General features: G+C 61.7%; 364 protein-coding genes and 3 pseudogenes. 149 read left to right on the plus strand and 218 right to left on the minus strand.

What is annotated here, in order from left to right:
- The 4 genes and pseudogenes from AC1D3C_RS13665 to AC1D3C_RS13680 all read left to right on the plus strand — a co-directional run.
- Window positions 1-364, plus strand: a pseudogene (locus tag AC1D3C_RS13665) (glycogen debranching protein GlgX); the annotation flags it as partial.
- 131 nt (window positions 365-495) lie between these two features.
- A complete protein-coding gene (locus AC1D3C_RS13670) occupies window positions 496-981 on the plus strand; it encodes a MaoC family dehydratase (protein ID WP_247137105.1) in 486 nt (161 codons plus the stop codon).
- A 5-nt stretch (window positions 982-986) separates the two neighbouring features.
- The gene (locus AC1D3C_RS13675; RefSeq protein ID WP_477483258.1) at window positions 987-2,045 is read left to right on the plus strand and encodes a DUF2332 domain-containing protein; all 1,059 of its coding nucleotides are present in this window, start codon (window positions 987-989) and stop codon (window positions 2,043-2,045) included.
- A gap of 85 nt (window positions 2,046-2,130) precedes the next feature.
- On the plus strand, window positions 2,131-3,372 hold the full coding sequence (locus AC1D3C_RS13680; RefSeq protein ID WP_477483259.1) for a class I SAM-dependent methyltransferase: 1,242 nt from the start codon (window positions 2,131-2,133) through the stop codon (window positions 3,370-3,372).
- A gap of 47 nt (window positions 3,373-3,419) precedes the next feature.
- Here AC1D3C_RS13680 and AC1D3C_RS13685 read toward each other — a convergent pair whose 3' ends face one another.
- From AC1D3C_RS13685 to AC1D3C_RS13705, 5 genes are all read right to left on the minus strand, one after another.
- Window positions 3,420-3,728, minus strand: coding sequence for a hypothetical protein (locus tag AC1D3C_RS13685; RefSeq protein ID WP_477483260.1), 309 nt, complete (start codon window positions 3,726-3,728; stop codon window positions 3,420-3,422).
- Window positions 3,729-4,063: 335 nt separating this feature from the next.
- Window positions 4,064-4,624 carry a sarcosine oxidase subunit gamma gene (locus AC1D3C_RS13690; protein WP_477483261.1) on the minus strand — a complete coding sequence of 187 codons (561 nt, stop codon included), beginning with the start codon at window positions 4,622-4,624 and terminating at the stop codon, window positions 4,064-4,066.
- Window positions 4,617-7,592 carry a sarcosine oxidase subunit alpha gene (locus AC1D3C_RS13695; protein WP_477483262.1) on the minus strand — a complete coding sequence of 992 codons (2,976 nt, stop codon included), beginning with the start codon at window positions 7,590-7,592 and terminating at the stop codon, window positions 4,617-4,619. Before AC1D3C_RS13695 ends, AC1D3C_RS13690 begins: the two co-directional genes overlap by 8 nt.
- A complete protein-coding gene (locus AC1D3C_RS13700) occupies window positions 7,589-7,930 on the minus strand; it encodes a sarcosine oxidase subunit delta (protein WP_247137111.1) in 342 nt (113 codons plus the stop codon). The genes AC1D3C_RS13695 and AC1D3C_RS13700 overlap by 4 nt, the downstream gene beginning before the upstream one ends.
- A 244-nt stretch (window positions 7,931-8,174) precedes the next feature.
- Complete coding sequence (locus AC1D3C_RS13705) at window positions 8,175-9,428, minus strand: sarcosine oxidase subunit beta family protein (protein WP_477483263.1); 1,254 nt, start codon at window positions 9,426-9,428, stop codon at window positions 8,175-8,177.
- Between the two features lie 385 nt (window positions 9,429-9,813).
- Here AC1D3C_RS13705 and rpsU point away from each other — a divergent pair, with 385 nt between their 5' ends.
- Together rpsU and AC1D3C_RS13715 are read left to right on the plus strand one after the other, a co-directional pair.
- Window positions 9,814-10,059 carry a 30S ribosomal protein S21 gene (gene rpsU, locus AC1D3C_RS13710; protein WP_038545235.1) on the plus strand — a complete coding sequence of 82 codons (246 nt, stop codon included), beginning with the start codon at window positions 9,814-9,816 and terminating at the stop codon, window positions 10,057-10,059.
- 120 nt (window positions 10,060-10,179) lie between these two features.
- Complete coding sequence (locus tag AC1D3C_RS13715; protein WP_477483264.1) at window positions 10,180-11,067, plus strand: tetratricopeptide repeat protein; 888 nt, start codon at window positions 10,180-10,182, stop codon at window positions 11,065-11,067.
- Window positions 11,068-11,106: 39 nt separating this feature from the next.
- On the opposite strand, the gene AC1D3C_RS13720 is transcribed toward AC1D3C_RS13715, so the two are convergent.
- The 9 genes from AC1D3C_RS13720 to AC1D3C_RS13760 form a co-directional block, all read right to left on the minus strand.
- Window positions 11,107-11,835: an esterase family protein gene (locus AC1D3C_RS13720; protein WP_038545241.1), complete on the minus strand. Its 729-nt coding sequence runs from the start codon at window positions 11,833-11,835 to the stop codon at window positions 11,107-11,109.
- Window positions 11,832-12,749 carry an acetylxylan esterase gene (locus tag AC1D3C_RS13725; protein WP_477483499.1) on the minus strand — a complete coding sequence of 306 codons (918 nt, stop codon included), beginning with the start codon at window positions 12,747-12,749 and terminating at the stop codon, window positions 11,832-11,834. Before AC1D3C_RS13725 ends, AC1D3C_RS13720 begins: the two co-directional genes overlap by 4 nt.
- A gap of 46 nt (window positions 12,750-12,795) precedes the next feature.
- Window positions 12,796-13,062: a ribbon-helix-helix domain-containing protein gene (locus AC1D3C_RS13730; protein ID WP_477483265.1), complete on the minus strand. Its 267-nt coding sequence runs from the start codon at window positions 13,060-13,062 to the stop codon at window positions 12,796-12,798.
- 91 nt (window positions 13,063-13,153) lie between these two features.
- The gene (locus AC1D3C_RS13735) at window positions 13,154-14,554 is read right to left on the minus strand and encodes an NAD(P)(+) transhydrogenase (Re/Si-specific) subunit beta (protein ID WP_038545249.1); all 1,401 of its coding nucleotides are present in this window, start codon (window positions 14,552-14,554) and stop codon (window positions 13,154-13,156) included.
- A 12-nt stretch (window positions 14,555-14,566) separates the two neighbouring features.
- Window positions 14,567-14,965, minus strand: coding sequence for a proton-translocating transhydrogenase family protein (locus AC1D3C_RS13740; RefSeq protein WP_038545252.1), 399 nt, complete (start codon window positions 14,963-14,965; stop codon window positions 14,567-14,569).
- A complete protein-coding gene (locus AC1D3C_RS13745) occupies window positions 14,965-16,230 on the minus strand; it encodes a Re/Si-specific NAD(P)(+) transhydrogenase subunit alpha (protein ID WP_477483266.1) in 1,266 nt (421 codons plus the stop codon). Before AC1D3C_RS13745 ends, AC1D3C_RS13740 begins: the two co-directional genes overlap by 1 nt.
- An 86-nt stretch (window positions 16,231-16,316) precedes the next feature.
- Window positions 16,317-16,541, minus strand: coding sequence for an aa3-type cytochrome c oxidase subunit IV (locus AC1D3C_RS13750; protein WP_477483267.1), 225 nt, complete (start codon window positions 16,539-16,541; stop codon window positions 16,317-16,319).
- A gap of 189 nt (window positions 16,542-16,730) precedes the next feature.
- Complete coding sequence (locus AC1D3C_RS13755) at window positions 16,731-17,489, minus strand: N-acyl amino acid synthase FeeM domain-containing protein (RefSeq protein ID WP_038545257.1); 759 nt, start codon at window positions 17,487-17,489, stop codon at window positions 16,731-16,733.
- 169 nt (window positions 17,490-17,658) lie between these two features.
- Window positions 17,659-19,980, minus strand: a complete 2,322-nt coding sequence (locus AC1D3C_RS13760; RefSeq protein ID WP_038549606.1) for a putative bifunctional diguanylate cyclase/phosphodiesterase — start codon at window positions 19,978-19,980, stop codon at window positions 17,659-17,661.
- 317 nt (window positions 19,981-20,297) lie between these two features.
- Between AC1D3C_RS13760 and AC1D3C_RS13765 the strand changes: the two genes are divergently transcribed.
- The 3 genes from AC1D3C_RS13765 (at window position 20,298) to AC1D3C_RS13775 (ending at window position 23,673) form a co-directional block, all read left to right on the plus strand.
- Window positions 20,298-20,837: a TRAP transporter small permease subunit gene (locus AC1D3C_RS13765; protein WP_038545260.1), complete on the plus strand. Its 540-nt coding sequence runs from the start codon at window positions 20,298-20,300 to the stop codon at window positions 20,835-20,837.
- Between the two features lie 27 nt (window positions 20,838-20,864).
- A complete protein-coding gene (locus AC1D3C_RS13770) occupies window positions 20,865-22,367 on the plus strand; it encodes a TRAP transporter large permease (RefSeq protein WP_477483268.1) in 1,503 nt (500 codons plus the stop codon).
- A gap of 379 nt (window positions 22,368-22,746) precedes the next feature.
- Window positions 22,747-23,673, plus strand: coding sequence for an FkbM family methyltransferase (locus tag AC1D3C_RS13775; protein ID WP_477483269.1), 927 nt, complete (start codon window positions 22,747-22,749; stop codon window positions 23,671-23,673).
- 83 nt (window positions 23,674-23,756) lie between these two features.
- Here AC1D3C_RS13775 and AC1D3C_RS13780 read toward each other — a convergent pair whose 3' ends face one another.
- A complete protein-coding gene (locus tag AC1D3C_RS13780) occupies window positions 23,757-24,863 on the minus strand; it encodes a TRAP transporter substrate-binding protein (RefSeq protein ID WP_038545268.1) in 1,107 nt (368 codons plus the stop codon).
- A 306-nt stretch (window positions 24,864-25,169) separates the two neighbouring features.
- Here AC1D3C_RS13780 and AC1D3C_RS13785 point away from each other — a divergent pair, with 306 nt between their 5' ends.
- The gene (locus tag AC1D3C_RS13785) at window positions 25,170-25,943 is read left to right on the plus strand and encodes a gamma-glutamyl-gamma-aminobutyrate hydrolase family protein (protein ID WP_477483270.1); all 774 of its coding nucleotides are present in this window, start codon (window positions 25,170-25,172) and stop codon (window positions 25,941-25,943) included.
- A gap of 62 nt (window positions 25,944-26,005) precedes the next feature.
- On the opposite strand, the gene AC1D3C_RS13790 is transcribed toward AC1D3C_RS13785, so the two are convergent.
- Window positions 26,006-26,461: a MarR family winged helix-turn-helix transcriptional regulator gene (locus AC1D3C_RS13790; protein ID WP_477483271.1), complete on the minus strand. Its 456-nt coding sequence runs from the start codon at window positions 26,459-26,461 to the stop codon at window positions 26,006-26,008.
- Between the two features lie 58 nt (window positions 26,462-26,519).
- On the opposite strand from AC1D3C_RS13790, the gene AC1D3C_RS13795 reads away from it, so the two are divergent.
- Window positions 26,520-27,590 carry an FUSC family protein gene (locus tag AC1D3C_RS13795; RefSeq protein WP_477483272.1) on the plus strand — a complete coding sequence of 357 codons (1,071 nt, stop codon included), beginning with the start codon at window positions 26,520-26,522 and terminating at the stop codon, window positions 27,588-27,590.
- Here AC1D3C_RS13795 and AC1D3C_RS13800 read toward each other — a convergent pair.
- Window positions 27,587-28,609, minus strand: a complete 1,023-nt coding sequence (locus AC1D3C_RS13800) for a LacI family DNA-binding transcriptional regulator (RefSeq protein ID WP_038545280.1) — start codon at window positions 28,607-28,609, stop codon at window positions 27,587-27,589. The two genes, AC1D3C_RS13795 and AC1D3C_RS13800, sit on opposite strands and share 4 nt — an antisense overlap.
- Window positions 28,610-28,718: 109 nt before the next feature.
- The gene (locus tag AC1D3C_RS13805) at window positions 28,719-29,219 is read right to left on the minus strand and encodes a MarR family winged helix-turn-helix transcriptional regulator (protein ID WP_477483273.1); all 501 of its coding nucleotides are present in this window, start codon (window positions 29,217-29,219) and stop codon (window positions 28,719-28,721) included.
- Window positions 29,220-29,302: 83 nt separating this feature from the next.
- Here AC1D3C_RS13805 and AC1D3C_RS13810 point away from each other — a divergent pair, with 83 nt between their 5' ends.
- From AC1D3C_RS13810 to AC1D3C_RS13830, 5 genes are all read left to right on the plus strand, one after another.
- Window positions 29,303-30,094 carry a creatininase family protein gene (locus AC1D3C_RS13810; RefSeq protein ID WP_477483274.1) on the plus strand — a complete coding sequence of 264 codons (792 nt, stop codon included), beginning with the start codon at window positions 29,303-29,305 and terminating at the stop codon, window positions 30,092-30,094.
- A 52-nt stretch (window positions 30,095-30,146) separates the two neighbouring features.
- Window positions 30,147-30,401 carry a type II toxin-antitoxin system VapB family antitoxin gene (locus AC1D3C_RS13815; protein ID WP_477483275.1) on the plus strand — a complete coding sequence of 85 codons (255 nt, stop codon included), beginning with the start codon at window positions 30,147-30,149 and terminating at the stop codon, window positions 30,399-30,401.
- The gene (locus AC1D3C_RS13820) at window positions 30,401-30,805 is read left to right on the plus strand and encodes a type II toxin-antitoxin system VapC family toxin (protein ID WP_477483276.1); all 405 of its coding nucleotides are present in this window, start codon (window positions 30,401-30,403) and stop codon (window positions 30,803-30,805) included. Before AC1D3C_RS13815 ends, AC1D3C_RS13820 begins: the two co-directional genes overlap by 1 nt.
- Window positions 30,806-30,988: 183 nt before the next feature.
- Window positions 30,989-32,107, plus strand: a complete 1,119-nt coding sequence (locus AC1D3C_RS13825) for a CobW family GTP-binding protein (RefSeq protein ID WP_477483277.1) — start codon at window positions 30,989-30,991, stop codon at window positions 32,105-32,107.
- 58 nt (window positions 32,108-32,165) lie between these two features.
- Window positions 32,166-33,152 carry a WD40 repeat domain-containing protein gene (locus AC1D3C_RS13830; RefSeq protein WP_247135875.1) on the plus strand — a complete coding sequence of 329 codons (987 nt, stop codon included), beginning with the start codon at window positions 32,166-32,168 and terminating at the stop codon, window positions 33,150-33,152.
- 398 nt (window positions 33,153-33,550) lie between these two features.
- Here AC1D3C_RS13830 and AC1D3C_RS13835 read toward each other — a convergent pair whose 3' ends face one another.
- Window positions 33,551-34,708: a GGDEF domain-containing protein gene (locus tag AC1D3C_RS13835; protein WP_477483278.1), complete on the minus strand. Its 1,158-nt coding sequence runs from the start codon at window positions 34,706-34,708 to the stop codon at window positions 33,551-33,553.
- Window positions 34,709-34,797: 89 nt separating this feature from the next.
- Entirely contained in the window at window positions 34,798-35,829 is a 1,032-nt protein-coding gene (locus tag AC1D3C_RS13840) for a serine hydrolase domain-containing protein (protein ID WP_477483279.1), read from the minus strand.
- 419 nt (window positions 35,830-36,248) lie between these two features.
- Here AC1D3C_RS13840 and AC1D3C_RS13845 point away from each other — a divergent pair, with 419 nt between their 5' ends.
- Window positions 36,249-36,515: a hypothetical protein gene (locus tag AC1D3C_RS13845; protein ID WP_477483280.1), complete on the plus strand. Its 267-nt coding sequence runs from the start codon at window positions 36,249-36,251 to the stop codon at window positions 36,513-36,515.
- Window positions 36,515-36,754, plus strand: coding sequence for a hypothetical protein (locus AC1D3C_RS13850; RefSeq protein WP_105427479.1), 240 nt, complete (start codon window positions 36,515-36,517; stop codon window positions 36,752-36,754). Before AC1D3C_RS13845 ends, AC1D3C_RS13850 begins: the two co-directional genes overlap by 1 nt.
- A 6-nt stretch (window positions 36,755-36,760) precedes the next feature.
- On the opposite strand, the gene AC1D3C_RS13855 is transcribed toward AC1D3C_RS13850, so the two are convergent.
- Window positions 36,761-37,654 (minus strand): LysR family transcriptional regulator, encoded by an 894-nt coding sequence (locus AC1D3C_RS13855; protein WP_477483500.1) that lies wholly within the window; start codon window positions 37,652-37,654, stop codon window positions 36,761-36,763.
- 100 nt (window positions 37,655-37,754) lie between these two features.
- Here AC1D3C_RS13855 and AC1D3C_RS13860 point away from each other — a divergent pair, with 100 nt between their 5' ends.
- Window positions 37,755-38,495, plus strand: coding sequence for an SDR family oxidoreductase (locus tag AC1D3C_RS13860; RefSeq protein ID WP_477483281.1), 741 nt, complete (start codon window positions 37,755-37,757; stop codon window positions 38,493-38,495).
- A gap of 32 nt (window positions 38,496-38,527) precedes the next feature.
- Window positions 38,528-38,746 (plus strand): tautomerase family protein, encoded by a 219-nt coding sequence (locus tag AC1D3C_RS13865; protein WP_477483282.1) that lies wholly within the window; start codon window positions 38,528-38,530, stop codon window positions 38,744-38,746.
- Window positions 38,747-38,915: 169 nt separating this feature from the next.
- Here AC1D3C_RS13865 and AC1D3C_RS13870 read toward each other — a convergent pair whose 3' ends face one another.
- The 3 genes from AC1D3C_RS13870 to odc2 form a co-directional block, all read right to left on the minus strand.
- Window positions 38,916-39,605: an OmpW/AlkL family protein gene (locus AC1D3C_RS13870; protein WP_247033644.1), complete on the minus strand. Its 690-nt coding sequence runs from the start codon at window positions 39,603-39,605 to the stop codon at window positions 38,916-38,918.
- A gap of 257 nt (window positions 39,606-39,862) precedes the next feature.
- Window positions 39,863-40,432: a GNAT family N-acetyltransferase gene (locus AC1D3C_RS13875; RefSeq protein ID WP_038545317.1), complete on the minus strand. Its 570-nt coding sequence runs from the start codon at window positions 40,430-40,432 to the stop codon at window positions 39,863-39,865.
- Window positions 40,433-40,553: 121 nt separating this feature from the next.
- The gene (odc2, locus tag AC1D3C_RS13880; protein ID WP_477483283.1) at window positions 40,554-41,687 is read right to left on the minus strand and encodes an ornithine/lysine decarboxylase; all 1,134 of its coding nucleotides are present in this window, start codon (window positions 41,685-41,687) and stop codon (window positions 40,554-40,556) included.
- A gap of 527 nt (window positions 41,688-42,214) precedes the next feature.
- On the opposite strand from odc2, the gene AC1D3C_RS13885 reads away from it, so the two are divergent.
- From AC1D3C_RS13885 to AC1D3C_RS13900, 4 genes are all read left to right on the plus strand, one after another.
- Window positions 42,215-43,108: a LysR family transcriptional regulator gene (locus tag AC1D3C_RS13885; protein ID WP_007766786.1), complete on the plus strand. Its 894-nt coding sequence runs from the start codon at window positions 42,215-42,217 to the stop codon at window positions 43,106-43,108.
- A 169-nt stretch (window positions 43,109-43,277) separates the two neighbouring features.
- A complete protein-coding gene (locus tag AC1D3C_RS13890) occupies window positions 43,278-44,453 on the plus strand; it encodes a glycosyltransferase (protein ID WP_477483284.1) in 1,176 nt (391 codons plus the stop codon).
- Window positions 44,454-44,545: 92 nt separating this feature from the next.
- The gene (locus AC1D3C_RS13895; protein ID WP_247135865.1) at window positions 44,546-45,190 is read left to right on the plus strand and encodes a DUF1007 family protein; all 645 of its coding nucleotides are present in this window, start codon (window positions 44,546-44,548) and stop codon (window positions 45,188-45,190) included.
- On the plus strand, window positions 45,184-46,239 hold the full coding sequence (locus tag AC1D3C_RS13900; RefSeq protein ID WP_477483285.1) for a nickel/cobalt transporter: 1,056 nt from the start codon (window positions 45,184-45,186) through the stop codon (window positions 46,237-46,239). Before AC1D3C_RS13895 ends, AC1D3C_RS13900 begins: the two co-directional genes overlap by 7 nt.
- A 14-nt stretch (window positions 46,240-46,253) precedes the next feature.
- On the opposite strand, the gene AC1D3C_RS13905 is transcribed toward AC1D3C_RS13900, so the two are convergent.
- The 3 genes from AC1D3C_RS13905 to AC1D3C_RS13915 all read right to left on the minus strand — a co-directional run bounded on the left by AC1D3C_RS13905 (window position 46,254) and on the right by AC1D3C_RS13915 (window position 48,381).
- The gene (locus tag AC1D3C_RS13905) at window positions 46,254-47,339 is read right to left on the minus strand and encodes an acyltransferase family protein (RefSeq protein WP_477483286.1); all 1,086 of its coding nucleotides are present in this window, start codon (window positions 47,337-47,339) and stop codon (window positions 46,254-46,256) included.
- A gap of 128 nt (window positions 47,340-47,467) precedes the next feature.
- Entirely contained in the window at window positions 47,468-47,674 is a 207-nt protein-coding gene (locus tag AC1D3C_RS13910) for a hypothetical protein (RefSeq protein WP_038589684.1), read from the minus strand.
- Complete coding sequence (locus tag AC1D3C_RS13915) at window positions 47,671-48,381, minus strand: GNAT family N-acetyltransferase (protein WP_038545334.1); 711 nt, start codon at window positions 48,379-48,381, stop codon at window positions 47,671-47,673. Before AC1D3C_RS13915 ends, AC1D3C_RS13910 begins: the two co-directional genes overlap by 4 nt.
- A 142-nt stretch (window positions 48,382-48,523) precedes the next feature.
- On the opposite strand from AC1D3C_RS13915, the gene AC1D3C_RS13920 reads away from it, so the two are divergent.
- Window positions 48,524-49,024, plus strand: coding sequence for a YbjQ family protein (locus tag AC1D3C_RS13920; RefSeq protein ID WP_051899811.1), 501 nt, complete (start codon window positions 48,524-48,526; stop codon window positions 49,022-49,024).
- Window positions 49,025-49,126: 102 nt separating this feature from the next.
- Here the strand turns inward: AC1D3C_RS13920 and AC1D3C_RS13925 are convergent, their stop codons facing one another.
- Window positions 49,127-49,843 (minus strand): tellurite resistance TerB family protein, encoded by a 717-nt coding sequence (locus tag AC1D3C_RS13925; RefSeq protein WP_477483287.1) that lies wholly within the window; start codon window positions 49,841-49,843, stop codon window positions 49,127-49,129.
- 88 nt (window positions 49,844-49,931) lie between these two features.
- The gene (locus AC1D3C_RS13930; protein WP_247033632.1) at window positions 49,932-50,570 is read right to left on the minus strand and encodes a 2-dehydro-3-deoxy-phosphogluconate aldolase; all 639 of its coding nucleotides are present in this window, start codon (window positions 50,568-50,570) and stop codon (window positions 49,932-49,934) included.
- Between the two features lie 166 nt (window positions 50,571-50,736).
- On the opposite strand from AC1D3C_RS13930, the gene AC1D3C_RS13935 reads away from it, so the two are divergent.
- The 3 genes from AC1D3C_RS13935 to trhO are packed head-to-tail and all read left to right on the plus strand — an operon-like array spanning window position 50,737 to window position 53,175.
- Window positions 50,737-51,234, plus strand: a complete 498-nt coding sequence (locus tag AC1D3C_RS13935) for a CYTH domain-containing protein (protein WP_247033631.1) — start codon at window positions 50,737-50,739, stop codon at window positions 51,232-51,234.
- On the plus strand, window positions 51,209-52,195 hold the full coding sequence (locus tag AC1D3C_RS13940) for a CHAD domain-containing protein (RefSeq protein ID WP_477483288.1): 987 nt from the start codon (window positions 51,209-51,211) through the stop codon (window positions 52,193-52,195). Before AC1D3C_RS13935 ends, AC1D3C_RS13940 begins: the two co-directional genes overlap by 26 nt.
- A 38-nt stretch (window positions 52,196-52,233) precedes the next feature.
- On the plus strand, window positions 52,234-53,175 hold the full coding sequence (trhO, locus tag AC1D3C_RS13945; RefSeq protein WP_477483289.1) for an oxygen-dependent tRNA uridine(34) hydroxylase TrhO: 942 nt from the start codon (window positions 52,234-52,236) through the stop codon (window positions 53,173-53,175).
- A 59-nt stretch (window positions 53,176-53,234) separates the two neighbouring features.
- Here the strand turns inward: trhO and AC1D3C_RS13950 are convergent, their stop codons facing one another.
- From AC1D3C_RS13950 to AC1D3C_RS13980, 7 genes are all read right to left on the minus strand, one after another.
- Window positions 53,235-53,474: a hypothetical protein gene (locus AC1D3C_RS13950; RefSeq protein ID WP_477483290.1), complete on the minus strand. Its 240-nt coding sequence runs from the start codon at window positions 53,472-53,474 to the stop codon at window positions 53,235-53,237.
- Window positions 53,475-53,624: 150 nt separating this feature from the next.
- A complete protein-coding gene (locus AC1D3C_RS13955; protein WP_477483291.1) occupies window positions 53,625-54,359 on the minus strand; it encodes a phosphotransferase enzyme family protein in 735 nt (244 codons plus the stop codon).
- A 179-nt stretch (window positions 54,360-54,538) separates the two neighbouring features.
- A complete protein-coding gene (locus AC1D3C_RS13960; RefSeq protein ID WP_477483292.1) occupies window positions 54,539-56,671 on the minus strand; it encodes a bifunctional diguanylate cyclase/phosphodiesterase in 2,133 nt (710 codons plus the stop codon).
- A 182-nt stretch (window positions 56,672-56,853) separates the two neighbouring features.
- Window positions 56,854-57,630, minus strand: coding sequence for a MetQ/NlpA family ABC transporter substrate-binding protein (locus AC1D3C_RS13965; RefSeq protein ID WP_477483293.1), 777 nt, complete (start codon window positions 57,628-57,630; stop codon window positions 56,854-56,856).
- 72 nt (window positions 57,631-57,702) lie between these two features.
- Window positions 57,703-58,371 (minus strand): methionine ABC transporter permease, encoded by a 669-nt coding sequence (locus AC1D3C_RS13970; RefSeq protein WP_477483294.1) that lies wholly within the window; start codon window positions 58,369-58,371, stop codon window positions 57,703-57,705.
- Complete coding sequence (locus AC1D3C_RS13975) at window positions 58,361-59,401, minus strand: methionine ABC transporter ATP-binding protein (RefSeq protein ID WP_477483501.1); 1,041 nt, start codon at window positions 59,399-59,401, stop codon at window positions 58,361-58,363. The genes AC1D3C_RS13970 and AC1D3C_RS13975 overlap by 11 nt, the downstream gene beginning before the upstream one ends.
- A 318-nt stretch (window positions 59,402-59,719) precedes the next feature.
- Window positions 59,720-61,123: a GH1 family beta-glucosidase gene (locus tag AC1D3C_RS13980; RefSeq protein ID WP_477483502.1), complete on the minus strand. Its 1,404-nt coding sequence runs from the start codon at window positions 61,121-61,123 to the stop codon at window positions 59,720-59,722.
- 236 nt (window positions 61,124-61,359) lie between these two features.
- On the opposite strand from AC1D3C_RS13980, the gene AC1D3C_RS13985 reads away from it, so the two are divergent.
- Window positions 61,360-61,668 (plus strand): type II toxin-antitoxin system HigB family toxin, encoded by a 309-nt coding sequence (locus tag AC1D3C_RS13985; RefSeq protein ID WP_247033621.1) that lies wholly within the window; start codon window positions 61,360-61,362, stop codon window positions 61,666-61,668.
- 13 nt (window positions 61,669-61,681) lie between these two features.
- Window positions 61,682-62,059, plus strand: a complete 378-nt coding sequence (locus AC1D3C_RS13990) for a helix-turn-helix domain-containing protein (protein ID WP_038545372.1) — start codon at window positions 61,682-61,684, stop codon at window positions 62,057-62,059.
- 12 nt (window positions 62,060-62,071) lie between these two features.
- Here the strand turns inward: AC1D3C_RS13990 and AC1D3C_RS13995 are convergent, their stop codons facing one another.
- The 12 genes from AC1D3C_RS13995 to AC1D3C_RS14050 form a co-directional block, all read right to left on the minus strand.
- Window positions 62,072-63,244, minus strand: a complete 1,173-nt coding sequence (locus tag AC1D3C_RS13995) for a Gfo/Idh/MocA family protein (protein WP_038545375.1) — start codon at window positions 63,242-63,244, stop codon at window positions 62,072-62,074.
- Window positions 63,245-63,290: 46 nt separating this feature from the next.
- Entirely contained in the window at window positions 63,291-63,704 is a 414-nt protein-coding gene (locus AC1D3C_RS14000) for a DUF2442 domain-containing protein (RefSeq protein ID WP_247039333.1), read from the minus strand.
- Entirely contained in the window at window positions 63,697-63,924 is a 228-nt protein-coding gene (locus AC1D3C_RS14005) for a DUF4160 domain-containing protein (protein WP_247039332.1), read from the minus strand. Before AC1D3C_RS14005 ends, AC1D3C_RS14000 begins: the two co-directional genes overlap by 8 nt.
- Before the next feature lie 212 nt (window positions 63,925-64,136).
- Window positions 64,137-65,189: a sugar phosphate isomerase/epimerase family protein gene (locus AC1D3C_RS14010; protein ID WP_477483295.1), complete on the minus strand. Its 1,053-nt coding sequence runs from the start codon at window positions 65,187-65,189 to the stop codon at window positions 64,137-64,139.
- Between the two features lie 217 nt (window positions 65,190-65,406).
- Complete coding sequence (locus AC1D3C_RS14015) at window positions 65,407-66,357, minus strand: substrate-binding domain-containing protein (RefSeq protein WP_477483296.1); 951 nt, start codon at window positions 66,355-66,357, stop codon at window positions 65,407-65,409.
- Window positions 66,358-66,459: 102 nt separating this feature from the next.
- Window positions 66,460-67,461 (minus strand): ABC transporter permease, encoded by a 1,002-nt coding sequence (locus AC1D3C_RS14020; protein ID WP_477483297.1) that lies wholly within the window; start codon window positions 67,459-67,461, stop codon window positions 66,460-66,462.
- Window positions 67,461-68,984 (minus strand): sugar ABC transporter ATP-binding protein, encoded by a 1,524-nt coding sequence (locus AC1D3C_RS14025; RefSeq protein ID WP_477483298.1) that lies wholly within the window; start codon window positions 68,982-68,984, stop codon window positions 67,461-67,463. The genes AC1D3C_RS14020 and AC1D3C_RS14025 overlap by 1 nt, the downstream gene beginning before the upstream one ends.
- 381 nt (window positions 68,985-69,365) lie before the next feature.
- A complete protein-coding gene (xylA, locus tag AC1D3C_RS14030; RefSeq protein ID WP_038545395.1) occupies window positions 69,366-70,676 on the minus strand; it encodes a xylose isomerase in 1,311 nt (436 codons plus the stop codon).
- 170 nt (window positions 70,677-70,846) lie between these two features.
- Window positions 70,847-72,301, minus strand: coding sequence for a xylulokinase (xylB, locus tag AC1D3C_RS14035; RefSeq protein ID WP_477483299.1), 1,455 nt, complete (start codon window positions 72,299-72,301; stop codon window positions 70,847-70,849).
- A gap of 25 nt (window positions 72,302-72,326) precedes the next feature.
- Window positions 72,327-73,367, minus strand: a complete 1,041-nt coding sequence (locus AC1D3C_RS14040; protein WP_477483300.1) for a LacI family DNA-binding transcriptional regulator — start codon at window positions 73,365-73,367, stop codon at window positions 72,327-72,329.
- Between the two features lie 143 nt (window positions 73,368-73,510).
- A complete protein-coding gene (locus AC1D3C_RS14045; protein WP_477483301.1) occupies window positions 73,511-75,103 on the minus strand; it encodes a DHA2 family efflux MFS transporter permease subunit in 1,593 nt (530 codons plus the stop codon).
- 21 nt (window positions 75,104-75,124) lie between these two features.
- A complete protein-coding gene (locus AC1D3C_RS14050; RefSeq protein WP_477483503.1) occupies window positions 75,125-76,339 on the minus strand; it encodes an HlyD family secretion protein in 1,215 nt (404 codons plus the stop codon).
- Between the two features lie 134 nt (window positions 76,340-76,473).
- On the opposite strand from AC1D3C_RS14050, the gene AC1D3C_RS14055 reads away from it, so the two are divergent.
- Together AC1D3C_RS14055 and AC1D3C_RS14060 are read left to right on the plus strand one after the other, a co-directional pair.
- Window positions 76,474-77,175: a TetR/AcrR family transcriptional regulator C-terminal domain-containing protein gene (locus AC1D3C_RS14055; protein ID WP_477483302.1), complete on the plus strand. Its 702-nt coding sequence runs from the start codon at window positions 76,474-76,476 to the stop codon at window positions 77,173-77,175.
- Window positions 77,176-77,273: 98 nt separating this feature from the next.
- Window positions 77,274-78,041 (plus strand): TerC family protein, encoded by a 768-nt coding sequence (locus AC1D3C_RS14060; protein ID WP_477483303.1) that lies wholly within the window; start codon window positions 77,274-77,276, stop codon window positions 78,039-78,041.
- A gap of 10 nt (window positions 78,042-78,051) precedes the next feature.
- Here AC1D3C_RS14060 and AC1D3C_RS14065 read toward each other — a convergent pair whose 3' ends face one another.
- The 3 genes from AC1D3C_RS14065 to AC1D3C_RS14075 are packed head-to-tail and all read right to left on the minus strand — an operon-like array spanning window position 78,052 to window position 79,468.
- Entirely contained in the window at window positions 78,052-78,414 is a 363-nt protein-coding gene (locus AC1D3C_RS14065) for a VOC family protein (RefSeq protein ID WP_477483304.1), read from the minus strand.
- Between the two features lie 2 nt (window positions 78,415-78,416).
- Window positions 78,417-78,884 (minus strand): GNAT family N-acetyltransferase, encoded by a 468-nt coding sequence (locus AC1D3C_RS14070; protein ID WP_477483305.1) that lies wholly within the window; start codon window positions 78,882-78,884, stop codon window positions 78,417-78,419.
- 38 nt (window positions 78,885-78,922) lie between these two features.
- Window positions 78,923-79,468, minus strand: coding sequence for a glutathione peroxidase (locus AC1D3C_RS14075; RefSeq protein ID WP_477483306.1), 546 nt, complete (start codon window positions 79,466-79,468; stop codon window positions 78,923-78,925).
- Between the two features lie 125 nt (window positions 79,469-79,593).
- Here AC1D3C_RS14075 and AC1D3C_RS14080 point away from each other — a divergent pair.
- From AC1D3C_RS14080 to lysS, 3 genes and pseudogenes are all read left to right on the plus strand, one after another.
- A pseudogene (locus tag AC1D3C_RS14080) lies at window positions 79,594-79,839 on the plus strand (SLC13 family permease); the annotation flags it as partial.
- A gap of 115 nt (window positions 79,840-79,954) precedes the next feature.
- On the plus strand, window positions 79,955-81,412 hold the full coding sequence (gene gltX / locus AC1D3C_RS14085) for a glutamate--tRNA ligase (RefSeq protein ID WP_477483307.1): 1,458 nt from the start codon (window positions 79,955-79,957) through the stop codon (window positions 81,410-81,412).
- A 253-nt stretch (window positions 81,413-81,665) separates the two neighbouring features.
- Window positions 81,666-83,162, plus strand: a complete 1,497-nt coding sequence (gene lysS / locus AC1D3C_RS14090) for a lysine--tRNA ligase (RefSeq protein WP_477483308.1) — start codon at window positions 81,666-81,668, stop codon at window positions 83,160-83,162.
- 133 nt (window positions 83,163-83,295) lie between these two features.
- Here the strand turns inward: lysS and AC1D3C_RS14095 are convergent, their stop codons facing one another.
- Window positions 83,296-84,693 (minus strand): hypothetical protein, encoded by a 1,398-nt coding sequence (locus tag AC1D3C_RS14095; RefSeq protein ID WP_477483309.1) that lies wholly within the window; start codon window positions 84,691-84,693, stop codon window positions 83,296-83,298.
- A gap of 219 nt (window positions 84,694-84,912) precedes the next feature.
- Here AC1D3C_RS14095 and AC1D3C_RS14100 point away from each other — a divergent pair, with 219 nt between their 5' ends.
- The 3 genes from AC1D3C_RS14100 to AC1D3C_RS14110 all read left to right on the plus strand — a co-directional run bounded on the left by AC1D3C_RS14100 (window position 84,913) and on the right by AC1D3C_RS14110 (window position 87,612).
- Window positions 84,913-85,314 (plus strand): MarR family winged helix-turn-helix transcriptional regulator, encoded by a 402-nt coding sequence (locus AC1D3C_RS14100; protein ID WP_247138925.1) that lies wholly within the window; start codon window positions 84,913-84,915, stop codon window positions 85,312-85,314.
- Between the two features lie 76 nt (window positions 85,315-85,390).
- Window positions 85,391-86,686 carry an MFS transporter gene (locus tag AC1D3C_RS14105; RefSeq protein WP_038545427.1) on the plus strand — a complete coding sequence of 432 codons (1,296 nt, stop codon included), beginning with the start codon at window positions 85,391-85,393 and terminating at the stop codon, window positions 86,684-86,686.
- Between the two features lie 128 nt (window positions 86,687-86,814).
- On the plus strand, window positions 86,815-87,612 hold the full coding sequence (locus AC1D3C_RS14110) for a class I SAM-dependent methyltransferase (protein WP_477483310.1): 798 nt from the start codon (window positions 86,815-86,817) through the stop codon (window positions 87,610-87,612).
- An 86-nt stretch (window positions 87,613-87,698) separates the two neighbouring features.
- Here the strand turns inward: AC1D3C_RS14110 and tal are convergent, their stop codons facing one another.
- Window positions 87,699-88,664, minus strand: a complete 966-nt coding sequence (gene tal / locus AC1D3C_RS14115; protein WP_038545433.1) for a transaldolase — start codon at window positions 88,662-88,664, stop codon at window positions 87,699-87,701.
- A 235-nt stretch (window positions 88,665-88,899) separates the two neighbouring features.
- Between tal and AC1D3C_RS14120 the strand changes: the two genes are divergently transcribed.
- The gene (locus AC1D3C_RS14120; RefSeq protein WP_437179059.1) at window positions 88,900-89,832 is read left to right on the plus strand and encodes a sugar-binding transcriptional regulator; all 933 of its coding nucleotides are present in this window, start codon (window positions 88,900-88,902) and stop codon (window positions 89,830-89,832) included.
- A gap of 49 nt (window positions 89,833-89,881) precedes the next feature.
- On the opposite strand, the gene AC1D3C_RS14125 is transcribed toward AC1D3C_RS14120, so the two are convergent.
- From AC1D3C_RS14125 to AC1D3C_RS14135, 3 genes are all read right to left on the minus strand, one after another.
- Window positions 89,882-90,130, minus strand: coding sequence for a PilZ domain-containing protein (locus AC1D3C_RS14125; protein ID WP_038545439.1), 249 nt, complete (start codon window positions 90,128-90,130; stop codon window positions 89,882-89,884).
- Window positions 90,131-90,293: 163 nt separating this feature from the next.
- Window positions 90,294-91,175: a methylated-DNA--[protein]-cysteine S-methyltransferase gene (locus tag AC1D3C_RS14130; protein WP_038545443.1), complete on the minus strand. Its 882-nt coding sequence runs from the start codon at window positions 91,173-91,175 to the stop codon at window positions 90,294-90,296.
- 149 nt (window positions 91,176-91,324) lie between these two features.
- Entirely contained in the window at window positions 91,325-91,807 is a 483-nt protein-coding gene (locus AC1D3C_RS14135) for a DUF2244 domain-containing protein (protein WP_477483311.1), read from the minus strand.
- A 36-nt stretch (window positions 91,808-91,843) separates the two neighbouring features.
- On the opposite strand from AC1D3C_RS14135, the gene nth reads away from it, so the two are divergent.
- Window positions 91,844-92,635 carry an endonuclease III gene (gene nth, locus AC1D3C_RS14140; protein ID WP_477483312.1) on the plus strand — a complete coding sequence of 264 codons (792 nt, stop codon included), beginning with the start codon at window positions 91,844-91,846 and terminating at the stop codon, window positions 92,633-92,635.
- Window positions 92,636-92,662: 27 nt separating this feature from the next.
- Here the strand turns inward: nth and AC1D3C_RS14145 are convergent, their stop codons facing one another.
- Entirely contained in the window at window positions 92,663-93,376 is a 714-nt protein-coding gene (locus tag AC1D3C_RS14145; protein ID WP_477483313.1) for a sulfate transporter family protein, read from the minus strand.
- 192 nt (window positions 93,377-93,568) lie between these two features.
- Between AC1D3C_RS14145 and AC1D3C_RS14150 the strand changes: the two genes are divergently transcribed.
- Both AC1D3C_RS14150 and AC1D3C_RS14155 read left to right on the plus strand, forming a co-directional pair.
- Window positions 93,569-94,036, plus strand: a complete 468-nt coding sequence (locus AC1D3C_RS14150; RefSeq protein WP_477483314.1) for a carboxymuconolactone decarboxylase family protein — start codon at window positions 93,569-93,571, stop codon at window positions 94,034-94,036.
- Window positions 94,036-94,893, plus strand: coding sequence for a sigma-70 family RNA polymerase sigma factor (locus tag AC1D3C_RS14155; protein WP_477483315.1), 858 nt, complete (start codon window positions 94,036-94,038; stop codon window positions 94,891-94,893). Before AC1D3C_RS14150 ends, AC1D3C_RS14155 begins: the two co-directional genes overlap by 1 nt.
- Before the next feature lie 90 nt (window positions 94,894-94,983).
- On the opposite strand, the gene AC1D3C_RS14160 is transcribed toward AC1D3C_RS14155, so the two are convergent.
- The 8 genes from AC1D3C_RS14160 to AC1D3C_RS14195 form a co-directional block, all read right to left on the minus strand.
- Window positions 94,984-96,576: an FGGY-family carbohydrate kinase gene (locus tag AC1D3C_RS14160; RefSeq protein WP_477483316.1), complete on the minus strand. Its 1,593-nt coding sequence runs from the start codon at window positions 96,574-96,576 to the stop codon at window positions 94,984-94,986.
- Between the two features lie 48 nt (window positions 96,577-96,624).
- Window positions 96,625-97,335 carry an HAD family hydrolase gene (locus AC1D3C_RS14165; protein WP_477483317.1) on the minus strand — a complete coding sequence of 237 codons (711 nt, stop codon included), beginning with the start codon at window positions 97,333-97,335 and terminating at the stop codon, window positions 96,625-96,627.
- Between the two features lie 12 nt (window positions 97,336-97,347).
- Window positions 97,348-98,829 (minus strand): mannitol dehydrogenase family protein, encoded by a 1,482-nt coding sequence (locus AC1D3C_RS14170; RefSeq protein WP_477483318.1) that lies wholly within the window; start codon window positions 98,827-98,829, stop codon window positions 97,348-97,350.
- Between the two features lie 23 nt (window positions 98,830-98,852).
- The gene (locus AC1D3C_RS14175; RefSeq protein WP_038589884.1) at window positions 98,853-99,857 is read right to left on the minus strand and encodes an ABC transporter ATP-binding protein; all 1,005 of its coding nucleotides are present in this window, start codon (window positions 99,855-99,857) and stop codon (window positions 98,853-98,855) included.
- 11 nt (window positions 99,858-99,868) lie between these two features.
- Window positions 99,869-100,693 carry a carbohydrate ABC transporter permease gene (locus tag AC1D3C_RS14180; protein WP_007760466.1) on the minus strand — a complete coding sequence of 275 codons (825 nt, stop codon included), beginning with the start codon at window positions 100,691-100,693 and terminating at the stop codon, window positions 99,869-99,871.
- Window positions 100,694-100,703: 10 nt separating this feature from the next.
- Entirely contained in the window at window positions 100,704-101,576 is an 873-nt protein-coding gene (locus tag AC1D3C_RS14185; protein ID WP_247031008.1) for a carbohydrate ABC transporter permease, read from the minus strand.
- Window positions 101,577-101,794: 218 nt separating this feature from the next.
- Window positions 101,795-103,120, minus strand: a complete 1,326-nt coding sequence (locus AC1D3C_RS14190; RefSeq protein ID WP_247031009.1) for an ABC transporter substrate-binding protein — start codon at window positions 103,118-103,120, stop codon at window positions 101,795-101,797.
- A gap of 146 nt (window positions 103,121-103,266) precedes the next feature.
- Window positions 103,267-104,220: a sugar-binding transcriptional regulator gene (locus tag AC1D3C_RS14195; protein ID WP_477483319.1), complete on the minus strand. Its 954-nt coding sequence runs from the start codon at window positions 104,218-104,220 to the stop codon at window positions 103,267-103,269.
- A 235-nt stretch (window positions 104,221-104,455) separates the two neighbouring features.
- Between AC1D3C_RS14195 and AC1D3C_RS14200 the strand changes: the two genes are divergently transcribed.
- Both AC1D3C_RS14200 and AC1D3C_RS14205 read left to right on the plus strand, forming a co-directional pair.
- Window positions 104,456-104,776, plus strand: coding sequence for a nucleotidyltransferase domain-containing protein (locus AC1D3C_RS14200; RefSeq protein WP_477483320.1), 321 nt, complete (start codon window positions 104,456-104,458; stop codon window positions 104,774-104,776).
- Window positions 104,763-105,287 carry a ribonuclease toxin HepT-like protein gene (locus AC1D3C_RS14205; protein WP_477483321.1) on the plus strand — a complete coding sequence of 175 codons (525 nt, stop codon included), beginning with the start codon at window positions 104,763-104,765 and terminating at the stop codon, window positions 105,285-105,287. The genes AC1D3C_RS14200 and AC1D3C_RS14205 overlap by 14 nt, the downstream gene beginning before the upstream one ends.
- A gap of 64 nt (window positions 105,288-105,351) precedes the next feature.
- Here AC1D3C_RS14205 and AC1D3C_RS14210 read toward each other — a convergent pair whose 3' ends face one another.
- Window positions 105,352-107,199, minus strand: coding sequence for an ABC transporter ATP-binding protein (locus AC1D3C_RS14210; protein WP_477483322.1), 1,848 nt, complete (start codon window positions 107,197-107,199; stop codon window positions 105,352-105,354).
- Between the two features lie 16 nt (window positions 107,200-107,215).
- The gene (locus AC1D3C_RS14215) at window positions 107,216-108,379 is read right to left on the minus strand and encodes a M20 aminoacylase family protein (protein WP_477483323.1); all 1,164 of its coding nucleotides are present in this window, start codon (window positions 108,377-108,379) and stop codon (window positions 107,216-107,218) included.
- Window positions 108,380-108,713: 334 nt separating this feature from the next.
- On the opposite strand from AC1D3C_RS14215, the gene AC1D3C_RS14220 reads away from it, so the two are divergent.
- From AC1D3C_RS14220 to AC1D3C_RS14230, 3 genes are all read left to right on the plus strand, one after another.
- A complete protein-coding gene (locus AC1D3C_RS14220; protein ID WP_477483324.1) occupies window positions 108,714-110,423 on the plus strand; it encodes a peptide ABC transporter substrate-binding protein in 1,710 nt (569 codons plus the stop codon).
- 77 nt (window positions 110,424-110,500) lie between these two features.
- Complete coding sequence (locus AC1D3C_RS14225; protein ID WP_038545492.1) at window positions 110,501-111,511, plus strand: ABC transporter permease; 1,011 nt, start codon at window positions 110,501-110,503, stop codon at window positions 111,509-111,511.
- A complete protein-coding gene (locus tag AC1D3C_RS14230) occupies window positions 111,504-112,430 on the plus strand; it encodes an ABC transporter permease (protein ID WP_038545496.1) in 927 nt (308 codons plus the stop codon). Before AC1D3C_RS14225 ends, AC1D3C_RS14230 begins: the two co-directional genes overlap by 8 nt.
- A gap of 359 nt (window positions 112,431-112,789) precedes the next feature.
- On the opposite strand, the gene AC1D3C_RS14235 is transcribed toward AC1D3C_RS14230, so the two are convergent.
- The 3 genes from AC1D3C_RS14235 to AC1D3C_RS14245 all read right to left on the minus strand — a co-directional run bounded on the left by AC1D3C_RS14235 (window position 112,790) and on the right by AC1D3C_RS14245 (window position 114,934).
- Complete coding sequence (locus tag AC1D3C_RS14235; protein ID WP_038549628.1) at window positions 112,790-113,791, minus strand: sensor histidine kinase; 1,002 nt, start codon at window positions 113,789-113,791, stop codon at window positions 112,790-112,792.
- Window positions 113,792-113,893: 102 nt separating this feature from the next.
- Complete coding sequence (locus AC1D3C_RS14240; protein ID WP_007758228.1) at window positions 113,894-114,058, minus strand: DUF1328 domain-containing protein; 165 nt, start codon at window positions 114,056-114,058, stop codon at window positions 113,894-113,896.
- Between the two features lie 81 nt (window positions 114,059-114,139).
- On the minus strand, window positions 114,140-114,934 hold the full coding sequence (locus tag AC1D3C_RS14245; RefSeq protein WP_038545500.1) for a response regulator: 795 nt from the start codon (window positions 114,932-114,934) through the stop codon (window positions 114,140-114,142).
- A gap of 168 nt (window positions 114,935-115,102) precedes the next feature.
- Here AC1D3C_RS14245 and AC1D3C_RS14250 point away from each other — a divergent pair, with 168 nt between their 5' ends.
- Together AC1D3C_RS14250 and AC1D3C_RS14255 are read left to right on the plus strand one after the other, a co-directional pair.
- The gene (locus tag AC1D3C_RS14250; RefSeq protein WP_247137544.1) at window positions 115,103-115,285 is read left to right on the plus strand and encodes a NepR family anti-sigma factor; all 183 of its coding nucleotides are present in this window, start codon (window positions 115,103-115,105) and stop codon (window positions 115,283-115,285) included.
- Entirely contained in the window at window positions 115,282-115,848 is a 567-nt protein-coding gene (locus tag AC1D3C_RS14255) for an RNA polymerase sigma factor (protein WP_038545503.1), read from the plus strand. Before AC1D3C_RS14250 ends, AC1D3C_RS14255 begins: the two co-directional genes overlap by 4 nt.
- A 26-nt stretch (window positions 115,849-115,874) precedes the next feature.
- On the opposite strand, the gene AC1D3C_RS14260 is transcribed toward AC1D3C_RS14255, so the two are convergent.
- From AC1D3C_RS14260 to AC1D3C_RS14365, 22 genes are all read right to left on the minus strand, one after another.
- A complete protein-coding gene (locus tag AC1D3C_RS14260) occupies window positions 115,875-116,210 on the minus strand; it encodes a hypothetical protein (protein ID WP_038545506.1) in 336 nt (111 codons plus the stop codon).
- Between the two features lie 209 nt (window positions 116,211-116,419).
- Complete coding sequence (locus tag AC1D3C_RS14265) at window positions 116,420-116,851, minus strand: hypothetical protein (protein ID WP_477483325.1); 432 nt, start codon at window positions 116,849-116,851, stop codon at window positions 116,420-116,422.
- Between the two features lie 23 nt (window positions 116,852-116,874).
- Window positions 116,875-117,222: an ElaB/YgaM/YqjD family protein gene (locus tag AC1D3C_RS14270; protein WP_477483326.1), complete on the minus strand. Its 348-nt coding sequence runs from the start codon at window positions 117,220-117,222 to the stop codon at window positions 116,875-116,877.
- A gap of 220 nt (window positions 117,223-117,442) precedes the next feature.
- Entirely contained in the window at window positions 117,443-118,837 is a 1,395-nt protein-coding gene (locus AC1D3C_RS14275; RefSeq protein WP_477483327.1) for an amidase, read from the minus strand.
- Between the two features lie 21 nt (window positions 118,838-118,858).
- On the minus strand, window positions 118,859-119,677 hold the full coding sequence (locus tag AC1D3C_RS14280) for an ABC transporter permease (RefSeq protein ID WP_477483328.1): 819 nt from the start codon (window positions 119,675-119,677) through the stop codon (window positions 118,859-118,861).
- Window positions 119,674-120,624: an ABC transporter permease gene (locus AC1D3C_RS14285; RefSeq protein ID WP_477483329.1), complete on the minus strand. Its 951-nt coding sequence runs from the start codon at window positions 120,622-120,624 to the stop codon at window positions 119,674-119,676. Before AC1D3C_RS14285 ends, AC1D3C_RS14280 begins: the two co-directional genes overlap by 4 nt.
- 217 nt (window positions 120,625-120,841) lie before the next feature.
- Window positions 120,842-122,362, minus strand: coding sequence for an ABC transporter substrate-binding protein (locus AC1D3C_RS14290; RefSeq protein ID WP_477483330.1), 1,521 nt, complete (start codon window positions 122,360-122,362; stop codon window positions 120,842-120,844).
- A 152-nt stretch (window positions 122,363-122,514) separates the two neighbouring features.
- Window positions 122,515-123,444 carry a LysR family transcriptional regulator gene (locus AC1D3C_RS14295; protein ID WP_038545522.1) on the minus strand — a complete coding sequence of 310 codons (930 nt, stop codon included), beginning with the start codon at window positions 123,442-123,444 and terminating at the stop codon, window positions 122,515-122,517.
- A gap of 81 nt (window positions 123,445-123,525) precedes the next feature.
- Window positions 123,526-124,275 (minus strand): ABC transporter ATP-binding protein, encoded by a 750-nt coding sequence (locus AC1D3C_RS14300; protein WP_038545525.1) that lies wholly within the window; start codon window positions 124,273-124,275, stop codon window positions 123,526-123,528.
- Window positions 124,272-125,117, minus strand: a complete 846-nt coding sequence (locus AC1D3C_RS14305; protein WP_477483331.1) for an ABC transporter ATP-binding protein — start codon at window positions 125,115-125,117, stop codon at window positions 124,272-124,274. Before AC1D3C_RS14305 ends, AC1D3C_RS14300 begins: the two co-directional genes overlap by 4 nt.
- A complete protein-coding gene (locus AC1D3C_RS14310; protein WP_477483332.1) occupies window positions 125,114-126,046 on the minus strand; it encodes an ABC transporter permease in 933 nt (310 codons plus the stop codon). The genes AC1D3C_RS14305 and AC1D3C_RS14310 overlap by 4 nt, the downstream gene beginning before the upstream one ends.
- Window positions 126,043-127,089, minus strand: coding sequence for an ABC transporter permease (locus tag AC1D3C_RS14315; protein WP_437179060.1), 1,047 nt, complete (start codon window positions 127,087-127,089; stop codon window positions 126,043-126,045). Before AC1D3C_RS14315 ends, AC1D3C_RS14310 begins: the two co-directional genes overlap by 4 nt.
- Before the next feature lie 39 nt (window positions 127,090-127,128).
- Window positions 127,129-128,736: an ABC transporter substrate-binding protein gene (locus AC1D3C_RS14320; RefSeq protein ID WP_477483333.1), complete on the minus strand. Its 1,608-nt coding sequence runs from the start codon at window positions 128,734-128,736 to the stop codon at window positions 127,129-127,131.
- 47 nt (window positions 128,737-128,783) lie between these two features.
- Window positions 128,784-129,833, minus strand: a complete 1,050-nt coding sequence (locus tag AC1D3C_RS14325) for a dipeptidase (RefSeq protein WP_477483334.1) — start codon at window positions 129,831-129,833, stop codon at window positions 128,784-128,786.
- A gap of 92 nt (window positions 129,834-129,925) precedes the next feature.
- Entirely contained in the window at window positions 129,926-130,603 is a 678-nt protein-coding gene (locus AC1D3C_RS14330; protein ID WP_477483335.1) for a phosphoribosyltransferase, read from the minus strand.
- A 9-nt stretch (window positions 130,604-130,612) separates the two neighbouring features.
- Complete coding sequence (locus tag AC1D3C_RS14335) at window positions 130,613-132,400, minus strand: adenine deaminase (protein WP_477483336.1); 1,788 nt, start codon at window positions 132,398-132,400, stop codon at window positions 130,613-130,615.
- Window positions 132,397-133,338 (minus strand): nucleoside hydrolase, encoded by a 942-nt coding sequence (locus tag AC1D3C_RS14340; RefSeq protein ID WP_477483337.1) that lies wholly within the window; start codon window positions 133,336-133,338, stop codon window positions 132,397-132,399. Before AC1D3C_RS14340 ends, AC1D3C_RS14335 begins: the two co-directional genes overlap by 4 nt.
- Before the next feature lie 11 nt (window positions 133,339-133,349).
- Window positions 133,350-134,375 (minus strand): ABC transporter ATP-binding protein, encoded by a 1,026-nt coding sequence (locus AC1D3C_RS14345; RefSeq protein ID WP_477483338.1) that lies wholly within the window; start codon window positions 134,373-134,375, stop codon window positions 133,350-133,352.
- Window positions 134,368-135,150 (minus strand): ABC transporter permease, encoded by a 783-nt coding sequence (locus AC1D3C_RS14350; RefSeq protein ID WP_247138001.1) that lies wholly within the window; start codon window positions 135,148-135,150, stop codon window positions 134,368-134,370. The genes AC1D3C_RS14345 and AC1D3C_RS14350 overlap by 8 nt, the downstream gene beginning before the upstream one ends.
- Window positions 135,147-135,989, minus strand: coding sequence for an ABC transporter permease (locus tag AC1D3C_RS14355; RefSeq protein WP_477483339.1), 843 nt, complete (start codon window positions 135,987-135,989; stop codon window positions 135,147-135,149). Before AC1D3C_RS14355 ends, AC1D3C_RS14350 begins: the two co-directional genes overlap by 4 nt.
- A 100-nt stretch (window positions 135,990-136,089) precedes the next feature.
- The gene (locus tag AC1D3C_RS14360; protein ID WP_038545554.1) at window positions 136,090-137,124 is read right to left on the minus strand and encodes an ABC transporter substrate-binding protein; all 1,035 of its coding nucleotides are present in this window, start codon (window positions 137,122-137,124) and stop codon (window positions 136,090-136,092) included.
- Window positions 137,121-138,218, minus strand: coding sequence for a LacI family DNA-binding transcriptional regulator (locus tag AC1D3C_RS14365; RefSeq protein WP_477483340.1), 1,098 nt, complete (start codon window positions 138,216-138,218; stop codon window positions 137,121-137,123). Before AC1D3C_RS14365 ends, AC1D3C_RS14360 begins: the two co-directional genes overlap by 4 nt.
- 151 nt (window positions 138,219-138,369) lie before the next feature.
- Between AC1D3C_RS14365 and AC1D3C_RS14370 the strand changes: the two genes are divergently transcribed.
- A complete protein-coding gene (locus tag AC1D3C_RS14370; RefSeq protein ID WP_477483504.1) occupies window positions 138,370-139,797 on the plus strand; it encodes an amidase in 1,428 nt (475 codons plus the stop codon).
- Between the two features lie 132 nt (window positions 139,798-139,929).
- Here the strand turns inward: AC1D3C_RS14370 and AC1D3C_RS14375 are convergent, their stop codons facing one another.
- Window positions 139,930-140,847 carry a LysR family transcriptional regulator gene (locus AC1D3C_RS14375; RefSeq protein WP_477483341.1) on the minus strand — a complete coding sequence of 306 codons (918 nt, stop codon included), beginning with the start codon at window positions 140,845-140,847 and terminating at the stop codon, window positions 139,930-139,932.
- A 114-nt stretch (window positions 140,848-140,961) separates the two neighbouring features.
- On the opposite strand from AC1D3C_RS14375, the gene AC1D3C_RS14380 reads away from it, so the two are divergent.
- A complete protein-coding gene (locus AC1D3C_RS14380; RefSeq protein WP_046600012.1) occupies window positions 140,962-142,137 on the plus strand; it encodes an acyl-CoA dehydrogenase in 1,176 nt (391 codons plus the stop codon).
- A gap of 96 nt (window positions 142,138-142,233) precedes the next feature.
- Here the strand turns inward: AC1D3C_RS14380 and AC1D3C_RS14385 are convergent, their stop codons facing one another.
- Window positions 142,234-142,728 (minus strand): SRPBCC family protein, encoded by a 495-nt coding sequence (locus tag AC1D3C_RS14385; RefSeq protein ID WP_477483342.1) that lies wholly within the window; start codon window positions 142,726-142,728, stop codon window positions 142,234-142,236.
- Between the two features lie 12 nt (window positions 142,729-142,740).
- Entirely contained in the window at window positions 142,741-143,214 is a 474-nt protein-coding gene (locus AC1D3C_RS14390) for a VOC family protein (RefSeq protein ID WP_477483343.1), read from the minus strand.
- 217 nt (window positions 143,215-143,431) lie between these two features.
- Between AC1D3C_RS14390 and AC1D3C_RS14395 the strand changes: the two genes are divergently transcribed.
- The 3 genes from AC1D3C_RS14395 to AC1D3C_RS14405 all read left to right on the plus strand — a co-directional run bounded on the left by AC1D3C_RS14395 (window position 143,432) and on the right by AC1D3C_RS14405 (window position 146,838).
- Entirely contained in the window at window positions 143,432-144,013 is a 582-nt protein-coding gene (locus AC1D3C_RS14395; RefSeq protein ID WP_247031035.1) for a cupin domain-containing protein, read from the plus strand.
- Window positions 144,014-144,171: 158 nt separating this feature from the next.
- Window positions 144,172-145,608 (plus strand): NAD-dependent succinate-semialdehyde dehydrogenase, encoded by a 1,437-nt coding sequence (locus tag AC1D3C_RS14400; RefSeq protein ID WP_477483344.1) that lies wholly within the window; start codon window positions 144,172-144,174, stop codon window positions 145,606-145,608.
- A 129-nt stretch (window positions 145,609-145,737) separates the two neighbouring features.
- Window positions 145,738-146,838 carry a DNA alkylation repair protein gene (locus AC1D3C_RS14405; protein ID WP_477483345.1) on the plus strand — a complete coding sequence of 367 codons (1,101 nt, stop codon included), beginning with the start codon at window positions 145,738-145,740 and terminating at the stop codon, window positions 146,836-146,838.
- Between the two features lie 245 nt (window positions 146,839-147,083).
- On the opposite strand, the gene AC1D3C_RS14410 is transcribed toward AC1D3C_RS14405, so the two are convergent.
- From AC1D3C_RS14410 to AC1D3C_RS14470, 13 genes are all read right to left on the minus strand, one after another.
- Window positions 147,084-148,106, minus strand: coding sequence for a sulfate/molybdate ABC transporter ATP-binding protein (locus AC1D3C_RS14410; RefSeq protein ID WP_477483346.1), 1,023 nt, complete (start codon window positions 148,104-148,106; stop codon window positions 147,084-147,086).
- The gene (gene cysW, locus AC1D3C_RS14415) at window positions 148,103-148,990 is read right to left on the minus strand and encodes a sulfate ABC transporter permease subunit CysW (protein WP_477483347.1); all 888 of its coding nucleotides are present in this window, start codon (window positions 148,988-148,990) and stop codon (window positions 148,103-148,105) included. The genes AC1D3C_RS14410 and cysW overlap by 4 nt, the downstream gene beginning before the upstream one ends.
- A gap of 2 nt (window positions 148,991-148,992) precedes the next feature.
- Complete coding sequence (gene cysT, locus AC1D3C_RS14420; RefSeq protein WP_477483348.1) at window positions 148,993-149,814, minus strand: sulfate ABC transporter permease subunit CysT; 822 nt, start codon at window positions 149,812-149,814, stop codon at window positions 148,993-148,995.
- 80 nt (window positions 149,815-149,894) lie between these two features.
- Complete coding sequence (cysP, locus tag AC1D3C_RS14425; RefSeq protein ID WP_477483349.1) at window positions 149,895-150,881, minus strand: thiosulfate ABC transporter substrate-binding protein CysP; 987 nt, start codon at window positions 150,879-150,881, stop codon at window positions 149,895-149,897.
- Window positions 150,882-151,085: 204 nt separating this feature from the next.
- A complete protein-coding gene (locus tag AC1D3C_RS14430) occupies window positions 151,086-151,289 on the minus strand; it encodes a DUF1059 domain-containing protein (RefSeq protein WP_038545604.1) in 204 nt (67 codons plus the stop codon).
- 98 nt (window positions 151,290-151,387) lie between these two features.
- Complete coding sequence (mmsB, locus tag AC1D3C_RS14435; protein ID WP_477483350.1) at window positions 151,388-152,281, minus strand: 3-hydroxyisobutyrate dehydrogenase; 894 nt, start codon at window positions 152,279-152,281, stop codon at window positions 151,388-151,390.
- A 29-nt stretch (window positions 152,282-152,310) separates the two neighbouring features.
- Window positions 152,311-153,390, minus strand: coding sequence for an enoyl-CoA hydratase/isomerase family protein (locus AC1D3C_RS14440; RefSeq protein WP_477483351.1), 1,080 nt, complete (start codon window positions 153,388-153,390; stop codon window positions 152,311-152,313).
- Window positions 153,391-153,403: 13 nt separating this feature from the next.
- Complete coding sequence (locus AC1D3C_RS14445; RefSeq protein ID WP_477483352.1) at window positions 153,404-154,999, minus strand: GMC family oxidoreductase; 1,596 nt, start codon at window positions 154,997-154,999, stop codon at window positions 153,404-153,406.
- A 70-nt stretch (window positions 155,000-155,069) separates the two neighbouring features.
- Window positions 155,070-156,068: a branched-chain amino acid ABC transporter permease gene (locus AC1D3C_RS14450; RefSeq protein ID WP_247136325.1), complete on the minus strand. Its 999-nt coding sequence runs from the start codon at window positions 156,066-156,068 to the stop codon at window positions 155,070-155,072.
- Window position 156,069: 1 nt separating this feature from the next.
- On the minus strand, window positions 156,070-156,957 hold the full coding sequence (locus AC1D3C_RS14455; protein WP_477483353.1) for a branched-chain amino acid ABC transporter permease: 888 nt from the start codon (window positions 156,955-156,957) through the stop codon (window positions 156,070-156,072).
- A 4-nt stretch (window positions 156,958-156,961) separates the two neighbouring features.
- On the minus strand, window positions 156,962-157,663 hold the full coding sequence (locus AC1D3C_RS14460; RefSeq protein ID WP_477483354.1) for an ABC transporter ATP-binding protein: 702 nt from the start codon (window positions 157,661-157,663) through the stop codon (window positions 156,962-156,964).
- A complete protein-coding gene (locus tag AC1D3C_RS14465; protein ID WP_038545625.1) occupies window positions 157,663-158,445 on the minus strand; it encodes an ABC transporter ATP-binding protein in 783 nt (260 codons plus the stop codon). The genes AC1D3C_RS14460 and AC1D3C_RS14465 overlap by 1 nt, the downstream gene beginning before the upstream one ends.
- On the minus strand, window positions 158,445-159,671 hold the full coding sequence (locus AC1D3C_RS14470; protein WP_258718832.1) for an ABC transporter substrate-binding protein: 1,227 nt from the start codon (window positions 159,669-159,671) through the stop codon (window positions 158,445-158,447). Before AC1D3C_RS14470 ends, AC1D3C_RS14465 begins: the two co-directional genes overlap by 1 nt.
- A gap of 184 nt (window positions 159,672-159,855) precedes the next feature.
- Between AC1D3C_RS14470 and AC1D3C_RS14475 the strand changes: the two genes are divergently transcribed.
- Complete coding sequence (locus AC1D3C_RS14475; protein WP_247136326.1) at window positions 159,856-160,845, plus strand: LysR family transcriptional regulator; 990 nt, start codon at window positions 159,856-159,858, stop codon at window positions 160,843-160,845.
- Here AC1D3C_RS14475 and AC1D3C_RS14480 read toward each other — a convergent pair.
- From AC1D3C_RS14480 to AC1D3C_RS14490, 3 genes are all read right to left on the minus strand, one after another.
- A complete protein-coding gene (locus tag AC1D3C_RS14480) occupies window positions 160,791-163,952 on the minus strand; it encodes an efflux RND transporter permease subunit (RefSeq protein WP_477483355.1) in 3,162 nt (1,053 codons plus the stop codon). The genes AC1D3C_RS14475 and AC1D3C_RS14480 overlap by 55 nt on opposite strands.
- A 26-nt stretch (window positions 163,953-163,978) precedes the next feature.
- Window positions 163,979-165,136 carry an efflux RND transporter periplasmic adaptor subunit gene (locus AC1D3C_RS14485; RefSeq protein WP_477483356.1) on the minus strand — a complete coding sequence of 386 codons (1,158 nt, stop codon included), beginning with the start codon at window positions 165,134-165,136 and terminating at the stop codon, window positions 163,979-163,981.
- 71 nt (window positions 165,137-165,207) lie between these two features.
- The gene (locus tag AC1D3C_RS14490) at window positions 165,208-165,810 is read right to left on the minus strand and encodes a TetR/AcrR family transcriptional regulator (protein WP_477483357.1); all 603 of its coding nucleotides are present in this window, start codon (window positions 165,808-165,810) and stop codon (window positions 165,208-165,210) included.
- A gap of 274 nt (window positions 165,811-166,084) precedes the next feature.
- On the opposite strand from AC1D3C_RS14490, the gene AC1D3C_RS14495 reads away from it, so the two are divergent.
- Together AC1D3C_RS14495 and AC1D3C_RS14500 are read left to right on the plus strand one after the other, a co-directional pair.
- A complete protein-coding gene (locus tag AC1D3C_RS14495; RefSeq protein WP_477483358.1) occupies window positions 166,085-168,028 on the plus strand; it encodes a hybrid sensor histidine kinase/response regulator in 1,944 nt (647 codons plus the stop codon).
- A 52-nt stretch (window positions 168,029-168,080) separates the two neighbouring features.
- Entirely contained in the window at window positions 168,081-168,356 is a 276-nt protein-coding gene (locus AC1D3C_RS14500; protein ID WP_477483359.1) for a BON domain-containing protein, read from the plus strand.
- Between the two features lie 63 nt (window positions 168,357-168,419).
- On the opposite strand, the gene AC1D3C_RS14505 is transcribed toward AC1D3C_RS14500, so the two are convergent.
- Window positions 168,420-170,762, minus strand: coding sequence for a glucose/quinate/shikimate family membrane-bound PQQ-dependent dehydrogenase (locus AC1D3C_RS14505; RefSeq protein ID WP_477483360.1), 2,343 nt, complete (start codon window positions 170,760-170,762; stop codon window positions 168,420-168,422).
- Between the two features lie 170 nt (window positions 170,763-170,932).
- On the opposite strand from AC1D3C_RS14505, the gene AC1D3C_RS14510 reads away from it, so the two are divergent.
- Both AC1D3C_RS14510 and AC1D3C_RS14515 read left to right on the plus strand, forming a co-directional pair.
- Window positions 170,933-171,568 (plus strand): UdgX family uracil-DNA binding protein, encoded by a 636-nt coding sequence (locus AC1D3C_RS14510; protein WP_477483361.1) that lies wholly within the window; start codon window positions 170,933-170,935, stop codon window positions 171,566-171,568.
- Between the two features lie 2 nt (window positions 171,569-171,570).
- On the plus strand, window positions 171,571-172,296 hold the full coding sequence (locus AC1D3C_RS14515; protein ID WP_477483362.1) for a glutathione S-transferase: 726 nt from the start codon (window positions 171,571-171,573) through the stop codon (window positions 172,294-172,296).
- A gap of 85 nt (window positions 172,297-172,381) precedes the next feature.
- Here the strand turns inward: AC1D3C_RS14515 and AC1D3C_RS14520 are convergent, their stop codons facing one another.
- Window positions 172,382-172,873: a sigma-70 family RNA polymerase sigma factor gene (locus AC1D3C_RS14520; RefSeq protein ID WP_080719211.1), complete on the minus strand. Its 492-nt coding sequence runs from the start codon at window positions 172,871-172,873 to the stop codon at window positions 172,382-172,384.
- A 202-nt stretch (window positions 172,874-173,075) separates the two neighbouring features.
- On the opposite strand from AC1D3C_RS14520, the gene ku (AC1D3C_RS14525) reads away from it, so the two are divergent.
- On the plus strand, window positions 173,076-173,927 hold the full coding sequence (ku, locus tag AC1D3C_RS14525) for a non-homologous end joining protein Ku (RefSeq protein ID WP_477483363.1): 852 nt from the start codon (window positions 173,076-173,078) through the stop codon (window positions 173,925-173,927).
- Window positions 173,928-173,929: 2 nt separating this feature from the next.
- Entirely contained in the window at window positions 173,930-176,461 is a 2,532-nt protein-coding gene (ligD, locus tag AC1D3C_RS14530; protein WP_477483364.1) for a DNA ligase D, read from the plus strand.
- Between the two features lie 18 nt (window positions 176,462-176,479).
- On the opposite strand, the gene ku (AC1D3C_RS14535) is transcribed toward ligD, so the two are convergent.
- Window positions 176,480-177,286: a non-homologous end joining protein Ku gene (gene ku / locus AC1D3C_RS14535; RefSeq protein WP_477483365.1), complete on the minus strand. Its 807-nt coding sequence runs from the start codon at window positions 177,284-177,286 to the stop codon at window positions 176,480-176,482.
- A gap of 110 nt (window positions 177,287-177,396) precedes the next feature.
- Here ku (AC1D3C_RS14535) and AC1D3C_RS14540 point away from each other — a divergent pair, with 110 nt between their 5' ends.
- Together AC1D3C_RS14540 and AC1D3C_RS14545 are read left to right on the plus strand one after the other, a co-directional pair.
- A complete protein-coding gene (locus tag AC1D3C_RS14540; RefSeq protein WP_477483366.1) occupies window positions 177,397-177,597 on the plus strand; it encodes a hypothetical protein in 201 nt (66 codons plus the stop codon).
- A 193-nt stretch (window positions 177,598-177,790) separates the two neighbouring features.
- Entirely contained in the window at window positions 177,791-177,970 is a 180-nt protein-coding gene (locus tag AC1D3C_RS14545) for a hypothetical protein (protein WP_038545663.1), read from the plus strand.
- Between the two features lie 33 nt (window positions 177,971-178,003).
- Here the strand turns inward: AC1D3C_RS14545 and AC1D3C_RS14550 are convergent, their stop codons facing one another.
- Window positions 178,004-178,333 carry a hypothetical protein gene (locus AC1D3C_RS14550; RefSeq protein ID WP_038545666.1) on the minus strand — a complete coding sequence of 110 codons (330 nt, stop codon included), beginning with the start codon at window positions 178,331-178,333 and terminating at the stop codon, window positions 178,004-178,006.
- 145 nt (window positions 178,334-178,478) lie between these two features.
- Between AC1D3C_RS14550 and AC1D3C_RS14555 the strand changes: the two genes are divergently transcribed.
- Complete coding sequence (locus AC1D3C_RS14555; protein WP_051899819.1) at window positions 178,479-178,871, plus strand: BON domain-containing protein; 393 nt, start codon at window positions 178,479-178,481, stop codon at window positions 178,869-178,871.
- 84 nt (window positions 178,872-178,955) lie between these two features.
- Complete coding sequence (locus AC1D3C_RS14560) at window positions 178,956-179,453, plus strand: YciE/YciF ferroxidase family protein (protein ID WP_038545669.1); 498 nt, start codon at window positions 178,956-178,958, stop codon at window positions 179,451-179,453.
- Window positions 179,454-179,554: 101 nt separating this feature from the next.
- On the opposite strand, the gene AC1D3C_RS14565 is transcribed toward AC1D3C_RS14560, so the two are convergent.
- Window positions 179,555-179,803, minus strand: coding sequence for a hypothetical protein (locus AC1D3C_RS14565; RefSeq protein WP_051899820.1), 249 nt, complete (start codon window positions 179,801-179,803; stop codon window positions 179,555-179,557).
- 174 nt (window positions 179,804-179,977) lie between these two features.
- Here AC1D3C_RS14565 and AC1D3C_RS14570 point away from each other — a divergent pair, with 174 nt between their 5' ends.
- Complete coding sequence (locus tag AC1D3C_RS14570) at window positions 179,978-180,340, plus strand: DUF2934 domain-containing protein (RefSeq protein ID WP_477483367.1); 363 nt, start codon at window positions 179,978-179,980, stop codon at window positions 180,338-180,340.
- A 299-nt stretch (window positions 180,341-180,639) separates the two neighbouring features.
- The gene (gene glgA / locus AC1D3C_RS14575) at window positions 180,640-182,124 is read left to right on the plus strand and encodes a glycogen synthase GlgA (protein WP_477483368.1); all 1,485 of its coding nucleotides are present in this window, start codon (window positions 180,640-180,642) and stop codon (window positions 182,122-182,124) included.
- Window positions 182,125-182,203: 79 nt separating this feature from the next.
- Here the strand turns inward: glgA and glgX are convergent, their stop codons facing one another.
- From glgX to AC1D3C_RS14590, 3 genes are all read right to left on the minus strand, one after another.
- Window positions 182,204-184,282 carry a glycogen debranching protein GlgX gene (gene glgX / locus AC1D3C_RS14580; RefSeq protein WP_477483369.1) on the minus strand — a complete coding sequence of 693 codons (2,079 nt, stop codon included), beginning with the start codon at window positions 184,280-184,282 and terminating at the stop codon, window positions 182,204-182,206.
- Between the two features lie 71 nt (window positions 184,283-184,353).
- Window positions 184,354-184,599, minus strand: a complete 246-nt coding sequence (locus AC1D3C_RS14585) for a lipoprotein (RefSeq protein ID WP_157885168.1) — start codon at window positions 184,597-184,599, stop codon at window positions 184,354-184,356.
- Window positions 184,596-184,883, minus strand: a complete 288-nt coding sequence (locus AC1D3C_RS14590) for a hypothetical protein (RefSeq protein WP_038545675.1) — start codon at window positions 184,881-184,883, stop codon at window positions 184,596-184,598. Before AC1D3C_RS14590 ends, AC1D3C_RS14585 begins: the two co-directional genes overlap by 4 nt.
- A gap of 115 nt (window positions 184,884-184,998) precedes the next feature.
- Between AC1D3C_RS14590 and AC1D3C_RS14595 the strand changes: the two genes are divergently transcribed.
- Window positions 184,999-185,262 carry a hypothetical protein gene (locus tag AC1D3C_RS14595; protein ID WP_038545678.1) on the plus strand — a complete coding sequence of 88 codons (264 nt, stop codon included), beginning with the start codon at window positions 184,999-185,001 and terminating at the stop codon, window positions 185,260-185,262.
- A gap of 235 nt (window positions 185,263-185,497) precedes the next feature.
- On the opposite strand, the gene AC1D3C_RS14600 is transcribed toward AC1D3C_RS14595, so the two are convergent.
- Window positions 185,498-186,607 carry a c-type cytochrome gene (locus tag AC1D3C_RS14600; protein WP_477483370.1) on the minus strand — a complete coding sequence of 370 codons (1,110 nt, stop codon included), beginning with the start codon at window positions 186,605-186,607 and terminating at the stop codon, window positions 185,498-185,500.
- A 310-nt stretch (window positions 186,608-186,917) separates the two neighbouring features.
- Between AC1D3C_RS14600 and AC1D3C_RS14605 the strand changes: the two genes are divergently transcribed.
- Window positions 186,918-187,115 carry a hypothetical protein gene (locus AC1D3C_RS14605; RefSeq protein WP_477483371.1) on the plus strand — a complete coding sequence of 66 codons (198 nt, stop codon included), beginning with the start codon at window positions 186,918-186,920 and terminating at the stop codon, window positions 187,113-187,115.
- 51 nt (window positions 187,116-187,166) lie between these two features.
- Complete coding sequence (locus AC1D3C_RS14610) at window positions 187,167-187,727, plus strand: type 1 glutamine amidotransferase domain-containing protein (protein ID WP_247031062.1); 561 nt, start codon at window positions 187,167-187,169, stop codon at window positions 187,725-187,727.
- Between the two features lie 60 nt (window positions 187,728-187,787).
- Here the strand turns inward: AC1D3C_RS14610 and AC1D3C_RS14615 are convergent, their stop codons facing one another.
- From AC1D3C_RS14615 to AC1D3C_RS14650, 8 genes are all read right to left on the minus strand, one after another.
- On the minus strand, window positions 187,788-188,819 hold the full coding sequence (locus AC1D3C_RS14615) for a DNA topoisomerase IB (protein ID WP_477483505.1): 1,032 nt from the start codon (window positions 188,817-188,819) through the stop codon (window positions 187,788-187,790).
- Between the two features lie 65 nt (window positions 188,820-188,884).
- Window positions 188,885-190,585 (minus strand): HWE histidine kinase domain-containing protein, encoded by a 1,701-nt coding sequence (locus AC1D3C_RS14620; protein ID WP_477483372.1) that lies wholly within the window; start codon window positions 190,583-190,585, stop codon window positions 188,885-188,887.
- A 176-nt stretch (window positions 190,586-190,761) separates the two neighbouring features.
- A complete protein-coding gene (locus AC1D3C_RS14625) occupies window positions 190,762-190,977 on the minus strand; it encodes a hypothetical protein (RefSeq protein WP_247031064.1) in 216 nt (71 codons plus the stop codon).
- A 78-nt stretch (window positions 190,978-191,055) separates the two neighbouring features.
- Complete coding sequence (locus AC1D3C_RS14630; protein WP_477483373.1) at window positions 191,056-191,856, minus strand: BON domain-containing protein; 801 nt, start codon at window positions 191,854-191,856, stop codon at window positions 191,056-191,058.
- A gap of 351 nt (window positions 191,857-192,207) precedes the next feature.
- Window positions 192,208-193,314: an ABC transporter ATP-binding protein gene (locus tag AC1D3C_RS14635; protein ID WP_477483374.1), complete on the minus strand. Its 1,107-nt coding sequence runs from the start codon at window positions 193,312-193,314 to the stop codon at window positions 192,208-192,210.
- A 6-nt stretch (window positions 193,315-193,320) separates the two neighbouring features.
- The gene (locus AC1D3C_RS14640; protein ID WP_477483375.1) at window positions 193,321-194,202 is read right to left on the minus strand and encodes a carbohydrate ABC transporter permease; all 882 of its coding nucleotides are present in this window, start codon (window positions 194,200-194,202) and stop codon (window positions 193,321-193,323) included.
- Window positions 194,199-195,125 (minus strand): carbohydrate ABC transporter permease, encoded by a 927-nt coding sequence (locus AC1D3C_RS14645; protein WP_477483376.1) that lies wholly within the window; start codon window positions 195,123-195,125, stop codon window positions 194,199-194,201. The genes AC1D3C_RS14640 and AC1D3C_RS14645 overlap by 4 nt, the downstream gene beginning before the upstream one ends.
- A gap of 112 nt (window positions 195,126-195,237) precedes the next feature.
- The gene (locus AC1D3C_RS14650; RefSeq protein ID WP_173426772.1) at window positions 195,238-196,488 is read right to left on the minus strand and encodes an ABC transporter substrate-binding protein; all 1,251 of its coding nucleotides are present in this window, start codon (window positions 196,486-196,488) and stop codon (window positions 195,238-195,240) included.
- Between the two features lie 266 nt (window positions 196,489-196,754).
- Between AC1D3C_RS14650 and AC1D3C_RS14655 the strand changes: the two genes are divergently transcribed.
- Entirely contained in the window at window positions 196,755-197,807 is a 1,053-nt protein-coding gene (locus AC1D3C_RS14655) for a LacI family transcriptional regulator (protein WP_477483377.1), read from the plus strand.
- Between the two features lie 75 nt (window positions 197,808-197,882).
- Here the strand turns inward: AC1D3C_RS14655 and AC1D3C_RS14660 are convergent, their stop codons facing one another.
- From AC1D3C_RS14660 to AC1D3C_RS14680, 5 genes are all read right to left on the minus strand, one after another.
- Window positions 197,883-199,388 carry a tripartite tricarboxylate transporter permease gene (locus AC1D3C_RS14660; protein ID WP_477483378.1) on the minus strand — a complete coding sequence of 502 codons (1,506 nt, stop codon included), beginning with the start codon at window positions 199,386-199,388 and terminating at the stop codon, window positions 197,883-197,885.
- A gap of 9 nt (window positions 199,389-199,397) precedes the next feature.
- Window positions 199,398-199,859: a tripartite tricarboxylate transporter TctB family protein gene (locus AC1D3C_RS14665; RefSeq protein WP_038545707.1), complete on the minus strand. Its 462-nt coding sequence runs from the start codon at window positions 199,857-199,859 to the stop codon at window positions 199,398-199,400.
- Between the two features lie 199 nt (window positions 199,860-200,058).
- A complete protein-coding gene (locus tag AC1D3C_RS14670) occupies window positions 200,059-201,042 on the minus strand; it encodes a tripartite tricarboxylate transporter substrate binding protein BugD (RefSeq protein ID WP_038545710.1) in 984 nt (327 codons plus the stop codon).
- Window positions 201,043-201,253: 211 nt separating this feature from the next.
- The gene (locus AC1D3C_RS14675) at window positions 201,254-202,624 is read right to left on the minus strand and encodes a sigma-54-dependent transcriptional regulator (RefSeq protein ID WP_477483379.1); all 1,371 of its coding nucleotides are present in this window, start codon (window positions 202,622-202,624) and stop codon (window positions 201,254-201,256) included.
- Window positions 202,621-204,447 (minus strand): sensor histidine kinase, encoded by a 1,827-nt coding sequence (locus AC1D3C_RS14680; RefSeq protein WP_477483380.1) that lies wholly within the window; start codon window positions 204,445-204,447, stop codon window positions 202,621-202,623. The genes AC1D3C_RS14675 and AC1D3C_RS14680 overlap by 4 nt, the downstream gene beginning before the upstream one ends.
- A gap of 275 nt (window positions 204,448-204,722) precedes the next feature.
- On the opposite strand from AC1D3C_RS14680, the gene AC1D3C_RS14685 reads away from it, so the two are divergent.
- The 4 genes from AC1D3C_RS14685 to AC1D3C_RS14700 all read left to right on the plus strand — a co-directional run bounded on the left by AC1D3C_RS14685 (window position 204,723) and on the right by AC1D3C_RS14700 (window position 210,384).
- Entirely contained in the window at window positions 204,723-205,199 is a 477-nt protein-coding gene (locus AC1D3C_RS14685; RefSeq protein ID WP_477483381.1) for a DUF4126 family protein, read from the plus strand.
- Window positions 205,196-206,569, plus strand: coding sequence for an FAD-containing oxidoreductase (locus AC1D3C_RS14690; protein ID WP_477483382.1), 1,374 nt, complete (start codon window positions 205,196-205,198; stop codon window positions 206,567-206,569). Before AC1D3C_RS14685 ends, AC1D3C_RS14690 begins: the two co-directional genes overlap by 4 nt.
- A 105-nt stretch (window positions 206,570-206,674) precedes the next feature.
- The gene (asnB, locus tag AC1D3C_RS14695; protein WP_477483383.1) at window positions 206,675-208,633 is read left to right on the plus strand and encodes an asparagine synthase (glutamine-hydrolyzing); all 1,959 of its coding nucleotides are present in this window, start codon (window positions 206,675-206,677) and stop codon (window positions 208,631-208,633) included.
- Window positions 208,634-208,971: 338 nt separating this feature from the next.
- Complete coding sequence (locus AC1D3C_RS14700) at window positions 208,972-210,384, plus strand: GumC family protein (protein ID WP_477483384.1); 1,413 nt, start codon at window positions 208,972-208,974, stop codon at window positions 210,382-210,384.
- A gap of 5 nt (window positions 210,385-210,389) precedes the next feature.
- Here the strand turns inward: AC1D3C_RS14700 and AC1D3C_RS14705 are convergent, their stop codons facing one another.
- Window positions 210,390-211,487, minus strand: a complete 1,098-nt coding sequence (locus AC1D3C_RS14705; RefSeq protein ID WP_477483385.1) for a glycoside hydrolase family 5 protein — start codon at window positions 211,485-211,487, stop codon at window positions 210,390-210,392.
- 283 nt (window positions 211,488-211,770) lie between these two features.
- Here AC1D3C_RS14705 and AC1D3C_RS14710 point away from each other — a divergent pair, with 283 nt between their 5' ends.
- Complete coding sequence (locus AC1D3C_RS14710) at window positions 211,771-213,078, plus strand: O-antigen ligase family protein (protein WP_477483386.1); 1,308 nt, start codon at window positions 211,771-211,773, stop codon at window positions 213,076-213,078.
- 1 nt (window position 213,079) lies between these two features.
- On the plus strand, window positions 213,080-213,874 hold the full coding sequence (locus AC1D3C_RS14715; RefSeq protein ID WP_477483387.1) for a WecB/TagA/CpsF family glycosyltransferase: 795 nt from the start codon (window positions 213,080-213,082) through the stop codon (window positions 213,872-213,874).
- Here the strand turns inward: AC1D3C_RS14715 and AC1D3C_RS14720 are convergent.
- Both AC1D3C_RS14720 and AC1D3C_RS14725 read right to left on the minus strand, forming a co-directional pair.
- Window positions 213,871-214,644 (minus strand): polysaccharide deacetylase family protein, encoded by a 774-nt coding sequence (locus tag AC1D3C_RS14720; protein WP_477483388.1) that lies wholly within the window; start codon window positions 214,642-214,644, stop codon window positions 213,871-213,873. The genes AC1D3C_RS14715 and AC1D3C_RS14720 overlap by 4 nt on opposite strands.
- 49 nt (window positions 214,645-214,693) lie before the next feature.
- Window positions 214,694-215,887, minus strand: a complete 1,194-nt coding sequence (locus AC1D3C_RS14725; protein WP_477483389.1) for a glycosyltransferase — start codon at window positions 215,885-215,887, stop codon at window positions 214,694-214,696.
- A 128-nt stretch (window positions 215,888-216,015) separates the two neighbouring features.
- On the opposite strand from AC1D3C_RS14725, the gene AC1D3C_RS14730 reads away from it, so the two are divergent.
- Window positions 216,016-217,440 carry a lipopolysaccharide biosynthesis protein gene (locus tag AC1D3C_RS14730; RefSeq protein WP_477483390.1) on the plus strand — a complete coding sequence of 475 codons (1,425 nt, stop codon included), beginning with the start codon at window positions 216,016-216,018 and terminating at the stop codon, window positions 217,438-217,440.
- On the opposite strand, the gene AC1D3C_RS14735 is transcribed toward AC1D3C_RS14730, so the two are convergent.
- Window positions 217,437-218,552: a glycosyltransferase family 4 protein gene (locus AC1D3C_RS14735; protein WP_477483391.1), complete on the minus strand. Its 1,116-nt coding sequence runs from the start codon at window positions 218,550-218,552 to the stop codon at window positions 217,437-217,439. The genes AC1D3C_RS14730 and AC1D3C_RS14735 overlap by 4 nt on opposite strands.
- 137 nt (window positions 218,553-218,689) lie before the next feature.
- On the opposite strand from AC1D3C_RS14735, the gene AC1D3C_RS14740 reads away from it, so the two are divergent.
- Both AC1D3C_RS14740 and AC1D3C_RS14745 read left to right on the plus strand, forming a co-directional pair.
- Window positions 218,690-218,905: a hypothetical protein gene (locus AC1D3C_RS14740; RefSeq protein ID WP_038545733.1), complete on the plus strand. Its 216-nt coding sequence runs from the start codon at window positions 218,690-218,692 to the stop codon at window positions 218,903-218,905.
- A 188-nt stretch (window positions 218,906-219,093) separates the two neighbouring features.
- The gene (locus tag AC1D3C_RS14745; protein WP_038545737.1) at window positions 219,094-219,309 is read left to right on the plus strand and encodes a hypothetical protein; all 216 of its coding nucleotides are present in this window, start codon (window positions 219,094-219,096) and stop codon (window positions 219,307-219,309) included.
- Between the two features lie 58 nt (window positions 219,310-219,367).
- Here the strand turns inward: AC1D3C_RS14745 and AC1D3C_RS14750 are convergent, their stop codons facing one another.
- Together AC1D3C_RS14750 and AC1D3C_RS14755 are read right to left on the minus strand one after the other, a co-directional pair.
- On the minus strand, window positions 219,368-219,880 hold the full coding sequence (locus AC1D3C_RS14750) for a ferritin-like domain-containing protein (protein WP_477483392.1): 513 nt from the start codon (window positions 219,878-219,880) through the stop codon (window positions 219,368-219,370).
- Window positions 219,881-220,121: 241 nt separating this feature from the next.
- Window positions 220,122-220,319 carry a hypothetical protein gene (locus tag AC1D3C_RS14755; RefSeq protein WP_247031083.1) on the minus strand — a complete coding sequence of 66 codons (198 nt, stop codon included), beginning with the start codon at window positions 220,317-220,319 and terminating at the stop codon, window positions 220,122-220,124.
- A gap of 216 nt (window positions 220,320-220,535) precedes the next feature.
- Here AC1D3C_RS14755 and AC1D3C_RS14760 point away from each other — a divergent pair, with 216 nt between their 5' ends.
- Both AC1D3C_RS14760 and AC1D3C_RS14765 read left to right on the plus strand, forming a co-directional pair.
- Complete coding sequence (locus AC1D3C_RS14760) at window positions 220,536-220,739, plus strand: hypothetical protein (protein ID WP_477483393.1); 204 nt, start codon at window positions 220,536-220,538, stop codon at window positions 220,737-220,739.
- Window positions 220,740-220,840: 101 nt separating this feature from the next.
- Window positions 220,841-222,346 (plus strand): phospholipase D-like domain-containing protein, encoded by a 1,506-nt coding sequence (locus tag AC1D3C_RS14765; protein WP_477483394.1) that lies wholly within the window; start codon window positions 220,841-220,843, stop codon window positions 222,344-222,346.
- On the opposite strand, the gene AC1D3C_RS14770 is transcribed toward AC1D3C_RS14765, so the two are convergent.
- Window positions 222,326-223,267, minus strand: coding sequence for a putative bifunctional lysylphosphatidylglycerol flippase/synthetase (locus tag AC1D3C_RS14770; protein ID WP_477483395.1), 942 nt, complete (start codon window positions 223,265-223,267; stop codon window positions 222,326-222,328). The two genes, AC1D3C_RS14765 and AC1D3C_RS14770, sit on opposite strands and share 21 nt — an antisense overlap.
- A 65-nt stretch (window positions 223,268-223,332) precedes the next feature.
- Here AC1D3C_RS14770 and AC1D3C_RS14775 point away from each other — a divergent pair, with 65 nt between their 5' ends.
- Window positions 223,333-224,112: an endonuclease/exonuclease/phosphatase family protein gene (locus AC1D3C_RS14775; protein ID WP_477483396.1), complete on the plus strand. Its 780-nt coding sequence runs from the start codon at window positions 223,333-223,335 to the stop codon at window positions 224,110-224,112.
- Window positions 224,113-224,115: 3 nt separating this feature from the next.
- On the opposite strand, the gene AC1D3C_RS14780 is transcribed toward AC1D3C_RS14775, so the two are convergent.
- The 4 genes from AC1D3C_RS14780 to AC1D3C_RS14795 form a co-directional block, all read right to left on the minus strand.
- Window positions 224,116-224,799, minus strand: coding sequence for a phosphoribosyltransferase (locus AC1D3C_RS14780; protein ID WP_477483397.1), 684 nt, complete (start codon window positions 224,797-224,799; stop codon window positions 224,116-224,118).
- A 134-nt stretch (window positions 224,800-224,933) separates the two neighbouring features.
- The gene (locus tag AC1D3C_RS14785) at window positions 224,934-225,176 is read right to left on the minus strand and encodes a hypothetical protein (protein ID WP_477483398.1); all 243 of its coding nucleotides are present in this window, start codon (window positions 225,174-225,176) and stop codon (window positions 224,934-224,936) included.
- Between the two features lie 20 nt (window positions 225,177-225,196).
- Entirely contained in the window at window positions 225,197-225,403 is a 207-nt protein-coding gene (locus AC1D3C_RS14790) for a hypothetical protein (RefSeq protein ID WP_105403040.1), read from the minus strand.
- A 42-nt stretch (window positions 225,404-225,445) separates the two neighbouring features.
- On the minus strand, window positions 225,446-225,715 hold the full coding sequence (locus AC1D3C_RS14795; protein ID WP_436110695.1) for a hypothetical protein: 270 nt from the start codon (window positions 225,713-225,715) through the stop codon (window positions 225,446-225,448).
- 336 nt (window positions 225,716-226,051) lie between these two features.
- Here AC1D3C_RS14795 and AC1D3C_RS14800 point away from each other — a divergent pair, with 336 nt between their 5' ends.
- The gene (locus AC1D3C_RS14800) at window positions 226,052-227,470 is read left to right on the plus strand and encodes a cytochrome ubiquinol oxidase subunit I (RefSeq protein ID WP_477483399.1); all 1,419 of its coding nucleotides are present in this window, start codon (window positions 226,052-226,054) and stop codon (window positions 227,468-227,470) included.
- A complete protein-coding gene (gene cydB, locus AC1D3C_RS14805) occupies window positions 227,460-228,464 on the plus strand; it encodes a cytochrome d ubiquinol oxidase subunit II (RefSeq protein ID WP_477483400.1) in 1,005 nt (334 codons plus the stop codon). Before AC1D3C_RS14800 ends, cydB begins: the two co-directional genes overlap by 11 nt.
- Window positions 228,465-228,573: 109 nt before the next feature.
- On the opposite strand, the gene AC1D3C_RS14810 is transcribed toward cydB, so the two are convergent.
- Entirely contained in the window at window positions 228,574-229,137 is a 564-nt protein-coding gene (locus tag AC1D3C_RS14810; protein WP_477483401.1) for a helix-turn-helix domain-containing protein, read from the minus strand.
- A gap of 94 nt (window positions 229,138-229,231) precedes the next feature.
- On the opposite strand from AC1D3C_RS14810, the gene AC1D3C_RS14815 reads away from it, so the two are divergent.
- Both AC1D3C_RS14815 and AC1D3C_RS14820 read left to right on the plus strand, forming a co-directional pair.
- Window positions 229,232-230,593, plus strand: a complete 1,362-nt coding sequence (locus tag AC1D3C_RS14815; RefSeq protein ID WP_477483402.1) for an LLM class flavin-dependent oxidoreductase — start codon at window positions 229,232-229,234, stop codon at window positions 230,591-230,593.
- 4 nt (window positions 230,594-230,597) lie between these two features.
- Complete coding sequence (locus AC1D3C_RS14820; RefSeq protein ID WP_477483403.1) at window positions 230,598-231,833, plus strand: MFS transporter; 1,236 nt, start codon at window positions 230,598-230,600, stop codon at window positions 231,831-231,833.
- Here AC1D3C_RS14820 and AC1D3C_RS14825 read toward each other — a convergent pair whose 3' ends face one another.
- Window positions 231,834-233,357, minus strand: a complete 1,524-nt coding sequence (locus AC1D3C_RS14825; RefSeq protein WP_477483404.1) for a methyl-accepting chemotaxis protein — start codon at window positions 233,355-233,357, stop codon at window positions 231,834-231,836.
- 256 nt (window positions 233,358-233,613) lie between these two features.
- On the opposite strand from AC1D3C_RS14825, the gene AC1D3C_RS14830 reads away from it, so the two are divergent.
- The 3 genes from AC1D3C_RS14830 to AC1D3C_RS14840 all read left to right on the plus strand — a co-directional run bounded on the left by AC1D3C_RS14830 (window position 233,614) and on the right by AC1D3C_RS14840 (window position 235,798).
- The gene (locus AC1D3C_RS14830) at window positions 233,614-234,255 is read left to right on the plus strand and encodes a TetR family transcriptional regulator C-terminal domain-containing protein (protein ID WP_247031094.1); all 642 of its coding nucleotides are present in this window, start codon (window positions 233,614-233,616) and stop codon (window positions 234,253-234,255) included.
- A gap of 15 nt (window positions 234,256-234,270) precedes the next feature.
- Window positions 234,271-235,479 (plus strand): pyridoxal phosphate-dependent aminotransferase, encoded by a 1,209-nt coding sequence (locus AC1D3C_RS14835; RefSeq protein WP_477483405.1) that lies wholly within the window; start codon window positions 234,271-234,273, stop codon window positions 235,477-235,479.
- An 85-nt stretch (window positions 235,480-235,564) separates the two neighbouring features.
- On the plus strand, window positions 235,565-235,798 hold the full coding sequence (locus AC1D3C_RS14840) for a tautomerase family protein (protein WP_105403049.1): 234 nt from the start codon (window positions 235,565-235,567) through the stop codon (window positions 235,796-235,798).
- On the opposite strand, the gene AC1D3C_RS14845 is transcribed toward AC1D3C_RS14840, so the two are convergent.
- The gene (locus tag AC1D3C_RS14845) at window positions 235,780-237,060 is read right to left on the minus strand and encodes a DUF763 domain-containing protein (protein WP_477483406.1); all 1,281 of its coding nucleotides are present in this window, start codon (window positions 237,058-237,060) and stop codon (window positions 235,780-235,782) included. The two genes, AC1D3C_RS14840 and AC1D3C_RS14845, sit on opposite strands and share 19 nt — an antisense overlap.
- A 27-nt stretch (window positions 237,061-237,087) precedes the next feature.
- Complete coding sequence (locus tag AC1D3C_RS14850) at window positions 237,088-238,260, minus strand: aminotransferase (RefSeq protein WP_477483407.1); 1,173 nt, start codon at window positions 238,258-238,260, stop codon at window positions 237,088-237,090.
- 103 nt (window positions 238,261-238,363) lie between these two features.
- Here AC1D3C_RS14850 and AC1D3C_RS14855 point away from each other — a divergent pair, with 103 nt between their 5' ends.
- Complete coding sequence (locus AC1D3C_RS14855) at window positions 238,364-239,026, plus strand: sulfite oxidase-like oxidoreductase (RefSeq protein ID WP_477483408.1); 663 nt, start codon at window positions 238,364-238,366, stop codon at window positions 239,024-239,026.
- Here the strand turns inward: AC1D3C_RS14855 and AC1D3C_RS14860 are convergent.
- The gene (locus AC1D3C_RS14860) at window positions 239,023-239,631 is read right to left on the minus strand and encodes an NADPH-dependent F420 reductase (RefSeq protein WP_477483506.1); all 609 of its coding nucleotides are present in this window, start codon (window positions 239,629-239,631) and stop codon (window positions 239,023-239,025) included. The two genes, AC1D3C_RS14855 and AC1D3C_RS14860, sit on opposite strands and share 4 nt — an antisense overlap.
- A 103-nt stretch (window positions 239,632-239,734) precedes the next feature.
- Between AC1D3C_RS14860 and AC1D3C_RS14865 the strand changes: the two genes are divergently transcribed.
- Window positions 239,735-240,688 carry a LysR family transcriptional regulator gene (locus AC1D3C_RS14865; protein ID WP_477483409.1) on the plus strand — a complete coding sequence of 318 codons (954 nt, stop codon included), beginning with the start codon at window positions 239,735-239,737 and terminating at the stop codon, window positions 240,686-240,688.
- Window positions 240,689-240,722: 34 nt separating this feature from the next.
- On the opposite strand, the gene AC1D3C_RS14870 is transcribed toward AC1D3C_RS14865, so the two are convergent.
- The 3 genes from AC1D3C_RS14870 to AC1D3C_RS14880 are packed head-to-tail and all read right to left on the minus strand — an operon-like array spanning window position 240,723 to window position 244,464.
- On the minus strand, window positions 240,723-243,011 hold the full coding sequence (locus AC1D3C_RS14870) for a xanthine dehydrogenase family protein molybdopterin-binding subunit (RefSeq protein WP_477483410.1): 2,289 nt from the start codon (window positions 243,009-243,011) through the stop codon (window positions 240,723-240,725).
- Window positions 243,008-243,991 (minus strand): FAD binding domain-containing protein, encoded by a 984-nt coding sequence (locus AC1D3C_RS14875; protein WP_477483411.1) that lies wholly within the window; start codon window positions 243,989-243,991, stop codon window positions 243,008-243,010. The genes AC1D3C_RS14870 and AC1D3C_RS14875 overlap by 4 nt, the downstream gene beginning before the upstream one ends.
- Window positions 243,991-244,464, minus strand: coding sequence for a (2Fe-2S)-binding protein (locus AC1D3C_RS14880; protein WP_477483412.1), 474 nt, complete (start codon window positions 244,462-244,464; stop codon window positions 243,991-243,993). The genes AC1D3C_RS14875 and AC1D3C_RS14880 overlap by 1 nt, the downstream gene beginning before the upstream one ends.
- A 237-nt stretch (window positions 244,465-244,701) precedes the next feature.
- On the opposite strand from AC1D3C_RS14880, the gene AC1D3C_RS14885 reads away from it, so the two are divergent.
- Window positions 244,702-245,295 carry a TetR/AcrR family transcriptional regulator gene (locus AC1D3C_RS14885; RefSeq protein ID WP_477483413.1) on the plus strand — a complete coding sequence of 198 codons (594 nt, stop codon included), beginning with the start codon at window positions 244,702-244,704 and terminating at the stop codon, window positions 245,293-245,295.
- A gap of 396 nt (window positions 245,296-245,691) precedes the next feature.
- On the plus strand, window positions 245,692-247,650 hold the full coding sequence (locus AC1D3C_RS14890) for a methyl-accepting chemotaxis protein (RefSeq protein ID WP_477483414.1): 1,959 nt from the start codon (window positions 245,692-245,694) through the stop codon (window positions 247,648-247,650).
- 21 nt (window positions 247,651-247,671) lie between these two features.
- On the opposite strand, the gene AC1D3C_RS14895 is transcribed toward AC1D3C_RS14890, so the two are convergent.
- From AC1D3C_RS14895 to AC1D3C_RS14905, 3 genes are all read right to left on the minus strand, one after another.
- On the minus strand, window positions 247,672-248,499 hold the full coding sequence (locus AC1D3C_RS14895) for a helix-turn-helix domain-containing protein (protein ID WP_477483415.1): 828 nt from the start codon (window positions 248,497-248,499) through the stop codon (window positions 247,672-247,674).
- Window positions 248,496-248,861, minus strand: coding sequence for a nuclear transport factor 2 family protein (locus AC1D3C_RS14900; protein ID WP_477483416.1), 366 nt, complete (start codon window positions 248,859-248,861; stop codon window positions 248,496-248,498). The genes AC1D3C_RS14895 and AC1D3C_RS14900 overlap by 4 nt, the downstream gene beginning before the upstream one ends.
- Before the next feature lie 90 nt (window positions 248,862-248,951).
- Window positions 248,952-249,563 (minus strand): LysE family translocator, encoded by a 612-nt coding sequence (locus tag AC1D3C_RS14905; RefSeq protein WP_477483417.1) that lies wholly within the window; start codon window positions 249,561-249,563, stop codon window positions 248,952-248,954.
- A 135-nt stretch (window positions 249,564-249,698) separates the two neighbouring features.
- On the opposite strand from AC1D3C_RS14905, the gene AC1D3C_RS14910 reads away from it, so the two are divergent.
- Window positions 249,699-250,847 carry a DSD1 family PLP-dependent enzyme gene (locus AC1D3C_RS14910; protein WP_477483418.1) on the plus strand — a complete coding sequence of 383 codons (1,149 nt, stop codon included), beginning with the start codon at window positions 249,699-249,701 and terminating at the stop codon, window positions 250,845-250,847.
- 4 nt (window positions 250,848-250,851) lie between these two features.
- On the opposite strand, the gene AC1D3C_RS14915 is transcribed toward AC1D3C_RS14910, so the two are convergent.
- The 5 genes from AC1D3C_RS14915 to AC1D3C_RS14935 form a co-directional block, all read right to left on the minus strand.
- Window positions 250,852-251,634: an ABC transporter permease gene (locus AC1D3C_RS14915; protein ID WP_477483419.1), complete on the minus strand. Its 783-nt coding sequence runs from the start codon at window positions 251,632-251,634 to the stop codon at window positions 250,852-250,854.
- Between the two features lie 4 nt (window positions 251,635-251,638).
- Window positions 251,639-252,496 (minus strand): ABC transporter permease, encoded by an 858-nt coding sequence (locus tag AC1D3C_RS14920; protein WP_247031110.1) that lies wholly within the window; start codon window positions 252,494-252,496, stop codon window positions 251,639-251,641.
- Entirely contained in the window at window positions 252,493-253,536 is a 1,044-nt protein-coding gene (locus AC1D3C_RS14925) for an ABC transporter ATP-binding protein (protein ID WP_477483420.1), read from the minus strand. The genes AC1D3C_RS14920 and AC1D3C_RS14925 overlap by 4 nt, the downstream gene beginning before the upstream one ends.
- 89 nt (window positions 253,537-253,625) lie before the next feature.
- Entirely contained in the window at window positions 253,626-254,663 is a 1,038-nt protein-coding gene (locus AC1D3C_RS14930) for an ABC transporter substrate-binding protein (protein WP_477483421.1), read from the minus strand.
- 81 nt (window positions 254,664-254,744) lie between these two features.
- Window positions 254,745-255,719, minus strand: a complete 975-nt coding sequence (locus tag AC1D3C_RS14935; protein WP_247031113.1) for an isopenicillin N synthase family dioxygenase — start codon at window positions 255,717-255,719, stop codon at window positions 254,745-254,747.
- 115 nt (window positions 255,720-255,834) lie between these two features.
- Here AC1D3C_RS14935 and AC1D3C_RS14940 point away from each other — a divergent pair, with 115 nt between their 5' ends.
- The 4 genes from AC1D3C_RS14940 to AC1D3C_RS14955 are packed head-to-tail and all read left to right on the plus strand — an operon-like array spanning window position 255,835 to window position 260,888.
- Window positions 255,835-256,944 carry a carbohydrate kinase gene (locus AC1D3C_RS14940; RefSeq protein ID WP_477483422.1) on the plus strand — a complete coding sequence of 370 codons (1,110 nt, stop codon included), beginning with the start codon at window positions 255,835-255,837 and terminating at the stop codon, window positions 256,942-256,944.
- 38 nt (window positions 256,945-256,982) lie between these two features.
- On the plus strand, window positions 256,983-257,912 hold the full coding sequence (locus AC1D3C_RS14945) for a pseudouridine-5'-phosphate glycosidase (RefSeq protein ID WP_477483423.1): 930 nt from the start codon (window positions 256,983-256,985) through the stop codon (window positions 257,910-257,912).
- Window positions 257,913-257,935: 23 nt separating this feature from the next.
- Complete coding sequence (locus AC1D3C_RS14950; RefSeq protein WP_477483424.1) at window positions 257,936-258,760, plus strand: enoyl-CoA hydratase/isomerase family protein; 825 nt, start codon at window positions 257,936-257,938, stop codon at window positions 258,758-258,760.
- 58 nt (window positions 258,761-258,818) lie between these two features.
- Window positions 258,819-260,888 (plus strand): acetate--CoA ligase family protein, encoded by a 2,070-nt coding sequence (locus AC1D3C_RS14955; RefSeq protein WP_477483425.1) that lies wholly within the window; start codon window positions 258,819-258,821, stop codon window positions 260,886-260,888.
- Here AC1D3C_RS14955 and AC1D3C_RS14960 read toward each other — a convergent pair whose 3' ends face one another.
- Genes AC1D3C_RS14960 through AC1D3C_RS14970 form a run of 3 tightly spaced genes read right to left on the minus strand, consistent with a single transcriptional unit; the run spans window position 260,889 to window position 266,853 of the window.
- Window positions 260,889-261,866 carry a nucleoside hydrolase gene (locus tag AC1D3C_RS14960; RefSeq protein WP_477483426.1) on the minus strand — a complete coding sequence of 326 codons (978 nt, stop codon included), beginning with the start codon at window positions 261,864-261,866 and terminating at the stop codon, window positions 260,889-260,891. It lies immediately after the preceding gene.
- A 28-nt stretch (window positions 261,867-261,894) separates the two neighbouring features.
- Window positions 261,895-265,371: an indolepyruvate ferredoxin oxidoreductase family protein gene (locus tag AC1D3C_RS14965; RefSeq protein ID WP_477483427.1), complete on the minus strand. Its 3,477-nt coding sequence runs from the start codon at window positions 265,369-265,371 to the stop codon at window positions 261,895-261,897.
- Window positions 265,372-266,853 carry an FAD-binding oxidoreductase gene (locus tag AC1D3C_RS14970; protein WP_477483428.1) on the minus strand — a complete coding sequence of 494 codons (1,482 nt, stop codon included), beginning with the start codon at window positions 266,851-266,853 and terminating at the stop codon, window positions 265,372-265,374.
- A gap of 162 nt (window positions 266,854-267,015) precedes the next feature.
- Between AC1D3C_RS14970 and AC1D3C_RS14975 the strand changes: the two genes are divergently transcribed.
- The 4 genes from AC1D3C_RS14975 (at window position 267,016) to AC1D3C_RS14990 (ending at window position 271,931) form a co-directional block, all read left to right on the plus strand.
- Window positions 267,016-267,774 (plus strand): FadR/GntR family transcriptional regulator, encoded by a 759-nt coding sequence (locus AC1D3C_RS14975; protein ID WP_477483429.1) that lies wholly within the window; start codon window positions 267,016-267,018, stop codon window positions 267,772-267,774.
- Between the two features lie 33 nt (window positions 267,775-267,807).
- Window positions 267,808-268,803: an MDR family oxidoreductase gene (locus tag AC1D3C_RS14980; protein ID WP_477483430.1), complete on the plus strand. Its 996-nt coding sequence runs from the start codon at window positions 267,808-267,810 to the stop codon at window positions 268,801-268,803.
- A 91-nt stretch (window positions 268,804-268,894) separates the two neighbouring features.
- Window positions 268,895-271,207 (plus strand): xanthine dehydrogenase family protein molybdopterin-binding subunit, encoded by a 2,313-nt coding sequence (locus AC1D3C_RS14985; RefSeq protein WP_477483431.1) that lies wholly within the window; start codon window positions 268,895-268,897, stop codon window positions 271,205-271,207.
- A gap of 103 nt (window positions 271,208-271,310) precedes the next feature.
- Window positions 271,311-271,931, plus strand: coding sequence for a nucleoside triphosphate hydrolase (locus AC1D3C_RS14990; protein ID WP_477483432.1), 621 nt, complete (start codon window positions 271,311-271,313; stop codon window positions 271,929-271,931).
- Window positions 271,932-271,954: 23 nt separating this feature from the next.
- Here the strand turns inward: AC1D3C_RS14990 and AC1D3C_RS14995 are convergent, their stop codons facing one another.
- The 4 genes from AC1D3C_RS14995 to AC1D3C_RS15010 form a co-directional block, all read right to left on the minus strand.
- Window positions 271,955-273,025, minus strand: a complete 1,071-nt coding sequence (locus AC1D3C_RS14995) for an ABC transporter ATP-binding protein (protein ID WP_038545874.1) — start codon at window positions 273,023-273,025, stop codon at window positions 271,955-271,957.
- Window positions 273,026-273,047: 22 nt separating this feature from the next.
- Complete coding sequence (locus tag AC1D3C_RS15000; RefSeq protein ID WP_155414659.1) at window positions 273,048-273,845, minus strand: carbohydrate ABC transporter permease; 798 nt, start codon at window positions 273,843-273,845, stop codon at window positions 273,048-273,050.
- Window positions 273,846-273,924: 79 nt separating this feature from the next.
- Window positions 273,925-274,851, minus strand: a complete 927-nt coding sequence (locus AC1D3C_RS15005) for a carbohydrate ABC transporter permease (RefSeq protein ID WP_405029287.1) — start codon at window positions 274,849-274,851, stop codon at window positions 273,925-273,927.
- A 120-nt stretch (window positions 274,852-274,971) separates the two neighbouring features.
- A complete protein-coding gene (locus tag AC1D3C_RS15010) occupies window positions 274,972-276,267 on the minus strand; it encodes an ABC transporter substrate-binding protein (RefSeq protein ID WP_405029284.1) in 1,296 nt (431 codons plus the stop codon).
- A gap of 232 nt (window positions 276,268-276,499) precedes the next feature.
- Here AC1D3C_RS15010 and AC1D3C_RS15015 point away from each other — a divergent pair, with 232 nt between their 5' ends.
- Genes AC1D3C_RS15015 through AC1D3C_RS15025 form a run of 3 tightly spaced genes read left to right on the plus strand, consistent with a single transcriptional unit; the run spans window position 276,500 to window position 279,497 of the window.
- Complete coding sequence (locus AC1D3C_RS15015; protein WP_477483433.1) at window positions 276,500-277,699, plus strand: ROK family protein; 1,200 nt, start codon at window positions 276,500-276,502, stop codon at window positions 277,697-277,699.
- A 34-nt stretch (window positions 277,700-277,733) separates the two neighbouring features.
- A complete protein-coding gene (locus tag AC1D3C_RS15020; RefSeq protein WP_477483434.1) occupies window positions 277,734-278,837 on the plus strand; it encodes a Gfo/Idh/MocA family protein in 1,104 nt (367 codons plus the stop codon).
- An 18-nt stretch (window positions 278,838-278,855) separates the two neighbouring features.
- Window positions 278,856-279,497, plus strand: coding sequence for a ThuA domain-containing protein (locus AC1D3C_RS15025; RefSeq protein WP_038545888.1), 642 nt, complete (start codon window positions 278,856-278,858; stop codon window positions 279,495-279,497).
- A gap of 82 nt (window positions 279,498-279,579) precedes the next feature.
- Here the strand turns inward: AC1D3C_RS15025 and AC1D3C_RS15030 are convergent, their stop codons facing one another.
- Window positions 279,580-281,667 carry an alpha-glucosidase gene (locus AC1D3C_RS15030; RefSeq protein ID WP_477483435.1) on the minus strand — a complete coding sequence of 696 codons (2,088 nt, stop codon included), beginning with the start codon at window positions 281,665-281,667 and terminating at the stop codon, window positions 279,580-279,582.
- The gene (locus AC1D3C_RS15035) at window positions 281,594-282,298 is read right to left on the minus strand and encodes a GntR family transcriptional regulator (RefSeq protein WP_038545893.1); all 705 of its coding nucleotides are present in this window, start codon (window positions 282,296-282,298) and stop codon (window positions 281,594-281,596) included. Before AC1D3C_RS15035 ends, AC1D3C_RS15030 begins: the two co-directional genes overlap by 74 nt.
- Before the next feature lie 102 nt (window positions 282,299-282,400).
- On the opposite strand from AC1D3C_RS15035, the gene AC1D3C_RS15040 reads away from it, so the two are divergent.
- The 5 genes from AC1D3C_RS15040 to AC1D3C_RS15060 all read left to right on the plus strand — a co-directional run bounded on the left by AC1D3C_RS15040 (window position 282,401) and on the right by AC1D3C_RS15060 (window position 286,618).
- Window positions 282,401-283,555, plus strand: coding sequence for an LLM class flavin-dependent oxidoreductase (locus AC1D3C_RS15040; protein ID WP_477483436.1), 1,155 nt, complete (start codon window positions 282,401-282,403; stop codon window positions 283,553-283,555).
- A 14-nt stretch (window positions 283,556-283,569) separates the two neighbouring features.
- On the plus strand, window positions 283,570-284,463 hold the full coding sequence (locus AC1D3C_RS15045; RefSeq protein ID WP_477483507.1) for an aldo/keto reductase: 894 nt from the start codon (window positions 283,570-283,572) through the stop codon (window positions 284,461-284,463).
- On the plus strand, window positions 284,460-284,996 hold the full coding sequence (gene smoA / locus AC1D3C_RS15050) for an NADH-dependent FMN reductase SmoA (RefSeq protein WP_477483437.1): 537 nt from the start codon (window positions 284,460-284,462) through the stop codon (window positions 284,994-284,996). The genes AC1D3C_RS15045 and smoA overlap by 4 nt, the downstream gene beginning before the upstream one ends.
- 93 nt (window positions 284,997-285,089) lie before the next feature.
- Window positions 285,090-286,259, plus strand: a complete 1,170-nt coding sequence (locus AC1D3C_RS15055; RefSeq protein ID WP_477483438.1) for a pyridoxal phosphate-dependent aminotransferase — start codon at window positions 285,090-285,092, stop codon at window positions 286,257-286,259.
- Window positions 286,260-286,288: 29 nt separating this feature from the next.
- Window positions 286,289-286,618: a hypothetical protein gene (locus tag AC1D3C_RS15060; protein ID WP_477483439.1), complete on the plus strand. Its 330-nt coding sequence runs from the start codon at window positions 286,289-286,291 to the stop codon at window positions 286,616-286,618.
- Window positions 286,619-286,631: 13 nt separating this feature from the next.
- On the opposite strand, the gene AC1D3C_RS15065 is transcribed toward AC1D3C_RS15060, so the two are convergent.
- Window positions 286,632-289,073 (minus strand): DNA translocase FtsK, encoded by a 2,442-nt coding sequence (locus AC1D3C_RS15065; protein ID WP_477483440.1) that lies wholly within the window; start codon window positions 289,071-289,073, stop codon window positions 286,632-286,634.
- A gap of 151 nt (window positions 289,074-289,224) precedes the next feature.
- Here AC1D3C_RS15065 and AC1D3C_RS15070 point away from each other — a divergent pair, with 151 nt between their 5' ends.
- The 10 genes and pseudogenes from AC1D3C_RS15070 to cysG all read left to right on the plus strand — a co-directional run bounded on the left by AC1D3C_RS15070 (window position 289,225) and on the right by cysG (window position 302,353).
- The gene (locus AC1D3C_RS15070) at window positions 289,225-289,812 is read left to right on the plus strand and encodes an ANTAR domain-containing response regulator (protein WP_038545908.1); all 588 of its coding nucleotides are present in this window, start codon (window positions 289,225-289,227) and stop codon (window positions 289,810-289,812) included.
- Between the two features lie 37 nt (window positions 289,813-289,849).
- Complete coding sequence (locus AC1D3C_RS15075) at window positions 289,850-291,127, plus strand: CmpA/NrtA family ABC transporter substrate-binding protein (RefSeq protein WP_157885175.1); 1,278 nt, start codon at window positions 289,850-289,852, stop codon at window positions 291,125-291,127.
- A 350-nt stretch (window positions 291,128-291,477) separates the two neighbouring features.
- Window positions 291,478-292,791 carry a CmpA/NrtA family ABC transporter substrate-binding protein gene (locus AC1D3C_RS15080; RefSeq protein ID WP_477483441.1) on the plus strand — a complete coding sequence of 438 codons (1,314 nt, stop codon included), beginning with the start codon at window positions 291,478-291,480 and terminating at the stop codon, window positions 292,789-292,791.
- A 62-nt stretch (window positions 292,792-292,853) separates the two neighbouring features.
- On the plus strand, window positions 292,854-293,747 hold the full coding sequence (gene ntrB, locus AC1D3C_RS15085) for a nitrate ABC transporter permease (protein WP_038545914.1): 894 nt from the start codon (window positions 292,854-292,856) through the stop codon (window positions 293,745-293,747).
- A gap of 10 nt (window positions 293,748-293,757) precedes the next feature.
- Entirely contained in the window at window positions 293,758-294,555 is a 798-nt protein-coding gene (locus tag AC1D3C_RS15090; protein ID WP_038545917.1) for an ABC transporter ATP-binding protein, read from the plus strand.
- A 5-nt stretch (window positions 294,556-294,560) separates the two neighbouring features.
- Window positions 294,561-297,011 carry a nitrite reductase large subunit NirB gene (gene nirB, locus AC1D3C_RS15095; protein ID WP_477483442.1) on the plus strand — a complete coding sequence of 817 codons (2,451 nt, stop codon included), beginning with the start codon at window positions 294,561-294,563 and terminating at the stop codon, window positions 297,009-297,011.
- 4 nt (window positions 297,012-297,015) lie between these two features.
- Window positions 297,016-297,351, plus strand: coding sequence for a nitrite reductase small subunit NirD (nirD, locus tag AC1D3C_RS15100; protein WP_038545923.1), 336 nt, complete (start codon window positions 297,016-297,018; stop codon window positions 297,349-297,351).
- 48 nt (window positions 297,352-297,399) lie between these two features.
- Window positions 297,400-298,251: a formate/nitrite transporter family protein gene (locus AC1D3C_RS15105; protein WP_247033097.1), complete on the plus strand. Its 852-nt coding sequence runs from the start codon at window positions 297,400-297,402 to the stop codon at window positions 298,249-298,251.
- 31 nt (window positions 298,252-298,282) lie between these two features.
- Window positions 298,283-300,894, plus strand: a pseudogene (locus AC1D3C_RS15110) (nitrate reductase).
- A complete protein-coding gene (cysG, locus tag AC1D3C_RS15115) occupies window positions 300,866-302,353 on the plus strand; it encodes a siroheme synthase CysG (protein WP_477483443.1) in 1,488 nt (495 codons plus the stop codon). The pseudogene AC1D3C_RS15110 and the gene cysG overlap by 29 nt, the downstream one beginning before the upstream one ends.
- A 55-nt stretch (window positions 302,354-302,408) precedes the next feature.
- Here the strand turns inward: cysG and AC1D3C_RS15120 are convergent, their stop codons facing one another.
- The 8 genes from AC1D3C_RS15120 to AC1D3C_RS15155 all read right to left on the minus strand — a co-directional run bounded on the left by AC1D3C_RS15120 (window position 302,409) and on the right by AC1D3C_RS15155 (window position 311,865).
- A complete protein-coding gene (locus AC1D3C_RS15120) occupies window positions 302,409-304,745 on the minus strand; it encodes a polysaccharide biosynthesis tyrosine autokinase (protein WP_477483444.1) in 2,337 nt (778 codons plus the stop codon).
- Window positions 304,746-304,820: 75 nt separating this feature from the next.
- Entirely contained in the window at window positions 304,821-305,726 is a 906-nt protein-coding gene (locus tag AC1D3C_RS15125) for a UTP--glucose-1-phosphate uridylyltransferase (protein WP_247033099.1), read from the minus strand.
- Entirely contained in the window at window positions 305,717-306,742 is a 1,026-nt protein-coding gene (locus AC1D3C_RS15130; protein ID WP_477483445.1) for a glycosyltransferase family 2 protein, read from the minus strand. Before AC1D3C_RS15130 ends, AC1D3C_RS15125 begins: the two co-directional genes overlap by 10 nt.
- Window positions 306,739-307,668, minus strand: coding sequence for a glycosyltransferase family 2 protein (locus AC1D3C_RS15135; protein ID WP_477483446.1), 930 nt, complete (start codon window positions 307,666-307,668; stop codon window positions 306,739-306,741). The genes AC1D3C_RS15130 and AC1D3C_RS15135 overlap by 4 nt, the downstream gene beginning before the upstream one ends.
- Complete coding sequence (locus tag AC1D3C_RS15140; RefSeq protein WP_477483508.1) at window positions 307,668-308,648, minus strand: glycosyltransferase family 2 protein; 981 nt, start codon at window positions 308,646-308,648, stop codon at window positions 307,668-307,670. Before AC1D3C_RS15140 ends, AC1D3C_RS15135 begins: the two co-directional genes overlap by 1 nt.
- A gap of 38 nt (window positions 308,649-308,686) precedes the next feature.
- Entirely contained in the window at window positions 308,687-309,847 is a 1,161-nt protein-coding gene (locus tag AC1D3C_RS15145; protein WP_477483509.1) for a glycosyltransferase, read from the minus strand.
- Window positions 309,848-309,915: 68 nt separating this feature from the next.
- On the minus strand, window positions 309,916-310,713 hold the full coding sequence (gene exoK, locus AC1D3C_RS15150; protein ID WP_247135901.1) for an endo-1,3-1,4-beta-glycanase ExoK: 798 nt from the start codon (window positions 310,711-310,713) through the stop codon (window positions 309,916-309,918).
- 3 nt (window positions 310,714-310,716) lie between these two features.
- Window positions 310,717-311,865, minus strand: a complete 1,149-nt coding sequence (locus tag AC1D3C_RS15155) for an acyltransferase family protein (RefSeq protein WP_477483447.1) — start codon at window positions 311,863-311,865, stop codon at window positions 310,717-310,719.
- 850 nt (window positions 311,866-312,715) lie between these two features.
- On the opposite strand from AC1D3C_RS15155, the gene AC1D3C_RS15160 reads away from it, so the two are divergent.
- Together AC1D3C_RS15160 and AC1D3C_RS15165 are read left to right on the plus strand one after the other, a co-directional pair.
- Complete coding sequence (locus tag AC1D3C_RS15160; RefSeq protein ID WP_477483448.1) at window positions 312,716-313,684, plus strand: glycosyltransferase family 2 protein; 969 nt, start codon at window positions 312,716-312,718, stop codon at window positions 313,682-313,684.
- Window positions 313,685-313,728: 44 nt separating this feature from the next.
- Window positions 313,729-314,673, plus strand: coding sequence for a polysaccharide pyruvyl transferase family protein (locus AC1D3C_RS15165; RefSeq protein ID WP_477483449.1), 945 nt, complete (start codon window positions 313,729-313,731; stop codon window positions 314,671-314,673).
- Here the strand turns inward: AC1D3C_RS15165 and AC1D3C_RS15170 are convergent.
- Both AC1D3C_RS15170 and AC1D3C_RS15175 read right to left on the minus strand, forming a co-directional pair.
- The gene (locus AC1D3C_RS15170) at window positions 314,664-315,668 is read right to left on the minus strand and encodes a glycosyltransferase family 2 protein (RefSeq protein ID WP_477483450.1); all 1,005 of its coding nucleotides are present in this window, start codon (window positions 315,666-315,668) and stop codon (window positions 314,664-314,666) included. The two genes, AC1D3C_RS15165 and AC1D3C_RS15170, sit on opposite strands and share 10 nt — an antisense overlap.
- An 87-nt stretch (window positions 315,669-315,755) precedes the next feature.
- Complete coding sequence (locus AC1D3C_RS15175; protein ID WP_293405476.1) at window positions 315,756-316,052, minus strand: exopolysaccharide production repressor protein; 297 nt, start codon at window positions 316,050-316,052, stop codon at window positions 315,756-315,758.
- A gap of 729 nt (window positions 316,053-316,781) precedes the next feature.
- On the opposite strand from AC1D3C_RS15175, the gene AC1D3C_RS15180 reads away from it, so the two are divergent.
- The 3 genes from AC1D3C_RS15180 (at window position 316,782) to AC1D3C_RS15190 (ending at window position 320,090) form a co-directional block, all read left to right on the plus strand.
- Complete coding sequence (locus AC1D3C_RS15180; RefSeq protein WP_038545957.1) at window positions 316,782-317,462, plus strand: sugar transferase; 681 nt, start codon at window positions 316,782-316,784, stop codon at window positions 317,460-317,462.
- Between the two features lie 101 nt (window positions 317,463-317,563).
- Complete coding sequence (locus AC1D3C_RS15185; RefSeq protein WP_477483451.1) at window positions 317,564-318,820, plus strand: polysaccharide biosynthesis/export family protein; 1,257 nt, start codon at window positions 317,564-317,566, stop codon at window positions 318,818-318,820.
- A gap of 7 nt (window positions 318,821-318,827) precedes the next feature.
- Window positions 318,828-320,090 (plus strand): O-antigen ligase family protein, encoded by a 1,263-nt coding sequence (locus AC1D3C_RS15190; RefSeq protein ID WP_477483452.1) that lies wholly within the window; start codon window positions 318,828-318,830, stop codon window positions 320,088-320,090.
- Here the strand turns inward: AC1D3C_RS15190 and AC1D3C_RS15195 are convergent.
- Together AC1D3C_RS15195 and AC1D3C_RS15200 are read right to left on the minus strand one after the other, a co-directional pair.
- Window positions 320,080-321,681 (minus strand): FAD-dependent oxidoreductase, encoded by a 1,602-nt coding sequence (locus tag AC1D3C_RS15195; protein WP_477483453.1) that lies wholly within the window; start codon window positions 321,679-321,681, stop codon window positions 320,080-320,082. The two genes, AC1D3C_RS15190 and AC1D3C_RS15195, sit on opposite strands and share 11 nt — an antisense overlap.
- A 75-nt stretch (window positions 321,682-321,756) precedes the next feature.
- The gene (locus tag AC1D3C_RS15200) at window positions 321,757-322,911 is read right to left on the minus strand and encodes a type 1 periplasmic-binding domain-containing protein (protein ID WP_477483454.1); all 1,155 of its coding nucleotides are present in this window, start codon (window positions 322,909-322,911) and stop codon (window positions 321,757-321,759) included.
- Between the two features lie 442 nt (window positions 322,912-323,353).
- Here AC1D3C_RS15200 and AC1D3C_RS15205 point away from each other — a divergent pair, with 442 nt between their 5' ends.
- Entirely contained in the window at window positions 323,354-324,151 is a 798-nt protein-coding gene (locus tag AC1D3C_RS15205) for a transglutaminase-like cysteine peptidase (RefSeq protein ID WP_477483455.1), read from the plus strand.
- Window positions 324,152-324,201: 50 nt separating this feature from the next.
- Here the strand turns inward: AC1D3C_RS15205 and AC1D3C_RS15210 are convergent, their stop codons facing one another.
- From AC1D3C_RS15210 to AC1D3C_RS15240, 7 genes are all read right to left on the minus strand, one after another.
- Entirely contained in the window at window positions 324,202-324,831 is a 630-nt protein-coding gene (locus AC1D3C_RS15210; protein WP_244446577.1) for a ribbon-helix-helix domain-containing protein, read from the minus strand.
- 30 nt (window positions 324,832-324,861) lie between these two features.
- Window positions 324,862-326,112 (minus strand): HlyD family type I secretion periplasmic adaptor subunit, encoded by a 1,251-nt coding sequence (locus tag AC1D3C_RS15215; protein ID WP_247033172.1) that lies wholly within the window; start codon window positions 326,110-326,112, stop codon window positions 324,862-324,864.
- A 38-nt stretch (window positions 326,113-326,150) separates the two neighbouring features.
- Entirely contained in the window at window positions 326,151-328,307 is a 2,157-nt protein-coding gene (locus AC1D3C_RS15220; protein WP_477483456.1) for a type I secretion system permease/ATPase, read from the minus strand.
- A gap of 18 nt (window positions 328,308-328,325) precedes the next feature.
- Complete coding sequence (locus AC1D3C_RS15225; protein WP_157885177.1) at window positions 328,326-329,765, minus strand: TolC family outer membrane protein; 1,440 nt, start codon at window positions 329,763-329,765, stop codon at window positions 328,326-328,328.
- A gap of 430 nt (window positions 329,766-330,195) precedes the next feature.
- Entirely contained in the window at window positions 330,196-343,587 is a 13,392-nt protein-coding gene (locus AC1D3C_RS15230; RefSeq protein ID WP_477483457.1) for a T1SS-143 repeat domain-containing protein, read from the minus strand.
- A 562-nt stretch (window positions 343,588-344,149) separates the two neighbouring features.
- Window positions 344,150-345,793 carry a glycosyltransferase family 39 protein gene (locus tag AC1D3C_RS15235; RefSeq protein ID WP_477483458.1) on the minus strand — a complete coding sequence of 548 codons (1,644 nt, stop codon included), beginning with the start codon at window positions 345,791-345,793 and terminating at the stop codon, window positions 344,150-344,152.
- Complete coding sequence (locus AC1D3C_RS15240) at window positions 345,790-346,818, minus strand: glycosyltransferase family 2 protein (RefSeq protein WP_477483459.1); 1,029 nt, start codon at window positions 346,816-346,818, stop codon at window positions 345,790-345,792. The genes AC1D3C_RS15235 and AC1D3C_RS15240 overlap by 4 nt, the downstream gene beginning before the upstream one ends.
- 145 nt (window positions 346,819-346,963) lie before the next feature.
- On the opposite strand from AC1D3C_RS15240, the gene AC1D3C_RS15245 reads away from it, so the two are divergent.
- A complete protein-coding gene (locus AC1D3C_RS15245; protein ID WP_477483460.1) occupies window positions 346,964-347,602 on the plus strand; it encodes a GtrA family protein in 639 nt (212 codons plus the stop codon).
- 40 nt (window positions 347,603-347,642) lie between these two features.
- Window positions 347,643-348,713, plus strand: coding sequence for a hypothetical protein (locus tag AC1D3C_RS15250; RefSeq protein WP_477483461.1), 1,071 nt, complete (start codon window positions 347,643-347,645; stop codon window positions 348,711-348,713).
- 396 nt (window positions 348,714-349,109) lie between these two features.
- Here AC1D3C_RS15250 and AC1D3C_RS15255 read toward each other — a convergent pair whose 3' ends face one another.
- The 4 genes from AC1D3C_RS15255 to AC1D3C_RS15270 all read right to left on the minus strand — a co-directional run bounded on the left by AC1D3C_RS15255 (window position 349,110) and on the right by AC1D3C_RS15270 (window position 359,957).
- Window positions 349,110-349,895, minus strand: a complete 786-nt coding sequence (locus tag AC1D3C_RS15255; protein WP_038545991.1) for a response regulator transcription factor — start codon at window positions 349,893-349,895, stop codon at window positions 349,110-349,112.
- A 228-nt stretch (window positions 349,896-350,123) separates the two neighbouring features.
- Complete coding sequence (locus tag AC1D3C_RS15260; protein WP_477483462.1) at window positions 350,124-351,524, minus strand: glycosyltransferase family 4 protein; 1,401 nt, start codon at window positions 351,522-351,524, stop codon at window positions 350,124-350,126.
- A 310-nt stretch (window positions 351,525-351,834) separates the two neighbouring features.
- A complete protein-coding gene (locus AC1D3C_RS15265; RefSeq protein ID WP_477483463.1) occupies window positions 351,835-353,286 on the minus strand; it encodes an oligosaccharide flippase family protein in 1,452 nt (483 codons plus the stop codon).
- Between the two features lie 128 nt (window positions 353,287-353,414).
- On the minus strand, window positions 353,415-359,957 hold the full coding sequence (locus AC1D3C_RS15270; protein WP_477483464.1) for a type I polyketide synthase: 6,543 nt from the start codon (window positions 359,955-359,957) through the stop codon (window positions 353,415-353,417).
- Window positions 359,958-360,390: 433 nt separating this feature from the next.
- Between AC1D3C_RS15270 and AC1D3C_RS15275 the strand changes: the two genes are divergently transcribed.
- The 3 genes from AC1D3C_RS15275 (at window position 360,391) to AC1D3C_RS15285 (ending at window position 367,071) form a co-directional block, all read left to right on the plus strand.
- The gene (locus AC1D3C_RS15275) at window positions 360,391-364,881 is read left to right on the plus strand and encodes a MupA/Atu3671 family FMN-dependent luciferase-like monooxygenase (RefSeq protein ID WP_477483465.1); all 4,491 of its coding nucleotides are present in this window, start codon (window positions 360,391-360,393) and stop codon (window positions 364,879-364,881) included.
- Between the two features lie 32 nt (window positions 364,882-364,913).
- Window positions 364,914-365,534, plus strand: coding sequence for a 4'-phosphopantetheinyl transferase family protein (locus tag AC1D3C_RS15280; RefSeq protein ID WP_477483466.1), 621 nt, complete (start codon window positions 364,914-364,916; stop codon window positions 365,532-365,534).
- 340 nt (window positions 365,535-365,874) lie between these two features.
- Window positions 365,875-367,071 carry a glycosyltransferase family 2 protein gene (locus AC1D3C_RS15285; protein WP_477483467.1) on the plus strand — a complete coding sequence of 399 codons (1,197 nt, stop codon included), beginning with the start codon at window positions 365,875-365,877 and terminating at the stop codon, window positions 367,069-367,071.
- 39 nt (window positions 367,072-367,110) lie between these two features.
- On the opposite strand, the gene AC1D3C_RS15290 is transcribed toward AC1D3C_RS15285, so the two are convergent.
- Complete coding sequence (locus tag AC1D3C_RS15290; protein ID WP_477483468.1) at window positions 367,111-368,700, minus strand: GMC family oxidoreductase; 1,590 nt, start codon at window positions 368,698-368,700, stop codon at window positions 367,111-367,113.
- 359 nt (window positions 368,701-369,059) lie between these two features.
- Between AC1D3C_RS15290 and AC1D3C_RS15295 the strand changes: the two genes are divergently transcribed.
- Window positions 369,060-370,499, plus strand: coding sequence for an exopolysaccharide biosynthesis polyprenyl glycosylphosphotransferase (locus AC1D3C_RS15295; RefSeq protein ID WP_477483469.1), 1,440 nt, complete (start codon window positions 369,060-369,062; stop codon window positions 370,497-370,499).
- Between the two features lie 22 nt (window positions 370,500-370,521).
- On the opposite strand, the gene AC1D3C_RS15300 is transcribed toward AC1D3C_RS15295, so the two are convergent.
- From AC1D3C_RS15300 to epsE, 6 genes are all read right to left on the minus strand, one after another.
- Window positions 370,522-371,760: a type III PLP-dependent enzyme domain-containing protein gene (locus AC1D3C_RS15300; protein WP_477483470.1), complete on the minus strand. Its 1,239-nt coding sequence runs from the start codon at window positions 371,758-371,760 to the stop codon at window positions 370,522-370,524.
- A complete protein-coding gene (locus AC1D3C_RS15305; RefSeq protein WP_477483471.1) occupies window positions 371,760-371,993 on the minus strand; it encodes a phosphopantetheine-binding protein in 234 nt (77 codons plus the stop codon). Before AC1D3C_RS15305 ends, AC1D3C_RS15300 begins: the two co-directional genes overlap by 1 nt.
- Window positions 371,990-373,627, minus strand: coding sequence for an AMP-binding protein (locus AC1D3C_RS15310; protein ID WP_477483472.1), 1,638 nt, complete (start codon window positions 373,625-373,627; stop codon window positions 371,990-371,992). Before AC1D3C_RS15310 ends, AC1D3C_RS15305 begins: the two co-directional genes overlap by 4 nt.
- Before the next feature lie 26 nt (window positions 373,628-373,653).
- Window positions 373,654-374,283 (minus strand): serine O-acetyltransferase, encoded by a 630-nt coding sequence (locus AC1D3C_RS15315; RefSeq protein WP_477483473.1) that lies wholly within the window; start codon window positions 374,281-374,283, stop codon window positions 373,654-373,656.
- On the minus strand, window positions 374,280-375,326 hold the full coding sequence (locus AC1D3C_RS15320; protein WP_247136425.1) for a glycosyltransferase family 61 protein: 1,047 nt from the start codon (window positions 375,324-375,326) through the stop codon (window positions 374,280-374,282). Before AC1D3C_RS15320 ends, AC1D3C_RS15315 begins: the two co-directional genes overlap by 4 nt.
- 143 nt (window positions 375,327-375,469) lie before the next feature.
- Entirely contained in the window at window positions 375,470-376,711 is a 1,242-nt protein-coding gene (gene epsE, locus AC1D3C_RS15325; protein ID WP_247033152.1) for an exopolysaccharide biosynthesis GT4 family glycosyltransferase EpsE, read from the minus strand.
- A gap of 335 nt (window positions 376,712-377,046) precedes the next feature.
- Here epsE and AC1D3C_RS15330 point away from each other — a divergent pair, with 335 nt between their 5' ends.
- From AC1D3C_RS15330 to AC1D3C_RS15345, 4 genes are all read left to right on the plus strand, one after another.
- Window positions 377,047-378,297 carry a polysaccharide biosynthesis/export family protein gene (locus tag AC1D3C_RS15330; protein ID WP_080719223.1) on the plus strand — a complete coding sequence of 417 codons (1,251 nt, stop codon included), beginning with the start codon at window positions 377,047-377,049 and terminating at the stop codon, window positions 378,295-378,297.
- A 54-nt stretch (window positions 378,298-378,351) separates the two neighbouring features.
- Entirely contained in the window at window positions 378,352-379,839 is a 1,488-nt protein-coding gene (locus AC1D3C_RS15335; RefSeq protein WP_477483474.1) for a GumC family protein, read from the plus strand.
- 67 nt (window positions 379,840-379,906) lie between these two features.
- Complete coding sequence (locus AC1D3C_RS15340) at window positions 379,907-380,698, plus strand: P-loop NTPase family protein (RefSeq protein WP_477483475.1); 792 nt, start codon at window positions 379,907-379,909, stop codon at window positions 380,696-380,698.
- Window positions 380,698-381,687, plus strand: a complete 990-nt coding sequence (locus tag AC1D3C_RS15345; protein WP_477483476.1) for a glycosyltransferase family 2 protein — start codon at window positions 380,698-380,700, stop codon at window positions 381,685-381,687. The genes AC1D3C_RS15340 and AC1D3C_RS15345 overlap by 1 nt, the downstream gene beginning before the upstream one ends.
- Window positions 381,688-381,711: 24 nt before the next feature.
- On the opposite strand, the gene AC1D3C_RS15350 is transcribed toward AC1D3C_RS15345, so the two are convergent.
- Entirely contained in the window at window positions 381,712-382,917 is a 1,206-nt protein-coding gene (locus AC1D3C_RS15350; RefSeq protein WP_477483477.1) for a glycosyltransferase, read from the minus strand.
- 242 nt (window positions 382,918-383,159) lie between these two features.
- On the opposite strand from AC1D3C_RS15350, the gene AC1D3C_RS15355 reads away from it, so the two are divergent.
- Window positions 383,160-384,176 (plus strand): glycosyltransferase family 2 protein, encoded by a 1,017-nt coding sequence (locus AC1D3C_RS15355; protein WP_477483478.1) that lies wholly within the window; start codon window positions 383,160-383,162, stop codon window positions 384,174-384,176.
- 38 nt (window positions 384,177-384,214) lie between these two features.
- On the opposite strand, the gene AC1D3C_RS15360 is transcribed toward AC1D3C_RS15355, so the two are convergent.
- On the minus strand, window positions 384,215-385,789 hold the full coding sequence (locus tag AC1D3C_RS15360) for an O-antigen ligase family protein (protein ID WP_477483479.1): 1,575 nt from the start codon (window positions 385,787-385,789) through the stop codon (window positions 384,215-384,217).
- 302 nt (window positions 385,790-386,091) lie between these two features.
- Between AC1D3C_RS15360 and AC1D3C_RS15365 the strand changes: the two genes are divergently transcribed.
- The gene (locus AC1D3C_RS15365; protein WP_477483480.1) at window positions 386,092-387,636 is read left to right on the plus strand and encodes a hypothetical protein; all 1,545 of its coding nucleotides are present in this window, start codon (window positions 386,092-386,094) and stop codon (window positions 387,634-387,636) included.
- 781 nt (window positions 387,637-388,417) lie between these two features.
- On the opposite strand, the gene AC1D3C_RS15370 is transcribed toward AC1D3C_RS15365, so the two are convergent.
- The 4 genes from AC1D3C_RS15370 to AC1D3C_RS15385 form a co-directional block, all read right to left on the minus strand.
- Window positions 388,418-389,758: an HlyD family type I secretion periplasmic adaptor subunit gene (locus AC1D3C_RS15370; protein WP_038546045.1), complete on the minus strand. Its 1,341-nt coding sequence runs from the start codon at window positions 389,756-389,758 to the stop codon at window positions 388,418-388,420.
- A 10-nt stretch (window positions 389,759-389,768) separates the two neighbouring features.
- The gene (locus AC1D3C_RS15375) at window positions 389,769-391,802 is read right to left on the minus strand and encodes a type I secretion system permease/ATPase (RefSeq protein WP_477483481.1); all 2,034 of its coding nucleotides are present in this window, start codon (window positions 391,800-391,802) and stop codon (window positions 389,769-389,771) included.
- Between the two features lie 131 nt (window positions 391,803-391,933).
- Window positions 391,934-393,931: a hypothetical protein gene (locus AC1D3C_RS15380; protein ID WP_477483482.1), complete on the minus strand. Its 1,998-nt coding sequence runs from the start codon at window positions 393,929-393,931 to the stop codon at window positions 391,934-391,936.
- Window positions 393,932-394,056: 125 nt separating this feature from the next.
- The gene (locus tag AC1D3C_RS15385) at window positions 394,057-395,718 is read right to left on the minus strand and encodes a hypothetical protein (RefSeq protein ID WP_477483483.1); all 1,662 of its coding nucleotides are present in this window, start codon (window positions 395,716-395,718) and stop codon (window positions 394,057-394,059) included.
- 634 nt (window positions 395,719-396,352) lie between these two features.
- Here AC1D3C_RS15385 and AC1D3C_RS15390 point away from each other — a divergent pair.
- Entirely contained in the window at window positions 396,353-397,168 is an 816-nt protein-coding gene (locus tag AC1D3C_RS15390; protein ID WP_157885179.1) for a response regulator transcription factor, read from the plus strand.
- A complete protein-coding gene (locus tag AC1D3C_RS15395) occupies window positions 397,110-397,643 on the plus strand; it encodes a hypothetical protein (RefSeq protein WP_038546051.1) in 534 nt (177 codons plus the stop codon). Before AC1D3C_RS15390 ends, AC1D3C_RS15395 begins: the two co-directional genes overlap by 59 nt.
- A gap of 12 nt (window positions 397,644-397,655) precedes the next feature.
- Here AC1D3C_RS15395 and AC1D3C_RS15400 read toward each other — a convergent pair whose 3' ends face one another.
- Complete coding sequence (locus AC1D3C_RS15400; RefSeq protein WP_038546054.1) at window positions 397,656-397,922, minus strand: DUF6894 family protein; 267 nt, start codon at window positions 397,920-397,922, stop codon at window positions 397,656-397,658.
- Window positions 397,923-398,853: 931 nt separating this feature from the next.
- Here AC1D3C_RS15400 and AC1D3C_RS15405 point away from each other — a divergent pair.
- The 3 genes from AC1D3C_RS15405 to AC1D3C_RS15415 all read left to right on the plus strand — a co-directional run bounded on the left by AC1D3C_RS15405 (window position 398,854) and on the right by AC1D3C_RS15415 (window position 402,471).
- Window positions 398,854-399,438, plus strand: coding sequence for a cupin domain-containing protein (locus AC1D3C_RS15405; RefSeq protein ID WP_477483484.1), 585 nt, complete (start codon window positions 398,854-398,856; stop codon window positions 399,436-399,438).
- A gap of 74 nt (window positions 399,439-399,512) precedes the next feature.
- The gene (gene gabT / locus AC1D3C_RS15410) at window positions 399,513-400,820 is read left to right on the plus strand and encodes a 4-aminobutyrate--2-oxoglutarate transaminase (protein ID WP_477483485.1); all 1,308 of its coding nucleotides are present in this window, start codon (window positions 399,513-399,515) and stop codon (window positions 400,818-400,820) included.
- Between the two features lie 97 nt (window positions 400,821-400,917).
- Complete coding sequence (locus AC1D3C_RS15415) at window positions 400,918-402,471, plus strand: acetolactate synthase large subunit (RefSeq protein ID WP_477483486.1); 1,554 nt, start codon at window positions 400,918-400,920, stop codon at window positions 402,469-402,471.
- A gap of 25 nt (window positions 402,472-402,496) precedes the next feature.
- On the opposite strand, the gene AC1D3C_RS15420 is transcribed toward AC1D3C_RS15415, so the two are convergent.
- Entirely contained in the window at window positions 402,497-404,332 is a 1,836-nt protein-coding gene (locus tag AC1D3C_RS15420; RefSeq protein WP_477483487.1) for an ABC transporter ATP-binding protein, read from the minus strand.
- Window positions 404,333-404,362: 30 nt separating this feature from the next.
- Window positions 404,363-405,559: an aminotransferase class V-fold PLP-dependent enzyme gene (locus tag AC1D3C_RS15425; RefSeq protein ID WP_477483488.1), complete on the minus strand. Its 1,197-nt coding sequence runs from the start codon at window positions 405,557-405,559 to the stop codon at window positions 404,363-404,365.
- 102 nt (window positions 405,560-405,661) lie between these two features.
- Between AC1D3C_RS15425 and AC1D3C_RS15430 the strand changes: the two genes are divergently transcribed.
- Window positions 405,662-406,501 carry an IclR family transcriptional regulator gene (locus AC1D3C_RS15430; RefSeq protein ID WP_477483510.1) on the plus strand — a complete coding sequence of 280 codons (840 nt, stop codon included), beginning with the start codon at window positions 405,662-405,664 and terminating at the stop codon, window positions 406,499-406,501.
- A gap of 9 nt (window positions 406,502-406,510) precedes the next feature.
- Here AC1D3C_RS15430 and AC1D3C_RS15435 read toward each other — a convergent pair whose 3' ends face one another.
- The 5 genes from AC1D3C_RS15435 to AC1D3C_RS15455 all read right to left on the minus strand — a co-directional run bounded on the left by AC1D3C_RS15435 (window position 406,511) and on the right by AC1D3C_RS15455 (window position 411,681).
- Entirely contained in the window at window positions 406,511-407,023 is a 513-nt protein-coding gene (locus AC1D3C_RS15435; RefSeq protein ID WP_051899842.1) for a RidA family protein, read from the minus strand.
- A 19-nt stretch (window positions 407,024-407,042) separates the two neighbouring features.
- A complete protein-coding gene (locus tag AC1D3C_RS15440) occupies window positions 407,043-408,251 on the minus strand; it encodes an amidohydrolase/deacetylase family metallohydrolase (protein WP_477483489.1) in 1,209 nt (402 codons plus the stop codon).
- Window positions 408,252-409,124 carry an ABC transporter permease gene (locus AC1D3C_RS15445; RefSeq protein ID WP_247137712.1) on the minus strand — a complete coding sequence of 291 codons (873 nt, stop codon included), beginning with the start codon at window positions 409,122-409,124 and terminating at the stop codon, window positions 408,252-408,254. It lies immediately after the preceding gene.
- Window positions 409,124-410,065: an ABC transporter permease gene (locus tag AC1D3C_RS15450; RefSeq protein ID WP_038549714.1), complete on the minus strand. Its 942-nt coding sequence runs from the start codon at window positions 410,063-410,065 to the stop codon at window positions 409,124-409,126. Before AC1D3C_RS15450 ends, AC1D3C_RS15445 begins: the two co-directional genes overlap by 1 nt.
- An 89-nt stretch (window positions 410,066-410,154) precedes the next feature.
- The gene (locus tag AC1D3C_RS15455) at window positions 410,155-411,681 is read right to left on the minus strand and encodes an ABC transporter substrate-binding protein (RefSeq protein ID WP_477483490.1); all 1,527 of its coding nucleotides are present in this window, start codon (window positions 411,679-411,681) and stop codon (window positions 410,155-410,157) included.
- A gap of 286 nt (window positions 411,682-411,967) precedes the next feature.
- On the opposite strand from AC1D3C_RS15455, the gene yghU reads away from it, so the two are divergent.
- The 3 genes from yghU to AC1D3C_RS15470 all read left to right on the plus strand — a co-directional run bounded on the left by yghU (window position 411,968) and on the right by AC1D3C_RS15470 (window position 414,400).
- Window positions 411,968-412,837: a glutathione-dependent disulfide-bond oxidoreductase gene (gene yghU, locus AC1D3C_RS15460; protein ID WP_477483491.1), complete on the plus strand. Its 870-nt coding sequence runs from the start codon at window positions 411,968-411,970 to the stop codon at window positions 412,835-412,837.
- An 82-nt stretch (window positions 412,838-412,919) separates the two neighbouring features.
- Window positions 412,920-414,077, plus strand: coding sequence for a fumarylacetoacetate hydrolase family protein (locus AC1D3C_RS15465; RefSeq protein ID WP_477483492.1), 1,158 nt, complete (start codon window positions 412,920-412,922; stop codon window positions 414,075-414,077).
- Between the two features lie 77 nt (window positions 414,078-414,154).
- The gene (locus AC1D3C_RS15470) at window positions 414,155-414,400 is read left to right on the plus strand and encodes a DUF982 domain-containing protein (RefSeq protein WP_477483493.1); all 246 of its coding nucleotides are present in this window, start codon (window positions 414,155-414,157) and stop codon (window positions 414,398-414,400) included.
- 33 nt (window positions 414,401-414,433) lie between these two features.
- Here the strand turns inward: AC1D3C_RS15470 and AC1D3C_RS15475 are convergent, their stop codons facing one another.
- From AC1D3C_RS15475 to AC1D3C_RS15485, 3 genes are read right to left on the minus strand one after another with little or no spacing between them, the layout of a single operon-like run.
- Window positions 414,434-417,535, minus strand: a complete 3,102-nt coding sequence (locus AC1D3C_RS15475) for an efflux RND transporter permease subunit (RefSeq protein ID WP_477483494.1) — start codon at window positions 417,533-417,535, stop codon at window positions 414,434-414,436.
- Window positions 417,532-420,651: an efflux RND transporter permease subunit gene (locus tag AC1D3C_RS15480; protein ID WP_477483495.1), complete on the minus strand. Its 3,120-nt coding sequence runs from the start codon at window positions 420,649-420,651 to the stop codon at window positions 417,532-417,534. Before AC1D3C_RS15480 ends, AC1D3C_RS15475 begins: the two co-directional genes overlap by 4 nt.
- Window positions 420,648-421,988: an efflux RND transporter periplasmic adaptor subunit gene (locus AC1D3C_RS15485; protein WP_477483496.1), complete on the minus strand. Its 1,341-nt coding sequence runs from the start codon at window positions 421,986-421,988 to the stop codon at window positions 420,648-420,650. The genes AC1D3C_RS15480 and AC1D3C_RS15485 overlap by 4 nt, the downstream gene beginning before the upstream one ends.
- A 288-nt stretch (window positions 421,989-422,276) precedes the next feature.
- Here AC1D3C_RS15485 and AC1D3C_RS15490 point away from each other — a divergent pair, with 288 nt between their 5' ends.
- A complete protein-coding gene (locus tag AC1D3C_RS15490; protein WP_477483497.1) occupies window positions 422,277-423,425 on the plus strand; it encodes a MalY/PatB family protein in 1,149 nt (382 codons plus the stop codon).
- Window positions 423,426-423,501: 76 nt separating this feature from the next.
- Here AC1D3C_RS15490 and rhaI read toward each other — a convergent pair whose 3' ends face one another.
- A complete protein-coding gene (rhaI, locus tag AC1D3C_RS15495; RefSeq protein WP_477483498.1) occupies window positions 423,502-424,794 on the minus strand; it encodes an L-rhamnose catabolism isomerase in 1,293 nt (430 codons plus the stop codon).
- Window positions 424,795-424,843: the final 49 nt, after the last annotated feature.

Here is a 424,843-nt window from a genome sequence, read left to right on the forward strand (position 1 = left end):
GAGCAAGATCGACAAGGTGCTTGTCGAACACACCGCCATGCTCGCCGCGCTTCGAAAACGCTTCGCGGTCTTTTCCGAAACGTCCTTCTTTGCCGGCAACGGCGATGTCGAATGGCTGTCCGCCTCGGGCAAGCCCATGGAGGTTGACGACTGGGAAAATCCCGGCAACCCGGTGCTCGGCATGGTGCTGAAGACGCTCGACCGGCAGACCGACAGGGACACCCGCATCGCCGTTCTCTTCAACCGCGGCCACGAGCCGGCAAGCTTCGCGCTTCCCGGTTGGGGTTGGAAACATTTCGCCTCCCGGGAGCTGTGGAATCAGGTGCTTTCCGCCCGTTCCGTGCGTTTCTGCATCGAGGAATGACGCGCTGCAAAAATCCCTCGCCAACCCGGGCAAACCCTGTAAAGTCCGACAGCTATTGAGCATTTTAGGGGAAGTGCAAGGCGGCGTTTTGTCCGGGGTCCTCAACATCCAGAAGAAATCAGAGAGGTCGCATGCGTGAAATTTCGCTAACCGAAGTCGAAGGTTTGGTTGGCACGGAAGTCGGCGTATCGGAATGGATCACGGTGGATCAGCCGATGATCGACCTCTTCGCGAACGCCACCCACGATCACCAGTTCATCCATGTCGATCCGGAGCGCGCCACGGCCGAAAGCCCCTTCGGCGGCACCATCGCCCACGGTTTCCTGACGCTGTCGCTGCTGTCCGCCATGAACTTCGATTGCGTGCCGAGGATTCGCGAACAGACGATGGGCATCAATTACGGGTTCGATCGCATCCGCTTCATGTCGCCGGTCAAAAGCGGCAGCCGCATCCGCGGCCATTTCACGCTCGCCGAAACCCGCTTCCGTGGCGCCGGCATGCTGATGACCACGTACGACGTCTCGGTCGAGATCGAGAACGAAAGGAAACTGGCGCTCACGGCCATCTGGATCACCATCATCCAGTTCGACCCGAAGGACCGGCCGGAAGGAGTGTGAGCGCGATGGCATCCGAAGACGAAATCAGGCAGGCGTTCCGTGAACAGATCGTCGGGGGCCAGCTCCTCGGGTCACCCTTTACCGCCCGCCTCGGCACATTGATGCTGGACCATCTCGACCGTTCGACAGAAGTCGGCAGGCGGATCTTAAGCTGGGACGGCGATCCCGGCACAAGGGGTGACCTGGTACCCACCCGCCTCGCCGGCGCGCTGCATGCGCTGATCATCGACGGCAAGGACGATCGCCTGAAGGCCGCCTATCCGCCGAACGACGTGGGCGACGACACTCTTTGGACGGCGATTGCCGGTGCCTTCGAAACCCATGAAGCCTTCATTCTCGAACGGATGAGCTTTGCCCCGCAAACAAACGAGGTGCGGCGGTCGAGCGGCCTGCTCGCGGGCTTCCTCACCGTAGCAAAACTGTTCGGCAAGCCGCTGATCCTGTCGGAATTCGGTGCCAGCATGGGCCTCAATCTCAATTGGGACGGCTATCACCACGATCTCGGCGGCTTGCTCTGGGGCGATCCGTCATCGCCGATCCGGCTGAAGCCCGGCTGGCAAGGCCCGCCCCCGCCCGATGTCGAGATCACCATTACCGATCGCGCCGGCTGCGACCTCAACCCTCTCGACCCCAACTCGCCTGAAGACTGCCTGCGGCTGCTGTCCTACATCTGGGCCGACCAGGCGGACCGGGTGGAACGTACCCGCGCAGCGCTGCAGATCGCCAGAGAGCACCCAGCGTTCGTCGAAAAGGGCGATGCGCTCGCCTGGCTGCGCGACAAGCGGCTGAAGGTGCTTGTGCCCGGCACGGTCCATGTCGTCTACCATTCGATCGCCTGGCAATATTTGCCGCCGGAAGCCCGCTCGGCAGGCGAGGCGATCATCGCCGAAGCCGGCAGCCGGGCGACGGAAGCAGCCCCGCTCGCCCGCCTGCAGATGGAAATGGACGACGATCCGAACAGCGCAGCACTCAGCCTGCAAATCTGGCCGACCGGCGAGACCCGGGAGCTCGCCCGCATCGATCCCCACGGCCGCTGGGTGAAGTGGAAGGGCTGGCAAGCCTAGAACCCGCGCGCGAACTGTTGATCGCCATTCCCGAAACTTGATGTTAGCCTGTCCTTCGGGTGCTAATGGTTCCGGGGGGATGCTGATGTTTCCGCTGTCGCATATGATGAAATCCTTCATTCGCCGCGGCCGATTGACGGTCATCGATGCAGAGGGTAACCGCCATGTGTTCGCCGGTACGCCCGGCCCGGCGGTCACCATGCGCCTCACCGACAAACGGCTCTACCGGACCCTGGTGTTCAATCCGGAATTGGCGGCCGGCGAAGCCTATATGGACGGCACGATGCGGTTCGAGGACGGCTCGACGCTGCGCGATTTCCTGACGCTGTTTTCGGTCAACCGGCTGTCGCTCGGCTCCTATCCGCTCCAGAAGGTTCTGCGCAGCATCAAAATGCGCTTCCGCAAGCGGCAGCAATCCAACCGCAAGGGCCAGGCGCAGCAGAACGTCGCGCACCATTACGATCTCGGCAACGACTTCTACAAACTCTTCCTCGACGCCAACATGCTCTATTCCTGCGCCTATTTCCGCGAGCCGTCCGAGACGCTGGAACAGGCACAGCGTAACAAGCTGCGGCTGCTGGCTGCCAAGCTCGGCCTCAAGCCGGGCATGAAGGTACTCGATATCGGCTGCGGCTGGGGCGACCTCGCGCTCTACCTCGCAAGGCTCGAAGATGTCGAAGTCCTCGGTGTCACCTTGTCGAAGGAACAGCAGGCGCTCGCCTCCTCACGGGCGCAGGCGGCCGGGCTCGACAACCGTGTCCGCTTCGAGCTCAAGGATTATCGCGACGTGACGGAAACATTCGACCGCATCGTTTCGGTCGGCATGTTCGAACATGTCGGCGTGCATCACTACGACGAGTTCTTCGCCAAGCTGAACAGCCTGATGCCGGACGACGGCCTCGTGGTATTGCATTCGATCGGCCATATGAGCCCGCCCGGCATGGCGAGCCCGTGGCTGCGCAAGTACATTTTCCCGGGCGCCTACTCGCCGGCCCTGTCGGAGGTCTTCGAGGTGGTCGAGCGCAACAGCCTGTGGGTGACCGATCTCGAATTCCTGCGCGTGCATTACGCGACCACGCTCGCCCACTGGAGCGAGCGGTTCGAGAAGAACCGCGACGCCGTTATTGCCCTCTATGACGAGCGTTTCGCCCGCATGTGGGAATTCTACCTGATCAGCGCCGAGATGATGTTCCGCACCGGCAGCCAGTTGGTCTTCCATATGCAGCTGTCGCGCACGCGCGATGCGGCACCGATCGTCCGCGACTACATCACCGATCAGCAGCGCGCCTATGTCGAGCGGGAAGCAGGCTTAAACCTTTCGCTGTGAGAGGCTCGGACGACAGTCGGCCCAGCCCGGTGAGTGATCCCTGCTACCTAAGCGCCCATTTCCATCAGCACGAAACCGATGAGCGGCGGCAATGCCGCACCGATCGCGATCTGGGCGGTGCGCGTCGGCGTCAGGCCGACGGCCGAGCCGGAAATGCCGGCGGCGATCAGGCCGGCCATCGGGATCGAGAGGTTCCGGTCGATACCCGGTGCGGATGAGGCGATCACCCCGGCAACGGACGCGCAGGCGCCGATCAGCGCGCCTTTCCAAACCTCGATGCCCGCAAGTTTCGCGGCAATCGCCCCGCCGATCACCGCCGCGGCGACCGCAATCGCCATCAGTCCGAATTGTTCCATGATATCCTCCCCTTGTGGGGAGAGAGTGCGGTTCTGCGAGAGCAAGTCAAGCCAGGCGATTGTCCTAGAGCCTTTCAGGGTTAAATTGAATCGTTCTGCCGGAGCAGGTTTTCGTCAGGGCAGAGGCGATTGGCGAAGGGCATACCCCGATGTACGTCCGAGCCGATCGCCTCTGATCCTGGCGGAAAGATGCCCGGCCCTTCGGGTTGGCTGAAACGGGCCGCCTGATCGACCGGCCGGCTTGGCCGTAGAGCATGACTACGACGCGCGCCGGCCGGTCGATCATCCGACTCCGTTTGAGCCAACAGAACGATTCAATTTAACCCTGAAAGGCTCTAGACGGCCGCGTCCTGCGCGCCTTCTGCCAACAGGCCGAAAGCGTAATCTGAAAACGACCGCCAGACCTCCACTCGGAACGCGTCCTCCGCGGTCCGCAGCAGCACGATCTCGACCTTGCCCAGGATGGTTCGCGAGCAGGCGCCGACCGGGAAGACCTTCAGCGACAGGTCCTGCGGGCAGCCGGCATTGATCGCCGCTGCAGCCCCCGGCCCCGACACAATGATCGCCGTATTGCGGTGGGAAACATCCGTTGCCGAATGCAGCGCGCCGGAATTCTTCGCAGCCTGCATCAGTCCGCCGTTCTCTTCCGCGATCACCAGCCATTCGTCCGGCCCGAGCCACAGCGCCGAACGACCGTTGGCGGAAGCCGACGTTTTCGGCCTGACGGGCAGATCGACGCCGAGCGCCGAGGAGAGCGCTGCGACATCCTCGGCCCTGGCGCGCAGTGAAATGCGCTCGGCGGGCGGTGCGGCTTCGAGTCGGACGGTCGACGAGCCGCCGTGAAAGCCGGAAAGAGGCAAAGTGCGGTTTACCAGATCAGCCCCAGAATCAGCCATGGATGCGGCCTCCATCCTTGTCGAAGAACACCATGTCGGTCACTTCCACTTCGATCGTCCTGTCTTTCAGCGGCACATAGAGCGTCTCACCGATCCGCGCCCTTCCGCCGGCAACCAGCGCCAGCGCGATCGAGCGGCCGCAATTCTCCGACCAGTAGGCGGAGGTCACATGTCCGAGCATGGTCATCGGCTTGGCCTGGTTTGGGTCGGCGACGATCTGCCCGCCCTCCTCCAGCACCAGCGCCGGGTCCTTCGTCAGCAGTCCGACGAGCTGCTTGCGGCCCTCGCGCACCAGGTCCGGGCGCTTCAGCCCCCGAATGCCGACGAAATCCGGCTTCTTCGAGGAGACAGCCCAGCCGAGGCCCGCATCGTGCGGCGTCACCGTGCCGTCCGTATCCTGGCCGACGATGATATAGCCCTTTTCGGCGCGCAGCACGTGCATGGTCTCGGTGCCGTAGAGGCAGGCGCCCATCGGCTCCGCCCGCTCCCAGATCGCCTTCCAGACGGCCGGACCGTAGTCGGCGGGCACGTTGATTTCGTAACCGAGTTCGCCGGTGAACGAGACGCGGAACAGCCGCGCCGGCACGCCCATCACGCTGCATTCCGCCACGCTCATATGCGGAAAGGCCTCGTTGGAAATATCGACGCCCTCGACGAACGGCTGGATGATCTCGCGTGCCTTCGGCCCCTGCACGGCGATGACCGCCCATTGCTCGGTGGTCGAGGTGAGCCAGACCCTGAGATGCGGGAACTCCGTCTGCAGATAATCTTCCATATGATGCAGCACGCGCGGCGCCCCGCCGGTCGTGGTCGTCACATGGAAGCGGTCCTCGGCAAGCCGGCCGACGACGCCGTCGTCATAAACGAAACCGTCCTCGCGGGTCATGATCCCGTAGCGGCTCTTGCCAGGCTTCAGGCTGCCCCAGGCATTCGTATAGAGGAGGTCGAGGAACTGCGCCGCATCGGGTCCGACCACCTCGATCTTGCCGAGCGTCGAACCGTTGAACACGCCCGCCACTTCGCGCACCGTCCGGCATTCGCGGTTGACGGCAGCCAGCATGTCCTCGCCGCGCTTCGGATAATACCAGGCGCGTTTCCAGTTGCCGACATCCTCAAATTCGGCGCCCTCGGCCGCTTCGAGCGCGTGCATTGGCGTCTTGCGTGCCGGATCGAACAGTTCGCCGCGCGAATGGCCGACCAGCGTGCCGTAGGTCACCGGCGTGTAGGGCGCACGGAACGTGGTGAGCCCCACCTGCGGGATCGGCCGCTCAAGCATTTCGGCAGCGATGGCGAGGCCGTGCATGTTGGAAAGCTTGCCCTGGTCAGAGGCCATGCCGTTGGTGGTGAAGCGCTTGATATGCTCGATCGAGTGCATGCCCTCGCGCACCGCAAGCCGGATGTCCTTGGCGGTCACGTCGTGCTGGAAATCCACGAAGGCTTTCACCGTCGTATCCGGCCCCGCCCCTTCCGCCGCACCGATCATGCCGCCGGTCCATTCGAACCGGTTTTCGCCGGCAAGGGCGATCGAACCGCCACCCGCCACAATCGCCTCGTCGATCAGTTCGGCCAGGTCATCCGTGCCATTACAGCCGCCGACGGAAACGCAATCCTGCGCATAGATATTCGGCAGGAAACGCTGGTTGACGTCGTCGAACCGGAGTTTTCCGCGCGACTGCGAAAACAGATGCACCGAAGGCGTCCAGCCGGCCGAGACGATCAGGGCGTCGACAGCAATCTTGCGGGCATCGCCGCCGCCGTTGCGCGCCACGGTCATCGAGGAAATCCGCAGCCGGCCGCCGGTATCGGTCACCGAGTGGCCGCTCAGCACGGAGATGCCGAGCCCGCGGGCTTCCGCCAGCAGCGCCTCACCGGGATCGGCGCGGCAATCGACGATCGCCGCGATCGAGACGCCCGCCCGCTTCAGGTCGAAGGCCGTCTCGTAAGCCGAATCATGCGCCGTATAGACGCCGACCTGCCTTCCGACAGCAACGCCGTGATGGTTGAGGAAGGTGCGTGCCGCAGACGCCAGCATGATGCCCGGCCGGTCGTTATTGGCAAACACCATGTGCCGCTCGATCGAACCGGTCGCCAGCACCACCTTTTTCGCGCGCACCTGCCAGAGCCGTTCGCGGGGCAGGTCCTTGCCGGGCTTCGCGACATGGTCGGTCACCCGCTCCACGAGGCCGAGGAAACCATGATTGTAATAACCGAACACCGTTGTGCGGGTCAGCACCGTCACGTTCGGCATGGCCTTCAGCTTTGCCGCCGTCGCCTGCGCCCAGTCGTAACCATTCTGTCCATCGATCGTGGTCGCCGCGTCGTAATGCAGCGCGCCGCCGACTTCCGGCTGTTCGTCGACCAGGAAAACGCTTTGCCCCGTCGCAGCCGCCGAAAGCGCCGCCGTCAGGCCGGCAACGCCGGCACCGGCAACCAGCACGTCGCAATGGGCGTAGCGATTGGCATAATGATCGGGATCTTCTTCGGTCGGCGCAACGCCGAGGCCGGCCGCGCGGCGGATGAAGGGTTCGTAGATCTTCACCCAGGCCTCGCGCGGCCACATGAAGGTCTTGTAGTAGAAGCCGGCCGCAAAAAACGGCGAGAACAGATTGTTGATCGCTCCGACATCGAACTTCAGCGACGGCCAGCGGTTCTGCGAGGCGATCTTTGCCCCGTCGAAGACTTCCTGCACGGTCGCCCGCACGTTCGGCTGGCGCCGCGCCGCATCGCGCGACACGTCGATCAGCGCGTTCGGCTCTTCCGGACCGGCAGACAAGATGCCGCGCGGCCGATGATATTTGAACGAGCGGCCAACCAGATGGACGCCATGCGCCAAAAGCGCCGAGGCGACGGTATCGCCTTCCAGCGCGGTATAACTCTTGCCGTCGAAGGTGAAGCGCGCCGTGCGGGCGGGCGTCAGCCGCCCCGCACCCTTGATGCGGAAGGTGCCGGAATTGGAGGAGGTGCTCATCGGGCGTCTCCCTCTGTTGCTTCATAGGTCTCGACGGTCTCTTCGGAAGCCCCGGTTTCGGACAGCACCTGCTTCGGCATTCCCGCCTTGTAGGTCATCAGGAACCGGTCGCTCACCGTGTCGCGCGCCGCGTTGAAGAACCGGCCGCAGCCATGGATATGCCGCCAGCGTTCATAGGTGAGGCCTTTTTCGTTGTTACGCAGGAAGAAATATTCCGCGAATTCCTCGTCGGAAATCGCCGAGATATTCTCCGGCCGCGCAATATGCGCCTCGCCGGCCCAGCGGAATTCCAGCTCGGAGCGATCTTCCTCGCAATAGGGGCAATGGATCAGCAGCATGAAAGTCTCCCGGCACATAGGGTCGGTGTAAAGGCCAGCCTCGCACTCCTTCTTCTCCCCAGCGGGGAGAAGGTGCCCGAAGGGCGGATGAGGGGGCGAGCGACGAAAGGCGCGAGCGTCCGAGCGACAAGCGAAGGACGAGCTTGCCTTGACGCCCCCCTCATCCGGCTGCCGCCACCTTCTCCCCGCTGGGGAGAAGAAGGACCCCATCCTGCGCCCGCAAAAATGTCGAAAGCCGCCGACATCAATGCGCCACGGCGGCGGCGGCCGCCTCGTCGATCAGCCGGCCGGTGCGGAACCGGTCGAGGTTCAGCCCCACTGCCAACCGGTGCGGCTCGCCCTTGGCAATCAGATGCGCAAACAGATTGGCCGAACCCGGCGTCGCCTTGAAGCCGCCGGTGCCCCAGCCGCAATTGACGAACAGGCCCGGCACCGGCGTGACGCCCTGGATCGGCGAACGATCCGGCGTGTTATCGGTAATGCCGCCCCACTGGCGCATCATCTTCACCCGCCGGAACATCGGGAAGAGTTCGCAGATTGCGTCGAGCGTATGGGTGATGATCTGCAGCCCGCCGGTCTGGGAATAGGAATTGTATTGGTCGGTGCCGGCGCCGATCACGAGTTCGCCCTTGTCCGACTGCGAGATGTAGGCATGCACCGTGTTCGACATGACGACGCAGGGGAAGATCGGCTTCAGCGGCTCGGAGACCAGCGCCTGCAGCGGAGTTGAATGGAGCGGCACACGCACGCCGGCCATCTCCATCACCACCGACGAATGCCCGGCGGCCGAAACGCCGATCTTCTTCGCGCCGATGAAGCCCTTGCTCGTCTCGACTCCCTGAACCTCGCCGTTCGGGCCGCGACGGATGCCGGTCACTTCGCAATTCTGGATGATGTGCACGCCGCGGTCGGACGCCGCACGCGCATACCCCCAGGCGACCGCATCGTGACGGGCCGTGCCGCCGCGCCGCTGCAGGGCGGCGCCGTTGATCGGGTAACGCGCCGTCTTGGCAATATCGAGCGGCGGCACGAAGGCCTTGGCCTGTTCCGGCGTCAGCCATTCGTTGTCGATGCCGTAGAGCCGGTTGGCGTTGATATGCCGCTTGAAACTCTGCATGTCGTGGGTGTTGTGCGACAGCATCATCACGCCGCGCGGCGAATACATGACATTGTAGTTGAGATCCTGGCTCAGCCCCTCCCAGAGCTTGAGCGAATGCTCATAGATATCCATGCTCTCTTCATAGAGATAGTTGGAGCGGATGATCGTCGTGTTGCGGCCGGTATTACCGCCGCCGAGCCAGCCCTTCTCGATCACTGCGACATTGGTGATGCCGTGTTCCTTGGCCAGATAATAGGCAGCACCCAGGCCATGCCCGCCGGCGCCGACGATGATCACGTCGTAAGCACTGCGCGGCTCCGGGGAGGCCCACTGCGCTTCCCAGCCCTTGTGGGCACGCATCGCCTCGCGGGCCACGGCGAAAACCGAATATCTGCGCATCTCGCCTCGAACTCCTAGGGATCGTCAGCCCTCATCGCAGGGCCGGCATTTGGGTAGTGCCATACCCATCGCAAATCAATATGCGTCGCAATGGCTCTATTGCGACGCATTCGCCCTCCCCATCGACACCGGCAAGATCGTCCGCGAATTCGGGAGGATCGACCGGCACTCCGACCGTAAATTGCGACCGGCTATTCAGATTTTACGGCAGTTTCTGAAAAGGCGGCGGAATTGGCGCAGATCGGCCTTAATGCGTCTGGACTTCGCACATCTCTTCTGCTATCTGCCGTCATCAATCGCACGGCTCCAGGCCGAGCGGACGTTATTCTTTCGCCTCGAATCGTACCGATCCAGGCGAGCAACAAACCAAAGGAACGGGATTCACGTGCAGGTACTTGTCCGCGACAACAACGTCGATCAGGCGCTCCGCGCTCTCAAGAAGAAGATGCAGCGCGAAGGCATTTTCCGTGAAATGAAGATGCGCGATTATTACGAGAAGCCGTCTGAAAAGCGCGCCCGTGAAAAGGCAGAGGCTGTTCGTCGCGTTCGCAAGCTTGCTCGCAAGCGCATGCAGCGCGAAGGTCTGATTGCCGCTCCCGCTCGTGCGGTTCCTGCGCGCCCGGCTCGTTGATCGGCCGTTTTTTGGACGTTTTCATGTGCTTTCAGGGCGGTGGCGACATGGGCGCCGCCGCTCTTTTGATTTGGTCCGAGACTTCCAATGCCTTTGCCCCGACATGAGGAAATGCGCCTGATGGCCGCCAAAAATGCCGTTCTCGATCGTGGAACCGAAATTTCCGGCCTCTTGACCCAAGCTTCTCCCGTCCGTCGCAAAACAGCGTTGCCTGCCGCGCTGATCGCCCTTCTGGCGCTTGCCGGCTGCGCAACCACCAGCTCGACCGACATGATCACCGTCGATCGTGCCCAGGGATCCCAAGAGAACATCGCCTCGCTCTCTTCCGTCATCAATTCCAGTCCGCAGGATCCGGAAGGCTATAACGTCCGTGGTACGGCCTACGGACGCGCCGGCGAGTTTTCGCGCGCGCTTGAGGACTTCAACCGCGCCATCCAGCTCAATCCGCAGTTCTACCAGGCCTATGCCAACCGGGCGCTCGTCTATCGCAACATGGGCAAGCCCGTCGAAGCGGCCAACGACTATAACCGCTCGCTGCAGATCAACCCGAATTACGACGTCGCCTATATCGGCCGCGGCAATATCTATCGCCAGGCCGGCCGCACCAACGAAGCCTTCAACGACTTCAACAAGGCGATCCAGCTGGAAACCACCGATGGCCGGGCCTGGCACAATCGCGGCCTGATCTACCAGATGCGCGGCCAGCACGCCCAGGCGATCGACGATTTCTCGAAAGCCATCTCGCTGTCGGCGAATTCGCCTGAGCCCTATAACGGCCGCGGCATTTCCTATGTCGCCTTGAACGATGACGACAACGCGTTTGCCGACTTCAACCACGCGATCGAGCTCAACGACAAGCTCGCCGAATCCTGGGCGAATCAGGCACTGGTCTACGAGCGCCGCGGCGACAAGGCACGCGCCTACAAGTCCTATTCGCACGCCATGCGTCTCGACCCCAATTACAAGCCGGCCCAGGACGGCGCGGCCCGCACCCGCGCCAGCACCTGATATCGCCGCCTGTCGGCAGAGCTGATTTCCGCCCTACCCTCAGATATAAAGCGCCGCCATCTTGCGCCAGGCACCGGCCCGGTGGGCGCGCCCGTCCCAGACATGCATCCGATGCCCGACACCCTTCTCGGAAAGAACCCGGCTGAGATGCTGGTTGTTGTCGAGGAAAGGGTCGGCATCGCCGATCGTCAGCACGATCTCCACCTGCCGCAGCCTTTCGATCTGCCATTCGCTGGTGATGCCGGGCAGGAAATGCGACGGGGTGTGGAAATAGACGGTCTCGTCGTAATAACCGTCCATCAGGTCGTCGAACGCCTCGACCTTCAGCGTCAGATCGTAACGCCCCGAAAACGCGACGAGCTTGCGGAACAGGTGCGGATGGCGAAAGACGATGCTGGCCGCCTGGAAGGCACCGAGGCTGCAGCCCTGAACGATCGTGCAGTCATGCCCGTTCCGGTCGGCCATCAGCGGCAGGACCTCGTTGAGGATATAATCCTCGAATGCCGCATGCCTGCGGATGCGCACCGACGGATGCTGCCTTGCGTCGTAGAAGGTCTCGGTCGCCAATCCGTCGACGCAATAGAGCTGCAACTGGCCGGCCCGGATCTTGTCTGCCAGGCTTCCGACGATGCCAAGCTCTTCATATTCCCAGAAACGCCCCTCGCGGGTCGGGAACATCAGCACCTTGGCGCCGGCATGGCCGAACACCAGGAGTTCCATGTCTCGATGGAGCCGCTGGCTGTACCAGCGCAGATATTCGCGGTTCATGACACCTTGAAGAACTGTCCGGCCTTCTCGCGAAGCGCCGCCTCTTGCAACATGCTACCAGGATAGTCGAAATGTCCGGCATCCAGGATGAAGATTTCATTAAATTTCGATTTCGGAACTGCGTTGGCGACGGCGAACTGGCAGGGCGGCGCAACCGCGGGATCGAATAGCGCGACGCTCGTCAGCATCGGCACGGTGATGCGGCTCGCCGCCACCGCCGAATCATGCAGGCGCAGCGTCTTCAGCGCGTTGCCGTATTTCGCCTGATAGGCCTGGACCGAGGCAGCGCTGCCGATGCTTTTCAGCTTCAGCCGCAATTCCTGATGCCCGAAGGTCGGCAGCGACAGATGCCCTCGATCGATCCGGTTGTCGAAGGGAATGGCGAGCCCGCCGATGCCGCCGCCGAAACTGATGCCGCTATAGCCGACATGCCCGGAAAGCCAGGGGTAGAGAGCGATCAGCATGCTCACCGCGACCCAAAGGTCGTCGACGCAGCCGCCGATAATGTACCGGTCCGGCTTGTCGATATCGTGCAGCACGTGCCACTGCGAATCCGGCGAGATCGGCGGGCGGGTGCTGCGCGACATGCCTCGAAAGCAGGGAAACAGGACGGCTGTCTCCTCGACCGGAATATCGAGATCCGGCACGTCGCGCCCGCCATATCCATGACCGACCACCAGCCCGCGTCTGATCTCCCCCCGCCGCGGCAGTAGAAGCCAGCCGCCGATCGGAAACCGGCCGGTCGACATATAGGCGATGTCGAAGACATGCCATTTCGGATGGTCGAGCCCGCTCTTGCGCAGGCCAGGCTCCGGATCGACGGCCATCGCCCGCCGATAGCGGTCCTTCCAGAACGCATCGAAACCCTCCGGCGCCGAAGGCGGCATCACCGCCTGAAGCTCCTTCAGCCCCATGCCATAGGTGGGATCGAAATCGTAAGGGTGTTTGGTGAGCCTGAATTCAGGCACGCTTTGCCTTTCGAAGGGCCACGATTTTTTCTGCCTCGGCGAAAATCTCATCCATGCTGCGTGAGCTTATTCCGCTTTCGCGAGAAGCATTCACGACCTGACGCATCTCATCCAACGAAAGCTCCTCGCCCTCGCGGAGGCGTTCACGGATCACGAGTTCGCTGACGAATTCGGCCACGTTCGCAAATCTTCCGCTGCGAACCTGATCTTCGATCCAGTCCTTGGTCGTGTCTGGAAGGGAACCGGTAATATCTGCCATCTTGGCCTCCTGCTCACTTCCAATGTCGCACGATCCGTCTTCACAAAAAAGCCCGGCACTGCCGGGCTCCATGTTCGCCGCTCAACTGGCGTCAGTGCTTCATCGCCTTGACGATGTCCTCGGTCATCTTCTTGGCATCGCCGAGCAGCATCATCGTGCCATCCTTGTAGAACAGCGTGTTGTCGATGCCGGCATAGCCCGAGCCGAGCGACCGCTTGACGAACAGGCAGGTCTTGGCCTTGTCGACGTCGAGGATCGGCATGCCGTAGATCGGGGAGGTCTTGTCGTCGCGGGCCGCAGGGTTGGTGACGTCGTTGGCGCCGATGACATAGGCGACGTCGGCCTGCGCGAACTCCGCATTGATGTCTTCCAGTTCGAAGACCTCGTCATAGGGCACGTTGGCTTCGGCGAGCAGCACGTTCATATGGCCCGGCATGCGGCCGGCGACCGGATGGATCGCGTACTTGACCTCAACGCCGTGGCTCTTCAGCGTATCGGCGAGCTCGCGCAACGCATGCTGCGCCTGGGCGACCGCCATGCCGTAACCCGGCACGATGATCACCTTCTCGGCGTTCTGCATCAGGAAGGCCGCGTCGTCGGCGGAACCCTGCTTCACCGTCCGCTGCACGCCGTCGTCGCCGGCAGCAGACGCCGTCTCGCCGCCGAAGCCGCCCAGGATGACGGAGATGAAGGACCGGTTCATCCCCTTGCACATGATGTAGGAAAGGATCGCGCCCGAGGAGCCGACCAGCGCACCGGTGATGATCAGCGCGAGATTGCCAAGCGTGAACCCGATGCCGGCGGCGGCCCAGCCGGAATAGGAATTCAGCATCGAGACGACGACCGGCATGTCGGCGCCGCCGATCGGCACGATCAGGAGAACGCCGAGCGCCAATGCCAGCACCACGACGAGCCAGAAGTCGAAATGGCTTTCGGTCTGCACCAGACCGAAGATGAAGACGACGACCAGCACCAGCAGGCCGATATTGATGGCGTGCCGGTAGGGCAGCATGATCGGCTTGCCGGACATCCGCCCATCGAGCTTCAGGAAGGCGATGACCGAGCCGGTAAAGGTGATTGCGCCGATCGCCGCGCCGAGCGCCAGCTCGATCAGCGCCTGGCCGTGAATATGGCCGATCGCGCCGATGCCGAAGGAATCCGGCGCATAAAGTGCTGCCGCCGCCACCATCACCGCGGCAAAGCCGACCAGCGAGTGGAAGCCGGCGACAAGCTGCGGCATCGCCGTCATCGGAATGGTGCGGGCGATATAAGCCCCTGCCCCACCGCCGAGGCTGAGCGCCAGCACGATCAGGATGAAACCGCCGAACGTCGGCGTGGCAAGCAGCAGCGTGGTGACGATGGCGATACCCATGCCGACCATGCCGTAGACATTGCCCTTGCGGCTGGTCGTCGGGTGGGAAAGACCCCGAAGCGCCATAATGAACAGCACGCCGGAGACGAGATAGAGGAAGGCTGCGAGGCTCTGCGACATGTATCCGAACCCTCAGCGATCTTTTTTCTTGTACATGGCGAGCATCCGGCTGGTCACCAGGAAGCCGCCGAAGATGTTCACCGAAACGAGCACCAGCGCCACGAAACCGAAGCCGGTCGCAAAGCCGCTCGCCGATATGCCGACCGCAAGTAGCGCGCCGACGACGATAACCGAAGAGATCGCGTTGGTGACCGCCATCAGCGGCGTATGCAGCGCCGGCGTCACCGACCAGACCACGTAATAACCAACAAAGATCGACAGCACGAAGATCGCCAGCCGAAACACGAAGGGATCGATCGCCCCACCGGTTGCAGCACTCGCGGCTTCCGGCGCCTGGGCGGCAGCGCTCATCACGGCGGTCACGGCCTGATCGAGCTGTTCCAGCGCCTTGTCCATTGCTTCACTGGCCATCAAAGCTTCTCCTCGGCTGTGGCGTCCCCGCCTCTTTCGGCGTCAACGGCGGCAGGCTTTTTGCGGGCCCGGGCCGGTCCCGCTGCCGGGGCTGCGGTTGGCGCGGCAACAGGCGCATCAACGACAAATGCGGCCGCGGCCGCCGCAAAATTCGGATGCACGACCTGTCCGCCATTCGTCAGCATGGTCGCCTTGACGAGCTCGTCCTCGGGATTGACCGCGAACTCCTTGGTGCCCTTGTCGACCATGGTCTCGATGAAGGCGAACAGGTTGCGGGCATAAAGCGCCGAAGCGGAGGCGGCGATGCGGCCGGCGACATTGGCATAACCGATGACGGTGACGCCCTCGACATCCGCGACCTTGCCCTTTTCGGAACCTTCGATATTGCCGCCGCGCTCGACGGCGAGGTCGACCGCCACCGAACCCGGCTTCATCGAAGCCAGCATGGCCCGCGACACCAGTTTGGGCGCAGGACGGCCGGGAATGAGGGCCGTCGTGATGACGATGTCCTGCTTTGCGATATGCTCGGCAACCAGAGCCGCCTGTTTGGCCTGATAGGCTTCCGACATCGGCTTGGCGTAACCGGCAGCCGTTTCGGCCGCCTTGAATTCCTCGTCCTCGACCGCGATGAACTTGGCGCCGAGCGAGGCGACCTGTTCCTTGGCAGCGGGGCGCACGTCGGTCGCCGAAACCACGGCGCCGAGACGACGGGCCGTGGCGATCGCCTGCAGGCCGGCGACACCGGCGCCCATGACGAAGACTTTTGCGGCCGGAACGGTGCCGGCGGCGGTCATCATCATCGGCATGGCGCGGCCGTATTCATGGGATGCGTCGATGACGGCGCGATACCCGGCAAGGTTCGCCTGGGAAGAAAGCACGTCCATCGACTGGGCGCGGGTGATGCGCGGCATCAGCTCCATGGCAAACGTGGTGAGCCCGGCTTTCGCCATGTCCGCAAGAGTGGCCTCGTTGCCGTAGGGATCCATGACCGCAAACACGACGGCGCCTGGTCTGTAGGACGCCATCTCGGTCGCCGTAGGCCGGTTGACCCGAAGGATGATATCGGCTGAACCGACCTCGCCGGAACCGGCAATGCGGGCGCCGGTGGCTTCGAAATCCGCGTCGCGGACGCCGGAGGCAAGGCCTGCCCCGCTCTCGACCACGACCGAGAGCCCGAGGCCGATGAGCCGCTTGACGCTCTCGGGCGAAGCGGCGACGCGCGGTTCGTCGGAACCTTCACGGCATACAAATACGATCTTCGGCAAAGACTGTCTCCTCCCAGTCGATATCGCAAGGCGGGCGAAAGACTTCGCCCTGCCTCAAAGCCGGTGGCCGGGTTGGCCGAACCGGATCAACGCAGCAGGAAAACGCCGGCTATAGTGAGAATGATGAAGACGAGAAGGCTGCCGATGAAGCCCGCACCGCCGAAGAAACCGGCAGCCATGGCGATCATCAGGACGACGATCAGCATCGTGCCCCATTTCGCACCGGCGAGGAAGGCGTTGTAGGTCTTGTCGTGTTCCGAATAGTCCATCGGAGCACCCGTTTCCACCGGCCCGCTATGGTGATTGTCCATCAGTCCCGTCTCCTTCATCAGCCGCACGCGGTCCGCTTGATCAAAGCGTCGGCGCGTGCGGGAAAACCCGTGTCGACATCCGGAATCATGCCGTCGTTCGGCAGGATCGGCGTCTCTTCAGGCCTTACACAAAGCGGCAGGAAAGCGCAATGCCGCCACAATGGCTTCCGGTACGCCGGAGCGCGACCTTCAGGTGAGGTAGGACATTTCGGGGGAGTTCGGGCGGCCGGCGATACGGGCCGTCGGCAGGATGGTAAGCGGCGCGGTGTCGAAGTTCGAGGAGCGTGCAAACAGCAGGCGGCGCTCATAGGCCTCCGACTGGAATGCCGGGAAGCGCTTCATCATCTTGGAGCGCAGTTCGCGGGTCTGCGAGGCGAGCAGCATCAGATCAAAATCGTATTGCGGGATCCGCCGCGGCGGCACGACCGGCTGGGCATAGAAGAACCGGCGGTAAAATGCCGCATGCGCCGGACGGATCGGCTGCAGCACGCGGTCCGCATCGAAATAGATCGCCGCAACCGGCGTCAGCCGCACCGTCAGGTAGGGCATGGCGGAAAGTTCGCTGGCATATTCCGGCGCTATCGCAAAACGCGCCGAGTCGATCAGCGTCATACCGGCATCGAGAAGGCCGTTCACGGCTTCCGGGAAAATGCTGATCGACTGGCAGACCCGATGCTCCGGCGTGACGTGGTGGAGGCGGATCGTACTGACCAGTTCCTCGTCGTAATAGACGCCGAAGACATGCGCATTCTTGTCGAAGTCGATCTCGTCGATGAGCTTGGTCGCCGCGACCGGCAGCACGTTGTGTGTCTTGTAGGCCCTGTATCGAAGCCGGGCGATATCTTCGAAATCCTCGTTGCTCTCGATCCGTCGGTATTCGACATGGTCGAGGGTGGAGAGAAGCTTGGCTGAAAAGTTTCCGTCCGAAAAGGACTTATCTATTGGCATTGGGTTTTGTTCCATGGGCTTTAACCAAGGATTAACCCTAAAAGACCCATAGCCCGCAATGAATGATACGCGAATTGAGTAAAATTCTAAATGATATGGTTAACAAACGGTTAACGGACGTTTCCTAACGTCCCAAAACCGTTAACACTGTCCTGATTTTAAGCGGAGTTTAACGCGCCGCGGCCCGAAGAGGCGAGGCCTGTGCGCTTTTGGCACCACGTCGAACGGCCGAGAGCTTGGCCGCGGAAGCGCCCTCGGCAGCCAATTCGATGATCTTTTCGGAAGCCACCGGCATCGAAAACACGTAACCCTGGACCAGGTCGGAGAACCGATGGCGATTGACCAGCGCGAGCTGCTCCTTCGTCTCCACGCCTTCGACGACGATCTTGAGGCCGAGCTCCCGGGACAGATGCACGATGCCGCGCAGGAGCTTCAGCTTGCGCTGGTCCTCGACAATATTGCGGATGAACGCACGGTCGATCTTGACCACGTCGAGCGGCAGGGAATCCAGATAGCTGAGGCTTGAGAAGCCGGTGCCGAAATCGTCGATGGCGATCGTCACGCCGGTCACGCGGAACTGGTTGAGGATAGCGCTGACCGCCACCGGCTCGTCCATGAAGCAGCTTTCCGTCACTTCGAGATGCAGCCGCGACGGATCGACCGAATAACGCTTCAGCACGTCCGCTACGTAACCGACGATATCGTCGTTGCGCAGGTCCTGGATCGAGAGGTTGACGGAGACAGCCATCGGCTCCGGCCAGGTCGCGCAGTCGCGGCAGGCCTGATCGAGCACCAGATGGGTGATATGCGAAACGAGCCCCATATCCTCGGCCATGGGGATGAAGACATTCGGCCCGACCATGCCGCGCTCCGGATGGCGCCAGCGCACCAGCGCCTCGCTGCATTCGATGCCGGAGCCGTCGGGACGGTACATCGGCTGGTAGACGACATGCAGGCCGCGGTTCTCGATCGCCTGGCGGAGGTCGACGCGAAGCTTCTGCTCGTCGATATACTGGGCGTCCATCTCCGAACGGAACGCCGTCAGCGTGCCGTTGCCGGTCGATTTCGCATGGTTGAGGGCAAGATCCGCCTTGATCTGCCAGTTTTCCATATCGAAGTCCTGCGACGGCAGCACGACGCAGCCGCTGTTCATCGAAACGGGAAGGCGAAGTCCGTCGACATAATAGTCGCCCTGGATCTCGGCGTGAATTCGACGCACCTGGCGCTCCAGCTCGCAATCGTCGTCGCCGCCGGTCAGCAGCACGACGAATTCGTCGCCGACCAGGCGGCCTGCCAGCAGGCCGTCGGTCTTCATTGCCGAAAGCCTTGCCGAGATCGCCGCGAGCAACCGGTCGCCGATCACATGGCCGCGCAGGTCGTTGACATGCTTGAAGCCGTCGACGTCGAACACGGCGAGTGCGGCCAGGGCTTCGCCGCGGCGCTTCAGCTTCTTGGTGGCAAGATCCGCGAAATGACCGCGGTTCGGCAGGCCGGTCAGGGCGTCGAACCGCACCATGTGCAGCACCTTCTCCTCGGCGGCGAGACGGGCGGTGACATCTTCGAAGATCAGCACGACGCCACCGTCGGAACGGGGGCTGACCGAAAATTCGAGATGGCGGTCGTCCTTGAACTTGAAGAGCGCGCGTTCGAGCGAGCCGTCTGCGAGCTTGGAAAGCTGCCGCAGGATGGTTTCCGGCGCATTCTCCGCATCTTCGCAGAGCACGGCGGCGAAATCGCGGTCCTTGAGGTCGCTCTTCTTGTCGAGACCGAGCAGATCGCGGGCGCGGCGGTTGATCACCTGGATCTTGCCTTCGCCGTCGAGCATCACCAGGCCGTGGGAAATCGTCTTCAAGGCGATATCGAAGCGGCCGGCGATGATCGCCATCTTCCGCGAGGCGATGACGTTTTCATAAAGGAACTCGCGCACGCCGTTGGCCATCGACCGCGTGGTGAGACCGAAGGGGATGAGCAGCAGCGACATCAGAGCGAGATGCAGGTCCTCGGTGAACAGGCAGGCGATCAGGATCGGGCCGCAGCAGCCGAGCGTCTGGAGGTCGACGGCGATGCGCGAGCCGTAGTTGCGGCCGACGATCGACATCATCGAGCCGAGCGTCATGGCGATGCAGGTGAAGCCGACGAACGGGTTTTCGAGCACGAGCAGGGCGTAGCCGCTGGCGATGCCGAGCAGAAAGGCAGCCAGGAACGCCCCGATCACATATTGCTGCTCCCAGGCGGCGATGCCGTCATAGGTAAGCGACGCCTTGTCCACCTTGTCGAACCGCTGGAACCAGTACATGCGATAGGCAAAGACGGCCGCGAAACCGCAGGCGAACAGGAGATAGAATTGCGCACCGCTGTAATGGAAAACGAGCAGGCACCACAGGACGTGAACGACCACGCCGGTCCACAATGTGCCGCGATTTCCAAATAGCGACGTGACGAACGACAGATACACATCCGTCGACAGCGTCTTCGCTTCTGTCTCTTTCATCGGGTTCATCCCTTGTCTTCCGGTCGACACTGCGGGAAACCCTTTAAAAATTGCTTGTTCACGAGCCACGTAACCCCCTTTCATTGGGGGGTTCTTGAGAGTTTGCTGAACAAATTGACAACGAGATGGTTAAAATTTCTAGGAGGCAACCTTCGGCGCAGGCGCACCCCCTCCGGAGCCTGCACAAACACCCTGCGATCCCGGCTTTTTATAGACGAAAACCTGACTTGTTGGGACTTTCCTTTTCTTAGACCTTCGTTTACATCGCCATCCAAGAACGGGCGGGGTAAGAGAGACCTGTTGGAATTGGGGAAAGCATGGCTGCACTGTTGAAGATCAGCGGTCTCATCGATCGCGTGAGCGAAATCCTCGGCAAATTTTCAGGCTATATGGTCCTCGCCTGCACGCTCATCAGCGCCGGCAACGCCATCATCCGCTACCTCTTCAACTACAGCTCCAACGGCTGGCTTGAAATCCAGTGGTATCTCTTCGCCTTCATCGTGTTGCTCGGCGCTTCCCACACGTTGCGGCTGAACGAGCACGTCCGCGTCGACCTGATTTACGGCGCCGTTTCTGATCGCGCCCGGCTGTGGATCGATGCGATCGGCCTGATCGTCTTCCTCATCCCGGCCTGTCTTTACCTCGCCTGGCTCTCCTGGCCCTTCTTCTCGCTTTCCTTGGCGCAGGGCGAGGTGTCTTCGAATGCCGGAGGCCTCATCCGCTGGCCGGTCAAGCTGATCATCGTCGCGGGCTTTAGCCTGCTGGCGCTGCAGGGATTTTCCGAACTGGTAAAGCGCATCGCCGGCCTCATGGGCGTCCTCCAGGTCGATACGACCTACGAAAAGCCGCTTCAATAACAAGAATTTCGGGGGAATAAGCCGCTCATGTTCGAATACGGTATAATGCCGCCGGCAATGTTCCTTGGCATGATCATTTTCATGCTCTACGGGTTCCCTGTCGCCTTCTCGCTGTCCGCCGTCGGCCTGTTCTTCGGCCTTCTCGGCATCGCCACCGGCCATTTCGAATTCGCCTTCATGCAGGCGCTACCGTTCCGCATCTTCGGGATCGTCTCCAACGATCTCCTGCTCGCCATCCCCTTCTTCACCTTCATGGGAGCGGTGCTCGAGCGCTGCGGCCTTGCCGAAGACCTGCTCGAAGGCACCGGCAAGCTGTTCGGCGCCATTCCCGGCGGTCTCGCCTATGCGGTCATCCTGGTCGGCGCCATCCTTGGCGCGATCACCGGCACGGTCGCCGCCTCGGTCATCACCATGGGCGTGATCTCGCTGCCGATCATGCTGAAATACGGCTACAATCCGCGGATTGCGACAGGCGTCATCGCCGCATCCGGCACGATCACCCAGGTCATCCCGCCGTCGCTCGTGCTGATCGTCCTTGCCGACCAGCTCGGCCGTTCGGTCGGCGACATGTATCTCGGCGCGATCGGCCCGTCGATCCTGCAGGTGGTGATCTTCCTGCTGTTCATCCTCGCCATGTCGATCTTCCGCCCGAAGGACGTGCCCGCTTTGCCGCTGGAAGCCCGCGGTGAACTCAATGCGGCGCTGGTCTTCAAGGTCCTCTGGGGCATGATCCCGTCGATCGTGCTGATCTTCCTCGTGCTCGGTACCATCTTCATGGGCCTGGCCACCCCGACTGAAGCCGGCGCTCTTGGCGTCGTCGGCGCCATGGTGCTTGCCGCCATGCACCGCCGCCTCACCTGGGATCTGATCAAGCAGGGCATGCATTCGACCATGACGATCACCTCCATGGTGGTCTTCATCCTGGTCGGCGCCACCTGTTTCAGCCTTGTCTTCCAGGGCATGGACGGCGGACTGTGGATCGAATTCCTGCTGTCTCACGTCCCGGGCGGCGCGGTCGGCTTCCTGATCTTTGTCAACATCTTCGTTTTCTTCCTTGCCTTCTTCCTCGATTTCTTCGAAATCGCCTTCATCGTCCTGCCGATGCTGGCGCCGGTGGCGAACGCGCTCGGCATCGACCTGATCTGGTTTGGGGTGCTGCTCTGCGTCAACATGCAGACCTCGTTCATGCACCCGCCCTTCGGCTTTGCGCTGTTCTACCTGCGCTCGATCGCCCCGAAAAGCGTCAAGACCAAGGACATCTATCTCGGCGCCATTCCGTGGCTCGGCATGCAGCTCATCCTGGTCGGCATCATCATCTTCTGGCCCGAGTCGGTCACCTACTGGCTGGACAAGTCGCCGGACGTCGACCTCAATACGATCAAGATCGAAATCCCCGGCTTCGGCAACGGCAGCGGCAACCAGATGCCGAATTTCGGCTTGCCGCCGATGGACGGCGCTCCGGCCCAGCCCAGCCAGCAGGGACTGCCCGGCATGYCGAACTTCGGCCAGCCCCCGAAGATCAACCCGTAAGGGCGGCTTTTTCCGTCCAGTTGTCGCTAAGTATATTTCCGAAAAAGGAGGACAGGGTTGGCGCCCTGTCCTCCTTTTTATTATTGTCCAACAGTCCAGGCCGCTCCTCCTCCGATTTCCCCCGGCGACAGCGGCAAACGCAAGCGAAGACGTTGCTTGGAGGCCCGCGTCAAAGGCGTCTTTCGGCCCTTCCTCTACCGAAAAAGCGGTATGCCGGTGGAGGCTCGACGCGAAATCCTGTTGCCGCTAACACTTTGGTAGACGTACTAACCGGCTTACTGAGCGTATAAAACTTGGCGCGGGCGGCATCGCGCGCCGGGTTTGCCGTCGCCAGACCAGAACCCGGTTTGGCTGGATCGGTCGGGGGCACGACATGCAGATGAACCACGTATTGCCGAATGCGATGTACGTCGTGCGACGGTCGATCGATCGGACCATAGTCGAGCCGTTGCGGCGCAGACAGTTTGCCAGAGAGCGCGACGTATTCACCCATCGCACCAACCGGGGATACATCTTCAACCTCGATCCTGCACAAAGTATCGACGAGGCTATCTTCGTCGAAGGCTGGTTTGAGGGACGGTTTCTGGAATTCCTGCAAGGCCGCTTCGAGCCTGATGCCGTCGCGCTCGATATCGGCGCGAATATCGGCAACCACGCCATTCACCTCAATCGAGACTTCGCCGAGATCCATTGCTTCGAACCCAACCCCGACGTCTTCAGGCGGTTGACCGAGAACATTCGCTCGAACCGGCTCGATAACATCCGACTGCATCAGGCGGCTCTCGGCGATTGCGACGACACCCTCATGTTCCGCGAAAATCTCGAAGGCAACCTGGGCGCCAGCGGCTTCGTGGAGGATGACCGGCCATCGGGACATAGCCGTATCCTGCGCCTGCCGGTCTTCGAAGCGGACAAGCTCATCCGGCGCCTCGGAATAACCAGGGTCGATTTCATCAAGATAGATGTCGAGGGGTTCGAGCTGCGGGTTCTGAAAGGACTGCGTTCGACGATCGCCTTCAACCGGCCGATCGTGTCCTTCGAGTTCCACGGCCATCTCGCGGCACCAGAAGACTTCGGCAAGCTCACCGCCTGCCTGCCGGATTACCAGTTCTACGATCTGGAATATGCGCCTGAATCGGCTTCCACGCTGGAAAAGCTGAAATGGAACTTCCGCCATGGCGGCGCACCCGTTCTGAACCGGTTCGACCGTCCCGAGCCGCGCACCTACGAAAACATACTGGCATTCCCATCGCAGGATACGTTCAGCCGCTTCACGAACCGCCCTTCGGCCGCCCTTGCCATTTGAACCGATCCCCCGGGTACCCGCCAAACAAAAGCCCCGGATCTCTCGATCCGGGGCTTCGATATCAAGAACTGCCTGACCTGTGATTAGAGCTTGCCGTTTCGCTGCTGGATCATCATGAAGGTGTCGTAGGTATATTCCGACAGCTGCATCCAGAGATAGGCTTCCTTCTTGAAGGCGACCTGATCTTCGTAGACCTTCTTGAAATCGGCATTGGTCGCCGAGATGTCCTTGTAGACCTCGAGAGTGGCCTTGTAGCAGGCTTCGAGGATTTCCTGACTGAAGGGGCGAAGCGTCGTACCCTGCGAAACGATCTGCTTGATCGCCGTGGGGTTCTTCACGTCGTATTTGCCCATCATGTTGGTGTTGGCGAAAGCGCAGGCATCGGTCAGCGCCGCCTGATAGGCCTTCGGGAGCGCGTTCCACTTTTCCAGGTTGACGAACGCATGGATGGTCGGGCCGCCTTCCCAGAAGGCCGGATAGTAGTAGTACTTGGCAACCTTGTAGAAGCCGAGCTTGTAGTCGTCATAGGGGCCGACCCATTCGGCCGCGTCGATCGTGCCCTTTTCCAGCGCCGGATAGATGTCGCCGCCGGCGATCTGCTGCGGCACTGCGCCAAGCTTTTCCAGCACCTTACCGGCAATGCCGGCGATGCGCATCTTGACGCCCTTGAAGTCGTCGACCGTGTTGATTTCCTTGCGGAACCAGCCGCCCATCTGCGCGCCGGTATTGCCGGCGGGCATGCCGTAGATGTTATGCTTGGCATAGAATTCGTTCATCAGCGTATTGCCGTTGCCTTGATAGAACCAGGCATTGTTCAGCCGGGCATTGAGGCCGAACGGGATGGCGGTGCCGATCGCGAATGTCGGATCCTTGCCGACAAAATAATAGGAGCAGGTATGGCACATTTCGACCGTCGAATTGCTGACGGCGTCCGCTGCCTGCATGGCCGGCACGATTTCGGCGGCGGCAAACGGCTGAATGGTGAAATTGCCATCGGTTGCCGCAGCGACATGCTTGGCGATGTCTTCCGCGCCGCCATAGATGGTGTCCAGCGACTTCGGGAATGAAGACGTCAGACGCCAGGTGACTTTTGGGCTCGACTGCGCGATGGCCGGAGCGGCGAGCACCGTGGCGGCAGCTGCACCGGCGCCAGTCACGGCAGCCTTTTTGAAAAATGAACGACGATCCATGAAATACCTCCCAGTAAGACAACCGTAGGGCTTATCTGTTCCCACTCCCCCCGGTCCTGGGGCGAGGTAAACATTTTGGTCTAGCGGTTGCAAGCGCCGGAGCTAATATTCCTCAATGCGGGAAGGTCTTTTATCGTTAGACTTTCGTAGCGTCCCGCCGAAACTGGATTCACCAGACATTTCAAAGGGGCAATGCTTATTCTTTGGGCAACGCCCGACCCGGAAACACGCCTCCAACTTGACTTGAACCGGCCTCCCGCGGCACAACGACATCAGACGCAACAGCATGCTTCGTTGGAGAGCCTGATGCCGAAACCGATCGTCGCCCTGCCCGCCGATATCCGCCAACTGGATGGAGCGATCTGGCATGCATCGCCGAACCAGTATGTTCAGGCGGCGCTGAAAGTGGCGGACGTGATGACCTTCATCATTCCGGCTTTCGAAGAGGGCAACGAGACCGATGCCATCCTCGACCGCGTCGACGGCGTGCTGGTTTCAGGATCGGCGACCAACGTCCACCCGTCGCTCTATGGCAAGCAAGCGACCGACGGCGACGGCCCCTTCGATCCGGCCCGCGACGCGACCTCCCTGCCCCTCATCCGCCGGGCGATCGACCGTGGCATTCCCCTGCTCGCCATCTGCCGCGGCATCCAGGAACTGAACGTCGCATTGGGCGGCACGCTGGCGAGCGAAATCCAGGACCAGCCCGGCATCTGGGACCACCGCAAACCCGATGTGAAGGAGCGCGACGACATGTACGCGATCCGCCAGCCTGTGTTCGTTGCCGAAGGCTCCTGCATCGCCAATTATCTGGGCCTGGCAGGCGAGGTCCAGGTCAACTCCCTGCACCGCCAGGCGATCGCCGAAACCGCACCTCGTCTGAAGGTCGAAGCAACCGCCGAGGACGGCACGGTCGAGGCGGTTTCGGTCATCGACGCCAAGAATTTTGCCGTGGGCGTGCAATGGCATCCCGAATACTGGGCTGAAACCGACGCACCGTCGCGGGCACTCTTTCACGCTTTCGGCGAAGCCGTCCGCGCCTACGCAGCCCGCAAGACGCTGACCAACGTGGCGGCTTGACGCTCGCGACGTGGCGGCTTGACGCCGGCCAAGCATCAGCGTGAAGCAGGATATCGGGAAACCTACTCCTCGACCTCGCCCGGCCCTTCCCCCGCCTTCACATAAGCAAGCTTCAGCATAATCTGCGAAGCCTCGATCAGCGTTTCGCGCTCTTCCGGGCTGAGGCAGGCTTCGATTGCCTTTTCCAGCCAGGCGCGGCGGGCGCGGATATCCTCGGAAAGAACCGTGCGACCGTGAGGCGTCAGTGCCAACTCGATTTCGCGGCGGTCCTGCCCGTTGCGACTGCGGCTGATGAGGCCGTCGCGTTCCATAGCCGCGACGATGCGGGTGACCGATTGCGGTTGCAGCCGCTCCTCCAGCGCAAGGCGCCACGCCGGCATCGGCCCCAACCGATGAAGAGTGGCGAGCATGGCGATCGTCGACAGACTGACCGCGCCTTCCGCTCGCGCGGCGCGCAGCCGGCGGCCGAGCAGCAGCACGCTACGAACAATCAGAGTTGAGGCGTCGTCACTGGACATATGATACGCATTGCGTATTATTATGCCATTGCTCAATCGCGAGCCTGAGGGATGGCGGATGGAAAAGACATTCAATCACGTTGCCGAAGCCTTTCGCTGGTCGACGGAAAAAGAAGTGACGGCGATCGAGATCGTCGTTTCGGCGCTTGCCATAGCAGTGCCGGCGCTGCTGGTCGCAAGGGGCCATCACATGGGCCTCGGCCTCGTCGGCGGCATGGCGATGAGCGGAACCGTAGCGCATGGCAAGTTGAGGGTGCAAGCCGGCAGTGCGGGTGCCGCCTTCGCCACGCTGGCGATTGCCGCAGGGCTTGCCTGCCTCGTCGGCCGCCTGGGCATGGCAGGCCAGGCCGCGATGCTTTCGCTGGCGGCGATCGCCGGCATCGTCGGCGGGTTCGACCGGGCGATGGTGGCCGCGTCGATGCGGTTCGTCTTCTATCTCATCATGGTGGGCGGCATCGTGGCAACGACGAGTGCCGATCCGCTGCTGATCTTTACCGTCGTCATGAGCGGCGCGCTCTTTGCGGCGATCCTGCATATCGGCATGTCCGCCGTCGTCGATCGCATCCGCAAGCCTGAAGAAAAGCCGGTCGAAGCCAACCGTGCCCCGACCGCCAGGCAAAAGTTCAATCGGCTGAAACGCTCGCTGGGAGAATGGGCCGGCTGGCAATATCCGATCCGGCTGGTCCTCAGTCTCGGCGCTGTTTTGCTCGCGCACGCGCTTTTTCCCTCCCACGACGTTCACTGGGCGGCGCTGACGCTTGTGCTGCTGGTCGAGCGCCGGCCGGAGCGCATGCCGCGGAAGACGACGCAAAGGGTGATCGGTGTCATCTTCGGCGTCTGCTGCGCAGGCCTGCTTTCATTCCTGGCTCTGCCCGCCTGGGCGGATGTGCTGAGCATCGCCGTTCTTGGCGGCTGCCGACCATTCCTGCGGGCCAGGAACTATCTCGCCTATTCGATCGTCATGACGCCGCTGATGATGATGGCCATGGGCACAGCCGATCAGGTTCTGACGGCCGCCACATTATGGGACCGGCTCTACGCCACCGTCTTCGCCGCATGCCTGGTGCTGTTCGTCAATCGGATAGCGATCTTTCTGTGGCCGGAGACGGCGGTACCCGTCGCGGCCTAAACCCTTGGCCGGTGCACCCCGGTCGACTGGCGGATGCGCATTTCCGGCTTGATCAGATGGATGCCGTCCGGCTCGTGGCTGCCGGCAAGGCGGTCGAGCAGGGCGCGCGCCGCAAGCCGACCGACTTCCGTCTGGCCGTTCCAAACCGTCGTCAGCGCCGGTGTCGCGATCGACGCCTCTTCGAGATCGTCGTAGCCGGTGACGGAGATGTCGTGACCGGGCAGCAGCCCGGCGCGGGCGACGCCGTTCATCAGGCCGATCGCCACCAGATCGTTCCAGCAGACCGCGGCCGTCGGCTTCTGCGGCAGGGAAAGGAAATGCACCGCCGCCTCGAACCCGCCCTGCTTCGAACGCGGGCCGGGGATGCGCAGGTTCGGATCGACCTCGATGCCCGCTTTGCGCAGCGCGTTGACATAACCCTGGTAGCGGTCGCGACCGGTCGACGTCTGGTCCGTGCCGCCGATCATCGCGATCACCCGATGCCCGAGGCCGATCAGATGGTTGGTGGCAAGCGAAATGCCGTAGCTGTCGTCGCCGCGATAGGTCGGCAGTTCGACGCCTTCCATCGAACGGGCAACGAGGATGGCCGGCATGCCGTTCTCTTCCGCGAGCCTCATATCCTCGATCGGCGTGCCGATCGCCGGCGACATGATCACCCCGTCACCACCGAGCTGCAGCAGCGTTTCGATGAAGGTGCGCTGCTTTTCGACCGAATCGTAATGATTGGAAAGGATGAATGTATGGCGGCTGCGATCGAGCTCGCTTTCGATCGCTTTGAGGATTTCCCCGTAGAACGGGTTCATGATGTCATGCACCACGACGCCGATAATGCCGGAGCGCGAGGTGCGCAGGCTGGCTGCGCGGCGATTGTAGATATAACCGAGGGCTCTTGCCTGTTCCTTGATTTTTTCCCGGGTATCGGCTGCCACGAGCGGGCTGTCGCGCAGCGCAAGCGATATCGTGGCAGTTGAAAGACCAAGGCTTTCGCCAATCGTCGACAACTTGATCTTTTGCGCCATTTCCCCCACCCGCAATGGCCGGCATCGCTATCCGATGCTCGAATTAAACTTTAAATAAACAATTTAATTCCGTGCGACAATCCTGTAACGGCGAAAATCTGGAGGGAAATCAGCCCCTGTCGTCGGAGGACTCCGACTGAAGATTTTGTTCGACAGCCTTCAGGAGCTTGAGGAGGGTTCGGATCTCCTTGTCGGAGAGACCTTTTGCGGCGATCGAACCGCATTCGGAGACCGAGCGGCCGATCTGCTCGACGGTCTGCAATCCGGCTTCCGTCAGATGCACCTTGGTGAGGCGCCCGTCGGTGCCGTCGGCGCGGCGTTCCAGAAATCCCTGAGCTTCCATGCGGCCGATCGTACGGGTCATGGTCGGGGCCTTGACGCCGAGCCTTATGGCGAGCTGGCCGGGGGTCATTCCGTCCTCTTCCGCAAGAATCAGGATGACGCCGTCCTGGCCGGCATAAAGCCCGCTTTCGCCGAGGCTGCGGCTGAGTGCTGTGCGCATGGAGCGGGCGGCCTGGGTGATCGCCGGCGCAAGGTCGGTGGCCGAAAGGCCTTCCAATTCCTTCTTCTTGCCGGACTTGGCTTTTTTATCGCCCTTCTTCTTGCTCATTCGCTCCGCCCGTTTTGCCCTAAAGAAGTAGCCGTTATATCTGTGGCGCGCTATCCATATCGAAACCGGGAAACCACCGCCAGATGTCGCACCCTTCGCCACGCTATCATGACAATGATACGACACTTGCGTCCACAGAAAGGCGAGACTGGATCGCCGTCCTGCCGCTCGGCGCCCACGAGCAGCATGGACCGCACCTGCCGTTCGAGACCGACACGCTCATCGCCGAGGGTCTCATCTCGCGCCTGATCCCTGCCCTGCCCGCCCACCTGCCGGTCACGTTCCTGCCCGTGGAGCCGATTGGCTATTCGATTGAGCATATGGATGTCGCCGGTACGAAGACGCTTGGCTTCGACGAAGCCGTTTACCGCTGGCTCGGCATTGCCGCCGACCTTCACGCAAAGGGCATCGGCAAGCTGGTGCTGCTCAACGCCCACGGCGGCAATTCGCCGCTCATGACCATCGTGGCGACCGAGGCGCGGGTGCGGTTCGGCATGCTGGTCGTCGCCACGAGCTGGACCCGCTTCGGCCAACCCGCCGGCTGGATCGCCCCGGAGGACAAGGCAGTCGACATCCACGGCGGAGACATCGAGACGTCCGTGATGCTGGCGCTCCATCCGGATAAGGTCGATATGGCCAGGGCCGAAAACTTCCCGTCCCGCCAATCGGACTTTTCCCGCGACTTCAGACATCTGCGCGCCTACGGCCCGCACGCCTTCGGCTGGAAGATGTCCGACCTCAACTCCAAGGGCGTCGCCGGCAACGCCGCCGCGGCAACGGCGGAACGGGGGGAACTGCTCGTTGCGCATGCCGTCAGGGGGATTATCGAGCTGCTGCAGGATGTGGCGCGGTTTGATGTCGGAACATTGAAGTAGGAAGAAGCTACACAATGTGCGATATTAGGCTACACGCTTGAGGTAGCCGCGGATGACGCTGAATATCCGAAACGAAGAGGCCGATGCATTGGCCCGTGAACTGGCCCGTATCGACGGAACGACCATCACCGACGCGGTGATTTCCGCATTGAAGGAAACCATCGACAAACGCATCCGTCAGGAAACGCCTCGCGAGACCGCAACGAGAATCCTCACGCAACGCGGCCTTGCCTTCAAGGCGAACAGGCAGCCTGTACCGCCCGACGCCTATCACGATCTCGATCACCAGATCGGAGATGACGGCTGATGTTCGTCGATGCCTGCGCGATCGTCGCGATGATGGCCGGCGAGGAGACTGCGGAAGCCTACGAAACGGCGCTTCTGCAGGCAAATTCGCCTTTCACGTCACCATTGGCCGCTTGGGAAGCGATCATCGTCCTGTCCCGGCCGGATCAGTTGGATTGCCGTTACCGGGAGGCAGAAGGCGCGGTCGTTGAATGGCTGGACGCGCGGGACATCGAGATTCGCGAGGCCGGATCGCCTCGGAAGCTTTTGAATTATGCAGTCGCAGTCGCCGAGAAACACGGGATTGGGCGCCGATATCTCAGCAATTTTGACTGCTTTCATTATGCCTATGCGAAGGTGACCGAGCAGCCGCTTCTGACCCTCGACCAGCTTTTGCGCCAGACGGACGCCGAAACGAGGCCGTAAGGATCAAGCCACCGAGGCCCTCCACAACCGCTGCCGGCAGGGTAGCGGCCATACCCGGCCTCAGCTGCAATTCCGATGTGATCTTATAACATACAAACCCTTTGAACTCGTCCCGGCTTGCCCTTATATGAGACGAACAAAGCTTCCGCGCCGATCGGGCGCTCTCAAGTCCTCGAGGTTTTCATGACCGAAACAGCCACCGTCAAGCCCGTTCCCGTCACCGTGCTCACCGGTTATCTCGGCGCCGGCAAGACGACGCTCCTCAACCGCATTCTCTCCGAAAGCCATGGCAAGAAATACGCGGTCATCGTCAACGAGTTCGGTGAGATCGGCATCGACAACGACCTGATCGTCGAGTCGGACGAAGAAATCTACGAAATGAACAACGGCTGCGTCTGCTGCACGGTACGCGGCGACCTGATCCGCGTCGTCGAGGGCCTGATGCGCCGCCCGGGCCGCTTCGACGGCATCATCGTCGAGACCACCGGGCTTGCCGATCCGGTGCCGGTCGCCCAGACCTTCTTCATGGACGACGACGTGCGCGCCAAGACCGAGCTCGATGCGGTCGTCGCCCTCGTCGATGCCAAGCACCTGCCGCTGCGCTTGAAGGACAGTCGCGAAGCCGAAGACCAGATCGCCTTTGCCGATGTCGTCGTCATCAACAAGACCGATCTCGTTTCCTCGGAAGAACTGGCGATCATCGAAGACGTCGTCCGCGCCATCAACCCGACTGCGCGCGTCTACAAGACCACCCGTTCCGGCGTCGATCTCGCCCGCGTGCTCGACCAGGGCGCCTTCAACCTGGAACGCGCGCTCGAAAACGATCCGCATTTCCTCGACCACGGCTATGACGACCATGTCTGTGGCCCGGACTGCGACCATGACCATGGGCATGACCACCATCATCATGATCACGACCATCATGCACATGACCATGATCACGATCATCACGGCCATGATCACCACCACCATCACCACGGCGAAATGTCGCCGATCCATGACGTGACGGTGAAGTCGATCTCGCTGCGCGGCGGCGAGATGAACCCGGAACGGTTCTTCCCCTGGATCCAGAAGATCACCCAGACGGACGGCCCGAGCATTCTGCGCCTGAAGGGCATCATCGCCTTCAAGGGCGACGAGGAACGTTATGTCGTGCAGGGCGTCCACATGATCGTCGAAGGTGATCACCAGCGGCCGTGGAAAGACGGCGAAAAGCGCGAATCGCGCCTCGTCTTCATCGGCCGCGATCTCGATGTCGACAAGATCGAGAAGAGCTTCAGGGCTTGTGAGGTAGCGGCATGACGCCGAAAAGTGTGAAGCGGTTTTCGGACCACGTCATGCCCTGGAGAAATGCTGCCTGATGCCGACAGTCGCACCGCTTGATCTCGAAGGCCATGTCGTCGCCGCGCATTTCCTCGGCGACGTTCCATTCTTCGCCACCGCCGCCGGCACGATCCACCGCCTGGATGGCGGCGAGAAAGTCACGGAGGCCCATCAGGGTCTGCTGACCTGCATCCGCGATCCCTTCAGCGCCACGCTGCTGACCGGCGGCGAGGACGGCAAGGTAATGCGCATCGGCAGCAATGGCGAGGCGACCCTGATTGCCGAAGCGCCGCGCAAGTGGATCAGCGTCGTTGCCGGCGGCCCGCAGAATGCGGTCGCCTATGCGCATGGCAAATCGAGTTTCGTGAAGCAGAGCGACGGCACGCTGAAGGAGTTTCCCGAAGAGCGCAGCGTCGAAGGCCTCGCCTTCGCCGGCAAGGGCCTCAGGATCGCGGCCGCTCGTTACAACGGCGTCTCGCTGCACTGGGTCGGCACCAATGCGCCGCCGGTCGATCTCGAATGGAAAGGCGCCCACAACGCCGTCACCTTCTCGCCCGACGGACGTTTCCTGGTGACGACCATGCAGGAAAACGCCCTGCATGGCTGGAAGCTCGACGGCAAGCCGGGCGAAAACCGCCATATGCGGATGACCGGTTACCCGGCCAAGGTGAAGTCGCTCTCCTGGTCGCCGAAGGGCAAATGGCTTGCCTCGTCGGGCGCCCCGGCTGCTATCGTCTGGCCGTTTTCGGCAAAGGACGGACCGATGGGCAAGGCGCCGCAGGAACTCGGCACCCGCGCCAATATCATGGTCACATCGGTGGCCTTCCATCCGGCCGAGGAAGTGCTCGCCATCGGTTTTATCGACGGTATGATCCTTGGCGTCAGGCTTGCCGACGCAAAGGAAGCGCTTCTACGCCGGCCCGGCAAGGGCGGCATAACTGGATTGAGCTGGAGCGCCAGCGGCAAGCTCGTCGCCTTCTCCTCCGATGCCGGTGATTGCGGCGTCATCGATATCGCAGCCTGAAAGCTTGCAGCACGAATAACCGCGGCGGAAAAATCTCCGCCGCGGCCTGGTCCATGCGGGGATGGCAGCGTGTATGAAGTGGTATGGGTGTCAGGCTTTGCTGCCTGCCCGATCGCTCCGGTGTTTTCCGAAAGGCGGGCGACGGATGGTCTGGATCCGAAACCTTGAACCTTGCGGCGGTCGGCGCCCTGACGGCGCCTTCCTCACCTTTACGACCATCACCGGACGCCGGATGCTCTCCGTGGGATGCGACCCGGTTCGCGACCCGGCCCCTGCCCTGTGACGCGACCACTATAACCGCGCCGGCGCAGGCGGGGATGCCGCGGAACCATTTCCACGAGAATGCGCCTCAAACGAAAAGGGAATTTCCGTTCTCCGCGGCGAAATCGTCCCCGCCTTCACGCCGCCTGGCGGTCTTCCTCGAACGTATCGATGCCGTCGCGGCCGTTGCGCTTGCGCGCGTAAAGCGCCTGGTCGGCCCGCTGCAGCAGGGTTTCGAGATCGCCGGGGCCGCATATTTCGGTCGCCACGCCGATGCTGAGTGTCGGCTGCACGACAAGGCCCTCCATTTCCGCGAGGGAAGCGGCAAAGGCCACGCGGATCTTCTGGGCCGTCTCGACGGCTTTTTCGACAGGGCATCCCTTGAGGACGATCACGAACTCGTCGCCGCCCTGCCGCGCGAAGAGGTCGTGGCTGCGCAGGTGCAGAGACGCGGAGGATGCGAACCGCCGCAGCACTTCATCGCCGACCGCGTGCCCATGCGTGTCGTTGATCTGCTTGAAATGGTCGACGTCGATAAGCATCAGGGCGATCGGGCCCGGCTCGAGACCAGCATAGGAACGCATGAGCCCGCCGCGGTTGAGCACGCCGGTTAGGGCGTCGCGATCCGCCAGATAGGTGAGCTTGTTTCCAGCCCGTTCGGCCGCCATCAGATTGATGACGATGCTTCGCAATGCCAGGAAGGGCGCCGCCCAGAGCCCAAGCCAGGCATCGGCGCCATTGCCAGGGGCAAACAGGCCGCCTTCGCCGATCCAGCCCGTCACCGCCAGAAGGGCGCGCGCTGCAAAGATGGCGGCAGTCGGCATGTAGATCGCAGCGACCAGCCATGCCGACCGCAGCCTCTCCTGTCGCGCGAGGCGAATACCCTCCAGCATCACCAAGAGGTCGCCGAGAGCGCAGACGAGCGAGAAGATGGCGATGCGCGGCGCGGTACTGGCATCGTCACGCCACAAGAGGATCAGCGGCGCCGAAAGAACGGCAAGGATCAGCCAACTCAGGCCCCAACGGGCCGGACGGCCGCCGAAAAGCCGGACGGAGACGATCAGCAGCAGATAACCGACCAGGATCAGGTTGTTGCCGATCAGGATCGAGACGACGTCCGGCAACACGTTTCGCAGACCGACGCTGAACAAGCCGGCTCCGATGACGATGCCGCTGGCGCTCCACCAGAACAGCCAGCGTTCGAACCGGCCGCTGGAATAGGCGATCATCTGGACGATGCCCAGGACCGAGCAGGTTATAGCCGAGACGATATAAATCGTCCGCAGATCCAGCATGAAACACCCCCAATGGCGACGCGGGGCATAATAGCGTTGGGCGGTTACGATTCGGTTTGTCCGGTCGTTCAAGTTTATACGAACTGGCTTCAAACGATGCGGACGGCGCCGATGATTTCGGCGAGCAGGTTGTGCAGGTCGTCGCGATAACCGCTGCGGGCTGAGGGGCCGCTTTCGTCTGACGTCATCACCACGGTGAGGCCGAGCGACGGCACGATATAGAGCATCTGCCCGCCATAACCCCAGCCGAACCTGACCTCCTCGCCGCCGATATTGCGCAGGAACCAGCCGTATCCGTAACCGTCGCCGGAAAAGCGCGAATTGGTGCGCGGCGTCCAGGACTGGTCGATCCAGTCCTTCGAGACGACCTGGCGGCCGTCCTTCGTCTTGCCGCCGCGGCGGTAGAGTTCTCCGAAGGCCAGTAGCGAGCGGGCGGCCATTGCCATCTGGTTGCCACCGAAATAGATGCCTTGCCGGTCTCGTTCCCAGGACCCGATCCGGAAACCGTCGACCGGCTCCAGCCATTCGCGCGCCAGCGCCAGCGTCGATTTCTTGGCGACTTTGGTGAGGATCGCCGAGAGCAGATGCGTCGAGGCGGTGGAATAGAGCATCGAACCGCCGGGATTGTCGTCGAACGGCTGGGCGAGCGCGAACTGCACCCAGTTGCGGCTCGCAACCCAGCGGCCGTAGTTCGGCCCCGACAGCCGCCCGAGCCCCGCCTGCATCGAAAGCAGATTGCCGATGGTGACGGCGTGGATGCGCGGGTCCGGATTTGCCGGCAGGTCGGCCTTCAGGATCGGCGCGATCTTCTGGTCCGGCCCCTCGAGCAGCCGGCGGTCGATGGCGATGCCGGTCAGCGCCGAGATGATCGATTTCGAGGCCGATTTGATGTTGGTCGAAGCGCTCAGCGAATGGCCGTTGAATGCCCGTTCGGCGAGCATCTCGCCATTGCGGGCGACGAGCACGACCTTCAGCGGCTCCAGCTCCGCCGCGCCGCCGAGCACGGTATCGAGCATCAAGGGCGGCTGCGGCACAGGTGCCTGGGGCGCGCCCTGGGCAAGGCTGCGGGCCGCAGTCAGAGCGAATGGCAGGGACAGGAGGGTTGCGCGGCGTGTGATCATGCAGCGAAGCTAGGACGGCCAGGCGGCCAAGACTATGGCGGAAAGGGTGGATTCACGCAGAGATGATGGAGTGTGAAGCTCCTTCCTCCGCGCATGGACAACCGAATACGCGGCTTGCCCCTCACCCCGCCTCCGCTTCGCTCGGCGCACCCTCTCCCCGCAAGCGGGGCGAGGGAAACCGCGACGTCGCGGCATATGTCCTTCTCCCCGCGTGCGGGGAGAAGGTGCCGGCAGGCGGATGAGGGGCAAAGCGACAGCCGCGACACCCCATTCCCGAAAAGCCATTCTCATCCGCGGTGGAGCAAAAACGGAAAGCAGTGTATTGGACCATCCCGACCGTCTTAATCGTTGCGTATCCGATTCCCTCCTGGGACCGGACCCGCAGCGCGGGGACAGCCGTTTATACGATCGGATAGGACATGGCCAAGACACCCAAGACCGAACATTCTGAACTCGCCGGCGAATTCACCGACGACGGCATTACCGTGCTGGTCGATATCTACCGTCCTGCCGGCACCCAGGGCGACTGGACGCTGGAAGTCATCACCGAAGAGGACGACGTCACTACCTGGGAAGAGCCGTTTCCGACCGACCGTGAGGCCTTCGACGAGTTCCTGGCGACTGTCGAGCGCGACGGCATCCGCTCCTTCTTCGGCGAACCCGAACCCAATCCCGCGGTACATTGATGAAGAATGTCGAAGACCTCACCACATCCGCCAAGACCATGCACGACCGCTATGCCTCGGGCCGCATGGACCGGGAAATCGTTCGCCAGTGGGTCATGGGGCTGAGCATGTATCCGGAACCCTATGGCCGGCACATCCAGGAGGCGGCCGCATGGTTCAAGCCTTCTCGCGACGACCTGGACCCGGTGGAACTGAAGATCGCCGACCTTGCCAAGCTGCAGGCGATCTATCGGCCGTAAGACACCTCAAAGCCCCGCTTCGGCGAATACCTTGACGATCCAATCGATGAAAACGCGCACCCGCGGCGAAAGTTGGCGGTTCTGCGGATAGAGCGCCGAAAGCGGTGTCGGTGACGGCGGGAAATCGGCAAGCACCTCGACGAGCACGCCCTCGTCGATATCCCGCTGCAGGCGATAGCGCGGCGCCTGCATGAGGCCAAAACCGCGGCGGGCGAGATCGACCATCGTATCGGAATTGTTGACCGTCAGTCGGCTTGGAAGGGTGACGTAACGCACCTCATCGCCGACCATGAATTCGAGCGGCATGATCTGGCCGGTGCGCGACGACAGGAAGCCGATGGCGAAATGCCCCTCCAGCGCATCCGGTGATTTCGGAAGCCCATGTTTCTCGACATAGGCGCGGCTGGCGCAGGTGATTTCGGTGATGGTTCCGAGCCTGCGCATGATCAGCCCGCTGTCGTCGATCTCGCCTGCCCGGATGACGCAGTCCACGCCTTCACGAACGAGATCCACCAGCCGGTCGCCCTGGCCGATCTGCAGTTCCAGGAGCGGATAGCGGTCGAGGAATTCGTGAAGGCGCGGCAAAAGGAAGGTGCGGGTCAGGAACCCGTGCGCGTCGACCCGCAGCAGGCCGCGCGGCTGCGCATCGCGGAAGATGTTTTCCGCTTCGTCCACCTCGGCGAGGATTGCAAGGCAACGCTCGTAGAAGGCCCGGCCGTCCAGCGTCGGAGTGACGTAGCGCGTCGTCCGCTCCAACAGTCGCGTGCCGATCCCCTCCTCGAGCTGCTTGACCGCTTCGGTGACGGTCGAACGGGCAAGGCCGAGATCCGCGGCCGCAGCGGAAAAACTGCGCCGTTCGACGATCCGGACAAAGAGCTGCATGCGGTCGAGACGATCCATGGCTTTGTTCACCACAGACGAATTCTGATGTCAATTCACCGATGATTGTTCTTGTTCGGTGTCAGCAATATCTCCTGTCCATCAACCAAGGAGAGATCCCATGACCAACAACGGACAACGCGTCGCGATCGTCACCGGCGCATCGAAGGGCATCGGCAGAGCCATCGCACTCCGCCTCGCCGAGGACGGCATCGCCGTCGTCGTCAACTATGCGACCAGCCGGCAAGCCGCCGACGAGGTCATTGCACAGATCGAAGCCGGCGGCGGCAAGGCGGTCGCGGTGCAGGCGGATGTCGGCAGCCCGACCGCTGCCGCAACCCTGTTCGACGCTGCCGAACAGAGCTTTGGCGGTGCCGACATCCTCGTCAACAATGCCGGTGTGATGCGGCTTGCTCCGCTCGCCGAGATGGACGACGAGACTTTCGAATTTCAGCTTGCCACGAACCTGATGGGCACGTTCCGCGGCATCCGAGAGGCAGGCAAGCGGCTGCGCGACGGCGGCCGCATCATCAACTTCTCGTCGAGCGTCGTCGGCGTCTACGGCCCGGCCTATGGCGGTTATGCCGCCACCAAGGCGGCCGTCGAAGCGATGACCCACGTTGCCTCCAAGGAACTTGGCCGGCGCGGGATTACCGTCAACGCGGTCGCTCCAGGCCCCGTCGAAACCGAAATGTTCATGACCGGCAAGTCCGACGAACTGGTCCGGAACATCGTCAAGACCATCCCGCTCAGCCGCCTCGGCCAGCCGCAGGACATCGCCTCCGTCGTCTCCTTCCTCGCCGGCCCGGACGGCGGCTGGGTCAACGGCCAGGTGCTGCGCGCCAACGGCGGCATGATCTGAAACACCAAAACATCAACCTGAAGGAAAACCCGATGCCATTCGTGAACATCAAGACGCCCGAAGCTGCGCTCAGCAAGGCCCAGAAGCAAGAGATCGTCCACCGCACCACCGAGATGCTGGTCGAATACCTGAGCGAGGCCGCACGGCCTCACACCATGGTGCTGATCGAAGAGGTCAAGGACGGCGGATACGGCCGCGCCGACGAGATTTTCGTGATCCCGGATGCCTATCGCGCCAAAGACGGCGACTGAAATATCGGACGCTCTCGCCTGACCCTCCCACCAGGCGGGAGTGACCGGCGGCGAAGTATTCGTCGTCGACGGCGAGACTGCCGCTCTGCATGCGTTGAAGCCCTGAAAACAAAGGCCGGCGCCACCTGTTCTGGCGCCGGCCCCGTCCCTACCGCCCTCGTTGGTTTTTCTAGAACCGGTAGGTAACGCCTGTGCCGATCAGCCAGGGATTGATCTTCGCCTTGCCGCTCAGCGGTCCGAGCACGTCGTGATCGGCCTTCCAGTCGGTCTCCATGAAGATCTTCTTCACGTCGAAGTTCACACCCCAGTGCTGGTCGATCATGTAATCGAAGCCAACCTGAAGGGCTGCACCGACGTGATTCTCGACGTCGAGATTGTGGAAGCCCGGCTTTTCCGACTGGTTGTAGAAGAGCGAATAATTGACCCCCGCCCCGACATACGGCTTGAAGGCGCCGAAATCGGTGAAGTGGTATTGCAGCGTCAGCGTCGGCGGCAGCAACCAGGCGCGGCCGACCGGCACGCCGACGGCACCGTCCTCCTTGATATTCGCATAGGTGGTGCCGAGGACCAGTTCGGCGGCGATATTGTCGGTGAAGAAGTAGCTGATATCGAGTTCGGGGATGACCGAGTCGGAGAAAGAAAGGTCCGAACCCGGCACGCCGTTGACCGAACCGCGGTTCTCAGTGATGACGCCCAAGCCGCGCACGCGGATCTGCCAGGGGCTCTGGCCGGTAGCGGCCTCCTGCGCCACCGGGGCGACGGATGCCGGCGTCAGATCCGCCGCTGCCGCCCCGAATGCGAAAAAAGCCGCACCCGCGCCTGCGATCCATCTCAGATGCCGTGCCCCGCTCGTGTTCATGTAAGCTCTCCTTGATTGTATATCGATCTTGCGAGGAGAGGCTTAGGAGCGGGCAGCGAGAGTCGGATTGATCAGGATCAACCGCGGCCGGCGGATCAGCGGCGGTGGCCTGAAAGGGAGAATTTGTCGCATGAAAAACCCCGCCTCCCCTTGGGGCGCTCCAACGGGAGTGCTCCACCGGGGAGACGGGGTCTGGGCAGATCGTCGGGGCGCGAGGCCTTGAGTGCTGAATGCCTTGGTCGAAAACTCGGCCTTTGTCAGGCCAGCTTGCGCCCGTTGGCGACGATCATGCCAGCGGCACCTTCAAGCCAGCCGGCCTTGAGTTCGAGCGCCAGGAAACGCGAACGCTCGAAGGGGCCGGGCATGACGAGATGCCGGGTCTTGTCGGCGAAGAAGCCGAACCGTTCATAATAGGCCGCATCGCCGACGAGCAGGATCGCGCCATGGCCGCGCTTGTGGGCCTCGGTGATCGCCGCACGCATCAGCGCAGCACCTATGCCCTTGCCTTCGTAAGCGCAATCGACCGCGAGCGGGCCGAGCAGCAGCGCATCGATCGCCTGGCCTTCGGACGAAATGCCGGCTTCGATGTTCCAAAGCCGCACGGTGCCGATCACGTGGCCGGCGCCGTCACGGGCGACGATCGCGAGACCTTCGGCCGGCACGCGGTTGCGGCGAATCTTTTCCGACGATTTTTTGCGGCGATCCGGGCCCATGGCGCGGTCGAGCAGGGTTTCGCGGGCGACCACGTCGGCCGGCGTTTCGGCGTCGATGGCGAAAGTGGAGTTGGGCGCAAAGAATGCGCGCACAGAATCAAGAACAGCGGCCATCTTGGCCTCCCGTACCCAATACCGTTATCAGCGGCGATGAAGAGGAATTGTGAATTTGCCGCCCCGGTTGGTTACGGGGCCGGCGGTATTGGATGACGCCAGTCAGGCAGGCAAAGCCGCCTTAGATGACGTACGCCTTCAGGGGGTCGAAGCCGTTGAAGGCGACGGCCGAATAGGTCGTCGTATAGGCGCCGGTGCCTTCGATCAGAACCTCGTCGCCAATGGTGAGCGTCACCGGCAGCGGATACATGTTCTTCTCGTACATCACGTCGGCGCTGTCGCAGGTCGGGCCGGCGAGAACGCAGGGTTCCATCTCGTCGCCGTCCCGCTCGGTGCGGATCGGGTAACGGATGGCCTCGTCCATGGTTTCGGCGAGACCGCCGAACTTGCCGATGTCGAGGAAGACCCATCGGTGATTGTCGTTGTCCGACTTCTTCGACACGAGGACGACTTCAGCCTTGATGACGCCCGCATTGCCGACCATGCCGCGACCCGGCTCGATGATCGTCTTCGGCAGGTTGTTGCCGAAATACTTGCGCAGCGAAGCGAAGATCGCCTTGCCGTACGCTTCGGCAGACGGCACGTCGCGCAGGTACTTGGTCGGAAAACCACCGCCCATGTTGACCATCTGCAGAACGATGCCCTGCTTTGCGAGCGAACCGAAGACGCGCTTGGCATCGGCAAGAGCCGCATCCCAGGCATCGACCTTGGTCATCTGCGAGCCGACATGGAAGGACACGCCGTAGGATTCGAGACCCATCTGGTGCGCGTAGACGAGCACGTCGACGGCCATCTGCGGCACGCAACCGAACTTGCGGGAAAGCGGCCATTCGGCGCCTTCGCCATCGGTCAGCACGCGGCAGAATACTTTCGCACCGGGGGCGGCGCGGGAAATCTTCTCGACTTCCTCATGGCTGTCGACTGCATAGAGGCCAACGCCGAGCGCGAAGGCGCGAGCGATGTCGCGTTCCTTCTTGATCGTGTTGCCGAAGGAAATGCGGTCGGCGGAAGCGCCGGCATCGAGTGCCATCTGGATTTCGGCGACCGACGCGCAGTCGAAGTTGGAACCCATCGAAGCGAGCAGCTTCAGGATTGCCGGTTCCGGGTTGGCCTTGACCGCGTAATAGATCGCGCTGTCCGGCAGGGCATGACGGAAGGCGTTGAAATTGTCGCGCACGACGTCGAGATCGACAACAAGAAACGGTCCTTCGGGACGCTGGGTCTTGATGAAGTCAAGGATGCGAGCAGTGGTCATGATCAGTCCCTTCAAATCTCAAAGCTCCGGCTATGAACCGGAGGACAAAGGACGGATGAGAATGCGTTCAGCCCGGTTGGTGGAGACACCGGTACCGTGAACACGCTCAAACGCGCGATAAGTGGATCAACGCTCTGCCACGAACAATGATCCGGCTTTGTCTGCCATGGATTGGAGGGGGGTCCCTACCGCACTTCCGGCAATGATGGTGTGCCTCTTCAGTAACCCCCGCTGATGGAAAGCAGGGAGAGAACAAAAAGGCCCGCACCGTCGTTGCTTCAGATGTCCTCGCATTTCCCGGATGGCCGGAATAGCGACTGGAGGGGTTAGTTCCAGGTACCTTACCGATGACCTCACCAAATAGAGGGTCGGCGGACACCCACGGGCACGTGCGACTTTGGGCTGACCGGGAGATAAGAATATTCGCGGTCATAATCAAGAGTTTTTTTGCCCATCACCAAAATTTCGCATTGCACAATTCCGTGCTAAATCCCAACTAGGATCGACCAGACTAAAAGGGGCGACATTTGGACACTCTCACCCGCATGCGGGCCTTCATCGATGTGGTTGAAGCAGAAGGCTTTTCAGCCGCAGCCCGGCGGACCGGGCGGTCGAAGGCGCTACTGTCGAAATATGTGCGCGAACTGGAAGACGATCTGGGCGCCCTGCTGCTCAATCGCACCACCCGCCAGTTCTCGATGACCGAGGCCGGCCACACCTATTACAGGACAGCCGCCGACATCCTCAAGGAGATCGACAACCTCGCCGACCTCGTGCGCGAGAACAACGCCGATCTGAAGGGACGCCTGCGCGTTTCCGTGCCCCGCACCTTCGTAGATGCGGAGGTCGGCCAGTCGCTGATCGATTTCGCCAAGAGCCACACGGAAGTGTCGCTGGAAATCGTCGCCGAGGACCGATTCGTCGACCTGATCGAGGAAAATTTCGACCTCGCGATCCGAATCACCAAGCTGGAAGATTCCGGCCTGATTGCCCGCAAGCTCTCCGACTTCCGGGTCTATACGGTGGCGACCGCCGATTTCGTCGCCAAATACGGCCCGCTCGAACACCCGCAGGATCTGAACCGCGTCCCCTTCATCATCGACACCAATTCCCGCTGGCACAACAATGTGCGCTTCACCGACAAGGACGGCTCGACGATTTCGGTCGCCGTCAGCGGCCCGGTCGAGATCAACAGCCCGCAGGCGACGCTGCGCGCTGCCCGCGCGGGCCTCGGCGTGGCGATCATCCCCGATTTCATTGCCAATGCCTCGATCCAGTCGGGCGAACTGGTGACGCTGTTCGACGATTATATCGCCAAGGACCGCGGCATCTATGCGGTCTATCCGCATCGCCGCTACCTGCCGGCCAAGGTCAGGAGCTTCGTCGACTTCCTCTCCGCCTGGTTCCGCCGCCAGCATTGACCTCAGCATCGACCGGGGCAGGCGCCCGGCGCTTCGCCGGTCTCTACGGCGAATGAGGTAACGCCTCCGCGGCCGGTCGACCTATTGGCCGGCTTGCTTGAGCTTGGCTTCGATCCGCATAGTGCGGCTCAGCGTGCGAAAGTCCCGGCATCGCGGAGGATCGAGGTCCATGCAGAAAAGCCTGGCGATGTTCGTGTCGGCGCCGGTGATCGAGGCCGAAAACGGCAAGCTGGTGCTCGACAAGAAGTTCGTTTCCGGCATGGCCCTGCATGTGCAGCACTGGTCGGGACCCGTCACCTGCTTCATCCGGCGCGGCGCGACCGACATACCTTTCGGCGGTCGCTACGATATCGGCGATCTCGATTTCCGGGTGCGTATTCTGGAGCCGGAGGAACGGGTCTCGGCAGACCATCTGGCCGATTTCGATCTCGCGCTGCTATCGGGAGATTCCTATCTGGACCTGCTGCCGCCCGCGGTAATCCGGCAAGCGAAGAGCGCTGTGGTCTATTCGATCGAGTACACTCATCAGACCCGTCTGCAGATCATCTCGCTCGACGACACCCGCAGCCTGCCGCGGAAAATCTACGGCATGGCCTGGACGATGATGCAGGAATACAAGCGCAAGCGCGCCTTCCGCGCCGCCCGCGGCATCCAGGCGAACGGTTACCCCGCCCACGCGGCCTATCACGACATGGGCGGCAGCCAGCTCCTCTACCTCGACAACCGCATGAAGCCGGCAATGTTCGCAACGCCGCAGGAGATGAGCGCCCGCAGACGGCATCTCCAGAGCGGCGAGCCGTTGCGGCTCATTCATTCGGGACGGCTCGAACCGATGAAGGGCGTGCAGGACCTCGTTCCGATCGCCAGGCTGCTTGACGAGAGGGGCGTCGATTTCACCCTGACGATCTACGGCGAGGGAAGTCTTTCAGGGGCGATCAGCGCCGACATCCACAAGCATTGGCTTCAGGACTGTGTCTTCCTCAAGGGTCCGGTCGATTTCGAGCAGGAACTCGTACCGCTGACGCGAACGGATGCGGATATCTTCCTCAGCTGCCACAGACAGTCCGATCCTTCCTGCACCTATATCGAGACGATGGGCTGCGGCGTTCCGATCGCCGGCTATGACAACGAGATGTGGTCGGCGCTGATGATCGAATCGAAAGCCGGCTGGGCCGCCCCGCTCGGCGACATCAGGGCGATGGCCGATCGACTGGCCGCCCTCGACAAGGACCGCGCATCCATTCTCGAACGGGCCGAAAACGCGCTTCGGTTCGCGCGCGGGTGGGACTTCGAAAGCCAGTTTCGCAAACGCATGGAGCATCTGGAAAATCTCACCCGGCACTAGACCTGGGCTGGACATGTGACCGGTTCGAGTCGAAATTCCGTCTCATTTGCGCTGCACTGCAAGGGGCGGACGAACCGGGAGCCATAGGGCGAATGCGATATCGAGTCTTGACCATTGCCACGTTGGCGGCTGCCTGCATCCCGCTCCCCGCACTCGCCCATCCGCATATCTTTGCCGAGGCGCGGCTCGAAGTGGTGGCCGGGACCGACGGCAACGTCGCGGAGCTGCACAATGTCTGGCGGTTCGATGAGGTCTTCTCATCCAGCGTGCTGCTCGATTTCGACAAGAATACCGACCTGAAGCTCGACGCCAAGGAACTCGCGGCGCTCGGCGAGGTGATGCGCAAGTCGCTGGCCGACTATCACTATTTCACGACGATCACGGCCAACGGCGCCAATGTCGGGGTGCAGAAGCCGGACGTGATCCACGTCTCGCTCGACGGCAACCAGCTTCTGGTCCTGTTTGCGGTGAAGCCCGAAAAGCCGGTGCCGCTCAAGGGCCGGCTGGCCTTCGGCATCTACGATCCTTCCATGTACACCTCGATCGACTTCCCGACCGATGGCGACCTGATCGTCAAGGGCGACGGTTTTGCCCATTGCCAGCACAAGGTGGTGCGCCCCGACCCCGACGAAGTGATCTCCCAGAATACCACGTCGCTGACCGATGCCTTCTTCAACGATCCGACCGGCACCGACATGTCGAAACTTTTCGCCACCCGACTGGAACTGACATGCTGAAGACCCGCGGCGCCCTTTCCCCTTCCGTCGTCATTCCTGCCCTTCTCGCTGTTGCGGCGGTCGGCATCCTGACGGTGGGGTCGGCGCATGCGCAATCGCCGCTCGGCGTCGGTTCGGCCGAGCCCTCGTTCTCGGTCGGCGGACCGCTCGGTCCGTTTTTCGCCTGGATCAATTTTTACCAGCAGTCCTTCTACCGGGCGCTGACCGGTTCGCTGAAGGCGATGCGCGGGGATCCCTGGGCGCTCTCCGGCCTGATCGGGCTGTCGTTCGCCTATGGCGTCTTCCACGCCGCAGGTCCTGGCCACGGCAAGGCGGTGATCTCCTCCTACATGATCGCCAACGAGATCGAACTCCGGCGCGGCGTCGTCATCTCCTTCATCTCCGCGCTGCTACAGGGCCTGGTGGCGGTGCTGCTGGTCGGCGCGGCCTATCTCCTCCTGCGCGGCTCGGGCATCACCATGACGGCGGCGACCCAGGCAATGGAGATTGCCAGCTTCGCCATGGTCGCGCTGTTTGGCGCCTGGCTGCTGGTGAAAAAGATCCGGGCGCTGCGGATGCGCGTCGTCAGCATGCCCGTCGCAGTCCCAGCCGGTAACGGGCGCGGCCCGACCGGGCTGAATTTCCAGGCGGTCGAGATCGACGATCACGACTATCAGGGAACCGGCGATTATTGTGAGACTTGCGGCGTCAGCCACATGCCCGATCCCGCCCTGCTGAAGTCGAAGGATTTCAGCCTGCACGAGGCCTGGTCGGCGATCATTGCCGTCGGCCTCAGACCCTGCTCGGGCGCGATCCTGGTGATGAGCTTTGCGCTTTTGAACAGCCTCTATCTCGGCGGTGTACTGTCGGTTCTCGCCATGTCGATCGGCACGGCGATCACCGTCACCATTCTCGCGACGCTTGCCGTCACCGCCAAGGATCTCGCGGTCCGCTTCGCCGGTCCCGGCTCGCGCACGGGACGGCGGATCTCCCATGCGATCGAGATCGGCGGCGCACTGTTCGTGCTGCTGGTCGGGTTGTCGCTGCTCGGCGCTGCGCTGCAGGTGTAACGCCGCTGCCCCTTTCAGGCCGCGCGTTTACGCACCATGGCCGGGCTGCCCTTGCGCATCAATTGCCGGCAGGGCCGCTCGATTGCCACATGCAACAGCCATGACACGCCGATCACCACCATGCTCGTCACCACCGTCGCAACCACGTTGCGGAGCACGAAGCCCGTATTGCCGAGCCTCCCCTCCACCATGGCCCAGACGCCGAGTGCCCGGTAATGGGTGAGGTAGACGGCAAAGGAGATGTCGCCGAGGAAATGCATCGGCGGGGAGGCGAAGAAATCCGCGAACAACCCGCGATCGGTGCTGAGGCAGAAGAGCAGCGAGATGATCAGCAGATAGATCGCAAAATCCCAATCCGGCTGAGTGAGCGCGACCAGGGCCAGAAGCCCGACACCGATCTGCACCGGCGTGCGCGCCGCGAAGGCGGCGACGGCCGGGTCGTTGTGCAGCCGCCAGACCAGTTGGCCGAGGGTGAAGCCTGCAAGGCAGCGGATCAGGGTGAAGGGTGCGGCGATGAGATCGAGCAGGCCCTTGGAAATCGTCGACCCGATATAATGGAGAGAGGCGGCAAGCGTCAGGATCAGGATCGCGAGGATCGCGCCGATGCCGAGCAGCAACGCTGCCATGCGGCTCGACTTCAGACACAACAGGCCGATCACCGGGAACAGCAGGTAGACCAGCATTTCGGCGCTCACCGACCACGCCGGCGGATCGATGCTCGGCCAGTTGCCGAGCGACTGCAGCATCAGGACATTCGAGATGAACACGTCCGGCCCGATATCGAGCTCGGAGGATTTGAGGAAGGCGAGCGCGATGAACGCCAGCGTCACGGCGAGATAGAGCGGGTAGACTCTGGCGATGCGATGCCACAGGAAGTCGCCGAACCGGAACGCGCCCGACAGGAACGACGGCCCGTAGACATGCGCCATGACGAAGCCGCTGAGGATGAAAAACAGATCGACCGACAGATAGCCGTGGTTGAGGAAGGTCGAGAACGCCCCGTCCGACGGAACCCTGTCGAGCTCGAAATGGTAGACCATCACGAACACGGCCGCCGCCCCGCGAATACCCGTCATCGACCTGATTTCGCCCACCGCCATCGCAGCACCCTCCAGGACCTGGAAACCAGGCTACCGAGGCAGCTTACAGGGTTGGGAACACTGCACAATCCGGCCATCAGGCTAGGCGGCTACGCCTTAGGACTGCGCCCGCTCGAAGGCGGAGATGGTCAGCGGCCGCGATTGCGCTGGTAGCGTGCCCTCAGCCAGAAGATCGCGAAGAAACCGAGCAGCAGCATCGAGCCGATGACGACGGCGAGCACCGGAGAAAATTGCGCTATCCACATGACGATCGTCGGCAGGAAATAGATCACCAGCCCGATGCCTGCGAGGATCACCGCCGCGGCAATCGCCTGCGACTTTGCTTCTGGCGTCATGCGCTGGCTCCCTTGGCATCGGCTCCCTTGGCAAGCTCGGCGCGGATATCTTCGAGCCGGCGCTTCTGGGCGCCATCAGCCCCGAAATTTTCGGGCGAAAGCCATGCTTCGAACGCGGCCTTCAGGAGCGGCCATTCCGCGTCGATCATCGAGAACCAGGCGGTGTCGCGATTGGCCCCCTTGGAGATGAGATGTTGGCGGAAGACGCCCTCGAAGGTGAAGCCGTAACGGCGCGCCGTCGTCTTGCTCGGCTCGTTGTCGTTATGGCATTTCCATTCGTAGCGACGGTAATCGAGCCCTTCGAAAACATGTTTCGCCATCAGGTAATGCACTTCGGTCGACAGCGGCGAACGCTTCATGGATGCCCCATGCGCGACCGAGCCGACCTCGATGACGCCGTTCTTCGGATCCGGTCGCATGTAGCTTGCCATGCCGACCACTTTCCCTGTCGCATTGTCGCGCGAAACGAGCGTCACGAAACTCGAGTGGACGCGGGCGTTTTCCAGCCAGTCGCCAAACGCGTTCACATCGGCAAAATCGTCGTTCGGGAAATATTTGAGAAGCGGATTGATGCCGTCTGCGCCGCCGAACCCGTCCCACAGTGCCTGAAGATGGGTGTCCCTGTCATAAGGTTCGAGCGTCACGAACCGCCCCTTGAGGGTGACCGGAGCGGGGGCGGCAACTTTGTAGTTTCTCAGATCGCGCATATCAGCCTCTTCTATCGTGCCAGTGGCTTAGGCCAGCGGCAGGGGAAAGGCAACCGGGACGGCAACGGCTGCCGCCGCACTTTGAGATGGACACAATCCTCGCTGTCTGCTTCCCTTCGAGGATCATCATGGGAGTTGTCCAATGGCGGTCTGCACCTCATGCAATCGGGAATTCGGGTTCGCGGATCTCAGGGGCGGCATCTGCCGCGACTGCCGCGCCAAGACGGAGGCCGAAAGCATGGCTTCGGCATTCAAGAAGATCGAGAACGGCATCATTTCCCCGGAAGACCTGAATGATCCGGCCCTTGCCAAGATCATCATCACGACGGGGAGCGAAATTCCCGGCCGACGGATCGACAGCATCGTCGATGTCGTTGGCGCCGAGACGGCGCTGGGCCTCAGCATATTCAAGGACATCGCCAACAATTTTCGCGATTTCTTCGGTGGCCGCAGCAAGACGGTGCAATCCGCCGTTCGCGACGCCCGGACCGTCTGCATGATCGAGCTTCGCCGCGAAGCGATCCGCCTGAATGCCGACGCGATCATCGCAATCAAGATCGATTTCAGTGAATTGTCGATGGCAGGGGGCGGCGGCATCCTGTTTGTTGCGGCGACCGGTACAGCCGTCAAGCTCGCCGACTGACGGCAGTCTGCCGAGCGGCCGCGCATTCCTGTTCCCCAACCCATCAGGCGGACCGAGACCGGAAAGATGCGCAGCCGTTTGACGACATGCGGCTGGCTCGCCTTACGCCTTGACCTTCGCGGCCGAAACGGTGGCGTCGATATGCTCGATCAGCGCATCGTCCAACCCGAGGCGGCCGGCGAGCAGATCGAGATAACCGCGTTCGGCGCGGGTGTCCGGATCGATGGTCAGGCGCGAGGCGGCGTAGATCTCGACCCTCTGCTCTTCAGTCCGGGCGGCAGCGACGAGATCGTCGATATCGACCGGATTGGCAAGTTCGTTTTCGATGAAGGCTTCCGCCTCGGCGCCGAGATCGACGGCATGCACCTTGTCCATGATGTTGGCGCGCTCGCCGGCGTCGATATGCCCGTCGGCCTTGGCGGCGGCGATCATCGCCCGCACGAGCGTCAGCGCAAAATCGTTGGTGAGATCGGAAGACTGCGGATGGAAGGGGGAATCGGCCGGCGGCGTCAGGAGCGGCTTGTCGGCCTGCGGGGCGGGCTGCGGCACGGCTTCGGGCGATTTGCCCGACTGATAGTTCTTGTAGGCGAGATAACCGAGGCCGGCGATCGCCGCGATGCCGCCGACCGCTGCGACATTACCGGCGATGTTGCGGCCGGTCTTGGTACCGAGGACGGCCGCAAGAATCGCGCCGGTGGCGAGCGGGTTGTTCTTGGCAAGCTGGGTTGCCTGCCCTGCCCGGTCCCTCACACTTCCTCCCGACATGCCTGGAATCTGCGACCCCAGAAATTGATCGAGAAGCTTCTTCGCGTCGAACATCGCACATCTCCCTGTTGTGTTCCCGGGGAGACATAGGAATTCGACCGCCAAATTACAAAGGCCGGTTGCGAGCGGCCTGGTGTCGCGGCTACGCCTTCAGCGCCGCCGCTTCCAAAGCGAGCTTGGTGATGCCGGCCCAATCGCCAGCCGAGACCAGCTCTTTCGGCGCGACCCAGGAGCCGCCGACGCAGATGACGTTCGGCAGCGACAGGTAGTCGTTGGCGTTCTTCAGCGAGATGCCGCCGGTCGGGCAGAACAGCGTGCCGGCGAGCGGCGAAGACAGCGCCTTCAGATAGGCAGCACCGCCGGCCTGCTCGGCGGGGAAAAATTTCAGCACCTCATAGCCGGCTTCGCGCAGCGTCATCACTTCGCTGGCGGTCGCAGCGCCCGGCAGCAGCGGCACGGGAGAATCCTTGGCGGCGGACAGTACACCGGGGGTCACGCCGGGCGAGACGATGAAGGTCGAGCCCGCCTTGACGGCCGCCTCGTAGTCGCGGGCATTGAGGATGGTGCCGGCGCCGACATTGGCGCCTTCGACTTCGTCGGCTACCGCCCTGACAGCATCGAGGGCTGCCGGCGTGCGCATGGTGATCTCGATCGCCTTCAGGCCGCCGGCAACGAGCGCGCGCGCCAGGCCCACAGCCGACTTCGCGTCATCAACGATCAGCACCGGCACCACCGGCTGCAGTTTCAGAATGGAAAGCAGCTTTTCGGTCTTGCCGGTCATGGGTCAGGTCTCCGCGAAAACGATTGAAAACTTTAAGGCCGAGATACCCCTCAAGCCCGTCATTGTCGAGAAAAAACAGGCTCCATCGTCTAACAGGTTTGCGGGACGAAGAGTTTGCACTAGGGTTGTAGCGGTTGGTAAATGTTCCCGGGGTGGCGGGCAAAGTATGGCCAAGGAAATCGAACGGAAATTTCTGGTAAAGAGCGACGGCTGGCGCTCGGAGGTGTCGTCATCCTCCGATTTCCTGCAGGCCTATGTCGCATCCGGCGACGACCGCTCGGTGCGGGTGCGGATCATGGACGGCAAGCGCGCCAAGCTGACCATCAAGATCGGCCGCGAACTGCTGGCCCGCGACGAATTCGAATACGAAATTCCACTGGGCGATGCCGAGGAGATGGCGAACGCCGCCGTCGGCATCGTGCTCGAAAAGACCCGCCACGAGGTCCGGCACGGGGGTTATACCTGGGAAGTGGATGTCTATGACGGAGCCTACAAGGGTTTGGTCGTCGCCGAGGTCGAGATCGAGGACGAAGGCGCCCTGCCCGACATCCCGGACTGGATCGGCGAGGAGATCACCGGCGACCGGCGATATTCCAACATGGTGATGGCGACCGAAGATTTGAGCGGAGAATTGTGTCATGGCGTACCGTCTGCGGCCCGCTAAATCCTTCACCGACGAGTTCCGGTCGGTTGCGGAAAGCCAGCTTTCCCACGCGATCCGGCTGCTCGAAGACCAGCCGGACGGGCCGCACGAAGCGGTGCACGACGCGCGAAAACGCTTCAAGCGGGTGCGTGCCCTCTACCGGTTGGTACAGCCGGACGCAAAAACGTTCCGCCGGCAGGAAAACACCCGCATCCGCGACATGGCGCAGACGCTGTCGGCGGTGCGCGACGCGACCGCGCTGGTCGAGACGGTCGACTATCTCGCCGGCCATGCAGGCTCTCCTGAAGAACTTTCCGCCCTCACCACCGCCTCCAAGGCGCTGACCGAACGGCGCGATCGGATCGCTTCGGAGGAACACGACCTGCCGGCCAAGATGGCGGCCGCCGCCGATACCTGCCGCGCGGCGATCGCAGCCCTCGACGACCTCGACCTCGACGACGATCCGCACAAGACGGCCAAGCGACTCGCCAAGGCCTGGAAGGACCAGCGCGAGAAGGCGCTCGGCGCACTCGCCGGCTGCGAGGAACACGGCGATGCGGAGACCTATCACGAGCTGCGCAAATGCGGCCAGACCTACTGGATGCACCTGTCGCTGCTCGGCGGAATCTGGCCTTCCGCCATGCTCGCCAAGCAGCAGCAGGCCAAGGCCCTGGTCGATCTGCTCGGCCACGAACACGATCTTTCGGTGCTGACCGGGCTCGTCAACGAAAACCCGGAACTGTTCGGCGACAGCGACACGCTGGCCCGCGTGCTCGGCGCCATCATCGCCCGCCAGCAGGCGCTGCGGCACGAGGCGCTGGAAGCGGCCCACGAAGTGTTTGCAGACAGCGCCGAGACAGAAAGTGGCCTGATCGCGCTGCTGTGGGAAAAGGCGGCCACCGCGCCCCGCAAGGAGCGCCGTGCGGCAAAGCTGCACAGGGCCGTTGCGACGCACGAGAAAGAAACCGCGTTGCGCGGATAGTCCGGAAACTGTATTTCAGCGCCATGACCGAAAACATCATGCAAACCCGCCCGGAGGCCCAACCGGAAGCGACGGGCGCCTGGCTCGTCGCCGCGCTCTATCATTTTGCGCGTTTCGACCGCTACGAGAGCTTTCGCAAGCCGCTGCAGGCCTTCTGCGACGAAAATGGCATCAAGGGCACGCTGCTGATCGCCCGCGAGGGGATCAACGGCACGGTTGCGGGCTCCGACGCGGCGATATCAGGGCTTCTCGCCTATCTGCGCGCCCAGCCGGAATTCGCAGGCCTCGAGCACAAGGAAAGCCGTGCGTCGAAGATGCCCTTCCTGCGCATGAAGGTGCGGCCGAAGAAGGAAATCGTCACCATGGGCGTCGAGGATATCGACCCCAAGCGCATCGTCGGCACCTATGTCGAGCCGAAGGACTGGAACGCGCTGATCTCAGATCCGGAAACCATCGTCATCGACACCCGCAACGATTACGAAACGGCGATCGGCATCTTCAAGGGCGCCGTCGACCCGCAGACCAAGACGTTTCGCGAGTTTCCGGACTGGGTGAAGAACAATACCGGCCTCCACAACAAACCGAAGATCGCCATGTACTGCACCGGCGGCATCCGCTGCGAAAAGGCGACCGCCTTCATGAAGGAACAGGGGTTCGACGAGGTCTTTCACCTGAAGGGCGGCATCCTCAAATATCTCGAGGAGGTGCCCGCGGAGGAAAGTCTCTGGGAAGGCGCCTGCTTCGTCTTCGACGAGCGCGTTTCCGTGGAGCACGGCTTGAAGGAGGGCAACCACAAGCTCTGCCACGCCTGCCGCAGCCCGATCACCGCTGAAGAAGTGAGCTCGCCCCATTACGAGGAAGGCGTCTCCTGCTCGACCTGCTACCCGACCCGCACCGAGGAAGACCGTGATCGCTACCGCCAGCGCCAGCTGCAGATCGCGCTCGCCAAAAAGCGTGGCGTGAGGCATATCGGCGGCTGAGTTCCCCCGCGCCAGACGGGCTGGCGCGAGCGGATCGTGGCTGTCGCCTGCCCAATACTTCACCAAAAGCCGTCAAAGAGCGATATCAACAGCGCAACCATTGCGACCCACCAGACGAGAAGGGCGAGGACTTTGAGTTCCGCTCGCATTGCGTCGCGTTTAGAGATGACATGGTTGAGACTTTCGCGCGCGTCACTCACTGCTCTTTCGAGATTTGCACCACGCGTATCCCTTTTAGGGCCAAGCGCACCTGCAAGACCACAGCCAAGCAAAAGGACAAAAACGAACAGATAGGTCATCGTCTGTTTCCTAACTCGGAAGATAGCGAAATAAATTGACCCTCAGGTCCCCGCGTCAACTGCCGATCAAGTGTTATTGATAGAACCATTGGCGCAACGCAGCCGCCGGAGGTTCCTGAATGGATACGGCCGTCGGCCCGCAGAAACTTTTCAGACCGCTCGCACTTCGGCAAGTCGCTTGACCGCATACTCGTCCTGCCAGCAGACGGCGGCTTCCCATGCGGCTGACGCTTGCGCGGCGACGTCATGGGCGCCATCGTCGAGATCGGCGGCGTTGTCGGGCAGTACCAGGTCAAGGTCGGGGACATCGACATGTGACTCATCCCAGTCGATCAGCGCGACCCGATCTGCGGTCACGCGGATGTTGCCGGGGTTGTTCGGGTTGCCATGGACAACGCAGGTCCGGCGCCCGATGAGCCGGGCCCACGCTGCTCGACATCGAATAACGCCCTCAGGCGGCATCGCGGTAAGGTTGATCCTCGTTCCGGCTTCGGCATGCAGGAGGTCGGTCGAGGATCGCCAGCCTGGGCGCTGCGGCCAGCCTTGTGTCAACCGATGCAACTCGCGAAGTACGTCGGCCACGCGACGCCAATCGGACTTGGTCTCGGGCGGTCCGCCCTCCATGTATTTCATCACCACCAGACCGTCCGCGAACAGGCGACCGTCAGTCGTCGGGATCGGTGCAGGAACGGTCATACCTTCACGGTCGAGGTATTGGAGCAGGTCGGTTTCCCATGCGAGATCAGCGTCGCTCCTGGAGCCGAGACGAGCAACCGCGATCTGCCCGTGGATGCGAACGCTCCACACATCGTTGGCAGATCCGCCAGCGAGCGGTTCGATGCGAACCGCGTCTTCACCCCATTGGCCGAGGGCTTCCCATCCCATTGGTTATACCTTGGCGACCGTGATTAAGTTGAGGGAGAAATAGCAAGAGTTTACGATGCCACTATGTCGGCAATCGGCGCAGCCCGGCCAATTTTACTCCCGAAAGGACTTGCCGCATTACTACATAGTTCCGCAGATTTTGCCGCACAAACGGAACTGCCGGTAACTGAAGGGCCGGCCTATGCCGCCCCGCTTATCCCGCCCGGCAGGCGGTTGCCGCGGTAGATGATGTCGATCTGTTCCGACGACATCGGCTTGCCGAACAGATAGCCCTGCAACTCGTCGCAGCCGGTCAGGCGCAGTTGCAACGCCTGTGCCTCCGTTTCGACGCCCTCGGCCGTGACCGGGATCTCCAGCGAGCGGGCGAGAGCCACGGTCGCCTGAAGAAGATCGACGGCGCGGCCGCCCTCTTCCAGCGCGTGCACCAGCGACTTGTCGATCTTCATCCGGTCGAAGCCGAACTGGCGCAGGTAACCGACGCTTGAAAAGCCGGCACCGAAATCGTCGAGCGCGATCTTGACGCCGAGCTGCTTCAGCTTGGCAAGAGCGGCCCGGGCGCGTTCCGGGCTCTGAATGAAATAACCCTCGGTCATTTCGAGCGTGATGCGTGAGGGATCGGTTGCGGTCTTGCGGAACACCGAGGCGACATGCAGGGCAAAGGCCGGATCGCGGAACTGGCCGGGCGAGATGTTGACCGCGAGCTTCAGCTCCGGCCACAGCGTCAGCGTCTCGCAGGCGCGGTGGAGCACGAACAGGCCGAGCTGGTCGATGAGCCCGGTCGATTCGGCGATCGGGATGAAGATGTCGGGCGGTACCGGGCCGTAACCGGTGCGGTTCCAGCGCGCCAGCGCCTCGATGCCGATGATCCGCCAGGTCCGGGCGTCCACCACAGGCTGATAGACGATGGTCAGTTCGCGGCGCTCGATGGCGATCCTGAGATCGATTTCCAGCATGTTGCGCTCTTCGCGCTCGGCATCCATTTCCGGCCGGTAATATTCGGTCCGGCCCCGGCCAGTTTCCTTGGCGTGATACATCGCCATGTCGGAACGCCGCACCAATTCCTCGCCGGAGACCCTGCCGCGCGGCGAAACGGCGACGCCGATACAGGTACCGATCGTCGCGACCCGTTCGCCGATCACGAAGGGTTCGTCGAAGAAACCGAGAATGCGGTCGCTCAGCGTATCCACTACCCTTCCGATGTCGGTGCTGGCCAGCGCGATGGCGAATTCGTCGCCACCGACGCGGGCAAGGGTCGCCGTATCGCCGACCAGTGTCTTGAGGCCTGCCGCGACACCGCGGATCAGCTTGTCGCCGGTGCCGTGGCCATAGGCGTCGTTGACTTCCTTGAAGCCGTCGAGATCGAGATAGAGCAGCGCCACATCATGGTTGCTGCGGCGGCTCTGCACCACCAGGGCATCGAGCGCGGCAAAGAAGCCGGCGCGGTTGAGGAGCCCACTCAACCGGTCGCTCATGGCCAGATGCCGCGCCGCCGCCTCGTCCGCCGTCAGCCGATTGAGCGTATTGCTGCCGCTGACGAAGAGGAGGAGGAAGAACAGGCCGACCATCGCAAGCGCGCAATAGACCAGCGGCCGGACCTGAGCGTAACCCATGTCGCCCGGCCTGCGGGGATGCCAGACGAGCCGCTGCAGCACCCTGCCGTGGATATTGCGTATCTCCACCATGTTCGAAACGGCATCGGAGGCGCTCGCGAAACGAAGCCCGTCGAGGACGTAGGTTTCGGAGAGCTTGCGAACCTTAGCCTCGTCGAGATGCCGGGCGAAGACCAGGAAGCGGCGGTTTGCGACCGGCTGATCGAGCTGTCCCGATTTTTGCCGGATCAGCGCCACCCCGACGGCCGCGACACCCTTTTTGGTCTGGACGAAACTGACTGCCTCCGGCACGCTTTCGGCGCCGGCGGAACTCGCCTTGTCGAACAGCGTCCAGAGCGAAGTGTCGAAATAGTCACGCGGCGACCAGTTGACGGGCGCGCCGTCCTGATAGGCCATCAGCACGTTCTGGTTCATGTCCATGACGACGGCAACGTCGAAGAGATCGCTGTTGGCGGTCATGTCGCCATAGTTGCTGGCGACCCAGGCCTGATCATCCGCATAGACCGCTTGGGCTGCGTCGTCCCAGGCAGCGTAATCGTTCAGCGTCGCGTGCAGCTGCTCCCGGAACGTCTGGATCGCGCCTGATGTCGTTTCCTGCGAGCGCCCCTCATCGAGACGATTGGCGTAATCGGCGATGCGGTCGATAGCGGTCAGGATGAAGATCGTCACCAGCACCACGACCACCGCGAAGACAAGCAGCATCGACGTCACCGCGGAGCGACGGCCAAGTGTTGCGGAGCGGCGAAAGCGAGACGGAAGAAGCCGCATCGAAGACCTCATGGAGTCCTACATCTTTCGCGGGTATTCCTTCAGATAGGGTTAAAAGAAGAAGGCCGGCGCTCACACTTGAGCACCGGCCTTCAAGAATTTTCGAAAACTCGATATTACCAGGCCGCGATGACGGCACCCTTGAACTGGGTGTTGACGAAGTCCTTCACCGGAGCGCTGTGATAGGCTTCCACGAGCGTCTTCACCCAGGCGGCATCCTTGTCCTTGGCCTTGACGGCGATGACGTTGATGTAAGGGGCCTTTTCGCCTTCCTTGGCAATCGGATCGGTCTTCGGGTTGAGGCCGGCTTCCAATGCGTAGTTGGTGTTGATGACCGACGCATCGACGTCGTCAAGCGAACGCGGCAGCTGGGCGGCGTCGAGTTCGGCGAACTCGATCTTCTTGGCGTTTTCGGTGACGTCGGCGGGGCCGATCTTCAGGCCTTTTGCAGCATTGACCTTGATCAGGCCCTGGTCGGCGAGGATGAGCAGCGCGCGGCCGCCATTGGTCGGGTCGTTGGGGATGGCGACGGTGGCGCCCTGCTTCAGGTCGGCGAGGCTCTTCACCTTCTTGGAATAGACGCCCATCGGGAAGTTGACGGTCTGCGCGACGCTGACGATGTCGAACTTGCGATCCTTGACCTGATTGTCGAGATAGGGCTGGTGCTGGAAGGAATTGGCGTTGAGTTCGCCATCGGCCAGCGCCTGGTTCGGCACGACGTAATCGGAGAATTCGAGGATCTGGATGTTGAGGCCCTTGGTGGCCGCGACTTCCTTCACTTTTTCCATGATCTGGGCATGCGGGCCGGGCGTCACGCCGATCTTGATGTCTTCGGCAAGCGCCGGGGCGGCAGCGAAGGCGGCGAGTGCCGCCGCGATGATGAGCTTCTTCATAAGTATCTCCTTGGGTTCGTTTATATGCGCCAGTCTTCTTGGGTGTCTTGGGAGGCTGGTATTGCGGAAAAATCAGGTCTTTCGGTTGCGCTTGTCGAAGCGGCGGGCGAGCGCATCGCCCAGGCTCTGGATCGCCTGGACGAGCACGATCAGCACCACGACGACGGCAAACATCACATCCGGCATGAAGCGCTGGTAGCCGTAGCGGATGCCGAGATCGCCGAGGCCCCCGCCGCCGACCGCGCCGACCATGGCGGAATAACCGACCAGGCTGACGAGGGTAAGCGTCAACGCCAGCGTCAGGCCCGGCCTGGCCTCGGCGAGCAGCACCTTGAAGACGATCTGCAGCGGCGTCGCACCCATCGCGCGGGCAGCCTCGATCAGGCCCTTGTCCACTTCGCGGATCGCCGCTTCGGCAAGGCGGGCGACGAAGGGAATGGTCGCCACCGTCAGCGGCACGATCGCCGCATAGGTGCCGATCGAGGTGCCGGTAATGAAGCGCGTGAACGGGATGATCGCCACGACCAGGATGATGAACGGCGTCGAGCGCGCTGCATTGACCACCGCGCCGATGATGCGGTTGGCGACCGGCGCGGGAAAAAGCTCGCCCTTGCCGCTGGTTGCCAGGAACACGCCGATCGGCAGGCCGATCAGTGCGCCGATCAGGCCGGCGACCGCGACCATCTGCAGCGTCTGGCCAAGCGCTTTCAGGAGCAGGTTGAAGAGCATGTCAGGCGACATAACCGAGCACCTCCGTGGAAAGACCGGTTGCGGCATAGAATCGCGCGGCACGCTCCGTGACGGCAGGATCGGCTGGATAAGCGACGACCAGCGAGCCGTAGGGTTCGCCGGCGATTTCCTCGATCGTGCCGGCCAGGATGTTGACATCGGCGCCGAGTTCGGTGACCAGCCGGGCGGTCAGTGGTTGGAAGGCCGTCGACCCGAAGAAGATCAGCCGAACCAGCACCCGGTCGCCGGCGGACGGCTGCGGCTTCAGGTTCGAGCGGATCCATTCCGGCAGGGTGGTGCCGAGTGCGGCCGACAGAAGCGAGCGGGTCGTCTCGTGCCTAGCGCCGGTAAAGACGTCGAAGGTGCGGCCGGCCTCGACGATCTTGCCGCGGTCGATTACCGCCACGTCCGAGGCGATGGTCTTCACCACCTCCATCTCGTGGGTGATCAGAAGCACCGTGAGGCCAAGCTCGGCATTGATGCGCTTCAGCAACGCCAGGATCGACTGCGTGGTTTCCGGGTCGAGCGCCGAGGTCGCCTCGTCCGAAAGCAGCAGTTTCGGCGAGGTGGCGAGCGCCCGGGCGATGCCGATGCGCTGCTTTTGGCCGCCGGAGAGCTCGGCGGGATAACGATCCGACTTGTCGCCAAGGCCGACGAGGTCGATCAGCGGCGCGACCTTGTCGCGGATCTCCCTGGCGGAAAGGCCGGCGATCTCGAGCGGCAGGGCGACGTTTTCGAAGGCGGTGCGCGAGGACAGAAGGTTGAAGTGCTGGAAGATCATGCCGACCTGGCGGCGCAGATCCCGCAGCCCGGTTTCCGAGAGGGCGCCCACTTCGACACCGTCGACGACGACGCGGCCGGAAGTCGCCTTTTCGAGCCCATTGACGAGGCGGATCAGCGTCGATTTGCCGGCGCCCGAACGGCCGATGATGCCGGTGATCGCGCCACGCGCGACCGACAGATCGATGCCGTCGAGCGCGGTGAACTGGCTCTTGTCGTCGGCACCGCCGAACCGCTTGGTTACCGCCTCGAACGCCACCATCGGCGTTTCGGCAGCCAAGGGAGACGGCGCGGTTTCGACCGCAGTGTGAAGGAATGTCATTTCAGCTCTCAGATTTAAGTCGGATCATCCCGGCGACGGAACACCGGATATTTCATCGCGGTCCAGCTATAGGACGGAGCGGCACATTCGATGACAGGCGACTTTCCGGAGCATCTTGGTCGGTTTTCTCAAAGGGCAATATGTAAGGCCGGAGCGGCCTTTTCAATGCCGCATAAATGCCCCGACGCGCCCGCGTTTGACAGGGATGTTTTTTCAATTATCTCACAAAGCAGAAAAAATCTTCTCGCACTTGCGAAATCAGCCCTGTTTATGGTTGCCCTTCGGGAATAACGAGGCGAGCTCGCGATACCACTTGCCGCTCTTCTTGATCGTCCGTTCCTGGGTCTCGTAATTCACATGCACGAGGCCGAACCGCATGCGGTAGCCTTCCGCCCATTCGAAATTGTCCATCAGGCTCCAGGCGAAATAGCCCTTCATCGGGTAGCCGTCCTTGATAAGGTCGGCGACCACCGAGAGGTGCTGGACATAATAGTCCAGACGCGGCTGGTCATCCACCTCGCCGTCCACCGGCTCCATATTGTAGCAGGCGCCGTTCTCGGTGATGTAGCAGTCCGGCAGGTCGTAGCGGCGATAGAGGTCCTCGACCAGCAGCTTCAGCCCCGGCGCATAGACTTCCCAGCCGATATCCGTCTTGACGTCGCTGGCGGGCTTGGCCTCTATCGTCCAGGGGAAATCGCCGCTGCGCGCGGGCTCGTCATGGACGCGGTCCGGCTTGTAGTAGTTGAGGCCCCACCAGTCGAGTTTCTGGCTGATGACCTTCAGGTCGCCGTCTTCGACGACCGGCATGCGGTCTCCGAGCGCTTCCAGGAATTGCTGCGGATATTCGCCCTTGAAGATCGGATCGAAGAAGGCGCCGTTGTGGAACTGGTGGGCGCGCTCGGCAGCTGCGAGATCGGCCGGGCTGTCGGAGCCGGCAATGATCGATGCGGCGTTGATGACGGTGCCGACCGGCACGTCCGGCGTCACATGCCGGATCGCCTCGACGCCGAGGCCGTGCGCGAGATTGACGTGGTGCATGGCGGCAAGCGCCGCCTGCATGTTCTTCTCGCCTGGCGCATGGATGCCGTAGAGGTGGCTGAGCCAGACGATGCACCAAGGCTCGTTGAAGGTGGCCACCGCATCCAGCCGGTCGCCGAGCCGCGCCATCACCACCTTGGCGTAACGCTGGAAGGCATAGGCCGTCGAGCGTGCCGCCCAGCCACCCTCGCCCATCAGCGAAAGCGGCAGGTCCCAATGGTAGAGCGTCGCATAGGTCTTGATGCCGCGCGCCTTGCAGCCGTCGATGAGGCGATCGTAGAAATCCAGCCCCTTCTCGTTGATCCGCCCGGTGCCGTCCGGAATGATCCGCGGCCAGGCGATCGAGAACCGATAGGCTTCGACGCCCATCTCCTTTATGAGATCGAGGTCCTCTTCCCAGCGATTGTAATGATCGCAGGCGACATCGCCGTTGTGCCCCTGATAGACGCGGCCCGGCATCTTCGAGAACGCATCCCAGATCGAGGGCCTGCGGCCATCCGCCTTGGTCGAGCCTTCGATCTGATAGGAAGCTGTCGCGACGCCCCAGAGGAAATCACCGGGAAACCCGACCGCGAATTTTTCGGCTTTGGGCGTTTTAAGATCGCGAGGCTGAGGATTGCTCATCTTGGGATCGGTCATGAGGATGCCGCCATATCTGTTGCGCGAGGGGTCTGCCGGACCACCTTTCGCGGCGGTTTAACCAAGCGGGGCGCAGTTGTACAGATGAGAATTCTGAAACGTTGCAGGATCTCCGCCCGCGCTATTCTCTGCAAGGCAGTGAAAAGTGCCGCGCTGTTTCCCAGAATCCGATCCAGCGCCAGCCTTGTTTCCAAATTGGGAACGTGATATCTGGAAGCGGAATGCGTGTCATAGCGAAATCGACCCTCGTGAAGTTCTGTCAGCGGCTGCCGAAGGGACCAAGGGCGATCGCGGAAGCTGCAATGGCGGAGTGGTACGCGACGGTTTCGAATGCCGTCTGGGCCAATTTTGCGGACGTCAAGGCGACATTCAATTCGGCGGACTACGTCTCCGGCGGAAAGATCGTCTTTGATGTCGGTGGTAATAAATATCGCATAGTTGCGCTCATTGGTTTCTGCACCCAGCGGGTTTTCATTCTGTTTGTCGGAACCCACGCCGAATATGATCGCATCGACGTGGTAGAACTTTAGAAGGCCTGATGAAATGGATATCGATTCTGTACGAACCCTCATCGACGAGACGGAATACGAAGCGGCGTTGAAATCCGTGCGCCCCTATTTCGAAAACGAACCGGAAGCCGGCACGATCGCATCCGCGCACTTCGACGCGCTTGTGCTGCTGATCGAGGAATATGAGGCCAAGCATTACCCGATCCCGCAGGCCTCGCCGGTCGAGGTGCTGAAATCGGTCATGGAAGCCAACAACTACACCCGCGCCGACCTGATCGAGATCGTCGGTTCGAAATCCCGCGCCGCCGACCTGTTGAACGGACGGCGCGAGATCAATCTCGATCAGATCAGGAAGATCAGCCGGGCATGGCACATCCCGGCTGGCGCGCTTGTCGGCGATATCTCAGCTTAGGCTCCCAGGCGCCTAAAGCTTCACCCACGCACCGTTCTTCTTCGAGGACGCCACGCACGCCTCGACGAACGCAACCCCCTTCACGCCGTCGTCGACGGTCGGGTAGATCACCGCCTTGTCCACAGCGACGCCTTGTCTGGCGGCGTTGATGGCGCGGGCGGCTTCCGTGTAGATGGTCGCAAAGGCTTCGAGATAACCTTCCGGGTGGCCGGACGGAATGCGGCTGACGCGTCCTGCCGCGGCACCCGAACCGGCGCCGTTGCGGGTGATCAGGCGCTTCGGTTCGCCGAACGGCGTGAACCACAGATAATTCGGATCCGCCTGCACCCATTCGATGCCGCCTTTGGTTCCGTAGACGCGGATCTTCAGACCGTTCTCGTGGCCGGGCGCCACCTGGCTACACCAGAGCATGCCCTTGGCGCCGCCCTCGTAGCGCAACATCACATGGGCGTTGTCGTCGAGACGGCGGCCTTCGACAAAACTGTCGAGATCGGCGGCGAGACTTTCGAGCGTCAGGCCGGTGATGAAGGCGGCGAGGTTATAGGCATGCGTGCCGATATCGCCAGTCGAACCACCGGCACCCGACTGGGCCGGATCGGTGCGCCAGACGGCCTGCTTGGCACCCGTCTGCTCGACCGCCTCGGTCAGCCAATCCTGCGGATATTCGACCTGCACCACGCGGATCTTTCCGAGATCGCCGTTTGCGACCATTTCGCGGGCCTGCCGCACCATCGGATAGCCGGTATAATTGTGGGTGAGGATAAACAGCGCACCGCTCTCGTCGGCCGCCTTCTTCATCTTCTTGGCGTCAGCAAGATTGGACGTCAGCGGCTTGTCGCAGATGACGTGGATGCCGCGCTTCAAAAATTCCTTGGCAGCCTCGTAATGCACGTGGTTCGGGGTGACGATCGACACCGCCTCGATGCCGTCCTTCAGCCGCGCTTCGCGGATCGCCATCTCCTTGTAGGAACCGTAGGTGCGCGACGGATCGAGACCGAGGTCGCGGCCCGACGCGATCGCCTTTTCCGGCGTCGACGAGAGCGCGCCGGCGACCAGGTCGAACTGGTCGTCCAGCCTCGCCGCCATGCGGTGCACCGCCCCGATGAACGCCCCCGCCCCGCCGCCGACCATGCCGAGCCGGATGCGCGGCTCCCGCGCCTGTTCGTCCTTGCCTTCGATTGCCATGATGTTTCTCCTCGAAAAGATTAAATATGTGGCGACTGCCGGGCAGTCACGAGTTCTTTGCAGCCTTGCGGGGCCTGCCGCCCTTGGCGCCGTTGGCGCGGCTTGCGGCAATTTTTGACGGCGACTTGGATTGTCCGCCGCGGCGTTGTGCCTCCATGAAGGTCCGGCTGCCGAAGACGCCGCTCATGAGACCAGAAATCGAATAGTCCACATCGAGGCTTTCCCAATGCAGGCCGGTTTCCCCGAGAAGTTCGACTTCGGCCAGTTGTTCATTCGTTGCCTCCGCCAGGCCTTCGAGAGAACGGGCGGGGACCATGAAAGCGGCCCCGTTGGCGAACTCCACGACGATACGGCCGGAAGCAGAATCGAACCGCACGGAGACTGGAACGGGCCTTTGTGCCCGCTCCGTTTCCCACCGTCGTTTTGCCTGGGTGAGTTCGGCATCTGTGATCTCAACCATGGTACTTTCTCCACGTCTCCAGGAATAACTGCCGGTTGGCCGCGATAACCTCGGCAGCTCGGCGAACGTCTCGGTCGGACATCCCGCCCTGGGTCAGGACCTTCAGTGTCTCGATATCGATCCGCGCTTCGCCGTCGCCATAGACATGCACATGAGGGGGCTCATGGTCCGCCGTGTAGATGATAAACCGCAGGCCGTGCTGCCGCAGGACGGTGACCATAGATCAATAACCCAACTTGTTAGGTATCTCAAGCTTGTCTCCTCACAAAAGATTGTCCGCTCACCGGGCTGCCGCTACCTTCTCCCCGCTCGCGGGAAGAAGGACGCAAGACGACGCCTCTCGGTGCCTCGGCCTTATGGGGCACGTCCCTTCTCCCCGTCAAAACGGGGAGAAGGTTAGGGTGAGAGGCAGCGCCCGCGGAGCGTTGTCGCTCAAAGCCCCAGCATCCGCCTGTTCGCCGCTTCATCCGTCCCGCCGCTGGCAAAGTCGTCAAATGCCTTTTCGGTGACGCGGATGATGTGCGCCTTTACGAATTCGGCGCCTTCGCGGGCTCCGTCCTCGGAGTTCTTCAGCGCGCATTCCCATTCGACCACGGCCCAGCCGTCGAAATCGTTGGCGGCCATTTTCGAAAAGATCGAACCAAAGTCCACCTGGCCGTCGCCGGGCGAGCGGAAGCGGCCGGCGCGGCCGACCCAGCCCTGGTAGCCGCCGTAGACACCCTGCCGGCCGGTGGGGTTGAATTCCGCGTCCTTGACGTGGAACATCTTGATCCGGTCCTTGTAGATGTCGATGTTGTCGAGATAGTCGAGGCATTGCAGCACGTAATGCGACGGGTCGTAGAGCATGTTGGCGCGCGGATGGTTCTTCACCCGCTCCAGGAACATTTCGAAGGTGACGCCGTCATGCAGGTCTTCGCCGGGATGGATCTCGTAGCACACGTCGACGCCGCAGGCGTCGGCATGGTCGAGGATCGGCGTCCAGCGCTTGGCAAGCTCGTCGAAGGCGGTCTCGACCAGACCGGCCGGTCGCTGCGGCCACGGATACATATAAGGCCAGGCAAGCGCGCCGGAAAAGGTCGCATGCGCCTTGATGCCGAGATGTTTCGACGCCGTCAGCGCCATCTTCACCTGCTCGACCGCCCAGGCCTGGCGTGCTTTCGGATTGCCGCGCACCTCGGGCGCTGCAAACCCGTCGAATCCCTCGTCATAGGCCGGATGCACGGCGACGAGCTGGCCCTGGAGATGAGTGGAAAGCTCCGTCACCTCGACGCCGTTGGCGCGGGCCACGCCTGCAAATTCGTCGCAATAATCCTTGGAGGTCGCAGCCTTTTTGAGGTCGATGAGCTGGCCGGCCCAGGTCGGCACCTGCACGCCGACGTAACCCTTGTCGGCCGCCCATTTGGTGATCCCGTCCCAGGTATTGAACGGTGCCGCATCGCCCGCGAACTGGCCGAGAAAGATGGCCGGGCCCTTGATCGTCTTCATGGTTTTTCCTCTTCGAACATGGCGTGCCTGGATTTCTCCTCCTCCCTCATTCCTGTGCTTGTCACAGGAATCCAGTGCGCCCAAGTCCTTGGGCGCGGGAGAGCCTTTTCACGGCGCAGACGCGCCGTGGCTGGATTCCTGTGACAAGCACAGGAATGAGGGTGAGGTTATGGCCGTGTCCGCCAAAAAATAAAGGCGGGCACGGCCGTGTTGATTATCAGAACGGCGAATCCGGGAAGTAGAAGTTCTTGGCATTGTCCTTCGTCACCAGTGTGGCGTCGAGGATGTAGGTGCCGCTGACCGGGACCTTGTCGTAGAAATTGCCGGCGGTGAGTTCCATGGCGGTCGCCACCATTGCCGGCGGATAGAGAACGTCGACCGGAACCATCTTGTCGCCGTCCATGACCTTCTTGACCATGTCCTTGGAGCCGGCGCCGGCCACGATATACTTGATATCAGTGCGCTTGGCTTGGGCGATGGCTTCGAGAACGCCGACTGCCATGTCGTCGTCCTGGCACCAGACCACGTCGATCTTCTGGTGCTTGGTCAGGAAGTCCTGCATGACCTTGAACGCGTCGTCGCGGTTCCAGTTGCCGAACTGGCGATCGAGCACCTTCACCTTGGAGCCGGCAATGCCCTTGTCGAAACCGTCCTGGCGCTGCTGGTCGATCGGGATCGGCAAGCCGCGGATGACGACGACCTGTGCTTCCGGCGTGGTCTTCTTGATATATTCGCCGGCGACCTGGCCGAGGGCCGGGTTGTTGCCGGCCACATAGAGGTCACGGATGGTGCTGTCGTTGACGGAGGGCGCGCGGTCGACGAGCGCGACGAACGTACCCTTGTCCTTGACCTGCTGGATGGCGTTGACCAGCGGATCCGGATCGGACGGCAGGATGACCAGCGCGTCGAGACCCTGGACCGCGAGATCCTGCACGGCGTTCGCCTGGCTTGCCGCATCCGGCGAGGTCTTGACGATGACGTTGAGGCCCGGATGTTCCTTCATCAGCAGCTTGGCGACACGTTCGGCATGGAACACGACGCCGGCGGTCCAGCCGTGGTCGGCGGCCGGAATGGAAACGCCGATCGTCACCTTCTTGTCCTGTGCGAAGGCGGTGCCGGCAAGAAGTGCCAGCGACGCCACGGCCAGTCCCAAAATTTGTCTGCGCATTGTTTCTCTCTCCCACAATATCAGGGTCTTTAGTATTTCAGGACCGGGCGCGACCCATCAGCCCGGTCAATTTACGTCGTGACCCAAATCCGCTTCAGCGGCCTACCTCCGCATCAGCGACCTTTGAACCAGCATGGCGATGATGATGATCGCGCCCTGGATGGCGCCAATCAGGTATTCGCTGACGAAGTTGGACAACAGCATGATGTTGCCAACAATTTCCAGAATGAAGGCGCCGCAGATCGTGCCCCAGATGCGGCCGACCCCGCCCCGGAGCGCCGTGCCGCCGACGACGACGGCGGTGATCGCCTGCAGTTCCCAGAAGCTGCCGGTCGTGGCGGACGTCGAGCCGAGGCGCGGCACGTAGAGCAGCACGGCGACTGCGACGCAGAGCCCCTGGATGACATAGGTGACGGTGCGCACCCGGTTGATCGAAATGCCGGAATAGCGGGCCACGTCCTCGTTCGAGCCGACCGCGGTGACATGCCGGCCGTAGCGGGTGCGGTAGAGTACGAAGGCGGCGATGGCGGCGGTGACGAAGATGACGATGATCGGGATCGGCACGCCGACGAACGAGCCGGAATAGACCGGCCGGTAGAGCGCCAGAATATCGCGGTCGCGCACGGTGATGGCGCCGCCCTGGCTGAGCCAGGTGGTAAGGCCGCGATAGATGCCCATCGTGCCGAGCGTGGCGATGAAGGGCTCGATCCTGCCAATTGTGGTGATCAGGCCGTTGGCGAGCCCGCAGGCGGCGCCGATCGCGATCGCCAGCGCCATTCCGGCAACCAGCGCCAGCGCCGGATCGGCGACCGTTCCCGAGTTCAGGAACAGGATCATCAGGCTGGCGACGAAGGCGAGCATCGCGCCGACCGAAAGGTCGAGACCGCCCGACGTGATCACATAGGTCGCGCCGAGCGCGATGACTGCGATGAAGGAACTGCGCGTCACGACGTTCAACAGGTTGGCGGAGGTCATGAAATTCGGGTTGGCGAAGTAGCCGAGCACCAGCAGAAGGGTGAGCGCGATGAAAGGCGCGATCGCCGCCATGTCCCAGTCCTTGGAGGTCTTCGGCGCCTTGGCCGTCTCGGTCGCGACATTCGCCATCACGCGGCCTCCTCTTTAGTGGCGCCTGTCGCCAGCACGACGATTTCGTTTTCGTTCATATGGTCCCCCGTCACCTCGCCGACGATCCGGCCGGAGCGCATGACGAGGATGCGGTCGCAGATGCCGATCAGTTCCGGCATTTCGGAGGAAACGACAATGATCGAACGCCCCTCCTCTGCCAGCTTGGCGATGAATTTGTAGATCTGTTCCTTGTTGCCGATATCGATGCCGCGCGTCGGCTCGTCGATGATGACGATCGACGGATCGAGCAGCATCATCTTGGCGAGCAGCAGCTTTTGCTGGTTGCCGCCGGACAGCTGGCCCGCAAGGATATCCTTTCGGCCGGTGCGAATATCGAAATCGCGGATCGCCTTGTCGAGCGCGGCACTTTCGCGCTTGCGATCTATCTGCAGCGCGCCGATGAACTTGCCGAGCGAGGCGAGCGTCAGGTTGACGATCAGGTCCTTGGTGAGCAGCAGGCCCTTGCCTTTGCGGTCTTCGGAAAGATAGACGATGCCGGCCTTGAGGCTTGCATGCACATCCTTGAAATTGACCGGCTTGCCGAGATGGCGGACCACGCCGCGGCTGGTACGAAGGCCGACCATGCCCTCCATCAACTCGGTGCGGCCGGCGCCAACGAGGCCGGCAAAACCGAGGATCTCGCCCTTTTTCAGCTGGAACGAGGCATCCTGCGCATAACCGGGAACGTTGAGATGCTCGACTTCGAGCACCGTCTCGCGCGCCTCGACCGCGTGGCGGTCCGGATAGAGTTTTGCGACATCGCGACCGACCATCAGCCGCGCCATGTCGGCGGACTGCAGCTCGCTGACGTCATGGCTGGCGACAAGCCTTCCGTCGCGCAGCACCGTCACCCGGTCGGCAATCTCCTTCACCTCGGGCAGACGGTGGGAAATGTAGAGGACGCCGACGCCCTTGGCGCGGATCTGCCGGATGACCTTCAGCAGCGCATCGGTCTCGTGCGGCGTCAGCGACGCCGTCGGCTCGTCGAAGATGACGATCCGGTGCGGCACGAGCAGCACGCGGGCGATCTGCACCAACTGACGCTGGGCGATCGACAGGCGGCTGACGATGGTGTTCGGGTCGATGTCGCTGCCGAGCCCGCGGACCGCTTTTGCGGCGCCCTCGTTCATGGCGCGGTCGTCGATGAAAACGCCCTTGTGCAGCTCGCGGCCGAGATAGATGTTCTGGGCGACCGTCAGGTCCGGCGCCAGCAGGATTTCCTGGTGCACCAGCACGATGCCGCGATGTTCCGCATCAACCGGGCCGGAAAAGGTGACGGTCTCGCCGTCTATCCTCATCTCACCGCGGGTCGGCGGCTGATTGCCCGCGATGATCTTCATCAAGGTCGACTTGCCGGCGCCGTTCTCGCCGATGATCGCGTGAACCTCGCCGGCGCGGACGGTGAGATTGATGTCCTTGAGGACCTCGACGATGCCGAATGTCTTGGAAAGGCCGGTCGCTTCGAAGAGCGGCACGGCGGGGCTCGCCTCCACAGAACTCATCGCGCAGCACCCATGACCATAGGGCAACGCGCGGCCCGACAGCGAACCGCTGCGTTACCGACAGCACGCCTGTATATGATAATCTGCACCCAAGCTCCTCCCATGAGAACGCTAGCCCAGATTCTGAGGTACGTAAAGCAGATTTCCGTAAGTCAAGCGGGGACGTGCAGGAAGGTTTTGTGCAGATCATCTTCCGGTTGACGACGGCAGCGTCCCGCCCCTCATCCGGCTGCCGCCACCTTCTCCCCGCCTGCGGGGAGAAGGGATATGCCGCTCCGTACCCGTTCACTCTCCAACGCCGCTCGTGGCACGTCCCCTCTCCCCGCAAGCGGGGAGAGGGTTAGGGTGAGGGGCGGAGCAAGCCCATCAAACGCAAAGGCATCAAACGTAACGATTGACGACGTTTTCCAGGTATTCCTGGCGGCCGGACTTCGGTTCCGGGTTGATGTCCTGCTTTTCAACCCAGGAAGCGATGTCGTCGAGCTTGTATTCGCCGCGCAGCATCTTCTGGTATTCCGGGCTGTCCCACTTGGCGTAGCGTTCGTCGAGCGGCTTCTTGAGTGCGCCGTCGTCGAGCATCTTCGCCGCCGCCTTGAGGCCACGGGCGCAGCAATCCATGCCGCCGATATGGCCGATCAGCAGGTCCTGGGGATCGAGCGACTGGCGACGCAGCTTTGCGTCGAAATTGGTGCCGCCGTTGACGAAACCGCCGCCGGCCAAAACCTGGTAATAGGCCAGCGCCATTTCCGGCACATTATTGGGGAACTGGTCGGTATCCCAGCCGGACTGGTAGTCGTTGCGGTTCATGTCGATCGAGCCGAAAATGCCGAACGCGTTCGCCATCGCCAGTTCGTGCTCGAAGGAATGGCCGGCGAGGATCGCATGGCCCTGCTCGATATTGACCTTCACTTCCTTGTCCAGCCCATGCTTCTGCAGGAAGGCGTAGACGGTCGCGACGTCGTAATCGTATTGGTGCTTGGTCGGTTCCTGCGGTTTCGGCTCGATCAGGATCGTGCCTTTAAAGCCGATCTTGTACTTGTATTCGACCACCAGGTTGAGGAAACGGCCCATCTGGTCGAGCTCGCGCGACAGATCGGTATTGAGCAGCGTTTCGTAGCCTTCACGGCCACCCCACAGCACATAGTTGGCGCCGCCGAGCTTCTTGGTAGCATCGAGGCAGGTCTTCACGGTCGCCGCCGCAAAGGCAAAGACATCCGGGTCCGGGTTGGTGGCGGCGCCCGACATGTAGCGACGGTTCGAGAACATGTTCGCCGTGCCCCAGAGGAGCTTGGTGCCAGTCTCGGCCTGCTTCTTCTCGAAATAGTCGACGATCTCGTTGAGGTTCCTGGTGTTCTCGGCGAAATTATTGCCTTCCGGACGCACGTCAGCGTCGTGGAAGCAGTAGAAGGGCGAACCGAGCAGCGAGAAGAATTCGAACGCCACGTCGGCCTTCATCTTCGCCGCTTCCATCGTGTCCGAGAACCACGGGCGCTGGAAAGTCTGGCCGCCAAAGGGGTCGCCGCCCGGCCAGGTGAACGAGTGCCAGTAGGCGACGGCGAACCGAAGATGATCCTCCATGCGCTTGCCCGCGATCATCTCATCCGGGTTGTAGAAGCGGAAGGCCAGCGGATTGGTGCTGTCCGGGCCTTCGTATTTGATTTTCTGGATGTCTCCGAAAAAGCCTGTGCTCATGGTCGTTTCCTCATTGGGTTCGAATTGTTGTTCGGCGGGTGGGTTGCCCCCTCATCCGACCCTTCGGGCCACCTTCTCCCCGAGGGGAGAAGGGAACTGAGGCACCGCCGCGAGCCTCTTCTCCCCTCGGGGAGAAGGTGCCGGCAGGCGGATGAGGGGGCGCCTCATGTTCAATGCGCCAGCGACTTGATCGCCGGATAGAGCGCCCGGTAGCGGGCGTATGCGGTATCGTATGCCTCCAGGAGAGCTGCGACCGGTTCGATGGTCTCGTCGATTTTCGGTGCCGAGCAGACGGAGAGCGGGTCGGCGCCGGTGGCGGCGATGAGGCCGAGGCGTGCGGCGCCGAAGGCAGCTCCAAAATCGCCGTCGGCTGGAATATCCACCGGCACGCCGAGAGACGTGGCGATCGACTGCAGCCAATAGCGCGAGCGTGAACCGCCGCCGATGGCGGTAACGCGGGAAATCGAGGTGCCGGCGGATTTCAGGGCTTCGAGATTGTCCCTGATCGCAAAGGTCACCCCTTCCAGGACCGCCTGGGTCAGCACCGACCGGCTGCTTTCGTGTTCGAGGCCGATGAAGGCGCCGCGGATGGCCGCATCGTTATGCGGCGTGCGTTCGCCGGAAAGATAGGGCAGGAAGGTGACGCTGGAGGGAGCCTTCAGCGTATCGCCGAGTTCCTGAGTGAGCTCGGCGGCGGTCTTGCCGGTGATGAGCGAATACCAGTTGAGCGCGTCGGTCGCCGACAGGATGACACCCATCTGGTGCCAGGTTTTCGGCAGTGCGTGGCAGAAGGCATGTACCGCACTTTCCGGCTTCGGCAGATAGGAGGCGTTGGCGGCAAACAGCACGCCGGACGTGCCGAGCGACACGAAGGCCTGGCCTTCCGCCACCGTGCCCATGCCGCAGGCCGAGGCCGCATTGTCCCCTGCCCCACCGGCAATCATAACGCCCTCGCCCATGCCCCATTTGTAGGAGAGCTCGCCGCGCAGCTTACCGGCCTGCTCGGTGCCTTCGACCAGCGACGGCATCTGGCTTTCGGTAAGGCCCGTGGCGGAAAGCAATTCGGACGACCACTTGCGGGCGCCGGTATCGAGCCAGGACGTGCCGGCCGAATCCGACATTTCCGAAATATGCTCGCCGGTCAGCCACAGGCGCAGGTAATCCTTCGGCAGCAGCACCTTGGCGAGCTTCGCGAAAATCTCCGGTTCGTTTTTGGCGACCCAGACGAGCTTCGGGGCGGTGAAGCCGGGGAAGACGATATTGCCGGTGAGCTTGCGGAAAATCGGGTTCGCATCGAGGGCTGCGGCTTCCTGATGCGAGCGGGTGTCGTTCCAGAGGATGCAGGGGCGCAGCACCTTGTCTTCGCTGTCCAGCAGCGTCGCGCCGTGCATCTGGCCAGAAAGCCCGACGCCCTTCACCGCCGCGAGCTCCTTCGGGAATTTTGCCTTGAGGCCGGCGACAGCCTCTTCGGTGGCGCGGATCCAGTGGGCCGGATCCTGCTCCGACCAGCCCGAATGTGGACGCGAGACGTCGAGCGAGCCGCTCGCCGAACCGATGATCTTCTGATCGCCGTCGATCAGCATCGCCTTGACGCCCGAAGTGCCGAGATCGAGACCGAGATACATGGTGTTTCTCCTAATGCTCCGCCCTTCAGGGCAGATTGTCCTTCAAGAATATGTCGATACGGATGCGTTCCTGGGCAGCGAGCACCGGCAGCCCGTCCGCCTTGGCCTTCAGCACGCGGATCGCGCTTCTGATTTCGTGGCCCGCATCCTGGTTCAGCACCGCGTCAATGGTGCCGTCGGCAAGTGCTGCGCGGGTCGAGGCGGTCAGTTCGTGCGCGATAACGAGCGGCCGGCTGGGGCCGTGCGCCGCCTGCAGCGCGCGGATGAGGCCGCGGTTGCCGGCACCGAGACTGTAGATGCCGGCGATGTCCGCATTACGACGCAGCGCCTCCGCGATCATCGTCTCGGCGAGCACCGGATCGTCGCGGCCCTCGAGGACGGGCAGGATACGGACGTTCGGATAGGCTTGGGCGATCACGGTCGAAAAACCTTCCAGCCGCTCTCGATGGTCGCGCACCAGCATGGAACCGGCGAGCACCGCGACGGTCGCCCCTCGTTCGCCGAGGGAAGGCCCGTTGAGGAAACGCCCCATCAGGCTGCCCGCAGTGCGGCCGGCTGCAATATTGTCGATGCCGGCATAATGGTCGCGGGAGGAATCCGGCAGGTCGGAGACCAAGGTCACCATCGGGATGCCGGCCTGACGCAGGTGCTCGGCGGCCGCGCGGACTTCCGGCGCGTCGATCGCAACGAAGGCGACGCCCGCCGGTTTTTCGGCAAGCACGGCCTCAAGGGCTGCGACCAGCGCGTCAGGATCGAAGGGCGGTACGTCGACGATGCGGATATCGGTGCGCTCGAAGCTGGACCGGGCGACCGCGCCGCGCACCTCCTCTGTGAGGCCGATCATGAAGGAATTGTCGTTGGCCGGCAGGATGAAGACGAAGGAATAGGTCCGGCTTTTGGCAAGGTTGGCGGCGGCGAGATCGCGCACATAACCGAGCGAGGCGATTGCCTCCTCCACCTTGCCGCGGGTGACGGAACGCACGCCCGGCCGGCCGTTGAGAACCCGGTCGACGGTCGCAAGGCTGACGCCCGCAATCTTTGCGATGTCATGAACTGTGGGCTTCATGAATTCCTCCGCCGACCGTGTTAGCGGAAATTCTGAGGTACGTAAATCAAAATTTGAGGTACGTGTTTCAACAACGCTGGACGCCAAAGAAAAAGGCCGTCACGTGTGTGGCGGCCCTCTTCCCGGCGGTGGAATGCTGGAATTTAATGCCCGCCGCCACCGGCGCCCGCGGGGCGGCCTGGCTTGGCGATGAGGAAGACAAGGAAGATCAGGCTTCCGAACAGCGCCGTCAGGATGAAGAACACATCCATGAAGGACAGCAGCAGGGCCTGTTGGGTGATGATGCCGGAGATCTTCTGGAGCGCCACGGCGCCGCCGTCGAGACCCAAGGCATTGTAATTGGCGCCGACGCTGTCGAGCCAGCTCAGCGCAGCCGGATTGCCGTAGTTCACATGCTCCGAAAGCCGGGCATAATGCTCGTCGGAGCGCTGGGTCAAAGCCGTATTGATGATCGCAAGGCCGACTGCGCCGCCGAGATTACGCGTCAGGTTGAAGAGACCGGAAGCGCCCTGGATACGTTGCGGTGTGAGCGTTCCGAGCGCGATATTGCTGATCGGCACCATGCACATCATCATCCCGAACCCGCGCAGGATCTGCGGCAGAAGCAGTTCGTAGAAATCCCAGTCGGCGGTGATGCCGGTCATCAGGTAGGTGCCCATCGCGAAGGCGCCGAAACCGACCGCCATCAGGATGCGCAGGTCCACGCTGCTCGATAGCCTCCCGACGAGCGGCGCGGAGACGAACATGGCGATACCCGAGACGAACATGGTCTCGCCGATCATCAGCGAATCGTAATGACGGATGCGGCCGAGATAGAGCGGATAGAGATAGGTGAGCCCGTAAAGCCCGACGCCCATGATGAAGGAGAACAGCGATCCGAAGGCGAAATTGGCGTTGCTGAATGCTCGGAGATCGACGATCGGGAACTCGACCTTGAAGGCCCGCCAGAAGAACACCACCGCACCAACAGTGACCAGGACCGCACCGACGACGATCTTGTCGTCGCTGAACCAGTCCTTGTTGTTGCCCTCTTCCAGCACGTATTCCAGCGCGCCGAGGAAGACACCCATGGAAGCAAGCCCCCACCAGTCGAATTTCTTCATCAGTTGAAGCTGCGGCTTGTCGAAGTCGATCAGCGTGAAGGTGACGGCCGTCACGATGATGCCGGGGATGACGTTGACCAGGAACAGCCAATGCCAGGAGAAGGAATTGGAAAGGTACCCGCCGACCGTCGGGCCAATGGTTGGCGCGAGCGTCGCGACAAGTCCGATGATCGGCGACACGATGCTGCGCTTCGACGGCGGGAAGATGGTGAAGGCCGCAGCGAAGACAGAGGGGATCATGCCACCGCCGATGAAGCCCTGGATGGCGCGGTAGACGATCATCTGGTCGATATTCGTCGCGGTGGCGCAAAGGATGCTGGACAGCGTAAAGCCCGCGGCACAGATGGCGAAGAGGTAGCGCGTCGAGATGATACGCGCCAGCGTTCCCGACAGCGGGATCATGATCACTTCGGCGATCAGGTAGGAGGTCTGCACCCAGGCGATTTCATCCGAACCGGCGGAAAGGCCGGCCTGGATTTCCGCGAGCGAAGCCGAGACGATCTGGATGTCGAGGATCGACATGAACATGCCGAAGACCATCGCGAAGAAGGCGATCAGCTTGCGTCTGTCCATCGGCTGGTCGGCGGGCATCGCCATAGGGGATGCGCCCGCCGTGGCCGTTGCTCCTGCCATGGCCGCTCTCCTTGGTTCTCTTTACTTGGCAGCGACAGCGCCGATGCCAGGCGCAGTGCGGGTGTCGACGTCGACGACGACACTCAGGCCGGCGCGAAGATGCTGACGCTCCAGGTCTTCCTTGGGGATCGAGATGCGCACCGGAACGCGCTGCACGACCTTGGTGAAGTTGCCGGTCGCATTTTCCGGCGGCAGCATCGAGAAGACGGCACCGGAAGCCGGCGCGATCGACACGACCGTGCCGGTGATGTTGTGATCGTCATAGGCATCGACATGCACGCGAACCTTGGAACCCGGCTGCAGATGGCCAAGCTGAGTTTCCTTGAAATTCGCCTCGATATAGAGCTCGGTCAGCGGCACCAGCGACGCGAGCCGCTTGCCCGTCGAGACGAGATCGCCCGTCTGGACAGAGAGATTGCCGATGACGCCGTCATAAGGCGCCTTCAGAACGGTGAAGTTCAGATCGCGCTGGGCCTGGTCGCGGGCGAGCTCCTGGGTGCGGATCGTGTTGACCGCTTCGTCGCGCTGCGCATGCAGAAGGCCGATATTGGCCTGGGCCGAGGCAACCGCGGCCTGGCCGGCGACGAGATTGGCGCGGGCCTGTTCGAGCGCGATCTGGGCACTGTCGAGCGCGGCGGCGGTGCCGACGGCGCTTGCCTGCAGGCTCGTCGCGCGCTTCTGGATGATCTCGGCGCCGCGGACAGCAGCTTCGAGAGCGCCTTGCTGGGCCTGGGACTGCTTCAGCGCCGCTTCGCCGCCGACGATCTGCGCGTCGATCCGCAACACTGCGAGATTGGCGGATTCTATGGCGGCCTGCGCCTTGCGAAGTGCGAGCTGGTAGTCGCCGTCGTCCAGCGTGACGAGCGAATCGCCTGCCTTGACGGCCTGGTTTTCGACGACGTTCACCTTGGCGACGTAACCGGAAACCTTCGGCGAGATGACCGCGATATCGCCTTCGACATACGCATCGTCCGTCGAAACCAGGAACCGGCCGTCGATCCACCAGTTATAGCCGTACCAGCCGGCGCCACCAAGGAGGGCAAGCGCGATGATCGGCAGCAGGAGGCCGCGGCGCTTCTTCTTTTCCGGCGCTTTGGCGACGGCCGGGGCCGCAATCGCCTCGGCAGCCGCAGGCTGTTCGGCCGCAGGCGAAGCCTTGCGGGCTTCAGCCTCCGAAAGGTCGACATTTTCCGTCGTCACGGCGCGCAATGCGCCGGTATTGTGAGAGGCCGTCATCTTCATATACCGTCTTGGGAGCGTCTTATTTCATCGAACCGATCGGTTCAGCGACCTTGACTTAGACCTTTCGATGACACATATCAAGAGCAATCGAACCGCTCGGTTCGAAAAGGTTAAAAAAGGGCATCGAAATGGCCAGGCAGACAAGGAAACTGGAAAAAAACGATCCGATTGCCGCCGGACGTTTCGCAGCGGGCGAAGACCCGGCGAAACGGGAACAGATTATCGACGGGGCAAAGAGCGTCTTTATGAAGCTCGGCTTCGACGCGGCGAGCATGAACGACATCACCCGCGAGGCGGGCGTTTCTAAAGGCACGATCTACGTTTACTTCCAGAACAAGGAAGACCTGTTCGGGGCGATCGTGGCGCGCGAACGCGAGCGGATCACCCTGCGGATGCGCGACATCCTCGCAGGCAGTGAGGAAGTCGAGGACGGTCTCTACCGCTTCGGGATGGGATTTGTGACCCATATCACCTCTCCGCAGGTGATCGGCGCGATGCGCACCGTCATCGGCGTCGTCGATCGTCTTCCAAACATCTGTCACCACTTCTTCAACTCACCGTCTCAAAACGTACGCACAGTTCTTGAGGATTTCCTTAAGCGTCATATCGCGCTCGGCAATCTGAAGATCGAGGATACGGACCTGGCGGCGCGTCAGTTCATCGATATGTCGAGCGGCACATTTTTCAAGTTCCGCCTGTTTGGCGATCTCGATGACGTGCCGCCCTTCCGCGAAATCGACCGTGCTGTTACGGGTGCGATCCGGGTATTCATGGCAGCCTACGGCCTGCATAACGCTTCCGTGACGACAAAAACCGAAGAACATGCCTGATTTCAGGAGGTTGTAACGCAACCTCCTCTTGTCTTTGCATCTCCAGTCCTTAAATCGGGACGGCAATTAAGCCTTGCGATTGAAAGAAGGGAATGTTGATGCAGGATATCGTCGCGCTGGTTCAGGATCCGGCCGCCTGGGTGGCGCTCGTCACCCTCGTCGTCATGGAAGTCGTGCTCGGCATCGACAACCTGATCTTCATCTCGATCCTCACCAACAAGCTGCCACCCGAAAGCCGCGAACGCGCCCGCAGGATCGGCATCGGCCTGGCGCTCGTCATGCGTCTCGCCCTGCTCGGCACCGTCGCCTGGATCGTCCAGCTTACCAACCCGATCTTCGAGGCCTTCGGCCATGGTTTCTCCTGGAAGGACCTGATCCTGATCGCCGGCGGCCTTTTCCTTGTCTGGAAGGCAACCAAGGAAATCCACCATTCCGTCGATGTCGACGACCATAAGGAAGACCTGGTCGGCGCCGGCAAGGACGTGCTCAAGATGAGCTTCGCATCTGCAATCGGCCAGATCCTGCTGCTCGATCTCGTCTTCTCGATCGACAGCATCATCACCGCCGTCGGCATGACCCCTCACCTGCCGATCATGGTCGTCGCCRTCATCGCCGCTGTCACGGTGATGCTGATCGCCGCCACTCCGCTTGCCAATTTCATCGAGAAGAACCCGACCATCGTCATGCTGGCGCTCGCCTTTTTGCTGATGATCGGCGGCACCCTGATCGTCGAAGGTTTTGGCGTGCACGTGCCCAAGGGCTATATCTACGCCGCCATGGCCTTTTCCGCCGGCGTCGAGGTGCTCAACATGGTGGCGCGCAACGCCCGCAAGAAGAAAAAGGGCAGCGGGACGACGCTGCATTGAGTTGAGGAGCTTACTTCGTTATGCGGAAGGCTCGACTGGAGACCGCGATCGAGTTCTGGCCCGGATCTTTGGCATTCGCAAACTCGTAGCCATCGGCCTTGTGGATCGGGCCGAATTGGAGCCCTCGTTCCGCAGCGCGACGGCAGAACGCTTCGACATCCTCCACATCGAACACCAGTTTGACGATCACCTGGCCGGTCTTCTGCGATTTGGCGGCCTGGTGAAACATCAGGTTGGCGCCGCCATCCTTGCTGACCAGTTCGACGATGCGATCACCGGGCAACCGCAACACTTCGAACTCGAAATGCGCCTCGTAAAAACGCACCATCGCTTCGACATCCTTCGCATAGATCGTCACACGGCTGAGCGGCACGGTTATCTCCCAAGCGAGAAGATATTGAGATTGCCGACACCCGTTTCTACGCGCTGCCAGCCCATCCTCTCGTAGAACGGCGAATTGGCAGGCGAGGCGCATAGATAGACAATCTCGATGCCCTGTCCGATAGCCGCCTGAGCTGCGGCGTTGACCAGAGCCGATCCCACCCCTTCGCCGCGACATTCCGGTTCCACCCAAACCGCAGCAATCCAAGGGCTGTATTGGGGACGTTCGTCCATGTCGCTCGTGATCAGCGACGCAGTTCCCAGAAACCGATCTCCGTGATGCGCCACGATGGCCAAGGGTATCCCGGTCGAGACCAGGTTTTCCTGCACTCGACCGGTTATGTATTCCAGCGAGACCCCTTTGCTCCGCCACCAGGCATTCCAGACGCGGTCGGCCACGTCCCCGACAAAGCCAGGCCGTGCACGCAGGTCGGAGATCGAGAAACCATCAGCGGTCTTCACGGACTGATCCCTTTTCCCGGTTCACACTTTCGCAGGCCTCAGTTCTTCGCCAGTTCCCGTTCGACCGCGTCGACCAGCCGGCTGTCCTGCGCATCGACATCGGGCGCGAAGCGGGCCTTGATCTCGCCGTCGCGGCCGATCAGGAATTTCTCGAAATTCCAGACGATCTCGCCGTCGTCTTCGACGGCCATGCCGAAGCTGCGCAGCTTTTCCTTCATCGGGCCGTCGCCTGTGGTCGGAACGCCGGAGCCGGTGAGGCCCTGGTAGAGCGGGTGCTTGTCCTCGCCCTTGACGGAGACCTTTGAAAAGATCGGGAACTTGACGTCGTAGGTGAGCTGGCAGAATTCGACGATCTCGGCGTCGGTGCCGGGCTCCTGGCCCTTGAAGTTGTTGGCCGGGAAAGCGGTGATCACGAAACCATCGCCGCGCTTGTCTTCGTAGAGTTTTTCGAGGCCTTCATACTGCTTGGTCAGGCCGCATTTCGAGGCGACGTTGACAACCAGCATCACCTTGCCTTTGTATTCCGAAAGCGTGGTCTCGCGGCCATCGGCCAGCTTCACCGGCACGTTCAAAACATCAGTCATCGACAAATCTCCATTTAAAACAATCTGGTCGTTTTGCCGCGACACCCTATCGAAGCGGCACCGGTTGTCCAGTGGACGGGCGTCCTGTCGATCAGGCGCGCCGGAACTTTGAATTCGTCTCCGCATTGATGGGCCCGATCGCGGCGGGCTTCGCTACCAGTCTCGGTTTTCGGCCGGAGGCGTTTCTGATGGCGGTGGCGATCGGCGCCGGCTGCGATTTCCTCACCCCGGTCGGCCACCAGTGCAACACGCTGGTCTTCGGCCCCGGCGGCTACAAGTTCTCCGACTATCCCCGCCTCGGTCTGCCGCTTTCTTTCCTGATCATCCTCGTCAGCGTGCCGGCACTGCTCTATGTTTGGCCGGTAAGGTAGGGTTCAAGGCCAAAAACCTTGACGCTTACGGCTGAATATGGCCTAAGCCTGCGCCAATCTGCATTTCAAAAACAGGCTTGGCGCCTTTCCGGCCGCCACAGATAGAGCATTCTTCATGATCGCCACGAAGCCCCGCGTCCGCATCGCCCCCTCGCCGACCGGCGAGCCGCATGTCGGCACCGCCTACATCGCGCTGTTCAACTATCTCTTCGCCAAGAAACATGGTGGCGAATTCATCCTGCGCATCGAGGATACCGACGCTACGCGCTCGACGCAAGAATTCGAGGACAAGGTTCTGGACGCGCTGCGCTGGACGGGCCTGACCTGGGCCGAAGGCCCGGATGTCGGCGGTCCCTACGGACCCTACCGCCAGTCCGACCGCAAGGACATGTACCAGCCCTATGCCCAGCAGCTGCTCGACAAGGGCCATGCCTTCCGCTGCTTCTGCACGCCCGAGCGGCTCGAGCAGATGCGCGAAGGCCAGCGCGCCGCCGGCAAGCCGCCGAAATACGACGGTCTTTGCTTGAACCTGACGGCCGAGGAAGTGACCTCCAAGATGGCGGCCGGCGAAGGCTCGGTCATCCGCATGAAGATCCCGACAGAGGGCTCCTGCGATTTCCATGACGGCGTTTACGGCGACGTTTCGATCCCGTGGGATTCGGTCGACATGCAGGTGCTGATCAAGGGCGACGGCATGCCGACCTACCATATGGCGAACGTCATCGACGACCATCTGATGAAGATCACCCATGTTGCGCGTGGCGAGGAATGGCTGGCCTCGGTGCCGAAGCACATCCTGCTCTACCGCTATTTCGAGTGGGAGCAGCCGGTGTTCATGCACCTTTCCCTGATGAGGAATGCCGACAAGTCGAAGCTGTCGAAGCGCAAGAACCCGACCTCGATCTCCTATTATTCCGCGCTCGGCTACCTGCCGGAAGCGCTGATGAACTTTTTGGGCCTGTTCTTCATCCAGATCGCCGAAGGCGAAGAGATGCTGACCATGGACGAACTGATCGAGAAGTTCGATCCGGACAACCTCTCCAAGGCCGGCGCGATCTTCGACATCCAGAAGCTCGACTGGCTGAACGGCCGCTGGATCCGCGAAAAGCTGACGCCGGACGAATTCGTCGCCCGCGTTCTGGAATGGGCCATGGAAAACAGTCGCCTGACGGAAGGCCTGAAACACTCGCAGAGCCGCATTTCCAAGCTCGGCGAACTGCCGAACCTTGCCGGCTTCCTGCTGTCCTCCGATGTCGGCCTGACGCCGGCCTCGTTTGCAGGCCTGAAGACCAGCCCCGCCGAAACGCTTGAAATCCTCACCACCGTTCAGACGGATCTGGAAAAGATCCTGGAATGGAATGTCGAGACGATCGACGCTGAACTGCGCGCCGTGGCCGACAAGCTCGCCAAGAAACTGCGTGTCGTCACCCCGCCGCTGTTCGTCGCCATGTCTGGTTCGTCGCGCTCGCTGCCGTTGTTCGATTCGATGGCGCTGCTCGGCCGGTCCGTGGTGCGCCAGAGGCTGAAGATTGCAGCGACAGTGGTGGCATCCATGGTGGGCGACGGAAAGTAAGAAACCGCATGCCTTCATATTGAAGGTGGATGTACAGCATACCCCCCTCTGCCCTGCCGGGCATCTCCCCCTCAAGGGGGGAGATCAACCAGAGGCGCCACCTCCGCCCTAACCAGCGTCGAATGCTGGGCATGCGATGACAGAGAGAGGGCGATGAGCAAGCTCCATCAAATCTCCCCCCTTGAGGGGGAGATGCCCGGCAGGGCAGAGGGGGGTAACCGCAACGAAGACAGCCCGAAGAAGGCGAAACACGATGACCGAGAACACGACCGAAACCGCCCTCTCCTCCGACGCCACCCAGGTGCGCGCCCAGAAACTCGCATTGCTGCGTGAAAAGATCGGCGACGTCTATCCGGCGCATTTCCACCGCACCATGACCAATGCGGAACTGGCCGAGAAATACAAGACCCTCGAGGCGGACGTCGAGACGCAGGACATCGTCACCGTCGCCGGCCGGGTCTATTCCTCGCGTAATTCCGGCATGTTCATGGATATCCATGACGCATCCGGTAAGGTGCAGATCTTCTCCCACAAGGACACCGCGCCGCAGGAAGCCCGCGACCTTTTGCCGATGGTCGATATCGGCGACATCATCGGCGTGACGGGCGTCGTGCGCCGCACCAAGCGCGGCGAGCTGACCATCAACGCCCAGAACATCACCATGCTCACCAAGTCGCTGCTCCCCATGCCGGAAAAGTGGCACGGCCTCTCGGATGTCGAGCTGCGCTACCRCAAGCGCCATCTCGACATCATGACCAACGAAGAGTCGAAGCTCCGCTTCCAGCAGCGCAGCCGCATCGTCTCCGGCATCCGCCGCTTCATGGAAAACGACGGCTTCATGGAAGTCGAGACGCCGATGCTACATTCGGTCTATGGCGGCGCAACAGCCGAGCCGTTCAAGACCCACCACAACACGCTGAAGCTCGACATGTACCTGCGCATCGCGCCGGAACTGTTTCTGAAGCGCACGCTGGTCTCGGGCCTCACCGACAAGGTATTCGAGATCAACCGCAATTTTCGGAACGAAGGCGTCTCGACCCGGCACAACCCCGAATTCACGATGATGGAGTGCTACTGGGCTTATGCCGACTACGAGGACATCATGGACCTCGTCGAACGCATGTTCTCGACATTGGCCATGACCATCCACGGCACGACCGAAGTGAAGTTCGGCGACAAGGAACTGTCCTTCAAGGGGCCGTTCAAGCGTGTGCCGATGCCCGATGCGGTGAAGGAAGCGACCGGCATCGACTTCCTCGCCATGAAGACCGACGAGGAAGCCCGCACCGCCGCCAAGGCCGCCGGCTTCGCGGTGGAGAAGGACTGGACCTGGGGCGAATGCCTCGCCTTCATCTTCGAGGAGAAGGTCGAGGGCACGCTGATCCAGCCGAGCCACGTGACGCATTTCCCGAAGGACATCTCTCCCTTCGCCAAGGAAGTGCCGGGCGAACCGCGCCTCGTCGAACGCTTTGAAACCTATTGCAACGCCTGGGAACTGGGTAACGCCTTTTCAGAGCTCAACGACCCGGAAGAGCAGCGCAAGCGCATGGTCGAACAGCTCGAACAGGCGCACGCCCGCGGCGAAAAGGACAAGCAGCTCGACGACGAGTTCCTGGATGCGATCGACCAAGGCATGCCGCCGGCCGGCGGCCTCGGCATCGGCGTCGACCGCCTCGTCATGCTGCTGACGGATTCGCCCTCGATCCGAGACGTGATCCTGTTCCCGGCACGCCGCGCCAAGGCGGACTGATAGGGTTCGCCTCTGCCACCCTACGGTCGTCATCCGCGGGCTCGACCCGAGGATCCACGGACTAGGCGGTGCGAACTCTGGATTCTCGGGTCGAGCCCGAGGATAACGACGGAGAGCTCGGTTTATTCCCCTCTCAATGCACGACCTTCCCAGCCGGGTCCTTCGCATCCGAAGCTGAAGCCGCCTCTGCGGGTTTTGCGGGTGCGGCTGGAGCCGGTTGGCCCCTGAGCTTTGCGAGCCATTCGGCGCCAGCGGCGTCAGCGTCCGTTGAGCCGCCGGTCTTTGCCGGAGCCGCTTCGGCATGCGGCGCTTCGGGTGGTTTGGCGTCGGAACGAACCGCATCGCCATCGGTCTGCTTGGACCAGCGCTTGCCGCCTTCCGCCGACGTGCGAGGCGCAGGCGCGGGCTCTGCCGGCTTGGCTGGCTTGGCTGCGGCCTGGGGTGCGTCGGCCTTCTCCTGTTCGCCGCTGCCGGAGAACATGCCGGTTATCGAGGCGAGAAAACCACCCTCTTGCTTTTTCGGTTCGGCGGATGCGACCTGAGCAGGTGCGGCCGGCTTCTGCTTGCCTTGGCCCTGATCGGCGGCAGCCTTGTTCTGTGCTACAGGTGCCGGATGCGTGACCGCGGCCGGAGCCGGATGGGCGGCGGCAGCCGGAGCGGCAGCATGGGTTTGAGCGGCGGCGGCACCGCCCTCGGGCGCATGTGCGGCTTCTGCCGGCGCTTGCGCCTTCGAGCCGAAGATCATGCCGGTGATGGAGCTGAAGAAACCGCCGCTTTCCTTGGCCGCAATTTCGTCACCATGGCCTTCGGCCGGAGCACCATGCGCATCGGCTGGCGCTCCATGCGGGTCGGCTGCAGGCTCGCCATGACCGGAAGCGGGCTTTTCGCTCATTGCTCCGTGGCTCTTCGGCTTTTCGCCATGGCTGGCGGAAGCGCCGTGTTCGCCTTCCGGCGCCGCGACGACAGGTTCGACGCAATCGGCGTGATCGGTCAGCCGGGCGGTAAGCGCCTCGACATCCTCGAGCGGCAGGTCGATGCGCATGCCGTAATATTCGCCATTCGAATTGGCCGCGCCGTCGAGGTAATAGGCCGAATAGGGCCTCACGTCGGCGCCTTCGGGCGCCTTGTTGGGATCCGGGATATAGACGACCTGGGCACCGATCGCACGGCCGCGCATCTGAGCGCGATCACGGGGGCCGGCCTTGTCGATCATCGCCACCTGGACGAGATCCGCCTTTTCCTTTTCCTGGACCGCCTTGGCGACACGCAAGGCCGTGCGAATGCGCGCCAGACCGTCGCCGGTTCCGTCGCTCACCACGTATTTGCGGATCCAGTAACGCTGATCGCGCTTGATCTTGACCGTTTCCAGCGCGGTACATTCGAGCCCGTTGATCTCCAGATAGGAGGGGCCGAGGATCTTGTCCGTACCGATGAGCACAGCGGCCGCACCGCTGCCACCGCCAAGAACGACGATACTGCCCATGAGGATGAAGACGAGCTTCTTGGAAAACCGGAACTTCAGACCCTTCACTTGCCGAGCTCCGGCATGATCAAACTCCATATCTACGCAAAACAACAGGATGGAATAGTGCCGGGATAGTCGCCTATTCTTGTTGAGGAAGCTTTAAGCCGGGCCATTCTTTTTGTGCCCTGGAGGTCTTTCTTCGGGTCGGCCTGCGCCATTCCGAAACGTTCCAGCTTTTGATGCGCCCCTCTTGCGCAAATCGAACCGCGGGTATATACCCGCTCTATGCCGAACGACACATGCCATTGCATCCTGCTGCGCAAAGCCTCCCGAAAGGTCTCGTCCTATTACGACGAGGCCCTGGCGCCGCTCGGGGTCAACATCGGGCAGTTCAGCCTGCTGCGCAACATCAACCGGCTGGCGCCGATCTCGCTGACCGATCTCGCCGTCCAGGTGGAACTGGACCGCTCGACCGTCGGCCGCAATACCAAGGTGCTGGAGCGCATGGGCCTGGTGGCGATCGGCCATGGCGAGGACCAGCGCGAGGCGATGCTGACGGTGGCGCCGAAGGGTGCGGCGATCCTGAAGCAGGGCGCGCCGCTCTGGGACAGCGTCCAGGACGATATCGAGGCCCGGCTCGGGGCCGAGAAAACCAGACAATTGCAGGAGCTGCTGGCGGCTCTCTGATTTTTATGCAAAAGCGGGCATATACCCGAAAATTACACGCTGCCGGAGCGGCAACGACCAGGAAAGGGACAGAACCATGATCTCCAATCGCGCCGCCCAATGGATGGCGGCCAGAAACCTGCACTACGGGTGGGTGGTTGCCATCACCACATTCCTGACGATGCTCGCGACCGCCGGCGCCATGGGCTCGGCCGGCGTGATGATCCAGCCGTTGCATCAGGAGTTCGGCTGGGATATCGCCGACATCTCGTCCGCCATGGCGGTGCGTTTGCTGCTGTTCGGGCTGCTTGCTCCGTTTGCCGCCGCTTTCATGAACCATTTCGGCATCCGCCAGGTCGTCACGACCGCGCTGGCGCTGATCCTGGGCGGCATCGTCGTTTCACTATTCATGACCGAGGTCTGGCAGCTGGTGGCGCTTTGGGGCATCGTCATCGGCGTCGGCACCGGCATGACCGCCATGGTGCTTGGCGCAACGGTAGCTTCCCGCTGGTTTTCGCAACGTCGCGGCCTCGTCATGGGCATGTTGAGCGCCAGCAACGCGACCGGCCAACTCGTCTTCCTGCCGCTCTTGGCGGACCTGAGCGAAACCTATGGCTGGCGCACGGCACTGGCGCTGACCGCCTTCGCCATCAGCGCCGCCATGATCCTCGTGCTGGCACTGATGCGCGACCATCCCGCCGACGTCGGCCTGCCGGCCTATGGCGAGACGACCGTCTCCAGGTCACCGAAGCAGGATCACAAGCTGCTGACCACGCTGATCTCGCCGATCACCACGCTGAAGAGCGCCTCGGCCAGCGGCACCTTCTGGGTTCTGTTCGGCACCTTCTTCGTCTGTGGGCTTTCCACCAATGGCCTTATCCAGACCCATTGGATCTCGATCTGCGGCGATTTCGGCATGGCGCCGCTGGCCGCCGCCAGCACGCTGGCCGTGCTTGGCATCTTCGATTTCTTCGGCACGATCATGTCCGGCTGGCTTTCCGACCGGTATGACAACCGCATCCTGCTCTTCTGGTATTATGGGCTGCGCGGCCTGTCGCTGATCTACCTCTCTGTCTCCGGCTTCAGCTTCTATGAACTGTCGGCCTTCGCCGTCTTCTACGGGCTGGACTGGATCGCCACCGTGCCGCCAACGGTAAAGCTCGCCGCCGACAAATTCGGCCGCGAAAAGGCCGGCATGGTGTTCGGCTGGGTGTTCACCGGGCACCAGCTGGGCGCTGCCACCGCGGCCTATGGCGCAGGCTACCTGAAGAGCGGTTTCAACACCTACATGCCGGCCCTGCAGATCGCCGGCGTGATGTGCATGATCGCCGCGGTTTCCGTCCTGCTGCTGCGCAAGCCGGGCACCGCCAAGCTGGTGCCGCAGCCGGCCTGATCTTCGCAACGCCTCTCCGGCGGCGGTCACCGGCCGCCGGAGACCTAGCCTGCGATTGCAAAACTGCAAAACTCCCGGGATATGATATTGGTGGCATAGGCCAAGCCGCCATCGCCACAGGAGGCATCATGTCGTCGATCACCTCGGGCAACGCCGTTCAATATGCCGACAGCCGCAAGCTGGCGGCTCGGGGGCGCCTCAACAGGGAATATACGATCGCCGAGACCGGCTGGTTTCCCTGGGTTGCGCGGCAACTGCCCCTGAGGCCTGCTGACCGCGTCCTCGATATCGGCTGCGGCCCCGCCTGGTTCTGGGCCTCGGTCATCAACGATATACCTGAAAATCTCGACCTCACGCTCGCCGATCAATCTTCCGGAATGGTGGAAGAGGCCCTTGCGCGCTGTACGTCCCTACCCTTCGGATCGGTCACGGGCCGTCAGGCGGAAGCTTCCTCCCTTCCCTTCGAGGACAATAGCTTTGACTTCGTGGTGGCCATGCACATGCTCTACCACCTGCCCGATCCGGCAGCAGGAATCGCGGAAATGTTCCGGGTGCTGAAGCCCGGTGGATGGCTGGCGGTCACTACCAACGGCATGGGCAACACGCGCGGGATCTACGAACTTACCACCGTGTTCGGCAGCGAGCCATTCGATCCGAGCGCGGCCGTTTTCGGATACGACAGGGCCGAGGAGCTGATGCGTGCCCGGTTTGGCAATGTTGCCTTCTCCCAGCACCCCGCACACATGCGGATCACCGAGCCGGAGGATGTCTTTCTGGCGCTAACCTCCTACCCGCCCGGCGACGGCGCGGACGAGGCTCAATTGGACGCGTTCCGGGAAGCAATCGCCGCTGCATTCGAGCGCGGCAACGGCGTGCTCGAGGTGGAGAAGGAAACCGGCCTGTTCGTCAGCAGAAAGCCGGACTGATCCCGAGCGCGGACTTGAGCATTTGCCAATACAGAAAGGCCCGTCGCGAGACGGGCCTTTCTTCATGCCGGCGGTGGAAGCTGGTATCAGGCTGCGGCGAGGGTCAGTTCCTTCTTGACGATCTGGCGCAGCGACGCGAGGTCCTTGGCGAAGGCGCGAATGCCTTCCGACAGCTTTTCGGTCGCCATCGCGTCCTCGTTCAGCATCCAGCGGAAGGACTTCTCGTCGAGCGACTGCAACGGCTCCGCGTTGAACGTTTCCGGCACGAGCTTGCGCTCCAGCTTGCCGGTGTCCTTGTCGAGCTCGTCGAGCAGAGCCGGGCTGATCGTCAGGCGGTCGCAGCCGGCCAGCGCTTCGATTTCGCCCGCATTGCGGAACGAGGCGCCCATGACGATCGTCTTGATGCCGTTCGCCTTGTAGTAGTTGTAGATGGCGCGCACGGAGACGACGCCCGGATCGGTCTCGGCCGTATAATCCTGGCCGGTCGACTTCTTGTACCAGTCGAGAATGCGGCCGACGAAGGGCGAGATCAGGAACACTTTCGCTTCGGCGCAGGCGATCGCCTGGGCCTGGCTGAAGAGAAGCGTCAGGTTGCAGTCGATGCCTTCCTTCTGCAGCACTTCGGCGGCGCGGATGCCTTCCCAAGTGGAGGCGAGCTTGATCAGGATGCGGTCGCGCTCGATGCCGCGCTCCTTGTAGGCGGCGATGATATGGCGAGCCTTGGCAATCGACGCTTCCGTGTCGAAGGACAGGTCGGCATCGACCTCGGTCGAAACGCGGCCCGGCACCAGCTCGGACAGGGCGGCACCGACAGTGATCGCCAGACGGTCGGCGACGGCGGACACGACGGCGTCCGGATTGCCCGACTGTTTGCGGCCCCAGGCAATCGCTTCCTTGACCTTGTCGGCGAAGATGGGCGTGCCGAGCGCCTTCAGAACGATGGTCGGGTTGGTGGTGCAATCCACGGGCTTCAGACGGGCGACCGCCTCGATGTCGCCGGTATCGGCAACGACCGTGGTCATGGAACGAAGCTGCTCTAGTTTAGACGTCATCCGAATATTCCTCGATATATGGAGAACTAAACGCCTGTTGCGCGATTTGGCTCCTCCGGCGCGTTGGCAAGAATTATCCCCTGCCGGCGGTCAAAAAGTCAAGACATTTGTTCTTCGGAATTGACATATGTGTCAGTTGGAACAAATATCATGGGGCTTGTCCATCATTGTCCCGGGAGGCCCGTTGGCTAGGCTCAGACACGAGACCCATACCGCCTATTCCGAAGCCGCCTCCATGCGGCTGCGGGCGGCATGGCTTTATTATAACCAGGGATTGACGCAAAAAGATGTCGCCGAACGGCTGGGCTTGAGCCGCTCGACGGTGATCCGCCTGCTCGACGAGGCGATGAAGCGCTCCGAGGTCCAGATCTGGATCAGCGAAGGCATCGACACCTGCGTCGAACTGGCGATCCGGCTGGAAAAGGCCTACGGGCTGGACGAGGCTGTGGTCGTGCCCGCCCCGCGCGACAGCAGCGCCGCGGCACTCGCCAGTTCGGTCGGCCTGGCGCTCGGGCAATTCCTTTCCGAAGTGGTGCAGGACGACATGACCATCGGCGTCGGCTGGGGCCGCACCATGACCGCCTCGCTCGGCAGCTTTCGCCCGCCGCGGCGGGAGAACTGCAAGGTCGTCTCGCTGCTCGGCGGCATCGTCGCCGTCCACCAGACCAATCCGATCGACTACACCTGGCGTTTCGCCGGCCAGCTGGGCGCCGAATGCTACATGTTCCTGGCGCCGCTTCTGGTCGACTCAGTCAAGACCAAGCGAGCGCTGATCGAGCAATGCGGGCTCAACACGATCTACGATCTCGCCGAAAATCTCGATCTGGCGGTGGTGAGCTGCGGCGATATCGGCCCGCATTCCACCTCGCTGTCGGAAGGCTTCATCTCCAAGGCCGAGCTTGACCGGCTGATCGCGGCGGGCTGCGTCTGCGACACGATGTTCAATTTTCTCGATGAAGAAGGCCGCTCGGTGGATCACAAGCTGAACGAGCGGGTGATGTCCGTGGATCTGGATACGCTGAGACAAGCCAAACACATCGTGCTCTCCTCCGGCGGCGCGCACCGCGCGGTGGCGATCCGCGCGACGATCCGCAGGGTCGGGTGCAATACCCTGATAACGGACGAGACTGCGGCGAAGGAGTTGTTGAGGTTGAACGAACCTTCCTAGGGAGCACAAGGGTTGGCCTGACACAGGCTGCGCTGCAACGGACGGATTATCAGGCAGCGGTCAGAAACTCCACTCCGAGGGAATTGATCCGCCGCCAGCGGACTTCGCATTCGAAACGTCGACCATCTGACAGGGCGAGACCGAAGCTTTCCGGCACGGACAACGCGTTCTCGATCTTGATCAATGCACCGCCGGCTGAGATTTCCTTGACGATGCAGTCGAAGGCCGAATGATCGCCATTAAAGACGATCTTGGCGCCTAGAAAGCTTTTCGATCTCTGGTATCTGCGCTCATGCACCTGACCGCGTCCTTCGACGACTATACTTCAGTCATCACTTATATGCCCCAATGGGCAATCCCGCAATCCTCAGAGGCCGCCCATGACTTTTGCAGGCGACTTGGTATCTGCCGCTTGCGGCCCGGCAATGGAACCTGAATGCTGAGCTCAAGCGTTCGGCCCCTCACGCATTCCCCGCTTCCCAGCCCAGGATCGCCCGCTTGCGCGTCAGCCCCCAGTGATACCCCGTCAGCGCCCCGCTCTTGCCGAGCGCCCGATGGCAGGGAACCACGAACGAAATCGGGTTCGCTCCAACAGCCGCACCTACCGCGCGGCTGGCGGTCGGCTGGCCGATATCGTTGGCGACGTCGGAATAGGTGACGGCCTTGCCGAACGGGATTTTCAACAGGCTCTGCCAGACGCGCACCTGGAAATCGGTGCCGATCAGCACGACCTTCAGCGGCTGATCGCAGGACCAGTTCGCACGGTCGAAGACGCGGCCGACATAGGGTGCTGTCATCTCCTGGTCGGGAACATATTCGGCATTCGGCCAGCGGCGCATCATGTCGTCGAGCGCCGCCTGCTCGTGGCCGAGATCGGCAAAGGCGAGGCCTGAAAGTCCGCGGTCGGTCGCCATGACCAGCGCTTGGCCGAAGGGCGACGAATGGAAGCCGTAGCGGATCGTCAGGCCGCCGCCGCGCGCTTTCCATTCGCCGGGCGACATCGCCTCATGAGTGACGAACAGATCATGCAATCGTCCCGGACCTGAAAGCCCGAGTTCGTAGGAGGCTTCGAGCAGCGGCAGTTCCTCCTTGCCGAGCAGGCGCTTGGCATGGTCGAGGGTGACGGCCTGGAGGAAGGCCTTCGGCGACAGCCCGGCCCAGCGGGTGAATACTTTCTGGAGCTGGGTTGGCGACTGGCCAAGCTCGGAGGCAATCGCCTCGAGCGACGGCTGGTCGCGGTAATCGAGCGTGATCATCTCGATGACGCGGCGGACGGTTTCGTAATCGGAACCATCGGGCGTCACGTCGATGGGCGACGAATCGATCTTGGCGAGAGCATTCATGGCTTGTCTCCTTTACAGCGCCGCACGCCGATGAAGCCGAATTGGTGGGCGCGCAAAAAATCGCTGTGCAACTGATATGCCCTCTAAATGCGCCTTCAGCCTCGCCGAAACCACCCGTTTCTTGCCCGATTGCCGGTTTTCTCGCCCGCTCAGATCCGATGTTTGACCATGGCGAGAGCACCCTTGAAAGCCTTGGCGAAACTTTCACGATCGTCCGGATTGAGGAAGGAGCCGATATCTGTGCCGCGCCCCTCGCCCGTCACAGACATGGACGTGATGCCGAACTCCTCGTGGCGGCGGACGTTGAAGCGCGCCCAGAACGGATTGAAGCGATGCTCCACCACACGCCCCGCCGGCGAGAATTTCCGGATCGACAGGTTGCTGCGCGAGACCGTCACTTCCTCGCGCGCCCGGCCCGAGCGGTAGCTCATCTTCAGCGCGATATAGAGGCCGAGGAAATCCAGCCCGAAGAAGAAGCCGATCGGATAAGCGCCGGTAATCAGGAAAAAGCCGCCATAGAAAACGCAGATGCCGCCCGTCAACACCAGAACGACGCGAAAGCCCGTTTTGCCGAGCGAACGGTAGGGCGTCAGTTCGGCTGCGAAAACGGGCTGTTCCTCGGAAACGTCCACGTTGATTTCCCTCCTGCGGGATGCCTATACAGGCATATGGCGACTCCAAAGATCAGATCCAAAACCAGCACCTCGCAAAAGTCAAATCACGCGCCCGAGCGCAAGGCCGCACCCAAACCCAAGCGCTTCAAGTCCGCCTATTCGAAAGCGGAGATGGAGGAGATTTTTCGCCGCTTTTCGGTGCAGCGGCCGGAGCCGAAGGGTGAGCTGGAGCACGTGAACCCGTTCACGCTGGTGGTGGCGGTGGCACTGTCCGCCCAGGCGACCGATGCCGGCGTCAACAAGGCGACGCGGGCGCTGTTCAAGGTCGCCGATACGCCGGAAAAGATGCTGGCGCTCGGCGAAGAGGGCGTCACCCAGTATATCAAGACCATCGGGCTCTACCGCAACAAGGCGAAGAACGTGATCGCGCTCTGTCGCATGCTGATCGACGAGTTCGGCAGCCAAGTGCCGAGGACGCGCGAAGAGCTGATCCGCCTGCCGGGCGTCGGCCGCAAGACGGCGAATGTGGTGATGTCGATGACCTTCGGCGTGCCGACGCTCGCGGTCGATACGCATGTCTTCCGCATCGCCAACCGGCTCTTGATGGCGCCGGGCAAGACGCCCGACGAGGTCGAGGAGAACCTCCTGAAGGTGATCCCCGACCAGTATCTCTTCCACGCCCACCACTGGCTGATCCTGCACGGGCGCTATTGCTGCAAGGCACGAAAACCGGAATGCGAACGCTGCGTCATCGCCGATCTCTGCCGCTCGCCGGAAAAAACCGTCGACGTGCCGGCACCGCTTGTGGAATTGCCGCAGCAGCTCATCGGCGAGCCCGTCGAGTAGGGCCGCGATTGCCTCGGCGGCGCCTGCTTAAAGCTTGAAGCCTGGATCGCGCTTGGAGACCGCCTTGTGGAGATGCACCATCAGGCCCGCGGCAAACAGCGGCGTCAGCAGGTTTACGATCGGGACCGCCAGGAAACACGCGATCAGAAGGCCTGCCAGGAATACGGTGGAGGAATGTTTGGAGCGGAAGGCGCGCGCTTCCGCAGGCGTGCGGAACCGCATCGCCGCGAACTCGAAAAATTCCCGGCCGAGCAGATAGCCGTTCACCATGAAGAAGGCGATCAGGTTGATGCCGGGAATGAACAGCAGGAAAAGTGCCACGATATTGCCGACGATGACGACGCCCAGAAACTGGATCGAGCCGATAATCGCCTGGCCGAGCGGCATCGCCTTGCCGGGCGCATCGTTCGGATAGTCGCGCTTCTCGACCACTTCGGCGACGTCGTCGAGGAACAGGCCGGCGATCAGCGCCGTGATCGGCGCGATCAGCAGAGCGAGCGCCAGCGCCAGCCCGATGTTGGCAGCGATCGCCGCAAACAGGGTGAGCCAACCCGCCCAATCCGGCAGATCGGGGAAGAAGGCCGCAAACCATGGCCAGGCATAAAGGATGAAGACTTCGCGCAGGGCGAACCAGAGACCGATCAGCACGAGGGCGGTGAGACCCAATGTCTTCCAGAACACCGCACGGGTCTCGGGTGCGAAAAGGTTGGCGAGCGAAAGGCGTGCGGCGTCGTGGATCATCGGCGTCTCCAGGTTGGCGGGAGAGATGTAGGTGGGAGGGAGCGGCGGAGCAAGGAGGAGTGAGATGGCGGATATAGGAGAAGCGACCGCAGCCGGCTCCCCGCTCAGATATTCAAGAAAAATCTCGCGGGCATGTCACATGGGCGGATCCTGTCTCGTCATGGTGTCGTAACCAACAGAAGGAAACGAACCATGAGTGCCAAACTTAACCCCTTCACCGCCGCTCCCTCGCTGATGAAGGCCTGGATGGGTGTGTCCGCCGATGTTGCCGAAAGCCTCGAGCATAGCCTCATCGAACTCGTAAAAATCCGCTCCTCGCAGATCAACGGCTGCGCCAACTGCATCAATATGCACACGATCGAAGCGCGGGCGCGGGGCGAGAGCGAGCAGCGCATCTACCTGCTGTCCGCCTGGCGCGAAGCTCCATGCTATTCCGATCGCGAGCGCGCTGCGCTAGGTTGGACCGAAGCCCTGACCCGGCTGTCCGAAGGTCATTCATCCGAAAGCGGCTATGAGGCCCTGAAGGCCGAGTTCACGGAGGAGGAACAGGTGAAACTGACTTTTATGATCAATGTCATCAACGGCTGGAACCGCCTGGCGGTTGGCTTTGGCCTGTGGAACAACGCCGCGAGTGCCAAGACCGCCCAGGCAGCCGCCTGATGCAGGGTCTCGACCACTCGAACGCGGCAGCCAGCTTCGACCCGCTGCGTCCGAAGCTGCTGCGCGTCGCCTACCGCATGCTCGGATCCGTGTCCGACGCCGAGGACATGGTGCAGGAGGCCTTCATCCGCTGGATGAAGGCCGATCGCCAAGAGATACGCGAACCGGAGGCATTCCTGCGCCGCACCGTGACGCGGCTCTGCCTCGATCAGCTGAAATCGGCGCGGCGACAGCGCGAGACCTATATCGGTCCCTGGCTTCCCGATCCCGTCATGGAAGAGGAGAAAGAAGAGGACGTCACCTTGCCGCTGATGCTGGCGCTCGAACGCCTTTCACCGCTCGAACGCGCGGCCTTCCTGCTGCACGACGTTTTCGGGCTGGGATTCGAGGAAGTCGCAACCACCATCGAGCGGGACACGGCCGCCTGCCGCCAGCTTGCTGCCCGCGCGCGCACCCATGTTCGCGAGGCGAGAACTCGTTTCCAGGTCGACAAAAAACGGGGCGTCGAGCTTGCCGAGGCATTTTTCGCCGCCTCGCGCAGCGGTGACATGACGGCGCTGGGTGTTATGTTGGCGGCAGATGTCAGCATTCATGCGGACGGTGGCGGCAAGCGTCCCGCGGCCACGGAGCCCGTTCTCGGCTTCGAAGCGGTGATGAGAGTGCACGCCCATCTCGCGGATCAGTTTCAGAAGAACGGCTCCACACTCGTTCGCGCCGGGTTCATCAACGGATTGCCAGGCTTCGTCACATTGGAAGCCGACGGTGAACTGCAGACGACCGCGCTCGATATCGAGGATGGGAAGATCACGGCCATCTATATCGTGCGCAATCCTGACAAGCTGCGGCATCTGCATTAGCCTTCGCGAGGCGGCTCCCCGGCGTCGAGCGTAACTCCGGCCCAGAGAACCGCCTCCGAAATACCGTGTCTGCCTGCCTGGGCATCCAGCCTACGCCATCCCCCGCAACTCATCCCGATGCCGGACCATCGCCAGGAACCGCCGGTAATCCAGCCCGTACTGCTCTGCCCGCGCCGGGTCCGGCAGCCGCTCCGTCCCGCCCGCATCCATGGCCTGCCCCGCTTCGAACAACGAACCAAACACCCCGCCGGCAACGGCGGCGGCCATCGCCGTGCCGAGCAGCACTGCGTCCCGGTTCTCGGGGATCACCACCTTGCGGCCGGTGACGTCGGCGTAGAGTTCGACCAGCAGCGGGTTGTTGACGTGGCCGCCGGTGACGTGGAGGGTTTCGAAGCGGTAGCCATAGCCCGAAAGCGCATCGAGAATGTGCCTGATGCCGAGCGCGATCGAGACGCAGGTGCGCCAGTAGAGCCGGCAGAGGCCGTCGAAGGAGGTGTCGAGCGTCAGCCCGCTGATGACACCGGTCGCGTGCGGATCGGCGAGCGGCGAGCGGTTGCCGTGGAAATCCGGCAGGACGTGGAGGTTCGGAGCGATATCGCCCTCGGTCTCGCTGCGGAGCTCGCCGACGCGGGCGATGATGCGGCCGTGCAGCTCGACCGTCGGTTCGCCGCCGGCGGCATGCATCAGCACGATATGGTCGAGCAGCGCACCCGCCGCCGATTGCCCGCCTTCTACCAGCCAATGGCCGGGCAGGATCGCCTCGTAATAGGGACCCCAGAGGCTGCGTCCAGGCTTGGAATCTTTCGTGAAGGCGACAATGCAGCTCGAGGTGCCGCCGATCAGCGCCACGCTGGTCTCGAGCGTCGAGCCACCCGAGGCACCACCCGACACCCCGCCGAGGACCCCAAATGCGCCGGCATAGGCGTCGATCATGCCGGGAGCCACCCGCGCCTGGCAATCAAGGCCAAGCTCTTCGGCTGCCTGGCGGCTGAGGCCTCCCAGACTTGTCCCGACGCCGATGGTCTCGTCCGGCAAACCGCCCTTTTCGAGCAGGTCTTCGAGACCGGCAAGCGCCAGGTAATCGGCGCTCCAACCGGGATTTTCGTGGGCGAGATAGTTCCACTTGGCAGTCAGCGTGCAGCGGGAACGGGCGGGCGAGCCGGTCGCCTTCCAGGTGAGGAAATCAGCGAGATCGAAGAAATAACCAGCCTTCGCCCAGCTTTGCGGCAGATGCCGTTTCAGCCACATCAGCTTTGGCATTTCCATCTCGGGCGACAGCGAGCCGCCGGAAAATTCGAGCACCTTGTGGCCGGTGGCGGAAAGTTGCTCGGCTTGTTTGATCCCCCGATGATCGAGCCAGACGATGGTGTCCTGATTGGCCTTGCCGGTCGTGGAAACCGTAAGCGGCTGGCCCTCGCGGTCGCGGGCGACGAGCGAACAGGTGGCATCGAAGCCGATCGCGGCGATACGGTCGGCTTTAATCCCGGCCTCCGCCATCGCCTCCCTTACCGCACGGCAGGTTGCGGCCCAGATCTCCTCGGAATCATGTTCGGCGTGATTTTGTTTGGGACGGAACATAGCGATCGGATGTTTCGCCTTGGCGAGCAGCCGCCCGCTGCGATCAAAGACGCCGGCGCGGGCGCTGCCCGTGCCGATATCGACCGCAACGAGATGATCACGCATCCGGATTTGTTTCCTGTCCCTTGTCGCCCGGCAGTTTCAAGGATCGCACTAAAGCGCGGTCGAAGAAACGGAGCCGTTGCGACCCTCCATATGTTTTTGGACAAGGTGGATCAAATCCGGCATCGCGTCAAACACGACTTCCGGCGAAAGCATATCGATCCGCTCCCGGTAACCGGGAACCGAGGCATGCGAACCGCCGACGAAGGCAAAGACCGACATGCCCGCACTGTGGCCCGCCTCGATGCCGGCGGGGCTATCCTCGATGACGATACAGTCTTTGGGATCGGTGCCCATTTCGCTGGCCGCATGCAGGAAGAGATCCGGCGCCGGCTTGCCGCGCTTGACCATGGCGGCGGAAAAGATGTTCGGCTCCAGCTTGTCGATCAGGCCGGTCAGCGTCAGCGACAGGCGGATGCGCTCCGGTTGGCTGGACGATGCGACGCAACGGCGGAAATTCAAGGCATCCAGCGCTTCGCTTATGCCAGGCATCGGCTGCAGTTCGGCGCGGAAGCGGGCGTAGAGATCGCGGCGCATGTCTTCGAGAAACGTATCGTCCGCCTCGACGCCGAATTCCTCGCGCATCGTCTTGGTGACGGTGCCGAGGCTGCGGCCGAGGAAGCGGCGATAGGCCTCCGCCGCGTCCATCTCGAGCCCCTTGCGGCGTAGCGCATCGACCAGCACGCGCACGGAGACGGGTTCGCTGTCGACGAGAACCCCGTCGCAATCGAAGATCACCAGTGGTCCCGCCGCCTGTTGCACGTCCATTCCCCGCTATTTGACCAGCTTGCCGCCCAGATAGAGCTCCAGCGTCTTTGCCGTCCCTTGCTCCCAGAGCATCTTCAGCGCATGCGCAAAGCGGGTGCGGAACAGCTCGGATTTCGCGACGTCACCAAAAATGTCGCCAAGCGCAAGGAAGGCATCCGGGTTATCCTTGGCTTTCAGCGCGGCGGCGTTCAGGCGGTCGGCGCTGGCATCGTTGAAGACGATTTCCTTGCCGCTGTCGGACGTGCCGGCGAAATAGCGGCACCACAGTGCCGAGACCAGCGACAGGCCGATAATGTCCTGTCCCTTGGCGAGCCGGTCGGCGGTGGACGGCAGGATGAATTTCGGCTGGCGGTTGGAACCGTCCTGCGCCAACCGCGGGATCGTGTCGCCGATCTTCGGGTTGGAAAACCGCCGCTCGATCAGCTTGTAGTAGTCGATGAGGCTGGTATTCGGCACCGGTGGGATGACCGGAATGATCTCGTCCTTCTCCAATTTTTCGAGGAAGCCGCGGATCAGCTGGTGCTCCATCGCCTCATGCACGAAATGGATGTCGAGAAGAGCGGCCGGATAGGCGATCGCCGCATGGCCGCCGTTGAGGATGCGCAGCTTCATCAGCTCATAGGGCGCTACGTCGGGCACGAACTGGACGCCGACTTCTTCCAGCCGAGGCCGGCCGGCGGGGAACTTGTCCTCCATCACCCACTGTTTGAATTCTTCGCAGAACACCGGCCAGTTGTCGTCGATGCCGAAATCGTTTCTGAGGATATCGATCTCGCGACTACCCGTCGCTGGGGTGATGCGGTCGACCATCGAGCTCGGGAACGCAACGTTCTCGTGGATCCAGTGGGCGAAGCCCGGGTCGGAAAGCTTGGCAAGACCGATGACGGCGTTCTCCGTCACCTCGCCGTTTCCGGGAATGTTGTCGCAAGACATGATGGTGAATGGGGCGATCCCCCGCGCCTTGCGCTCCTTGAGGCCGGCGAGGATCAGGCCGAAGACGGTCTTCGGGCTCGAAGGGTTCCGACCGTCCTCGGCAATCGCCGGGTGGGCGGGGTTGAACCGGCCGGAAGCGTCGATGAAATAGCCGCCTTCGGTGATTGTCATCGAAACGATACGGATTTTCGGGTCTGCCAGTGTCTCGATCACGGTCGCGACGTCGCCAGGAGCGATGATGTCGATCATCGGCGCGGTGATGCGGGCGGCGGTCCTGTTGTTGTCTTGCTCGACGACGGTGGTCAGAAAGTCCTGGGCCTTCAGCTTGTCACGCATGGCGCCATCGGATGGCATCACGCCGGCACCCACGATCGCCCAGTCATGCGCCTTGCCAGTATTGAACAGGTCGTCGAGATAGATTGCCTGGTGGGCGCGATGGAAATTGCCGACGCCGAAATGCAAGATGCCGGCAGTCAGGCTCTTCGGATCATAGGCCGGCACGGCGGCGGTGGCCGCAGCGTCACTCAAGCTCGCCAGCGAAAGCTTCACAGTCATTGTCTTTACTCCGATATGGCCCGTCAGGCCTTCAGGGCGAGGCCCTTGTCGTCGAACCGATGGAGCTTGGCCTCATCGGGCGTCATGTAGACCGTGTCACCGTGATAGGCGCCGAACTCCCCGTCGCAGCGCGCGGTGATCTGGCCGATGCCGTCGACATCGAGGTGCAGGAACGTGTCGGCGCCGAGATGTTCGGCGACCTTCACAGTGCCGCGCCAGATGCCGTTGTCCTTCGAAAGGTTCAAGTGTTCCGGCCGGATGCCGGCGGTCTTGGCATTCTTGGACTGCGCATAGGCGCCATCGACGAAATTCATATGCGGCGAACCGATGAAGCCAGCGACGAACAGGTTGCGCGGGCTCTTGTAGAGTTCGAGCGGCGAGCCAACCTGCTCGATATTGCCGCGGTTCAGCACCACGATCTTGTCGGCCATCGTCATCGCTTCCACCTGGTCGTGGGTGACGTAGACCATCGTCGTCTTGAGCTGGTGGTGCAGGTCGCTGATCTCCAGACGCATCGTGCCGCGCAGCGCAGCGTCGAGGTTGGAAAGCGGCTCGTCGAACAGGAAGGCCGAAGGTTCGCGCACGATCGCCCGGCCGATCGCGACGCGCTGGCGCTGGCCACCGGAAAGCTGCGAGGGACGACGTTCCAGATAGTCGGTGAGGTTCAGCACGCGAGCCGCATCCGTCACCTTCTTGTCGATCGCGGATTTCTCCATCTTCGCCATCTTCAGCGGAAAGGCGATGTTGTTGCGCACGCTCATATGGGGATAGAGCGCGTAGGACTGGAACACCATGGCAAGGCCGCGCTCGGCGGGGGCTGCCTGGGTGACGTCCTTGCCGTCGATCAGGATTTGGCCGCCGGACACATCTTCCAGGCCGGCGATCAGGCGCAGCAGGGTGGATTTGCCGCAACCTGAGGGGCCGACGAAGACGACGAATTCGCCGTCATTGATTTCGAGATCGATCGACGGAATGACCTTGGCCTCGCCGAACACTTTCGACACTTTTTGGAGCGTGATGCTGCCCATGTCCGTTTTCCTTACTTAACCGCGCCAAACGTGAGGCCGCGAACGAGTTGTTTCTGTGAGAACCATCCGAGGATGAGGATCGGCGCGATCGCCATGGTCGAGGCGGCCGAGAGCTTTGCCCAGAACAGGCCTTGCGGACTGGAGAACGAGGCGATGAAGGCCGTCAGCGGCGCCGCATTGGTGGTCGACAGCCGGATCGTCCAGAACGACTCGTTCCAGGCAAGGATGATGTTGAGGAGCAGCGTCGAGGCAATACCCGGCACCGCCATCGGCGTCAGCACGTAGACGATCTCCTGCCAGAGCCCCGCCCCGTCCATCCGCGACGCTTCCAGGATCTCGCCGGGAATTTCACGGAAGTAGGTATAAAGCATCCACACCACGATCGGCAGGTTGATCAGCGTCAGCATCACCGTCAGGCCGATGCGGCTGTCGAGCAGGCCGAAATCACGGAACAGAAGATAGATCGGCACCAGAACCGCGACCGCCGGCATCATCTTGGTGGACAGCATCCACATCAGGATATCCTTGGTCCGCTTGGTCGGCGAAAACGCCATCGCCCAGGCGGACGGGATCGCGATGATCAGCGCCAGAATGGTGGAGCCGACCGACAGGATCACCGAGTTCATGAACGGCTTCAGGTAATCGCGCTGCGTCTGCACGGTGATGTAGTTCTCGAACGTGCCGGACGGCCACAGGCTGAAACCAGCGATCGCTTCCGGCTCCGTCTTGATGCTGGTGATGATCGTATAGAGGATCGGAAAGAAGATGATCAGCGCGACGATCCAGGCGGCGACCGTGGCGGTGATCTTGTGTCTTGTCGTAACGTTGCGTGCCATGATCTTTCTCCTACCGGTCCAGGTTCTTGCCGACGGCGCGCATCAGGAAGAAGGCGACGATATTGGCGAGCACGACTGCGATAATGCCGCCTGCCGAGGCGCCGCCGACGTCGTAGCCGAGGAGCGCCGTGCGGTAGATCAGGAAGGCGAGGTTGGTGGAGGCGTAACCGGGGCCGCCATTGGTGGTGACCAGGATTTCCGCATAGACGCCGAGCAGGAAGATCGTCTGGATGAGGATGACGACGGTGATCGACCTGGCGAGATGTGGCACCACTAGGTAGATGAAGCGGTTGAGGAAGTTGGCGCCATCCATCTCCGCCGCTTCCTTCTGCTCTCCGTCGAGCGACTGCAGCGCGGTCAGCAGGATGAGTGTTGCGAACGGCAGCCACTGCCAGGCGACGATGACGACGATCGAAAACAGCGGATATTGCGCGAACCAGTCGACCGGGCGAAGGCCGAAGAACCTCGATATATCGGCAAATACCCCGTAGCTCGGGTTCATGATCATGTTCTTCCAGACGAGCGCCGCCACCGGCGGCATGACGAAGAAAGGCGAGATGATCAGGATGCGGACGATGCCCTGCCCGAAGATGGGCTGGTCGAGAAGCAGCGCGATAGCGATGCCGCCGATGACGGTGATCAGCAGCACTCCGCCGACGATGACCAGCGTGTTCCAGATCGACTGGAAGAAGGCGGGGTCGGTATAGAAGAACTGGTAGTTGAACAGACCCGTGAAACTGACATTGGACGGATCGAGCAGATTATAGTTCTGGAACGAGAACCACAGCGTCATCGCCAGTGGCACGATCATCCAGATGAGAAGAAGCAGAACGGAGGGCGCCATCATCAGGCGCGCCAACGTCTTGGTATTTTGCGTTGCCATATCAGACGCCCTCCCATGGAACGTAGTCGTTCCAGTTATCCCGCGCCTTTTTCTTTTGGGGAAGGAGACGGACGCAGGATGCAGCTTTTTGTTGTTATCTGGTTGTTACCGGATTGCCTCGCCTGATCACCGGCCCACCTCAAATCTTCAAGGCGGATGATCCAGGCCAAGATCCGGCTGTCCGGCGCAGGATTGCCGGACAGCCGTGGCTCTGGAGCTTACTTCGGATAACCGGCGCGCTTCATTTCGCGCGTCGTAGCCGTCTGGGCCTGGGCAAGCGCATCGGCGACCGTGGACTGGCCGGCAACGACTGCCGAGAACAACTGTCCGACATTCGTGCCGATCGCCTGGAATTCAGGGATCGCGACGAACTGGCCGCCGGTATAGGGCACCGGCTTGACGGTCGGCTTGGTAATGTCGGCAGCGCCCATCGCAGCAAGGGTCGGAGCTGCGAAGGCGGCGGCCTTCTGATAGTCCGCATTGTTGTAGAGCGAGGTGCGGGTGCCCGGAGGAACGTTGGCCCAGCCTTCCTTGGAGGCGACGAGCTGGGTGTATTCCTTGCTGGTTGCCCAGGAGATGAACTTCTGCGCCGAGTCAGCCTTCTTCGAAGAGTTCGGGACCGCGAGGTTCCACGACCACAGCCAGTTGCCATGGTTCTTCATCTCGCCCTTCACCGGGAAGAGGGCGTAACCCACCTTGTCGGCAACCTTGGAATCCTTCGGGTTGGAGACGAAGGAGGCGGCCACCGTGGCGTCCATCCACATGCCGCATTTGCCCTGCTGGAACAGCGTCAGGTTTTCGTTGAAGCCGTTCGAGGAAGCGCCGGACGGGCCGGCATCCTTCATCAGGTCCACATAGAACTGCAAGGCAGCCTTCCATTCCGGCTGGTCAAACTGCGGGTTCCACTTTTCATCGAACCAACGGCCGCCAAACGAATTGGTGAGCGCCGTGATGAACGCCATGTTCTCGCCCCAGCCGGCCTTGCCGCGCAGGCAGATACCGTTCACGTCGGTCTTGCGGTCGGTGATCTTGCGAGCCGCATCGCCGATGAATTCCCAGGTCGGGTTTTCCGGCATCTTGAGGCCGGCCTTCTCGAACAGGTCCTTGCGATACATGATCATCGCCGACTCGCCGTAGAACGGCGCCGCATAGAGCTTGCCGTTGACGGTCAGACCGCCCTTGATCGCCGGCAGGATGTCGTTGGCGTCATATTTGTCGCCGAGTTTGTTCAGCTCGAGCAGCCAGCCCTGTTTCGCCCAGATCGGAACTTCGTAATTGCCGATCGTCAGGATGTCGTACTGGCCGCCCTTGGTGGCGATGTCAGTGGTGACACGCTCGCGCAGCACGTTTTCTTCAAGCGTGACCCAGTTGATCTGGATATCCGGGTTCGCCTTGGTGAACTCGGAAGTCAAGCCCTGCATGCGGACCATGTCGCCGTTGTTGACCGTCGCGATGGTGAGGGTTTCAGCCGAAGCCGCAGTGGAGAAAAGGCCGGCAAGCGCCAGCGCCGAGCAGGCGCCCAGCAAAATCGTCTTCAATGTCATATCTTCCTCCCAGAAGATGAGTAACGAGCATTCGCTTTGCTCATGGGCAATTACTCGTTAAACGGCGTAAAAAGTCAATCGCTATTCGTCGCTGCAGCGCAGCAGACAAAGGTCATGTCGTTGATCTGGTTACGGATAATTTTTGCTCAGCGACCGAGCAATTGCTCCGCAGTCGCCTCGTCGGTGATCACACCGTTGATGATATTGCCCTTGAGCGCAGCGGAAATCGCTTGAAACTTCTTGCGCCCCAGCGCCAGTCCGATGACGGAGGAGGTCTCCCGCGAGGGGATCGGCACACTGGCGACGCGGTCGTTGATGGAATTGGCAAGAAGCCTACCCTGGTTGTCATAGACCCAGCCGCAGATCTCGCCGGCAGCACCTTCTCGGACGAGTTTTTGCATTTCCTCCTTGCCGAGGAAGCCGTCGACGCAGAGCGGGCCGTCCGGCCCGAGTTCGCCGATGCCGACGAAGGTAACATCCGCCTGTGCGCCGAGTTCGAGCGTCGAGCGCACCAGCGCCTGGTCGTGCAGGGTTTCGCGCTCTTCGGCCGAAGAACAGAGAACCGGCAGCGGCATAGGAAAATGCCGCGCCTTGATCGCGTCCGCCATCGAGAAGATGACGTTGTAGAAGGCAGCCGATCCGTCCGGCCCGATATTGCCGGTCAGCGACACGATCCGGTGCTGCGGACATTCCATCGGCGGCAGCTGGTCAACGGCGGCCTTCAGCGTGCGGCCCGTGCCGACCGCGATGACGATCGGGTCCGGGCGCTTCAGCCAGCGCTCGATCTCGGCGGCGCCGGCTTCGGCGATCCCGACGGTGCTGGAACTCCCTGCCGGATCGCTCGGCACCACTTCGACATGTTTGAGATCGTATTTCTTGCGCAACGCCTCGGCGAGTTCCAGGCAGGCGGCGATCGGGTGGTCGAGGCGCACCTTGATCAGCCGTTCGGCAACCGCGAGCGACACCAGCCGCTGTGCCGACTGCCGCGAAATGCTCATGGCCGCGGCGATCTCGTCCTGGGTCCGCCCCGCGACATAATAGAGCCAGCCGGCCCGCGCCGCATCGTCGAGCCGCCCTTGCGTATCAGACCGTTTTGCCATGGCAGAAATTCTCCTCCACCTGTTGCTGCCATGGTTTCGGATGGTCTGTCAAACGGCCGGAAGAACCGCATGGTAGCTATTCGCAGAGGAAATTGTTTCGTCATCAAAATCCATTGCGGCCACATTGCGCCCGCGTAGTCGCCGCGCCTACCCTCGTGTGACCGTTACGTTACCTTTGAGCCCGTAGAGAAATGATATAGGCTGAAGGAGAATGGTATCAGCCGGGAACCCACGCATGAACCGGATGGAAGTGCTGATTGAACGTCGAGCGGAAACGCGACACAAGACCGCGTCCTTTCGCGCTGAACGCATACTTGAAGACGCCCGCAAGCATGGCGTCGAGATGCGCATCATCGGCTCCTTGGCGAAGCACAATTTTCATTTACATTCTGATGTCGACCTCCTGGTGATGGGCCCGCTCGACCCTGCGCGCAGACTTTTCATTGAACGTCTCGTCGCAGATCATATGAGAGGGACAGATATTCCCTATGATCTGATCTTCGAGGCCGATATGACCGCTGACAGGGTACAGGAGCTTCTAGATGGCTGCGTTTAGCCTTCCGGCTTTTTCACGCTTGTCACCGAAGATCGCGCGCGCGGAACGAGAGCTGGAACAGCTCGAAATCTTCCTCGCGCGACATTCCCAGGAAGTTTCCGACGGAGAATGGGGTGCGCTGTCAGCCATCTCATTGGGTATCCATAACGTCTATAACRGCATTGAGGACAGTCTTCTGAGCGTGGCACGGGACGTGGACGGTCTCGTCCCCAGCGGGCCGACAATGCATCAGGACGTTCTCGACCAGATGTCGGCCGAAATCGACGGCATACGACCGTCCGTTATCGACACGGAGCTATACGAGTCTCTGACGGAACTGAAAGCCTTCCGCCATCTCGTTCGGCACCGATACGGATTCGACCTGAAAGCCGACAAGGTGATCGAGAACCTGGCTCGGATTCGCGAAGTATTTCCAACATTCGTGGATGCCGTTGTCCGGCTGGAAAAGACGATGGCCGCTGAAAATACGGATGCCAACGGCGATGGAACAGCCGGCGCCCCCGATCGGTAACCCGCACGATCCGGATCGTGCGGGGTTGATGTCACGAGCACAGGCTCTCAACCGTCTCGATGTGCTACGCCACCTGCACCACGTGCCCCGCACTCACCTCGCGATACTCCCGCTTTGGCGGCACGTAGTTGACCGGGCGGATCGGGCTCTTGATCTCGTCGGTCGACATGTTGCGCTTGATCCGCCGGCGGGACGGATCCGGAATCGGCACGGCGGACATAAGCTTCCGCGTATAAGGATGCTGCGGGTTCTCGAACACTGCCGCCCGCGGGCCGATTTCGACGATTTCGCCGAGATACATGACCGCGACGCGATGGCTGACGCGTTCCACCACCGCCATGTCGTGGCTGATGAAGAGGAATGCTAGATTGAGGCTCTGCTGCAGGTCGAGGAGGAGGTTGCAGACCTGCGCCTTGATCGACACGTCGAGCGCCGAGACCGCTTCGTCGGCCACGATGATCTTCGGGTCGAGCATCAGGGCGCGGGCGATCGCGATGCGCTGGCGCTGGCCGCCGGAAAACTCGTGCGGGAAACGCTTCATCATGTCGGCGGAAAGGCCGACCTTCTCCATCAGGCTCGCTGCCTTGTCGCGGGCCTGTTGCTTGGTGCCGAGGCTGTGCTCGACATAGGGTTCCATGACAGCCGAACCGACGCTCATGCGCGGGTTCAATGAGGCGAACGGATCCTGGAAGACCATCTGGATCGACCGGCGCATCTGGCGCAGCGTCGGCTGATCGAGCTTCATGACCTCATAACCATCGAGGGTGACCTCGCCGCTGGTCGGCGTGATCAGACGGGTGACGGAACGGCCGGTGGTCGACTTGCCGCAACCCGATTCGCCAACGAGCGACAGGGTCTCGCCCGGGAACAGATCGAAGGAGACCTTTTCGACCGCATGGACCGCGCCGGACTTGCGGCCGAACAGGCCGGAATGGATGTCGAACCGGGTGGTCAGATCCTTGACGTCGAGGATCGGCGTCTTGCCCTTGCCTACCGTGTCGGTGACGTCGGCAAGCAGCATCTGCTCGCCGGTCTTGATATCGACGATCGGGAACCGGAGCGGCAGCTTGCGCTCGCCCATCGAGCCGAGACGCGGCACGGCGGACAGAAGTGCGCGGGTATAGGGATGCTGGCCGCGGTGGAAGATGTCGCTGGTCTCGCCCGTCTCCACCGCATCGCCGCGATACATGACGATGGTGCGGTCGGCGACTTCGGCCACCACACCCATGTCATGGGTGATGAAGAGGACCGACATGCCCTCCTCTTCCTGCAGCACCTTGATGAGGTCGAGGATCTGGCCCTGAATGGTGACGTCGAGCGCGGTGGTCGGTTCGTCGGCGATCAGCAACTTAGGTCTCGCCGCCAGTGCCATGGCGATCATGACGCGCTGGCGCATGCCGCCGGAAAACTGGTGCGGATATTCGTCGAAACGCGACGAGGCATTCGGGATACGCACCTTTTCGAGCAGGCGGATGACTTCCTTCTTCGCATCGGCATTGCTGATGTCGGTATGGACCGTCAGCGCCTCGGCGATCTGTTTGCCAATCGGAAAAATTGGGTTGAGCGAGGTCATCGGCTCCTGGAAGATCATCGAGATGTCTTTGCCGCGCACGCGGCGCATCTGCTCTTCCTGCAGCGACAGCAATTCGCGCCCGTTAAGGAAGACCTGCCCCTCGATCCTGCTCGAATTCTTCGGCAGCAGCCGCATGATCGACAGCGAGGTGACGCTCTTGCCCGAGCCCGATTCGCCGACGATCGCCACCGTCTCGCGCGGCGCGACGTCGAACGAGATGTTGCGCACCACCGTGCGCCATTCGTCGTTCACCCGGAAAGAGGTGGAAAGATTGCGGACAGACAGGACCGGGGTCACCGAACCACCGCCCTGTTCCATGGAAGTGCCGGAAAGCAGCATGGAAATCTCCTTCGGATCAGGCGGCGAGCGCGGTTTCGGCGAGCGTGACCCAGTAGCTGACGCCAAAGGGAATTGCCTCGTCGTTGAAGTCGTAGGCAGCGTTGTGGAGGTTGGCGGTATCGCCGTTGCCGATGAAGATGAAGGCGCCGGGGCGCTTCTCCAGCATGTAGGAAAAATCCTCCGCGCCCATATGCGGCGCCATGCCGGTCAGCACCGACTTGTGACCGGCGACCTTGGCCGCGATCTCGATGGCAAAATCCGTCTCGTTGTCGTGGTTGAAGGTGACCGGATAACCGCGGCGATACATAATGTCGGCCGTGGCGCCATGGGCGATCGCGGTCGATTGAGCCACTTCGCTCAGACGCTTCTCGGCAAAATCGCGAGTTTCCGGCAGCAGGGTGCGCACCGTGCCGGTCATCTTGACATAGGCCGGAATAACGTTGCTCGCCTCGCCGCCGTGGATCGAGGCGACGGTGACGACCAGCGACTTCAGGGGGTCGGTCTCGCGCGAGACGATCGACTGCAGCGCCAGCACGATATGTGAGGACACCAGGATCGGATCGATCGAATTGTGCGGCTGCGCGGCGTGGCTGCCGCGGCCGTGGACGGTGATTTCGAACGTGTCGGCCGCCGCCATGATGCCGCCCTTGCGGGTGGAGAAACTGCCGACCGGAAGCCGCGGCTCGTTATGCATGCCGTAGACTTCCTTGATGCCGAACTTCTCCATCATGCCGTCGTTGATCATCGCCAGTGCGCCCGCGCCGCCCTCCTCCGCCGGCTGGAAGATCAGCGCGACCGAACCTTTGAAATTGCGCGTCTCGGCAAGGTATTGCGCAGCACCCAGCAGCATGGCGGTGTGGCCGTCATGGCCGCAGGAATGCGCCTTGCCGGGCGTCTTGGAAGCCCAGGGCTTGCCGGAGGTCTCAAGGATCGGCAGCGCATCCATGTCGGCGCGGAAACCGATGACCGGACCATCGCCCTGGCTGCCCTTGATGATTGCGACGACACCGGTCCTGCCGATGCCGGTCTCGACGATGTCGCAGCCGAAGGCCCGCAGCTTTTCCGCGACGAATCTCGAGGTCTCGTGGACGTCGTAGAGCAGCTCCGGATTCTCGTGCAGATGGCGCCGCCATTCAGCGACCTGATCCTGCATTTCGGCGACGCGATTGATGACCGGCATAGTGATAACCCCGTTGTTTTTTCATATTTCCACTCTGCCAAGGGTGGATGTCGGGCGGATATTGCGACGCGAAGACACGATTTTGCAAGCTTCAATTTTCCGGCTTGAACGGAAAATAGGCCTATGCTTAGATGGCTCAAAATTTGATCATGCTCGCCAAAAGCGGCAGGATGTAACTTGTTCTTAAGGTAGTTTCGGAGGAGGAACCGACAGGAAATACGCTGCGAAGTCAATAAGTTGAGGAAGGCGACTTCGCAGTCCCGAGGCACAAAAAGCCGGCTCGACCGGCAGGCCCAACCACAACTCATAAGAGAACGACAAGGGGAATAGCAGCATGAAAAACCTCAAACTTCTTTTGGCCGGCACAGTTGCCGCCCTCACCTTCGCCGGCGCCGCCGCGCATGCCGAACGGGGCACGGACGGGGATCTGAAGATCCTGTTCTGGCAGGCCGTTTCGACGATGAACCCCTACCTTTCCGGCGGCACCAAGGAAGTCTACGCGTCCTCGATGGTCATCGAGCCGCTCGCCCGCTACGACGAGAAGGGTAGTCTCGTGCCGATGCTGGTCACCGAGATCCCAACCGTCGAGAACGGCGGCGTCGCCAAGGACCTGCTCAGCATGACCTGGAAGATCAAGCCGGGCGTCAAATGGTCGGACGGCACGCCTTTTACGGCTGACGACGTCATCTTCACCTGGAAATATTGCATCGCGCCGGACGGCGGTTGCGCCCAGGCCGCCCAGTACGAGGGCGTCAAGAGCGTCGAGGCTCCGGATCCGCAGACGGTCAAGATCACCTTTACCGAACCGAAGCCCTATCCCTACAGCGCTTTCGTCGGCGCCCAGTCGCCGGTCATCCAGAAAAAGCAATTCGAAAACTGCGTCGGCGCCAAGGCCCCGGGCTGCACCTCGGCCAACTTCGGCCCGATCGGCACCGGTCCGTTCGTCGTCAAGGAATTCAAGCCGAACGACGTCATCACGCTGACCGCCAACACCAATTACCGCGATGCGGCAAAGCCTGCCTTCGCAACCGTCACCCTCAAGGGCGGTGGCGACGCTGCGTCGGCGGCGCGCGCCGTTCTCGAAACCGGCGAATACGATTATGCCTGGAACATGCAGGTAGAGCCGGAAATCCTCGCCAAGATGGTCGCTGCCGGCAAGGGCAAGCTGGAAACGGCATTCGGCACCCAGGTCGAACGTATCAATCTCAACCACTACAATGCCGATCCGTCGCTTGGCGCAAAACGTTCCACCAAGGAAGCCGGCCCGCATCCGTCGCTTTCCGACCCGGCAGTCCGCCGCGCGCTTTCGCTCGCCATCGACCGCAGCATCATCGTCGAGGCAGGATACGGCGCAGCCGGCAAGGCGACCTGCAACATCGTTCCCGCACCGGCCGCCGTCGCTTCCACCAAGAACGACAACTGGTGCCTGAAGCAGGATCTTGTGGCCGCCAACAAGCTGCTTGACGATGCCGGCTGGAAGAAAGGCCCGGATGGCATCCGTGCCAAGAACGGCGTGAAGCTCTCCTACCTCTATGCGACCTCCACCAACTCGGTTCGCCAGGCGACCCAGGAACTGGTGAAGGACATGTGGTCGCAGATTGGCGTCGGCGCCGAACTGCGCAACGCCAGCGCCTCGGTCTTCTTCGGCGGCGATCCGGCAAGCCCGGACACCTTCCAGAAGTTCTATGCCGACGTCGAAATGTACACCAACAACTTCGACGGCACCGATCCGGAAAAGTATCTCGCAGAATGGCTGTGCGACAAGGTTCCCGGCCCGGCGAACGGCTGGCAGGGCCAGAACATCCCGCGTTACTGCAACCCGGCCTATGACAAGCTGCTCGGCGAACTTTCGAAGACCGCCGAGCTCGACAAGCGCGCAACGCTTGCCAAGCAGCTCAACGACATGCTGACCGAGGAAGGCGCGCATATCCCGCTCGTCCACCGCGGTAGCGTCTCCTCGCATTCTCTCAAGCTCGCCGGCGTGAAGATGAACGCCTGGGATAGCGAGCTGTGGAACGTCGCCGACTGGTCGCGCACGAAGTGATGCCGATCGCCGGGCCTGCCCTTGCGGCAGGCCCGGTGCCCGCATTTTCTTCTCCGCGCTAGTCTGGAGACTTATTGATGTTCACCTACACCTTGCGACGATTGCTCTTCGCAATCCCGACGCTGCTGATCATTAGCTTCGTCATTTTCGCGCTACTCGATCTTGCCCCCAACGATCCAACCGGCGACCTGCCGTTGACGATCCCGCCGGAGGTCCGCGAGCAGATCCGCGCATCGCTCGGCCTCGATCAGCCATTCTTCTTCCGCTACCTCTACTGGCTGCAGCAATTCTTCATCAACGAACCACTCAACATCCTCGAACGCCTGACCGGCTGGCAATTTGGCGATGGTACCCGCATGCGGGTGCTGTCCTGGGCGACCCGCAGCCCGGTGGTCGACCTGATCGTCCAGCGCCTGCCCCAGACGCTATGGGTCGTTGGTCTCGCTTATGTGTTTGGGGTGATGATCGCCGTTCCGATCGGCGTCATCTCCGCCTACAAGCAGTACTCGATCTTCGACCAGATCGGCACGTTCCTGTCGATGGTCGGATACTCGGTGCCGACCTTCTTCACCGGCGTGCTGCTGGTCGTCATCTTCTCCTCCTGGCTGCAATGGTTCCCGTCGGTCTATGACACCAACCTGGTCGTCAACGACTTCTCGAGCTTCCTGCAGCAGATCAAGCAGATGGCCTTGCCGGTCACCGTTCTGTCGCTCTTCAACGCCTCGCAGATCACCCGTTTCGTGCGGGCCTCGATGCTCGACAACCTGCACCAGGACTATGTACGCACCGCGCGTGCCAAGGGCGTCAAGGAAAAGTCGGTTCTGCTCATCCATGTGCTGCGCAACAGCCTGATCCCGGTCGTCACCGTGATCGCACTCGGCGTGCCGACGATCTTCTCGGGCGCCATCATCACCGAGCAGATCTTTCGCGTGAATGGCCTCGGCCAATTGCTGATCATCGCGGTTCAGGGGGCCGATATCCCGCTCGTCCAGACCCTGACCTTCATCTTCGCGGTGCTGATCGTGCTCTTCAACCTCATCGCCGACGTGCTTTACGGCATTCTTGATCCGAGGATCCGTTATGACTGATGCGACGCTTACAACCGCCCCGCCCGCCAAGGCGGCAACTCCCACAAGGTCGGCGCTCGCGGACATCTGGCGCCAGTTCCGTTCCCACAAGGGCGGAGTAGTCGGATTGATCGTCTTCACGTTCATCGTGCTGGCGGTGTTTGTGGGTCCGTATATCCACCGGGTGGCCCCCAACGCCATCAATATCCGCGACAAGAACCAATGGCCCTCCTGGGCACATCCGTTCGGCACCGATAACCTCGGCAAGGACATGCTTGCCCAGGTGCTCGCCGGCGGCCGCATCTCGCTTGCGGTCGGCATCACGGCGATGTTGCTGGCGCTTTTCCTCGGAACGCTGGTGGGAGTAGTCTCCGGCTATATCCGCAGGCTCGACGGTCCGCTGATGCGCATCACCGACCTGTTCCTGGCGCTACCGCTCCTGCCGCTGCTGCTCGTCATCCTGATGCTGTTTCGCGATACCTTGCGGGCAGCGTTCGGACCGGAGACCGGCATCTTCATCCTGATCGTCTTCGTGATCGGGATCACCAGCTGGATGCACACCGCCCGTATCGTGCGCGGTGATGTGCTGGCCGTCAAAAGCCAGGAATTCATCCTGGCGGCGAAGGCGAGCGGCATGCGGGAATATCGCATCATCCTCAGGCACATCCTGCCAAACGTGCTGAGCTCGATCATGGTTTCGGCGACATTGGGCATCGCTTCGGCGATCATCACGGAATCGGCACTGAGCTTCCTGGGCCTCGGCTTTCCCTCGGATTTCCCGACCTGGGGACGGCTGTTGTTCGATGGCGCCAACTTCCTGCAGTTGACACCCTCGCGCGTGCTCTGGCCGGGCCTGGCGATCTCGCTGACTGTACTCAGCGTCAATTACATGGGCGATGCGATCCGCGACGCGCTCGATCCGAGGGCGCTGAAACACTGAACCCGCCACACGGACCTGATCGGAATGGCGGCTGCAAAGCCGCCATTCTTCATTCGCCAGTCGGAAAAAAAGACCGCTGAAAAAAATTCAAAAAAATTTGGAACTGCCGGAACCTATTCCCGAGGCGCCCGTTATGTGAGTGTTCGAAGGCGACCCCCCGTCCCCCGCCCTACAAAGCCTTCGGACATACTCTTCAATCCCCCTCGAAGAGACGAACTGGCTCGGCTCCGTCAACCGGAACCGGGCCAGCTCAGTTTTGTGGGGTATGATGAGTAATGGCACTGCGAGCGAGCTTTTCGCAAAGGTTTACGTAGCGGGGGCATCAATGAGCTGGAAAGCTACTCACCAACGACTATCCTTCAATCCCCGCCGCTCTCCAGCGGGAATACCAGCCGATAGCTGATGCGGTCGTTGGAGATGACGTATTGCGCCTTGCCGTTGACGGAGGCCGGAACGACACGCTCGAGCACGGTGCTGCCGAAATGCGCCTTCAACGAATCCTCGGTATCTTCGGAGCTCCGGCTGGCATCCAGCACTTCGTCCCAGATCATCTCCAGCGAATCATGGCCGTTGAGGTGCATGCGGGTGCAGGTGACGTTGATCACCCGGCCGCTGCGCAATAGCGAACCGTGGCTGACCGCGTTGACGATCAGCTCGTGCAGCGCCAGTCCGATATGCAGCGAGGCGTTCGGCGTCAAAAGGATGTTGTCTCCGTGGACGCGCACGAGATGCTTGTTTTCGGGCAGGTACTTTTCCGTCTGCTGCTGCACCAGTTCGAAAAAATAGGCGCCGCGCCAGCTGGAATCGGTGATCAGGTCCTGGCTCTGCGAGAGTGAATAAAGCCGCCCCCGGAACTTGTGCAGAAACAGTTCCAGCGAGCCTGAATAACGGGCCGTCTGCAGCGCAATGCTCTGGATGATGGCGAGCAGGTTCTTGGAACGGTGGCTGACCTCGCGCAGCAGCGCGCGCAGCAGCCGCTCGCGATGACGTTCCTCGGAACGGTCGATGATGGTGGTGACGAAATGCAGGCCGCCATTGGAGAATTCCACCGTCTGGACCCGGAACTCGTAAATCTGCTCGGTGCCGATGGTAATCTCGATATGGCCCTTGCGCCCGGCTTCCGTCATGCCGTCCTTGAGGGTCGCGAGCTTTGCCCCGACCTCGTCGCCGAACAGGCTGACATCGGTGGGTGTCCTGACGTGCTCGACCGCCCAGACCTCCGGAAGATGAGTGACGAAGAGATAATTGCGGCCTGCGTCCTGGATCATGATGCTGGCGCCGAGATCCACCAGCGCCGGCATGAAAAATTCGCGTAACTTGTCATCACTCTGACCAGCCTGCTGCCATGTCAGGGGATTCACCAAGTTACTCACTCCGTCTGCGGGCTTGCGGGGGAACCGGGCACCTGCTGTGCGCAGAAACACCTGGATTTATGAGTATGATTATCCGACTTTTATAGGACGTCAAACACGCCGGAACAACCCGACCACCAGCGATATCAGCAACAGTGCGAGAAACAGGAAAAACAGAAGCTGTGCGAGGCCGGTTGCCGTTCCCGCAATGCCGCTGAAGCCGAGCGCACCGGTGAAGATCGCGACGAGCAGGCAGACAAGAGCATAATACAACATGGGCCTTCCTCTTCGGATGCGCCAGAACGCTACCCGTTGCATTTTGTTCCGGCCTGGTCCGCTCGCCTGCCGCCCATGGGATCAAGCGGCGGCCTTCACGGCTTCGTTGAAGAACAGCGCCTGGCTGATCAACGCCTTCACCATGTCCGGGTTGAAGGGCTTGGTAACGAGGAAGGCTGGTTCCGGGCGTTCGCCGGTCAGAAGCCGCTCCGGGAAAGCGGTGATGAAGATCACCGGCACGCTCGAAGACTTCAGGATTTCATTGACCGCGTCGATCCCGGAGCTGCCGTCGGCGAGCTGGATATCGGCGAGCACCATTTTCGGGTGCGAGGACTGGAAGAGCGACACCGCTTCCTTATGGGTGCGGGCGATACCAGTGACGCGGTGGCCGAGATCCTGCACCATTTGTTCGATGTCGAGCGCGATCAGCGGCTCGTCCTCGATGATCATGATGTCGGTCGCGACCTGCCGCGAGATTTCGCGGGTCGCGTCGTCGAGCAGGCGGTTCACTTCAGCGGGGCTGACATCCAGGACTTCCGCGGCTTCCTCGATGCTGAAACCCTCCACCGAGACAAGCAGGAACGCATGCCGCGACTGGGAGGGAAGCATCGAGAGATTGGCTGCCGCGCGCTGCTCCCAGGCAAACGGCGATTCGATCGGGCGAATCTCAATGTTCGTGGAACCAAAAATTGTAACAAAGAGTTTATAGAGCGAAACACGGTCCTTGGACGTCTCGGGGAATATCGAAACGTCTGCGATCAAAGCTTCCAGGACCGCGGCAACATAGGCGTCTCCCGAGGTCTGTGATCCGGTGACGGCGCGAGCATACCGACGCAGATATGGAAGGTGAGACGCAACGCGTGTGGTGAGTGACATACAAAATCTCCCTCGGTGCCCGGTGGGCAATTGACCTGTTATGAACGTGGGCCTTGAAAAAAAGTTCCGCAAGAGTGGAACTTTTTTTGCCGCCAGGAATTCCTTTGCCCGACGATATCGCAACAGGCTGCCCGCGTGATGAGTGACGACAACAGAAAAAAAGAAGAGATGACAGCAATCCCATCCCAAGAAGTCCGACCCGGAGCGGTGCCGCCGAATGCATCCATATCCCGCAAGTTACGGGACTTCTACGACGCGGTACAGGAAGAAGGGATTCCGGATCGTTTTCTCGATCTTCTTGAGCGCCTGGAGCAGGCTGAGAAGAACGCCAAACCGGTGAACGCAAAATGAGCAAGGAAGACGAGAGCGACGATCGCGGCTTCAAGCGCGACCTTCTCGCGTCGCTGCCTAATCTGCGTGCCTTCGCGGTATCCCTGACAGGCCGGCACGACAAGGCGGACGACCTCGTGCAGGATACAATCATGAAAGCCTGGGCGAACCAGACCAGCTTCACCGCAGGCACCAACATGCGGGCCTGGCTGTTCACCATCCTGCGCAACGAATTCTACAGCCAGATGCGCAAGCGCGGACGCGAGGTGCAGGATAGCGACGGCCTGTTCAGCGAGCGTTTCTCGGTCCATCCGGAACAGTACGGCAGGCTCGACCTGCAGGATTTCCGCAAGGCGCTCGACAAGCTGCCTGACGATCAGCGCGAAGCGATCATCCTCGTGGGTGCCGCCGGTTTCGCCTATGAGGAGGCGGCTGCGATCTGCGGCTGCGCCGTCGGCACGATCAAGAGCCGCGTCAGCCGCGCCCGCGCCCGTCTGCAGGAGCTGCTGGGTGTCTCCGGCGAGGGCGACTACGGCCCCGATGCAGGCGATGCGGCGATCACGTCACGTGCTTTTGGCAGCTGATCCTGAAAAATCTGAGAGAACGCCGCTCACACCTGGGCGGCGTTTTTGACGGCTTCGACGAGGTGGCGGTCGTTGAACGGTTTGGCGACGACACTTATTCCGTCCCAGCCCTTCAGACCATCCATGTCCTCGACGCTGAGCGTGGTGAACACCAGACCCGAGCCTGAAGCTCTCAGCCGAAGCCCAGCCTCTCCACCAATCAGCCTCGAATCGATGACGATAACGTCGAACCAGCCGCTTTCCAGTTCCACCATATAGGTGTGTGGCGTGGCGACCTGGACCTCGCAGGCAAGCGCCTCGGTGAGCACGGCCTCCACTTCCATGGCCACCAGGAACTCCCGATCGACAACGAGGATTCGCAACAATTAAGTCCGCCCGAGATTCGACAACGAAATTCGGCTAGACCATCGAAAGAACGCCCGGTCATTTACAAAAGACACAGGGCGGTCGCAAACCGCCTGCTATTGTTCGCGAAGCCCGCTTTCGTCGAGAGCAGGCCCCAGCACAACGCGGAATACGGCCGCCTGCGCGCGGCAGGCGACCGTTCAGCTGGTCGCGCGACGAGACCTGCTTATTCGCCGGGCTCGGAATGTCGCCGGCCCGGACCACCCATGGACTTCGCCGCGAGGAAGCCAAGACCGCCGACCACCGCGACGAGCAGCAGCGGACGTGATTTGACCAGCAGCGGCAATGCCGTCAGAGCCGCTGTTATCATCAACGCCTTGGAACTGTTGGAGGCCGCGGCTTCCCGCTTGCGGCGCTGTTCGGAAGCATTGGCGATAACGACGCAGAGATACATGATCAATGCCAGGACGAGCGCGCCACCGGCGACTGCAAGCAGCGCCATCGGCGGTCCCCATATGCCGGCGAGATAGACTGCGAGCGCCGCCACTAACAGTCCATAGGCCGTCAGCAGGAAAAGCAGCACGAAAGCATAGAGGATCGCATTTCTTTTGAGCTTGCGCGTCAACGCCGCGATATCCATCGCGGCGAGTGAAGCCAAAAGTGGACCAAGTCCTGTCATCGTCAGCGACGCGTCAGCAGCGCGAAGAGAAATCCCACGCCGGCGGCGATCGCGACGGCCTGGATAGGGTTTGTGCGGATCTGGCGTTCCAGTTCCTTTTCCATCGACAGAGCCTGATCGCGGGCGGCTTCCACCATATGCATCGAAGCGTCGGCGGCATCGTTGGCGACCCGGCGGGCCTTACCCTTGTATTCGCTGGCCTTCTCATTGCCCACGGCAGCAATGCTGCGCGTCAGTGCAGCGATATCGTCGCGGAGCTGCTGGATCTGGGCTTCGACGTCCTTGCTGGTTGCCGAGTTCTGGCCGGTGCCATTGCGGGTGAAGTCGGTCGTGGGGTTGGCTGCGGGCATATCGATCTCCTGTTTTGCGAACCTTAGAGGACGCGAGCCGCGGAAGGCTTTGCGCGGAATCAAACGGCGTCGAAAACGTGGAACGGGGTCGGTCTCCCGAGCGAGCGACGCACGCTACCCGCTTCACGCTTCCTGTCGCCGCCGGTGAACGCAGCAACAGCGCGATTGTTCCCCGGCGCGGTTGCACCCAGGCGGAAATAGCCGGAAAGGTTCAGAGGAGTCAGGCGGCCGGCGGCTCCGGCCAGGCCGAAATGCCCCCGCTCCATTGCTCGAAGGCCCTGGAGAGTTTCAGCACCAGCAGGTCGTCATAGCGCGGGCCGACGATCTGCAGGCCTATCGGCATGCCGGTTTTCGAAAAGCCGCAATTGATCGACGAGGCCGGTTGTTCCGACATGTTCCACGGTACGGTGAAACCGATATGTTCGAAGGGCAAAGCCGGATCATTGGTCGGCGAGGCCCACTCCGCCGGATAGGAGACGATCGGATTGGTCGGCGAGATCACCGCGTCGACGGTCGTGAACAGCCTTCCACAGGCCTTGCGCATTTCGATCGTCTGGTTGAAGCCGCGCACCGCTTCGACGCCGGAAATGTAAGTGCCGCCTTCCGCCCATTGGTAGATATAGGGCAGGATCAGCGCCCGGCGCTCTTCCGGCATTTTCTCGATATCGCCCCAGAACCGCGAGCGCCAAAAACTGTCGAGCCCGTCGAGCATGATGCGGTTCATGACCGGTTCGACCGGAATAATGATCGCTCCCGCATCCTCAAAGCGCTTGGCGGCGGCCACGACCGCATCGCGAATCTCGTCCTCGACTGCAAGGCCGATGCCGGCATCAAGCATCAGGCCGATCTTCAGGCCCTTCACGTCGATATCGAAATTAAGCCAGTCGAAATCGTTGGGCGGCAGCGACGTGCCGTCGCGCCAGTCCGGACGCGACAGCGTCGCCATGGAAAAGGCCGCATCTTCGACCGTGCGGGTCATCGGCCCCGCGCAGCGGCCGACATAATACGGATCGACCGGGATACGGCCCTGGCTCGGCTTGAAACCGAACAACCCCGTCCAGCCGGCCGGCAGCCGCACCGAACCACCTATATCCGTGCCGATATGCAGGGGTCCGAAACCGGCGGCACCGGCGGCCGACGCTCCGGCGCTCGATCCGCCCGGGTTCTGGGTGAGATCCCAAGGATTGCGGCTGAGGTGATGGAAGCTCGACAGGCCGGAGGAGAGCATGCCGTAATCCGGGCAGGTGGTCTTGGAAAAAATCACCGCGCCGTCCTCCCTCATGCGCGCGGCGATCGGTGCGTCTTCGGCGGCAGGCACCAGTTCGACGGCCGCCGTGCCGAGCGGCACCGGCTGCCCCTTGGTGGCGATCAGCTCCTTCAGCGTCACCGGAATGCCGTCGAGGGCTCCAAGCCTCGCGCCCTTCATCCAGCGATCGGTGGAGGCTGCGGCCTGCGCCCGTGCGCTCTCGGGATCGTAGAGATAAAGCGCCTGCACATGCGGCTCGAAGGCGGCGATGCGATCCTCGACCGCCAGCCAGTATTCCAAGGGCGAGAGCTTCCTAGTCGAATAAAGGTCGAGCAGTTCGCGGATCGTCAGTTTCAGGAGGTCATTCATCGCAATATCTTCGTTTCGAAATCAGGAATTGTCGCGGGGATCGAGGAGGTCGCGCAGGCCGTCGCCGAGCATGTTGAGGCCGAGCACGGCGAGCGCGATGGCAAGCCCCGGCATCAGCGCCAGCCACGGCGCCTGGCCGAGGAAAGTCTGCGCGTCGGCCAGCATCCGGCCCCAGGTGGGCGTCGGCGGCGGCATGCCGAGACCAAGAAAGGAGAGGCCGGCCTCCGTCAGGATCGCCAGGCCGAGCTGGATCGTCACCTGCACGATGATCTGGTTGGAGATGTTCGGCAGCACATGGACGAGCGTGATCTTGGCTTTCGGGCGGCCCATGCTGACGGCGGCGGTAACATAATCCCGCGTCCAGATCTGCAGGGCAGCGCCGAGCGCGAGCCGCGCAAAGACCGGCACCATGAACACACCGATGGCGATGATCGCCGTGAACCGGCCCGATCCTATGAAAGCGCCGAGCATCATCGCCGAGAGGATTGGCGGAACGGCGAAGACGATGTCGCAGCCGCGCATCACGGCGAGTTCCAGCCAGCCGCGACGCATGGCGACGATGACGCCGGTCGCGGTGCCGATACTCGCGCCGAGCAGCACGGCAAGGATCGAGGTCGATAGCGAATTCCACGCCCCGACCATCAGCATGGAGGCGACGTCGCGGCCGAACTGGTCGGTGCCGAGGGGACCGAAATCGAGTGGTGCCTTGAGTTTGTGGACGATGTTCATCTTGGTGGGCAGAAACGGCGTCCAGACGAGCGACAGCAGCGCTACGGCAAACAACGCGAGCGTGATGACGAGCCCGATGAGGAAGACGGGGCGGCGAAGCAGTTTCCTCATTGCGCGCCGGCCCTCAGGCGCGGATCGACCACCAGATAGGCGAGATCGACCAGGAAATTCATCAGGATCACCAGGGCCGAGAAGAACAGCACGACATCCTGCATGACGATGATGTCGCGCTGGGAGAGCGCCTGATAGGCAAGCCGCCCGAGCCCCGGCAGGTTGAAGACGTTCTCGACCAGAACCGCGCCGGCGATCAGGAAGGTGAATTGCAGGCCGAGCATGGTGAACACCGGCACCAGCGCGTTTGGGACGGCGTGCCGCCAGATGGCGATGCCCTCGCTCAGGCCCTTGGCACGGGCGGTGCGCACGAAATCCTCGTTCATCACCTCCAGAACGGCGGCCCGCGCCACGCGGGTCAGCACGCCGGCCTGCGGCAGGGCGAGCGCCACGGCCGGCAGGAGGAGCGCCTTGAGGCCGCCAAGAAACCCTGCGTCCCAGCCGGGAAACCCGCCCGCCGGCATCCAGCCGAGCATGGTGGAGAACAGGATGATCAGCAGCAGCCCAACCCAGAAGGCCGGCACCGCAATGCTGATATAGGAGAACAGGCCGGCGACGAAATCGAAGATCCCGTTGTGCTTTCGCGCTGCCTGAACGCCGAGTGGAATGGCGATCACCACCGAGAGCACGATGGCGATCAGCGCCAGCGGCAAGGTGACGATAAGCCGCTCGCCAATCAGCCCCGCGACCGGCACGCCATAGGTATAGGACTGCCCGAGATCGCCCCGGAAGACGCCGCCGAGCCAGGCGAGGTAACGCACGGGGAGCGGCTGGTCGAGACCCAGCTGTTTCTGGAGTGCGGCAAGCGTTTCCGGGCTCGCCGAGGTACCCAGCATGATCGCCGCCGGATCGCCGGGCAGCAGGTCCATGACGGTGAAGATCAGCAGCGAGACGATGAGCAGCGTCACGGCAAGGCTGAGAATACGGCGGATGAGGATGGAGATCATGAATGGGTCTCCATGCCGGTGCCGCGAGCTCCCGTTGATCTCCCCCCTTGAGGGGGAGATGTCACCGAAGGTGACAGAGGGGGGTGGCGACGGTGCGGCAAATGCGGTGGTAGAAGAGTGCGCAGGGATACCCCCCTCTGCCCTGCCGGGCATCTCCCCCTCAAGGGGGAAGATCGGTCTGCCCCACGCGCGACACTCCAATTCATCGCGTGAAACTTCACTCTACCCAATGAACATCCGTCAGGACGTTCGAAGGGATGGGTTCGTTTTCCCACAGGCCCTTTACCTTGCCGTCCCATACACCGAGCTTCGGCATGACGAACAGGAAGAGCGCCGGCACGTCGCTGGCAAGGATGGTCTGAGCCTCGCCGTAGAGCTTTTCCTGTCCGGCGGCGTCGGAGGTCATCTCGACCTTTTTCAGCACGTCGTTGAAAGCCGGGTTCTTGTAGTTGAAGTAGTAGGGATCGCGGGAATAAATGTCGATGTCCATCGGCTCCGCATGGGCGACGATGGTCATGTCGTAATCGGCGGCTTTCAGCACGTCGGCCACCCATTTCGCCGGGAATTCGGTGGTCTCAATGTTCATCGTCACGCCGATTTCCGCAAACATCGCCTGCAGCACCTGCGAGGTGCGCTGCGCATAGGCCATCTGCGGCGCCTTGATGGTGAAGGTGAAGCCGTTCGGGAAGCCGGCCTCGGCAAGCAGCGCCTTCGCCTTGGCCGCATCATAGGGATAGACGCCGGTCAGGTCCTTGTAGCCGCGGTCGTTCGGCGTGTAGTGGCTGCCGATCGGCGTGCCGAAACCGGACCAGGCGCCTTCGACGACGGTGGCGCGGTCGACCGCCATCATCAGAGCCTGACGTACCTTTTTGTCGCTGAACGGCTTGCGGGTGTTGTTCATGCCGGCGACGACCTTGAGCTCGGTATTGCCGATGACGGTCGTCAGCCGCTTGTCGCCCTCGAAGGACTTGATCAGTTCGGGCGCCCCGAATTCCGGAAAGGCATCGACGTCGCCGGCCTTCAGCGCCGCGGCCTGGGCTTGCGGATCGCTGATGAAACGGAAGGCTGCGGTATCGAGCTTCAGGGAGACGGCCTTGTTCCAGTAGTCGGCATTCCGGGCGAGATCGACCTTGGAGCCTTTCGACCAGCTGACGAACTTGAACGGGCCGGTGCCGATCGGGGTGGTTTTGTTGTCGGCGGCCGATTTCGGTTCGACGATCGTCGAGGACGGCCAGCCGAGCCAGTAAAGCAGGCTGCCAGCCGGCTGCTTGAGCTTCAGCACCAGCGTCGCCGCATCGGGTGTTTCGACCGTGTCGATCGAGGCGAAATAGCGCTTCTGGGGATTGACCGAGTCTGCGCCGCGAGCGCGATCGATGGAGAACTTGGCAACCGAACTGTCGAATGCGACGCCGTTATGGAACTTGACGCCCTGGCGGAGTTTGAACGTATAGGTCAAGCCATCCTGCGAGATCTGCCAGCTTTCGGCAAGCTGCGGCTTGATCTTGCCATCCTTGTCGATGGTCGTCAGCCCTTCAAAAATGTTCTGCCAGGTCACCTGGCCGATCGCGACGGGTGCTGCGACCGTCGGGTCGAGCCCGGCCGGCTCGATCGCCATGCCGACTGTGATCGCGGTCTTTGCCGCCGCCTTGGCGCCTGTCTGGCCCAGAAGCAGGCCCGCGCTCATCGCAAGGCCAAAAGCTGCACTCTTCAATATGGTCGCAGAGCCCAGAAACGTCATCCTGCCCATCCGTCATCCCCTTTTTGGAACGAGACCCGCCTGATCGGCACCTGCGGGATCGTCGATTGCCAAAAGTGTGTCATTTCGCAGGTGCACACACAATGCAGAATTTTGTGTTCTCTGTGTAGCCGAAAACGCTACACAGGAAGCAATTAGGCGCTTGCCCTCTTGAGCGTCGATTTGCGCGTATCGGCGCCGCGCATGAAGCGCTCGATGAAATCGACGAGCTTGCTCGCCGCGAACGAGAGCTGACGGTCCGGCGCGACGCAGAGATCGATCGGCGTGCGCACCGCCTTGCCGGCGGCGATCGGCACCGCCGCAAGCTGGCCGGCATCGATTTCGCGCTGCACCGCAAGCGCCGGCAGCAGTGTGACCGCCGCGCGGCGCAACACCAGTTCCTTCAGCATTTCCAGGGAACCGGTGACGAAGACCGGATCGAGCTCCAGCCCGTCCTTGGCGAACAGTTCCTCAAAGGCCTGTCGCGCGCCGAAATTCTTGTCGGGAAGAGCGAGCGGCATGTGGACGAGATCGCGCAATGTCAGTTCCCTGGCACCGGCGGACGGATGGTCGGCGGCCATGATGACGTCATAGGTGATCTCGGAGCGCAGCCGCACCTTCACCCCGGATATCTTTGGTGCAAACAGCGTCACCACCAGATCGGCCTCGGCGCCGGCGAGCGCCTCGACTGCCTCGCGCGCACTGGTGATCGCCACCTCGAACCGCAGCTTCGGGTAGCGCAGGCTGAATTCCGCAAGCACCGGCGCGATCAGGTTGGCAACCGTCGCGCCGTTCGCATAGATCACTACCTTGCCGCGCTGCAGGCCCTGCAGGTCGTCGATCAGCTGGTGGACATGTTCGAGTTCGCGCAGCGTCCGCCCTGCCCGCGCCGCCAGCAGTTCGCCAGCGGCAGTCAGCTTGATGCCGCGATTGCTGCGCTCGACGAGCGGTGTGCCGAAATAGTGCTCGAGGTTTTCGATCTGGCGGGAGACGGCGGTGGCCGCCACATTCAGGTTCTCGGCCGCCGCCCGCATCGAATTGGTGCGGACCAGTTCGTCGAAATACATAAGCGCCCGAAGCTGCATGCGATCCTGCCGGCTGAAACATGTCGCCCGAAAGCGGGGAGCGGTTCCGAGATAGTGACATAGATAAAATCGAGACACTCGTCAGCCGCGGCGAAAACCTTCGCTGGCGACGAGCAGCTGGCGGGTATAATCGGCTGAAAACTCGCGGTTTTCCAGCGCTTTCCGCGGCACCGTCTCGACCACCTTGCCATTTTTCATCACCGCCAGCCGCTCGCACATATGGCTGATGACGCCGAGATCGTGGCTGACCATCACGAATGTGAGGTTGCGGTCGCGGCGCGCCTGTTCGAGCAGATTGAGGATTTCCGCCTGGATCGAGGCATCCAGCGCCGAGGTCGGCTCATCGAGCAGCAGGATCTTCGGCTCCAGGATCAGCGCCCGGGCGATCGCGATGCGCTGCCGCTGGCCGCCGGAAAGCTGATGCGAATAACGGAACCGGAAGCCCGACCCGAGACCCACCTCGTCCAGCGCCCGGTTGATGCGCGTCTCGATATCGGTGAAACCGTGGATGACCAGCGGTTCCAGCAGCAGCCGGTCGACCGTCTGGCGCGGGTGCAACGAGCCATAAGGGTCCTGGAACACCATCTGGACGGTGCGGTAGAATTCCTTGTCACGCCTGCGGCCGGAATAGGGGCGGCCGTTGACGCTGAGCGTGCCCTGGTCGAACGACGCAAGACCCGAGACTGCACGCAAAAGCGTCGATTTACCGGAACCGGATTCGCCGACGATGCCGAAGGATTCGCCGGTGCCGATATCGAAGTTCACATGATCGAGTGCCGCAAACTCATCATATGTGACGACCATGTCGCGGATGGAGAGAGCCGATGTCATAACGCCCACTCCGGCTTGCGGTCGAGCACGGGCAGCGGATGCCGGTCGGAACCGATGGTCGGCAGGCAGTTCAAGAGCCCGCGCGTATAGGGATGCTGCGCATCGGCGAGATTGGCAGCCGGCAGTTCCTCGACGATCCGGCCGGCATACAGGACGATGACGCGGTCGCAGAAGGAAGAGACGAGCCTCAGATCATGGGAGATAAAGATCAGCCCCATGCCCCGGTCGGCCACGAGCTTGTCGAGGATATCCAGCACTTCGAGTTGCACGGTGACGTCGAGCGCCGATGTCGGCTCGTCGGCGATCAGCAGTTCCGGACCGCAGACCAGCATCATGGCGATCATCGCCCGCTGGCCCATGCCGCCGGAAACCTCGTGCGGATAGAGCGAGAAAACTCGCTTCGGATCGCTGATCTGTACCGCCTCCAGCATGGCGAGCGCCCGCGCCTTGGCCGCCGAGTTCGAGATCTTTTCATGCGTCTTCAGCGTTTCGACGATCTGCCGGCCGATGGTCATTACCGGGTTCAGCGAATATTTCGGATCCTGCAGGATCATCGCCACCTTTTTGCCGCGCAGGTCGCGCCGCTCGCGGGCCGGCATGGTCAGGAGATCCCGGTCGCCGAAAGCCAGCTTTCGTGCGCTGATCCTGGCGTGACCGGGGGTCAGGCCCATGATCGCGCGCCCGGTCTGCGACTTGCCGGAGCCGGATTCGCCGACGATGCCGAGCCGTTCGCGGCCGAGCGCGAAGGACACGCCGCGCACCGCCTGCACGTCGCCGGTACGGGTCGGGAAGGTGACACGCAGATCCTCGACCGTCAGGAGCGGCTTGACTGACACCGTCATTGGCCTGCCTCCTTCGGATCGAGCGCATCGCGCAGGCCGTCGCCGAGCAGGTTGAAGCCGAGGCTGACGATCAGGATAGCAAAACCCGGCATGGCGGCGACCCACCATTGATCGAGGATGAAGCGGCGGCCCGAGGCAATCATCGCGCCCCATTCGGGAAGCGGCGGCTGGGCGCCGAGACCGAGGAAGCCGAGGCCTGCGGCGGTGAGGATAATGCCGGCCATGTCGAGCGTGACGCGCACGATCAGCGACGAGACGCAGAGCGGCATGACGTGGCGCAGCACGATGCGGAAGGGCGAAGCGCCCATCAGCTTCACCGCCGAGATGAATTCCGAATTGCGGAAGGTCATCGTTTCTGCCCGTGCGATGCGGGCATAGGGCGGCCAGGAGGTGACGGCGATCGCGAGAATGGCGTTCTCGATGCCTGGACCGAGGGCTGCCACCAGCGCCAGCGCCAGCACGAGTTTCGGGAAAGCGAGGAAGATATCGGTGATCCGCATCAGCACCGCATCAACCCAGCCGCCGGCATAACCCGAGACCGTACCGACGATCAGCCCGATCGGGGCTGCGATGATCGCCACCAGCACGACGACCAGCAGCGTCAGCCGCGACCCGTAGATGAGGCGCGAGAGGATATCGCGGCCCTGGTCGTCGGTGCCGAGCAGATAACCCGCCGAACCGAGCGGCAAGAGGCGGGAATTGCGCAGGTCGCCGACAACGGGATTGTGCGGGGCCAGAACGCCCGCCAATGCGGCAACAAATATAAGCACCAGGATAATGGCCAGCCCGACCAGCGCCAGCCGGTTTTCGGCAAACCGGCGCCAGACGATGTATGCCCGGCCGAAACGCGCCTGCTTGCGCGATATCGGCCGGTCGGAGAGCAGCCATTCGCGGCTATAGGGTTTAAGAGAGGTTCCGGTGGCACTCATCGGCTACGCGTCCTCGGGTCCAAAGTCCGATAGAGAAGATCGGAGAAAATGTTGATGCCAACGAAGACCGAACCGATCACCAGCGTACCGCCGAGCACCGCATTCATGTCGGCATTCTGCAGCGAGTTGGTGATGTAGAGGCCAAGCCCCGGCCATGAGAAGATGGTCTCGGTCAGCACCGAGCCTTCGAGCAGGTTTGCGTAGGACAGCGCAATCACCGTCACCAGCGGCACCGCGGCATTGCGCAGCGCGTGGAACCAGATGATCCGGGTTTCCGACAGACCCTTCGCCCGCGCTGCCACCACATATTCCTGGCTGAGTTCGTTCAGCATGAAGGAGCGGGTCATGCGGCTGATATAGGCGAGCGAGAAATAGCCGAGCAGCGCCCCGGGCAGCGCGATATGCCGGAACAGGTCCCACACCACCTCCCACTGGCCCTGCATGGCAGCATCGAGAAGGTAGAAGCCTGTCTGCGGCGTAAAACTGTATTCGTAGACGATGTCGACGCGGCCCGGGAAAGCCGCCCATCTGAGCTGCGCGTAAAAGAGCAAGAGCGACAGAAGACCCAGCCAGAAGATCGGCACTGAATAACCGATCAGGCCGATGACACGGACGATCTGGTCCGCGATGCTGCCGCGCCGGACAGCCGCCAGGACACCGAGCGGAATGCCGAGGATCGCACCGATCAGCGTACCGATCGTCGCAAGCTCCATGGTGGCAGGGAAAACTCGCTTGATATCTTCGAGCACTGGATTGCTGGTCAGCACCGAGGTGCCGAGATTCCCGGAAAGCGCCTGTTTTGTATAGATGACAAACTGTTGGTAGAGCGGCAGGTTGAGCCCCAACTCGATCCGGGTCCGCTCGACGAGATGGGCGGGCGCCCGGTCGCCGACGATCGCCAACACCGGGTCGATGGGGATGACCCGGCCGATGAAGAAGGTGACGACCAGGAGGCCGAATATGGTGGTGACCACCGTCACCACGAAACGCAGGACGGAGGCCAGGGCAGACGATGCACGGCGCCTATTGCGCCGTGTCGCCACGGATGTTTCGGGTAAGGTCAAGGAACTGGCCTCTCAGGCTTAATCCTTGGAAACCGAGAACACGTAGTTGGTATCGAATGTCGGGCCGAGCTTGAAGTTCTTCACACCCTTGCCGACGCCGGCGACTTCCGTCTGCTGGTAGACGAGCACGAACGGCCCGCTTGCCAGCACCTTCTTCTGCAGGTCCGCATAGATTGCCGCACGCTTGGCGGAATCACGTTCCACGAAGCCCGATTTGGTCTCCTTGGTCAGTTCCGGAATATCCCAGGCGTTGCGCCATGCGAGCGTCTTCGAGGTACCATCGTCAGCATTGTTCGGGTTCGACGTGAAGGTCTCGGCATTGGAATTCGGATCCCAATAGTCGACGCCCCACAGGCCGATATAGATGTCGTGGGTGCGGGCGCGATACTTGGTCAGCGTCTGCTTGCCGTCGCCGGGAATGATTTCCATCTTGATGCCGGCCTGGGCGAAGGTCTGTTGGATGGACTCAGCGATACCGGTGGTGGGCTGCGTGTTGCGCACGTCCATGGTGACCGTGAAGCCATCCTTCAGGCCTGCCTTGGCGAGCAGTTCCTTGGCCTTGGCGACGTCGAGCTTGTAGGGCTTGTCGTCGATCGAACCGAGAATGCCCTTCGGCAGGAAGGTCTGGTGGATCTCCCCGACGCCCTTGATCAGCGTCGCGCCGATCGCGTCGTAGTCGACGAGATATTTCATCGCTTCGACGACTTCAGGCTTCTTGAGGTTCGGGTTCTTCTGGTTGAGGCTGAAATAGAAGACCGAACCCTTCGGGGCGCTGGTGACCGTCGTGCCCTTCTTGGTGACGGCGTCGATATCGTTCGGCTCGAGATTGCGGGCGACGTCGATGTCGTTGTTCTCAAGCGCCAGGCGTTGGGCCGCACTTTCCTTCATGTGACGATAGATGACCCGGGCGAGCTTGGCTTTCTCACCCCAGTAATTATCATTGCGCTCCATGACTACGACTTCGTTGGCGCGCCATTCGCGAACCTTATACGGGCCGGAGCCGGCGAAATTGGTCTTCAGCCAGGCATTGCCGTAGTCGTTATCCTTGACGTGCTCCATGACGACCTTCTTGTCGACAACGGCGGCAACGGTCGCGGTCAGGCAGTTCAGCACGAAGGACGGCGCATAAGACTGGTCGACGGTGAGCACGAAGGTATTCGCGTCCTTGGCAACCGCCTTCTGCTTGACGGTATCCTTCTTCAGGCCGAACTGGTTAAGGATGAAGGCCGGCGGACCGTCGATCATGACCGAGCGCTCGAAGGAATAAGCAACGTCTTCGGCGGTGATCGGGTTACCCGAAGCAAACTTCAGGCCCGACTTGATCTTGAACGTATAGGTCAGGCCGTCGTCGGAAACGGTCCAGCTTTCCGCGAGGTCGGGAGTGATCTTCGACGTGTCGTTGATGTCGAGACGGACGAGGCGGTCGTAAGAATTGCCGCCAACTTCGCCGGCCGAAAATTCGAAAGCCTGGCCCGGATCGAGCGTGATGATGTCGTCGAAGGCAAGCCCGATGACGAGAGTGTCCTTCGGCGTCACCGCGAAGGCCTGCGGTGCGGCGAGCAGCATCAGCGACAGCGCCGCGCTCGTGGACAACACGCGGAGCCGCTTGTTGAGTGTATTGATCATGATTCTGCATTCCCCTGTTTTTGTTCGTTGGACCTTTGGAAAGAAGCCTATTCGTGCCAGGCCTTCCCCAAAACTCTGAGCCAGTTTTCCCGGCATAGCTTTTTCAGCTCTGCGTCAGCGTAGCCCGCTCCCTTGAGCGCCGCAACCAGATTTTGATTGCCCGCAGCATCATGTATTTCTTCGGGAATCGAGGCGCCGTCGAAGTCAGATCCAAGCGCCACGTGATCGATGCCCATGCGTTGCACCAAGTGGTCGATATGGCGCACCATGTCCGAAAGCGGCGTGGCAACATTGTCGCGCCCGTCGCGGCGCAGCATGGTCACGGCGTAGTTGAGACCGACGAGGCCGCCGCTCTCCTTGACGGCATCAAGCTGTTTGTCGGTGAGGTTGCGGGCGACCGGCGTCAGCGCATGCGCGTTAGAATGGCTGGCGATCAGCGGCTGGTGGGAAGTCTTGGCGACATCCCAGAACCCCTTCTCGGTGATGTGGGCGAGATCGATCAGGATGCCGAGCGTGTTGCAGGCCTTGACCAGTTCGAAGCCGTGATCCGTGAGGCCCGGACCGGTGTCGGGAGACATCGGATAGGCGAAGGGCACGCCGTGGCCGAAGATGTTGTGGCGGCTCCAGACGGGCCCAAGCGAACGCAGGCCGGTCGCGTAGAAGACTTCGAGATTGTCGAGATCCGCATCGATCGCCTCGCAGCCTTCCATATGCATGACGGCGGCGAAACGGCCGGCGTCCATCGCCTTGCGGATGTCGGAGGTCGAACGGCAGAGCTGCCAGGCGCCGGCGCGGTCGAGGCGAAGCGCGATCGACGCCATTTCGAGCGCGGTCGTCAGCGACGGGAGATGATCGAGCGGGACGGACAGCGGCGTGACGTAGTGACCGTGCTGATCGGGTTCCTTCAGAACCAGTTCGCCGGACGGGATATAGATGGCGCAGAGGCCGCCGGCGAGACCGCCGGCCTTGGCACGCGGCCCGTCGATATGGCCGTTCGGGGTGCCGTTTGTAAATTCGGCAATCGGGTTGCCACCCGCCTTCATGTTCCGCCAGAGCCGCAGGAGCACGTCGTTATGGCCGTCGAACACCAGTTCCATGAAGTCTATTCCCGATTTTCTTGTGAAAGTTCCAAGGTGAGCAATGCGCCGATCCTAGCCAGCCGCTCCTCTTTCGCAAGCCGGAAAACGCGTCAGGCCGTCCAGCTCCACTCGCCCGCCTTCTTCAGCAGCGGGGTCCTGAAAACGCTTGTCACACGCGGCCGCCATTCTGCGCCGAACGCGTCGAGCTTGTCGTGCCATCGCTCCGATTGCAGCATGGCCGCACCGATGACCACCGGCTCGATGCCGAGCGAGGCCATCAGCGTCAGCCCGGAGACGATCGAGGTGCCGCTGGAAATCACGTCGTCGATCAGCGCCACGCGCCTGCCCTTGATCAGCGGCAGCATCCGTGGATCGACATAGAGGCGCTTCTGCTGTTCGGGTGTAGTGATCGAGGAAAGCGGCACCGACAGGTTTTCGTCGTACCAGAATTTTCGCGAGGTCCCGAGCGGCACGTAGCGCAGGTGGCCGAGCGCGCGGGCGACGGCAGCGGCAAGCGTCAGGCCCAAAGTCGGCAGGCCGACGATGACTTCCGGGCGAAAGGCCGCGATCTTCGGCGCAAGGTCAGCGGCAAGCGCGTCCTGCACATCGAAACTCGCCTGGTTGATGATCAGGGAGGCGAGCGCATGCTCCCCGTCTGCAAGCGGCCGGATCGGCAGCCTGATCTGGCTGCCGTCATCGAGCGTTGCCGGGAAGAAGCCAGAAAACGGTCCTGCCCGATCGAACGAACCTGCCGGATGGACGTCCTGCCAGAAATCATGCGGCTGCATTCGCTTTTCCTATTCGAGAATTTCGAGGATCGGCGATTCCAATAACGTGCCGGTGGCGACGTCGGCAATGCCGCGATCCGTCTGGTGCGGTCCGGGATTGCAGGCAAGGGTCGCGCCGAAACAGGCCTTGAACACGAGATAAGGCGGCTGCCAGTCGACGAGACCATCCATGGCGGCGCGGATTTTCCGGAAACCTTCGGCCACCTCCGCCATCGGCGCCCCCGAGACGAGACCGGAAAGCGGCAGCGGCAACAGGACTTCGACCTTGCCGCCGGTTGCCGCCGCCATGCCGCCGCCGGCTTCGATCACCGCATTGGCGGCGGCCGCCATGTCGGCCGGGTCGGACCCGAAGACGGTGAGGTTATGGCTGTCATGGGCAAGCGTGGTGGCGAATGCGCCCTTCCACGTGCCCCAGCCTGTCAGGAACCCAAGACGGGTGCGGCTATCGGCCCGGCCGTGGCGGTGGGTCACGGCGATCAGTGTCGTGCCCTCCGGGGGTACCACGTAACCATCGACGACATCCGCATCCGTCTGCCCCCAGTTCGTGAAGCGCGGACGATCGATCGTCGCGAGCCTGACTTTGCGGCCCTTTGCGGGCAATTTGAAATCGTCCGCCTGAAGCGGCTTCAGCTTCACCGAATCCTGCAGAATACAGGGGTCGGTCGAATGGAGTTCGACCGTCATGACGCCGTCACGCGCAATCAGCGTGCCGCTGGCAAAGACGTGGCGGGCACGGAAATCCGTGAGATCCTCGAAGAGGACGATATCCGCCCGGCGACCGGCGGCGATCAGGCCGAGATCGGCGCGGCCGATGCGGACGGAAGCATTGAGCGTCGCCGCCTGCAGCGCCCATTCCGGTTTCATGCCGTAACGCACCAGCCGGCGCACCACGTCGTCGAGGCCGCCGCCCTCTACGAGATCGTCCGGAAACACGTCGTCGGTGCAGAGCGTGACCGTCTGCGGCAGACGGCCAAGCGCGTTGAGCGCATCGACGAATTCCGGCAGCAGGTGATCGTGCGAACCGCGCATCTCGATCGTCAGCCCCGCACGCAGCTTGGCCATCAGGTCAGCGGCGGAGACAAGCTCGTGGTCGGAGGTGATTCCCGCCGCCATGAAGGCGGCAAGATCCGGCCCAGCCAGGCCGCGGGCGTGGCCGCAGACCAGCTTTTCAGATACCAGCGCCGCCTGCACGATACCGCTCATGCGCGGATCGCGGTCGATGACGCCGCGCATGTTCATGACCTCGGCAAGCCCACCGATCTTCGGCCAGAACAGCATTTCCTCGATCGTCGCCGCGTCGAAATCGGCGCCTGCCATTTCGAGCCCGGGCGCCGACGGCACGCAGGAGGGTGCAAGCACGACGGCACGCAGCGGCAGCGGCTTCACCGCCTCTAGTGCCCAGGCCACACCTTCGGTGCCGTGCACATTGCCGAATTCGTGCGGGTCCCAGACGACAGTCGTCACCCCGCGCGGCAGCACCGCACCTGCATAGGTCGCCGGCGTCACCATCGAACTTTCGATATGCATATGCGTGTCGATGAGACCGGGCGAGATGAACGTACCCGTCGCGTCGATGATCTCGGCCGCATCTGAACGGGAGCCGGTCTCATGGACGCTGGCGATTACCGGCCCGACGAGGCCGATATCGGCCGGGCGCAGCTCGCCCGTCACCATGTCGACCAGCGTGCCGTTCGATATCAGGATATCGAACGGGGCATCGCCGCGGGCCGCCGTGACGGCGCGATCACGTAAACCCGGTTCGGTAAATTCCTGTACGCTCGAGATGATACTCTTCACCAGCTTGCCTCTGCCCGCAGTGTTTCAAGAATGACGGCTCTCGCCTTTTCGAAGTCGATATCGACGCCATAGGCCGCGTTGAATTCACCCCGGCCGGTGCGCGTCTCGACCACGGTGCGGCCGCGCGTCAGCGTGCCGGAAAGCTCGACATCGATGCGCGCTTCGCGCCAGGTGACGTGTTCCGGAAACACGAAGGCGACGGCGGCGACCGCATCGTAAAGCGCCATGGCCGGACGGCCGCGGCTGGTGGCGATCGCCACGAACCCGGAGAGAAGATCCGCGACCAGTTCCGCGTTACGCCCGCCGGCCGCCCGGATCGGAGCGACGTCGTCGGGAGCGCAAAGCACCTTGCGACAGAGATCGAGATCGATCATCCGGAACGGGATATTGTGGGTGAGCACGATCGCCAGCGCTTCCGGATCGGCAAAGGCGTTGAACTCAGCGGATGCGGTATGGTTGCCGGTGGTGACCCCGCCGCCCATCCAGGTGAGATCGGTGATTTTGGCTGTAAGATCCGGCCGGGCGAGCGCCACCGCCGCGATATTGGTGAGCGGTCCAAGCGCCATGATGCGGCGTTCGTCCCCCTCTTCACCATCACCTTTGCCTTTTTCGAGCCAGGAACAGAGTGCTTCGAAGGCATCGGCATGAAACGTATCCGGTGCTTCGGGCAAGGCCCGGCCGGCGGTCGGGATGCCGGTCTGGCCCAGGATACCGGTCGCGGTCTCCATTTTTGCGAGCACCGGTGCGGCGCGTCCCGCATGGACCGGGAAGGGCCAGACGAAAGCGGAGGCTGCGCCGGCTGCATTACGGCGGACATGCTCGATGGGCGCGTTGCCGAAGACCAGCGAAACGCCGTCGACGCCGAGCCCCGCATGCGCTGCGACCATGATCGCAGCGATGTCGTCGAAACCCATGTCCGTGTCGATCCAGATACCCATGTCAGCAGATCCTACACGAATCGCGACAGCGGCGCGGCCTTTTCGGCCGGCAGGTCGAAGGTAAGACCGGCACCCAGCGCATGCGTCGGCTGGCTTGCCTCCACCTCGGCCTTGATCGGGCCGAAGGAAGTATCGAGCAGGTATTCCCGTGCGTCGCCGGCAAAGGAAGTACCGCGCACGGTGCCCTGGAAAGGACCTGTCCCCAGGGTCACCATACGCGGCCGCCAGGCAAGACCCGCCGCTGAAGGGGCCTTACCCGAGAGATCGATGAGACCCGCACTGGTCTTCATCTTTCCATTTTCGAGCGGGAAAATGTTTTCGAACCCGACGAAGTCCGCAACGAAGGACGATGTCGGGCGGTTGTAGATGTCTTCCGGCGAACCGATCTGCTCTATCTTACCGCTCTTCATGACCACAATGCGGTCGGCAAGCGCCAAAGCTTCGGCCTGGTCGTGGGTGACGAAGATCATCGTCACCCCGGTCTCCTTCTGGACGCGCTGCAGCTCGGTGCGCATTTCCAGACGCAGGCGAGCGTCGAGGTTCGACAGCGGCTCGTCGAGCAGCAGCACCTTCGGTTCCATCACCATCGAACGGGCGAGCGCCACGCGCTGCTGCTGGCCGCCGGAAAGCTCGGCCGGCTTGCGGTTGGCGAAGGCCGACAGACCGACAGATTTGAGGCCGGACTGGACCTTGGTGTCGAGTTCGGTGCCCCGCATGCCCTTGAGCTTCAGCCCGAAGGCGACGTTCTCGTAGACCGAGAGATGCGGGAAGAGCGCATAGGACTGGAACATCAGGCCAACGGCGCGTTTGTTGGCCGGCGCCCGGGTGATGTCGGCACCGTCGAGGCGGACATGGCCGCTTTTGACCGCAAGTAGGCCGGCGATTGCCCGCATCGTGGTGGTCTTGCCGCAGCCGGAAGGGCCGAGCAGCGCGATCAGTTCGCCCTTGCGAATATCGAGATCGAGGTTGGCGACGGCGACGGAATCGCCATAGGCGAGCGTCAGCTTTTCGAGCGAGAGATAGGACGCATCAGACATAGCGGGAGAACCCCAGGAAACGTTCGGCAATGAAAACGATGCCGATGGAGAGGAAGGCGAGCAGCGACGAGAGCGCTGCGACGGATGGATCGAAGACGATTTCCATATAGGCGATCATGTCGACCGGCAGGGTACGCACACCTGGCCCCGAGAGGAACAGCGAGACCGGCACCTGGTTGAAGCTGGTGACGAAGCCGAGGATGAAGGCCGACATGATGCCGCCGCGGATATTCGGCATCACCACCCGGAAGAAGGCCCCGAGCCGCGAGGAGCCGAGAAGAACCGCCGCTTCCTCGATATCGGAGCGCAGGTTGTCGAGGCTGGCCGAGACGACGCGCACCGCGTAGGGCAGGACCAGCGCCGTATGGGCGAGGAACAGCGCCAGCGTGATCCCGACCTGGAACGGCACGACGATGTAGCGCAGCAGCGCCAGGCCGACGATGATGCCCGGCACGATGATCGGCGCCGAGACGATGGTGCGGACGATCTCCGCTCCCGGCAGCTTGTAGCGCGATAGCGCATAGGAGGCAGGAATACCGAGGACAAGCGCCACCGCCGTGCCGCCGATCGCCAGAAACAGCGACATGCCGAACGAGGCGCGGAAACTTTCGACCGTGAAGACCTTGGCGATCCAGCGCAGCGAAAAGCCTTGCGGCGGAAAGGCAAGGGTTTCGCCGGCCGAGAAGGATGCCGCGACGATGATCAGGAACGGGCCGATCAGGAAGGCGATCACCAGGAGGAGCGTGATCGGGATGAAGAGGCTCCGCAGCGTCATGCCTGGCTCCTCTGCTTGTTGCGCGCCGTGGCGACCCGCTTGAGAAGGATGTTGGCGGCAAAGCTCATGACGATCAGGATGAAGGCGATGACGCTTGCGGCGACGAAATTGTTGGAGACCGCAACCTGCTGGTAGAGCAGCGTTTCGAGCATCAGCACCTTGGAACCGCCGAGGATGGCAGGGGTGATATAGGCGGTCAGCGAGCCGGTGAAGACCAGCGTGCCGCCGATGACCAGGCCTTCCTTGGTGAGCGGCAGCACGACCTTCCAGAACACTTGGAACCAGTTGGCGCCGAGTACGCGCGCCGCCGGAATGGCATCCTTGGGCATGTTTTCGAGCGCGGAGATCAGCGAGATGATCATCAGCGGCAGGAAGAGCTGTAAGAGGCCGATGAAGATGGCCGTCTCCGAGAACAGGATGCGCAGCGGCGCCTCGGTGATGCCGAGCGCCTGGAAAGCCTGGTTGACGATGCCGGTGCGGCCGAGGATGACGATCCAGGCATAGGTGCGGGCGACCGGCGAGATCATCAGCGGCAGCACCACAAGGCCTGTGACCTTGCCTTTGGCGCCGGGTTCCAGGCTGACGATCGCGAACGCCACCGCATAACCGATCACGGCCGAGGCGATGGTAACGAGGGCGCCGAGCCGAAGCGTGCGCAGGAAGACTGTCTGGTTCAGCGAATTGGAGAAGAAGTCCGTATAGGCGGAAATCGTCCAGCCGCCGGTCGGCATGCGAAATCCATCCGATAGCAGGATCACGACAGGCACGAGAAACACCGCCGCCGCGAAGATCGCGGCCGGCAGCGCAAGTGCCAGCGCTTCAGCCCTGTTCTGGAACATGGTGATTCGATCCTGTTCAACTAGTCGGGATGCGGGCAGGCATTCGCGCGCTGCCCGCATCCCTCAGCCTTGGGAGGCTATTCCGTGGTTGCGTTGGCCCTTACTGGCCGACCTTCTCGTTCCAGGTCTTGATCCAGCCGGCACGGTTGTCGAGCGCGACGGCGGACGGGATCAGTTTCAGGCTCTTGGCCGTTTCCTCGCCATAGGTGAGGTTGTTGGCAATCGCTTCGGGAAGTTTGACATCCTTGTTGGACGGGCTGTCGATCAGCTTTTCGGCGAGCTTGGTCTGGACTTCCGTCGAGAGCCAGAAATCCATGAACTGCAGCGCGAGGTCGCGGTTCTTGGAGCCCTTGGTGACGGTCATGACGTTCATGCCGCCCGTCTGGCCTTCCTTCGGCGTGGCCCAGGCGATCGGGAAGCCGAGCTTGGTGAAGGGCGCCCAGGTGAAGCGGCCGATCGGCGCTGCCCAGATTTCTTCCTGCTGCATCAGCTGCACCAGCTGCGACGACTTTTCATAGAAGGTGACGATCTCGCCCTTCTTGGCGCCGACCGCTTCGATCGGGGCCTTCAGGTCCGGCGTGTCCTTGGCGAGCGCCAGGCCCAGCATGTAGAGCGCCGGCGGGCCCTGGTTGGTGGTGACGTTCGGCCATGCAACGTGGCTTGCATATTCCGGCTTCAGCAGATCGGCCCAGCTGTCGATCTTCATCTTGTCCGAACGGTAGGCGATCGAGGTGGCATAGAACGTGTAACCGACGCTCATGCCGTCGCCGTTCGGATCCTTGGCAACGTCATAGAGCTTGCTGAAGTTTGCGAGCTTGGAGGTATCGATCTTGTCGGTCAGGCCGGCGCGCGAGGCGGCGAGCGCATCCGCCATCGAAATGACGGCCATGTCGACGACCGGGTTGGCCTTGTTGGCCTCCATCTTGGCGAGGCGCTCGACGCTGTTGCCGGTCTCGACGACCAGCTTGCAGCCGCAGATCTTCTGGAAGGGATCGTAGACGATCTGCTTGTATTCGTCCTGGGCCAGCGCATAGACGGAAATCGTCAGCGTCTTTTCCTGGGCCAGCGCCGGGGTTTGCGCGGCACCCATGGTAAGCATCAGGGCGGCGCCCGACGCAAGAATGACCTTGTTCATGATGTGATTTCTCCTGCCGTCGGCTTGTTGGAGGTTTGGGCATGCAAATTCGAAATGCCACCGGCCTGCGGGACAGCAGTCGACTGGCGCACGATGAGCTGCATCGGGACCCGGTCGGTCTCGGAGGTAACGTTGCCGGTCGAAACCTCCTCGGCTCCGTTCTCGGCCTCTCCTTCGGGCTCGATCGCACGAATGAGCGCGGCAATCGCCAGATCGGCGATCGTCACCATGTCCATACGCACGGTGGTAAGGGCCGGCGTGACCACCGCCGACCAGATGAGGTCGTCGAAACCGGTGACGCTGACCGTTTCCGGCACACCGATGCCGGCGCGCTGCAGCTCCGTCAGCGCCCGAAGCGCCGAAAGATCGGAGACAGCCGCAAAGGCCGTAAAACCCGCCCTGGCCTTGTCCGCCAGACCGAGCGGGCAGCCTTCGCCCGAAACCGCCTCGGCTTTCTCGATCCACAGCGTATCGCATTCGACCTGCGCGCCGAGGCCGGCCTTCAGCCCGCCGATACGGTCGTTCTGCACGTTCGAGGAGGCGCTGGTGCCGATCAGCAGCACCTTGCGGTGGCCAAGCTCCGCGAGGTGGCGGCCCATCTGGCTGCCGCCGTCCCAATGGTCGGCCGAAACGGTATTGCCGGGCGTGGAGGGCGTATCGATGACGGCAACGGGGCAGCCAACATCGGCGATCCGCGTGCCGCGCCGGGGAACGATGACCATGCCGTCGACGCCGCGTTCCAGAAGCCTGCCGATCGCCTCGGTCTGCGCCGCGATATCGCCGCGGGAGTCGGCGATAAGCACGCCGTAGCCGGCATTCGAGGCGGCGTTCTCGATCGCCTGGGCAATCTGGGGAAAGAGCGGGTTGGCGATATCCGGAAGGACGAGCCCGAGCACGCCTGTGCGGCCGGTGCGCAGCGCCCGGGCGGTCAGGCTCGGCACATAACCAAGCTCGCTTGCCTTGGCCCGAACCTTCTCGATAAGCTCCGGCGATACCCGTCCCTTGCCGGAAAGCGCATTCGACACGGTCGCCGCCGACACGCCGAGGGCGGCAGCGATGGCGCTCATGTTCGGTCCGGGACGGGGTGAAGCCATATCATGCTCTGATTAAACGTTTAAGCACGCATACTTTGCTCAAAGGCCTTTGTCGAGTCGTTTGTAAATGTCAGCCCAACATCCCCACATGCGGCCTTGACTTCCCCGCCCCGACCTGTGGAAATCCTTTAGTATTCATGAGGAAACAATGATGCAGGACGACGAGATAACCGGCCTTTCCGCCACAGCGCTTTCGGAAGCAATCCATGACGGCCGGGCCTCCTGCGCCGAAGTGATGACGGCCTATCTGGGACGGATCGACAGGCTCAATCCCGCAATCAACGCGATCGTCAGCCTGCGCAGCCGGGATGAGCTTCTGGCCGAGGCCACGGAATGCGACGCAGAGCTTGCCTCCGGCAAATCGCGCGGCTGGATGCATGGCATGCCGATTGCCATCAAGGATCTCTGCGAAGTGAAGGGCATACGCTGCACCTATGGCTCGCCGATCTTTGCCGATTTCGTGCCTGAGAAGGACGAGGTCATGGTCGAGCGCATTCGCGCGGCCGGCGCGATCATCATCGGCAAGACCAACACGCCGGAACAGGGGCTCGGCTCGCAGAGCTACAATCCCGTGCATGGTGTTACCAGGAACCCTTACGACCTGACCAAGACGGTCGGCGGATCGAGCGGCGGCGCGGCGGCCGCCCTTTCGGCACATCTCCTACCGATCGCAGATGGCGGAGACATGATGGGCTCGCTGCGCAACCCCGCGGCCTTCAACAATGTCGTCGGTTTCCGCCCGAGTTTCGGCCGCGTCCCCTCCTCCCTGAAGCTCGAGAACTTCATGGGCCAGCTCTCCGTCCTGGGACCCATGGGCCGCACGGTGGGCGATGTCGCCGTCCTGCTTTCGACCCAGGCCGGTTACGATCCGCGCGATCCGCTGTCCCTGCCGACCGAGGACCTGACGCCGCAGGACGGCCGCGACTTTTCAGGCGCCCGCATTGCCTGGCTCGGTGATCTCGGCGGTTACCTGCCCTTCGAGCCGGGCGTGCTGGAGCTCTGCCGGGCGACGCTTCCGGTCTTCGAACGGATCGGCTGCACGGTGGACGAGTTCGTTCCGGACTTCGACATGGACGACCTCTGGCGCTCCTGGACGACGCTGCGCAGCTGGCTGACCGCGAGCGGCATGCGCGACAACTACGACGATCCGGAAAAGCGCGCCCAAATGAAGCCCGAGATCATCTGGGAAATCGAGCGCGGGCTCGACATGACGGCGCGCGAGGTGCATTTCGCCTCGAAACTTCGCAGCGCCTGGTATCAATACCTGCTGACCGTGTTCGACCGGTACGACTACCTGATCCTGCCGTCCGCCCAGGTCTTTCCCTTCGATGCGGAAACCCATTGGCCGAAGGATATCGGTGGCCGGACGATGGACACCTATCACCGCTGGATGGAAGTGGTGGTCCCGGCCTCGATGGCCGGCCTTCCGGTCGCCGCCATGCCCGCCGGCTTCGGCGCAAACGGCCTGCCCGCCGGCATCCAGATCATCGGCCGCCCGCGCGCCGACAAGGCGGTGCTGGAGATTGCGCTGGCTTATGAGGTGGCGACGGATTGGTTGGATCGGAGGCCGAAGCTTTAGGCGAGGCGGCACGGCAGTCTTAACCCTCCCCCTTGTGGGGAGGGTGGCCGGCAGGCGGGAGGGGCCTGAATACGGAGCGATGTCCCCTCCCCAACCCCTCCCCACAAGGGGGCGGGGCTCCACGCATCCGCTCTACCAGCCCACCACTTCTTCCCTGTACCGACCAACTTCCTCGATCAGCCACGCCCGAAACGCCACCACCGGCCGGAAATCCACCTTGCTGAGCGGCGCCACCGCATAATAGGCGCTGGGGCTCGTCACTTGATGCGGGTACGCTTCCACAAGCTGGCCGCTCGCCAGTTCCGAGTCGATCAGGAAAAGCGGCATCAGCGCAACGCCGAGGCCCGCGATACAGGCCTGGGCGACGTTGCCGAACTGCTCGAAGCGCATTCCCTGCGACGACGTGCCGGTGACGCCGAGGCTTTCGAACCAGTGGTTCCAGGCGCCCGGCCGCGAAGCCATGTGCAGCAGCGGCAGGCGCATCAGGTCCTCGGCCTTCTTGATCGGGTGCGAAGCGAGGAAGGCCGGTGATGAGACCGGCGCCACCATTTCATCCATCAGGAAGGTGCATTCCGCCCCCGGCCAGTCCGGCTGCCCTATGTGGATCGCCATGTCGATGCCGTCGCGATCGAAATCGAAGACCCCGATACGGGTGGCGAAATTGAGCGTGATCTCGGGATGTCTCGCAACGAATTGCGGGATGCGCGGCATCAGCCAACGAGTCCCGAAAGTCGGCAGGATTGCCAGGTTCAACTGGTCACTATGCCGTTTTGTCATGACCTGCAGCGAAGCGGAGCGGATCTGCGACAGTGCGTTCGCCACGACCTTGGCGTATTCCGCCCCCGCCGAAGTGAGGCTGACGCCGCGGCTGGTGCGGTCGAAAAGCTGGATCCCCAGCTGCTCCTCCAGGCCGGAAACCTGCCGGCTGATCGCCCCTTGTGTCAGCGAGAGCTCTTCGGCCGCACCGGAGAAACTGCCGAGCCGTGCGACGGAATCGAAAGCGGCGAGCGCCGAGGTTGAGGGAAGCAGTTTTCGCGAGAGGCTGACCATCGCCTATTACTATAGATCATGGCTTGATGAGTAAACGGTGCTTGCTCTCGGGCGCTGTGCTGGCGATAATTCTTTAAACTTCAATTTGCCAGATTTCAAACCGGAGGCAGACCCTTGGCTTTTTCCTGGAACGATCCCTTTCTTCTCGAAGAGCAGCTGACCGACGAGGAGCGGATGATCCGTGACGCGGCTGCCGCCTTCGCCAAGGCCGAACTCCTGCCGCGCGTCCAGGAAGCCTATCTCGACGAGACGACCGACAAGGGCCTGTTCAAGCTGATGGGCCAGACCGGCCTGCTCGGTGTAACCCTGCCGGAAGAATACGGCGCCGCCAATGCCTCCTACGTGGCCTACGGCCTCGTCGCCCGCGAGATCGAACGTATCGACAGCGGCTACCGCTCGATGATGAGCGTGCAGTCCTCGCTGGTCATCTATCCGATCTTCGCCTACGGCTCCGACGAGCAGAAAAAGAAGTATCTGCCCGGCCTCGTCTCCGGCGAATTGATCGGCTGTTTCGGCCTGACCGAGCCGGATGCCGGCTCAGATCCGGGCGGCATGAAGACCCGCGCCGAAAAGATCGAAGGCGGTTACCGCCTGCGCGGTTCGAAGATGTGGATTTCCAACGCGCCGATCGCCGACGTCTTCGTGGTCTGGGCAAAATCGGAAGCCCACAACAACGAGATCCGCGGCTTCGTGCTTGAAAAGGGCATGAAGGGCCTGTCGGCCCCGAAGATCGGCGGCAAGCTGTCGCTGCGCGCCTCGATCACCGGCGAGATCGTCATGGACAGCGTCGAAGTCGGCGAGGATGCGATCCTGCCGAACGTTTCGGGCCTCAAGGGTCCCTTCGGCTGCCTCAACCGCGCCCGCTACGGCATTTCCTGGGGCGTCATGGGTGCGGCGGAAGACTGCTGGTTCCGCGCCCGCCAGTACGGCCTCGACCGCAAACAGTTCGGCAAGCCGCTCGCCGGCATGCAGCTCTACCAGAAGAAGCTCGCCGACATGCAGACCGAAATCACCCTGGGCCTGCAGGCTTCGCTCCGCGTCGGCCAGCTGATGGATCAGCACAAGATGGCGCCTGAAATGATCTCCATCGTCAAGCGCAACAATTGCGGCAAGGCGCTGGATATCGCGAGGCAAGCCCGCGACATGCACGGCGGCAACGGCATCCAGATCGAGTATCACGTCATGCGCCATTCGCAAAACCTGGAGACGGTCAACACTTACGAGGGCACGCACGACGTCCACGCGCTGATCCTGGGCCGCGCCCAGACGGGTATCCAGGCGTTTTTCTAAGAGAGCGTTTCGCCTTTTCGGCAAACCGGCCCGGCCGCTTTCCAGCGCGCCGGGCCTTCTTATTTCCGCGTTTCGGCCAAACCAGCGATCGTGGATTTAGGCGCTCGCGTCCAGGGTGACGAGAAGTTCATCCAGCTGCCCGAACTGTTCGGGCAGCGCGCCTTCCATGCCGGCACAAGACTCGTCGGCCGCTTCCTTGGAAGGATAAAGTTCATGCAGGACCAGCAGCGTCCTGCCGTCCTCCTCCTCCTCGAAGCTGACCGTGGTGACGGAGCCGTTTTCGCTTTCGTCATTGGTCCAGACGAGGCGCGAGGGCGGCGACACTTCGAGATATTTTCCGAAGAAGGTCATGGAGTTTGCGGCGTCATGTCCGAACGTGACGCTATAGCCTCTTCCGGCTTGGACATCCATCTCGCAGGCAAGAAGCGGGACGCCGCTGGACTTGGGCGCCCACCACAGCTTGAACAATTCGGGCTTGGTCCATGCATCGAATACGAGGCGAACCGGGGCGTCGAAGCTGCGCGTCACGACGAGTTCGCGCTCGGACCGCCGTTCGACCGCCGTGCGGCCATTGCTCACTTTGTTGTCCATTGGTTGTCTCCCTTAGCCACGCCGGGCGGCTTCGATTGCCGCAACGTCGATCTTCTTCATGGTCATCATCGCCTCGAAGGCACGTTTCGCCTCGCCGCCGCCGACAGCAAGGGCTTCGATGAGGACCCGTGGCGTGATCTGCCAGGAGACGCCCCATTTATCCTTGCACCAGCCGCATTCGCTTTCCTGACCGCCATTACCGACGATGGCGTTCCAGTAGCGATCGGTCTCTTCCTGGTCTGCGGTCGAGATTTGGAAGGAAAACGCTTCGTTGTGCTTGAAGATCGGGCCGCCGTTCAGGCCGATACATGCCACTCCGGCAACGGTGAATTCTACCACCAGCACATCCCCCTGCTTACCGTCCGGGTAATCGCCGGGCGCGCGGGTTACGGCGCCGACCTTGCTGTCCGGAAAAGTCTCGGCATAGAAGCGGGCAGCCTCCTCGGCGTCCTTGTCAAACCATAAGCAGATCGTGTTCTTCGCCATTGCATTTCTCCCTTTCAATCCTGGTTAAGCGGCCGTCGATGGCGACCATAACTCAAAGACGTACGTGCTTTCGGTAATCCGACATCCAGCCGAAAAAAGTTACATCCCTCACCAACCGCGCCGTTTTTCGTCATTGGAGAAATTCCCGCCTTCGGTGTATCAGTGAAACGCTGCCGTGATCGGCGGCGAGGAAATGAAACAAAGGTCGTTTTGAAGAATGCACGCCATGGAAAATGCGGCGGAAGGGGCCGGTGGCGGTTTCAATGTCGGCGAGCGTCTTTGTCTGGTGCGCAAGCAGCACGGCCTGTCGCAGCGGGCGCTGGCGGTCAAGGCGGGCGTCACCCATTCCCTGGTTTCGCTGATCGAGAAGAACAAGGTCAGCCCTTCGGTCGCCTCGCTGAAGAAGATTCTCGAAGCAATCAACTATCCGCTGACCGACTTTTTCGCGCTGACGCTGCCGCCGGTCGACCAGGTGTTCTACCGTGCCGAGGAACTGACGCCGCTCTCGACCGGCGCCTTGACGCTGCTGCAGGTCGGCGACGCCAAATCCCACAGCGTACAGATTTTCCACGAGTTCTACGAGCCCGGCGCCGATACCGGCGAGACCATGCTGCAGCATGATGCCGAAGAAGGCGGAGTGGTTGTCGCCGGAGAACTGGAACTGACCGTCGGCAGCCAGACGCGCATCCTCAAAAAGGGCGACGCCTTCCTCTTCGACAGCCGCCAGCCGCACCGATATCGTAACGTCGGAACCGAGCGCTGCGAGGTGGTAAGTGCCTGCACGCCGCCCTATCTTTAAGAAGAGCGAAGCCCGAATTTCACTCAGCACCTTTTGGACATTGCCAATGAACGTTGATTGTTCCTGTCAATTATTTTAGGTCAGAACCCGATATTCCCGCACCCTCTCCCAACGCCGTTAAAAACGGCGTATCCAGCCTTGAAATGAAAGTGGACACCATGCACAGCTATCCCGACGTCAAGCTTTTCATCAACGGCGAATGGCGCGATGCCATCGGCGGCGAAACCATCGACGTTTCCGATCCCGCGACGGAAGAAGTGATCGGGAAAATAGCCCATGCCCGCAAGGCGGACCTGGACCTGGCGCTGGAAGCCGCCGATAAGGGTTTCAGGATCTGGCGCGATACCTCGCCCTTCGACCGCTCGAAGCTGATGCGCAAGGCTGCCGACCTGCTGCGCCAGCGCGTCGATCAGATCGCCTATTACATGACCCGCGAACAGGGCAAGCCGCTCGCCCAGTCGAAAATGGAAGTCATGGGCGCCGCCGACACGATCGACTGGTTCGCCGAAGAAGCCCGCCGCACCTATGGCCAGATCATCCCGGCCCGCATGAGCGGCGTCTCGCAGATGGCGATCAAGCTGCCGGTCGGCCCTGTCGCCGCCTTCACGCCCTGGAATTTCCCGCTCAACCAGGTGGTCCGCAAGCTCTCCGCAGCTCTTGCGACCGGTTGCTCGATCATCGTCAAGACGCCTGAAGAAACGCCCGCTTCGCCGGCCGAACTGATCCGCGCCTTCATCGATGCCGGCGTGCCCGCCGGCGTCGTCAACCTCGTCTACGGCATTCCGGCCGAGATTTCCGAATACCTGATCCCGCATCCGGTCATCCGCAAGATCTCGTTCACCGGCTCCACCCCGATCGGCAAGCATCTGGCCGCCCTTGCCGGCAAGCACATGAAGCGCGCCACGATGGAACTCGGTGGCCATGCGCCGGTGATGATCTTCGACGATGCCGATCTCGAAAAGGCGATCGAAGTCACCGCCATGTCGAAATTCCGCAATGCCGGCCAGGTCTGCGTCGCCCCGACCCGCTTCCTCGTGCAGGACGGCATCGCCGACAAGTTCACCGCCGGTTTCGTCAAGGCGGCACAGGCGCTCAAGGTCGGCAACGGCCTGGATGATGGCGTCACCATGGGTCCGCTCGCCAACGAGCGCCGCATCCCGGCCATGGAAGCTTTGATCCAGGACGCCATCACCCACGGCGGCGAGTTGAAGACCGGCGGCCACCGCATCGGCAACAAGGGCCACTTCTTTGAGCCGACGGTGCTCTCCGAAGTGCCGACCTCGGCGAAGATCATGAACGACGAGCCCTTCGGCCCGATCGCGATCATCAACCGCTTCTCGCATTACGACGACGCGATTGCGGAAGCCAACCGGCTGCCCTTCGGCCTCGCCTCCTACGCCTTCACCGGCTCAGTGAAGACCGCCCACGCACTCAGCCGCCAGGTGGAAGCCGGCATGCTGACCATCAACCACAACGGCCTTGCCCTGCCGGAAGTACCGTTCGGCGGCATCAAGGACAGTGGCTACGGCACGGAAGGCGGCTCGGAAGCCACCGAAGCCTATCTCGAAACCCGCTTCGTCAGCCAGATGAGCTGATCTGAAGTTTTTCAAACCGAACTCTCGACGCCGGTCGGTGCCCCTGCACCGGCCGGCGTTTTCTTTTGCCCTTGCCCGCGTCATTCGAGTCAAATACCAAAACAAACAGTGAACACCGGATGAGGCGCCATGGCCGAGACTGAAGCAGCACCGCTCCTGAAGGAAATCTTCAACCGCGATCGCCTCCGGCATTTTGCGGCGGAGACCCAGGCCATCCATCCCGGCTTCGATGGGGAGCGCTTTCTGACGCTGACTTCCGCCGGTCTCGACGGTCTCAGCATCATGCAGCGCCTGCGTCAGATCGCCATCGCCTACCATGCGGTCCTGCCAGGCGGGTTCGAAAAGAATATCGACATCCTGCGGGCACTGGCACCCCGCATCAACCACGGCTTCGCCTCAATCGTGCTGCCGGAATATGTGGCGCTCCACGGCCATGACCATTTCGACCTGTCGATGGATGCGCTCGCCTTCTTCACCCGCTTCGGCTCGTCGGAATTCGCCGTCCGGCATTTCCTCCTGAAGGACCTCGCCCGGACGCTGAAAGTGATGGAGCGCTGGTCGCGGGACGACAACGAGCATGTGCGCCGGCTTTCGAGCGAAGGCTGCCGCCCGCGCCTGCCCTGGTCGTTCCAGCTGAAAGAACTGATTGCCGACCCCTCGCCTGTCGCGCTGCTCCTCGAAAACCTCAGGAGCGACCCGAGCCTTTACGTGCGCAAATCCGTCGCCAACCACCTGAACGACATCACCAAGGACCATCCTGCCTGGGTGTTCGACAGGATCGCCGACTGGCCGAAGGATGACCCGCGCACGGCCTGGATCATCAAGCAGGCGCTGCGCACGCTGATCAAGAAGGGCGATGCCAGGGCGCTCCACGTCTTCGGCGCCGGTCACAAGGCAGAGGTGAAGATCGAGAGTTTCGCGGTGACACCATCGTCGCTGAAACTCGGTAGCGCGGTGACGATATCGGCCAGGGTGGTGTCGACCGCGTCGGCGCCGCAGAAGCTCGTCATCGATTATGCGGTCCACTACGTGAAGAAGGCAGGCGGCACCTCAAAGAAGGTCTTCAAGTGGAAGGAGATCACGCTGGGTGCCGGCGAGAGCTGTGAACTCACGATCAGCCGCGCCATCCGCGACTTCACCACACGCGTCCATTATGCCGGCCGGCATCCGGTCGAGCTGGTGGTCAACGGCGAGGTGCTGGCCGAGGATGCGTTCGAGCTTCTGGCTTAAGCTTTTTCGGCCAGGTTGGCGGGTGCGGCCCCCTCACCCCGCCTCCGCTTCGCTCGGTGGACCTCTCCCCGAGGGGAGAGGATGAACGGGGGCGTCAGCGCCTTTTCCCTCTTCGATAGAGAGAGAGCCAGAGACAGTGCCTCATAACCTCTTCTCCCCAGCGGGGAGAAGGTGGCCCGAAGGGTCGGATGAGGGGGTGGCGCAGACGTATGTCGCCAAAATCTACTGCTTGTCGAAAAAACCCATCAACCCAGCGCAAACACCTTCGCCCTGCGCAAAGTCACAAAACCACCCTCGCCCGCCTTGACTGCCCGCTCCGGCTCGACGTCGAATTCCAGCTGATCGCCGGTCTCCGTGGTCGCCAGCACCCGCCGCCCGTCCGGGCGGTCGAGCACGCGGGTGATGCTGGCCGGAATGCCCGGCCCCTTTTCGGACCAATCGAGATCGGCGGGGCGGGCGTAGAGTTCCGCCTTGCCGTCCGCCATGCCGGAAACGTCGAGCGCAGCACCGCTGGCATAGGCCCTGCCGTCGCGGACATCTGCGGCGAGTACGTTGGCATCGCCGAGGAACTTCATCACAAAGGCGGATTGCGGATTGCGGCAGACTTCTTCCGCCGTGCCCTGCTGGATGATGTGGCCGTCTTTCAGGATGACGACGCGATCTGCGAGATCCAGCGCCTCCTCCTGGTCGTGGGTGACGAAGATCGTGGTGATGCCGAGCTCGCGGTGGATCTCGCGCAGCCAGCGGCGCAGGTCATGGCGCACATTGGCGTCGAGAGCGCCGAACGGCTCGTCGAGCAGCAGCACCTTGGGATCGACCGACAGCGCCCGGGCCAGTGCCACGCGCTGCCGCTGGCCGCCGGAAATCTGCGCCGGGAACCGGTCGCCGAGGCCTTCCAGGCGCACCAATCTCAGCAATTCAACGACACGCGCCTCGATCGCCGCCTTCTCGCGCTTTACTTTCGAGACCTTCATGCCGAAGGCAATGTTTTCCGCCACCGTCATATGCGGAAAAAGCGCGTAATGCTGGAACACGAAACCGACCCCGCGGTCGCGCACCGGGATATCGGTGGCGTCCTGTTCTCCGAAATAGATGTGGCCGCCATCGGCATATTCGAGGCCGGCGACCATGCGCAGGATGGTCGTCTTGCCGGAACCGGACGGGCCAAGCAGTGCGACGAGTTCGCCGCTTTCGATCGTGAGTGAGACATCCCGCACGGCGCGAAAGGTCTCGAAGGTTTTGACGACGTTTTCGAGGCGGATTTTCATTGGGTTTTCTCCGCGGGATTGGCGACCAGAGCTGGGCGACGGACGCGGCCGGCTCCCTGGCGCTCCAGCGCCACCTTGGCGATGATGGTGAAGACGGCGATGAGCGCCAGGATGGAGGCCGCGGCAAAGGCGCCGGCCGCCTGGTAGTCGTGATAGAGCAGCTCGATATGCAGCGGCAGCGTATTGGTCTGACCACGGATATTGCCCGAGACGACCGAGACCGCGCCGAACTCGCCCATGACGCGGGCGTTGCAGAGCACGACGCCGTAAAGCAGCGCCCATTTGATGTTCGGCAGCGTCACCGAGAAGAAGGTCCGCCAGCCGGACGCGCCGAGCGAGGTGGCGGCTTCCTCAAGATCGCGGCCCTGCGCCTGCATCAGCGGGATCAGCTCGCGGGCGACGAAGGGTGCGGTGACGAACATCGAGGCGAGGATGATGCCGGGGATCGCAAACAGGATCTTGATCCCGTATTCGTCCAGCGTCGGACCGAAGACGCCCTGCAGGCCGTAGACGAAGAGATAGGCGACACCCGCAACGATCGGTGAGACCGAAAACGGGATCTCGATGACGACCAGCAGGAAACGCCTGCCCCGAAAATCGAACTTGGTGATCGACCACGCCGCCGCAACGCCGAAGACGGTGTTGACCGGCACGGCAACGATTGCCGCAAACACCGTGAGCCCGATCGCATGCAGCGTATCAGGATGAATGATCGTGTCGCGATAGACAGCCCACCCCTTTGAAAAGGCCTCGACGCCGATGACAACAAGCGGCGCGACGACCAGGAGGGCGACGATCGCCAGAACGATGCCGATCAGCAACCGGCGGAAGAGCGGCTGGTCGCCGACGCGCGGCGGCTTTCTGCCTATACGGGTCGCGCCCATGGTCACCCCCTCACCGTGTAGCGAAGCGCCCGCGACTGCATCCAGTTGGTGAGCGCGAGCAAGACGAAGGCCGCAATCAGCAGCACCGAGGCGATGGCGGCGGCGGCCTGGTAATCGTATTCCTCCAGCCGGATGAAAACGAGAAGTGCGGTGATCTCCGTCGACATCGGCTGGTTGCCGGCGATGAAGATGATCGCACCAAACTCACCGAGCGAGCGGGCGAAGGACAGCGACACGCCGGCGAGCAGCGCCGGGGTCAGAAGCGGCAGGATGACCTTGCGGAAAATCTCCCAATCCGAGCCGCCAAGCGACTGCGCCGCCTCTTCCAGCGCCGGATCGAGATCTTCCAGCACCGGCTGCACGGTGCGCACGATGAACGGCAGCGAGGTGAAGCACATCGCGATCATGATGCCGAGCGGCGTATAGGCGACCTTGATGCCGAGGTCGGCAAGGATGGAACCGAACCAGCCATTGGTGGTGAAAAGTGCCGTCAGGGCAATGCCGGCCACCGCCGTCGGCAGCGCGAAGGGCAGATCGACCATGGCATCGACGATCCGCCAGCCCGGGAACCGATAACGCGTCAGCACCCAGGCAAGCGCCAAGCCGAAGAACAGGTTGAAGACGGTGGCGCCGAGCGCCGAGAGCACGGTGACGCGGTAACTTGCGAGCGCCCGCGACGAGGAGACGATCCGCCAGTAATCCTCCGGGCCGAGGCTCGCGGCCTTGAAGACCAGCGCTGCCAGGGGCAGGACCACGATCAGCCCGACATAAAACAGCGTCACCCCCAGCGACAGGCGTAACCCGGGCAGGACATTGCGTCTCAAGCGGTCGTTTCCTCTTTGCACGGCAAAGCCCGGCGAACCTTCGTTCGCCGGGCGAGGCTTGGTTGAAGTCCAGTCTGCGCTTAGCGGCTGCCRTACAGCTTGTCGAGAGTGCCGCCGGAGGCGAAGTGATCCTTCTGGATCTTGTCCCAGCCGCCGAAGACGTCATCGACCTTGACGAGGCGTATCGCCGGGAACTGGTCCTTGAATTCGCCAGCGACCTTTTCGTTCTGGACGCGATGGCCGAACTGGGCAGCGATCCGCTGGCCTTCTTCCGTGTAGAGGAAGTCGAGATAAGATTTCGCGAGGGCTTCCGTGCCGTGCTTCTTGGCAACCTTGTCGACGACCGCAACCGGGAATTCGGCGAGAAGGCTGACCGACGGGATGATGCCCTGGACTTTGTCGGCGCCGTACTGCTTGACGATGCCGCGGGTCTCGGCCTCGAAGGTGATCAGCACGTCGCCGGTTTCGCGCTCGACGAAGGTGGTGGTGGAGGCGCGGCCACCGGTATCGAAGACCGGCACGTTGTCGAAGATCTTGGTGATATAGGCATCGATCTTCTCTTCGTCGCCCTTATAGGCTTCCTTGGCCCAGGCGTAGGCAGCGAGATAGGTGTAGCGGGCGTTGCCCGAGGTCTTCGGGTTCGGGAAAACGGCGTGCACGTCGGCGCGAGCCAGATCGCCCCAATCCTTGATGTTCTTCGGATTGCCGGCGCGCACCAGGAACGATGGGAAGGAATAGAAGGGCGAGGCGTTGTTCGGAAATGCCTTGGTCCAGTCCTTGGCAACGAAACCTTGTTTGGCGAGGAAATCGATGTCGGTCGACTGGTTGAAGGTCACGACGTCGGCTTCAAGGCCTTCGGCGATCGAACGGGCCTGCTTCGAGGTGCCGGCATGCGACTGGTCGATGGCGACGCCCGGATGGCTCTTGATGAAGGCCTCGTTCTCGGCGACGAACAGCTCGCGCGAAACGTCGTAAGAGGCGTTGAGCAGCTTCGTCGGAGACTGGGCCAGCGCGGGGGTGACAAAAAGCGCGGCAAATGCGGTGCCGAGGATCAGGAGGCGGTTCATGCAAGTCTCCGGTGTTGGATTGTGCCGGTGAAACTACCGGTACGCCCAGCAAACGGCGAGGAACCGCGGACTTTCCTTTGTTCCGGGGTTAGAAATTTTGTCCATTATTCGCCATAAACGGCGGAGCTTTTCGCGCGTCATCCAGGCCGGTGCTGCTCCATTGGAAGAGGCAGCACCGGGAATGTTGGCGAAGGCCCTGTCGCGTCAAGCGACGACGCGCGGGACATCCATCTCGTGGATGGCCTTCCTGATCTCCGTGCGGAATTCAGGAGTGTCGTGGTGACCATGCACGGAAATGGCATGCTGCACGGCTGCATTGACGAGTTCATCCGCGTTGTCCGCCGAGATCGCAACGGTGCATTTCATCTCGCTCGGAAATTCGCGGCAATCGATGTATTGGCGTCCCATGTCTGCCTCCATCACAAGCCCTGAACCGATTGGCCAGAGGACGGGAATCTACTCTCTTTGCGCAGAGGAAACAAACATCGCCGGACTGATCAATCGGCCTAGCTCGTCCCGCCCGCCTTACCCCGCAGCATCTGGATGATGGCGGAAAAATCGTCCGCGCCGTGCCCGGTCCGCTCAAACTCGGCATAAAGCTCGGCCGCGTGGGCGCCAAGCGGCGTGGCGGCGCCAGACTGTCTTGCGGCCTCCTGCGACAGCGTCAGGTCCTTCAGCATCAGCGCTGCCGCAAAACCCGGCCTGTAGTCGTTATTCGCCGGCGAGGCGGGCACCGGACCCGGCACCGGGCAATAGGTGGTGAGCGACCAGCATTGGCCAGACGAGGTGGAGGCGACGTCGAACAGCGCCTGATGCGAAAGGCCGAGCTTTTCCGCCAGACCAAATGCCTCACAGACGCCGATCATCGAGATGCCCAAGATCATGTTGTTGCAGATCTTGGCCGCCTGGCCGGCGCCGGCGTCGCCGCAATGGACGATCTTCTTTCCCATCGCCTCGAGGATCGGCTTGCCCAGGGCGAACGCCTTTTCCGAACCGCCGACCATGAAGGTCAGCGTGCCAGCCGCCGCCCCGCCGGTGCCGCCGGAGACGGGTGCATCGAGCGAGATGCAGTTCATCACATCCGCCAGTTCATGTGCCTTGCGGGCGCTCTCCACGTCGATGGTCGAGCAGTCGATGACGAGAGTGCCCTCGGGGATGAGCGTGGTGAGATCGGTCCACACGGCCGTGACATGCTGCCCTTTCGGCAGCATGGTGATGACGCATTCCGCATCGCGCACCGCCTCCGCCAGCGCACCGGCAGCCTTCACGCCCGTCTCGACGGCCGCCTTCACCGACGCTTCCGACAGGTCGAAGCCGCGTACCTCATGGCCGGCTTTCACGAGATTGGCGGCCATCGGCCCGCCCATATTGCCAAGGCCCACGAAAGCGATCTTGGTCATGTCTTCCTCCCCTCGTCGTCGTTGTTGTTTTAAAGCCTGTGATCCGGAAACAGCACCGGATGCCGCGCAGCGAAATAGCGATCGAGATCAGTGTCCGCGACCTCCTCTAGCGTCGCCGGAGACCATTTCGGATTGCGGTCCTTGTCGATGATCGCGGCGCGCACGCCCTCGTAAAAATCGTGGTTGCGCAGGATTTCGGCGCCGGCGGTGAATTCCCCCTCCAGGCATTCGACGAGGCTCGAACTTTCGCGGCCGCGCCTGATGAGCCGAAGCGCGAGCTTGAGGCTGGTCGGCGATCGCTTGGCGATGATGTCGCGCGTCCTGATGGAGAATTCATCATCCTCCCTATTCAAGGCTTCCACAACCTCCTCGACCGTGTCGAAGCGGAAAACCCGGTCTATCAGGTCGCGATAGGCTTCGAGCGGGCTTTCGCCCGGCACGACGGCAAAGCGATCGATCACAGCCCTCACCTGCTCGTCGGATGCCCCGCCCTTCAGTTCTCCCAACGCCTCGACAAGCGGGGCAAGCCTCTCCGAGGGCACGTTCACATCGGCAAGATTGGTATAGATGGCGTCCGCCGCGCCGATCACCTCGCCCGTCAGCGCCATCCAGGTGCCCGTCTCCCCGGGCGCGCGGGGAAGCAGCCAGGTGGCGCCGACATCCGGCACGTAGCCGATGCCGGTTTCCGGCATCGCGAGACGGGTGCGTTCCGTGACGATCCGGTGTTTCCCATGCGACGCGATCCCCACGCCGCCGCCCATGACGATGCCGTCCATCAGCACCACATACGGTTTTTCGTAACGGGAGATCATGTAGTTAAGGGGAAACTCCTCGCGCCAGAACCGCGTGACCTCCGGATCGTCCGATTTGCCGCTCTCGTAGATGACACGGATGTCACCGCCAGCGCAGAGGCCACGCTCCCCCTCGCCCTTGACGACGACGCAGGAGATTTCCGGATTGCCGGCAAATTCCTCCAGCGCGGCCTTCATCGCTCGCACCATGGCGGAGTTCAAACTATTCAGCGCCTTCGGTCGGTTAAGCAGAATGACGGCGGCCGAACCGATGCGGTCGATGAGGACTTCGTCGCTCTGGATGGAGGTATCGGGCATGCGTTTCTCCGGTCTACCGATTGTCCGCCAGGATCATCTCCGCCGCCTTTTCGGCGATCATGATCGTCGGCGAATTGGTGTTGCCGGAGACTATATTAGGCATGATCGAGGCATCGGCGATACGCAGCCTTCCGACTGCGCGCATTTTCAGGCGGGGATCGACGACGCTGTCCGGATCGGATCCCATCCGCGCGGTGCCGACCGGATGGAAGATCGTCGTGCCGATGTCGCCGGCTGCCTTTTCGAGGTCCGCATCGGTCTCGTAGGACGGACCCGGTTTGTACTCCTCCGGATGATAGCGCGCAAACGCAGGCTTTTTAACGATCTCGCGGGTGATCCGGATCGATTTGACGGCGACGTCCCGATCGGCCGCGGTCGACAGGTAGTTCGGATGGATACCCGGCGCTGCCGCAAAGTCCGGGCTTTTGAGATGCACCGAGCCGCGGCTTTCGGGACGAAGATTGCACACACTGGCAGTCATCGCCGGGAAGGAATGGACCGGTTCGCCGAACTTGTCGAGCGACACCGGCTGGACGTGATATTCGAGATCCGGCGTCTCCTTGTCGGGACCGGATTTGGTGAAGATGCCGAGCTGGCTCGGCGCCATCGACATCGGCCCGGAGCGCCGGAAGGCGTATTCCAGCCCGATCGACGCCTTGCCGATCAGGCTCGAGGCCTTTTCGTTGAGGGTCGGAACGCCGGTCACCTTGTAGACGAGGCGGAGCTGCAGGTGGTCCTGCAGGTTCTCCCCGACAGCCTTGACCTCCTTGACCATCTCGACACCCGCGTCTTGCAAGACATCGCCGCGGCCGATGCCGGAGAGTTCGAGGATATGCGGCGTACCGATCGCGCCGGCGCTGAGCACGGTTTCGCGTTTCGCATAGGCCTTCTTCGCCACCCCATCGTGCTGGAATTCTACGCCCTTCACCTCGCCGTTTTCGATGATCAGCTTTCGAACATGCGCCTTGGTGAGCACCGTGAGGTTCGGCCGTTTCATCGCCGGGCGCAGGAATGCCTTCGAGGTGTTCCAGCGGATGCCGGAGCGCTGGTTGACGTCGAAATAACTTGAGCCTTCGTTGTTGCCGCGATTGAAATCGTCGACGATCGGAATACCGGACTCTTCGGCCGCCTTCTGGAAGCTGTCGAGCACCGCCCAGCGAAGACGCTGCTTTTCGATGCGCCATTCGCCGCCGGCGCCGTGCATGTCGTCGGCACCCTTGTAGAAATCCTGAGATTTCCTGAAGATCGGCAGGATGTCGTCCCAGCCCCAGCCGGTGCAGCCCATCTGCCGCCACATGTCGTAGTCGTAAGCCTGTCCGCGCATGTAGATCATGCCGTTGATCGACGAGCAGCCGCCGAGGATTTTTCCGCGCGGGTAGGAGAGCGATCGGCCGTTCAGCCCCTCTTCCTTCTCGGTCGTGAAACACCAGTCGGTGCGCGGATTGTTGATGCAGTAGAGGTAACCGACCGGAATATGCACCCAGTGATAGTTATCGTTGCCGCCCGCTTCGAGGATCAGTACACGGTTGCCGGGATCCTTCGATAGCCGATTGGCGAGGACGCAGCCGGCGCTGCCCGCCCCGATGACAATGTAGTCGTAATTTTCCATACTTCATGCTCCAGGGAAATGCGCCCCGCGAACCATGTCCGCAGCCGCATCCCTGCGCCCTCCCTCTATCTTATCGTCTATGCTCGAAACCGAGCTTCCGGCCGAGCCGGGAGGCGTAGAATTCTCCGATAATGCCCCGCCGGAAGACGAGGACGCAGACCATGAAGATCACGCCGGTGACGATCGTTACCGGAAATTGCGATGTCGCCAGATAGTTCTGCAGCGTGACCACCAGGCCGGCTCCGAAGATCGGCCCGATCAGCGTGCCTATCCCGCCAAGCAGCGTCATCAGGATCACTTCGCCGGACATCTGCCAGGCGACATCCGTCAGCGTCGCGAACTGGAAGACCAGCGCCTTCAGTCCACCCGCAAGGCCGGCCAGCGCCGCCGACATCACGAAGGCGCCGAGCTTATAGCGGGCGACAGAGTAGCCGAGCGAGATCGCGCGCGGCTCGTTCTCGCGGATCGACCGGAGGATCATGCCGAAGGGCGAGTTGATGAACCGCCAGATGATCACCATGCCGATCAGGAACACACCAAGCACGAAGTAATACATGTTGGTTGAGCCCGAGAGATCGATGAAGCCGAACAGATGGCCCCGCGGCACCGACTGGATGCCGTCCTCGCCCTCGGTAAACTTCGCCTGCAGGCAGAAGAAAAAGAACATCTGCGACAGAGCGAGCGTGATCATCGCGAAATAGATGCCTTGCCGGCGGATCGCGAAGAACCCCATGATCAGGCCGAGCAATGCAGCGCCTACGACGCCGGTCAGAATGCCGAGTTCCGGTGGAAAGCCCCATTCCTTGACCACATGGGCGGTGAAATAGGCCGCGCCCCCGAAGAAGGTCGCATGGCCAAAAGAGAGCAGCCCGGTATAACCGAGCAGCAGATTGAAGGCGCATGCAAACAGCGCGAAGCACAAGAGCTTCATCAGGAAGATCGGGTAGAAGAACATCGGCGCCAGGATCAGGGCCACGAGACCGATGATCAGGAAGATCGCATAGGTTCTGGAAGCGGTGGCCGACCGTTCGATACGCGGCTTGGCAGCGGTTTGGGTCATCTCGCTCATCTCACGCATCCCGTCCGAAAAGGCCGGCTGGCCGGAGTAGAAGCACGATCGCCATGATCACGAAGATCACGATATTGGATGCTTCCGGATAGAACACCTTGGTGAGGCCTTCTGCAATGCCCAGCATGTAGCCGGTGAGGATGGCGCCCATGATCGAGCCCATGCCGCCGACCACGACCACCGCGAAAACGACGATGATGATGTTAGAACCCATCAGCGGCGAGACCTGGTAGATCGGCGCAGCCAGCACGCCAGCAAAGGCGGCGAGTGCTGCCCCCAGCCCGTAGGTAAGCGTCAGGAGCACCGGCACGTTGACGCCGAAGGCCTGGACCAGGACCGGGTTTTCCGTTGCGGCACGAAGATAGGCGCCGAGCTTGGTCTTCTCGATCAGCAGCCATGTGCCGATGCAGGCGACCAGCGACACGACGACCACCCAGCCGCGATAGATGGGCAGGAACATGAAGCCGAGATTGGTGCCGCCGGCAAGCTGCGCCGGCACCGAATAGGGCTGGCCCGCGGCACCATAGAGATACCGGAACGTGCCTTCGATGGTCAGCGCCAGGCCGAACGTGAAGAGCAGGCCATAAAGCGGATCGAGATTGTAGAGCCGCGACAGCATCGTCCGTTCGATGACGGCTCCGAACAGGCCGACGACGATCGGCCCGAGGATCAGCGCGACCCAATAGTTGATGCCGAAATATTCCAGCATCAGCATCGCCGCAAAGGCGCCGAGCATGTATTGCGCGCCATGGGCGAAGTTGATGACGCGCAGAAGACCGAAGATGACCGCAAGGCCGAGGCTCAGGAGCGCGTAGAAGGACCCGTTGATCAGGCCGATCAGGAGCTGCCCGAGAAAGGCCTGAAGCGGTATGCCGAAGATCATCGTCATAACGTCACACTCCCAGCACTTTATGCAGCATGTCCATCTTACCCGGCAGCTCCGCCACCGGGAAATTCGCGACCATCCGTCCATGATCCATCAGATAGAACCGGTCGGCGACGCGGCTCGCGAAGCGGAAATTCTGCTCCACCAGAAGCACCGTCATGCCGCGCTCCTTCAGCGTCTTCAGCACCTCGCCGATCCGCTGCACGATGACCGGCGCCAGGCCTTCGGTCGGCTCGTCCAATATCAGCAGCTTGACCCCGGTGCGCAGGATGCGGGCGATCGCCAGCATCTGCTGCTCGCCCCCGGAGAGTTTCGTGCCGGGGCTGGAGCGGCGCTCCTCAAGGTTGGGGAAGAGCTTGTAGATCTCCTCGAGCGACATGCCGCCTTGGGCCACGACCGGCGGCAGCATCAGGTTTTCCTCGACGGTCAGCGTCGAAAATATGCCGCGCTCTTCCGGTACGAAGCCTATGCCGTTATGCGCCGTGCGATGCAGCGGCACGCCAAGCATATCCTTGCCCGCAAAGCGGATTTCGCCCTTCCGTTCGCGGATGATGCCGACGATGGTTCTGAGCGTCGTTGTCTTGCCGACGCCGTTGCGGCCGAGAATGGTGATCGTCTCGCCCTCCCCGACCGTCATGTCGACGCCGTGCAGGACGTGGCTTTCGCCGTACCAGGCATTGAGGTTGGAAACTTGCAACAACGGTGCCATCAAGCCTCCTCCGTGCCCATATAGGCGGTGCGGACCCGCGGGTCCTGGCTGACGGTGGCATAGTCGCCCTCGGCAAGGATTTCGCCGCGCTGGAGCACCGTCACATGGTGGCAGATGTCGGCGACGACGGAGAGATTGTGTTCGACCATCAGCACCGCACGCGTTTTCGCCACCTCGCGAATGATGTTGGAGACGGTGCCGATATCCTCCTGGCCCATGCCGGCCATCGGCTCGTCGAGCAGCAGCACCTTGGGATCGAGCGCCAGGGTCGTGGCGATCTCCAGCACGCGCTTGCGGCCGTAGGACAGGTCGGCGGCGAGCGCATTGCGCTCACGCTTCAGGCCGACCGACTCGATCAATTCGTCGGCCCGCGCATTCAGCCGATCGAGCGAGGAGACGGGCAGCCAGAACTGCGTCGAAAGCCCGTTCGGCCGCTGCAGCGCGACGCGCACGTTGTCGAGCACCGTCAGATGTGGAAAGACCGCCGAAATCTGGAAGGACCGCACCAGCCCCATCCGCGCGATCCTGTCCGGCTGCGTTCTGGTGATGTCGGTGCCCAGAAGCGTGATCGAACCCGCCGTCGGCTGCAGGAATTTGGTGAGCAGGTTGAAGACCGTGGTCTTGCCGGCGCCGTTCGGGCCGATCAAGGCGTGGACACGCGCGTGACGGACGTCGAGATCGACGTTCTTCACCGCCATGAAGGCGCCGAAGCTCTTCGAGAGGCCGCGGGCGGATAACACCACCCGCGGCTCTTCTTGTTTTGCTGTTGCGGCGACCGCCATTACTTCACCAGATCGCAGCCGCTCTTGGCGGGATCCATGTAGGCCTCTTTGCCGGGGATGGTGGCCAGCACCGTGAAATAATCCCAGGGCTCCTTGCTTTCGCCCGGCTTCTTGACCTGCAGCAGGTACATGTCGTGGATCATCCGACCGTTCTTGGCGACCGTGCCGCCGCGGGCGTAGAAATCGTCCACCGGCATTTCGTGCAGCGCCTTGGAAACGGCATCCGCATCGTCGGTGCCGGCTTTCTGGACCGCCTTCAGATACTGCGTGACCGCCGAATAGGTGCCGCTATGGACCATGTTCGGCATCTTTTTGGTGCGGGCGAAGAACTTTTTCGCAAATTCGCGGCTCTTGTCGTCGAGGTTCCAGTAATACCCCTCGGTCAGGGTCAGGCCCTGTGCCGCCTGCAGGCCGAGGCCGTGCACTTCGGCGAGTGTGAAGAGCAGTGCCGCAAGCCGCTGGCCGCCGGCGGTGATGCCGAACTCCGCCGCCTGCTTGATGGCGTTCGCCGTGTCGAGACCGGCATTGGCAAGACCGATGACCTTGGCACCGGAAGACTGGGCCTGCAGCAGGAAGGACGAGAAATCGGTGGTGGCAAGCGGATGGCGGACCGCGCCGACGATCTTGCCGCCGGAAGACTTCACGAAATCGCCAGTCTGCTGTTCCAGCGAATAACCGAAGGCGTAATCGGCGGTGAGGAAGAACCAGCTGTCGCCGCCCTGCTTGACGAGCGCGCCGCCGGTGCCGACCGCGAGCGCATGCGTGTCATAGGCCCAGTGGAAGCCATAGGGGGTGCAGGCCTTGCCGGTCAGATCGGTGGTCGCCGCGCCCGTGACGATGTCGATCTTCTTCTTTTCCTTGCCGATCGCCTGCACGGCGAGCGCGACAGACGAGGTCGTCAGTTCCATGATCGCATCGACCTGCTGCGTGTCGTACCACTGGCGGGCGATGTTGGAGGCGATGTCCGGCTTGTTCTGATGGTCGGCATCGACGATCTCGATCGGCTGCCCCAGAACCTTGCCACCGAAATCCTCGACCGCCATCTTGGCCGCCTCGACCGACGACTTGCCGCCGAACTCGGAATAGACGCCCGACTGGTCGTTCAGGATGCCGATCTTGACCTTGTTGTCGGACACGCCCCCGGGTGCGCTCTGCGCGAATGCCGCGCTGTTTGCGAGAAGCACTGCCAGGGACGTTACAAGTGATGTCAGAATTGTCTTGTGCATGATTTCTCCTCCCAGAGAATGTGCCCAGAAAATTTGGCCAGAGGTCTGTTCAAAATTGGTGAGCCGTTCTCCTCAAAGCGGCTGCTCCGGATTGCATGGTTCAGGAAAACCGCCGTTGACGCAAGCAGGTCTCTGTAATTAATTGCAAACAGCATCTGTGCATTTTTGAACAGACGGGAACGTATTGAGCAACAATCAGAACTTCACCTGGGACGATCTTCAATATTTTCTGGCAGTGGCGCGCAGCGGCCAGCTGTCCACCGCAGCCCGCCAATTGCGCACCAGCCACGCCACCGTGTCCCGGCGTATCGACCGGCTGGAATTCGCACTCAAGGTCAAGCTGTTCGAGCGCAATCCACGTGGTTATGTCCTGACCAGCATGGGCCAGCGGTTCATCGAGACCGCGGAACGGATCGAGACCGAGGCGGACCGGCTGCAGGCGGATGTCGCCTCGGGCACCACGGCACAGCGCGGCGTGGTGCGCTTAAGCACGCCGGAAGGGTTTGCGAATTTCTTCTTCGCCGACAAGATCCGCAGCTTCTGCGACAGCCATCCGAACATCTCGCTGGAACTGGTGACGATCCAGCAGATCATGTCGCTGTCGCGCAAGGAAGCCGATATCGCCGTCTCGCTCGATCCGCCCAAGGAAGGGCCTTATCTTACGGAAAAGCTTACCGACTACAGCCTCAACGTCTACGGCGCGAAATCCTACCTGTCCAAGGTGGGTCCGATCCGCAGCCGGCAGGATCTGCTGTCGCATCCGTTTATCGGCTATATCGAGGACATGATCTTCGCCCCAGGGCTAGACTATCTCGGCGACGTCCATCCGGGCATCAAGGCGCGCTTCCAGAGCTCCAGCATTTTTGCGCAATTGACCGCGACGCTGAACGGGCTCGGCCTCTGCGTGCTGCCACATTTCATCACCCGCGTCCAGCCTGACCTCGAAATCGTGCTGCCTGACGAGGTGGAGCTGAGACGCGGCTACTGGCTGATGTGTCATCGGGACCTGAGCCAGATCCCGCGCGTGCGGATGGTGACGGACTATATCTTCCAGTCCGTCCGGGCCAATCAGCACGCCTTCCTCAGGAGTTACCAGGCTCCCGAGGAAGGCGCTCGCCGTCACTCCGCTGCCATCGGCAGGTCGTCGTCGCGGCTGTCGAAAAGGTCGCCCTGATTGGCGGGCGTCCTGTCGTCGGTTTTGGCCTTCTTCGGCTCGCGGCCGAAGAAGAGGGCATAGGCGGCCGGGAGGACTAGGATGGTCAGCACGGTGGCAACCAGGATGCCGCCCATCATCGCATAGGCGAGCGGACCCCAGAACACGCCGCGCGAGATCGGGTACAGCGCCAGCACGGCTGTCAGCGCCGTCAGCATGATCGGCCGGAAACGACGCACGGCCGCGCCGACGATCGCCTCCATCCGCTCCATGCCGGCCGCGATGTCCTGGTCGATCTGGTCGACCAGGATGATCGAGTTGCGGATGATGATGCCGAGCAGCGCGATGACCCCGAGGATCGCCACGAAGCCGAACGGCGCGCCGGTCAGAAGCAGCGCCATGGCGGCGCCGATGATGCCGAGCGGGCCGGTTGCCAGCACCATCATCGCCTTGCCGAAATGCTGCAACTGGATCATCAGCAGCACGAGGATGACCAGGAGCATGATCGGGGCCTTGGCAGCGATCGAGTTCTGGCTTTCGGCTGCATCCTCCGCACCGCCCTGGATGTCGACATGGTAGCCGGCAGGCAGGTTGGCGCGCAGGTCGGCCATGCTGCTGTAGAGGTTGAGCGACACCTGGGTCGGTTCGACGCCGTCCGGCAGCGTCGCCTTGACGGTGATCGTCGGCAGGCGGTCGCGGCGCCACTCGATACCCTGTTCGAGAACCGGCACGACCTTGGCGATCTGCGAGACCGGCACGAAGCCGCCGAAATCTGTCGGCACGTAGACCGACTGGACGGCCGAGAGCAGGTTGCGGGTGGCATCCGGCTCACGGACAACGATCGAGACCGTTTCTTCGCCATCGCGGAAGTCGCTGATCGGCGCGCCGGCGGTAGCCGACTGCAGCATCTGGCGGACACGTTGCGAGGTGACGCCGAGAGCGCGGGCACGATCCTGGTCGATGACCAGTTTCATGGCGGTCACCGGTTCCATCCAGTCGTCGTGGATGGCGCCGAACAGCGGCTGCTGCTGGTAACGTTCCTTGACCTGGTCGGCGATCCGGCGGACTTCCGCCGCATCCGGACCGGTGACACGCATCTGGACGGGCCAGCCGACCGGCGGGCCGAGGAACAGGCGATCGACCTTGCCGCGTACGGTCGGGAAGTCCTGTGCGAGGATACCCCTGAGCTTGACGATCAGCCGTTCACGGGCATCCACGTCCTTCGACATGATGAGGAGCTGCGCGTAGTTCGGGTTGCGGAGCTGCTGGTCGAGCGGCAGGAAGAAGCGCGGGGCGCCTTCGCCGATATAGGTCGCGACGAAGGTCTTGTCCTGGTCGGGCAGGATCTTGTCTTCAAGGGCTTTTGCCTGGCGTTCCACTTCCTCGATGGCCGTGCCTTCCGGCAGCCACAGGTCGACGAGGATTTCCGGCCGCGAGGACTGCGGGAAGAAGCTCTGCGGGATGAACTGGAAGGACCAGAGACTGCCCGCGAAGACGCCGAGGGTGAGGAGCAGCACGATCGCCCTGTGACGCACGGACCAGCCGACCGCACGTCGGACACCACGATACATCCGTGTGTCATAGGCATCGTGATGGGTGCCTGCGTGCGCCCGCTGCTTGAGGATCATATAGCCGAGCCAGGGAGTGAAATAGACGGCCACGAACCACGACACGACGAGCGCGATGCCCACCACGTAGAACAGCGTGCGCACGTATTCGCCGGCGGTGGAATCGGCGAACCCGACCGGGATGAAGCCGGCAGTGGTGATCAATGTGCCGGTCAGCATTGGAAAGGCGGTGGATGAATAGGCGAAGGTGGCGGCATCGAGGCGTGCGAGCCCCTCCTCCAGCTTCCGTTCCATCATCTCGACGACGATCATCGCATCGTCGACAAGCAGGCCGAGCGCGATGATCAGCGCGCCGAGCGAGATGCGCTGCAGCTCGATGCCCATGTAGAACATGATCGCGAACGTAGCTGACAGAACCAGCGGGATGGTGATGGCGATGACGATGCCCGAACGCCAGCCGATCGAGATCAGCGAGACGATGAGGACGATTACGAGAGCTTCCAGCAGGGCCTGGGTAAATTCGCCGACCGCTTCGGTGACGACTTCCGGCTGGTTGGAGACCTGCTCGACGGATACGCCGACCGGCAGCGTCTGTTCGAAGCGCTCATAGGTCGCCTCGACCTGATGGCCGACATCGGTAACCTTGAAGCCCTTGGCCATGACGACGCCAAGCTGGACGCTGTCGTGGCCGTTGAAGCGGAACTTGCGCTGATAGGGGTTTTCGAGGCCGGCCGTGACGGTGGCGATATCGCCGAGCCGGATCACTTGGCTGCCGGCCTTGAGGCGTAGTTCGCGGATGTCTTCCGGCGTGGTGACGCCGCCTTCGACCGCGATCCGCACCGACCGATCGGCGGTCTGAACGTTGCCGGCGGGATCGATATTGTTCTGGCCGGACAACGCATCGCGGATGTTGAGGACAGTGAGGCCGCGCTCGGCGAGCGCCTTCGACGAGACGTCGATGAAGATCTTCTGCGGCTGGTCGCCGAGGATGACCGCCTTTTCGACGCCGGGTGTGGCGAGCAGCATGTCGCGGGCCTGGATCGCGAACTGCTTCAGTTCAGGATAGCTGTAGCCTTCGCCGCTGATCGAGTTGAGGGTGATGTAGGTATCGCCGAACTCGTCGTTGAAATAGGGACCGAGCAGGCCGGCCGGCAGATCCTGGGCGATGTCCCCGACCTTCTTGCGAACCTGATAGAAGGCGTCGTTGACCTGGGCGGTATTGGTGTCGCCCTTGATCTGTATCGTGGTGATCGCCACGCCGGCGCGGGTATAGGACTTGACCCAGTCGAGGTGCGGGGTTTCCTGCAGCTTTCGCTCGATCTTGTTGACGACCTGGTCCTGCATCTCCTGAATGGAGGCGCCGGGCCAGACGGTCTGCACGACCATGACGCGGAAGGTGAAGTCCGGGTCTTCCTTCTGCCCCATGTTCATGACGCCGAGTGCGCCCATGACGATGATGAGGCCGAAGAGAAAACGGGCGATGCTCGGATGGGCAATCGCCCAGCGGGACAGGTTGAACCGGGCCTTTTCCGGAGGATTGGCCTGATGGGAGGAGCTCATGGTCTTGGGTCCTTTAAGCCGGGCGATCAGGGCGCGAGCGAAGCGGTGGTAAGGCTGCTGACGCTGCCGAAGCGTGAGGCGATGTTTTCCGGCAGCTTGACCTTCATGTCTTCCTTCATGAACTGCGTGCCGGCCGAGACGACGAGGTCGCCCTTGGCAACGCCGTCGGCGACACGAACGCCGTCATCGGAGAAATCGGCGACCTTGACGGCACGCGAACTGACGGTGCCCTTGCCGCGATCGACGATCCAGACGACGGACTGGCCGTCCTTCTTGGAAAGCGCGGCAAGCGGAACGGCATAGGTGGCGACGGCATTGTCTTCGTCCGCCTCGATCGTCGCAGTCATGCCGAGCAGCACCCGTGTATCCGCAGGCAAGCTGACGCGAACTGCGAAAGTGCGCGATTGGGCATCGGCACTGCCGGCCACTTCGCGGACCTTGCCATCGAGCACGAGATCGGTGGCCGACCAGAAGCGAGCCTTCACCGTCTTGCCCGGCTTGAACTGGGCGACGTCCATTTCCGGAACGGCGATCTGCACTTCCTTGCTGCCCTCGACCGCAACGGAAAGGACCGGGGTACCGGACGCGACCACCTGGCCGATATCGGCGCTGACCGCGGTGACGATGCCGTTCTGGTCGGACTTCAATTCCGTATAGGCGACCTGGTTGCGGGCCTGGTCGAGTGCCGACTGGGCCGATTCCTTTTGCGAAACGGCCTGGTCATTGGCCAGTTGCGCCTGCTCGAGCTGCGATTGGGAAGAAATGCTCTTTTCGGCAAGCGTCTCGGCCCGCCGGCGGGCGAGGCCGGAGATTTCCACCTGCTTCTGGGCGGAGGCGAGATCGGCCTCGGCGCGGCGCACCGCGAGCTGGTAATCGACGGCGTCAAGCTTTGCAAGCACGTCGCCGGGGCGAACACGCTGACCGACATCGACGAGCCGCTCGGTGATCTTGCCGGCGACGCGGAAGCCGAGGTTCATTTCGGTGCGCGCCTTGACTGAGCCGGAATATTGAAGCTTGCGGCCGTGATCGGCAGCGGCAACCTCGGTCACCTTCACCGGGCGGACGATTTCCGGAGCTTCGACTTTCTTCTCTTGCGAGCAGGCCGTCAGCGCGCCGAGCGCGGTCGCGACTAAAAGGCCTTTGACGAGAAACGAGACATTACGTCTGGTCTTTACGAAAAACATGGTTCCGCACTCCTGGTGGCGGGTTTTCGATCAAGACGCCCCCTTGGCGCCCCGGAACTATTTCAGGCGAATTATCTGAGGGCCCTGAGGCCGAATTCCACGAGGTCCTCGGGCTTGCCGATCCGGCTCTCCAGAAGGCAATCCGCGATGAGCTGCGGATGACAAAGCACGACCATGGACGACATGAAGCATTCGGATGCGAGCTGGTGATCCTGTTCGCGGAACTCACCGGCTTCGATGCCATCTTTGATGAGACCCGCAATGACGACACGGATGCGTTCGAGATGCTGTTCGATGACCGGCCATTGCTGCTCGATGGCGATCACCACCATCTCATGCACCTTCTTTTCGTCGAGCATGGTCTCGAGCGTGAAGCGGTGCTGCTGCAGGACGTGATTGCGCAGCCGTTCCGTGGCGCTCACCGGCCGCTTTGCATTGGCGAGTGCCGCCTGATAGCTGCCATCCAGCATACGGCTTGCCAAGGCCTGATGGATATCCGCCTTGGACGAGAAAAAGCGGTAGATATTGGCGGGCGACATACCGAGATCGCGCGCGATATCCGCCACATTCGTCTTCGTGTAGCCGTAATGCTTGAACAGCCGCTCGGCCGCATCGAGGATGCGCCCTACATTCTCCTGCCGCGACGTATCCAGGGTATTTTCGGTGGTATCCATACCGCTGAAGTCTTTCGTTTTACGTGTGACGATTTTCATATTTCGTCATTCGTAAACGGAAACTCATCATCCGTCAACCCCTGCCACCCCACCGCCCCATTGGTCGAACCGTAAAAATTTGCAAAAACAGGGAACCAAAATAGGATTTAGGCATTAAGTCGCGTTAGACCACGAGCCGCGTGGACCAGGGACGAGCGATGGGCGTGCCGCAGAGTTAGGAAGTGTCGTTGTTATATCACGCCAAGGCACAAACTGCATGGGACGGGGGGAATTGATGAGCGTTCCGCAAAGCTATGATGTTTCGTTGCTTGATGACGAACGCTATCGTCTCCTCGTCGACTCCATCACCGACTACGCGATTTACATGCTTGACCCGGAGGGCAAGATCGCCAGCTGGAATCCCGGCGCCCAGCGCTTCAAGGGATACGAGGCCTGGGAAATCCTGGGCGAGCACTTTTCCCGCTTCTATACGCCTGAAGACAGATTGGCGCGGGCGCCCGAACATGCGTTGCGGATGGCTGCCACCGAAGGCCGCGTCGAAAGGGAAGGATGGCGCGTCCGCAAGGACGGCAGCCGCTTCTGGGCCCATGTCATCATCGACCCAATCTGGAGTCGGTCCGGCGAGCTTCTCGGCTTCGCAAAAGTGACCCGCGATCTGACAGAACGGAAACGCGCTGAAGCGGAGCTCCGATTGAGCGAGGAGAAATTCCAGATCCTCGTCCAGGGGGTCACGGACTATGCTCTCTATATGCTCGACCCGGATGGCCGCGTCAGCAACTGGAACTCCGGTGCCGCGCGTATCAAGGGCTACACGGCGGATGAGATCGTCGGCAAGCATTTTTCGCAGTTCTATACACCTGAGGACCGCGAACGCGGCGAACCGAACCGAAGCCTGGAGACTGCACGGCGCGAGGGACGATTCGAGAGGGAAGCCTGGCGGCAGCGCAAGGATGGTACACGTTTCTGGGCGCATGTGATCATCGACGCGATCCGTAACGACGACGGCACGCTCATCGGTTTCGCCAAGATCACGCGCGACATTACCGAAAAAGTCGAGGCGCAAAAGGCTCTTACCCAGGCACGCGAGGAACTCTTCCAATCCCAGAAGATGGAAGCGATTGGCCAGTTGACCGGTGGCGTTGCCCACGATTTCAACAATCTGCTGATGGCCGTGCTGGGAAGCCTGGAAATTCTGAAAAAACGCCTGCCCGAAGATCCGGCGCTGACGCCGCTGCTGGACAATGCCATTCAGGGCGCCGAACGGGGTGCTGCCCTGACCCAGCGCATGCTCGCGTTCTCCCGGCGCCAGGAATTGAATATGCAAGCCATCAACGTGCCGGCACTCGTGAGCGGCATGATGGATTTTGTTCAGCGCTCGCTCAGCGCCTCCGCATCCGTCGAAACCCGGTTTGCCAAAAACCTGCCGCATGTCACGAGCGACCCGGTTCAACTCGAGACGGCGGTTCTGAACCTCGTCGTCAACGCCCGGGACGCGATGGCGGGCGGCGGCACGATCGTCATCAGCGCCGAGGAATATTTCGCCGACAAGGGTACCGAGAGGCTGAAACCTGGCCGTTATGTGCGGCTGGCGGTCGCCGACAGCGGCGAAGGCATGGACGAGGAAACCCTCATCCGCGCAACGACACCCTTCTTCACCACCAAGGGTGTCGGCAAGGGGACAGGGCTCGGACTTTCCATGGTGCAGGGCCTGACCGAACAGTCAGGCGGCAAACTCGAAATCGAAAGCCAAAAAGGCAAGGGCACGACGGTTTCGCTCTATCTGCCTGTGGCCGATGCAAACGACTGTCCGCAGTCTTCGGAGCAGACCATGCCCTCGCCCGCCGCAACTCCCAGAGGACGCCTGACAATTCTCGCCGTCGATGACGATGCCCTGGTCCTGATGAACACGACGCTGATGCTGGAAGATCTCGGCCACACCGTGATCGAGGCCTATAGCGGCACCGACGCCCTGAAGGAGCTGAGAAGCGGCGCCCATGACATCGATCTTGTCATCACCGATCATTCGATGCCGCGCATGACCGGCTCCGAACTGGCCGCCGTCATCCGCGAAGAAAGACCGGGCCTGCCGGTGGTGCTGGCGACCGGTTACGCGGAATTGCCGACCGGCGGCGACAATCGGCTGCCGCGATTGCCGAAGCCCTTCTCGCAGAACCAGCTTCAGGAGATCATCGCCACGGTTCTCGCCGGCGGACGCTGAACCAATCGCCCTCGCCGCGCGTTGTCGTGCCGTGTCAGAACGGAGTACGACAATGGTCTTGAAGCATCAGCATTTTCACGAGACGCCCCCTGAGGTCGAGGTAGAATTTCCACCGAGCGCGACGCTCGAAGGAGCGGTTTCCGATGCCCTGGCTTCCGCCGGCGGCGTCGATGCAAGCGACGTCGCCGTTATCGCCCGCGGTTCCGAGGTGACGCTGAGCGGGACGGTCCAGTTGGAAAGCCAGATCGCACGAGCCGGGGAAGTGGCCCTGAGCGTTGCCGGAGTAACAGCGGTGCGCAACGAACTCCGTTTCCACCGCCCGAGGTAATCCCGATAAATACGAACGGAGAGGCCCGGTCGGTAGACGCCCGGGCCTTTCGTTTGGCTCCGTCTATCGCGGCAGCGCGTAGGCGATCACGTAGTCGCCTGGCTTGGTGCCGACCGAACCGTGTCCGCCGGCCACCATCACCACGAACTGGCGGCCGTCGTCGACCGCATAGGTCATCGGCGTCGCCTGGCCGCCGGCCGGAAGCCGCGCCTTCCAGAGCTCGCGGCCGTTGGTAAGATTGTAGGCACGCAGGTAATTATCGACCGCAGCGCCGAGGAAGGCCACGCCGCCCTTGGTGATCATCGGTCCGCCGATACCGGGCACCCCGACCTTGAAGGGCAGCGGCAGCGGCGTCATGTCGTAGACCGTACCGTTGCGGTGCTTGTAGGCGATCTGACCGGTGCGTAGATCGACGCCGGAGACGTAACCCCAGGGCGGCGCCTGGCAGGGGATCTGCAACGGCCCGAGGAACGGCCCCATGTAAACGCCGTAAGGTGCGCCGTCATTGCGGTTGAGGCCCTGCTCGCTGCCCTTCTGATCCTGTGCCTTCGGCGGGATGTCCGCACGCGGCACCAGCCTTGAGGTGAAGGCGAGATAGGTCGGCATGCCGAACATCACCTGCCGTTCCGGATCGACCGCGACGCTGCCCCAGTTGAACGTGCCGAAATTGCCCGGATAGATGATCGAGCCCTTCAGCGACGGCGGGGTGTAACGGCCGAGATAGTTGTATTGATGGTACCAGATGCGGCAGACCATCTGGTCGAACATGGTGACGCCCCACATGTCCCGTTCTTCGAGCGGTCTCGGCTTGAAGGACAAGGCTGAGGTGGGCTGCGTCGGCGCAGTGCGATCTTCCGGGATCGCACCTCCCGGTGCCGGTTCCTCGGTGACCGGGATGATCGGATCGCCGCTGCGGCGGTCGAGCACGTAGATGTCGCCCTGCTTGGTCGGACCGACCAGAGCCGGCACGACCGTATTGTCCGGCCTGGAGATGTTGAGGAGGACCGGCTGGGCGGGAACATCCATGTCCCAGAGATCGTGATGCACCGTCTGGCGCACCCAGCGGTCGGCGCCGGTATTGAGATCGAGCGCGACGATCGAGGAGGAATATTTCTCCACGCTTTCGCTGCGGCCCATGCCGAGCTGGTCCGGCACCTGGTTGCCGAGCGGGACATAGACAAGCCCCAGCTCCTCGTCGACGCTGAACACCGACCAGCTGTTGGGCGAATTGGTCGTGTAGGTCTGACCCGGCGGCAGCGGCTGGGTCTGGCCAGGATTGCCCGAATCCCAGTTCCAGATCAGCCGTCCCGTATTGACGTCGAAGGCACGGATGACGCCGGATTGCGACTGGGTGGAATAGTTGTCGTTGACCGCCCCGCCGATGATGATCTTGTTGCCGGCGATCGCCGGCGGAGAGGTCGAATAATAGTAGCCGGCCGGATTGTACCGCATGCCGCTGGTGAGCTGCAGCGTTCCGTTGTCGGCAAAGGACGTGCAGACCCGGCCGTTCGCCGCGTCGAGGGCGATCAACCGCGCATCCGAGGTCGGCAGATAGACCCGTTCCGCACACGGGCTGCCGGTAGCGGCGGCGGCGTCCTTGTAATAACTGACGCCGCGGCAGGTCTGGTGCTGGCGATCCGGGTTCATGCCGGAATTAGGGTCGTATTTCCACTTCTCCTTGCCGGTCGTCGCATCGAGCGCGATGGCAAGATTGTGCGGCGTGCAGAGATAGAGCGAATTGCCGACTTTGAGCGGCGTCACCTGATAGGTGGTCTCGCCCACATCGTCCGGCCGTTTCACGTCCCCGGTCTGGTAGCGCCAGACTTCCGTGAGCTTGGCGACGTTGTCGACCTTGATCTGGTCAAGCGGCGAATAACGCTGGCCATAGGGCGTCCGTCCGTACTGATGCCATTCGCCGGGCGGCACGTTGCCGCCCATCGGCGGAGCGGCAGCGACCGACTGTTGCGGCAGCTCGCCGCTCCGGTCGAGCGGATCGAGGAACATCGAAACTATGGCGACCACGATCGCGATCATCAGCGAAATACCAAGCGGCAGGGCACTGGCGCCGTAACGCATGCCGGTCGGGCTCGAAAAGCCGAGCGGGGTACGGACCCATGGTGTCAGGAGCCAGAGACCGAGTAGGATGATCAGTCCGCCGCGCGGGCCGAGCTGCCACCAGTCGAGCCCGACCTCCCAGATCGCCCAGGCAAGCGAAGCCAGCACGATAACTGCATAGACCCTGAGCGCCATGGCATTCCGGAGGAAAAGCAGGATGGCGGTCACCACGAAGCCGAGGCCGCAGATGATGTAATAGGCGCTGCCTCCAAACAGTACCAGTTGTCCGCCGCCGACGGCCAACGCCAAACCGATCAAAATAAAAACGATCGCGGTAATCCTGATGGCCATGTTCAAAATCCTGCCAAACTTGAAAATCTCGAGCGAAAAACGTTGCCAAACCAGACGAGCCTTCAACCCAACCTTTGTGCAAAAGTTCCAACCCATATTCCCGCCATGCAAATTTAAAGGAACAGTCACACGGGTGAGCCGGTTCTAAACCGTCTACAAGGAGTGCGAACATGCTGACATCGCGCAAAGGCCCAGCCTTCGAGACATCGGGCGCGGAGGGCGAAAAGCTGCCGGACGTCGAGCAGGATGCGGAAAGCTGTACCCGTTGCGACCTCTATAAGAACGCCACTCATCTCGTGTTCGGCGAGGGGCCGCCCAAGGCGAAGGTGCTCTTTGTCGGCGAGCAGCCGGGTGACAAGGAGGATCAGGCGGGCAAGCCGTTCGTCGGGCCGGCGGGAAAGCTTCTCGATCATTGTCTGGAGGAAGCCGGCGTCGAGCGCGATATCTGCTACGTCACCAATGCGGTGAAGCATTTCAAGTTCACTCCACGCGGCAAACGCCGCATCCACGCCAAACCCAATGCGGGCGAAGTTCAGGCCTGCGCCTGGTGGTTGGCGGCGGAGCTGCGCCTCGTCAAACCGAAACTTGCCGTAGCGCTCGGCGCGACGGCGCTTTATGCCTTGCTGGGAAGGCAGGCGAAAGTGACCCGTGATCGCGGCACGATGTTGAGATCGCCGGACGGCCTGCCGGTACTGGTGACCATCCACCCTTCGGCACTGCTGAGGACGCTGGATCAGCCGGATGCGGAGCTCAATCGGGCCCGTTTCGTCGATGATTTGAAGAAGATCGCAGAATTTCTGGAGTAACTATGACCTACGAACTTTATTACTGGGACGGACTTCAGGGCCGCGGCGAATTCGTGCGGCTGGCGCTGGAAGAGGCGGGAGCCGAATATGTGGACGTAGCCCGCGGCGAACGCGGCACTGCGAAAATGATGGATTACATGCACGGCAAGCACGGTTACGACATGCCCTTCGCACCACCCTTTCTCGAGGATGGCGACCTGGTCGTCTCACATGTCGCCAACATCCTCAATTACCTCGGGCCGAAGCTGAATCTGGTGCCGAAAGACGAGAAATCCCGCCTCTTCGCCCACGGCCTCCAGCTGACGATCACCGATTTCCTCGCGGAAGTGCATGATACGCACCACCCGATCAGCACCGCCGACTACTACGAGGATCAGAGGCAGGAGGCCAAGGCGCGTTCCAAGGCCTTCCTGAAACACCGGGTGCCGAAATTCATCGGCTATTTCGACCGCATCATCGCCGCAAACCCTACCAAGAGAGGCTATGCGCTGGGCGACGCCCTCACTTACGTCGACCTGTCGCTCTTCCAGCTAGCCAAAGGTCTCGCCTATGCCTTCCCGCGCGCCATGAAAAATTTCGATAATGATTACCCCCATGTCGCCAAACTACGCGACGCGGTCGCCGAACGTCCGAATATCGACGCTTATCTGAAGTCGAAACGCCGGCTCGCCTTCAACGAGTCGGGCATATTCCGGCATTACCCGGATCTCGACCAGGATCCGGCCTGATCTGCTAAATGAACGCGAAAACCGCTGCGATCAAAGTGAACTTCACGGCGACCTCCAAAGCATAAAAGCTGCCGGATGAGGCAGCTCAGTTCGTTTCTTCTCCCAATTCCTGCAGAATTTGATGCCGTGCCCGGTTGAGGCGGCTTTTCACCGTGCCCACCGCACAATCGCAGATCTCCGCCGTCGCCTCGTAACTTTCGCCGAGGATCGCCACCAGCGTCAGCACTTCGCGATAATGCGGAGGCAATTTCTGGAGCGCCCGCTGGACTTCCTGCGCCCGAGCAGCAACCTCCTGGCTCGCTGCGACCGGCGTATCGCCGGAAATGTTCTCCTCGATCCCCGGCGCCTCTCGGCCAAGTACCTTGGCCCGCGAATAAAAGGTGTTGCGCATGATGGTGAAAAGCCAGCTTTTCAACTTGGTGCCCGGCTCGAACTTGTCGAGATTGGCGAGCGCCTTCATCAACGTCTCCTGCACCAGGTCGTCTGCATCGCTGGGATTGCGGCAGAAAGTACGGGCAAATGCGCGGAGAGCCGGGATAAGCCTTACTATGTCTGCACGTGCAGGATCACCATTCAACTGTGATTCAGACACCGTTGCCTACCTCTCCGAAGTCTTCATGGCTGGAATGACGGGGGCAAACGCACGCCTCGCGTATTTGGTTCCGCCAAGATGGACGCCCTGTTCATCTTCCTGACGAAAACCGCGCACCGCTTGCGGGAACAAACGGGCCGGCAGGCCTGTTGATAGGACTTTCACAGAGTTCTGCCGGGAGTTCGGAATGGCACCGCGTGCAAATTGGAAAGGCTATCTGAAGGTCGGCGAACTAAGCTGCCCGGTGGCGCTTTATACCGCCGCCTCGACATCCGACCGTGTCAGCTTTCACATCATCAATCGGGAGACGGGTAACCGCGTCCACCGCCAGATGGTCGACGCCGACACCGGCAGGCAGGTCGAAAGCGAGGACATCGTCAAGGGTTACGAGGTTTCAAGCGGTCAATATGTCTTCCTGGAGCCCGACGAGGTGAAGGCGGCCGTACCCGAGAGCGACAAGACGCTGGAGCTCGAAACCTTCATTCCGTGCGACGGCGTCGATACCATCTTCATCGATCGCCCCTATTACCTGGCGCCGGCCGACAAACCGGCCGCGGAAGTCTTCGAGCTGATCCGCAAGGGGCTGAAGGAGAAGAACGTCGCTGCACTCGCCCGCACCGTCCTTTTCCGGCGGCTGCGGACGCTGCTGATCCGCCCCAGCGAAAAAGGCCTAATCGCCAGCACGCTGAACTACGACTACGAGGTCCGGCCGGCGAAAGAAATCTTCTCCGATATCAAGAGCTTCAAGATCGAGGGCGAGATGCTCGATCTCGCCGAACACATCATCGACACCAAACGCGGCGAGTTCGACCCGAGCGAGTTCGACGACCGCTATGAGGCAGCACTTGCCGAGCTGATCAAGGCGAAGATCGAGGGCCGCAAGCTCAGGAAGCAGCCGAAGCCGGAACCGAAGAAGGTTTCCAGCCTGCTCGACGCACTGCGCCAGAGCGCCGGCGGCGGCAAGAAGACGCCGCCGAAGACGTCAGCCAAGAAAACCGTACCTCGTAAGACTGCCGCCCCGCAGAGAAAGGCGAGCTGATCATGGCGCTCGAAACCTATAATCAGAAGCGGAACTTCAAGGTGTCCCCGGAGCCTCAAGGAAAGGTCTCCGGCGGCCGCAAGGCCAAGGCATCCGGCAACAGTTTCGTGATCCAGAAGCACGACGCCACCCGGCTGCATTACGATTTCCGGCTGGAACTGGACGGTGTGCTGAAAAGCTGGGCCGTGACCCGGGGCCCAAGTTTCGTTCCCGGCGAAAAGCGGCTGGCGGTGCATGTGGAAGACCATCCGCTCGATTACGGTGGTTTCGAAGGCATGATCCCCAAAGGCAATTACGGCGCCGGTGCGGTGCTGCTGTGGGACCGCGGCACCTGGTATCCGATCGGCGATCCACACAAGGGTTATAAGAAAGGCCATATGGAATTCGAGTTGAAGGGCGAGAAGCTGGAGGGCCGCTGGCACCTGATCCGCATGGCCCGCAGAGAGGGCGAAAAACGCGAGAACTGGCTGCTGGTGAAAGGCGAGGACGAATTCGCCCGCGCCGAGGGCGACAAGGACATTCTCGACGAGATGCCACTTTCGGTGAAATCGGGCAAGACGCTGGACGAAATCTGGGGCCGCAAGGCGCCGGCGGGAAAGAGTACGGCCAAACCGAAGACGAAGACGAAATCCGATCCCGGACCGGAAAAATCCGACATCGCTGCCTCGAAGATTAAGGGCGCCAGGAAAGCCGAACTCCCGGATTTCGTCGAACCGCAGCTTGCGACCCTGGTGAAGAGCGCGCCCTCCGGCAAACGCTGGGTCCACGAGATTAAGCTCGACGGCTATCGCCTGCAGGCCCGTATCGAAAATGGCAAGGTAAAGCTGTTGACGCGCACCGGGCTCGATTGGACGCATAAGTTCGGAGACGAGATCATCGCGGAATTCGGAAAGCTTAGCCCGGCCGATGCGATTATCGATGGGGAAGTAGCGGTCGAGGCCGGTTCCGGCGCCACCGATTTCTCCCTGCTCCAGCAGGACCTGAGCGAAGGCCGGGACGACCGGTTCACCTTCTACGCATTCGACCTGTTGCATCTCGACGGTTACGACCTGACCGGCGCGACGCTTCTGAAGCGCAAGGAGGCGCTGGAAACACTGCTGGCCGGCAGCGGCCCGGCCCTGCGCTACAGCGAGCATTTTGGCGACGAAGGCGGTCTGGTCCTGAAACATGCCTGCCGGCTGAGCCTCGAAGGCATCATCTCCAAGATATCGGATGCGCCCTATCGCCCTGGCCGCGGTCGCGACTGGGTGAAGTCGAAATGTTCGGCACGACAGGAATTCGTGATCGCCGGATTTGTCCCCTCCTCCGTTTCGAGGACGGCGATCGGATCGCTGGTCATGGGATATTACGACAAGGGGAAGCTGCGGCATGCCGGCCGCGTCGGCACCGGTTATTCGAATGCCATGGCGCAATCGCTCTTCAAGAGCCTCCAGGAGATCCAGACCGGCGAAAGCCCGTTTGACGAAAAGCTCGCAGCGGTGGAAAAGAAGGATGTCGTTTTCGTGCGGCCCGAGCTGGTGGCGGAAGTGGAGTTTCGCGGCTGGACGGCGGATGCGCATATCCGTCACGCGGCCTTCCGGGGCCTGCGCGAAGACAAGGATCCGAAGGATATCGTCCGGGAGGGCGGACCTGTGAATGCAGCGGAACAACCGAAGCCACCGAAACGGACAGTCAATCTTACCCATCCGGACCGGGTCTACTGGCCAGATGCCGGTGTGACCAAGGCCGGGCTTGCAGATTATTACACCGAAGTCTGGCGGCTGATGGCATCCTTCGTCGTCAACCGCCCGCTGGCCCTGGTGCGCGGACCTGATGGGATTGGCAAACCGCTCTTCTTCCAGAAACACGGATGGAAGGGCATGACCAAGAACGCCGTGCTTGTGAAGGACCCGACCGATCCGGCGGAAGAGGATATCACTATCCGCGACCTCGACGGGTTGCTCGGCCTGGTGCAAGGGGCGACGCTGGAAATCCACCCCTGGGGCTCGACGCTCGACGACTGGGAAAAGCCGGACATGGTCAATATCGACCTCGACCCGGGCGAAGGCGTCTCATGGACCGATATCATCGCTGCGGCTCATGAGGTGAAGCGTCGTTTCGAGGACATGGGCCTGGTAGCCTTCGTAAAAACCTCGGGCGGCAAGGGCCTGCATGTCGTCGCACCCGTCAAACCAAAGGCGGAATGGCCGGAGGTGAAGGCGGCGATGAAGGCACTCGCCGACGGCATGGCCGGCGACGACCCCGACAAATATGTATCGACGATCACCAAGTCGAAGCGAAGCGGCAAGATCCTCATCGACTACCTGCGCAACGGTCGCGGCAATACTGCCGTCGCCCCCTATTCCACCCGTGCCCGCCCCGGCGCACCGGTTTCCATGCCGGTCGAGTGGGACGAACTCGGCGGCGCGATCGGCCCCAACTATTTCACGGTCATCAACGCCCCGGCGCGCATCGCCCAGCAGACGAGCGATCCGTGGGGAGATTTTCGCAAGGCGGAAGCCCCGATCGAGTTCAAGGCAAAGAAGAAACGGTAGACGCTGGGATGAGACGCCTCACTTCCTCGGCGCTTTCCGCTCCGCTTCCAGGCTCTTCTTCAGCGCCGCGGTGATATCGATCACATTGCTGCTGCGCTCGGGTCCCTTCTCCTCGACTTTCTTCCTGGATTTCTGGCTCTTCTTGCGCTCGGCGATGATTTCGAGCAGCCGGTCCTGAACCGGGTCGTCCGCCATTGAAGGCTTCCAGGCTTGGGTGCGCTCGTCGATGATCTTCTTCATCATCGCCAGATGTTCGGAACCGGCGCTCCCCTTTGGTTTCTCGGCCGCGTATTCGTCGGCGTCGCGGACTTCGTCGCCGTAACGCAACGTCCAGACGACGATCCCCTTGTCCTTCGGCAACAGCAAAACCGCCCGCTCGCGACGATACATGACGAGCCGGGCAATGCCGCCAGTATTGGTCTTCGCCATAGCCTCCCGGATCACCGCGAAGGCTTCGGCGCTCACCTCGTCGTCGGGCGCCAGATAATGCGGTCGATCATACCAGATCCAGCCGATCGAGCTGGCCGGCACGAAAGTCTCGATATCGATCGTGCGGGTGCTTTCGAGCCCGACATCCTCGATCTCTTCGTCTTCGAGAAGAACGTAGTCGTCCTCGCCTTTCGGATACCCTTTGACCTGATCGCCATCCTCGACCGCCTCGCCTGTCTGCGCATCGACATACTGGCTGAGGACGCGGTTATTGGTCTTGCGGTTGATATTGTGGAACCGCACCTTGGCGCCTTCGGAGACCGCCGGCGTCATCGTCACCCGGCAGGTGACGAGCGAGAGCTTCAGATAACCTTTCCAGAATACGCGCGGGGCCACGACAAAACTCCTTCGTTTGCCCGATAACCCGCGCTGCCTCCGCTTGGTTCCGGAACAAACTTTCGCACCAAACCGTTTTCATGACGAAACAGGCCAAGGAGACAAACGAGATGAGCACCAGCAGCACCCCGAACCCCGCGCAGAAAGACTCGCACAAAAAAGCCGAGCAGTCGGCTCGCGAGCGCGGCGAAAAGAAGGAGTTGGATGGACAGCTCAACGAAGGCCTGGAAAATACCTTTCCGGCAAGCGATCCGGTGTCGAGCACGGTGACATCGATCCCCTCCGGCACGCCGAAACCGCCCAGGCACTGATCTTTCTGAAAAACTTATGGAACAAATTGGGCGGCTTCCTGGATAGGGAGTCGTCTTATTTCATTTGTCCTCTGTGACTTTTTCGGGATATCCGAAGTTAGCCTTCCTGATGTATGGAAGGCTAATGTAGCGTTATGGCGGGCGCCTATTGTTTCGGCAACGGATGCCGGTAGTGATTACGTCAGAGGTCGGGATGGCGAAACAAGACACTCCGGTTGCGGAACAGGACATCAGGATGGGACGGCGGGTCAGCCGCAAGGTTTCGGTCCTTCTGACCGAGATCGAGAAGGAAGAGGTTCCTGATCGGCTGCTCGACCTGGCGCGAGCGCTGCAGAAGGCACTCAACGAAAAGATCGACGGTCGCACCGACTGATACTCTCGCTCCTGCGAACCTTTGCCCCAAGCATCAGAGCTGGGTGGAAATCAGGTTGTCCGTGCGCACACGGCCGCCAATGACGCACCGCGGCCCATTCGGCGCAAACCGCCCGCTGCTGTCTTCGATCACCGTATAGAGCTTGTCGCTACGGAAGGCGCTCGCCATCTCCGTCGAATTGCCTTCGCTGGGGGAAGCGTCGATTTCCATGAAATCAAGTTCCGCCTGGCTCGCCACGAGGCGCGCATCGCCAGCGGTCTTTGCCCTGACCACCACCTCGCCATGCGGTGGCGAGTTCTGCCAGTTCGGATCATGTGGCGCAGCAGTCGGCACCAGCCGATAGATCTTCAGCCTGTCCTGCATCTGTCTCTCCCGTCGTAAACATTTTTCTAGTTGACGGTCCAAACGCGTTTCGGACGTTCCGGTTCCATCAAGTCGCATGGAACTTTTCCGGCAACCGTGGGTTCCTCCGCTGCGGGCGATCATGCCCCTGAAAAGGAGAAAGCCGATGAAGAATGAGCAGCCGAAAGCTGGCCGTCCCGGCGAGACCTCGCAATGGCCTCGATGGGAGGGCCCGGCAGAAAGCCGCCCGAGCGGTTATCTTCAGGGCGAAGCCAATATCTTCGCCGAGGGACCGGAACAGGAAAAGCAGATCGGCAAGGCACCGAACGGTTACGACCGACCCGACGATCTGATCGCACAGGACGTCAATGAGCACCTGACCCAGGATGCCTTTCTCGACCCGACCAACATGATGGTCTCGGTGGAGAACGGCGAGGTGACGCTGGAGGGATACGTCGCTCAGCTTGCCGACAAAACCCGTGCCGAAGACGTCGTTCTCGACATCGAGGGTGTCGTCGGCTGCCGCAATAATCTTCGAATTGCCCCCGAAAGGCATTGATTTCCGTGGAACCCGCGAGGCGCTCCGCTCGTTAGATGCCTCGCAATCCCCCATAAGAACACCCATCAACAAGGAGAGAGACCCATGGCCAGTAAGACCCTCGACGACCTTTTTCATGAAACCCTGAAGGACATCTATTACGCCGAGCGCCAGATCGTGAAAGCGCTGCCGAAGATGGCACGCGGCGCCCAGGATCCGAAGCTGAAGGCAGCATTCGAGAAACACAGGGACGAAACCGAAGGTCAGATCGATCGCCTGAAGCAGGTCTTCGAGATTATCGGCAAGCGGGCCCAGGGCAAGACCTGCCCCGCGATCGACGGCATCATCGAAGAAGGCGAGGAGATCCTTGACGAGTTCAAGGGCACGCCAGCTCTCGACGCCGGGCTGCTCGCCGCAGCGCAAGCCGTCGAACATTACGAGATCAGCCGCTACGGCACCCTGCGTGCCTGGGCCCAGCAGCTCGGTCACCGGGACGCCGTAACGCTTCTCGAACAGACGCTCGCCGAGGAAAGCAAGACCGACGAGGCCCTGACGGCTCTCGCCAAGACCGCAGTGAACACCGCGGCCCAGAAAGCTGCGTGACATTCGCGATCCCATGAGAGGCGCGGCGCCGGCCGCGCCTTTTCATTGACCCGAAAAAAGCCCCGGAGACGATCCGGGGCTTTTCCTCCCTTCCGGCCTTCTCAAGCCGGGAAAGATCGCCTTAGTGCCGACGGGTCCGGGTTCCCTTGCATTGGGGGAACCGGCAACATTTCGCCGTTCAGCGCCTGCCGCCGGAAAATCTCCACCCGCCCGCTTCGGTCGCGTGCCACATGTGCTTTGGCAGCCTCCATGGCGAGCTCATAGGTGTGATAATAGGACGCAGACTGAACGCCGTCGATGACATAGACCCAGCCGGTTGCGTGTGGGACGATATCGCAGTACTTTCCCATTGGATGTGTCTCCTTCCCGGCGGCCATAAGTATATTTGACAGCCAAAAGTTCCGCCTCCGGGGAAGTTTTTTTCAAGTGTTGGCCGCGTCTCGGCCGGGTTGCGATTTTTCGTTTTTACCAGGGAACTTTTCTGCGCCGCACACGTTTCGGCGCTTGGGCGAATGGAGACAAGAATGGCGGAATCCGAAGAAGTCTGGATCAGAAAGCGGGCCTACATTTTGTGGGAAGAAGAAGGCTATCCCTCAGGCAAGGATAGGGAGCATTGGGAGCGGGCCAAGCTGGAATATGCGACGCTCGGGCCGACCGCTTCCAAGAAGCCTGCGGCAGGGTCGCGCGGCAAGTCAGCCGGCAAGTCAGCCACCGCCGCGAAGTCGCCGAAAGCGGCGGCGAAGGCTGCAACTCCGAAACCGGCCGTGAAAACGGCCGCAGCCAAGGCTTCTCCGGCGAAGACAACGTCCAAGGCACCGGCCGTTGCCATGCCGGAAGCCGTCGAACCGGCCAAGAAGCGCTCCAAGAAGGTTCCGGCTGGCGCTTGACGCCGCCCGTCACCCAACTTCATCACTATCGTTATTGGTCGCGGCGACTGACATCATCGCGGCCGCAGACTTATTTACCCTGGAAAAATCGAAATGGCTTTTGCGTCTGAACTTGGCCGTGGCTCCACTCTGTCGGGGAACGTTGGCCAAGGCCGAAACGTTCTTGAGGGTGAGACTGGCAGATGGCTGAGGCACGCATGATGAACGCTTACGTCCCATTCGACGAACCTCGTCGAGATGAGCGGAGCGCAATGGATCAGGGGATCAAGACAGGTTATGGAAAGCGGGGGCTTCCGGGAATGAGGATTCTTTCGGTCACGTCCGAAATCTTTCCTCTTGTGAAGACAGGTGGGCTTGCAGATGTGACAGGTTCCCTGCCCAAGGCACTTGCTCCCCTCGGCATCGAGACGACGTCTCTGATCCCCGGTTATCCGCAGGTCATGCAGCAGCTGAAGAGCGCCATGCCGCTCGTCACCTTCGAAAATCTGCTGGGCGAAAAAGCCTCGCTCCTCCACACCCGGGTCGAAGGCCTCAGCCTCTTCGTGCTCGATGCGCCAGCTCTCTACGATCGGCCGGGCGGCCCCTATGTCGACGAAGACGGCATCGACCATCCGGACAACTGGAGGCGTTTCGCCGCACTTTCCCTTGCCGCAGCCGAAATCGCCGATGGAGTGCTTCCCGGATGGGTTCCGGACCTCGTTCACACCCATGACTGGCAGTCGGCGCTGACTTCGGTCTACATGCGCGAGCGCGGCTGCAGGACGCCCGTGGTGCTGACCATTCACAACCTTGCCTTCCAAGGGCAGTATCCTGCCGGCGTGCTGATGAGCATCGGCCTGCCGCCGGAGGCCTATTCCATGAACCGCATGGAATATTTCGGCGATATCAGCTTCCTGAAGGGTGGCCTGCAGACGGTCGATGCGATCACCACCGTCAGCCCGACCTATGCGCGCGAAATACTTACGCCACGCTTCGGCATGGGCATGGATGGGGTCCTGAACGCCCGCGTCTCCGACCTGCGCGGCATCGTCAACGGCATCGACCTCGATATCTGGGATCCGTCGACCGACCCGCACCTGCCGCGCAATTACGACGTCGGCACGCTGCGCCGCAAGCGCGAGAACCGTGCCGTGCTGCTCGAAAGGTTCGGCCTGGATGCAAGGCGGGAAGGCCCCCTGTTTTCCGCCGTCAGCCGGCTGACATGGCAGAAGGGTTTCGACATGTTCGCCGATACGGCGGACGAGATCATTCGTCACGGAGGTCAGGTGATCGTCTTCGGGCAGGGTGATCGGGAAATCGAGCGGGCGCTCGCCGACACCGCCGCGCGTTTTCCGGGCCGGATGGCGGTGCATTTCGGCTATGACGAGCCAACGGCGCATTTGATCCACGGCGGATCGGACGCGATCGTCCAGCCCTCCCGCTTTGAACCCTGCGGCCTGACGCAGCTCTATGCGCTTCGCTACGGCTGCGTACCGGTCGTCTCCCGCACCGGCGGGCTCTCCGAGACCATCATCGATGCCAATGACGCGGCGATGTCCGCCCGCGTTGCGACCGGTTTTCAGTTCCATCCGGTGACGACCGTTGGGTTGCGGCTGGCGCTTCGCCGCGCGCTGCACGCCTATGCCGACCCGAAGATGTGGGCGCGCCTGCAGAACCAAGGCATGAAGGCGAAATTCTCCTGGGAACGTAGCGCCCAGCAATATGCCGCCGTTTATGCCAATCTTGTGCTGAAATCCGGACATGTTGTCTCGACAAGCTCGGATATCCGCCGCGCGACGCTTTAAGGTCCCAACCAACCAGCTGACAAGAAGAAACCGGCCTGAGAGCCGGGTTCTTCTTGTCTATGGGAGCAAGTTGAAGGCGTTACGGTCTCCGGAACAGCGCCAGGCTGCGGCCTTCGAGCTCGAAATCCTTCTCCTTGGTGATCACCAGGCCGCGCTTGGAAAGGTCGGAGGTGGTGAGTTCAAGCACCCAGCCGCCCTCGCCGAACTGCGGGATGCGGAAGGGCACATTGCCCTCGAACGGGTTGAAGAGCAGCAGGACGTCGTGCCAGATGCCCTCCTCTTCCCGAAGATCGGTCCGGCCGATATGGAGGCCGAGCGTGGAGCCCTCGTCCCACTGCTCCGGCGTCTGAAAACCGCCGCCGGCGTTGAACCATTTGATGTCCAGGCCGTCGCGCCAGTTTTCCCGACGCAGCAGCGGCTGTTCGCGGCGCAGCCTGATGATCTGGCGGGTGAACTCGCGAAGCTCCTCGCAAGTCTCCGGCAGGTCCTCCCAATGAACCCAGGAGATTTCGCTGTCCTGGCAATAGCCGTTGTTATTGCCCATCTGGCTGCGGCCGAACTCGTCGCCGGCGAGCAGCATCGGCGTCCCGTGCGAGAAGAACAGGGTGGCGAGGAAATTCCGCTTCTGGCGATCGCGCACCGCATTGATGCCCTCGTCCTCGGTCGGACCCTCGGCGCCATAATTGTAGCTGCGGTTGTCGTTGTGGCCGTCGTTATTGTCCTCGCCATTCGCCTCGTTGTGCTTGTCGTTGTACGAGACGAGATCGTTCAGGGTGAAACCATCATGGGCGGCGATGAAGTTGACGCTCGCCCACGGCCGCCGGCCGCGCTGGTCGTAGAGATCGCCGGAACCGAGCAGGCGGGCGGCGAAGTCCGTCGAGACATTGGTGCCCTTCCAGTATTCACGCACCGTGTCGCGGTATTTATCGTTCCACTCTGCCCAGCCGGGCGGGAAACCGCCGACCTGATAGCCGCCGGGGCCGATGTCCCACGGCTCGCCGATCAGCTTCACCCTGGAGAGCACCGGATCCTGACTGATCGCATCGAAGAACCCGCCCCGCTCGTCGAAACCCTCCGGTTCGCGGCCGAGGATGGTACCGAGATCGAAACGGAACCCATCGACATGCATGCTCTCGGTCCAGTAGCGCAGAGAATCCATGATCAGCTGCAGCACGCGCGGATGCGAGGTATTCACCGTGTTCCCGGTGCCGGTGTCGTTGATGTAATAGCGGTGCTGGTCGGGCATGGTCCGGTAGTAAGAGAAGTTGTCGATCCCCTTGAACGCCAGCGTTGGCCCGAGCTCGTTGCCTTCCGCCGTGTGGTTGTAGACCACGTCGAGGATGACCTCGATGCCCGCGTCGTGAAACGACCGCACCATGTCGCGGAATCCCTGGATGCCTCTGGGGCCATAATAGCGCGATGCCGGCGCGAAGAAGCCAAGCGTGTTGTAACCCCAGAAATTATGCAGGCCCTTGTCGAGGAGATGCTGATCGTCGGGGAAATAATGGACCGGCATCAGTTCGACCGAAGTGATGCCGAGGCTCTTGATGTAATCCACCGAGGCCTTGTGCCCCATGCCCTCGAATGTGCCGCGCAGGTCCTTCGGAACGTCTGGGTTCAGCTGGGTGAAGCCCTTCACGTGAGCTTCATAGACGGTCGTTGCCGGCCAAGCGATGTTCGGCCGGTTCTGGTCCTTCCAATCGAATTCGTTCGGATCGATGACCCGGCATTTCGGCATGAACGGCGCACTGTCGCGCTCGTCGAAAGTGAGATCTTTGTCTTCGTGCAAAAGATCGTAGGCGAAATGTGCCTCGTTCCAATCGACCTTGCCGACGAGTTCGCGTGCATAGGGGTCGATCAGCAGCTTGTTCGGGTTGAAGCGATGACCGTTTTCCGGATCGTAGGGGCCGTGGACACGGAAGCCGTAGAGGGCGCCCGGCTTCAGTCCCGGCACATAACCGTGCCAGATCTCATGAGTGTATTCCGGGAGCTCCAGCCTGGCGATCTCTATCTTGCCGCTTGGGTCGTAGAGACACAGCTCGACGCGCTCCGCATGGGCCGAGAAAATCGCGAAATTGACGCCCTCGCCGTCAAAGTTGGCGCCGAGCTGAAGCCAGGAGCCGGGCTCGATGACAAAATGGTTCGATTTCGTATCCATGTCGCACCCAATTGAAAGACTGGCGTCATAATGGTGCGACACAGCATTTCGTTCCTTCGGCTCCGGGAAAACTATGGATTGCCCGATCCGGGTGCCGGCGGCGGGCTTCCTGGCGTCGTATTGGTGGTGCCGGATGGCGACGTCGCCGGACTTTGGCCACCTGTACCGGTCTGCGGTGAAGGGCTGCGATCCGTGGGCGCCGTGTTATTGGGTTCCGACGGCGGCGTGTTGTTGATCGGATCGCTCTGTTTTTCGCCACTGTCGCTACAGGCGCTCAAAAGCGCGACAGCCGACAGCGCCACAACGAAGCGCTTCATGTCTTGTCTTCTCCATGGGACTTTCGGAATGCGGCCTGCCGGCGATGCGCATCGAGCGCGATCACCTTTTCGACTGCGGCGACATCCTCGGCGGTTGCAGCCGGAATAGGGTCGCCGGCAATGGCTTCGAGCACTTCAGGCGCCAGAGCCCCATTGCGGATGACATATTCCAATGCCTCGCGGGTCTGCCGTTCGGCCTTCAGCTGGGCGTAAAGGGCAAGGATCAGCCGGTCGCGTACATCGCGCCGACCCTGATTACCGTCCGATCTGGCAAATTCTGCCATGGTCTTCCTCCGTGTTCTCGCTGAAGGATGAACTTTCGGTCACAGCGATTGTTCCCTCTGCGAAAGGTTCCACTATCTCCTTGAAGAGGCGAGGTACGGATAAGGAGAGGAAACCATGTCGACGCTGACACCCCAGGAACTGGAAGGGCGATTAAATGCGCATCGCGAAGTGCTCATCGAGCTCTTGTCCGCCATGATCGGCGGCGAAGTGACCATCACCTCGTTCCTCAGACGGCTGCGCGATGACGCCACGTTCAAGGATAATGAGGAGGACCCGGGCCTGCTGCCGGAAGGAGCCTTCGCGATCGAGAACGCCGCTGCCCGCGAGGTTCGTTCGATCCTCGACGCTGCCCGCGCCCGAGCGGAAGCGGACAAATGACAACGCCCTGTTAACCAAGCGATTTCACATTTAGGGCGATCCCGCCACGTTTATGGCCATTTCGTGGAACTACAATACGACTTTCTCGTTCATTCACGACCGAAGCGATGGAGGCGACGATGGTCAGAGAATGGGTAGAAGCGGCAGGCTTTGTGCTGGTGATCGCCGCCTGTTACATGATGGTCATCCCGGTCTGAGTTTTTTTGAACTCCTGGGGAGGAGAGCGGCCTTGAGGTCAGGGCCCACTGCTCTCGCGGCTGGCAAAGAAGGCCGCGAGAGCAGCAAAATCCTCTTCATTCAATTTTTTTGCCACTTCCGTCATCAGGTGGCTGAAGGAAGACCCGCCTCGGACACCTGCGTGGAAGAGGCGGAGCTGGCGCTCCAGATAAGGGGCGTTTTGACCTGAGATGCGCGGATAGGCAGGATTGCCGCCGGGCTTTTCGTGGCAACTGAGGCAGGCGGGAATTTTGTCTGCCGCTCTTCCCCTTTCCGCGATCTCGCGGCCCTTTTCCACGAGCTGTGCGTCCAAAGGCGCAGCGGGTCGCGGCGGCCTCGCCTGCTTGGCATAATAGCTTGCAAGCTCCGGCAGGCTCTCGTCGGGCAAAGTCCCGATCGCAACCTTCATGATGCCGCTCGCCCTTTCACCGTGCGCATAGGCGCGCAGGCTGTTGAGCAGGTAGGCTTCCGACTGGCCAGTCAGTCGCGGAATGATGCTGTTGCCGTTGAGCCGCTTTTCCGCATGGCAGCTTTCGCAGGTGATCGGCAGCGGTGAGACTTCGCCTGCGGTGCCGATGCCATGCAGGCCGGATGCCTGCAGATAGGCACCGCTGTCCATGCCCGGCAGCTTTCGCAGAAACGCTACCATATCCCAGACTTCGTCGTCGCGCACCTGCGCGGGCCAGGCCGGCATGCCGGTGAAGCGTACGCCGTGCTTGACGATCTCGAAGAGCTGCGCATCGCTCCAGGTGGAAACCACTGTCTTCAGATCCGGCGGTGGTGGCAGCATGGCGAGCACGGCGCCGGAGCGCCCCTGCGCCGGTGAGCCATGACAGATCGCGCAGCCGGTCTCGAAATGCCCGGCCGCCGGCGGCAGCAATGCCGGATTATCGAGCGGCGGCGCTTCGATGGAAAGAGCCGCAGTCCGGATCGAATTGCGCATCACCCAGTGCAGGAACCAGTCGGTCATTCCCCAATGACCGGTGCTCGCCTTGACGCTCATCAGTCCGGACCAGGCGAACCCGAGCCCCAGAAGCGGCGCCACGATCACCAGGATCGCGAGATATTTCCAGCGGATCGTCATCGGCCACTCCTCCACAAAGGCCGCCAGCGCGGCGCCGTCCGGCATGCAGGGCGACAGCCCCTGTGTTCGCAACGGCGCAAGCGTCCACGGCGAGGCGGCTCGTCTCGGCCGTCACCGTAAAACGGATGGGGAGAAAGGGAAAGCAGCACGTCCCGCAGCACCGTCAGGAAAGGTCGGCGACTTCGGGAGAGGAGCGGGCGAAAAATTCGGCGCCAAACGTACCATCCCGAAATTTGTTCCAGCCCCGTGATAACTTTGTGTAACCGGCTGTGAAAAAGATGGAACGAATCCTTGGACGACGGGTTTGCTCCCGTGTGAACGGGCAATAGCCCAGCATTCGCGACGGGAGAAAACCATGAGACACTTTCTAAAAATGCTCAGAAACAGGCTCACCGGCACTCAGCAGAAGAAAACTTTCGCCGTGGCCCATCCGGAAGAACTGCAGGTCGTCGTACCCGAGGCCGTCCTCCTTCCGCTACCCAAATCGCCCCGAGAAGAAATCAGCGTCCCCGCCTCCATCAACGGCCGGGATCTCTCGACCGGCCGGCTTTAAACCCGGTCGAGACTTTGCGAACAACAGAACTGTCCACCAAAGGAGACCAGTATGACCACCATCGAGTCCGCCAACATCCTGATTCTCGCGGCAGACGGCTATGAGCGATCGGAACTGCGCGTCCCGCTGGAGGAACTGAAAAACCGCGGCGCCGCTGTCAAGATCGCGTCCATCAAGGCGGGAGAGATCAAAAGCTGGGACAGAAAGGACTGGGGCGATAGCGTCTCGGTCGATCTGCAAGCCAAGAACGTCAAGGCGGAGGATTTCGATGCCCTCGTGCTGCCGGGCGGCCAGATCAACCCCGACATCCTGCGTGACAACGAAGATGCGATGAAGGTCGTGCGCGACTTCGTGAAAAGCGGCAAGCCAGTCGCGGCGATCTGCCACGGCCCATGGTTGCTGGTGGAGGCCGATGCACTTCGCGGCCGCAAGGCGACGTCCTATCATTCGATCCGCACCGACGTCCGCAATGCCGGCGCATCCTGGAAGGATGAGGCGGTGGTGGTCGACAACGGCATCATCACCTCGCGCTCACCCGAAGATCTGCCGCAATTCGTGGCGAAGATTGTCGAGGAGGTCCAGGAAGGGCGCCACAATCGCCGGGCAGCGTAAATTGACGTCAGCTCGGCTCCGGCCGCCCGCAACCTCCTCGCGGGCGGCCGACGCGGAAGCCTAGACTTCTTTTAGAAAAGCGAGAAGCCGCCGTTCGTTGGCGCGCAACTCCTTCGGCCGCGTCAGCGCCGCCTTATCCCTCATCACCTTTTCCAGCGGTGAGACATCCTCCGAGAGTGTGAGAATGCTCGGGTGGATGTAACTTGAGCGGCAGACCGCCGGCGTATTGTGCAGAACTTCCGCCGCCGCCTTGCACATCGCCTTGATCTTCGGTCGCCCGCCCTCCTCCGCCACCTCCCAGGCTGCCATCAAGGCAGCGAGACTGCCGCCCCAGGTGCGGAATGTCTTGGCCGAGACGGCGAACCCTGCGACCTCGGCGAGATAGGCGTTGAGCCGGCCCGAATCGATCGGATGCGGCATGCCCTGCTCGTCCGGCCAGGAAAATAGCTGCCGGCCCGGAAGGTCGGCGATCTCTTCCAGGATGCGCTGCAGACGGGGATGCTTCAGCGTGTGCTGGACGCGTCTGCCGCCCTTGGCGACAAAGCGCAGCATGATCGACTCGCCCGACAGCGTCATGTGGCGCTTCAGGAGCGTAGTCGCGCCGTAGGTCTTGTTTTTCTTGGCGTAGAGGCGGTTGCCGACCCGCAGATGGGTCGCATCCATCAGGGCCACCAGCGCGGCGATCACCGCATCGGACGTGTCGAGGCCAAGTTCCAGATCGCGTTTCACCTTGCGGCGGATGCGCGGCAAGGCCTCGCCGAACCGGACGAGCTGATCAAACTTGCGTTCGCTACGGAAACTCTGCCAGTCGTGATGGTAACGATACTGCTTGCGGCCGCGTGAATCGTAACCGGTCGCCTGAAGATGTCCGCGCGGATCGAGGCAGATCCAGACATTCTCATAGGCGGGCGGCAGGCCGAGCGACGCGATCCGCAGGCGATGTTCCGGATCGGCAAGCAAGGTGCCGTCCGGCAGGCGGTAGGTGAAGCCCTTGCCGCGCTTGAGCCGTCGGATGCCGGGCTCCGTATCGCTGACATAAGTAAGGCCGATTGTCCTGAGGGAGTCTTGATCGATGTCGATCGTGGTGAGCATAGCGTCCATGGCCGATCAAACGGCGAGGCCCGCGCCTTCGTTCCGGTACTCGCTACGATAAACAGCTAGATAGCGATGTCCTTGAGATTTTCGGCGCCCTCGCCTCGTTCGAAGGCGGAGCGTGGTGCGTTCAAGGTCCAGCAAAGCCCCTCGGTGCGGAAGTCGATCTCGACACGGCCCGCAAAAGCCGCCGCCGCATGGCGCTTGATGATCGTCGTGCCGAACCCGGTGCGGGAAGGCTCATGGACCGCGGGGCCATTTCTCTCCTCCCAGACGAGCTCCAGCCGGCTTTCACCATCGTCCTCCTCGACCAGATCCTTCCAGGCGATGAGCACCTTGCCCTGCGGCACCGAGAGCGCGCCGTATTTCACCGAATTGGTCGCAAGCTCATGGAGGATGAGGCCAAGGTTCTGGACCGCTTCGGCCTTCAGGATAAAATCTGCGCCCTGCAGCTCGACCCGGTCGGCCGCGTCCGCGAACGTGCTCATGTGGATTTCGATGACCCGCCGGATCGAGACCCCCGCCCATTGCTCCTTCGCCAACGCTTCGATCGATTTTCCGAGACCCTGTAGACGCGTGCTGATTGCCTTTTGGAACTCCTCCATCGTGGTGTCCTGGCGCGCCAGCTGGCGCATCATCGCCTGGATCAGCGTCAGGATGTTCTTGGTCCGGTGCACGAGTTCATGCAGGATGAGGTGGATACGGTCTTCCGCCTCGCTGCGGTCGAACGAGGCATTCGAAAGTGCCACCGCGACCTGGTTGGCTTCCCGGATCTTCGTCTCCACCGGAGAGACGATCTCGCCCTTGCCGATCCGCTCGGCCATTTCGGCGATCTGCCGGATCGGGATGCGAAGCTGGCGGCCGACAAGCCATGCAATCAGCATTCCGACGGCAAGGAAGATCGCGCCGCCGGCAATCAACTGCCGCCACGTCGTCAGGATACTCGCCTGGGCCGCATCGATCGGCCCCCAGACGATGGCCTTCCATGTCCAGCCGGTGATCTGCGCGTAGCCGTACATCTGCCGGCGGTTGCCATCGACATCTTCGATCGTACCCTTGAACCCGGTCATCAGCTTCAGCGTATCGGCCGGAAACGCGGTGCCGGAACTGAGCGCATGGGCGCCGAGCGAGGTCACTACCTTTCCGGCTCCATCGACGATCGCAACCGACCAGCCGACAGGAAGACCTTCCGTCGAGACAAGCTTCTGCAGGTCCTCGGCGTTCTGCGTCATGATCATCGCGGCGCCGGAATGGGAAATCTCCTTGGGCAGGGGCATTGTGATGTTGAAGACATGCTTGCCGCTGGTGGCGCCGAAAAAGACGTTGGAGACCTCGGTCACGCCATTGTTCAAAGCCGATTGGAGCGCCGGTATGTTGGAGATCTTGCCGAGCGGCGCGTCGAACTCCACGCGCGTGTTGAGCCGCTGCTGCCCATCCGCATTGACAACGAGGATATAGAGCGAATCGGACCGGAGGCTGTTCTGAGTTCGGTTGTGGAAGGCGCGCAGATCACCGGCCTCAAGCTCCGGCGACGTAATCAGCAGCCTCAGCGTCGTCGCCATGTCCTGCAGCTCACGGTCGATCGACCGGGCAATAAGCTGGGCATCCTCGGCGGTTTCGCTCGCAAGAATCTCCCGCTCGTTCGCCTCCAGCTCCATCATCAGATAACCGACGAAAATCAGCAAAGGCAATGCCACGCCAGCCGCCAGAGCGACCAGGTACGCACCAATCGGCGCCGTCGGGAAAAACCGCGAAATTCTAACCATTCCGCGCGTTTACCCTATAGAAGAAAGCTGCAGGTGCCTGTGCCACCTGCCGGCATTATCCATTTCCGTATCCCGCCATCTGCTAATATTCTAGCGGGGTCTTTTCTAACTGGTTTTGAGAGCCGGGCCAAGGATTGATTGCCGGCGATATGTTTTTCCGGAAAGACGGCTGCGGTTCAGCGAGGCCGTTCCGCCACGTCGAAATTCACGTCCCAGTCCTTTTTGGGCGCCTTCTCGCCGGGAGGGGTGCGGTGTTTCGTGGCGTCGTCGGAGCCGGTGATGACCGTCGGTTTGGCACTTGCGACGCCGCTCGACTTGCGGTCGGCCTTGGACTTGGCATACTGCCCCTCGGCATCCTTGTGGATTTTGGCTCTGTTGTTGTTCTCGGTCATAATGTCTCATTCCTGAATGAAGTCAGGCCCGAACGAAGTCAGGCCGCAGACAGCGGCCTGACGCATGGATCGGACCGATCAGACCGTGGTCGAACCCGCCAGCGTATCGGTCGAACTATTATTGACGCGCAAGTTGTTCTGCACATGCCGGACGCCGGAAACATCGTCCACCAGATCCTCCGCACGCCGCTTGTCCCAGCGGCTCGACACGAAACCGTCGAGCGTCACTTCGGCGCTCTGGACGGTCACGGTGATATTGGATGCGTCCAGCACCGGATCGTCGCTGAGGCGATCGTTGACGTCCTCCTCGATACGGGCATCGGAGCGTTGGTAGCCCTTTGGGCCTTTGCCGCGATGCTCGTCCATCATCCGGCGATGTTCGGCATCTTCGTCGCCGAACCAGGAGGCAACTTCATCACCGGCGCGCTCCATGAATCCGCGTCTGCGGCCATAGTCGTCGGAGCCGCGGAAGCGGCTGTCCGAACCTGAACGGCTTTCGCCGCCGAAACGGTAATCCGAGCCGTATCGGTCACCATAGGCCTGGTTGACGCGGTTGCGGCCGGGCTCGTAACTGAACGACGAAGGCCGGCCGCGATAGGATTCACGAGCCCAGGCCTGCGAGCGGTCCGAGTCGCCATAACCGGCCTCGAACCCGCCGTCATCGGAAGCCCATTGTTCGCTGCGGCCGTAGCGGGAAAACCGCGAACGATCGCCGTCCTCCCGATTTGCGTCGCCGCTGCGCAGATCGTCACTGAAACCACGCACATAACCCGTATCGCCGGGACGGTAATCGCTGGACGACTCGCGCGCAAGATCGCGCTCGTCACGCATCCGGTCGTTCCGATACCCGCCCGATTGGGAATAGTTTCCACTGGCCATTGTCTGTCTCCTCGGTCTGGTTTGGTCCCGTTTCGCACAGGACGCTGAATCAACCCCGCCTGTCCGGGATTGTTCCGCGTTTTCTGAGGAAATGCAGGGGGCTCAATCGGAGGAGACGGCCACGACCATGGAGACGCCAGGGAGAGTTTCGCCGGCAGTAATCCGCAGGTCCGATGTGGATGACGGCATCGGAAACCGGTGGTACGGACTTCGGCTTGGCCGAGTGATTGGCATGTAGCTGCAGCAGTCGGTCGCGATGAACTTGCCCTTCTGGCCCGCGAGCGCACTCTAATGCAGCTTGGAGCGCTCGAAGAGTTCAAAAGAGGCCAAAGGTCAAATCCGCCTGCCGGCTCAGTCGATACGGCTGGTCGTCTCCGGATCGAAGACGACGGCCTTGTCGAGATTGAAGGCGAAGGGGAACTTCTGGCCAAGTTCGACATGCACGTCGGAACGGGTACGGGCGGTGAAGGTGGCGCCGTCCAGCTTTCCGGTAACGAAGGTATCGGAACCGGTCGGCTCGATCATCATCACTTCCGCCTCGATCTGGGCGGTGGCGCGTGCGTGCGGATCGACGAGACCGGCATCGGTAATCGTCTCCGGACGCAGGCCGAGAATAACGTCCTTGCCATCCGGAAGACTGGTAGTCACGGAAGGCGGCATTGCGACCTTGACGCCTTCATTGCCGAACAGCGCAATGTTCTGCTGGCCATTGGCGCCGGACACCTTGCCCTTCAGCATGTTCATCGCCGGCGAGCCCATGAAATCGGCGACGAAGAGGTTGGCCGGGCGGCCATAGATTTCCGCCGGCGTGCCGACCTGCTGCACCATGCCCTCTTTCAGCACCACGATCTTGGTGGCCAGCGTCATCGCCTCGATCTGGTCATGGGTGACGTAGACGATCGTGGCGTGGGTATTCTGGTGCAAAGCCTTGATTTCGGCGCGCACCTCGACGCGCAGCTTGGCGTCGAGGTTGGAGAGCGGCTCGTCGAACAGGAAGACGCGCGGCTGGCGAACCAGCGCCCGGCCCATGGCGACGCGCTGCCGCTGGCCACCGGAAAGCTGGCTTGGACGGCGCTTCAGGAGATGCTCGATCTGCAGCGTCTTGGCGACCTGCTTGACGGCTGCCTCGCGCTGCACCTTCTCGACGCCGCGCATTTCCAGCGCGAACGCGATGTTCTGTTCCACCGTCATGTTCGGATAGAGCGCGTAGGACTGGAAGACCATGGCGATATCGCGCTTCGACGGATGCAGGTCGTTGACCACCTGGCCGTCGATGACGATGTCGCCCGACGACGGCGGCAGCAGGCCGGCGATCGCGTTGAGCAGGGTCGACTTGCCGCAGCCGGACGGACCGACGAGAACCAGGAAGCCGCCCTTTTCGAGCTCGATATTGATGCCCTTCAGGATCTCGTTATTGCCGATCTTCTTGCGAATATCCTTGATTTCAAGAAAGCTCATGTGCGGTTATCCCTTGACTGCGCCGGCCATCAGGCCACGCACGAAATAGCGTCCGGCGACGACATAAACGAACAGCGTCGGAAGCGCTGCGAACACGGCAGCCGCCATATCGACATTGTATTCCTTGACGCCGGTGGAGGAGGCAACGAGGTTGTTGAGCGCCACCGTCATCGGCGAGGACGTGCCGGATGAGAAGGACACGCCGAACAGGAAGTCGTTCCAGATGTTGGTGAACTGGTAGATGATCGTCACCACGATGATTGGCCCGGAACTCGGCAGCAGAATGCGCCAGAAGATCCGGAAGAACCCGGCACCGTCGATCATCGCAGCCTTTACCAGCTCGTCCGGGAAGGCTTCATAATAGTTGCGGAAGAACAGCGTCGTGAAGCCGAGGCCGTAGATCACGTGGACGATGACGAGGCCCGTGGTGGAGTTCGAAAGCCCAAACGTGCCAAGCACGCGCGCCATCGGGATCAGGACGGCCTGGAAAGGAATGAAGCAGGCAAACAGCATCATGCCGAACATCAGCCTGTGGCCCGGAAAACGCCACTTGGTCAGCACGTAGCCGTTGAGCGCACCGAGCAGGGTCGAGATCAGAACCGCCGGAACCACCATCTTGATGGAGTTCCAAAAATATCCCTTGATGCCGACGCAGCTGACCCCGATGCAGGCCTCGCCCCAGGCGCGCACCCAGGCGGCGACCGAGGGATCGCGCGGCAGCGCCAGCATATCGCCGCCGCGGATTTCGTCGAGCGACTTCAAGGACGTCGACAGCATGACGTAGAGCGGCAGAAGATAAACGAGGGCCAGGATGACCAGCGCGGCATAGATGAAATAGCGGGCGGTGCGGGCACCGCCGGCGCTGACGGTTTCTTGTGTCGCGCTCATGACTGCTTCTCCCGAAGCTCCGAATAGAGATAGGGCACGATGATGGCGGTGATCCCCATCAGCATCATCACGGCGCTCGCCGAACCGACGGCCATCTGGTTGCGCGTGAACGTGTAGGAATACATGAAGGTCGACGGCAACTCGGTCGCATTGCCCGGTCCGCCGCCGGTCAGCGCGATGACCAGGTCGTAGGACTTGATCGCCATGTGCGCGAGCACGATGAAGGCGGAGAGGAAGACGGGCCGCAGCAGCGGAATGATGATGCGTCGATAGATGGATACCGTCGAGGCGCCATCGATCTGGGCGGCCTTGATGATCTCGCCGTCGATGCCGCGCAGGCCGGCCAGGAACATCGCCATCACGAAACCCGAAGCCTGCCAGACGCCGGCGATGACGACCGTGTAGATCGCCATTTTTGGGTTGACCAGCCAGTCGAACTTGAAACTCGTCCAGCCGAGATTGTGCATGGTGTTCTCAAGCCCGAGGCCGGGGTTGAGAAACCATTTCCAGGCCGTGCCGGTGACGACGAAGGAGAGCGCCATCGGGTAGAGGAAGATCGGCCGCAATACGCCTTCGGCGCGGATCCGCTGGTCCATCAGGATTGCGATGCCGAGCCCGAGGATGATGCAGATGCCGATATAGAGGACGCCGAAGATCGCCAGGTTCTGCATCGCCACATACCAGTTCGGCTGCGACCAGAGGCGGTAATAGGCGTCGAAACCGCCCCATTTGTAGACCGGCAGGATGCGTGAGGTCGTGAACGAAAGGTAGACCGTCCAGAGGATGAAGCCGTAGACGAAGACGAGGATGACCGCAAACGACGGCGCCAGCACGATCTTCGGCAGAGCGTTGCGCACTCCGTCCACAATGGAGCGGCGCTCTCTGTGCGGCTCAAGCACGGGAACCGGTTCGATTGTCGTCATGATGACCTCCGGCAGATACCAGACAGAAAAATAGACCGGCAAGCCGGAATTTGAAAAGTGGCCGGGAGATTATCCCGGCCACTCGGATGTCAGAGCTTTTGCGGAAACGCGATCACTTGGCAGCCTTCACCGCTTCCGGCAGGCGCTTCAGCGCTGCTTCGGTGGTTAGCTGGCCGTTGAGGTGCTGGGTGATGACGTCAAGCATGGCTTCCTTGATGGCGGCCGGCTGAGCGTAGCCATGGGCGAGCGAGCCCATCAGCGTACCCTTGGAAGAAGCTTCCGTCAGGTCCGCCATGCCCTTCTTGCCGCACTCGTCGAACTTTTCGTTCGAGACGTCGGTACGGGCAGGAACAGAACCCTTGACCGTGTTGAAGGCGATCTGGAAGGCGGGATCTTCGACGGCCGATGCCATCTTGAACTGAGCCTTTTCGGCGTCGCCGCCAACGTTGAACATCATGAACTGGTCGGCGTTGAAGAGGACCGAGCCCTGGGTGCCGGGGAAGCGGATGCAGACGAAGTCCGTGCCCGGCTTCTTGTTGGCGCGCAGCCATTCGCCCTTCGACCAGTCGCCCATTTCCTGAGCCCCGGCCTTGCCTTCGATGACGAGGGCGGTCGAGAGGTTCCATTCGCGGCCGGAGAAGTTCGGGTCGAAATAGGTGCGCAGCTTCGACATCGTGTCGAAGACCTTCTTCATCGTATCGCCGGAAAGTGCGGCCGGATCGAGGTCGAGAACGGCCTTCTTGTAGAAGTCCGGACCGCCGGTCGAAAGCACGACGGCCTCCCAGAGCGTGCCGTCCTGCCACGGAACACCGCCGTGAGCGAGGGCGGTGAGCCCCTGGCCCTTGAAGGCGTCGAGCAGCGTGATGAGTTCGGCGATATTGGTCGGAACCTTGCCGCCGGCCTTGTCGAGTGCCGCCTTGTTGATCCACAGCCAGTTGGTGGAGTGGATGTTCACAGGAGCAGCGATCCAGTGGCCATCATACTTCGAGAAGTTCTGGAGAGCAGCCGGGATAACCTTGTCCCAGCCTTCCTTCTTGGCGAGGTCATCGAGGTTTGCGGCGACGCCCATTTCGGCCCAGTCCTTCAGGTCGAAGCCGAGCAACTGAACGGCGGTCGGCGGGTCGCCGGCCGTAACACGGGCGCGTAGCGCAGTCATGGCGGCGGAACCTGCACCACCGGCGACCGGCATGTCCTTCCAGGCGACACCCTGCTTCTGCAGGTTTTCTTTCAAGACGTTGAGAGCTGCTGCCTCACCGCCCGAAGTCCACCAGTGCAGGACTTCGACCTGTTCTGCGGCCTTGGCGGCACCGGCGGTCATGGCGATAAGGGCCGCACCGGCGGCAAGTTTGGCAATCATTCGAATATTCATTGAGAATCTCCCTTTGCATCCGGGCTCCTCTCCGGATATGGCGATTTATAACGATATAATTGCTGTCGGTGTCAACCCGGTCGGAGGAGTTTTTGATATCTGGGTGGCCGCAGTTAACGTGATGAAAAAACTTGCAAATTTATCGAATGGCCAAATTTTCCTCAGGATCCGAGAAAAATCCCTGGCAACTTCCGCAAGATTTGCAACGATATAGATGAGGCTCGCTCCGGTTTTTGGGCGGGAACGGAGGAGAAGAGGATATGTCGCTAGAAGACCTGGGGGACAAGGGTCGGCGGGCGAAGTCGCAGCGGGCAACCGAAAAGCCCCGCGTTGATGCAAAGCCTACGTTGAAGACGATCGCCGAACTGACCGGGCTTGCAGTCACGACGGTATCGCACGCCCTTGCCGATGCGCCGCAGATTGCGCTCGAAACACGTCAGCGCGTCCGCAAGGTTGCAGCCGATATCGGCTACTTGCCGGACCGGGCAGCGCAGCGCCTGCGCACTGGCCGCACCAACGTCATCAGCCTCGTTCTCGATCCGCACGAGGAAATCCTCGGCTATGCCACCTCGATGATCAACGGCCTGACCGAAGCCTTGCGAGGCACGGCCTATCATCTGGTCATAACGCCGCATTTTTCCGATACGCCGCAGATCGAACCGGTGCGCCATATCATGCGCAATCGCATGGCCGACGGCATTGTCTTCACCCGCACCGAACCGGCGGACGAACGCGTCAAGCTGTTGATGGAGAACAATTTTCCGTTCATCTGTCACGGCCGGACCGAGCTTGCCACCGCTCACCCTTACGTCGACTACGACAATTACAGTTTTGCGTATCAGGCCGCCAAAAAGCTAATCGCCGCGGGCGCGAGAAAGCTCTCGATCATCCTGCCGCCGGAGCGCTTCACCTTCGCCCATCACCTCAGGCACGGCTTCATGACGGCGGTGCGCGAGGAAGGCGTCGGCTTCGAGATCGCCAAGGGCGTCACGCTCGACAGCAAGTCGGACGATATCCGTGATTATCTGTTCCGCCGGATGGCCGAGCCTGAGCGCCCGGACGGTTATATCTGCGGTGGTGAAGTGTCGGCGCTCGCCGTCATGGCATCCGCCTACGACCATCATCTCGAACTCGGTAGGGATATAAGGCTGGTGGCCAAGCAGACGTCGGGCCTGTTCGATCAGATCCGCCCCCGCGTCGAGACGATCTACGAGGACCTGACTGAAGCGGGCCTGCTGATGGGCAGGCTGCTGCTGAAACGGATCGCAGGCCCCGCCCCCATCGCCGAATTGCAGGCGCTCCAGACGGTTTGACCGCCTGGAGCGCCGTCCGCATGACCCGTCAGGAAGTCATGCGAAGAGTTTCAGCGCCGCGCGGTCCGCGGCTTCTCAGTCCTCTTCGACGAAGACCTGCTCGCGCTTCTTCTTCACACTCGGCAGGAAGACGACGACGAGGACGAGGGCTGCGAGGAAGAGGAGGCCCGCGCTGATGGGACGCGTGACGAACGTCGTCGGATCTCCCCGCGAAAGGATCATCGCCCGCCTGAGGTTCTCTTCCAGCAACGGGCCGAGCACGAAGCCGAGTAGCAGCGGCGCCGGTTCGCAGCGGAGCTTCACCAGCGCGTAGCCGATGAGGCCGAAGAAGGCGACGGCGTAGAGATCGTAGACGTTGGAATTGACGCTGTAGACCCCGATGGCACAGAAGGCCATGATGATCGGGAACAGCACGTAATAGGGGATGGTCAGCAGCTTCACCCACAGCCCGATCAGCGGCAGGTTGAGCACCACAAGCATCAGATTGCCGATCCACATCGAGGCGATGATGCCCCAGAACAGTGCCGGCTGTTCGATCGCGACGTTCGGACCGGGCACGATGCCCTGGATGATCATCGCACCGACCATCAGCGCCATGACGGGGTTCGCTGGAATGCCGAGGGTGAGCAGCGGGATGAACGAGGTCTGAGCGCCTGCATTGTTGGCCGATTCTGGACCGGCAACGCCGGCGACCGCCCCGTGGCCGAATTCTTCCGGATGTTTCGAAACCTTCTTTTCCACCGTGTAGGAAGCAAATGCCGCAAGGATCGCGCCGCCGCCCGGCAGGATGCCGAGGATGGAACCGATGGCCGTGCCGCGCAGGACCGGTCCGACCATGGCCCTGAAATCCTCGCGGCTCGGCATCAGGCCGCTAACCTTGGCCATCAGGACCGAACGCGTCTTTTCGTTTTCGAGATTACGGAGGATTTCCGCGATGCCGAACACGCCGACCGCAACCGCCACGAAGTTCAGCCCGTCCGCATATTCACGAATGCCGAGCGTGAAGCGCGGGGTGCCGGTGTAGATGTCGGTGCCGACAAGGCCGAGCAGCAGGCCGAGCGCCACCATGGCAAGCGCCTTGAGGATCGAACCGTGGGCAAGCGCGATCGAGGATACGAGACCGACCACCATCAGCGAGAAATATTCGGCCGCCCCGAACTTCAGCGCGATCTGGGTGAGCGGCGGCGCGAAGATCGCCACCAGGAAGGTCGAGACCGTGCCGGCGAAGAAAGAGCCGATCGCGGCGATCGCCAGTGCGGCGCCGGCCTTGCCCTTGCGCGCCATCTGGTAACCGTCGATGGCGGTGACGGCCGACGAGGATTCGCCCGGCATGTTGATCAGGATCGCCGTGGTCGATCCGCCGTATTGCGCACCGTAATAGATGCCGGCAAGCATGATCAGCGACGAGACCGGCTCGAGTTGGAAGGTGATCGGCAACAGCATGGCGATTGTCGCCGTGGCGCCGATACCGGGAAGCACGCCGATCAGGGTGCCAAGCAGCACGCCGATCAGGCAGAAGAACAGGTTCTCCAGCGACGTCGCGGTCGCAAAACCCAGCGCGAGATTATTGAACAGATCCATCACTCAACCTCAATTACCGAGCCATGGCCCGAAACGGCGGAACGGGAGGCCGAGGCCGTAACTGAAGACGGCGACCGAAAACAGGGTCAGCGCCGCCGACAGGACCAGTGCCATGAGCGGTTTCATGCGTCCCGAGGCGAAGGACGCAATCAGCGCGGTGACGAAGATCGACGGCACGAAGCCGAGGCCACGGACGGTGAGCCCGAAGAAGATTGGCGCCGGCAGGATGAAGAACATGCCGCGCCAGGCGAGCGCTCCGATCGGCCCTCCATCCACTCGCATCGACTGGATGAGGATGATCGCGCCGAAGAGGACGAGCGCGCAGGCGAGGATGAAGGGGAAATAGCCAGGTCCCATGCGCAGGGCCGTACCCAGTTCGAGCTCGAACGACTGGTAGGCGAAAAACAGGCCCGTCGCGATCAGCAGCAGCCCGCAGATCAGATTGGCAGTGTCGAATTTCAAGGAATTCATGGTGTCTCCGATGGGCTGGAGGAGGCACGGGCAGAGGGGGGTTGCCCCTCACCCTAACCCTCTCCCCGCTTGCGGGGAGAGGGAACGTGCCCGATCCATCGTCCGAGGATGGCGGTAACGGTGCGGCATATCCCTTCTCCCCGTCAGAACGGGGAGAAGGTGGCGGCAGCCGGATAAGGGACGGCCGCCGACGAACACCTTAGTCCGCGTACTGGCCGGCGGCCTGGATGACCGGCTTCCAGCGAGCGATTTCGCTCTCGAGCTTGGCCTTCAGCGCCGCCGGGGTAACGTCGTTGTCGGGCGAAGGCACGGTGCCGAGTTCGGCGAAGCGGGCGGCGACGTTCGGGCTCTTCAACGCAGATTTGAGAGCCTTGTTGAGCTTGTCGACCGCATCCTTCGGGGTGCCTTTCGGCGCATAGAGACCATGCCAGATACCGACCTGCATGTCCGGAAGGCCCGCTTCCTTGACGGTCGGAATGTCCTTCAGGACGCCGAGACGTTCCGGAGACGTGACCGCATAGGCCTTCACCGTGCCGCCCTGGATCTGCTTCGTGGTGTTGGTGGTCTGGTCGCACATGATGTCGACCTGACCGCCGAGAAGATCGGTCATCGCCGGACCCGTGCCCTTGTAGGGAACGGTGACGAGCGACGTCTTGATCGAGCTCATGAACAGCATGCCGCACAGATGCGAGGCGGCGCCGATGCCGGCATTTGCAACCGTCACCTTGTCGCTGTTGGCCTTGGCATATTCGATGAGACCCTTGAGGTCGTTCGCCGGCATGTCCTTGCGGGCGAGGAGCGTCATCGGAACGTCGGTGACGAGGCCGACATAGTCGAAGGCGTTCAGCGTGTCATAGGGCAGCTTGCGATAGAGCGAGGCGCTGGTCGCCATGCCGATATGGTGCAGGAGAACGGTGTAGCCGTCCGCTTCGGCATTGGCGACGCGGGCCGCGCCGAGGGTGCCGCCGGCGCCACCGACATTTTCGACGACGATCTGCTGGCCGAGATCCTTCGACATCGACTCGGCGACGAGACGCGCCACGGTGTCTGTCGGGCCGCCGGCCGCAAACGGTACGATCATGGTGATCTGGCGCTCCGGATAACCGGCGGCGTTGGCGGAAGCGGCGAAAAGGGAAAGCGCCGCAAGAGCGGTTGCGCCGATAACGGCGTTCAGGATTTTCATCGGGGCTCCTCCAGGATGAAATGTGGACCAGTGGACGCCCAAAATTTCCTCCGGCGCCAACCTGAGCACTATTTGCGGCAGGGCGCGGAGCACGCGCAATCGTTGTGGAAGCCACAAAGCGCCATTTCAGCGAATACCGCGACGCAGCATGGGTGGATTCGGAAACAATTCGCAAAAAGCATGGGTGGATTTCCACACATGCAGCTCGCAATCAGCGCTCCCTGTCATCCTGCAGCATGTGTTCCGGACCGAGCAACTTCTTGTCCAGCCCGTATTTCTGCATCTTCTCGTAGAGCGTCTTGCGCGAGATGCCGAGGGATTCGTAAACCGGCCTGAGCGCGCCCCCATGAGCGGCGATCTCGCCGGCAATCAGGTTACGCTCGTAAGCTGCGACCTTGTCTGCGAGCCGTCCTGCCCCATCCTTTACGCCGCCGGTTTCGCCCGGCTTCGGATCGAGACCCAGCACCAGCCGATCGGCAGCATTGCGCAGTTCCCGGACATTGCCCGGCCAGTCGCGCTGGGCGATGGCGGAGGTCACCTCGGCCGGTACGTCCAGGTCCTCGCGGCCATACCGCGCCGCTGCCTCCCGCACGAGTTGGAGAAAGAGCAGCGGAATATCCGCCCGCCGCTGTGCCAGCGACGGCACATGGATGGTCGCGACATTGAGCCTGTAAAGGAGGTCGGCGCGGAACCGGCCAGCCGCCACTTCCGCTTCCAGATCCACCTTGCTGGTGGCGATAAAACGCACGTCGAGCGGCACGGTCTCGTTGGAGCCGAGCCGGGTGATAACCCGCTCCTGCAGCACGCGCAGGAATTTCGCCTGCAGGTCGACTGGCATCGAGCCGATCTCATCAAGCAGGATCGTGCCGCCGCGGCCGTGTTCGAACTTGCCGTAGCGCGGCCTGAGCGCTCCTGGAAAGGCACCGGCCTCATGGCCGAAAAGCTCGCTCTCGATAAGGTTGTCGGGAAGGGCAGCACAATTGATGGCGATGAAGGGCTTGTTGGCGCGAGAACTGATGTCGTGCAGCGCCCGTGCCACCACTTCCTTGCCGGCACCGGTTTCGCCGATGATCAGCGTATCGGCATCCGTGGCGCCGATGGCACGTATCCGGTAGCGCAGATCGACCATGACCTGGGTGCGACCCGGAAGCCGGGCTTCGACATCGTCGCGCTTGCCGGCGACGGCCCTTAAGCGGCGGTTTTCCAGCACCAGGCTGCGCCGGTCGAGCGCACGCCGGATGATGCCGGCGAGATGTTGCGGCGTGAACGGCTTTTCGAGGAAATCATAGGCGCCTTCCCGCATGGCCTTGACCGCAAGCTGCACGTCGCCATGACCGGTGACCAGGATGACCGGGATCTCCGCGTCGAGTTCGCGGATCTTCTGGAGCAGCGTCATGCCGTCGGTTCCCGGCATGCGGATATCGCTGACGACGACGCCATCGAAGCCGAAACCGGTCAGCTCCAGCACATGATCGGCATTGGAAAAGGTCTGGACCGACAGGCCGAAAAGCTCCAGCGCCTGCGCCGTCGAACGGCGCAGTTCCTCCTCGTCGTCGACCAGCAGAACCCTTTGCTCGCTCACTCGGCTGCCTCCAGAAGATTGCCGTCGGCAACTTCGAGTTCGATCAGGAAGACCGCGCCGCCTTCCGGATGATCGGCAACGCTCAAGCTGCCGCCGAAATCCTTGATGATGTTGTAGGAGATCGACAGCCCCAGCCCCAGGCCCCTGCCGACACCTTTGGTCGTGAAGAACGGATCGAAGATGCGTTCGTGAATTGCCGCAGCGACGCCGGGCCCGCGATCGCGCACCGAGACAAGGACCTTGCCATCCGTTTGGCTGGCGGAGACGGAGATGCGCCGGTCGTCAAGGCCTTCAACGGCATCGGCGGCATTGGTGATGATGTTGACCAGCACCTGTTGAAGCCGCACCGCGCCTGCCTTCACCGCGGGAGTATCAGGATCGATCTCAATGTCCAGTTCCGCATCCGCCGCCTTCAGGCGCGCCGCGACGATCTCCAGCGTGTCGCGCATCACATCGTCGAGCGCGACAGGCCCGAGCTTTTCGTTCGGCTTGCGGGCGAAGTTGCGCAGGTGTCGGCTGATCGAGGCCATCCGGTCGATGAGCGCTGAAATGCGCCGGACATTGTCCCGCGCCTCGTCGGTCCGTCCGAGATCGATCAGCACGCCGGTCGTCTCCGCATAGGTCTTGGCGGCGGCGAGCGGCTGGTTGAGTTCGTGCGACAGAGCCGCCGACATCTGGCCGAGACCGGCGAGCTTGCCGGCCTGGATGAGGTCTGCCTGGGTCTGTCGCAGCCGCTGTTCGGTGAGCCGCCGTTCGGCGATCTCCTCCTCGATGCGGCTGTTGACGCGGGCGAGATCGGCGGTGCGCTCGGCGACGCGGTGCTCGAGCTCGTTGCGCGCCTCGGCTTGCAGCGTCAGGCGTTCGTTGAGCCGCGCGCGGCGCTGAAGAACGATGGCAAGCCCTAGACCCGCAAGGCAGAGCGTCAGAAGGGCTGCAACCGTCGCGGTCTTTGCCTGGGTATGGACCGAGCTGGTATCCATCAGCACGTTGACGGTCCAGCCGGCGTCCGGCATCGGTTGCGATACGACGAGATATTCCTTCTCGACCCCGCCATCCCGGATGGTCATGACATCGCGTCCTGCGAAGCTGCCGCGCTCGACCGGCAATTCGCGGAGCTTGGCGTCCGCATACCGCCGCGACGCCTCGGTGCGGGCGATCCGGTCGGGCGTCAGCGGCAGGATGCTGGCATAAAGCCATTCGGGACTGCCGGTCATGAAGATGATGCCCTCGGGATCCGAAACGAAAATCCGATCGTCGCCGCCGCCCCAGGAGGCTTCGAGGTTGTCGATATCCACCTTGAAGACGATCACCCCGCGGATGGCGCCGCCGATCTCGATCGGCGACCCGAAATAGTAGCCGCGCTTCAAAGACGTCGTGCCGAGCGCATAAAAGCGCGACTGGCGGCCCTCCGCCGCATCCTGGAAATAGGGTCGATAGGTGAAATTCTCGCCGACGAAGCTGACCGGGCTGTCATAATTGCTGGCCGCGATCGTCTCGCCGTCCATGGTCATCACGTAAATGTCGGAGGATTTCAGAACCCCATTGATCTCCTTGAGATAAGTGTTCGTTGTCGCCCGCAGCGTCTCGTTCTTCGGATCGAGGATCAGCGCCTCGATATTCTGCTGGTCGGCGATCAGAGCCGGCAATGCCTCGTAACGCTTCAGATGGCCGTCGAGCGCCGACACCGCCAGGCGCAGCGTTGTGCCCGCCTGGATCTCGGCCTCGTCGATATAACCCCGCGCGAGGATATCGCTGCCCTTGAAGACCAGCGCAACGCCGATCGCCGCAAGCAGGGCCAACGGCAGAAGAATGCGATATCTCAACAGGTCCGGTTTCCTCCGCTCATTTCCCGCCCGGGCTGACGGGAAAACGGCATTCTAACCGCTGCACTGCTGATTTCCATAAAATCCTTCCGGCATGGGGCTGGCATGTAGCCGGCATGCCGGATCATGGTCGCTGCAGGCGTTTGAAGCGCCGGCGTGCGTGATCGTGCAAGCATTCCTCGTATCGTCGTGATAATTTCCACCTGCTGCTTGACTTCACGACTGATCGTGCTTCGATCACAGGCGCAAATGGGGAAAGCCACAAGGGGGTTTCAATGGTCTATCTACTCGCACTTTTGATCGGTGTCGTCGCCGGCCTGCGCGCCATGACCGCACCTGCCGCAATCGCCTGGGCCGCCTATCTCGGCTGGCTCAACCTCTCCGGCTCCTGGCTCGCCTTCATGGGCACGATCTGGGCCGTTGGCATCTTCACCATTCTTGCCGTCGTCGAACTGGTCACCGACCAGCTTCCCTCGACGCCAAGCCGCAAGGTGCCGCAGCAATTCGGCGCCCGCCTGATCATGGGCGCGCTCACAGGTGCCGCGATCGGCACGCCCTATGGCGGCTGGATTGTCGGCCTCATTGCCGGCATCATTGGCGCTGCGATCGGCACCTATGGTGGCGCCGCCGTCCGCGCCAAGTTGGCCGCCAGCTTCGGCAAGGATCCGCCGGCCGCCTTCATCGAGGACGCTGTCGCGATCATCGCGGCCTACCTCATCGTCGCGTCCCTACCTGTCGCGGCCGCAGTATGAAAAGCTTCGACGCTATCATCATAGGAGCCGGCCAGGCCGGCCCCTCGCTCGCAGGGCGCTTCAACGATGCCGGCAAGACGGTTGCGATCGTCGAGCGCAAACATGTCGGCGGCACCTGCGTCAACACAGGCTGCAAGCCCACCAAGACGCTCGTCGCCAGCGCCTATGCCGCCCATGTCGCCCGCCGCGGTAGCGATTATGGCGTGGTTCTCGACAGCCCGGTGAAGATCGACATGCCGGCCGTCATGCGGCGTTCGCACAAGGTGACGCTCGACTCGCGCCACAGTAACGAGAACTGGCTCGAGGGCATGCCCAACTGCACGCTGATCCGCGGCCATGCCCGGTTCGAGGATAAGAACACGATCCGCGTCGGCGACGAACTTCTGACCGCGCCGCAGATTTTCCTGAATGTCGGCGGCCGTGCCGCAATCCCGGATTTCCTGGGCGTCGATGACGTGCCCTACATGACCAATAGCGATATCGTCATGCTCGACCGGGTGCCAAAACATCTTGTCATCGTCGGGGGCAGCTATATCGGGCTGGAATTCGCCCAGATCTACCGCCGCTTCGGCGCCGAGGTCACCGTCGTCGAAAAAGGCCCGCGCCTTGTCGGCCGCGAGGACGAAGATATTTCACAGGCGATCCGCGAGATCCTCGAAGCCGAAGGCATTCATATCCGCACCGGCGCCGAGTGCATCCGGTTCCGAAAGCATGAGGACGGCGTCGCCGTCGGCGTCGACTGCACCGACGGCGCACCGGAAGTGATCGGCTCTGATGTGCTGCTCGCCGTCGGACGACGCCCGAACACCGATGATCTCGGCCTCGACAAGGCCGGCGTCGAGCTGGATGCAAAGGGTTACATCAAGGTCGGCGACGACCTCTCGACCAATGTCGAGGGCATCTGGGCGATGGGCGACTGCAACGGCAAAGGCGCCTTCACCCACACCGCCTATAACGATTTCGAGATCATCGCCGCAAACCTCTTCGACGGCGAGAACCGCAAGGTCTCCGACCGGCTGGTCGGTTACGCGCTTTATATCGACCCGCCACTCGGCCGTGTCGGCATGAGCGAGGCAGAGGCGCGCAAGTCCGGGCGGAAGGTCCTGGTCGGTCGTCAGTCCATGGCAAGGGTCGGCCGCGCGGTCGAAAAGGGCGAAACGCAGGGCTTGATGAAATTCGTGGCCGATGCGGACACGCACGAGATCCTCGGTGCCGCGATCCTCGGAACCGGCGGCGACGAGTCGATCCACGGCGTGCTCGACGTGATGAATGCCCGCGCTACCTATGACACACTACGCTGGGCGGTGCCGATCCATCCGACGGTCTCGGAATTCTGGCCGACCGTGGTGCTCGGCATGAAGCCGATCTGAGCCTCTTTTGGACACGATTACAATTTTATCGATCACCTGAAGCGGCCGGCAAGCATTTCCCTCTATGACCGATGGCATCTTTGTCCCTGGTCATGATGGAAACAGATGTGCGGTTTTGCGGGGTTCGTCGGTGAGGCATACGGCTCCGGAAATCCGGAGGCCCTGCTGTCTTCCATGGCACACGCGATCGCCCATCGCGGACCGGACGGACAAGGCATTTTCACCGCTCCCGGCCTCGGCCTTGCGCATGTGCGGCTGTCGATCGTCGGGCTTTCCGACGGCCAGCAGCCGATGACGGATGCCGAGGCCCGTTTTACCATCGTCTTCAACGGCGAGATCTTCAACTATGTCGAACTGCGCGACGAACTGAAGGCGCGCGGCGTCACCTTCCGAACCGGCAGCGATACGGAAGTCCTGCTGCAGCTTTACGCGACCTATGGCGAAGCCTGCCTCCCGCGCCTCAACGGCGATTATGCCTTTGCCATCTGGGATCACCACGAGCGCCGGCTGATGCTTGCCCGCGACCGGATGGGGGTCAGGCCGCTCTTTTATACGGAGCACAAGGGCTCGCTCTATTTCGCCTCGGAGATCAAGGCCTTACTTCAGGTGCCGGGCATCGAGGCCGAACTCGATCCCGTGGCGCTCGATCAGATTTTCACGCTCTGGACGCCGATCCCGCCGCGCACCGCCTTGAAGGGCATTTTCGAGCTCGAACCCGGCCACCTGATGATCGCCAGGAACGGTCGGACCGAGACCCGGCCTTATTGGACGCTCGATTTTCCGGATGCCGGCCATCACGTCGAAGCCGATCAGTCTGTCCGGGAAGAGGAGTTGCGGGCGCTGTTGACCGATGCGACGCGGCTGCGCATGCGCGCCGACGTACCGGTCGGCGCCTATCTCTCCGGCGGGCTCGACTCCTCGCTGATCGCGGCGCTCGCAGCACCGATGGCTCCGAATGGCCTCAACACCTTCTCCGTGACTTTCGATGATGCCGAACACGACGAAAGCGCTTTCCAGCGGCAAGTCGCAGAAGCGCTCGGCACCCGTCACCACGCCGTCGCCAGCGGCTCGGCCGATATCGCCGCAAGTTTTCCGGATGTGATCCGTTTCACCGAACGGCCGGTCCTGCGCACCGCCCCTGCTCCGCTCTACCGCCTCTCGGGTCTTGTTCGCGATGCCGGCATGAAAGTCGTCCTGACCGGCGAAGGTGCCGACGAGGTATTCGCCGGCTACGACATTTTTCGCGAGGCACGCGTGCGCCGCTTCTGCGCCCGCCAGCCCGGATCGAAGATGCGGCCACACCTTTTCCGCAAGCTCTATCCCTACCTGCCCGGGCTAAAGCAGCAGTCGGCCGAATATCTCGCTGCCTTCTTCAGCGCCGGCAACGATGTGGCGAACGATCCGCTATTCTCCCACCGCCCGCGCTTCCGCTCGACGGCGGCCGCCAAGATCTTCTATTCCGACGATCTCCGCGCCACGCTCGGCACCTACGATGCCGCCGAAGAACTCGCCTCCCGCCTGCCGGAAAACTTCGGCCGCTGGCATCCGCTGCATCAGGCACAATATCTCGAAAGCCGTTTTCTGCTGCCCGGCTATATCCTGTCGAGCCAGGGCGACCGCATGGCGATGGCGCATGGGATCGAAGGCCGCTTCCCCTTCCTCGACCACCGATTGGTGGAATTTGCCAGTCGCCTGACGCCGGGCGTGAAGCTCAAGGGCCTCGACGAGAAGCACATCCTGCGCCGTGTCGCGAAGGACCTGCTGCCGGATGTCATCAGCAAGCGCCCGAAACAGCCCTATCGCGCACCGGACAGCCGTTCCTTCACCGGTAATAACGCGCAGGCCTATGTCGGCGAGATGCTCGGCGAACAGGCAATCGCTGCCTCCGGTCTCTTTAATCCGAAGGCCGTCGCAAAACTCCATCAGAAATGCCGCTTGGCCCCGGTCTCAGGGTTTCGCGACAACGCCGCTTTCGTTGGCATATTGTCCACCCAACTCTGGCTGAAGGGTTTTACCCGATCCGCCGCGGACGAGGCGCATCCCGTTCGCAAGGCTGCTTATTAGCTCTTGAAAATCTTCAATTAACTTAAAATTCACGTCAATTCGGCATGATCGCCAGAGTGTGTCCAATTGTAGGTTCTTTCGCTGTGGCGGAAGGGCGGAGGTAGTCCATGTACGAGCCGAAGGAGCCACATACTCGGCGGTCGGCATCGGCCCGGGCGTTGCGTCATCGCAGCGAATACCAGAACTCCCTCCTGGACCATCCGATCCAAGAAGAACAAGAGCCCGAAGAACGCCCCCCGGCACGCCATCAGCCTCGTCCTTCTTCGGCACCTGACTATCGACCCCGTTCGGATTATCATCGCCATCCGCCCGCCTATGAACGGGAAGATGACGACCGGATGCGATACGAGGACATTCCGTTTGAAAAACGGATCGAGGCACAGCTTCACAGCCTGACGGATATCCATTTCACCGATATCATCCGCTGGCTACGCAAGGGCTTTCTGCGGATCATTGCCGCCGCGATCCTCGGCGCCGTGCTCGCGCTGCTTTACGCCGCCATTGCCTCGCCGCGCTATACGGTCAGCACCGAGATCATCATCGATCCTTCCAACCTCAACGTCGTTTCCGACGATGTCTTCTCCGCCAACCCGCAGCGGGATTCCCAGCTTCTGGAGGTCGAGAGCAAATTGCGGGTACTGACGTCTCGCAACGTGCTGACCAAGGTCATCAACGATCTCAACCTCACGGAAGACCCGGAATTCAACCGCCCCGGACGGCTCGACGGCCTGCGCAACCTCATTTCATCGCCGTCCGCGCCCGAGAACAGGCAGTTGAGCGTCCTGCGGCAACTCGAAAAGCAGATTACCGCGACCCGCGACGACGGCTCGTTCGTCGTCGTCCTTTCCGTATGGACTGGAGACGTCGACAAGTCGATCAAGCTGTCGAACGCGATCGTCTCGGCCTTCGAAAGCGAACTGTTCAAATCCTCCTCGGCCAGCGCCGGCCAGCTTGCAATCGGCCTCAACAGCCGGCTCGACGAACTGCGCCGCTCCGTCACGCAAGCCGAGGAGAAGGTCGAGCAGTTCAAGCGCCAGAACGACCTGCAATCGACGGCCGGCGAACTCACCAGCACCCGTATTTCCGGCGCGCTCGACACCCAGGTTCTCGACGCCCAGCAACGGCTGATCCAGGCCGATACCCGCTACAAGCAGCTGCAGGCGGCCTATGCCGACAGGCGGGTCGCGAATTCGGCTGTCTTCGACTCTGCCACCATGGTCACCCTGCGCGCCAGCTATAGCGCCCTGCAGCAGCAGATCAGCTCGATGACGCTCGTTTATGGCGCCCGCCATCCGCGTCTGGTCGCCCTGCAGTCTGAACTTGCCTCCGTCGATCGCGCGATCTCCGAGGAAGCCGCCCGTCTTCTCCAGTCCGCCAAGACGGATGTCGATCAGGCAAACAACGCTCTTCAGGAACTGCGCCGCAAGTCCGACGCCTCGCGCTCGACCGTATTTACCGAAAACGACGCCCAGGTGCGCCTGCGCGAGCTTGAGCGGGATGCCCGCTCCAAGGCAGCCGTCTACGAAACCTATCTGTCGCGAACGCACCAGATCAGTGAACGTCAGCAGATCGATACCAGCAATGTCCGGGTGATTTCGCCGCCGGTGCCGCCGCAATCGAAGAGCTGGCCGCCAAGCTCGCTGCTGCTGATGATCGGCGGCGCTTTCGCTGGCGCCATTTTCGGCGTGCTGATGGCACTCACATTCGGCCTGTTCGGCCATATGCGCGAAGCCGGCCGCGAGTTCGCCTGAACCTTCTACTTCTTCGGAACCAGCGCCTCGTGCAATTCCGGCAGCCATGATTTGCTGGTCGGATCCCAGGGGCCGAATTCGTGGGACGCGAAATCCCAATAGGCCCAGCTCATGCCGCGTCTCTCGATCTCTTCCCGCATGATCCGCGTGTAGGTCACCCGGTCAGGATAATAGGCGAGCGAATTGGAGCCGAATTCCCCCACGAAGATCGGCCGATCGTTCTTTTTCCCCCATTCGACCGCCATATCGAGCGGCCTCCTGATCTCCTCGATCTGCGCCTTTTCGCAGCAGGCCGTTCCGAGCCAGGGCCTGGATCCCTCGATCCAGCTGGCGCCCTGCATCGTGAACTTGAACGGTGCGTAGTTGTGTATGGTGACGATCAGGCGGCGGTCGTCGGCTGGGATTGCGAGCTTATTTAGCCCCCAGGCAGTGCTCCACTCTGCCGGATCGACAATCAGGAAGCGGTAAGGATTTGTCCTGCGGATCACCGCAAGCGCCTGGGCGAGCAAATCGTTCCAGACCTCCTCCGTCTTGCCGTGCGGTTCGTTGTAGATCTCAAACAGCACCTTGTCGTTGGGCAGGCTCTGATATCGCCGTGCAAGCTGCTCCCAGATCGACAGGAAGCGCTCGCGGCTCTTCTCAACACCGATCGCGACCTCCTCCGCCTCCAGGGGATCGCCATCCATCTCATGATAATGGTGGAAGTCGATGATGATGTTGAGGCCCCGGGACAGTGCGTTGTTGATCGCAAAGTCGACGCGCTTCATGAAAGGCTCGTCGAGCTTGTAGGGCTCCGAGACGGCCGTATGGCTGCTGAAACGGACTGGCAGCCGAATGGTCTGGAACCCACCCTCCCTGACTGCCGCGAACAGCTCCGTGGAAAGCCGCCCTCCCCAGGCGCCCTCACTCGGCGCCTCCAGCGTTCCCCCGAAATTGACCCCTCGCCCCAGCGCCTTGCCTTGATCGGCCGCGGTCAGCCCGGCGATTTCGGGCGCGCGGGCGTCCGAAAATGGTTTCAGCACGAAATTCTGCGCCTGGGCACCGGCAATCCCGAGCGCCATCAGCATCAGAGATCCGGCAAGCCGCGCCACCATCCTCAGCATTCAAGATCTCCAGTCGTCTGTAAAAGAGCGCCGTCGGATTGCTTCATGACGGGCAAAGTCCGGTTCGACGCAGGTAAGGTCAAGCAACCGGGCGGAAGTTTATCCGGTTATGATGAACGCCCGGAATATCACACGGCCGCACTTTCGCGTCGCGGCCCTTCCAAACCAGGCGCCCAATCGCTCTCGACGAACCTCGCAGCAGCCGTTGCCGGGATATGGATGCTGGCGAGATTCGGCGGTTTCTGTTACGATTCGCGCGCGAAGAGAACGCGGCGGCGGGTGGATGGCGAGAGACACGGACGAAGTTGCGTCTTCTGGAAATTTTGGCGCAGCGTTACTGTTTTGCTGTGTCGGGTGCTTCTACTGGATCACCCTGACGCCTTTCGTCGACACCAGCCTTAATCCTGCCCTCGCGAAGCCTGCTCTCTGGAGCCAGCTGCTCGCCTATATGCTGTTCCTGATCGTGGTTGTCTATGCGATGACCCCGAGGGTGCGGAGCGTCATCTTCCAGCCCCGCCTGCTGCTTGCGTTGGTATTCGGGTGGCTGTTTCTGACGGCGGCACTTTCCGTGGATCCTCTCGGGGCCGTGAGGCGGGTTCTGATCGCGCTGACTGTCTGCATCAGCGCCAGCGCATTTCTGATGTTGCCGAAGGGCGAAAACCAGTTTGCAAGGCTGGCCGGCGGCGGCGTGATCCTGATCGTCGGCCTTTGTTATTTCGGAGTGCTGTTTCTCCCGAGCCTCGCCATCCATCAGCTGACCGATTTTCTCGAACCCCAGCATGCGGGGCGCTGGAAGGGAATTTACGTCCAGAAGAACGAAACGGGCGTCGTCATGGCGCTCTCCTGCTTCGTCGGCATCTACCTGATGTCGGCCTGGTCTCGGATCATCGGGCTGCTCCTGATCGTGGCAAGCTGCCTGTTCCTGCTGAAGACCGGTGCCAAGACTTCGACCGCGATGCTGCCGGGCATCTTCCTCCTCAGTATTTTCTTCGAGCGCTGGCGCTGGATCCGCATTCCCGTCGTCTTCGGCGGGGTCGGCCTGCTCAACCTGGCCACCGTCGGCGTGTCCACCATCGCGCCGCTGCGGGAGATCGTCGCGGCAACGGGTATCGACACCACCTATACGGCACGCGCCGATATCTGGCGGCTGGCGCTCGATGCTATTGCACAGCATCCGATCACCGGTTATGGCTTCGGCTCTTTCTGGGGGGCGGAGAGCCTCGTCAACAGCGATATGCGCACCTTGAACTGGGCCGTGCGCGCGGTGGATGCCCACAATGCCTATGTCGATGCTGCCATGAACGCCGGCATACCGGGATTGATATTGATGGTGATATGGGTCTTGGCTACTCCCCTTAAAAATCTGGCGGCAATCGACGCCGCGAAAAATTTCACGCCGCTCACCAGGCTTTTTCTGAGGATCTGGCTTTTCTCGATCTTCCTGGCCTGCCTCGAAAGCATCTTCCTCGCTCGCTCGGGACCGATCTGGTTCACCATGATGGTCGCCATGTTCGGTCTTGGCTACCAGGCCCGCTACCGCATCATAGCCTCCAGGAAGGCCGAGCCCGCCTATGGACCAGCGTACGCCTGAAATGTCTGAGCAAGCACCTGCAAAACAACGGCGAACCTCAGTCTTCGGCATCGAGTTCTCCACCTGGGACGCCGGCAGGATCGTCGATGCCATCGTCACTGAACCGGTTCCTGCCGGAGAAGGCCTGCGGCTGCTGGTGACCGCCAACCTCGATCACATCGTGCAACTGAACAGGAATGCCGCCTTCAAGGCCGCCTACGACAAGGCCTGGCTGACAACTGTCGACGGAGCTCCCGTCTTCCTCTATGCGCGGCTGCGTGGGCTCGACGTCCCCGGCCGTATCACCGGCGCCGATCTGTTTCCCGAGATCATCGAGCGCCTGAAGCCGGGCATACACCGGCCCCTGCTTTTATGCTCGAGCGAAACCACCGCTGCTATCCTGGATGAAAAACTGCGCGCGCTCGGCTTTTCCGAACACGTCATCGTCACGGCACCGCCGGCCTTCGAGCGGAACGAGGTGTTTGGCCGGGAATTGGTGTCCAAGCTCCGGAAAAACCGGGTGACCCATATCTTCTTCGGCATCGGTGCCCCGAAGTCCGAGATCTGGATGGACAGGCACCGCGCCGATCTTCCCGATTGCTACGGCTTCGGTTTTGGCGCCGGGCTCGACTTCTATGCCGGCGTCAAATCGCGTGCTCCGGTCTTCCTGCGGAAAGCTGGGCTGGAATTCCTCTGGCGCGTGGCGACCGAACCGCGCCGCCTGGCACGACGATATTTCGTCACGTCCTGGGCGTTCTGCTGGGCCGTCTACAAGGATCTGACGAGCGACCGCCCGGACACGGATAAGACCCGTTAGGCGACCCCAATCCGCTTCAGCGTATCGATCACGGTCTCGACCTTGATGCCGCGCCGGCGCACCTTGTCGACCACTTGCGAGAAGAAAGCCGGCGAACAGCCGATATTCGTCGGGTCTTCACGCACGTCGTGGGTATAGAAGATCAGCCAGCCGCAGCGCCGCTCGACGTCGTCCAGCATCCTGTCGATCGACTCGGAATCGTTGCTGCAGTCATAGAGTTCCTGCGCTTTCAGATGGGCAAGGTCGATGAGGCCGGAATTGGTGCCGACCTTGATGCCCCGCAGGCCCGGGTAGTGACGCATCAGCGCCAGCTTGGACGGAACCGAAATCATCCCGAAAGGATAGGCAAAGGAAACGGGCCTTGCTGAGCCGACGATCCGGGCGATCTCTTCGTCATTCCGCCTGACATCGGCCATCAGGTCCCGCCGGGGCGTTTTCTGGACGTTGATATGGCCATGCGTGTGGCCGCCGATCTCGTGTCCCCTGTCCGAAAGTGTCGCGACCATCTCCTGATCAACGATCAGCTGGCCGTTCTCGACGCGCTGCATCAGCCCGCTTGCAAGATAGAAAGTGCCGAGCATGCCCGCATCCTCAAGAGCAGGCGCGGCATTCTCGAAAACTGAGACAGGAAAGTCGTCGAAGGTGAAAGCAACGACGGGTGCATCCAGTTTCAACAGGTGCGGGCGAAAATAGACGTGCCGCCCGATCTTGCGGGATACGCCTGCCAGTATCTCCGAACCGGACATTTCCCAGAGTTTCGGCTTTTTCATCTACCCCCATCCATTGCAATCGGATCTCCCAGAGCCTGAAAACATAACCTCAAATACTTACGGTTGTCTCAACCTCAGGCACCGCAGAAATGGCACTTCCCGCGATCCCTGCTGCCTGAAGAAGATGGATGAACCTTTCGGCCGATTTCTCGACGCTGAACTCCGCGGCGCGGGCCTGGAGAACCGCGCTTTCCGGCGGCTGTTCGAGCGTCATCGCCATGGCCTGTGCAAGTGCGGTCGCGTCACCGACCGGCACCAACTGCCCAAGCCTGCCGCCTTGCAGTATCTCGCGCGGACCGTAAGGCGCATCCGTCGCGACGACGGGCACGCCGCAGGCCAGAGCCTCGATCAGTGCGTTCCCCAGTCCCTCGTGCGAGGAGGACGATACGAAAATCGAAGCCTGCGATACGACTGACAACGGGTCCGGATTGTGTCCTGGCAGGCTGACATCCGCCGACAGGTTCCTGGCTTCGATCAGAGCTTCGAGATTGCCGCGCTCATCACCTTCTCCGATGATCGTCAACCGCGCGGCCCGCGTCCGCCTGAGCTGCGCGAAGGCCTCGATCAGCGTCGCGTATCCTTTTTCCGGAGAGAGCCTGCCGACCGAAACGATGAGGCCGGGCTCCGGTGAGCGGCCAAGTTGTTCGATCCGCTGCCGCATCTGCGGTGTCAGAACGGCATTGGTTCCAAGATTGGCGACCTTCGCCGCCGGCACTCCAAAACGGTCGATGAGATCGTTTCGCGCACCCGCCGTCAGCGTCAGCACGAGATCGGCGCGCGGATAGGCCAACCGGATCAGCCTGTAGGCCAGCCGGTTCTGCCAGTAGGGATCACCTGTTCGTGCCTGCAGGGGGCTCGCCACCTCCCGCAAGACGATCGACGGCCGCGTTTCCTTCGCAAGCCCTCGGGAGGCAAGGATCACCAGAACATTCGCCGCCGCCTCGGAAGACACCAGCGCCCTGGGGCGCCCCGTGACCAACAACCGTCTCAATGCAGCCGGCGCGAAGGCAAGGCGCAATTTGCGGCCATTGCCGAGATCGATGACGGGCACGTCAGGGCGAATCAGATCCCGCAAGGGACCCGAACTCTGAAGCGTGACGATTGCGCTCGGAAATCCCTGAGCCTGCAATTCGTTCGCCAGCAGGATGGCGTCACGCTGAGCACCGCCGCCATCGAAACCACGAACGAGAAAACAGATCCGGGCTGCGATCGGATCAACAATCCGAGAGCTATTCATAATCATCACATGCCCTATGATTATTGCGTTTGTTCCTGCTAAGGAAGGATCTGCATCACTCCCGGCAACGATCCGGCCTACCCTAGAGGGTTAGCGGTTAATTCTGACCAAATGCATATTATTGGGCGACGAAATTGAGCGATAGACATGCCTCGGTGTATTTAGCCTCGCGGGCGACCTCGGCCATAATCAATCTCGTGTCGGTTTCCATCTTCACGCGCATGACCAGCGCCGACGTTTACGGCCAGTACATTATCGGATTTTCGATCTGCATGATGGTCTACAGCCTCGGCGTCCAGTGGATCGTATTCGCGCATTTCGGACGATACGACGCGAGGGAAGCCGATCGGCTCGCCGGTGCGCTGCTGCTGGTTTCAGGGGTCGTGATGTTGCCGGCGGTCGGCGCCATATACCTCTTCTACCTGTTTGGGACACTGCATGCCGATGTCGCGGCCAGCAGCAGCTTGCTGGTGGTTTGCTTCACCTTGTATTTTGTCGCAGTCGAAATCAGCCGCGCCCACCTTCTTGCCCGGCTTGTTGCTATCGCGACCATCGCCCGCAGCGTCTTCTCTCTGCTATTCGGTTTTATCGCCGTGCTCGAATTCGACACGCCCGGCGCGCTGCTGGCGGGCGTAGGGCTGGGTTATGCGCTGGGCTCCGTGCCGGTTTTCCGGCATTTCAGCCGCACAATATGGGCGTCCGGCTTCGTCTGGCCGCGAAGCAGCGACGTGCGCAGGATGTGGCGCTACGGATGGCCGCTTGCCATAGCCTTCGGCGCCTCCGCAGCCGCCATGAATGTCGACCGGCTGCTCCTGGCAGGCCTCTATAATACCAGCACCGTCGCGCCTTATGGGACCGTGCTCGACCTCATGAAGCAGACCTTCCTGGTCCTGGCCGAGGCGATCAGCGCGGGATATATTTCAAGCGCCAAGAACCTTCACACCGAGGGAAAGGGTTCGGACGCGCGCCATACCCTCAAGCGCGCCTTCATTACCCAGTGCTATATCGTCATTTTCGGCACGGTATCCTTCATCCTGCTCGGCGACGTCGTCTTTGCGGTCCTGCTGGCTCCAAGTTATCTGCCGATTGTCACGCAAATCATGCCGATCCTGCTCGTCGCAAATGCGCTTCTCGTCATGCGATCCCACTATTTCGGCCAGGTGATTTATTTCAGCGGGACAACGAACCTGGAACTGGTCGCTTCGGTCGCGATGCTGGCCGTCACCGGTACGCTGAGCTACCTGCTGATCCCTTCCTATGCCGCAATGGGCGCCGCCATTGCCTTCACGCTCGGGCAGGCGGCGGCGCTGTTGATCTGCCTGATCTACGCGTCCGGAAACCTGCGCATGCCTCTCGACCTGCCGCGGGGCAGCCTGCTGCTGGCGCTGGGCATAGCTCTGGTGGCCGTCGGTAAGGGTGTCCAGCTCGTGGCGGGGGAGCCGGCTGCAAGCGCCGTCAACTTCGTGCTGATCGGCATCGCCAGCGCCTATATCGCCCTGCGCTGGAACCTGTTCGATGCCCGTTCGCTGCTTCAGCGTTTTTATCCGCGACGGGGCTAGCCGGCCTCGGAGCGCAGGAAATTCGTATACCGCTCCAGCATCAGCTCCCGGCTGTGATGCTCGCGATGCAATCGCGCGAAATCGCCGCGAAGCTGCGCGTCCGGATAATTCGCAGCGAGGTCTTTGACCGCATCGGCAAGACCGATCGCATCGCAGGGCGGATGGAACCGCGTCATGGATGCGTTTTCATGACCGTTGCCGATGCAAAGCACCTCGCGCAGAACCGGGAGATCGGACGCAACAACGGGTAAACCAGCCATCGAAGCCTCGACCCCTGCAAGGCCGAAAGTCTCCCAGATCGAGGGAAACACATAGATATTGCCGGCTCCCAGGATGTCACCGAGCTCATCCCGATCGATGGAGCCCACCAGATGGACACGCTCAGCCACATCGAGGGCGCGCGCCTTGTCTTCAAGCGCCACGCGGTTGGGGCCATCGCCGGCGATGATCAGGTACATTCCCGGCAGCAGCCGGAGCGCCTCCACCAATACGCCATGATCTTTCTGATCCACCAGCCTCCCAGTCGCGACCAGCACGAATGCGTCCGGCGGAATGGAAAGGCGCTGTCGCCAGTCGACCGCTGCACGCGCTGGCGGAATGGGATCGACACCGTGCGGGATCAGAATGAACCGCCGCCGGTAGACCGCAGGCCATTTGCCGAACGAAGCGCTGGTCGATACGGAATTGGATACGAAATGGGTAAAGATTCCCGTCGAGCCGAACAGCCAGTCGAGCGCTTTCCAATGCCGGCGAATACCCTCGGGCGCTGCGGTATGATGGGCAGCGCGCACAGGCACACGGCCGAGAAAGCCGAGGAATCCGCCGAAGACGGAGGCTGCCGCCTGATAGGTGAATATCGCGTCGTACTTTCGGGAGAGGATGGACCATCCGAGGTGCGCAAGATTGCGAAGCGTGGCGACCGTCCCATGACCGGTATCGAGAGGCAGGGTCTGCACGTCGAAACCGCGGGCATGCAATCCGGTTTCGACCATTTGCACAAGTGTCCGCACGCCACCCATCTTGTCATGGGTGACGAGTTGGAGGATCCGCATCCCCGAAGGATTTAGCGTATCGGCAGCTTCTGGAAAAGCGGAGCTGAATTCGTGCCTCATGACCGGAACCTAGGGCTGAAATCTTAAAATCTGTGAAGAGAGATCATTCACATTCCTCCTATCCGATTTTTCGCGGATCAAAAACTCTCCTGCGCGGTTTTGCCTGATGAGCAAAACAGAAACAGGAGGCAGATCCCATGGCCAAAGCCAGTTCGAAACGGATGGGCGCAGGAACGCAGGGAAAAAGCAGCGGCAACGGCGCCATGACGGACATCGACAAGAGGACTCTTCCTGAAAACAAAGTGCTGTCAAACCGCGACAAGGCGCAGCATTCGAGGGAACGCGGACTGGACAGCAAAATGGTACAGACCGAGCAGTTTCACGATCACGAGGCGAATCATCTCAGCGACTGAAGAAGCGCCTACATTCATGACTGCTTGAGAAAGGATCTTGAGCCTCAGCAGAGGGCGCCATTCGGCTTTCCGCCCTTGCAAAGTGGAAGAGAAGTAGTAGTCTTTAGCTATCACCGGCATAGGAGAAATAGCGCGCTGGCGACTGGAAGACAGGAAACGCTTTCGCCACCTTTTGGGAGGCTGAAAATATGAACGCAGCAATCCTGACCAATACTTTCGAACCGACGGAATTGGCATTCCTTCAACGCTTGTTCGACAAAATCTGTGCAGAGCGCGGACTTGTCGGCGGCAGCCTTGCCGCAAACAATCTCGCAGCGCAGATGATTCAGCTTTATCAACAGGGTGTGCGCGATCCACGAGATCTGCAGGTCTATCTGGACCCGGATGCACCCATAAGAACCTGATATTTCGTGCCAGCCGCAACCGCCGCGGCTGGCCCTATTCCCCCTTCAGCGCTTCATGCTATCTCTTGGCCATCAGGTCCCGCTCGTCCCGCATCAGGAATACGCGGGTGATGGCATCGAGATTGGCTTCCAGCCAGTTCGCCATTGCGATCTCTTCGCCCAGAATGCGTTCGAAGACGGTCTTTGCTTCCATTTCATCGAGTTCGTCGGCCGCTGCAATCAGAACCTTGTAGCTGGCGATCTCCATGTGTTCGAAGGCGTAACTTGCCATCGCTCCCTTGACCACCTCGTCACTGGTCAACATGCCGCCGACGCCCTGTGCTTTGGCCGCCAGCTTGGCCGCCATGTCCTTGAGTACCAATGCGCTGCCGGTTCCGGAAAATTGATCCAGAAGCGCCTTCAGCGCCTGGGCGTGCTTCTCCGTCTCGTGCAGATGCTGGACAATCCTTGCCTTGAGGTCCGGATAGCTTTCGATCCGCCTGGATTGAGCGGAGAGCGTGATGATTGCCTGCTCCTCCATGGCATGCGCCGCACGCAGCCAGGCGAGGAAGTTGTCTCGGGCATGGGTCATTCGCTTCTCCTCGCAAATCGGTTGCCACCAGAACGCGGATGAATGGCAAGATGGCAAGATTCAACCCCTGAAAGCATCCGAAGTTCCTCTTCGCCTCAATGCGTTGGAACATTTGCTCCCATCTGCGAATTGTCCGGCGATAACTTCACCAGCACAGAGGCAAGATCATGTCACGCGAGACGAGGGCAAATTCGATCATCGGAGGCATTATTATAGTGCTCCTCTTGATGGCTGTCGGCTATTATTTCACCGGCACGTCGGATAATACGGCGCAGGCGCCGACACCTCCGGCGACCAACGACACCGCGCAGAAGCCGGCACCAGCACCGGCTCCCGGCACGGATCCGACGAGCACCGGCTCCACCAACCGGTAGGGCAATTCGCGAGGAACAATCGCCATGCCGGGTGGTTGTGGAATGAGTAACAGGGAGTTTTCCATGATACCCGATCCTCGCGAACCCAGCGAACGGCCGCCTATGCCGGCCCCTGTTGGAAACCGGAACCCCCGATCGGCGAACCGGAACCGGACCGGCTGCCGGACGAGACGCCGCTGCCCAATCCGGATGAAAACCCCAATCCGCCAGTTTATATGCCGCCCAGCAGCCTGGCTTTCAGTTGAAGAGGTACCGGCGCCGTAAGCGCCGGCAGATCGACCATGAACATCCATAGCCATACGCATTCAGACCATAGAGAAATGCAGAGCGAGAACAGCCAGAGACACCTGGCGGGCGGGCTTTGGAAACTGCTGATCGCCGCAATTCTCATCCTCCTCGGGCTCATCGTCGCGATGGAGGTATTGGGAGACAGCAACAACGGTTTCGTTGCCCCCAATCCAGCTCAGCAGACCGTTCTCGAATAACGCCTCACCTTGCATCCATCCGGGTCGGCACATGAACTCAACCTTGGAACAAAGGATAAAATCCGCGCGTTCATCTGTCATCCTATGACGAGGTGGCGCAGGTGGACGCAACGACGCAATCACTCCCGACCCTAAAAACGTCATTCGCGTTCGACCCAATCATCCGACCGGGCCGCAACGCGTGGCGCAGCGCGAGGGCAAAAAAACTCGCCTTTCTGATCGATGCCGACGATTATTACCGCCGACTGGATCAGGTGCTGAGGCAGGCGGAACGTTCGGTCTTCATCATCGGCTGGGATTTCAATCCCGATATTCTCCTTCGTCCCCGCGGTCCGGACGGAGAGACCCTCGGCGCGCTGCTGCACAGGATGGTCGAGGAAAAACCTTCGCTTGAAGTCCGCATCCTGGTCTGGGGCATGGGCCCGGTCTACTCCGGCAAGAGCCTGAAGGTGTTTGGCAGGATGGGCTGGAACGATCATCCGCGCATTTTCCTACATTTCGACTTCGATCATCCGCTGCGCGCCAGCCATCACCAGAAAATCGTCGTGATCGACGACGGGACAGCCTTCCTCGGCGGCATCGACCTGACCGCCCGTCGCTGGGACGACCGCAGCCACGCAATAGTCAACCCGCTTCGCCGGGCTCCGGACGGAGCCGCCTATGGCCCTGTCCACGACATGCAGGCGATCGTGACCGGCGATACGGCAAAGCTGATCGGCGATGTCGCCCGCCGCCGGTGGAAGAAGGCGACCCGAGAAACGCTTGCGCCACTTGATACGCACAGCGCGCCTCCCTGGCCAGCAGACCTGGAGCCGGCGTTGACCGACTGCAACACCGGTCTGGCGCTGACTGAAGCCTGGAAATGGAAGGGCCGCCGCGGCCACCGCGAGGCGATCCGGCTAACCCACGACGCGCTGAAGGCAGCCAAAAGCCACCTCTATATCGAAACCCAGTATCTCGCCTCCTTCGGCGTGGCGCGGACGCTTGCCAGACAGTTGAGGAAAGCAGACGGCCCCGAAATCCTCGTGATCGTTACGCGCGAATCCCACGGCTTCTTGGAAAAGCTGATGATGGGCCACAACCGCAACCGGCTGATCCGCCGCCTGAAGCGCGCGGATCGTTATGGACGGCTGCGGGTTTTCTATGCCGTGGTTTCCGACGGCGACGGCAGGGAGCAGGAGATCATCGTTCACTCGAAACTGATCATCGTCGACGACCGGTTCGTGCGCGTCGGCTCTTCCAATCTCAACAATCGCTCGGAAGGCCTGGACACGGAGGCGGACCTTGCGATCGAAACCTCTCAACCGGCGGGCCGACAGGCGATCGCAGCACTGCGCAACGAGCTGATCGCCGAACACCTCGACGCCCAACCGGCGGAAGTAACGCGGATCATCGTGGAAACCGGCTCCATGCTGGCGGCCGTCGATCGGCTGAACGTCAAGCCGCGTGGCTTGCGGAGCTACGACGTCGATACGGACAAAGGCGAAACGGAATCTCTGGTCGGCACAGGGATCATCGATCCGAAACAGCCCTTCTGGCCGATACCGGAAATCAAGGCCGGTTTCCGGCGGCTTTTCGCCCGCCTGTCACATTACCGTCTGCTCTAGGAACCTGCCGCCCCGATGACGATAGTAGGCCTCGGTGACGAGCAGCGTCGGCACGCCGACCGTGAGCGGTACGAAAAAATAAAGCACGCGGAAGGCAATCAGTGCACCGATCGAAGCGGATGTCGGCAGGATCCCGAGCATGGTCGCCTCCAGCACGCCGAGCCCGCCTGGCACATGGCTGAGCAGCGCGGCTAGGTTGGCGGTGACGTAGGCGCTGGCCACACCCAGGTAACCGGCATCGGTAAAGCTCGCCAGAAGCTGCTGGATGGACGCCGTGACGCAGGCGAAGTTCAGCGTGCCGATGGCGATCTGGCCGAGCGCAAGCTGTATCGCCGGCGGTTCGAAACGCCAGTTGCGCACGACAAGCGGACGGCGCACGAAGGCGCAGATGATGAGATAGGCGACAGGCCCGGCCAGGCAGAGAAGACCAACCGCCAGCCGTGCCGTGCGGTCGAGGCCCAGCAAGTCCACCGTGTCACCGGGCTGGAGCAGCAACGCCAGTCCGGCGAGCGTTCCAAGACCGAGGCCGACGGTCACCCCGCAGAACACGATGACCTTGGCGATATCTTCGCCGGTCAGTCCCCAGCGCGTGTAGAACCGGTAGCGCACGGCGCCGCTGCTGAGCGCGGAAAGCCCGACATTGTGACCGATCGACAGTGCCGTGAAAGACGCGAGCGAGGTCTGGCGCAAGAGAAGCGGCTTGCCCGCATACCGCACGGCAAGCGCATCGAACCCGCCGAGGCAAAGATAGGAAAGGATGACGAAAAAGAAGGCAGTCGCCAGCCGCAAACCGGCGATCGACCGGACCGAATCCTCGATCTCGTCGACCGTGTAGCGGCCGAGGCTGCGATAGACGAGGAAGGCGGCCAGGCAGATCGCAACGCCGATCAAAAACTTGAGCAGATGGCGTCTGGCGATCATGGTCCCTCTCGTAAACGGCTGTATAACAATGGGAACGAAACCGGGCCCGAGGTGTTCCCAGCGCCATGACGGATCAGATATTGCCAGCCGAGGCCGGCCGCGCCCCGGCCCCGCCTTTGAAGACAAGGCATCGCCTGAAAATCCTGAGCTATAATGTGCATAGCTGCATCGGTACCGATCGCCGGCTCGACCCCGCCCGGGTGGCTGAGGTCATCGCGGCCTTGGAACCCGATATCATCGGATTGCAGGAATTGGATGTCGGCCGCAGCCGCACCGGCGGGATAGACCAGGCGCACGCGATTGCGTCTCTTCTACAGATGCAATTCCATTTCCATGCCGCGCTCAACGTCGCCGAAGAGCGTTATGGCGATGCGATCCTGACAGCCCTGCCGGCAAGAATGGTCAAGGGGGCCGGCCTGCCCTCGCATGGCGAGCAGCGCGGCGCGGTCTGGGTTGAAATAGACGTCGCAGAACACAAGCTGCAGGTCTTCAACACCCATCTCGGCCTGCTGGGCGGCGACAGGATGCGCCAGATCGGCGAAATTCTAGGCCCGGTTTGGATGGGCGCGCCGGATTACCAAGGCAAGCCGAAGATCCTGATCGGCGATTTCAACGCCACTCCCGTGACCGCGACCTACAAGGCCGTCGCCCGCCAGATGGCGGACGCGCCGCTTGTGAGCGGGGAAAGGCCCAAGCCCACTTTCCCATCGCGTCTGCCGCTCCTGAGGATAGACCACGTCTTCGTCTCCAGCGAAGTTACGCCCATCGCCACGCAGGTCGTGTCGACCCCGCTTTCCCGCCGGGCCTCCGATCATCTGCCGCTTCTGGTCACTGTCGAGCTCTGATCCTCAATGGCTCAGGGTGCGGTTGAGCCGGTGAGCCTCCTTCAGAAGGCGCACCACGTCCTGGTCGGTCGTCTCCCTGAAGTCGCCGTAGTGCAGGCTGACCGCTTCCAGGCGGTCCGGAGCCGACAGGCATACGATGTCGTCCACCTCTTCCTGCAAGGATTCCAGCAATTGACGTGGCGCGACCGGCACTGCGATCCGGATCGACGCGACACCCATGTCCTTCAGCGCATGGATGCCGGCGCGGATCGAAACTCCGTTCGCAATCCCGTCATCGACAAGAATGACGTCGCGTCCCGTGTGATCATGCTCGCTCGGCTCGTCCTCGCCGAAATACATCCGATGTCGGCGCTCGATTTCTGCGAGCTGATGTTCGCGCTCGGCCGCAAGATAGCCTGGCGGCACGTGGAACCGGCGGGCGGCGTCCTCGTCGACGATCACGTGCGGCTCCCGCCCATCGACGACAGCGCCGATGCCATATTCGGGATGACCGGGCGCGCCGATCTTGCGGACGATAAGGAGATCGAGCGGCAGGCCGAGCCGCTGGGCGACTTCGAAGGCCACGGGCACGCCGCCACGCGGCAGCGCCATCAGGATCGGATCGGGCGGCAGCGTCGCCTGCATGGCTTCCGCCAATTGCCTTCCGGCATCCTCTCGATCGACAAAGGTTGGGCTTAGACCGAACATGTCATCCTCCCAGGATGGTGCGGTGACATCTGCCACCGCACTTGGTTCTTCTGCCAGCCCGACCGTAACATATCACCGGGCAGGCGTCCGACAACCGCGAGGATGGGGTTTGGGTTCCGTGCTCTCCAAAAGAGTCAGGAGCGCTTGCCTTTGTGGTGTTCGCTTTCCTGGTTGCGGCCGCGGATGATCGATGGGTCGTCATGGAGCGAAACTTCCGCGGTGCGCATGTCCAGGTTATCGCCGCGACGGAATGCCTCCTTGGCCGCTTCGCTGCGTCGCAGGTCAGGGCCGGGATCGAAATCCTTGGGCGCATTGGCGGTATTTTCCCGTTTTTCGATGACGTTGCGCTGTTGCTGGTGGGTTTTGTTGCCTTGCATGGTCTATCCTCCTTGAGAGGTCATTTGTTCGAGCGGCCGCGTTGGTTGGGATCGACGCCGCCGAAACGGGTCGTGTCGTTGCCGACATCACCTTCCTCGGTATTGTCGCCGGCGATCTCGTCGGCGCCGGTGAAGCGGTTCAACCCTTTCGACTGGCCTATGCCTGGATCCTCCTTGAGATCGGCGTCGCTCGGCTTGCGGGTCTTGAAGTGCTTGGAAGTGGACATGATCATCCTCCTTGGCTCAGGGACCGCGGTCTGGCCGCGGCCTCAGTGTTTCGTGCTGGACACGAATTTGTTAAAGCGGCTGGTTTTGCCGGCTTCCGTTTCTTCCTGGAAAAGGAAGACGAGCTTGTTCTCATCGAAGATCGAGAAGAAGTCGTCCCATGCGATTTCCTCCAGGGATTCTTCCGGCTTCCCGAAATCGACGCGCAGAATGCCGCCTTCCCGGGCACCCTTCACCCGAGCCGGATGGCCGCCGCGTTCCTCGATCCATTGCCGGATTTCCTTGTGATCGGTGGTTTCTACGGCTTTGCTCATGGTGCGTTTCTCCTTTCCATACCTGCTTGTCGAACCGGGACCGCCACCGAAGGTTCCGCGCCAAAACAAGCGAAGGGGGAACAAAACTCATGATCATGGGTTCACCGCGGGTCGGACGCATGACCTCCACGCGGCCGACATTGTCATAAGTACCCTCCCCAACTTGGCGCTTCCCCTCACCGGGAAGCGCCTTTTCGTTCACTGCGGCGGTTCAACGCAGGGCCGCGGCATCCGGGCGCGCGGCATTGATGCGCATTGATCTCTTGACGCCCCCCGCCGATTGTCATCCGATGAGATGGATGGGCTTCCGGCCCCCGCCAGAAAAGGGATGACGCCATGTTCGAGACCTTCGACGCGACGCTGCTGGCGCGCATGCAGTTCGCCTTCACGGTCTCGTTCCACATCATTTTTCCCGCGTTTTCGATCGGGCTGGCGAGTTATCTCGCGGTGCTGGAAGGTCTTTGGCTGTGGAAGAAACAGGTCGTCTATCTGGAGCTGTTCGACTTCTGGAAGACGATTTTTGCGCTCGCCTTCGGCATGGGCGTCGTCTCCGGTATCGTCATGTCCTATCAGTTCGGCACGAACTGGAGCGTGTTCTCCGACAAGGTCGGCCCGATCATCGGCCCGCTGATGGGCTACGAAGTGCTCTCGGCATTTTTCCTGGAGGCAGGCTTCCTCGGCATCATGCTGTTCGGCCGCAATCGCGTCGGCCCCGGCCTGCATTTCTTCGCCACCTTGATGGTCGCGGTCGGCACCTTGATCTCCGCGACCTGGATCCTTTCCGCCAACTCCTGGATGCAGACTCCGCAGGGTTTTGCGATGAACGACAAGGGCCAGTTCATCCCCGCCGACTGGTGGGCAGTCATCTTCAACCCATCCTTCCCCTATCGCCTCGTCCACATGGTGCTTGCCGCCTATCTGACGACCGCCCTTGTGGTCGGCGCGGTCGGCGGCCTGCATCTTCTGCGGCGCACCGCCCCCTTGCGCGCCGGCACGATGTTCTCGATGGCGATGTGGATGCTGACGATTGTCGCCCCGATCCAGATCTTTGCCGGCGATCAGCACGGCCTCAACACGCTGGAACACCAACCGGTCAAGGTCATGGCGATGGAAGGCCATTACCAGAGCCATCCGGAGGGCGCGCCGCTTATCCTCTTCGGCCTGCCGAACCACGCCGAACAACGGATCGACTACGCAATCGAGATCCCGAAGCTTTCAAGCCTGATCCTGAAACACAGCCTCGATGCGCCGCTCAAGGGCCTCGACACGGTACCGCGCGAATTGCAGCCGCCGGTGCCGGTCGTGTTCTGGTCCTTCCGCATCATGGTGGGCCTCGGGTTCGCGATGCTAGGCCTCGGCCTCTGGAGCCTGTACTGTCGATGGAAGGGCAGCCTCTACACGACCGAGTGGCTGCACCGTGCTGCGATGGTCATGGGGCCGGCCGGTTTCGTCGCCGTGCTCGCCGGCTGGGTGACAACCGAGGTCGGCCGCCAGCCCTATACCGTCTACGGCCACCTGTTGACCGCAAATTCCGTCTCGCCGATCGCGGCAGCCGCCGTGGGCTCCTCGCTGATCGCCTTCGTCATCGTCTATTTCCTCGTCTTCGGCGCCGGCACCTTCTACATCCTGCGGCTGATGTCCCGCCTGCCGCGCGATCCGAGCGGCGACCTCGGCGAAGGCCCGATCCGAACCGCCGGCATCAATCCCGGCCCGCAAACCCCGGCACTTCAGGCAGGAGCCCGTCATGGCCATTGACCTTCCTTTCATCTGGGCGGCCATCATCGCCTTTGCCGTGCTTGCCTATGTCATCCTCGACGGGTTTGACCTCGGCGTCGGCATTCTCTTCCCGCTGTTTCCCGAAAAGCGCCATCGCGACGTGATGATGAACAGCGTCGCACCGGTCTGGGACGGCAACGAGACCTGGCTTGTCCTCGGCGGCGGCGGGCTGATGGCGGTTTTTCCGCTCGCCTATGCGACGATCCTGCCGGCACTCTACGCACCTATTATCGCCATGCTGATCGGGCTGATCTTTCGAGGCGTCGCCTTCGAATACCGCTGGCGCACCGGCCGGGCGCAATATCTCTGGAACTGGGCCTTTGCCGGCGGCTCGTTCATGGCGGCGTTGGCTCAAGGGATCGCGCTTGGCGCGCTAGTGCAGGGCATTCCGGTTGCAAACCGCGCCTACTCCGGCGGCTGGTGGGACTGGCTGACCCCGTTTTCGATCGCCACCGGCCTTGCAGTCGTGATCGGCTACGCACTGCTCGGCTCGACCTGGCTGGTGATGAAAACGACGGGCGACCTTCGCGACAAGGCCCGCAACCTCTCCTATATCGCCGCCCTCGCGACGCTCGCCACCATGGCGATCTTCAGCCTCTGGACGCCCTTTCTCGAACCGCTCTATCTGAAACGCTGGTTCTCCTGGCCGACGGCGATCTTCAGCATCATCGTGCCGCTGCTTGTCCTCGGCTGTTTCTGGCTTCTGCTCACGGGCCTGAAAAACAACCGCGACGGCCGGCCTTTCCTTGCCGCGCTCGGGCTTTTCATACTTGGCTACGCAGGCATCGGCATCAGCTTCTATCCCTATATCGTGCCGACATCCGTGACGATCTGGGACGCCGCGGCGCCCGACGAGAGCCTCGGCTTCCTGCTGGTCGGCGCGCTGRTCCTGGTGCCGCTGATCCTTGCCTATACGAGCTATGCCTATTGGGTCTTCCGCGGCAAGGTCGATCCGGAAGAGGGTTATCACTGATGGCCGGCGGCGAAACCTTCAGGCGACTCGCCTGGTTCGTCGGCCTCTGGGTGGCCGGAGTGGTAACGGTCGGCACTGTCGGCCTGATCATCAAATTCTGGCTCGGCGCCTAACGCCGGGTCAGCGCCACCACATAACGTGCCGGTTCCTTGCCCGGATTGAAGAAGACGCAATCGGCAGGCGGGCCGAGCAGAAGGCAATCACCTTCGGTGAGATGATGCATCACCGTCCCCTCCTGGAAATCGAGCCGGCCCGAAAGTACCCAGATCTGCTGGTGCTGGAAGGCGAAGGCGGATGCCGGATAAGGCACGCGCACGCCTGATGGCAGCGATACATCCAGAAGCTCCAACGGGGAATTCGCCGGAGAGACCGCGCGGCGGGTGTAACCCGTTTCCGGATCGGTCCAGGCCGGCTGTTCCGCCTGCAGCGCGACGCGCTCCTGCGCCCGCTCGGCAAGCGCCAGCAGAACCGAAAGCGGCAGGCCGAAGGCGCCAGAGAGCCGGCCGAGCACGGTCGCCGTCGGGCTCGCCTCGCTACGCTCGATCTTGCTGATCATCGCCTTGGACACGCCCGAGCGTTCGGCAAGCTCGGCGAGCGACCAGCCCCGCGCCTCCCGCTCGATCTTCAGCCGCATGGCAATCGCCTGGACCGGATCATTTTCAGCCTGTTGCAAGCGGCTTGCCTTTCAACAATCGTCTTCTATAGTGGACGATAGCATCGTATAAGAGACGTGCCTTGTCCGCAATGAGGAATTCAAGGGGAAGATCGTGACGCGCGAAATCCGTTTCAACGCCTTCGACATGAACTGCGTCGGCCACATCCAGCAGGGGCTCTGGGCGCATCCGCGGGACCAGTCGCATCGCTATACGCAGCTGCGATACTGGACGGACTATGCGAAAAGGCTGGAAGCGGGCCTGTTCGACGGCATATTCCTCGCCGACGTTCTCGGCGTCAACGACGTCTTCGGCGGCAGCAATGCGGCGGCGCTGAGGGGTGCGGTACAGGTGCCGGTCAACGATCCGCTGCTGCTGGTGCCGGCCATGGCCGCCGTCACCGAACATCTCTCATTTGGCGTTACCGCCAACCTGACCCACGAACCGCCGTTCGTCTTCGCGCGCCGCATGTCGACGCTCGATCACCTGACGGGCGGCCGGATCGGCTGGAACATCGTCACCGGTTACCTCGACAGCGCCGCAAAGGCGATCGGCCTCGATGGGATGGCAGCCCATGACGACCGCTACGACCTCGCCGACGAATACATGGAGATCATGTACCGGCTGTGGGAGGCGAGCTGGGAAGACGACGCCGTCGTCTTCGACCGGGCAAACCATGTCTATGCCGACCCAGCCAAGGTCCACAAGGTCCACCACCGCGGCAAGCAATACGGCATCGAGGCGATCCATCTCTGCGAGCCCTCGCCGCAGCGCACCCCGGTTCTCTACCAGGCAGGCTCCTCGACCCGCGGCCGGCAGTTCGCCGCCACCCATGCCGAGTGCGTCTTCGTCAACGGCCAGAAGACTGAAGGCGTCAAGGGCATCGTCGACGACATCAGGGCCCGCGCCGTCGAATACGGCCGCAGCGCGGAGGACATTAAAGTTTTTGTCGGCGCCACGATCGTTACCGCCCGCACCGAAAAGGAAGCGCGCGAAAAGTTCGAGGACTATCGCGCCTATGCGAGTTCCGAAGGCGCGCTCGTACATGCGGCCGGCTCGCTCGGCATCGACTTTGCAAAATACGATCTCGACGAACCTATCGAGACCGGCAAGAGTTCTGCGATCGTCTCGAATGTCGAGGCGATGACCCGCACCGCCGGGCCGCAATGGACCAAGCGCAAGCTGCTCGAACAAATGGTGCTCGGCAGCCGCCAGGCACCGATGGTGGGTTCCGCAGAACAGATCGCCGACAACCTCGTCGCCTGGATGGACCGGGCCGGCGTCGACGGTTTCAACCTGTCGAGTACCGTCGTTCCGGAATGTTTTGACGATATCATCGAACTGGTGATTCCGATCCTGCAGGAACGCGGCCTCTACAAGACCGGCTATCGCGAAGGCGCGTTCCGTGAAAAGCTGTTCGGGACGCCGCGCCTGCCGAGCCGGCATATCGCCGCCAGATATCGCACCATGGGATAAACCGATGAGCACCGCGACGACCCTGGAAACGCCAGCCGAAGGCCGCTGGTCGATGCTGGCGCTGCTGTGCCTCGCCGTCGTGCTCTCCTTCTCCTGCTGGTTTTCCGCCAACGCGATCGCGCCGGAGCTGAAACGTGCCTGGTCGCTGTCGGAAAATGCCGCTGCCTGGCTTACCAACGGCGTGCAGATCGGCTTCGTGATCGGCGCTCTGGCCGCAAGCCTCTTCAACCTGCCGGATCTCATCCGCATGAACCGGCTGATGGCGGCCTCCGCCCTGCTTGCCGCGCTATCCAATGCCGCCTTGGCTCTGGAACCAGGCCCGGCCGGCGCCGTCCTTTGCCGCATGGTCACCGGCTTCGCGCTTGCCGGCGTCTATCCGCCGGCGCTGAAACTCGTCTCCACCTGGTTCATTTCCGGACGTGGCCTGGCGCTTGCCGGCGTCATCGGCGCGATCACCGCCGGCTCGTCGCTGCCGCATCTCTTCCGCGGTATGTCATCCGCCGTTGACTGGCACAATGTCGTCCTCTCATCGAGCGGTGCGACGCTGGCCGGTGCCGTCGTTCTCCTCCTCTTCACCCGTGAAGGCCCCTATCCGTTCGGAAAGGCGCTGTTCGATCCGCGCCAGATCGGCCGGGTGCTGAAGGACCGCAACCTGCTGCTCGTCAATGGCGGTTATCTCGGCCACATGTGGGAACTCTATGCCATGTGGGCCTGGCTGCTCGCCTACCTGACCGCAGCACTCGACAAGGGCGGCACCGGCATCAGCAGCGAAGCCTCACTGCTCACCTTCATCGCGGTCGCCTCAGGCGTCCTCGGCTGTTTCGCCGGCGGCGTGCTCTCGGACCGTTTCGGCCGCACCGCCACCACCGCCGGCCTCATGATCGTCTCCGGTGCCTGCGCGCTGACCATCGGCTTCGTCTTCAACGGCCCCTTCTGGCTGCTGGCGCTGGTGGTGATCGTCTGGGGCATTTCGATCATCGGAGATTCGGCGCAGTTCTCCGCCGCCGTCACCGAGCTTGCAGACCGCAATTACATTGGCACGGCACTATCGCTGYAGATGGGCATGGGGTTCGCGCTGACCATTTTCATGATCTGGCTGATGCCGCATCTGGCCGCAATTCTCGGCGGCTGGCGTTGGACATTTGTATTGCTGGCGGTCGGGCCAATCTTCGGTGCCGCCTCGATGCTGGTCCTGCGAAGCAGGCCGGAGGCCGTCCGGCTGGCCGGCGGTAGGCGCTGATCAGGCGACGAGGCGACGGCCGGGCATCTCGTCCCGCTTCTGGCGGTCGCGGGCGAGCCGTTCCGCGCTGCGGGTCTTGAAGCCGCGCAGTGCCGTGACCAGCCGCTCGACCGCGTCGCGCAGGTCCGATGTCTGCTTGGACGTCTCCAGCACCATGGCCGAATTTTCCTGGGTGAGCGAATCCATCCGGCTCAGAGCCCCGTTGACCTCATGCAGGCCGATCGACTGATGCGCCGCCTCGGTCGCGATCGTCCTGACGATCGTGTTGATGTCGTCGATGCGCGTGGTGATCTGGCTGAGCGCCGCACCGGCATTGTTGACGAGGTCGACACCCGCCTGCACCTGGCGGGAACTGTCGGAGATCAGATCCTTGATCTCCTTGGCGGCATCGGCGCAACGCTGCGCCAGCGCCCGCACTTCCTGTGCCACGACCGCGAAACCGCGACCGGCTTCGCCGGCACGTGCCGCCTCGACGCCCGCGTTGAGCGCCAGAAGATTGGTCTGGAAAGCGATCTCGTCGATGACGCCGATGATCTTGGAAATCTCGTCGGACGAGCGCTCGATCTCGCCCATGGCAGCGACGGCCTGCTTGACGACCGGTCCCGAAGCGCGTGCTTCCGAAAGCGCCACGTCGACTGCCCCGGCCGCCTTACTGGCGCCTTCGGCGGTGCCGGAAACGCTGTGGGTGAGCTGGTGCAGTGTCGCGGAACTCTCCTCCAGGCCCTGGGCCTGTTCCTCCGTCCGCCGGGCAAGATCCTTCGAGGCCTGGGAGATACCGTTGGTGCTGACGAGGATTTCCTCGCCGGCATGGCGCACGGTCGCCAATGTGCCGCGCAGCCTCTCGGCACTGCCGTTATAGCCTTCCGCCATCTTGACGAAGTTTTCAGGAAGAGCGGTGGAAAGCCGGCTCTCCAGATCGCCCGCGGCAAGTCCCTTCAGCACGTCGTCCAGAGCCTCGAGCGCAACTTCCTGCTCCTCATCGGCGGCGAGCTTCGCCTCCTCGGCGCGGCGGCGCTGTTCTGCCTGTATCTCCAGATAGGCGGAGATCGAATAGTCCAGGTCGAGCATCGCCGCCTTGACCAGCGTCGCGACGTCCTTGGCAAGCTTTTCGGATTTGCCGCGACCGAAACGGGAGGGCCAGTTCTCGGCCATCACCTTGTGGATGAGGCTTTCCACGACCAGCGCCTGGCCGCCGATATGCCAGCGCGGGTCGAGACCGGCATGGGCATGCGCGGCGCCGACGGCCTGCACGCTTTCCACATAACGCTCGTCGTATTTGGCCTCGCCGACAACGTTCCAATGGCTCATCTGGCGCTTCTTGGCGCTCTCCGTGTGAGCCTGACTGGCGAAGAACTTGGCGGTGTCGGGTGTCGACTGGATCTTCTTGTAAAACATGCCGAGAGCTGCCGAAAGACCGGCATTGATGATCGGCGCAAGACGACGAAGCGTCGCTCGCGCTTCCTGATCCAGACCGATGAAATCCAGGCGCTTTTGCAGTTCGCGTTTTTCTTCAGCCGACGACATTATGATCCCCCAATCCGCCGCGGTCACCACCCAGCATGGGGTGTGTCGGTTCCATATTGTGAAGGCTAAGGTGTAGGATCTCTTAATAACGACCCCCAAAAACTGATAGAAAGTTACAATTTGCGACGTATTTTCGCCGACCATACGACGCAGATGCGGCGGACGCTCAAGGAATTTGCTTGCGCGAATTATTCGAGCGTATAATAAGCCCTGACGCCGTGCGAAGAACGGCTGCCCGTTCCTCAGGAGATGACCCGTGAACCGCCGCACCTACCATAGGGCAAGCGAGGCCGAGCGGCGCGAGGACCTGATTGCCGCGACGCTCGATTGTATCGCCGAGTTCGGCATCCAGGGCGCGACGGTCCGCCAGATCGCCATGCGCGCCGGCGTCACCGGCGGGCTGATCCGGCACTATTTCAGCAGCAAGGACCAGATGTTGCAGGCGGCCTACCGCAAGGTGATGGCCGGCATGACCGAGGCGGCGGTTGCTGCCGCGATCGAGGGCGAGACGGCGCGTTCGCGCCTGCGCCGCTTCATCGTCGCCAACGTGACGCCGCCGGTCACCGACCCGCGCACGCTGTCGCTCTGGGCCGCATTTATCAGCCATATCCAGATCGATCAGAGTTTCGCCGCCATCCACCGCGAAAACTATCTCTCTTTCCTTGCGGCGCTGGAAACCTTGCTGTCCGCCTTCTTCGTCGAGGAGAAGCGGGCTCTGAGCCCCGCCCAATGCCGCACCTATGCGATCGGGGTCAACGCGCTCGTCGACGGCCTCTGGCTGGAGGGAACGCTTGCAGCCGATACGTTTGCGGAACACGAACTCGCAGAAAATGCCCTGGTCTCCGTGGAAGCGCTGCTGCGCCTGCAGCCCGGCGAGCTTTCAGCCGAACAACGATAAGAAAAGGAACCACCGATGCGTTATGCCTCGATCACCGACCGCCTCGCCCATCTCGGCTCCGGCCGCTGGGCACTCCACCTGACCGCCCGCCGCATGCAGGCATCGGGCGAGGACATCATCGAACTCACCATCGGCGAGCCGGACGTCAAGCCGGACAAGGCCCTGCTCGATGAGGCGGCGCGCGCCATGTATGCCGGCCGCACCCGGTATTCCAATGGCCGCGGCGAGCCGCCGGTGCTGAAGGCGCTGGTGGAAAAGTATTCGAAACGCCGGCCAGGTGTCACGGAGCGCAATTTTCTCTGTTTCCCCGGCACCCAGACCGCTCTCTATGCCGTCATGACCGGTCTCGTCGAAGCCGGCGACGGCGTGCTCGTCGGCGATCCGCTCTATGCCACCTATGAAGGCGTCATCCAGTCCACCGGCGCGCACATGATCCCCGTGCCGCTACGTCCGGAAAAGAAATTCCACCTGCAGGCTGAGGATCTCGAACGGGCGATCACGCCGGAGGCCCGCGTGCTCCTCCTCAACACGCCGCACAACCCGACCGGCGCGGTGCTGACTGCCGCGGAAATCGCCGCCATCGGCGACGTCTGCCGCAAGCATGACCTCTGGATCGTTTCGGACGAGGTCTATGAGCAGTTGATCTTCGAAGGCACGCCCTTCGCCTCGCCCTTCGACATTCCGGCACTGGCCGAACGCACCATTGCAGTCTCGTCGATCTCGAAATCCCATGCTGCTCCCGGCTTCCGCAGCGGCTGGGCCGCCGGCCCGGAAGAGTTCTGTGAAAGACTGCTGCCGGTGTCCGAAACCATGCTGTTCGGCGTGCAGCCCTTCATCTCCGACATGACCGCCATGGCGCTGTCGCAGCATTTCGACACCGCCGACGTGATGCGGGAAAATTATCGCCGCCGTGCCACCATCGTCGAAAAGGCCTTTGCCGGCAGCAATCTCGTCAAGCCGATGCCGCCGGAAGGAGGCATGTTTGTCCTGCTCGACGTGACCGCCACCGGCCTCAACGGCGAGGAATTCGCCTGGGAACTGCTGCGAGAGGAGAAAGTGGCCGTCATGCCCGGCACCTCCTTCGGCGACCAGGCAGCAGGCTTCCTGCGCATCTCGCTGACGGTCCCGGACGATGCGGTTGCAACCGCCATGCACCGTATCGCCGACCTCGCGGGCCGTATCGCATCCACTGGCAAAGACCGCGCGACAACCCCGATGGCGTGAGCGAAGTTCCCGGTTGAAATCCATGAACGAGACGGGCTATGCTCGCTTCGGTTGATTTGAAAACTGCACATCGGAGGAACGCAACATGCCCCATGTTATCGTCAAAATGGTCGAGGGCCGCTCCGAAGAGCAGAAGCAGGCACTGACGGCTGAGGTGACCAAGGCTGTCATGACCGCTCTTGGCTCTGCCGAGAGTTCCGTGTCGGTCGCAATCCAGGACTTTCCGAGAGACGCCTGGACGGACAAGGTCTACGTGCCGGATATCCAGGGACAGCCGGAACTCGTTTACAAAATGCCCGGCTACGATCCCTTCAAGTAGTCGGCTGATCCTGGAAAATCGGCGGTCTCTTCCGCCGGCGGCTCCCAGCCGAAGACGCTGCGGCCGCCCCATTCGTGCGATTGGCGGAATTCGCCGGCGACGATCTCCTTGAGGTCCGGGCCGGTCACATATCGTTCCATCTGCCGGGCCTGGTCGTCCAGCCGCTTCAGCGCCTGCAGCTCTTCCTCGCGGCCGAGCCGGGCCTTGCCGACCGCAGACTTCATCACCTTGATCGTCTCGTCATAAACCTTCAGCGGCACCGGAAACGGATGCCGGTCCTTGCCGCCGTGGGCAAGCGAGAAACGCGCCGGATCGGAAAACCGGCAGGGCGCGCCATGCACCACCTCGGCGACCATGGCCAAAGCCTTGACTGTCCGCGCGCCGACACCCGGCATCAGCAGCAGGTTCTCGAAATCCTCCGGGCCGCGATCGGCCGCCGCCGCCAGCGTGCCATGCAGCCGCCTCATGTTGACGTCCTCCTCGCGGACATCGTGATGCGCCGGCATGACCAGATGCGGCAGCATCGGCTGCGCCGGTTCCTTCAACTTGCGCGCCGGCTCGATGGCGATCACCTCGCGGATGATGCGGTCCGGCCCGAGCGTCGCGAGCAGGTCGAGTTGGCCCTTTCGGGAGGCTTCGGCACGGTGGTCGGCGAGATTGACGATCTCGCCCTGCCCGCGGCCCTCGATCGCCGCATGCGGGGAATCGACGAAGCTTTTCAAGCCCTCCGAAATCCAGTGATAACGTCGCGCCTGGCGCTTGTCGCCGTTCATGCCCTGCTGCACCACCACCCATTTGCCATCGTCGGTGACGATGAAACCGTGCAGGTAAAGATCGAACCCGTCCTGAACCGCGGCGCTGTCCACCTTGGCGACCAGACGGCTGGTCGTCGCAAGGCCGCTGCCATCGATGCCGACGCGGTTGCCGACGGCGATCAATTCGTCCGGCGTCTTGCGGGAGCTCTGGCCACGGCCGCCGCAGACATGGATGCCGAGTTCGCCGGCCATCGGCGTCAGCCCGCGCTTGAGCGCGCCGAGAACGCTGGTGGTGATGCCGGAAGAGTGCCAGTCCATGCCCATGACGCAGCCGAAGGACTGGAACCAGAAGGGATGCGCCAGCCGCCGCAGAAGTTCGTCGCGGCCATATTCGATGACGATCGCCTGGGTGATCACGGCGCCGAGCTTGGTCATGCGCTCGCCGAGCCACCGGGGAACCCGGCCGCCGTGAAGGGGGAGATCGGCGCTGCCTGCTCTTTGAACCATGCTCCGCTTATATACGGACGCCCAGGCTCACGATAGGGAAAAGTTCTGCAAACGTTCTCGCAACAGCCCGATCGTCGGCACATCCGCATTGGCGAAGGCGAAGCGCAGATAATTCTGTTGGCTCTCGCCGAAATAGGCGCCCGGAATGCAGATCACGCCCGCCTGCCTGGCGAGTTTTTCCGCCACCTCCGCCGAACTCCTGCCTGGGAATGGATGCCGCACGAAGGCAAAATAGGCGCCGATCGCATCGAGCTTCCAGTCGTTGACGGAGCGCATCACCGCCTTCAAGGCATCGGCACGGCGGCCGATCTCTTGCCGGTTCTCTTCGCGCCAATCGGCGAGAAGTGGCAACGCCTTGACGACGGCGGCCTGAGCGGCGCGCGGCGCGCAGATCTGCAGGTTGTCCATGATCTTGGCGATCTGTTCGACCGCGACCGGGCCGGCAGTGATCGCCCCGAGCCGGTGGCCGGGGATGCAGAAGGATTTCGAAAAGCTGTAGAGGCTGATCAGCGTGTCCTGCCAACTTTCGAGGCTGAAGAGAACATGCGGCGCCTGGTCGGCGGCAGGCAGAAAGTCGCGATAGGTCTCGTCGAGGATCAGCCAGATGCCCTTGTTCCGGCAGAGCTTGAAGATCGCCTCGAGCAACGACGGCGGATAGATCGCTCCGGTCGGATTGTTGGGTGAGACGAGCGCCAGCGCCCGCACCTCGCCGGTGATCGCAGCTTCGAGCCCGACGAGATCCGGCAGGAAACCGTTCGCCGCATCGCAGGCGACGAAAGCGGTCTTGACGCCCATCATCGCCAGCGTCGTTTCGTGGTTGAAATAGAAGGGCTCGGTCATCAGCACCGTATTGCCGGGGCCGGCCACCGTCATCGCCGCGCAGACAAAGGCCTGGTTGCAGCCAGACGTGATGTGGATGTTCCTGAGCCCGATGCCCGCGCCGTAAACCTCAGAGACATGCGCCGCATAGGCCGTCCGAAGTTCCGCCTCGCCCTCGATCGGCCCATATCCGGTAAAGGCTTTTGAAGAGCCGGTCTCGCCGAGCAGCTTCAGCATGTCCGGATGGGCCGGATACCCCGGTACGGCCTGAGAGAGGTCGATCAGCGGACCTTTGGACCCGTCATAGGCACGCCCCCAGGCGGCGACGGAGGGAACGGGCGGAGGGCTGAGCTTTTCGATAAGCGGATTGAAGGCAGGCATGATCTTCCGAGAACAGGATTTTCCGAACAGGCGATTGCCAAGATGGGCAATTGATTGCCTTTCTTGTTTATCAGATTATCGGGCGACGCAAGGAGAACCGGATATGGCCGACGAGATTGAGCCCGAGGATTCGAAGCTCACCATCACCAAACGGAAATGGGCGGAACAAGGGAAGTTCCTGACAGGCCGCATCACCAGGCCGGAAACCGACCGCCTGCCGCCTGGCCAGCACCTGGTCAAGAACTGGCCGGTCCTCGACCTTGGCCAGCAGCCGCAGGTGTCGACCGAGCGCTGGAAGCTCGACGTGCGCGGGTTCGTCAACAACCGCAGGACCTTGGACTGGGCGGCTTTCCAGGCTTTGCCGCAGACCGAGATGCGCTCCGACATCCATTGCGTGACCACATGGTCCCGTTACGACAACAACTGGAAAGGCGTCTCGACACACGATTTCCTCGATCTCGTCGATCCGCAGGACGAGGCCGTCGCTGTCATGCTGACCAGCTATGACGGCTATACCACCAACCTGCTGCTTTCGGATTTTGCCTCGCCGGACGCGATCATCGTCACGGAATGGGAAGGCAAGTCGCTGAGCGAGGAACATGGCGGGCCGGTGCGGCTGGTGGTGCCGCACCTCTATTTCTGGAAGAGCGCCAAATGGCTCAACCGCATTGAGTTCCTCGACCGCGACCAAGCCGGCTTCTGGGAAAAGAACGGCTACCACATGCGCGGCGACCCCTGGTCCGAGGAGCGTTATTCGGACGACTAACCGAACTGGACGAGGTTGAGCGCCGGCAGCGGGCCTCCCGGGAACTGCGCCAGCTTGGCCCCGACAGCAAGCGGCCCGAGGTCTATGCCGAAGAAGCCGAGCTTCTCCGTCAAGGCGGCGACCTCCGTCTTTGCCGTCGCATCGTCGCCCGAATAGAACAACACTCGCTTGCCGCCCTCGGAAGCAGGATCGGCCTCGAGCAGCTTTGCAAACAGATGATTGAAAGCCTTCACCACCCGGGCGCCCGGCACGAGGTCGGCGACGATTTCGCTGGAAAGACGACCGTTGAGTTCGGCCGGTTTGTAGAGCGGCGACTCGATCGGGTTGTTCGCATCGATGACGATCCGGCCGTTCCAGTCCGGCAGTCCGGCAAGGGCAGCCGGCAGCTTCGTCCATGGAACCGCGATCAGCACCATGTCCGCACTTGCTGCCTCTTCGATCGTGCCGGCGGAAATCCAGGGTGACAGCTCGGCAGTCAGTGTTTCGAGCGAAGCCGGGCCGCGGCTGTTGGCGATGGTGGCACGCACGCCGCTGCGGGCAAGAGCGCGGGCGAAAGCTGCGCCGATATTGCCGGCGCCGATGATACCGATGGTCATGATTGCAATACTCCAGTGGTTTCGATGACAGGAATATCGCCTCTGGATTGGCACTTGATTAGCCGGTAATAATGCCAAGCATCTTCAAGCAACCGTTGAGAATAGACCTTCCGTGGAAAGCCTCGCCAATCTCGAATCCTTCATGCGCAGCGCAGAGCTCGGTGGCTTCTCGGCTGCAGCCAGGCGGTTGGCACTGACGCCCGCGGCCGTCAGCCGCAATGTCGCGATGCTGGAGCGGAACCTCGGCACCCGCCTCTTCCAGCGCAGCACGCGAAGGCTGACGCTGACGGAAGCGGGCGAACGTTTTCTGTCGGAGATCCGCGACCACGTCGAGGCGCTGCAGACCGCGATCGCCGAGGTCTCTTCGGGCGGAGCGGAGCCGGCCGGTGTGCTGAAGGTCAGCATGAGCCCGCATTTCGGAACGGGCTATATCCTGCCGCTGCTGCCGGAGTTCATGGCGCGCTACCCGCTGATCCGTCCGGACTGGACGTTCGAGAACCGGCAGGTCGATCTGATCGCCGAGGGATATGACGCGGCGATCGGCGGCGGGTTTGAGCTGACGCCCGGCGCGGTCGCCCGGGTGCTGGCGCCGGCCCATATCGTGCTGGTCGCTTCACCTGCCTACATGAAGGATAGGCCGATGCCGGCCCATCCGGCGGACCTTGCGAACCTCGACGGCATCCATCTGCGTTCTTCCAATACCGGCCGCATCCGCCAATGGGTGATGCGAAATGCCGGCGGAGACGAAGTGCCGGTGGCACTGAGGGAAAAGATGGCGCTCAACGACCCAGCCGCCATTGCCCACGCAGCAAGCCTCGGCCTCGGCGTTGCGATGATCGCGATGCCGGATGCCTTATCGTATATGGAGAGTGGTACGCTCGTCCGCCTGCTGCCCGACTGGTATGCGGATATCGGGCCGATCTCGATCTATTACGCCAGCAAGACGCTGCTGCCGGCAAAAACCCGCGTCTTTATCGACTTCGTGGTCGAGCATTTCCGAAAAGAGCGTCTGGCCGAACGTTTTGCTGGCAGCCTCGGGGCATCCAACATGCCGAAGCGAAAATAGGCGCACCCGACTGACGCCGGATGCGCCGGATCGGTCAGATCAGCTTTTCGAGCGTGATCGGCAGGTCGCGGACGCGTTTGCCGGTCGCGTGGAAGACCGCGTTGGCGATTGCCGGCGCGACGCCGACGATGCCGACTTCGCCGACGCCCTTGCCGCCCAGCGCCGAGGCGCCGTAATCGGGAATGCCGACCGAGATCACCTCGATATGCGGCACGTCCGCATTGGTGGGCACCAGATAGTCGCCCATGTTGTTGTTGACGGTGCGGCCGTTGCGCTGGTCGACGAGACCTTCCTCGAGGAGCGCCTGGCCGATGCCCATGATGATGCCGCCCCGCCACTGGCTTTCGACCAGCCGCGGATTGTAGAGCCGGCCGCAATCGAAGGCCGAGACGATGCGGGACACCCGCACCGTTCCAAAATCCTCATCCACCCTCACTTCGGCGAAATGGGCGCACCAGCTATGCATGGAATATTCGCCCATGGTCGGCCCCTGAACCTTTACCATGCTCGTCCAGGCCTGATGCTGCTCCTGGGCGGTAGCACCTTCCGGCAGCGTATTCCTCAGGATCTCGATCTCGTCGCGACCGAGCGCCGCCATCAGTTCCGAAAGCGTGAGCGACGGACCCTGGTCGCGGGGAACGGCAATGCGGCCGCCGCTGAAGGTCAGCGTATTGGCCCCGGTATCGCGCAGCGGCGATTTCTCGTCGTTGAGCGCCAGTCCGATCAGTTCGTCGCGGGCCGCCGTCGCCGCCTTGTGCACGGCACCGAGGATCGAGCCCGCCAGCATCGAGCCGCCGGCAATCGCCGAGCCCGGCAGCCGGGAATCGCCGAGATGGACCTCGACCTGGTCGACGGGAATGCCAAACACTTCGGCTGCGGTCTGGGCAAGGATCGTATAGGTGCCCTGCCCCATGTCGATCGCACCGCTGACGACCTCGACACGGCCGTTGCGCAGGATGCGGATCATCGCCTCGCTCGGCGCCTGGATGACCGGGAACGTGCCGCAGCCGATGCCCCAGCCGATCAGGGTTTTGCCGTCGCGCATCGAGCGTGGTTCATGGCTGCGCCTCGACCAGCCGAAGGCTTCGGCCCCTTCGGTCAGCGCTTCGCGCAGCCGGCGGGTCGACCAGGGTTTTCCCGACTGGTAGTCGTGGTCGGCGTAGTTTTTCAGCCGCAGTTCGAGCGGGTCCATGCCGAGTTTGTAGGCGAGCTCCTCCATCGCACTTTCGATGCCGAACGCGCTGGGGTTCTTGCCCGGTCCGCGTAACGCACCCGGTGTGACGGTATTGACCGGCACGACCCGATGCTGCGACGAGAAATTCTCTATCCTGTAGAGGATCGGCGTTGCGGCACCGGTCTGCTCGGGCCAATCCGCGTAGGTGGAGGTCTCGCTGGCGCCGCGATGGACGATCACCTGCAGGATGCCGTCTTCCGTCGCGCCGATCTTGATCCGCTGGCGTGTCGCAGCGCGACCGCCATAGTTGGTGAAATTCTGCGGTCGCGTGAGCGCAAGCTTGACCGGCCGGCCGAGCTTCCTGGACGCGAAAGCAGCCACCGCGCCATGGGCGAGCGCCGCCCCCTTGGAGCCGAACCCGCCGCCGATGAACGGCGAGATCAGGCGGACGTTTTCGTAAGGAATGCCGAACCATTCGGAATAGCTGCGCGCCATGCCGTGAGACCATTGGCTCGGCTCCCAGACCGTGATTTGGTCGCCATCCCACTTCACGGTCAGCCCATGCGGCTCCATGGCGACGTGATATTCACGCGGCGTCGAATATTCGCCTTCGATCTGAACCGGTGCTGCCGCAAGAGCGGCCTCGGCATCACCCCATCCGGCGGTAAGATTGTCCATCACCTTGCCTTCGCCAGCCGCCGTATCGTTGAAGCTCGCGACATGCGGCGCCTTCTCATAGGTGATGCAGATCAGCCTTGCCGCCTCGACCGCCTGTTCGCGGCTTTCCGCGACGACGGCGGCGATCGACTGACCATTGTACTGCACCTGCCGCGGCAGCGGATAATACGGCTGGTTTTCCGGGCGATTGCCACCCCAGTCGGAGGCGACCAGGAGACCCATATCGTCATCCGGCGTCAGCACCATCAGCACGCCCGGGGCCGCAAGCGCCTTTTCCGCATCGACCGAAATGACGCGGCCGGCCGGAATCGTGCTCTGCACGAGAATAGCATAGACAAGGCCTTCGGCCGGATATTCCAGCGCATAGGTCGCGCCACCGGTGACCTTCAGATTGCCTTCGAAGCGTGTTTGACGACCGCCGACAGTCCCGTCTGAGGCATCGCCGTGTTTGCGGGGTTCCATGATGGTCATACGAGACCTCCAACTTTCAGGATGGCGCGGGCGACAACGCGCGGCGCAAGTTCGATCTTGTAGTGATTGGCGCCATGCGAAACGGCACCTTCCATGGCGAGCCGGCTCGCCGCCTCGACGGTTTCCGCGCTGAGCACCTTGCCGACCAGCGCCTGTTCGACGTTGCGAGCCCGCCACGGCTTGGTGGCGACGCCGCCGAGAGCGACGCGGATATCGCGAACCGTCTTGCCGTCCGCTTCGAATTCCAGCCCGACTGCGGCACTCGCCGCCGCAAACTCGTAGGACTGGCGGTCGCGAACCTTGAGATAGATAGAGTTCTTCGCCGCCGCCGAGGCCGGAATGGTGATCGCGGTGATCATCTCGCCGCGCTGCAACGCGGTTTCCCGCTCCGGCGTATTGCGCGGCGTCAGGAAAAAGTCGTCGACCGACACCGTCCGGCCCCCGAGATCGACCACGGCGTCGAAGGCGGCGAGCGCGACTGCGAGGTCACCCGGATAGGTGGCGATGCAGGCATCGCTGGTACCGAGGACAGCGTGGTTGCGGGTGACGCCGCCAAGCGCCGAACAGCCGGAGCCGGGATTGCGTTTGTGGCAGGCCGGAAACACGTCCGGCTCGCGGAAATACGAACAGCGTGTCCGCTGCAACAGGTTGCCGCCGATCGTCGCCATGTTGCGGAGTTGGGCGGAGGCCGCCAGCGACAGCGATTCCGAAACCGCCGGGAAAGCGGCGCGGATGCCTGCGTGATCTGCAACCGCGCCCATCTTGGCAAGCGCACCGATCGTGGCGCCGCCGGCATCGAGGGTGATCCCGCCGAGCCCGGAAAGGTGGGTGATGTCGATGACCGTTTCCGGCTCCATCACGCCGCATTTGGCGAGATCGAGAAGCGTCGTGCCACCGGCAAGCAGCGCTGAACCGGCCTGGAGCGCCGCCTGCCGGGCTTCATCGGCAGACGAGGCGCGGAGATAGGAAAAGTCTCTCATCACGCCATCTCCGCCGCTTCGCGCACCGCCGCGACGATGCTGTTATAGGCTCCGCACCGACAGAGATTGCCGGACATGTATTCGCGGATTTCCTCGTCGGATTCCGCATGGCCTTCGCGGATGCAGGCGACTGCCGACATGATCTGGCCGGGCGTGCAATAGCCGCATTGGAACGCATCATGCTCCACGAAAGCCGCCTGGACAGGATGCAACTCGCCGTTTTCCGCGGCAATCCCCTCGATCGTGGTGATCTGCCGGCCTTCGACCTGGGCTGCGAGCGTCAGACAGGAAAGCACACGGCTACCGTCGACATGACAGGTGCAGGCGCCGCATTGACCCTGGTCGCAGCCCTTCTTGGTGCCGGTCAGCGCGAGATGTTCGCGCAGCGCATCGAGCAGCGTGACACGCGGTTCGACATCGAGGTCGTACCGCCTCCCGTTGATATCGAGCGAAAGATGGATGGTTCGTGTCATGGATCAAGCTCCTGCCATTGTCACGAGAATGAGAACTTTAAAGCCTGGGACGGACTGGCCAACTGGCTGCGATGCCCTAGATGATGTTCGGCGAGAGAAGCACCGGCACATTTCGGCATGACATCCGTCCCCCTCTGGACTAAGAAGTGGAAGGCACTCCAGATAAACGGAGGCGCCTCCGTTTAAACTAGTGGCTTACTGATTTTCGTCAAGCCCTCATTTGCCTGGAGCAATATTTTGGCCTCGGCCGAGCCGAAGACGACATCGCCCGCATCGACCAAGCTTCGCGCCGATGCCCGCCGTAACCGCGACAGGCTGATCCAGGTGGCGGCCGCAGCCTTTGCGGAAAATGGCGTCGAGACCTCGCTGGAAGATATAGCACGCCAGGCTTGTGTCGGCATCGGCACCCTTTACCGGCATTTCCCGAGCCGCGAGCATCTCGTGGAAGTGGTCTATCGACGCGAACTCGAAAGCCTCGCCACGGCTGCCACCGAACTTGCCCAAAAACATCCGCCGGATGTTGCGCTCGAGGAATGGATGCGTCGTTTCGTCGGCTACATCGCCACCAAGCGCGGCATGGCCAACAGCCTGCGCATTCTCATGACATCGAACTCCTCCCTTTTTTCCGAGGGCTCGGGCCTGATCCGCGGCGCTTTGGAAAGCCTGTTGAAGACCGCCGGCGACAAGGGATGTATCCGCAGCGACATCGAGACAAGCGATCTCCTGCACGCGCTGTCCAGCATCTATTCGATTCCAGAATCGCCCGAATGGCGTGAACGGTCGCATCGCCTGATCGGCCTGTTGATGGACGGCCTTCGGACCCGCCGATAACACCCGCTCGATGCCTCGGATCTGCTCGGAAACGGCCCGTCGGATAGGCTAGATTTCGCATCTCGTTTGAACGGAAAATCAAGCAATCCTCGATTGACAGGTATCCTGTTACTACGCCGGCCCGATTCCAATATTATTGTTATAAAATAAACGGATAGCACAGGTATATTTTCGAACTTTTAGCGCCGAAAATCATCAAAAATCGTTGTACAATATCAAAATTCAATCTGTCGTTAAAGAGTTTGACCTTAATCTTCCGGCAACCGCGTGACCGCCATCCGGTGTAGCGCAAGAGCCGGTATGAGACCGGTTCTCTTCCCACACTGCCAGATATCAGATCTGCGCGTGAAAACGCGTTGCCTCATTCGAGGCTTCACCAATCCGGAGCCGAACCTCATGTCCCGTCTCTCCATTCGCAGCTCGCTCATCGCCGTCTTCGGCGCGATTGCAGCTCTCGTCGCCGTTCTCGCCTGGGCGGCCATATCCTCGCTCTCCAACGTCGCCGGCAATCTCAATACGATTTCCGAGAACTCGATGCCGAGCGTTCAGGCTTCGAAGAATATCGAGACGGCCATTCTCGGAATGACGGTCGCCTATATGGGCCATCTCACCACCACCTCGGACTTCGGCATGGAATCGGCGGAAAAGCTGATCGCCCAGCAGTCCGATGCGCTGAAGGTCGCTCTCAACGCCTACAGGCCGCTGATTTCCAGCGATCAGGAAAAGCAGATCATCGACCAGATCCAGGCCGGCATCGACAAATACATCCTGAACGGCCAGAAGATGCTGGACTTCTCCCGCAAGGCTTCGGACGCCCGCGCCCGTGTCGAGATGGAAAAGATGCGCATCACCATTCAGCCAGCGATGGAAGCCGTTACCAAGCTGGTCAAGTCGAACACGGATGAGGCGGCCGTCGAAACCGCAAAGGCGAAGACGACCTACTCCACCGCGCTCACCACGATGGAAATCATCCTCGGCGTCGTTTTCCTGCTGATCGTCGGCGCCGCCGTCTACGTGTTGTCCGGTATTGCCCGTCCGATCCAGCGCATCACCGCTTCGATGAGCGGTCTTGCCGCAGGTGACACCGCCACCGAAATCCCCTTCGCCGGCCGCAAGGACGAAGTCGGCGCCATGGCCGGCGCCGTCGAAGTGTTCCGCCAGGCCGCGATCTCCAACAGGCAGCTTCAGGAAGAGGCCGAGGAAGCCCGCGCCCACGCCGAAGCCGACCGGATTCGCCTCCAGGAAGAGGCGGAAGCCTCGGCCCAGGCCCGCCTGCACGAAGCGACCTCCGGCCTTGCCGCCGGCCTGCGTCGCCTTGCCTCCGGTGACCTCGCCTTCCAGCTCAACGAGCCTTTTGCTCCGGATTTCGAAGCGCTGCGCGAAGACCTGAACTCCGCCGTGTCCCGTCTCGGCGCCGCACTCTCGGAAGTCGCCGGCTCGGCCCAGTCGATCGACAGCGGCTCGCGTGAAGTCAGCCAGAGCGCCGACGACCTTTCCAAGCGGACCGAACAGCAGGCAGCCTCGCTTGAAGAGACCGCCGCAGCCCTCGACGAAATCACCGTCAACGTCTCGAACTCTTCCAAACGTGCGGACGAGGCGAAGTCCATCGCGCTGCAGGCAAATTCGAGCGCCGCCCAGTCGGGGGCCGTGGTCGCCAACGCCGTCGACGCGATGCAGCGCATCGAGCAGTCGTCCAGCCAGATCTCCAACATCATCGGCGTCATTGATGAGATCGCCTTCCAGACCAATTTGCTGGCGCTGAATGCCGGCGTCGAAGCGGCCCGTGCCGGTGATGCCGGCAAGGGGTTTGCGGTTGTCGCCCAGGAAGTCCGCGAACTCGCCCAGCGTTCCGCGAGCGCCGCGAAGGAGATCAAGGACCTCATCCGCAAGTCGGGCGCCGAGGTTCAGAACGGCGTCAAGCTGGTGCGCGAGACCGGCGACGCGCTGAAGACGATCGAATCCCACGTCGTCACCATCAACGAGCATATCAGTGCGATCGCCACCGCCGCCCGCGAACAGTCGGTCGGACTTGCCGAAGTCAATTCGGCCGTCAACCAGATGGACCAGGTGACACAGCAAAACGCTGCAATGGTCGAGGAAACCAATGCCGCCGGCGCCAATCTCGCCTCGGAAAGCACGAAGCTGCGCGATCTCCTCACCCGCTTCAAGCTCTCCGAAGGCGGTCAGCGTTCCGGAATACAGCAGCGGCCGGCTTACGGCTCCGCTCCTGCCCCGGTCGGCCGCAACGCCGTCCCGCAGGAATCGCCGGCCCGCCGCCTTGCACAGCGCGTCAGCAAATCCTTCGGCGGCGCCGCGGCTGCCGCAACCACGGAATCGCAATGGACCGAATTCTGATCCGCTGATCGAAGCTCAACTTTAACTGTCGCTCTTCGACGGCCCGGCCTCTGCCATCTGGCGCAGAAGCCGGGCCGTTTCGTCATTGGCGGGAAAGAAGGATTCGACCGCCAGTTCCGACAGCGTCACATCGACCGGGGTTCCGAAAACCGTCGTCGTCGAGATGAAGGATAGCAGTCCCGCCTCCGTCCGCAATTCCATCGGCACGGCGATACCCGCATAGTCATGTTTCGCCGCCGCTTTCGGCGTATCTTCCGGCACCGGATAGCCGGAAAGCTCTTCCAGCAATGCCCTGAGAACGCGGTCACCGGTCGCGGCGATCTGCTGGCGGAGCCGTTCGAGCAGGTGACTGCGCCACTCGAAAAGATTGGCAATGTGAGGCGCAAGCCCCTGCGGATGCAGGCTGAGCCGCAGCACGTTGACCGGCCCCTCGATCAGCGACTGGTCCGCGACATCACCAAGCAGCGGCGCCACCGCGGCATTGGCGGCCACCAGCGTCCAGTGCCGGTCGACCGCGAGTGCCGGGAAAGGCTCGTGGCCCTTCAGCACCATATCGATCGCTAGACGCGCCGGCTGAAGTGCCGGATCGTCCAGCTTGCGCTCGGCAAACACCGGCGCAAAACCGGCGGCGAGCAGCATCGGATTGCGCTCGCGGAGCGGCACCTCAAGCCGCTCCGCGAGATGCAGCAGCATGTCGCGGCTGGGGGCCGCCCGCCCGCTTTCGAGGAAGCTCAGATGACGCTGCGAGATTTCAGCCTCCAGCGCCAGGTCGAGCTGGCTCATGCGCCGGCGGCGGCGCCATTCGCGCAGGAAATCACCGAGGGGGCGGGCGGGTGCGAGGGTCGTCATGCGGCAGCGGGAACCTGATCGAGGAAACCGCGGACCGACTTCAACCGGCCGTTTTCCAGGACGGCGAAATCCGTGCCCTTGATCAGCGCCTCGCCGTCCACGGGACCAAGCTCCCAGGAAAAGCGCAGATTGTCGTCGTAGCCGTCGGGCGCGCCAAGCAACGTGAAGCGGAAACCCGGAAACCGCGCCTGGACGCCTTCGACCAGGCGATCGACACCCTCATGGCCCTCGCCGCGCATCAGCGGATCGACGTAAAGCCCGTCTTCCGCCCAGGTCTCGGCGATCATCGCCTTGCGGCGAACGGCATCCGTTTCGTTCCAGATGGCGAGATAACGTTCGGCATTGGTGTTCGCATCGGTCATGTCTTTTCTCCTTGAGATCGCCCTGCTCGTTGCAGGCAGGGCGAACATGCCGGAGCGGCTGCATCGTCTCAATTACGCGGCAGGTAATAACTATCGCGCCGAAAGCGCAAGTCTCGCGCCGAGCACCACGAAGGCGCCGGCGAAGATACGGCGTATCCAGGCAAGGATATTCGGCCGCGAGATCACGTGGTTCCGCACCGAGGCAGCAAACAGGCCGTAGAGGACGAAGACGCCGAAGGTCATCAGCATGAAGACGAGGCTGAGCTCGGTCATACGCAGAACCGGCGCGGCTTCGTCATGGGCGACGAACTGCGGCAGGAAGGCGAAGAAGAAGATCGACAGTTTCGGATTGAGCAGATTGGCAAGGATTGCCGAGCCGATGACTTGGCCAACGGATTTTGGCGTCCGGTCCGCCTCCACGGTCAGCGCCCCCTTTTCCTTCAGAACCTGCCAGGCCATGAACAGCAGATAGGCGACACCAAGATATTTGATGATTTCGAAGGCCAATGCGCTGGCATGCAGCAGCGCCGCAAGGCCCGAGACCGCCGCAATCATGTGCGGCAGGATGCCGAGCGTACAGCCGAGCGCGGCAACGAGGCTTGCTCGCGCGCCTCGCGACAGGCCGGCGGCGAGCGTGATCAGCACTCCGGTACCGGGGGAAGCGACGACGATGAAGGAGGTGATCAGGAATTCCGGGCTCATGGGCGATCCTTTCGAGATGTTTTCCCACAGCTATCGGAGAGCGCCACATCGATCTTGAACGAAATTGCAGGCGGACGATTGCCTGGATGCGGCGGCGAACCTATCGTCGCGCAATCTGATTGCGGACCCGACCTCATGACCTCTTCTCCCAAAGACATCGACATCGGCTACGACGTGCCGGCCGCCATCGGCGATAAGATCGCCGACATCCAGACGCCGGCGCTGATCATCGATCTCGATGCCTTCGAGCGGAACGTCGCGCGGATGAAGGATCACGCCGAGGCGATGGGGGTGCGGCTTCGCCCGCATGCCAAGACCCATAAATCAGCGGACGTGGCGCTCTACCAGATCGCCAACGGCGCCGTCGGCATCTGCTGCCAGAAAGTATCCGAAGCGGAAGCGCTGGTGCGCGGCGGCGTGACCGACGTGCTGATCGCCAACGAGGTGGCCGATCCGAAGAAGATCGATCGGCTGGCGCGGCTCGCAAAGAGCGCCCATGTCTCCGTCTGCGTCGACGATCCCGCTGTCGTTGCGACACTTTCGGATGCCGCCACCCGGCATGGCGTCACGCTCGACGTGCTGGTGGAGATCGATTGCGGCGCCCGTCGCTGCGGCGTGTCGCCCGGCGCGCCGGCCGTCGAACTGGCGAAAGCCGTTGCAGCAGCGCCGAACCTCGCCTTCGCCGGCATCCAGGCCTATCACGGCAGCGCCCAGCATATCTACGATCCGGTGGAGCGCCGCGCCGCGATCGACAAGGCGATCGGCATGGCGCGGGAGACGGCCGAGCTGCTGCGCGATGCGGGGCTGGAGCCAGCGATCGTCACCGGGGCGGGAACAGGCACCCACAACCTCGAGGGCTCATCCGGCGTCTATAAAGAGATCCAGCCCGGTTCCTACATCTTCATGGATGCGGATTATGCCCGTGTCCGCTCGACCGAAGGCAACGGCGTGGTCGGCGGTTTCGAACACGCGCTGTTCGTGCTGACCTCGATCATGAGCAAGCCTGCCTCCGGCCGCGCCATCTGCGATGCGGGCCTGAAAGCGCACTCGATCGACAGCGGCCTGCCGACGGTGTTCGAACGCCCCGACCTCACATTCGCCAGCGCATCGGACGAGCACGGCAAGATCGAGGACCCGCAGGACACACTGACGCTCAACGACCGGCTGCGCCTCGTGCCGGGTCACTGCGACCCGACCTGCAATCTCTACGACTGGTACGTCTGTGTGCGAAACGGCCGCGTCGAGGCGCTCTGGCCGGTCACCGCCCGCGGCAAGCTTTATTGACCGCCTAAAAGCGGTGGATGCGCAGGCCCAACACCTTTTCCGAGATGACCACCACCGCCATCGTCAGCACGATCGAGCAGGTCGAGACGGCCGCCGCTTCCGGCGTGAAGTTGGTGCGCAGGTAATCGAACAGCTGGATCGGCAGCGTCGACATGCCAACCCCTTTCAGCATGAAGGAAATGGTAAAGACGTCGAACGAAATGATGAAGGCGAACAGGCAACCGCCGATGACGCCCGGCTTGATCAGCGGCAACATGATCCGCCGGAAGCGGGTGAACCGCCCTGCCCCGAGGCTCTGCGCCGCAAGGCTCCAGGCCGGATCGTAGCTTTCCATCGAGGCCGACACGTTGATGAACACGAAGGGCAGCGTGATCAGCACGTGGCCGACGATCATGCCGACCAGGTTCTGCGTGCCGAGGCCGACCGAATAGACGAAGAACAGCAGCGAGATCGCTGTCAGCACTTCCGGCAGCAGCAGCGGCGCCAGCATGGCGACCCGCACCGTTTCCTTCAGCTTGCCGGCATGGGTCACGTAGAACATCGCCGCCATCGTGCCGATGACGCCGGAAATCACCATGGTCAGTGTCGCGATCCACAGCGAGGTGCGGATCGCCCGCATGAACACCTCGTTGTTGAAGAACACGAGATACCAGCGGAAGGAGAGCCCCTGCGGCGGGAAGGTAAGGAAGGCGCCGGCATTGAACGAGGCGATGACAACGACCGCGATCGGCGCCAGCAGGAAAGCGTAGATGATCAGGCAATAGACGGTGAAGAAGGGTTTCGACATGTCTCTATGCCTTCCATTTCATGACGGTCAGCCGCCCGAAGATGACGACGAAGATCGCGCCGGTGACCGACAGCATCAGCGCCAGCGCCGAACCGAACGGCCACTGGAACGTGTCGATCAGCGCATCCACCACCGTCACCGCCATGGTTTTCACGCGCAAGCCACCGATCAGCGACGGCGTCACATAGGCGCTGAGCGACAGGACGAAGACGAGGATGCAGCCGGCCTGGATACCCGGCAGCGACAGCGGCAGGGTGATGCGCCGGAAGGAGGTGACCTTCGACGCGCCCAGCGACCGGGCCGCCGCCTCGAGCGACGGATCGATGCCCTGGATGGCGCTCATGATCGGCAGGATCATGAAGGGCAGGAAGACATGCACCAGCGCGATGATGATGCCGAGCGCATTGTACATCAACGGCAGCGGCCCATCGATCAGCCCCCAGCCGGTCAGGGTGCGGTTGATGATGCCGTTATTGCCGAGCAGGATCGTCCAGCCATAACTGCGGATGACGATGCCGACGAGCAGCGGCGAGAGCACCAGCGCATAACCCAGCGCGCGGAAGGTCGAGGCCCCGCGAGCCAGCTGCCAGGCGACGGGATAACCGAGAACCAGGCAGATGAAGGTCGTCAGGAAGCCGATCCACAGCGTGTTGATCACCTGTTGGATGTAGAAGAAGTCCGAGAAGAACTTGCCGTAATTGCCAAGCGTGAAGCCCGGCCCATAGGGCGTGCCCTGCCCCGGCATACGGAAGCTCATGACGACGATATTGAGATAGGGCAGCACGAGGAACACGCCGAGCAGGATCGCGGCAGGCGCGATCAGCAGCAGCGGTCCGAACCTTTTCCTGGGCGGGACAATCATGCCACGGTCCCTAGCGGCCAGAAGCGATCGGACGGCGCATGCACCAGCACTTGTTCGCCATCGGCAAACCGGGTGCGTGGAAACGTCTGGACGTTGACGACAGCGCCGGTCGCAAGCTCCAGCCGGTAGTCGACGAGACTGCCGGAATAATAGCTCGACAGAACCTTGGCCGGCGCCCCTGTGGAGCCTGAATTGATCGGCAGCAGCTCGACCGCTTCCGGACGCAGAGCCAGCATCAGCTCGGCACCATCGGCGAAATCTCCGCTGACCGGCACGTCGCCGAAGGCAGTCGATACGACGCGGTTGCCGACCTTGCCGCGAATGATATTCACCTGCCCGACGAACTCGGCGACTTCCAGATTGGCGGGCCGCTCGTAGATATCCGATGGCGTGCCGATCTGGGCGATGCGGCCGCCGAACATCACGACGACCCGGTCGGACATGGTCATCGCCTCGGCCTGGTCGTGGGTGACGTAGACCGTTGTGATACCGACGCGGCGCTGCAGATCGCGGATGAAGACACGCATCTCCTCGCGCAGCTTGGCGTCGAGATTGGCGAGCGGTTCGTCGAGTAGCAGGATCTTCGGCTCGATGACCAGAGCGCGCGCAAGCGCCACGCGCTGCTGCTGGCCGCCGGAAAGCTGGCGCGGATAACGCTCCGAATAACCAGTAAGCTGCACCATATCCAGCACCTTGGCGATGCGGGTGCGGATCTCGTCCTTTGGAAGCTTCCGCATCTCGAGCCCGAATGCGAGGTTCTTTTCGACCGTCATATGCGGAAAGAGGGCATAGTTCTGGAAGACCATGCCGATATCGCGCTTTTCGACCGGCACATGCACCACGTCGCGCCCGTCGAAGCGGATTGCGCCTTCGGTCGCATCCTCGAAACCGGCGATCATCTTAAGCGTCGTCGTCTTGCCGCAACCGGAAGGTCCGAGCAGCGAGATGAACTCGCCCTCGGCTATCCTGATCGAAATGCTGTTGACCGCGGGACCCTGCCCATAGTCCTTGGTCAGCTTTTCGATGCTAACCTCTGTCATGAAATTCCACTTTCCATTTGAAGAGCCGGACCCCGAAAAAGCCGATCATGGCCTGCCCTCATGGCAAGCCATGATCGCAGTTGGGGAAATCACTTGACGGTCTTCGCCCAGCGTTCGGCGAGCTCGCCCTGCTTTTCGTTGACGAAGTTCCAGTCCCAGGTGAGGATCTTGTCCATGTCCGCGCCGGAAACCGGCACGTCGACCTTGAGATCGGCCGGCACAACCACCTTGGAATTGGTCGGCGAGATGAAGAACTCCTTCATCATCATCCCCTGCACTTCCGGCGACAGCAGGAAATTGGCGTACTGGTAGGCCAGTTCCTTTTCCGGAGCATTGGCAAGGATGTTGATGGTCTGGTCGAACATGAACATCCCTTCCTCCGGGATGATGCAGTCGACCGGCAGGCCCTGGCGGCGCAGGCGAGCGATCTCGCCGAAGTCGAAGGGTGCGACGACAATTTCGCCGGAGGCGAGGCCCGTCGACATGTTGAAGTCCACCTGGATCACTGAGCCGAGCTTCTGGAGAGCCGCGAAACCGGCATCGACATCATACTGGTCCTTGCCGAAGATCTTCGAAAACAGCAGCAATTCCATCTTGCCGGCGCTGTTGGCGAAGTTGTAGAGGCCGATCTTGCCCTTGAATTCCGGATTGTTCCAGAGATCCTTCCAGGACTTCGGCTTGGTCTTCACGAGGTCCGTGCGGTAGCCGATGCCGATCGGCGAAACGGCGCCGATCGCACCCCAGCCATCGGTCTTCTTGGCGAGCGGATAGAGGTCGGCGTAGTTCGGCAGCTTGGTGAGGTCGAGCTTTTCGAAAAAGCCTTCCTTGCGCAGGCCGGACGCGAAAACCTCGTTGGTCATCACGATCGAATAGGGAGGCTTGGCGGCACCCGCCGCACGCAGGTTGGCGCCCCAGACGCGGCCGTTGCCGACGTCGAGGGTCACGGCAGCGCCGGTCTGCTTGGTGAAGGCAGGACCGACGGTCGAACGCCAGTATTGTTCCCACACCCCGCCGAGCGTCGGCACGACCAGCGCCTTCCCTTGAGCCCGCGCCGGAAGACCGAAAAGTCCGGCCGCAGCGAGTGCACCCATTCCGGCAAGCGTTTGCCGCTTTGTCAAATCCATCATGTTCAGTTCCCCTTGTTGCGGTCTTTCGAGACCTTGCTGTGCCGGCGGTTCTCCGCTTCTGCGCACGAAATTGGTCGGTGATCAGCCTTTCGAAAAAGCCTGCTTCGTCTTCAGGTCGATATATTCGCCATAGGTGATCGGTTCATATTTGGCACCACCCTTTACGAACGGGGCCAGGCACTCGATCACCGTATCCTTCGACGGATTGAGGAAGAACGGGATCGACTGACGGCGGGCAGTGCCCTTGAAACCGGTCGGTGGATTGGCGACGCGGTGCGGTGTCGAGACCCATTCGTCATTCGTCCAGCGCATGAAGGCATCGGCGATGTTGATCACATAGGCGCCCTCGATCGACGGCGCGTCCAGCCAGTCGCCGTTGCGGTTGCGCACCTGCAGCCCACCGGCAGAGGCCTCCGAGCGCAGGATCGTCATGAAGCCGTAGTCGGTATGCACGCCGGCACGCATCTGGCCCGGCAGCGGAGATTCTTCCTGTTCCGGATAGTTGATGACGCGCAGCGCCGAGAGATGGTTTTCGAAAGAGGGCTCAAAATAATCCTGATCGAGCCCGATCGCCTGGCAGAAGATGCGGCGCATGTGCCTGGCGAGGGTTTCCATTTCCTTGAAATAATCGCGAAACGCCTGCTCCAGGCCATCCGGCCTGTCCGGCCAGGCGTCGCCGGGCAGGTTCTCGCCGAAGTTCAGGCTTTCCTTGTAGTCGCCCGGCGTCTTGATGCCGAGCGTGGCGGCAAGCGCCTCTTCGGCGATCGGCGAAAAAGCGACGCCGCCCATAACGCCGGCGCCGCGGCCTTGGGTCTTCTTCCAGTCCTGCGGGTAATCAAAGAAGGCGCGGGCGAGATTGTAGAGCCTCGACGTCACCTCGGGCGAAACACCATGGCCGGTCACGAGAAAGAAGCCCGTGTCGCGGCAGGCCGTTTCGATCGTCTTCACGACGGCGGCAGCGCCTGCCTCGTTGCGGATGAAGGGGCCGACATCCACCACCGGAATGCCGGGAGCGGCATCATGGGATGACGCAGGATTGGCGCTCGTTAAGGACATGCCTTCCTCCAATTCACATCTGACAAACAGATGTTGACAAAAACATCTGTTGTTGTCCATATCAAAATGAACGAAGTTGCAATGCGGTTCTCGACCCAAGGACGATCGACGAAACATGGATGACCTTGCGCCACAGGAAGCGGCCGTCCTGGCAATCATCAAGGACAACCCGTTCGCGGGCCAGCAGGAGATCGCCACCATGCTCGGGCTGGCGCGCTCGACGGTCGCCGCCCACATCGTCCAGCTGATGCAGAAGGGCTACATCCTCGGCCGCGGTTACGTAATGCCAGCCGAGACCCGCGCCGTCTGCATCGGCGGCGCCGTGCTCGACCGTAAATACCGCGCCAAGCAGGAGTTCGTCTTCGAGACTTCGAACCCGGTCGACGGCGTGCGCAGCCTCGGCGGCGTTGCCCGCAACGTCGCTGAAAACCTCGCCCTTCTCGGCACCACGACCAGTTTCGTCTCGATCGTCGGCGACGACGAAGGCGGCCGGGCGGTGGTGAAGCACATGCGCGATCGCGGCATCGATGTCAGCCAGATCATCACCACCACCGAGCGCCCGACGGCGGAATATGCCGCTATCCTCGACACCAAGGGCGATCTTGTGCTCGGCATTGCCGACATGAGCATTTTCGACTTGCTGCTGCCGAGCCATATCGAGCGCATCTGGCCACATCTCGCCGCTGCAAGCTGGGTGTTTTCCGACTGCAACCTGCCGGCTGAGACGCTGGCCGCCCTCATCGCCAAGCGCCAAGGCGCCCGTTTCCGGCTGGCGATCGACGCGGTCTCGACACCCAAGGCAGCCCGCCTGCCAAAAGATCTCACCGGCGTCGATCTGCTGTTCATGAACATCGATGAGGCCAACGCGATCCTCGGTCGCAAGGCGCATGAGACGATCGACGACGCCAAGGACGCAGCGCTTGCCCTGCAGGCGGCCGGTGCGCACGAAGCGGTCGTCACCATGGGTCCGCGCGGTATCGCTGTGGCTGGCACCGAAGGCGCCAAAACCTTCCCGGCAGTCCATGCCCGGCCGGTCGATATCACCGGCGCCGGCGACGCGATGATAGCGGGCACGCTGCACCGGATCCTGCACGGCGAGGACACCTACAATGCGGCCCGCACCGGCGCACTGCTCGGCACGCTGACCACCGAAAGCACCGCAAGCGTCCATACGGACCTGTCCGAACGCTTCCTGGAAGCCAATATGCACCGATTGGCCGGCTGACCTTCGGCTGGCCGAAAACGATTTAAGGAATACCGAAAATGGCCCTCATCAAACCGAAGCTGAGCCGCGAAGTGGCCGAAACGATCGCAGCCGGCGGCCCGGTCGTGGCGCTGGAATCGACGATCATCACCCATGGCATGCCTTACCCGGCCAATCTCGAAACCGCACTCGGCGTCGAGGCGGTGATCCGCGAGAACGGCGCGATCCCCGCCACCATCGCCGTCGTCAATGGTGAGCTGCGCGTCGGCCTCGAACATAGCGAATTGGAAGAATTGGCACAGGCCAAGGGCGTCGTGAAGGCATCCGGCCGTGACCTCGCCGTCGCCATGGTCCGCGGCCAGTCGGCCGGCACCACCGTTTCCGCCACCATGCTGATGGCCGATCTTGCCGGCATCGACATTTTCGCGACCGGCGGCGTCGGCGGCGTACATCGCGGCGCCGAACAGACCTTCGACATTTCCGCCGATCTGACCGAGCTCGGCCGTACGAAAACCGCCGTTGTCTGCGCCGGGGTCAAATCGATCCTCGATATCGCCAAGACGCTGGAATATCTCGAAACCCAGCGCGTCCCCGTCATAGCTTACGGCACCGACAATTTCCCGGCCTTCTTCACCCGCAAGAGCGGTTTCAAGGCCGACCACCGGCTCGATACGGCCGAAGAGATCGCCAAGGCCATGTATCTGCACCACCAGCTCGGCACCGGCACCGGTCTCTTGATCGCCAACCCTATCCCGGAAGCGGCGGCCCTGACGCCGGAATTCATCGATGGCACGATATCGGACGCCGTGCGCGAGGCGGAAGAACGCGGCATCGGCCGCAAGGAGCTGACGCCTTTCCTGCTCGCCCGTATCAACGAGCTTTCCAAGGGCGAGAGCCTCAAGGCCAATATCGAACTGGTGAGGAACAACGCGCGTCTCGCCGCGAAGATGGCCGTCGCCTACGCGGCGCTGAAGAAGGCCGGCAAATAGTTCAAGAACAAGGGGAACTGCCCATGAACCAGCAAATGAACAGCTACGAGACGATCCTTTACGAGAAGGATTTGACCGACAAGTTCGCGACGATCACCATCAATCGCCCCGACAAGATGAACGCGATGAACAAGACGGTGATCCGCGAGATCGACGCGGCGGTTGCCGCAGCCGTCGCCGATCCGGACGTCAATGCCCTCGTCATCACCGGCACCGGGCGCGCCTTCTCTTCCGGATACGATCTGCAGGGCGGCGATTTCGATGTCGACATCGATTTCTGGCGCGAGGACATGTCGGAAAATGCCGAAGCCCTGCTCAACATCTGGCGTGCGCCGATCCCCGTTATCGCCTCGGTCAACGGTTACGCGCTTGCCGGCGCGCTCGAGCTGATGATGTGCTGCGATCTGGCGATCGCAGCCGACAATGCCAAGTTCGGCGAACCGGAAGTCCGCCACAATTCCGGCCCGCCGGCGCTGATGATGCCCTGGCTGCTCGCCACCCGTGACGTCCGCTGGTTGATGTTCACCGGCGACATGGTGGATGCCCAGGAGGCGCTGCGGATGCACCTGATCAACAAGGTGGTGCCGGCCGACCAGCTCAAGGAAAAGACCGAGAACCTCGCTCGCAAGCTTGCCCGCATGCCGGTGCCGGCGCTGAGATATACCAAGGCCTCGATCAACAACCAGCAGATGGTCGCCGGGCTGATGCCGTCGTTCCAGTACAATATCGAAGCGATTGCCGCCCTCCACGTCACCCGGCAGGGCCGCGAGTGGATGGCAAACCTCGCCAAAATGTCGCTGAAGGAATATCTCGCCTTCCGTGACGACCCCTTCAAGGGCCTTGACTGAGGTTTCGGCCATGGCGGCCAACACGCCCATGGACCCAAAAGCAGCGATGCGAGCCTTGATGGCGCCACGCTCCGTCGCAGTCGTCGGCGCCACTGAGCGCGCCGATGCCTCCTCCAGCTACGTCATGAAGAACCTGATGCGCTTCGGTTATCAGGGGCAGATCATTCCGGTGCATCCGAAGGCCGAGACAATCTTCGGGCTTCCCGCCTCACCCTCCCTCTCGGCGCTGACCAATTCACCCGATGTCGCGGTGATCGGGATCGCCGCCGACAAGGTGATTGCGGCCCTCGAAGAGGCCGGCAGCACCGGCGTCAAGGCGGCGGTCGTGCTGGCCTCCGGTTTCGCGGAACTCGACGAGGCCGGCCGCGAGCGCCAGCGGCAACTGATCGAGATCGCCGAGCGCTACGGCATAGCGATCTGCGGTCCGAACTGCCTTGGCCTCTTCAACCTTGGCTCCGGCGCCGCCCTCTATTCCTCCAGCCTCTCGACCAATCTCGAAAAGGGCCGCTTCGCCATCCTCTCCCATTCCGGCGCCAGTGCGATCGCGCTCGGCAATACCGGCCGATTTGGCCTCAGCCACATCGTCTCCTCCGGCAACAGCGCCGCGACCGATATTCCCGACTATCTCGAATTCCTGGCGACGGATGATCAGACCAGCGCCGTCGGCATCGTTATCGAAGCCATTCGCGAGCCGGAAAAACTGGCCGCCGCGATGGAGAAGATGCATGCGGCCAACATGCCGGTGATCGCTCTTCGTGCCGGCCGATCCGAACGCGGCGCCCAGGCGACCGCCGCCCATACCGGTTCGCTCGCCGGCAGCAACGACGCCTACCGCGCCTTCTTCCGCAGGACCGGCATTATCGAAGTGCCGGACATGGACGGCTTCATGGAAACGGCGACGCTCTGCCTGGACCTGAAGGACCGGCCCGCCAAGCCAGGCGTCGCAATCGTCGGCGTCTCCGGCGGCGGCGTCGCGCATGTTTCGGATATCGCAGATGAGGTCGGCATTTCCTTGCCCGATCTGCAGCCCGAAACGGTCGCACGGATAAAGACGCTGCTGCCGCCCTTCGCCACTCCCCAGAACCCGCTAGATACGACGGGCGTCGTCTTCGCCGACGGGGGGATCTATCGCGATGCCCTGCATGCGCTCGCCAGCGATCCGTCGATCGGCCTGATCGTGGCAACGCAGGATGCACCCGCTGGCCTCGACGATTTCTGCGTTTCCGAATATCTCGGCATCGCCGGGGCGGTTTCGGACTATGCCGGGACGGGCACGGTGCCGGTCGCGTTCATGAGCAACCTCTCCTCCGGCCATCACCCGGATGTCGAGGCCAAGCTTTCGAATGTGCCGGTGCTGCGCGGTACGAAAAGCGCGCTGACTGCCGTCTACAGCCTGATCACTCAAAGCCGCCTCGTCTCATGGCCCGGCAAGACAACCACGACAAAGAAAAATCTCCTCGCCGACGTTTTGACCGAGCGCGAGGCCAAGCAACTGCTTGCCGCCGAGGGCCTGCCGGTGCCCAGCGAACAACTCGTCACCAGCGCCGATGCCGCCGCGGAAGCAGCTCGGAAACTCGGCTTCCCGGTGGTCATGAAGATCGAGTCGCCGGATATCCTGCACAAGACCGAAGCCGGCGGCGTGAAGCTCGGCATCGCTTCGGAAACCGAAGCCCGCGCCGCCTTCGACGCCATCATCGCAAGCGCCCGCGCCTACGCCCCGAATGCGGATCTGCGCGGCGTCTCGGTACAGGAAATGGTGACGGGCGGCGTCGAGGCACTGGTCGGCATCGTGCGCCACGAACCCTTCGGTTTCGGCCTCGTCGTCGGCATCGGCGGAGTGCTGGTGGAACTGGTGAAGGACAGCGCCTTCGACCTCCTGCCGATCGACTTTGCCCGCGCCGACGCGATGATCGGCGAGACGAAACTGGCATCGCTGCTGGAAGGTTATCGCGGCGCGCCGAAGGCGGACCGCATGGCCCTCGCCGAACTTTTGGTCAAGGTGTCGGGGTTTGTCGCGCAATACGGCGACGATATCGAAGCGATCGATCTCAATCCGGTAGCGGTCTTGCCCGAGGGCAAAGGCGTGCGCATCCTCGACGCGCTGATCATCCCGCGAAAGCGTGATTGATCAAACTAGCCGCAGCTTCGGCGGAGCCGCGTTCTCCGCGCGTCCGAACCATGAGAGCCGCTCGGTCAGCAACGCATAAAAACCGTCGGCATCGACGTCGCGCATGAACATCGCGTTCTTCGGCCGGCCGGAAACGCCCCACCAGTCGGCCACTGTCATCCCCTTGGTGAGTTCCGACTCCGTCTCGATCTCCACATTGCAGAGCCGGCCGGAATAGAGCTCCGGCTTGAGGAGATAGGCGATCACGTTCGGATCGTGCAGCGGCCCTCCTTCGCTGCCGTATTTCGCCACGTCGAAGCGCTCGAAATAATCGAGCCAGCCGACCACCGCGTCGGAGAGCGGCGTACCGATCGCCTGGATCGCGGCAACGCGGGCGCGGCTTGTCAGCGTCTTGTGGGTGACGTCGAGCGGCATCATCACGATCGGCACGCCGGAGCCGAACACGACGGCAGCTGCCGGCGGGTCGACATAGATGTTGAATTCCGCGGCCGGCGTGATGTTGCCGCCTTCGAACAATCCGCCGCCCATCAGCACGATTTGCCTGATACGGCCGGCGATCTCAGACGCCCGGGTCAGCGCCTTGCCGAGATCGGTGAGCGGGCCGAGCGTGCAGACGGTCACGGTGCCTTCCGGTTCGCTCAACAGCGTCTCGATGATGAAATCGACACCATGCTGTTCCTGAAGCGGCATGGTCGGCTCGGGCAGGTCGGCGCCATCGAGCCCGGTCGCACCATGCACGTGCTCGGCGGTGACGAGCGGCCCGGTCATCGGCTGGTTGCAGCCGGCGAATACCTTGATGTCGGGACGGCCGGCCAGTTCGCAGATCTTGCGGATGTTCTTCGTCGTCAGCGACAACGGCACGTTGCCGGCTGCCGCGACGATCCCCAGCACTTCGATTTCCGGACTGGCGAGCGCCAGCAGAATGGCCAGCGCGTCGTCCTGGCCGGGATCGGTGTCGATGATGATCTTTTCTGCCATTGCGGAAAACTCTCAGGAACGATGACTGTTACGCGACATGGACGAGCGGCTCCCTCGCCCGCCATTTCGCAAGGAGATCGGCTTTGCGCTTCTCGAACTTGGTGATCGAGGCAAGCTTTACATGGCCGAAGCCGCGGACCATGTCCGGCAGACCGGCAAGCTCGACAGCAAGCGCATGATTGGCGGTATCGAGCCCGGCGGAAAGCTCGGTCACCAGTGCAAAATAGTCCGCGATCAGCTGCCGTTCCATCCGCCGCTCGGCCGTGCGGCCAAAGGGATCGAAGGACGTGCCGCGCAGGAATTTCAGTTTTTCCAGAACCCCGAAGGCGGGGCGGATCCAAGCGCCAAAGGCGATCTTGGCCGGATGGCCGGTGCGCTGATCGATCTTCGAGATCATCGGCGGCGCAAGATGATGCCTGATCTTGAAATCGCCTTCGAACTGCACGGCAAGCTTCTTTTCAAAGCTCCGGTCCCGATGCAGCCGGGCAACTTCGTATTCATCTTTGTAAGCCATCAGCTTGAAGGCGTTTTTCGCCACCGCCTCGGCAAAACCGGTCATGCCGCGCAGCTGCGCCTCGGCTGATTTCACGACATCCACGAGAGCGGCATAACGCGCCGCATAGGCCGCATTCTGGTAGTCCGTGAGGAAGGCGGTGCGACGCGCGACGATTTCTTCCAGCGTCTCGATCCTCGGCTCCGCCTTCACGAGGCCAGCCTCGCGGGCGACGGCTTCCGGATCGACGGCGGCACGGCGTCCCCAGCCAAAGGCAGCGCGGTTCATGGCGATGCCGGTGCCGTTGAGCTCGATCGCCTTGTCGATGGCGGTAAGGCTGATCGGCACCAGACCGCGCTGCCAGGCATGACCCAGCAGGAACATGTTCGCAGCAATCGCGTCACCCAGCAGCGCGGTTGCCATATCCGTCGCGGCGACCATCTCAACCGCATCTTCACCCGCGGCGCGGCGCAGCGATTTCAGCGTCGCCTCCTGCCGGAAATCGATTGTCGTATCCTTCACGAAGGAAGCCGTTGGCGCGAAATGGTCGTCGATGACGGCGCGCGTCTTGTTCTTCGCAAACGAGGCAAGCGAATTTTTCTGCGCGGCGACGACGATATCGAAGCCGAGCACGAGGTCGCTTTCGCCGGGGCCAACCCGCACCGCGTTGATCTGTGCGGGATCCTTCGCCAGCCGGATATGCGACACGACGGAACCGTTCTTCTGGGCAAGCCCGGTCTGGTCGAGCGTCACCAGCGCCAACCCATCAAGCAAAGCAGCCTGGGCGAGGATGGCGCTGACGGTGATGACCCCCGTGCCGCCGATGCCGGCGAGCAGCATGCTGTAGGGCGTCTCGAAGCTCGCGGTGAAAGTGGGCAGCGGCAGATCGTCGGTCTTCACCGATGCCGACTTCGCCGCCGGCTTGCGGATGCTGCCGCCCTCGACGGTGACGAAGCTCGGACAGAAGCCCTTGATGCAGGAAAGGTCGGTATTGCAGCTCGACTGGTTGATGCGGCGCTTGCGGCCGAACTCGGTCTCCTGCGGCTCGATGGATATGCAGTTGGAGACGGCGGAACAGTCGCCGCAGCCTTCGCAGACCAACTCGTTGATGAAGGCGCGCTTGTCCGAGACCGGGTAGGCGCCACGCTTGCGGCGGCGGCGCTTTTCCGCAGCGCAGACCTGATCGTAAACCAGCACGGTGACGCCCGGGATGTCGCCCAGTTCGCGCTGCACCGCGTCGAGCTCGTCGCGGTGATGGATGGAAACCTGACGCGGCAGATTACCCTGCCAGACCTCAGGCCGCTCGGCGACCACCACGACGCGTGCCGCACCTTCCGCCAGCATCTGGCCGACGATGCCCGGAACGGTGACATCGCCGTCATGTTTCTGGCCGCCGGTCATGGCGACGGCGTCGTTATAGAGGATCTTGTAGGTAGCGTTGACTCGTGCCGCGATCCCGGCGCGGATGGCGAGCAGGCCGGAATGGAAATAGGTACCGTCGCCCATGTTGACGAAGATGTGCTTCTCGTCGGTGAAGGGCGACAGGCCGATCCACGAACCGCCCTCGCCACCCATCTGGGTGAAGGTCGAGGTGTTGCGGTCCTCGTTGCCGATGATCATCATATGGCAGCCGATACCGGTCGAGGCGCGGCTTCCCTCCGGCAGGCGGGTCGAGACGCTGTGCGGACAGCCGGAGCAGAAATAGGCCTCACGCTTGAGCGCGGTCGCCTCGACGCCCATGGCAATCGACATTTCTTCGAGGAACCGCGCCTTGGCCTGCAGCGCCTCGTCGAGATAATTAAGCCGGGAAAGGATGGCCTTGGCGACCGACAGCGTACCGATCTCGCCGATTGCCTGCAGCAGCGTCGCGCCGTTCTCGCCGGCCTTGCCGAAAACGCGCGGACGCCGCTCCGTGGACAGGTTGAAAAGCTGTGCCTTTATCTGGTCTTCGAGGATCGATCGTTTTTCCTCGACCACGAGCAGTTCGTCGGCGCGGGAAGCGAACTCCGCGATCCCCTGCGGCTCCAGCGGCCAGACCATGCCGACCTTGTAGAGCGCAATGCCGAGTTCCGCCGCGCGGGTCTCGTTTATGCCGAGAAGCGCCAGAGCGCCCAGAAGGTCGAGCCAGGATTTGCCGGTCGAGACGATCCCAAGCCGGGCGCGGCCGTTGGCTCCCCAAATAGTGCGGTCCAGACGGTTGGCGCGGGCAAAAGCCTGAACGGCAAGCATCTTGCGCTCCAGCCGCAGTTCCATCGCATGCGGCCCGTCCGGCCAGCGCAGCGACAGACCGTCCGGCGCAAAGGTCTCGTCGGGAAAAACAATCTCCGGCTTGTCCGGATCAAGATCGACCGTCGCCGAGCATTCGACGATCTCGGTCTGGCACTTGAAGCCCACCCAGGCGCCGGAATAACGGCTCATCGCAAAACCGAGCAGACCGTATTCGATATATTCGCCGACGCCGGCCGGCGACAGCAGCGGCACCATAGCCGAGATCAGGTTGTGTTCGCTCTGATGCGGCAGGGTAGAGGAAACCGCGCCGTGGTCGTCACCGACCAGCAGCAGCACGCCGCCGTTCGGGTTGGTGCCGATCGCGTTGGCATGGCGGATCACATCCATGCTGCGGTCGACGCCCGGCCCCTTGCCGTACCACATGCCGAACACGCCGTCATAACGCGAGCCCTGAAACATGCCGGTCTGCTGCGTGCCCCACACGGCCGTCGCCGCCATGTCCTCGTTGAGGCCCGGATGGAATTTCACATGCGCGGCATCGAGAAACTTCTTGGCTCGTGCCATTTCCCGGTCGAAACCGGCGAGCGGCGAACCGCGGTAGCCGGAAACATAACCGGCCGTATTGAGCCCACGGGCCAGATCCCGCTGGCGCTGGATCATCGGCAGGCGCACCAAAGCCTGTGTGCCCGACACCAGAATACGGCCCTTTTCCAGCGTGTAGCGGTCGTCGAGGCTGACCTTGCTATCCTTGGGGTTCGCATCCGGCGCGGTATGTATCGACATCTACGCCCGCTCCGCCTGCTGCAAAGACACCGGCGCCTCGAAGACCCGGCCGCGATTGAGAATGTAGTTCGGATCGAAGGCCGTCTTCAATCGGCGCATGGTGGCGATCTCGGCTTCGCTGCGGGCGTATTTCAGGTATTTCACCTTGTCGGTGCCGATCCCGTGTTCGGCGGAAACCCCGCCGCCGACCGCCTCGATGCCCGAGAATATCGCCTCGGCGACCTTTTTCTCGTGCTGGCTGAACATGCAGTAGTGCAGGTTGCCGTCGCCCAGATGGCCGAAGATATAGGTCCGCGCCTGCGGATCGATCTCATCGACAGCGAGCGCCGCCCGGTCGAGGAACTCTTGCATGCGGGACAGCGGCACGGAAATATCGAAGCCGATCGTCACCCCATTGCCGAACAGGTAGTCGTTGATGCCGTCGCGAATGCCCCAGAGCGCGTTGAACTCGCGCAACGAATTGGAGAGCACCACGTCCGTGGCCAGCCCATCCTCCAGCGCGGCGGCAAGGGCCGCTTCGAAACGCTCGTTGTCCTGATCCGGCGCCTGGCCCTGGATCTCGACCATCGCATACATGCCGGCCCCTTTTTCGACCGGCGGGCGGATCCCCATATGGTCGACCGTGCCTTCGTAGACGTTCGGAAAGATCGCCTCGAAGGCAGAGATGAGGCCGGAGAGTTCGACCCGCAGCCGCGCCAGCAGATCCTGCGCCGCCTTCAGCGATGGCAGGGAGATGAAGGCGTTGCGCTCGACCTGCGGTTTCGGATGCAGTTTCAGGCAGGCGCGGGTGACGACCCCGATCGTTCCTTCGGTGCCGATGAACAGCGGATTGAGGTCGTAGCCGGAATTGTCCTTGGGCAGGCCCTTCAGCGAGGAGAGGACCGTGCCGTCCGGCAGCACCGCTTCCAGCCCCATGACCTGCGCCCGGTACATGCCGTAGCGCAGAACCCGGATGCCGCCGGCATTGGTGCCTATATTGCCGCCGATCGTCGCCGTGCCGCGCGCCCCGATATCGACGCCGAAAAACAGACCCGCGTCGCTCGCCGCCTGCTGGACGACCTGCAGCGGCGTGCCCGCCTTAACGATCATCGTCTGGGCCGCGACGTCGATCGACTCGATGCCAGTCATGCGTTCGAGCGAGATGGAGACCTCCCCCTCGAGGGGCCGCGAAGAACCGGAAAGCCCGGTACGGCCGCCCTGCACCACGATCGGCTGGCGAAGGTCGTTGGCGGCGGAAAGAATGGCGGAAACATCTTCGGTATTGCGCGGACGCAGGACGGCGGCTGGCCGGCTGCCGCGAGCGGTCGCATCGGCGGCATAACCATCCGAAATCGCATCGCCGGTGAGGATCGCAGCGGCGTCAAGCCGGCTTTCGAGGCTGGAGAGAAGATGGGCCACGCGATCGAAGGACAAGGTGCTCTCCTCCGCGATGCCTGCTTCGCTACCCTGCGCTCCAGCATCGCCGAATGCGATTGCGCCCATTCTCTCATTCCCCTTGTTTCTTGGGGCGAGGTTATTCCCATTCCCCTATTTGTCAAACCTATATTTAAAAAGCAGTAGCCTTTTCACCGCTCCCATGGCATCACTATAGCCAGGAGACTGGTCCCAGGAATATGCGGATCAGGATACGCGGGGAAGGATGACATGATCCTCAAATACGACGAGGTTGTCCGCACGGGCATCGCCAGGCAAGTGTCCGACAACATCCGCTCGGCGATAATGGACGGCCGGCTGAAGATCGACGAACGCCTGCCGACCGAGGAAGAACTTGCCCGAAGCTTCGGCATTTCCCGCCCGACGGTGCGCGAGGCCTTGAAGCGCCTCGCCGCCCAAAACCTCATTCATTCCAAACGCGGCCCGACCGGCGGTAATTTCGTCAAGCGGCCGGATCCGGAAGGTCTTTCGAAGGCAATCACGGGCGCCGCCACCCTACTGGTCGGCATCGGTGCCTTCGACATCGAAGAGATCATCACCGCCAGGCTGGAAACGGAAGCCGTCTGCTGCCGACTGGCCGCTGCAAACCGCAACGAAGCCGATCTCGCCGCAATGGAAGCGGAGATCGCGGTACAGCTCGACGAGGCTGTTAGCGACGAGGATTTCTGCGCTTCGGACGTGCGTTTCCATAGAGCGCTGGTGGAATCGACCGGCAACGGGCCGTTGAAGCTGATGATGTACACCGTCATCGAGGCTTTCATTCCGATCACCAACATGATCGTCTTCCGCGTCCGCGAACGCCGCCACGTTGCTTCGCTGCACCAGGAAATCGTCGACGCGGTGCGCAGTCGCGAGGATGCCAGGGCCGCCGATGCGCTGGCGCGGCTGCTCGCCTATGTGCGCGAAAGTTATTCCGCCGTGCTCGACGCGCGCGCCAGGCGGGACGCCACCGCACAGGCCTCCGCTTAAAAACCAACATCACCACGATATCGGGAGAGAGACATGACCGAGACCTTCACCGCCATGGTGATCGACGCCGTCGACGGCAAGCCGAAAGGCGCCTTCAGGGAGATCTCGATCGCCGATCTTCCCGACAACGACGTGCTGGTCGAGATCGCCTACTCAACGCTGAACTACAAGGACGGCCTGGCGATATCAGGCAAGGGCCGCATCGCCAGGCGAATGCCGATGGTCGGCGGCATCGACCTCTCCGGCACCGTGATCGAATCCCGCTCGCCGGAATGGAAGGCCGGCGACAAGGTCGTGCTCAACGGCTGGGGTCTTTCCGAAACCGAATGGGGCGCCTTCGGCCGCTACCAGCGCGTCAAGCCGGAATGGCTGATCAGCCTGCCCGATGCCTTCTCGATGGAACAGGCGATGGCGATCGGCACGGCGGGTTATACAGCCGCACTCTGCGTCGATGCGCTGGAGAAATGGGGTTCGATCAAGCCCGGTGAGGGCGAAGTGCTGGTCACCGGTGCGGCCGGAGGCGTTGGCTCGGTGGCAATCGCGCTGCTGGCCGCCTGCGGCTACAACGTCACCGCCTCCACCGGCCGTCCGGAAACCCATGACTATCTCGCTTCGCTCGGCGCCACCAATTTCATCGATCGCGCCGTGCTTGCTGAAAAAGGCGGCCCGCTGCAGAAGGAGCGCTGGACCGGCGGCGTCGACAGCGTTGGTTCGACCACCCTCGTCAACGCGCTTTCCCAGACGATGCGCGGTTGCGCCATCGCCGCCTGCGGCCTTGCCGGCGGGGCCGACCTTCCGGGAACCGTGCTGCCGCATATCCTGCGCGCCGTGACGCTGATCGGCGTCGACAGCGTCATCGCCACCCGCGAACAGCGGCTCTCCGCCTGGGCCCGGCTGGCGCGCGATCTCGATCCCGCCAAGCTTTCGGAAATCACCACGACGGAACCGATGTCCAACCTGCCGCAACTCGCCGAGGATATTATTGCGGGGAAAATCCGCGGGCGTGTGGTGATCGATGTGACAAAGTAGAAAAAGGTATACCAGAGGCGGCTTTCCATTCGCGGGCCAGAGGCGGTAGAGATATCTCCGGCAGAAAATTGCATGGCGTGGGAGAGTGGTTTTGAGCAGCGATCACGAGGTCTTCACCGGTCGCCGGGAAGACATAAGACTTGTTACCGGCCAAGGCGCATATACCGCAGACAAGGTGCTGGATAACCAGCTCTACGCCGCATTCCTGAGAGCCGACCAGCCGCATGCGCGCATCGTTTCGATCGATGTCGAGGCGGCGCTCGCCGCACCGGGCGTCCATATCGTGCTGACCGGCAAGGATGCGCTCGAAGCGAACCTGATCGCCCCCGGCCCGCTTGTCTCCTTCCCCGGCGTCGATGGGATGAAGATCAAGGCACCGCACCGCCATGCTCTGTCGACCGACCGCGTCCGTTTCGTCGGCGAACCGGTTGCCATGGTCGTAGCCGACAGTGCCGAAGCGGCTGCCGATGCGGTCGAGCTGATCGCGGTCGACTACGAGGACCTGCCGGCGATCGTCGATCCGGAGGCCGCGCTGGAAGACGGCGCGCCGCAGCTTTTCGACGATGTGCCGGGTAATCTCGTCTTCCTGCACAGTTTCGGCGACAAGGCGACAGCCGATGAAGCCTTCGCCAAGGCCGCGCATATCTCGACGCTGACGGTCGAGTCGCAACGCGTCGCCGCCAACCCTCTCGAACTCAAATCCTTCATGGCGGCATACAACGCCGAGACGGAGGTCTTCGACGTCTATTCCGCCAGCCAGGGCACGGGCCTTGCCGATGGTCTTGCCCGTTTCACCGGCCACCCACCGGAAAAGGTGCGACATCACATGGGCGATGTCGGCGGCAGCTTCGGCATCCGTGGCGCCCCCTATCCGGAATATGCGGCGATCATGCTTGCCGCAAAAAAACTCTGTCGACCGGTACGCTGGACCGCCAGCCGCACCGAAAGCTTCCTCGCCGATTATCACGGCCGCGCCGTCCGCTTCACCGGGGAGATGGCGCTCAGCGAAGCCGGAGAATTCCTCGGCATCCGTATGAACGTCGTCTGCGATCTCGGCGCCTACCATTCGCCGGCCGGTGCGCTGATCAACGTCCTGAACCCGATGTTGACCGGCACCGGCTGCTACCGCATTCCCGCTATCTTCGGGCTCAACCGCCTCGCCTTCACCAACACATCGCCGATCGCCGCATATCGCGGTGCCGGCCGTCCGGACATCAATTATTTCGTCGAGCGGCTGGTGGATCAGGCCGCCACCGATCTCGGCATGGACCGGATCGAGATCCGCCGGAAGAACCTGATCCCCGACGACGCCTATCCCTACACGACACCGACCACGGTCTACGACAGTGGCGGCTATGTCGCGATGCTGGAAGAGGCCGTATCGATCTCCGATTGGAAAGGTTTCGAGGCCCGCCGGAAACAGTCCGAGAAACGCGGCCATCTGCGTGGCATCGGCATGGGCGTCTTCGTCGAGCCGTCCGGCGGCGGCCATATGCCGGAGGAAACCGAAATCCGCTTTGAGGCGGACGGCACGCTGACGCTCTACACGCTGTCCGGATCCGCCGGCCAGGGGCACGAGACGGTGCTGCCACGGCTGGTCGCCAGGGAACTCGGCATCGACGAGAACCTGATCAACCTGCGCGCCAACAGCGTCCATGCGCCCCACAAGCTCAAGGGCGCCGGCACGATGGGATCGCGGACCATGGCCTCCCACGGTGCCTCGCTGACGATCACCTCCCGCGAGGTGGTGAAGAAGGGCCTGAAGTTGGCCGCTGAGACTCTAGAAGCGTCCGAAACCGATATCGAATTCGACCATGGCCATTACAAAGTGGCCGGCACGAACATGTCGGTCTCGCTTCTGGAACTCGCCGCCCGCAACGTCACGCCGGATGGCAACGCACTGGATACGCTCGCCTCCATCCAGCCGGAGCGAAATTTCCCCGGCGGCGTGCATGTGGCCGAAGTGGAGATCGACCCGAATACCGGCGAGACCAAGGTCACCTCCTATATCGGCGTCGACGATGCCGGCCACGTCATCAATCACACGCTTCTCGAAGGCCAGATGCATGGCGGTCTTGCCCAGGGCGCGGGCCAGGTCTTCGGCGAGCATATCGTTTATGACCGCGACAGTGGCCAGATGCTGACCGCCAGCTTCATGGATTATTTCATGCCGCGAGCCGATTTCATGCCGACGCCCCGCTTCCTCGACCTGCCGGCCCCCTCGCCCACCAATGTGCTCGGCGTCAAGGGCGGCGGCGAAGCGGGCACGACGGGGGCGTTGCCGACGCTGATGAACGCTGTCCTGGATGCGCTCCGGTCTGCCGGCGTCAAGGATTTTGATATGCCCGCGACACCTTACAGGGTTTGGGACGCCCTGAAGGCTGCCAGGGAGAGCGCTCGATAAGACCTCATCCGCGCGCCGCATCCATGCCTTCGTGGATTGCCTGAACGCATTGCGGGGCGCTAGAAGTTCATTTCGACAAGATGGAACGCAAGGCGTCGACGCAATGACACTGGACGACATCACCAACACCGTCATCAACCGAGCCAAAGATAGCCGACGTTTCATCGTTGCGGTCGCCGGCCCGCCGGGCGGCGGAAAATCCACGCTCGCCGACGCCCTGCACGAAGCCCTGCTGGCGCGCGGCGAGCTGGCCGAAGTCCTGCCGATGGACGGCTTCCACATGGATAACGGTATCCTGGAAACCCGCGGCCTGTTGCCCCGCAAGGGAGCACCGCAGACTTTCGACGTGCGCGGTTTTGCCGATATCCTCAAGGCGGTGCGGCAGGGAGACGAGGAAGTGCTGGTGCCGGTCTTCGATCGCTCGCGCGAGATCGCCATCGCCTCGGCCCGCCCGATCTCGCCCGATACTCATATCGTGCTCGCGGAGGGCAATTACTTGCTGATCGACGAAGCGCCCTGGTCACGGCTTGCCGAGATGTTCGACTTCACCATTTTCGTCGGTCCCTCGGAAGAGGTGCTCCGCGAGCGGCTCAAGGCACGCTGGGTCCATTACGGGCTTGATGAAGCCGCGATTGCCTGGAAACTCGACGGCAATGACCTGCCGAACGGCCGCTATATCCTCGCCCACTCGCGGCCGGCCGACATCAGGCTCGAAAGCTTCTGACACCTGTTGCGGGCAATGCCGGACTAGAGGGCCACTCCCGTTTCGCGGTCGAAGACATGCACCTGTTCGGCCGGGATGTTGGCTTCAAATCGCGCGCCGTAGCGGGCCGGATATTCGCCGTCGACGATGGCGACGACCGGGTGGCCGGCGAGGTCGAAGATGATATGGGTCTGTGCGCCGGTCGGCTCGACCAGCAACGTCTGCCCGGCAAGCGCAGTACCCCCGACGCCGGGGCTCAGATGCTCCGGACGCAAGCCGACCTTGATCGCCTGGCCACGCTTCACCTTGCGATCCGGCGCGATGCGGATCGCGGTTCCGTCGCCAAGGCGCGCGGACGGTTCGCCGCCATCACCGTCCACGGTGCCGTCGAGAAGGTTCATCGCCGGAGAACCGATGAAGGCGGCAACGAAGAGGTTGGCCGGCTTCTTGTAAAGTTCCATCGGCGTGCCTTCCTGCTCCACCTTTCCCTGATTGAGGACGACGATGCGGTCGGCAAGCGTCATCGCTTCGATCTGGTCGTGGGTGACGTAAATCGATGTCGTCCCGACCTTCTGGTGCAGTTGCTTGATCTCGGCGCGCATCTGCACACGCAGTTTGGCGTCGAGATTGGAAAGCGGCTCGTCGAACAGGAAGACGGCCGGGTTGCGGACGATTGCCCGGCCCATCGCGACGCGCTGACGCTGGCCGCCGGAAAGTTGCGCCGGCTTGCGGTCGAGAAGCGGCATCAGGTCGAGCATGCGGGCGGCTTCGGCGACGCGTTCGGCAATCACCGGCTTCGGGGTGCCGGAAAGGCGCAGGTTGAAGCCCATGTTCTCGGCGACCGTCATGTGCGGATAAAGCGCATAGGACTGGAACACCATGGCGATGTTGCGCTCCCGCGGGGTCAGCTCGTTGACCACCGCGTTGTCGATAATGACCTCACCGGCTGTGATTTCCTCAAGCCCGGCAATCATCCGCAGCAGCGTCGATTTTCCGCAGCCCGACGGACCGACCAGCGCGACGAACTCGCCGTCTTCGATCGCCAGCGACACGCCATGGATGACCGGGAGTGCCCCATAGGCCTTGCGGACTTGTCTGAGTTCGACGGATGCCATGCGAGTTACTCCGGGTCGGGGCTCAGGACTTCACCGCACCGGCGGTCAGACCGGCGATGATGTGCTTCTGGGCCAGGAAGAAGGCGATGATGGTTGGCAGGATGGTGAGCGTGATGAAGGCCAGCACCAGCTGCCATTCGGTGCTGAATTCGCCCCGATAGATCATGATGCCGAGCGGCCAGGGGTAACGGCTCTCGGAATTCAGCATGATCAGCGGCACGATATAACTGTTCCAACTGCTGACGAAGGAGATGATGCCGACGGTGGCGATGATCGGCCGCGACAGCGGCAGCGTGATGTGCCAGAAGAAGCGCATATAGCCGCAGCCGTCGACGAAGGCCGCGTCGAAGAGTTCGGACGGCAAATTGCGGAAGTAGTTTCGGAACAGCATGATGCTCATGCCCATGCCGAACGCCACCTGCGGCAGCACCACGCCCCAATACGTATCGATGAGCCCCAGATCGCGGATGCGGATGTAGAGCGGCAGGATGGCCGTCGCTGCCGGGAACATCAGCCCGATCAGGAAATAGTTGACCAGATAATCGGTGCCGAAGAAGCGGATATGTGCGAAGCAGAAGGCGGCCATGGCGCCGAAGGTCAACGTCAGGAACACCGTCAGCAGGGCGATGATCAGCGAATTGCTCATCTGCAGCCAATAGCGCTTGCTGATGATGATGTCGGTGTAGTTCGACCACTGCCATTCCGTCGGCAGGCCGAAAGGATTGCCGCGCAGTTCGCCGAGGGTCTTGAAGCCGCCGAGCGCAGTGCTGATGAGCGGCACCACCACGATTGCCGCCACGATGATCAGCGATATGTACATATAGACCTGCGTACCGGCGCGGATCCGCTGGCCGGACGTCGGCGCGCTGGCGGCATCGATGGGCTGTGCTGTCGAGATATCAGTCATTGCGCATGAATACCCGCTTGTAGCTGAAGGCGAGCGTCACGCAGATCACGAACAGCACCACGCCGACGGCGCTGCCGAACCCGACCTGCATGCGGGTCACCCCGAAATTGTACAGGAACGTCACCATCGTCTGCGTCGAGTTCGACGGACCGCCGCCGGTGAGCGGCATGATCATGTCGAAAAGCTGCAGCGAACCGACGACCGCGAAGAAGACGGAGAGGCGCACGGTGGAGCCGAGCAGCGGCAGCGTCACGAGCCGGAATTTCTGGAAGCCGGTCGCACCGTCGATGTCAGCCGCTTCCAGTACGCTCTTGTCGATTGCCTGCAGGCCGGCGATGAAGAGCATCATGTGAAAGCCGAAATACTTCCAGACGATGACGCCCAATATCGCGTACATCGCCAGATCGCGGTCGGCCAGCCAGAAGGGTGGTTCGACGCCAATGAAATGCGAGATACCGGCGACGAGACCGAAATCCCCGTCATAAACGAAACGCCAGATCATCCCTGCTGCAACATCCGCAAGCACGTAGGGCAGGAAGAAGATCAGCCGGAAGAACAGCGCACCCCTGATCCGGCTGGAGATCATCGTCGCCAGCCAGAGCGCCAGAGGCACCTGCACGCAGAGCGAGGCGAGAACGATCAGGCCGTTATTGATCAGGGCCTGGGTGAAGGCGCTGTTGCGGAAAATGAGCTGGTAGTTGCGCCAGCCGACCCATTGCGTCGGGCTGCCATAGCCGTTCCAGTTATAGAAGGAATACCAGGCGGCCTCGCCCATGGGCAGGATGACCAGCACGGTGAAAAGAAGAAGAGCCGGTGGCAGGAACAGGATCAGCACCGGCCACTTGCTGTTGGCAAGAGAACGCTTGCGGCGCCGCGCTACCACAAGTGTATTCCCGGAAGGGATGGCATTGGCAGACATCAGCATATCGCTCATCGATTTTCGAGCCTTTCGGGCTGCGAGACGCCGTCAGGCGAGGACGGGAACCGGCGCTCCCAGGGTTGCTGGAACCTTAGGGGAGCGGGAGCGCCGGCGCTGCGCTTACTTTCGTTCGAGGGAGTAGGCGTCCTCGATCTGCTGCGCCGCGGCAGCCGGTTTCATGCTGCCGGAGACCACTTCGACGCTGACGTCGTTGACGATCGCACCGACATTGGGACCGAGATCCTGATCGAGGAAGTTCTGGTGCCAGGTTTCCTTGCCAAGAGCTTCGGCAACTTCCTTCACCAGCGGTTTGGAGATCGCTTCGCTCGCACCCTTGGCAACGGGCATGATCAGCGTATCCCTGGCGAGAAGCTTCTGTACGTCGGCGCTTGCCATGTAACGGAGGAATTCCTCGGTTTCAGGCGGCGCATTCTTGGTGACCGCCCATCCGTTGAGACCTCCGAAACTGTCGGTGGTCACACCAGCTCCTCCGCTGACGACGGGGAACGGGAAGCGACCGATATTGTCGTCGGCAAGGCCTTTGCGGCTCGTCGAATTCGACGCCTGGGTCGAGGGCGTATTTTCGAAGCTCAGAATGATCGCGGCACGGCCATCGCCGAACGTCGCAAGCGCATCGTTCCAGGTCGCACCCAGATAGCCATTCTGGAATGGCTCAAGCTTGCCGAGCTCGGCCATGCGTTCGCCGGCCTTAACGAAAGGCTTGCCGGCGAAGCCGTCGTTCTTGCCGGCCTTCGCATCGGCAAAGCCCTTTTGCCCCGCTTCGCGCATAGCGAGATAGCTCCAGTAGAAATGCAGGGGCCACTTGTCCCGCCCGCCGCCAGCGATCGGCGTCACGCCGGCCTGTTTCAGCGTTTTGACAGCGCTAAGGAAATCGTCCCAGGTCGCGATCTTCGAGGCGTCGACGCCGGCCTTCTTGAACAATTCCTTGTTGTAATAGAAGGAAACGAGGCCGGTCCTGACGGGCGAAGCCCAGACCTTGCCGTCAAAGGTCAGGCCATCGACGGCGGAGGCATTGATCGACTTGCGCCATTCCCCCCCGTTCGCGTCGATCGCCGCATTGATTGGCCGCAGCGTGCCGGTCTCGGACTGCGCCTTGAGGACGCCGCCGCCCCAGGTATAAAAGATGCTTGGCGCGTCTTTCGATTGCAGAAGCGTCGGCAGCTTCGCCTTGAAGGCCTGGTTTTCCAGAAATTGCATCTCGACCTTGACGCCGGGATGCTTGGCCTCGAAATCCCTGGCGATCTGGTTCCAGACCGTGATGTTCGCCGGCACCTGCTCGACATGCATCCAGCGAATGACGCTGTCCGCTGCAGCGACGCTGGCCGTAAACAGCCCACCCGCGAGAGCAACAGCGGTCGCGGAAATCAGACGCATCCTGTAGTATCTGTTGGACATTGAAGGAGCTCCTCCCAAAGCTTTATTCCTGTATCCGAATTAAATAATCGGCAAGCCCAACGCATCTGTCAATAGCCCTGCACGAGATTGGCCGATTTTGGCAAAAAATGCGCCATTCTCTGCTTTTACCTATTGCATGCCGCACAAAATCGGCTCTAGAACAAAGCGAATTTAATTTGCACCTCGAATTAAATAGCAGTTCGGTGCAGAAGCCGACGAGTGCGCAGAACAGATGAAAACCGCCGATCCGGAACTCATGCGTGCGATGAATCGCCTCAGCGTGCTGGATACGATCCGGCGGCGCGGTCCCATCTCCCGTGTCGAAATTTCCGAGCGCACGGAACTCTCCACGACCACCGTTTCCGCCATCACCGCTTCTCTGCTCGATGATGGGCTGATCCTGACCCGCCACGAAGGTGATATCCGCAACGAGGCGGTGCGCGGCCGGCCGCGCGTCATGCTGGAGGTCAATCCGGATGCCGCCCGCGTCGTCGGCGCCAAGATCGCCGCAAGCCGCATGGTCTTCGTCGTCACGAATTTCCGCGGCGACGTACTCTCCAAGCTCACCCTGCCGATCCGGATCGACCGCCAGCCGATCGCCGTCATCGCCGACCTCGTGGAAGACGGCGTGCGCCGCTGTGTCGTCGATGCCGGCCTGTCGCTGGAGGATGTCGACAGCGTCTGCCTGGGGCTTCCGGGCGTCATCGAACACCGTACCGGGCATGTCCGCTCAAGCCCGATTTTTCGCGAGATCAACATCGATTTTGCGACCGAAATGTCGACGCGCCTCTCGACGCCGACCATCGTCGAGAGTGACGCACATGCCATCACGCTCGGCCATCACTGGTTCGGCAAGGCCCGCGATCTGCAGGATATGGTCCTGATCTCGCTCGAACAGACGCTTGGCCTCGGCGTGCTGCATGGCAACCGGCTTTTCCGCGGTGCCGGCGGCCTCAGCCACAATCTCGGCGATCTCGTGCTCGGCACCGGTCCGCACGGCATCGTGCGGCTTTCGAGCCAGGCGGGCGAGAGCGCCATCCTCGGCGAGCAGCAGGCGGACGGACGTTTTGCCGAAGCAGTGAGGCTCGGCCGCGGCATGACCCATGTCCAGGCGCTCATCCAGGCCGACGACGACCGGCTGATCGCCGCGGCCGTTCGCGCCGGCGAGGCCGTCGGACTGACGATAGCCAATATCGTGACGCTGTTTGCGCCACCGCGGGTCATCCTCGTCGGCTCGTCGCTGGCGCTCGGCGAACCATTCCTGAACAGCCTGCGCGATGCCTATGCGCTCGCCATTCCGCCGTCGCTGAAAGGCGTCAGCGAACTCGTCTTTKACGATTCTACGGATGATTTCTGGGCGCAGGGAGCGGCGGCCGTAGCACTTTACGAACTTTACGAATCGCCCTGGAGCACCACCGGGCCGGCGCTCTGACGCGCCAAGCATCAGCATTCATCGGGAGGAAACAATGGACAAAGTCGGTATCGGCATCATCGGATGCGGCAATATTTCGGGCGCCTATCTGAAGGCGATGACATCCGCTTTTCCGATCCTCGATATCCGCGGGTTGGGCGATCTCAACCGCGATCTGGCCGAGGCGAAAGCCTCCGAATTCAACCTCCGGGCCCGTACGGTCGACGAATTGCTCGCCGATCCGAAGGTCGAGATCATCGTCAACCTGACGATCCCCAAGGCGCATGTCGCCGTCGGGCTGCAGGCGCTCGACGCGGGCAAGCACACCTATTCTGAAAAGCCTCTCGGGATTAATTTCGCGGAAGGGAAAAAATTGGCGGAGGCCGCAAAGGCCAAGGGCCTGCGCATCGGCGCTGCCCCCGACACCTTCCTCGGCGGCGGCCACCAGACCGCCCGAGAACTGATCGACCAGGGCGTCATCGGCCTGCCCGTCGGCGGCACCGCGACTTTCATGTGCCCCGGCCACGAGCGCTGGCACCCGAACCCGGCCTTCTATTACGAGGTCGGCGGCGGTCCGATGCTCGACATGGGTCCCTATTACATCACCGACCTCGTCAACCTGCTCGGCCCCGTGTCGCAGGTGGCGGGTTTCGCGGTGACGCCCCGCAAGGAGCGCATCATCACCAGCGAGCCGCGCAACGGCGAGCGCATTCCGGTACATGTTCCGACCCATGTGGCCGGTGTCATGGCCTTTGCGAACGGCGCGGTCGTGCAGATCGGCATGAGCTTCGACGTCGCCGGCCACAAACATGTGCCGCTCGAAGTCTACGGCACCGAGGGTACACTGATCGTACCGGACCCGAACCGCTTCGCCGGGCCGGTCGATTACCTGAAGAAGGGCGGCCAGTTCGAGGATCAGCCCGTGACCCTGCCCTATGCGGACGGCAACTATCGCTCGATCGGCGTTGCGGACCTGGCTTACGCGATCCGCTCCAACCGCCCGCACCGGGCGAACGGCGACCTGGCGCTGCACGTGCTGGAGGTCATGGAGGCTTTCCATACGGCCTCCGCCGAAGGGCGCACGATCAAGATCACCACGGCCACGGAGCGCCCTGCTCCGCTGTCGGAATCGCTTGTTGACGGCCAGCTAGCGAAATAATTCTGGAGGAAGACTAAAATGCGTGAAGCACTCATCGTTTGGGGCGGCTGGAGCGGCCACGAACCGCAGGAATGTGCCGAAATCATCAAGGACATGCTCGAAGAAGACGGTTTCAAGGTTTATCTCGAGCATTCGACGGAGGCCTTCGCCGATCCCTCGATCCATGACCTCAGCCTTATCGTGCCGATCATGACGATGTCCAAAATCGAGAAGGAAGAAGTGAAGAACCTCGCTGCGGCCGTCCAGAACGGCGTCGGCATCGCCGGTTATCACGGCGGCGCCGGCGACGCGTTCCGCGAATCGGTCGACTACCAGTTCATCATCGGCGGCCAGTGGGTCGCCCATCCCGGCAATATCATCGATTATACGGTCAACATCACGAGGCCCGACGACCCGCTGATGGAGGGTATCGCCGATTTCCCCTACACGTCCGAGCAATATTACATGCATGTCGACCCCTCGAACGAGGTGCTGGCGACGACGACGTTTACCGGCGACCACGCCTACTGGATCGACGGCGTCGTCATGCCGGTCGTCTGGAAGCGGAAATACGGCGAGGGCCGCGTCTTCTATTCCTCCCTCGGCCACCAGGCGAAGGAATTCGACGTGCCGCAAATGAAGACGATCTTCCGCCGCGGTGCGAATTGGGCGGCACGGTGAGATTGGACTGACGGCGGCGCCTCTGGCCGATCTCCCCCTTGAGGGGGAGATTAGTGGGAGCTTGCCGCACCGGCTCGCACCCTCACATTTCTCTCAACGCCGCAAACATCTCCGCAAAAGCCGCATCCACCCGATAAAACACCGGCGGACAACCGATCGGCGACGGCACCGTCACCTCTTCCCCGCCTGCATATTCGACCCCGCTCCACACATGCACCCAGCTCGCCCCCTCCGGCAGATAGACCGCGCGCACATCCTGCGCCGCATGCCAGACCGGTGCCACCAGCAGTTCCGGGCCGTAAAGATAGGCATCCTGAATGGCATAGGTCTTCGGGTCATGCTCGTGATGCAGGAAAAGCGGCCGCTGCACCGGCAGGCCACGGGCGGCGGCTTCCTTGGACAGCGTCTTCAGGTACGGCGTCAGATGCACGTAGATCCGCGTCATCCGGGCGAAATGCTCCAGCACTTCCGGGTCCTGGTCGATCTGGATATTGTCGCGCGGACGGTTGCCCTCGTGGCTGCGCATGACCGGTGTGAAGGCCGCCATCTCGGCCCAGCGCATCAGCAGTTCCGGGGTGCGGACATTGCCGAACAGGCTCGTATAACCGCCGATATCGGAATGGTGATAGGCGTTTCCGAGCAGGCCTGATGAGAGGGCTGCGCACATCACCGTGACGAGCCCGTCATGGCGCGAGAAGTCCACCGACTGGTCGCCACCCCACAGCAGCGGGCAATGTTTCTGCACACCGGTGAAGCCGGCCCGCATGAAGAACAGCGCCTCGCCCGTCTTGCCGCGGCTGGCGATCGCCTTGGCATTGACTTCGGCCCAGAGGGTCGGCCAGGCATTATGCATCAGCTTGGCATCGATGCCGTTCGCAAGCTCCACATTGATCGGCAGGTATTCGCCGAAATCGGCCATCCAGCCGGTCAGCCCGAAATCGAGCATACGGCGGCCGATGACTTCCTCGGCAAACCATTCGGCCGCTTGCCGGTTGGTGAAATCGACGACGCCGCAATCGAACTCGCCAAAATCGACGATGGCGGTGCGGCCGAGCTGATCCTTGGCGAAATAACCCGCGGCTTCCGCTTCCGGAAACAGCGAGCCGTCGACGCAGAGATAGGGATTGACGTAACCGAGGAAGCGGATGCCCTCGCCGTTCAGCTCCGCGATGCGCTGGCGCAAGTCCGGATAACGCTCGTCATTCGCCTGCCAGTCCCAGAACAGCCGCGATCCGAACGAGGTCTGGCGAAGCCCGACCCAATCCTCGCACCAGAGACCGGAAACCTGGACGCCGGCATTGCGCATCTTTTCCAGCCGCTCGAAGGAATTGACGCCATCCTTGAGGCCGATGATCGCGCCTTTGTAGACCCAGTCCGGCAGTTCCGGCTGCCGCCCGAACCGCAGCGACAGGGCCTCGACCAGCTCGACGAAATTCGGTGCAGCAAACAGCTCGATCCGCTCCGGCACCGCCCAGATTTCGATCTCGTGAAAGGTCTTGCGGCGGAAATCGAAGACGGAATAGGCGGTCGTCTCCACATGCAGGGCGTAACGCGCCGAGGAAATATAGGTCGGTTGCGGATAGTTGGTGTTGTAATAGTCGCCGCCCGCCTTGTCCTTCAGGTCGGACTTGAAGGTGATCTCGCTCGTCTTGTCGCGACCGACGCCAGGTTCCGAGGTCCACAGCGGAAAGCGGCGTCCGCGCATGTCGAAATAGGACATCTGCTCGCCGCCACCCCAGACATGCTCGTCATTGTCCGCATGAATTCGGATCCAGAAGCGGTTGATCGTCTCGTCCAATGAGCGGAAGTGCACGGCGGTTTCCGAGACCGTCAGCTCCAGCCGCGGCGCCCGGCCCTCGGCCTCCGACAGGCTGATCGTGTTGCCGTCGACATCCGCATGGCGCAGCGCGCTGCGCTCGACGATGTAATCCTCGACCTCGAAATTGCCGCGGTACATGTCCATCCGCTCCTGCCCATGGCCGACGAATATGCAGGGCGAGGCAGCGCTGTGCCGCAGGATGCTGCGGCCGTTCAGCGATATGGAAAAACCGTCTAGTGTCGTCTCGAATTTCATCTTGTCGGTACTCGATTGTTGTCTACCGCAGCCGCGATACGTATCGCGCCACGGAATGGTCGAACCATGTGCGGGAAACCTCGGCCAGGGCGCCATCCTGCGCTTGGCTCATGCGCAGCACATGGGGGATCGGCGCGCCCGGCTTCTGGCCGAAGGCCGGCGGCGCCCAGTCGGGCACGGTGTCGAGGTCGATCTTGTCTTCCGCCCGGACGATCCAGAGGCCCAGCCGCGTGCGGTAGTAGAGATAAAGCGATTCCGACAGGTCTTCCGGGGTGATCGCGGCCACATAGGAACCGTCGAGCCAGATCTCCTCGAGTGCTGCGACCTTGCCCGACAGCCGGCGAATGCGGCGGATGCGATGGCCTTCCGGCGAAAAGCCGAACCTCGGCAAGTCCTTGGGTTTGTCGAGCCGCATCACATCGAGCAATTCCGCGGTCGGCAGACCGCCGCCCTGGATCAGTTCCAGCCGGAACATCGCATAAACGCTCTTCGGATCACTGATCGCCCGGACATAGTTTCCGGACCCCTGCACCCGTTCCAGCAGCCCGCGGTTCTGCAGTTCCGCCAGCGCCTTGCGCAGCGTGCCGACCGCAATGCCGAGCTGCACCGCCATGTCGCGCTCCGGCGCCAGCTTCTCCCCGTCGACAAGCCGGCCGGCCGCGATGTCGCGAACCAGAAGTTCGGCGATTTGCAGATAGATCGGCAGGCTGCCCGGATAACTGTCCATAAGCCGTTCCCCCTCCCCGAGGAATGACGCATCGAAATTGATACACTATTGATTTACACGAACGCGGATGATATTCAAGTCCCAGGAGTCGAGGAGAATTTGATGACCGTCGTGCCCATAACATCACAGGATCTCGATGCCGCCGAGGTATCCTGGTTCGCCGCCCTGTGCTCAGACGACTACGCCTATCTCGGCGTCCCGGATGACGCGTTGAAGTCCAGCTGGGAGCATTGCTCCGACATCGTCAGGCGCGCCGAGACGCTCGGCTTCCGCAACATCCTCTGCCCCTCGTCCTATCAGGTCGGCCAGGACACGCTGAGCTTCGCCGCAGCCGCCTCGCAAATCACAAACCGGATCAATCTGTTGGCTGCCATCCGCTGCGGCGAGATGCAGCCGATCATGCTCGCCCGCACGGTCGCCACGCTCGACCACATGCTGAAGGGCCGGTTGACGCTCAACGTCATCAGTTCCGATTTCCCCGGCGAAGTCGCCGACAGCGCCTTTCGGTATCGCCGCAGCCATGAGGTCGTGCAGATCCTCCGCCAGGCCTGGACCCGCGACACGATCGACCACGAGGGCGAGGTCTACAATTTCAAGGGTATCACCACCGAGCCCGCCCGCCCCTACCAGAACGGCGGCCCGCTTCTCTATTTCGGCGGCTATTCGCCGGATGCGCTGGAGCTCTGCGGCGCCCAATGCGACGTCTACCTGATGTGGCCGGAAACCAGGGACCAGTTGGCCGAACGCATGAAGGCCGTCCATGCCCGCGCCGCGGCCCATGGGCGGACGCTGGACTACGGCCTGCGCGTCCACATGATCGTCCGCGACACGGAAAAGGAGGCCCGCGAATATGCGGAACACCTCGTCTCCAAGCTGGACGACGAATACGGCCAGCTGATCCGCAGCCGCGCCCATGACAGCACCTCGCTCGGTGTTTCGCATCAGGCGAAGGCCCGTGAACTCGCCGACAAGTTTGGCTACGTCGAGCCCCATCTGTGGACCGGCATCGGCCGTGCCCGCTCCGGCTGCGGCGCAGCACTTGTCGGCTCCGCCGACCAGGTGCTTTCGGAAATCGAGGCGTATAAAAAGATGGGCATCCGGGCCTTCATCTTTTCGGGCTACCCGCATCTCGACGAAGCGGAACATTTCGGCCAGAAGGTGCTGCCCGAGCTCAAGACCTGTTCGCTGCCGCATGCCTATGGTCGCGTGCCGGCCGAGACACCCGCAACGCCGCTCGGCAACGGGAGACGACACTGATGGCCCCTCATCACCTGGATCGCATTCAACTTTCGCCCGATCTCCAGCTCAGCCGCCTCGTTTATGGCATGTGGCGGATCGGCGACGATGCCGATACCTCGCCGAAACATGTTCAGGCGAAGATCGAAGCCTGCCTGGCGCAGGGCATCACCACCATGGACCAGGCCGATATCTATGGCGGCTATACGGCGGAAGCGATTTTGGGCGGGGCGCTGAAAGCCTCGCCTTCGCTGCGCGACAAAATCGAGATCGTCACCAAATGCAGCATCGTCGCGCCGGCTGGCCGCCACTCCGCCGTCCGTGGCAAGCACTACGATACGAGCGCTGCCCATATCACCGCTTCGGTCGAGGCCTCGCTGCGTGACATGGCAACGGACTATATCGATCTGCTGCTGATCCACCGGCCCGACCCGTTGATGGATCCGGACGAAACCGGCCCGGCGCTCGATGCACTGGTCGTATCCGGCAAGGTGCGTGCCGTCGGCGTCTCGAATTTCCGTCCTTGGGATTTCTCGCTGCTGCAATCCTCCATGGAGGCCGAACTCGTCACCAATCAGATCGAGATCAGCCTCCTCGCTGCCGAGGTATTCACCAATGGCGATCTCGCCTACCTGCAGGAGCGCAATATCGCGCCGATGGCCTGGTCACCGCTCGCCCGCGGCGGCATTTTCAAACCCGAACACCAGCCTCTGATGGCCGTGCTGGAACGGGTAGCGGCAGAACAAGGCGTCGATGCGTCGGCTGTGGCGCTCGCCTGGCTGCTGCATCACCCGGCAAACATTCTTCCGATCATCGGCACCAACAATATCGCCCGCATCGCGACGAGCGCGGACGCCACCAGGGTGACGATCGACCGACAGACCTGGTTCGAACTCTACACAGCCGCAATCGGAAAGCAGGTGCCATGATGATCACTGCCGACACCGCAAGCATATCCAGCGAACAGATCTTCATTCCGGACGCGTCGACCGCGCGGCATTATCGCAACGCGCTCGGGGCGTTCACGACCGGTGTGACTGTGGTGACGGCAACAACGCCGGATGGCCCGATCGGCATGACGGTCAACAGCTTCACCTCGGTGTCGCTCGATCCGCCGCTCGTTCTCTGGTCGCCGGCAAAGAGCTCGTCGCGTCACGCCGCCTTCACGGCGGCGAACCACTTCGCCATCCATGTGCTCAGCGCCGACCAGGATCTGCTCAGCGCCCGGTTCACCCGCGGCGGCCTGGGCTTTGAGGAGCTTTGCTGGAACCTGAACCGTGAAGGCGTGCCAGTCATACCCGGCACGCTCGCCCGTTTCGAATGCGAGCTGTCCTCGATGCATGATGCCGGCGATCATACGCTGATCCTCGGCCGCGTGCTGCGCGCAGCCCACCGCGAAGGCGATCCGCTGTGTTTCTCCCGCGGCACTTTCGGCCGTTTCGCAAGCACCACCAGCCAGTAAACAACAAAATCCGGCAGGTAAAATATTGACCCGCGGGCGCGGTTGGGCCAAGTCAGTTTGGCGACAAACCAGCCAGGACCGACAGGGCAATCCATGACAATCATCAGACCGGAGATCAGCGCCCGCGCCGCAGCAGCGCCCCGCAGCGGCATTGGCGAGATCGTCACCTATGCCCGAGGCCGCGACAACCTGATGCCGCTCTGGATAGGCGAAGGCGATCTGCCGACGCCCGATTTCATCACCCGCGCCGCCAGCGAAGCCCTGCTCGCCGGCGAAACCTTCTACACCTGGACCCAGGGCATCCCGGCGCTCCGCGAATCGATCGTGCGTTATTACCAGCGGCACTACGGACGGGACCTGTCGGTCGACAACATCTATGTCACCGGCTCCGGCATGCAGTCGATCGTGCTGGCCATCCAGACCGTCGCCTCCGCCGGTGACGAGATCATCTATCTCTCTCCCGCCTGGCCGAATGTCGTCAACGCCATCGGCGTTTCGGAAGCCAAGCCGGTTACCGTCGAACTCGGCTTTACCGACGGCCGCTGGGCGCTCGATATCGACCGGCTGAAGGCGGCGATCACCCCGAAGACCAGCGCCCTCTTCATCAACTCGCCCTCCAACCCGACCGGCTGGACCGCGACGCAAGACGACCTCAAAGCCGTCCTTGAACTCGCCCGCAAGCATGGCCTGTGGATCGTCGCCGACGAGATCTACGGCCTCTATTATTTCGAGGGTACCCGCGCGCCGTCTTTCATGGACGTCATGGAGCCGGAAGATCGGATCATCTTTGCGAATTCCTTCTCGAAGAACTGGTGCATGACCGGCTGGCGGGTCGGCTGGATGGTCGCACCCGCTGGAATCGGCCAGACGCTGACCAACCTCATCCAGTATTCGACGTCCGGCGTCGCCCAATTCATGCAGAAGGGCGCGATCGCGGCTCTCGAACAGGGCGACGATTTCATCCGCACCAATATCGAACGGGCGCGGAAATCCCGCGACATCCTCTGCGAGGCGCTGATTGCCACCAACCGGGTGGAAACGCTAAAACCGGCCGGCGCACTTTATGCCTTCCTGAAGATCGACGGCGTCACCGACAGCCGCGGGGAGGCGTTCAGGATCGTCGACAAGACCGGCGTCGGCCTTGCTCCGGGAACCGCGTTCGGGCCCGGCGGACAAGGCTTCATGCGTGCCTGTTTCCTGCGCGATCCGCTGCAGGTCGAGGATGCCGCAAACCGGCTCAGCGACTATATCCGCAGCCGGTAATCCGCCGGAGCCATCGATCCGGGTGCCACATGACCAGAATTCTATCGATCCTTGCCGTCACTCTGGCGAGCTTGGGTCCCACCCGTGCCGAGGATGCTGAAATCAAAGCCTGGGCCAAGGAAAAATGCATCCGCTACGAGCGCGCCTGGAACCGGGCCAAGGATTTCATTGGGCTCGAGGGCGTTAGCGCCGAGTTCATCAAAGGCAACGAAAAGTTCATCGCCGATGGCTGTTCGAGCGGTGCGGACGTCTGCCCGCACACACCCAAGGAGATTGAGCTCGCCAATGCGCTGACCATGGCGGCGATGAATTTCGGCACCGCGAGCAGTTTCCTGCCCTTCATCTGCCGCCAGCGGTAAGGGCTGCCGGCGATCAGTCCCCGAAATCTTCGGCTGTGGCAGAACGTCCGCCGGCAATGATCTCGCGTTTGCCGACATGGTTGGCGGGGCCGACCAGGCCTTCCTGCTCCATTCGCTCCACCAAAGAGGCGGCGCGGTTGTAGCCGACCGAAAGGCGACGCTGGATATAGGAGGTCGAGCACTTGCGGTCCTTCATGACCACCTTGACGGCCTTGTCGTACAGTTCGTCGCTGTCGTCTCCGCCCATCGCGCTCTTGTCGAACACCGCTTCCTGGCTCGATGCGTCCTCGTCTTCCTCGTCGTCTTCGTCCTCGGTGACCGTGCCGAGATAATCCGGCCGGCCTTGTGTCTTCAGGTGACGGACTACCAGTTCGACTTCGGCATCCGAGACGAACGGGCCGTGGACGCGGGAAATCCGCCCGCCGCCCGCCATGTGCAGCATGTCGCCCTGGCCGAGCAGGTGTTCCGCACCTTGTTCGCCGAGAATGGTGCGGCTGTCGATCTTCGACGTCACCTGGAAGGAGATGCGGGTCGGGAAATTGGCCTTGATCGTGCCGGTGATGACATCGACCGAGGGACGCTGGGTCGCCATGATCAGGTGGATGCCGGCGGCACGTGCCATCTGCGCCAGTCGCTGGATCGCACCTTCGATATCCTTGCCGGCGACCATCATCAGGTCGGCCATCTCGTCGACGATGACGACGATATAGGGCATGGGGGAGAGATCCATCTCCTGCTCTTCGTAGAGGATTTCGCCTGTCTGCCGGTCGAAGCCCGCCTGGACGCTGACGGAGATGACCTCGCCTTTTTCGCGGGCGCTTGCGGCACGCTGATTGTAGCCGTCGATATTGCGTACGGCCAGGCGCGACATCTTCTTGTAGCGATCCTCCATCTCGCGGACCGCCCATTTCAGCGCCAGGACGGCCTTCTTGGGATCGGTCACGACAGGAGTCAGCAGGTGCGGGATGCCGTCATAGACGGAAAGCTCCAGCATCTTCGGATCGATCATGATCAGCCGGCACTCCTCCGGCCGAAGCCGGTAGAGAAGCGACAGGATCATCGTATTGATGGCGACCGATTTGCCCGAGCCGGTGGTGCCGGCGACAAGCAGATGCGGCATCTTGGCGAGCTCGGCGATAACAGGTTCGCCGCCGATCGTCTTGCCGAGGCAGAGCGCCAGCCTGTGCTTGGTCTCCCAATAGTCCTCGCACTCGATCAGTTCGCGAAAATAGACGGTTTCGCGCGTCGCGTTCGGCAGTTCGATGCCGATGACGTTGCGGCCGGGTACTACGGCGACGCGGGCCGACAGCGCCGACATCGACCGGGCGATATCGTCCGCAAGGCCGATGACACGGGAGGATTTGACGCCGGGCGCCGGCTCGAATTCGTAAAGCGTCACGACCGGACCCGGCCGCACATCGATGATCTCACCGCGGATGCCGAAATCCTCGAGGATGCTTTCGAGCAGGCCGGCGCTCTGCTGCAGCGCATCCGGCTGCATGGCCTGGCCACGCTCGCCCTGCGGTTCCTGGAGCAGTGAGATCGGCGGGAATTCGTATTCCGCTTCCGCCGGCCGCACGGTCCGCGGACGTGCGATTTCGGGTTGGACGGGAGCCGGTTGCAGGGCAACAGGCTCCGCGGCCATGACCGGCGCGGGTACGGGTACCTGCTGCGCGACAGGGGCAGGCACGGGTGCGACGACGACCGGTGTCTTGGTTTTCGCCACGCGTTGCGGAGCGGCCTGAACCGGTTCGGGTGCCTTGACCGGCTCCGGTCTCGGAGACGGCGCGACGACCACGGTCCTGGCTGCCGTCCTGCGCGGCACTTCGCGATAGAGATCCGTGACCGGGGCGCCGGGTTGCGCCACGACGATCGGCAACACCTGCGATTCGACCGGTCGGGCTTCGTCCTCAACGACATTTGGCCCTTCGAGCTCGAACGGCATCGCGTCCCAGAAGGCGAAATCGGAGATCGCGATGTCCTGGCGCGGCGCCACGAGAGGTGTCGCCTTCTGAACCGGTTCGGGCCGCGTTACGATCACCGAATGCGTTTCCGGCACGTGATAACGCATCGTCGCGGCAAGCTGCTGCAGGCCTGCGATCTGTTCGAGGGGGGCGGCGGACGGCTGATAGGTTGCCGGAGAATCATGAGTGGCAGCTGTCAGGAACACTTCGGACGGAATCACTTCGATCTCTTCGGCAACAGGCATATTGACCGGCCCCTCAGGAGCCTGTCCGGCATTCGCCTTGCGGGCGAGCACGCTTTCGGGCGTGCGGGTGAATCGCACGTTCGGCGCCAGCCGGAAAGCCGCCTGCCAAGGCGCCTGCTCCAGAACCGGTTGATTGAAATCCGCGAGGCTCTGCGCGGGACGAGGCTGCTGCGCCGCGTCGACGGCATCGTCTTCGGCGTTAGGGAGGTCAGAACTCTGGGGATGATTATTGCGTGAGAACTGCATGACAACCAGACGAGATACGGGAACGGCACATTCTCACAGGAAGTAGAAAATAAAGGTTAACCGGTTCTTTCCACGCGATGGATGATGGCACGATTTGATTAGCGGATTAGCAGGCTTGCCAAGATTGCTGCGCTGCGTCATTCCTATAAGGATGCCGGCACCCGATCTCACCATTCTGGTTATCGATGAAAATGCCATCCGCGCTTCCATTATCGAGGAAGGGCTGCGGGAGGCTGGGCATAGCAAAGTCACGGTCATCCACGAGGTCCAGGGCGTCGCGCGCATCATCGAAACGTTGAAGCCGGACGTTATCGTCATCGATATCGAGAACCCCAACCGCGACATGATGGAGCATCTGTTCCAACTGACCCGCACCGTCAGCCGGCCGATCGCCATGTTCGTCGACCGTTCCGATACGGCCCTGATCGAAGCGGCGATGGATGCGGGCGTCTCGGCCTATGTGGTCGACGGGCTGAAGAAGGAGCGCGTCAAGGCGATCCTCGACATGGCGGTCAGCCGCTTCAACGCCTTCAGCCGGCTTCAGCGGGAACTCGCGGAGGCGAAGTCGGCGCTCGAGGAACGCAAGGTGATCGAACGCGCCAAGGGTATCCTCATGAAGATGCGCGGCCTTTCCGAAGAGGATGCCTTCGCTCTGCTGCGCCAGACGGCGATGAACGAAAAGAAGAAGATATCGGATATCGCCCAGAGCGTTGTGACTGCCGCGGGCTTGTTGATGTGATGATGTCGAGTACCGAAATGTCCGGGAGAAAGCCGGAGTGAACATGATGACCAAGACCGACCGATCCGGAAGCAATCTCGGCGCCCCTGCCCGCGCCGACGGTGAAGGGCCCAAAGTCCTGCGAGCCGGCTTTATTCCGCTGGTGGATGCATCCGTGCTGATCGCCGCCGCCGAATTCGGCTTTGCCGCGAAGGAAGGACTGACGCTCGATCTGGTCAAGGACGTTTCCTGGGCCAATGTCCGCGACCGCCTCGCCTTCCGCCAGTTCGACATCGCCCACATGCTGTCGCCGATGCCCGTCGCCTCGATGCTCGGCCTCGGCTCCAACCCCTCGCCGACTATCACGCCGTTTTCGCTCGGCCGCGGCGGCAATGCCATCACGCTCTCGACCCGCCTCTTCGACCGGATGCGCGAGACGGCCGGTCTTTCCGAGACTGCGGGAGCGCTGGAAAATGCCCAGGCTCTGGCAACCGTGATCCGCAGCATGAAGGCCAATGCCGAGACCCTGCCGACGCTCGGCATGACCTATCCGTTCTCTTCGCACAATTACGAATTCCGCTACTGGCTCGCCGCCGGCGGCATCGATCCGGACCGTGACGTCAAGCTTGTCGTCGTTCCACCACCGCTGACATCGGATGCGCTGGCAGCCGGCGCTATCGACGGTTTCTGTGTCGGCGCGCCTTGGAACATGGTCGCCTCCGAACGCGGTGTCGGCCGCATCGTCGCCGCCAAGCAGGACATCTGGCCGTCGGCGCCGGAAAAGGTGATCGCCATGCGGCCGCAATGGGCCGAAAGCCATCCCGAAACCGTTTCCCGGCTCATCGTCGCGCTCGATGCCGCAGCCCGCTGGTGCGACAAGGCGGAGAACCATGATGCGCTGGCGGAAGTCCTGGCCGGCCCCCGCTTCATCGGCGCCCCGGTCAATATCATTCGTCATGTGCTGTCCGGCGAATTCAGCCTCGACGCCAAGGGCAACCGGCGCGTCATCGCCGATTATTTCACCTTCCATCGCGGCTTTGCGAACTACCCGCGGCCAAGCCACGCATTATGGCTCTACAGCCAGATGATCCGCTGGGGCCAGATAGAGTTCAGCGAGGACGGTTTGGCCGCCGCGGCGGCAGCCTATCGTCCCGATCTCTATCGGACCGCGCTCGGCATCGGGCCGACGCAACCCGACATCGGCGTCGAAGGCGATCGCGACGGCGACCGCTTTATGGACGGCCATGTCTTCGACCCTTCCGAGGTTTCGACCTATGTCGAAAATTTCGCCGTCAGCAGCTCTCTCGCAATCCCCGCCGACCGCGACGAGGTCTGATCTTCCGAGATGTGCTGCACAGCAATTGCGCGCATTCAATTTAGCAACCGCACAAAAATATTGCAGTCGCACAGATTGCCGACAATTTAAGCCAAAAGTTTCATAGAAGAAATTCATTTCATTTTCAACGGCCTAGAGGATTACATTGGACTTGGCACGCCGCTTGCTTTTTCATAATCGCCCCAGTCAATGGCGATTGGAGCAGATAAGCGCGCGATAAGCGCTTCCAGAGACATCGACGTCGCAAGGTTTTTGCTGCCCGGAAACTCCTCCCAGTTTCCGCAGGCGCAATCTCCAAGCGGCGTTTTTTTGTGCCTGAATTCCTAAGAACCAGCAGAGGGAACCTGCGCATGACCAAGATTTCGAAGACTGGGATTTTGACGAGCGGCATCACCCGCCGCAGCCTGATCAAGACCACAGCCACTGTCGCCCTCGTCGGCGCCGTCAAGACCGCATTCCCGTCCGGCGCCTTCGCAGCCGGGGCCGGCCCGGAAGTCAAAGGCATCAAGCTCGGCTACATCGCGCTCACCGACGCCGCCCCGCTGGTCATCGCCAAGGAAAAGGGTTTCTTCGACAAGCACGGCCTCCCCGATGTCGACGTCGCCAAGCAGGCTTCCTGGGGTGCGACCCGCGACAACCTCGTGCTTGGCGGTGCCGCCAACGGCATCGACGGCGCCCACATCCTCTCGCCGCTCCCCTATCTCATGCACACCGGCAAGGTGACCCAGAACAACAAGCCGGTGCCGATGGCGATCCTCGCCCGCCTCAACCTCGACAGCCAGGGCATTTCGGTCGCCAAGGAATATGCCGAGACCGGCGTGCAGCTCGATGCCTCCAAGCTGAAGGCGGCGTTTGAGAAGAAGAAGGCGGAGGGCAAGGAGATCAAGGCCGCCATGACCTTCCCGGGCGGCACCCATGACCTCTGGATTCGCTACTGGCTCGCCGCCGGCGGCATCGACCCCAACAAGGACGTCTCGACCATCGTCGTGCCGCCGCCGCAGATGGTGGCGAATATGAAGGTCGGCAACATGGACGTCTTCTGTGTCGGCGAACCTTGGAACGAGCAGCTCGTCAACCAGGGCATCGGCTTCACCGCCGCCACCACCGGCGAACTCTGGAAGGGCCATCCGGAAAAGGCGCTCGGCCTGCGCGCCGACTGGATCGAGAAGAATCCGAACGCCGCCAAGGCTCTGCTGATGGCTGTCATGGAGGCCCAGCAATGGTGCGAAAGCATGGACAACAAAGCGGAGATGGCCGAGATCCTCGGACGCCGCCAGTGGTTCAATGTGCCGCCGAAGGACGTCCTCGGACGCCTGAAGGGCGACATCAACTACGGTAACGGTCGCGACGTGAAGGGCACCAGCCTGTTCATGAAATTCTGGAGGGACAATGCCTCCTTCCCGTTCAAGAGCCATGACACCTGGTTCATGGCCGAGAACATCCGCTGGGGTTACCTTCCGGGCAATACCGACATCAAGGCGCTGGTCAACCAGGTGAACCGCGAGGACATCTGGCGCGATGCCGCCAAGGATCTCGGTGTCGCGGCAGCCGACATCCCGGCTTCCTCCTCGCGCGGCAAGGAAACCTTCTTCGACGGCAAGATCTTCGATCCGGAAAACCCCTCGGCCTATCTCGACAGCCTTTCGATCAAGGCGGCGTCCTGATTTCCCCACCTCCGGCGCGTGGACGCACGCGCCGGCCTTTTCCCTTTCTAAGGAGCGCGCAGATGTCCGCCCTGGCAAAAAAAGAAAATGTTTCCGCAGTCGCTACCGCAAAGCCGGCAGCAACTATCGTCCCCTTTTCCGGCAAGCCCGTATCGAGGATCGATTTCAAGCAGATCGGCATGACGACACTGCGCAACGTCGTGCCGCCGGTTATCGTGCTGGCGCTGATCCTGCTCGTCTGGCAAGTCCTCTGTTCGGCGCCGAATGCCTCGCTTCCTTCGCCGCATGTCGTCTGGCAGCAAAGCTATGACCTGATCGTCTCGCCATTCTTCTACAACGGTTCGCAGGATATCGGCCTGGGGCTGCGCGTCCTCGTGTCGCTGCAGCGCGTCGCCTATGGCTTCGGTCTTGCGTCTGTAGCCGGGGTATTGATCGGCGCGATCATCGGCCAATCCGTCTGGGCTATGCGCGGGCTCGACCCGATCTTCCAGGTGCTGCGCACCGTGCCGCCACTCGCCTGGCTGCCGCTGTCGCTCGCCGCCTTCCAGGACTCGAACCCCTCTGCGATCTTCGTGATCTTCATCACCTCGATCTGGCCTGTCATCATCAACACCGCCGTCGGCGTGCGCAACATCCCGCAGGATTACCGCAACGTCGCGCAGGTGCTGCGGCTGAACCAGATCGAATTCTTCTTCAAGATCATGCTGCCGTCGGCAGCCCCGTACATCTTCACGGGCCTCAGGATCGGAATCGGCCTCTCGTGGCTGGCGATCGTCGCCGCCGAGATGCTGACCGGCGGCGTCGGCATCGGCTTCTTCATCTGGGATGCGTGGAACTCTTCGCGCCTGCCCGACATCATCGTCGCGCTGGCCTATATCGGCGTCGTCGGCTTCGCCCTCGACAAGCTGGTTTCCGCGCTCGGCAAGATCATCACCCGCGGCGCTTCGGCAAACTGAGGAGCGGACCATGAACGCCTATCTGAAGCTCGACCATATCGACAAACATTTCGACCGCGGCGGCAATCGTGCCGAAGTTCTGAAGGATATCAACCTGACGATCTCCAAGGCCGAGTTCGTCTCAATTATCGGTCATTCCGGCTGCGGCAAGTCCACGCTGCTCAACCTCATCGCCGGTCTGACACCCGTCTCGGCAGGTGCTGTCCTGCTCGAAAACCGTGAGGTCAATGCGCCGGGTCCGGAACGTGCTGTCGTTTTCCAGAACCATTCGCTGCTGCCCTGGCTGACGGTCTACGAAAACGTCAACCTCGCCGTCTCAAAGGTCTTCGGCCGCACCAAGAGCCGGACCGAACGGCACGAATGGGTTATGGCCAATCTGGACCTCGTGCAGATGGCCCATGCCAAGGACAAGCGCCCATCCGAGATTTCGGGCGGCATGAAGCAGCGCGTCGGCATTGCCCGGGCACTCGCCATGGAACCGAAGATCCTGCTGCTCGACGAACCCTTCGGCGCCCTCGACGCCCTGACGCGCGCCCATCTGCAGGACGCGGTCATGGAGATCCACAGCCGTCTCGGCAACACGATGGTGATGATCACCCACGATGTCGACGAGGCCGTTTTGCTTTCCGACCGCATCGTAATGATGACGAACGGCCCGGCCGCCAAGATCGGCGAAGTGCTCGACGTGCCGATCCCCCGGCCGCGCAACCGCATCGAGCTCGCCTCGGACCGAACCTATCTCAAGTGCCGCGAGGCAGTGCTGAAATTCCTCTACGAACGCCACCGCTTCGTTGAAGCCGCGGAGTAAGAACCATGACAGAAAAACTCATCATCATCGGCAATGGCATGGCGCCGGGGCGCATGCTGGAACACCTCTTCGAACAGGCGCCCGGCCGCTACGACGTCACGATCTTCAACGCCGAACCACGCGTCAACTACGACCGCATCATGCTCTCGCCGGTGCTTTCCGGCGAAAAGAGCTTCGAGCAGATCGTCATCCATGGCGACGGCTGGTACATCGACCACGGGATCACCCTCTACAAGGGCCACAAGATCGTTGCGATCGACCGGGCGGCGAAGACCGTTACCTCCGATCACGGCGTCACTGAAAGCTACGACAAGCTGGTGATCGCCACCGGCTCGGTGCCGTTCATCATCCCCGTACCCGGCAAGGATTTGCCGGGCGTCATCACCTACCGCGACCTCGACGACGTCCAGGCCATGCTTCTCGCCGCCCAGTCTCGCGAAAAGGCGATCGTCATCGGTGGCGGTCTGCTCGGTCTCGAAGCGGCAGCCGGTCTTGCCCAGCGCGGCATGGACGTGACCGTGCTGCACGTGATGCCGACGCTGATGGAGCGCCAGCTCGATCCGGCCGCCGGTTACCTGCTGCAGAAGGCCGTCGAAGAACGCGGCATCAAGGTGATCTGCAAGGCCAATACCAAACAGATCATCGGCAATGGCAAGGTCGAGGGCGTCGAACTCGATAACGGCACGATCATCCCGGCGACGCTGGTGGTCATGGCCGTCGGCATCCGCCCGAGCGCCGGCCTCGCCAAGGAAGCAGGCCTTGCGGTCAATCGCGGCATCGTCGTCGATGCGGGAATGCAGACGTCTGACGGCGACATCTATTCAATCGGCGAATGCGCCGAGGTCGGCGGCATGGTCTATGGCCTCGTCGCACCGCTCTACGAAATGGCCCGTATCGCGGCATCGCATCTGGCAGGCGATACGAAGCCGGCCTTCGTGCATTCCGACACGCCCACCAAACTCAAGGTCACCGGCATCGACCTCTATTCGCTCGGCGACTTCGCCGACGGTGACGATCGGCAGGAAATCGTGCTGCGCGATGCTACCGCCGGCATCTACAAGCGCCTCGTCCTGAAGGACAACCGCATCATCGGCACGGTTCTTTACGGCGAGACCTCAGACGGCGCCTGGTTCAACGACCTGAAGAAGAAGGCGACCGATATCACGGAGATGCGCGATACGCTGATCTTCGGCCAGGCCTACCAGGGAGGGTCCCCGCTGGACCCTATGGCGGCCGTTGCAGCCTTGCCGGATGATGCGGAAATCTGCGGCTGCAACGGCGTCTGCAAGGGCAAGATCACCTCGACCATTACCGCCAAGGGCCTGACATCGCTCGACGACGTGCGCGCCCACACCAAGGCTTCCGCCTCCTGCGGCACCTGCACCGGCCTCGTCGAACAGCTGATGGCTCTGACGCTTGGCGACGCCTACAACCCGAAGGCTGTGCAGCCGATGTGCACCTGCACCGAACTTGGCCACGACGACGTCCGCCGCCTGATCAAGGCGAAGGGCCTGAAGACCATCCCGGCGGTCATGCAGGAACTGGAATGGAAGACCTCCTGCGGCTGCGCCAAATGCCGCCCGGCGCTCAACTACTACCTCGTCTGCGACTGGCCAGATGAATATGCCGACGATTACCAGTCGCGCTACATCAACGAACGCGTCCACGCCAACATCCAGAAGGACGGCACCTATTCCGTCGTGCCGCGGATGTGGGGCGGCGTCACCAATTCGCAGGAATTGAGGGCGATCGCCGACGTCGTCGACAAGTTCGAGATCCCGATGGTGAAGGTCACCGGCGGCCAGCGTATCGATCTTCTCGGCATCGAGAAGGAAGACCTGCCTGCCGTCTGGGCCGATCTGGGCAAGGCCGGCTTCATCTCCGGCCAGGCCTACGCCAAGGGCCTGCGCACCGTGAAGACCTGCGTCGGCTCCGATTGGTGCCGCTTCGGCACGCAGGATTCGACCGGCCTCGGCATCCGCATCGAGAAATTCATGTGGGGCTCCTGGACACCGGCCAAGCTGAAAATGGCGGTCTCCGGGTGTCCGCGCAACTGTGCGGAAGCGACCTGCAAGGACATCGGCGTCATCTGCGTGGACTCGGGCTTCGAGATCCATTTCGCAGGCGCTGCCGGCCTCGACATCAAGGGCACCGAAGTGCTCGGCCTGGTGAAGACCGAGGACGAGGCGCTCGAATACATCGTTGCACTCACGCAGATGTACCGCGAACAGGGTCGTTATCTCGAGCGCATCTACAAATGGGCGAAGCGCATCGGCCTCGACGAAATCCGCCGGCAGATCATGACGGATACGGAGAAGCGCCAGGCCTATTACGAGCGCTTCGTGTTCTCCCAGAAGTTCGCCCAGGTCGACCCGTGGTCGGAGCGTGTCTCCGGCAAGGACAAACACGAGTTCCGGCCGATGGCGACGGTCGGTTATTCGCATGCAGCCGAGTGAGGAGATGGACATGAACTGGATCGCAATCGGCAAGCTGACCGACATCCCGCTCCGCGGCGCGCGCTGCGTGAAGACCCCGCAAGGCAAGATCGGCGTATTCCGCACCGCTGAAAACCAGGTCTTCGCCATCGAAGATCATTGCCCTCACAAGGGAGGGCCGCTCAGCCAGGGCATCGTGCACGGTACCTCGGTGACGTGTCCACTGCACAACTGGGTGATCTCGCTCGAAACCGGCAAGGCGCTCGGCGCCGACGAAGGTTCGGTCCGGACCATCCGGCTCGAACTGCGCGGCGAAGACATCTTCATGGCACTCGAAGAACAGCTGGCCGCAGCCGAATAATCGGCGCGGCCATTTCAAACGACTACGCTCTAGGGAGACGAGAAAAAAATGTCCTATGTCACACCAACGGAATTCGTGACGAAGATGATCGACGCCGGCGAGGCGAAGATCTTCATGTCCACGCGCGACACCCTGATCCGGGCTTTCATGGCGGGCGCAATCCTTGCGCTTTCCGCCGCCTTCGCCGTCACCATCACGGTGCAGACCGGCAACGCTCTCGCCGGTGGCATCCTCTTCCCGGTCGGCTTCTGCCTTCTCTACCTCATGGGCTTCGATCTCTTGACGGGCGTCTTCACGCTTACACCGCTCGCCCTGATCGACAAGCGGCCGGGTGTGACCGCCAGCGGCGTGATGCGCAACTGGACGCTCGTCTTCGTCGGCAATTTCGCCGGCGCCTTCCTTGTTGCGGTGATGATGGCGATCATCTTCACCTTCGGCTTCAGCGAGGCACCAAACGAAGTCGGCCAGAGGATCGGTCATATCGGCGAAGGCCGCACGCTCGGTTATGCGGCGCACGGCGCGGCGGGCATGCTGACGCTCTTCGTCCGCGGCGTTCTCTGCAACTGGATGGTTTCGACCGGCGTCGTCGCGGCGATGATGTCGACCTCGGTGTCCGGCAAAGTCATCGGCATGTGGATGCCGATCATGCTGTTCTTCTACATGGGTTTCGAACATTCCATCGTGAACATGTTCCTGTTCCCTTCCGGCCTGCTGCTGGGCGGCAAGTTCTCGTTCATGGATTACATGATCTGGAACGAAATCCCGACCGTCATCGGCAATCTTGTCGGCGGCCTCACCTTCGTCGGCCTCACCCTCTATTCGACCCATGGCCGCAAGAAGAGCAAGCAGAGCGTTCCGGCTGGCCATATCGGCAATCCTGCCGGCGTTCCGGCGGAGTGAACCGATGGGGGCGGGCCTTCTGGAAACGGAAATGCAGGCGGGTGGAAACACCACCAGGACGACCTGCCCCTATTGCGGCGTCGGCTGCGGCGTCATCGCCACAGTGGCGGACAACGGCGCCGTGACGGTCAAAGGCGATCCGGAACACCCGGCCAATTTCGGCCGGCTCTGTTCCAAGGGATCGGCACTGGCGGAAACCGTGGATCTCGACGGTCGGGTACTCGTCCCCGAGATCCTCGGCCGGCAGACGGATTGGGACGAGGCGCTCGATCTCGTCGCCGAAAAATTCTCGAAAACCATTGCCGAACACGGACCGGATTCTGTTGCCTTCTACGTCTCCGGCCAGTTGCTGACCGAAGACTATTACGTTGCCAACAAGCTGATGAAGGGCTTCATCGGCTCGGCAAATATCGACACCAATTCCAGGCTTTGCATGTCTTCGTCCGTCGCCGGCCACCGCCGCGCTTTCGGATCCGATACCGTTCCCGGCACCTATGAGGATATCGAACTCGCCGATCTGGTCATCCTCACAGGCTCCAACCTCGCCTGGTGTCACCCGGTGATCTATCAGCGGCTCGCAGCAGCCAAGACCGCGCGGCCGGGCATGAAGATCGTCGTCATCGATCCGCGCCGGACGATGACCTGCGACATTGCCGACCTGCATCTGGGCATCCGGCCGGATGGCGACGTGGCGCTGTTCATGGGCCTGCTCGCCCACCTGGCGCAAAGCCCGGCGATCGACCAGAACTATATCGCCGCGCATACGCAAGGTTTTGGCGAAGCCTTTGCCGCCGCTTCCGCGCTTTCCTTCACGGAACTGATGGAGCGAACCGGCCTGCCCGCGATGCAGCTTCGCGAGTTCTTTCACCTGTTCGAGACGACGGAAAAGATCGTCACCTGTTATAGCCAGGGCGTCAACCAGTCGGCGTCGGGGACGGACAAGGTCAACGCCATCATCAACTGCCATCTGGCGACCAGCCGCATCGGCCGGCCGGGCACGGGACCGTTTTCGCTGACCGGCCAGCCGAATGCCATGGGCGGCCGCGAGGTCGGCGGTCTCGCCAACATGCTCGCCGCCCATATGGCGATCGAAAGCGCGGACGATCGGGACCGGGTGCAGCGTTTCTGGGCCTCGCCGCGGATCGCCGAAAAGCCGGGCCTAAAGGCCGTCGACATGTTCCGCGCCGTCGCCGACGGACGGATCAAGGCGCTGTGGATCATGGCCACCAATCCGGTCGTTTCGATGCCGGATGCCGATGCGGTCGAGGCTGCCATCAAGGCCTGTCCTTTCGTGGTGGTCTCCGACATTCTTCGGGACACCGACACGGCCCGCCACACCCATGTCCTGCTGCCTTCGGTCGGCTGGGGCGAAAAGGACGGCACCGTCACCAATTCGGAACGCCGCATCTCCCGCCAGCGCTGGTTTCTCTCCGCGCCTGGTGAAGCCAAGGCCGATTGGTGGCAGATGGCAGAGGTCGGCCGACGCATGGGCTTTGACGGCTTCGATTATCAATCTGCGGCTGAGATCTTCGCCGAACATGCCGCACTTTCGGCCTTCGAGAACGAGGGCAGCCGGGATTTCGATATCGGAGCGTGTGTCGAAATCGGCGAAGAGGGATACGATGCACTGACGCCGTTCCAATGGCCTGCTCCGCTGGGAGATACCCCCCTCTGGCCTGCCGGCCATCTCCCCCTCAAGGCGACCGTACCAACGAAAAATACCCGCTGACGCTGAATACCGGCCGCATCCGCGACCATTGGCACACGATGACGCGAACGGCGAAAAGTGCCAGGCTTTCCGGCCATATCGCCGAGCCCTTTGCGGAGCTCCATCCGCGCGATGCGATGGAACTCGGCATTCGCGGCGCCGGCCTGGTCGAACTCGAAAGCCCGCACGGCAAGGCAATCGTGCGGGCTCTGGTCACCGAACGCCAGGCCCGTGGAAACGTCTTCGTGCCGATGCACTGGAACGACCAGTTCGCCGCAAAAGCCCGCATCGATGCGCTGGTCGCACCCGTCACCGACCCGTTTTCCGGCCAACCGGCTTCGAAGAATGTCGCGATTGCCGCCCGGCCATTCGCTGCTTGTTTCTACGGCTTTGCCGTTTCCGCCTTGAAACCCCTGAACCCGCAAGCGGATTATTGGGCGCTCGCCAAAGCCGATGGCGGCTGGCGGATCGAGCTGGCGTTCGCGGACCCGGTCGAGGACTGGGTGGCCTGGTGCCGGGCAGCATTCGGCATCCCTGCCGAGATCGAGCCGCTCGGTTATGCCGACCATCAGTCCGGCGACCTGCGCCTCGCCTTCTTCGACGGCGGAAAGCTGCTTGCCGCACTTTTCCTCGCGAACCAGCCCGTCGCCGTCGCCCGCAACTGGGCAATCGGCCAACTTGCCGCCGAACACGCCGACTTGCGCAAGCGCTTTGCGATCGTCGCCGGGCGCCCCGGGGCCGACCAGCCCGATCCCGGCGCCACCGTCTGCTCCTGCTTTTCGGTCGGCGTCAACCGGATCATCGGCGCGGTCAGGACCGGCTGTCACAGCGTCGAGGCCGTCGGAAAAGCAACCAATGCCGGCACCAATTGCGGCTCCTGCCGCGCTGAAATCAGGGGGATCATCGATGGATGTCTTGCAGCAGCCGCGGAATGAAGCATCTCCTGATCGTGGTGCCCGCATGGCGCCGCTTGCGAAGCTCCCGGTCTTCTGGGCGCTCGAAGGCAGGCCCGTCATCGTTGCCGGTGGGTCGGATGCGGCTGCCTGGAAAGCCGAGCTGCTTGCCGCCTGCGGCGCCAATGTGCATGTCTATGCGGATAGACTGTCCGAGACCTTCGAAAAGCTGATCGAACGCGGGGCGGAACATCCGCAGGGCCGCTTTATCCATCATCCGAAGGTGTGGGACCCTTCGATTTTCGAGGTCGCAGCGATTGCGATTGCGATTGCGGATTGCGAGGATGAGGACGAGGCGCAGGCGTTTTTCAATGCTGCCCGCGCGGCCGGCGTGCCGGTCAATGTCATCGACAAACCCGCCTTCTGCCAGTTCCAGTTCGGTTCGATCGTCAACCGCTCACCGGTCGTCGTATCCATCTCGACCGATGGCGCGGCGCCGATCCTGGCGCAGGCGATCCGCCGCCGTATCGAAACCCTGCTGCCAGCCTCGTTGAAAAGCTGGGCGGAACTCGCCCAATCGCTCAGGGAAAAGATCAACGACCGCCTAGTGCCCGGCCCGCAGCGAAGGGCCTTCTGGGAACGTTTCGTGGACCGCGCCTTCGGCAGCGAACCGGGATCGGGCAGCGAAGCCGCTATCCTCGCCGATGCCTGCCGCGTCGCATCCTCGGCCCAGAAGGGCCGTGTCACCCTCGTTGGCGCCGGCCCTGGCGATGCCGAACTTCTGACGCTGAAGGCCGTGCGCGCCCTGCAGGCGGCCGACGTCATCCTGTTCGACGATCTCGTCTCCGACGAGGTGCTGGAACTCGCGCGCCGCGAGGCGAAAAGGATGCTGGTCGGAAAACGCGGTGGCCGGGTAAGCTGCCGCCAGGAGGACATCAACGATATGCTGGTGAAGTTCGCCAAGGCGGGCAAACGCGTCGTCCGCCTGAAGTCCGGCGATCCGATGGTCTTTGGCCGGGCCGGCGAGGAGATCGCCTGCCTGGAACGAGAAGGCATCCCCGTCGACGTGGTGCCGGGCATCACTTCGGCGAGCGCCATGGCCTCGCGGCTCGGTGTGTCGCTCACCCACCGCGACCATGCGCAGGGCGTTCGTTTCGTCACCGGCCATTCGCGCAAGGGCGTGCTGCCGGACAATCTGGACTGGAAAAGCCTCGCCGACCCGCGAACCACGACCATCTATTACATGGCGGGACGCACGGCGGGCGAGATCGTCAGCAAGCTGACGGACGCCGGCATGACGCACGACATGCCGGTCGTGATCGTCAGCGCGGTGACCCGGYCAAACGAGCGGCGTTGGGCCGGACGGCTGAACGAGATGGCTGCTGCCATGGCAGAGATCGGCATCGATGAACCCGTGCTGATCGGCATCGGCCACGTATTTCGCAAGGTCGATTTCGGCGACTGCACGCAGTGGAACGACCAGGCCGCAGCAAGCGCCTGACGGAAAAGGGGCGGTAAAAACCGCCCCTTGAATCACAGGTCAGCTAGATCACAGGTCAGCGAGGTGCGGAGGCCGAACCGTCCTTGTAATAGGAGACGTAGCTGCTGTGCAGCCGCTCCGGCGCGCCCGGATCCGCATATCGGTGCAGCTCCGACATCTCTGTCTTGTTGAGGATCACGCCCACCGTTTTCGAAGCGATCTGCGGCTCGGACCGGATCACCGACTGCACCGCTTTCGCTGGGGTCACGCCCCATTCGGTGACGAAGACGAAACCGTCGACATAGGGCTCGAAGGCCTTCGCATCGATAACCGGGAGGAGCGGCGCCAGATCGACGACGATGACGTCGAATGTATCCTTGATGCTTTCGAGGAAGTGGCTCATGCCGGAAGAAGCGAGGAGTTCGCTCGTATGGGCAAGCTGTTTGCTACGCGTCGTCATCGGCAGGATCGTCAGGCGCGACCGGCGGTCGACACGCGCGGCATTGGTCCATGGCGTCTGTTGGAGCACCACTTCGACCAGTCCGACTTCCGGCTCCGAGGCCAGCATGCGGCTGAGGCCCGGATTGCGCAGGTCGGCGTCGATCACCAGCGTGCGAACGCCCGTCGAGGCGATCAGTCCGGCGAAATTGGCGGCGACCATGGATTTCCCTTCGCCCGGCAGGCAGGAGACCACGCCGATCACCCGGCACTTCCGCTCCTGCAGCATGATATCGCAGGCAAGCTTGGCATTGCGTAGCGTCTCGGCGAATTGAGACCGCGGCGCCTCGACCGCGACCCGCATCAATCGGCGGAACGAGATCGGGTTGCCGGGAGGCGCTCCGGCCGCCTCGGCCTCAGTTGGTGGCGGTGGCGGCGCGTCCTCCGCGAAGGCACCGCTGACCTTCGGCAGGTAGCCGAGGAAGCGAAGGCCAAGCTTCTCCTGCACATCGTCGCCGGTCCGGAAGAACCGCTCGCGGAATTCCAAGAGCGTTGCCGCCGCGCCGCCGATCAGCAGGCCAAGCACGACGGAGAGCGCCATGGTCAGCGTCTTGCGCGGGCTGGACGGGGCAGTCGGCAGGCCAGCGTCAGAGATCACGCGAGCCTTGGCGATCGGGAAGGATTGCCGTTGTGTTGCCTCTTCGAAACGACCGAGGAAGGATTCGTAGAGCGTCTTCAGCGCCGCCGCCTTCTGCTCCAGTTCGCGCAGCTGGACCATCGAGACATTCGCCTCCGAATTGCGGCCCGCAACCCGGTCGATGCTCTCACGCAGCGATTTTTCGCGCGAACTCGCCACTTCGAACACGTTGCGGAAGCTGCCGGTCAACTGCTGCAGCTCGCGATAAATCTGCTGCGCGAGTTCGCTCTTTTCCGTCTTGAGCGCGACCGCCTGCGGATGGTTTGCGCCGAACTGCTGGATGATGCCCTGCTCGCGGTCGGAAATGTTGATATACCGCTTGCGGAGGTCCTGAATGACCGTGTTGTCCGTATCGCGAGCCGAAACGACTGCGTTCTGAACGGCCGCGTCAGGCCCCTTGTCGATGATCGCCTGATATTGGTTGTAGCGTGCCGAAGCGGTTGCCGCATCGGCCTGGGCGACGATCAGCTGGCTGTTGAGATCCGAAAGCTGCTGCGTCGACAGGAGTTCGCCGCGCGGCGAAACCAGACCGTGTTGGGTCTTGAATTGCTCGACGGCAAGCGAGGCCTGCTGCGAGCGGGTGTTGAGGTCGTTCAACCGTTCCTGCAGCCAGAGCGAAGCCCGCTCCGTCGCATCGAAATTGGCGTTGAGCTGTTCGGTCAGATAGGATTCCGCATAGGTCCGCGTGATCATCGCGGCAAGCTGCGGGTCTGGCGAACGAATGGACAGGGCGATCACCGAGCTGCGACCGACACGCTCCACGGTCAGCGATTGCTGCAGAACGGCCGCCGCCTTTTCGACCCGGCCCATCCTGACATTCTCCTCGGAAGGCGGTGGGCTGCCGGGTGTCAGAAGCGCAACGACACTGCGGATGGCGCCCTTGGCAAGATCGACGGGCGACTGCGGCGGGTTGACCACCGCCTCGTTCTGGTCGAGCTTGGCCTTGTCGACCACCCTTACCGCCAAGGCCTTGGATTTCAGGATCTCGACCGCACTCGACATGCGATTGTCGATCTGCTGGGCCGTCTGACTGTCCTGAGGGTCGTCTGCGTAACGCGAAAGGTTATCGTCAATAAGGATCTGCGTCAGGGCGGTATAAATCGGCTGCGCCATCACGAGGTAACCCCCGGCAAGGACAACCGTCACAACGAGGCACACGACGATGACGCCCGAACGACGGATCGCAGCTGCCCAGAGCTTATCGAGATCGATGAATGTGTCGTGATCCCGCGTTTCGCTCGGGAATATCGTTCTCGGTCTGAAGTTTACCTGATCCATAGGGCTCGCTTTCTGGAGCTTTGGGGGACGGATGGCGGAACCGCCGCCATCCGCCTCGTATGACTTGAATGCGCGTCAGGCGGCCTTGACCCGCGTTTCGTGCGACATCAGCAATTCCTTGATGGAGGCGTAAATCTCGGCCCCCATGTCCTGGCGAAGCATGGCGAAGGCGACATTCGCCTCGATGAAGCCGCGCTTGCTGCCGCAATCGAATGTGCGTCCCTGATAGGGATGCGCATGGAACGGCTGGACCTGCGCAAGCTTGTGCATGCTGTCCGTCAGCTGAATTTCGTTGCCGGCGCCGCGTTCCTGCCGGGCCAGCAGTTCGAAGATTTCCGGCTGCAGAATATAGCGCCCATTCAGGTAATAATTGGACGGCGCCTCGGCAGGTTTCGGCTTTTCGACCATTTCCGTCACCTCGAAACCGTGCGGCACGCTGTGGCCGACCCCCACGATGCCGTAGCTCGACGTCTCTTCGGGTGCGCATTCCTCGACCGCGAAGACATTGCCGCCGACTTCTTCATAGAGATCCATCAGCCCCGCCATGCAACCCTGCGAACCGTAGGAGACCATGTCGGGCAGAAGCAGTGCGAAGGGTTCGTTGCCCACCAGTTCGCGGGCGCACCACACCGCATGACCAAGCCCGAGCGGCACCTGCTGGCGCGTATAGCTGACGGTGCCGGCGACCGGCAGCATCTTTTCGAGCTGGGTAACCTGGACCGTCTTGCCCGAACGGGTCAGCGTCGCCACGAGCTCCGGCGCGCTGTCGAAATAGTCCTCGATCGCGGTTTTGTTGCGGCTGGTCACGAAAATGATGTTCTCGATTCCCGCCTGCATGGCCTCGTCGACCGCATATTGAACGACGGGCCGATCGACGATCGTCAACATCTCCTTCGGCATGGCCTTGGTGGCCGGCAGGAACCGAGTGCCGTTGCCTGCGACGGGTATCACCGCCTTTCGAACTGGTCTTTTCATGTCCATTCCTTCGTCCTTTCTGAGGGCGCCCCCGCCCTATTGATCGGATTTTCAGTTGACGTCGGCCGTTTCACCAGCCGACGCATGCGAACGGCGATCGGCATGCGCAGAAGTCGGAGCGCACGTGGGTTTTCGATTGCCGTTTTCAGGAAGCCGCCGACGGAACCCTTCTTGATTTCGTCGACGAGCGTGAGAAATGAACCCGCTTCGAGGATGCTGCGGGTGCGCCTGCGCTGGGCGGCCGAGGCTTTCGCATCGAGGTTGTAGCGGGCGAGAAAAACGCTGTCGGAGGCCAGCATCGCATCCAGATGGCTCTGCTCCAGAACGCGCGAGATCGAACCCTGACGCAGGTGATAGATATATCCGATCTCCGGCACGACCGCGCATCGCGCGCCGCTCGCCAGGGCGGAAGCAAGCAGCAGGTAGTCCTCGCCGACCCGCAGCGCCTCGTCGAAGCGCAGCCCGTGCTCGACGAGAAATGCGCGTTCGAAAATCGGCTTCATGTAGCCGAAGTTGAAGGTCGATTGGAAAATCACGTTCGAGCCGATGAAATCGGCAAGCGTCATCATCGACCGCTGCCTGAGCGCCTCCTTGGAGAACATCTCATAGGGCTCGCCGGCATCGAACGGGATGACGTCGAGATTATCGACGACGATCTGCGCCCGCGCATTCTCGGCCCGCTCCAGCATGGTCAAAAGCCTGGTGGGGTAAATCGAGTCGTCGGAATCGAGGATCGCGACCCAACGCCCCCTTGCCGCGGCAAGTCCGGCATTACGTGCGGCGGCCGGCCCACCATTCACCGCCTGGACAATCAGCCTGACGCGGTGATCCGAATAAGCCCCCGCGATGGCTCGCGTCCCATCGGTCGAGCAATCGTCGACGACGATCACTTCAAGCGTCACGCCGATCTGCGCAAGCGCGCTGTCGATCGCGCGCGCAAGCGTCTCCTCGGCGTTGTAAGCCGCAATCACGAAGCTCACGTCGGGCTGGAAATCCGGGGCCTGCAGATCATGCATCGTCATGTGGCTTCGGCGGCTCCGTATTGGCGGATCTCTCGGACGCCGAGCGTGCCCGTGACCGCACCGGCATGGAGTGCCGCACGAAGGGCGTAGCGAACGCGGGTAACCGGCGAGGCGAGGGTTGCCACCGTCACCGCCAGACAATAACCGAGCTTCAGCATCGCGAGACCGGTCTGCTTGAGGCGGCCGAGACCGGAGTTCTTGGCGGCGAGAATGCGTCCATGTGTCTGTCCGGAGCGGAACCGGCGCTTGGCAAGCCAGGAAAAGCTTGCCCGCTTTTCGGGTACCAGTTCCTCGATCACCGCATCCGGCGCAAATTCGATCCGCCCGCCGGCATCAGTCAAAGCGGTGAAGAAATGTGTATCCTCGCCGCCGCTTTGGCCGAGCGAGAGCGCAAACCTGCGGCCCGCGACGACCGGTGAGCGCAAATGGAGGAGGACGTTACAGGTATAACCGGTCCTGATCTGCCCGCCGACCCAGACAGGCATCGTCGAGTGGAAATCGCCATTGCGCATCCAGCTGGCGCTTTGCAATCCGTAGACGGCTCGAACCGGGCCGAGAACGGCGTCTGCCCCCGTGCTCCTCGCCATCGCCATCAGTCCGGCCAACCATTCAGGTTCCGCCGTCTCGTCGTCGTCGATGAAGGCGAGGTAGTCCGCATCGCTTTCGGCAAGGCAGGCATTGCGGGCGATCGAGATATTCGACTTCGGGCAATGCACATAGCGGATCGGGAACGGCGAACGCGCCCGCAAACCATCCACCAGCCCGCTTGCGCTCGGGCTCGCATCGTTATCGGCAACGATCAGGCGCAATTCCGCGCCTGCCGGGACGGCAATCTCGAAGAGCGAAATCAGCGTCTCGGCCAGCTCCGGCCGCCGATAAGTGCAGATGCCGATATCGATGCGGACCGGCTTTTCCTCTGCCGTCATCAAGCGATCCTCCGTGGCCGGATGCCGATCAGCTCCAGCCAAAAGCCGGCCGACCAGGCGAAATGCATGATCATCGCCGAAAGCGAGGCAAGCGGGCCGTAAGGGTTCTTCTGCCCCACCGCGAGCCAGAAGCCGTAACCGATGCAGGCCGCGGCCCAGACGACCATCGGCACCGCCGCCCACCAATACAGAAGTGCAAGTACCGCGCCGAGGACGACCGGCGCGACCGCCAGCGGGATGGCCTGCCGGAGCTTTGGAATGGAACGATGCTTGACGAGGTTCTTCGCCCGGCCCCGGCCATAGGCGAGATATTGCCGGAACAGCGCCGAGGCGGTCGAACGCGGATAATAGGTCATGTAGGTCTTGCCGGTCATCCAAATGCGGAAAGCGCCCGCGCGCAGCCGGAAGTCCAGTTCCGCATCCTCGTTGTGACTGAAACTCTCGTCATAGCCGCCAACGGCCCGGAAGGCCGAAATCCGCATCAGCGCGTGGTGGCCATGATCGACCCACTCGCCGCCGCCGCCGGCGCGATGTTTCGAACCGCCGTTTCCGAGCTTCGAGTTCTGCGCCACCGCAGTTGCCTTCTGGAAAGTGCCGAAGCCGATCGTCTCCATGCCGACGACGACGGAGTCGGCGTCCATTTCGACGGCCTCCTGCAGAAGCGTCCGGCAGTAATCGTCCGGATAATCCCCATGCGCGTCGATGCGGATGAGAAAGTCGCGATCCTCGCCGAAACGGTCGACGGCGAGGTTGATGGCTGCACTCTGGATGCGCTTGCGGTTTCCGATCAGCACGAGGTCGCGGATTTCCGGAATAAGGTCCTGGACGATGTCCGGCGTGCCGTCCTGGCTGCCGCCGTCGGCGACAACGATCAGCATGTCCATGTCGCCGCGCTGGCCGTTCAGCTTATGCAGCAACGGCGCGATCGTCGCCGCTTCGTTGAGGCATGGGATCACCAGAAGCGTCCGGATTTCGGACATCTGGGCATTGGAGTGAGAACGCAAAACCATACTCCACCTCACGATTGCACGGTTGAAACGGCCGGCATTTCGGCCGGCGACGGGACATTGGGATGTAGGGCGGCGAGCCGCGAAACAAGAGCGCGGCATTCCGCCGGTCCGGTCACCCACTGGCTGCGCTCGACGGCCGCGAGCCGGGAAAAAAGGTCGACGTAGCGCGCTTCCGTCATCTCGTTGAACAGCGTTTCGAGGGTCTCCCCCGTCACGTGATTGCTCACCAGACCGATGCCTCGCTTGCCGACGAAACGGCCGGTCTCCGTGCCGGCCAGCGCGATCGGCACCGCTCCGTAAAGCCCGCCTTCGTAAAGGCGGTTCGGCAGCAGCCAGCTGGAATTCAGCCCCTCCTCGAAGAAATCGATCGCCCAAGTGAACTGCACGTCGCCGTAGATCGCAGCGAGATCCTCCGGATTGCGGTAGGCACCGTGGAACTCCACATGCGGGGCAGCCGCGACCGCCGCATCGAAATCGTCGAATTCGCTGTAGGCGGGGCGGCCGCGTAATACGATCTCAACCTTGCCGTCCATGCGGGCCGCAAAATCGATCAGTATATCGAGCGACTTGCGGCAGCGGATCGCTCCGAACCAGCCGATCCGCCAGGGCTTGCCCGGTTCCGGCGGACGGGGCAGGGTTGGCTCGGACACCGGTTCCGGCTCGAGGGCGAGCACCTTGTTTTCCAGAAGCAGAACCGGAAGGTCGAGGCCTGAACGCGGTTTGAAGAAATTATCCACGAACGCCGGGGAGCTGGTGATCAGCAGGCTCGCCCGGCGGCCGAAGAACCGCTGCGCCTGGCGCATCAGACGACCCTTCATCCCCTCGTCGAGAAGCAGGCGGTGAATATCGAGGCATTCGTAAACGACAGGAATCCGGCGGCTGAACATGGACGCAGCACGTCCGGCAAGCGCCAGCGTCTCCAGGTTGCGGGCGATGATGACGTCGGGCACGGCGATACCGGCCAGCGTCCGCTTCAGCCTCATGCGCGCGGCAAGAACCGCTCCGATGCGCTGCGCAAAACGCCCGTCCGCCGTCTGCCCGAGTGAAACGGTCGTCACATCCCGCTCCTCGGCAAGCACGTTCGCGCCGCGCTCGAAGCCGGCGACGGTGACGCTCGCACCACCGGCCTTCAAGGTCAGCACGCGCCGCCGGATAGCCGCGTCGGCCATGTCATGCGCGAGATAGAGAACGTTCAACGTCAAATCGTCCAACTCCATTGTCGAGCCGCCGAGGCAGCTCAGCCGAGCGTGCAGAGCACGGATTCAGGAAAACGGCAGGGCTCGCCGAGCGCGGTAAAAGCGACCCGGTCGACGGTCATCGAGGTCGGCTGAGTGTAGGAAAATGCGCCCATCCACTGCTTGAGCGTGTCGGTTCCCCAGAGACTGAGAAAAATCTTCTGAGGGTTCTGCGGTATCTTCGCCTTGTCCGTTACTTCTTGAACGAGCTTGCCGTTCACGAAGTAACGGAGGCGGTTTTCCTCCCAGATGAAGGCATAGTCGTTGAAGCCCTGGTCCGCACCGCCGGCGACCGGCACCAGCTTTTCGTTATTGCCCTTGGCGGAAACATACTGGTTGACCTGAACTTGGCCGGTATTCTTGCCGAGCACTTCGAAGTCGATCTCGTCATGCGGTTTCTTGTCGGTCGGGCCGATATAGGTGAAGAACGCCGAATTGAGCCCTGAGCCCGATGCCGATTTCATCCGCACCTCATAGGTGCCATAGCCGAAACGCGCATTGGTCTGGATTTCGCCGCAGGCGAAGTCGCGGTCGCTGGCCTTGTCCTGCGCAAAGCCGAGCTGCAGAGTACCGCCCTCGACTTTCACCTGTTTCTTCGACCAGTTGCAATTCTGATGCTTGCCGTTGTTCCAGCCGTCCGAGACGTACCAGAAGGAACGGTTGAGTCCGTCGAAGTTTTCCACGAAGGACTTGCCCGCGTTAGCCTGCTGGGCCTGTGCTGCGGGCGAGAGAAGTCCAGACACCGCGGCAGCGATGATAACCTGGCAGGTTAGTTGAATCTGTCTGGCCTTAGCCGTCATGTTTCACCTGTGCTGTTGCGTTATTGCGGGTTCGCCGGGACCGGAAGCCTCGGCGAGTGGGTGGGATTTGGTGGCGGCCAGAAGCTTGGCCTTGCGACCGCGGCTGCCGGTCAACACCTCGTAGAGACCGCGCATTCTGTGCGAGACGAGGCGGTTGCTGACAAAAAGGATGACGAAGCTTGCAACGGCGGCGACGCCGTAGAAGAGCGGGTAAAGGTCGTCGCCTGCCACGCGGTTCCACACCATCCACATCAGGACGAGCAGCGGATAATGGGCGCAGAACATCCAGAAGCTCAGGCTTCCGGTGGCAGCCAGCCGCTGACCGATCCAGGAACGGATGACGATCGCCGACATCAGCCAGAAACCACCGGCTCCGAGGATCGAAAGCGCGTTGCGCGCCATGTCGAGAGGCCAGGGGAAATCCGGGCCGGTCCAGTAGAGGCCGATGGACAACAGCACCGCGGCGGCAAGCATCACCGCCGTACCCGGTCCCGCAAACCGGTCCGCGGACTTGAGGTCCACCTGGTAGAGCGCCAGGAAGATGCCGAGGGTGAAGCTGAACAGGATCGATTTCTTCAGCACGATGCCGACCGTCAGCATGGGGGTGATCGCCAGCAGGAACAGAACGCCGAGCGTCGCTGCCGGAAAACGCCGCACCAGCACGGCAAGGATCGGCGACAGCAGGATGCAGACGATCAGGTCGCGCAGGAAGTAGAGCGGAATATTGATCGGCAAGCCTTCCGTCGCGAACGCGTTACTTAGGAGTTCGCGCGTCGAGATGTTCCAGAGATCGGGAAAATATCCAACGCCCATGTCGACGCGTTGGATGACGAACATGGCTCCAAGCAGACCGAGGTTCCACAACAGGAAAGGCAAGAGGACGGTCTTCGCCTTGGAGCGAAGCGTCTTGGAATAGTTGAACGTCTCCCAACCCCGCTGGAACAGTAGATAGCCGGAAATCGCGCTGAGGCAGGGTACGCCAATGCGGAACAGGCTATCCCCGAGGAAAACCCTGAGCCAATCGAACAAACCATTCAGCCCGAGGAACGGGCTGGTGTCGGGATCATGCGGCACATGGACGAAGAGAATGCCGGAGATCAGCAGGATGCGCATCAAATTGATACGGGAGGATATATTTGGATCGACAGTCAAACGAGTCACCCTTTTTGGGCAGTGCCTCCCCGCTACTACCGTTTCAATCAGAGCAGACTTGAGCCCGCAGTCACCCAAAAAGGATCGTGCCGAGTTTGGCACAAAATGTGGCGGCGCAGCAAAAAAGGAGCTTGTAGCGGAATGGGAAGGGCACGAAGAGGCGCCCCTCCGGCGGCCCGCTGCCGCTCCTTGGGCTTATGATTTTCAAGGATTCACGGCATCTTGGAGCCAGGGCAATGCTGCACCGCAGCAGCACAAAAAAATCTTTTTGCAATAGACCAAAACGGCTAATGCGTTTGTATCTGGATACCTCTTTACGTCGAGGCGGTCCCGTAATGTGGCGAAATAAAGGCAAATCTGCGACACAATCAAACGAAAGGGACACCGGCTGCGCTGCTCAATCCGAGTCGCCGGACGAGTTCGAGAACGCTCCATGAAACTGCGCGTATTCGGGCATCAGAAATGGCCCCGATGAAGTGATCGCCCGGCAAACTCCGCCCCGCCCGCTCCCGGTAGGAGTTCATTAACCTCTCCGCAAAGACGTGCGGGACGGCTCGGCGATCGCTACCAAAAACCACATAAGAGTGAGCGTTACCGCCACCGATCCAGGATCTTCCAGGGTCGGCACTCTTGCCAGAATGAGGGCTGTGACAAATTTCAGCCCGAATGTAGCGGTCTTTGATAGCGCGCTCCACCGACATTGGTCGCGTTTGTCTTTACGCCTTGGCAGGGGCGAAATGGTCAAGTCTTGTTACTGGGAGGTCATTCGATACGGCAGCGAACTGCCGCTAACCCGAAGCCGGGCAACTGTCGGCGGCTTGCAATTGTTTGAGAAAGCAGGGGCGAACACATGGCGACGTTCACCGTAATTATCCCATTTTTCCAGAAGGAAGCCGGCATTCTTCGCCGCGCACTGAAATCGATTTTCGATCAAACCTATCAGGACTTCGAGATCGTCATCGTCGACGACGAATCACCCCTACCCGCTGACGTGGAGCTTCAAGGCATTGAAGATGTTTGGAAAACCCGCATCCGCGTGATTCGCCAGCAGAACGGCGGGCCAGGTGCCGCACGCAATACCGGCCTCGACAACGTCCCGGCTTCGACCCGTTTCGCGGCGCTTCTCGATTCGGACGACGTCTGGCTGCCGGATCATCTGAAAAACGCCTTTGAGAGCATGACCGGCTTCGATACCGAGTGCTATTGGGCCTCGATGCAGGCGAGCGACGAGTTCTATTACCACTTCGGCATGGCCGAGCTCGAACAGGCGGAGGGCGGCACGCGGCTTTCCGAAAACCCGCTCCTGATCGAAATGCCGGATCTCGCGAGTGTCATGCTGAAGAACTGGAGTTTCCTGCATCTCTCCTGCATGGTCATCGCCCGGCCGGTCTTCGAGACGGTTCGTTTCGAACCCTCCCTGCGGCTGGCGGCTGAAGATGTGCTGTTCTTCGTCGATTGCATCCTGAAATCGAAGCGAACCCTGCTTTGCGACGAAGAGGGTGCGGCCCGCGGCATGGGCCTCAATATCTTCCACAGCATCGACAATCGCTCTCCGCAGTTCCTGCGACAGCAGTTCAACACCTGGGTGGCGCTCGATACGCTGGAGGAGCGCTTCCGCTCCCGCCCCAGTGACGTCGCCTCAATCGCATCTTACAAGAACACCGCCCGCCGACAGGCGCTCTGGAGCCAGGCCGGACGAGTGAAACGCCGCCAGGCGCCGGATCTTGGCCTGCTCGCCCGCTGGGTGATGCGCGATCCCGCGCTGATCCGGGCGGCATTCGAACTCGGAGCCGGGAAGCTCGGCCGCAGCGCACGCTAAATGCTTGCGTTTCCTTTCAAATTCATCATCCCACGGAGGGCCGCATGAAAGCGTACTACTGGGAATCGCATCACGGTAATTTCGGCGACGACCTCAATCTCTGGCTCTGGGATGCGCTGCTACCCGGCTTTCGGGACGTGCATCCTGAAGTCCTGCTGGTCGGCGTCGGCACAGTCCTCAATCCGGTCCTGCTGCCTGTCGGCCAGAAGAAGCTGGTGATCGGCAGCGGCTACGGTTATGGCACGCCGCCTGATGTCACCGACGCGGCGGAATGGGACGTGCGGGCAGTCCGCGGTCCGATGACGGCCGCCAAGCTCGGCATTTCGACCGACAAGGCGATCACCGACCCGGCGGTCATGATCGCCGACATGCCGGAATTCCGGAACCTGCCGAAAATCCACAGGAAAACCTTCATCCCCCATTGGGAGTCGGCCGAATTCGGCATGTGGAACGCCGTCTGCGAGCCCGTCGGCCTCACCTATCTCGATCCGCGCGGCGAGGCGAAGTCGGTCATCCGCCATATCGCCCAGTCGGAACTGATCATTGCCGAATCCATGCATGGTGCGATCCTGGCGGATGCGTTCCGGGTTCCCTGGGTGGCCGTCAGCAGCTCCCGTTCCATCAACAATTTCAAATGGAATGACTGGGCCAAATCTGTCGGGACAACATACGAACCTCGCTACGTGCCGGTCTCCACCCGAGCCGAAGCTGTCGCCAAGCGCTCGCGTTTCTGGGGCATCAGCTTCGACGGTCAGGAGCAGCCAAGTCAGGCCGCACACGACACTCATGGCGGCGAAGTCATGACCCACCCGGCGCCGTCACAAAGCGGCCTTCGCGGCATGGCGAAACAGTTCCTCGCAGCCCCATCCGTGCTGGCGCTCTGGCAGGCAAGCCGCGCCGAGCCGCGGCTCAGCCCGGTGGAGGTTCTGGAGGAGCGCAAGGAGAAATTCCGGGCGATGCTGGAAGGGATCCGCCGCGACTATTTCTGAGCGGCGGGTATGCCGGGCAGAAGATAGCGCATGCCGGCCGGCTGCGCCTGCGGCCTGGACAACCTGGCGCGCAGAAGATCGAGCTTGTCGAGGAATATGCCGGTCGCCACGGCCGGCAGAACCCGCGGGTGGGAGAGCAAGTGCCGGATGGCCGCACCGTTCCCCGCCTGCGACTTGATGTCGAGGAAGGCACGCAGTTCGTAGCGGTCGCGCGTATGGTCGCGATGCCGGACGATCACTGCCCTTTCCTCTTCGCTAAGCGCCGGATCTGCAAGGAGCGCGTCGTCCGCCTCGTAGAATTTGCGCAGGTCGTCGGTGCGATGCCGGCCGCTCAGCGAATCCTGGCGCACGATGGCGCCGTAGCCGCAATGCTCGATCACCTTGTAGCGCGCGCCCTTGGCAAGCGCCTGGGCGTAGAAGTCGTAATCCTCGCCGAAACGCATGTTTTCGTCGTAGCGAAGACCATGGGCGTCGAGAAACGCCCGGCTCATCACCGGCTTCAGGAAACCGGTCTCGCCGCGCTTGACCCCGCGCTGGGAAATATTGCCTTCCACGAATTCAGTCAGCGACATGCTCCGCACCCGCGTCTCGAACCTTTCCGGGCGAATGAATTCGCTCGGTTCGTAGATGAAGGCGATATTGTCGGCAATCAGGTCCCAGCCGTCCTCCGCCAGCATCGGCGCAAACCGACCCGGAAAAAAGAAGTCGTCGGCATCGAGAATACCGATCAGCGGCGCCGTCGATATGGCAATGGCATGATTGCGGGCAGCAGAGGGTCCGCGATTCTGATCGAACGAGACAACCGTCAGCCGTCCTGACCTATCATCCGATCTGCGCGCGGCATCCGCGGTCTCGTCGGTGGAGCCGTCGTCGACCACCACGACTTCGCTGACATGCGCCTCGTTCAAGGCGGATTGAATCGCGATTCCAATGGTTTCAGCGGCGTTTTTGGCCGCGATGATGACGCAGATCGTCTGGGAAGCGTGTTCAACCATAGCCCTCTCCATGTTGCATCCGTCCGCAACTATGGGCTCAGGAAAATGGCCCTCGTGTGAAACTGGCGGAAAAAAGCGTCAGAACGGTCAGGTATCGCCGGCAGGAAGGTTCGGGGCGGCATCGGCACGCAATCCGTCGCGCCGGCTGCCATCCTTGGAGCTTTTGGCAGCCGCGGCAGCATCCGAAGTCGCTCCCGTCTCCCGTATCTGCTTTTCACGGCGAACGAGGTAAAGGACAGCAGCGAAATATCCGGCCTGGATCAGGACTGCACAGATCAGCGTCTGTATAACTGCCGTATAGAACGACCCGGTGATAAGATACGCAGCCACCGCGAACACGATCAGAGTCACTGTCATGCTGATAAAGACGCGTGGCGCGTACATGATCGTTCCTCCCGAACGTGGCTGTTCAGTTCGTGGTTTTTCAGGCTCCTCTCCCGATAAGACAACCATATGAGTCTGCAGGAGAGGATTCAAGTTTTCCGATCTCGATAATGCCAGACTATTGGTGAAACTTTCGTAAGGTCCATGAGGTTCCGAACAAATACTGCGGGCAGCAGGCCCATCTCTATCACAGCGCCACAAGCACTGCGCCTCTCTTTTGCCACATTTATGCCCGGATTCGCCGCTGTTGGAACGAACTCGCCAGCCGCATCTCTCAATTCCCCTCGAACCCGATCAACTTTTGTTACAAAGCTAACTCGAAACCGACAGGCGTTGTTGCGCCGCAGCATTGTATTGCGGCGCAGCAGGAGTGGGCCTTTGGTCCCAGACGCAAGCTACTTTGGTCCCCGTCCCCAAGCAGCTGGGCGATCTATGACTAGGCGGCCGACAGGAGAGAATGCCGGGATAAGTTTGAACCAGGTCGGGAATATTAGCCACTAGACCGCTTTTACACGCCCAGTACAGTATTGACTGCGCTTCCGGCGTATATCTCCCAAGTTGTTCCCGGCCAATCGCGGGTTGGAAACCGCGCCCCGACTCCGGCGGGATGCGGTTGACGGAAAAGTTTGATCTTCATCAAATTGCGAACACAGACTTATTATCACATTAACGCTCAATGACGCGCCGTAATGGCACCGACTATCGCAAAACATAAGTGGAGTTCACTCTATGAAGTCAGCGACACGTTCGGCAGGTTCGCCGTTCTCAACGTCAGACCAAGCCCGCATGACTCTCCCAACTGGGGGCTTGGCAAAACGAAGTTTCGATATCACCGCCGCCGCCCTGGCCCTCATCCTGTTCAGTCCCATCTTCCTGATGATCGCGGCGTTGGTAAAGTTCTCCGACAATGGCCCCATTTTTTATGGACATCGCCGGATCGGCCACAACGGTCGTACCTTCAAATGCCTCAAGTTCCGCACGATGGCCGTGAATGGCGATGAAGTCCTGCGAAACTATCTGAAAGCCAATCCGCAAGCGGCGGAGGAATGGCGAGCGACGCGCAAACTCAAGTTCGATCCCCGGGTGACGGTTGTCGGCACTGTGCTGCGTAAGCTTAGCCTCGACGAACTTCCGCAGCTTCTCAACATCCTGCGTGGCGAAATGAGCGTGGTCGGTCCTCGCCCCGTGGTCGACGAGGAACTGAACCTCTATGACAGCTTTGCGGCTTTCTACCTGAGCACGCGCCCGGGCCTCACCGGTCTATGGCAGATCAGCGGTCGCAATGACGTTTCCTATGATACCCGCATCGCGTTCGACACCCAATACGTCCAGAACTGGTCGCTGATCGGCGACGTCGCAATCATTGTGAAAACGATTCCCGCCGTCTGCATGGCGCGCGGCAGTTACTGATAGTCCATCCTCTCTGCTGAGGCGCCGGACCGCTTGACGGGATCGGCAAATCTGGCGGCTTCGAGCGCGGACTGGTTCCGCGCCTTTTGAAGGAAAAATCCATGCAGACACAAACCGCCTCCGCGAGGAGCTTGCGTGCGTTATGTTTTCTGGCCGGTGCGATCACAGTCGCTCTGGCCGGGAACGCGACTGCGGGAGAGACCGGTTATCGCCTCGGGGTGATGGACAAGCTTCGCGTCCGCGTCGCCGAGTGGCAGCCGGCCGACGGCACGATCCGCAACTGGGATGCGGTGAGCGGCGACTATACCATCGGGCCGACCGGATCGCTCTCGCTCCCCTTCATCGGTGACCTCCCGGCTGCCGGCAAGACGGCGGGCGAAGTCGCAAAAACCATCGGCGAGGAATTGCGCGGCAAATTCGCGTTGCGCAACCTGCCGTCGGCTTCCGTGGAAATCGCCCAGTTCCGGCCGGTTTTCCTGGCTGGCGACGTGCATACGCCGGGCGAATATCCCTATACCCCCAACCTGACCGTGCTGAAGGCCATCAGCCTCGCCGGCGGTCTTCTCCGGTCTGATTCGGGCCAGCGTTTCGCCCGCGACTTCATCAATGCCCGCGGCGACGCCTCGGTCTACGATTCCCAACGCGGCCGGCTTCTCGCCCGCCGCGCCCGGCTGTTGGCGGAAGTCGCCGGTGCTACCGAATTGAAAGTCCCGCCGGAACTCAAGGACGTCGGCAATGCCGAAAAGCTGATCGCCAGCGAAGTCTCGCTGATGAAATCGCGGCGAGAACGCTACGAGCTTCAGTTGAAGGCTCTCACCGACCTGCGGACGCTGCTCGAAAACGAGGTCCAGTCTCTCAGCCAGAAGACCGACACCCAGAAGCGGCAGCTGCAGCTCGTCAGCGAGGACCGGGAAAAAATGGCGAAGCTGACCGAACAGGGACTGGCGACCTCCAGCCGCCGCATCACCGCCGAGGAAAGGGCCGCGACCATCGAAGCGAACCTCCTTGATATCGACACGTCAATACTTCGCGCCAAGCAGGATATCAACAAGGCGAACCAGGACGAGATCAACCTGCGCAACGACTGGGAAGCCCAGCGCGCCCAGGAGCTGCAGAACACCGAAGCCGAACTCGAAAAGCTCGGATTGCAGCTCGGAACCAGCCGCGAGCTGATGTCGGAAGCCGTGGCTCAATCGGCCGAGGCGCTGAAATTCGACCCTTCGGGCAAGTCCGCCACCATCAAATACACCGTGGTGCGGGACGAGGGCCAGGGGCCGAAAGAGGTTGTCGTCGGCGAAAACGACAAGCTTCTGCCCGGCGATGTCGTCAAGGTCGCTGCTGAACTCCTGATGCAATGAGGATCGCATGAGGATTGCGAAATCTGCGCTGATCGACCCGGCTCGCAATGAAGTCTACGGCGTGGCTGCGGTCGCGCTGTCCTTCTTCGTGTTCGCCTATTCGAGCCGGTTCGGGCAGATTTCGATCCTCGCCTATTATGGCCTCTGGTTTCTGCTGGTAGTTGCCGACTATCGGCAGGCTCTCGGTAATTATCTGAAATATCTTTGGATATTCGGATTTGCGTTGTTCTGCTTCGTCTCCGCCTTCTGGTCGCCCGCCTTCGGCATCTCGCTGCGAACCGCGATACAATACCTGACGCATGTCGTCTGTGCGCTGATCGCCATGCGCACGATCAGCGTGCTGACATTGACCCGCGGTGCGATCCTGGGCACGGCGATCGTGCTCGTCTTCTCCATCCTGTTCGGAACCTACCTCTACGACGCCATTGACGGCAGTTATAGTTTCGTCGGAGCCTTCTCCTCGAAGAACCAGCTCGGTTTCTACGCCTCGCTCGGCCTTTTCTTCGCCGCGTCCTATCTGCTCATCTGGCGGCAGAAAGGCCCCTGGTTGATGGCGTCGGGCGGCGTCGGCCTGCTCAGCGCCTATTGCCTTCTCGCCTCGCAGTCGGCGACCTCTGCCATTACGACCGCCGGCGTCTTGGCGCTCTGCGCCGGTTATATGCCGGTCGCACAGCTTTCCCCCAATCACCGCAAGCTGCTGGTCTCCGGGCTGGTGGTGGTCGGCGTGGTCGCGATCATCGGAGCGCTGCAGATGGGCGCTGTCGATGCCGTTCTCGGCATCTTCGGCAAGGATTCGACGCTGACGGGACGGACCTATCTCTGGCAGCAGGGAATCGAGGCGATCCGCGACAACCCGATTCTCGGCACCGGTTATCAGGGTTACTGGGTTCCCGGCTTCGCCGATGCCGAGAGGCTATGGGATGATTTCTTCATCACGGCCCGTAGCGGCTTTCATTTCCACAACACGTTCATCGAAGTCACCGTCGAGACCGGTCTGGTCGGGCTCGCCCTATTGTGCATGATCATGCTGATAAACGTCTTCGGCCATCTGAGCGCGATGCTGAGCCGCAATCGCGATCCCGCGTCGACGCTGTTATGCGCGCTGAGCGTTCTGTTGCTGATCCGGGCCTTCGTCGAAGTCGACGTACTTTTCCCCTACCAGATCGGTTCATTCCTGATGTTCTACGCGGCCGGCCGGTTGACCCTTCGCCAGAAGTCCGCCGAATTCACCTCTCATCCCGTTAGAGGCAGGCGGACCGTTACCGCTTGAGCTTTTCGAAGAGGTGCTCGGCGAGCCGGAGCGCCAGCGCCACGGCCGGCAGTGTCGGATTGGCATGGCCTCCTGTCGGGAACAGGCCGCTGCCGGCGAGATAAAGATTGCCGATGCCATGCACGCGGCAATTGGCATCCGTGACGCCATCATCGGGCGTATCGGACATGCGGCTGAGGCCGATCTGGTGATAACCGTCGAACGCCTGGCTCAGCACGGCCTGCCGCCGCTGGGCAGCATCATGTAGATATTCCAGCCGACCGAGCCCGGTTCGACGTAACCAGGTGTCAAGAACCTCGTGCGATTTCAGGACCGAACTGACGTCCTGTTCGACCACTTGATAATCGACGACAAGGGCGGCCTGCCTGCCCGCTCCACCCTGTTGAAGGTGGACCCGGCTTTCCGGATTGGGCACCTGTTCGGCATGGTAGCGAAGCAGATAACGACCTTTCGGATTGATCAGCGTACGCCACGGCTCGATGCGCCTCTCCAACATATTGAGAAGCGACCCGAACAGATCGAATACCAGGCGGCGATCGGCGCGGATATTCCGCCAATGCTGCCGGCGGTCGATATTCTCAGGCCCCTTGGCCGTCGGTGCCAGGCCATTCGAGAGACGGCGGTAGAGGCCGAACATTTTCAGGAACAGATAGATGAGCGACAGCGCGCCTGAGGCATGCGCGGGGTCGGCGACCGAAATCGCGTCGATCCAGAAGACGCAATTGAGAAGCCCCTCCTCTGCCTGGATCTCCGGCACGATCTGCAGCCTGCGACGAAAGACATAGTTTTCATCGTCGACATTGAAGGCGAAATGGCTCGCGATCCTGGACCTGTCGAATTGCAGCACGGCAATGTAGCCCGTGAGGTGCCCTTGATAAAAACGGCCGAGCGGACCGCTGGTACCGCCCAATGCCTCTGGCTGCCTCTCCCGCAGAGCAAGCAGCAGGCGGACATTTTCCAGCCCTCCTCCGGCAAGCACGAAAGTCCTTGCCGTAATCTGGCTTTCCTGCCCCGCACTGTAGGTGGCGAGGCCTTCGACGCGTCCACCAGAAGCATCAAGCGTGATGCCTGTGACGATCGTATTGACGAGACGAATACGTTTGGAAGCCTTGAGCCGCTCTCCGTAAACCGGGCCAAGATCCGGAGACCGGCTCCATCGCTCCAGAGCGTTCGTATCGACCGCATGGTCGGAAACGTCGATCGCCTCAAAAGCAGGCTCGGCGGCATTGCAATTGAGGAATGTCAGCGCCTCCGGATAATGGCGGCGAAGCTCCTCGTGAGAAATAGGCCAGCCGGAAAAGGGCACATGATCTCGCTTCTGTAGATCGATATCGTCGAAGGTAACGCACCGGCCGCCCCAGAGCGCGGAAGCTCCGCCGATGCCTGGCCGGGACATCGCCAACGAAGGTGCATGATGGCCGTTGGTGAATTCGATACCACCGGCACCGGCATCATCCGTTGCTCCGCCCGCACCCATCTCGACAAGGGTTACCGAGAGCCCCAACTCCTCCAGCTTGAAGGCGAGTGCCAACCCGACGGGGCCGGCGCCGACGATGCAGACATCCGTCGTCTCAGTATCTGCTGAAGCCATGTATGCCTTTGAGAGAGAACCTTGGATTACCAGCACATAGAGCATGCCGGCAGAAAGGGAACCGCCCATGCACCGCTAGAAGCTGACCGCCTTCGGCTCGATGGCCACCAACCGGCCGCCGTCGATCTTGTAAAGCCCGATCTTGCGCTCCGCCATACCACTCGGCGTAAAGCGGAACAGACCCGTAACCCCTCGAAAACCGGTCTTTGTCGTCAGCATTTCCGGCGTCAGTGCCGTAGCACCCTTACCTCTGACGATGCCGGCAGCGACCGCTATGCTGTCGTAACCCTCGGCGGCATAGACCGAGAGCGAACGCTTGTTGAAACGACGATAGCGCTCGCCGATCAACAGCGAAGCATCCGGATCGACCGCTGCGATGATGACGCCGCTGGCTGCCGGATCGGAATAAAGCTCCATCGGCCAGTGGCTGGTTCCGACAACGGCCAGTTTGGCGAAAGAGGCCCTGACACCCTTCAAGATAGGCCCGATCGCCGCAGAATCACCCATCAGCACCAGGGCACCGGCATCATCGAGCAAAGCCTTGTTGCGGGTAAGCAGGTCACCAAGCGGCGCGGCTGGATCATAACGAACCACGCCGATCAGCGCACCGCCGGCCTGGGTGACGGCCGATCTTAGGCGCTCTTCGTCAACGCCGGCTATGCTGTTGGGCGTCAGAACGACAACTCTCTTGTGGCCGGAAGCGATGACCGGGTGCACACCCCGAGCAACGCTCGCCACTTCGTCAAACCCGAAATTGAAGACTTTCGCGCCGGTTACAGGACTTGAAAGATTGATCAGCGGCGGTCGCTGATCGGCCGGAATGGCGGCAATCGCCGCCGTCGTCGCCTGCGGCGCATAACTGATCAGCAGACCGGAATTGCGTGCCTTGGCAGCTGCGAGCGCCGCAGCCACCGTAGTTGGCCCTCCCGCCACGTCGACCACCTTGATCTTCATCACAGCGGCATCGTCAAGTTCGCCGATGGCAAGCGCCGCACCGTCGCGTATGTCGCGCGCGGCGCCCTCATAGACGCCGTTCGGCGCCTTTGTCAGAAGCAGCGTAATTTCCGTCGAGCCCTGGCCGAATGTTTCCTCAACCATGGACGGCGGCGGCTTCAGCGCCTTGTCGTCGAGAACCTTATCGGCGACGGACGAGGACTCGCAGCCGGAGAGAACGGCGGCAGCAAACAGACTTAGCAGCCATAAGCGTACCGGACGCAGGCGCATCGTCATCCGGAAGGTTTTATGAGCAATGTCGGCGAGATCTGAACAGTAAAAAAATGAACGTCCCTGGGGCATTTCGTGGACCACTCTGCGGCCTTCTTGATTGTCGCGGCGACATGCTAGCCCAGACAAAACTCATTAACAAGCGCCCGCATATGAATATAAAATTTTATGCTTTTTCTCTCAAATAACTTATTTATAGATTATCTATCTTCAAAAACCAGAAATTCAGGCGGCTTTGCTAATTTCTCCTCAACAAGGGAGACAGAAAATGGCAAATAAGAAGAATATGATGAAAGCCGCAGTCGCCGCTACACTAGTATTACCATTCATTGCTTCAACAGCATTATCCACCCCCATGAACAAGCAACAATTTCAGATCAATACTGGATCAGCGGTATCGATCATCGGAAGTCATTTTCTTGAATATCTTCCGAAGCCGCTTTCCATCATGGCTTCGCTTGCATTCGGAAACGTACAGGTTGCCGCAGCGTTTCAGACATTCAGCGAGCTCGGCTCGAAGATCGCTCTGCCTGCGGCAAGACCTGCGAACGTGACCGAGGTCGCAATCAAGCCCGCCGACCTTTATCCATCCCGGCGAGTAGAACCAGCACCGTCCAACGGCGCCGTGTTCGATACGGTCGCTATTCCTTTCAAGCGGCTTGCCGCCTTGAAGAAGCTCGCTCCGGCTCTCGAAGAGATGGACAATGGCACTGCAGTGAAATGCAACGGCAAGGGCTGCAGCCCTGCCTTTGCCGCCATCCAGCTTGTCGGCATGAACGCGTCGCAATCGTCGCTCCGCGACAAGCTGAATGCTGTCAACGCCGCGGTGAACCAGTCCATCCGCTACCGCACCGACCAGGACGCCTACAAGGTCGCTGACCGCTGGAGCACTCCGCAGGAAACGCTCAGCCTCCAGCAGGGCGACTGCGAAGATTTCGCGATCCTCAAGATGGCGGCGCTTCGTGCGGAAGGCATCGATCCCAACCAGATGTCGATCGTCGTCCTGTTCGACCAGAAACGCCACTTTTACCATGCCATTCTCTCGGTCGAAGCCGGCGGCAAGTTCTTCATTCTCGACAACATGCGCAATCAGGTTCTCCTGGACACCCAGCTTCCCGACTACATGCCGCTCTACTCCATCAAAGGCGGCAAGGGCTTCCTGCATGGCTCACGCCGCAAGGACCAGAACGTGGCGATGGTGACGCCGCTGGAAAAGATTGCGCCGGGCGAAGGTGCCAACTTCTAAGCTTTCCATGGCCGGCGCGCGTTGCGCTCCGGCCTTCAACCTTGAGAACATCAATAACGGGAAATATAGCCGACCAGCATCGGCTTTTCGTGTGCCGGGGCAAGGGCCAGATTGATCTGACCCTTGATGACCTGCCTGGCGCAGGAGATCGTGAAGCCGGTATTCAAGGTCTTGCCACGGTTCATCTGCAGCGTATCCATGGCATCCTCGATCTGCGTGTCGATCGAGAACTTCAAGGTCTTCATCAGCTGCGACGTATCCTCCCCCACCAACCGCTGCCGAAGCATGACGAGAAACGGCTCGTTGAAGAATTGCAGGCGCTTTTCACGTGTCAGCACGACCGTCGGCGACGGTGAAGCCTGGACCAGCGCATTGAGATTTTCGAGCGACGAGACATCCTCGACCGTCGCCAGCCGCCCAAGCGCCCATTTAAGGCTGAGGACGCGCAGCAACGAGGTGAGATTGCCCGCTTCCGGCATCTGGGCCGCAGTGTACTGAACCAGATCGCCCGTGGTTATCTTGCCCGCCGCCGACATCCGGCTGAGGCCTTCCCAATAGATCTTCTCAAGCCTGATACCACGGCGCTCGCCATTGCGTGCAACAACCGCGCGAAAACGCGGCTCGACTTCTTCCTTGTCGATGATCGGCAGCGGGTCGCCCGCAGGTTCGATGACGGACATTGAAAGCGCACCTGATTTCATTGGAGGCCTCTACCGCTCGGTAAGCGCATCGGAACGCGCCCGATTGATAGGCTTCATAAGGTAGCTGAGGACTGTCTTGCGGCCTGTCATGATTTCCGCGGACGCAATCATGCCAGGGATGATCGGGTAGGATTTGCCGTTGCGTTCCAACTCCGATTTGTTGGTCTTGACCTGGACGAGGTAGTAAGTCTCGCCCTTTTCCTTCTCGACAATACTGTCAGCGGAAACGTTGGTCACTTCGCCTTCGAGTCCGCCGAAGATCGCGAAATCATAGGCCGTGATCTTGACGATCGCCGGTTGCCCGCGGCGGACGAACGCGACGTCGCGTGGCGATATCCGCGCTTCGATCAGCAGCGTGTCAGCTGTCGGAACAATCCCGGCAACCACACGGCCCGGATCCACGTAAGCGCCGATCGTGTTGACTTCCAGGGTATTGACGATGCCGTCGACCGGCGAGCGAATGTCGGTACGCTTGACGCGGTCCGAAGCACCGCGGATCGTTTGGTCGATGACCGAGAGCTCTGCGAGAGCTTGCGCCTTGTCGGTGAGGGCCTGTTGACGAACCGCCAATGAAATTTCACCCACTTGGAGCTTTGCTTCATCGACAGCACCACGAAGGCGTATCAGGCTTTCCTGATAAACCTTGAGCTGACCCTGCTGGTCCGTAAGCTGGCTTTCGATCGTCAGAAGCTGCGTCTGCGAGACCAGCCCCTTTTTAGCGAGAGGACCGTAAAGATCGCGCTGCCGCATCGAGGAGGCGATATTCTGTTCAAGCCGATCGATATTGGCATTGGCTTCGCTGAGTTCGTTCTGACGCTGCTTCACACGCTCCTGCAGCACATCAAACTTGTTCTTGTAACTGGCCTTGTTTGCCGAAAACAGCCGATCTTCGTTGTCGCAAACGTTCTTGGCGACCTTCAAGACATCCGCCGGACATACGAACGGCTGGTCGTACTCGCCTTTTTCTTCCATCTGCAGGCGTGCGATCTTCGCACCGATCGCCCTTGCCTTGGCAACCGATTCCCCGAGCGTCGATTCGGTTGTCGTATTGTTCAGCTGAACAATCAGATCGCCTTTGCGAACCACCTGGCCGACCTGAACCGCAATGTCCTGCACAACGCCGGCTTCGGACGACTGGATGATCTGGGTTTTGGAAATGGGAATGACCTTGCCTTCGCCCCGGGCGATCTCGTCGATCTCCGCAAGTGCGGCCCAGGCGAGGAATGTCGCCATGCAGGCGGCCACCAGCCCGACCAGCATGCGAGCGAAGAACGGAGGATTGTCGTGAACGCCTTTGCTCACGGCTTTGCTCCCTTGCGCTGCATCGCCTCGAGCACGGCAGCCTTCGGCCCGTCGGCAACGATACGGCCCTTGTCGATCACCACCAGCCGTTCACACAGTTCCAGCATGCTGAAACGGTGCGTGGCGATCAGCAGCGTCGTGTCGCGGCTGAATGCGGTCGAGAGCTTGGCGAGCAGATGGCGCTCGCTCGCAAGATCCATGGCGCCTGACGGCTCGTCAAGAAAGACGATCTTCGGCTTGGTCAGCAGCAGGCGCGCGATCGCCAGGGCCTGTTTCTGGCCGCTGGAGAGATTGCTGCCGCGTTCGCCGACCGGCATGTCGAAACCGCGCGGATGGTTGGAAACAAACTCGTCGACGCCGGTCATCTGCGACACGTGGAGCAATTCCTCGTCCGTCGCATCGGCGCGGCCGATCAGAAGGTTTTCCTTCACCGTCCCCGAAAACAGATCGGATGATTGCCCGGCCACTGCCACCGCCGAGCGGACTTCCGACATGTGATACTGGCGAATATCGACGCCGTCGATCAGTAGGCGACCGTCGGATGGCAGGAAGAGGCCGTCGAGAAGGCGGCCGAGCGTCGTTTTGCCCGAGCCGATGCGGCCGATGATCCCGACCCGCTCGCCAGGAGCGACGGTCAGCGAAAGCTGATTGATGACCTTGTAGTCAGAGCCCGGATACTGAAAGGAAACGTTCTGGAAGCTGAAGCCGCCCCGCTTGATCTCGCGGTTCACGAAACCCACCGTGGAGGGACGATCCTCCGGCTGTTCCATGATCTTGTCGAGGATCTTGAGCGACGTCATCGCCTGCCGGAACCGGGCAAGCGCCATGGCGATCTGGCCGAGCGGAGCGCCGGCCCGGCCTGCCAGCATGACGGTCGCGATGATCGCGCCCATTGCCAGATGGCCCTCGGAAAACTCATAGGTACCGGCGATCACGATCAGGACGCTGACCATCTGCTGGACAAGATTGGTGAGGTTCACCGCATTCGAAGAGACATGCTTGATTTCTTCGCTGGTGCGGCTCGAGAGCTTCATCAGCTCCTGCCAGCGACGCAGCATGCCGGCCTCGGCGCGAAGGCTCTTCACGGTCTCGATCGTCGAAATCGTCTCGACCAGCAGCGACTGACGGCGTGACGCCTCGTTGGTGGCCGCCGCCATGCGGTGACCTATCTTGGCCTGGGCATGCAGGCCGATCAGCACCGACAGCAGCAAGGCTACCGACGGGATCACCACAAGCCAGCCGGAAAGCGTGTAGATCACGATCAGGAAGATGAACACGAACGCCGTATCGATCAGCAGGCCGACAGTGTTGGACGTGAAGAATTCACGGACGAACTCGTACTGCGTGACACGGTTGGCATATTCGCCCGTCGATAACGGACGCGAAGCGAGCGTGGAATTCAACACCTTGTCGAAGATCATCTGGGACAGGCGCAAATCCGCGTTTCGCCCGGCATGGTCGATGAGGGCGGCACGGGCGGTCTTCAGCAGGAAATCGAACGTGTAGGCTAGCGTGATGCCGATGGCGAGCACCCAAAGCGTCGGAAACGCCTTGTTGGGAAGCACGCGGTCGTAGACGTTCATCGTGAACAGCGGCGAGCCGAGCGCAATCAGATTGATGAACAGCGCGGCCATGATGACGCGGATATAGGTGCGCCAATAGGGAACCAGCGCCCGCAACAGCCAGTGGCGGCGCTCGATTTCTCCGGCTGTACCAACCGAGGCATGCTCGGACGCGTTCTGATAATAAAGAGTGAAGGCAAAACCGAAGCTCGGCTTCAGCGCCATGAGTTCCTGACGCGTCAGCTTGACGGGATTTCCCGAGGCCGGAACGAGGTCTGTGATGTAGTTTCCGTCGGAATCAGTTTCGAGCAGCGGCAGCACGCCGCCGTTCTCGAAGACGATGATGGCCGGGCAGTCGAAATTGCCCTCGCGACACTCGCGTTCGCCGTGGCGGATGACTTCCAGCCCGATACGCTGGGCAAGGTGTTCGACATCGTCCAGTTCCAGAGATTCGGAAACCTCATCCGGCAATCCGGAGAACAGGACGATGTCTGACGTCGGGCGCCCGTAAAAGCTCGCAACAGACCTGAATGCAGTTTTAAATGTCCGAAACGGCGTAGTATCTGCGTGATCGAGCTTTACGTTGAGCATTTGGTCCTTGCCAATCCGTTACTGTCGGATCGGCGCCAGGAGATCCATGGGCATGCCAGCCTTTTGACGGGAGTCAACTTCGACATAGCCAGGATTCGTGACGCCACCCGGGACAGCAAACTCATTCCGGGCATACGCCTCAGCCTGGCCGACCGGCTTCAGCTTCATCGATTGAAGCAGACTGCCGGATGCGGCCAGGATCTTGTATTCGGCGAAAAGGGAAGCAAATCGTGCGGTTTCCGCAAGAATACTGGTGTTGAAACGGGTGTTCTGGGCATCCAGCACATCGAGAAGCGAACGCTGATTGACCTTGAACTGTTCGCGATACGAGGTGACAAGGCTGCCGTTCGTCGAGGACTGGCGCGCCAGGATCCCGGCCAGTTCGCCGCGGCCGCTACGCTCGTTCCATGCGGAGCGAATGGACTCTTCGACCTCGCGATGGGCCTGGGCCAAACCGTAACGCTGTTCGCTGGCGCGACGGATCTGCTCCTGCTCGCGCGCCTGATCGATACCACCGCGATAGAGGTTCCAGCGGGCGGTTACACCGACCTGAACGTCGTTGGTATTACCCTGGTTGCCATCGATGTCGTTGCCGACCCGCGCACTGCCCTGAAGATCGACCTTCGGGAGATAGTTGGCGCGCGAGCCACGCACACCGGCATCCGCCGCATCGACATCGGCATCGGCCGCATGAATCTGCGGGCTGTTTTTCTTGGCGATGAAGATCGTATCGTTCAGCGTCTTCGGAATGAACTTCGCGAGCGATACCGGCGCCTTCACGGGACCGATCGGCTCGCCGACCGTCTTCAGGAAACGGATCTTCGTGAGTTCCAGCTCTTCCTGGGCTTCGCGCAACCGGGCACGTGCCGCTTCGAGTCGCTCGCGGCCCTGCAGACGATCGGCGTCGGTCAGCGCACCACCCTGGATGCTGGCACCGATATCGCCGAGAATCTGATTGTGGGCAGCAACGTTCTGCTGCGCAATAGCGACGATCTTGGACTGAAGGATATACTCGAGATAATCTTGAGTGACCTGAAGAGCCAGCGACTCGGACCGCTCAACAACGCGGAACGAAGCCCCATCAACGCGCGATGCCTGCTGCTCGACCTGAGAACGGCGACTGCCGCCGTCAAACAACGTTTGAGTAATCGTCAGGCTCGCGTCGGACCCTTTGAAGTTTTCATAGTCACGGGTAAGCGTACCTGTACTGCTGTTCGACAGTCTACGCCGGCTTACGCCCGCCTGCAAATCTATCGAAGGAAGATAAAGGCCCCGTGCCTGCCTCAACTCGAACTCTACAGCCTCGCGGTTTTCTACCGCCTGCATGATTTGCGGGTTCGTTTTCAAGGTTTTTGCTACCGCTTCATCAAGCGTCATTGCATTGGCAGGCGCGCTAAACACGATCCCCAAAGCTACAGTCGCCAACAGCGTCGCCAAAATTCTTTTGCTCTTAAACAATCGGAAGCCCCTCGCCGATCTAAATCCCATTACGGCATTCATATACTGCGGCGATTTCGTTGGGAAGTATTATCATTTCTAATTCAGAGGCCCAAGCCCGCTCGGAATATTCCATAGCCTAGGGTTAATTACCAAATGGAAACTATCTATATAATTGTTTTCTATGTGAAATTTCTAACGACAAAATATCGGCCTAAAAACTTGTGGTTTGGCATCTAATTGCCCAGGCGTATACATTTACCTCTTGTGTAGCCTCCGAGACACATCGGTATGTCCCTTCCGTAGTTGGCCGCAAATCACGTAACGCCTCAAAAGTGTATAAAATTGAAGAGACTCAAGTTTTGGTATTATTTTATTGATCAGCATCTTCTGAAACAAGAAAAGGCGCTTGCGCGCCTTTTCCGTTGTTTCGATTTTGGGCAATCTTCACTTAGACATGAGATATGTTGGCCGCGTGCTTGTCGTCGTCGAAGAGGATCTTGACGGCTTCCGTGTGATTTTGAAGCACGGCGACGTCCTTCCAGCTATCGGTCGCCACCTGAACGCTGACGGTCGTGTCGTTCCCGGCAATCGTGGTGCGAACGTTCGCGGCAGCCTCTTCACCGGTTGCCTGATGACCAAGCAGGGTGTCGAGGAGCTTCGAAACATCGACCGCATCGCCTTCGCTCGACTTGTAGTCGGTAATGATGTCGGCCATGTCGAGTTCGTGCAGAGCCGAAGGGTCGAGCACGAAGGTATCCGCGCCGGCACCGCCGGTCATCTGCGTCAGGCCCGGCATGCCGGCAAGGATGTCGTCGCCATCCGTTCCGACCAGGGAGTGGTCGAAGCTGCCGAACTCGGTGTCGAAGGCTACCTCGACAAAGCTGCCGGTCGAGCCATCAGCCATATGGAAGTTGCCTTCCGCCAGGATCGTCTGGCCGTCGATCGTTGTGCTGGAGGCCGCGGTATCCAGCGACAGGCTGGTGACTCCGTGAGCATCGAGGCCAAGCAGCTCCCCGGCATCACTGATGCCGTTGTGGTTGAGATCCTGCCAGACCAGCAGCTTGCCGAAATCGGCATCCAGAGCATCGATCTTGCCGTCATGGTTGCTGTCCAGCGTGGCAAGTGCCGCCAGGCCGTCTGCATAATGGCCGCCGGCAAAGTCCGGAGAGAAGATTTCCGCACCGTTGTCGATCTTGCCATTGCCGTTCACGTCGAAGGCAAGAATGCCATCGGTGCCGGCAGTCCAGGCGATCTTGTCGGCATGGCCGTCGGCATTGATGTCGAAGGTGACACCATGGTCGAGCGAGGTCAGCGCGACGCCGTTATGGTCGAGGTCGAGGATGAGCGGGTCAACGCCTGGCGCCTTGATGGAGACCTGAAGTTCGTAGGTCTGGGCGGTGTTGTTAAAGGTGGAGAAGACATAATCCCCTGCCTGCTGGCTGTACGCTGCCCGCCCAACCTGGAGGTAGTAAGTTCCTGCATTCAGAGTCGCTGACAGGTAGGATTCATTGTTCGAGCTGCTGCCACCATCGACCGGGTTGCCCTGATCATTTTCAGCAATGGTGGTGTCGTTCGCGGAATTGCGAATACGGATCCAGGTATCCATGCCGGTGTGGTCGATATCGAAGGTAACGACAGTTCCATTCTGGGTGACAACGAACTTGTAATAATCCGTCTGGCCGTTGGTTGCCTCCGCGCTGATAGTGATCGACGGGTTATGCGAGGCATCCGTGATGTCGGGATCCGCCGATTTGACGAATGTGGTTACGGCTCCCGGACCATTCAAAACATAGGCAGAAGCGGCCGAATTCCCCGCACTATTTTTGCCTACATCGTAGACATTTGCCGTCGCCGGAAGCGCCGGATCCGTGGCTCCGTTGATCGTCACCGTTACCAGTTTTGCTGTTCCGTCCGCCGTCGTGACGGTGAACGTATCACTCAGCTGGCTGCCTGCATTCAGCGCATTGACGGTCGGATTGGCGTTGTCCAGCGCATAGGTCCAGTGTCCGGTGGCATCCATGGTGTAGGTGCCGTAGCCGTTGGCGCTCGCGGTCGCCGTCGTCACAGCGGTCCAGGCGTCATTAGTGCCGTCGACATCGGTCGAGTTGAGATCACCGGTCGCGGTTGGCGTTCCAGTGTTGGCGCTGGTCGCCTCCGTCACTGTACCTGTCCCCACGCCGCTGACCACTGCGGCGTCGTTGACACCGTTGATGGTGATCGTCGCCGTTGCCGTCGAGGTTCCGCCATGACCATCGCTGATCGTGTAGGAGAAGGTGTCCGTCTGGACGTCGCCAGCATGGAGCGCCTGCAACGTCGTGGAAGACAAAGCGTTGTAGCTGATCGTGCCGTCGTTGTTCAAGGTAACGGTGGCGCCGGCGGCACTGTTGGTAACGGAAGTCACCGTCAGGGTGTCGCCATCGGCATCGGTGTCGTTGGCGGTCAGCAACGTGGCCGCGAACGTCTTGGTAACGTCCTCGGATATGCCACCGTTGGTGATCGCGCCACCGACTTCGATCACATAGCCGTTGGATCCGCTGCTCGAGCTCGTACCGTCATTCCACCAGCCGTCCTTGCGGGCGAGAAGATAGTCTTCACCAACGCCCCAATTGTCGTTGGGCTCATAAACATAACCAGGGACAGCGGCGAGAGGCCAGGAATTGAAGCCCGATGCGGTGCCTTGAACGCCATTGGCGTCGACATTCGTGGTTGTCCAGAAAGTCGTGCCGGCCTCCGGGCCCGTGACCCATTTCCAAACACCTTCGGTTCCGGCGTCAGACGCGCCGAGCCAGTAGAACTTGTTGGCTCCCATCAGCGATTGAATAAAGGTGTTCTCTCCGGCGCTGGTAACCGTCGCCAGATAGCCGCCCGCACTTTCCGCGTTATTCACAGCCGTCGACCAGCTTACTTGCGAATTGACGACCTTGTAGTAGTGACCGTTATCCGTGTTGAGCGACCAGCCCGTGCCACTTGGAGCAGGGGTCGCGCCGCCGCCGAACGACAGCGTATCGTTTACGGCAACCGGCGCATGGTTGTTGGTGATGACGGTTGCCGTCGCACCGCTGGTGACCGTCTCATTGAAGTTCTGGCCGTCAACATAGGTGGTCTGGACTGATATCTGGTGCCCAACATCGGCGGAAGTAAGAGTGTAATCCGCCGTGGTCGCACCGAACGCGGTGCCGTCACGCAGCCAAGTGTGGACGACGTTGCTCGCGGCGCCGTCCGGATCGGAACCCAGCGTGGCGTGCAGAACATCGCCGACCGTCGGCGGGGTCGCCGGAGTGCTGTCGGAAATCGAGATCGTTGCCTGGCCGTCGTTCACCGCCGTGATGGCAACCTCGATCGAACCGGTCGAAACCAGGGTATCGGTGTGCAGACCGTCGGTGAGCGTGGCGCTGTCAAGGACCGTCGCAGCAACGTTCAGGTTGAAATTGCCGGCGAAATCGTGCGGCGGTGTCATCGTCAGGCCGGAGGTATTGACCCCGGCGGCATCGGTGATGACCCAAACCGCACCTTCGAGCGCGCCTTGGCTGAAGGTCGCACCGGCCGGGAAGCCCGACAGTTCGACCCGCGTCACCTTTTCCGACCCGTCGGTGTCGCCAAGGGCAATGTTGAGCGCGATGTTGGCCGCTGCGTCTTCAGCGCCGAGACCAGAACCGGAAATCGTCGCAGTATCAGCCACCGGCCGAATATTGACCGTGATGGTTGCCGAAGCCGTGGCGTTTGCGGCGCCGCTGCCGTCGGATACCGTATACTGGATCGTGGTGATACCGCTGGCGTTGGCGTGCGGCGTGTAGACCAGGTCCCCGTTGGAGTACAGGAGGCCGCTGCCCGTCGGCCCCGACGTGATGGTCGCCGCGGTCGGATGCAGAGTATCCCCGTCGACATCGGTGTCGTTGGCGAGGATATTGACGCCGGAGAGCGTATGGTCCTCGTCGACGAAAAAGACGTCGTTGTGCGGGGTCGGCGTATCGTTGACCGGCGTGACCGCGATATTGAAGGTGTCCGAAACGTCGTTCAAACCGTCGGTGGCAGTCACCTTCACATCGAAGCTGCCGTTGTAGTTCAACGGCGCAACACCGCTGAAAGTCCCTGTCCCGGCGTCAAAGTGCAACCAGGCCGGCAGTGCCGAACCATCGCCGAGGGTTGCCGTGTAGGTCAGTGCCGAGTCGATGTCCGAGAACGTGCCTGCCGGAACCTGGAAGGAAATCGTGCCTTCCTCCGCAATGCTCTGGTCGGCAATCGGCTGGACGAGAACCGGCGCATCGTTCACCGCTGTGATGGCAACCTCGATCGAACCGGTCGAAACCGCGGTATCCGTGTGAAGGCCATCGGAGAGCATAGCGCTGTCGAGGACCGTTGCTGCCACGTTCAGCGTGAAGTTGCCGTTGTAATTGGCCGGCGGAGTCATCGTCAGCCCGGTGGTAACAACCCCGGCAGCATTCTCGATGACCCAGACACCACCCTGCAACGAGCCCTGGTTGAAGGTTGCACCGTCCGGGAAACCGCTCAACTCAACTCGTGTCACCTTCTCGGAATGATCCGTGTCGCCAAGAGCAATATTGAGCCCAATGGCGGCCGCACCATCTTCGCTGCCGGAGCCGGAGCCGGAGATGGTGGCGGCGTCCGCGATCGGACGGATATTGACGGTGATCGTACCCTGGCTCGTGAGGTTGCCGTCGGAGACCGTATAGCCGATGACCGAATAACCGCTCTCGTTTGCCTCCGCGTGATAGGTCAACGCGCCGCCTGTCTCCAGCGATGCGGATGCGGCCGGGTTCCCCCCAACCGTTATGTTGCCAACCCTGATGAGGGTATCGCCTTCGGCATCCGTGTCGTTCGTCAATACGTTGACGCCCGAGAGGGTGGTGTCCTCGTCGATGAAATAGACGTCGTCATGCGCCACCGGTGCATCGTTGACCGGCGTCACGGTGAAGTTGAAGGTGCCGGTGCCGGGTGCCGAGTTGTCCTCGTTGCCGTCCTCGACCTTGACCGAGAAGGATGCGGTCGGACCTTCCGAACCGTCATGGGTGTAGGTGATCAGGCCGGCCTTGAGTTCGGCGGCGGTGAACGAGGTCGCCGAAGCTCCGCCGTTGGAAATCACCCCGTGCGTCACATCGGAGACCTGCAAGACCACGCCGCCGTCGACATCGTCCGGATCGGTATAGCCGAGTTCGGCGAAAGTGAGGACGTGGCTGCCGCCTTCGGCGACCACCCCAGTCAACGTGCCGGCCAATACCGGCGCGTCGTTGATGGCGATCATGTGAACGGTCGCAACCTGCGGCGCGCTATCGGAAACCCCATCATTGACCACAACGGTCAGGGTGCGGTCGATCGAGGTATCCGGGTTATCGCTGTTGTCCTGGTAGACGATGTTCTTGAGGATCGTCTCATAGGTGGCGATCGATGCCAAACCGGTGACCGACAGCACGCCGGTGGTTGAATTGTAGCCGACGTTCAAGCCCACGGCGGCGGCGGTTGCCGTCGCGTTGAGGAAGAGCGTCTCGCTTGCTCCATCAAGGTTGTGGGCAAGCGTCACCGTCATCGACTGCAGCGTCGAAGAGTCGACGTCTGCAAGACTTGCCTGCCAGGCGAACTGCTGCGGTGTCTGTTCCGTGGCGTTGGTCGCCGCACCGTTTCCGCCAGCCGCGCCATTCAGGTCGATGACCGTGGCGTCGTTGGTGCCGGTGATCGCGATGGTCAGCGACGCAGTCGAAGTCAGGCCATGGGCATCCTTCATCCCGTAGGTGAAGACTTCGCTGGCGTGCGTGTTCTGGACAAGCGCCTGGGTGTCGGCGTCATTGTTGTCCAGTGCATAGGCATAGCTGCCATCCGCATGGATTGTCAGCGTACCGTAGGTGCCGGCAACCGTGACATCGCCATTATTGCCGGGAACGGCCGTCAATCCGCCGCCGGCGAACTGGATCGAGGTGACGGTCCTGGTGTCGAAGATATCGGCGTCGGTATCGTTGGTCAGCACATTGCCGGTTGCCGAAGCGTCGCCGGCCGTGCCGTTGGCGATGCCGCCGGCCTCGATTACCGGATCACCCGCATTGGTGTCGGCAATGGCATGCGGCGCATCGTTGACCAGCTCGATGGCCTGCACGGTGCCGCCGTTGCCGTTGTTCTCACCGGCAAAGGTGAACTGCTCGATGTTCTTCGCCGTCGCCACGACGGTGCCGCCGAGGCTGAAGGAGAAGGTGCCGTCGGAGGCCCGAACGATGTCGTAGTCGGCCCATTTGCCGGCCAGGATCATCGTGTCCACGTCGCCGCCAGTGGTGTCGTCGGCGTCGGTGACGACCACCTTGGTGCCGGCAAGACCGGCCAGGTTGATGACGTCGTCGCCGGTGCCGCCGGTGATGGCGATGGTCGAAGGTGCGATGGCGGTGCCGGAGAGATCGCCGACATTGATCGTGCCGCCGCCTGCATGCAGGGTGATCTCGATGCCTTCGATTTCGTCGGCCCGCACAGTCGTTCCGCCGGTGCCGCTATAGGTGACCAGCACGTCGGGCCGATCGTCGGCCGGCGCAACATTCTGCGGGTCCGCCAGGGTCGATTTGCCGATCGTGAAGGTGCGGCCCTCGGCATCGCCGGCGATCTTGAGGACGTCGTAGTCCGGGAAGATCGAGCCGGTTTCCGTGCCCCCGTCGATGACGTCGGCACCGTCGCCAACCTTATAGACGAAGGTGTCGTTGCCTGTGCCGCCGGAAATCAGGTCGTCGCCCTTGCCCCCGATCAGCGTATCGTCGCCGTCTTCGCCATACAGCTTGTCGGCACCGCCGCCCCCTTCGATATGGTCGTTGCCGCCACCAGCGAAGATGATGTCGTCGCCGGCGTCGACCGGGTTCGGGTTGCCATCGTCTTCGCCATAGAGCCAATCGCCGCTGGAGCCGCCATAGATCAGGTCGTTGCCGCCTTCGCCCTTGGCCGTACCACCGCCATTGCCGAGGACGAGCACGTCATTACCGGAACCGGCATAGAGGTTGTCGCCAACATTGTCATCGCCACCGATGAGAAGGTCGCTGCCTGCACCACCGAGAAGCGTGTCGGAACCTGCGCCGCCTTTGAGGATGTTGTCGTTTCCGTCACCGGCCAGAATATCGTCGCCGATACCGCCCGTCAGGTTTTCGATGTCGACAAGCGTATCCGTTCCGACCGCATCATTGGCGCCGTTGCTATCGATTGCGCTGTGGGCCGGAATAGCGGCCGGCCAAGTTGCGGCGTCACCCAGGTTGGCGAACACACCCGTCGTCAGCGACGAGTAGTCTGCGGTGTCGCCGCCGAAAGCCGAAGCGATAATCGTTGCGGCGTCACCCGATGCAGGGTTGGATGGCCGGTTGAAGCCAACGGCACTGTTGGTGCCGCCGTCGAGCAGATCGTCGCCCTTGCCGCCGACCAGCATGTCGTTGCCGTCTTCGCCATAGAGCTTGTCGGCGCCAAGACCGCCCCAGATCTTGTCGTTACCGGCACCGCCCTTGAGAATGTCGTTGCCGCCGAGACCGGAGATCAGGTCGTTGCCCGTGCCGCCGTTGATGATATCGGCGGAATTCGAACCGCCGAGGATGTCGTTGCCGTCGCCACCTTCGATGGTGATCGGTCCGCCGTCCGCAGTGGAGCCCGCAGCCAGAAGAATGACGTCATTGCCATCGGTGCCGACGATCTTTTCGACGCCGGAGAGATAACCGGGAGCCGTGCTGTAATCGGCCACGAAGCCCGATTTGCCGTCACGCTCCAGGATGATCGTGTCGTATCCTGCGCCACCGATAACCTGGTCGGCAGTGCCGGCAAGACCAGCGATATTGACCGCCAGCAGGCTGCCGTCACCCAGCTGAATGTTGCGGGTGCCGGAACCGGTCACATCCGCGCCGAGGACGAAGGTGTCGTTACCTTCACCGCCGTCGAGAACATCGGCTCCGAGACCGCCATCCAGGTAATCGTTGCCACCATTGCCGGTGAGCTTGTTGGCCTCGTCGCCGCCGATCAGCACATCGTTGCCGGCACCACCCAGGGCATCGACGATGCCCGAGACGCTGTCGATACCAATCACTTTGTCGATCACGGTGGCACCGTCGGTCGCGGTGTCAGCTGTAACGGTCTGGCCGCCGACCATGTGGGCAGCACCGTCAAGGTTGACGAAGACGCTGGTGGAAAGGCTGGAATAGTTGATCGAGTCGATCGAGCCGGCGGCATCGACGCGAACGGTCACCGTCGAGGTGGCGGCGTCGCCGTCTGCATCGGTGGCGGTGAACCCGAGGGCCAGATCGAGATACTGGCTCGTCGCATTCGGCGCCGTATGGTCCAGCGGCTGAAGCAGCGAGAAGGTGTAACCGCCGGTCGCAGCATTGAGCAATGCTGTAAAGACGATATGGTCCAGCGCCGGCGGGTTGGCAGAGCCGGTGAACCCGGTAAGCACACCACCGATGACGGCGATCGTCACCGGATTGCCGTTCGAGCTGAGCGTCGTCACCGACGCTCCGTTTTGATCCTTTGTCGCGACACTTCCAGTGAAGGAAAGCGTACGCGCGCTGCCGGCATCCGCACCCCAGGAGAGGCCTGTCAGGGCGGCGGTGATGGTTTCCGAGCCGCCTTCCTCGACCGTTCCGATGGCATTGGGGCCGGCCGTCGGCACGCTATCGGTGACGGTGACGATCAGCTGGTCATGGAGCGCCACGCTGTCGCCGTCGCCATCGGTTACCGTGACGGCGGACGAAAGGTCCAGCGCCAGCGAACCGTCGCCGTCGGTGAAGGTAATCGAATGACCATTGTTGACTGTTGTAGAGCCATTCGGCGAACCTACACCGTCAAGATCGAACTTCGTCTGGTTCGGGACATTGCCGACATTCACATACCAGGTGGTGTGGGCCGGGATGTTGAGAACATAGTCCGTTCCACCGGGGTTATTGTTGTCCAGCGTCCAAGTGACTGCGGAATTGCCAGAATTGCTGACGCGGATAATCGCGTCGCCGTCCGGCATGTGTCCCACGAAGGCGAGATCGTTGCCGCCGACATCAGCGACAGCCGCATGACTGCCGGCAGCATCGAGAGTAGCAGCCGGGATCGACACGCCATCGATAACCACGCTGTCGGTGTGGTCGAGCGGGCCGGTCTGCGTAAAGGTGTAATGGCCGGTGGCCGGATCGACGCTGAAGGTGAAGATCGTCGCCGCACCGGCTTTCGCCACCAGGGCATTGCCGACAACGGAATAGGTAAGCGCGACACCGCCGGACGTCAGCGAAGTCAGGCTGGAGGACAGACCGGTGGTTTCAACCGAGTAGCGGCCAAGACCGTCAGCGCCCGGCGATACCAGGGCGGAAAGCTCGCCTGCAATCGAACCGCCTGCGGCGCTTTCGGTGATCGCGCCGGTGCCGATCACACCGGTGGAAACCGGCGTGTCGTCGTTGACGACGATATTGAGGGTGCCGGAGGAGGTGTCGCCGTCACCATCGGTAACGGTGACGCCGATCGACAGGGTCGTGTTCTCTTCGGTGGTGCCGGCGGTCGGATGGACGATCGGCGCCTCGGCGGTGAAGTTGTAGGAACCATCGGCGTTGACGACCAGAACTGCGGCGGTCTGGCCGGAGACATGGCCGGTCGCCGTGAACGTCGTCGAGCCATTGGCGCCCTTGACGCCATTGCTCCAGTCGACGGATTCCGTCTTGGCAAGGCCGCCCTGTTCGTAGATCACACTGAATGCCGGACCGTTGATGGCCACCGACTTGACGCCGTCGGCGCCCGCGGTGAACAGCGAACCGGCAAGCCCGATCGCGACATGCTCGTTGGCAACGTCGCCCAAACCGCCGGCATTACCCGACCCTTGAGCCTCGTCGTCGAGAACCGTCGTCGAGGTCACCACATTGGCCTTCGGCGTRTCGTCRTTGACATYGATGGTCAGGRCRCCGCCGGCATGGTCACCGTCGCCATCCGTCACGAGATAATCGAACGTCAGCGACTTGTTCTCTTCCGACGTCCCCGCGGCCGAATGGGCAACCGGTGCACCGAGTTCGAACGAATAGGAGCCGTCCGCCTTGATCACCAGGACCGCAGCCGGAGTCCCGGCCGGATAGTTGGCGCTCGTCGCCGTATAGGTCGTCATGCCGTCGGCACCGCGAACGCCAGCACCCCAGGTCACCGATTCCGTCTGGGCAAAACCATTGCCGTCCTTGTAGACGACGCTGAACCCGGGAAGATCGACCGCAAGCGCGCCAAGCCCGTCTGCACCCATCTTGAACAGCGTGCCCGCACCGCCCGTGACGATCTTGACGTCCGGAGACGCGTCATTGGTGCCGCCGAGATTGGCTGGCGTGAATTCGCTCTGCGCTTCGTCGTCCAGCATCGCCGAACCGGACACGAAGGAGACGATCGGCGCAGGCGTATCGTCGTTGACGTCGACCTTCAGCGTGGCGTTCACATGGTCGCCGTCGCCGTCCGTCACCGTCACGTGGAACGACAGCGTCTTGCTCTCTTCGACGCCCGGCAGGAAGGTGAAGCCCTGTGCGACCGGCGCACCCAGCGTGAACGTGTAGGAGCCGTCCGCCTTGATCACCAGGATCGCAGCCGGGGTCCCGGCCGGATAGTTGGCGCTCGTCGCCGTGAACGTCGTCGTCCCGTCGGAACCGACCACACCGCCGCTCCACGAAACCGCTTCCGTCTTCGCAAAGCCCTGAGCATCCTTGTAGACCACGTCAAAGGCAGGACCGGAGATCGCGACCGACTTCACCCCGTCCGCACCCGCCGTGAACAGCGCACCCGCGCCGCCCGACACCGTGCTGTAGTTCGGGTTCGCATCGTTAAAGCCGCCATTGTTGGCCGGCGTGAATTCGCTCTGCGCTTCGTCGTCGAGAACACGCGACGCCGTCACAGTACCCTGCGACACCGGCGTATCGTCGTCGATCTCAACCTTCAGCGTACCCGTCGCCTTGTCGCCGTCGCCGTCCGTCACCGTAAAGTCGAACGACAGCGATTTGTTGTCTTCAAAGATGCTTACCGTGTCATGTGCGACCGGCGCACCGAGCGTCAGCGTGTAGGAGCCGTCCGCCTTGATCACCAGGATCGCAGCCGGGGTCCCGGCCGGATAGTTGGCGCTCGTCGCCGTGAACGTCGTCGTCCCGTCGGAACCGACCACACCGCCGCTCCACGAAACCGCTTCCGTCTTCGCAAAACCCTGAGCATCCTTGTAGACCACGTCAAAGGCAGGACCAGAGATCGCGACCGACTTCACCCCGTCCGCACCCGCCGTGAACAGCGCACCTGCACCGCCCGATACCGTGCTGTAGTTCGGGTTCGCATCGTTAAAGCCGCCATTGTTGGCCGGCGTGAACTCGCTCTGCGCTTCGTCGTCCAGAACACGCGAAGCCGTCACCACACCTTTCGAGACTGGCGTGTCGTCATTGACATCGATGGTCAGCGTGCCCGGCGTTGCAGCCGCATCGCCGTCCTTGTCGGTGACCTGGTAGGAAATCGTGAACTGCACATTGTCTTCCGTCCCCGGGATCGTCCCTTGCGGATGGTTGATCGGTGCAAGTTGGGTGACCTCATAGGCGCCCGTCACCGTGTCGGTGATGGTGATCGAAACGACCGCGCGTTCGCCCTGATAGATGGTCATCACCTTGCCGTCTTCGGACGGCGTCGCGGTGAAGCCTTCAGGCAGCGTCAGGCCACTGCCGATCCACAGCACCGAGCCGGCGCCATCGGCGCCGTAAGCATGCGCGAGTACGCCCGTCGCATTGACAGAGTCGGCATCATCGCCGTTGCCTGCCGGATTACCGCCGGTCAGCGCATCGTCGTCGAGCTGAACCAGCGAATTCTCGCCGATCGTCGGAATATCGTCGTCGACATTGATGGTCAGTGTACCCGGCGTTGCAGCCGCATCGCCGTCCTTGTCGGTGACCTGGTAGGAAATCGTGAACTGCACATTGTCTTCCGTCCCCGGGATCGTCCCCTGCGGATGGTTGATCGGTGCAAGCTGGGTGACCTCATAGGCGCCCGTCACCGTGTCGGTGATGGTGATCGAAACGACTGCGCGTTCGCCCTGATAAATGGTCATCACCTTGCCGTCTTCGGACGGCGTCGCGGTGAAGCCTTCAGGCAGCGTCAGGCCGCTGCCGATCCACAGCACCGAACCGGCGCCATCGGCGCCGTAAGAATGCGCGAGTACGCCCGTGGCGTTGACGGAGTCGGCATCATCGCCGTTGCCTGCCGGATTACCGCCGGTCAGCGCATCGTCGTCGAGCTGAACCAGCGAATTCTCGCCGATCGTCGGAATATCGTCGTCGACCGTGACGGAGAAGCTGCCGGTCTGCGAATCGCCATCGGCGTCCGTTGCCGTATAATTGAAAGTCAGCGGAAGAGCATCGCTGTCGGAAGCATGGTCAAGCGGCCCCTTCAGCTCGAACGTCGCCGTGCCATGCTCGGAGGTCGGATCGAGGGTGACGGTGAACACCGCCGGACCTTCGACGCCCTTGTATGCCGTTATGGTCACCGTACCATTGGCCGAAACCGTCGCCTCGCCATAGACGATTCCAACGCCACCCGACGTCAGGTTCTGCGGCAGGCCGTCGCTATTGAAGGCAATCGAGCGACCGAAAGTGTCGCCTTCCGACTCGCCCTTGACATTGGCGTCGGCACCCCAGGAAATGCCAAGAGCTGCCGAACTGACGAGGCTCTCGTGCGATTCTCCCTCGTCATTGCCATTCGAAAGATCGTCCTCGTTCACCGAAGCGAGCTTCACTGGACCGCTGATCGACGGACCGTCGTCGGCGATATCGATCATGAACGAACCGGTGGATGCGTCGCCGTCCTTGTCGGTAACCGTGAACGAGAAGTTCAACCGCAGAATATCGTCGGCGCTGACCTCGTTGCCATCCGGATGATCAAGCGGCTGGGATTGCGTGAAGGTGAATTCACCAGTCACCGCATTCGTGACGTGGAACGTGAATACCGCGGTGGTAACATCGCCAACCGTGATCGTCCCGGTGACCGTCAGGCCGTCCGGAGATGTCGTGACGGTGACCGGATGGCCGCCTGAGAACAGCGCCTCCGTGGCGCCAGGGGTCGGGGTCGGCCCCTCGTTCAGATCGTTGGCGTTGTTGAAATTGACCGAAGTCACAATTCCGAAGTCGCCGCCGCCGTCAAACTGCAGCACGCCGGTGATGGTCTCGTTGCCGGTGATGCCGTCGACGAGCACCGATTCGGTCAGAGCGAACGGCGTCGACATATTGATAGCAATCGGCTGATCGTCTGCGCCCGTCTGGGCGTCAAGCCCTCCGCCACCACCAAAGTCCGTGTCGCCGAGCAGGGAGGCCAGCTGAATGGGGCCGTTCTGGTTCCCCTGGATCGAGTCTTCGAACTGAGCGCCGGAGCTGTCGGGGCGGCCGCTTGCGCTATAGGATCCATCGGGGCCGGCCGCGACGTTGATGCCGCTGTCTTCCAGCGCTGCGAAAAGCACCTGCTGGGGAACCTCGACTTCGCCGATCAGCATCGTCGGGATCTTGGTGGCGCCGTTGAGGATGACAATCTCGGTGCCGTCCGCCTGGACCAGGATCAGGTTCGCGCCGTCGACGTGGACATCGTCAATCGCAACGTTTGCCGCCAGGTGAACGATGTTGTTGGCATCCGGGGTCACTTCCGCGGCCGGAGCTGCAGGAGGAGCCACCGGCGCGTTCGGATCCGTCGGGACGCGGCCCGTCGTCGGAGTGCGGCCATCACCGGCCTGCGCCACCTGGATCTCGTGCTCGATCGGAGAAGGTGTCGAGGAGGATGCAATTTCCTCCTGGATATCCGACGAGAAATTCTCAGTCAGATTTTCTTCCGAGATGTTCGACAGGCGCGGATCTTCAACGGACATGACTCTAACCCCCAATAAAAACTGTGCCGCAATCAACTCCGCCCCCAAATATAAAGCAAGAGTTCCTTAACCTTCGGGATATAGCCGGTTATGTGCGGGGAAAGGAATTGTTGACGGAAGGTTAACTGGGGTCCCGGGAGACGTATTAAAGCCACACATCTTGCCCCTACCGGGCTAAAAACATGGTTTCCAAACGGTATCTTGGATGATTGCTACAGGCATACGCTCGACCTGATCGGGCTAGGGCCGTCTCAGGCAACCGATTCGCCGACGGACGAGGGTTGATTCGGCCCGCAATTTTGCCTGGCCGGTGGCGGATAGGCCCAATCAGATTGGGTGTTGGATAAGCCAAGCAAGCTATAACGCGATGATTTTACTGGCTGGCATGCGGAGTCTGCTTTGGCAGACCCGCGGACTCGCTGCCGGAAACGATGATTGTTCGGTCATTCAAGCAACGTTCCGTAAGAAGCCGAGCAATCCGCAAACTATACTATATCAAGTTTTAATAAAATTTGTATCATCTCTCTCGGACTCCGGCCTCACCGGATCAGCAAGCTGCGGTTTATGCTTTCGGGCCGAACCGCAAATTGCGGCATTCAGCAAGATGGTGGCCGCTGAGCGAGATATCGGCATCCTCCCGGTAGCCGGAGACATCCGCACCAATTCCCGCATTCGCCAAGGCGCAGCCGGCTTTTGGAGGATTGAGGGTCCAGAAGGCAGAAAGGCCGGACGCGACATCCTCGGCGAAATACGGATAGATCCTGCGGTTTCCGACCTGGGCATAATTCGAACGCCCGAACAGCCCCAGGCTCGCGGCGCCGACACCCTCCAGTTTCTGTTTGATCCGCAGCATGCCGTCCCTGACCGGCGGCTGAACCTCCAGGGCGCTCCGTCTTCCCTCTCCGTTATTGAGGTATCGCAGGACTGCCCAGAATTCCGAAGGCCCGTTCGTCATGAGGACGGCGTCCGTCGGAGACTGTGCCTCCCATGCGGCTATGATCTCGCGATATCCTCGCTTTTCGAATTTCAGGGTGTAGTTCAGGCCGCCGGCCAACATCAGCAGAACAACGGCCGAGACGACAATCCGCTGTGCGATGGCATGCGCCTTGAAAACCGCATCGGCGTAAAGGGCAAGCGAGATTGCCAGAAAAGGCAGGAAGAGCCCCAGCGTCCGGTAGATGAAGACCGGCTTGAAGAGCAGCGAGATGGCGAGCAGCACCGCAAGCGGCAACAGGACCAGGAGACCGCCGGGCCAACGGGCCCGGGGTTCGGAAAGCGGCAGAAGTGTCACCAGCGGCAGCATCAGGAAGCCCGCAACGGTCGGCCACGGAAACTCCAGGCCGAGAAGCGTCAGCGTCAGATGGATGCCGATCGCCGGCAGATCGAAACCGGCTATACCCTCCGTCTGCCGGATTGCCCCGATCACCAGCGGATAGAGCGCGGCCAGCGCCACCACCACGTAGATCCCTATCAGGAATAGCAGATCCCGGCCGGAGGCGGCCCGTCTAAGCCGGATCGCCGCATGCAGGAAGAGGAAGAAGGTCACGAAGAACCCGAGCCCGTGGGTGAGGGTTACGGCAAGCCCGAGGCAGAGCGCCGCGATGAGCCGCCCTCTCGACGCATGACGATCTCTCACCATCGTCTGCAGCACGTACCAGAGGGCGATCTCCAAAATGGCGAGCATCGGATACATGCGGACATTTTCCGCAAAGAAAAGCTGGAGCGGCATCACGGCGAAGATGGCGCCTGCCCAGAGCGCGACGCTGCGATCGTGGACGCGCCTGCAAGCCTCGTAGATCGCCGCGATGGCTGCAATGCTCAGAAGCGTGGAGTTGAGGATGTACCAGCGGTCGCTGTCGCCGAACGCCGCCCATATGTGCAGCTGGACATAATAGAGCGGCGGATGCGTGTCGAAGCGCAACGCCGCGAATAGGAGGTCGATCAGCGGGCTTTCGGCCAGTGCGACGGAAAACACCTCGTCCTCCCATAGCGAAGCGTCGAGGGTCAGGTTGAGAATCCGGAGCGCTATGCCGGTAGCGATCAGCGCGACGAGAAAGGTCGGGATGTTGCCCCATCTCCGCGTATCACCCGATACATCCGATGGCGTTCCGCCGCGCGGTGAGGATTTCTCGTAGTCGGCGGCAGCATCCTTGCGCCTGATTGCCTTTTGATAGGCAATTCGCACGGCGTCCATATTGGCGCTCATATCGTGGCCCGCCGACGGCGGACTCTCGGACCGATCGAAACCAGATTGTCCTGCGGAGCCTGTGCGGCGGGGTTCTGGCGCACGATATAGATCGGTCGCTGCTTGATCTCGGCATAAACGCGTCCGAGATACTGGCCGAGTATACCGATACCGATCAGTTGGATGCCGCCGAGGAACAGCATGCTGACCAGCAGCGACGCATAACCGGGAACTTCGACGCCGAAATACAGCGTCTTGAAGATGGTCAGCAGGCCATAACCGAAGGACGCGAGCGAGATCGATGCTCCGACATAGGTCCAGATCTCCAGCGGCACACTCGAAAAGGAAGTGATCCCCTCCAGCGCGAAATTCCAAAGCCGCCAGCCGGAGAATTTTGACTGCCCTGCGACGCGCGGCTCCCGGACATACTCGACAACCGTCGTCTTGAAGCCCACCCAGGCAAACAGGCCCTTCATGAAACGGCGTCGTTCCGGAAGCTGTCTGAGGGCATCGATCACCTGGCGGTCTACCAGCCGGAAATCGCCGACGTTGGACGGTATCTCCTGCGAGGCGATCAGATTGTGCAGCCGGTAGAACATCGAGGCGGTGTGGCGCTTGAGAAATCCGTCGCTTGAACGGTCCGCCCGCCTGGCCAGCACCACGTCGAAACCTTCGCGCCATTTCGCAATCAGCAAGGGGATGACGTAGGGAGGATCCTGCAGGTCGACATCGATCGGGATCGCGGCATCGCTCTGGCAGGCATCCAGTCCGGCGGTCATTGCCGCCTCCTTACCGAAATTGCGCGACAGGTCGATGATCCGGATGCGCGGTTCGTCGTGCTGGGCCTCCGTCAGACGATCGAGGGTGCGGTCCCGGCTCCCATCGTTGATGAAGATGAATTCGAACAGGATACCGTCGTCGCGCAAAGGATCCAGGGCTTCCTGGGCCGCTTCGAGAAATGGCGCTATGGCCGCTTCTTCGTTGTGGACCGGAATGATCAGACTAATGGTCGATACGGGCCTGCTCTCGATTGGGCGCTTCGGCATCGCAGTCCTCGCGGGTTCGATGCGGCAATCCTAGGCCGACCTCTCCACCCTTGCCCACTTATGCTTTTGATGGAACCGCCTGTATCTCCGATACGGTCAGCCTTACGCCTTTTGGGCAGGATGATGGTGCGGTTATCCGACGTGTATGGTCGTCTTGGGAAGATTTCGCCGGACTTCTCTGTCCACGAAATCATTCGCACTCCTGATTGGGCGGGGTCTGATGATTGAACTAGCTAGATCAGCGGCCGGAACTCAACGCGGATCCGGAACGGCGGCGCTTGTCGGACAGATCTGGCGCTTTGCAACCGTTGGCGTCCTCGCGACGGCCGCCCATCTGACCATCTATTCCGTGCTGAGCGAACTTCTCGTTGTCGAGCCCCTGGCAGCCAACGCCATCGCCTTTGTCCTGGCATTCGGAATTTCTTTTACCGGACAAGCGGGGTGGACCTTTCGGGACGATGCGGGTGGAGGTTGGCTCACATCCGCCCGCCTGACGCGTTTTCTGGCTGCGAGTGTCGCGGGGTTCGCCTTCAATACGTCGATCGTCTTCGTGATCGTCACGTGGCTGGATTATCCAGGCATCTATGCCCTGCCCTTCATGGCGACCCTCGTCCCGGCCGCGCTTTTTCTTCTCAACAAGTATTGGGTGTTCGGCAGCGCATCGAGCGCGGGCGAACTGGTCCCGACCGGGCAACAGGAAAACGGCGAACCGAGGCATTTCGCAGCTTTGCAGGGAGACACCTCCAGATCAAAGGAGAAGGCCGATGCTCCTGACCAGATCTAGAGGACGCAAGCGCCTCGTCATAGCATCTCTCGGATGTCTATTGTCTGGCGCCGCACTGTCGCAAGAAACCAAGCCAGTCTCCGATGCACGAAATTCCGCACAGGTTTTCTTCACCGGCCATAGCCTGATCGACAATCCCTTGCCCGACTGGGTGGAGCTGATCGCCAAAAGCCAGGGCAAGACCATTGCCTGGGAGGAACAGATCGTCATCGGCTCGCCTCTGAGGGTCCGCACCCGGGGCGACGACGCCGAAAGCAGCGGCTGGGCAGGATATAAATACGGAAAGAACCGCAATGGCGACGAAATGAATGTCATTGAGGAGCTGCTGCACCCGACCCATGTCCGCACCGGACGACCCTACGACACGCTTGTCGTGGCGGAAGGCCATGGGTCGATTGGCTCGATCATATGGGAAAACGCGATCGGCTACCTGCGCCACTTTCACGACCGCCTTCTCGACGGCAATCCGAACGGCCGAACTCTCTATGTCCACACCTGGCTGGATGTCGACAAGGACAAGCCCGCGCTTTGGCTGGAACACGAGACGAACGCGTCGGTTGTCTGGCAATGCATAGCGGAGAAAGCGAGGCTGACGCTGCAGGCTGAAAAACGCCCGGCCAATCTCTCTGTCGTGCCGGCCGGCACGGCGCTGGTGGAACTGGTGAAAAGAACACTTGACGACAAAGTTGTCGGCCTGACGGGAAGCACCAGGCAGAAGCTGGATCGGATTTTCCGCGACAATGTCCATTTGACCGATATCGGCATCTATTTTGTGGCCGCAGTCCATTACGCGTCGATCTACCATCAGTCGCCCGAGGGTGCCGCGGCACCGCCGACCATACCCCGGGATCTTGCAAAGGAACTGCAGAAGATTGCCTGGACCGTGACTCGCGATTTTCTGAAGCAGGAAAGCCTGGACCCGCCGAGCATGGAAGAATGCCGGCACGTCATCGTCGAAAAGGTCTGCCGAAGCTACTGGACGCTGGCCGGTGAGCCGAACGAAGTCGGTCGCTGCCAGAGCTATTTTGCCGAAATCCATCCGAAACCCGGAGACAACCCGTTTGTCTGGCCGGATCCCAATTGGAAGGCCCTGTCAAAGCCGTCGCCCTAACTCCTTGTCATCCCGATGATGGTATGCCCGGCGGGGCCTGACGATCCCGCATCCAACCGCCAGGACACACGAATCCGATCTCACGGTCTCGGCACACCGAACCCCTATCGGCATTGCCCTGACTGCCAGATTGGATGACGTACAGATTGAATTCGCAATTCGTTTCAGAACGCGCGCGCTGCGCCGTTCCTTGTCTCTCGCCAATGCAATGGCGCATGCACGACCACCAACGTCAAAGAACGATCCCTGCCGGGAGTTCTTCAAGGTCAGGAGGCAGTACCGCGGCGACGCCCCTGTCAGCGTTGACGTGGTTTTTGGTAGTCTTCATGCAGCTGCGAACGTTCGGATTTCGCAGCCGTGATATCTTGGGGATGGTCCGTCAGGTGAACGGCGGATCTAGTTAGCCGCTCCGTACGGGAAGAGGTCATTGAGCTTGTAGGCGACCTCTGTTCGATTGGTCGCTTTCAGCTTCTTCATGATATTGCGGATGTGAACCTTGACCGTGCTTTCCCGAAGATTGAGCTCGTAGGCAATGATCTTGTTGGCCTTGCCCCTGCGAAGCGCTTCGACCACCGCTTCCTGGCGCAGCGTGAACATCCCCGAGAGCGGCCGATGTTCAGCCGACGGCGTCGCAGCGCTGACCAGATGCCTCATGGAGAGGACGCTGCTTGCAGGAACGAAAATCCCGCCGGCAACCGCCAGGCCGATCGCTTCCACGCAGACGCCGATGCCGACGCAGGACGGAATGAAACCCCGAGCCCCATACTCGAGCATTTTCACGACCTGCGCGAGATCATCGGAGTCGGAGAGCACGATGATCGGCGGCGACTTGAACTCGGTCGTCAATTTCGAGATGTCGGCCGCGAGTGCTGAATCGTCGGCCTTTCGGCTGCCTATATTGAATAGAACGGCTTGAACGGGCGGATAGAGATCTTTCTCTAACTTCCATTCTTCGATGGAGCCGACAGCGCAGACATCCATCTCGAGGCCACGCCCGATGAGGGCTTTGGCAAGGCATTCGCGATCAAGCGCTCTCGCGTCGATGATCACCAGGCATCCATCGTGGTTTACCCCCTCACCGCCGCGATCATCTCGTTCGGCGAGCTTCGGGATGTCATTCATAATGCGAAAGGAATCTGCCACAGCAGGAGAACGGCTGTAGCCGCTTGGTGTGGAACTCATCTTACCCCCTTGCCTGAAGTCTAGGACTGATTGTCCCCTTCAGGAACCGCAACTATAAGTACGCCAACAGACTGTCTTACCACCTCATCAACCTTTTATTAACGTCAATATACAACTGATACGTAATTTAGTCTATCAGCAAGTAAGCAAATAGATAAAAATATTTATCAAAGTGGCGAGCTAAGTTCCGATAGGGAATTGGATATCTGCTTATAGTTAACGCGTACGTCAAAATATAGGCTTTGGACCGCCATACAGGATCCAGTTATAAATCTCGAACATCTGGGCCGCCTTGGCATGCCAGCTGTATCTTTCCCGAACACGTCTTGAAGTTGCGTCGCTGAGTAGAGCGACAAGCCCGGGATTGCTTTCCAAGTATTCGAACGCCTTGGTGAAACCGGTAATCAACGTCTCGCGATCGTGGAAGTCTACCGCTATGCCCGATTGATCGTCGATGAGCTCCGGCGGGCCTCCGTAATTGGCAACGATCGGGACGAGGCCCATGGACATTGCCTCCAGAACGACTCCGCCACCAAACTCCCGGACACTCGGCAATGCCAGCACCTGATATCCGGCCAGTGTTGAAGCCAGGTCCCTTTGCTCCACCCATCCCGCAAATTTGACGGAATCCCGAAGCCCCTTTCGACGCACGGTCTCCTCCAGTTCTTTTCGCTGGGGACCGTCACCGACAATGAGAACCTCGATATTCAAACGCCCCCGATAGGCGGCCACGGCCTCGATGAGGATGTCTGCGCCCTTATAGGGTACCAGCCTGCCGATGAAGGCGACGGCCAACCTGTTGCCGGAGAGTTCGCGCAACTGAAATGGAAAACGATCCAGATCGGCCGCGTTTTCCGGAATGAGAAAAGCTCTTTCCGCACAACTCGTGGGAAGCTCGCTCAGCGTATGACCGGATCCCGCAATCAGCGCTGCCGCCTCCGATCGCGTTGTCCGGTAGTACGGCATCAAAAAATGGAGCTTGCGAATTGCCGACAACCACTCGCGCTCACGGCTTCGCACGTCCGAAAAACCTTTCGGCCAAGGCACGCCGCCGTTGAGGGGGCCGAGGACGAAAGGGATGCCATATTTTTTCAGCCTCCTGGCAATCGGGCTTTGGCTCGTGGGACTGAGCGGCGTGATCCTGTGAACCAGGTCGAATTCGCCGGCCATCAGCCGCTTGCCCAGCAGCTTCCATACCTCTCGCTCGAAACTATAATAGGAGAACGAGGAAAAGGCCGTCACGACCGTCCAGCCCTTGTTCTCCCCGCCCCGCAGGCGTTCGCTGAGACGGTAGAAGGCGCGCGCTACCCTTTCGTTGTCGATGGCGACGAAATCGCGCCCCTCGACCAACCCGGCGCGCAAAAGCGCATCCCGGTTCCGTACCTGCGTGACAAGCAGAGCGTCGGTCTTCTGCATGATCGCATGCGCAAGGTTCCAGCCGACCAGCGGCACGCTGGTCCATTCCGGATTCGCTGCCTCGGCAATCAACAAGGGCCGGAGCGCCTTGCCCGGTGATTTCGCGACATTGGAATGAAGCCCGTTCCCGGCACGGCTCTGCTCGGAAAGTTTATCGGCGAAAGCGCGGAAGACCTGTGGAAGGCTATCGGAATGCGGCCCGGCCACGCTCATTGACAAACCCCTTTGCAGTCAACGCCACCAATCCGGTGGAAAAATCTCACCAACGCCAGAACATTCCGGAAATTTATGTTGCCACGCATGTAGTATTTCCAAATTGAATTGATGAAATCCTGCTGACATGACGGCTGAGCAAACACTACTCGCCGACCGTCACAAGTATGTATTGATGATGAATGTTATTTCGCCTTCCCCTCTTCATCAATCTATCGGAAGTGGGAGAACATTACTGCTTTAGGGGTAGGACGGAATCGTCCACCACCACCGCTCGACTGAGGACGGATCGCCTTCTGATTTGGATCGATCAGAATATGCTGCCGGCGTGCTCAAAAATCAGCGTCGCGAGGGTTCCGGCCAGAAAACCGACTGGCCAGGCCAGAAGCACGCCGACTTCATACGACAAGCTGTGGAGCCCATGGCGCCGATTGAAATAGAATATCACGGCAAAAACTGGCAGCCCGTAAAGGGCGATCGCCCACAACGCACCGTAAAATCCAAACATATAATAGGCGACCGGAATTGAGACGAAAATCGAGATCGCCCGGACGAAATTCAGAATGGTCTGGTTTCTGGGTTCGTTGACGGCAAGGTATATCGCCGACAGCGGTCCGAAACGGGTGGTGAGAAGGCTGAAAGACAGTATCTGGATGATCGGCGCGGCCTCCAGATAACGATCGTCATAGAGAAACTCGATGATCGCTTTGCCGCCCGAAAAGATCGCCCCGGCGCTTCCTATGAACACGAGATCGAAGGGAAGGCGAATTTTCAGAAACATGCCGCGCAGCTGTTCGGGCCGCTCCCGCGCCACCTTGCTGAGTGCTGGCATCGCGACGGTTGAGAAAAGCCGTCCGCCTGCGCCCTCAAGCATCGAAATGAGATTGAAGGCCAGGCTATAGAGGCCGAGCATCATGGGGCTCGTCCAGCCGGCAAGAAAGACGCGATCCCCGCTGGCCGCGACCACCGTCAGGATCGACGACAGCATGATCCACCGGCCGAAGCGAATGAGATCCCGAACCGCCTCCTTCTCCCAGGAAAAGCTGTTATTCACGCCGGGGAGCCACACATGGCTGAGCACAGTGGTGACGATGCAGGATACATAGGTCGAAACGACGAAAGCCCAGATCGACCCCGTCTTCCAGGCGAGCAGAACCGCAACGGTAAGGCTGATCACCTGTGCCGTGATCTCGATAACCGTCAGCCGTCCGAGATCCAGATGCCGGAAGGCGGAGATGAGTTTCGTCGATTGCAGGCCCATGATGACCATACAGAACGACAGTGCCATGATGATCGCAGGAAGCTCGGGAACGGTATAGACCGACCCGGCGGGAAACAGACCGTAATGGGCTGCACGCCCGATCCCGATCGCCACCAGCACACAGGTAAACCAGATCAGGCATCCATGCAGGATCTGCAGCGTCCACGCGGTATCGAGATAGGATTGCTCGTCTCCCATCCGGCTCTGGATCGCTGCCGGCCTGAGGCCGAGGTCGGAGAGCATCGACACCGAGACATGAACCATCGTGGCAACCGCCATGATGCCGAACATTTCCGGGATCAGCAGGCGCGTCAGGATCAGGCTGCTGGCGATGCGCAGCACCTGCAGCAGGACATACCCCATCATCGACCAGCCGGCCGCCCGCATGATGATATTGCGGAAACGCGGCTGCGCCTCGACCGAAGGAGCGGGCGAGCCGAGCACACCCGCAGGACCGGAAGGTTCGCCATTCCAATCGGGAGAAACTGTTGCTTCGACCACCGCGGGCTCCTTACTTCACTACTCTATTGGCCTGGTTTTGCGTCTGGGAAAGATGTCGCGGCGGCGGCCCGTCCAATGGCAAGGCCACGAGCGTGGGCGACGGCATCGAAACGGATTGCCGGGGAACGTTACGCAAGCTCGATCACCGGTTTCTGGGCAACGGTTTTGCTTTGAAGCGGCTGCGCCGGTCCGGCGTCCTTTGACTTCCGTTTTTCCACCGCCTCGGCAACGATTGCGCGCATGCGCTCGGCGAGCACGCGAACATAAGGATCGAGCACCATGCTGTCGTGATCTCCCGGCACCTCAGAGACACTGAGTTGCACGACATGCTCGCTCCAGCCGTTGTCGGAGAGCAGGATATCGCGGTTCTCCTTGAGGCAGCGTCCGCCGCTGAGCCGGTAGAAGATGGCGGGCTTCGGTCGGAACAGCGTCACCGCTCCGGCATAGGGTTTCACCTGGTATTGATGAGCCGCCCGCCTGAACGCCACCTCGATCTTCTCGTTGTTGAAATGCTCCGTCGGGCCGGCCTGATGCTCCGCCTCCTGCTTGGCGCGGCCGTTCATCTTGTCGTGCAGACGGTCCTGGAGATACTTGGCGAGATAATTGGCTTTATGCCGGCGGATATCCTGCAGTTTCATGGTGATACGGTCACGCAGATCCAGCCCCGGTTGCCGCGGCAGCGGCGTGTCCAGCATCAACAGATGGGAAACCTCTTCTCCCGCCTCCTGAAGTTGTCGGGCCATTTCATAGGCGGTTATGCCGCCGCCAGAATAGCCGGCGAGGAGATAGGGGCCGTTGGGCTGAACGGTGCGGATTTCGGCGATGTAATCGGCCGCCATTTCCTCGAAAGTCGCATGCGGCTCGTGATCTCCGTAGAGACCGCGAGCCTGCAATCCGTAGACTGGCCTGTCCGCCCCCATGGTCATAGCCAGATGGCGAAGGTTCAGGACATTACCGAACATGCCGGCGCAGATGAACAGCGGGGTTGCTTTTGCATTCTTACCGGGGTTCATCAGTACCAGATGAACCGGCTTTGCCGTCGTCGTCGGCAGGCTCCCCGCGAGTTCGGATCCTGCGGCTTCGCCTCCATCCGGCAGTTCCACAGCGATGCGCTCGGCACACTGGGCGATGGTCGGCGCCTCGAACAGCGTCGAGATCGGCAGGTCGAGCGCGTATTGCTTCTTGATCATCCGGAACAGGCGAACCGCGATCAGCGAATGCCCGCCCATGTCGAAGAAACTGTCGTGGATGCCGACCTTGGCGATGCCGAGGAGCTCCCGCCAATAGCCGGCCAGCGTTTCCTCGATCGGATTTCGCGGCTCGACGAACTCGCTTTCGAGGTCCGGTCTCTCGAAATTGTCGCCAGACGGCGTCGCGGTCTCGGCAGAGGCGGCAATCCATTCGCGCAGAGTTTCGAGATCGATCGAACTGATGATCGGCTGAGGTTCGGAAGTGGCGAGCGCGCGTTGCAGCGCCGAAAAACCCTCCAACGGAAGAATGCCGTTGCGCACCTGGGTGCCGAGCTTCAACATCGCCGGAGACAGGGGGGCATGTTTCGGTTTCGCAGCAGCCGGTGCATCAGCCTGGGGTGCTAGACCGAGCGCAAGATCGTTCTCCAGCCTGCGCATGACGAACTTCTCGGCTTCGAAGACAACATTGCCGCCGGGGTCAGTAATCGTCACGTCGAAGGCCGCATAACCCTCGCCGAAATCGTTGCTGTCGGCGAGCCTGACGATGCTGATGATTTCGGCGGGCAGCGGCTCGTGAAGGACGACCYGGCCATAGGTTGCCGGCGCCCAAAGCGAAGTCTCCGCGTCGTAGTCTTTGGCAAGTTCCATGGCAAAGCCGGTCGCAATGTCGAGCAGGCCCGGGTGCAGCAGAACGCCTTTCGAAAGATCATCCGCATATGAGGGGTCCAGTTTCAGCTCCGCAATCGCCTTGCCGCCACCGATTGCCATGGAGCGCAGCACCGACCAGCGGGGGCCGAAGCGAATATGCTTCTCCTGGACAGCACGAAGCGCGCTGCCGCCTCCGGCAACCCGTGTCTCGTCAAACGAAGAGGCTATAGTGGCGATGTCGACGGTTTCGTGCCTCTGTTGCGGCTGCGGCTTGAGGACGGCTTCGGCGTGCTTGACGAACAGCGCATCCTCGCCATCCGCCGGGCCCGCCAGAACCACAATGCGAAAATGCTCCGCCACCGGTTCCAGCCGGACGCGAACCGCTTTCATCTCTCCGTCGCTAAAGACAAGCGGTCTCAGAAATACGAGGTCCGCCACTTCCGCTGCAAACGGAAGTCCGTATTCCCGAGACGCCTGTGTAATCAATTCCAGATAGCCCGTACCCGGCATGACCGCCTGGCCGGAGAGAAGCCGATGCTCGTCGAGCATCCATTCCGTCTCGGGGCTGACCAGCGCCTCGAGCCAGGGCTGTCCCGTCTCGCCCTCTTTCCAGTGATGGAAGAACGGACCCGCTGCTGGGCCGGCAACCGGCCTGATCCATCCGCCGCCTTCCAACGCGCCAAGCGCTCGTGCCGCAAGACCGACTTCGTTCCAGACGCCCCAGTGCAACGCGACGGTCGCGCGGTCGGTGCGATGGGAGCGGCTCTGCGCGAAGGCATTGAGATAGGCGTTGGCGGCGACGTAGTCGACCTGTCCCGCCCGCACCACGTCGGTGCTGGTGGAGGAGAACATCAGGAAGAAATCGAGCACGACGTTTTCGAATGCCGCATCCAGTACGGTCGTACCGAGGACTTTCGGCGTCAGCACCGTGTCGATGCTGTCGCGCGTCTTGGTCTGGATCAGGCCGTCATCGACCGCGCCGGCAGCATGGAAGACACCGTTGATTTCCCCGAAACGGGAAAGCGACGTCTCGACCGCCCGGCTCATCTGCTCCGGATTACTGACATCGCCGACGAGATAAAGGACCTCGGCGCCCTCGTCTTCGAGCCTCCGGATCGCCGAAATCGCGCGCCGCACTCCGTCATGCCCGTGGGTGCGATCGTAGAATTCCCAATTTTCGCGCGGCGGAAGAACCAGGCGGCCGACAAGCACGATCCGCGCACGGAACTGGCTGGCGAGCTCGTCCGCAAGTGCCAGAGCGACGTCGCTCAAACCGCCGGAGAAGAAATAGACGCCACCTTCACGCAGTTTTGCCCGCTCGGATGACACTTCTTTTAACGGCAGCCGCTGATGGATCTGCGACCAGCGCCGCCCCTTGCGCAGCGCCACCACTTCCGACCCCGGCTTCGCGTGCAGATCTTCCCAGAGCTGCTCGGTCAATGGCGCCAGGTCCACGGCATCCTTTTTCTCTGCCGAACGAGCAAAAGCGAAACGCTTGCTGTTCCGCTCAGCCTTGGACGGCAGATCGATATCGATCACCTTGACCGTCGCGCCGGCCATCTCCTTCGGCAGGACCAGGCCGGGACCAAGAACAGTGGCCTTTTCGGGATAGGGCAAAGGCTCGCCCGAAACCTGCTGCATACCGTTGGTGATAACGGTGAAATGTATGTCCGGAACGCTGGCGGCATCCCCCAGAGCCTGGGCGAGATGCAGCATGCTGTCGAAGCCGCATTCCTGATTCCGATGGAAGAAGTTCGAGCCCGGCCGGAAGGTTTCCGCCTGGGTCAGAAGCCACATATGCACGATCCGCGACGGCAGTCCGCCATCGCCGACAAGTCCCGCAACAAGGGCGTCGTATCCCGCACGCCCCAGTTCCGGGCAGAGCATATAATCCTCGGCGCTACGGCGAATGAAAGCATCGCCCAGCGACACCGTCACGACGCGGTGTCCTGCCGTCCTCAGCGCAGCAACCAGCCGCGCGCCGACGCCGGTATCATCGAGGAAGAACAGCCAGGATTGCGCCTCTTTCTCGGCACCGAGTTCGTGATCCGCAAGCGTCTGCTTCCAGGAGGGACGATAACCCCAGCGTGCGATATCCGGTTCCTTCGAAAGGACAGGCTCGGCGCTTTTGCCTCTCTCATTCGCTCCGGCACGGTCTATAAAGAAGCGCTTGTGCTGGAACGGATAGGCGGGCAGGCGAACCCGGCGCGGCGAACGGCCCTGCCACAGGCGGTCGATATCGACTTCAAGGCCGGTCGCCCAGGCCCGTCCCACGGCCGAGAGGAAATAAAGCCGATCATCGCCGGCCTCATCCGGATGCGGCAGGCTGTTGATCACCTGGTTTGCGGGGATCGACCCTTGCGCCTTCGTCAGTGACGACAGAACCCGCCCGGGGCCGACCTCGATATAGATCCGTCCGGGTTCGGCCGAAAGCGCGGCCATGCCGTGCGCGAAATGGACGGTCGAACGAAGGTGGCCAACCCAGTACATCGGATCCGTCGCCTCTTCGGCGCTGAGCGGCAGGCCTGTACGATTCGACAGGATCGGAATTGCCGGCGCGCGAAGGGTTATACCGCGCAGAAAAGTCTCGAAGGCTTTGAGAATGGGCGTGACCAGCCGCGAATGCGCGGCGATGTTGATCGGCACGCGCGTCGCGTCGATGCCCTGCCCCGCCAGAAACTCCAGGAAGAGGTCGAGATCCTCGTTGAGGCCGGACACGACGCAAAGCGACGGCGCATTGACCGAAGCAATATCGAGCGATGACGGCAGCAGTTCGGAAAGCCGGTCGTGATCGAGCGGCACGCTCATCATGCCGCTCGGCTGGATCGTCTCGAACAGTTTCCCGCGCAGGTGCACGAGATTGACGGCGTCCTTGAAGGACATCACGCCGGCAACGCAGGCCGCGGCGTTCTCGCCCATGGAATGACCGATCAGCGCCTTCGGCTTCACACCCCAATCCATCCAGAGGCGGGCCAAACCGATTTCGGTGATCAGGATGGCCGGAAGCTGGAGCGACGGGCGGAGGAAGGCTTTTGCGGTCGCGGCCGTATTTTCCCCGAGCCAGGTGGCGCGGATCTCCTTTGCCGCATCGCTCGGCAGATGAGAAAGCCCCTCTTCGACGATCAGTCGGAATGTCTGATCCTCCTCGTAGAGCCGCTTGGCCATGCCGACATATTGTGCGCCGCCGCCCGGAAACAGGAAAATAGCACCGGCGTTGTTCGGCACCGGTTGATGAACGAAACCGCGGCCGCCGGGGTTCGTGAGGACCGCGACGGCGTCCTCACGGCCACGGACGGCGACCACCATGCGATGGTCGAAATGTTTGCGGCCGTGCTGCAGCGTAAAGCTGACGTCGTCAAGAGAAAGGCCGGGCTGGTTTGACATCGCCAAACCGAGCCGCTCGGCCGCCTGGTCGATCGTCTTGCGCTGGCGGGCCGAAAGGAACAGCAGCATCGGATCGCAATCGGCACCGGCCTGCACGTCACCTTTGACCACATCCGGCACATAGCGGGTCGGCGCCTGCTCGATGATGGCATGCGCATTGGTGCCGCCGACGCCGAGCGAGTTGACGGCCGCCCGGCGAGGGCCCGGCGCATGCGGCCATTTCACCAGCTTGTTGTTGACCCGGAACGGGCTCTTTTCGAAATCGATCGAGGGATTGGGGCGCTCGAAGCCGAGCGTCGGCGGAATCTCCCCCTCGTTGACGGCAAGCGTCGCCTTGATGAGGCCGACGACGCCCGCTGCGGTATCGAGATGGCCGATATTCGATTTGACCGACCCGACATGGCAGAAGCCGGTCCGGTCGGTGCTCTGCCTGAAGGCCGCCGTCAGCGCCTCGATTTCGATCGGATCGCCGAGGAACGTACCGGTGCCATGGCACTCGATGTATTGAATAGTGTCGGCATCGACACCTGCGAGCCCCTGAGCCTCCAGAACCGCCTCGGCCTGCCCGCTGACGCTCGGGGCCAGATAACCCGCCTTGCTGCCGCCGTCGTTGTTGACGGCCGTGCCCTTGATCACGGCATGGATCACATCGCCGTCGCGGAGCGCATCCGAAAGCCGGCGCAGCACGACTACCCCGACACCGCTGCCGAAAACAGTCCCGGCAGCGCGATGATCGAAGGGCCGGCAATGCCCGTCGGGCGACAGGATCTCACCTTCCTGGAACGTGTATCCGCGCCGATGCGGGAACTCGATCGTCACCCCGCCGGCAAGCGCCATGTCGCACTCGCCTGAAATCAGGCTCTGGCAGGCATAGTGCACCGCGACCAGCGACGTCGAGCAGGCGGTCTGGACGTTGACGCTCGGACCGCGCAGGTCGAACGTGAAGGAGGCGCGAGTCGCCAGGAAATCCTTGTCGTTGCCGGTATGGCGCAACAGAAACATGCCCACCTGATCGATCAGGTTGCGATTGCTGCAGACGTTGAAATAGAAGTAGCTGCCCATGCCGCAGCCGGCGAAGATACCGACCGGGCCGGGCTGATTGTTCGGCGTCCGGCCGGCATCCTCCATGGCTTCCCAGGCACATTCCAGGAAATGGCGGTGCTGGGGATCCATGATCGCCGCCTCCTTCGGGTTCAGACCGAAGAATTCCGCGTCGAACATCTCCATATCGGGAAGGTCCGCGCCGCGGGGAACATAGCTGGGATGGTGGAGCCGCTCGGAATCTTCGCCTTCGGCGATCAGGTCCTCCGGCGAAAACGTCCGGACGGACTCGACGCCGTCTCGCAGGTTCTGCCAGAATTCCGAAACATTGCGCGCACCCGGCACTCTCAAAGCCATGCCGACGATCGCAATATCGCCGGCACTGACCTGGTTAGACCCCTCAAGCATCGATACCGTCCCAACCCGCGGAGGTCGGCCCGATGACATCACCCCAATGAGCCATTGGCCTCGTTCCGCTTCCATTGAAAAACCGCGAGCGCAAACCCGCATTCTCAATGTGCTTCCAGCTAAGAAGCAATCGCAATTACTCCTTTGGAAACCATCATCATCCGTATGGGGGAGAGGCAGGTAAGGCCCGCGATTCAGGCTTAGCCGCGATCATCCGCATGGGTGGTGAGGCGCATGTTGAGTTTTATACCGCCCCCCGTTTCTATCGAAGTGCCTGGAACAGCAACGAGTGGGGACAAGCTTTATGGGCGAATTGAAGTGTGTTTTGATCGGTGGCGGACTATTGCTGGTTCAATGCGCTGAAATTCTGCGGGGGCGCGGACACAAGATCCAGGCCATAGCGACCTCCAATGGATCGGTTCGAAACTGGGCGATGGCCCAGGACATTCCGGTCATAACACCCGAAGGCGATTACGCCGCCCAGCTGACGCAATATGACTACGACTGGCTGTTCAGCATCGCCAACCTGAAAATGGTCCCGGATGCGATCTGGCAGCACGCGCGCATCGGCGCCACCAATTTTCATGACGGCTTGCTGCCGGACATGGCCGGTCTCAACACACCCGCCTGGGCAATCCTCGAAGGTCACGAGCGGCACGGCATCACCTGGCACGCAATCACCGAAGGTATCGACGAAGGCGATATCTATGCGCAGCAGCATTTCGAGATCAGCGCGGACGAGACGGCGCTGACGCTGAACACCAAATGCTTTGAAGCAGGGATTGCGACTTTCTCCGAGATGCTCGGCGACATCGAGCGCGGTACCCTGATCCCCCGCCGTCAGGATTTCGCAACCCGCGCCTATTACGGACAGCTCAAGCGTCCTCCGGCCGCCGGCACCCTCGATTTCACCGCTTCGGCAAATGAACTTTCGCGCCTGGTGCGCGGCCTGGATTTCGGCGCGACCTATCTCAACCCGCTGGCAACGCCAAAGGTCCAGTTTGGCAACGACGTCTTCACCGTCAGAAATCTTCGCGTCCTCGACGGCGAACTGAACGGCGAACCCGGCCTGGTCCTGTCGGTCGGCGCCCATGGCGTGACGGTCGGCACCGCGGACATGCCGGTCCTGCTCGAAGCCGTCCGCAAGGACGGCGCCAGGCAAGTAGTCCTTTCCTCGGTGCTGCGCCCCGGCGACCGGCTGCCGCTTATGAACGACCGCGAGAAGGACACGTTATCGCAAGCGGTTTCCACTCTTGCGCGACATGAAGGCCTCTTCCGCCGCATGCTCGAAACCAGCACCGATATCACGCTACCTTATGTAAAAGCGCTCGAAGCCGGCCAGGTACCGGATATTCGCACCATCCCCCTGCCCTTTGCCGGACAGCTTTCGCGGCTGGAACGGGTTGCGCTGACGGCAGCCTTCCTGAACCGTCTTTCCGGTCAGCCGATGTTCGACCTCGCTTATACGAACGACAGGCTGATAGACCTTGGTGCCCGCCACCCCGGCTATTTCGCCAAGTCCATTCCGCTGCGGATCGACGCCTCGGGGCAGGTCTCGGTCGAGGACCTGCTCGGGCATGTCGACCGGTTGCTCAACGTGCTGGACGAACGCCAGGGTTATTGCCGCGATCTTGTCGACCGTTATCCCGGCCTGATCGCGCCTGAGCTGACAATCGGTATCGCGGACATCTCCAATCCGGCGCTCACCGATGAAATCGACGGCTGCGCCTTGACCTTCCGGCTCGGCGAGACGAGGGCCGACCTCGTCTACGATCGGGCACGCGTCGATGAACGTCAGGCACAGGATCTGGCGACGGCATTTGCGATCCTGGCCTCGGCGTTCGAGGACCGCGCGACGTTGCTGCAGGACCTGCCCCTGATGTCGAACGCCGATAGGAACATGGTCCTCTTCGACTGGAACCGGACTGAGCGGGAATACGAAACGACCGCCTGCGTCCACCAGCTTATCGAGCGGCAGGTCGACCGGACGCCGGATGCCGAAGCTCTGGCATTCCACGGCCGTTCCCTTTCTTATCGCGAGATGGACGAGCGGGCGAACCGCATCGCGCAAGCGCTGGTCACTCAGGGCGTCGGCCCGGACGTCACCGTCGGCCTATACCTGCCGCGTTCGCTCGACCTGGTGGTCGGAGCGCTTGCTATCATGAAGGCGGGTGGGGCCTATATTCCGCTCGACCCGCATTTTCCGGCCGACCGCCTCGCATTCATGATCAAGGACAGCGGCGCCAAACTGGTTCTGACCGAGCGGCGGCTGGCAAAATCCGAAACGCTTGATGGCACCAATTTTCTGTGTGTCGAGGATGTCCTTCGAAGCCAGGCCGCAGCCGATCGCCCGGCAACCGACGTGACTTCCAGCAATCTCGCCTATGTCATCTACACGTCCGGCTCCACCGGCCTGCCGAAGGGCGTGATGCTCGAGCATCGCAACGTGGTCAACTTCTTCGTCGGCATGGATGACCGGGTGCCGCGCGCCGCCGATCGTCGCAATGTCTGGCTGGCCGTCACCAGCCTCTCTTTCGATATTTCCGTTCTGGAACTCTTCTGGACCCTTGCCCGCGGCTTCAAGGTCGTCATCCATTCCTCGGAAGTCATCGAAGCCAAGGCAAAGGGCGCGTCTTCCGCCGGGAGAGGCACCCATCTGGATTTCGGCCTCTTCTACTGGGGTAATGACGGCGGAGTTGGTCCGGACAAATACCGTCTGCTGATCGAAGGTGCGAAATTCGCTGATGCAAATGGGTTCGATTCCGTCTGGACGCCGGAGCGCCATTTCCACGCCTTCGGTGGCCCCTATCCGAACCCGGCCGTTACCGGAGCGGCTGTCGCGGCGGTCACCAAAAACCTTTCGATCCGCGCCGGCAGCTGCGTTCTGCCGCTCCATCATCCGGCGCGCGTCGCCGAGGAATGGGCAGTCATCGACAATCTCAGCAATGGGCGCGTCGCACTTGCCTTCGCCTCCGGCTGGATGCCGGAGGACTTCGTGCTGCGGCCCGAAAACGCGCCGCCGAAGAACAAGGCTAGCCTGACCCGCGACATCGAGGTCGTCCGCAAATTGTGGCGTGGCGACAGCGTCGATTTCGATTTCGGCGCCGGCACGGTCGCAGTCGTGACCCAGCCGCGGCCGGTCCAGAAGGAACTTCCTGTCTGGCTAACCACCGCCGGCAATCCGGAAAGCTATCGGGAAGCCGCTCGGCTCGGCGCCAACGTGCTCACCCACTTGCTCGGCCAGTCGGTCGACGAGCTTGCGGAAAAAATCCGAATCTATCGGCAGACGCTCACCGAGACCGGCCGCGACCCCGCCGATTACAAAGTCACGCTAATGCTGCACACCCTGATCGGCGAAGATCGCAACGAGGTGCGGGATCTGGCGCGCGGCCCGATGAAGGAATACCTGCGCAGCGCAGCCGCTCTCATCAAGCAATATGCCTGGGCGTTTCCGGCCTTCAAGAAGCCACAGGGCATCGCCCAGCCGATGGATATCGACCTCCAGTCGCTCGCGCCCGAGGAGATGGATGCCATCCTGGAATTCGCCTTCCTGCGTTATTTCGAAGACAGCGGCCTGTTCGGCACGGTCGAGGATGCGCTGGAAAGGCTGGATCAGGTCAAGGCGGCCGGCGTCGACGACATTGCATGCCTCATCGATTTCGGCCTGGCCGACGATATCGTCATGGAAAGGCTGCCGCTGTTGGCCGAAGTGGTCAAGACGAGCAAGAATCCCGTCAGCGAAGAGACCGGAGACGGTTTTGCAGAAGAGATCCGCAAGCATCGGGTTACCCATCTGCAATGCACGCCCTCGATGGCCCGCATGTTCATGATGATCGACGAGGACCGCGCAGCACTCAGCGACGTCAGGCATCTCTTCCTCGGCGGCGAGGCGCTGCAGGGGTCGCTTCTCGCAGCCCTGCGAACCGTCACCGACGCGACGATCGAAAACATGTACGGCCCGACCGAGACGACGATCTGGTCTTCGACATTCACGGCCGGCCCATCGACAGGCGTCGTGCCGATCGGCCATCCGATCGCCAATACCCAGCTCTATGTGCTCGACAATGCCTATAATCCGGTGCCGCCCGGCGATGTCGGCGAACTCTATATCGGCGGCGACGGCGTCGCCCGCGGATATCACAACCGCGAACAGCTCACCAAAGAACGCTTCCTGCCGAACCCGTTCATGGAAGGCCGGATTTACCGGACCGGCGACCTCGCGCGCTTCGACAGGAACGGCGTCCTGCATTTCCTCGGCCGTACCGATCATCAGGTAAAGATCCGCGGCCATCGCATCGAGCTTGGCGAGATCGAAGCGCGGATCGGCACATTCGCCGGCATCCGCGAGGCGGTCGTGGTCGCTCGCAAGGACAACCCCGGCGACGTGCGCCTGGTGGCTTATATCCGCACCGACGGGACGTCCGTCTCCGAACAGGATTTGCGTGCCTATATCGCCGAAGCTCTGCCCGATGCGATGATACCATCGCATTTCGTGACGATGGAGGCCTTCCCGCTGACGCCGAACGCCAAGGTGGATCGCAACAAGCTGCCGGCTCCGACGGAAAAGGTCCAGTCCACGCCCGCGACGTTCATAGAACCGTCCAACAGTCTGCAACGCGACATCAGCGAGGTCTTCAGCCGCGCACTTGGGCTCGAAAAGGTCGGCATCTTCGACAACTTCTTTGCACTCGGAGGACATTCGCTGCTCGCTGTGCAGGTCCATCGCGAAATGAAGGCAAAGCTGGCACCGGATCTGACGATCACCGACCTCTTCCGTTTCCCGACGGTTGCCCTTCTGGCCGACCATATCGCCGGCAAGGGTAAGGCCGATATCCAGCTGAGCAGGGTGGCCGAGCGAGCCGCATTGCGCCGCAATGCGATGGAACGGCGCCCGACGCTGGTTCGCGTGGAAACAAAGGTCTAGCTATGCTGCTGGAAGGAATATTCGACTCTTCCGTGTCGGTCGCCGAATCCGACCTGTACGGCGACGTTTCGAAACTCTATCCCGAAGAGAGAACGGCGATCGCCACGGCGGTGAAGAGCCGGCAGCAGGAGTTCACCGCCGGCCGCACCTGCGCCAGGCGGGCCATGGGTCATCTGGGCCTGCCGGCTATGGCCATCCCCGTGGGGGCCGACCGGGCGCCGATCTGGCCGGCCGGCATTGCCGGAAGCATCAGCCACTCCACCACGCGATGCGTTGCGGCCATCGGCCGCCATTCGGACGGCATCAAGGCTGTCGGACTCGATCTGGAGGAAGCGACGCCGCTTGACGACACCTATGCGCAGGAGATCTGCACACCCCGCGAGCGGCAATGGCTCAATCGCCAGCAATGGGGCACTCGCGGCCGGTTGGTAAAGGCAATCTTCAGCGCCAAGGAATGCACCTACAAGTGCCAGTACGGCCTGACGCGCACGATGTTCGGTTTCGAGGCCATCCGCATCGAATTGAACCTCGCCGACGGGCATTTCGCCGCTTATTTCGAGATCGATGTCCCGCCTTTCAGGACTGGTGACCGGCTTGTGGGCCGGATCAGGCTGCGCGACGGATATGTCGTCGCCGGCATGATCATCCGCTGAAGCATCGGCCGCAGCCTGCTCGGCCCCTGGCCCAGGCCGCCAACCGCCAAGAACGACGCAGTTCAAGCCCGTTTCAGCATGAGGCCGCCGGCCGGAAGCCAGTGGCGGCATTTTGCCGTAGCCGGCTGCATTCACTCGATCAATAACCATTTTGGCACGAAGAACAGGCTTCAATTGACCCACCTGCCATCAAATGGGCGTAGATAGGTTCGACCTGATCCTACCTGCCCCAAAATAGGATGAGCCCGCGCTCACTCGAACTGTGTAGCGTGGTCAGCTTAGAACGCTCGGCCCTCCCGTTATGATTGACTCCTTGAGACGCTATCGTCGGAGGGAAGTCATGCAACAGGACATACTGGTCGCCGCAGCATTGTTATTGTCCGTCGTTGTCCTTGTTCCGACTGTCTTTTTCGCGATTGAATGCCTCGCGGGAAGCATCGGCCGGCAGAGCACACCGCCTCGTCAGAACGGCCGACGACCGCAAGTCGCGGTTCTTGTCCCGGCGCACAACGAAGAGCTTCAGATCATCGGCACCCTGCAGAGCATCCAAAGCCAGATGCGCGATGGCGATCGGCTGGTCGTCGTGGCGGACAACTGCAACGATCTCACCGCCTCGCTGGCGCGCGAAGCGGGCGCAGATGTCATCGTGCGGTTCGATCCGCTTCGCCGCGGCAAGGGATACGCCCTCGACGCCGGCGTCAGGTACCTCGGCCTGCTGCCGCCGGACGTGGTCGTCATTGTCGACGCCGATTGCTGGCTGGAACCGGGCGCGCTCGATAACCTCGCCCTCATGGCTGCGGCAACGAACGGACCCGTGCAATCCCGCTATCTGATGTTCGCGCCGCCGGACGCAAGCATCAATCTCGCGGTTTCCGAATTCGCATTTCTTCTGAAGAACCGGATCCGGCTTCTTGGACTGGCAAAACTCGGGCTTCCTGCGCAATTGACCGGCTCGGGCATGGCATTTCCCTGGGCCGTCCTGCGTGACGCCGCACTTGCGAACGGCGATCTGGTCGAAGACATGAAGCTTGGGCTGGACCTCGCGCGGATCGGCCAGGCTCCGCTTTTTTGCGATGCCGCAGCCGTAAGCAGCAGGTTTCCGTATTCGAAGAAAGGCCTCGAAACACAAGCCTCCCGATGGAACGCGGGCCGCTTGGCGTTAGCGGCACACCTTTTCTCGGCCTTGCTTGACGTCAACACGTTGCGGAACAGGGCCTATCTGGCGCTCGTCGTTGATGCGCTCATACCGCCGCTGACATTGCTGGCAGCGCTTCTCCTGCTCTCACTGTTTCCGGCAGTCTTCCTCGCGACTTCGGGAATTGCGATCGCGCCGTTGGCTATCTCGATCATCAGCATCCTGGCTTTCGATATCGCGCTGTCGGTAGCCTGGTGGCGTCACGGCAGACGCGCGCTTCCCATGCATGCCATGGCTGACATCCCGGGATACATCTTCAAGAAACTGAGGCTCTATCCGCGCCATGTCATCGAAGCCGGCGGGGCGACCTGGATCAGAACTGATCGAACCAGGGTCCACTGATCCGGGGCGAGAGGGGCATTCCCCTTTCGGAAAGTCGGCTCAGGACGCGGGATCCGGGATGGCCTTGGCCTCCGTCAGGTTCGTCTTTGTCGCTGAGAGTTTCTGAGCAATATGCTCTGCAACACGCAAGGCGTTCGCGGCGACCGTCAGGCTTGGATTGGCCCCTCCGCTGGTCGGAAAGAACGAAGCATCGACGACATAGAGATTGTCCAGATCGTGCACGCGGTTGTTGGTATCCAATACCGCAGTAGAGGGATCCGAACCAAACCGGCATGTGCCACAGGCATGGCCGTAGTTGAGGTTGACTTCGGAACCGAGCATCATCATCCGGTGCCACTTGAATGCTGTCCGGTATAGTTTGCGGAATGCCTGCATTCTTTGCCGCAACTCGGCATGAATGGTATATTCGAAATACATTCTGGCCGGATCTTCCGGATCGGGCCTGACGCGATTTTCGGGATAAGGCAGATCCTCGAGGATAGAGGTGAATATCGTCGCATTGCCTGAGATAAGGGCGCCGATCATCGCCGGGATGCGCATCAAGGGCTTCAGCGGCTTCAGCCAGATCCAGCCATTCCGGTCGATCAACGATTTCAGGAAGTGAAGCACGTTGTTGGCGGTCGCCGTCAGACCCGTAGACTGGATGACGCCCAGCTTGAGGCCTTGATATTCATAGAAATCGCGAAGACCGATAGCCTTTCCCGGCTCTGAAACACGGGTTCTGCCGCGAGGCCAGACAGCGAAGAAATCAGACGCGTGGAACATCAGATTGCGCCCCACGAGATCCGACGTGTTGGCAAGGCCGTTCGGCCAGAACTCGTTCGTGGAATTGAGAAGCAGCAAGGGCGTTGAAAGCGCGCCGGCGGCGAGCACATAGAGCTTTGCGACGATCGCCAGCTCGTTCCCGTTCTTCCGGCAAGACAATTGCGTGACCGCCTGGTCATCGGCCGAGATCTTTTCCACACTGCACTGATCGATGATCATCGCATTGCCCGTCGCGAGCGCCGGCTCGACGAATGCCCGCCGTGCGTCCTGCTTGCAGGACTTGTGACAGATGAAGCCGCCGCATTGGCTACATCCGTCGATATATCGACAGGCCGTGTGTACCCGATAGGGATGCATTCCATTCGACTGCGCGGAGTCGAAAAAGTGCTGGTCGCATCGGGTCATGGCGGGAGGCTCGATGACATCTGATTGCGGCTGCAGCGGGTCCTGGCTGCCGCGAACGTGCAGAAGGCCTTCCGCCTTGCGGTAAAAAGGCTCCAGATTTTCGTAACCGATCGGCCAGGCCGACCTGCCGGACTTGTCGACGATTTTGAAGTCGCTTGGGGAAAACCGTTCGAGCGCTGCAGCATAGATGAGCGTCGAACCGCCGACGCCGCAACCGAGTGCAGGAAAGAAGCGCACGGGATGGGCATCCACCGTGCCGGAAATCTGCTGCGGCCACCGGCCATTTCTCAGGCGTTTCGTTTCATCCGGACTGTCAGGATCATCAGCTTCATCCTGCGGGAACTCAGCCAGACCTTTTTCGATGAAAAGGACGCGATATCCGGCGGTTGCCAAAGCGTATCCCATTGCCGCCCCGCCCATTCCGGCGCCGACGATGGCAACGTCCCATTCAAATTCCATCCACACCCCCAACTGAAAACAAAGGGCTGTTGCGATTAGCCTTCAGCCGGCAGGACCCCTCCGGCGGCTGAGCCCCGATATCCAAAATTGCTGCTAATGTTCATTTTCATCGGCAGAGCAAGACAGTCCCGCCTTCTCGTTCGAAATATAAAATTGATCTATACCATTTAACTTAAGTCAAAATAAAATTACCTCGGAAATCTCGAAGGCAGATTCAACCTTATAGAGGAAAGATTGTATTCAATCGGTCCAGCAACAAAAGTAGGTAATAGGGAGATCATTCTTAGGAGGTAGGCTGGATACATTGTGCCTACCCTCTCCTCGGCTATACTCTTATCGCTGGTAGGGGTTTTTTAACGATGATCACACCATTCGAGCCGAAGATTGGAAATGATTACATCYCGTTTGAGCAGAAGTCTCAACGCGGGGGGCCTGAATATCATGTTATCGCCTATGTGGCTGCCGCGGCCGACTTCATCTATCTTCTCGGCGCGACCGGCGTCGGCTTCACGGGCTATCAATATGTCGTTTTCGGATCTGCGCCCGATCCGTCGCTTTTTATCGGGATCGGCCTGGTTCTATCGACGATCTTCGTGCTCGCAATGCACAGCGCCCAGGCCTACAGCCCGGAGAGCATTCAGCTCCTGCGGCCACAAATCCGGCTGATCTGCATTCTGATTCCAAGCGCTCTGGCTTTCCTGCTGACGGTCATTTTCTTTTTGAAAATCGGCACGACCTTCTCGCGCGGAGCGATCTTGATGACAGCTGTCATCTCTCTGTCCGGGCTGATCTGCACCCGCCTGTTCTGGCACTGGTATCTGCCGTCGGCAGCGGCTGCGGCGTCCTTCAAGATGAAACGGATACTCCTGATCTGCCATGAGGAGTTTTCGGCGGAACACTGGCAGCATAAGGCGGCCGCAAGCGGTATGACACTCGTGCAGGTCCTCCGCCTCTCGGATGAAAATCTGCTGCCCGTGAACGCCCTGCAGAGACTGAGGCTGAGTGAGACCGATAATATCGATGAAGTATTCATCATCTGGCGGGACCCGAATGTCTCCAAGCTCGAATTCTACCTCGGAGAACTCAGGCGCTCTGCATCGCCGGTCAACGTCATCTTCGATGGCGTCGTCGGCCGGCTTACCAGCGCTCCGGCCCGCAAGATCGGCGGCATGACAGCATTCCAGACGCAGCGGCCGCCGCTGAACCTCTACGAACGCGGTACCAAGCGCGCGTTCGACATCATCTTCTCGCTATTGGCCATCCTCTCGCTGTTTCCGTTGTTGCTCGTCGTGGCGATCGCCATCAAATGCGATTCCAGGGGTCCGATTCTGTTCAGGCAGGTCCGCAAAGGATATGGCGGCCGCTCGTTCCGAATTTTGAAGTTCCGCAGCATGACCGTCATGGAAGATTCTGCTGATATTCGCCAGGCTACCAGGAACGACCCCCGCGTCACGAGGATGGGGGCCATCATCCGCGCTTCGAGTATCGATGAGTTGCCGCAGCTCTGGAACGTCCTCCGAGGCGAGATGTCGATCGTCGGCCCCCGTCCGCACGCGCTCGCCCACGACGAACTCTATGATGCGCAGATCGCCAAATATGCCTTCAGGCGGCATGTCAAACCCGGGCTGACCGGCTGGGCTCAGATCAACAATTGCCGCGGCGAGACGCCGAATATCGAGAAGATGGAAGAACGGATATTCCACGACCTCTGGTACATCAACAACTGGTCGTTCTGGCTCGATATGAAGATCGTCGTCCGCACCGCAATCGAGATCTGCGATTTCGGCAAGGTCTACTGATTCACTGCAAGATCGGAAGGCTTTAAGCCGATGGCAGCGCCGGGATGTGGGTGACATCCCGCATCCCGGCGGCCTCGATGAGGACTTCGCAGGGCGGTGCGTGGCTGATGAAATGGATTGGGCTGGCCGTCAGCCCGTAGGCGCCGCTGTTATGCACGGCAATGAGATCACCCTCTTTGATCCGCGGAAGCATCGCCCCGACGGCGAGCCGGTCGATCGAGGTGCAAAGCGGGCCGACGAGATTGACTTTCTCCGGTTCACCCTGCCCACCGACCTTGTGCATCGTATAGTTCCGATGCATCACCATTCCGAAATGACCGGAAGCCGGCAGGTGGTTGTTCATGCCGCCGTCGCAGATACCGATCCGCACGCCGCGTGATTCCTTGACCGAAATGACGCGCGTCAGAAAATATCCGGCCTCACCGACAAGATAGCGCCCAAGTTCGAGCACCAGCCGGGTCGCAGTAAATTGCGGCAACGCCTTGAGACCATCGAGATTCCCCGCGATGCCGGCAGCGACGGCAGTCAGGTCGAGCGGCAAGTCGCCGTCATGATAGGGAATTCCGAGCCCGGAACCGAACACCAGTTTTTCCGGCAGCGGAATGTAAGCTTCGCAGACCTCCCGGAAAATGCCGATGAAGTTGCGATAGTTCTCGCAGATGGCTTCGGGCTTCAGGCACTGCGTGCCGGAATAGATGTGCAACCCGACGATCTTGAGATTGGGCAGGGCCGCGATCTCAGGCATGTCTCTCGCAACATCTTCCCAGTCGATGCCGAAGGCCGAAGGCCGGCCGGCCATCTGATCGCCAAACCCTTTGGGAACCGTGGTCGGAGCAATGCGGACGAGGACATGCTGGATACGCCCAAGTTCGGCGGCGATGGAATTGGCAAGTACGGCCTCGCGCACCGATTCCAGGATCAGTTCGCCAATGTCGCCTTCGATCGCCTCCCGGATTTCGAACTGCCGTTTTCCCGGACCTGTGAAACTGATGCGCGCGGCTTCCCATCCCGCTGCAAGAGCTGTCCTGAATTCGCCGATGGAGGAGACGTCGAGATATTCAGCCTGTCCCCTCATCAGGGAAAGCAATGCCGGATTGGGATTGCTCTTCGCGGCAAAGCTCAGCGCAAAACGCCCCTCGAAGGCTTGCCTCAGGAGCGCTGCCCGGCTTTCGATTGCCGATGCGAGATAGACATATGAGGGGGTTCCGAATGATGCCGCCGCAGTCTGCAGCCAGACATCGAGCGCCGAAGAGTGGTTCATCAGGCGCTGGCTTCGGCAAAACGGATGATCCGGGACGGCGTATCGAAATTCTCGAGCGTCACGTCCTCGGCGCGGATGGCAAGGCCCGTCGTCTGCTCGACAAAGGCCAGCAGGTTCACCATCGAGACGGAATCGAGAAGCCCCGAGGAGAACAGTTCGCTCTCGCTGTCCGCATGGGCGATATTCAGGGACTCCCGCAGGTAACCGATCAATTTTCCATGGGTAAGGTTCATTGCAAGTTCTCCCTCGTTTCTATCACTTTGACTGGGACTGCCAGCGGAGGTGCACTGAGGACAATTTCCCCGCCTTGCATGCATTCGCGGGAAAGGCGCACCACATCCGGTCGCGCCAGTTTGCCGCTCGACGTCCGGGGCATGCCTTCCGCCCACACATGGAACTGGCGCGGCACCATATAGGACGGCATCGCGCGCCGGCAGTAACGCAGCAAGGCTTCCTCATCGAACTCGCCGATCGGCGTTATCGCCACATGCACGGTTTGCCCCAGTTCCTCGTCGTCGACACCGAAGGCGACTGCTTCCGCCACCACGCCGCTGCGGCAGACGAGATCCTCGATCTCATCGGGACTGACGCGGAAGCCGCTGGTCTTGATCATCGCGTCGTTACGGCCGATGAACCACAGGTCGCCATCGGCATCGATCCTGACGATATCGCCGCTATAGACGACCGGTTCGTCGCCGATCAGGTGCCAGAGCTCCGGACACGGCCTGATCTTTTGCTCCGTTACCTCAGGCTTGCCCCAATATCCAAGGCTCACTAGCGGGCCGCGGTGAACGAGTTCGCCCTGCTCGCCGGGATAGGCGATGCCTTCGCCATGCTTGATGACATAGACTTCGGCGCCGGGGATCGCCTGGCCGATCGCGCCCATCTTGCGGGTGAACTTCTGCGGCGAGAGATAGGTGGAGCGGAAGGCCTCGGTCAGTCCGTACATCAAGTAGACATCCGCATCCGGAAAAACCCGCGGTATCTGCTCCAGGATATTGAGCGAAATCTTGCCGCCGGAATTGGTGATCCGCCTGAGTGCAGGAAATTCCACGGGGTTGTCTTTCAGCAGTCGCACGATCTGGCTCCACAGCGGCGGCACGGCGGCGACGCCCGTCACCCGATGCCGCTGCATCGCCAGCACGATTTCGGTCGCCATCGGCACCGCCTGATGCACGACTGTACCGCCCATCAGCATCATCGTCGTCAGCTGATTCAGGCCATAGTCGAAGCTGTAGGGCAGGACGCTGAGCAGCCGATCGTCCTCCCTGAGGCCCAGATAGCGCGACACGGACCGGGCGCCGGCAACGATGTTACGATGGGTCAGCATCACGCCCTTCGGCATGCCCGTCGAACCGGATGTGTAGATGATCATTGCAAGTTCTGTGTCGAGGCGCGCAATTTCGTCGCTGGAAAAGTCCTCCGGAAGATGATCCCAGACATCGAATATGGTGTCGGCCGGCAATTTGCCTTTGACCAGGACATTGTCGACCGTGTCGGGTAGTTTGCGTGCGCCAAGCGCCTCGGCGACCCTTGCCTCGACAATCAGCAGGCGTGCGCCGCAGTCGTTGGCGACATATTCGAGCTGCTCGACCGTCCATTGCGTGTTGACGTTGACGATCACTCCACCGACCTTGGCGATGGCGAACATGGCGGTGACTTCTGCGATGCTCTTGCGCAGGTGCACGATCACCCGGTCGCCCGGCCGGATATTGCGGCTCTGAAGATAGCCCGCCAGCCGATCCACCTCGGCCACCACAGCGGCATAGCTCGCTGCACGATGACCGTCGATGATCGCCGGCTTGCCCGGCCTTGCATCAAGGTTGTCAGCCAGAAGCTGATAGAAGTTGGTGGTCAACGCGTTCATGGCAAACTCCTCCAGCGATGGGTGGATCAAGGGCCGGCATCAGCCTTGGTGTGCTCGCTCAAAAACGGGCCGAGGCGGGGATAGATCCTGGCCGGTGAGCCGACGACGATCGAATCCGACGGGACATCGGTGGAGACCGCCGTATTCGCTCCTATCCGCACCCGATCGCCGATCCGAATGTCGCCAAGAATGGTGGAATTTACGCCGATAAAGACGTCATCGCCGATCCTGGGCGCGCCGGCGCTCATGTTCGTGCCGATCGTGACATTGTGCATGATGCCGCATCGTTTTCCGATCACGACCGCCGGGTGGATCGAGATCGACCCCTCGACGTGGATGATGTGAAAACCCTCGCCAAGCGTCACCTCGGCCGGGATCCACACGCGCGTCAGCGTTGAAACGACCATGTTGATCGCGCCGTAGATCTTCTGGAAGAACCGCCTGGCGACGTAGCTTCGGCGGCTGCCCGCCCATCGACCAAAGCGATAGACCAACAGCGCGATAAAGGCGGCATTGAGGACCGTCCCGCCGTGACGGTCATAGTCCTTGCGCACCAGTTGGCCGAACGGGACGGGAGGCGCCTGCAGAGATGCCGTACTATTGTGGTCCTGCATCGCAACCGATTGAGGGTGGAGAAAACGAAGCCGTGAGGTCATGCGAACACCATCTCCAATGTGCGGCCGATATCATCCCAATCGACCCTGAAGTTTTCGCAGGTTCCCTCGCCGATGACGAGAGCGTAGCCCTGTCCCTGACGATCGGTGATGATCTTGAGAGCTGAAACCGCCCGGTCCGGGGGCTGGATGACGAAGAGGGTCGCGTCCGGCGGCATGACGGTGAGGCCATGCACCAGATGGCTGCCTTCGACGCCGGCGACGATGCGGGCGCCGGCACAGGCAAGAATAATGTCGTCTACCGACGACGCCATCGGATCGAGGATCCGGAATCCGAGTTTCGATGCGAACTGTTCGGCGATCTCGGCCTCGTTTGTCAGGTTCCGGCTGCTTCCCCCGTTTCCCCGCAGGATGAAGACACCGGGATGAACGGGAAAAGGCGGCACCGACGCCAGCAGCTTTTCGCGCAGCTGATCGGCCCGTTTCCTCTTGCTCGCGTTCTGCCCCTTGTCCCGGAAAAGGACCACTTCGTTGAAATGGACGTCGCTGACCTGGATCGGCTTGAAGCCCAGTTTCTGGGCGTATTGCGGCTCGTGCTCCCACGTGGCCAGCCGCGTCCTGACCGGCGTCTGATATTCGTCCGCCAGCGAATAAGTCAGACAGTCATCCAAAAGCCAGTTGCCGAACCAGCGATTGCCGACCCAGCTCTCGAACAGTGCCCCACTGGCCGATTGCTTGGGGGGCACATAGACCGGCAGCCGGCGGCTGCGAGGCCTGAGGCTCCTCGACGACTTCTGCCCATAGAGTACGCCGTCGATCAGGTCGATATTCTTGACCCGGTAACCGACTGTTGCCTCCTGGATGGTTTCGTAATTTCCCCTGAAGCCCTTCAATATCTCGGCAACGGAACCGAATTCCGCACCCGTGATGCGATCGAGATGATGCGGAAGAAATTTGGCAGGGTGGATGAAGCGTCTGACTTGCGGAGCGATCGTCCAACGTTCGCATGCGACCGCCTCGATGTCCGGAACAGAGATCCGGGCCGCTCTTCTCAAAGAATGCATGATCGGCGGAAAAGATATCAATCAACCATCCTCCCGGGGCCCGCGACGGCGCTTCGAACGCTGAGGCTCCATGCCCCCAAACTACCGCCCTGGGCAGGATAATCGCATAGCGGCCAATGGTTTCGCCGTGATCTTTGGGTTATCGGCCTACTCATTTCGAAGTATCAGATAACGATATTTTCCTCGTGCTCCAGCAGTGAAGCAATCGCCTGGGCGCTGATGCGATGGTGGAATTTCGCGGCGATCTTGGCCCGCGATGCCTGCCTCAACCGACGTGAGAGATCATCGTTCAGCAATACTCTTTCGATAGCGGCTGCCATCTCCTCCGGACGCTGCGCTTGAACCAGCATGGCATCCACACCATGGTCGACGAGCTCGCTATTTCCACCGACATCGGTGACGATCACCGGCATCTCCATCGCCATCGCCTCCATGATGGCGACCGAAATCCCTTCGTTCAGACTGGCGAGCACGAAGATATGCGCGTCCTCCAGCCCTTGTCGCACCCGGGTTTCGGAGACCGCTCCCAGAAGTTCGACACAGCCGGTGAGCTTCTTTTCCGCAATCAGGGCTTCCAATGTCCTGCGATAGCCGCTGCCGCCCTGCTCGTCTTCGCCGGCAATCTGCAGGCGGACGTCGATGTCACGCCTTCGCAGAATTTCGACGGTTTGAAGCAGGAGGTCATGTCCTTTCACCGGATTGAGCCTGCCGCAGGTAAAGATCCGGCATGGTTCCCCAGGTTTCCAAGGGTTGTAGGGACGGCTCCTGCGAATCTGCTCCAGATCCACCCCCATCGGCGCAATCGCGATCCGGGACGGTTTCGAGCCGTTTAGCTTGACATCGATATCGTTGAACAACCGCTTGGAGATTACCGTCGCAAAGGCGGCATTCTTCCATTTCTGCCGCTGGTTGGGACCATAACCCTCGAGTGTCGGGCCATGAAGCGTCAGGCTATAGGGTATTCCGGACAAGAGCGACGCCAGCGCCGCGACGTTCGCCGCGTCGGCGCAGGAATGGACATGAATATGGGACCAGTTTCCACGACGCGCGAGCCGCACAAGTTTGCCGGCAACCAATAGGATGGCGAGCATGCGCAGTCGACCGGCTGGAGATTTGATTTCCGCACCGAGAACGGCGGCAAGACTCCGGCCGACCCGACGCGGACCGGCGCGAACAATTTCCGCCATCGCTGCAAGCGCTCCGCGGAAGCCGAGCGGCAGAAGGTAGTCGGTCTCCCTGCGGGCTTCGTCGGCCCAGGCATGTGACGCGATCGCCTTCGGAGGAGGCGCCGTGGAAACGAATTGAGCCTCGATACCGAGCTCGGACAAGGCCTCGTGTTCACGCCACAGGAATATATGGGTCTGACCCGGAAATTCCGGTATGAAGAAACCTATCCTGCGACCCATCACCCCTCCTTGTTCCAACGCTCCCGCGACACGCGACCTTGTCGGCTGCGGCACTCGCATGACAGACCACGCGCGGCCGGTAACCGCAGGCACTAATCGGTTGAATGCAGAAGGATCATGGTCAGCGCCAGGTCGCCATTTCACAAGCTTTCTTGGCGGCGGATGGCCTTATCCTAAAGGGGACGGATCGCTTGGCACTCATCCGTTCGGGTTAGGAACGGGGATCGGACACGTACCTCTTTGTGCCTTGTTTGCAGGTGCCCGACGCGGCCGTAGTATAAACCGTCTTATCCCAGTTGGATGGGAAGGGGTTACCAATCACCGGGGGTCTACAGATGCGTGGGATAACGAGTCTCGCGGGGCTATTGCTCTGCCTGACATTTGGGGACGTTGCCGCCCAGACAGCCTATCGCCTACAGCCAGGCGATACGCTTCAGGTATGGATTGCCCAGGAGCCAGAGCTCACCCGCGAGGTCGTCATTGCTCCGGACGGATGGCTGTCATTCCCCCTTGCAGGCCATATTCAGAGCGCCGGGCTTTCCCTTTCGGAACTGGAGGCGCAACTTCTCGATCGGCTGAAAACCTATTTCAACGACAAACCCAATCTGACGATCATGTTGCGGCCCAACACTCAAAACCCGCAGCTGATCTACGTTCTTGGCGAGGTCGCCACACCCGGCGCATACCCGTATCGGGCGAACATGACTGTCCTTCACGGCCTCAGCGTTGCCGGCGGCGTTTACCGCACGGCTTTACTGGCCGCCGATCAGGACCGGTCCGTGATTGTACGCCGCGACGTCGAACACTCCCAAAAACGCCTGCAGGAACTGAAGGCCCGCATCGTCCGCCTCGAGGCGGAACTGCGGGGCGAAAAATCCATCGGCACGACCGAAGCGCTTGCCGCCGATCCGGCCCTTGCCCAGGAACAATCGCTGTTGAACGCCCGCATGGAAGCGCTTTCCATGGAGGAAAAAGCCCAGGCACAGGCAAACCAACTCACGGAGCGAAACAGTCTCGCGATGCAGGAGCAGGTCGATACCATGACGAAACGGATCGACCTGGCCAAACGCCGCCTCCAGAGCATCACCGGGCTCGTCGCCAAAGGCGTGACCGAAGGCTCGCAGCAGATGGTCCAGGAAGGCACGATCGCCGAGCTCGAGGGACAGATCAGCCGACTGACATCTGAAATTGCAGTTGCCGAGCGCACCAAGATGGCGGAGCTCGCCCGTTACGATAGCGCTCGACAGGCACAGCGGACCCAATTGCTGGTCGAACTCAACGCGGCCCAGCGCGAGCAGGAAGAAACCGCAGCGCGGCTGGCCGACAGCACGCGGATCATGACCATCTATGGGGAGAGTGCTGCCTCAAGCCAGCAGAGGGAGCGGCGGCAGCTCGGCTATCACGTCGTGCGGACCACGAACGGCGAAACCCGCGAGTTCGTCGCAACCGAGATGACCCCGATCCTGCCGGGCGATCTGTTGCGGGTCGTCTACACAGACCCGACAAAGACCGGGGATGCGGGGGCTGGTCAGCCGGTGGCTCGAGCCGAAACCCGCTCGTCCGAAGTAACGAGGGCAGCTCGATGACGGAGACTTCGTGATGACCAATGTATCTCGTACGCGAAGCAATGAGGCGACAGCATGATCAACGAGTTAGGACGCAATATTCTCTATTATATCGAAATCGCCCTCGCCAAACCTCTCTACGCCATCGTACCAGGACTGATTGCCATTCTGGTTGGCGCCTATTTCATCTACACGATGCCACGGAGCTATTATTCCGAGGCGCTGCTGCTGATGGAATTTCAGCAGATACCAACGACGCTCGTATCACCGACCGTATCGAACGACCGCCTGCAATTCATCGAGCAACGGGTATTGTCGCGCAATAACCTGCTGGCACTGGCCGAAAAATACCGTCTCTTTCCAAATATGCCGGATACCTTGGCCAAGAACAATTTTGCGGCCTTGATACGCAACCAGATCACTCTGCTGATATCGGTGACCGAGGGTGCCGACCGCGTCGCAAGCAACGCCTCGGTCAGAATTGGCTTCAAATATGGCGATCCCATCATTTCCGCGAATGTAGTTTCGGACCTCGTTTCGCAAATTATCGAAGAAAACCGGCGCATCCGCATGGCACGCGCTTCGGAGGCAACGAAATTCCTGACGCAGGAGGCCAATAACGTCACCCAGCGGTTCCGCGATAGGGAAGGCGTCTGGACCAAATATCTCGAGGAAAACAAGGAATCTCATCCCACGAGAATCCCAACCTTGCTGATTGAGCTTCAGGCAAAGGAAGTGGAACTCGCGGCACTCGACCGGGCCGCCGTTGCGCTGAACGAAGAGATAGGAATCTACGAAGCCCAGCTGCGCATGGGCGTCGGACAGACGACCGAAAGTACGCGTTTTCATGCACAGCTCGTCGAGCTTGAGCGTGATTTCGCAGTCAAGTCGGTCATTTATTCGGACACGCATCCCCAGATTCGCGCCATGAAGCAGCGTCTCGATGAGATGCGGGCTCAAGTTGCACCGGCACCGCGCGACACATCGGGGAATATGCCGACGCCTGAAGAGATCAAGACGCTTTCGCCCGAGCTCATGCTGATCGCAGAACGTATCGCGATGGCAAAGCCGCGCCAGCAACAGAATATAGCCCAAAGGAGCGCCCTTACGGAACGCATCGCCAAGCTGCGGGAGCTTGTCTCTCACGCTCCCGAAGTTGGAGCACAGATCGCTGCGAATGAAGCCGAGAAGGTGTCGTTGCAGCGAAACATGGACGAGATGCAGACTAAGCTCGACGCGGCACGCCTTGGCGAGCGGCTGGAGGACGGCGATGCCGCCCAGCAGATCGAGGTGGTCGAGGAGCCGGAAGTTCCCAAAGCCGCTACGGGACCACGGCGACTCCAATTGATCGCTGGAGCCTGTGCTGCAGCGGCCATGGCTGCGGCGGCGGGCATCTACGGCGCGCATCTGTTTGACCAGACCATCCGCGGCACGTTCGATCTCAGCGACGCTCTGGCCGGAGAAACGCTGGTGGTCATTCCACGATGGAAGCCGAAGCGGCGTATTGCCAGGGCATTCCGGAATTCCGCTTTTGCGACCCCAAGTCCGCTTGCGGGAGGGTGACGTGGTTCGACTACGGCCGAACCGCCTCTAGTTGAAAATGGTATCGATGGGACAGGGCACGAATTTCATGGAAGTCATCAAGAATATTTCATCTCGGGGAAGAATGGCGGAGAGGCTGGATGGGACCGGCCTTGCTGAGCTGAATACCAATTACCTCAACGGCTCGGTCATCCACTCCCATGAGGAATGTCCGCCGCTGCCGGGCGTCTCTCCAGTCTCCCCCACCTTTCTGTATTCCAATCGCATCATCGCCTTCGACAGCGACAGTCCGATGGCACATTCCTACGACGTCCTGCGAAACCAGTTGCTCAACGCACACAAGGACCGGGACACGCGGGTGATTTCGGTGACCGCCCCGACGATCGGATGCGGCACCACCGTAACCGCCATCAATCTGGCGCTCAGTTTCGCCCGCGTACCCGGCGCTAATGTCTTGCTCGTCGATGCGAACTCCCGGGATCCCGCAATAGGCAATATACTCGGGCTGTCGCCTCGTCCGGTATCGGACGATCCGGTTCACGGTTGGCAGACGACGGTGGATATTCGAAGCGTCCGTTGTCATCTGCTGCGCGCGGCCTGGGGGCCGGGCAAAATTCCGCTGCCGGCGGACCTGGCGCGGATGACGGCGCAGGTCGATCTTGCGCGACAGATGCTGAGACCGACGATCGTTCTTTTCGATCTGCCGCCCATGTTGAGTTCGGATGAGGTGATCCCGTTTGTCGAAATGTCGGACACCGCCCTGATCGTACTCGCGATCGGTAAGTCAAAGCTTGCGGAACTGGAGATCTGCCGGAGCTATCTTGGCCCCGAGAAAAACATGCAGGTGGTCCTGAACAAAACGAAGAGGCACGGCCTTTGATGGATGTCGAACTTAATCGGCAGGACGACGCCACGGCGCTGAAACTGGTCGTCGTCATCGTCAACTATCGGACCGCCGATCTCACCATCGATTGCCTTGCATCCTTGAGCGTCCCCGGCACGGTCCCGGACGGGACGCGGATCGTTGCCGTCGAGGGGGGATCCGGCGATCGCTCGGCCGATCTTATTGCAGCAGCCATAAAGAAGAACGGCTGGACGAATGCCGTATGCCTTCCGCTGGAAGTGAACGGCGGCTTTGCCTACGGCAACAACCGGGGCATTGAATATGCGATGGCAAACTTCGGTCGACCAGACTATGTCCTGCTCCTCAATCCCGATACCATTGCCCGCCCCGGCAGTGTTACGCGCCTGGTCGAATTCATGGACCGCAAGCCCGACGCCGGCATTGCCGGCAGCCGTCTGGAACATCCGGACGGGAAAGGTCAGGCCTGCGCTTTCCGATTTCCCTCGATTGCCAATGAATTTGAAAGCGAGGCGAAGCTGGGGCCGGTTACCCGCCTGCTCGGGCGCTGGCGTATCGCTCCGGATATGCCGCGGGAGCCCAGCCGGATCGACTGGGTCTCCGGAGCCAGCCTGATGGTCAGGACAGACGTCCTCGATCAGATCGGCACCCTCGATGAAGGATATTTCCTGTATTATGAGGAAGTGGATTTCTGCATTCGGGCAGCGCGCGCCGGATGGTCCTGCTGGCATGTGCCGCAAAGCCGCATCATTCACCTGGTCGGCCAGTCGACGGGCGTGACACGACACGTCAAACCGTCCAGGCGACCAGCCTACTGGTTCGAGTCCCGGCGGCGTTACCATCTCAAGCATCACGGAGCTGCTTTTTCGGTCCTCTCGGACCTTGCCTGGCTTTGCGGACACATCGCCTGGCGCATCAGGCTTCTCGCCGAAGGCAAGAGATCCAGCGGGCCGCCGCATCTGCTGCAGGATTTCATCCGGCACTCGGGGCCGTTTCGCAGGATCTGACCGCTTTCACAAGCAACACCCGGCTCAAATAATACCCGGTCTGGCCATCAATATTTCCAATGCCGCCGCCGACTTGTTGATGTCGTGCCGTTCGAGCGCCCGCCGCCGCCCCGCCTCGCCCTTGCGGAACAACTCGACATCGCTTGCGAACAACGCCTGCCGCATTGCGCCGGTCAATGCCTCCAGGTCACCGGCTGGAACGAGCCAGCCATTGTCCGGTTGAACAAGCTCCGGGATGCCGGCGACATAGGTCGAGATCACCGGGCGCTTCAACGCCATGCTTTCCATCAGCACGACGGGAAGGCCTTCCGCGAAGCTTGGCAGAACCAGAGCCTTGGCGCGAAGAATTTCGTTGCGCACATCGTCCTGTGAGATCATGCCCATCAGTACGACTGTGTCGCCGAGTCCGAGCCGTTCGATCTCGCGTCCGATTTCGGCCCGCAACGGGCCATCGCCGACAAGAACGAGTTCGAAATGCGTCCCCTCGGCCCGCAGGTTAGCCGCCGCCTGAAGCAGAAGGAGATGGCCTTTTTGCTCGGAGAGCCGCGCGACGCAGACAAGACGCGGATCGGAGCGGTTTAGCTCCACATCGTCGCTCAGATAACGCTGGTCGATGCCGCAGTGAACCACCTCGATCTTCCGCCAGTCTCCAAGGTCGGCCCAGCGCAGCAGCTGACTGCGGCCGTAGGAGCTGACAGCGACGACAAACGACGACGCCCGGATCTTGTCGCCAAGCCCCAGCGTCTCAGGCCGATCGAACTCCTCCGGCCCGTGCACGGTGAAACTGAACTTCATGCCACCGATCTCATGCGCCAATGTCGCGACCGTCGCGGGGTTGGTGCCGAAATGCACATGCAGGTGATCGATCTTATCCCTGCGGCACCAATCGGCCAGGATCATCGCCTCCCAGAAATAGACCAGGTGACGCAGGTAACGTCCTCCGGACGTCCTCGCGAACCGGAGCGCAACTCCCAAGGCTTTCAACGAGGGACCGGGGCGGGCAAGCGCTTGGCGAACGACGCTTGCAAAGGCTCTTATCATCGGGGTCCGCAGGATATGGCGGGTGCGGCGGGCTTCCCCGATATCCTCGGGATCCTTCAATGTGCCGCGAAAGGGGCGTATCGCATATCTTTCGACCCGATGCCCCCTCGCCTCAAGCGCCACGATTTCGCGCCGTATGAACGTGTGGCTCGGCGCCGGATATTGATTGGTGAAATACGCAATCCGCATTCCACAAGCGCCCCTTCATATTTGCCTATCAGCGGCAATTCCCCTGGATCAGGTATATCAAAAAGGGTTTCGCGGGCTCAGTGCAACAAAGAGCTTAGGAGCGCTGCATCGGCTTCCACCAAAGAGGTAAATTTACACCAGCGAGCTGAAATTATACAGACAGTATAGAGGCTTATCACGTTCCGGGGCCGAGATCGCGACAGATGACTACCGATAAACCAACGGCCGGGGGATACGCGCACATGGACATGGATATCCAAATGCACCGCGGCACCTATTCCGGGCTCGGAGCTGATGTCTGTGTCGTTGTGATCGGACGTAACGAAGGGCAGCGGCTCATCGACTGCCTCAATTCCCTGAAGAACCATCGCGAGCGTACGATCTACGTGGATTCAGCCTCGTCGGACGGCAGCGTCGAGGCGGCCGCCAAGCTCTGCGCGGAGGTTTTGCCGCTCGACATGACAATTCCATTCACGGCGGCACGCGCGCGCAATGCGGGTTTTGATGCTGCCATGCGGCGCTGGCCCGACACGGCCTTTGTGCAGTTCCTGGATGGGGACTGCGAACTTGACGCCAGGTGGATCGCGACGGCCACAACCTTTCTGGTCATGCGCAAGGATGTCGCGCTGGTCTTCGGAGATCGGCGCGAACGGCATCCCGACCGCACGATCTTCAACGCCATGTGCGACCGCGAATGGGAGGGCCCGCCCGGCGAAGTCCCGGCATGCGGCGGCGATATCCTCATCAGAGCCTCTGCCCTCAAGGATCTCGGCGGTTACTCCAACGAGCTGATCGCGGGAGAGGAACCGGAACTTTGCGTCCGCCTGCGAGAGAGGGGCTGGAAGATCTGGCGCCTTCCCTGCGAAATGACGCGTCACGATGCGGACATAAGCCGTCTGAGCCAATGGTGGCGGAGAAGCGTGCGTTGCGGGCATGCCTATGCACAGGTGTCCCATCTCCACCGGAAATCTCCATCCAGGATATGGACCAGGAATTTCAGGCGCGCGGTTTTCTGGGGCGGTTTGGTACCACTGGCAGCGATCTTCGGCACGGTTCTCGATCCTGTAGGCCTCGCGCTGCTGCTGGCCTATCCGCTTCAGATCCTGCGCCTGGCGTTCAGAACCGCATCCAAACCAGGTGATAGATGGATCTTCGCCACATTCGATGTCCTCGGCAAGTTCCCGGAGATGCAGGGCATCGCTCAGTTTTATGTAAACCGGCTGATCAATCGCCAACAGCGGATCATCGAATATAAATAGTAGCCATTGCTGAACACCGGCTCGGCGGTTGTCCGCCGCTAGTGGCGCGACCCCAGAACCCGCATCTTTTTGACCTCGACGGAAGTCTGCATGACCGGGTATGGCAGCCCGGTTCCCATGCTTTTCATCCCTGCCCTGGCCAGCGGAAAAAACTCCCACTCCATGCCCGCGCCTCGTCTCAGAAGTGCGGCGCAGAGACCAGAGAACGGCCAGTAGATATAGGGAATGACCGAAACGCTGCTGGTGGTCGCGATGGTGAAAAGCATGGCGGCTAGGAGCGCAAGCACGCCCTCATAACTGACGATATCCGATTTGCTCGTCCAGAACATGGCAGCGAGTTTGATCGCGAGCACGCCAAAGAACATCGCGAACAACAGCAGGCCGATCAATCCATAATGGAGTGAAATCTGCAGGTAGGTATTCACCACGTCCACGATGCCCTGCCCCTGGATCATCGTTTGCATCTCCGGCTCGCGCACGAATGTGTCCGATCCGAAAAGCGGATAACGCTCGATGACGATAATCGAGTTTTCGAAAAGCCTGGAGCGATAGGTCTCGCTGCCCTTGTCGGCAGAACCGACAAATGGAAGCAGGTTGGTAAACCGGTCGATGAATGGCGGATGCACAAATATCAGAGTGGCAATACCCGGGATCATTCCGACCAGCAGCTTGAGCGAGACCCGCAGATTGGTCAGCAGCAGCACCATTGCGCAGAGCGCGAAACCAAGCCAGGGGCCGCGCGAGACACTGGACAGAAGCCCGATCATCAGCACGCCGAGCGCAGCATATCGCCAGAGGCCCAACGACTTTGGCGTCCGCAACGCCAGCAGACAGCCACCCGCGGTCATGCAAAGGAATCCGAACGCGATGGACTCCACCGACGTCGTAGCGGCACGCAGAAAACCGTCGCGGAAAAGATAGACGGTGATCAACACCACGTCCCATTGCAGCACCACCACGTAATAGATCCGCCAGTTTCTCCAGATTTCGAAAAATCCGATCGCGGCAAGCGGCAGCGCCGCGACGACGAAGGCGAGCAATACCTGGTTTATTTCCAGCGCCGAGCGCAGCGATCGGCTGAAGACGAAGTAGGGAAGCAGAATGTCGAGAAAATAGCCCGGTACCACGCGCAGAATAGAATTCAGATCCCCCAGACGCAGGGCGAGCAAGGATATATAGACGAAGAAGGCGATGACCAGGACGTCCGGGCCGCGAAGTTCTCGATTGTCGTGCTCTCTCCAGAGCCTGATCGCGATCGGCAACAGGATGACGACCGCCAGCAGGCGCGGCGGATCAAGATCGATGATCCTGTTGAAAACGCCCGGAATGCCCACCCCGATCGGAACGCAGGGCGCCACGAACATCAGGATCACGTAGAGCAGGACGGGCTGCTTGGAATTTCGATGGATATATAGGCTCATGATCGCAAGCGCGGCAGCGAAATCGAAGAAACTTCGCGACAAGAAAGTAGCGCAGGTCGCGATGACCCAGCAATTGCGCCAAAGCTTGAATTCAGCTTCGCCTATGAGGGGCACGGCAACCTTGCCGGCGATATAAAGCGCGGGAGCACTGATGATCAGAACGTAGAGGAGAGCACGGAGATACTCAGGCATTTAAGCTCTCGCGCCTGAAACCGCGCCCGTGCTAAGACGTCTCGCGCTGCGACTTTTCCCCATATGGCTGCCCCTTGCCAATGCGCAACCCCGGCTGCGCGCCTCGACTTAGGCTACACGCCCGGCTCGCCTTCCCACACATATCCAAAAGAGCTAACGCCTACTTCGATCGTAGCCCCCGTACCGCCATTTGCCTTGCTTGCCTGCGCTCCTGCTATGCCGTTCGATTCAAGACGGCCGCGCCCACAGTTCCTGCCCATTGAAACCGACGACCCAACGCCAGCATCAGGAAAGGATCCGCCGTGAACCGCCGAATGTTTCTCCAAATGCTGTCGAATGTCGCGATCGCACCAGTCCTGAGCGGCATCCCCTCCGGCGCCAACGCGAGCGACGAGATTTTTCCCGAGCAAGTGGGACTGAACATCACCGGAATGAGCTATTGGGCAACCGAGCAGGCTTTTTCCAACCTCGCCYACAATGCTTCGCCCTGGCGGGTGCAGGTCAAGGACGCCCCCTTCACATGGGACACGCCGCTGCCGCCGATGACCAAGGACGGGTATCCGACGCGAGTTCCGGCCGGATCGTTCGTCGAGAGCTTCCTGATCTTCACAGCGCATCGAAAAAACCTGCCGGTCCAGCTTTCGGTCCACTACGACGGCAAGGGCAAGCTTGGCTACATAGCCGGCGCCGAACTGGAGTCTCGGTCGCCGGGGCGCGACGATGTGCGCAATCTTCGAAAGGATGCTCCCTTCACCTCCATGGTGATGGAAACCGATCCCACCGATCCGATCCGCAATATCCGGGTGTATGAGCGCGGACCAATACCGAAGGAGACGTTCAGGGCGCCATTTCTGGACCGGCTGAGCGGCATGTCGACGCTGCGCTTCATGGACTGGATGGGAACCAACAATTCGAAGGTCCAGAGCTGGAGCGACAGGCCAAGGCCCGGCCAGTTCGGTAAATCCGAACTCGGCGTCCCGCTCGAACACATGATCGAGCTCTGCAATCTGCTAAAATCGGATCCGTGGTTCAACATGCCCCATCTTGCCGACGACGACTATGTTCGTCGTTTCGCGGAACAGGTCAGGAAAGACCTCGACCCGGATCTCAATATCCATGTGGAATATTCCAATGAAGTCTGGAACACCAGCTTCGATCAGGCCGACCATGCCCGCAGCCGCGGCCTTGCTCTCGGCTTCTCGACCAATGACTACGAAGCGCAGCTCCGCTATTACGCACAGCGGACAAACGAAATACTGGCAATCTGGGAAGACATTTTCGGTGCCGCCAGACAGAGGATCGTCGGCGTCTATTCGGCACAATCCGTAAACGTCTGGACCAGCGAGACGATCCTGTCGTGGAAAGGTGTCAAGGCGCATGCGGATGTGCTTGCGATAGCTCCCTATTTCGGTGGGGGCTTTGGCGCGCCGGACCGACAGGAAGAGGTTTCGAGATGGTCGCTCAACCGCCTCTTCTCGGCACTCGAGAATGAAGTCGAGACAGACAACAAGAAAACCATTCAGGAGCAGGCAGCGATCGCCAAACGATACGGCGTCAAGCTCTATGCCTATGAAGGGGGCCAACATCTGGTTGGCAGCAGCGGAGCGGAAAACAACGAACGACTGACAAATCTCTTTGTTGCAGCCAATCGCGACCGCCGAATGGGCGAACTCTACCTTCGCCATCTCAAGAATTGGCGGATGTCGGGCGGAGGCCTCTACGCCGTGTTTTCGTCGATGAGCGAACCCAACAAATGGGGCAGCTGGGGATTGCTGGAAGAAGAGGGCGGCAGCCACCCGAAATGGCAAGCTATCCAACAGGTTCTTAAGCGCAAACCTGCCCTGTAAGCCGTCTCATCCGCTTCTGCTCGGCAGTTGGAACCCGCGACATCACCCGAAGGCGGAACCGCGAAAGGTATGGACATACGTCCTTGCCATGGACGCCGGTTGGCGCCTGATGCGCTCCATCCCCAAAAGCAATGGGCCTGAAATCCGATGTCCTCGAGGAGCGGATGCCCGCCAGACTTTGGTCGTCGAAAGATTGAGCGGATGCGATGAAGGTATTCATCAAACAACTGACCGGCTGCCTGGGTATGGCAACCGGTCAGCCTACCACGCCGAAACCCGAGGCGTTCTGCTCAAGTCCGCACTACAAAGTACCACAATCCTAGATCGGCGATATTGCAAACGGGCCACACCTCAAGTGTAACTTTCCGATACCTAATTTAGCTCAATAAATTTTGAGTGAATAGCGATCTACCTCATGTACATCGCCTCAAATCCTATGTGGAAAAAGAGGAATCAACCGGTGATTATTAAATCACATACTTACTGCAACGTTTGATAGAACCTAATCCTTTTGATTGAGTTGATATGGTGTGCAGATAAGGGAATAATACTTTCGCCAAACAGACTGCTGAAGGCTCGAACGGGAAAAACGGTCGGGCCTTCTCCTTTTGGTGAACCTGACATTTCTCATGGCTCGTGGTGTTATGGTGTGCGAGGCGTCCTGTCAGCCTCGATGACTTCCCGTTTGTGGACGCCCTCGCTGTTTGATCGGCGAGGGCTTCTTTTTTGGCAGCAGCGGGGAAGCACCAAGTGCGGGCGTCCCCACGAGCGTTACACTCTGTCAGCGTTCGGTGAATGCTCTCGACATGCTGTCGACAACCGGCTTGATCAGATAGCTGAAAAAAGTCCTGACTGCGGTTTGAATCATGATCTCCGCAGGCATGCCGGGTTGCGGGGTAAATCCCTTGATGCGGGCGATCTCCTCGGACGAGATGTTGATGCGCGCGACATAGACGTCGTGGTTTGAGAGCCCCGCCTTGCTATCCTCCATTGCGTCCGCAGAGACATAAAACACCTCGCCCCTCAGGACCGGGGTGGTGCGCTGGTTCAAGGCGATGAGACGGATCGTCGCCTTTTGTCCCACCTTGACGCTATCGATCTCGTTGCGCGGCACCTTTGCCTCGATGATCAACGGCACGCCGGCCGGCAGGATCTCCATGATCCCCTTGCCGCTTTCGATGACGCCACCCGTCGTATGGTAGTAGGTCCGCACGACCGTGCCGGAGACCGGCGCGAGGATCGTAGCCCGGCGCAGCACGTCGTCGGCTTCGCGTGATTGTTCACGCGCCGCATCACGCTCGCCTTGGATCGATTGCAAGCGGTCGAGTGCCTCCTCCCGATACGTTTCCTCCGCACGCGTGATCTCCTGCTGCCCCTTCAGGAGCTCGGCTCCGGTTTCCGAAACTTCTGCCTCCAGGCGGCCGATCTGCCCCTCGGCATCGGCAATCGCCCGCTCAAGCGCTCTGACCTCGGTTGCGCGCAACAATCCCTTGGTCAGCAGGACCCGCTTGGTATCGTATTCGTCCTTGAGCAACATGAGCTGTCGCGACATGGCATCGCGATGGCGGGTGTAACCTTCGCTCCGGAACTCCAATGCCTTCATATTCTGCTTCAGCAGAGAAAGCTCGGTCGCCAGCTTCATGCGCTGGGCCTTGAAGTTGAGCTGTTGCGTGAGGATAATCGCGGAAACATCCGGGTCATCCCTGAAATCGTTGAGGTATGACGAAATCGTCATGGAGTCGGCGGCCTCGGATTGAGCGGTAAGCCGGGCGGCCGTTGCTTCCAGCCTGACGCGTCTGAGGAAGAATTCCCGTTTCTTGGCCTGCGACGCGGTCTCGTCCAGCCTGATTACCGGCTGGTTTTCGACAACCTGGTCGCCTTCGTTGACCAGCAGTTCCCTGATGATGCCGCCCTCGAAATGCTGAACGATCTTGTTGCGGCCGGTTGCGACGAAACTGCCCTGGGCGATGACGGCTGCCGCAAGCGGGGCGGTCGCAGCCCAAGTACCGAAACCGCCGAAGGCTATGGCCGTCAGCGCAAGGCCGGCGACCGTCTGTTTCCAGACCGACCGAGGAACCTCCGAGTACCATTCGAGATCGTGTACCTTCGCGACAGCAGACATGCCCCAACCCCTATAGCAACTGATGGCCGAATGACCCGGTATTGATATCGATGCCGCGCGCTTCGATGGCTTTCAGGACATCCGCCCGCATTCCGAACAGCGCGACGGTGCCGTTGACCAGCAGCAGGACCTTGTCGACGCTGCTGAGGAGAGCCGGACGTTGCGTGATCGTCGCGACGGTTATCTTGTGTTCCTTGGCATGCTGAAGTGCGTGGAGCAGCGCCGCATCGCCCGCATTGTCCAGATTGGAATTCGGCTCATCCAGCACCACCATCCTTGGATCGCCGAAAAATGCCCGGGCAAGCGCAATACGCTGCTTTTGGCCGCCGGAAAGAGGAGAGCCATCGGCCGCCACCACGGTTTCGTATCCGTGTGGCAGGCTGGCTATCATTTCATGAACATCGGCAAGCATTGCGGCCCGGTAGATCTGCTCATCGTCGGCGTCCATCCGCATCCGGGCGATATTGGACTTTATCGTGCCGGGAAAGAGCTGCACATCCTGCGGCAGGTAGCCGATATTTTCGCCGAACTGGCGCTGATCCCAGTTCCTCAGATCCATCAGATCCAATCGGACACTCCCCGACGTCGGCAGGACCGATCCGACGAGCATTTTTCCGAGTGTCGTCTTGCCGGCACCGGAATTGCCGATGATCGCCAGGGAATCTCCCGGCTGCAGGGCAAACGAAACGCCGTTGAGCACGACGCGCTTGGTTCCCTGCGGTACATAAAGGAGGCGCTCGACGTCCAGGCGCCCTTCGGGCTTCGGCAGGTTCAGGCGGTCGAAATTCAATGGCGAGGATTTCAGCAGCGCCGATATGCGCCCGTAGGCCGCGCGGGACTGGCTGTATTGGTTCCATCCTTCGATGGCCCCTTCGATCGGCGCCAACGCGCGACCCGCAATGATGGAGGCAGCGATCACCATGCCCCCGGTGAGCTGCCCTTCGATCGACAGGAAGGCGCCCCAGCCGAGCATCGCGATCTGCGTCAGAAGGCGGCAGGCCTTTGATATGGCCGCAATGGTGATATTCCGGTCCTGGGCAATGACCTGCGACTTGAGCGACGAAGCCGTGTCCTTGCCCCAGATCTGCACCGTCTCCGGGATCATGGCGAGCGCGTTGATGATCTGAGAATTGCGCGACATCGATTCCAGATGAAGGTTGGCCTTCACCTGCGCCGTGTTGGCTTCGGCAAACGGCTCGGCGGTCATCCGCTGGTTGATCTGGGTGAAGGCCAGCAGCATGAGGGCTGTCAGCACCACGATGAAGCCGAGATGCGGGTGGATGAGAAAGACCGCCACCACGAAGAGAGGTGCGATCGGCGCATCGAGAAACGACAGCAAGGTCCTGGAGACGAGGAATGAACGAACCTGCTGAAGATCGCCCAGCACCTGATATTCGCGACCATTGCTTTGAAGCGAGGCGCGGGCAGCGGCGCTCAGGATCGGAGCGCCAAGCTGTGCCGCGATTTCCACCGCGGTCCGCATCAGGATGAAGCGTCGAAGAGCGTCGAAGGCCGCCTGCAGGATGACCGCTCCGACGATCACGATCGTCAACATCACCAGCGTGTCGAGAGAACGGCTGGTCAGCACCCGGTCCGATATCTGGAACAGGTAGGTCGGAATCGCAAGCACGAGGATATTGCTGGCGACGGTGAAAAACATGACGATCGCCAGGTTCCGCCGCACCGCAGTAACGCCGGCGCGCAGGCTGGCAGAAAAGTCGACCGGCGCGAGGCGCTTGTGAAACGTACCGTCGCCGCCACGCCCGCCACCGGTCGTCGGCGGCTTTCCAAAGGGCTTTGCCTCTGTCCGCAATGGCCCGGTGTCGGCATCGATCGTGATCATGCCTTCCGGCGCCTTTGCCTCCGTCGCTTCGCGCTGCGGAGGCTTCGGCTCGATCTCCGGTTCGATGATCCTGCCATTGGCAGGCATGGCCAGAATATCGGCGCCCGACGAGCCCTCGTTCACGCGCAATGAACTCGGTGGTGAGTTCTTGGGTTCCAGCCTGGATATCGTTGCTGAAGAGACTGCGTCACCGGATGACATTTTCAGGCATTCGTCCACGGCGCGCTCCAATTTTGCATAAAATTCCTCCCCGGCAAGTTGCCGACTTTCATCGTGATCGTGGGCCTGTTCTAGGTCGGCCCTCTTTTGGGCGTCCGACATGTTTCCCCCCATTATCCGAGCACATGTTGCAGTCCATCGTTCTGATAGTGGCCGTCATGATCCACAGGCACGCCGTATCCAGGCTCGGTTGGATCGGCTTGCAGCATCGAATCGTCGAGAAAGGCCACCGCTTCGTTGACCAGTGCATCGGGATCGTGCGCCGCCAATTCCGGGTGGCTTGAAATCAATCCCGATTGGAAAAGCGTTTCCTGGGAGTATTGCTCGCCGCCGACATAGGTATGGCCAAGAGAGTCCAGGTCGGCGATCGCGGCGTTGTTGATGAGCGTATTTCCCCCGGTCGAGATCGACCATGTCGCTTCCGCGTGAGGATTGACGGCATTCATCGCCAGGGCGATCTGATCGCTGTCGCCGACGATGCTGGTCTGGCTGATATACTGGATATTCARCATGTCGCCGCTGATATAGAGAACGCGCAACCCGGCCAATCCCGCAAACGCCGGATCAGTCAGAACGCCGCTGGAGAGATTTCTTCCGCCGCCGGCAAAATCGGCCGCCGTGTCCAGGTAGGCGGAAGGCAGCGTGTCGAAACGATCGGCGCCGCCAATATTGTAGATATGGGCCTGGTTCCAGAGCAGGTTCCCAGCGCTGGAAAACGCGCCCTCGCCGGTCGTTTCGAAACCCGTGACCGCGCCGACAACATCGTTGTCGAACAATATGTTCATCTGGTGGATGATATTGGCGTCGTAAAGGCTGCCGCCAACCAATATCAGATCGTAGGCATGGCTGAGCTCGTAGATCGAGGTCTGGTTCACGCTCATGTTGTCGCCGCCAATGACCTTGGTGGTGGCGCCGGAGGACGACAGGATGCCGACGTCATTGTCGGACATGAAGATGTACTGCTCCAGCCAATTGACGATCAGCAGGTCGCCCTGGATCTCCGTGACAATCCAGCTTCCGGGATAACCTCCGCTGGCATGCGAGGAGGCACTGTCGTCCTGCAGCGGATCGACCCTGTGGAATGTGGCGATGTTGAATATTTCGTCGGGTGCGCCGTCGTTCGTCCAGCTGCTGATCGCCGAGGTAATGGCGTCGACATCCTGAATGACATTGACCTGGATGATCGCGTTGATCTCGAAATGATCGCCGACGACCGCCGTCACCGTTGCGCCCGTCCAGATATTCTTGAGGACGGCATCGTTGACGGTGGTATTGGCGCCGCCGATCAGTTCGACCGAAGCGTCTACCTGGACGGAGCCATCCGCAAAGATCTTGGCGTTGGATGAATGAGCATCCTCCTCCGCGTCGGCGTCATCTGTATCCTTACCGAAGGAGTGATAATCCTCCAGCTTCGGCGCCTCGTCGACGAGCACTCCGTTGACGTAGGTACCTTCGATCGTCGTGGATTGATGGACGAAAGCTTCCATCGGCCCGCCGGAATCGGCTGAAAGGGACTCCAGCTCGCTGGCGACGGACTTGATGATCTCGATAAGGTCTGCCGAGGATTCGGGCATGTCGAGATGGCCGATCGGCGCATCCGACAAGACCTCCTGCGCCCTATCCAGCAGCTCGCCGTTGTCAACCGGAGCAGGATTGAACGTGAGGCCGTGTCCTCCGACGCCGAAGCTGTCATTGTCGGAAAGCGAGGCGGCCTGAACGATGAAGTTCACCACCGAGCCAAGAGGCTGTATCCCCAATGTAAATGACTTGCCGCTCGCATAGGACGGATACTCGTGCCGCGGCATCTCATGCCGGCCGTAATGTGTCCTGATTTCTACGATGGGAATTGACGGATGGTCATATCGACCCACGAAGTGGGGATGCCAGATGGGCGTGAAAGTGGCGGGAGCCTTGTAGACCACCGACGGATCGAAGCCGAGCAGGTCGTAAGGCGCCTCGAAATGGGATGGGGTCGCGACAGATGGCGGGATGAATTGTTCGGGCGTGTTGAGCGAGAAATCGGTATAATTATCCCGCAGGCGCGCATCCTCGACGTTCGTGTGGAAGAGCCCGATGAAATGAGCGATTTCCTCCGTGATTGTATCCATCATCGTCATAACCGCTGCCTTTGTATGGGCATGCCTGGACCACAGGTCGTTCGGAATGAGGGACTGCGCAGGAGATCTGCGCAGTCCACGATGTGAAGGTCTCTGCCTGGAGCAGGGAAAGCGACGGCTTAGAGACTGGTGCCGTCGTGGGTGTCGTCGCCTGCCACCGTGCTGTGGAGATCGCCGCCGACGATTGTCATGTCGATTGCGTTCTGCTGCAGGTTCGCACCCATCACGATTTCCTGGTTGAAGGCGTGGGTGTCGATTGAGGCATCGGCCGAAGCGGAGCTTGTGCCGGTCACGAAACCGTCGTCACCGTTGTGCGAGCCCCAGACACCGCCGTCGCCGCCAGCTCCGCCGGCGCCGGTATAGGCCAGGCCGCCATCGCCGCCAGCAGCACCAGCACCGCCGAATGCCCAGCCACCTACCGCGCCACCGCCGGTACCATCGGCCCATGCGCCACTCAGCGCCGCGCCACCTTCGCCGGCACCCGATGTTGCGTCACCGCCGGTAGCATCGCCGCTGGTTGCTGCGTCGGATGTTGCTGCGCCGCCGGTACCGGCGGCACCTGCTGCGCCGTCGCCACCAAGCCCGGCACCAAGCCCGGCGCCGAAACCAGCTCCGAGACCGGCCCCAAGGGCACTGCCACCAGCGCCGCCGTCACCGGCATCCGCGGTGTCGCCACCAGCGCCGCCGTCACCGCCGGTCGGATCGCCGCCGTCACCACCGGTGTTTCCACCACCGTCACCGGCAGGGCCGCCCGCACCGCCATCGCCGTCGGCGAAGATCGGATTGAGCAAGCCGAGGCTGCTGCCGATCGTGGTTGCCGATGCTCCGCCGTTCGAATCCCCGCCGTCTCCGGCGTCGGAAGCATTGCCACCGGTGGAGTTGCCGGAATTGCCGCCTGCAGCGCCGTCGCCAGCCGTGTTGCTGCCGCCCTGATCGCCATCGCCGGCAAAGGCGAGCCCGGCGCCAAGACCGAGGCCGAGACCCAGGCCGAGACCGAGACCGTCGCCACCATTGCCGCCACGGCCACCGATACCCTTGCCGCCATCGGCATCGCTTTCGGCATCGCCGCTGTCGCCGTCGCCGCCATCGGCATCGCCGCCTTCGCCTTTACCGCCGGCTGCGACGCTTGCGGCCAAACCGCCAAGGCCGTCACCGCCAACCGCGAAGCCGCCAAGCGCGGTACCGCCATTGCCGCCATCACCGCCATCGGCATCTGCATGGCTTCCGCCATTGCCACCGCCGCCGCCGGCATTGATACCGTCGGAGGCAAGCGCAATGCCGCCCTCGGCAGTGCCATTCAGTTCGAACGAACCATCGTTGCTGACGGTGGCGCTTTCGAGCTTGTCATTGTCCTGGATGTTGGCGACCTGGCTGAAGACGTTGCCGACATCATTGCCTTCACCGTTCAGGGAGTTGTTGAGCAAGTCATCGATGCGAATGTTGAACATCCCGTCGATGGAACTGTGCTGCATGTCGACATCGGCAAAGTCGTCGTCCGTCGGCGTGTAACCTTCAAGGTCGACACCGACATCGACAGCGACGCCCACGGTAGTCTCGTTGACGTTCTCGTTGAGATTGCCGTTGAGGTTCAGGTTGCCGTTACCGTTCAGGTTCAGATTGCCGTTGCCATTCCAGTTGTCGTTGTCGTTCGTCGACTCGCTCGTCTGGCTCTGGTCGCTGGACTGTTGCTGCTGTTGTTGTTCCTGCTGTTGCTGTTGCTGTTCCTGGCTGTCCGTCGGATCGTCGACAACAGTGTTGAACGCGTGGCGTTTGTCTACCATCACAGTATCCTCTTTGACTGCGACGGCGTGACCACCATTCATCTTCTTGGGGTCTTTGCTCGTCGCTGTTGAAGTGAGTCATTGGCCTCTGGCGAGAGGGCGCGCGTCAACGCGACCGTTCGCCGGTCTTTCTCTCGTGATGTCTGATTTTTTTAGCTCTCCCCTAGTTTCCCGAGAGACCTGGAACGAGCGGCGGCATGGCCGTATGCTCGTGACAGCGCGCATCGACGAACGTTCTTCAGCGCTCGTTCTTCAGCTGCTTCGGGATGAGGCACTTTGTCCCGATTGCTCAGAAGAAATAAGGTAATATTTCGAGCTAGCGCAACCTGATGAATACTATGTGAGCATAGTTCTATGGGTGAAATGGTCTAACCAAGAAGAGGTAGGCACATCGGTGATAAATGCAGCCTTATGTATGCAGCAACTCGCGTCTCACCGGAGGAAACGCTGTCTGATCATGGTTCGTTCGCGGAAAAACGACCTGTAATGCCAAATCCCATCACCGATTCGATCTATTCGGTAAATCGTTCGGTCTATTCCCACCCTTCCGGTCTTGGTTTACCGTTCCCTAATAAGATCTTCGGAGCACCACTTTGCGTGTACTTTCGATCAACGACGGGAGGGAGGTCTATCCATGCAAATTCCGCATGGTGTTTCACAACATGTCGGCTTGGATCTGGCAACAAACGCCTTGAAGAGAATGAATGCAATCCGGACACTCCTCTTCATCTGCTCGCCGGGAACAATCTCCACCGCAATGACTGCGGCCATCGAAAGCGAATTTCCGTGGCTTTGCGTCAAGACGGTTCCCGATCTCAAGCTGGCCTCGGCGGAATTTGACAATCCGGTTCAGCTCATGCTGGCGGATGTCCGCCTAGCCTCTGCGCTCGCCGAATACTGGCCGGAACTGGCCCGCTATCATCCCGCTGCAACACTCGCGCTGATCGGTACCGACGACGGCGAAATAGCCTCCGATCATCAAAGAGCAAAAGAGCTTGAAATCGTTCAGGGGATACTGCCGTTCAACGTCAATCTCGATGTCTTCCTGTCAGGCCTGCGGATCGTATTGAAGGGCGGTACATATTTCCCGTCGACAGGTTACCGCGCTCAGCGAAGCCCGCCTCCGGAAACAAGCGAGGATCCGGCTGACACCAAGCCGGCCCCATACAATGCCGGCAAACAGGCGATCGAAAAGCTCACGAAGCGTGAGAACGAAATTCTCGCCAGAATGGCCATGGGCAACCAGAACAAGATCATCGCCGCCGCCCTGAGCCTATCAGAACACACAGTAAAGATTCATATTCACAACATCATTACCAAGCTTGGCGTGCATAACAGAACGGAAGTCGTCGCTCTCTATTTTGAATATAGACGCAAGGATGTAACCGGCAATGCAGGCGACACGAACCGCGGCCAGGACGGCCGCTCCCTCTCGGGCGACAAGTACTAGGCTGCAGGACATCCTGCTCCTGATTGGGCAGCTGAACTATACGTGGACCAACACAGAAAGCCTGTTGATCCACATGATTGCCGGCCTTGCCAAAGTGGACAAGGAAACGGCAATCGTCATCTTCCTGACCTTGAACACGACGCGCGCGCGCATCGACCTCGTGGACAGGCTGACCAAGATGCGCAAGACCGCACCGGTCTGCCGCAGGGAGATCCTGGAAGCCACCCGCCGCCTTTCCGAGGAAGCCAAGCTCCGTAACAAATACAACCACTGCATCTATTCATTCGATCCCGACAGCGGCCGCAACGTCACGCAATCGATGCGCATCTTCGAAAGCCGGGACGAGATCAAATACGGAAAGATCGAGGAGCTGGACGCCCGGGAAATCGGCCGTATTCAGGAGAGCATCAACTCGCTCGTCGCAATCAACCGGATGTTCTGGGGGATCACCGAACGTTACGGCTTCCCGACCTAAATCCGCAAAGCCTTACCCCAGGCCCGAGACCTTCATCCCAGGCAGGAAACCGTTGACGGCGTCGGCCAGCGTAACGATCGATATGAGATGCCCGGCATCGTCGGTGATCGATATGGCCCGCAACGCCAGGGTTTCTCCCTGCTGAATATGCTCGACGATGATGTCTCTCATTCCGGAGATGACTTCAGCTGTGGCTCTCTCGAGGTTGAGGAAATCAAGTCCTTCCGTATCCGGAATGAAACCGTCCTTCAGATCGACATTCAGGAAATATTTCACCATGGAACCCAAACTCCCCCGGGGTTAGCCTGGCGGCCGCTTCAATTGCGAATCCAACCGTCACGGAAGCGGGCGCTCCAACCTCCAAGCGCTTACCCCCCATCTCCCGATCTGCGTTTAGGCTCAATCAGAACATTAGCAGATATATAAATTACCCATCGCGCCGGTCAACCTGGAATTGGCGTCCCACCTTGGAAACCGGGAAAAAAATAGCGTTCCCCCCTCCGCATTCCCCTCAGTTTTGATGGGGATCACACGGCGGCGATGGGCGCTTCTCCGTTAGCCAACACCCTGCCAAATGCATAGGGATGCTCGCCCAATCATGGTTCAATGCGGCAACGAAAAGGCTGTCATTCTAAAGGTCGATTTCCTGAAGATGCCGCAGCTTTCCTCAAGGAGACTCCGCTGGGTGCGTAGATTTACACTTGCACCACATCAGAGCGCTCCGAACCCGAACTGGTCGGCGGATATCTCGATACGGTATCGCTCCGCTAGGGGCGATCGTCAGAACCTTGAACCGATGACCTGAGCTCGAAGCCGAATTGCTTCGGGAAGACCCGCCCGACCTCTGGATATTTGTCCAGGCCATGGGTCGCGAAACAGCGGGGACATGGCATTTCAACCGCACCGCAGCCGCAGCATCGGGTACCGGTATACGGCTTGGCGGGATGAGCTTCGCAAACCCAGCCCGTGTCCTTGCAGTCTCTGCACCTGAACATCGGCGAAATCCTCTGTGATCCGCAGGGCCGGAGGATAACACGCGCGTGAGTCGCAGGCAGTTGCGCCAAATGAGCTATATCCTTAGGCCTATCGACGGGGGCGACCCTACGTTGATTACGCCAAAGCTTGCGGCCATCATCCGCTCAAAATATCATCCAGTTGATCACGATCCAGATCCACGGCATAACCGACCCGAACAGTCGGGACCAAGCCAATGGATGAAAAGTTCGATATCGGTGCGCGCCTCAACGCCATGCGCGGGGCGGCCGGGCTTTCGCAGCGCCAGCTCGCCGAGCGGGCCGGCGTTCCGCACGCACAGATATCCAATGTCGAGACCAACAAGGTCAGTCCCTCCGTTTCGACGCTCCGCAAGATCCTGAACGGTCTCGGCGTCGGCATGGGCGATTTTTTCGAGCCGGAGCGCAGCCCGCCGAAAGGCCCGTTCTTCTCGGCACATGAACTGGTCGACCTGACTTCCAGGGTTGCCACATCGCCGATTGCAGGCGGTGACGGCACGCTGATCTTTCGCCAGATCGGCGATGCGCGGGCGCATAACCTGCAGATCCTCCACGAGATTTACGGCCCCCATGCGGACACTGGCGAAACACGGCTGCAGCACGGTTCCTCGGAAGGCGGCTATGTGGTCGAGGGCGAGCTGGAAGTGACGGTCGGCGACGACGTCCGCATCCTCAAGGCCGGCGAGGCTTACCTCTTCGACAGCCGTATTCCGCACCGATTCCGCAACCCCTCCGACCGGCAGACGATCGTTATTTCGGCCTGCTCGCCGCCCTATCTCTGATTTCGCGATTCCCCTCTTGCTCAATATAATGAGCAAGATTATAGCTTAGGTCATCGACTTTAGGGGATATCGCCATGACCGTCTCAGCAGATCTGCAATCCCGCCAGAAAGCCGCCGTCGCCGGCGGTGTCGGCACAAGGGGTATCTTCGCCCACAAAGCCTTGAACGCCGAACTCTGGGATGTCGACGGCAGGCGCTTCGTCGATTTCGCCGCCGGCATCGCGGTCAACAATACCGGCCACCGCCATCCGGCCGTGATGCGCGCCGTCGCCGAACAGGCTGAACATTTCACCCATACCTGCTTCCACGTCGCGCCTTACGAAGGTTACGTGCGGCTCGCCGAGCGGCTGAACGCGATGGCGCCGACCGGCGCCGAAAACCGCACCATGCTGGTGACCACGGGTGCTGAAGCCGTCGAAAATGCCGTGAAGATCGCCCGCGCCCATACCGGCCGCGCCGGCGTCATCGCCTTTTCCGGCGCCTTCCACGGCCGCACCATGCTCGGCATGGCGTTGACCGGCAAGGTCATGCCCTACAAGAAGAATTTCGGCCCCTTCCCGGCCGATATCTACCATGCGCCCTTCCCCAACCCCTATCTCGGCTTCTCGACCGAGGAGGCGATCGCCGGCCTCGAACGGCTGTTTGCCGCCGATGTCGACCCGGAGCGGATTGCGGCCTTCATCGTCGAACCGGTCCAGGGCGAAGGCGGCTTCAACGTCGCGCCGAAGGAATTCCTCGTACACCTTCGCGAAGTCGCGGATAAATACGGCATCGTGCTGATCGCCGACGAAATCCAGGCAGGCATGGCGCGCACCGGCAGGATGTTCGGCTTCGAACATGCCGGCGTAAAGCCGGATATGATCACCATGGCGAAGGGCCTCGCCGGCGGCTTTCCGCTTTCGGCCGTCACCGGCAAGGCCGAGATCATGAATGCAGCCCATCCAGGTGGGCTGGGCGGTACCTATGCCGGCAATCCGCTGAGCGTCGCCGCCGCCAACGCCGTACTCGACGTCATCGAAGATGAGAAGCTCTGCGAACGCGCCGCCGAAGTCGGCCGCCGGATCACCGAGCGGCTGACGGCAATCGCCACCCGCCAGGGCATGGAACATATCGGCGACGTGCGCGGCCTAGGCGCCATGGTCGCGTTCGAACTGGTCGAGGACCGCCAATCGAAAACGGCGGCGCCTGCCCTCACCAACCGCATCGTCGCGGAAGCGGAAGCCCGCGGTCTGATCCTCCTGTCTTGCGGGACACGCTTCAATGTGATCCGTTTGCTGCCGCCACTCACCATCGAGTGGGAGGTTCTGGAGGAAGGGCTCGCCATTCTCGAAGCTTCGATTGAAGCCGCATTCTCCGACGCAACCGCTTCGGCAGCCGCCTGAGCCTCACTCATCGCCGCTGACCGCAGGACCGATCCGGCCCGCGGTTTCTCTTGGTCGCAGTGGCCTTTGGGAACGCTGCAAAGATAAGGAAAAGCGCATGAACGGCGCCGATATGCTGTGTGATGTCCTTCTGGTGAACGGCGTCGATGTCTGTTTTGCCAATCCCGGCACATCGGAGATGCATTTCGTCGCCGCTCTCGACCGCAAGCCGGCCATGCGCTGCGTGCTCGGCCTGTCGGAAGGTGTCGTCACGGGCGCTGCCGACGGTTATGCCCGCATGGCGGACAAGCCTGCCGCCACCCTTCTCCACCTCGGCCCGGGCCTCGCCAATGGTCTGGCCAACCTCCACAATGCCCGCCGCGCCCGTACGCCGATGCTGAACATCGTCGGCGATCATGCCTCCTATCACCTTCAATATGACGCGCCGCTGACCAGCGATATCGAAAGCCTGGCCCGGCCGATGTCCCATTGGGTCGGACGCGCCAGCGGCCCAGCTGATATCCGCCGCTGCACCGAAGAGAGTTATGTGGCGGCGCTTGCCAATCGCGGCGTCTCGACCATGATCTTGCCGGCGGACGCCGCCTGGGGTGAGGTCTCGCCGGAAACGCTCACGCCGGCCGCAGTCCCTGCCCCGCCGGCCATCGACCCCGAAGCCCTGAATTCCTCCGTCGCCGCCTTGCGCAGCGGCAAGCGTGTCGTGATCATGCTGGCCGGCCAGGCGATGCGGGAAAAGCCGGTCGAGACTGCCGGCCGGATCGCTGCCGCCACCGGCGCGGTACTTTTTTCAACGTCCTCGGGCCGTAGCGCCCGCGGCGCCGGGCGCGCATTCGTCAGACCGGTGCCCTACAAGATCGATCTCGCGGTCGAAGCGCTCAAGGATTTCGAGGTCGCCATCTGCATCGGCGGACCACGCCCGGTCACCTTCTTTGCCTATCCCGGGAAACCGAGCACGACCCTGCCGCCCTCCTGCGAGATCATCCAACTCGCCGAACACGAACACGATCTCGCGGACGTGCTGGCGACGCTTGCCGATGCCCTTGGCATCAAGCCGGATGCGGATTTCATCCGCAACCGGTTGACGCGGGGTGATATCCAGGTGCCGACCGGCGCGCTGACGCCCGATGCGATCAGCTTCGCCATCGGCCGCCGACTTCCGGAAAACGCCATCATCATCGATGAAGGCCTGACCTCCGTCGGCAAATATCCGGTCCTGGCGCCCGGGCTCCCGCCCCACGATCACCTTCCGATCACCGGCGGCGCCATCGGCATCGGCATTCCGCTGGCTGCAGGCGCTGCGATCGGCGCACCGGATCGCAAGGTGGTGGCGATGCAGGCCGACGGCAGCGGCATGTATACCGTGCAGGGCCTCTGGACCCAGGCTCGCGAGCAACTCGACGTCGTCACCATCGTCTTCGCCAACAGCGCCTACCGCATCCTTCAGGGCGAAATGACCAATGTCGGCGTCAACGCCTACGGCCGCAATGCCCAGCGGATGCTCGATCTCGACGCGCCGAAACTCGACTGGTGCTCGCTCGCCAAGGGCCTCGGCGTCGAAGCCGGCCGTGCGACGACGATCGAGGAATTCGTCAAGCTGTTCGACGGCGCGCTTAGCCGCAAGGGGCCTTTCCTGATCGAGACCGTCATCGACTGATTGCTGCAGAGATTGGCCGCAACCGTTACATCGCGACCAGATGACCCGGTGAAACAGTCTTATAGCCAAGCGGATTGACTTTATAGTCGACGGGGCGGATCGGGCTCTTGAGCTCGTCGCTGGCGACCACCCGTTTTTCGCGGCGACGATCGGGGTCCGGTACCGGCACGGCAGCCATCAGTTTCTTCGTATACGCGTGCTGCGGATTGCCGAACACGGAGGCGCGCGGACCGATCTCGACGATCTCCCCGAGATACATGACCGCCACCCGGTGGCTGACCCGCTCAACCACCGCCATGTCGTGGCTGATGAACAGGAAGGCGAGGTTCAGGCTCTGCTGCAGGTCGAGCATCAGGTTGATGACCTGCGCCTTGATCGACACGTCGAGTGCCGAGACGCTTTCGTCCGCAACGATCACCTTCGGTTCGAGCGCAAGCGCCCGGGCGATGCAGATGCGCTGGCGCTGGCCGCCGGAGAATTCGTGCGGATAACGGTTCACCATGTCGGGCGTCAGCCCGACCTTGCGCAGCATGTCGGCGACGACTTCCTTCGCCTGTTTTGCCGTCCCCATCCTGTGTTCGAGATAGGGCTCGGCGATCGCCTGGCCGATCGTCATGCGGGGATTGAGCGAGGCGAACGGGTCCTGGAAGATCATCTGCACGGATTTGCGCATCTCGCGCATTTCGCGTTTGTCCAATGCCAGCACGTCCCGGCCCTCGACGACCACCGAACCGGCGTCCGGCTCGATCAGCCGCATGATCGCGCGGCCGGTCGTCGACTTGCCGCAGCCGCTTTCGCCGACCAGCGACAGCGTCTCGCCGGCCTGCAGATCGAAGGAGACGTTCTCGACCGCGTGCACGCGACCGCTCACCCGACCAAACAAGCCCGAATGGATATCGAAACGCTTGGTGAGGTTCTTCACCTCCAGAACCGGCCGCTCATTGGCGGCAACCGTATCGGCCACTTCCACCTGGACGTCGGATTCCCCGGTCGCCGTGTTGACGACGGGAAAGCGCAGCGGTCGCTGGTACTTCTGCATCGAGCCGAGCACCGGCACGGCCGCAAGCAGCGCCCGCGTATAGGGGTGTTTGCCGCGATGAAAAATGTCCGGCGTGTCGCCCGTCTCCACCTGCTCGCCGCGATACATCACGATCGTCCGGTCGGCGACTTCAGCGACGACGCCCATGTCATGGGTGATGAACAGGACCGACGTCCCCTCCTCGTCCTGCAGCAGCTTGATGAGATCGAGGATCTGGCCCTGGATCGTCACGTCGAGCGCCGTCGTCGGTTCGTCGGCGATCAGCAGTTTCGGCTTCGACGCCAGCGCCATTGCGATCATCACGCGCTGGCGCATACCGCCGGAAAAGCGATGCGGATATTCGTCGAAGCGCGAGGCCGCAGATGGGATACGCACCTTTTCGAGCAGCCGGATGGTTTCGGCCTTCGCATCGGCCGCCGACATCGCCTTGTGGCAGAGCAGCGCCTCGGAAATCTGGTCGCCGATGGTGAAGAGCGGATTGAGGCTCGTCATCGGCTCCTGGAAGATCATCGCGACATCGTTGCCACGCACCTTGCGCATCTCGTGTTCGGGAAGCGCCAGAAGATCGCGCCCGCCGAGCATGATCTTACCCTCGATGCGACTGGTGCCTTCCTGCAGAAGCCGCATGATCGAGAGCGAAGTGACGCTCTTGCCCGACCCGCTTTCGCCGACGATCGCCACGGTTTCGCCGGGAGCGACGGTGAAGGAAACGTCACGCACGACCGACTTCCACTCGCCGTCCACGTTGAACGAGGTCGTCAGGTTCTCGACGGAGAGGACCGGCTGAGTGGACTGGACGGCTTGTGCTTGCGAAATGGCCATGATCGTTCCCTTCCTGTCGTTGTTGTCAGTTCAGTCCGGCCAACGAAGCGCGCCGTCGAAACGGTGGCGGCTGCGTTCTTCGATCGGCGTCGCGATGATCTCGTTGGAGGCCCGAGCCTTGTCGAGCTCTTCCGTCAGGCGGGCCGCGACGATGGTTTCCTGGCCAGGATGCAGGTTGCAGGGATCGAGGTAGAAATAGTGATGTTCCACCTCATGGTCGCGGACGATGACCGGCGGATTGCCACGGCCGAGTGCTGCTGCGAAATCCCAGGCGGTGATATGCGCTTCCGGCGCCGAGATGATCACCCGCATGCGGTCGAGCGGGTTGTTGGTCGGATCCGGCTCGATAAGCGCGGTGACGCCGGGGCGGCCGTCGAGCGTCCGTTTCCAGAGGTTCAGGTAGCCGGTTTCGCGCTCTCGGATACCCGCATGGTCACGCTTTTCCCAGGCTTCCAGCGCCGCCATGACGCCGAACACGCTTTCCTTGCCGACCTTCATGCCCCGGCCGATGCCCATGTTCTGCAGGAAGGCGCTGCGCACCAGCTCCTTTTTGCCGGCAACGATGCCCGAAGTCGGCCCACCGAGGAACTTGTGGCCGGAATAAAGGACGATATCCGCACCCTGAGAAAGGAAGAGCTTGAGGTCATATTCGGAAGCCGCGTCGACGATGACCGGCACACCCTTCGCATGGGCGATTTCGACGAATTCGACAAGGTTGAGCAGGCCGTAGTCGACGACGTGATGCGAGACGACATAGACGGCCGCAGCCGTCTTCTCCGTGATTGCATTCTCCATATGGTAGCGATGCGTCGAGGTCGCCTGGCCGATCAGCACGACCTTGCCGCCGGCGAGCCGGATCGCCTGGTCCACCGGTGCGCCATAGCTCACCACATGGCCCATCTGTACGAGCACTTCGTTCTTGTCCGGCACCGTGTCCGGCAGTTTCTCGATTGCCAGCAGGTTGTTGCCGGTGATGGCGCCAGCGACCGCGAGGCTGATACCCGAGGAGCAGGAGGCCGTGACGAAGCCTACCTCACCGCCGGTCAACCGGGAGATGATCGCGCTTGCCTTGCGCTGCAGATCGTTGATCTCGACGAATTGCGGCAGGATCGCCGACATCGCCGCGACCGCCTCCGGAACCACGATGGAGGCCCCGAGGCTCGTCATCGTGCCGGAAACGTTGATGACCGGGCGAAGGCCGATCTGGGTGCGAATATCATCGGACATTGTCGTTCTCCAAAGTGACGGCCAACCGCGAATTGCCATCGACAGTTATGCCATAGTAATGTAATAGCCTCTCGAAATCACACGAGGAGCCCCACGGGGAACATCGAGTTGGACGCGAAGACTTCATCCGCAGACCTCTCCGTTGAGGCCGTTTCCGAAACGGAGACGGAAGCCAAGGGCGCGCGCCGCTCGCGCGTGAGCGGCATCGACCGCGCACTGCAGGTGATCGATTATCTCTATGAAACGGGTGCGCCGACCGGCGCCTATGCGATCGCCAAGGCGGTCAAGGCGCCGCTGTCGACCGTCTATGTGATCATTGACGATCTGGTCGAGAAGAACATGCTTGCCCGCAATGCCGACGGTTCGATCTGGCTCGGCGCCCGCCTCTACCACTACGGCCTCGCTTATGCCCGGTCGCTGGATTTCATGAGCGTCGCGACCCACGAAATGCACGACCTCTGCCGGCAGGCCGGCGAAACCGTGCAGGTCTGCGGCCGCGACGGTGATTACATGCTGGTGCTCGCCATGGCGGACGGCCCGAGCCATTACCAGGTCGCTTCGCGCGTCGGCACCCGCGTGCCGCTCAACTGGACGGCATCCGGCCGGCTTCTCGTCGGGCACCTGCCCGAGGCCGAGCGGATCGAGCTTTTCAAGCGCTGCGCCCGCACCTCGCCCACCGGCCGCGCCGAGATCGACGCCCGCACGCTGTCCGACTCGGCCGGCAAGGCGTTTGAGGAGCGGCTGTCGATCCAGGTGGCGGAGTCCGATTATGCGGTTGCCTGCATCGCCTCGCCGGTCTGCGACCGGAGCGGTGAGTGCGTCGCCACCATCTCCATCGTGCTGCCTGAACAGAAGGTCGTGTCCGACCGGAACCACTATACGGAGCACGTCCGCGCTTCCGCCCAGCGGATCGAGAAGCTGATGGGTTGGCGCAACCACTGACCTTGTCTCCTAGTCGTTCAGCGAGACGATCGCCTCGATTTCCACGGTGATGTTGCCCGGCAGCGAGCCGAAACCGACGGCCGAACGGGCATGCTGTCCCGCATCCCCGAACACCGAGATAAAGAGGTCCGAGCAGCCATTGATGACGCTCGGATGATCTTCGAAATCCGGTACGGCATTGACCATGCCGAGCAGTTTCACCACCCGCTTCACCCGCGAAAGGTCGCCAAGCGCCTCGTGCATGACCGCAAGTAGGTTGATGCCGACCAGCCGCGCATGCTGATAGGCGAGATCAACGCTGACATCGGCGCCTACCTTGCCGGCATGCAGATGGCCATCCGCCTCGCGTGGCCCCTGGCCGGAGAGGTAGAGCATATTGCCTTCACGGACATGCGTGACGAAATTGGCGATCGGCGGCGGCGGCGGCGGCAGCTTGATGCCGAGCTCGATCAGCCGATCGTAGGGTGTCTGTGCCGTGGGAGCGGCCTTTGCTGAAGACGTATTCACGTCAACTCCTGTCATGCGATTTCAAGGAAACGCCTCAACGCCATGAGTAACCGTGGCTGTGGCGGACGAGCTTGCGGGCCCGCGGGATGTAGCGGCTGGCGGTGATGGCTTCCGAACCGATGACCGCGTAACGCGGCTCGAACAGTTTCTGCAGACGCGAAATGTCGCCGTTGGAATCGGTCGCTTCGAGATCGGCGTCGACGAGATCGAAGATCGTGAAATCGGCGCGCTCGCCAACCGACAGCCGGTTTTCCATGGCAAGCTTGATGACCGAGGCCGGGTGATGGGTGACCGCTTCGACAACCTTGTCGAACGGCATGCCAACCGACAGCAGCTTCGACATGGTGGTCGCCAGGTCCCAGACCGGGAAATTCATCGAATGGCCGTGCAGGTCGGTCGAGATCGAATATGGCAGCAGGCCGCGAGCAATCGCCGCCTCCGCCACCTTGAAAGAGAAGGAGGCGCCGCCATGGCCGATGTCGAGACGGATGCCCTCGCCGGCGCAGCGTTCGGCGAGATTGTAGAGATCCTCGTCTTCCATGATGCTCGAACCGGCCTTGCCGTTGAAGCAATGGGTGACGACGTCGCCGGGGCCAAGGATTTCCAGCACCTCGTCGTAGAGCGCCGGCGGCTCGCCGACATGCACCATCATCGGCACCTTGAGAATCTTGGCGATCTTCTTGCCGAGCTTAACCGGTGTGACGCCCCAGGAACCGGTGATCACATGGCTCGCCCGCACCTTGATGCCGACGATATGCTCCTTGTTTTCCGCATAACATTCGAGGATGCGGTCGAGGTCGATATCGCGGATATCACGCAATTCGGCAACACGGTTGCAGGCAACCAGGCCGATCGAGCCGAGGTTCAGGAACGCCTTGATGCGCTCCTTGGACGGCTCGATGATGTACTCGCGAAAACCGTGGAAATTGGCCTCGCCGGCAGAACCGGCGTCGACCAGTGTCGTCACGCCGCGCTCGGCGCCGCATTCCGACGGACGGAGCGAGATATCGGTGCCGCCATGCCAGATATGCACATGCAGGTCGATCCAGCCGGGCGAGATGAAGGCGCCATTGCCGTCGACCCGGATTGCGTCCGCGGGTGCTGCAAGCGACGGGCCGACGGCGGAAATCCGCCCGTCGGCGCCGACCAGGATGTCGGTCGTGCCGGAGGCCGCATTGTCGCCGAAAGCCATCGGCTTCACGTTGGTGAGGAGGAGCGGCTGGCCCGCTGTTTCACCGGTCATTTAAAGGTCCTTTCGAAGTCTTGGATCGAGCATGTCCCGCAATCCGTCGCCGACCATCTGCAGCGACAGAACGGAAAGAATGATGGCAAAGCCCGGAAAATAGGTCATCCAGTCGGCCTGACCGATATATTGGCGCCCGCTGGCAATCATCGTTCCCCAGGTGGGAATTTCCGGGCTGACGCCGAGGCCGAGGAAGGAAAGTCCGGCTTCGGCAAGCATGGCGCTGGCGAACAGGAACGTGCCCTGCACCAGGATCGGCGATATGAGGTTGCGCAGTACGTGCCGCGTCATGATGTGGAAGGTCGAGATGCCCAGCGCCTTGGCCGCCTCCACGTAAGGCAGTTCGCGGATCACCAGCGTCGAGGCCCGAACGATACGGGCAAGCCTCGGCGAATAGACGATCGACAGCGCGATGATCACCGTCACCAGCGATGGCCCGAGCGCTGCGACCAGCGCGATCGCGAGCAGGATGTCCGGAAAGGCCATCATCGCATCGATCAGCCGGGCGATCGGCGTATCGAGTTTCTGGAAGAAGCCGGCAAGCAGCCCGAGCGTCACGCCGATGATCGCCGAAAGGCTGACGACCGCAGCCCCGACCAGCAGCGACAGCCGCCCCGCAAAAATGGTGCGCGAGAAGATGTCGCGGCCGAATTCGTCGGTGCCGAACCAGTAGATCTCGCTCGGCGGCTTCAGCCGGTTGACGATCGACAGTTTCGACGGCGAATAAGGCGCTATCCACGGCGCCAGAACCGCCAGCAGGACGAAGATCACGATGACGACCAGCCCGAGCGCGACCGTCTTGCGTTTCAGGAACCGGCGGAAGAACTTGGCTCCTTCGCTTGCGGCCGGCTTGGTGGTGACAATTTCCGCCATCAGTAGCGCACCCTTGGATCGACCAGCAGATAGAGCATGTCGATCGCGAAATTGATCAGGACATAGAGGGCGGCGATGACGAGCAGCGCGCCCTGGATGACGGGATAGTCACGCCGCAGCACCGCCGAGACCACCAGATTGCCGACGCCCGGTAGGCCGAACACGGTTTCGGTGACCACGGCGCCGGAAATCAGCACCGCGGCGGTGAGGCCGAGCACGGTGAGGATCGGGATCAGCGCGTTCTTCAGCGCATGTTTCAGCACCACCCGCCGCTCGATCAGCCCTTTTGCACGGGCAGTGCGGATGTAATCGTCACCAAGCACATCGAGCATGGAGGCGCGGGTGAACCGCAGGATCAGCGCCGAGGAAACGAGGCCGAGCGCGAAGGCCGGCAATGTCAGGTGATACATGCGCTCGCCGAAGCTCGCGCCCGGCCCGCCGTAACCGGAAACCGGGAAGATGTTGAGCCGTACCGCGAAGAACTGCATCAGGATGAGCCCGAGCCAGAAGCTCGGAATACTGGCAGCCAGCATCGCCACCATCATCGCAGCCTGGTCGACGAAGGATCCACGCCGATAGGCGGCATAGATGCCGATCGGCAGCGCGATGAGGCTGGCAATCGCCAGCGAGAAAATCGTCAGGAAGAAAGTCGGTTCGGCGCGGTCGAGAAGCGCTGACGTCACCGGCATGTTGAGGAAGATCGACTGGCCGAGATCGCCCTTGAGAAGCTGGCCGATATAGAAGACGTATTGAACCGCGATCGACTGATCGAGGCCGAGACGCGTGCGCAGCTGGGCGACGTCCTGGGCCGTGGCATCCGGGCCGAGCATGACCGCGGCCGGATCGCCAGGCGTCACGCGAACGATCACGAAGACGATCGTGACGACGAGGAACATCACCACGATCATGCCGGCAAGACGTTGGAGAATGTAGCGTATCATTCGAAGATGTTCCTGTGTCCGGACGTGCGGACATCATTGAAAGCGGATGCCGATCCGTAGACCGGCATCCGCGTCCCTCGGGAGGGTTGTTACTTCTTGATCGAGGCGTTCCAGAAATAGGGCCACGGAGCCGGATCGACGCCCTGAAGCTTGGTCGAGATCGCAGAGACCGCGTTGAAATCACCGATCTTCATGAAAGGCGCTTCGTCATACAGGGCCTTCTGGACATTGGCCCAGAGCTCGACACGCTTCTTCGGATCCGACTCTGCCGAGAAAGCATCCACGGCCGCCTTTCTGGCAGGCGTATCCCACCAGCCTGGCGAAGTCGGGGCCAGCGAACCGATCAATGCCGGCTCCGGCAGGAAGGGGCTGTGGGTGATGTAGATGTCCCAGAGTGCCTTGTCGGTGCGGCGCTGGGTGAGCGTCGCCCAGTCGACCACCTGCATGTCGACAGTAAAGCCGGCAAGCTTCAGATATTCGGCAGCAACCTGCGCCATCTTGTAGTGGAACTCGTATTGGCGGCTGGTCAGGATACGGATCGGCTTGCCGTCATAACCTGCGGCCTTCGCGGCCTTGGCGGCACCTTCCGGATCGGCGACGTTGTAATTGCCCTTCACGCCGGCATCCGTGCTCCAGGTGAAGGAGGCCGGGTAGATGTTGCCGTCGAGGGCGTAGAAGTCCTTGCTGCCGAAGGCGGCGGCAAGCATGTCTTCCATGCTGAGCGCCTGGCGGATCGCCTTGCGGACGGCGAGGTTCTTGGCAGCACCTTCGGCGGTATTGAAGACGAAGACCGGGTAGCCGAACGGCTTCAGGAGTAGCGGCTGAGTGGCCTTCGAGGCCTTCACCTTGTCGAAGGATTCGACCGGCAGCGAGTCGATATAGTCGTACTGGCCGGAAATGGCGGCCTCTACGCGCGTGTTGGGGTCCGGAACCGGCACGAAACGGATCTCGTCGAGATACTGGTGGCGGGCACCGCCGTAACCGTCGCTCTCGCCCGAACGCGGCTTATAGTCCTTGAAGCGGACGAGCTGGATATACTGGTCGGCCTTGCGCTCCTTCAGCATGTAAGGCCCGGTGCCGATGAAATCGGTCATCGTATCGGCCTGCTTCTCCGACGGGATGATGATCGCGKCGGAGTTGTTGAAGGCGAGCAACGAGACAAGCGGCGCATACGGCTGCTTCAGCTTGATCGTCACGGTCGTCGGATCGGCAGCGGAAATGGTGTCGATGAAGCCGACGGCCTGCTTGCCCCGAGAGGCGAGCTTGGTCCAGCGGGTTAGCGAGGCGACCACGTCTTCCGAGGTCATGTCGCTGCCGTCGTGGAACTTGATGCCGGTGCGCAGCTTGATCGTATAGGTCTTGCCGTCGGCGCTGACCTCCGGAAGGCTTTCCGCCAGAAGCGGCGTAACATCCCACTTCTTGTTGAATGTGTAGAGCGTCTCGAAAATGTGCTGGGTGACGATACCCACGAGGTCGGCCGTCGACGTCATCGGATCGAGTGTCGGCGGCTCGCCGATGGTGGCGACGTTGACGACGCCGCCCTTCTCCTGCGCCATCAGAAATGACGGCGTGGCGACGAGCGCGGTTGCAACCAGGAATGCAAGCTTTAATCTCATGGTAGTCTCCCGTTTTTTGTTCCACAATTATGTTATATAAGCTTTTATAACAGAATATAGAACGCAGCCAGCCTGTCAATGGGCGCGCGGGAACATGCGCTGGTCCTATGCAAATTGCCGGGTTGAAATGATGGATACCGCCTGCAGCAGCCCTCAATGTTACGTGAAGTCGCTGACAGCCCCTCACAAAATTTCGCGCTCTCTGTTACGTGGGGGCTGGACGAACGTGTCTTCGACGGCGAAAGCAGATAGCCTTCGCGTCCTCTACAAATGCTAGGAGCCAGAAGTGACCGATTCCAATTACACTCCGCCGAAAGTATGGACCTGGGACAAATCCAATGGAGGCCAGTTCGCGAGCATCAATCGCCCGATCGCCGGCCCGACCCATGAAAAAGAATTGCCGGTCGGACGTCACCCCCTCCAGCTCTATTCGCTGGCGACGCCGAACGGCCAGAAGATCACGATCATGCTGGAAGAATTGCTGGCACTCGGGCATTCCGGCGCCGAATACGACGCCTGGCTGATCAAGATCGGCGACGGAGACCAGTTCGGCTCCGGCTTTGTCGAGGTCAATCCCAATTCCAAGATCCCGGCGCTGATGGACCGGTCCGGGCCTCAGCCGATCAGGGTCTTCGAGTCGGGCGCCATCCTCGTCTATCTCGCGGAGAAATTCGGCGCCTTCCTGCCGACCGAGCCTGCCAAGCGCGCCGAATGCCTGTCCTGGCTGTTCTGGCAGATGGGCAGCGCCCCCTATCTCGGCGGCGGCTTCGGGCACTTCTATGCCTACGCCCCGACCAAGATCGAATACGCGATCGACCGCTTCGCGATGGAAACCAAGCGCCAGCTCGATGTGCTCGACCGGCGGCTTGCCGAAAGCGAATATATCGCAGGCAGCGCCTACACGATCGCCGACATGGCGATCTGGCCCTGGTACGGCGGCCTCGCGAAGGGCTGGCAGTATGGCGCCGGCGAATTCCTTTCGGTCCAGGACTACACCCACGTCCAGCGTTGGGCCGACGCTATTCTGGATCGCCCCGCCGTCAAGCGCGGTCGAATGGTCAATCGCCTCAGCGGCGACCTGTCCGGCCAGCTTCACGAGCGCCATGACGCCAGCGACTTCGAGACCAAAACCCAGGACAAACTGGCCGCGAGCTGAAAACAGCCCTTCGAGCCAGATGGACAAAACGAGATGGATGTGGCCCATTCGGGCCACATCGTCTGGGAGGCATATTTTTAACATGACCGACAATCTTATCGACACTTCCACGAACGGCCTTTTCCTCGGCCGGGTCTGGAATCCCGCTGCTTCAGGCCCTAGCCTCGTCACGTTGCGCAACGACGATCTGGTCGACATCACCAGCAAGGAGACGCCGACCGTCAGCGCGCTTCTGGAGCGCGCAGATGCTGCGGATTTCGTCCGCAACGCGACCGGCCCGGTCCTCGGCACGCTGGAAGACATTGCCGGAAACAGCACGGGTCGGCCCGACCTGTCGCGTCCCCATCTTCTGGCACCGGCCGATCTGCAGGCGATCAAGGCCTGCGGCGTCACCTTCGCGCAGTCGATGATCGAGCGGGTCATCGAGGAAAAGGCGGCCGGCAACCCCGACAAGGCGGCAGCGATCCGCGAGACGGTCAGCACGATCATCGGCGGCAGCCTCAAGGACCTGAAGGCCGGCTCCCCGCAATCCGCGAAGGTCAAGGAAGCCCTGATCCGGGAAGGCATGTGGTCGCAATATCTCGAAGTCGGGATCGGGCCGGATGCGGAGGTCTTTACGAAGGCACCGGTGCTTTCCTCGATGGGGTGGGGAGCGGATGTCGGCCTGCACCCGGTCTCGACCTGGAACAATCCGGAGCCGGAAATCGTGCTCGCGGTCAACAGCCGCGGCGAGATCAAGGGCGCGGCGCTCGGCAACGACGTCAACCTGCGCGATGTCGAAGGGCGCTCGGCGCTTCTGCTCGGCAAGGCGAAAGACAACAACGCCTCCTGCTCGATCGGACCTTTCATCCGCCTCCTCGATGAAAGTTATGGACTGGACGATGTCCGCAATGCCGAACTCGACCTGCGGGTTACCGGCCCGGATGGTTATATCCTCAACGGCAAGAGCTCCATGTCGAAGATCAGCCGCGACCCGCTCGAACTCGTCAAACACACCTGCGGTGATCACCATCAATATCCCGACGGCTTCATGCTGTTCCTCGGCACGTTGTTTGCGCCGACCGAGGATCGCGATGTTCCGAACCAGGGCTTTACCCACAAGATCGGTGACATCGTCGATATCTCGTCCCCGGCCCTCGGCACGCTGCGCAACACGGTGCGCCTCTCCACCGAATGCCCACCGTGGAGCTTCGGCATTTCGGCGCTGATGAAGAATCTCGCCGCGCGAGGACTGCTCTAAACGGAGCGGCCTCGTCTCGCCACGGCCGTCAAGTCGGCCTATGAGACCGGCACAGACCAAACGGGACGCTTAAGAGAATGAACACGCCTTGGAACAAGCCGGTCGTCATATCGATCGGCGAACCGCCGGCCGAGACCGCGATCGAGACGACGCAGGGTGCTGCCTGGGCGATGATCGAGGACTGGCCGGTGGAGGATGGCACGGCCCTCGACCGGGCTCTCGCCGTCTGCGCCGCGGTGGATGCCGGAAAGAGCAAGCCGGACGACGCCAGAAAGGCCTTTGTCGAGGCCGCGAAGGAAGCGCATATCCTGGTCCGAGCCTAGGCTTGCTGCGGGTCAGGACTTCGCAGTTCCCGACTACCGTACCGGATCACCCGCTCCTTCGCCGGAAACAAGTGCCTGGCGGTTCGATCGCCGGTTATGCAGCTTTGCGAGGATCAGGTAGATGATCGGCGTCGTGTAGAGGGTCAGGATCTGCGAGATGATCAGCCCGCCGACGATGGTGATGCCGAGCGGACGCCTGAGCTCCGAACCCGGCCCGGTGGCGATGATCAGCGGAACGGCGCCCATGATCGCCGCCAGCGTCGTCATCAGGATCGGCCGGAAACGCTGCAGGCACGCCTGGAAGATCGCCTCGTCGGGGGCCAACCCTAGCCGGCGTTCAGCCTGCAACGCGAAATCGACCAGCATGATGCCGTTCTTCTTGACGATGCCGATCAGCAGAACGATACCGATGAAGGCGATGATCGTCAGCTCCGTGCCGCTGATCATCAGGGCAAGCAGCGCCCCGAGCCCTGCAGATGGCAGCGTCGAGATGATCGTCAGCGGATGCGCGAGGCTCTCGTAGAGAATGCCGAGCACGATATAGACCGTCAGGATGGCGGCGACCATCAACAGCGGCTGATTGTTGGACGAGCTGCCGGCCCCGGCATCGCCGGCAAATTCGGCATGCAGCGTGTCTGGAATGTGCAATTCGCCGACCGCATGCAGCACCGCATCATTGGCATCCTGCAGCGTACCTCCGAGCTTGACGTTGTAGGACATCGTCACCGAGGGAAACTGGCCTTGATGATTGACGACGAGCGGCGCGAGTGTCCGCTCGATTGAGGTGACGCTTGAGATCGGCACCAGCTTCCCGCCCGCCGCCGGCACGTAGAGCCCGGAGATATCGGACGGGTCGCGCGCAAAGCGCGGATCGGCTTCCAGCACCACCCGGTATTGGTTGCGTTGCGTGTAGATCGTCGAGACCTGCCGCTGGGCAAAGGCGCTGTTCAGTGCATTGTCGATCGACTGGATGCTGACCCCGAGGCGCGCCGCCTCATCTCGATTGATATTGACAGTCGCCTGCAGGCCGTTCGGCTGGCGGTCCGAATTGACGTCCGTGAGGATCGGCTCCTTGCGCAGCGCTTCGAGAACCTTGGGCGCCCAGGTTGTCAGCTCGTTGAAGTCCTCGTCCCAGAGCGTGAACTGGAACGGCGACGGTGTCGAACGGGCGCCGATGCGGATATCGGACGGCGAAAACAGATAGGAACTGAGCCCCGGAATGGTCGCCAGTTCCTTTCGCATCCGCTCGATCACCTCCGCGGTCGACGCCCGCTCCGAGGGCGGCTTCAGCGCGATCGTCAGCTGGCCGCGATTGACCGAACCGAAAAACCCGCCGCCGGCCGAAGAGCCTATACCGGACACCGCCGGATCTCGGCCCGCGATCTCGGCCGCGCGGCGTTGCAGGGCGACCATGGCTGGATAAGATATGTCGGTCGAGGCCTCCGTGCCGCCCTGGATGAAGCCCGTATCATCCTGCGGAATGAAGCCCTTCGGGATCTTCACATAGAGGTAGGCGGTCAGGCCGATACAGGCGAGGATGACGATGACGGCCGCGACCTGGTGGTGGAGCACGGCTTTGAGCGTGCGGCCATAAAAGCCGATAACCGCTCCCAGCATTCCCGCACGTTCCTGGTCTCCCGTATGAGCGCGCTTCTCATGCGCACGCAGGCGGTGTGCGCAGATCATCGGCGTCAGCGTCAACGAAACCGCCGTAGAGATGACGATCGCAAAACCGAGCGTCAGCGAAAAGCTCTGGAAAAATTTGCCGATGATGCCGCCGAGGAAGAACATCGGAATGAAGGCCGCGAGCAGCGATGCGCTGATCGAGATGACCGTGAAGCCGATCTGCCGTGCCCCCTCCGTCGCCGCCTGCATCGGCTTCATGCCTGCTTCGAGATTGGCATAGATATTCTCGATCATCACGATCGCATCGTCGACCACGAAACCGACCGACACCGCCAGCGCCATCAGCGACAGGTTGTCGAGCGAAAGACCGCAGGCCCACATCGCCGCAAACGTGCCGGCAAGCGACAGCGGCACGGTGACGCCCGCCGCAACCGTTGGCGTCGTGCGGCGCAGGAAAAGGAAGACCACCATCATGACAAGCACGACGGTGATCAGCAGCGTCCACTGCATGTCGTCGACGCTCGCATGAATGGTCGTGGTGCGATCGGCAAGGATGGCGATCTCGACGCCCGCCGGCATCAGCGCCTGGAGTTCCGGGATCAGCGCCTTGACCGCATCTACCGTCTTGATGACGTTGGCGTCGGTTCCCTTGGTGATATTGAGCAGCACTGCCGGCTTGCCGTTATACCAGGCATCCGAACGCCGGTTGCGCACGCCCGGCTCGACGATGGCGATGTCCGACAGGCGCGTGGCGACGCCGTTATTGCTGCGGATGACGATCCGGCCATATTCTTCCGGCGTCCGCAACTGGTTGTTCATGCCGATCGAAAAGGCGAGGTCGCTGCCATTGATCGAGCCGATCGGCCCCAATGTGGCGGCGCTGACGATGGCCGTGCGGACCGCATCGAGCGACAGGCCGATCGCCGCAAGCCGGCTGGGATCGAGCCGCACCCGGATCGCCGGCTGGTCGGCACCGCTGACGCTGACATCGCCGACCCCATCCACCTGCGATATGCGCTGCACGACCAGAGTATCGGCAGCATCGTAGATCGCACTCGGCGCGACATTGTCCGATGTCAGCGCAAGGCTGAGGATCGGCGCCGCGGCGGGATTGACCTTGCGGAACGACGGCAGCGACGGGAGATCCGACGGCAGGTCGACCGCCGCAGCATTGAGCGCCGCCTGCACATCCTGCGCCGCCCCGTCGATGGTTCGCGCGATATCGAACTGGATGGTGATGTTGGTCGAACCCAGCGCGCTGGACGAGGTCAGTTCGGTAACACCCGCAATCGCACCCAGATGCCGTTCCAATGGAGCAGCGACGCTCGCCGCCATGCTGGAGGGATCGGCGCCTGGCCGGCTCGCCGTCACCCGGATGGTCGGCAGATCGACAGAGGGAAGATTGGAAACCGGCAGGAAACGGTAGGCGGCGATGCCGAGGATCATCAGGCCGATCGCCAAAAGCGTCGTGCCGACCGGCCTGCGGATGAAGGTCTCCGAGAGGTTCACGGTGACCCTCCGAGCTCGCTCTCCGCCGGCAAAGGCGATTGTCCCGTCGTCCGGCCGACGATGCGGCTGCGCAGGGTCTCGAATGCCAGGTAGATGACCGGTGTCGTATAGAGCGTCAGAAGCTGGCTCAGAAGCAGGCCGCCGATAATGCTGATGCCGAGCGGGATGCGCAACTCGGAGCCGGTTCCTTCCGCCATCGCCAGCGGCAGGGCACCGAAGAGCGCCGCAAGCGTCGTCATCATGATCGGGCGGAAACGCAGGATCGAAGCTTTCAGGATCGCCTCTCGGGGAGACAGGCCTTCGACGCGTTCCGCCTCGAGCGCGAAGTCGATCATCATGATCGCGTTCTTCTTGACGATGCCCATCAGCAATACGATGCCGATCAAGGCAATCAGCGACAGATCCTGGCCGAACAGCATCAGGGCCAGAAGTGCGCCGACGCCCGCGGACGGCAGGGTCGACAGGATGGTAATCGGGTGAATGGCGCTTTCATACAGCAGCCCGAGAACGATGTAGATGGTGACGATCGCGGCCAGGATCAGCCAGGGCTCTCCGGCCAGCGAATTGGCAAACTCCTCCGCATCGCCGAAATAGTCCCGCTGGATCGACGCCGGAACGCCAATCTCCTCTTCCGCCGCCTTGATGGCGCTGACGGCCTCGCTGAGCGACGCGCCTGGAGCAAGATCGAAGCTGATCGTCACCGACGGGAACTGTTCGTTGTGGCTGATGACGAGCGGCGCCGCCGTAAACGACGTCTTGGCGAAGGCCCCGAGCGGGATCTGCGTATTCGAGGCTCCGGACACATAAAGCCGTTCGAGTGATTTCGGATCGGACTGATATTGCGGCGCCGCTTCCAGAATGACGCGGTACTGGTTCGACTGCGCATAGATTGTGGTGATCTGGCGCTGGCCGAACGCGTCGTTGAGCGTGTCGCTGATCGCCTGCATCGAGACGCCGAGACGGGATGCCGTCTCGCGATCGATATCGAGCAGCAGACGCCCTCCCCCCATCTCGACTTCGGACGAAACGTCGACCAGTTCCGGAAGCTGCTCAAGCCTTGTCGCCAGCCGGTCCGCCCAATCTGAGACGCTCGCCGCCGTGGCACCGGTCAGAATGTATTGATAGGGCGCGCGGCTGACGCGGGTGCTGATGCTGATATCCCGCACCCCCTGGAAGGTGACGCGGACGCCGGGCAATTGCGATACCTCCCGCCTCAACCGGTCGATGACCTCCGGCACGGAAGAGGTCCGGTCGCTTCGCGGCTTGAGCACGAGGCTCAGTGTGCCGGTATTGAGCGTCAGGTTGTTCGCACTCGCGCCGACCACGGAGACGATGCCGGTCACGTCCTTATCCTGGCGCAGCCTGTCGGTGACGACGGCCTGGGTCCGTTTCATCGCGTCGAAGGATGTCGTCGGCTCCGTCTCGATGACGGCCGTGATCAGGCCCGTATCCTGGGGCGGCAGAAAACCCTTGGGAATGAAGACATAAAGCGCAAGCGTGGCCGCCAGCGTTGCGACGGTCAGGATCAGCATCAGCGCGCTGCGGTCGACCACCCAGACCAGGCTTCGGTGATAACCTGCAATAACGCGGTCCATGACACGATCGGCACCGGCAAGCACGCCGCGGCGTCCTTCCGCCGGTTTGCGCAAGATGCGGGCGCACATCATCGGCGTCAGCGTCAGCGAAATTACCGCGGAGACGACGACGGCGATCGTCAGCGTCAGGGCGAATTCGCGGAACATCCGGCCGACGATACCGGACATGAACAGCAGCGGGATGAACACGGCAATCAGCGAGACGGTCAGCGAGATGATCGTGAAGCCGATCTCTCCAGCCCCTTTCAGGGCCGCCTGCATTGGGTCCTCGCCCTCCTCGATATGGCGGGCGATGTTTTCGATCATCACGATCGCATCGTCGACCACAAACCCGGTACCGATCGTCAGTGCCATCAGCGACAGGTTGTCGAGACTGAAGCCGGCAAACCACATCACCCCGAAAGTCGCGACCAGCGACAACGGTAGCGCGACCGCCGCGATGATGGTCGCGGTCAGCGTTCGCAGGAATAGCAAGACGACGAGAATGACGAGGCCGATACTGACCCCGAGCGTCCATTGCACGTCATGGATCGAGGCCCGGATCGTTTCCGTCCGGTCATTGACGATATCGAGCGAAATACCCGCCGGCAGCACTTCCCTGAGCCGCGGCACCTGCCTCAGAATGCTGGCGACCGTATCGATGACATTGGCGCCCGGCTGCCTCATGACATCGAGGATGACCGCCGGCTCGCCCTGATACCAGGCGCCGACGCGGGTATTCTCCAGGCCCTGGACGATATCGGCGACATCCTTCAGCCGCACCGGCGCATTGTTCCGGTAGGCGACGACGACATTGCCGTAGATCTCGGGATCGATGATCTGGTCGTTGGCGGCAAGCGTGAAGGATTGATGCGTGCCGTCGAGCGCACCCTTGGCGCCGGCGACGCTGGCGCTGGAAATCGCGGTTCGAAGATCTTCGAGGCCGATGCCATAGGCGGCCAGGCGCGGAATATCGGCCTGGACGCGGATTGCGGGCCGCACCCCGCCCTGGATCGAGACATTGCCAACGCCGGAAACCTGCGCAAGCCGCTGCGCCAGGAGCGTATCGGCGAAATCGCTGAGGTCTCGGATCGGGTAGCTGGCCGAGCGCAGGGCCAGCGTGATGATCGGCGTATCGGCCGGGTTCACCTTGGCATAAGTCGGCGGATAGGGCAGGTTGCGCGGCAGGCCTGAGCCGGCGGCATTGATGGCCGACTGGACGTCCTGAGCGGCGCCGTCGATATCCCGGCCGAGCGCGAATTGCAGCGTCACCTGGCTGATGCCGAAGGCGCTTGACGAGGTCATCGAGGTCAGCGACGGGATCTGGCCGAGCGGCCGTTCGAGCGGTGCGGTCACCAGCGCCGCCATCGTCTCGGGATCGGCACCCGGCAACTGCGTCGTCACCCGGATCGTCGGAAAATCCACCTGCGGCAGCGGCGCGACGGGAAGATTGATATAGCCGAGAATGCCGCCCAGCAGCACGGCGACGCCGAGCAGCGAAGTCGCGATCGGGCGTTTGATGAACAGCGTCGACGTGTTCATTGTTTTGCTTCGGGTAATGCGACCGGCGCAGCACTCGCGGCTTCGGGCCCGCCTGTCTTCTGAGGTCGGCGGTTTGGTCTGCGTTCCTCATTGGGATTGCCGGGGGGATTGCCGGGCGTTGCTGCCGGCGGCTGCGAGGAGGCAACCTCCACATGTTCCCCGTCCCTCAACCGTGAAAAACCGGTGGTCACCACCTTGTCTCGGTCCGCCACGCCCTCGGCAATGACGGTTTGCACATCGTCCTGCTGGCCCAGCTTGACCATTTTCATGCCGACCGTCTGGTCGGGCTTCAGGAGGTAGACGAAGGTGCCGTTAGGGCCTCGCTGGACGGCGGCCGTCGGCACGACGATCACGCCTTTCAGCGTCTCGACGAGAAGGCGGGCATTAACGAAGGCGCCGGGCCAGAGCGCCAGCTTGTCGTTCGGGAAGTTGGCCTTGATCCTGACCGTTCCCGTGGTCGCGTCGACCTGATTGTCCACCGCCGCGAGCACGCCGTTGTCGATCACGCTCTTGCCGTCGCCGGCGATCGCCTCGACCGAAAGCTGCCCGCCGCCGCTCGCCGCATTGACCTTCGCAAGCTGCTGCTGCGGAATGGAAAAGACCACCGAGATCGGCCTGATCTGCGACAGCGTGACGATGCCCGCCGCATCGGAAGAACTGACGATATTGCCGACATCGACATTGCGGATGCCGGTGCGGCCGTCGATCGGCGCCCGGATCGTCGTATAGTCGAGCGAGGCCTGGGCGCTGGCGATCGCCGCGTCGTCGGACTGGACGGCCGCCCGGTACTGCTCGACCTGCGAGCGCGCCGTATCGACCTGCTGCTGCGTGCCCGAGCTCGATTGAACCAGTTTCAGGGACCGGTCCAGAGCAAGTTCGGCATTCTGCAGCAGCGCTTGGTCCTGCGCCTTCTTGCCGATCGCCTGGTCGAGCTGCGCGCGATAGACCGCATCGTCGATCCGCACCAGGACATCGCCCTTCCTGACGTCCTGCCCCTCGTCGAAATGCAGTTCAGCCAGCTTGCCGCTGACCTGCGGGCGAATGGTGACCGTGCTCAACGGCCGGACCGAGCCGACGCCATCGATGAACACCGGCACATCACTCGCCTTGGCATCGGCCACCAGCACCGGAACCGGTTCCGATTGGCCCGATTGACGACCAGGGCGCCGGCGCCCGCCGGCAGGTCGTCCCGCCGGCTGCGCCGCGGTTGCCTCCGTAGGCGCCCAGCCGAGCATGGTTTCCACACGGCCCAGCCAGCGGTCCCGAAGCGCATAGGCTCCGAAGCCCGCTGTGCCCAGGATTATCACGGAAACCAGGACCCAATGCCTACGCGCCATCGACCGCAACTTCTTGACTGCTCGAAAAATCAACTGGATTGAACGCTACTGGTCTAATGCCTGCAATGGAAGGCGCTTTCCGCGGACACGGATTACAAATTGGATAGATTAGGCCGGATGCGGAAAACGCCGAACGACTCACCAAAGCGAAGAAAGGCGTTGACAGCCGCGCCGTTGGTTAGGGACAAGCTAAGGGTAATTTCACGCTTTGCCCTGTTCGCGGCAGGCGCATACCAGGGCCGTCGATCCGCATCGATCGGCAACATAATAAACAGGGGACTTGAGAACATGACCGATTTCGATGCCGTGCACGAACGCCGGGGCACCGGCAGCTCGAAGTGGAGCAAGTATCCGGACGACGTGCTGCCCATGTGGGTCGCCGACATGGACTTCCCCGCGGCACCGGAGATCGTCGACGCTATCCGCAACCGGCTCGAACATCCGATGCTCGGCTATGGTGTCGCCCGCGACGAACTGCGCGCCCAAATCATCTCCGACATGCAGGAAAAATACGGCTGGGCCGTCTCGCCCGACGAGATCGTCTTCCTTCCAGGCGTCGTACCCGGCTTCAACATGGCGCTGCACGCGATGCTTCAGCCCGGCGATGGCGTGCTGGTGCAGACGCCGGTCTATCGGCCGATCCTCGAAGCCCCCGCGAATTGGAACCTCGTCCGGCACGAAGCACCGCTTACCCCGGCCGCTGAAGGCTATGTGATGGATGCCGGTGCCTTCGCCGCGGAACTGGCAAAATCGAAAGCACTGCTGTTCTGCAACCCGCAGAACCCGACGGGCAAGGTATTTACCGCCGACGAACTGAGGACGATCACCGACCTCTGCCGCCAGAACGATACGCTGATCATCTCCGACGAAATCCATTGCGACCTTCTGTTCGACGGTCGCCGCCACGTGCCGATCGCCACGCTTTCTGAAGATGCCGCCAACCGCACGATCACCCTGATGGCCGCCAGCAAGACCTACAACATAGCCGGCCTCAAGACCGCCTTCGCGATCATCGGCAACAAGGCGATCCGCGAAAAATTCAACCAGGCGCGGCTTGGAATGGTCGACAATGCCAATATTATCGGCCTCGAAGCGACGCTTGCGGCCTTCTCGAAGGCGGGCGACTGGAAGACGCGGATGCTCGCCTATATCGAGGCCAACCGCGATTTTCTATCGGCCGAAATCGTGCGCCGGTTTCCAAAGATCAAGCTCATCCCGTCGGAAGGCACGTTCCTCGCCTGGCTCGACTGCACGGAACTGGGTCTGGAACCGGATGCGCAGAGTTATTTCCTTGAGCACGGCAAGGTTGGCTTCAACGCCGGATCGGAATTCGGCGCGGCCTATGGCAACTTCGTCCGCGTCAATTTCGGATGCCCGCGCGCCCTTCTCGAGGAAGGCCTCAGTCGCATGGAACGCGCACTCGGCCGGAATACCTGATCAGTTCATTCGAACGAATAAGAAGAAGTGATCGCCGGCGGAACTCATCCGCCGGCATGATGGCAGACTGAAAGGATCAGACGATCCCGCCACCGCCGCTGGTGGACGCCGGACGTTCGAGCGCGACTTTTTTCCGATAGCCGCTGTCGCGATAGGTCGCGACCGGATCGATCGCGCCGCCTGCACGGCGGCGGGCTTCGGCGAGGATCGGCTCCACATCGGTGCGATAAGCCCGCTTCAGTGTCTCTGAGGCCATCAGCGCATCGTTTTCCTGCTGGAACCCGTCAAGTGCTACCCGATCGACCAGCAAAGCCTGGGCATAGGCACGGCGGATCTCGTTGGCGCTGGAAATCAGGCTCTCGATCGGGTCCGTGACATTGTGCGACTGGTCGATCATATGCGCCGGGCGAAAATCCCTGATGCCGCGATGCTCGGCATCCACTAGTTCGTTGAAGACGAGGAATAGGCGGTAGGGCTCGATAGCGCCCGCATCGAGGTCGTCGTCGCCATATTTGGAATCGTTGAAGTGGAAGCCGCCGAGCTTGCCGAACTGGATGAGGCGGGCAACGATCATCTCGATATTGGTATTCGGCGCATGATGGCCGAGATCGACGAGGCAGAAGGCTTTCGGTCCGAGCGTATTGGCGATCAGGTAGTTGGTGCCCCAATCCTGCACCACCGTCGAATAGAAGGCCGGTTCGTACATCTTGTGTTCGGAMAACAGCCGCCAGTCGTCCGGCAACGCCTTGTAGATCTCCGCCATCGACGCAAGATAACGCTCGAACATCCGCGTGAAATGGCTCTGACCCGGAAAGTTCGAGCCGTCGCCAATCCACACCGTCAGCGCCTTGGAGCCGATCGCCTTGCCGATCTCGATACATTCGAGATTGTGCTCGATCGCCTGAGCGCGTGTCGCAGCATTCGTGTGGCTGAGCGAGCCGTATTTATAGGAGTGCGCCTGGCCGGGAGCATCGGAAAACGTATTCGAGTTCATCGCATCGAAACCGAGACCCAGCGCATCGCCCTTGGCCAGCAATTCCTTCGGATCCGCCTTGTCCCACGGGATATGCAGCGAGACCGTCGGCGTCGCGCGGGTCAATTGGTGGATGACCGAGCAGTCATCGAGCTTGTCGAAAATGCCGCGCGGCTCGCCTTGGCCCGGAAAACGGGCGAAACGCGTGCCGCCGGTGCCGACGCCCCAGGAGGGTACGGCGACGAAGAACTTTTCAACATCCCGGGTGATCGTTTCGATATCGATGCCGCGGCGCGACAGGTTCTCGCCGAGCGCATCGTAATCGGATTTGAGCGCTGCGGAGCGCTTATCGTTTTCAGCGGCGATCACATTGGTCGTGATCTTGAGTTCAGTCATTCGGTCCTCCCATCTGATCTTTGTCTCTTCTCCCCAGCGGGGAGAAGGT

It is taken from the genome of Neorhizobium sp. P1_A6 (assembly GCF_056406795.1).

Bases quoted from the DNA above. Each gene is read 5' to 3' on its own strand.
- AC1D3C_RS13670 (WP_247137105.1), top strand. From the start codon at position 496: ATGCGTGAAATTTCGCTAACCGAAGTCGAAGGTTTGGTTGGCACGGAA.
- AC1D3C_RS13675 (WP_477483258.1), top strand. From the start codon at position 987: ATGGCATCCGAAGACGAAATCAGGCAGGCGTTCCGTGAACAGATCGTC.
- AC1D3C_RS13680 (WP_477483259.1), top strand. From the start codon at position 2,131: ATGTTTCCGCTGTCGCATATGATGAAATCCTTCATTCGCCGCGGCCGA.
- AC1D3C_RS13685 (WP_477483260.1), bottom strand. From the start codon at position 3,728: ATGGAACAATTCGGACTGATGGCGATTGCGGTCGCCGCGGCGGTGATC.
- AC1D3C_RS13690 (WP_477483261.1), bottom strand. From the start codon at position 4,624: ATGGCTGATTCTGGGGCTGATCTGGTAAACCGCACTTTGCCTCTTTCC.
- AC1D3C_RS13695 (WP_477483262.1), bottom strand. From the start codon at position 7,592: ATGAGCACCTCCTCCAATTCCGGCACCTTCCGCATCAAGGGTGCGGGG.
- AC1D3C_RS13700 (WP_247137111.1), bottom strand. From the start codon at position 7,930: ATGCTGCTGATCCATTGCCCCTATTGCGAGGAAGATCGCTCCGAGCTG.
- AC1D3C_RS13705 (WP_477483263.1), bottom strand. From the start codon at position 9,428: ATGCGCAGATATTCGGTTTTCGCCGTGGCCCGCGAGGCGATGCGTGCC.
- AC1D3C_RS13715 (WP_477483264.1), top strand. From the start codon at position 10,180: ATGGCCGCCAAAAATGCCGTTCTCGATCGTGGAACCGAAATTTCCGGC.
- AC1D3C_RS13720 (WP_038545241.1), bottom strand. From the start codon at position 11,835: ATGAACCGCGAATATCTGCGCTGGTACAGCCAGCGGCTCCATCGAGAC.
- AC1D3C_RS13725 (WP_477483499.1), bottom strand. From the start codon at position 12,749: ATGGGGCTGAAGGAGCTTCAGGCGGTGATGCCGCCTTCGGCGCCGGAG.
- AC1D3C_RS13730 (WP_477483265.1), bottom strand. From the start codon at position 13,062: ATGGCAGATATTACCGGTTCCCTTCCAGACACGACCAAGGACTGGATC.
- AC1D3C_RS13735 (WP_038545249.1), bottom strand. From the start codon at position 14,554: ATGTCGCAGAGCCTCGCAGCCTTCCTCTATCTCGTCTCCGGCGTGCTG.
- AC1D3C_RS13740 (WP_038545252.1), bottom strand. From the start codon at position 14,965: ATGGCCAGTGAAGCAATGGACAAGGCGCTGGAACAGCTCGATCAGGCC.
- AC1D3C_RS13750 (WP_477483267.1), bottom strand. From the start codon at position 16,541: ATGGACAATCACCATAGCGGGCCGGTGGAAACGGGTGCTCCGATGGAC.
- AC1D3C_RS13755 (WP_038545257.1), bottom strand. From the start codon at position 17,489: ATGCCAATAGATAAGTCCTTTTCGGACGGAAACTTTTCAGCCAAGCTT.
- AC1D3C_RS13760 (WP_038549606.1), bottom strand. From the start codon at position 19,980: ATGAAAGAGACAGAAGCGAAGACGCTGTCGACGGATGTGTATCTGTCG.
- AC1D3C_RS13765 (WP_038545260.1), top strand. From the start codon at position 20,298: ATGGCTGCACTGTTGAAGATCAGCGGTCTCATCGATCGCGTGAGCGAA.
- AC1D3C_RS13775 (WP_477483269.1), top strand. From the start codon at position 22,747: ATGAACCACGTATTGCCGAATGCGATGTACGTCGTGCGACGGTCGATC.
- AC1D3C_RS13780 (WP_038545268.1), bottom strand. From the start codon at position 24,863: ATGGATCGTCGTTCATTTTTCAAAAAGGCTGCCGTGACTGGCGCCGGT.
- AC1D3C_RS13785 (WP_477483270.1), top strand. From the start codon at position 25,170: ATGCCGAAACCGATCGTCGCCCTGCCCGCCGATATCCGCCAACTGGAT.
- AC1D3C_RS13790 (WP_477483271.1), bottom strand. From the start codon at position 26,461: ATGTCCAGTGACGACGCCTCAACTCTGATTGTTCGTAGCGTGCTGCTG.
- AC1D3C_RS13795 (WP_477483272.1), top strand. From the start codon at position 26,520: ATGGAAAAGACATTCAATCACGTTGCCGAAGCCTTTCGCTGGTCGACG.
- AC1D3C_RS13800 (WP_038545280.1), bottom strand. From the start codon at position 28,609: ATGGCGCAAAAGATCAAGTTGTCGACGATTGGCGAAAGCCTTGGTCTT.
- AC1D3C_RS13805 (WP_477483273.1), bottom strand. From the start codon at position 29,219: ATGAGCAAGAAGAAGGGCGATAAAAAAGCCAAGTCCGGCAAGAAGAAG.
- AC1D3C_RS13810 (WP_477483274.1), top strand. From the start codon at position 29,303: ATGTCGCACCCTTCGCCACGCTATCATGACAATGATACGACACTTGCG.
- AC1D3C_RS13815 (WP_477483275.1), top strand. From the start codon at position 30,147: ATGACGCTGAATATCCGAAACGAAGAGGCCGATGCATTGGCCCGTGAA.
- AC1D3C_RS13820 (WP_477483276.1), top strand. From the start codon at position 30,401: ATGTTCGTCGATGCCTGCGCGATCGTCGCGATGATGGCCGGCGAGGAG.
- AC1D3C_RS13825 (WP_477483277.1), top strand. From the start codon at position 30,989: ATGACCGAAACAGCCACCGTCAAGCCCGTTCCCGTCACCGTGCTCACC.
- AC1D3C_RS13830 (WP_247135875.1), top strand. From the start codon at position 32,166: ATGCCGACAGTCGCACCGCTTGATCTCGAAGGCCATGTCGTCGCCGCG.
- AC1D3C_RS13835 (WP_477483278.1), bottom strand. From the start codon at position 34,708: ATGCTGGATCTGCGGACGATTTATATCGTCTCGGCTATAACCTGCTCG.
- AC1D3C_RS13840 (WP_477483279.1), bottom strand. From the start codon at position 35,829: ATGATCACACGCCGCGCAACCCTCCTGTCCCTGCCATTCGCTCTGACT.
- AC1D3C_RS13845 (WP_477483280.1), top strand. From the start codon at position 36,249: ATGGCCAAGACACCCAAGACCGAACATTCTGAACTCGCCGGCGAATTC.
- AC1D3C_RS13850 (WP_105427479.1), top strand. From the start codon at position 36,515: ATGAAGAATGTCGAAGACCTCACCACATCCGCCAAGACCATGCACGAC.
- AC1D3C_RS13855 (WP_477483500.1), bottom strand. From the start codon at position 37,654: ATGGATCGTCTCGACCGCATGCAGCTCTTTGTCCGGATCGTCGAACGG.
- AC1D3C_RS13860 (WP_477483281.1), top strand. From the start codon at position 37,755: ATGACCAACAACGGACAACGCGTCGCGATCGTCACCGGCGCATCGAAG.
- AC1D3C_RS13865 (WP_477483282.1), top strand. From the start codon at position 38,528: ATGCCATTCGTGAACATCAAGACGCCCGAAGCTGCGCTCAGCAAGGCC.
- AC1D3C_RS13870 (WP_247033644.1), bottom strand. From the start codon at position 39,605: ATGAACACGAGCGGGGCACGGCATCTGAGATGGATCGCAGGCGCGGGT.
- AC1D3C_RS13875 (WP_038545317.1), bottom strand. From the start codon at position 40,432: ATGGCCGCTGTTCTTGATTCTGTGCGCGCATTCTTTGCGCCCAACTCC.
- odc2 (WP_477483283.1), bottom strand. From the start codon at position 41,687: ATGACCACTGCTCGCATCCTTGACTTCATCAAGACCCAGCGTCCCGAA.
- AC1D3C_RS13890 (WP_477483284.1), top strand. From the start codon at position 43,278: ATGCAGAAAAGCCTGGCGATGTTCGTGTCGGCGCCGGTGATCGAGGCC.
- AC1D3C_RS13895 (WP_247135865.1), top strand. From the start codon at position 44,546: ATGCGATATCGAGTCTTGACCATTGCCACGTTGGCGGCTGCCTGCATC.
- AC1D3C_RS13900 (WP_477483285.1), top strand. From the start codon at position 45,184: ATGCTGAAGACCCGCGGCGCCCTTTCCCCTTCCGTCGTCATTCCTGCC.
- AC1D3C_RS13905 (WP_477483286.1), bottom strand. From the start codon at position 47,339: ATGGCGGTGGGCGAAATCAGGTCGATGACGGGTATTCGCGGGGCGGCG.
- AC1D3C_RS13910 (WP_038589684.1), bottom strand. From the start codon at position 47,674: ATGACGCCAGAAGCAAAGTCGCAGGCGATTGCCGCGGCGGTGATCCTC.
- AC1D3C_RS13915 (WP_038545334.1), bottom strand. From the start codon at position 48,381: ATGCGCGATCTGAGAAACTACAAAGTTGCCGCCCCCGCTCCGGTCACC.
- AC1D3C_RS13920 (WP_051899811.1), top strand. From the start codon at position 48,524: ATGGCGGTCTGCACCTCATGCAATCGGGAATTCGGGTTCGCGGATCTC.
- AC1D3C_RS13925 (WP_477483287.1), bottom strand. From the start codon at position 49,843: ATGTTCGACGCGAAGAAGCTTCTCGATCAATTTCTGGGGTCGCAGATT.
- AC1D3C_RS13930 (WP_247033632.1), bottom strand. From the start codon at position 50,570: ATGACCGGCAAGACCGAAAAGCTGCTTTCCATTCTGAAACTGCAGCCG.
- AC1D3C_RS13935 (WP_247033631.1), top strand. From the start codon at position 50,737: ATGGCCAAGGAAATCGAACGGAAATTTCTGGTAAAGAGCGACGGCTGG.
- AC1D3C_RS13940 (WP_477483288.1), top strand. From the start codon at position 51,209: ATGGCGTACCGTCTGCGGCCCGCTAAATCCTTCACCGACGAGTTCCGG.
- trhO (WP_477483289.1), top strand. From the start codon at position 52,234: ATGCAAACCCGCCCGGAGGCCCAACCGGAAGCGACGGGCGCCTGGCTC.
- AC1D3C_RS13950 (WP_477483290.1), bottom strand. From the start codon at position 53,474: ATGACCTATCTGTTCGTTTTTGTCCTTTTGCTTGGCTGTGGTCTTGCA.
- AC1D3C_RS13955 (WP_477483291.1), bottom strand. From the start codon at position 54,359: ATGGGATGGGAAGCCCTCGGCCAATGGGGTGAAGACGCGGTTCGCATC.
- AC1D3C_RS13960 (WP_477483292.1), bottom strand. From the start codon at position 56,671: ATGCTGCTTGTCTTCGCGGTGGTCGTGGTGCTGGTGACGATCTTCATC.
- AC1D3C_RS13965 (WP_477483293.1), bottom strand. From the start codon at position 57,630: ATGAAGAAGCTCATCATCGCGGCGGCACTCGCCGCCTTCGCTGCCGCC.
- AC1D3C_RS13970 (WP_477483294.1), bottom strand. From the start codon at position 58,371: ATGTCGCCTGACATGCTCTTCAACCTGCTCCTGAAAGCGCTTGGCCAG.
- AC1D3C_RS13975 (WP_477483501.1), bottom strand. From the start codon at position 59,401: ATGGTGGCGTTCGAGGCGGTAACCAAGCGGTTCGGCGGTGCCGACGAC.
- AC1D3C_RS13980 (WP_477483502.1), bottom strand. From the start codon at position 61,123: ATGAGCAATCCTCAGCCTCGCGATCTTAAAACGCCCAAAGCCGAAAAA.
- AC1D3C_RS13985 (WP_247033621.1), top strand. From the start codon at position 61,360: ATGCGTGTCATAGCGAAATCGACCCTCGTGAAGTTCTGTCAGCGGCTG.
- AC1D3C_RS13990 (WP_038545372.1), top strand. From the start codon at position 61,682: ATGGATATCGATTCTGTACGAACCCTCATCGACGAGACGGAATACGAA.
- AC1D3C_RS13995 (WP_038545375.1), bottom strand. From the start codon at position 63,244: ATGGCAATCGAAGGCAAGGACGAACAGGCGCGGGAGCCGCGCATCCGG.
- AC1D3C_RS14000 (WP_247039333.1), bottom strand. From the start codon at position 63,704: ATGGTTGAGATCACAGATGCCGAACTCACCCAGGCAAAACGACGGTGG.
- AC1D3C_RS14005 (WP_247039332.1), bottom strand. From the start codon at position 63,924: ATGGTCACCGTCCTGCGGCAGCACGGCCTGCGGTTTATCATCTACACG.
- AC1D3C_RS14010 (WP_477483295.1), bottom strand. From the start codon at position 65,189: ATGAAGACGATCAAGGGCCCGGCCATCTTTCTCGGCCAGTTCGCGGGC.
- AC1D3C_RS14015 (WP_477483296.1), bottom strand. From the start codon at position 66,357: ATGCGCAGACAAATTTTGGGACTGGCCGTGGCGTCGCTGGCACTTCTT.
- AC1D3C_RS14020 (WP_477483297.1), bottom strand. From the start codon at position 67,461: ATGGCGAATGTCGCGACCGAGACGGCCAAGGCGCCGAAGACCTCCAAG.
- AC1D3C_RS14025 (WP_477483298.1), bottom strand. From the start codon at position 68,984: ATGAGTTCTGTGGAGGCGAGCCCCGCCGTGCCGCTCTTCGAAGCGACC.
- xylA (WP_038545395.1), bottom strand. From the start codon at position 70,676: ATGAGCACAGGCTTTTTCGGAGACATCCAGAAAATCAAATACGAAGGC.
- xylB (WP_477483299.1), bottom strand. From the start codon at position 72,301: ATGTATCTCGGTCTCGATCTCGGCACTTCGGGCGTCAAGGCGATGCTG.
- AC1D3C_RS14040 (WP_477483300.1), bottom strand. From the start codon at position 73,367: ATGAAGCCCACAGTTCATGACATCGCAAAGATTGCGGGCGTCAGCCTT.
- AC1D3C_RS14045 (WP_477483301.1), bottom strand. From the start codon at position 75,103: ATGGCAGGAGCAACGGCCACGGCGGGCGCATCCCCTATGGCGATGCCC.
- AC1D3C_RS14050 (WP_477483503.1), bottom strand. From the start codon at position 76,339: ATGACGGCCTCTCACAATACCGGCGCATTGCGCGCCGTGACGACGGAA.
- AC1D3C_RS14055 (WP_477483302.1), top strand. From the start codon at position 76,474: ATGGCCAGGCAGACAAGGAAACTGGAAAAAAACGATCCGATTGCCGCC.
- AC1D3C_RS14075 (WP_477483306.1), bottom strand. From the start codon at position 79,468: ATGACTGATGTTTTGAACGTGCCGGTGAAGCTGGCCGATGGCCGCGAG.
- gltX (WP_477483307.1), top strand. From the start codon at position 79,955: ATGATCGCCACGAAGCCCCGCGTCCGCATCGCCCCCTCGCCGACCGGC.
- AC1D3C_RS14100 (WP_247138925.1), top strand. From the start codon at position 84,913: ATGCCGAACGACACATGCCATTGCATCCTGCTGCGCAAAGCCTCCCGA.
- AC1D3C_RS14105 (WP_038545427.1), top strand. From the start codon at position 85,391: ATGATCTCCAATCGCGCCGCCCAATGGATGGCGGCCAGAAACCTGCAC.
- AC1D3C_RS14110 (WP_477483310.1), top strand. From the start codon at position 86,815: ATGTCGTCGATCACCTCGGGCAACGCCGTTCAATATGCCGACAGCCGC.
- tal (WP_038545433.1), bottom strand. From the start codon at position 88,664: ATGACGTCTAAACTAGAGCAGCTTCGTTCCATGACCACGGTCGTTGCC.
- AC1D3C_RS14120 (WP_437179059.1), top strand. From the start codon at position 88,900: ATGCGGCTGCGGGCGGCATGGCTTTATTATAACCAGGGATTGACGCAA.
- AC1D3C_RS14130 (WP_038545443.1), bottom strand. From the start codon at position 91,175: ATGAATGCTCTCGCCAAGATCGATTCGTCGCCCATCGACGTGACGCCC.
- nth (WP_477483312.1), top strand. From the start codon at position 91,844: ATGGCGACTCCAAAGATCAGATCCAAAACCAGCACCTCGCAAAAGTCA.
- AC1D3C_RS14145 (WP_477483313.1), bottom strand. From the start codon at position 93,376: ATGATCCACGACGCCGCACGCCTTTCGCTCGCCAACCTTTTCGCACCC.
- AC1D3C_RS14150 (WP_477483314.1), top strand. From the start codon at position 93,569: ATGAGTGCCAAACTTAACCCCTTCACCGCCGCTCCCTCGCTGATGAAG.
- AC1D3C_RS14155 (WP_477483315.1), top strand. From the start codon at position 94,036: ATGCAGGGTCTCGACCACTCGAACGCGGCAGCCAGCTTCGACCCGCTG.
- AC1D3C_RS14160 (WP_477483316.1), bottom strand. From the start codon at position 96,576: ATGCGTGATCATCTCGTTGCGGTCGATATCGGCACGGGCAGCGCCCGC.
- AC1D3C_RS14170 (WP_477483318.1), bottom strand. From the start codon at position 98,829: ATGACTGTGAAGCTTTCGCTGGCGAGCTTGAGTGACGCTGCGGCCACC.
- AC1D3C_RS14175 (WP_038589884.1), bottom strand. From the start codon at position 99,857: ATGGGCAGCATCACGCTCCAAAAAGTGTCGAAAGTGTTCGGCGAGGCC.
- AC1D3C_RS14180 (WP_007760466.1), bottom strand. From the start codon at position 100,693: ATGGCACGCAACGTTACGACAAGACACAAGATCACCGCCACGGTCGCC.
- AC1D3C_RS14185 (WP_247031008.1), bottom strand. From the start codon at position 101,576: ATGGCAACGCAAAATACCAAGACGTTGGCGCGCCTGATGATGGCGCCC.
- AC1D3C_RS14190 (WP_247031009.1), bottom strand. From the start codon at position 103,120: ATGACATTGAAGACGATTTTGCTGGGCGCCTGCTCGGCGCTGGCGCTT.
- AC1D3C_RS14195 (WP_477483319.1), bottom strand. From the start codon at position 104,220: ATGGCAAAACGGTCTGATACGCAAGGGCGGCTCGACGATGCGGCGCGG.
- AC1D3C_RS14200 (WP_477483320.1), top strand. From the start codon at position 104,456: ATGAACCGGATGGAAGTGCTGATTGAACGTCGAGCGGAAACGCGACAC.
- AC1D3C_RS14210 (WP_477483322.1), bottom strand. From the start codon at position 107,199: ATGCTGCTTTCCGGCACTTCCATGGAACAGGGCGGTGGTTCGGTGACC.
- AC1D3C_RS14215 (WP_477483323.1), bottom strand. From the start codon at position 108,379: ATGCCGGTCATCAATCGCGTCGCCGAAATGCAGGATCAGGTCGCTGAA.
- AC1D3C_RS14220 (WP_477483324.1), top strand. From the start codon at position 108,714: ATGAAAAACCTCAAACTTCTTTTGGCCGGCACAGTTGCCGCCCTCACC.
- AC1D3C_RS14225 (WP_038545492.1), top strand. From the start codon at position 110,501: ATGTTCACCTACACCTTGCGACGATTGCTCTTCGCAATCCCGACGCTG.
- AC1D3C_RS14230 (WP_038545496.1), top strand. From the start codon at position 111,504: ATGACTGATGCGACGCTTACAACCGCCCCGCCCGCCAAGGCGGCAACT.
- AC1D3C_RS14240 (WP_007758228.1), bottom strand. From the start codon at position 114,058: ATGTTGTATTATGCTCTTGTCTGCCTGCTCGTCGCGATCTTCACCGGT.
- AC1D3C_RS14245 (WP_038545500.1), bottom strand. From the start codon at position 114,934: ATGTCACTCACCACACGCGTTGCGTCTCACCTTCCATATCTGCGTCGG.
- AC1D3C_RS14250 (WP_247137544.1), top strand. From the start codon at position 115,103: ATGACAGCAATCCCATCCCAAGAAGTCCGACCCGGAGCGGTGCCGCCG.
- AC1D3C_RS14255 (WP_038545503.1), top strand. From the start codon at position 115,282: ATGAGCAAGGAAGACGAGAGCGACGATCGCGGCTTCAAGCGCGACCTT.
- AC1D3C_RS14270 (WP_477483326.1), bottom strand. From the start codon at position 117,222: ATGCCCGCAGCCAACCCCACGACCGACTTCACCCGCAATGGCACCGGC.
- AC1D3C_RS14275 (WP_477483327.1), bottom strand. From the start codon at position 118,837: ATGAATGACCTCCTGAAACTGACGATCCGCGAACTGCTCGACCTTTAT.
- AC1D3C_RS14280 (WP_477483328.1), bottom strand. From the start codon at position 119,677: ATGAGGAAACTGCTTCGCCGCCCCGTCTTCCTCATCGGGCTCGTCATC.
- AC1D3C_RS14285 (WP_477483329.1), bottom strand. From the start codon at position 120,624: ATGATCTCCATCCTCATCCGCCGTATTCTCAGCCTTGCCGTGACGCTG.
- AC1D3C_RS14290 (WP_477483330.1), bottom strand. From the start codon at position 122,362: ATGACGTTTCTGGGCTCTGCGACCATATTGAAGAGTGCAGCTTTTGGC.
- AC1D3C_RS14295 (WP_038545522.1), bottom strand. From the start codon at position 123,444: ATGCAGCTTCGGGCGCTTATGTATTTCGACGAACTGGTCCGCACCAAT.
- AC1D3C_RS14300 (WP_038545525.1), bottom strand. From the start codon at position 124,275: ATGACATCGGCTCTCTCCATCCGCGACATGGTCGTCACATATGATGAG.
- AC1D3C_RS14305 (WP_477483331.1), bottom strand. From the start codon at position 125,117: ATGACGGTGTCAGTCAAGCCGCTCCTGACGGTCGAGGATCTGCGTGTC.
- AC1D3C_RS14310 (WP_477483332.1), bottom strand. From the start codon at position 126,046: ATGAGTGCCACCGGAACCTCTCTTAAACCCTATAGCCGCGAATGGCTG.
- AC1D3C_RS14320 (WP_477483333.1), bottom strand. From the start codon at position 128,736: ATGATCAATACACTCAACAAGCGGCTCCGCGTGTTGTCCACGAGCGCG.
- AC1D3C_RS14325 (WP_477483334.1), bottom strand. From the start codon at position 129,833: ATGGAACTGGTGTTCGACGGCCATAACGACGTGCTCCTGCGGCTCTGG.
- AC1D3C_RS14330 (WP_477483335.1), bottom strand. From the start codon at position 130,603: ATGCAGCCGCATGATTTCTGGCAGGACGTCCATCCGGCAGGTTCGTTC.
- AC1D3C_RS14340 (WP_477483337.1), bottom strand. From the start codon at position 133,338: ATGGGTATCTGGATCGACACGGACATGGGTTTCGACGACATCGCTGCG.
- AC1D3C_RS14345 (WP_477483338.1), bottom strand. From the start codon at position 134,375: ATGTCTGATGCGTCCTATCTCTCGCTCGAAAAGCTGACGCTCGCCTAT.
- AC1D3C_RS14350 (WP_247138001.1), bottom strand. From the start codon at position 135,150: ATGACGCTGCGGAGCCTCTTCATCCCGATCACGCTCCTCCTGGTGATC.
- AC1D3C_RS14355 (WP_477483339.1), bottom strand. From the start codon at position 135,989: ATGTTCCAGAACAGGGCTGAAGCGCTGGCACTTGCGCTGCCGGCCGCG.
- AC1D3C_RS14360 (WP_038545554.1), bottom strand. From the start codon at position 137,124: ATGAACAAGGTCATTCTTGCGTCGGGCGCCGCCCTGATGCTTACCATG.
- AC1D3C_RS14365 (WP_477483340.1), bottom strand. From the start codon at position 138,218: ATGGCTTCACCCCGTCCCGGACCGAACATGAGCGCCATCGCTGCCGCC.
- AC1D3C_RS14370 (WP_477483504.1), top strand. From the start codon at position 138,370: ATGCAGGACGACGAGATAACCGGCCTTTCCGCCACAGCGCTTTCGGAA.
- AC1D3C_RS14375 (WP_477483341.1), bottom strand. From the start codon at position 140,847: ATGGTCAGCCTCTCGCGAAAACTGCTTCCCTCAACCTCGGCGCTCGCC.
- AC1D3C_RS14385 (WP_477483342.1), bottom strand. From the start codon at position 142,728: ATGGACAACAAAGTGAGCAATGGCCGCACGGCGGTCGAACGGCGGTCC.
- AC1D3C_RS14390 (WP_477483343.1), bottom strand. From the start codon at position 143,214: ATGGCGAAGAACACGATCTGCTTATGGTTTGACAAGGACGCCGAGGAG.
- AC1D3C_RS14395 (WP_247031035.1), top strand. From the start codon at position 143,432: ATGCACGCCATGGAAAATGCGGCGGAAGGGGCCGGTGGCGGTTTCAAT.
- AC1D3C_RS14400 (WP_477483344.1), top strand. From the start codon at position 144,172: ATGCACAGCTATCCCGACGTCAAGCTTTTCATCAACGGCGAATGGCGC.
- AC1D3C_RS14405 (WP_477483345.1), top strand. From the start codon at position 145,738: ATGGCCGAGACTGAAGCAGCACCGCTCCTGAAGGAAATCTTCAACCGC.
- AC1D3C_RS14410 (WP_477483346.1), bottom strand. From the start codon at position 148,106: ATGAAAATCCGCCTCGAAAACGTCGTCAAAACCTTCGAGACCTTTCGC.
- cysW (WP_477483347.1), bottom strand. From the start codon at position 148,990: ATGGGCGCGACCCGTATAGGCAGAAAGCCGCCGCGCGTCGGCGACCAG.
- AC1D3C_RS14430 (WP_038545604.1), bottom strand. From the start codon at position 151,289: ATGGGACGCCAATACATCGATTGCCGCGAATTTCCGAGCGAGATGAAA.
- mmsB (WP_477483350.1), bottom strand. From the start codon at position 152,281: ATGACCAAGATCGCTTTCGTGGGCCTTGGCAATATGGGCGGGCCGATG.
- AC1D3C_RS14440 (WP_477483351.1), bottom strand. From the start codon at position 153,390: ATGCCCGATACCTCCATCCAGAGCGACGAAGTCCTCATCGACCGCATC.
- AC1D3C_RS14445 (WP_477483352.1), bottom strand. From the start codon at position 154,999: ATGGAAAATTACGACTACATTGTCATCGGGGCGGGCAGCGCCGGCTGC.
- AC1D3C_RS14450 (WP_247136325.1), bottom strand. From the start codon at position 156,068: ATGAGCGAGATGACCCAAACCGCTGCCAAGCCGCGTATCGAACGGTCG.
- AC1D3C_RS14455 (WP_477483353.1), bottom strand. From the start codon at position 156,957: ATGACGATGATCTTCGGCATACCGCTTCAGGCCTTTCTCGGGCAGCTC.
- AC1D3C_RS14460 (WP_477483354.1), bottom strand. From the start codon at position 157,663: ATGGCACCGTTGTTGCAAGTTTCCAACCTCAATGCCTGGTACGGCGAA.
- AC1D3C_RS14465 (WP_038545625.1), bottom strand. From the start codon at position 158,445: ATGGCGGTCGCCGCAACAGCAAAACAAGAAGAGCCGCGGGTGGTGTTA.
- AC1D3C_RS14470 (WP_258718832.1), bottom strand. From the start codon at position 159,671: ATGCACAAGACAATTCTGACATCACTTGTAACGTCCCTGGCAGTGCTT.
- AC1D3C_RS14480 (WP_477483355.1), bottom strand. From the start codon at position 163,952: ATGAGCTCCTCCCATCAGGCCAATCCTCCGGAAAAGGCCCGGTTCAAC.
- AC1D3C_RS14485 (WP_477483356.1), bottom strand. From the start codon at position 165,136: ATGTTTTTCGTAAAGACCAGACGTAATGTCTCGTTTCTCGTCAAAGGC.
- AC1D3C_RS14490 (WP_477483357.1), bottom strand. From the start codon at position 165,810: ATGGATACCACCGAAAATACCCTGGATACGTCGCGGCAGGAGAATGTA.
- AC1D3C_RS14495 (WP_477483358.1), top strand. From the start codon at position 166,085: ATGAGCGTTCCGCAAAGCTATGATGTTTCGTTGCTTGATGACGAACGC.
- AC1D3C_RS14500 (WP_477483359.1), top strand. From the start codon at position 168,081: ATGGTCTTGAAGCATCAGCATTTTCACGAGACGCCCCCTGAGGTCGAG.
- AC1D3C_RS14505 (WP_477483360.1), bottom strand. From the start codon at position 170,762: ATGGCCATCAGGATTACCGCGATCGTTTTTATTTTGATCGGTTTGGCG.
- AC1D3C_RS14510 (WP_477483361.1), top strand. From the start codon at position 170,933: ATGCTGACATCGCGCAAAGGCCCAGCCTTCGAGACATCGGGCGCGGAG.
- AC1D3C_RS14515 (WP_477483362.1), top strand. From the start codon at position 171,571: ATGACCTACGAACTTTATTACTGGGACGGACTTCAGGGCCGCGGCGAA.
- ku (WP_477483363.1), top strand. From the start codon at position 173,076: ATGGCACCGCGTGCAAATTGGAAAGGCTATCTGAAGGTCGGCGAACTA.
- ligD (WP_477483364.1), top strand. From the start codon at position 173,930: ATGGCGCTCGAAACCTATAATCAGAAGCGGAACTTCAAGGTGTCCCCG.
- AC1D3C_RS14540 (WP_477483366.1), top strand. From the start codon at position 177,397: ATGAGCACCAGCAGCACCCCGAACCCCGCGCAGAAAGACTCGCACAAA.
- AC1D3C_RS14545 (WP_038545663.1), top strand. From the start codon at position 177,791: ATGGCGAAACAAGACACTCCGGTTGCGGAACAGGACATCAGGATGGGA.
- AC1D3C_RS14550 (WP_038545666.1), bottom strand. From the start codon at position 178,333: ATGCAGGACAGGCTGAAGATCTATCGGCTGGTGCCGACTGCTGCGCCA.
- AC1D3C_RS14555 (WP_051899819.1), top strand. From the start codon at position 178,479: ATGAAGAATGAGCAGCCGAAAGCTGGCCGTCCCGGCGAGACCTCGCAA.
- AC1D3C_RS14560 (WP_038545669.1), top strand. From the start codon at position 178,956: ATGGCCAGTAAGACCCTCGACGACCTTTTTCATGAAACCCTGAAGGAC.
- AC1D3C_RS14565 (WP_051899820.1), bottom strand. From the start codon at position 179,803: ATGGGAAAGTACTGCGATATCGTCCCACACGCAACCGGCTGGGTCTAT.
- AC1D3C_RS14570 (WP_477483367.1), top strand. From the start codon at position 179,978: ATGGCGGAATCCGAAGAAGTCTGGATCAGAAAGCGGGCCTACATTTTG.
- glgA (WP_477483368.1), top strand. From the start codon at position 180,640: ATGAGGATTCTTTCGGTCACGTCCGAAATCTTTCCTCTTGTGAAGACA.
- glgX (WP_477483369.1), bottom strand. From the start codon at position 184,282: ATGGATACGAAATCGAACCATTTTGTCATCGAGCCCGGCTCCTGGCTT.
- AC1D3C_RS14585 (WP_157885168.1), bottom strand. From the start codon at position 184,599: ATGAAGCGCTTCGTTGTGGCGCTGTCGGCTGTCGCGCTTTTGAGCGCC.
- AC1D3C_RS14590 (WP_038545675.1), bottom strand. From the start codon at position 184,883: ATGGCAGAATTTGCCAGATCGGACGGTAATCAGGGTCGGCGCGATGTA.
- AC1D3C_RS14595 (WP_038545678.1), top strand. From the start codon at position 184,999: ATGTCGACGCTGACACCCCAGGAACTGGAAGGGCGATTAAATGCGCAT.
- AC1D3C_RS14600 (WP_477483370.1), bottom strand. From the start codon at position 186,607: ATGCCGGACGGCGCCGCGCTGGCGGCCTTTGTGGAGGAGTGGCCGATG.
- AC1D3C_RS14605 (WP_477483371.1), top strand. From the start codon at position 186,918: ATGAGACACTTTCTAAAAATGCTCAGAAACAGGCTCACCGGCACTCAG.
- AC1D3C_RS14610 (WP_247031062.1), top strand. From the start codon at position 187,167: ATGACCACCATCGAGTCCGCCAACATCCTGATTCTCGCGGCAGACGGC.
- AC1D3C_RS14615 (WP_477483505.1), bottom strand. From the start codon at position 188,819: ATGCTCACCACGATCGACATCGATCAAGACTCCCTCAGGACAATCGGC.
- AC1D3C_RS14620 (WP_477483372.1), bottom strand. From the start codon at position 190,585: ATGGTTAGAATTTCGCGGTTTTTCCCGACGGCGCCGATTGGTGCGTAC.
- AC1D3C_RS14625 (WP_247031064.1), bottom strand. From the start codon at position 190,977: ATGACCGAGAACAACAACAGAGCCAAAATCCACAAGGATGCCGAGGGG.
- AC1D3C_RS14630 (WP_477483373.1), bottom strand. From the start codon at position 191,856: ATGGCCAGTGGAAACTATTCCCAATCGGGCGGGTATCGGAACGACCGG.
- AC1D3C_RS14635 (WP_477483374.1), bottom strand. From the start codon at position 193,314: ATGAGCTTTCTTGAAATCAAGGATATTCGCAAGAAGATCGGCAATAAC.
- AC1D3C_RS14640 (WP_477483375.1), bottom strand. From the start codon at position 194,202: ATGAGCGCGACACAAGAAACCGTCAGCGCCGGCGGTGCCCGCACCGCC.
- AC1D3C_RS14645 (WP_477483376.1), bottom strand. From the start codon at position 195,125: ATGACGACAATCGAACCGGTTCCCGTGCTTGAGCCGCACAGAGAGCGC.
- AC1D3C_RS14655 (WP_477483377.1), top strand. From the start codon at position 196,755: ATGTCGCTAGAAGACCTGGGGGACAAGGGTCGGCGGGCGAAGTCGCAG.
- AC1D3C_RS14660 (WP_477483378.1), bottom strand. From the start codon at position 199,388: ATGGATCTGTTCAATAATCTCGCGCTGGGTTTTGCGACCGCGACGTCG.
- AC1D3C_RS14665 (WP_038545707.1), bottom strand. From the start codon at position 199,859: ATGAATTCCTTGAAATTCGACACTGCCAATCTGATCTGCGGGCTGCTG.
- AC1D3C_RS14670 (WP_038545710.1), bottom strand. From the start codon at position 201,042: ATGAAAATCCTGAACGCCGTTATCGGCGCAACCGCTCTTGCGGCGCTT.
- AC1D3C_RS14685 (WP_477483381.1), top strand. From the start codon at position 204,723: ATGGTCTATCTACTCGCACTTTTGATCGGTGTCGTCGCCGGCCTGCGC.
- AC1D3C_RS14690 (WP_477483382.1), top strand. From the start codon at position 205,196: ATGAAAAGCTTCGACGCTATCATCATAGGAGCCGGCCAGGCCGGCCCC.
- asnB (WP_477483383.1), top strand. From the start codon at position 206,675: ATGTGCGGTTTTGCGGGGTTCGTCGGTGAGGCATACGGCTCCGGAAAT.
- AC1D3C_RS14700 (WP_477483384.1), top strand. From the start codon at position 208,972: ATGCGATACGAGGACATTCCGTTTGAAAAACGGATCGAGGCACAGCTT.
- AC1D3C_RS14705 (WP_477483385.1), bottom strand. From the start codon at position 211,487: ATGCTGAGGATGGTGGCGCGGCTTGCCGGATCTCTGATGCTGATGGCG.
- AC1D3C_RS14710 (WP_477483386.1), top strand. From the start codon at position 211,771: ATGGCGAGAGACACGGACGAAGTTGCGTCTTCTGGAAATTTTGGCGCA.
- AC1D3C_RS14715 (WP_477483387.1), top strand. From the start codon at position 213,080: ATGTCTGAGCAAGCACCTGCAAAACAACGGCGAACCTCAGTCTTCGGC.
- AC1D3C_RS14720 (WP_477483388.1), bottom strand. From the start codon at position 214,644: ATGAAAAAGCCGAAACTCTGGGAAATGTCCGGTTCGGAGATACTGGCA.
- AC1D3C_RS14725 (WP_477483389.1), bottom strand. From the start codon at position 215,887: ATGATTATGAATAGCTCTCGGATTGTTGATCCGATCGCAGCCCGGATC.
- AC1D3C_RS14735 (WP_477483391.1), bottom strand. From the start codon at position 218,552: ATGAGGCACGAATTCAGCTCCGCTTTTCCAGAAGCTGCCGATACGCTA.
- AC1D3C_RS14740 (WP_038545733.1), top strand. From the start codon at position 218,690: ATGGCCAAAGCCAGTTCGAAACGGATGGGCGCAGGAACGCAGGGAAAA.
- AC1D3C_RS14745 (WP_038545737.1), top strand. From the start codon at position 219,094: ATGAACGCAGCAATCCTGACCAATACTTTCGAACCGACGGAATTGGCA.
- AC1D3C_RS14750 (WP_477483392.1), bottom strand. From the start codon at position 219,880: ATGACCCATGCCCGAGACAACTTCCTCGCCTGGCTGCGTGCGGCGCAT.
- AC1D3C_RS14755 (WP_247031083.1), bottom strand. From the start codon at position 220,319: ATGGAAAACTCCCTGTTACTCATTCCACAACCACCCGGCATGGCGATT.
- AC1D3C_RS14760 (WP_477483393.1), top strand. From the start codon at position 220,536: ATGAACATCCATAGCCATACGCATTCAGACCATAGAGAAATGCAGAGC.
- AC1D3C_RS14770 (WP_477483395.1), bottom strand. From the start codon at position 223,267: ATGATCGCCAGACGCCATCTGCTCAAGTTTTTGATCGGCGTTGCGATC.
- AC1D3C_RS14775 (WP_477483396.1), top strand. From the start codon at position 223,333: ATGACGGATCAGATATTGCCAGCCGAGGCCGGCCGCGCCCCGGCCCCG.
- AC1D3C_RS14780 (WP_477483397.1), bottom strand. From the start codon at position 224,799: ATGTTCGGTCTAAGCCCAACCTTTGTCGATCGAGAGGATGCCGGAAGG.
- AC1D3C_RS14785 (WP_477483398.1), bottom strand. From the start codon at position 225,176: ATGCAAGGCAACAAAACCCACCAGCAACAGCGCAACGTCATCGAAAAA.
- AC1D3C_RS14790 (WP_105403040.1), bottom strand. From the start codon at position 225,403: ATGTCCACTTCCAAGCACTTCAAGACCCGCAAGCCGAGCGACGCCGAT.
- AC1D3C_RS14795 (WP_436110695.1), bottom strand. From the start codon at position 225,715: ATGAGCAAAGCCGTAGAAACCACCGATCACAAGGAAATCCGGCAATGG.
- AC1D3C_RS14800 (WP_477483399.1), top strand. From the start codon at position 226,052: ATGTTCGAGACCTTCGACGCGACGCTGCTGGCGCGCATGCAGTTCGCC.
- AC1D3C_RS14825 (WP_477483404.1), bottom strand. From the start codon at position 233,357: ATGTCGTCGGCTGAAGAAAAACGCGAACTGCAAAAGCGCCTGGATTTC.
- AC1D3C_RS14835 (WP_477483405.1), top strand. From the start codon at position 234,271: ATGCGTTATGCCTCGATCACCGACCGCCTCGCCCATCTCGGCTCCGGC.
- AC1D3C_RS14840 (WP_105403049.1), top strand. From the start codon at position 235,565: ATGCCCCATGTTATCGTCAAAATGGTCGAGGGCCGCTCCGAAGAGCAG.
- AC1D3C_RS14845 (WP_477483406.1), bottom strand. From the start codon at position 237,060: ATGGTTCAAAGAGCAGGCAGCGCCGATCTCCCCCTTCACGGCGGCCGG.
- AC1D3C_RS14850 (WP_477483407.1), bottom strand. From the start codon at position 238,260: ATGCCTGCCTTCAATCCGCTTATCGAAAAGCTCAGCCCTCCGCCCGTT.
- AC1D3C_RS14855 (WP_477483408.1), top strand. From the start codon at position 238,364: ATGGCCGACGAGATTGAGCCCGAGGATTCGAAGCTCACCATCACCAAA.
- AC1D3C_RS14870 (WP_477483410.1), bottom strand. From the start codon at position 243,011: ATGACCATCATGGAACCCCGCAAACACGGCGATGCCTCAGACGGGACT.
- AC1D3C_RS14875 (WP_477483411.1), bottom strand. From the start codon at position 243,991: ATGAGAGACTTTTCCTATCTCCGCGCCTCGTCTGCCGATGAAGCCCGG.
- AC1D3C_RS14880 (WP_477483412.1), bottom strand. From the start codon at position 244,464: ATGACACGAACCATCCATCTTTCGCTCGATATCAACGGGAGGCGGTAC.
- AC1D3C_RS14890 (WP_477483414.1), top strand. From the start codon at position 245,692: ATGTCCCGTCTCTCCATTCGCAGCTCGCTCATCGCCGTCTTCGGCGCG.
- AC1D3C_RS14895 (WP_477483415.1), bottom strand. From the start codon at position 248,499: ATGACGACCCTCGCACCCGCCCGCCCCCTCGGTGATTTCCTGCGCGAA.
- AC1D3C_RS14900 (WP_477483416.1), bottom strand. From the start codon at position 248,861: ATGACCGATGCGAACACCAATGCCGAACGTTATCTCGCCATCTGGAAC.
- AC1D3C_RS14905 (WP_477483417.1), bottom strand. From the start codon at position 249,563: ATGAGCCCGGAATTCCTGATCACCTCCTTCATCGTCGTCGCTTCCCCC.
- AC1D3C_RS14910 (WP_477483418.1), top strand. From the start codon at position 249,699: ATGACCTCTTCTCCCAAAGACATCGACATCGGCTACGACGTGCCGGCC.
- AC1D3C_RS14915 (WP_477483419.1), bottom strand. From the start codon at position 251,634: ATGTCGAAACCCTTCTTCACCGTCTATTGCCTGATCATCTACGCTTTC.
- AC1D3C_RS14920 (WP_247031110.1), bottom strand. From the start codon at position 252,496: ATGATTGTCCCGCCCAGGAAAAGGTTCGGACCGCTGCTGCTGATCGCG.
- AC1D3C_RS14925 (WP_477483420.1), bottom strand. From the start codon at position 253,536: ATGACAGAGGTTAGCATCGAAAAGCTGACCAAGGACTATGGGCAGGGT.
- AC1D3C_RS14930 (WP_477483421.1), bottom strand. From the start codon at position 254,663: ATGATGGATTTGACAAAGCGGCAAACGCTTGCCGGAATGGGTGCACTC.
- AC1D3C_RS14935 (WP_247031113.1), bottom strand. From the start codon at position 255,719: ATGTCCTTAACGAGCGCCAATCCTGCGTCATCCCATGATGCCGCTCCC.
- AC1D3C_RS14940 (WP_477483422.1), top strand. From the start codon at position 255,835: ATGGATGACCTTGCGCCACAGGAAGCGGCCGTCCTGGCAATCATCAAG.
- AC1D3C_RS14945 (WP_477483423.1), top strand. From the start codon at position 256,983: ATGGCCCTCATCAAACCGAAGCTGAGCCGCGAAGTGGCCGAAACGATC.
- AC1D3C_RS14950 (WP_477483424.1), top strand. From the start codon at position 257,936: ATGAACCAGCAAATGAACAGCTACGAGACGATCCTTTACGAGAAGGAT.
- AC1D3C_RS14955 (WP_477483425.1), top strand. From the start codon at position 258,819: ATGGCGCCACGCTCCGTCGCAGTCGTCGGCGCCACTGAGCGCGCCGAT.
- AC1D3C_RS14960 (WP_477483426.1), bottom strand. From the start codon at position 261,866: ATGGCAGAAAAGATCATCATCGACACCGATCCCGGCCAGGACGACGCG.
- AC1D3C_RS14965 (WP_477483427.1), bottom strand. From the start codon at position 265,371: ATGTCGATACATACCGCGCCGGATGCGAACCCCAAGGATAGCAAGGTC.
- AC1D3C_RS14970 (WP_477483428.1), bottom strand. From the start codon at position 266,853: ATGGGCGCAATCGCATTCGGCGATGCTGGAGCGCAGGGTAGCGAAGCA.
- AC1D3C_RS14975 (WP_477483429.1), top strand. From the start codon at position 267,016: ATGATCCTCAAATACGACGAGGTTGTCCGCACGGGCATCGCCAGGCAA.
- AC1D3C_RS14980 (WP_477483430.1), top strand. From the start codon at position 267,808: ATGACCGAGACCTTCACCGCCATGGTGATCGACGCCGTCGACGGCAAG.
- AC1D3C_RS14990 (WP_477483432.1), top strand. From the start codon at position 271,311: ATGACACTGGACGACATCACCAACACCGTCATCAACCGAGCCAAAGAT.
- AC1D3C_RS14995 (WP_038545874.1), bottom strand. From the start codon at position 273,025: ATGGCATCCGTCGAACTCAGACAAGTCCGCAAGGCCTATGGGGCACTC.
- AC1D3C_RS15000 (WP_155414659.1), bottom strand. From the start codon at position 273,845: ATGTACATATCGCTGATCATCGTGGCGGCAATCGTGGTGGTGCCGCTC.
- AC1D3C_RS15005 (WP_405029287.1), bottom strand. From the start codon at position 274,851: ATGTCTGCCAATGCCATCCCTTCCGGGAATACACTTGTGGTAGCGCGG.
- AC1D3C_RS15010 (WP_405029284.1), bottom strand. From the start codon at position 276,267: ATGTCCAACAGATACTACAGGATGCGTCTGATTTCCGCGACCGCTGTT.
- AC1D3C_RS15020 (WP_477483434.1), top strand. From the start codon at position 277,734: ATGGACAAAGTCGGTATCGGCATCATCGGATGCGGCAATATTTCGGGC.
- AC1D3C_RS15025 (WP_038545888.1), top strand. From the start codon at position 278,856: ATGCGTGAAGCACTCATCGTTTGGGGCGGCTGGAGCGGCCACGAACCG.
- AC1D3C_RS15030 (WP_477483435.1), bottom strand. From the start codon at position 281,667: ATGGCGCCCTGGCCGAGGTTTCCCGCACATGGTTCGACCATTCCGTGG.
- AC1D3C_RS15035 (WP_038545893.1), bottom strand. From the start codon at position 282,298: ATGGACAGTTATCCGGGCAGCCTGCCGATCTATCTGCAAATCGCCGAA.
- AC1D3C_RS15040 (WP_477483436.1), top strand. From the start codon at position 282,401: ATGACCGTCGTGCCCATAACATCACAGGATCTCGATGCCGCCGAGGTA.
- smoA (WP_477483437.1), top strand. From the start codon at position 284,460: ATGATGATCACTGCCGACACCGCAAGCATATCCAGCGAACAGATCTTC.
- AC1D3C_RS15055 (WP_477483438.1), top strand. From the start codon at position 285,090: ATGACAATCATCAGACCGGAGATCAGCGCCCGCGCCGCAGCAGCGCCC.
- AC1D3C_RS15060 (WP_477483439.1), top strand. From the start codon at position 286,289: ATGACCAGAATTCTATCGATCCTTGCCGTCACTCTGGCGAGCTTGGGT.
- AC1D3C_RS15065 (WP_477483440.1), bottom strand. From the start codon at position 289,073: ATGCAGTTCTCACGCAATAATCATCCCCAGAGTTCTGACCTCCCTAAC.
- AC1D3C_RS15070 (WP_038545908.1), top strand. From the start codon at position 289,225: ATGCCGGCACCCGATCTCACCATTCTGGTTATCGATGAAAATGCCATC.
- AC1D3C_RS15080 (WP_477483441.1), top strand. From the start codon at position 291,478: ATGACCAAGATTTCGAAGACTGGGATTTTGACGAGCGGCATCACCCGC.
- ntrB (WP_038545914.1), top strand. From the start codon at position 292,854: ATGTCCGCCCTGGCAAAAAAAGAAAATGTTTCCGCAGTCGCTACCGCA.
- AC1D3C_RS15090 (WP_038545917.1), top strand. From the start codon at position 293,758: ATGAACGCCTATCTGAAGCTCGACCATATCGACAAACATTTCGACCGC.
- nirB (WP_477483442.1), top strand. From the start codon at position 294,561: ATGACAGAAAAACTCATCATCATCGGCAATGGCATGGCGCCGGGGCGC.
- nirD (WP_038545923.1), top strand. From the start codon at position 297,016: ATGGACATGAACTGGATCGCAATCGGCAAGCTGACCGACATCCCGCTC.
- AC1D3C_RS15105 (WP_247033097.1), top strand. From the start codon at position 297,400: ATGTCCTATGTCACACCAACGGAATTCGTGACGAAGATGATCGACGCC.
- AC1D3C_RS15120 (WP_477483444.1), bottom strand. From the start codon at position 304,745: ATGGATCAGGTAAACTTCAGACCGAGAACGATATTCCCGAGCGAAACG.
- AC1D3C_RS15125 (WP_247033099.1), bottom strand. From the start codon at position 305,726: ATGGACATGAAAAGACCAGTTCGAAAGGCGGTGATACCCGTCGCAGGC.
- AC1D3C_RS15130 (WP_477483445.1), bottom strand. From the start codon at position 306,742: ATGACGATGCATGATCTGCAGGCCCCGGATTTCCAGCCCGACGTGAGC.
- AC1D3C_RS15135 (WP_477483446.1), bottom strand. From the start codon at position 307,668: ATGACGGCAGAGGAAAAGCCGGTCCGCATCGATATCGGCATCTGCACT.
- AC1D3C_RS15140 (WP_477483508.1), bottom strand. From the start codon at position 308,648: ATGTCCGAAATCCGGACGCTTCTGGTGATCCCATGCCTCAACGAAGCG.
- AC1D3C_RS15145 (WP_477483509.1), bottom strand. From the start codon at position 309,847: ATGGCCGACGCGGCTATCCGGCGGCGCGTGCTGACCTTGAAGGCCGGT.
- exoK (WP_247135901.1), bottom strand. From the start codon at position 310,713: ATGACGGCTAAGGCCAGACAGATTCAACTAACCTGCCAGGTTATCATC.
- AC1D3C_RS15160 (WP_477483448.1), top strand. From the start codon at position 312,716: ATGGCGACGTTCACCGTAATTATCCCATTTTTCCAGAAGGAAGCCGGC.
- AC1D3C_RS15165 (WP_477483449.1), top strand. From the start codon at position 313,729: ATGAAAGCGTACTACTGGGAATCGCATCACGGTAATTTCGGCGACGAC.
- AC1D3C_RS15170 (WP_477483450.1), bottom strand. From the start codon at position 315,668: ATGGTTGAACACGCTTCCCAGACGATCTGCGTCATCATCGCGGCCAAA.
- AC1D3C_RS15175 (WP_293405476.1), bottom strand. From the start codon at position 316,052: ATGTACGCGCCACGCGTCTTTATCAGCATGACAGTGACTCTGATCGTG.
- AC1D3C_RS15180 (WP_038545957.1), top strand. From the start codon at position 316,782: ATGAAGTCAGCGACACGTTCGGCAGGTTCGCCGTTCTCAACGTCAGAC.
- AC1D3C_RS15185 (WP_477483451.1), top strand. From the start codon at position 317,564: ATGCAGACACAAACCGCCTCCGCGAGGAGCTTGCGTGCGTTATGTTTT.
- AC1D3C_RS15190 (WP_477483452.1), top strand. From the start codon at position 318,828: ATGAGGATTGCGAAATCTGCGCTGATCGACCCGGCTCGCAATGAAGTC.
- AC1D3C_RS15195 (WP_477483453.1), bottom strand. From the start codon at position 321,681: ATGGCTTCAGCAGATACTGAGACGACGGATGTCTGCATCGTCGGCGCC.
- AC1D3C_RS15200 (WP_477483454.1), bottom strand. From the start codon at position 322,911: ATGACGATGCGCCTGCGTCCGGTACGCTTATGGCTGCTAAGTCTGTTT.
- AC1D3C_RS15205 (WP_477483455.1), top strand. From the start codon at position 323,354: ATGGCTTCGCTTGCATTCGGAAACGTACAGGTTGCCGCAGCGTTTCAG.
- AC1D3C_RS15210 (WP_244446577.1), bottom strand. From the start codon at position 324,831: ATGTCCGTCATCGAACCTGCGGGCGACCCGCTGCCGATCATCGACAAG.
- AC1D3C_RS15215 (WP_247033172.1), bottom strand. From the start codon at position 326,112: ATGCTGGTCGGGCTGGTGGCCGCCTGCATGGCGACATTCCTCGCCTGG.
- AC1D3C_RS15220 (WP_477483456.1), bottom strand. From the start codon at position 328,307: ATGCTCAACGTAAAGCTCGATCACGCAGATACTACGCCGTTTCGGACA.
- AC1D3C_RS15235 (WP_477483458.1), bottom strand. From the start codon at position 345,793: ATGAGCGCCAATATGGACGCCGTGCGAATTGCCTATCAAAAGGCAATC.
- AC1D3C_RS15240 (WP_477483459.1), bottom strand. From the start codon at position 346,818: ATGCCGAAGCGCCCAATCGAGAGCAGGCCCGTATCGACCATTAGTCTG.
- AC1D3C_RS15245 (WP_477483460.1), top strand. From the start codon at position 346,964: ATGGTCGTCTTGGGAAGATTTCGCCGGACTTCTCTGTCCACGAAATCA.
- AC1D3C_RS15255 (WP_038545991.1), bottom strand. From the start codon at position 349,895: ATGAGTTCCACACCAAGCGGCTACAGCCGTTCTCCTGCTGTGGCAGAT.
- AC1D3C_RS15260 (WP_477483462.1), bottom strand. From the start codon at position 351,524: ATGAGCGTGGCCGGGCCGCATTCCGATAGCCTTCCACAGGTCTTCCGC.
- AC1D3C_RS15275 (WP_477483465.1), top strand. From the start codon at position 360,391: ATGGCCCAGGACATTCCGGTCATAACACCCGAAGGCGATTACGCCGCC.
- AC1D3C_RS15285 (WP_477483467.1), top strand. From the start codon at position 365,875: ATGCAACAGGACATACTGGTCGCCGCAGCATTGTTATTGTCCGTCGTT.
- AC1D3C_RS15290 (WP_477483468.1), bottom strand. From the start codon at position 368,700: ATGGAATTTGAATGGGACGTTGCCATCGTCGGCGCCGGAATGGGCGGG.
- AC1D3C_RS15300 (WP_477483470.1), bottom strand. From the start codon at position 371,760: ATGAACCACTCTTCGGCGCTCGATGTCTGGCTGCAGACTGCGGCGGCA.
- AC1D3C_RS15305 (WP_477483471.1), bottom strand. From the start codon at position 371,993: ATGAACCTTACCCATGGAAAATTGATCGGTTACCTGCGGGAGTCCCTG.
- AC1D3C_RS15310 (WP_477483472.1), bottom strand. From the start codon at position 373,627: ATGAACGCGTTGACCACCAACTTCTATCAGCTTCTGGCTGACAACCTT.
- AC1D3C_RS15315 (WP_477483473.1), bottom strand. From the start codon at position 374,283: ATGACCTCACGGCTTCGTTTTCTCCACCCTCAATCGGTTGCGATGCAG.
- epsE (WP_247033152.1), bottom strand. From the start codon at position 376,711: ATGGGTCGCAGGATAGGTTTCTTCATACCGGAATTTCCGGGTCAGACC.
- AC1D3C_RS15330 (WP_080719223.1), top strand. From the start codon at position 377,047: ATGCGTGGGATAACGAGTCTCGCGGGGCTATTGCTCTGCCTGACATTT.
- AC1D3C_RS15335 (WP_477483474.1), top strand. From the start codon at position 378,352: ATGATCAACGAGTTAGGACGCAATATTCTCTATTATATCGAAATCGCC.
- AC1D3C_RS15340 (WP_477483475.1), top strand. From the start codon at position 379,907: ATGGAAGTCATCAAGAATATTTCATCTCGGGGAAGAATGGCGGAGAGG.
- AC1D3C_RS15345 (WP_477483476.1), top strand. From the start codon at position 380,698: ATGGATGTCGAACTTAATCGGCAGGACGACGCCACGGCGCTGAAACTG.
- AC1D3C_RS15350 (WP_477483477.1), bottom strand. From the start codon at position 382,917: ATGCGGATTGCGTATTTCACCAATCAATATCCGGCGCCGAGCCACACG.
- AC1D3C_RS15355 (WP_477483478.1), top strand. From the start codon at position 383,160: ATGGACATGGATATCCAAATGCACCGCGGCACCTATTCCGGGCTCGGA.
- AC1D3C_RS15360 (WP_477483479.1), bottom strand. From the start codon at position 385,789: ATGCCTGAGTATCTCCGTGCTCTCCTCTACGTTCTGATCATCAGTGCT.
- AC1D3C_RS15370 (WP_038546045.1), bottom strand. From the start codon at position 389,758: ATGTCTGCTGTCGCGAAGGTACACGATCTCGAATGGTACTCGGAGGTT.
- AC1D3C_RS15375 (WP_477483481.1), bottom strand. From the start codon at position 391,802: ATGTCATCCGGTGACGCAGTCTCTTCAGCAACGATATCCAGGCTGGAA.
- AC1D3C_RS15385 (WP_477483483.1), bottom strand. From the start codon at position 395,718: ATGGTAGACAAACGCCACGCGTTCAACACTGTTGTCGACGATCCGACG.
- AC1D3C_RS15390 (WP_157885179.1), top strand. From the start codon at position 396,353: ATGCAAATTCCGCATGGTGTTTCACAACATGTCGGCTTGGATCTGGCA.
- AC1D3C_RS15395 (WP_038546051.1), top strand. From the start codon at position 397,110: ATGCAGGCGACACGAACCGCGGCCAGGACGGCCGCTCCCTCTCGGGCG.
- AC1D3C_RS15400 (WP_038546054.1), bottom strand. From the start codon at position 397,922: ATGGTGAAATATTTCCTGAATGTCGATCTGAAGGACGGTTTCATTCCG.
- AC1D3C_RS15405 (WP_477483484.1), top strand. From the start codon at position 398,854: ATGGATGAAAAGTTCGATATCGGTGCGCGCCTCAACGCCATGCGCGGG.
- gabT (WP_477483485.1), top strand. From the start codon at position 399,513: ATGACCGTCTCAGCAGATCTGCAATCCCGCCAGAAAGCCGCCGTCGCC.
- AC1D3C_RS15415 (WP_477483486.1), top strand. From the start codon at position 400,918: ATGAACGGCGCCGATATGCTGTGTGATGTCCTTCTGGTGAACGGCGTC.
- AC1D3C_RS15420 (WP_477483487.1), bottom strand. From the start codon at position 404,332: ATGGCCATTTCGCAAGCACAAGCCGTCCAGTCCACTCAGCCGGTCCTC.
- AC1D3C_RS15425 (WP_477483488.1), bottom strand. From the start codon at position 405,559: ATGTCCGATGATATTCGCACCCAGATCGGCCTTCGCCCGGTCATCAAC.
- AC1D3C_RS15435 (WP_051899842.1), bottom strand. From the start codon at position 407,023: ATGACAGGAGTTGACGTGAATACGTCTTCAGCAAAGGCCGCTCCCACG.
- AC1D3C_RS15440 (WP_477483489.1), bottom strand. From the start codon at position 408,251: ATGACCGGTGAAACAGCGGGCCAGCCGCTCCTCCTCACCAACGTGAAG.
- AC1D3C_RS15445 (WP_247137712.1), bottom strand. From the start codon at position 409,124: ATGGCGGAAATTGTCACCACCAAGCCGGCCGCAAGCGAAGGAGCCAAG.
- AC1D3C_RS15450 (WP_038549714.1), bottom strand. From the start codon at position 410,065: ATGATACGCTACATTCTCCAACGTCTTGCCGGCATGATCGTGGTGATG.
- AC1D3C_RS15465 (WP_477483492.1), top strand. From the start codon at position 412,920: ATGACCGACAATCTTATCGACACTTCCACGAACGGCCTTTTCCTCGGC.
- AC1D3C_RS15470 (WP_477483493.1), top strand. From the start codon at position 414,155: ATGAACACGCCTTGGAACAAGCCGGTCGTCATATCGATCGGCGAACCG.
- AC1D3C_RS15480 (WP_477483495.1), bottom strand. From the start codon at position 420,651: ATGAACACGTCGACGCTGTTCATCAAACGCCCGATCGCGACTTCGCTG.
- AC1D3C_RS15485 (WP_477483496.1), bottom strand. From the start codon at position 421,988: ATGGCGCGTAGGCATTGGGTCCTGGTTTCCGTGATAATCCTGGGCACA.
- AC1D3C_RS15490 (WP_477483497.1), top strand. From the start codon at position 422,277: ATGACCGATTTCGATGCCGTGCACGAACGCCGGGGCACCGGCAGCTCG.